Here is a 461,373-nt window from a genome sequence, read left to right as displayed (position 1 = left end):
CCGCTCGTCGTCGCCGCCGACGGCAACTCCACCCGGCTCTCCCTCGCGATGGGCCTGCACCGCCGCGAGGACCGCCCGATGGGCGTCGCGGTCCGTACGTACTTCACCTCGCCCCGCCACGACGACGACTACCTGGAGTCCTGGCTGGAGCTGTGGGACCGGCGCGGCGCCGAGGACCGGCTGCTCCCCGGCTACGGCTGGATCTTCGGCATGGGCGACGGCACGTCCAACGTCGGCCTCGGCATCCTCAACTCCTCCTCCGCCTTCAAGGAGCTGGACTGGCGCGAGGTCCTCAAGGCGTGGTGCGCGTCCATGCCGGAGGACTGGGGCTACACCCCGGAGAACATGACGGCCCCGATCCGGGGCGCCGCGCTCCCGATGGCCTTCAACCGCCAGCCGCACTACACCAAGGGTCTGCTGCTCGTCGGTGACGCGGGCGGCATGGTCAACCCGTTCAACGGCGAGGGCATCGCGTACGCCATGGAGTCGGGCCAGCTCGCCGCCGACGTCATCGTCCAGGCCCACGCCCGCGCCACCCCGGCGCAGCGCGAACTGGCCCTGCACAACTACCCGAAGGTGCTCAAGGAGACCTACGGCGGTTACTACACGCTGGGCCGCGCCTTCGTGAAGATGATCGGCAACCCGAAGGTCATGAAGATCGCCACACAGCGCGGTCTCACGCACCCGCTCCTGATGAAGTTCACCCTGAAGATGCTCGCCAACCTCACCGACCCCACGGGCGGCGACGCGATGGACCGCATCATCAACGGCCTGTCCAAGGTCGCCCCGAAGGCCTGAGCAGGCAGGGCCGCCCGCCCGGCAGCACAGGGCCGCCCGCCCGGCAGCACAGGGCCGCCCGCCCGGCACACGGCCGGGCGGCCCTGTGCCGGGCGTACGCCGGCTGAACGCTCAGACGTTGACGATCTTCACCTTCGGTGAGCCGGGAAGTTCCTCGGCAGCTTTGCACAGGGCCGGGACGTGCGACCTGTCGGAGGTGACGAGCAGCACCGGGGGTGTGCAGAGAGCGGCTGTGGCGACCACGAGTGCGTCCACGAGGCGCGCACGCATCCCCTCGTCGCCATCGACGTGCAGCGAAAGCCCCTGGGCGTCCAGGACCAGGGTGCCCTCGCTCTTCGCCTTGATCTTGAGGCGTTTGCTCACCACTCCTGTTCCGCCTGTCGCCGTGCTTCGTCGGAGACGGGGCCGAATTCCTTGCGGTCGGCTGCGACGACCTCGCGGAGCTTGGCCGAGGCGAGCCACTGCTCCAGAGCTTCGGCCACGACGGAGGAGAAGGCGTTCTTCCCGGTCCGCTCCTCAACTTCGTTGATCAACGACTGTGCCAGCGAGACGGATCTCTTACCGGCCCGCTCGGGTACGGGGTGGGCTGCATGGCTGCTCATACCCAAAAAGTAACGCCGCCGGTAGGAAAGTTCTCGCGGGCGGCAGTCCGTCGTAAACCGCTGGCACCGGGGCCGCCCGGCCGGATAGGGTCGCCCCCATGTCCAGCCCCGAGTCCGACAGACCGAGGCCACCGGTGCGCCGGTGGCCGAGCCGGTACTGACCGACGCCGGGTGACCCACAGGGTCACGGGCATCTCCTCGTACGGCTCCGTCGCCGCCGGATCACCGCGGGTACGGGCCGTTCTCCCCTCGGTCACGCGCGCCTGAGCGCGGTCCACCGAGTCATGCCCCCGCGATCAGCAGGGCATTCTTCCGCGTCGCCATGTCGCCGCCCGCCGGATCCGCTCCGGCGCGCACGACGGGGCGTGGGCCCGTATCCCCGCACACAGATCTGTCCGGTCCACTGACGGTTCCGTCCAAGGGGTTCTCGCTCCCATGCCATTCGCTGTCTACGTCCTCGGGCTCGCGGTCTTCGCCCAGGGCACCTCGGAGTTCATGCTGTCCGGGCTTGTCTCGGGCATCGCCGACGACCTGAACGTCTCCCTGTCCGCCGCCGGTCTGCTGACCTCGTCCTTCGCGGTCGGGATGGTGGTCGGATCGCCCCTCATGGCGCTCTTCAGCCGCTCCTGGCCCCGCCGCCGCGCCCTGCTGCTGTTCCTCACGGTGTTCGTCGCCGTACATGTCGTGGGGGCGCTCACCCCGAATTACGGAGTGCTCCTCGCTACCCGTTTCGTCGGCGCCCTCGCCAACGCGGGCTTCTGGGCGGTGGCCCTGATGACGGCCGTCTCCCTGGTCCCGGCCCACCTCAAGGGCCGTGCCGCGGCGGTGGTCGTCGGCGGGGTCACGGTCGCCTGCGTGGTCGGGGTCCCGGCCGGTGCGGTGCTGGGGGAGCAGTGGGGGTGGCGGTCGGCGTTCTGGGCGGTCGCCCTCGTCTCCGTACCCGCCGTCCTGGCGATCCTCCGCAGCATCCCGGGCGGACGGCCCGACGCCGAACCCGTACCCGTCCGCACCGAGTTGCGCGTCCTGGCCCGTCCCCGGCTGCGGCTCACCCTGCTCACGATGGCCCTGGTCCAGGGGGCGACCTTCTGCACGTTCTCGTACCTGGAACCGCTCCTGACCCGGGAGACGGAGCTGAGCGCGGGATGGGTCCCGGCCGCGCTCGCGCTCTTCGGTGTGGGCTCGTTCCTCGGCGTCACCGTGGCGGGCCGGTTCGCCGACCTCCGCCCCACGGCCCTGATCGCCTCCGGCATGGTCGCCCTCACCCTCGGCTGGAGCGCCCTGGCCCTGACGGCGGGCAGCCCGGTGGCGGTCCTCGCCCTGGTCCTGGTGCAGGGGATGCTCGCCTTCGGTACGGGCACCGCCCTGATCACCCGTGTCCTCGACCAGGCCCCGGACGCCCCGACCCTCGCGGGCGCCTTCTCCACCACCGCCTTCAACCTGGGCGCCACGGTGGGCCCCTGGGCGGGCGGCCTGGCCCTGGACGCCGGATTCGGCTACCGGGCGCCGGTCTGGGTGAGCGGCGCGCTGATGCTGCTCGCCCTGGTCACGGCCGGGGCGCGGCGGGCGTTCGTCCGGGTGGACAGTGTGAGGGCCGGGTAGCGCGGCCGGCGCCGGGCACCCGCCCGGCGCCCCCTGAGCGTCGTGCGGATCAGTCCCCGGCGGGCAACTCCCGCGCGGCGTAGTAGGCGTGCAGCGCGGCCTCGCCGCCCGAGCCCAGGGCGGTCATGATCCGCTGGAAGCGGGCGGAGCGCAGGTCACCGGCGACGAGGACGCGGGGGTGCTGGCCGGTCGGTGGGCAGTAACCGTCCGCACCGCGCATGAGGTCACCGTGCGGGGCGGTGGGCGCGCTTCCGAGGCTCAGGTAGGCGGCGTCCGCCGTGACCGTCCGCCGCTCCCCGCCCCCGCTCACCGCCTCCGCCGTCACCGAGGCGCCTTCGGAGGGAGTCAGGGTCAGGTGTGCGACGGGCAGGAGCGTGACCCGGGGATCGTCGCGGATCTCCTCGGTCTTGTACGCGTCGGTGTCCGGGTACGCCACGAGCAGGCGGGTGCCGGTGGCCGGATGGGCGCGCAGAAACGTGCCGATCGGACGGTCGCCGCCGAGGACGAGGAGGGTACGTCCCTCGGCGTCGTCCGCGCCCGCCTGCCAGAGCGGGGGCAGGGTGAGGCTGCCTGGAGCGGTGATCCAGGAGACGTCGCGGGGCTGGAGGGGGCCGACGCCGGTGGCGACGACGGCGTACGGAGCGGTGAGGCGGGCACCCGTGTCCAGGGTGACGGCGATGTGGTCGTCGTCCGCGCGGAGTTCGACGACATGACGGCCGAGTTCCTGACGGCACAGCCGCGTGCTCTTCAGCTCCGCGGTGATGGCCTCGGCGAGCGCGGGGCCGCTGGTGTAGCCGCCGAGGACGTTGTTCAGGGCGGTGACACGGTAGAGGTTGCGGCACAGGGTGTCCGGCTCGACCAGGACCGAGCGCATGCCGACACTGGCCGCCATACGCGCGGCGGCACAGCCTGCCGGGCCGCCTCCGACGACGATCAGGTCGGTGTCGTGTGCGGCGCCGGCGCCGGGGGCCGCGGGCGAACGGGGGTGGGACGGTGTGTCGGGCATGGGGTCATTCCAGCACCAGGAGCTCCGCGTACGCGGTGAGTCGGCCCATCGCGTGTGCCGGGGGCGCGGCCGGGTGAGGACGGTATGCCGCCGGTTGTGGTCAAGGTGCGCCGGGTTACGGGTCTGTCCCAGCGGGCGGTGGCCGCGAGGAAGACGCGGAACGGTGGCGGGAACCGTTGTCTCGGCTGGCCTGCGTCGTGTTCCGGGCGGGTGTGGGCAGGCGGTGGTGCGTACGCTGCCGGACTGTGCGTGTAACAGCCATGTCCTAGGGGGTGGTTGGGCGGAACGGCGGGCCGGTCCCGGTGGCTCTTGGTGATCAGAAATGCTCGCTCGTACCGACCCGTACCGAGCGGCCGACACTGCCAGCCGATACTGAGGGAAGTCACGATGCGCGTTTACAAGATCACCTTCGCAGCCCTGGCCGTTGCCGCGAGCCTCTCGCTCACGGCCTGCCAGAGCGGCGATGCCGGCACGGGGCAGAGCGCCCCGTCGTCCGCGTCCAACGGGTCGTCGTCGGGCGGTGCGGATCAGGACGGCGCGAAGGACACCGCCGGCAAGAGCTCCAGCGGGAAGGGCGCGGCTGTCGGGACCGGCTCCAACGTGTCCAACAAGGTCGGCAAGTGCCGTACCGACGAGCTGGAGATCACGGCGTCGGACCAGAGCTTCAGTGACGAGTCCGAGGGCACCGTCGTGGTGGAGTTCAAGAACAGCGGTGGCGGGGACTGCTCGATCTCCGGGTACGCGGGTGTCGACCTGAAGACCAGCGAGGGACCGTTGTCGGCGGAGCGCGCCGGTCAGCAGACCGGCCCGGACACCCTCAAGGGCGGGGAGTCCACCTTCTTCGGCATCACCTACCCCCTCAACGACACGGGCGGCTCCGGCATCCGCATCACGGGCCTGGTCGTGACCCCGCCGGACGAGACGAAGTCCGTCACCATCGACTGGCCCGGCGCCGCCACGCTCCCCGTCACCGACGGCTCCGGCTCCCCGGTGACGGTCGGCCCCATCGGCAGCGCCGGCCAGGGCGGCTGACCAGGACAGGGCAGCTGACTCGGACAGGCTCACGGGCACCGGCCCGGGGCCCGTCCGGCGGATCATGACGGCTCCCGTGCGGGACGCGCTACGCCGTGCGCGGACGGGGGAGCGCCTGATTACCATGACCTACGCCCGCATACGGCGGTGGGAGAGGAATATGGGCGAGCGAACCGATGGTCCGACTGCCGGGGGACGAAACACCCGGGCTTCACCTTCCGCACTGCGGCACCTTGGCGCTATGCATCTGAGCGGAGCCGTACTCCTGCTCACGTTCTTGGTACCGCCGTTGTGGATGCTGGACGCCGGCTACGCGACCCCGCCGGGCGATCCCACCGCGGATGCTCCCTTCGCCCTCCTCATCGCTGTGCCGCTGGCATGCGTGAGCCTCCATGTGATGGTGCAGATCCCGGCGGGGATTCTGGGGACCTGGCTGGGCAGGAACGGCACGACGCCGGTCAAGTACGGGAGCGCGGTCCTCGTGGCAAGCGCACTGAGTCTGCTCCTCCTGTGGAGCCTGGGGTGGAACGCCGGGGGCAGCAGCATCCTGACAGCGTGGGCTGACGCCGTGGTGCGCGGATCAGTAGGTCTGGCCGGGTACATGTGGGTCATGAGGGCGCGGCCCGGATCCGTGCGACACGGACGGGACTGATCGCCGGTCGCCGAGTTCGCCCAGTGGTCCAGGAAGACCTGCCCGGCGGACCGTGCCGGACAGGCCCCTGGTCGCGGGCAGGGCTCAGCGCTTGAGCGTGAAGGTGAAGCCGCCGGAGAGCTTGCCGCTCAGCCGGACTGCCGAAACGAGCTTCCCCTCCGTGATCAATCGTTCGACCTCGGCCCGCGAAAGGCCGCAGCCTTCAGCGATCAGCCGCGCCGGCCGGAGCGGGATCCGGGCCGCGAAGCGGACCGAGACGTCGATCACCTCGTGGTCCAGGTGATCCGGTCCGCCGGTGTCGAGCCGCCAGGCGTTGTCCCAGTCGAGGGCGATGCGATTGCGGTGCCGTACGCCCGGATCCTGGAGCAGTTCGGCTGCCAGGCCGGGGTCGTTGCCGTGCAGTCGGTCCAGCAGCTCGGGCCGTACGGAGCGCACGTTCATCCGCTCCAGGACCGTGAGCTTTGTGGTTTCCCCGCAGCCCGTACAGAGTGCGAGGAGCCAGGCGTCGATGAGCTTGTGGTTCGCGTTCACGCGAAACTTGCCGTTCGCCCGGAAGCGCTCGGACCCGCAGGCGTGGCAACGGCGGAGGACGAGCGGCAGGCAGGTGGGTATGACCACCCAGATTTTGAGCACAGAAGTACACCGGTTCCAGTGAGAAATCCGCAGCAAAAAGGAGCGCGGCGCAGATGTGCGACGCGCGACGATTCATCGCTCGGGAGGTCTCACAGGGTGTACAACGGCATGTCCTTGCCTGGACGACGTGGTCGGGGCAACACGGTAGTGGCCCTCGGGGCGTATCCCAACGGGAATTTGGCCTCGCCGATTCGGTTGGGGTGAGGCGACGCCGTTGTCCGTCAGGATGCTCGGTGGGCGGGATAATTCAGCTGCTTGGGCCTGGCGGTGTCCCGGCGCGGTGGTCGGGGGTCTCCAAGGTCTTTCGGGCCGTGGGCGGCCAGGGGTTCGCCGGTCAGCCGGCGGGACGGGGCAGTGAGGCGCGGCGGTTGAGGGCCGTGGCCGGTTCGTCTCTTCAGGGCCAGGTCTCCGATATCCGCAAGCGAAGACGCCGACTGCCGCGAGAGAGGTCGGAGCCCCCTCGCCAACGTCCGTGAGCAGGCGGGCCGTTGGTGTCGAGGCCGCCGAGCCGCACACTTCGGTCTGGCCCCGTAACACGGCCAGGTACGTCGGTGGTCCTCGGGAGCCGCGTCCACGTGGAAGACGGGCAGCCCTTCACCCGGCCGGGTCATGAGCAGCGTCCGGTCGAGCATTTCTTCGGCCTTGTGGGCGGCGAAGACGTCGTCCACAAGGAGTTCGCGCAGCCTGCTCCTGTACGCCGTTGCCGTAACCCCGCTGGTAGTCGTACCGGTCGAAGTCGTGGTCGAGGGCGGGGGACCGGTCCCGCAGCGGAGAACCCTGTGGCAGGTCCGGTGTCTCGTTCGTAAGATGCCCCGCACCATGGGCGATTGGGCGATTTCGACGCTGTGGGGCCATGGCCCCAGGCCGACGCCCCGGGCTGTTCTCTCCGGTGACCGTGGCGCGCTTGGCGGCCCGGGTGGGATGGGTGGGTACCGGCGGGCTGTGGCAGGTGGACGTGCCGAGGAAGTACGGACGTTTTCGTCCTCGACGTACTTCGAACGCGGACGCCCGTACCCGCCCCTACCGTGCACGAGCTCGTTAGGGCCCGCAGAGGATCAACTTGCTGTCGAACACCGTGCATGACCTGCGGCGTCAAGAGCAGGAATGCACAGCTTATTGTTCTGCGGGCCCTAGGCTTGAGGCGCGGCCGCAAGCCGTGTTTCCCCGACGACCATGGCACGCCACAGGTTTGGCACCAACTGACACGGCAGCGGTAGTTCCGGCGCCCACATGCGTCGCCGACCGTATCGGCGCCGTAATTCCGGTGGTCATGCCGCGCGCCCACGGCGACAGGGCAGACCGGCCCGTTCTCCTCGCGGCATCCCTCAAGGCCTGAGGCCGTGGTGACGCTGCAGCCACTGCTGGAGTTCACGGTGGCGGAACTGATAGAGCGAGCCGGAATAGCGCAGGAAGCCCGCGCGGTACGCCCAGTCGAGGAATATGGCCAGCCGCCAGGGCAGCTTCCGCCGGGAGCAGAGAAGGAAGACGAAATAGCGACGGCTTGCTCCGGTCCTCCGGGATGCGGCCAGCAGACCGAACACCAGGGAAGCGGCAGCGATGGCGAGAACGGCTTTCGTCTGGAGGCCCGATGACCCGTCCGCGTCGTCGACGTACAGCACGCCCCGGTACACGGGTAGCAGATCCACTCCGAACCCGTAGATGCACATCGCGACCAGGAAAGCCGGGAGCGCACGTGGTACGCACATGATGATCCGGTAGCGGATGTCCTTTCGCATCAACTGTCGCGGCTTTACCAGCAGATCCGGCTGGCCAGCGGCCCCGAAGGCCAGGCCCTGCGGAATCCCGCAAAAGAGACCGATGGCCATGCCGATCATCAAGCTCTCCTTGAAGTCGGCGTCCTTCCACCCGTGTTTCACGTCCCAGGCAAGCTCTTTGAATCCCTGGGGGGTTTCTCTTTGTACACAGGCATTGATGTCGTCGTTCGGAAAATTCTTTGCGCAGCTACTAAAAACATCCAAGTACCTCTCATAGGCGCCGGACCTCGCCATATCGTCCCCCATCCCTATCATGCTGATGATAATTCCCAGGAGGATTCCGGAAAGTAGGCCCCATCCGAACTTTCGCATGCCTGCCCAGGTGCGGAGATTGCGCCAGTTGGCGATCACAGGCGCTCCGGCCGTCGGAGCGGCAGCATTCGTGACGGCCCACACCGCCACGAAGGCCACCGCAAAGCCGGGCAACCAGCCGTCCCCGTCAACCGCAAGAAAGAGGAAGGGCAGTACCGCGAGGGCCGTGACGGCGGCGTCGACCACCCGCACCCGCCGTCTGCCGGACATGGGCCAGAGGTCCTGCAGCGCCAGGTCGGTGCCTCCGCCCTGACTTCTTGTCGCCAGGTGCGACGCCAACTGCCCCAGCCAGGCCTGGACGTGCTGCGGGCTGTAGGTCCTACCGTCGCCTTGCCGTGTGTGCTGGCTTCCGCGCGGTGCAGGTGACGCGACGGTGATGAAGTGACTGATGAGGTGATCCTGGATTCCTGCGGCATGCTGCAGTTCAAGCAGTTCGGCCGGATTCCGCCCCGTGCCGTCCGCGTAGACGGCGGCAGCAATCGAGAGGCGCCAGGGAGTGGAGAGCGCCTGCTGCAGGGCGCTGCTGTCCGGTCGGCCCAGCACCTCCACCAGGCCGTCCGCGTGCCCGGTCAGGAAGCGAACCGCATCCGCAGGGGAGAGGGGGTCGATCTGGATACGTGCCGCGTTCCGCAGCCGGGCGTGGGATGCCAGTGCCTCGTAGTGCCCGGTGCGGCAGGTGAGGACCAGTGGACCGTACTCACGGCCTTCCTGCAGGGCATTGAGTTCCTCCAGAGCAGCCAGGGCCCTGGCGGGAGTGTCCAGTGGCCGTCCGTCGGTGTCCGTCGGGTCCATCTCGTCCAAGCCGTCGAGGACGGGCAGGACAAGCCGCTCGTCGACCAGTAGTGCGGCCATGTGGACAGGCCATTCGTATACGTCCACAAGATGCCGCCGCACCCAGTCGGCCAGCGATTCCGCGCCGTCCCACTCGGCCAGCGAGAGCCGCAGCGGAACCGGATCGTCACCGGTCCTGTTCTTGATCAGTTCAAGTATCAGCCCGACAGCTGCGACCGTCTTTCCCGAACCCGCGTCACCGGTTATTGCCAGTCTCCGCGGATGCAGTCCGCCGTAAAAATCCCCTAACCCAGGGATATGCTCGTCCCCGTCGAGCCGGCCGCTGCGAAATGGGGCCCTGACGGCCCGCCCTGCCGCGTCCGACATGGAAAAGGGAATGTCGATCGCCGCCAGATCGCCGCCCAGCAACTGCGTCCACGTTCGCTCTTCGTCCTTCTTGACCTGCTTGGCTAATTTATCCGCCCAGTTCTTGACGTCGGCCTTGGCGCCAGTCAGCGTGGAAAGAGCGATGGTTACACCTATCACCGCCACCGGGAAGCCCAGGATGGTGATGACATCCGCAGGAGAGTTTCCGTCACGCTGCAACGAAATCAAGGACATCACGATACTTAAGATCACTACGGCGGTCAGGAAGAGTCTGCGTAAAATCCGCGTCACTCTGCTCCGAGGCGCCCTGCCCCTCTTCATCATCACGTCAGCGTAGCGTGGACGGTTGGTCACCACTGTGCTTCCCCGAGATTCGCAGATGAGTGACAGCAGGTCAGATGGCAGTCATGAAAGGAACCCCGACCATGAGTGAGCGATTTCAGCGCGTTTCCTCTCCAGGGTGAGGACGGCTTTGGTGATGACGGTCATACGTTTTGGGGCTGATGCGGGATTTGCGGAAGATCTGCCAGGGCTTCAGGCATGCCATGGCGCGCTCGACCGGAGCCCTGGCCTGGGCAAGGGCCCGGTTGACGGTGCGCCAAGGGGTGTCCCGTAATCCGTGACGGACCAAAGGGGGGACTACGGGGCAGCTGGAGGTCACGCTGGAGTTCGCAGGCAGCGGCGAGGGTCTGCACCATGGACTCCACGGTGGGCAGCAGCTCGCCGGTGCGCGGGGGCGGGCGGTGAGGTCTATCGCGGAGAACGCGCCGTCGTGGATGCGCGGGGCGGGGCGGTCGGCGTGCAGGACGTCGAGCACGTTGAGGGTGTGCCCGGTGCTGCGTTCGAGGCAGACCGTCTCGGAGATGCGCACGGTGTCGCCCGGCCGCGCGTGGACGAGCGGTTCGCCGAACTTCGGTCGCTCTAGCGGGTGGAGGCGCCGGGCCTGTTCCTCCCCGGTCTCGTGGAGAACGAAGTGGCGCCCAGTGGCGTCGTTCCACGGGGTGTGGCGCGCCTCGCAGACGAGGCCCGGTCAATGCGGCGGGCGGCATCGGCCTGCTTTGTCACCGGCCACCGTGGCCGAAGGTGACGTGAAGGCCAGGTAGCGCAGCGGGCGTACGTTCCACTCGATGTGACGCCCCTCGCTCAGCCGCAGAACGAATCCGCAGGGCTCGCCGCGATGGAGTGCGCCGAGGGCCTGAACCCAGCCGCCCTGGTCTGCCCAGTATCGGGCCCGCGTCGCCTCGTGCGGCGTCAGCCCCAGGACGTGGCTCGCCCGGAGCTGGACACGGATCACGCGGATGGCCTCGCGGGGGCCGGTCAGGACGCGGAGGTCGACCGGTCGGGGTGCGAAGCCGTTCGCGGGCCCGTACCGGAGCACTTCGAGCCGGAAGCCGTGTTCGACGCGGGCCTCGATGGGTGGGGTGTGGGGTGACGTACGCATGGTCGACCGTCCGATCGCAGCGTGTGGGGTGGTTTCGGTGCGGTGCCGGAGAGCCCCCGCCCCGGGGTTGTGTGACGAACAGCGGGGCGGGGGCGGCTTGAGGTGTGTCGCGCTCAAAGAGCGTGCGGGCAGGCGTAGTTACGTTGCCGACCGGCGCGGCTCAGCGGTGAACTCGGCCGTATCGGCGACGCAGGGTGACGGTAGCGTCACCGGAGCGTGCGGCGCAACAGTGGGACGTCCCTAAGTTGTGCCGCCGCATGCGGAGTGCCCTCCACCGGGCAGTCCGGGTGGAGGGCACTCGCGGGTAGTTGGTCAGATCAGGTGGTCGAACTCACCGGCCTTGACGCCCAGGACGAAGGCGCGGAGCTTGGCGACGCTCGTCGTGACGACCACGTCGGGATCGTCGCTCTCGCGCATTCTGATCCCGCCGTCGACGGGGGCCAGCTCGATACAGTCCTGATTGTTGTCTGCTCCCGAGAATGAGGACTTCTGCCAGTTGATTGCATCGGTCATGTCGCTTGGCTCACATTTCCTGTGCGATGTGTTGGATGAATTGGGCGGACTCCTCCGAGTCGAGGGAGATCGACTCGATGGAATCAAGGAGCTCTCGATACCTGGCAAGTTGGGCTTCGGCATCCAGGAATCCGGCGTCGAAGGCGCTGTCGATCTGCACGGTGTCGAGCGCCGTGATGCTGGCTCCGGCGTACAGCATCGAATGCACTGAACCTGTGATCTGTGCGGTGAACGGGATGACGCGGATGGTTACAGAGGGCCAGGTGGACACGGTGTGCAGGAAGTCGAGTTGCTCCCGCATCGCGTCGGCGTCGCAGTAGCGCATGCGCAGGGCGGCCTCATGGATGAACGCTTCGAACGGGGTGGGCACGGGGCGGTCGAAGATGTCGCGCCGCCGTGTTCGGTGTTCGACCCGGGCGTTCAATTCTGCCGCCGGGAGGTGGGAGACTCCACTGCGGATCAGATCCCTCGCGTACGCCTCCGTCTGGAACACGCCTGGGATATTCAGCATCCGAATGGCGCGGATGTATGTTGCGCGGTGCTCCAGTTCGGCCAGATCCAGAAAACCCGGTGAGAGTATCCCGCGATAGTCGTCCCACCATCCCTTGGTGCGTTCCTCGGCCATGCTCGCCAGCGCGTCGACCAAGTGCTTGTCGCCTGCCGAGTAGTGCGCGGCGAGCCGACGGACCCGTTGGTCGCTCACGCCATAGCGACCGGATTCAATGTGGCTGATCTGGGCGCGTTCGCCGCCCAGGAATGCTGCGGCCTCACTCCCGGACATGCCGGCGCGCTCGCGCAACTTGCGAAGCTCCGCGCCCAACCGCTTCTGCCTGGCGGTCGGATAGCTCCTTGGCGGCATCGGCCTCCCCTTCGTGCGGTACGAGTGTGCCGCCCAACTGTGTCACTGGTCCACCCGTATGGGTGCTACGGCCGTCCCACTGTTGCGCCGTCCCATTGTTGTGCCCTAGCGTCCAATTCAGTCGGACAGCTCGCTCTGTGAGCCGAAGTGCAGCCATCCATCTGAGAGTTGACGTCGCCTCGGGTCGGCCAATGCCACGGATCGCCGGAACGAGTCGCCACATCGGAGACCCACTCACGTAGGGAGACCGCGTCATGACCTCCGTAACCGCTTCGCCTCCACCCGCCCCGTACCTCCCCCAACGCGGAGACCGTTACCGGCTCGTCGTGCCGAACGCCCCCACCGCACCCCGGATCGCGCGGGACTTCCTGGGGACCGTGCTGCGTAACAGCGCGCACCCCGCGCTCATGGACGACGGCCGGTTGTGTGTGAGCGAGGTGGTGTCCAACGCCCATTGCCACACGCGGTCGGTGCGCATCCGCGTGGACGTGACGGTGAACCGGCGTCAGGTTCTCGTCTACGTCACCGACGACGAGCCGGGACCACTGCTGAAGCCGGGGCGGTCTTCCCACCTCGGGCCGCAGTCGAAGGCGCCGGGTGCCGATGCGTACGCGGAGCGCGGGCGGGGGCTCCTCATCGTGGACAGCCTGGCCGTGCGGTGGGGGACCACGACCCACGGTGGTGGCGTGCCGCACGCGAAGACGGTCTGGTTCATCCTTGCCGAACCGGCGGCATGACCGCCGGGGCATGACCGCCGGGGCTGTCAGCCGGACGACCGGCCGGCGGCGCCCGCGTCCTCCAGTCCGCCGAGCGCCTCGGGCAGATCGACGGTGTGCAGTACCCCGAGGCGCTGGGTGGCGCGGGTCAGCGCGACGTACAGGTCGCTCACTCCGTACGCGGCCGGTTCCACGACCAGCACCGTGTCGAACTCCAGCCCCTTCGCCTGCCGCGCGTCCAGCAGCACCACGTCCCGGGTGAGGTCGGGTGCGGTGCCGTGGCCCGCGTCCGGCAGCTCCGCGAGGAGTGAGGTGTGCAGTGCCGAGGGAGCGACGACCGCGACCCGTCCGCCGTCCCGGGCCGCCGAGGTCTCCCGCGCCACCGCTGTGGCGAGGCCGTCCGCGGTGACCCGCAGCGACCAGGGCCGCACCCCGGTGGACCGCACCGATCCGGGCGGCTCGAACGACGGGTCGTGCGCCCGCAGGAACCCGGCCGCGACCTCCATGATCTCGGCGGGCGTACGGTAGTTGACCCGGAGCCGTACATGCTCCCAGCGGTCACCGACGTACGGCTCCAGGATGCGTTCCCAGGAGCCGAGCCCCGCCGCTTCGGCGGTCTGCGCCGGGTCGCCGACGAGCGTCATGGAACGCGTGGGAACGCGCCGCATCAGCAGCCGCCACGCCATCGCCGAGAGTTCCTGCGCCTCGTCGACCACGATGTGGCCGAACGCCCAGGTCCGGTCCGCCGCCGCCCGCTCGGCCGCGCTGCGGAGATCGGCCTCCTCGTGCCGTTCGGCCATCCGTTCGGCGTCGATGATGTTGTGCGCCGCGAGGACCTCGGACTCCTCGTCCTCGAACTCGTACGTCTCCGAGCCGGCGGACAGTTCCAGCACGCCCTGTGCGTAGGCGATCCGCTCCTGACGCTCGGCCTCGGCCGCCGCACGGGCCGCGCTGTCGTCCTCGCCCAGCAGCTCGGCGGCCTCGTCCAGGAGCGGTACGTCGGCCTCGGTCCACTCACCGCCCTGCCGCCGGATCAGCCCGGCCGGTCCGTCGTCGAGGTGGACCGGCTCCGCGAGGAAGTCCGCGACGAACTCCTGCGGGGTGAGCTGCGGCCACAGCTCGTCGATGGCCGCGTGCACCTCCCGGCTCATCGCGATCTCCTTGCCCATCTGGGCGATGTCGTCCGGGCCCAGGAGATTGGGCCCGCCGAACGGGTCGGCACCGATCCGCTCGGTCAGCTGCGCGGTGAGCGCGTCGATGATCTGGAACGCGAAGACGGGCCTGGCCAGGTTGTGCGGCAGCCCGCTCTCGCGCGCCCGCCACCGGGCGTCCTCGGCCATGGCCCGGTCCAGCTGGAGTGTCCCGTAGCCGTCGTGGACGATCTCCGTCGCCCGCTCGGGCACGGTCTGCCGGTCCCGCAGGGCCTGCGCCAGCACGTCGGCCATCGCGGCGCTTCCCTTGACCTCGGCGGCGGCCGGGCTGTCGGAGCCGGTGGCGCGCACCCCGGGGAAGAGCTCGCCGAGGGTGGCCAGCAGTACGCCGGTCTCGCCCAGGGACGGCAGTACGTCGCCGATGTAGCTCAGGAAGGCCGGGTTCGGGCCGACGATCAGTACGGCGCGGCGGGCCAGCAGTTCCCGGTACTCGTACAGCAGGAATGCCGCCCGGTGCAGCGCGACGACCGTCTTTCCGGTGCCGGGGCCGCCCTCGACGACCATGACGCCCTTGTGGGGTGCCCGGATGATGCGGTCCTGCTCCGCCTGGATGGTCCGGACGATGTCGTGCATCCGTCCCGTGCGGGCCGCGTCCAGCGCGGCGAGCAGGACCTCGTCGGCGTCCGTGCCCTCGTGGCCGGTGCGGGTCGGGTCCGCGAGGTCCATCAGTTCGTCGTGGAGCGCGGTGACGGTGCGCCCCTCGGTGGTGATGTGGCGCCTTCGCCGCAGGCCCATCGGGGAATGGCCGGTGGCCAGATAGAAGGGACGCGCCACGTCCGCCCGCCAGTCGATCACCAGAGGCGTACGGGACGTATCGTCCTGCCGAATTCCGATACGTCCGATGTGATGCGTCCGGCCGTCCCGGAAGTCGATGCGCCCGAAACAGAGCCCATTCTCTCCCGAGCGGATCGCACTGAGCAGTCCGGACTGCTCCGCCACCAGCACATCCCGCTCAAGCCGGGCCTGAAGACCGGTCCCGACCTGCACGAGCGCGTCGCGCACCGAGGCCTCGGCCTGCTCCCTGAGCTGATCGAGCCGGGCATAGAGGTCGGTGATGAATTGCTGCTCCTGCCGCATTTCCTCGGTTGACAATTCCACTCCTGGCGCGATATGCTTCTGGAAGAAGACTTCTTCTTCATGTCTTTCCTCGCGAAGACATGAAGAATTAAATATACGCAGGAACCGGCCCCGGACGCCAATTCATCCGGGGCTTTTTTGTGTGCGGAATCGCTGCTACGGGTTACGGGCACGGGCTGCGGGCGGCTTTGGGGCAAGGGCTCCGGCCGGGGTGTCCGGCGATCCGGGCAGGGCCGCGCCCACCGGAGTGAGGGCGGGTTCCCGGCCTCGTACGATCGGAGGCCGACGATCAAGGAGACGCCGATGGACGGACAGCAGACGGTCGACCGGTCGCGGGCCACCTGGCTCAACCCGCCGCAGGCCTCGGTGGACCGGGGCGCGGACCTGCTCGTGACCACCCGGGACCGCGGGGACTTCTGGCGCACCACCAGCTACGGCTTCGTCCACGACGACGGGCACGCGCTCCTGACCGGTCTGCCCGGCGGATCGGCGGTCGAGGTGACGTTCGTGGCGGACTTCGACACCCTGTACGACCAGGCCGGGGTCATGGTCCGGGTGGACGAACGGAACTGGATCAAGGCCGGGATCGAACTGACCGACGGCGTTCCGCATCTGGGGGCCGTGGTCACGCGCGAGGTGTCGGACTGGTCGATGGCGCCGGTCCCGGAGTGGGCCGGGCGGCGGGTGACCGTACGGGCCAGCCGCGCCGGCGACGCCCTCACCGTGCGTGCGCGGTGCGAGGACGGGCCCTGGCGGATGGTCAGGCTGGCCCCGCTGGACCCGGACGCGGTCGCGCTGGCCGGTCCGTTCTGCTGCTCGCCGCAGCGCGAGGGCCTGGAGGTCCGCTTCACGGGCTTCACGACGGGGCCGGCGGACAGGTCGCTGCACGGGGAATGAGCCCCGGGGACGGGCAGGACCCCGGGCATGGCTGAGGGCCGTCCCTCCCGAGCGGGGGAGTGACGGCCCTCAGCCGTGTTCAGCGGCGTCCGGTGAGGTGGGACCGGGACGCTTGTGAATCAGAGAACGCGGACCGCGCCGGTCGGCCGGTCGTAGTCCAGGGAGCGCTGCACGGTACCCGTGTTGGAGTTCTGCGCACCGACGAACTGGCCGCCGCCGATGTAGACCGCGACGTGGTACGCGCTGCCCGCGCTGCCCCAGTACAGGATGTCGCCCGGCTGGAGGTTGTTCAGGGAGACCTGGGTGCCGAAGGTCGACTGGGCCTGCGAGACGCGCGGCAGGTCGACGCCGACCGTGCGGAACGCGGCCTGGACGAGGCCGGAGCAGTCCCACGAGTTGGGGCCGGTGCCGCCGGGCACGTACGCGTCGCCGACCTGCGCCTTGGCGAACGCGACGACGGCCGCGGCGGAGCCCGTGGCGTTCGACGAGGAGTACGAGGCAGAGGAGGAGGACGCGGAGGAGCCCGAGCCGCCGGAGGAGGCGCTGAGCGTCGTGCGCACGGAGGTGCGGGACGCGCGCTCGGCGGCCTCCGCCTTCTTCTTGGCGGCCGCCTCGGCCTTCTTCTCGGCCTCTGCCTTGCGGACTGCCTCGGCCTTGGCCTTCTTGGCCTTCTTCGCGGCGCTCTCGGCCGCGGCGTCCTCGTTGGCCTGCGTTTCGAGGTCGAGGGCGACCTGCTGCGTGGCCTGTGCGGAAGCGGCGACGGCGGTGGAGAGCCCGGAGGTGATGGTGGGCATCTCGATGGTCTGGGTCACCGGCTCGGCCTGGGCCGGACCGGCGGCGCCTGCGACCGCGATGGTGCTGAGGACGCCACCGGCAACTCCGGCCCGCAGTGCCGTCTTCGAGGCACTCTGGCGGGGCTTCCGGTGGCTGGGTATGTGAGCGGTGAGGGACATGAGTACTAGCGCTATCAGGGCTGTAGGGGTCCCATCAAGAAACGTGTGTTGCGACACAGTTACGTTCGGAATCTGTGAATCCGCTTTCTGGAAGCCTTTATTGACGCCGTAACGGGCAAACCGGGCACGCCTGATCAGGGCTGTGATCATTGACTTTCGGTAATACGCCCGAATTGCCCGGCGCTTACCATCCGTTCACACCGTTGGCCAAGCCCGCTTTCACTGGAGTGGGGGTGGAGTGGCGCAGGTCACAGCGCGAATCGGCCTCGGTGGGCAGTTGTGCGCAGGTATCGCGGGTGCGGGTGCGGCCGGATCCGAGCCGCGGGGCGAGATGACCTATTGGGGCGTCATGTCCGTTCGGCTCGACGGGTGCCGACGCTCGCTCGGGTGGCGCGCCGACATCGGGCGCACCCCTCGCCGGACCCCTCTCCGAACCGCTCGGTGGCCCCGTCCGGAAGATCGTGAATGCGCGCACATGTCCACATCGCTCCCCGCCTCCCCTCTTCCGGGTGAGCGTCGAGGGAGCGCGATTCCTATATCACCTGGTTCTGTCCATCGCCAATTTGCTTGTACGTGCCGTCGATTGATAGCGCGACACCGCTTTGACCAGGGGTAACACCGCCGAATGTCACGTCTCGTGATCACTCGGCCGCTTCGCGTACGAAGATCACCGCTCATCCGACTTCATGATCCTTCGTCAGGTGGTGGAGATCACAAAGGCGTTGTCGCACCCCGTGTCGCAGATCACAGGATGACGGGCATAGGATGCGGGGCAGTCGGGCTTGTGAACTGCCTCACATGTGCACGATCTTGGTGAGGTGGCGAGCCGGTCGCCCGATGCGGTCCAACGGTCAAGGACGACTGGAAGGAGCGAGGAGCGTGAATGCCTACGCGCCCATCCTCGTGCTCGGCGCCCTCGGGGCAGGGTTTGCGATCTTCTCCGTGGTCATGGCCACGCTTATCGGCCCCAAGCGGTACAACCGAGCACGGCTCGAAGCGTACGAGTGCGGTATCGAACCCACCCCGACTCCCGCCGGAGGCGGCCGCTTCCCCATCAAGTACTACCTGACGGCGATGCTTTTCATCGTCTTCGACATCGAGATCGTCTTCCTCTATCCCTGGGCGGTCACCTTCGACGCCCTGGGGATCTTCGGGCTCGTGGAGATGCTGCTCTTCGTGCTCACCGTCTTCGTCGCCTACGCGTATGTGTGGCGGCGCGGCGGCCTGGAATGGGACTGAGGGGCTGAGGGGCACACCATGGGACTCGAAGAGAAGCTGCCTAGCGGCTTTGTGCTGACCACTGTCGAGCAGGCCGCCGGCTGGGTGCGGAAGTCCTCCGTCTTCCCGGCCACCTTCGGCCTCGCCTGCTGCGCCATCGAGATGATGACGACCGGCGCGGGCCGTTACGACCTGGCCCGGTTCGGGATGGAGGTCTTCCGCGGATCGCCGCGGCAGGCGGATCTGATGATCGTCGCGGGGCGGGTCAGCCAGAAGATGGCGCCCGTCCTGCGGCAGGTCTACGACCAGATGCCCAACCCGAAGTGGGTGATCTCCATGGGGGTTTGCGCATCATCGGGCGGGATGTTCAATAATTACGCCATTGTTCAGGGTGTTGACCACATTGTTCCGGTTGATATCTATTTGCCGGGGTGCCCGCCGCGCCCCGAGATGCTGATCGACGCCATCCTCAAGCTCCACCAGAAGATCCAGGGCTCCAAGCTCGGGGTCAACGCGGAGGAGGCCGCCCGCGAGGCGGAGGAAGCGGCGCTCAAGGCGCTCCCCCTGATCGAGATGAAGGGGCTGCTGCGGTGACCGACGACCAGAACGGCGCCGAGCGCAACGGCAACGGCGTCCCCGCACCCCGCGAGCAGGCCGAGGTCATCCGCGTACGCAAGGGCATGTTCGGCGCGGACAACGGTGGCGACACCTCCGGCTACGGCGGCCTCGTCCGCACCGTGGCCCTGCCCGGCGCCTCCTCGCGCCCGTACGGCGGCTGGTTCGACGAGGTGGCCGACGAACTCGAAGGCGCCCTGGACGAACAGGGACTGCTTCCCGAGAACGCCATCGAGAAGACCGTCGTCGACCGCGCGGAACTCACCTTCCACATCGCCCGCGAGCATCTGCTCCAGGTCGCCCGCACCCTGCGCGACGACCCGGCGCTGCGATTCGAGCTCTGTACGGGAGTCAGCGGCGTCCACTTCCTCGGTGACAAGGGCCGCGAACTGCACGCCGTCTACCACCTGCGGTCCCTCACCCACGGCCGGCTCATCCGGCTGGAGGTGTCCGCACCGGACAGCGACCCGCACGTCCCGTCCCTCGTCGAGGTCTACCCGACCAACGACTGGCACGAGCGCGAGACCTACGACTTCTTCGGGCTCGTCTTCGACGGGCACCCCGCCCTCACCCGGATCATGATGCCGGACGACTGGCAGGGCTTCCCGCAGCGCAAGGACTACCCGCTCGGCGGCATCCCCGTCGAGTACAAGGGCGCCCAGATCCCGGCTCCGGACCAGCGGAGGTCGTACTCCTGATGACCACTCCCCACGCAACGCCCCGTGCCACGACCGAGGGGACTGTATATACAGTCACCGGCGGAGACTGGGACGAAGTCGTCGAGTCGGCCGTCAAGTCCGACGACGAGCGCATCATCGTCAACATGGGCCCCCAGCACCCGTCCACGCACGGCGTGCTGCGGCTGATCCTGGAGATCGACGGCGAGACCGTCACCGAAGCCCGCTGCGGCATCGGCTACCTCCACACCGGCATCGAGAAGAACCTCGAATTCCGGAACTGGACCCAGGGCACCACGTTCGTCACGCGCATGGACTATCTGACGCCGTTCTTCAACGAGACGGCGTACTGCCTCGGTGTCGAGAAGCTGCTCGGCATCGAGGACCAGATCCCCGACCGGGCCACGGTCCTGCGCGTCCTGCTGATGGAGCTCAACCGCCTCTCCTCGCACCTGGTCTGCATCGCGACCGGCGGCATGGAGCTCGGCGCCACCACGATCATGATCTACGGCTTCCGCGATCGTGAACTGGTTCTCGATCTCTTCGAGCTGATCACCGGCCTCCGGATGAACCACGCGTTCGTCCGTCCCGGCGGACTCGCCCAGGACCTGCCCCCGGGCGCGGTCGACCAACTGCGGGCGTTCATCAAGACCATGAAGAAGAACCTGCCGGAGTACGACAAGCTCGCCACCGGCAACCCCATCTTCAAGGCCCGTATGCAGGACGTCGGCTACCTCGACCTGGCCGGCTGCATGGCGCTCGGCGCCACCGGGCCGGTGCTGCGCTCCGCCGGGCTCCCGCACGACCTGCGCAAGACCGAGCCGTACTGCGGCTACGAGAACTACGAGTTCGACGTGCCCACCGCGGACACCTGCGACTCCTACGGCCGCTTCCTCATCCGCCTGGAGGAGATGCGGCAGTCGCTCAGGATCGTCGAGCAGTGCCTGGACCGGCTGGAGCCGGGCCCGGTCATGGTCGCCGACAAGAAGATCGCCTGGCCCGCGCAGCTCGCGCTCGGGCCGGACGGACTCGGCAACTCGCTCGACCACATCAAGAAGATCATGGGCACCTCCATGGAGGCCCTCATCCACCACTTCAAGCTGGTGACCGAGGGCTTCCGGGTCCCGGCCGGACAGGCGTACACCGCGGTCGAGTCGCCCAAGGGCGAACTCGGTGTGCATGTCGTCTCGGACGGCGGCACCCGCCCCTACCGGGTCCACTTCCGCGACCCGTCCTTCACCAACCTGCAGGCCATGGCGGCGATGTGCGAGGGCGGCCAGGTCGCCGACGTCATTGTCGCCGTCGCGTCCATCGACCCCGTGATGGGAGGCGTCGACCGGTGACCGCAAACCAAGAGGTCAGTCTGGGGATGCCGCAGCTCCCCGCCCCCGCCTACCCGGACGACGTGCGCGCCCGGCTCGAAGCGGACGCGAAGGAGGTGATCGCCCGCTACCCCGACAGCCGCTCCGCCCTGCTGCCGCTCCTCCACCTGGTGCAGGCCGAGGAAGGGTACGTCTCCCGTACGGGCATGGCCTTCTGCGCCGAACTGCTCGGCCTCACCACCGCCGAGGTCACCGCGGTCGCGACCTTCTACACCATGTACCGGCGCAGGCCCAGCGGTGAGTACCAGGTCGGCGTCTGCACCAACACCCTGTGCGCCGTCATGGGCGGCGACGCCATCTTCGACCGGCTGAAGGACCACCTCGGGGTCGGCAACGACGAGACCACCGAGGACGGCAAGGTCACGCTCGAACACATCGAGTGCAACGCGGCCTGCGACTTCGCCCCCGTCGTGATGGTCAACTGGGAGTTCTTCGACAACCAGACGCCCGAGAGCGCGACGCGACTGGTCGACGACCTGATCGCCGGACGTACCGTCGAACCCACCCGAGGCGCCCCGCTCTGCTCGTACAAGGAGACGTCGCGCATCCTGGCCGGCTTCCCCGACGAGCGCCCCGGAGCCGTCGGGGCGAGCGGCGGCGCGGGCCCCGCCTCGCTGATCGGGCTCAGGCTCGCCAAGGGCGAGGCCGCCCCGCAGGCCCGGGTCGTCTCGCCGCGCGGCGCGACGCACGGCAACGCCCCCGGCGGCGCGCAGCCCCACGACCCTTCACCGTCCGAGCACCTCAGCTCTCATGACGCACCACAGCAGACCTCGGCCTCCGACCCGGAGCACCCGGCCGGGCCCGCAGCCGAGGAGGGGGAGTGATGACCTTGGCCGCCGAGATCGACACGAACGGGACCAGCCCCGAGAAGCTGCTCTCGCCCGTGCTCTCCGCCTTCTGGGACGAGCCCGAATCCTGGACGCTGGACACCTACCGGCGCCACGACGGGTACCAGGGACTGCGCAAGGCGCTGGCCATGTCGCCCGACGACCTCATCGCGTACGTCAAGGACTCCGGTCTGCGCGGACGCGGCGGCGCGGGCTTCCCCACCGGGATGAAGTGGCAGTTCATCCCGCAGGGCGACGGCAAGCCGCACTACCTGGTCGTCAACGCCGACGAGTCGGAGCCCGGGACCTGCAAGGACATCCCGCTCCTCTTCGCCAACCCGCACAGCCTCATCGAGGGCATGGTGATCGCCTGTTACGCGATCCGCTCCTCGCACGCCTTCATCTATCTGCGCGGCGAAGTGGTCCCCGTGCTGCGGCGCCTGCACGAGGCCGTACGCGAGGCCTACGAGGCGGGTTATCTGGGGAAGGACATCCTGGGTTCGGGTCTCGACCTGGAACTCACGGTGCACGCGGGTGCCGGTGCGTACATCTGTGGTGAGGAAACCGCGCTGCTCGACTCGCTCGAAGGACGGCGTGGCCAGCCCCGGCTGCGCCCTCCCTTCCCCGCGGTCGCCGGTCTGTACGCCTGCCCCACTGTGGTGAACAACGTCGAGTCCATCGCCTCGGTTCCCGCGATCCTGAACAAGGGCAAGGACTGGTTCAAGTCGATGGGCAGCGAGAAGTCCCCGGGCTTCACGCTGTACTCGCTGAGCGGACACGTCACCAGCCCCGGCCAGTACGAGGCCCCGCTCGGCATCACCCTGCGTCAGCTGCTCGACATGAGCGGCGGCATCCGGGCCGGTCACCGCCTGAAGTTCTGGACCCCGGGCGGCTCCTCCACCCCGATGTTCACCGACGAACACCTCGACGTCCCCCTGGACTACGAGGGCGTCGGCGCCGCCGGGTCGATGCTCGGCACCAAGGCGCTCCAGTGCTTCGACGAGACGACCTGTGTCGTACGGGCCGTCACCCGGTGGACCGAGTTCTACGCCCACGAGTCCTGCGGCAAGTGCACACCGTGCCGCGAGGGCACGTACTGGCTCGTCCAGCTGCTGCGCGACATCGAGGCCGGCAAGGGCCGGATGTCCGACCTCGACAAGCTCAACGACATCGCCGACAACATCAACGGCAAGTCCTTCTGCGCCCTCGGCGACGGCGCCGCCTCGCCGATCTTCTCCTCGCTGAAGTACTTCCGCGAGGAGTACGAGCAGCACATCACGGGCAGGGGCTGCCCCTTCGATCCCGCCAAGTCGACCGTCTGGGCCGACGACAAGAACACTCACCGGGGGGTGAACGCATGACAGTCACCACGAGTGCGCCCTCCGGGGGCGGCGAGGCGGCTCTCCCGCCCGAGGACCTTGTCACGCTGACCATCGACGGCATCGAGATCAGCGTCCCCAAGGGCACCCTGGTCATCCGGGCGGCCGAGCTCCTCGGCATCGAGATCCCGCGCTTCTGCGACCACCCGCTCCTCGACCCGGCCGGCGCCTGCCGCCAGTGCATCGTCGAGGTCGAGGGCCAGCGCAAGCCGATGGCGTCCTGCACCATCACCTGCACCGACGGCATGGTCGTGAAGTCGCAGATCTCCTCGCCGGTCGCGGAGAAGGCCCAGAAGGGGGTGATGGAGCTCCTGCTCATCAACCACCCGCTGGACTGCCCCGTCTGCGACAAGGGCGGCGAGTGCCCGCTCCAGAACCAGGCGATGTCGCACGGCGACAGCGACTCACGGTTCGACGGCAAGAAGCGCACCTTCGAGAAGCCCGTCCCGATCTCCACCCAGGTACTGCTGGACCGTGAACGGTGCGTGCTCTGCGCGCGCTGCACCCGGTTCTCCAACCAGGTGGCGGGCGACCCGATGATCGAGCTGATCGAGCGCGGCGCGCTCCAGCAGGTCGGCACCGGGCAGGGCGACCCGTTCGAGTCGTACTTCTCCGGCAACACCATCCAGATCTGCCCGGTCGGCGCGCTGACCTCGGCGGCGTACCGGTTCCGCTCCCGCCCCTTCGACCTGGTGTCGACGCCCTCGGTCTGCGAGCACTGCGCGGGCGGCTGCGCGACCCGTACCGACCACCGGCGCGGCAAGGTCATGCGGCGCCTCGCGGCCAACGAGCCCGAGGTCAACGAGGAGTGGCTCTGCGACAAGGGGCGGTTCGGCTTCCGTTACGCCCAGCAGCGCGACCGGCTCACCCACCCGCTCGTGCGCAACGCGGACGGTGTGCTGGAACCGGCGGGCTGGCCCGAGGCGCTGGCCGCCGCGGCCGCCGGTCTCGGCGCCGCGCGCGGCAGGACCGGGGTCCTGACCGGCGGCCGGCTGACCGTCGAGGACGCCTACGCCTACAGCAAGTTCGCCCGGGTCGCCCTCGACACCAACGACATCGACTTCCGGGCCCGTGTCCACAGCGGCGAGGAGGCCGACTTCCTGGCGGCCCGCGTCGCCGGACGCGGACGCGACCTGGACGGCGACGGGGTCACGTACACCTCCCTGGAGAAGGCCCCGGCCGTTCTGCTGGCCGGGTTCGAGTCCGAGGAGGAGGCCCCCGGCGTCTTCCTGCGGCTGCGCAAGGCGCACCGCAAGCACGGTCAGCGCACCTTCGCCCTCGCCTCGCACGCCTCACGCGGTCTGGAGAAGACGGGCGGCACGCTGCTTCCCGCCGCCCCCGGTACCGAGACCGAATGGCTGGACGCGCTCGCGGGCGGGGTCGGGCTGGACGGCGAAGGGTCCGCGGCGGCCGAGGCGCTGCGCGGTGAGGGCTCCGTGATCGTGGTGGGCGAGCGGCTGGCGGGGGTACCCGGTGCGCTGAGCGCCGCCGTACGGACCGCGGCCGCGACCGGCGCCACGCTCGTGTGGATCCCGCGCCGGGCCGGCGAGCGCGGTGCGGTGGAGGCGGGCGCGGTCCCGTCGCTGCTGCCCGGCGGCCGCCCGGCCACCGACCCGCGGGCCAGGGACGAGGTGGCGGCCGCCTGGGGCGTCGCCGAACTCCCCGCCCGCTACGGCCGCGACACGGGCCAGATCGTGGAGGCGGCGGCCACCGGTGAACTGGGCGCACTGCTCGTCGCCGGGGTCGGGGTCACCGACCTGCCCGACCCGGAACGCGCCCTTCAGGCCCTGGACCGGGTCGGCTTCCTGGTCTCGCTGGAGCTGCGGCCCAGCGAGGTCACGGAGCGGGCTGACGTGGTCTTCCCGGTCGCCGCGGTGGCCGAGAAGCCCGGCACCTTCCTCAACTGGGAGGGCAGGGCCCGGCTGTTCGAGGCGGCGCTGAAGCCCGAGCAGATGCCCCGGACGCTCTGCCCGAGCGATGCCCGGGTGCTGCACATGCTGGCCGACGCCATGGACGTACATCTCGCACTGCCCGACCTGAAGTCGGCCCGGCGCGAGCTGGACCGGCTCGGCGGGGGGCAGGGCGGTCACGCCCAGGACCCGAGGGAGCCGGCGCAGCCGCTGCCCCGGCCCGGCGACGGCGAGGCGGTCCTCGCGGGCCACCGGATGCTGCTGGACCTGGGCCGCCTCCAGGAGGGCGACACGGCGCTCGCCGGGACCCGGCACGCGGCCGTCGCCCGGCTCTCGGCCACCACGGCGGCCGAGTCCGGGGTGAAGGACGGCGACCTGCTGGCCGTGACCGGACCCACCGGCACCGTCGAACTCCCGCTGAAGGTCACCGACATGCCGGACCGGGTGGTCTGGGTGCCGCTGAACTCCGTCGGGCGGGGCATCCCCGGTGACACCGGCGCACGCCCCGGCGGCCTGGTGCGGATCGGCCCCGCCGCCGCACCCGGTGCTCCCGTCGAACCATCGGAGGTACGAGCGTGACTGGCCTCGCCGCACTCGCGACGGCACCGCACGGTGCCCCTCTCGCCGCCGAGGATCTCTCGATGTTCGGCACCGACCCCTGGTGGCTCGTCGTCATCAAGGCGGTCTTCTGCTTCGCGTTCCTGATGGTGACCGTGCTGTTCTCCATCGTGTGGGAGCGCAAGGTCGTCGCCTGGATGCAGCTGCGCATCGGGCCCAACCGGCACGGACCCTGGGGCATGCTCCAGTCGCTCGCCGACGGCGTCAAACTGATGCTGAAGGAAGACGTCATCGTCAAGCGGGCGGACAAGGTCGTCTACGTCCTCGCGCCGATCGTCGCGGCCATTCCGGCGTTCATGGCGATCGCCGTGATCCCGTTCGGCCCGTCCGGCAACGAGGTCTCGATCTTCGGTCACCGTACGACGATGCAGCTGACCGACCTGCCGATCGCGATGCTGTACATCCTCGCGGTCGCCTCGGTCGGCATCTACGGCATCGTGCTGGCGGGCTGGTCCTCCGGATCGACGTACCCGCTGCTCGGCGGGCTCCGGTCCTGCGCCCAGATGATCAGCTACGAGATCGCGATGGGTGCCGCGTTCGCCTCGGTCTTCCTCTACTCCGGGTCGATGTCGACCTCGAAGATCGTGGAGGCGCAGGAGGACCGCTGGTTCATCATCCTGCTGCCGGTCTCCTTCATCATCTACATCGTCACGATGGTCGGCGAGACGAACCGCGCCCCGTTCGACATGCCGGAGTCCGAGGGCGACCTCGTCGGCGGCTTCAACACCGAGTACTCGTCGATCAAGTTCGCGATGTTCATGCTCGCCGAGTACGTCAACATGGTCACCGTCTCCGCGGTCTCCGTGACCCTCTTCCTCGGCGGCTGGCGGGCTCCGTACCCGATCAGCACCTTCTGGGAGGGCGCGAACCACGGCTGGTGGCCGATGCTCTGGTTCGTCATCAAGGTCCAGCTGCTGCTGTTCTTCTTCATCTGGCTGCGCGGCACGCTGCCCCGTGTCCGCTACGACCAGCTGATGAAGCTCGGCTGGAAGGTCCTGATCCCGGTCTCCGTGGTCTGGCTGATGCTCGTCGCCACGGTCCGCGCGCTGCGCAACGAGGGCTACGACTTCTCCCGGATCGTGCTGTACGTCGCCGGGGCCGTGATCGCGGTCCTGCTGATCTCCTTCGTCGTCGACATCTTCCGCGACCGCAAGGCGAAGGCCGAGGAGGCGGCGGCCGGACCGGAGCCCGCGTTCGACCCGATGGCGGGCGGATTCCCGGTGCCGCCGCTGCCCGGACAGACCCTGCCGACCGTGCCGCGCCGCAGGCCACGACGCGAGCGGGAGCTCGTTGTCAGTGGTGGGCCGGATACTCAGAGTGACGGAAATGCGAGTGACGGAAAGGAGGCTGACGGTGTCTGAGTCATCGGAACCCAGGGGATCGAGCGAACCCACAGGGTCCTCGGGATCCTCGGAGGACAAGTTCCAGAATCCTGTGGCCGGCTTCGGTGTGACCTTCAAGGCCATGTTCAAGAAGCGGCTGACCGAGCAGTACCCGGAAACGCAGAAGGTGACCGCGCCCCGCTTCCACGGCCGCCACCAGCTCAACCGTCATCCGGACGGCCTGGAGAAGTGCATCGGCTGCGAGCTGTGCGCCTGGGCGTGTCCGGCGGACGCCATCTATGTGGAGGGCGCGGACAACACCGAGGAGGAGCGCTACTCCCCGGGGGAGCGCTACGGCCGCGTCTACCAGATCAACTACGCGCGCTGCATCCTCTGCGGACTCTGCATCGAGGCCTGCCCGACCAGGGCGCTGACGATGACGAACGAGTTCGAGCTCGCCAACACCACCCGCGAGAGCCTCATCTACACCAAGGACGAGCTCCTCGCGGGCCTGGAGGAAGGCATGGTCGACAGTCCGCACGCGATCTTCCCGGGCATGGACGAACAGGACTACTACCGCGGCCTGGTGACCGAGGCCGCCCCCGGTACGGAGCGCCAGCGCGCCGTGTCCAAGGGCGAGGACGACAAGTCCGCCGACGGCGCCGACGGCGGAGTCGGCCGGCAGGACAAGGCGGTGGACGCATGACCGGCCTGGCAGCGGTGGCCTCCACCACCTCGACCGGCGAGGCCATCCAGTTCTGGGTGCTGGGCACCGTCGCCGTGATCGGCGCGCTGTCCACCGTCCTGATGAAGAAGGCCGTGCACAGCGCCCTCTCGCTCGCCGGGACCATGATCGTCCTGGCCGTCTTCTACCTCGCCAACGGCGCGTACTTCCTGGGCATCGTCCAGGTCGTCGTCTACACCGGCGCGATCATGATGCTGTTCCTCTTCGTGGTCATGCTCGTCGGTGTCACGGCCGCGGACTCGCTCAAGGAAACCCTCAAGGGGCAGCGCTGGCTGGCCGCGGGCTGCGGACTCGGCTTCGGTGTCCTGCTCGTCGCGGGCATCGGCAACGCCTCCCTGAACAATTTCAACGGGCTCGGCGCCGCCAACGCCAAGCACGGCGGGAATGTCGAGGGGCTCGCCAACCTGATCTTCACCAAGTACGTCTTCGCGTTCGAGATCACCGGCGCCCTGCTGATCACCGCGACCGTCGGAGCGATGGTGCTCACCCACCGCGAGCGCACCGAACGGGCCAAGAGCCAGCGGGAGATGTCCGAGGCGCGCGTGCGCAGCAGCCAGCTTCCGCCGCTGCCCGCCCCCGGCGTCTACGCCCGGCACAACGCGGTGGACATCGCCGGTCTGCTCCCGGACGGCACCCCGTCCGAGCTCACCGTCATGCGGACGCTGCGCGAGCGCGGCCAGATCCGCGATGTGTCGCACGAGGCGCTCGCCGACCTCAAGGCGCTGGAGCAGCGCTCGGAGGAACGGCTCGGCCGTGACAACGAAGAAGAGGAGGTCGCCAAGTGAATCCGGTCAACTACCTCTACCTCGCGGCCCTGTTGTTCACCATCGGCGCGTCCGGGGTGCTGATCAGGCGGAACGCGATCGTGGTGTTCATGTGTGTGGAGCTGATGCTCAACGCGTGCAACCTCGCGTTCGTCACGTTCTCCCGGATGCACGGCAATCTCGACGGGCAGATCGTCGCGTTCTTCACGATGGTCGTCGCCGCCGCGGAAGTCGTCGTCGGGCTCGCGATCATCGTGTCGCTGTTCCGCTCCCGCCACTCGGCCTCGGTCGACGACGCCAGCCTGATGAAGCTGTAAGGGGTCGGAAATCGTGGAGAACCTGATTGCGCTGCTCGTCGCGGCGCCCCTGCTCGGAGCGGTGGTCCTGCTGTGCGGCGGCCGCCGGCTGGACCGTGCCGGACACTGGCTCGGCACACTGCTCGCCGCCGCCTCGTTCGTCGTCGGAGTCGTCCTCTTCCTCGACATGCTGGGCAAGGGGGCCGAGGACCGGGCCCTGCACCAGAAGCTGTTCAGCTGGATTCCGGTCGAGGGCTTCCAGGCCGACATCGCCTTCCAGCTCGACCAGCTGTCGATGACGTTCGTGCTGCTGATCACGGGTGTGGGCACGCTGATCCACATCTACTCCATCGGCTACATGGAGCACGACGAGCGCAGGCGCCGCTTCTTCGGCTATCTGAACCTGTTCCTCGCGGCGATGCTCCTGCTCGTCATCGCCGACAACTACCTGCTGCTGTACGTCGGGTGGGAGGGCGTCGGCCTGGCGTCGTACCTGCTGATCGGCTTCTGGCAGCACAAGCCCAGCGCGGCCACCGCGGCCAAGAAGGCCTTCCTGGTCAACCGGGTCGGCGACATGGGCCTGTCGATCGCCATCATGCTGATGTTCACCACCTTCGGCACCTTCGCCTTCGGCCCGGTGCTGGAGTCGACCGGTGAGACGAGCCAGGGCAAGCTGACGGCCATCGGCCTGATGCTGCTGCTCGCCGCCTGCGGCAAGTCGGCCCAGGTACCGCTCCAGTCGTGGCTCGGTGACGCGATGGAGGGCCCGACCCCGGTCTCCGCCCTCATCCACGCCGCCACCATGGTGACCGCGGGTGTCTATCTCATCGTCAGGTCCGGCGCGATCTTCAACGCCGCCCCGGACGCACAGATGGCCGTCGTCATCGTCGGTGCCGTCACGCTCCTGTTCGGTGCGATCGTCGGTTGCGCGAAGGACGACATCAAGAAGGCGCTCGCCGGGTCGACGATGTCGCAGATCGGCTACATGATCCTGGCCGCGGGCCTCGGCCCCATCGGCTATGTCTTCGCGATCATGCACCTGGTGACGCACGGCTTCTTCAAGGCCGGGCTCTTCCTCGGTGCCGGTTCGGTCATGCACGGCATGAACGACGAGGTCGACATGCGCAAGTACGGCGGCCTGCGGAAGTACATGCCGGTCACCTTCATCACCTTCGGGCTCGGCTATCTCGCGATCATCGGCTTCCCCGGTCTGTCCGGCTTCTTCTCCAAGGACAAGATCATCGAGGCGGCCTTCGCCAAGGGCGGCACCGAGGGCTGGATCCTCGGCTCGGTCGCCCTGCTGGGCGCCGCGATCACCGCGTTCTACATGACCCGCGTGATGCTGCTGACGTTCTTCGGCGAGAAGCGCTGGCAGCCGGACGCCGAAGGGCACGAGCCGCACCCGCACGAGTCCCCGAAGTCGATGACGATCCCCATGATCGTGCTGGCCTTCGGTTCGGTCTTCGCCGGTGGCTTCTTCTCCATCGGCGACCGGTTCATGCACTGGCTGGAGCCCGTCACAGGACACGACCACGGCCACGCCCCGGTCAGCGCGACCACCGTCACCGGCGCCACCATGGTGGTCCTGGTCATCGGCGTCGCCATCGCCTGGCTGATGTATGGACGCAAGCCCGTCCCCGTCGTCGCCCCGCGCGGCTCGCTGCTCACCCGGGCCGCCCGCCGCGACCTGCTCCAGGACGACTTCAACCATGTGGTCCTGGTCCGCGGCGGCGAGCACCTCACCCGCTCCCTGGTCTATGTCGACCACACCCTGGTCGACGGTGTCGTCAACGGCACGGCCGCCTCGGTCGGCGGGCTCTCCGGCCGGCTGCGCAAGCTGCAGAACGGCTACGCCCGCTCCTACGCGGTCTCGATGTTCGGCGGTACGGCCGTGCTCATCGCCGCAACCCTGCTGATGAGGGCGGTCTGATCACCATGTCCTTTCCTCTCCTGACAGCGACGGCCGCGCTCCCGGCGATCGGTGCGATCGTCACCGCCGCCGTCCCGGCCGCCCGGCGCACCGCCGCCAAATGGCTCGCGCTGCTCTTCTCGCTGGGCACGTTCGTCCTGGCGGCCGTCGTCTTCCTCCGCTTCGAACCCGGCGGCGCCCGCTACCAGCTCACCGAATCGCACGCCTGGATCGCCGACTTCGGAGTGCGGTACGAACTGGGCGTGGACGGCATCGGGGTGGCGCTCCTCGCGCTCACCGCCCTGCTGATCCCCTTCGTCATCCTGGCCGGCTGGAACGACGCCGACCCCCTGGAGACGCGCTCCTCGCGCTGGCGGCCCACCCAGGGCTTCTTCGCCCTGATCCTGATGGTCGAAGCGATGGTGATCCTCTCCTTCGAGGCCACCGACGTCTTCCTCTTCTACATCCTGTTCGAAGCCATGCTCATCCCGATGTACTTCCTCATCGGCGGCTTCGGGGACCGGGCCCACGCCGGCAGCGACGAGAACGCGGCGACGCAACGCTCGTACGCCGCGGTGAAGTTCCTCCTCTACAACCTGGCCGGCGGCCTGATCATGCTGGCCGCGGTCATCGGCCTGTACGTCGTCGCGGGGACCTTCTCGCTCTCCGAGATCGCCGAGGCACGGGCCAACGGGTCGCTGGAGATGGCGACCAGCACCGAGCGGTGGCTGTTCCTCGGGTTCTTCTTCGCCTTCGCGGTGAAGGCCCCGCTGTGGCCGCTGCACACCTGGCTGCCCAATGCGATGGGTGAGGCGACCGCGCCGGTCGCCGTGCTGATCACCGCGGTCGTCGACAAGGTCGGCACGTTCGCGATGCTCCGCTTCTGCCTCCAGCTCTTCCCGGAGGCCAGCAAGTGGGCGACGCCCGTCGTCCTCGTCCTGGCGCTGATCTCCATCGTGTACGGGGCGCTGCTCGCGGTCGGCCAGCGCGACATCAAGCGGCTGATCGCCTACGCCTCGATCTCGCACTTCGGCTTCATCATCCTGGGCATCTTCGCGATGACCAGCCAGGGCCAGTCGGGCGCCACGCTCTACATGGTCAACCACGGCATCTCGACGGCCGCGCTGCTGCTGGTCGCCGGGTTCCTGATCACCCGGCGCGGCTCGCGGCTCATCGCGGACTACGGCGGGGTGCAGAAGGTGGCACCCGTGCTGGCCGGGACCTTCCTGATCGGCGGTCTGGCCACGCTCTCGCTGCCCGGCCTCGCCCCGTTCGTCAGCGAGTTCCTGGTGCTCGTCGGCACGTTCAGCGCGTATCCGGTGGCGGGCATCATCGCCACCTCCGGCATCGTGCTCGCCGCGCTCTACGTCCTCGTCCTCTACCAGCGCACGATGACCGGCCCGGTCAAGGCCTCGGTCCAGGGGATGCCGGACCTCAAGGCGCGGGAGCTCGTGGTGGCTCTCCCGCTGATCGCGCTGCTGGTCCTCCTGGGGGTCTTCCCGAAGCCGCTCACCGAGGTCGTCAACCCCGCGGTGCAGCACACCATGCAGGACGTACAGAAGAAGGACCCCCAGCCCGAGGTGGAGGCCGCCAAGTGAGCGCAACAGCTGTCCACAGCCTGTGGACGACGGCGGGCGGGTGGACGACGGCCGCCGCGGACCAGAAGTTCAAGGCGCCGACCATCGAGTACGGCCAACTGGCGCCGGTGCTGATCGTGATCGGCGCCGCCGTCCTCGGCATCCTGGTCGAGGCATTCGTGCCGCGCCGGGCCCGTTACTACACGCAGGTCTTCCTGACCGTCGTGGCCCTCGCCGCCTCGTTCGCCGCGGTCGTGGCCCTCGCGGCCGACGGGTACGCCTCCGAGCCGCACCTCGCGGCGATGAAGGCCATCGCGATCGACGGCCCCACGCTGTTCCTCCAGGGCACCATTCTGCTGGTCTCGGTGGTGGCGGTCTTCACCTTCGCCGAGCGGCGGCTGGACCCCGAGTCGCACGGCAACCGGGTCGACTCCTTCGTCGCACAGGCCGGCGCCGTGCCGGGCAGCGACGGCGAGAAGGCCGCGGTCAGGGCCGGTTTCACCACGACCGAGGTCTTCCCGCTGGTCCTCTTCTGCATCGCGGGCATGCTGGTCTTCCCGGCCGCCAACGATCTGCTGACCCTCTTCATCGCCCTGGAAGTCTTCTCGCTCCCGCTCTACCTCCTGTGCGCCCTCGCCCGCCGCAAGCGGCTGCTGTCGCAGGAGGCCGCGGTGAAGTACTTCCTGCTCGGCGCGTTCTCCTCGGCGTTCTTCCTGTTCGGGATCGCCCTGCTGTACGGGTACGCGGGCTCCCTCTCCTACGCCCGGATCGCCGACGTGGTCGACGGCTCCGTCCTGGAGATCGACCCGGCCCTCGCCGACACCATGGGCAACGACGTGCTGCTGCTCATCGGCGGCGCGATGGTGCTGACCGGACTGCTCTTCAAGGTCGGCGCGGTCCCGTTCCACATGTGGACCCCGGACGTCTACCAGGGTGCCCCGACCCCGGTCACCGGTTTCATGGCCGCGGCCACGAAGGTCGCCGCGTTCGGTGCGCTGCTGCGCCTGATGTACGTGGTGCTGCCGGGGCTCACCTGGGACTGGCGCCCGGTCATGTGGGGCGTGGCCATCCTCACGATGCTGGGCGGGGCGATCGTCGCGATCACCCAGACCGACATCAAGCGGATGCTGGCCTACTCCTCCGTCGCGCACGCGGGCTTCATCCTCTCGGGTGTCATCGCGACCAACCCGAACGGCATCTCCTCGGTCCTCTTCTACCTCGCCGCGTACTCCTTCGTGACGGTCGGTGCCTTCGCCGTCGTCACCCTGGTCCGCGACGCGGGCGGCGAGGCCACGCACCTGTCCAAGTGGGCCGGCCTCGGCCGGCGCTCGCCGCTGGTCGCCGCGGTCTTCGCGGTGTTCCTGCTGGCCTTCGCCGGTATCCCGCTGACCTCGGGCTTCTCCGGGAAGTTCGCGGTCTTCAAGGCGGCGGCGGAGAGCGGCGCGGGTGCGCTGGTCGTGGTCGGTGTGATCTCCTCGGCCATCGCCGCGTTCTTCTACATCCGGGTCATCGTCCTGATGTTCTTCAGCGAGCCGAAGGCGGACGGCCCGACGGTCGCCGTCCCGTCCCCGCTGACGATGACGACGATCGGTGTCGGCGTCGCGGTCACGCTGGTGCTGGGCCTGGCCCCGCAGTACTTCCTGGACCTGGCGGGTCAGGCGGGAGTGTTCGCGCGGTAAGCGGCGAGCGGCAGGCCGTCACCGACCCCACCCGCCGGGCGGGCCCGATTTCCGGGCCCGTCCGGCGTTGTCACTGATGGCGCCTATCGTGGCAGGGGACGGTGCGGGCGTAGCGCGACGGAACCCAGGGACAGAGCGATGAGCGGAACGGGCATGACCATGGATGTGACCGAGAGCGATGCGCAGCGCACACTGCATCGCGTATTCGGATACGAATCGTTCCGCGGCGAGCAGGGCGCGGTCATCGAGCATGTGGTGGCGGGCGGCGACGCGGTCGTGCTCATGCCGACCGGCGGTGGCAAGTCCCTCTGCTACCAGATCCCGGCGCTGGTCAGGCCCGGCACCGGCATCGTCGTCTCGCCGCTGATCGCCCTCATGCAGGACCAGGTGGACGCCCTGCGGGCGCTCGGGGTGCGGGCCGGCTTCGTCAACTCCACCCAGGACCTCGACGAGCGCCGCTCGATGGAGGCCCAGTTCCTCGCGGGCGAGCTCGACCTGCTGTACCTGGCTCCGGAGCGGCTGCGCCTGGACTCCACGCTCTCCCTGCTCGCCCGCGGCGAGATCTCCGTCTTCGCGATCGACGAGGCGCACTGTGTGGCCCAGTGGGGCCACGACTTCCGCCCCGACTACCTGACCCTGTCCGTGCTGGGCGAGCGCTGGCCGGACGTCCCGCGGATCGCGCTGACGGCGACCGCGACCGACGCCACCCACCGGGAGATCACCCAGCGGCTGGGGATGCCCGACGCCAAGCACTTCGTCGCCAGCTTCGACCGGCCCAACATCCAGTACCGCGTCGTACCGAAGGCCGACCCGAAGAAGCAGCTGCTGACCTTCCTGAAGGAGGAGCACGACGGGGACGCGGGCATCGTCTACTGCCTGTCGCGCAACTCGACCGAGAAGACCGCCGAGTATCTCTGCCGCAACGGCATCGAGGCCGTGCCGTACCACGCGGGACTGGACGCCGGGACGCGCGCCGTCCACCAGGCGCGCTTCCTGCGGGAGGAGGGCCTGGTCGTCGTCGCGACCATCGCCTTCGGCATGGGCATCGACAAGCCGGACGTCCGCTTCGTCGCCCACCTCGACCTGCCGAAGTCCGTCGAGGGCTACTACCAGGAGACCGGCCGCGCCGGCCGTGACGGGGCGCCGTCCACGGCATGGATGGCCTACGGGCTCCAGGATGTCGTCCAGCAGCGCAAGCTGATCCAGGGCGGGGAGGGCGACGAGGCGTTCCGCCGCCGGGCGGCCTCCCACCTGGACTCGATGCTGGCGCTGTGCGAGACCGTGCAGTGCCGCCGGGCCCAGCTCCTGACGTACTTCGGCCAGGAGCCCACGGCGGAGTCCTGCGGCAACTGCGACACCTGCCTCACCCCGCCCGAGACCTGGGACGGCACCGTCGTCTCGCAGAAGCTGCTGTCCACCGTGGTCCGGCTGAAGCGTGAGCGCGGGCAGAAGTTCGGTGCAGGCCAGATCATCGACATCCTGCTGGGCCGCAAGACCGCGAAGGTCATCCAGTTCGACCACGACCAGCTCTCCGTCTTCGGCATCGGCGAGGAGCTGGCCGAGGCGGAGTGGCGGGGCGTCGTGCGCCAGCTGCTGGCCCAGGGGCTGCTCGCGGTCGAGGGGGAGTACGGCACGCTGGTGCTCACCGAGGAGAGCGGCACCGTGCTCGGCCGGGAGCGCGAGGTGCTGCTGCGCAAGGAGCCCAAGAAGCCCACCTCCCGGTCCACGACGAAGAGTGAGCGCTCCTCGAAGGCGGCGGCGGCCGTCGCCGAGCTGCCCGAGTCGGCCGTCCCGGTCTTCGAGGCGCTGCGCGCCTGGCGCGGCGCGACGGCGAAGGAGCAGGGCGTCCCGGCGTACGTCATCTTCCACGACGCGACCCTGCGGGAGATCGCCGCGCTGCGCCCCGGCTCACTGGCCGAGCTCGGCGGCATCAGCGGCCTCGGCGAGAAGAAGCTGGCGACGTACGGGGAAGGGGTGCTGGCCGTACTGGCGGAGCTGGGCCCGGCACCGGCCGAGCCGGAGCCCACGTCCCCTGCCCCTGCCGCGGTACCGGCCCCCGCACCCGCACGGACCCGGGCCGCCGCACCCGCTGCCCGTCCGGCCGCTGCCCGTCCGGCCGTCCCGGACAGCGATCCGGAGTTCGGCTGGGACGAGGAACCGCCCGAGTACGAGTGAGTACCGGGCGGTTCGGGGCGGGCGGTGGACCTAACCCAGGTCCATTGCCCGTCGGCGAGGGGTGATCGCGGTGAGGTCCAGATCGACGGGGAAGGGCACGGACACCTTCATCCGGTCGTGGAAGATCCCGGTCGAGGTGTAGGCGCCGGTGGCCGGTTCCCGCTCGAAGACATAGACCACGGCCCGCCCGTCGTGGTTCTCGACCCGCCAGTAGTGGGGAATGGTCGCACGGGCGTACTTCACGGGCTTGGTCTCCCGGTCGCGCGACCGGGACTCGGGGCAGACGACCTCGATGGCGAGACGCACCGAACCGGCGGGGAACCGGGTCTGGTCCGGATCACTGATGATCTCACCGTCGATGACGATCACATCGGGCTCGGGCCGGTTGTAGCGGTCGATGTCGATGGTGAACTCGCGCACCACCTCCAGCTCGGGCGGGGCAAGCGACTGCAGCCGCCATTCGAAGAAGTCGACCGCCCGTGAATGGAACAAGGTCTGCGGAGTCACGAAAACGAGGCTCCCGTCGATCAGCTCCGTGTGCGGAGGCAGATTCGGGAGTGTGTCCAGGTCATCGGCGGTCCAGCCGCCCTCGGGCGGAACCGCCCACCGCGGCTCGGGGGCCTCGGGTTCGACGCTCATCAGTGCTCCCATGGGACGGAGTCTCGCGGGTCCGACCAGCGCATCCGCCGGGAACCGGACGGCTCCCCCGAACGTGTGAACGCATCGCACGCCGCTGACCACCGGTCCTGCCCGCCCCGCACCAGCCCCCCCCCGCACCCGCCCCGGGCCCCCGCCCGTGCGGGGTTCGGCGTGCACCGTCACACCCGGACCGAGCCGACGGGCAGCAGCTCCCCGGGGAGCGTCGGTCCGGGTGTGTCCGGGGTCATGGCGCGGGAACGATCCGGCCGGTCACCTCGCCGAGGCCGACGCGCGTCCCGTCCGGGCCCGGGGCCCAGGCGGTCAGCGTCACCGTGTCGCCGTCCTCCAGGAACGTCCGCTTGCCCTCGGGCAGGTCCAGCGGGTCGCGGCCGTTCCAGGTGAGTTCGAGCAGGGAGCCGCGCTGGCCCGGTTCGGCGCCGCTGACGGTGCCGGAGCCGTACAGATCGCCGGTGCGCAGCGAGGCGCCGTTCACCGTCATCTGCGCCAGCTGCTGGGCCGCCGTCCAGTACATGGAGGAGAACGGCGGCTCCGCGACCACCTGTCCGTTGATCGCGACGGAGATCCGCAGGTCGATGCCGCCCGGCTCCTCCTCCCGCGCGTCGTCGAGGTAGGGCAGGAGCGGGAAGTCACGGGCGGGCGGTGCGGTGCGGGCCGCGTCCAGGGCCTCCAGCGGGGTCACCCACGCCGATACGGAGGTGGCGAAGGACTTGCCGAGGAACGGGCCCAGCGGCACGTACTCCCAGGCCTGGATGTCGCGCGCCGACCAGTCGTTGAGCAGCGAGAGCCCGAAGACATGCTCGCGGAAATCGCCGAGCGGGACCGGGGTGCCCTGCTCCGAGGGGACGCCCACGACGAATCCGACCTCGGCCTCGATGTCCAGCTTCACCGAGGGGCCGAAGACCGGCGCCGGGTCGGAGGGGGCCTTGCGCTGGCCGGCGGGCCGCACCACATCCGTACCGGAGACGACGACCGTGCCCGCCCGGCCGTGGTAACCGATCGGCAGGTGCTTCCAGTTGGGCGTCAGCGCGTCGCCGTCCGGGCGGAAGATCCGGCCGACGTTGGTGGCGTGGTGCTCGCTCGCGTAGAAGTCGACGTAGTCCGCGACCTCGTAGGGGAGGTGCAGCGTCACCGCGTCGACGGGGTGCAGCAGCGGCTCGATGTCCGCGCGGTGGGCCGGGACGCTCACCCAGGCGGTGAGCGCCCGCCGTACGTCGCGCCAGGCCGTGCGCCCGGCCGCGAGCAGCGGGGTCAGGCTGGGCTGGGCCAGCAGCTGGGCGTAGGGCGAGCCGAGCGCGTGTGCGGCCGCTCCGGCGTCCAGTACGTGGTTGCCGATGCGGACGCCGACCCGGCGGTCGTCGGGGTGGCCGGGGGTGGAGAACACTCCGTACGGAAGGTTGTGCGGGCCGAAGGGATCGCCCTCGGCCAGATCGAGCGGGCTGCTCTGCTCGGACATGTGTTGCTGCCTCGCTTTCCAGGTCGCTTGGGGGACACGTTACGTCGGTGCGCCTACCCCGCGGCAGTGCCCCAACTATGCGCAATGCCCGGAAAGTTCTGTGGGGCACCCGGAAATCCGGATGCCCCACGCGTACCTCCGGGCGGCTTACCCCGCCGTGCGCGGAATGCGCTTCTCCCAGGTGCGGTGGAAGACGACCTCGCCACCGTCCTTGCAGACCACCTCGTTGGAGGTGATGAAGTCGTCCGCGTCCGCGCTGATCTCGGAGCGGGTCTCGATCCGCACGTCCCAGGCCATCTCGGGCCGGTGGAGCCGGATCGTCCAGTCGGAGCGGGTCCGGGCGGAGAGCGGGTCGTCCTCCTGGATCGTGTACGTCTCGACCGCGTCCTCGGTGAATTCGAGCCCGTCCGGGTAGACCCGGGTGCCGCCGTACCTCGGGTCGACCTCCATCCGCCATTCGCCCTTGGCGACGTCGCGGACCACCAGCCGCTCGGGGCGCTGTTCGTCGAGGGTGACCGGGTGGACGACGCCCAGCGGTTCGGACTGCTCCGGTGCCCCGAAGGTGATCGCCGGGTCCTCCGTGCGGCGGCGCACCGGGAGTTCGACGAAGCTGCCGTCCGCGTCGAGGGTGAAGCCCGCCGAGCCGGCCTGCGGCCAGATCCAGGGCCAGTACGAGGAGGAGACCGCGAGCCTGATCCGGTGTCCGGGCGGGAAGGTGTGTCCGATGCCGTTCAGCTCGAAGGTCACGTCCTCGGTCGCGCCGACGGGCCAGTCCTCGCAGCGGTCGCGTCCGTGCCGGGCCGAGAGGTTGAGGACGCCGCGGGTGACCAGCGTGGAGGAGCCGTCCGGGGCCACATCGCACAGCCGGGCGATGGCCTGGCCGCGCGGCACGTCCATCCGGATCCGGAGCTTCACCCGGGGGCGGCCCAGGATCTCGATGGGGGCGTTCTCGACGGGGAACTCGAACGACACCGACTTGGCGTCCTCGTCGCGCTGGTCGGGCGGCAGGTCGGCGTCGTTGCCGAACGGGAAGAAGCGGCCCGCGTCCACCCCGGTCTGCTGCGGCGAGCGCACGATCCGGGCGCCGCCCTGGAGGGCGTACGCGACCGGCGCCACGTTCTCCGAGGGCCAGCTCGCGTCACCGACCCAGCGGCCGGGCAGCGTCTCGTACACCGTGGCGGGCGGGTGCGAGCCGCTGATCCAGGACCGCAGCAGCGGCTCCGCCATCACCCCGGTGTCCTTGCCCTTGAGGTGCTGGTCCCACCAGCGCAGCGTCTCCTGGAGGAAGCCGATCGCCGGTCCCGGCGGCAGCCCGCGGTCCGGGTACTGGTGCGACCACGGCCCGATCAGCCCGCGGACCTGCCCGGGGCCTAGGTGCTCGACGAGCCGGAGGACGGTGTCGCGGTACGGGTCGTGCCAGCCGCCCACCGCGAGGACGTTCGCCTTGATGGCGCCGTAGTCCTCGCAGACGCTGCCGTGCTTCCAGTAGTCGTCGCGGGTCTGGTGGGCCAGCCAGGTGTGGATGAAGGGGTCGACCGCCTCCAGCCGCTTGAGCCACATGGCCTTCCAGCCGTCGCCGACCTGGGCCGGGTCCGGTGGCCGGGAGACGAAGGCGAGCATGGTGGCCGCCCAGGCGTGCATGTCGACGGCGAGGACGGAGCCGCCCATGTAGTGGACGTCGTTGTCGTAGCGGTCGTCGGCCGAGCAGACGGTGACGATCGCCTTCAGCGGCTCGGGGGCGAGCGCGGCGATCTGGAGCGAGTTGAAGCCGCCCCAGGAGATGCCGAACATGCCGACCCGGCCGGAGCACCACTCCTGCTGGGCCAGCCAGTGGATGACGGCGACCCCGTCGTCCAGTTCGGTCGCGTCGTACTCGTCGCCCGGCATGCCCTCGCTGTTGCCGTGGCCCCGGACGTCGACCCGTACGGAGGCGTAGCCGTGGCCCGCGTACCAGGGGTGGCGCTGCCAGTCGCGGGGCGCCGTCCAGTCGCTCAGCCGGTAGGGCAGGTACTCCAGGAGGGCGGGGACGGGCTCGTCGGTCAGCGGCCGCCAGATCCGGGCGTACAGCTGCGTTCCGTCCGGCAGCGGGATGCAGACGTCCTCGCGGGTCGTCTCGTACGGGAACTCGGTGCTGATGTGCATGGCGGTACCTCAGTGGACGGGGTGCATGGTGCGCTTGAGCCAGGGGGCGGCGGCGATCATCGCCACACCGGCCACCACCGCGATCGCACCGTTGACACCGAAGTAGGCGGGGTTGGAGACCTCGCCGTACAGCTTCACGATCTGCGCCTGGATGCCGTTGGCGAGGGCCAGCGACAGGAACCACAGCGCCATCGTCTGGCTGGCGAAGGCCTTGGGGGCGAGCTTCGTCGTGGCGGACATGCCGGAGGTCTCCAGCAGGATGTCGCCGAGCCCCAGCAGCAGGTACGAGCCGACGATCCACCAGGCGGCCATCTTGTACGTGTCGTCGGCGTGCCCGGACGTGGGCAGGACCATCAGCAGGAACGAGAGCCCGCCGAGGATCACGCCGAACGCGATCTTGTTGGAGGCGTGCGGCTGGCGGGTGCCCATCCGGGCCCAGACGGCGGCGACGACGGGCGCCAGCGCGACCTCGAAGGCGCCGAGCGCGGAGGCGTACCAGCTGGCCGGGAAGTGGAAGCCGAAGATCTCGGTACGGGCGTTGGTCGACGCGAGCAGCATCATCGTCGAGTACGCCTGGAAGAGGATGAAGTTGAAGACGACGGAACCCAGGAACAGCACCACGTACGGGCGCAGCCTGCCGCGTTCCTCCGCGGTCACCCGGGGGCTCCTGAACATGACCACGAAGTAGACGACCGGGGCGATCACCGAGATCACGGTGAGCACATCGACGAACCGGTCCATCGTGAGCCAGCCGGCCAGCACCAGCGCGGTGGCGAGGACGGCGACGACGACGGCCCCGACGACGATCAGCCGCACGGCGCGGCGCATCGGCGCGGGGGCGAGCGGGAACTCGGCGCTGTGCTTACGCCCGGCCAGGTGACGCCGGCCCGCCACGTACTGGATGAGGCCGAGCGTCATACCGACGGCGGCGGCCGAGAAGCCCCAGTGCCAGCTCGCGTGGTCACCGAGCCAGCCGGTGATCAGCGGACCGGCGAAGGCGCCGATGTTGATGGCCATGTAGTAGAGGGCGAACCCGGCGTCGCGCCGCTCGTCGTCGGTGCGGTAGAGCTTGCCGACCATGGAGGCGACATTGGGCTTGAGCAGACCCGTTCCGGCGCTGATCAGGCCCAGGCCGACCCAGGTCATGGTGTCGGTGGGCACGGCCATCGAATAATGGCCGCAGGCGATGAGGATGCCGCCGTACAGGACGGCGCGGTACGAGCCCAGAATGCGGTCGGCGAGCCAGCCTCCGGCCACGGAGACCAGATAGACCAGGGTGCCGTAGGCGGCGGAGACGGAGGCGGCGGTGCCGGCGTCCATCCCCATGCCGCCGTTCGACACCGTATCGGCGAAGAAGAGAACCAGGATCGCCTGCATGCCCAGGAACGAGAAGCGCTCCCAGACCTCCAGGCCGGACAGGGTCATCAGCCCCCGTGGCTGGCCGAAGAAGGCGTGGTCGTCCCCGGGCGGGGGCTGTGTCGACTCGGTGTCGTTGGTGGTGTGCGACAAAACGGCAACTCCTGATCGTATGAGCTGATCCCGAACATACCGGCGGTGGCGGGAAGGCGCCCACGGTGATCCAAAGAGGACCGGATACGCTGAGTTGAGTGATGACAGCGACACATCGACAATCCATGTGATCGTCAGTAGACAGGAGACCCCCTCGTGACCGTCGTCGGGCCGTTCGGACTGCGCGTGCGGGACCAGGCTCTTGAGACCCATGTCGAGACGGGTATGGCCGCTGTCGAGGCGGGGCTGCTCGAAGCGACCAAGAGCGATGTCCCCTTCATCACGGAGGCCGCGCAGCACCTCGTCCGTGCAGGCGGCAAACGTTTTCGGCCACTGCTGGTCATGCTGGCGTCCCAGTTCGGTGACCCGGACGCGCCCGGGATCGTTCCCTCGGCCGTGGTCGTGGAACTGACCCATCTGGCCACGCTCTACCACGACGACGTGATGGACGAGGCGGACGTACGCCGCGGGGTCGACAGCGCCAATGTCCGCTGGGGCAACTCCGTCGCCGTCCTGACCGGCGACTTCCTCTTCGCCCGTGCCTCGCACATCCTGGCCGACCTCGGCCCGGAGGCCGTACGCATCCAGGCGGAGGCGTTCGAGCGTCTGGTCACCGGCCAGATCCTGGAGACGGCGGGGCCGCGCGACGGCCGCGACCCGGTCGACCACTACCTGGACGTCCTGAGCGGCAAGACCGGCTCGCTGATCGCCGTGTCCGGGCGGTTCGGAGCCCTGATGTCCGGCGCCGACGAGCGGGTCGTCGACATCCTCACCCAGTACGGGGAGCGCCTGGGCATCGCCTTCCAGCTCGCCGACGACGTCCTCGACATCGCGTCCGACTCCCACGAGTCCGGCAAGACCCCCGGCACCGATCTGCGCGAGGGCATCTCCACACTCCCGGTCCTGCGGCTGCGGGCGCAGGCGGCGGCCGACGGCAAGCCCGACGACCTGGAGCTCGTGGAGCTGCTGGACGGCGATCTGAGCGACGACGCCCGGCTGGCCGAGGCACTGCGCAGGCTGCGTGCCCACCCGGCGCTGGAGCAGGCCCGTCAGGACACCGTCCGCTACGCCCAGGAGGCGCGGGCCACGCTGGCGCCGCTGCCCGAGTGCTACGCCAAGTCCGCCCTGGCGGAGCTGTGCGACGCCGTGGTGCACCGCGCCGGCTGACACATCGTTCGGGGATCCCGCCGTCGCGGCACTACCTCTGTCGGCCCTGTACGCCCTGCGGACCCCTAGTGGACGGCCGGTCCCGGCCCCTCGGTTGTCATACCGCAGCAGTAGGCGGAGTTGATCCCGGGGGCTGACGCTTCGGGGGGCCCGGTTTGGTCAGATGAGAACAACCACTCCTGACCACATCGGGTGAGAATGGCGGCAGGGAGTGGACGTGAGCAACGGACGGACGCCGCCGACCACGGAGGTAGGGCACACATGGCACCGAACGACAGCGCAGAGACCACCGGCAAGGCCACGGGCACTGTCGTGGGCCGCCGGAAGGCGGCGCGATACATCGTCCCCGTCGCAGTGGCGGGGGTGGCGGCCGCGACGATCGGACTCGTCCCGGCCCTCGCGGACTCCGGTGATCCCGAGCTGCCGAAGATCAGCGCCCAGGAACTCATCGAGAAGATCGCGTCCTCGGACGAGCAGCGGCTCTCCGGCACGCTGAAGATCAGCACCGACCTCGGCATCCCGTCCCTCGGCGGCCTCGCCGGCTCCTTCGCCCCCGGCGCGGGCGGTACGGACGGCGGCTCCGGCGCGGCCCCGGAGGACAAGCTCATGGAGCTGACCTCCGGTACGCACACGCTGCGGGTGGCGGCGGACGGCCCCGACAGGCAGCGGCTCTCGATCCTCGGGGACGCCGCCGAGTACAACCTCATCCACAACAAGGGCGAGGTCTGGGCGTACGACAGCAAGTCCGGCGAGGTCTACCACGCCGCGGCGGACGCCGAGCAGCAGAAGCAGCAGAAGCAGCGGGAGCGGCACCAGGCACCCGAGGGTGTTCCGGCCACACCGAAGGCGCTCGCCGAGCAGGCTCTCGCGGCGGCCGGGGACACCACCTCGGTCACCGTCGACGGCACCTCGCGGGTGGCGGGGCGTGACGCGTACCAGCTGCTGATCAAGCCGAAGCAGTCCGGTTCGACGGTCGGCTCGATCCGGGTCGCGGTGGACGCGGCCAACGGGGTGCCGCTGAAGTTCACCCTGTCCGCGAGCGGCGGCGGCAAGGCCGTGGTCGACGCGGGCTTCACCAAGGTCGACTTCGGCCGGCCCGATGCCTCCTTGTTCTCCTTCACCCCGCCCAAGGGCGCGAAGGTGACCGAGGCGGACGACCTCAAGGCCGAGGCGGAGAAGCAGGGCGAGGCCGGGATGACGCCGGAGCAGTTCGCCGGGCCGGAAGGAATGAAGGCCCTGGGGGACTTCGAAGGGGTGAACGTGATCGGGGAGGGCTGGACCTCGGTCGCCCAGATCAAGACCCCCGGCGGTTCGGGCCTGCCCACCGGCGGCTCGGCGGACGCGAAGGGCCTGCCGGCCGAGGCCCAGGGTTTCCTGGACGCCCTGGGTGACAAGGTCACCGGGAAGTTCGGCTCGGGCACGGTCTTCAAGACCCGCCTGGTGAACGCCCTGCTGACGGACGACGGCACCGTCTACGTCGGAGCGGTGACGAAGGACGCGCTGGTACAGGCGGCCAACGGCGCCAAGTAGGCGCCGGGGTGCTTCCGTACCCACGGTGAACGAAGCCGCCCCGCCGTGCGCACCGCGCGGCGGGGCGGCCCGCTGAGCCGGGCCGGGCCGGTCCGGGCCGGGCAGAGGTGGGAGAGGTGCGCATGACCGGAACGGCGCGTACGGCCGATGGCGGTACGGCGATGAGTGCGGCGGCGGCCCGTGGCGGGACGGCGGGCACGGCCGATGACGGGACGGCGGGAGTGGCCGGCGGCGGGGCGGCGGAGGCCGTGATCGAGACCCGCGGTCTCACCAAGCGCTACCGGGGCGGCCAGCTCGCCGTCGACGGCCTCGACCTCACCGTCCCCGGCGGCAGCGTCTTCGGCTTCCTCGGCCCCAACGGCTCAGGGAAGACCACCACGATCCGGATGCTCATGGGCCTCATCGACCCGACGTCCGGCACCGCCCGGGTGCTCGGCAGCCCCATGCCGGGCGGCGCCCGCAGCGTGCTGCCGCAGGTCGGCGCGCTGATCGAGGGCCCGGCGCTGTACGGCTTCCTGACCGGCCGGGACAACCTGCTGCGCTACGACTCCGCCGACCCGACCGCCGACCCCCGCACCCGTCGCGCCCGCGTCGCGCACGCCCTGGACCGGGTCGGGCTCGCGGCCGCCTCGGGCAAGAAGGCCAAGGCGTACTCCCTCGGCATGAAGCAGCGCCTCGGGCTCGCCGCGGCCCTGCTCCGGCCGCGCCGCCTGCTCGTCCTCGACGAACCCACCAACGGCCTGGACCCGCAGGGCATGCGGGAGATCCGCTCCCTCGTCCGGGAACTGGCGGCGGAAGGCACCACGGTCTTCCTCTCCTCCCACCTCCTGGACGAGATCGAGCAGGTCTGTACGCACGCCGCGGTGATGGCCCGCGGCCGGCTGATCGTCCAGGGACCCGTCGCCGAGCTCGCCGCGGGCACCCGGGGCCGGCTCACGGTCACCACCCCCGACCCGGGCGACGCCGCCCGGGTCCTCAGGGAGCAAGGGATCACCGGACTGCGGACGGACGGCGACCGGCTGACCGGTGACGCCCCGCCCGGCGGTACGGAACTCGCCGACCTCAACGCGGCACTGGTGGGTGCCGGGGTGCGGGTACGGGCCTTCGGCGTCGAACGGGCCTCGCTGGAGGACGCCTTCGTCGCACTGACCGGAGAGGGATTCGATGTCGCAGGCTGAACCGACGGGCGTACGGGACGACGTCACCGGCGCGCCGGCCGATGCCACGGGCGTACGGGCCGACGTCGCCGGCGTGCGGGCCGATGCCACGGGCGTACGGGACGACGTCACCCGCGTGCGGGCCGATGCCACCGGCGTGCGGGCCGTCCGCAACCTCCTGTGGACGTTCGGAATCCTGCGCTCCGAAGTCACCACCACCCTGCGCCGCTGGCGGACCCTCGCCCTGCTCGGCGTGCTCGCCGCCGTACCCGTACTGATCGGGATCGCGGTCAGGATCGAGACGGGCGGCGGCGGTGGAGACGGAGCCCCGGGCGGGGCCGGGGGACCGGCCTTCCTCACCCAGGTCACCAACAACGGTCTCTTCCTGGTCTTCGCCGCCCTCGCCGCGACGCTCCCGGTCTTCCTGCCGATGGCCGTCGGCGTCGTCGCGGGCGACTCGATCGCGGGCGAGGCGAACGGCGGCACCCTGCGCTATCTGCTCGTCGCCCCGGCCGGCCGCACCCGGCTGCTGCTCGCCAAGTACGCCAGTGTGCTCGTCTTCTGCCTGGTCGCGACGCTGGTCGTGGCGGCGTCGGCGCTGGCCGTGGGCGCGCTGCTCTTCCCCCTCGGCGAGGTCACCACGATCTCCGGGACCCGGATCGGCTTCGGTGAGGGGCTGGTGCGGGCCGGACTGATCGCGGTGGTGGTCGCCGCGTCGCTGACCGGCTTCGCGGCGCTGGGCCTGTTCATCTCGACGCTGACCGGCAGCGGGATCGCGGCGATGGCGGCCACGGTCGGCCTGCTGATCACGGTGCAGATCCTGGGGTCGATCCCGCAGCTGAGCGCCGTCCACCCGTATCTCTTCCCGCACTACTGGCTGTCCTTCGCGGACCTGCTGCGCGACCCCGTCCACGGGGACGAGATCGTCAGGAACCTCGGCCTTCAGGGGATGTACGCGGCGGTGTTCGGCTCGGCGGCCTGGGCCCGCTTCACCGCCAAGGACATCACTGCCTGAACGGCCCGGGAAGCGCCGGGCGGCCCGGCGGGAGGGACGGAGTGACGCGGAGTGCCCGGGGGCGGTCTTGGCTTGATCCGGACGGTACGGGCCCGACCGCACCGTCGGCCGGGCGAGCCGTCCCCCGATCGGCTCGTCGCGGCGCGAACGGCACGAACGGTGCGGACAACGGGAACGACACGACACGGTACGTTCCGTTTCCGCCTCGGTATTGTTCGACTTCTGGCGACGACCTGTCAACAAGAGATGGCTTGAAGACCCCTATGCTCACCGAATGATCACATCGCCGAGTTCCCTGCGCCGCAGCGAGAGATCACGACGTGCGACCCTTCGGGCCGCGCTCGACCTGTGTACGGAGAAGGGGTACGGCCGGGTCACGGTGGAGGCCATCGCGGCCCGCGCCGGTGTGAGCAAGAAGACTATTTACCGCTGGTGGCCGTCGAAGAGCGCGGTGCTGCTGGAGGCGTTCACCGAGGCGTTGGTCGATGCCACCCCGTTCGTCGACACCGGTGACATCGGCGCCGATCTGCGGGGCCATGTGACGGCCGCGGTGAAGCTGCTCTCGACGCCGCCGTTCGGCCCCGCGTACGCGGGCATCCTCTCCGAGGTCCACCACGACGACGTGCTGGCGCGGGCGGTGCGGGAGCAGCTGGTCGACCCCCGGTTCGAGGCCGCGGTGGCGCGGCTGCGGAGCGCTCAGGAGCAGGGGCAGATCCCGGCGGACGCGGACCTTCCGCTGGCGGTGGAGATGCTCTACGGCCCCGTCTACTACCGCCATGTGCTGCGCAGGCCGGTCCACGACGAGGAGACGGTCGCCGCGCTGGTGGCGCATGTGCTGCGCGCGCTGGGAGCGGAGGGCTACTGAGGGCCGCCGCGTGAGCGGTTCGGGGTTCGCGGGTTCCGGCCGACCGGTCGTGGTGCCGGTCGGCCGTCGGTCGGCCACGGGTCAGCCGTCGGTCAGCCGTCGATCAGCCGCTGGACGGCGTCGCCGTAGTGCGCGACCAGGGCCGTCCGGCCGGCTCCTGTCAGTACGGAGTCCTCCACCACGTGCAGGGAGGTGAGCAGGCCGCCGATCTGGGCCGCCACCAGATGGGCGCGCAGTTCGGCGTCCGCCCCGTCGAGCCGGTGCACGAGCGGGGCGGCGAAGGAGCGCTCGATCGTCGCCCGCAGGGTCCGCTGGACCTCGGTCCGGTCGGAGGCCCGGAAGAGTGCGGCGAGCGAGGCCACGGCCAGCGCCCCCGCGGTGGACGACGAGAGCCCCACCACATGCTCCACCAGCGCCCGGCCCATCCCTTCCAGTGGGCCCTCCATGATCCGGGTCGCGGGCAGGTCGACGGCCATCGCCTCGACGAAGAGCTGCTCCTTGGAGCCGAAGTGGCGGATCACCAGAGCCGCGTCGACGCCGGCCCGCGCGGCGACCGCCCGGATGCCGACCGAGCCGAAGCCCTCGCGCGTGAACAGTTCCCGGGCGGCGTCGTGGATCTCCTGCCTGGTCACGGCTGCGGATCGGCGTGGCCTGGGGGCCCGCTGCGGCTCGGTCACGGCTGGGGTCTCCGTTGCTCGTTGGGAAAGTCATCATAGATGACTTACGGTTGTCATCAATGATGACAACTTCGGTCGAGCGAGCGAGGAAGAGGACCATGGACCGTCTCAAGGACAGGACCGCACTCATCACCGGGGCCGGCAGCGGCATCGGCCGGGCCGCCGCCGAGCTGATGAGCCGGGAGGGCGCCCGTGTCGTGGCCGCCGACCACGACACGGCCGCGGCGGAGGAGACCGCCCGGCTGATCGAGGCCGCCGGCGGCCGGGCGCTCCCGGTGACCGTCGATGTCACCGACGACGCCTCGACGGCCGGCGCGGTGGCCGCCGCGGTCGCGGAGTTCGGCGGCCTGGACGTGCTCTGCAACCACGTGGGCGGCAGCGATCCCCGGAAGGACCTGGACCTGCTGCGGCTGGACATGGACGAGTTCGAGCGGGCCGTCGCCCTCAACGTACGCAGCACCCTGCTCGGCTCCCGGCACGCGGTCCCGCACATGATCGAGGCCGGGGGAGGCTCCATCATCAACACCGCCTCGGTGGCCGGGCTGGTCGGCGACGTCCTCCAGATCTCGTACGGCGCGGTGAAGGCCGCCGTCGTCAGCCTCACCAAGTCGATCGCCGTCCAGTACGGCCCGCACGGTGTGCGCTGCAACGCGGTGGCCCCCGGAGCGGTCATGACCCCCGCCCTGCGGGACAACCTCCCCGCCGATGTCATCGAGGCGCTCAAGGGCTACAACGCCCTGCCCTACCTCGGCACCCCCGAGGACATCGGCCACACGATGGTCTTCCTCGCCTCCGACGAGTCCCGCTACCTCACCGGCCAACTCCTGGTGGTCGACGGCGGCATGACCGTCCAGTCGCCCGCCGTCCCGGGCCGGCGCGCCATGCTGCCGCCCGTCTGAGGGGCGGTCGTGACGGGGCCGGAGGCACCGCCCGGCGCCACCCGGCTGCCGCCATCCGGTCGCCGGGACGCGTGCGCCGGGTGATGCTGGTCTGGCGCGCGGCGGTTCCCCGGCGTGCCGGAGAGCCTGAGGGTGGGGTGAAACCGTGTCGGACACCGAGGGAACGGTCGCTGCCGGGGCGGAGCCGGACGACCGGCACGGGGCGGAGCCGGACGACCGGCAGGGCAGAGGCGCCAGGGGCAGCCGGGACGGCGGAGCCACCGGGGACGGAAGAGACAGCAGAGGTACTGGGGGCGGCAGGGACGGCGGCCCGGCCGGTCTGGACGTGGCCCTCCTGGACACGCTGTTCGCCCAGTCCTCGGTCGGCCTGATCGTGCTCGATCCCGAACTGCGGGTGGTCCGGGCCAACTCCCTCGTCGATGCCGCCCATGTACAGGAGATGATCGGTGATCACTTCACCGATGTGTACCGCCTCGACAAACCGCACCAGGCGGCCGAGGTGCTGCGGAGCGTGCTCGAGGGGGAGGGGCCCGTACGCGACCGGCTGATCCGCGGCAGGCTCCGCCGGCTGCCCGGACCGGACCGCAGCTTCAGCGTGTCCGTGTACCGGCTCGACGGCCCCGACGACGACGTGCCCCGGGGCGTACTGGCGGCGGTCGTCGACGTCACCGAACGGGAGCGGGCGCGAGCGCGGGAGAGCTGTCTGGCCGCTGTACGCGAGCGGGTGGGCGGGTCGCTGGATGTCGCGGAGACCTGCCGTTCGCTCGTGGACGCCGTGGTACCGGGGTTCGCCGATCTGGCCGTGGTCGAGGTGGTCGACGACGTCCTGCGCGGCGCGGACCCGCCGGTGGGCCCGCTCGGGCCCGAGGTGCCGCTGCGCCGGGCCGACCCGGAGGGCGGGACCCGCCGGCTGCCCTTCCGTACGCCGTACGCGCTGGCGGTGTCGGACCTCCGGCCCCGGCTCGTCCAGCTCGGTCCGGACACCGTGTGGCTGGACGCGGACCCCGACAGCGCCCGTCTGATCGAGTCGGCCGGTGCCCACTCGCTGATCGTGGTTCCCCTGACGCTGCGCGGCGCCGTCCTCGGTCTGGTGAGCCTCTACCGGTGCGGGGACAGCGAGCCGTACGACGAGGACGACACGCTCGTCGCGCGGACGGCGGCCGCCCGTACCGCGCTGAGCGTCGACAACGCCCGACGCTACGAGCGCAGCCATGTGATCGCCTCGACCGTCCAGCGCCGGCTCCTCCCGCAGCAGGAGGGCGACCAGGCCGCCGTGGAGACGGCCCACGTCCTGCTGCCCGGACGCAACAGCGGCTGCTGGTTCGACACCATCGCGCTGTCCGGAGCCCGGACGGGCCTCGTCGTCGGCAGCGTGGCGGGGCAGGGCCTGGAGGCGGCCATCGCCATGGGGCAGCTGCGTACGGTCATCCAGGCGCTGGCCGGTCTCGACCTGGAACCGGACGAGATGCTGGCCCGGCTGAACGACACCGCCGAACGCCTCGCCGCCGAACGGGCCGACCTGCCCCGGGCCGACGCCCTGTACGGCGAACCGCTGTCGGCGGCGTGCGTGTACGCGATCTACGACCCGTTCACCCGCACCTGCACCCTCGCGAGAGCCGGAAACCCGGCGCCGGTGGTCATCGCACCGGACGGGAGCGCGCCGCCCGTCGACGTGCCCGAGGGGCCCAGGCTCTTCTCCCCCGAGAGCGCGCCGTTCGCGACGGCCGTCCTCACCCTGGAGGAGGGCAGCCTCCTGGCCTTCTGCACCGAGGCCCTGCTCCCCGACGAACAGGCCGTCGCGCGCATCCGCCGTACGCTCGCCTCCCCGGAGCGCGGCCTTCACGACCTGAGCGACGCCGTCGTCTACGGACTCCCGGCCGGCGCCCACGCCGACGGTGCCGCCCTGCTCCTCGTCCGTACCGGCACCGTCCCGGCGCACCGCGTCGCGACCTGGGACCTGCCGCACGACCGCACGACGCCGTCCACCGCGCGGGTGCTCGTACGCGACCGGCTCCAGGGCTGGAACCTGGACGAGGAGACGATCGACGCGACCGAACTGATCGTCAGCGAACTGGTCACCAACGCCGTCCGCTACGGCACCCCGCCGCTGCGGCTGCGCCTGCTGCTGGGCCCCACGCTGACCTGCGAGGTCCACGACAGCAGCGCGGTGTCACCGCACCTGCGCCACGCCCGGTCGGCCGACGAGGGCGGCCGGGGACTGTTCATCGTGTCCCAGCTCGCCTCGCACTGGGGGACCCGGCACGGCCCGCGGGGCAAGACGCTGTGGACCGAGCAGGACATCGGCGTCCCCGCCCCGGCGGACTGAGAGCGCCCTCGCCCGTCCGCCCCGTCGGGCACGCCGCGGTGGAGCGGACATCCCTCCGGCGCTCAGCCGAACAGCCGCTCCAGTACCACCGCGACGCCGTCGTCCTCGTTCGACAACGTCACCTCGTCGGCCGCCGCGCGGAGTTCCGGGTGGGCATCGGCCATCGCGACCCGGTGGCCGGAACGGCGGAACATCGGCAGGTCGTTGGGCATGTCGCCGAACGCGACCGCGTGCGCCGGATCGATCCCCAGCACCTCGGTGGCCAGCGCGAACCCGGTGCCCTTGTCCACGCCGTACGGGGCCAGTTCGACCGTGCCGGGGCCCGCCATCGTGACCGTCGCGAGGTCGCCCACGGCCGCGCGGGCCGCGGCGGCCAGGGCGTCGTCGCCCAGTTCCGGGTGGCGTACCAGCACCTTGATGACGGGCGCGTCCCACAGGGCGGCGCGGCGGTCGACCCGGACGGCGGGAAGGCCGGTGTGCGGCATCCGGTAGCCCGGTTCGATCAGGGTCCGGCCGTCCTCGCCGTCCTGGTCCACGGCGGCGAAGACCGCTCCGACCTCCGCCTCGATCTTGCCGAGCGCGGCGTCGGCCAGCTCCCGGTCGAGGGTCACCGAGCGCAGCATCCGCCGCGATCCGGCGTCGTACACCTGGGTCCCCTGCCCGCAGACGGCCGGACCTCGGTAGTCCAGGTCCGCGAGCAGCGCCCGTATGCCGGGCACCGACCGGCCGGTGACGATCAGGTGCGGGGCCCCGGCCGAGGCGGCCAGCGCCAGGGCGGCACGGGAGCGCGGGCTCACGGTGTCGTCCGGACGCAGCAGCGTGCCGTCCAGGTCCGTGGCGACAAGGGCATGGGCGGGTGGCATGGGCATGGGCCCAGCCTAGAAGGGACACGGATGGCCCCTTGTGCGAACCGAAAGGATCCGGTACACGGCCCAGGGGCGCGGGTACCGGATCCTTCGTCAGGACGGGGGCGGGGTCAGCTGAACACCACGGAGCGGACTTTGAGGCGCTCGGAGGCGTGGCCGCCGTTCGGGCGGAGGCTGAAGTAGGGGCCCTCGCAGTCGGCGCCGGCGAAGACCGTGGCCGTGGAGCCGGTGTAATTGCGCGGGGAGTGCGCGGGCGTGGTCCACTCGGGGGCGACCTCGGGCAGGGTGATGCAGACCCCGCTCGGCGGGTCGATCAGGCCGCCGATGTGCGGGGCCCCGCTCGGGTCGTTGTAGGTGTAGATGAAGTCGCCGTCCGCTGCGGACGCGGCGCCGGGGGCGGCGAGGAGTACGGCGAAGCCGCAGGCGGCGGCAGTGGCGAGGGCGCGCAGGCGCATGGAAGTCGTCCCATTCGTGACGGGGGGTCGGTCGGGCGGGCCCCAGTTTTCCCCGCGATGATCTTGGGTTGGCCCGGTATGGCCGGAGAAACGATTCGTCCTCACTCGAAAGGCGTAGCTGTTCGAGGCCGCCCGCCGGGCCCCGAACCGCCCGCGATGCGGTGGACGGAAGCCGACGAGCGACACGGAGGGAGCCCCTCAGACGGCTCGCGGGGGACAGGCGGCGCAAGTGTGCCCGTCGATCGCCGCCAGCAGCTCGGCCGCGGCCCTCGCCTCGGTCCTCGCCGTGTCGGCCAGCAGCTCGGCCGTCGCGCGGCCCGCCACGACCGCGTCGTGCGCACCGCGCGCCCACTCCGGGTGGTGGGCGTGCCCGGCGGCGAGTATCGCCCCGAGCAGCTCCAGCACCCCGGCCCGGTCCTTGACCGTCTCGGTCCCGGCCAGCTCCCACAGGAACGGCACCGCGGCGACGGTCGCGTCGAAGACCGCCATCGAACCGATCCAGTGCCCGAGGTCGTTCAGGGCGTCCTCGGCGTTCGGGGCGTCCCCCCAGGCGATCCGCGACAGGGTGCCGGGGACCTGGGAGGCGGAACCGTACGCATGCCGGAGATCGTGCCAGCGAACATCGCCCATGCCCTTGAGAACAGTCCCCATCCGGGCACTCAATCAGCCTTGCCCCACCGCGTCCACCATGCCGACGGCACCGTCCGCCCGGTGCAGCCGGCCCAGGTACTCCCGTACGGGGCGCACGGCATCCGCCGGGGCGACGATCCCCACGTGGTTGTCGGGCCGGATCACCACGACCGTGTCCGCGCCGCCCGTACCGTACGCGGCCCGCGCGTGCCCGCGGTCGTCGATCACCCCGGCGGCGCCGTCCCCGGGCACCTCGTCCGCCCCGTACACCCGGCAGGTCCGTACCGCGCCGGCGTCCCCGTACGCCGCGGCCGTCTCCCGCAGGGCCCGCGCGCTCCCGGGACCGAAGCCGAGCACCGTGAGGTGCGGTCCGGCGAAGGTGCGGAACAGGCTGGTGGGCGCGCCGGTCGCGGCGTCGAGGCAGGGCGCGTCGGGCGCCCGGTCCCCGGAGCGCGGACCGCCGGGGCCGCCACCGGTGTCCGGACCGGCGTCCGCCGCGTCCGAGTCCGCCGTGAACGCGTCCGCCGCGTCCGAGTCCGGGGCGGCGGCCAGTGAGCTCCACCGGTAGCCCACGCCGAGTCCGGCCGTCTCCGGGGTGATCGCGGAGTCCAGGCCGCCGCCGGGCTTCCTGATCGCCGTCAGCGTGGCCCGCAGGCTCTCCGACGTGATGTCCAGGGTCCACGCGGCGACCGGCAGCCGCTCCTCCTCGTAGGTGTCCAGCAGTTCCGGCGCGGCCCGGCCCGCCAGCACCTGCGCGAGCTTCCAGCCCAGGTTGAAGGCGTCCTGGATGCCCGTGTTCATCCCGAGTCCGCCCGCGATCGGGTGCACATGGGCGGCGTCCCCGGCGAGGAAGACCCGGCCCGCCCGGTAACGGTCGGCCATACGGACGTTGACGCGGTACATCGACAGGAGGGTGGCATCGGTGAGGTGGCCGCCCGGGATGCCGGTGTGCCGGGTGAGCAGCCGCCTGAACCCTTCCTGGGACGGGGCCAGCGGCCGGCCCTCACGGTCGCGTTCGGGCCCGGCCTGGAACCACCAGCCCGAGGGCGTGCCGGGGATGGGGCAGAGCATGACCGCGCCGTCCTCGTCGAACCACTGGTGCCAGCGGTCGCGGGCCAGGACGCCGTCCGTGAGGGCGACATCGCCGCAGACCATCGCCAGTCCGGCGTCGCTCTTCCCCTCGAAGGCGATGCCGAGCAGTTTGCGTACGGAGCTGTGGGCGCCGTCGCACCCGACGACGTACCGCGCCCGGACGGGCGGCCCGGCGGCGAACGTCACGCCGACGCGCCCGTCCTCGTCCCCGTCCGTGTCGGTGAGTGCCACGGCCTCGGCGCCCAGTTCGACCCGGACGCCGTACGCGGCCAGGCGGTCGCGCAGGATCTCCTCCAGCCGCCACTGGGGGATCAGCCACCCCCGGTCGTAGGGCGCGTCCGGCGCCGGGGCGCAGTCCGCGTACGGATCGGTGTCCGCGACCGGCAGCCCGTCCCGGTACTTGCGCATCGGCAGGGGCGCCGAACCGGCGGCCAGCACCTCGTCGACGACGCCCAGGTCCGCCAGGACTTCGAGGGAACGGGGGTTGGGGCCCTTCGCCCGTGAACTGCGCGGGTACGCGGGGGACTTGTCGACGATCCGTACGGCGATGCCGCGCCGGGCGAGATCGCACGCCAGGGTCAGCCCGGTCGGGCCCGCGCCCACGATCAGTACGTCGGTCATGCCTGCTCCTCGGTCCGCGTTTTCCGAAGACCAAAGGAAATCGCAACCGAGTTAAAAAAGCAACCGGGTAATGGTTTTTGGGGTGGGTGGGGTTTCTGCGAGTGGTTCCGCCGGTCGGGTTTCTGTGGGTGGGTTCGGGTTTCCACGGGTGAGGGGGGAGCGGGGTCAGCCGTCCCTGTCCGCCTTCCGCGTGGCCCTGGTGGTGCCGGTGGCGATGGTGGTGCTGGGTGCCCTGATCACCGCACTCGGGCTGCGCCGGCGGAAGGGGACGACGCCGCCCTCCGCCGGGTCGGCCCGGCCGGCTCAGGAGGTGGGTGCCCGCTCCGGTACCCCGGCGCCGGGCCCCGTCCCCGTACCGTGACCGGAACCCGGGGCGGTGCCGGAGGCGGCGGTGCCGGGCGTCTCCGCCCCCGGCACCGCCGCCGCGGCCTGGGCCCCGGCTCGCGTTCCGGCGTGTGTTCCGGTCTGTGCGGCGACCGTACGTGCCAGGCGCACCGCCTCCGCCCGGTTCCGCCGCGCCGTGCGCAACGCGTCCCAGGTCAGCAGCGACAGCGCCAGCCAGACCAGCGCGAACCCGGCCCACCGCTCGGGCGGCATCTCCTCGTGGAAGTACACGATGCCGAGGGCGAACTGGAAGACCGGGGCCAGATACTGCAGGAGCCCCAGCGTGGACAGCGGCACCCGGATCGCCGCCGCGCCGAAGCAGACCAGCGGCACCGCCGTGATGACGCCCGTCGCGGCGAGCAGCGCCCCGTGGCCCGCGCCCCCGGCGGTGAACGTCGCCCCGCCGCTCGCCCCGAGCCAGAGCAGGAACCCGAGCGCGGGCAGGAACAGCACGGCGGTCTCGGCGGCCAGTGACTCCAGCCCGCCCATGTTGACCTTCTTCTTCACCAGGCCGTACGCCGCGAAGGAGAAGGCCAGCGTCAGTGAGATCCAGGGCGGGCGTCCGTATCCGATCGCCAGCACCAGCACGGCCAGGAAGCCGGTCGCGACCGCGACCCACTGGACGGGGCGCAGTCGCTCGCCGAGCAGCAGGACGCCCATGGCTATGGTGACCAGCGGGTTGATGAAGTAGCCGAGCGAGGCCTCGACGACCTGGCCGTTGTTGACGGCCCAGATGTACAGGCCCCAGTTGACCGTGATGACCCCCGCGGCCAGGGCGATCAGGCCGAGCTTGCGGGGGTTGCGGATCAGTTCGCCCAGCCAGGCCCAGCGGCCGACGACGAGCAGGGCGACACCGACGACGCCCAGTGACCAGACCATCCGGTGGGCGAGGATCTCGATCGCCCCGGACGGCTTCAGAAGCGGCCAGAAGAGGGGGACGACGCCCCACATCCCGTATGCGCCGATTCCGTACAGCAGACCTGCCCGCTGTTCGTTCTTCCCCTGCACGGGCCCTCCCGGCGTACGTGTGTCGACGGATCGGCCGACTGCACGAAGGTAGCGCCGGAAGGGCCCGGTGTCATAGCCGTCTCAGGGAAACGCTCATGACAGGGGAGTCTTCGGGCCGGGCTGCGGTACGGGGGTGGGTTCAGGCGGCGGCGAGGGCCGCGGTCACCGTCTCGGCGAGCGGTGTCGTCGGGCGGCCGATCAGCCGGGCCAGGTCGCCGCCGGTCGGGGCGAGCCGGCCGCGCCCGATCGCCTCGTCGACGTCGACGAGGATCGCCGCGAAGGCCTCGGGCAGTCCCGCGCCGACCAGGATCTCCTGGTGGACGGCGGCGGGGACGTTGTTGTACGCGATCTCCCTGCCGGTCGCCCCGGACAGCAGCGCGGCGTACTCGGCGAACGACCACGCGGTGTCGCCGCTCAGCTCGTACGCGGTGTTCAGGTGGCCCTCGCCGGTGAGCACGGCCGCCGCGGCGGCGGCGTAGTCGGCCCGGGCGGCGGAGGCGACGCGCCCGTCGCCCGCGTTGGAGACGACCGCGCCGTGCTCCAGGACCGGGGCGAGGTTGGCCGTGTAGTTCTCGGTGTACCAGCCGTTGCGCAGGAAGGTGTACGGCAGTCCCGAGTCGAGGATCAGCCGCTCGGTGACCTTGTGCTCGGCGGCCAGGCCGAAGTCGGCGTCGGGGCCGCCCAGGACTCCGGTGTACGCGAGCCGGGCGACGCCCGCCGTCCGGGCCGCGTCGATGACGGCGGTGTGCTGCGGCACCCGCCTGCCCACCTCGCTGCCGGAGATCAGCAGCACCCGGTCGCCCGCATGGAAGGCCCCGGCGAGGGTCTCGGGGCGGTCGTAGTCGGCGATGCGCAGCTCGACGCCGCGGGCGGCGAGGGAGGCGGCCTTCTCCTTGTCGCGGACGACCGCCGCGATCCGGTCCGCGGGGACCGAGGTCAGCAGCTGCTCGACGACGAGGCGGCCGAGCTCTCCGGTGGCTCCGGTGACGACGATGCTCATGGGGGGTTTCTCCTGTTCGGGGGGCTCGGTCCGCTTCCGGGCCGTCTGGAACTCACCCTACGGCGCGCACTAACCAGGAGAAAGTACCCACTTTGAAGTAAGGTACTGGCATGGGAGTAAGTGAAATGAGTCGGGACCCGGACGTCAACCGGGCGATGTGCCCCTCCCGCCTGGTGCTGGAACACGTCACCAGCCGCTGGGGCGTCCTCGTGCTGGCCGCCTTGCTGGAGCGCTCGTACCGCTTCAGCGAGCTGCGCCGCACGGTCGGCGGCGTCAGCGAGAAGATGCTGGCCCAGACCCTCCAGACGCTGGAGCGCGACGGCTTCGTCCACCGGGACGCCAAACCGGTGATCCCGCCGCGGGTGGACTACTCGCTCACCGAGCTGGGCAGGGAGGCCGCCCAGCAGGTGTGGGAGCTGGCGCGCTGGACCGAGCGCCGGGTGGACGCGGTGCGGGCGGCGCGCGAGGCGTACGACGAGGCCCGGACCTGAAGGTTCCGGTCCGGGCCTCGTCGGGTGCCGCTGTCCGCGGTGAGGGGGCCGGCGGGCCGGCCGGCCCGCCGTCAGCCGATGACCGTCCAGGTGTCGTTGCCCGCGAGCAGCGCGGCCAGGTCGCCCTTGCCGTTGCGCTCGACCGCGGAGTCCAGCTGCTCGGACATCTGGCTGTCGTAGACCGGCCGTTCGACGCTGCGCAGCACCCCGATGGGGGTGTGGTGCAGGGTGTCCGTGTCGGCGAGCCGGGAGAGGGCGAACGCCGTGGTCGGCGAGGCGGCGTGCGCGTCGTGGACCAGGATCTGCGAACGGTTCTCCTCGGTGACCGCGACCACCCGCAGATCACCGGTCGCCGGATCCCGTACGACACCCTTCGCGTCCTCGGCGCCGAAGAGGATCGGCTGCCCGTGCTCCAGCCGGATCACCGCTTCCTGCGCCTTCTCCTTGTCCTTGAGGACCTCGAACGCGCCGTCGTTGAAGATGTTGCAGTTCTGGTAGATCTCCACCAGCGCCGTGCCCGGGTGGTCGGCCGCCGCGCGCAGCACGCCGGTCAGGTGCTTGCGGTCGGAGTCGACCGTGCGGGCCACGAACGAGGCCTCCGCGCCGATCGCCAGCGACACCGGGTTGAAGGGCGCGTCGAGCGAACCCATCGGCGTCGACTTGGTGATCTTGCCGACCTCGGAGGTCGGGCTGTACTGGCCCTTCGTCAGCCCGTAGATCCGGTTGTTGAACAGCAGGATCTTCAGGTTCACATTGCGCCGCAGCGCGTGGATCAGGTGGTTGCCGCCGATGGACAGCGCGTCGCCGTCACCGGTGACGACCCACACCGACAGATCGCGGCGCGAGGTGGCGAGCCCGGTGGCGATGGACGGGGCACGGCCGTGGATGGAGTGCATCCCGTAGGTGTTCATGTAGTACGGGAACCGGGAGGAGCAGCCGATGCCGGAGACGAAGGTGATGTTCTCCTTCGCCAGGCCCAGCTCGGGCATGAACCCCTGCACGGCGGCGAGGACCGCGTAGTCGCCGCAGCCGGGGCACCAGCGCACTTCCTGGTCGGACTTGAAGTCCTTCATGGACTGCTTCGCCTCGGCCTTCGGCACCAGCTGCAGCAGCTCGTTGGTGTCAGGCATCGATGGCCTCCTTGAGAGCTGTCGCGAGCTGCTCGGCCTTGAACGGCATTCCGTTGACCTGGTTGTAGCTGTGGGCGTCGACCAGATACTTCGCCCGGAGCAGCATGGCGAGCTGTCCGAGGTTCATCTCCGGGACGACCACCTTGTCGTAGCGCCCCAGCACCTCGCCGAGATTCTTCGGGAAGGGGTTGAGGTGCCTCAAGTGCGCCTGGGCGATGGAGTGTCCGGCGCCGCGCAGCCTGCGTACGGCGGCGGTGATCGGCCCGTAGGTCGAGCCCCAGCCGATCACCAGCGTCCGCGCTCCCGAGGGGTCGTCGACCTCCAGGTCCGGGACCTCGATGCCGTCGATCTTGGCCTGCCGGGTGCGGACCATGAAGTCGTGGTTGGCGGGGTCGTACGAGATGTTGCCCGTGCCGTCCTGCTTCTCGATGCCGCCGATACGGTGTTCGAGGCCCGGGGTGCCGGGCACCGCCCAGGGGCGGGCCAGGGTCTGCGGGTCGCGCTTGTAGGGCCAGAACACCTCGGTGCCGTCGGCCAGTTCGTGGTTGGGGCCGGTGGCGAACCGCACCCGCAGATCGGGGAGCAGGTCGACCTCGGGGATCCGCCACGGCTCGGAACCGTTGGCCAGATAGCCGTCGGAGAGCAGGAACACCGGAGTCCGGTACGTCAGCGCGATCCGGGCGGCGTCGAGCGCGGCGTCGAAGCAGTCGGCCGGGGTCCGCGGGGCCACGATCGGCACCGGGGCCTCGCCGTTGCGCCCGTACATCGCCTGGAGCAGGTCGGCCTGCTCGGTCTTGGTGGGCAGCCCGGTCGACGGGCCGCCGCGCTGGATGTCGACGATCAGCAGCGGCAGTTCGAGGGAGACGGCGAGCCCGATGGTCTCCGACTTCAGCGCCACGCCCGGACCGGAGGTGGTGGTGACCGCCAGCGAACCGCCGAAGGCGGCACCCAGCGCGGCGCCGATGCCCGCGATCTCGTCCTCGGCCTGGAAGGTCCGCACGCCGAAGTTCTTGTGGCGGCTCAGCTCGTGCAGGATGTCCGAGGCCGGGGTGATGGGGTACGAGCCGAGGTAGAGCGGCAGGTCCGCCTGCCGGCTCGCGGCGATCAGCCCGTACGACAGGGCGAGGTTCCCGGAGATGTTGCGGTACGTCCCGGTGGGGAACGCCTGTGTGGCGGGCGCCACCTCGTAGCTGACCGCGAAGTCCTCGGTGGTCTCACCGAAATTCCAACCGGCCCGGAACGCGGCCACGTTCGCCTCGGCGATCTCCGGCTTCTTCGCGAACTTCTGCCGGAGGAACCTCTCCGTGCCCTCGGTCGGCCGGTGGTACATCCACGACAGCAGGCCCAGCGCGAACATGTTCTTCGAGCGTTCGGCCTCCTTGCGGGGGAGTCCGAACTCCTTCAGCGCCTCCAGCGTCAGCGTGGTCAGCGGCACCGGATGGACGTTGTACGCCTCCAGCGAGCCGTCCTCCAGCGGGCTGGTCGCGTACCCCACCTTCGCCATCGGCCGCTTGGTGAACTCATCGGTGTTGATGATGATTTCGGCGCCGCGCGGCACATCGGCGATGTTCGCCCGCAGCGCGGCGGGGTTCATCGCCACCAGCACGTTGGGAGCGTCGCCCGGCGTGAGGATGTCGTGGTCGGCGAAGTGCAGCTGGAAGGAGGAGACGCCCGGCAGGGTCCCGGCAGGGGCCCGGATCTCGGCGGGGAAGTTCGGCAGGGTCGAGAGGTCGTTCCCGAAGGAGGCCGTCTCGGAGGTGAACCGGTCACCCGTGAGCTGCATACCGTCGCCGGAGTCACCCGCGAAACGGATGATCACCCGGTCCAGGCGGCGGACCTCTTTCCCGTCGGCGCCTGTGGTTCCTGACCGGGGGGCTCGTTGCTCCCCGACGACGGCCTCGCCGGCCTCATCGGCCCTTTCGGCCGGGCTACTGACCTGGCTGGTCACTGAACTGGACCTCCCTCGGGGCGGCGGTTCGGGACCGTCCGGCCCGCCGGTGGTCCCAGGGCCCACCCTACTTCCGCAGGGGTCGCCCTCCAGGGACCGGTCATATGGTGGACGCCCTTTTGAGACACCCATTTGGCCCGATTTGACATTATTTCCAAGCCCCCCAGTCGTTCACCCGAAACGCTGCGTGCTCATTCTTTGGTGCTAGGTCCTCGACTTCCGCGACAGATCTGACAGGGTGTCAGTTCCCTAGGATCTGAGGTAGGTGAGGACGGCCAGAACGCGCCGGTGATCTCCATCACTGGGGGAGAGGCCCAGTTTCAGGAAGATATTGCTGACGTGCTTCTCCACCGCGCCGTCGCTCACCACCAGCTGTCTGGCCACCGCGGAATTCGTCCTGCCCTCGGCCATCAGACCGAGGACCTCCCGCTCGCGCGGCGTGAGCCCGGCCAGGACGTCCTGCTTACGGCTCCGGCCCAGCAGCTGCGCGACCACTTCCGGGTCCAGCGCCGTCCCGCCCTGCGCCACCCGTACGACGGCGTCCACGAACTCCCGGACCTCCGCCACCCGGTCCTTCAGCAGATAGCCCACGCCCCGGCTGCTTCCGGCCAGCAGCTCGGTGGCGTACTGCTCCTCGACGTACTGCGAGAGCACCAGCACCCCGATCCCGGGGTAGTCCTTGCGCAGCTGCACCGCGGCCCGCACCCCTTCGTCGGTGTGGGTGGGCGGCATCCGCACATCGGCCACCACGACATCGGGCAGCGCCTGCTGCGCGTCGAGGTCCGCCACGGTCTTGATCAGCGCCTCGGCGTCCCCCACCCCCGCGACGACGTCATGCCCGAGATCGGTGAGCAGCCGGGTGAGTCCTTCCCGAAGCAGTACCGAATCCTCGGCGATGACCACCCGCACCCTGTCCTCCACGACGCTGTGTCCCCCACTGTTGTTGATGTGTGTCCGGCTTCTGTCGTCCCCAGCATCCCAGGACCGGCGGGCGGATGGGGCGGCGCCGGGAACAGGGGGGTGCGACTTGGTGAGGTTTCCCCGATTCGGGGCTGGACACGCAGCGTGTCGGGAGTTTCACCAGGTGGTGGTACGGGTGGCCCGGCGGGCGATCACGGCGAGGCCGCCCGGTCCGCGGCAGGACAGCCCGCCGCCCCGCCGCGGACCGGGCGTCCGGGGCGGGGCAGGGGCCGCGGGGGCCGCAGGGGGCCGCGGGTCGGCTGAGGGGCGCTGCGGGCCGGGTTCAGCCGCGCCAGGGCAGTTCGGCCGTGATGGTGGTCGGGCCGCCCACCGGGGATTCGACCACGAGGATGCCGTCCACCGCGTCCAGCCGCTCCGTCAGACCGGCCAGACCGCTGCCCGACGTCACATCGGCGCCGCCCCGTCCGTTGTCCGTGACCTGGAGCATCAGACGGTCCGCCGCCCGCCAGACGTCGACCGTGGCACGGGTCGCGTGTGCGTGCTTGCTGACGTTCTGCAGGAGCTCCGACACCGTGAAGTAGGCGATCCCCTCGATGGCCTGGGCGGGCCTCGTCGTCAGGTCCACCTCGACCTTCACGGGGACGGTGCAGCGGGAGGCGATGGCGGAGAGTGCGGCGTCGAGTCCTCGGTCGGTGAGGACGGCGGGGTGGATGCCGCGGGCGAGGTCGCGGAGTTCCTGGAGGGCGACTTTGACCTCGCCGTGGGCTTCGTCGACCATGCGGGCGGCGGCTTCGGGGTCGGCGGTGAGTTTTTCCTTGGCGAGGCCGAGGTCCATGGCGAGGGCGACGAGTCGGGCCTGTGCGCCGTCGTGGAGGTCGCGTTCGATGCGGCGCAGGTCGGCCGCCGCGGTGTCCACGACGACCCCCCGGTCCGACTCCAGCTCGGTGACGCGGGTGGCCAGCCGGGACGGGCCGAGCAGACCGGAGACCAGCAGCCGGTCCACGGACACCAGGCCCCGGACGACCCACGGCGTGACCAGCACCACGGCCAGGCCGATCGCACTGGTCACGGCCAGCTCGTAGGGCGAGTCGAGGTAGATCCGGTGGTTGTCGTCGCCGTACAGCTGGATCCCGCCGGCACCCGTGTACGCCGGGAAGACCCAGTGCCACAGCGGATAGGTGAACATCGTCCACCCGACCGACCAGAACGTGATGGCCACGACGAAGGCGAAGATCGCCCACGGGAAGTGCAGGAGCGAGTAGAGCAGGTGCCGCCAGGACACCCCGCTCTTCAGTACCGCGCCGACCCACGACATCATGCCGCCGGTCTTCCCCCGCGCCGGCTCGGGGGACGCCACGTCCAGCTTCAGCAGCCCGCGTGCCCGGATCCGCTCCAGCGCGCCGAAGCCCCGGCACATCGCCAGCCCCACCGCGAGTACCGGGATGCCGAGGAACGTGATCAGCAGACCGAAGCCCATCGTGGTCATGGTGATCGAGAGGGCGAACAGCACGATGCTGATCGGGAGGCTCAGCATCAGGTACAGAAGCTCGCGCCACGCCCGTGCCTCCAGCGGCGCACGCAGCGCGGCCGGGAGGAAGTGCTTGACCGGGGGGTGGTCCCCGGCGCCGGAACCGGACCTCTGGAGGTCCCGCGTGTCCGGTCCGTATGCCGTGGCCATGAGGTCCGTCCGTTCCGTCTCTGTCGCAGCGGCTCGTTCTCCGCGGCATGTGGCTTCTCAACTGGTACCAGGGTGCGGGGCCGCGGGGGCCTCGCACCATGAGGGGGGTCTCCGTATCCGCCCGGGGGTTTTCCCCACCCCCCGGGCGGACGGGGAGACCCCCGGTGCCGCCGCAGTGCCCTCGCGCGGCGGTGCGGTGGGCGGTGGTCCGGTGGGCGATGGCGTGGCGGCGGTGTGGTGGCGTGGTGGCGGTGGCACGGTCGGGCCGCAACGCCTCCGCGCCGTAATGGCCTCGGCCGCGCCCTCCGCGCCGTAACGGCCTCGGCCCGGCTCTTCCGCGCCGTAGCCGTCGTCATACCGCCTTCGCGTGCTCCGTACGGTCGCGCCAGGGCAGCTCCGCGGTGACGGTCGTCGGGCCGCCCACCGGGGAGTCCAGGACGAACAGCCCGTCCACCGCCCCCAGGCGTTCCGCGAGACCCGCCATCCCCGTACCGCCGTCCATCCGCGCACCGCCCGACCCGTCGTCCCGCACCTGGATCAGCAGGCGGTCGGCCGCCCGCCACACCTCGACGGACGCCGACCGGGCGCCGCTGTGCTTGCTGACGTTCTGGAGGAGTTCCGACACGGTGAAGTAGGCGATGCCCTCGATCGCCTCGGCGGGCCGCCCCGGCAGCTCGACCGACACGTTCACGGGGACGGTGCAGCGGGAGGCGATGGCGGAGAGTGCGGCGTCGAGTCCTCGGTCGGTGAGGACGGCGGGGTGGATGCCGCGGGCGAGGTCGCGGAGTTCCTGGAGGGCGACTTTGACCTCGCCGTGGGCTTCGTCGACCATGCGGGCGGCGGCTTCGGGGTCGGCGGTGAGTTTTTCCTTGGCGAGGCCGAGGTCCATGGCGAGGGCGACGAGTCGGGCCTGTGCGCCGTCGTGGAGGTCGCGTTCGATGCGGCGCAGGTCGGCCGCCGCGGTGTCCACGACGACCCCCCGGTCCGACTCCAGCTCCGCGATCCTGCGTTCCAGTTCGTCGGAGGGCGAGAGCAGTCCCCGTACCATCGCCCGGTCCGCATTGCTCAGCGCCCGCGCGATGAAGGGGAGCACCGGCCACAGGACGAACAGGCTCACCAGGGTCACCACGAACGTCACGATGCCCCACGGCAGCCGGATGAACGCGAACAGCAGCGCCCGCCAGCCCACCGGATCCTTCAGCCCCGTCCACAGCCAGGGGAAGAACCCGGCGTCCCGGCGGCTGCGCGCCATCGAGCTCGGCTCCTCGACGTGCAGACCGAGCAAGGCCCGCGCCCGGCCCCGTTCCGCCCGGCCGAGCAGCCGGGCGCCCTGGAGCCCCACGGCGAGCAGAGGCAGACCGATCACCGTGACGGAGAGCCCCACGCCGACACCGAGCAGGAACACCGCGTAGACAAAACCGGCAATCGCCATGGGCAGGTTGGCCAGGAGGTACGCGATCTCCTTCCAGGTCCACCGGTCGAAGGCGAAGCGCGCGGGTGGCGGCCGGTCGTTGTCGGGTGCAGAGGGGCTCATGGTCATACGACCAGCCTGCCGGGCCGCGACCGCGCACGCCATGGGGCTCGTGGGCGGCGTGAAGTAGGGATAACCCCACCCCGTTGCGCGACGCGGCTGCTTACCAGTTCTTTAACAGGGCCTAGACTCCCGTGCGTACAGATGGCCGGACCGGTGTGTTCGAGGGAGCGAGGGGCGGACGTGAGGACCGAATCGACCGTTCTCGCGTCGGAGTACTTCCAGAGCTATTCAGTGGTCGGACTGCTCGCCCTGATCGGCGTGCTGTTCGTCGCCGTCGCCTTCGGGGCCGGCCGACTGCTCAGGCCCGTGGTTCCGACGCCGGAGAAACTCCTTACCTACGAGTGCGGTGTGGACCCCGTCGGGGAGGGATGGGCGCACACACAGGTGCGCTATTACGTCTACGCCTTCCTGTACGTGATCTTCGCCGTCGATTCGATCTTCCTCTTTCCGTGGGCGACGGTATTCGCGGCCCCCGGATACGGTGCGACGACGCTGGTGGAAATGTTCATTTTCCTCGGCTTCCTGGCCGTGGGACTGCTCTACGCATGGAAGAAGGGCGTCCTCGAATGGGCGTGACGAGCCGGACGACCCCGGAACCGCAGCCCGGTCCGACGCCGCGACAGGCATCCACCCCGGACTCGCCACCGGCCTCGAAGCCGGCCGCGCAGCCGGTTCCGCTGCCGGAGCCGAAGCGGCTCGGAGTGCTCTCCCGGCTCGCCCCCGAGCCGATGAAGGTGATCCTCAACTGGGGCCGCCGCTACAGCCTCTGGGTCTTCAACTTCGGACTCGCCTGCTGCGCCATCGAGTTCATCGCCGCCTCGATGGCCCGCCACGACTTCATCCGGCTCGGGGTGATCCCGTTCGCGCCCGGCCCCCGCCAGGCCGACCTCATGATCGTGTCCGGCACGGTGACGGACAAGATGGCCCCGGCCGTCAAGCGCCTGTACGAGCAGATGCCAGAGCCGAAGTACGTCATCTCCTTCGGCGCCTGCTCCAACTGCGGCGGCCCCTACTGGGACTCGTACTCCGTCACGAAGGGCGTCGACCAGATCATCCCGGTCGATGTGTACGTACCCGGCTGCCCGCCCCGGCCCGAGGCGCTGCTCCAGGGCATCCTCAAGCTCCAGGAGAAGATCGCCCGCGAGTCGCTCGCCGAGCGGTACGCCACCGGGCCGGACGCCCCCGAGGGCGCCGACGCGGGCCGCGCGTCCACCGCCGCGCTGCTCAGCGCGCCGGTCACCGCCCCCACCGCACCGGGGGAGGAGGGGAAGTGACCAACCCCGATGCCGCCTCCGGCGCCACGCCCGACGCGACGCCAGCGGCCACGCCCGCCGACGCGACGTCAGCGCCCACGCCCGCCGACGCGACTCCAGCGGCCGCGGCCGGTGCGGAGGCGTACGACCGGCTGCCGGACGCCGTCACCGAGATCTTCGGCGCGGACGCCACGGCCGAGCGTGCCTACGACCTGCTGACCGTCGACGTTCCCGCCGCCTCGTGGATCGACGCCCTCGAAACGGCCCGCGACCGACTGGGCTGCGGCTACTTCGACTGGCTCAGCGCCGTCGACGAACCCGGCACCGGCTTCCGCGTCTGCGCCCATGTCGCGGCACCGCGAACCGGTACGGTCCGCCGCCTCCTGGTCCGTACGACCGTTCCGCACGAGGCCCCGGTCCTGCCCAGCGCCATCGGCGTCTACGCGGGCGCGGAGTGGCACGAGCGCGAGACGCACGAGATGTTCGGCATCGGCTTCGAGGGCCACCCGCACCTCGTCCCGCTGCTGCTGCCCGAGGGGTTCGAGGGCCACCCGCTGCGCAAGGACTTCGTCCTGGCCGCCCGGGTCGCCAAGGCATGGCCCGGAGCCAAGGAGCCGGGCGAGTCCGAGCACGGCGGTCCCAAGCGCCGTACGATGCTGCCGCCCGGCGTCCCCGACCCGAACGAATGGGGCCCGCTCAAGGGCCAGCTCCCGCCCGCCCCCTCCCGCCCGGCCCGCGGCGCCCGCGCCGCGGCGGGCGACCGCCCCGTACGCCGCGCCCGCAGCGCGAGCGAGGGCTCGGCCGCCCAGCGCGCGGCGACGGGCACGGCGGAGGTGGCGGACACGACGGCGGGTGCGGCAGGTAGGGCGGGTGCGGCGGGTGCGTCCGCAGAGCCCGCGACACCTCCGGCTCCCGCGGCCCCTGCGGCTCCCGCCGCCCGGCCGCGGCGTTCGCGCAGCGTGTCCGAGGGTTCGGCGAGCCAGCAGCGCGCGGCGACACCCCCGGCCCCTGAACCGGACACCGCATCCGCGCCGGACACCGCGTCCGCGCCGGACACCGCGTCCGCGCCGGACACCGCGTCCGCGCCGGACACCGCGTCCGCGCCGGACACCGCGTCCGCGCCGGACGACACGGCGAGCGCCCCCGGGGCCACGCCCCCGCGCACCCCGCGACCGCCGCGCAGCACGGACGCCCCCTGGCACGACGCCCGCCCCGCGTTCGACGACACCGACGGAGGCGGGGCCGGCACGCCCCGGTCGACGGGCGAAACGCCCGCCCCCGCGCCGGACGCAGAGCCGGACGCCGCGCCGGACCCCGACACAGAAACCCGTCCGGACCGTCCGGACCGCCCGGACCGTTCCGATCAGTCCGACCGCCCCGACCGTCCCGCCGGAGGGGATACCGCGTGAACGACGTACTCGACGTCGCCCTCCGGCTCATCATCGTCTTCGCCGTGTTCATGGTCGTCCCGCTCGTCGTGGGCCAGACCGAGCACAAGGTGATGGCCCATATGCAGGGCCGTCTCGGCCCCATGTACGCCGGTGGCTTCCACGGCTGGGCCCAGCTCGTCGCGGACGGCGTGAAGTTCGCGCAGAAGGAGGACGTGGTCCCGGCCGAGGCCGACCGCCGGGTGTTCCAGCTCGCGCCCGCCGTCGCGCTCCTGCCGTACCTCCTCGTCCTCGTCGCCATCCCGATCGGCCCCAGCGAGGGCGCGGTCGGCCAGGTCGTCGACGCGGGCATCTTCTACGTACTCGCGGTGATGGGCATCGGGGTACTCGGCTCGCTGATGGCCGGCTGGGCCTCGGCCAACAAGTTCTCGCTCCTCGGCGGACTCCGGACCGCCGCCCAGCTGCTCGCCTACGAACTGCCGATGCTGCTCGCCGCCGCCTCCGTGGCCATGGCTGCGGGCACCGTCTCGCTCCCCGGCATCCTGAACGCCTTCGAGTGGTGGTGGCTCCCCTGGCAGATCGTCGGAGCCCTGGTCTTCTTCGTGGCCGGACTCGCCGAACTCCAGCGCCCCCCGTTCGACATGCCCGTCGCCGACTCCGAGATCATCTTCGGCGCGTACACCGAGTACACCGGGCTGCGTTTCGCCCTGTTCCTCCTGGCCGAGTACGCCGGCATCGTCGTCCTGTGCGGCCTGACCACGGTGCTGTTCCTCGGCGGCTGGCACGGTCCGCTCGGGGCCGACGGGCTCGGCTGGGTCTGGACCCTCCTCAAGACCGGCATCCTCGCCTTCGTCGTCATCTGGCTGCGCGTCAGCTATCCCCGCCTGCGCGAGGACCAGCTGCAGAAGCTCGCCTGGACCACGCTCATCCCGCTCGCTCTCGCGCAGATCGCGCTCACCGGCATCGTGAAGGTGGCGATCAACTAGTGCCTCCGATCCCTGGCTCCGGCCTGGCCAAGGGCCTCGCCGTCACCCTGCGCACGATGACGAGGAAGACCGTCACCGCGCAGTACCCGGACGTCCAGCCCGAACTGCCGCCCCGCAGCCGCGGTGTCATCGGCCTGTTCGAGGAGAACTGCACGGTCTGCATGCTCTGCGCCCGGGAGTGCCCCGACTGGTGCATCTACATCGACTCCCACAAGGAGACGGTGCCCGCGGCGGCCCCGGGCGGCCGTGAACGCAGCCGCAATGTCCTCGACCGCTTCGCGATCGACTTCTCGCTCTGCATGTACTGCGGTATCTGCATCGAGGTCTGCCCTTTCGACGCGCTGTTCTGGTCGCCGGAGTTCGAGTACGCGGAGACGGACATCCACGAGCTCACCCACGAGCGGGACAAGCTCCGCGAGTGGATGTGGACCGTGCCGGAGCCGCCCGCGCTCGACCCGGGGGCCGAGGAGCCGAAGGAGATCGCCGCGGCCCGCAAGACCGCGGAGAAGCTCGAAGCCCAACGCGCCCAGGCAGCCCAGGCAGCCCAGCAGGCCCAGGAAGCACAGGCCACACAGGAAGCCCAGCAGACACCGAAGCAGGAGGGGGACCAGTGACCCTCGCCGACACCGCCGCCGCCACGACGGCTGCCACGGTCACCACCGCCGCGGATCACCCCGGCTTCCTCTCCCCGACCGGTGTCGAGATCGCCTTCCTCCTGGTCGGCCTCGCCACCTTCGGCGCGGCACTCATCACCGTCACGACCAAGCAGCTCGTCCACGCCGCCCTCTGGCTGGTCGTGACGCTCGGTGGTCTGGCGGTCGAGTACCTCCTGCTCACCGCGGAGTTCATCGCCTGGGTCCAGGTCCTGATCTACGTGGGTTCCGTCGTCGTCCTGCTCCTCTTCGGACTGATGCTGACCAGAGCGCCCATCGGCCGCTCCCCGGACGCCGACTCGGGTAACCGGTGGGTCGCCCTCGGCGTGGCCGCGGCCGCCGCTGCCGCCCTCGTCTGGGTGGTCGTGGACGCGTTCCGGACCACCTGGATCGACCTGGAAGGACCGGCCCAGGGCTCCACCCGGGCATCGGGCGAATTCCTCTTCAGGCACTGGGTGCTGCCCTTCGAGGCGCTCTCGGTCCTGCTGCTCGCCGCCCTCGTCGGCGCGATCGTCCTGTCCCGCAAGGACAACAAGAGCCGAGAGGACAAGAGCTGATGCACCTCGCCTATCCCGCCGTGCTCGCCGTCCTCCTCTTCTGCACCGGGCTGTACGGCGTACTCGCCCGGCGCAACGCGATCCTCGTCCTGATGTCCGTCGAGCTGATGCTCAACGCCGTCAACCTCAACCTGGTCGCCTTCGACGTCTGGCTCCGCGACGCACTCCACTCCGGCCAGGCCCTCACCCTCTTCACCATCGCCATCGCCGCGGCCGAGATCGGCATCGGCCTGGCGATCGTCCTCGCGGTCTACCGCAACCGGGGCAGCTCCGACATCGACCGCCTCCGCGACACCGCCGAGACGGACGCCGCCGAAGAGGCGGACCAGGCGGACGCCGACGACGACGCACACCAGGCCACTGCTCCGGCAGGGAAGGCAAAGAAGGCAGAGGCCACCGCGTGACCACCACGACCCTCGCCGCCCTCGTTCCCCTCCTCCCCTTCCTGGGCGCGGCGGCCGGCCTGCTCCTCGGCCGCACCGCCCCCGGCTACGTACGCCCCCTCGCGATCCTCCCCACCCTCGGCGCGGCCGTCATCGCCGTGATCGTCGCCGCACGCCAGGGCGGCGGCCCGGCCATCGACGCCGCGACCCAGCTGACCCCCACCGGCTCGGTCCCCATCGACCTCGCCCTGCACCTCGACGGCTTCGCCGTCCTCGTCGCCGTACTGGTCGGGCTCGTCGCGACCTGCGTGCAGATCTACTCGACCGCCTACCTGCGCGACGACCCCCGCTACCCCTCGTACGCGGCCCTCGTCTCCCTCTTCACCGCCGCGATGCTCCTCGTCGTCTACTCCGGCGACCTGATGGTGCTCCTGGTCGGCTGGGAGATCATGGGCATCTGCTCGTACTTCCTCGTCGGCCACTACTGGGAGACGCCCGAAGCGCGGGCAGCCTCGCTCAAGGCCTTCCTGGTCACCAAGCTCGGCGATGTCCCCTTCCTCATCGGCCTGTTCGCGCTCGCCGCCGACACCGGCACCTTCCGCATCACCGGCATCCTCGGAGCCGTCGCGAACGGCGGACTCGACCACCCCACCCTCATCGCCCTGCTGCTCCTCGCGGGCGTCGCGGGCAAGTCCGCGCAGTTCCCCCTGCACACCTGGCTGCCCGACGCGATGGCCGGTCCCACGCCCGTATCGGCGCTCATCCACGCCGCGACGATGGTCGCCGCCGGTATCTACTTCGTGGCCCGGCTCCTCCCCGTCTTCGCCGCCTCCGACGCGGCACTCGTCGTGCTCGCGGTGATGGCCGCCGTCACGATGATCGGCTCCGGAATCGCGGCCCTGGCACAGGACGACATCAAGCGGGTCCTCGCCTACTCGACGATCGGCCAGCTCGGCTACATGTCCGGTGCTCTGGCCGTCGGCGACCGCGGTGCCGCCGTCTTCCACCTCCTCTCGCACGGTGCGTTCAAGGCCGTCCTCTTCCTCGCCGCCGGGGTCGTCATCCACGCCGCCGGGACGAACTCACTGGCCGCCATGTCCCGTATGGGCGGCCTGCCCCAGCGCATCCCGGACGCCTACTGGACGATGACCGTCGCCCTCCTCGCCCTCGCCGCGATCCCGCCGTTCGCCGGCTTCTTCTCCAAGGAAGCCGTCCTCGTCGCCGCCGAGCACACCGCCTTCGGCGACCGCGACATCGCCCCGGCCGCCGCGGGCTGGACGATCCTCGTCGCCGGACTCCTCGCCGCCGTCCTCACCGCCGCGTACGCCACCCGCCTGTGGCTGCTGGCCTTCCGGGGCCGCGGTGCCGAGGCCCCCGACCACGGCAGGCAGCCCGTCGCCATGACCTCGGTCCTGTGGCTCCTGGCCGTCCCCACCATCGCCTTCGGGCTCACCGTCGGCACGATCTCCGACTGGTTCGACGGCCACAGCCTCACCCCCTCCCTCGCCACCGCCGTCCTCTCCACGGGCGTCGGCCTCGTCGGCGGTCTGGTCACCTATGCCGCCTGGCGGCACCGCACGGCGCTGGCCGCCCGTACCCCGATGGGCGCGGTCGTCGCCCACCCCGACGCCGAGCCCGCCCTGGTCGAGGTCGAGGCGATGACCTCGCACACCGCCGCCTACGGCCACGACGGGGACGCCCCCGATCCCGCCGACCCCGGCCGTCTGCTCCTCGGCCCGCTCCACCGCCACGCGGCCGCCGGCTTCCACCTGGACGCCCTGTACGCGACGCTCTTCGTCCGCCCCGTGCTGGCCGCGGCCCGCGTCGTCCGCTTCCTGGACCGTGAGGTCGTCGACACCTATGTACGCGGCTCCGGTACCGGCGCACGCTGGCTCGGCACCGCCGTCCGCCGTGCCCAGACCGGCAACGTGCAGACCTACCTCAGCGCACTGCTCGCCGGTTCCCTTGTCCTGGCGATCGCCGCCGTCGTCTTTGCCACCGTCAACGCCGGGTCGTGAGCCGTGATCGATATCAGCGAATCCGTGATGCAGTTCCTTCTCGCGTTCATCGTCGTCGCCCCGCTCCTCGGCGCCGTCGCGGCCCTTCTTCCGGCACCGCCCGGACTGCGGGGCAGGAACCCCGACCAGGCGGTGCTCCGCCACGGAGTGACCGTCACCGGCGTCGTCCTCATCGCCGCGATCGTCCTGGCCGCCGGCTTCGACCACGACCACCCGTCGAAGATGCAGGCCACCACCGACATCAGCTGGATCCCGGCGCTGGACGTACGGATCCACCTCGGCATCGACGGCATCTCGCTCCCCCTTCTCGTACTGACCGCGCTCCTGACCTTCCTCTGCGCGCTGTACAGCTACTTCGCCATGCCTTCCGGCCCCTCCCCGAAGGCCTTCGTCGCCCTGATCCTCGTCCTGGAGTCCGGCACCCTCGCGACCTTCGCCGTCCTCGATCTGCTGCTGTTCTTCCTCGCCTTCGAGATGGTCCTCATCCCGATGTACTTCCTCATCGCCCGCTGGGGCGGCGACCGGAAGCAGGCCGCCGCCTGGAAGTTCATCCTCTACACACTGCTCGGCTCGGTCGTCATGCTGCTGGGCCTGCTCCTCATCGGACTGAAGAGCGGCACCTTCGACATGGTGGCACTCGCCACTGACAACGGCCGTGGTCTCACCTCGTCCGTGCAGGTCATCGCCGTCCTGGCGATCGGCATCGGCCTCGCCGTGAAGACCCCGATGTGGCCGCTGCACAGCTGGCTCCCCGACGCCCACACCGCCGCCCCGACCGTCGGCTCCGTCCTCCTGGCGGGGGTCATGCTGAAGATGGGCACCTACGGGTTCGTCCGCATCCTGCTCCCCATCACCCCCGACGGGATGCACACCTTCGCGCCCTACCTCGCCGCCTTCGCGGTCGCCGGAATCATCTACGGATCCCTCGCCTGCCTCGCCCTCGCCCGACCCGGCTCCCAGGGCGACCTCAAGCGCCTGATCGCGTACTCCTCGGTCGGCCACATGGGCTTCGTCCTCCTCGGCATCGCGACCATGACCCCCACCGGCGTCAACGGCGCGCTCTTCGCCAACATCGCCCACGGCCTCATCACCGGCCTGCTCTTCTTCCTGGCCGGCGCGGTGAAGGACCGGTACGGCACCGCCGACCTCGACACCCTCGCCGGTGCCACCGGAGCGGCGCTCTACGGCCGGGCCCCCCGCCTGGGCGCCCTTCTCGCCTTCGCCGCCGTCGCCTCGCTGGGGCTGCCCGGACTCGCCGGATTCTGGGGCGAGATGCTCACCCTGTTCGGCGCGTTCGACCCCGCCGAAGGCCTCAGCCGCCCCGCGTTCCGCACTTTCATGGCCATCGGCGCGTTCGGCACCCTGCTCACCGCCGCGTACATGCTCATCGTCGTACGCCGCGTCTGCATGGGTGAGCCCACCGGGACCCGGCACCCCGGCGAGGCCCAGCACCCCGCCGGCACCCGGCAGCTCGCCGACATCCAGACGTACGAATTCGCCGCCTGGACCCCGCTCGCCGCCCTCACCGTCCTCGCCGGACTCTGGCCCGCCGTCCTCCTCGGCCTCACCGACCCGGCCGTGCAGAAGCTCCTCGCAGGAGGCAAGTCGTGACCGCGGACCTCGTGACCACAGCAGCCGGGGCCGTCCGCCCGGCAATCGACGCAGGAGCAGGAGCAGGAGCGGAGGCGGGCACGGGAGTCCCGGGGCTGCTCACCGCCGCGGCCGACAGCACCCCCAGCCTCGTCCAGTCCATCGACTGGCTCGCCATCGCACCGCCCGTCATCGTGGCCGCCTGCGCCCTGATCGTCCTCGTCGCCGACCTCTTCCTCCCCGAGCACCGCAAGCAGTACCTCGGCTACGGCACCATCGCCGGACTCCTCGCGGCCCTCGCCGTCCTCGTCCCGCTGCGCGCCGGGGACCGCTCCACCTTCTGCGTCACCGAAACCACCCGGGCCTGCAGCTACACCGCCGACCACTTCGCCCTCGTCATCCAGGCGCTCGTACTCGGCGGAGCCCTCCTCACCGCGCTGCTCTCCCTGGACGACACCCGCAAGCTCCCGGCGGGCGAGTTCTGGTTCCTGCTGCTGTCCTCGGCGGCGGGCGCGGCGCTCCTGCCCGCCGCCCGCGACCTCACCACGCTCGTCGTCGCACTCGAAGTCGCCTCGTTGCCCGCCTTCGCCCTGGTCGGCATCAAGCGCGGCGACCGGCGCTCCTCGGAAGCCGCCCTGAAGTTCTTCCTCTCCTCCGTCGTCGCGACCGCCGTGATGCTCCTCGGCGTCAGCTTCGTGTACGCGGCGACCGGCACCATGCACCTGACCGAGCTGGCCACCCGCCTCGACGGGGTACCCGGTCAGCTGGACACCCTCGCCAAGGCGGGCGTCGCCCTCACGCTCGTCGGCTTCGCCTTCAAGACGGCCGCCGCACCCTTCCACTTCTGGGTCCCCGACACCTATGTCGGCGCGCCCCTGCCGATCGCGGCCTATCTCTCCGTCGTCGGCAAGGCCGTCGGGTTCTCCGGCCTCATCCTCGTCACCGTGGTCGCGTTCCCCGCCTACGCCGACGTCTGGGGACCGGCCCTCGCCGTACTCGCCGCACTCACGATGACGATCGGCAATGTCGCCGCCCTGCGCCAGAACGCCACCCGCGCCCGCAGCGCCGTCCGCCTGCTGGCCTGGTCGTCCGTCGCGCAGGCCGGGTACCTGCTGGTCCCGATCGCCGCCGCCGCGTACGCCGGCGACGAGCGGATCGGCTCCACCGTCGCGTACGCCCTCATGTACGCCGTGGTGAACCTCGGCGCATTCGCCGTCGCCGCCCTCGTGGCGCGTACGAACCCCGGCAACCGGATCACCGACTACCGAGGCCTGTACGCCACCCGCCCCCTCGCCGCCCTGGCGATGGGCTTCTTCCTGCTCTGCCTGGCCGGGCTGCCACCGGGCATCATCGGCCTCTTCGCCAAGGTCACCGTCTTCTCGGCGGCCGTCGACGCGGGTCTCGGCTGGCTCGCGGTGGTCATGGCCGTCAACGTCGTGATCGCCCTCTACTACTACCTTCAGTGGACGGCCGCCCTCTTCCGGAGCCCGGAAGCCGCCGTCACGGCCGACACGGCCGGCACCGCCGCCCCGGCCGGGGCGGATGCCGCGACCGGGACCGGCGAAACGGCGGGCGAGGGCGCCCCGGGGCCCGCCCCGCACCGGCTGCGCGCCCCTGCGCCCCTCGTCACCGCGATCGCTCTCACCACCCTCGCGGGCGTGGTCCTCTCGGGTGCCCCGCAGCTCGTCCTCAGGTTCGCCGCGGTCAGTCTCTTCTGACGCTTCCCCCGGGAGCCGCCCGGAAGCCCCAAGATCGGTTTGCCCGCGGCGGCCCCCACAGGGCAGGGTTCATGCCTGCATACGTCACGTAAAGGACGTCACGTAGCGGGTACAGAGGAGCGAAGAGCAGTGCTGAACGGGTTCAAGGACTTCATCCTGCGCGGAAACGTCATCTCCATGGCGATCGGACTCGCCGTGGGAGCCGCCTTCACCGCCGTCGTCACCGGCTTCAGCACCGCGTTCATCACCCCGCTGATCGGCCTCGCCACCGGCTCGGTCGGTGACTTCAGCGCGGCGGAGTTCGCGGTCCAGGGCGCCATCTTCCCGTACGGCAAGTTCCTCGCCGCCGCCATCGCCTTCCTCATCACCGCCGCGGTCCTCTACTTCTGCGTCGTCGTCCCCATGGCCAAGGTCCAGAACCGCTTCACGGCCAAGAACGACGAGAAGGCCGACATCAAGGCCGCCGTACGCGACTGCCCCCGCTGCTACACGGAGATCCCCGCCATCGCCTCCCGTTGCGGGCACTGCACCAGTGACGTCCAGCCCGACCCCGAGGCACTCGCCCTCGCCGGGCTGCCCGCGCAGCGCTGACCCCCGCGGCACCCGCGAGCCTCACCGGGACACCCGTACGGCCCAAAGGCTGTCCCGCAGCGCGCCGGTACGGGTGACGGCGCCCGAAGAGCGGCCGGAGCGGCCGGGAACACCCCGTCCTCCGGCCGTGCGCACAAGGGAACTAGCTCCCCTCGCCTGGCGTTGACCAGTACGGGAGGCTCCACTGGAGAGTGGAGCACCACCAAGCAAAGGGTTCCCCTGCTGCACCACTTGGAGGGCGTACCGTGCACCGCCGGCACAACGGGCTGAAGACCGCCGTACTCCTCGGGGGACTGTCCGCACTCATCATCGTCATCGGCAGCTTCTTCGGACGTACGGGCCTGATCGTCGCGCTCCTGGTAGCCGTCGGCACCAACGCCTACGCGTACTGGAACAGCGACAAGCTGGCACTCAGGGCCATGCGGGCCCGCCCCGTCAGCGAATTCGAGGCGCCACAGCTCTACCGCATCGTGCGGGAGCTCTCCACCGAGGCCCGCCAGCCCATGCCCCGCCTCTACATCTCGCCGACCCAGGCACCCAACGCCTTCGCCACCGGCCGCAATCCGCGCAACGCCGCGGTCTGCTGCACCGACGGCATCCTCCAGATCCTGGACGAACGAGAGCTGCGAGGCGTCCTGGGACACGAGCTCAGCCATGTCTACAACCGCGACATCCTGATCTCGTCCGTGGCCGGAGCCCTCGCCTCCGTCATCATGTTCCTCGTCAATTTCGCCTGGCTGATCCCTGTCGGCCGGTCCAACGACGACGAGGGCCCCGGCATCCTCGGCATGCTCCTGATCATGATTCTCGGCCCGCTCGCCGCCTCCGTCATCCAGCTGGCCGTAAGCCGCTCGCGCGAATACGAGGCCGACGCCTCCGGAGCCCAGCTCACCGGCGACCCCCTCGCGCTCGCCAGCGCCCTGCGCAAGCTCGACGCCGGTACGAAGCAGCTTCCGCTGCCCGCCGAACCGAAGATCGAGACGGCGAGCCACATGATGATCGCGAACCCGTTCCGCCCCGGCCGGGGCATGGCCAGGATGTTCTCGACGCACCCGCCCATGGCGGAGCGCATCGCCCGACTCGAGCAGATGGCAGGTCATCGCCCGTGAAGACAATCCTGAACGTCATATGGCTCGTCCTGTGCGGCTTCTGGATGTTCCTCGGCTACATCGCCGCAGGTCTCCTGCTGTGCATCACGATCATCGGCATCCCCTTCGGTCTGGCCGCCTTCCGGATCGGCGTCTATGCCCTGTGGCCCTTCGGCTACATGGTCGTGGACCGCCGCGACTCCGGTGCGCCCTCCTGCGTCGGCAACGTCCTCTGGCTGATCCTGGCCGGATGGTGGCTCGCGCTCGGCCATATCTTCACCGGTATCGCCCTGTGCGTCACGATCATCGGCATCCCGCTCGGCATCGCGAACTTCAAGCTGATCCCGGTCTCCCTCATGCCCTTCGGCAAGGAGATCGTCCGCACCGACCAGCCCTTCGCCGCCCGGTAGACCGCGCGCCGCGCCAGGCAACCCGCACCACCTCTGCCGCGTCTTGGATTCCAGGACGAGGCAAGGGGTAGGTGCGGCGGTATGAGCATTGTCGGTTGGATCATTCTGGGGCTGCTCGCGGGCGCCATAGCCAAAATCCTGCTCCCGGGCCGGGACCCGGGCGGCATCGTGGGAACGACCCTCATCGGCATCGTGGGTGCCTTCGTCGGAGGCTGGCTGTCCAGCCGGTTCCTCGACCGCCCCATCAGCAACGACTTCTACGACACCGCGACCTGGGTGGCCGCCGTCGCCGGCTCCCTCGTCCTGCTCATCGCCTACCGGCTGCTCTTCGGCAACTCACGCGAACGCCGCTGACCCACAGCCGTGCGCCGTACGGCGCACGCGGCATGGCCCACGGCGCACGGTGCTTCACCGATCGCCCAGCCCCGTCTCGCGCAACGTCAGATTGAGCCGGCCGGCCCGCAGCCCCGTCTCCGGGCCGGCCGTCCCCGCGTACACCTTCGGCACGCCGTGGAAGGCGAGACGCGACGGTCCGCCGAACACGAACAGGTCCCCGGACGCCAACTCCACATCGGTGTACGGCCGCCCCCGGTCCTGGGTGTTCCCGAACCGGAACACACACGTGTCCCCGATGCTCAGCGACACCACAGGAGCACCGGAGCGCTCCTCCCGGTCCTGATGCATGCCCATCCTCGCCGCGCCGTCATAGAAGTTGATCAGCGCGGTGTCGGGCGCGAACGAGGCGGCGGCGTCCGCGTCCCCGTACGCCTCGGCCACCGCCGCACGCCCCAGATCCGCCAGCCACTCCGGGAATCCGGCGACCCGCGCGCCGTTCACATCGTCGGCGGTACGCCCGTACTGGTACGGCTGCCAGTGCCACCCCAGGCACACCGTCCGCACCGACATCACCCCACCGCCGGGCAGCACCGTACGCCGCAGCGGAACGGGCCCCAGCGCCCACTCCCGGCACGCCGTCACCAACTCCCGCCGCAGGCCCGGTGACAGCCACTCCGGTACGTGAACGGCGCCCGGTGCGACGACCCTCCGCGGCCGGGGAAAGAGACCGTCGGACGGCGGCGGATCCACGCGCGACACCACTCACCCCACCATCCTCACCACTCGCACCGGCCACTCGCACTGGCCACTCGCACCGACCACTCGCACCGACCACTCGCAGAGCCGCAGCCCGGAGCCCAGCGGCCCGGAACACGGCAGAAGCAGCCGGCTCAGCGGGCCACGGCTCAGCGGTTCACGGCTCAGCGGGCCACGGCTCGGCGCCCCGGGGCCAGGGCGCCTTCGAGCCCCAGCAGCCGTTCCTTGCGCTCCAGCCCGCCCGCGTACCCGCGCAGTGCCCCGTCCGCCCCGATGACCCGGTGACACGGCCGCACGACCAGCAGGGGATTGCGCCCGATCGCCGTCCCCACCGCACGCACCCCCGCACCGGAGGAGCCCACCCGCTCGGCGATCTGCCCGTACGACACCGTCTCGCCGTACGGAATCGCGTCCAGCGCCCGCCAGACCCGCCGCTGGAAGGCCGTGCCCGCCCCGTCCGCGTACGGGATGTCGAAGCGTGTCAGCCGGCCCGCGAAATACGCCTCCAGCTGCGCGGCGATCCCGGCGAACAGCTCAGGAGCCTCCCGCCAGCCGTCCTGGACGACCGCGCCGCCCTTCTGGCCGGGCAGGGACAGCGAAACCAGCCCGACACCGTCCGCCGCCGCCATCGCCGTATCGGCCGCCGCGGCGTTCTCGGTGCCCGCCGGCACCTCGCCGACGAGAAGCAGCTCGCCCAGCGGGCTGCCGACCTTCGCGTACACGGTCGTCATGATGTGTCTTCCTCCTTGCCCGGCGGACCGAGGCCTGTGCCACGCGGCCCGCACCGACCAGTCTGCGCCGTGCGCCGCCCCCTCACTGGCGGCATTCGGACATCGCGTCCAGGGCCCCCACCGGGACGCACCACCCGGCCCCGCAACCGGAATGCCCCCGGAACGCCCGCGGGGCGGTCCGCGCCGACCGGCACGCCCGCCCCGCCCTCAGGCCGCCGCGAACCGCGGCGGACCGGACAACCGCGTGAACCGCCTACCGGTAGTTGGCGAACTGCACCGCGAAATCGAAGTCCTGGCCCTTGAGCAGCGCCTGGACCGCCTGAAGGTCGTCCCGGCTCTTCGAGCTGACCCGCAGCTCGTCGCCCTGGACCTGCGCCTTGACGCCCTTCGGACCCTCATCGCGAATGATCTTCGCCACCTTCTTGGCGTTCTCCTGGGAGATGCCTTCCTCGATCGTGGCGAAGATCTTGTACTCCTTGCCGGACAGCTGCGGCTCCCCGGCGTCCAGCGACTTCAGCGAGATGCCGCGCTTGATCAGCTTGGACTGGAAGATGTCGAGGATGGCCTTGACCCGCTCCTCGCCGTTCGCCTCCATCAGGATCTTCTCGCCGGACCAGGAGATCGAGGCGCCCGTGCCCTTGAAGTCGTAACGCTGGGAGATCTCCTTGGCGGCCTGGTTGAGGGCGTTGTCGACCTCCTGCCGCTCGACCTTCGAGACGATGTCGAAACTGGAGTCGGCCATGACGTGTGGCTCCTTGTGTCGATGCGTTGGGATACAGCCCAAAGCCTAGCTATCGCCGCCCGCCCCGAGTGCTGATCAATCAGGTGGCGGAGCACCCCTACGCATCGGGTATCGTTTACGTCGTCGCCAAGGAGCACCCCAGTGGAGTTCCGACGCGTCGTTCGAGGCGGTGTGCCCGAGTGGCCAAAGGGAGCAGACTGTAAATCTGCCGGCTCAGCCTACCCAGGTTCGAACCCTGGCGCCGCCACGCGAACGGAGCCCCCGACCAGCACGTCTGGTCGGGGGCTCTTTCGTTTCCGTTCAGGTGCGCCGCACCCTCCGCGGCCGCGCCCGGTGGCCCGATCAGTTGCCCGCGATGTGCTTCACCGCGACCGTCACCGGCACGCTTCCCGCGATCAGTTCCAGCGTCAGGCCCGCTGTCGCCGGGGTGTCCAGCAGCTCCAGCAGCGTCGCCGCCACATCGTCGCGGGGCACCGGCCCCCGCCCGGTCGAGGCGGCCAGCAGCACCTGCCCGGTGCCCGCGTCGTTCGTCAGCATCCCCGGGCGCAGGATCGTCCAGTCGAGTGCGTCCCGGGAACGCACGTCCGCGTCGGCGGCCCCCTTCGCCCTCAGGTAGACGTCGAAGACCTCGTCGCCCGGGTGTTCGGGGTCGGCGCCCATGGAGGAGACGACGATGTAGCGCCGCACCCCGGCCCGTTCGGCCGCGTCCGCGAACAGCACCGCCGCGCCCCGGTCCACGGTGTCCTTGCGTTCCGAGCCGCTGTTCGGGCCCGCTCCGGCCGCGAAGACCGCCGCGTCGGCGCCCCGCAGGGCTTCCGCGGCTTCCTCCACGGACGCCGATTCGAGGTCCAGCACGACCGGTTCGGCGCCCGCCGCCCGCAGGTCCTCGCTCTGCTGCGGGTTACGGATGATGCCCGCGGCCTCATCTCCGCGCGCGGCGAGCAGACGCTCCAGCCGCAGCGCGATCTGACCATGTCCACCTGCGATGACAATGCGCATACTCACGACCGTACGCCGGAGTGCGGCGGCGCGCTCAAGACCTGCCGCCGGGCTGCGAGTCGGGGCGGCCCTGGCGGGGAAGGCCGAGGGCGACCGTGGTCTCGGAGTCGCAGTACTCGCGTACGGCGCTGGTACGGGCGACCACCCGGCCCCGGTGCACGACGATCCGGCTGTAGGCGAGCGAGAGCACCCCGGCGACCGTGTCCCCCCGGACGGCGAGGAGCTCGGCGGGGAAGCCGGCCTCGACCCGCACCTCGGGCAGGCCCATGGCCTCCCGGGCGGTGACGGAGACGGCGTCGTATGCGTGTTCGGCGCGCAGGCCGTTCTGCGAGGCCAGGAGGTAGGCGGCTTCGAGGGGGTCGCCCCGGCCGACGGGGTTGGAAGCGTCGCGCAGCGCCCCGCTGCCTGCCGCGACGCGTACGCCGGCGGCGCGCAGGAGGCGTACGGGCGCGGTCCCGCGCCGTTCCGCGCCGCAGCAGCCGCCCTGGGGCAGGCAGATGACGGTGACTCCGGCGGCGGCCAGCTGGTCGGCGGCGCGGGTGGCGGCGTCGTGGGGGAGCTGGGCGAGTCCGGCGCACGGCCCGATGGCGACGCCGGGGCGCAGCCCGCCGGCCATGGCGGCGAGCCGGGCGAGCCGGGCGGGATCGTCACTGTCCGTGTGCAGGTCGACGGGGCAGCCGTGTTCGGCGGCGATCTCCAGGACGGCTTCGGTGTAGCCGGTGGGGTCGGGATCGAGGTCGGGGCAGCCGCCGATGACCCCGGCGCCCATTTTCACGGCGTCGCGGAGCACGGCGAGGCCGTCGGCGCCCGCGATGCCGGTGAGCAGGCGGGGGACGGCGACGGCGGTGAGATCGGCGAGGCCGCGCAGCGCCCGCCGGGCCTGGAGGACGGCTTCGAGGCGGGCCAGGCCCTGGACGTCCCCGATGCGCACGTGGGAGCGCAGGGCGGTGGCGCCGTGGCCGAGCTGGAGCAGGGCGGCCTCGGTGGCGCGGCGCTGGATGTCCTCGGCGCGGTGGGAGGCCGGGCCGGGGCTGCCGGGGCCCGCGCTGTCGGCCGTGAGCGCGGTGTCGCTGTGGGCGTGGGGCTCGGCGGGGGCCGGGAGCAGGAGGTACCCGCGCAGGTCGACACGGGGCCCCCGGGCGCCGAGGCTGCCCGTGGTGCCGACGGCTTCGATACGGCTGCCACCGAGCCGTACGTCCACGGTGCGGCCGTCGGTGAGCCGGGCGCCGGAGAGGACGAGCGCGGGGGTGTCGCCGGCGGTGGCGTCGTGGGCGGCCGCGTCGGCGCCGCCGGGCACGCTGTCGTCGGGCCGCCGCGGCTGGCTGTCGGGCATCGCGCTCCTGGGAGGGGTGCAAGATCACTTGGAGTGGGTCGAGCCTAGGGGGGCTCCGGGCCCGCTTCGAGGAGGAGCGGAATAGTCGTACCGGTGTGGCTCGTGGGGCGTGCCGAGTCCCGCTTCACGGCTGCGGCGGGGCTGTGCCGGGAACTCGATCAAGGCCCTGATCACGGCGCTGTTCACGGCCCGCCCGGGGGGCTCGGCGGGGCGCGGTTCCGGTGCCCGGCACGGGTCGCGGAAACGGATTTGGGCGATCGGCGGAGGACCGTGTAATGTCTTCATCGCTCGCCCCAATAGCTCAGTCGGTAGAGCGTCTCCATGGTAAGGAGAAGGTCTGCGGTTCGATTCCGCATTGGGGCTCTGGTGATCGGGAAACCCCGCTTCGGCGGGGGGACTCGTCATCAAAGCGGTGTAGCTCAGTCGGTAGAGCAAGCGGCTCATAATCGCTGTGTCACCGGTTCAAGTCCGGTCACCGCTACTAACGGTAGCCGATTGTGGGGTCGGTCCTTCGATCGGCTACTCTTTTATGCGTTCATCCGTCCATCCGTCCGTCCAAGGAGCACTCACGTGGCTGCCACCGACGTCCGCCCGAAGATCACGCTGGCCTGCGTGGAGTGCAAGGAGCGGAACTACATCACCAAGAAGAACCGGCGTAACAACCCGGACCGTCTTGAGATGAAGAAGCACTGCCCGCGCTGCAACTCGCACACCGCGCACCGCGAAACGCGCTGAATCAGGCTCGTACACGAGGCCGTCCCCTCTGGGGGCGGCCTCGTGTCGTTGTCTGGGGCCGTTCCCCGCTGTTATTCGTCTTTCATCAGGAGGTAGCGAGCTCATGGCGCTCGACCAGTCCTTCGTGGGGCGGACCTATCCGCCCACTCCGGCGTACGAGGTCGGCCGGGAGAAGATCCGCGAGTTCGCCGAGGCGGTGGGCGACATCAATGCGGCGTACGTCGATCCGGAGGCCGCACGGGCGCTCGGGCATTCCGATGTGATCGCGCCGCCCACCTTTGTCTTCTCGATCACGTTCAAGGCCGCCGGAGTGGTCGTGCAGGACCCGCAGCTGGGGCTGGACTACAGCCGCGTGGTGCACGGCGATCAGAAGTTCACGTACGTGCGCCCGGTGCGGGCGGGGGACCGGCTCACGGTCACCTCGACGATCGAGGGCATCAAGTCCCTGGCGGGCAACGACATCCTGGACATCCGGGGCGATGTGCACGACGAGTCCGGTGCGCTCGTGGTGACGGCGCTGACGAAGCTGGTGGCGCGCGCCGCCGAGGAGGCGTGATGACGGCGAAGATCAGTTACGAGTCGGTCGAGGTGGGCACGGAGCTGCCGGCGCGGTCGTTCCCGGTGACGCGGGCGACGCTGGTGCAGTACGCGGGTGCCTCGGGCGACTTCAACCCGATCCACTGGAACGAGAAGTTCGCACGCGAGGTCGGGCTGCCGGATGTGATTGCGCACGGCATGTTCACGATGGCCGAGGCGATCCGCGTGGTCACGGACTGGGCCGGGGATCCGGGTGCGGTCATCGACTACGGGGTGCGGTTCACCAAGCCGGTCGTCGTGCCGAACGATGACAAGGGTGCGCTGATCGAGGTCAGCGGCAAGGTCGCCGCGAAGCTGGACGACCGTCAGGTGCGGGTCGATCTGGTCGCCGTGTGCGACGGCAAGAAGGTGCTCGGCATGTCCCGGGCGGTCGTCCGGCTCGCCTGAGAGCCCGTCGCGTACGTACGGTCCGTGGCCCGGCCGAGGAGGCGGGGGCGCGGACCGTACGCTTGTCCCCGTGCAGGAACTCCACGACGCCCCCCTCGCCCCCCTGACCACCTTCCGGCTCGGCGGCCCCGCGGCCCGCCTTCTCACGGCCACCACCGACGCCGAGGTGATCGCCGCCGTGCGCGAGGCCGACGGGAGCGGCACCCCGCTCCTGGTCATCGGCGGCGGATCCAATCTGGTCATCGGCGACAAGGGCTTCGACGGCACCGCCCTGCGCATCGCGACCAAGGGCTTCGCCCTGTCCGGTACGACGCTGGAGCTGGCGGCCGGGGAGGTGTGGACCGACGCCGTCGCCCGCACGGTCGAGGCCGGTCTCGCGGGAATCGAGTGCCTGGCCGGTATCCCGGGCTCCGCGGGTGCGACGCCGATCCAGAACGTCGGCGCGTACGGCCAGGAGGTGTCCTCCACGATCACGGAGGTCGTCGCCTACGACCGGTACACGCGTGACACGGTCACGATCCCGAACGCCGAGTGCGCGTTCTCGTACCGGCACAGCCGGTTCAAGGCGGAACCCGATCGCTTCGTGGTGCTCCGTGTCCGTTTCGAGCTGGAAGAGGCGGCAGGCCAGTCCGCGCCGCTCAGGTACCCCGAAACGGCCCGCGCCATGGGTGTGGAACAGGGCGAACGCGTTCCCGCCTCGGCCGCCCGCGAAACGGTGCTCCGGCTCCGCGCGGGCAAGGGCATGGTGCTGGACCCCGAGGACCACGACACCTGGTCGGCCGGCTCCTTCTTCACCAACCCCATCCTCGGACCGGCCCAGTACGAGGCCTTCCTGGACCGCGTACGGGAACGGCTCGGCGACGGCACGGTGCCCCCGGCGTTCCCCACCGGGGACGGCCGTACGAAGACGTCGGCGGCCTGGCTGATCGACAGGGCGGGCTTCACCAAGGGCTATGGCACCGGCCCGGCCCGTATCTCCACCAAGCACACCCTCGCCCTCACCAACCGGGGCGGGGCGACCACCGAGGACCTGCTGGCCCTGGCCCGCGAGGTCGTCGCCGGGGTCCACGAGGCCTTCGGCGTCACCCTGGTCAACGAACCCGTGACCGTCGGCGTGAGCCTGTAGGAGCGGGGCAGGGCGGGGAGCGGCCGGCCGACGCTCAGTAGGCGACGCCCACGCCCTGCTTCACGGCCGCCGGATCGTCGATCAGCGCCAGCATCGCGTGCGCCACGTCGGCCCGTGAGAGGGACCGGGCGCTGCGCGGGGTGCCGCCGATGACCGTCCGGTAGGCCCCCGTGCGCGGCCCGTCCGTCAGTTTCGGCGGCCGTACGGACGTCCAGTCCGTCGCGGAACGGGCGAGGGCCTCCTCCATCCGCGTCAGGTCGGCGTAGATCTCCTTGAGGACCGCCCCGACCGCCCTGCGGGCCAGCCGGTCCACCAGCGGGTCACCGGCGGCCTCGGGACCGACCGGCGTCGCGCTCACCACCAGCAGCCGCCGCACCCCCTCGGCCTCCATCGCCGCCAGCACCAGCCCGGTCAGCCGCTCCGCGACCCCGCCGGCCTTCCGGCCGCGCGACCCCAGCCCGGAGAGCACCGCGTCCCGGCCCGCCACCGCCGCGCGCACCGCGGCCGGGTCGTCGAGCCGCACGACGTCGTGGACCGCCGCACCGGCCGGCCCCTCCGGGAGCCTCTCCGGGTCACGGACCACGATCGTCACCTCGTGACCGGCCTCGGTCCCCTGACGCACGAGCTCCTGGCCGATGCCGCCCGTCGAGCCGAACACGGTGATCCTCATGGTGCACTCCTCGGGTGGGTAAGTACTCACTCACCCATAGGGTGAGTGGATACTCACCCTCTCGTCAAGGTTGGTTGGAGCACCCATGGACCAGAGACCGACCCGTGTCCGCATCGTCGACGCCGCCCATGAGCTGATGCTCGGCATAGGCCTCGCCCGGACCACCACCAAGGAGATCGCCAAGGCCGCGGGCTGTTCGGAAGCGGCGCTGTACAAGTACTTCTCCGGCAAGGAGGAGCTGTTCGTGACGGTGCTCGGCGAGCGGCTGCCCGAGCTCGGCAGCCTCCTGAGCGCCCTGGCGGCCGAACCGGGGGAGGGGGACATCGAGCACAACCTCACCGAGATCGCCCGCCAGGCGGCGCTGTTCTACCAGCAGAGCTTCCCGATGGCCGCGTCTCTGTACGCCGAGCCCCAGCTCAAGCGCCGCCACGAGGAGGCCATGCGGGAGCTGGACACCGGGCCGCACAAGCCGATCCAGGGCCTCGACGCCTATCTCCGGGCCGAACAGCGGGTGGGCCGTGTCCGCGGTGACGCCGACACCTATGCCGCGGCCTCACTGCTGCTCGGCGCCTGCGCCCAGCGCGCCTTCGTCTACGAGATGGCACCCGGCCGCACGCCGCCGCAGCCGCTCGACGAATTCGCCGCCTCGATCGCCCGCACCCTGCTGGGCGGAATCGGTTAGCTACGGGACAGCCGTCAGCCAGTCGTCGATCCCGGTCAGCATCTTCTGCGCCACGTCCGCCGGCGCCGCCGACCCCCGTACGGACTGCCGCGCCAGCTCCGCCAGCTCCTCGTCGGTGAAGCCGTGGTGGCGGCGTACGAGGTCGTACTGCGCGGCCAGCCGGGAACCGAACAGCAGCGGGTCGTCCGCCCCGAGGGCCAACGGGACTCCCGCGTCGAACAGGGTGCGCAGCGGTACGTCCGCGGGCTTCTCGTAGACCCCGAGCGCCACGTTGGAGGACGGGCAGACCTCGCAGGTCACCCCGCGCTCCGCCAGCTTGCGCAGCAGCCGGGGGTCCTCGGCGGCCCGTACGCCGTGCCCGATCCGGGCCGCGCCGAGGTCGTCGAGGCAGTCGCGCACACTGGCCGGACCCGACAGCTCACCGCCGTGCGGTGCCGCGAGGAGGCCACCCTCACGGGCGATGGCGAAGGCACGGTCGAAGTCGCGGGCCATGCCCCGGCGCTCGTCGTTGGAGAGCCCGAAGCCGACGACGCCCCGGTCCGCGTACCGCACGGCGAGCCGCGCCAGGGTCCGGGCGTCCAGCGGGTGCTTCATCCGGTTCGCGGCGATCACCACCCGCATCCCGAGCCCGGTCTCCCGGGAGGCGCTGTCCACGGCGTCCAGGATGATCTCGATGGCCGGGATCAGCCCGCCGAGCAGCGGGGCGTACGAGGTGGGGTCGACCTGGATCTCCAGCCACCCGGAGCCGTCCACGACGTCCTCCTGGGCGCTCTCGCGCACGAGCCGCTGGATGTCCTCCGGGGACCTCAGGCAGGACCGGGCGATGTCGTAGAGCCGCTGGAAGCGGAACCAGCCCCGCTCGTCGGTCGCCCGCAGCCTGGGCGGCTCGCCGCCGGTCAGTGCCTCGGGCAGGTGCACGCCGTACTTGTCGGCTAGTTCGAGCAGGGTGGTGGGCCGCATCGACCCGGTGAAGTGCAGGTGCAGGTGGGCCTTGGGCAACAGACGTACATCACGCTCCATCGGAAGATCCTGCCGCACGGGCGGCCCGGAGCGGAAGCCGCTTTCCCTCCTGGGGCACCGATCGAACAAAAAGTGCCCCCCGGCCGCGGCCGGGAGGCACTTCTCATGGGGTGGGCGTACCGGTCAGGCCTTGGCCTCGCCCAGCAGCTTCTGGAGCCGCGAGACGCCCTCGACGAGGTCGTCGTCGCCCAGGGCGTACGAAAGCCGCAGGTAACCCGGCGTACCGAAGGCCTCGCCCGGTACGACGGCGACCTCGGCCTCGTCCAGGATGAGCGCCGCGAGCTCCACCGAGGTGGCGGGGCGCTTGCCGCGGATCTCCTTGCCGAGCAGCTCCTTCACCGACGGGTAGGCGTAGAACGCGCCCTCGGGCTCCGGGCAGAGCACGCCGTCGATCTCGTTGAGCATCCGCACGATGAGGTTGCGCCGGCGGTCGAAGGCGGTGCGCATCTCGTCGACGGCGTCCAGCGGGCCGGAGACGGCGGCCAGTGCGGCGACCTGGGCCACGTTGGAGACGTTGGAGGTGGCGTGCGACTGGAGGTTGGTCGCGGCCTTCACGACATCCTTCGGGCCGATGATCCAGCCCACGCGCCAGCCGGTCATCGCGTACGTCTTGGCGACACCGTTGACCACGATGCACTTGTCGCGCAGCTCGGGCACGATCGCCGGGAGCGAGGTGAACGTCGCGTCGCCGTAGACGAGGTGCTCGTAGATCTCGTCGGTCAGCACCCACAGGCCGTGCTCGACGGCCCAGCGGCCGATCGCCTCGGCGTCGGCCTCGCTGTAGACGGCGCCGGTCGGGTTGGACGGCGAGACGAACAGGACGACCTTCGTGCGCTCGGTGCGCGCGGCTTCGAGCTGCTCGACGGAGACCCGGTAGCCGGTGGTCTCGTCGGCGACGACCTCGACCGGGACACCGCCCGCGAGACGGATCGACTCGGGGTAGGTGGTCCAGTACGGGGCGGGGACGATGACCTCGTCGCCCGGGTCGAGGATCGCGGCGAACGCCTCGTAGATGGCCTGCTTGCCGCCGTTGGTCACCAGGACCTGGGAGGCGTCGACCTCGTAGCCGGAGTCGCGCAGCGTCTTCTCCGCGATGGCGGCCTTGAGCTCGGGAAGCCCGCCCGCCGGGGTGTAGCGGTGGTACTTCGGGTTGCGGCAGGCCTCGACCGCGGCGTCGACGATGTAGCCGGGGGTGGGGAAGTCCGGCTCACCGGCGCCGAAGCCGATCACCGGGCGCCCGGCGGCCTTGAGGGCCTTGGCCTTGGCGTCGACGGCGAGGGTCGCGGACTCGGAAATCGCACCGATGCGGGCGGAAACCCGGCGCTCGGAGGGAGAAGTTGCAGCGCTCATGCCCCCCATGGTCCCAGACAGGAATCGCCGTCGGCACAGCGGTTTCAGGGACCGGACAGGACGTGGACAGCATGCGGACGGGGCCGGTCGGTTCCTGTCTGTTCGACGCGACGGCCCCGAGCACGTACACTCACCTGTCGTTGGCCTTCACCAGCCGCACCGTTCACGCATCCGGTCACCCGGGAGCATGCGGTAGGTTGGTGGAAACCACAAAGGGTCGTAGCTCAATTGGTAGAGCACTGGTCTCCAAAACCAGCGGTTGGGGGTTCAAGTCCCTCCGGCCCTGCTACACACTCCTTCGCCAGGATGTGTGCGCATGTACGTACTTCATTGCACAGCCGTGCGGCTCCACCGGGCGCGGCACGGCCACGACCCGGAATCAGGTGAGTAGCGTGACGGACGCCGTGGGCTCCATCGACATGCCTGATGCCGAGGATGAAGTCCCCGAGTCGAAGAAGAAGACCCGGAAGGGCGGCAAGCGCGGCAAGAAGGGCCCTCTGGGGCGCCTCGCGCTGTTCTACCGCCAGATCGTCGCCGAGCTCCGTAAGGTTGTCTGGCCGACTCGCAACCAGCTGACGACCTACACCACCGTGGTGATCGTGTTCGTCGTTGTCATGATTGGTCTTGTTACCGTCATTGACATGGGATTCGCGCGGGTCATCAAGTACGTCTTCGGCTGATCCGCGGAAGGCGTCCGAACCGGCGCCCCTTTCGCATGTTCCACCCCTTTGTATCCAGGAAGAAGCAGCCATCGTGTCTGACCCGAACCTGAACGACGCCGTCGAGCCCGAGGCTGGCGCCTTCGAGTCCGCCAAGGACGAGCTCGACATCGTTGAGGCTGCTGATTCCGTGGAGCCGGACCAGGCCGAAGCGGCCGACGAGGCCGCGGGCGAGCCCGCCGAGCAGGACGCCGTGCACGTCGAGTCGGAGGAGTCCGACGACGTCGAGGCTTCGTCCGAGGAGGACGACGCCGAGGCGGACGAGGCCGACGAGGCCGAGGCCTCCGACGACGAGAGCGCCGACGGGACCGACGAGGAAGAGGCCGAGCCGGCCCCCGCCGTCGACCCCGTCACCGCCCTGCGCGACGAGCTCCGCGGTCTCCCCGGCGAGTGGTACGTCATCCACACGTACGCCGGATACGAGAAGCGCGTGAAGGCCAACCTGGAGCAGCGCGCCGTCTCGCTCAACGTCGAGGACTTCATCTACCAGGCCGAAGTGCCCGAGGAAGAGATCGTCCAGATCAAGAACGGTGAGCGCAAGAACGTCCGCCAGAACAAGCTCCCGGGTTACGTCCTGGTGCGCATGGACCTGACGAACGAGTCCTGGGGCGTTGTCCGCAACACGCCCGGCGTCACCGGCTTCGTGGGCAACGCCTACGACCCGTACCCGCTGACCCTGGACGAGATCGTCAAGATGCTCGCCCCCGAGGCCGAGGAGAAGGCGGCCCGCGAGGCGGCCGAGGCCGAGGGCAAGCCGGCTCCGTCCCGCAAGGTCGAGGTCCAGGTGCTGGACTTCGAGGTGGGCGACTCGGTCACCGTCACCGACGGCCCGTTCGCGACGCTGCAGGCGACGATCAACGAGATCAACGCCGACTCGAAGAAGGTCAAGGGCCTGGTCGAGATCTTCGGTCGCGAGACCCCGGTCGAGCTCAGCTTCGACCAGATCCAGAAGAACTAGCGCTTCCCGCCGGTTTCTGGACACATGCCTACCCAGCAGGTCAGAGGGGCTTCACAGCCCGTCTGACCTGCTTGGTTTTTGGTCGCGCAGCTATACCCGTTATCGTTGTGCGGTATGCCTCCATCCGGATGACCGGAATGGCGGCGAAACACTCTCACTAGGACCCGGAGAGAGCAATGCCTCCCAAGAAGAAGAAGGTCACGGGGCTTATCAAGCTCCAGATCAACGCCGGTGCGGCGAACCCGGCCCCGCCGGTCGGCCCCGCGCTCGGTCAGCACGGCGTCAACATCATGGAGTTCTGCAAGGCCTACAACGCCGCGACCGAGTCGCAGCGTGGCATGGTCGTGCCGGTGGAGATCACGGTCTACGAAGACCGTTCGTTCACCTTCGTCACCAAGACTCCGCCGGCCGCCAAGCTGATCCTCAAGGCCGCAGGTGTGGACAAGGGCTCCGGCGAGCCGCACAAGACCAAGGTCGCCAAGCTCACGGCTGCCCAGGTCCGCGAGATCGCCACGACGAAGCTCCCCGACCTGAACGCCAACGACCTCGACGCCGCGTCGAAGATCATCGCTGGCACCGCCCGTTCCATGGGCATCACGGTCGAAGGCTGATTCAGCCCCGTAGCCCTCAGTGGTAGGACCAAGCGCTGGTCCGCACCACGACTCCACACTCTGAAACCACAGGAGTAGAAGTGAAGCGCAGCAAGACCCTCCGCGCTGCGGACGCCAAGATCGACCGGGAGCGCAACTACGCCCCGCTCGAGGCCGTCCGGCTCGCCAAGGAGACCTCCGCCACGAAGTTCGACGGCACCGTCGAGGTCGCGTTCAGCCTGGGTGTTGACCCTCGCAAGGCCGACCAGATGGTCCGTGGCACCGTGAACCTCCCGCACGGCACCGGCAAGACCGCCCGGGTCCTGGTCTTCGCGACCGGTGACCGTGCTGCGGCCGCGGAAGCCGCGGGCGCCGACATCGTCGGCGCCGACGAGCTCATCGACGAGGTGGCGAAGGGCCGTCTGGACTTCGACGCCGTCGTCGCCACCCCGGACCTCATGGGCAAGGTCGGCCGCCTCGGCCGCGTGCTCGGTCCGCGTGGTCTGATGCCGAACCCGAAGACCGGCACCGTCACCCCCGATGTCGTCAAGGCTGTCAACGACATCAAGGGCGGCAAGATCGAGTTCCGCGTCGACAAGCACTCGAACCTGCACTTCATCATCGGCAAGGTCTCCTTCGACGAGACCAAGCTGGTGGAGAACTACGCAGCGGCGCTGGAGGAGATCCTCCGTCTGAAGCCGTCCGCCGCCAAGGGCCGCTACATCAAGAAGGCCACGCTGGCCACCACGATGGGCCCCGGCATCCCGCTGGACGCCAACCGCACCCGCAACCTCCTCGTCGAGGAGGACCCGGCCGCCGTCTGAGCCACCGCGCTCACCCGGTAGTCGCGTCACACGCGTGCTCGGTGACGGGCCCCGCAACCTTTCGAGGTGCGGGGCCCGTCCTCGTATCCGAAGGATGCGGGCGATAGTACGAGTAACTGTCGGTGCCCTGTGCCAGTGTGGGGCGACAGGACGAGACGAGGGTGGAGCGGCAGATGACGACCAGGACTGTACGACGGGTATGCGTGGCGTTCGCTTCGGTGGCGGCACTGACGTCGGTGGCGGCCTGCAGCGGTTCCGACGACGGCGGTGCCGGCAAGGACGGCACGCGTGCGGGCGGAGCGGTGAAGAACGAACAAATCACCGCGCTGCGCCAGGTGCAGGAGAAGACCGGCGGAGCCAAGTCGGCCAGGATCGAGGGCTCCACGAAGATCGGCACCGACATGTCGATGACGCAGAGCGGTGTCATCGACTGGAGCGACGGCCTCAAGGGCTCCCTGAAGATCACGTACACCGGGGGCACGATGGGCGAGGCCCTGAAGAAGACCGGTGGCGACGGTTCGATGGAGGCCCGCTACCTCAAGGACGAGTACTTCGCCAACATGGGCGACGCCTTCGCCGCCAACATCGGGGGCAAGCACTGGATCCGCTACGCGTACAAGGACCTCGCCGCCGTGTCCGGCGCCTCCGGCGACGTGATGAAGGGCCAGGTGGAGAACAGCACCCCCGAACAGGGTGTGAAGGCACTCCTGGCCTCCGGCGATGTGAAGAAGGTCGGCCAGGAAGAGGTGCGCGGGGTGGCCACGACGCACTACTCCGGCACGGTCGACGTGGCGGAGCTCACCGGCAAGAACGCGGGCCTGGACGCCGCGCAGCTCGCCACGCTCAAGAAGCAGCTCGACCAGGCCGGCATCACCACGGAGACCGTGGACATCTGGGTCGACAAGAACAACCTGCTGGTGAAGAAGACCGAGCGCGGCACGATGAAGACCGGGGAGCTCAATTCCACCGTCTTCTACAGCGACTACGGCACCGAGGCCGCGGTGCGGAAGCCGTCGGCCTCCGACACCGTCGACTTCAAGGACATCATGAAGCAGCAGCAGGACGCCGCCGCGGGAGCGGGTGCGGACGCGTCCTGAAGGGCGTACGGAACCTTCCCCACCCACCCGAACCGGGACGGATTTGCTCGGCGCGGCTCCGGTCGCGTACTCTCCTGAAGAAGCCAAAGACCGCTGGTCGTCGCTGTGCTCTCGCAAGAGGGGACAACGGCCGAAGGATCCGCTGAGAACGGACGACCTGCGCAGGTGACTGTGGAAAGCTCCCGGACTTCGTCCGGTCGAGCTACGCCCTGGCACTTGTGCTGGGGCGTTTCGTCTTTTCCGGCCCCTTCTGAGCGGTCCTCATCACCCGGAAGGAGGCCGACGCTCATGGCAAGGCCCGACAAGGCTGCCGCGGTAGCCGAGCTGACGGACCAGTTCCGCAGCTCGAACGCCGCCGTGCTGACCGAGTACCGGGGTCTCACCGTGGCACAGCTCAAGCAGCTGCGCCGTTCGCTCGGTGAGAACGCCCAGTACGCCGTGGTGAAGAACACGCTGACCAAGATTGCGGCCAACGAGGCCGGGATCAACACGCTGGACGACCTGTTCACGGGTCCGACGGCGGTTGCCTTCGTCACCGGTGACCCGGTGGAGTCGGCGAAGGGTCTTCGTGACTTCGCCAAGGACAACCCCAACCTCATCATCAAGGGCGGTGTCCTTGACGGTAAGGCGCTGTCCGCCGATGAGTTCAAGAAGCTCGCGGACCTCGAGTCCCGCGAGGTTCTGCTCGCCAAGGTGGCCGGTGGAATCAAGGCGTCGATGGCCAAGGCCGCGGCGACGTTCCAGGCCCCGCTGTCGGAGTTCGTCCGCACTGCGGACGCCCTTCGCGCCAAGGTCGAGCAGGGCGGTGCCGGCACGCCGGCTCCCGCCGACGCCGAGGTGGCGGAGTAACCCTCCGCTCCACGGCTCGCAGCGGGCCCGTACGCCCGCCTTCATATACACCCGGCACCTGCCGACTTAGTGGAAGGACGCCATCATGGCGAAGCTGTCCCAGGACGAGCTGCTCGAGCAGTTCGAGACCCTGACCCTCATCGAGCTCGCTGACTTCGTCAAGGCCTTCGAGGAGAAGTTCGACGTCAAGGCTGCCGCCCCGGTCGCCGTCGCCGCCGCCGGTGGCGCTGCCGCCGCCGCGGACGCCCCGGAGGAGCAGGACGAGTTCGACGTCATCCTCACCGGCGCCGGCGAGAAGAAGATCCAGGTCATCAAGGTCGTGCGTGAGCTGACCTCGCTGGGTCTGAAGGAGGCCAAGGACCTCGTCGACGGCACCCCGAAGCCGGTCCTCGAGAAGGTCGCCAAGGAGGCCGCCGAGAAGGCTGCCGAGTCCCTCAAGGCCGCCGGCGCTTCCGTCGAGGTCAAGTGACCCTGCGAGTCATCTGACTCCTCAGGACCGTCTCTGCCGCAAGGCGGGGATGTCACATCGCAAAGGGCGATCACCCATCCGGGTGGTCGCCCTTTGGCGTGCCCTTGGCACGTGCCTTGCTCTTCCGGCGGCGGCGAGTATGGTGATCTTCGCCGTGTGCCTCTCGGAGGCGTCCCACGGCCTCCAGGGGCGGCTGGTGAGGGTCGCCGGCGGTTCGTCCCGGCTGGGGGGCCTTGACGAACCGCACGAGGCGCGCAATTCTCAGGACGCGTCATCACATCGGTCCGAATCCGAGGCATGGATCGAGTGCGAAGAGGGCAGTAAAGAAGAGCGCACCCCGCGCAAGGGCTAGGCATAGGTGTTGAGAACAGCTGTTGATGGCAACGTGGGTCTCTGAGAACCCCGACTGGACATCAGTGTGGCACTTGGCTACACTGACCCTTTGCGCTGCCTGTTAGCTGCCTCCTGCCCGTCACCAGGGGCATGCCCACGCTTGAGCACCGATGACCGATCCTCCCTGACCTGGGATATCTGTCTTTGTGTCCAACTTGGGACCGGTACGCGCGTAGTGAGTCCGAGCCCTCGGAAGGACCCCCTCTTGGCCGCCTCGCGCAACGCCTCGACCGCGAATACGAACAACGGTGCCAGCACCGCCCCGCTGCGCATCTCTTTTGCAAAGATCAAGGAGCCCCTCGAGGTTCCGAACCTCCTCGCGCTGCAGACCGAGAGCTTTGACTGGCTCCTCGGCAACGCCGCCTGGAAGGCTCGCGTCGAGGCTGCTCTGGACAGTGGACAGGACGTCCCCACCAAGTCCGGCCTGGAGGAGATCTTCGAGGAGATCTCACCGATCGAGGACTTCTCCGGGTCGATGTCGCTCACGTTCCGCGACCACCGCTTCGAGCCCCCGAAGAACTCGATCGAGGAGTGCAAGGAGCGCGACTTCACGTTCGCCGCGCCGCTCTTCGTCACGGCCGAGTTCACCAACAACGAGACCGGCGAGATCAAGTCCCAGACGGTCTTCATGGGCGACTTCCCGCTCATGACCAACAAGGGCACCTTCGTCATCAACGGCACCGAGCGTGTCGTCGTGTCGCAGCTGGTCCGCTCGCCGGGTGTCTACTTCGACTCCTCCATCGACAAGACGTCCGACAAGGACATCTTCTCCGCCAAGATCATCCCTTCCCGGGGTGCCTGGCTGGAGATGGAGATCGACAAGCGCGACATGGTCGGTGTCCGCATCGACCGCAAGCGCAAGCAGTCCGTGACCGTCCTCCTCAAGGCCCTCGGCTGGACCACCGAGCAGATCCTCGAAGAGTTCGGCGAGTACGAGTCCATGCGCGCCACCCTGGAGAAGGACCACACCCAGGGCCAGGACGACGCGCTGCTCGACATCTACCGCAAGCTCCGCCCGGGCGAGCCGCCCACGCGCGAGGCCGCTCAGACGCTGCTCGAGAACCTCTACTTCAACCCGAAGCGCTACGACCTCGCGAAGGTCGGCCGCTACAAGGTGAACAAGAAGCTCGGCGCCGATGAGCCGCTGGACGCCGGGGTGCTCACCACCGACGACGTCATCGCGACCATCAAGTACCTGGTCAAGCTGCACGCCGGGGAGACCGAGACGGTCGGCGAGTCCGGTCGTTCGATCGTCGTCGAGACCGACGACATCGACCACTTCGGCAACCGTCGTCTGCGCAACGTCGGCGAGCTCATCCAGAACCAGGTCCGCACGGGTCTCGCCCGTATGGAGCGCGTCGTGCGTGAGCGCATGACGACCCAGGACGTCGAGGCGATCACGCCGCAGACCCTGATCAACATCCGGCCGGTCGTCGCCTCCATCAAGGAGTTCTTCGGCACCAGCCAGCTGTCGCAGTTCATGGACCAGAACAACCCGCTGTCGGGTCTCACCCACAAGCGCCGTCTGTCGGCTCTTGGCCCGGGTGGTCTCTCCCGTGAGCGGGCCGGCTTCGAGGTCCGTGACGTGCACCCGTCCCACTACGGACGCATGTGCCCGATCGAGACCCCTGAAGGCCCGAACATCGGTCTGATCGGTTCGCTCGCCTCGTACGGACGCGTCAACGCGTTCGGCTTCATCGAGACGCCGTACCGCAAGGTCGTCGAGGGCCAGGTCACCGACGAGGTCGACTACATCACGGCCGACGAGGAAGACCGTTACGTCATCGCCCAGGCGAACGCGACGCTCTCCGACGAGCTGCGCTTCACCGAGCCCCGCGTCCTGGTCCGCCGCCGTGGCGGAGAGGTCGACTACGTGCCCGGCACGGACGTCGACTACATGGACGTCTCGCCGCGCCAGATGGTGTCCGTCGCCACCGCGATGATCCCCTTCCTGGAGCACGACGACGCCAACCGTGCCCTCATGGGCGCGAACATGATGAGGCAGGCGGTGCCGCTCATCAAGTCGGAGGCCCCGCTCGTCGGCACCGGCATGGAGTACCGCTGCGCCACCGACGCCGGTGACGTGCTCAAGGCGGAGAAGGACGGTGTGGTCCAGGAGGTCTCCGCGGACTACATCACCGTCACGAACGACGACGGCACGTACACCACGTACCGCATCGCCAAGTTCATGCGCTCCAACCAGGGCACCTCGGTCAACCAGAAGGTTGTCGTCTCCGAGGGCGACCGGGTCATCGCGGACCAGGTCCTCGCCGACGGTCCGGCCACCGAGAACGGTGAGATGGCCCTCGGCAAGAACCTGCTCGTGGCGTTCATGCCGTGGGAGGGTCACAACTACGAGGACGCGATCATCCTGTCGCAGCGCCTCGTGCAGGACGACGTCCTCTCCTCGATCCACATCGAGGAGCACGAGGTCGACGCCCGTGACACCAAGCTCGGCCCGGAGGAGATCACCCGGGACATCCCGAACGTCTCCGAAGAGGTCCTCGCGGACCTCGACGAGCGCGGCATCATCCGTATCGGTGCCGAGGTCGTCGCCGGTGACATCCTCGTCGGCAAGGTCACGCCCAAGGGTGAGACCGAGCTGACCCCCGAGGAGCGTCTGCTCCGCGCGATCTTCGGTGAGAAGGCGCGCGAGGTGCGCGACACCTCCCTGAAGGTCCCGCACGGCGAGATCGGCAAGGTCATCGGCGTCCGCGTCTTCGACCGCGAAGAGGGCGACGAGCTGCCGCCGGGCGTGAACCAGCTGGTCCGCGTCTACGTCGCGCAGAAGCGCAAGATCACCGATGGTGACAAGCTCGCCGGCCGTCACGGCAACAAGGGCGTCATCTCGAAGATCCTGCCGATCGAGGACATGCCGTTCCTGGAGGACGGCACCCCGGTCGACATCATCCTCAACCCGCTGGGTGTCCCGTCCCGAATGAACCCGGGACAGGTCCTCGAAATCCACCTCGGCTGGCTCGCCAGCCAGGGCTGGAAGGTCGAGGGCAGCGAGGAGTGGATGGAGCGGCTGAAGGCGATCGGCGCCGACGACGTCGCCGCCGGCACCAACGTCGCGACCCCGGTCTTCGACGGTGCCCGCGAGGACGAGATCTCCGGTCTCTTCGAGTCCACGATCCCGAACCGCGACGGCAACCGGATGGTCCAGCCCTCCGGCAAGGCCAACCTGTTCGACGGCCGCTCCGGCGAGCCGTTCCCGGAGCCGGTCTCGGTCGGCTACATGTACATCCTCAAGCTCCACCACCTGGTCGACGACAAGCTGCACGCTCGTTCGACCGGTCCGTACTCCATGATCACCCAGCAGCCGCTGGGTGGTAAGGCTCAGTTCGGTGGACAGCGCTTCGGTGAGATGGAGGTGTGGGCGCTGGAGGCTTATGGCGCCGCTTACGCCCTCCAGGAGCTGCTGACGATCAAGTCCGACGACGTGACCGGCCGCGTGAAGGTCTACGAGGCGATCGTCAAGGGCGAGAACATCCCCGAGCCGGGCATCCCTGAGTCCTTCAAGGTGCTCATCAAGGAAATGCAGTCGCTCTGCCTCAACGTGGAGGTGCTGTCCTCGGACGGTATGTCCATCGAGATGCGTGACACGGACGAGGACGTCTTCCGCGCGGCGGAGGAACTCGGTATCGACCTGTCCCGGCGCGAGCCGAGCAGCGTCGAAGAGGTCTGACGGGTTGGCCGGCCGGATCCCTGTGATCCGGCCGGCTCTCCCCGGACCCGTTCAGACCATTGCTGAAGTGCCCCATTTCTCGCTTTGACGCGAGGGGCTCGAACCCCCGAAAGAGGGATTGACGACAAGTGCTCGACGTCAACTTCTTCGACGAGCTGCGGATCGGCCTTGCCACCGCGGACGACATCCGGACCTGGTCGCACGGCGAAGTGAAGAAGCCGGAGACCATCAACTACCGCACGCTCAAGCCCGAAAAGGACGGACTCTTCTGCGAGAAGATCTTCGGTCCGACCCGGGACTGGGAGTGCTACTGCGGCAAGTACAAGCGTGTCCGCTTCAAGGGCATCATCTGTGAGCGCTGCGGCGTCGAGGTCACTCGCGCCAAGGTGCGTCGTGAGCGGATGGGCCACATCGAGCTTGCCGCTCCCGTCACCCACATCTGGTACTTCAAGGGCGTCCCGTCGCGCCTCGGATACCTGCTGGACCTCGCGCCGAAGGACCTGGAAAAGGTCATCTACTTCGCCGCGTACATGATCACGTTCGTCGACGAGGAGCGTCGTACCCGCGACCTTCCCTCGCTGGAGGCCCACGTCTCCGTCGAGCGTCAGCAGACCGAGAACCGCCGCGACTCCGACCTGGAGGCCCGCGCCAAGAAGCTCGAGACCGACCTGGCCGAGCTGGAGGCCGAGGGCGCCAAGGCCGACGTGCGCCGCAAGGTGCGCGAAGGTGCCGAGCGTGAGATGAAGCAGCTGCGCGACCGTGCGCAGCGCGAGATCGACCGCCTCGACGAGGTGTGGAACCGCTTCAAGAACCTCAAGGTCCAGGACCTGGAGGGCGACGAGCTGCTCTACCGCGAGCTGCGTGACCGCTTCGGCACGTACTTCGACGGCTGCATGGGCGCCGCGGCGCTGCAGAAGCGCCTGGAGTCCTTCGACCTGGATGAAGAGGCCGAGCGGCTTCGCGAGATCATCCGTACCGGCAAGGGCCAGAAGAAGACCCGTGCGCTCAAGCGCCTCAAGGTCGTCTCCGCGTTCCTGCAGACGAGCAACAAGCCCAAGGGCATGGTGCTCGACTGCGTGCCGGTCATCCCGCCGGACCTGCGTCCGATGGTGCAGCTGGACGGTGGCCGCTTCGCGACCTCCGACCTGAACGACCTGTACCGCCGTGTGATCAACCGCAACAACCGCCTCAAGCGTCTCCTTGACCTCGGCGCCCCCGAGATCATCGTGAACAACGAGAAGCGGATGCTGCAGGAGGCCGTCGACGCGCTGTTCGACAACGGCCGCCGCGGTCGCCCGGTCACCGGTCCCGGCAACCGCCCGCTGAAGTCCCTGAGCGACATGCTCAAGGGCAAGCAGGGCCGTTTCCGTCAGAACCTGCTCGGCAAGCGTGTGGACTACTCCGCGCGTTCCGTCATCGTCGTCGGCCCGCAGCTCAAGCTGCACCAGTGCGGTCTGCCGAAGGCCATGGCGCTGGAGCTCTTCAAGCCGTTCGTGATGAAGCGCCTGGTGGACCTGAACCACGCGCAGAACATCAAGTCGGCCAAGCGCATGGTCGAGCGCGGCCGCACCGTCGTGTACGACGTCCTCGAAGAGGTCATCGCCGAGCACCCGGTGCTGCTGAACCGTGCGCCCACGCTGCACCGCCTCGGCATCCAGGCCTTCGAGCCGCAGCTGGTCGAGGGCAAGGCCATCCAGATCCACCCGCTCGTCTGCACCGCGTTCAACGCGGACTTCGACGGTGACCAGATGGCCGTGCACCTGCCGCTCTCCGCGGAGGCACAGGCCGAGGCCCGCATCCTGATGCTGTCCTCGAACAACATCCTGAAGCCGGCCGACGGCCGTCCCGTCACCATGCCGACCCAGGACATGGTGCTGGGCCTGTTCTTCCTCACCACGGACGAGGAGGAGCGCAAGGTCATCGGCCAGGGCCGTTCCTTCGGCTCCACGGCCGAGGCGATCATGGCCTTCGACGCCCGGGAGCTCTCGCTCCAGGCGAAGGTCGACATCCGCTTCCCGGTCGGCACCATGCCGCCGCGTGGCTGGGTGCCGCCGGTCGCCGAGGAGGGCGAGCCCGAGTACCAGCCGGGTGACACCTTCCGGCTGCGTACGAGCCTGGGCCGCGCGCTCTTCAACGAGCTGCTGCCCGAGGACTACCCGTTCGTCGACTACTCGGTGGGCAAGAAGCAGCTCTCCGAGATCGTCAACGACCTGGCCGAGCGCTACCCCAAGGTCATCGTGGCGGCGACGCTCGACAACCTGAAGGCGGCGGGCTTCCACTGGGCGACGCGTTCCGGCGTCACCGTGGCCATCTCCGACGTCGTCGTGCCCGAGGCCAAGAAGGCCATCGTCAAGGGCTACGAGGAGCAGGACGAGAAGGTCCAGAAGCAGTACGAGCGCGGTCTGATCACCAAGGACGAGCGCACGCAGGAGCTCATCGCGATCTGGACCAAGGCGACCAACGAGGTTGCCGAGGCGATGAACGCGAACTTCCCGAAGACGAACCCCATCTTCATGATGGTTGACTCGGGTGCCCGAGGAAACATGATGCAGATGCGTCAGATCGCCGGTATGCGTGGTCTGGTGTCGAACGCGAAGAACGAGACGATCCCGCGTCCCATCAAGGCGTCGTTCCGTGAGGGCCTCACCGTTCTGGAGTACTTCATCTCCACGCACGGTGCCCGTAAGGGTCTGGCGGACACCGCCCTGCGTACCGCCGACTCGGGTTACCTGACCCGTCGTCTGGTGGACGTCTCGCAGGACGTGATCATTCGCGAGGAGGACTGCGGCACCGACCGCGGCCTCAAGCTGAAGATCGCGGTCAAGGGTGCCGACGGCGTGCTCCGCAAGACGGACGACGTCGAGACCTCGGTGTACGCCCGCATGCTCGCCGAGGACGTCGTCGTCGACGGCAAGGTCATCGCGCCTGCCAACGTCGACCTCGGTGACGTCCTGATCGACGCCCTGGTGGGCGCCGGCGTCGAGGAGGTCAAGACCCGTTCGGTCCTGACCTGTGAGTCCGCGGTCGGCACCTGTGCCTTCTGCTACGGACGCTCGCTCGCCACCGGCAAGCTGGTCGACATCGGTGAGGCGGTCGGCATCATCGCCGCCCAGTCCATCGGTGAGCCCGGTACCCAGCTGACGATGCGTACCTTCCACACCGGTGGTGTGGCCGGTGACGACATCACCCAGGGTCTGCCCCGTGTCGTCGAGCTCTTCGAGGCCCGTACGCCCAAGGGTGTCGCCCCGATCTCGGAGGCGGCGGGCCGCGTCCGGATCGAGGAGACCGAGAAGACCAAGAAGCTCGTCGTCACCCCGGACGACGGCAGCGAGGAGACGGCGTTCCCGATCTCCAAGCGTGCCCGTCTGCTCGTGGGCGAGGGTGACCCGGTCGAGGTGGGCCAGAAGCTCACCGTGGGTGCCACCAACCCGCACGACGTGCTGCGCATCCTCGGCCAGCGTGCGGTCCAGGTCCACCTGGTCGGCGAAGTCCAGAAGGTCTACAACTCGCAGGGCGTGTCGATCCACGACAAGCACATCGAGATCATCATCCGGCAGATGCTGCGCCGGGTGACGATCATCGAGTCCGGCGACGCGGAGCTCCTGCCGGGCGAGCTGGTCGAGCGGTCGAAGTTCGAGACCGAGAACCGTCGTGTGGTCACCGAGGGCGGTCACCCCGCCTCCGGCCGTCCGCAGCTGATGGGTATCACCAAGGCCTCGCTCGCCACCGAGTCGTGGCTGTCGGCGGCGTCCTTCCAGGAGACGACCAGGGTTCTGACCGACGCGGCGATCAACGCCAAGTCGGACTCCCTGATCGGCCTCAAGGAGAACGTCATCATCGGTAAGCTCATCCCGGCCGGTACGGGTCTGTCCCGCTACCGCAACATCCGGGTCGAGCCGACCGAGGAAGCCAAGGCCGCGATGTACTCGGCCGTCGGCTACGACGACATCGACTACTCGCCGTTCGGCACGGGCTCCGGCCAGGCCGTTCCGCTGGAGGACTACGACTACGGTCCGTACAACCAGTAAGCGAGTCGTTTGCGACTGACCACAGGGCGGTCACCCCGGACACGGGGTGGCCGCCCTGCGGCGTGGGTAGAGGGCCTCCGGTAACCCCCTCATGCGCCACCAGGAGCCGCTCAGGGCTATCAGGGACGGACGTGGAGGGCAGAGTCGGACTTCGGGGACGGTGGGGGACCGCTATGGACACGGCACGGGTCTCTTTCGGAGTGGCGGCACCTGCCGGCCCTCCGGAAGGAGAACCATTGAATCTCTGCGATCACCCGCTGGTCGGAAAGCTCATATCTCTTGGGCTGGAACGGGGGGACTTCGTCGTGGCGGGCAGCGGTCCGCTGCTGGCACACGGACTCAGGAGTTCAGTGGGCGATCTGGACGTCGTCGCCAGAGGCGCCGCCTGGAAGCGGGCCACCGAACTGGCCGATCCGGTGCCGGCCCCCTCCGGGTACGGGCTGATGGTGCTGCTGTTCGACGGTGGCCTGGAGATCTTCGACCGATGGCTTCCGGGAACGCCCGGACCCGACGAGCTCATCGAGGGTGCCGAATGGATACAGGGCCTGCCCTTCTGCCCGCTGCGGGAGGTGCTGGAATGGAAGCGAACCGCGCTGCGCCGGAAGGACCTGAAGGACATTCTGTTGATCCAGAAGCACCTGGACGGCGAAGTACTGGATCATGACTGAGCCCCGGCGTGTTGTGATGGACAGCATTTGTTTTGACCGGAGTCCGTGAGGTAGGTACGCTCAAGCCTTGTGCCTGGGGTGTGCCTGGGCTCGCGTGCGTGTCCTCAACCGCAGGGCGAGTCCGTAAGTGGCCACCGCAATCTGCGCCCCTTCTGCCTCAGGGCAGGAGCCTGCAGTATTCGACACACCCGACCGCGTGGGTCGGCGATGTTCCAGGTTAGTTTCACGAACGGCACACAGAAACCGGAGAAGTAGTGCCTACGATCCAGCAGCTGGTCCGGAAGGGCCGGCAGGACAAGGTCGAGAAGAACAAGACGCCCGCGCTCGAGGGTTCGCCCCAGCGCCGCGGCGTCTGCACGCGTGTGTTCACGACCACCCCGAAGAAGCCGAACTCGGCACTCCGTAAGGTCGCGCGTGTGCGTCTGACCTCCGGTATCGAGGTCACGGCCTACATCCCGGGTGAGGGACACAACCTGCAGGAGCACTCCATCGTGCTCGTGCGTGGTGGCCGTGTGAAGGACCTGCCGGGTGTTCGTTACAAGATCATCCGCGGCTCGCTCGACACCCAGGGTGTCAAGAACCGCAAGCAGGCCCGCAGCCGCTACGGCGCCAAGAAGGAGAAGTAAGAATGCCTCGTAAGGGCCCCGCCCCGAAGCGCCCGGTCATCATTGACCCGGTCTACAGCTCTCCTCTTGTCACCTCGCTGATCAACAAGATCCTCCTCGACGGCAAGCGTTCCACCGCCGAGCGGATCGTGTACGGCGCCATGGAAGGCCTCCGCGAGAAGACCGGTAACGACCCGGTCATCACGCTGAAGCGCGCGCTTGAGAACGTCAAGCCCTCGCTCGAGGTCAAGTCCCGCCGTGTCGGTGGCGCCACCTACCAGGTGCCGATCGAGGTCAAGCCCGGTCGCGCGTCCACCCTCGCTCTGCGCTGGCTCGTCGGTTACTCCCGCGCCCGCCGCGAGAAGACCATGACCGAGCGCCTCATGAACGAACTGCTCGACGCCTCCAACGGCCTCGGCGCTTCGGTCAAGAAGCGTGAGGACACCCACAAGATGGCCGAGTCGAACAAGGCCTTCGCGCACTACCGCTGGTAGTCGCTACCCACATCGAGACCGAGAGAAGATTGAGCCTTATGGCCACCACTTCGCTTGACCTGGCCAAGGTCCGCAACATCGGGATCATGGCCCACATCGACGCGGGCAAGACGACCACCACTGAGCGGATCCTGTTCTACACCGGCGTTTCGTACAAGATCGGTGAAGTCCACGACGGCGCTGCCACGATGGACTGGATGGAGCAGGAGCAGGAGCGCGGCATCACGATCACGTCCGCCGCGACGACCTGTCACTGGCCGCTCAATGATGTTGACCACACCATCAACATCATCGACACCCCGGGTCACGTCGACTTCACCGTCGAGGTGGAGCGTTCGCTCCGCGTCCTCGACGGTGCTGTCACCGTGTTCGACGGTGTGGCCGGCGTCGAGCCGCAGTCCGAGACCGTGTGGCGTCAGGCGGACCGCTACGGCGTGCCGCGTATCTGCTTCGTCAACAAGCTCGACCGCACCGGTGCGGACTTCTTCCGTTGCGTCAACATGATCGTGGACCGCCTCGGCGCGACCCCGATCGTCATGCAGCTCCCCATTGGCGCGGAGGCCGACTTCACGGGTGTCGTCGACCTCGTGTCGATGAAGGCCTTCGTGTACCCCGAAGAGGCCGCCAAGGGCGAGATGTACAACGTCACCGAGATCCCGGACAACCTCAAGGAGAGCGCGGCCGAATGGCGCGGCAAGCTCCTTGAGGCCGTGGCCGAGAACGACGACGACATGATGGAGCTGTACCTGGAGGGCACCGAGCCCACCCAGGAGCAGCTGCACGAGGCGATCCGTCGGATCACCCTGGCGTCGAAGGGCAGTGCCGACTCGGTCACCGTCACCCCGGTGTTCTGTGGCACGGCGTTCAAGAACAAGGGCGTCCAGCCCCTGCTCGACGCCGTTGTGCGCTACCTGCCTTCCCCCCTGGACGTCGAGGCCATCGAGGGCCACGACGTGAAGGACCCGGAGAAGGTCATCTCGCGCAAGCCCTCGGACGACGAGCCGTTCTCCGGCCTGGCGTTCAAGATCGCGAGCGACCCGCACCTCGGCAAGCTCACCTTCGTCCGGATCTACTCCGGTCGCCTCGAGGCCGGCACCGCGGTGCTGAACTCGGTCAAGGGCAAGAAGGAGCGCATCGGCAAGATCTACCGCATGCACGCGAACAAGCGTGAGGAGATCGCGTCGGTGGGCGCCGGTGACATCATCGCCGTCATGGGCCTGAAGCAGACCACCACCGGTGAGACGCTGTGTGACGACAAGAACCCGGTCATCCTGGAGTCCATGGACTTCCCGGCCCCGGTCATTCAGGTCGCCATCGAGCCCAAGTCCAAGGGCGACCAGGAGAAGCTGGGTGTCGCCATCCAGCGGCTCTCGGAGGAGGACCCCTCCTTCCAGGTGCACTCCGACGAGGAGACCGGCCAGACCATCATCGGTGGTATGGGCGAGCTTCACCTCGAGGTGCTCGTCGACCGCATGAAGCGCGAGTTCCGCGTCGAGGCGAACGTCGGCAAGCCCCAGGTCGCGTACCGCGAGACGATCCGCAAGGCCGTCGAGCGCATCGACTACACGCACAAGAAGCAGACTGGTGGTACCGGCCAGTTCGCGAAGGTGCAGATCGCCCTTGAGCCCATCGAGGGTGGCGACGCCTCCTACGAGTTCGTCAACAAGGTCACCGGTGGCCGCATCCCCCGTGAGTACATCCCCTCGGTGGACGCGGGTGCTCAGGAAGCCATGCAGTTCGGCATCCTGGCCGGTTACGAGATGGTCGGCGTCCGCGTCACCCTTCTCGACGGTGGTTACCACGAGGTCGACTCCTCGGAGCTCGCCTTCAAGATCGCCGGTTCGCAGGCGTTCAAGGAGGGTGCCCGCAAGGCCTCTCCCGTGCTCCTTGAGCCGATGATGGCCGTCGAGGTCACCACGCCCGAGGACTACATGGGCGATGTCATCGGCGACCTGAACTCCCGCCGTGGCCAGATCCAGGCCATGGAGGAGCGCAGCGGTGCTCGCGTCGTGAAGGGCCTCGTGCCCCTCTCGGAGATGTTCGGCTACGTCGGAGACCTCCGCAGCAAGACCTCGGGTCGCGCAAGCTACTCGATGCAGTTCGACTCCTACGCCGAGGTTCCGCGGAACGTCGCCGAGGAGATCATCGCGAAGGCCAAGGGCGAGTAACTCTCCCGAGTTCACGCTTTAGGCTTGTCACCGGAGCCCGGTGCGGCATTCGGCACATAGCGCAAGCAACGTGTGTCGAATGCCCCCGGCCCCGGCATCCCAGCAAAGATCACCTGGCGCCGATGAAGCAAGGCGTACAGAACCACTCCGCAGGAGGACCCAGTGGCGAAGGCAAAGTTCGAGCGGACTAAGCCGCACGTCAACATCGGCACCATCGGTCACATTGACCACGGTAAGACGACCCTCACGGCCGCCATTACCAAGGTGCTGCACGACGCGTACCCGGACCTGAACGAGGCCTCGGCCTTCGACCAGATCGACAAGGCTCCCGAGGAGCGCCAGCGCGGTATCACGATCTCGATCGCGCACGTCGAGTACCAGACGGAGTCGCGTCACTACGCGCACGTCGACTGCCCGGGTCACGCGGACTACATCAAGAACATGATCACGGGTGCGGCGCAGATGGACGGCGCCATCCTCGTGGTCGCGGCCACCGACGGCCCGATGCCGCAGACCAAGGAGCACGTGCTCCTGGCCCGCCAGGTCGGTGTCCCGTACATCGTCGTCGCCCTGAACAAGGCCGACATGGTGGACGACGAGGAGATCATGGAGCTCGTCGAGCTCGAGGTCCGTGAGCTCCTCTCCGAGTACGAGTTCCCGGGCGACGACCTTCCGGTCGTGCGTGTCTCGGCGCTCAAGGCTCTTGAGGGCGACAAGGAGTGGGGCCAGTCGGTCCTGAACCTGATGGCCGCCGTCGACGAGTCCATCCCGCAGCCCGAGCGTGACGTCGAGAAGCCGTTCCTCATGCCCATCGAGGACGTCTTCACGATCACCGGTCGCGGTACGGTCGTCACCGGCCGCATCGAGCGTGGTGTCCTGAAGGTCAACGAGACCGTCGACATCGTCGGTATCAAGACCGAGAAGACCACCACCACGGTCACCGGCATCGAGATGTTCCGCAAGCTGCTCGACGAGGGCCAGGCCGGTGAGAACGTCGGTCTGCTCCTCCGTGGCATCAAGCGCGAGGACGTCGAGCGCGGCCAGGTCATCATCAAGCCGGGTTCGGTCACGCCGCACACCGAGTTCCAGGCGCAGTCCTACATCCTGTCGAAGGACGAGGGTGGCCGTCACACCCCGTTCTTCAACAACTACCGCCCGCAGTTCTACTTCCGTACCACGGACGTAACGGGCGTTGTGACCCTCCCCGAGGGCACCGAGATGGTCATGCCGGGTGACAACACCCTCATGGACGTCGCGCTGATCCAGCCGGTCGCCATGGAAGAGGGCCTGAAGTTCGCCATCCGTGAGGGTGGCCGGACCGTGGGCGCCGGCCAGGTCACCAAGATCATCAAGTAGTTTCTGCTTGATCGTCTGACCTGGTAGCTCGCTGAGCTGCAAGAAGGGCCCCGTACCTCTCGTGAGAGAGGTACGGGGCCCTTCGCTTTGTGCTGGGGGGAACCCGTACGGCCGGAGGTCGGGCGCCCGCGGCCGAAGGTCAGACGCCCGCGATGGACTGGATCCAGGAGCGGTACGCGGTGACGTTGGTGTACGCGGTCGTGGTCTGCCGGTCACTGGTCGAGGCGACGCCCACCTGGACACCGCCCGCCGTCATCGGGCCGCCCGAGTCCCCGCCGGCGGTGATGCCGTTGCCGCGGCGCGCACAGATCGCCGAGCCGCCGTACGCGTCGGTGCAGCCGCCGCTGACGGTCACATTGGCCACCTTCAGATAGCGCGACTGACAGTTGATCTCGGAGCCGCACTGCGAGGTGGCGCCCCAGCCGAACACCTGGACACTCTGCCCGACGCTCACCGAGCCGGGCTGACCGAGCGGGGAGTAGGTGCCCTGCACGGACCGGTCCAGCCGCACCAGCGCAAGGTCCGCGCTGTGGGTGTAGGTCTGCACACCGTTCGCCACCGTGCCGCCGCTGTGCTGGTCGAGGCTGCCGATCCGGAACGACAGCCCGCCGCCGGTGACGCAGTGCTTCGCCGTGAGGATCCACGTCGGCGCGATGATCGTCGACGAACAGGTCTCCTGGCCGTTGGAGAAGAGACGCGCGGCCCACGGGGCGTTCTGCGCGTAGCCGCCGCCGATGATCGGCTGGACGGCCTGGGCCGTGGGGGACGGGGTGGCCTGGGAGGCCGAGGCGGTGGGTGCGAGAAGGGCGAGGACGGAGACCGCCGCGGCGGCGACGGCGGGCACGAACCTGGCTATTCGCATGGTTCCTCGTTTCGGGGGAGGCACGCCGGTGGGCGTGTCTGTGGGGGTCGGTCGGCCCCAGGGTCCCGAAGACGGAGTGAACCGGGTACTAACGCTTGGACACAACGCGGCGTTATACCTGCCTTGCGATGCCTGCCTGCGTGCCTGCGTGCCTGCGTGCGTGCCTGCCTGCCTGTCCGCCTCGTGCTGTCTGCCTCGCGGGCGGTCACCGGGCGCGGTGGCCGGGAACGGTGGCCCGGAACGGTGCGGTACGGTCGCCCGCTACCCGGCCACGGCCGCGACGACAGAGGCGATGATCGCCAGGGCGGGCTGCGCGATATCGGCGGCCCCCGCGAGCATTTCCCGCAGCCGCTCCGCCCGCAGCCGGACCGCGGGCCCGTCCGGCTCGGGTTCCGCGGAGAGCCGGGCCAGGTCGTGCACGGCCGCCGCGGCCTCGTCGCGGTCGGCGTCGGCGAGGTCCGTACTGGAGAGGGTCAGCCGGAGCAGGCTGCGCAGCTCCTCGTGGCACAGGGCCGTTCCGTGCTGGTTCTGGAAGTCCTGGATGACGGTGTTCACGGGGCGGTTGATGAAGGTGGTGTTCTGCCCGTGGAAGTGGAAATTCTCGGTCACGGATGCTCCTGGCGTGAGAATGACCCGGCAGTTGTCGAGGTGGTAATCGGTGCTCGGCGCGGGGGCCGGCCGCAGGGCCGCCCTGATCGCCCGCTGGGCCGCTTCGACCGAGGCGAAGGCCGCGGCGTCGCCGCCCCGGCCGCTGCGCAGCAGTGCGCCCAGTACGGTACGGCTGTCGCTCGTGGCGCTGTCCCGATCGCTCTCGTACGACAGCGGTCCGTAGTAGCTGCCGCCCGGTGGCGCCTCCCCCAGCGGAGGGGCTGTTTCGAGAGCTCTGGTGATGCGGCCGAAGAGGGTACGGAAGTACCTCGGGGTGACGTCCTCCACCGGGAAGACGATCTTCCGCTCGCCCCACGGCACTCCCGGCCGGCCGTCGAAGAAGACCAGGCAGGGCAAAAGCTCCGGGTCCACCTTGAGCTGCGCGGCGATCTCGTACGCGCCCTGGGGGTCGTACGGCTGCCAGTGGAGCCACCGCATCGACGAGAGCACCCGGTACAGCTCCGGCTCCAGGTGCGCGCGCCAGTACTTCCGTGCCTCGGCCCATCGGGCCTGCCGCTCGACGACGAAGACCCGGGTGTTCGGCCCGGACAGGGCGTTGAGGTCCTCGAAGTGCGTCCGGACGTACGTCGCCAGCTCCACGTCGGCCGTGGTGTAGAGGAGTACGCCCCACAGCCTCGGCCCGTTGTCGGGGGCGGCCCCGTTCATGGCGAGCTGCAGCCGCTCCAGCAGGACGGCCGGGTTCATGGCCGGGCCCATGGCGTAACCGCCCAGGGCGGTGCGCTCGACGCACAGGACGACGAGGTCGTCCTCGCCGAGACCGGCCCGCTCCAGCGTCAGCCCCTCGTCGAACCGTTCGTCGGTGACGGGGTCGGCCAGCCAGGTCTCCAGGACCCGGTCCGCGAACGGGTCCCTCCCGTCCGCCGGAGGCCCCGCATCCGGCCGGGCGGCACCGCGCCGGCGGGCCTCGCCCAGCGCGAGTCTCCGGCAGTCGGCCACGGTCATGGACAGCGGTACGGAGATCTCGAAGGCCCGGCCGAGCGCGGCGTCGTACAGCTCGTGCCAGCGGGCCGAGGTGTCTTCCGCGCCGCCGGACGAGGCGGTGCCCGTATCGGAGCAGAAGGATTCCAGGCGTTCGAGCCGCCATGCGGTCCGGTTCCCGTAGCGGCCGTAGAAGGCCGCCCAGTCACCTTCCACCACATCGATCAGCAGACGCACCGAGCCTCCCCCGAGAGCCGTGGAGGACCAGGGTAGGGCGCCGGGCCGGACAGGTCCGGGCGAACGGGGAAAGTGGTGTCAGCCCACCGGTTCGCGGACCATGAACACGTCGACCGGGTCCCGGCGCTCCTCGATGAAACCGTGCCGCTCGTACAGGGCCCGCGCGGCGCTTCCCCGGAGCACGGCCAGCCGCACGGGGGCGCCCTCCCGGTCGGCCCGCTCCAGCAGGGAGCGCAGTACGCCGGTGCCGATGCCGCGGCCCTGGAGCGCGGGGGAGAGGTAGAAGTTCTCCAGCCACCATCCGTCCGGCGCGTTGTCCGCGGTGCCGCCCGTCGCGCCGCCAGTCGCGCCGTCCGTCCCGGGGCGCAGGGACACGCAGCCCGCGAGCGCTCCGTCCACGAGGATCACCGAGGTGTGCTCCGGGGCGTACGCGTCGCGCAGCCGCTGCCGTACGCGGTGCTCGTCGTACCGCCCCAGGCGCTCCAGGTCGGGGCGCATCACCAGGGCCCGCAGTTCTGCCAGGGGCTCGATGTCCTCGGGGGTGGCGGTGCGGAAGGCCCAGCCCGGCTTCGTGCTCGTAGACATGGCCGGATTCTTTCAGGCGAGCTGATTCACCCGTCCGGGGGAACACCGCTGCTGAGGTTGATTCCTCCGGCTTCGGTCCTGTCGCTGTCGGACCCTGCCCGTACGCTGGCCTGACAGGGGGTGGCCTCACCTGCCCGGGAGCTTCGAGGACGTCGACGGGGGCGTAGGGCTCTAGGGTGACGGCGAGTGACAGAGGGGACGGACCATGGCAACCGTGCACGACGTAGCCGCGTACATCCTGCGGCAGGCCGCACCGATGTCGGCCATGAAGCTGCAGAAGCTCTGCTATTTCTCCTACGGCTACCACTTGGCGTGGGAGGACCGCCCGCTCTTCGCCGAGCGCTTCGAGGCCTGGGCCAACGGTCCGGTGGCCCCGGAGCTGTACAGCAAGCACCGCGGCCGCTTCGAGCTCAAACAGGGCGACATCGACGGAAACGCGGCAGAGCTGGACGACCAGGAGCGGGAATCGGTCGACATCGTGCTGGAGAACATGCTTGTGTACTCCGCCCACGAGCTGTCCGAGATGACGCATCGGACCGGGCCATGGGTCCATGCGCGGGAGCGCGCCCAGGCACCCGATCTGGAGCGGAGCAACGAACCGCTGCTCGATGAGGAGATCGCGGACTTCTTCGGCGCGCTGGCTGAGCACGAGGAGCAGCACGGCTGATGTCCAAGGGGGGACGGGTCAAGAAGAAGTTGGCGCTCCCGCCCAGCGGGGCGGCACAGGGAAAGCGGATCGGTGACGTCCGCTCGCTGCTCCCCGGTCTGACACCCTCGGACGACCGGGTCTGCTGGCGCTTCACACATGTCGATCACGACGGGCCCTGGGGCTTCGACGGCATGGATCCGGCCACCCTGTGCGAGGTGCTGACCAAGCTGCGCGACTGCGAAACCATGACACTCAACGAGTTACGCACGACCCGTCGCTTCTTCAAGGAGTACGAACTGCCCGGCGGCCTGAGCAGGGACGCCGTGGCGAGGCTGGCGGTCATCGGTTTCGGCGACGCGACGAGGATCCAGCGCCTGGAGTTCACGGGCACACAGCGGCTGTACGGATTCCTCGTCGGCAACATCTTTCACCTGCTCTGGTGGGACCCGTCCCACCAGGTGTACCCGTCGAAGCTCAAACACACGTGACTTCGGAGGCGCAGTCCTCGGGTCACGAGGCCGCATAGGGTGAACCGCTCCTGGATCTGGCCGGGGCATCGCGAGGGGGAGTCGGTCATGGGGGAACTGGACGGCAGGGCCGCACTGGTGACGGGCGGCTCGCGTGGGATCGGGCGGGCGGTCGCCCTGCGGCTCGCGGCCGAGGGGGCACTGGTCGCGGTCCACTACGGCGGCGACGACGCGGCCGCCGCCGAGACCGTGGCGCGGATCGCCGAGGCCGGCGGCCGGGCGTTCGCGGTGCGGGCCCGGTTCGGTGAGAGCGGGGCGGTGGACCGGCTGTTCGAAGGGCTCACCGCCGGGCTGGCGGACCACGGTGTGGACGGTCTGGACATCCTCGTCAACAACGCGGGCATCCACTCGGCCAGGTCGATCGGGCAGCTCACCGAGGAGGAGTTCGAGCGGCTGCTGGCGGTGAACGTGAGCACGCCGCTCTTCGTGATCCAGCGGGCGCTGCCGCTGCTGCGGGACGGCGGACGGATCGTGAACATGGGCTCGGCGGCCACCCGGATCGCGGAACCCGGCCAGATCGGCTACACCGTCACCAAGGCGGCGCTCGCGGCCCTCGGCCCGTCGCTCGCCAACGACCTGGGCCGACGTGGGATCACCGTGAACACGGTGGAGCCCGGGGTGGTGCTCACCGACATGATCGCCCCCTACGCCGCCGTTCCCGAGGCGGTCGCCGTACTGGAGTCGATCACCGCCCTCGGACGGATCGGCGAGCCGGAGGACGTCGCGGATGTGGTGGGTTTCCTGGCGGGCCCGCAGGGTCGCTGGGTGACCGGTCAGACCATCGATGTCTCCGGCGGTACCTACCTGGGACCGATCGCGGCCGTGTGATCCCGTCCGGGGCGCGTACCGGGTTGTCGCCCGGCAGCCCTACTGCCGCCCTACTGCCCGGTCACGCGTGTGCACCGTCCGTTGTCGAACGGGTCGGACCCTGGCACCATGCCGTGGTTATGGCGAGAAGACTCTCTTTTCCGGTCCCGGTACTCACCGTCGACAGCCCCCAGCAGATGAACCGCCCCGTCACCAACAGCTGGGTCGTCTGGGGCGACCAGCAGATCTTCCCCGGCGAAGCGTTCTCGTCCCTGAGCGTGAACGCGGCCCAGGTCGGGGCCAGCGAGGTCATCGGCGCACGCCTGACGTCCATCCAGAAAGGGGTGGACGCCGGTTCCTGGTACGTAGTGGCCTACGGGACTGCGATCACGTACGGATAGGACAGGGCGGGCGGCCGCGAGCGCCCGGCGGGCAGTCCTCAGGCGGCGGTCCGCGCCGGTTCGGTCCGGCAGTCGCGGCAGTGGCCGGGGCTGTGGGAGCGGAACGCGCGGTCGCAGCCGTCGCAGGTCTGGAACGGGGTGACGGCGACACGGCGGCGAGGGAGCGCGAGGTCGTGGGCGCCGGGGAGCGGTGGGGGCAGGAGGGCGGTCAGCCGGTGCCTGAGGAGTTTCGCCGGGTGCCTGAGGGGACGGGGAAGGTCGTTGGTGAGCGCGTGGCGGATGGTGTCGGGGGGAGCCTCGCGTTCGAGCCAGGCCGCGACACCAGGTGCCAGATGGCGGACGTCGTTCTCGGACAGCGCGAGTTGGGGCGCATGGCGGCGCAGATCGGTGACGAGCGCGGTGGCGGTGCGGTGCAGTTCCGGGGTGAGTTCGCGGGGCTGGGGGAGTGGCGGGGGCGGCGGCTTGGGCGCGGTCGGCGGCGGTACGAAGCGCGAGCTGCGTGGGGGAGCGCAGGGCGGTGACGACGGGGCGGGTGCCGGGGCCGGGACCGGCGGGTGGGGCTCCGGTACGGCGGCGGGGCCGGGTGCTTCCGGTACGGCGGGAGCTACGGGTGCCTGTGGCGCGGGCGGCTCGGGCATCGGCGCCGGTGCCACTGCCGGTGGCGGGGCCGGTGTTGGCGCCGGGAACCGGCCTGGCGGGGTCGGTGGCGCGGCCGCCGTACGTGTGCGTAAAAGCTCTGCGGGCTGGTTGCAGAACACGGTGCGGGTGACGATCCTGCCCCCCGGCAGGCGGGTACGTGTCCGTTGCAGGTAGCCGTGGGCCTCCAGCTCGCGCAGGGCGGCGGCGATGCGGCTCTCACCTTCGGGGAAGCGGGCGGCAAGCGCCTTGATCCCCACGTCGGCCCCCGGGGGCAGCGACTGGATGCGCACGGCGATGCCCACGGCGGTGGAGCTGAGGCCGGGGTGCTGGGCGAGGTGGTTGCCGACGACCGTGAAGCGGCTGGTGTGCGGGATCACGATGTGGATCACGCCGGAGGCCGGGAGAGGTCCGGGAACCTCCGCCAGGGCGCGGGTGAGGGCAGTACTCTGCTGCGTATCCATCGGGAAGGGCTTTCTTCCTCGTTGGTCAGGCCCTCGATCGGGATTGCTGTCCCGGCCGGGGGCCGACGTATGTGCTGGTGTTGTGGCGCGAGCATATGCCCCCCAACCGGCGCGAAAGCCAGCCGAGTTGGCAAACCTCACCCGTGTGAGTGACCAGCCCCCGGGGCGCGACAGGTGGTGGACGGGGTGGGGTCGGGTGGGGTTATTTCTCCCAGTTCTTTACGTGGTTGATGTCGTGCGCCACCGCGTCGTGGCCGCGCACGATCCGGTGGGGGGTTGTACCGGGTCGTGACGTCTCACGACCCGGTGGAGGCCGTCAGCGCGCGAGGTCGAGTTCCGCCCACACCGTCTTGAGCGGTACGGGTCCGGGGGCGACGCCCCAGTGGTCGGCCAGGGCCTCGACGATGAGCAGGCCCCGCCCGCTCTCCGCGTCGTCCTCGGGCGCCTTGACGGCCCCCGGACCGGGCGGAACGCTGTCGCCCCGGGTGTCGGCCACCTCGATCCGCAGCAGGGCCTCGCCATGGACCGCGAGGTGCAGCCGGAAGTCCCGGCCCCGTACCCGGCCGTGCACCGAGGCGTTCGCCGCCAGCTCGGCGACGATGTGCGCCGCCGACTCCGAAGGGAGCCCCCAGGCGCCGAGACGGGCCACGGTGAGCAGCCGGGCGAGCCTGGCCGCCCGCCGGGTGGGCGAGAGCAGCACGGTGAACGTCCGGCTCGCGGCGGGGCGTTGGGTGCGGACCATTCCTTGGTTCATGTCACTCAGCGTGGCCGCCTCTGCGTACCGTGCCCAGTGACTGAGCCCTTGCGTACGGTGATTGTCCAGGGCTTGTCCGGCGCTGTCCCGACTGTCCGGCGTGACGCACCGGGAACGGACGCGGTTGAGAGAAGAACGGCACGCACGTCGGAAGTGGGGCTCGCATGAGCGTGGTTGGCGACGGTACGGGGCACGGGGACGGCACGGAGCGCGGGGACGGCGCGGGGTACGGGGACGGTACGGAGCACGGGGGCGGCAGCGCGGACGAGCCCGGCTGGGACGTCGATCCCGACGACGAGTCCGGGGTGGCGGTGGTCGCCGCCGTGGGCCGCCAGATCAAGGCGTGGCGCGAGGCGGCGGGGATGCGGGCGTGCGAGCTCGGGGCGCAGATGGGGTACGGGGAGGACCTCGTCTACAAGGTGGAGGGCGGCCGGCGCATCCCCCGCCCGGAGTTCCTGGACCGGGCGGACGCGGTGCTGGGGGCGGGCGGCAAGCTCGCGGCGATGAAGCCGGATGTCGCGGAGGTGCGGTACCCGAAGAAGATCCGCGAACTGGCGAAGCTGGAAGCTCGGGCGGTGGAGTTGCTGGCCTACAGCAACAGCAGCGTCCACGGTCTGCTGCAGACGACCGAGTACGCGCGTGCATTGTTCGCGATGCGCCAACCCGCCTACTCGCAGGACGAGATCGAACGGGCCGTGGCTGCGCGTATGGCCCGCCAGATCATCTTCGAGCGGTCACCCGCTCCGACGCTCGGATTCGTCCTGGAAGAGCTGGTGCTCCGGCGTCCGCTCGGAGGTAAAGTTGTGCTGCGCCGTCAGCTGGAACACCTCTTGGTGATTGGCAAATTGCGGAACGTAACCGTTCAGGTAATGCCGATAGGCCGCGAAGAGCACGCGGGGATCGGCGGGCTAATCCAGTTGCTGAAGTTCAAGGACGGTACGGCGGTGGGGCGCTCCGATGGAGCGTTCGGTGGGCGCCCCGTCTCGGATCCGAAGCAGATCCGGATCCTCGAATTGCGGTCTGGCATGATCCGGGCCCAGGCTCTCACCCCTCGGGAGTCGATGGCCTTCGTCGAGCAAGTGCTGGGAGAGACATGATCCGCAAGCCCTCTGCCTGGGACGGTTCCGAGCTGCGGTGGTTCAAGAGCAGCTACAGCGATAGCAGCGACGGCAGCGAGTGCGTCGAGGTTGCCGCTACCCCCGGCGCCGTGCACGTCCGTGATTCCAAGGACGTCCGGGGTCCGCGCCTCGCCGTTACTCCCGCCGCGTGGGCTGGCTTCGTTTCGTACGCCGCTGGGCACTGACCCCTTCTGCCGTGGGAGCGACATGATCCGCAAGCCGACCGCCGGGGACGCTTCCGCGCTGAAGTGGTTCAAGAGCGGCTACAGCGATAGCAGCAACGGCAGCGAGTGCGTCGAGGTTGCCGCTACCCCCGGCGCCGTGCACGTCCGTGATTCCAAGGACGTCCGGGGCCCGTGTCTCGCTGTTACCCCTGCCGCGTGGGCTGGCTTCGTTTCGTACGCCGCTGGGCACTGACCCCTTCTGCCGTGGGAGCGACATGATCCGCAAGCCGACCGCCGGGGACGCTTCCGCGCTGAAGTGGTTCAAGAGCAGCTACAGCAGCAGTGGCGACGGCAACGACTGCGTCGAGGTTGCCACCGCCTCTGGCACCGTGCACGTCCGTGATTCCAAGGACGTCCGGGGCCCGCGCCTCGCCGTCGCTCCCGCCGCGTGGGCTGGTTTCGTCTCGTACGCCGCCGGGCACTGACCCCCTCTGCCGTGGGAGCGACATGATCCGCAAGCCCTCGACCCGGGACGTTTCTGCGCTGGAGTGGTTCACGAGCAGCTACAGCGACAGCAGTAATCCCAGTGACTGCGTCCAGGTCGCGACCACCCCGGACACCGTCCACATCCGCGACTCCAAGGACGTCCAGGGTCCGCTTCTCGCCCTTACCCCCGCCGCATGGGTGCGCTTCGTCCCGTACGCCGCCGGGTACGCCTCCGGGCGCTGACCCCTCTACGTACGCGCGCCCCAGTCCAAGGCCCACACCCGGCCGGGGACGCGCCGAATGCGCGCCCGCGTTTGACCGCTCCCTCGCGGGGGGTAAGATCCTGGGCCCGATTGGCCAGGCTCACACCCCGTATGGCACACTGACCAGGTTGCTCGGTTGAGTGTCAATGCTGCGCGCCTCCCGCCGGGAGGACCGGAAGCGAGTCCCACAGTACTCGTCGGCCCCATGCGGGCCGGACGTACGGGAATCTTCCGGGAAGTAAAGCAGGGCGCCGGCCAGGCACCCGGTGGGTGTTCCGCCCCCGGTTCCGCGGTCCTCGGGCCCGCACCCCCTTGGTTGGGATCTCCTTCGGGAGATTTTCGTAGAGGGGATGCGACACGCCCGACCGCGTGGGTCGGCGGAGGAGTTACGAGAACCCCCGGGTTCCAGAGCGTTTCGAGAGACAGGACTACTAGTAGCCATGGCGGGACAGAAGATCCGCATCCGGCTCAAGGCCTACGACCACGAGGTCATCGACTCTTCGGCGAAGAAGATCGTCGAGACGGTGACCCGCACTGGTGCGTCGGTCGCGGGCCCGGTGCCGCTGCCCACTGAGAAGAACGTGTACTGCGTCATCAAGTCGCCGCACAAGTACAAGGACTCGCGCGAGCACTTCGAGATGCGCACGCACAAGCGCCTCATCGACATCCTCGACCCCACGCCGAAGACGGTTGACTCGCTCATGCGTCTCGACCTGCCGGCGGGCGTCGACATCGAGATCAAGCTCTGAGGTGACGCGCGAGATGGCTAAGAACATTAAGGGCGTCCTGGGCGAGAAGCTCGGCATGACCCAGGTCTGGGACGAGAACAACCGGGTCGTCCCGGTGACCGTCGTCAAGGCCGGGCCCTGCGTCGTGACCCAGGTCCGCACCAACGACAACGACGGCTACGAGTCGGTCCAGATCGCCTTCGGCGAGATCGACCCGCGCAAGGTGAACAAGCCCCTCAAGGGCCACTTCGCCAAGGCCGACGTCACCCCGCGCCGCCACCTGGTGGAGCTCCGCACCCCTGACGCCAGCGAGTACACGCTGGGCCAGGAGGTCACTGCCGAGGTGTTCGAGTCCGGCGTCAAGGTTGACGTCACGGGCAAGAGCAAGGGCAAGGGCTTCGCCGGTGTCATGAAGCGTCACAACTTCAAGGGCCTCGGCGCCGGCCACGGCGTGCAGCGCAAGCACCGTTCGCCCGGCTCCATCGGTGGCTGTGCCACCCCCGGCCGTGTCTTCAAGGGCATGCGCATGGCGGGTCGCATGGGCAACGAGCGGGTCACCACCCAGAACCTGACCATCCACGCGGTTGACGCGGAGAAGGGTCTGCTCCTCATCAAGGGCGCGGTCCCCGGTCCGAACGGCGGCCTCGTCCTGGTCCGTACCGCGGCCAAGGGGGCTTGAGGTAATGAGCACCATTGACATCCTTTCGCCGGCAGGCGACAAGGCCGGTACCGTCGAGCTCCCCGCGGAGATCTTCGACGCCAAGACCAGCGTTCCGCTGATCCACCAGGTCGTCGTCGCACAGCTGGCAGCTGCCCGTCAGGGCACGCACAAGACCAAGACCCGCGCCGAGGTCCGAGGCGGTGGCCGCAAGCCGTACCGCCAGAAGGGCACCGGCCGCGCGCGCCAGGGTTCGACCCGTGCGCCGCAGTTCGCCGGCGGTGGCGTCGTCCACGGCCCGCAGCCGCGTGACTACTCGCAGCGCACCCCGAAGAAGATGAAGGCCGCCGCCCTGCGCGGTGCCCTCTCCGACCGGGCGCGTCACTCCCGTATCCACGTCGTCACCGGCGTGGTCGAGGGTGCGATCTCCACGAAGGCCGCCAAGACGCTGCTCGGCAAGATCAGTGAGCGCAACAACGTGCTCCTGGTCGTCGACCGCGCCGACGAGGCCGCGTGGCTGTCCGCACGCAACCTGCCCCAGGTGCACATCCTGGAGCCGGGCCAGCTGAACACGTACGACGTGATCGTCTCTGACGACGTGGTCTTCACCCAGGCCGCTTTCGAGTCCTTCGTGTCTGGCCCCCAGACCGCTGAGACCGAAGGGAGCGACGCCTGATGAGCGAGGCGACCGTTACCAGCAAGACGTACTCGGACCCGCGTGACGTTCTCGTCAAGCCCGTGGTCTCCGAGAAGAGCTACGCGCTGCTCGACGAGAACAAGTACACGTTCATCGTCGCGCCCGGCTCCAACAAGACCCAGATCAAGCAGGCCGTGGAAGCGGTCTTCTCGGTCAAGGTCACCGGGGTCAACACGATCAACCGGCAGGGCAAGCGCAAGCGGACCAAGACCGGCTTCGGCAAGCGTGCTGACACCAAGCGCGCCATCGTGACCCTCGCCGAGGGCGACCGTATCGACATCTTCGGCGGCCCGACCTCCTGACGGAGGTCGAGTCGTCCGGAATCGGACGAGGACTGAGAAATGGGTATCCGCAAGTACAAGCCGACGACCCCGGGCCGTCGTGGCTCCAGCGTCGCCGACTTTGTCGAGATCACGCGGTCCACGCCGGAGAAGTCGCTGGTCCGCCCCCTGCACAGCAAGGGCGGCCGTAACAACGCCGGTCGTGTGACCGTTCGCCACCAGGGTGGTGGCCACAAGCGCGCCTACCGTGTGATCGACTTCCGTCGTCACGACAAGGACGGCGTGCCGGCCAAGGTCGCGCACATCGAGTACGACCCGAACCGCACCGCGCGCATCGCGCTGCTGCACTACGCGGACGGCGAGAAGCGTTACATCGTCGCTCCCCGTGGCCTGTCGCAGGGTGACCGTGTCGAGAACGGTCCGACCGCAGACATCAAGCCGGGCAACAACCTGGCGCTGCGCAACATCCCGGTCGGTACGACCATCCACGCCATCGAGCTGCGGCCCGGCGGCGGCGCGAAGTTCGCCCGTTCCGCGGGTGCCTCCGTGCAGCTGCTGGCGAAGGAGGGCACCATGGCCCACCTTCGTATGCCGTCGGGTGAGATCCGCCTGGTCGACGCCCGCTGCCGCGCCACGATCGGTGAGGTCGGCAACGCCGAGCAGTCGAACATCAACTGGGGCAAGGCCGGCCGTATGCGCTGGAAGGGCGTTCGCCCGACCGTCCGCGGTGTCGCGATGAACCCGGTTGACCACCCGCACGGTGGTGGTGAAGGCAAGACCTCCGGTGGTCGTCACCCGGTCTCGCCGTGGGGTCAGAAGGAGGGTCGTACTCGTTCTCCCAAGAAGGCGAGCAACAAGTACATCGTCCGCCGCCGCAAGACGAACAAGAAGCGCTAGGAGCGGGTTTAGATGCCGCGCAGTCTCAAGAAGGGGCCCTTCGTCGACGGCCACCTCATCAAGAAGGTGGACGTACAGAACGAGGCAGGCACCAAGAACGTCATCAAGACCTGGTCCCGTCGCTCGATGATCGTCCCGGCCATGCTGGGTCACACCATCGCGGTGCACAACGGCAAGATCCACGTCCCGGTGTTCGTCACCGAGTCGATGGTCGGCCACAAGCTCGGCGAGTTCTCGCCGACTCGCACCTTCCGCGGCCACGTCAAGGACGACCGGAAGTCGAAGCGCCGCTAGCGCGGGGTGGAAACGACTATGACTTACACCGAAGGGACAACCATGGAAGCCAGGGCCCAGGCGCGGTACATCCGCGTCACGCCCATGAAGGCCCGCCGCGTGGTGGACCTCATCCGTGGCATGGATGCCACGGAGGCTCAGGCGGTCCTGCGTTTCGCCCCGCAGGCCGCGAGCGTGCCGGTTGGCAAGGTGCTTGACAGCGCCATTGCCAACGCTGCACACAACTACGACCACACCGACGCCTCTTCGCTGGTCATCAGCGAGGCGTACGTGGACGAGGGCCCGACCCTGAAGCGGTTCCGTCCGCGTGCTCAGGGCCGTGCCTACCGGATCCGTAAGCGGACCAGCCACATCACCGTGGTCGTCAGCAGCAAGGAAGGAACCCGGTAATGGGCCAGAAGGTAAACCCGCACGGGTTCCGGCTCGGCATTACCACGGACTTCAAGTCCCGTTGGTACGCCGACAAGCTGTACAAGGACTACGTCAAGGAAGACGTCGCCATTCGTCGCATGATGACGAAGGGCATGGAGCGGGCCGGCATCTCGAAGGTCGAGATCGAGCGCACCCGCGACCGCGTCCGCGTTGACATCCACACCGCCCGTCCGGGCATCGTCATCGGCCGCCGCGGCGCCGAGGCCGATCGCATCCGTGGCGAGCTGGAGAAGCTGACCGGCAAGCAGGTCCAGCTGAACATCCTCGAGGTCAAGAACCCCGAGGTGGACGCTCAGCTGGTGGCCCAGGCCGTCGCCGAGCAGCTCTCCTCCCGCGTCTCCTTCCGTCGTGCCATGCGCAAGAGCATGCAGAGCTCGATGAAGGCCGGCGCCAAGGGCATCAAGATCCAGTGCGGTGGTCGCCTCGGCGGCGCCGAGATGTCCCGCTCGGAGTTCTACCGCGAGGGCCGCGTGCCCCTGCACACGCTCCGTGCGAACGTCGACTACGGCTTCTTCGAGGCCAAGACGACCTTCGGCCGCATCGGCGTGAAGGTCTGGATCTACAAGGGCGACGTCAAGAACATCGCCGAGGTCCGCGCCGAGAACGCCGCAGCCCGCGCCGGCAACCGTCCGGCTCGTGGCGGCGCTGACCGCCCGGCCGGCCGCGGTGGCCGTGGTGGCGAGCGTGGCGGTCGCGGCCGCAAGCCGCAGCAGTCGCCGGCAGCCGAGGCCCCCAAGGCCGACGCTCCCGCCGCCGCTGCTCCGGCTGCTGAGAGCACCGGAACGGAGGCCTGACCGAAATGCTGATCCCCCGTAGGGTCAAGCACCGCAAGCAGCACCACCCGAAGCGCAGCGGTATGTCCAAGGGTGGCACGCAGGTTGCGTTCGGCGAGTACGGCATCCAGGCGCTGACTCCGGCGTACGTGACGAACCGCCAGATCGAGGCAGCTCGTATCGCGATGACCCGCCACATCAAGCGTGGCGGCAAGGTCTGGATCAACATCTACCCGGACCGCCCCCTGACGAAGAAGCCTGCCGAGACCCGCATGGGTTCCGGTAAGGGTTCTCCCGAGTGGTGGATCGCGAACGTCAAGCCCGGTCGGGTGATGTTCGAGCTGTCCTACCCGAACGAGAAGATTGCTCGTGAGGCGCTTACCCGCGCTGCTCACAAGCTTCCGATGAAGTGCCGGATCGTTCGGCGCGAGGCAGGTGAGTCGTGATGTCGGCCGGTACCAAGGCGTCCGAGCTGCGCGAGCTGGGCAACGAGGAGCTTCTCAACAAGCTCCGCGAGGCCAAGGAAGAGCTGTTCAACCTCCGCTTCCAGGCGGCGACTGGTCAGCTCGAGAACCACGGCCGGCTCAAGTCCGTCCGTAAGGACATCGCCCGGATCTACACCCTGATGCGTGAGCGCGAGCTGGGCATCGAGACGGTGGAGAGCGTCTGATGAGCGAGAAGACTGTGACTGAGACCAACACCGACCGCGGTTTCCGCAAGACCCGTGAGGGTCTGGTCGTCAGCGACAAGATGGACAAGACCGTCGTCGTCGCTGTCGAGGACCGTGTCAAGCACGCGCTGTACGGCAAGGTCATCCGCCGTACGAACAAGCTCAAGGCCCACGACGAGCAGAACGCTGCCGGCGTCGGCGACCGTGTCATCATCATGGAGACCCGGCCGCTGTCCGCCTCGAAGCGCTGGCGCATCGTCGAGATCCTCGAGAAGGCCAAGTAATTCCTGAGGGGCATTCCCCTCAGGCAAGTTCCGCCAGGCTCGGTGGGGAGTCTCCGCAGGTCGCTTACGTCCTCGTAAGTCACTCATGGAGCTCCCCGCCGGGAACCGGCAGACGATCAGGAGATAGACGTGATCCAGCAGGAGTCGCGACTGCGCGTCGCCGACAACACGGGTGCGAAGGAAATTCTCACCATTCGTGTTCTCGGTGGCTCGGGTCGCCGCTACGCGGGTATCGGTGACGTCATCGTCGCCACCGTCAAGGACGCGATCCCCGGTGGCAACGTGAAGAAGGGTGACGTCGTCAAGGCCGTCATCGTTCGCACCGTCAAGGAGCGTCGTCGTCAGGATGGCTCGTACATCCGCTTCGACGAGAACGCCGCCGTCATTCTGAAGAACGACGGCGACCCCCGCGGCACCCGCATCTTTGGCCCGGTTGGCCGAGAGCTGCGCGAGAAGAAGTTCATGAAGATCATCTCGCTCGCGCCGGAGGTGCTGTAAGCATGAAGATCAAGAAGGGCGACCTGGTTCAGGTCATCACCGGTAAGGACAAGGGCAAGCAGGGCAAGGTCATCGTTGCCTACCCTGCTCAGGACCGCGTCCTCGTCGAGGGTGTCAACCGGGTCAAGAAGCACACGAAGGCCGGTCAGACCGCTCGCGGTTCGCAGACCGGTGGCATTGTGACGACCGAGGCTCCCGTCCACGTCAGCAACGTGCAGCTGGTTGTTGAGAAGGACGGCAACAAGGTCGTTACTCGCGTCGGCTACCGCTTTGACGACGAGGGCAACAAGATCCGCGTTGCCAAGCGCACCGGTGAGGACATCTGATGACTACCACCACTGCGCCGCGTCTCAAGACGCGCTACCGCGAGGAAATCGCCGGCAAGCTGCGTGAGGAGTTCTCCTACGAGAACGTCATGCAGGTTCCCGGTCTGGTCAAGATCGTGGTCAACATGGGTGTGGGCGACGCCGCCCGCGACTCCAAGCTGATCGACGGGGCCGTCAAGGACCTCACCACGATCACCGGTCAGAAGCCGGCCGTCACCAAGGCCCGCAAGTCCATCGCGCAGTTCAAGCTGCGCGAGGGCCAGCCCATCGGCTGCCACGTCACCCTCCGCGGTGACCGGATGTGGGAGTTCCTGGACCGTACGCTGTCGCTCGCGCTGCCGCGTATCCGTGACTTCCGCGGCCTGTCGCCCAAGCAGTTCGACGGCCGTGGCAACTACACCTTCGGTCTCACGGAGCAGGTCATGTTCCACGAGATCGACCAGGACAAGATCGACCGGGTCCGGGGCATGGACATCACCGTGGTCACCACGGCGACCAACGACGACGAGGGTCGTGCCCTCCTTCGTCACCTCGGCTTCCCGTTCAAGGAGAACTGACCGTGGCGAAGAAGGCTCTGATCGCTAAGGCCGCCCGCAAGCCGAAGTTCGGCGTTCGCGGGTACACCCGCTGCCAGCGCTGCGGCCGGCCCCACTCCGTCTACCGCAAGTTCGGCCTGTGCCGCGTGTGCCTTCGTGAGATGGCTCACCGTGGCGAGCTGCCGGGCGTGACCAAGAGCTCCTGGTAATTTCCCCTCGCCCTTTGGGCGTTGGGATTACCCGGAGACTCTCGGTAAGCATCTGGTCGGCAGGAGCCCCTCCTTTCATGCCGTAGGCTTGAAGGGTTGGGCGCCTGCCGCCCAAGACCGACTTACTACGCCGTAGGTCCCCGCACCGCACCCGTCCCGCCACTGAGTGGGGAGAGGGATGGCGCATACAGGAAACCCCGGCGAGAGAGGCCGAAGGCCAACTCATGACCATGACTGATCCCATCGCAGACATGCTCACGCGTCTGCGCAACGCGAACTCGGCGTATCACGACGACGTCGCGATGCCGCACAGCAAGATCAAGTCGCACATCGCGGAGATCCTCCAGCAGGAGGGCTTCATCACCGGCTGGAAGGTCGAGGACGCCGAGGTCGGCAAGAACCTCGTCCTCGAGCTGAAGTTCGGCCCGAACCGCGAGCGCTCGATCGCCGGCATCAAGCGAATCTCGAAGCCGGGTCTGCGTGTTTACGCAAAGTCCACCAACCTGCCGAAGGTTCTCGGCGGCCTGGGCGTGGCGATCATCTCCACGTCCCACGGTCTCCTGACCGGCCAGCAGGCCAGCAAGAAGGGCGTAGGTGGGGAAGTCCTCGCCTACGTCTGGTAGTCGGGAACGGAGGAATAGCTCATGTCGCGAATCGGCAAGCTCCCCATCCAGGTTCCCGCCGGTGTGGACGTCACCATCGATGGCCGCACGGTCGCGGTGAAGGGCCCCAAGGGAACCCTCACGCACACCGTCGCAGCGCCGATCGAGGTCTCCAAGGGTGAGGACGGCGTTCTGAACGTCGTCCGCCCGAACGACGAGCGTCAGAACAAGGCCCTCCACGGCCTGTCCCGCACGCTGGTGGCGAACATGATCACCGGTGTGACCCAGGGATACAGCAAGGCGCTCGAGATCAGCGGTGTCGGTTACCGCGTCCAGGCGAAGGGCTCCAACCTGGAGTTCGCCCTGGGCTACAGCCACCCGATCCTCATCGAGGCTCCGGATGGCATCACCTTCAAGGTCGAGTCGCCCACGAAGCTCAGCGTCGAGGGCATCGACAAGCAGAAGGTCGGCGAGGTAGCCGCCAACATCCGCAAGCTGCGGAAGCCCGACCCGTACAAGGCCAAGGGCGTCAAGTACGCGGGCGAGGTCATCCGCCGCAAGGTCGGAAAGGCTGGTAAGTAGCCATGGCATACGGTGTGAAGATCGCCAAGGGCGACGCGTACAAGCGTGCCGCTCTCAAGCGCCGCCACATCCGCGTCCGCAAGCACATCTCCGGTTCGCCGGAGCGTCCCCGCTTGGTCGTGACGCGTTCCAACCGCCACATGGTCGCTCAGGTGATCGACGACATCGCGGGCCACACGCTCGCGTCGGCGTCGACCCTGGACGTGTCCATCCGTGGTGGCGAGGGTGACAAGAGCGCCCAGGCCCAGCAGGTCGGCGCCCTGGTCGCCGAGCGTGCCAAGGCCGCAGGCGTCGAGGCCGTCGTGTTTGACCGCGGTGGTAACCAGTACGCCGGGCGGATTGCCGCTCTGGCTGACGCCGCCCGTGAAGCCGGGCTGAAGTTCTAAGCCCCGGTTCCTACGCACAGCGGACGTAACAGAGAGAGGTAATTCCAATGGCTGGACCCCAGCGCCGCGGAAGCGGTGCCGGTGGCGGCGAGCGGCGGGACCGGAAGGGCCGTGACGGTGGCGCCAGCGCCGCCGAGAAGACCGCGTACGTTGAGCGCGTCGTCGCGATCAACCGCGTCGCCAAGGTTGTGAAGGGTGGTCGTCGCTTCAGCTTCACCGCGCTGGTCGTGGTGGGCGATGGTGACGGCACCGTCGGTGTCGGATACGGCAAGGCCAAGGAAGTTCCCGCGGCCATCGCCAAGGGCGTTGAAGAGGCCAAGAAGAGCTTCTTCAAGGTTCCGCGTATCCAGGGCACCATCCCTCACCCGATCCAGGGCGAGAAGGCTGCGGGCGTCGTCCTGCTCAAGCCTGCTTCCCCCGGTACCGGTGTGATCGCGGGTGGCCCGGTGCGCGCCGTTCTGGAGTGCGCCGGCGTTCACGACATCCTGTCGAAGTCGCTCGGTTCTTCGAACCCGATCAACATCGTGCACGCGACCGTGGCGGCCCTCAAGGGCCTGCAGCGTCCCGAGGAGATCGCGGCTCGCCGCGGTCTGCCCCTCGAGGACGTCGCCCCCGCGGCTCTGCTTCGTGCACGTGCGGGAGCGGGTGCGTAATGGCTCGCCTCAAGATCACGCAGACGAAGTCGTACATCGGCAGCAAGCAGAACCACCGCGACACCCTGCGTTCGCTCGGGCTCAAGCGCCTGAACGACTCGGTTGTCAAGGAGGACCGCCCCGAGTTCCGCGGAATGGTTCACACCGTCCGCCACCTCGTGACGGTTGAGGAGGTTGACTGACATGGCGGAGAACAGCCCGCTGAAGGCCCACAACCTCCGGCCTGCCCCGGGCGCCAAGACCGCCAAGACCCGTGTGGGTCGTGGTGAGGCGTCCAAGGGTAAGACCGCAGGCCGTGGTACCAAGGGTACGAAGGCTCGTTACCAGGTTCCGGAGCGCTTCGAGGGTGGCCAGATGCCCCTCCACATGCGTCTCCCGAAGCTCAAGGGCTTCAAGAACCCGTTCCGCACGGAGTACCAGGTCGTGAACCTGGACAAGCTCGCGACGCTCTACCCCGAGGGTGGAGAGGTCACGGTGGCCGATCTGGTCGCCAAGGGCGCTGTGCGCAACAACCACCTCGTCAAGGTCCTTGGCCAGGGCGAGATCTCCGTGGCGCTGCAGGTTTCGGTTGACGCCGTCTCCGGCTCCGCCAAGGAGAAGATTGCCGCCGCCGGCGGCACCGTCACCGAGCTCGTCTGAGACAACTCGGACAACTCGATGTACTGAACATCCGACCGGGGATGCCTCTCATATGGGGCATCCCCGGTTGGTCGTTCCTAGGCGGGCATGGTCGCCGGTAAGGTGGCGTGCGTTGTTGTGCTATCTCCCTGGGCAACTGCCCCGGGACCTTTGACTGTTTCGTATCCGTCGATCCTCAAGACCGTCACCTCTACGCATTGCGCGGGGGTCGCAGGAGGCACCGTGCTCACCGCGTTCGCCCGGGCGTTCAAGACGCCCGACCTGCGCAAGAAGCTGTTCTTCACGCTCGGCATCATCGTGCTTTACCGGCTCGGGGCACACATCCCGGTGCCCGGTGTGAGCTACGAGAACGTCCAGATTTGTGTTGACCAGGCAAGCAAGGGCAACAACAGCCTCTTCGGCCTGGTGAACATGTTCAGCGGTGGTGCACTGCTGCAGATCACGATCTTCGCGCTCGGCATCATGCCGTACATCACGGCCAGCATCATTCTCCAGCTGCTGACCGTCGTCATCCCCCGGCTGGAGGCCCTCAAGAAGGAGGGTCAGTCCGGCACGGCCAAGATCACGCAGTACACGCGTTATCTGACCGTGGCGCTCGCCATCCTCCAGGGCACGGGTCTGGTGGCAACCGCCCGCAGCGGTGCGCTGTTCAGCAGCTGCTCCGTGGGCGACCAGATCGTCCCGAACCAGTCGATCTTCACCACCGTCGTCATGGTGCTCACCATGACCGCCGGTACCGCCGCCGTCATGTGGCTCGGTGAGCTCATCACGGACCGCGGCATCGGCAACGGCATGTCGATCCTGATGTTCATCTCGATCGCCGCGAGCTTCCCGGGTGCCCTGTGGGCCATCAAGGAGAGCGGCAAGCTGGCCGACGGCTGGATCGAGTTCGGCACGGTCATCCTCATCGGCTTCGTGATGGTCGCGCTCGTCGTCTTCGTCGAGCAGGCCCAGCGCCGTATCCCGGTGCAGTACGCGAAGCGCATGATCGGCCGCCGGTCGTACGGCGGTACGTCCACGTACATCCCGCTGAAGGTGAACCAGGCGGGTGTGATTCCCGTCATCTTCGCCTCGTCGCTGCTCTACATCCCGGCCCTGATCGTCCAGTTCTCCGGTTCCCAGGCGGGCTGGGCGACCTGGATCCAGGACCACTTCGTCAAGGGTGACCACCCGTACTACATCGCGACGTACTTCCTGTTGATCGTGTTCTTCGCCTTCTTCTACGTGGCGATCTCGTTCAACCCCGAGGAAGTCGCCGACAACATGAAGAAGTATGGTGGCTTCATCCCGGGTATCCGGGCTGGTCGACCTACTGCCGAGTACCTGAGCTACGTGCTCAACAGGATCACTTGGCCGGGCTCGCTGTACCTGGGTCTGATCGCTCTGGTGCCGACGATGGCGTTGGCAGGCTTCGGCGGTGCTAACCAGAACTTCCCGTTCGGCGGGACGAGCATCCTCATCATCGTGGGTGTGGGTCTGGAAACCGTGAAGCAGATCGAGAGTCAGCTCCAGCAGCGCAATTACGAAGGGTTCCTCCGCTGATGCGAATCGTCCTCGTCGGGCCTCCTGGTGCCGGCAAGGGAACGCAGGCTGCGTACCTTGCCAAGAACCTGTCGATTCCGCACATCTCGACGGGCGATCTCTTCCGCGCCAACATCAGCCGGGGCACCGACCTCGGCAAGCAGGCCCGCGCCTTCATGGACGCCGGTCAGCTGGTGCCGGACGAGGTCACCATCGGGATGGCCAAGGACCGCATGGCCCAGTCGGACGCCGTGAACGGCTTCCTGCTCGACGGCTTCCCGCGCAACGTGGGTCAGGCCGAAGCCCTTGACGCGATGCTCAAGGACGAGGGCGTAAAGCTGGACGCGGTCCTCGACCTGGAGGTCCCCGAGGACGAGGTCGTGAAGCGGATCGCGGGCCGCCGCATCTGCCGCAGCGACAGCGCGCACGTCTTCCACGTGACGTACAACCCGCCGCGGACCGAGGGTGTCTGCGACACCTGCGGCGGCGAGCTGTACCAGCGGGACGACGACAGCGAGGAGACGGTCCGTACCCGGCTGGAGGTCTACCACACGCAGACCGAGCCGATCATCGACTACTACCGGGCCCAGGGCCTGGTAGTGACCATCTCCGCGCTCGGCAAGGTCACCGATGTGACCGCGCGTGCCATGGAGGCGCTCCAGAAGTCCGACCAGGACTAGCAACGCCCCGTTTCCCACCTTCGCAGTCGGCCGCGGCGCCCCAGGGGCGCCGCGGCCGACTGTTTGCGCCGTATCGTTGGGTACGGCCGCAGCCGCCATCCTTCGATGCAGAGAGGCGCCGAGCAATGGTGCAGATCAAGACCCCCGAGCAGATCGCGAAGATGCGCGAGGCCGGCCTGGTGGTCGCTGCCATTCACGCCGCCACCCGTGAGGCGGCCGTGCCGGGCGCCACCACGAAGGACCTGGACGAGGTCGCGCGCAAGGTGATCGCCGACCACGGGGCGAAGTCGAACTTCCTCGGGTACGGCGGATTCCCCGCGACCATCTGCACCTCGGTCAACGAGGTCGTCGTGCACGGCATCCCCGACGAGAAGACCGTCCTCAAGGACGGCGACATCATCTCGATCGACGCCGGCGCGATCATCGACGGCTGGCACGGTGATGCCGCGTACACGGCTTTCGTCGGCACCGGTCACGCTCCGGAGCTGATCGAGCTCTCCCGGGTGACCGAGGAGTCGATGTGGGCCGGCATCGCCGCGATGAAGGTGAACAACCGGCTGGTCGACATCTCGAAGGCGATCGAGTCCTACATCCGCCGCCAGCCCCGGCCGGCCACCGGCAAGTACGGGATCATCGAGGACTACGGCGGCCACGGCATCGGCACCGAGATGCACATGGACCCGCACCTGCTGAACTACGTCTCCCGCAAGCGCGGCAAGGGCATCAAGCTGGTCCCGGGCGTCTGCCTGGCCATCGAGCCCATGGTCTCGCTCGGTACGGCGCAGACGGAGGTGCTCAGCGACGAGTGGACCGTCCTGACGACGGACGGCACCTGGTCCTCGCACTGGGAGCACTCCATCGCCCTGACGGAGAACGGCCCGCTCGTCCTGACCGCGGTGGACTGCGGCCGGGCGAAGCTCGCGGAGTACGGCATCACGGCGGCCCCCGACCCGCTGGGCTGATCCCGCCGGTCTTCCGCAGGTCTAAGGATCATCCGCACTGGGCAAACTTGACGGATTCGTCTTTTGGAGTCCGCTGACGTAGACTGACTCGTCGGCTCTCGTGCATCCGTGTGTCCGCATACGGCGATGAGAGTCGATCAAGGTAGCCGATTCGAAAGGCGAAGCGTGGCCAAGAAGCAAGGTGCCATCGAAATTGAGGGCACCGTGATCGAGTCCCTCCCGAACGCCATGTTCAAGGTGGAACTCCAGAACGGTCACAAGGTCCTCGCGCACATCTCCGGCAAGATGCGGATGCACTACATCCGTATCCTCCCGGACGACCGGGTCGTGGTGGAGCTCTCTCCGTACGACCTGACGCGTGGCCGGATCGTCTACCGGTACAAGTAGATCTTGCCCCCACCCCGTTTCGGCGCGGTGATGGCACTGACCCGGAGAACCTGACATCCCATGAAGGTCAAGCCGAGCGTCAAGAAGATCTGCGACAAGTGCAAGGTGATCCGCCGTCACGGTCGGGTCATGGTCATCTGCGACAACCTGCGCCACAAGCAGCGCCAGGGCTGACGCACGACCACCTGCATCTCGCAGCACTTCGCGCGACGCACGTAATACGTACATACGCAGAGCCCGTCCAAGCCACGGCTGACGACACCTCCGGCGGGGGCCGGGGACCCGGACGTACCACCTCTCCGAGCGAGAGGTCGGCGGCCGGGAGCGGCACTGCGGAAGACCCCCGATATAACAACTGGAGCCATTGAATGGCACGCGTTTCAGGTGTTGACATCCCGCGCGAAAAGCGCGTGGAGGTTGCCCTCACCTACGTCTTCGGCATCGGGCGCACCCGGTCCAAGGAGATCCTCGCCACCACCGGCGTGAACCCGAACACCCGCGTTCGTGACCTGGCCGAAGAGGACCTGGTCAAGATCCGCGAGTACGTCGACGCCAACCTCCGCACCGAGGGTGACCTTCGACGCGAGATCCAGGCCGACATCCGCCGCAAGGTCGAGATCGGCTGCTACCAGGGCATCCGTCACCGTCGCGGTCTGCCGGTCCACGGCCAGCGCACCAGCACGAACGCGCGTACCCGCAAGGGCCCGCGTCGCGCCATCGCCGGTAAGAAGAAGCCGGGCAAGAAGTAGTCCTCAGCGGACGCACTGCGAGCGTCCGGATCCCCGGACATCCGCAGCATCCAGCGGTCTTCGCTGTAGGACCGATCACCTCCCCTCTCCATCTGGAGTCAAGACATGCCCCCCAAGGGTCGTCAGGGCGCAGCCAAGAAGGTGCGTCGCAAGGAAAAGAAGAACGTCGCTCACGGCCACGCGCACATCAAGAGCACGTTCAACAACACCATCGTCTCGATCACGGACCCCTCGGGCAACGTGATCTCCTGGGCCTCCGCCGGCCACGTCGGCTTCAAGGGCTCGCGCAAGTCCACCCCCTTCGCCGCGCAGATGGCCGCCGAGTCGGCCGCCCGCCGCGCGCAGGAGCACGGCATGCGCAAGGTTGACGTCTTCGTCAAGGGTCCGGGCTCCGGCCGCGAGACCGCGATCCGCTCCCTCCAGGCCACGGGCCTCGAGGTCGGTTCGATCCAGGACGTCACCCCGACGCCGCACAACGGCTGCCGTCCGCCGAAGCGTCGTCGCGTCTGACGCACGGACGCCGGTAACGGCCGTCCGCGTGTAACGCGCACCTGTGGGACCGGGCGGTACATCTCTTCGGGGGTGTGCCGCCCGTACCCTTGTTTCATCTGTCGGGCATCAAATAGTGGGTGCCCACGACTGAAGGATTCTCCTCATGCTGATCGCTCAGCGTCCGTCGCTGACCGAAGAGGTCGTCGACGAGTTCCGGTCCCGGTTCGTCATCGAGCCGCTGGAGCCGGGCTTCGGCTACACCCTCGGCAACTCCCTGCGCCGCACGCTCCTCTCCTCGATCCCCGGCGCTGCTGTCACCAGCATCCGGATCGACGGTGTCCTGCACGAGTTCACCACCGTGCCGGGCGTCAAGGAGGACGTGACCGACCTCATCCTCAACATCAAGCAGCTGGTCGTCTCCTCGGAGCACGACGAGCCGGTCGTGATGTACCTGCGCAAGCAGGGTCCCGGCCTGGTCACCGCTGCTGACATCGCCCCGCCGGCCGGTGTCGAGGTCCACAACCCGGACCTGGTCCTGGCCACGCTGAACGGCAAGGGCAAGCTGGAGATGGAGCTGACCGTCGAGCGCGGTCGCGGCTACGTCTCCGCCGTCCAGAACAAGCAGGTGGGCCAGGAGATCGGCCGGATTCCGGTCGACTCCATCTACTCGCCGGTGCTCAAGGTCACGTACAAGGTCGAGGCGACCCGTGTCGAGCAGCGCACCGACTTCGACAAGCTGATCGTCGACGTCGAGACCAAGCAGGCCATGCGCCCGCGCGACGCCATGGCGTCCGCCGGTAAGACCCTGGTCGAGCTGTTCGGTCTGGCGCGCGAGCTCAACATCGACGCCGAGGGCATCGACATGGGCCCGTCGCCGACGGACGCGGCCCTGGCCGCCGATCTGGCGCTGCCGATCGAGGAGCTGGAGCTCACGGTCCGCTCGTACAACTGCCTCAAGCGCGAGGGCATCCACTCCGTGGGTGAGCTCGTGGCGCGTTCCGAGGCCGACCTGCTCGACATCCGCAACTTCGGTGCGAAGTCGATCGACGAGGTCAAGGCGAAGCTGGCCGGTATGGGCCTCGCGCTGAAGGACTCGCCTCCCGGCTTCGACCCGACCGCCGCGGCGGACGCGTTCGGCGCGGACGACGACGCGGATGCCGGTTTCGTGGAGACCGAGCAGTACTAGTACGCCTCCGGCTGGGGCGCCCGGGATCGCTGGGTGCCCCGGACCGGGGTTCATCAAGACTTCCGTGAGGCAGCCGCCTCGTGGGAACTGACACCGGTACCTGATACGGCCGGTGCAGCACACAAGGAGAAACACCATGCCGCGTCCCGCAAAGGGTGCCCGTCTGGGCGGCAGCGCCGCGCACGAGCGTCTGCTTCTCGCCAACCTGGCGAAGTCGCTGTTCGAGCACGGTCGCATCACCACGACCGAGGCCAAGGCCCGTCGCCTGCGTCCGGTCGCCGAGCGCCTGGTCACCAAGGCGAAGAAGGGCGACATCCACAACCGTCGCCTGGTGCTGCAGACGATCACGGACAAGAGCATCGTGCACACGCTGTTCACCGAGATCGCCCCGCGGTACGAGAACCGCCCCGGTGGTTACACCCGCATCACCAAGATCGGCAACCGTCGTGGCGACAACGCCCCGATGGCCGTCATCGAGCTGGTCGAGGCGCTGACCGTGGCCCAGCAGGCCACCGGTGAGGCCGAGGCCGCGACGAAGCGTGCGGTCAAGGAAGACGCCCTCAAGAAGGACGAGGCTCCGGCCGAGGTCGTCGAGGACGCCAAGCCGGCCGAGGCCGACGCGGAGTCCAAGGACGCCTGAGCGTTCTGAGGACCACGGGACGGGCCCGCATCACCCTTCGGGGCGGTGCGGGCCCGTTCCGCTGTGACGGGGCGGAACGGGTTTCGAGAGGGGACGCGTGGTGAGTGACGAGGCGGAGCCCGGATTCGTACGGGTGCGGCTGGACCTTTCGTACGACGGGAAGGACTTCTCCGGCTGGGCGAAGCAGACCAGCAGGCGGACCGTGCAGGGGGAGATCGAGGACGCGCTGCGGACCGTGACGCGGTCCTCGCGCACCTACGACCTGACGGTGGCCGGGCGCACCGATGCCGGGGTGCACGCGCGGGGGCAGGTGGCGCATGTCGACCTGCCGGCCGGGGTGTGGGCCGAGCACGAGGAGAAGCTGCTGCGGCGGATGGCCGGGCGGCTGCCGCTGGATGTGCGGATCTGGCGGGCGGCGGTGGCGCCGGCCGGGTTCAACGCGCGGTTCTCCGCGATGTGGCGGCGCTACGCCTACCGGGTGGGGGACCGCCCCGGCGGCGTCGACCCGCTGACCCGCGGTCATGTGCTGTGGCACGACCGGCCGTTGGACATGGACGCGATGAACGAGGCCGCCGCCCTCATGGTCGGGGAGCACGACTTCGCGGCGTACTGCAAGAAGCGCGAGGGCGCGACCACCATCCGTACGCTCCAGAAGCTGAGCTGGGTACGGGACGAGGCGTCGGGGGTGCTCACGGCGACCGTGCAGGCCGACGCCTTCTGCCACAACATGGTGCGGGCGCTGATCGGCGCGGCGCTGTTCGTGGGCGACGGGCGCCGGCCGGCCGGGTGGCCCGCCGAGGTGCTGGCGGCGAAGGTGCGGGACCCCGCGGTGCACGTGGTGCGGCCGCACGGGCTGACCCTGGAGGAAGTGGCGTACCCGGCCGATGAGTTGCTGGCCGCGCGGGCTCTGGAGGCGCGGAATGTCAGGACGCTGCCGGGGGCGGGCTGCTGCTGAACCGCTCGGGAGCCGACGGTCGTTCGGGCACCGCCCTGGGGCGGTGCCCGGTGGGGCGTCAGCCGGCGGGGGCCGCCGCCGCGTTGGACGCCTGGACCTCGCCCCGGTGCCTGATCTGGCGGAACGTGAAGTCCGTCAGGTCGTCGCCGACCGCGTACACGTTCTTGTCGGCCGTGGTGACGCGCTTGCCGTCGGTGAAGCCGCCGACGGTGAAGTACGCGTAACGGCCGTAGGAGTTGGCGGTGCGGCGGCAGACCGTACCGGCGCGGCAGAAGGTGGGGACGCCCTCGCCGCTGAGCGACGCGATGCCGCCGGACGCCTGCTTGGCGGCCTTCCGCGCCCGTGCCTCGGTCCTGAACACCGCGACGCCGACGGTGACCGCGATGCCGTCCTTGCGGTACGTGGCGCGGATGAGCTGCTCGCAGCCGTTGTTCGTGAGGATCGCGCCGAGCGCGCCCTGGGTGCCCGCGGCGCAGCTGGTGGTGCGGTTCGTGGCGCCCTTGATGTGGACGCGGTCGCCCATCGTCAGCTTCTTGCCGGGGAAGAAGCCGTCGACGGTGATCGGCGCCTTGTCCTTCTTGGCGTCGGATATGTAGTCCTTCGGGTCCGGCGGGGGCGGCGGCGCCACCGAGGAGAAGGACGGCGCGGGCTCGGAGGTGTCCGAGGGCAGCTCGGCCGGGGCCGGCAGCTCGTTCGCGTTCTTGTCGGAGCCGGACGGCTTGTTGCCGTTGTTGGTCGAGATGACGGCCGTGGCCACGATCGCGCCGACCACGGCGGTGGCGAGCACGCCGCCGCCGATCATCAGCCACTTCTTGCGTCGGCCGCGTGCGGCGGACTCGTCGGCCAGTGCCGCCCAGTCCGGAGTGTGCTGATCTCCCGGCCCCCAGGAGGGCCCCCCTTGCCCAAAGCTCATGCGGCGAATCTTAGACCGACCGTAAACCGGTTGGGCCAGGGCTTCGCAGGCCGTGACAATGCTGTGTATGGGACATCTTGAAGCAGGCCACCTGGAGTACTACCTACCGGACGGGCGGGTGCTGCTCGGCGACGCTTCGTTCCGGGTGGCGGACGGGGCCGTCGTCGCCCTTGTCGGGGCCAACGGCGCGGGCAAGACGACCCTGCTGCGCCTGCTCGCGGGAGAGCTCCAGCCGCACGGCGGCACGGTCTCGGTGAGCGGCGGGCTCGGGGTGATGGCGCAGTTCGTGGGCTCCGTACGGGACGAGCGGACCGTGCGCGACCTGCTGGTGTCCGTGGCCCAGCCCCGTATCCGGGAAGCGGCGAAGGCCGTGGACGTGGCCGAGGAGCTGATCCTCACGGTCGACGACGAGGCCGCGCAGATGACGTACGCGCAGGCCCTGAGCGACTGGGCGGAGGCCCGGGGGTACGAGGCCGAGACGGTCTGGGACATGTGCACGATGGCCGCGCTCGGTGTCCCGTACGAGAAGGCGCAGTGGCGGGAGGTGCGGACGCTCAGCGGCGGTGAGCAGAAGCGGCTCGTGCTGGAGGCGCTGCTCCGGGGGCCGGACGAGGTGCTGCTGCTGGACGAGCCGGACAACTATCTGGACGTTCCCGGGAAGCGGTGGCTGGAGGGGAAGCTGAAGGAGACCCGTAAGACGGTGCTCTTCGTCTCCCACGACCGGGAGCTGCTGTCCCGGGCCGCCGAGAAGATCGTCAGCGTGGAGCCGAGCCCGGCGGGCAGCGATGTGTGGGTGCACGGCGCGGGCTTCGACACGTACCACCAGGCGCGCAAGGACCGGTTCGCCCGGTTCGAGGAGCTGCTGCGGCGCTGGGAGGAGGAGCACGCCCGGCTGAAGGCGCTCGTCCACCGGCTGCGGCAGCAGGCGGCGATCAGCCCCGACATGGCCTCGCGCTACCGGGCGATGCAGACCCGGTTCAAGAAGTTCGAGGACGCCGGGCCGCCGCCGGAGCCGCCGCGCGAGCAGGACATCAAGATGCGGCTGCGCGGCGGGCGCACCGGGGTGCGGGCCGTGACCTGCAAGGGGCTGGAGCTGACCGGTCTCATGAAGCCGTTCGACCTGGAGATCTTCTACGGGGAGCGGGTCGCCGTCCTCGGATCCAACGGGTCGGGGAAGTCGCACTTCCTGCGGCTGCTGGCCGGGGAGCCGGTGGCGCACTCGGGGGAGTGGAAGCTGGGGGCACGGGTCGTGCCGGGGCACTTCGCGCAGACGCACGCCCATCCGGAGCTCCTGGGCAAGACGCTCGTCGAGATCCTGTGGACGGAGCACGCCAAGGACCGGGGCGGGGCGATGTCGGTGCTGCGGCGGTACGAGCTGGAGCGGCAGGGGGACCAGCCCTTCGAGAAGCTGTCCGGCGGGCAGCAGGCGCGGTTCCAGATCCTGCTCCTGGAGCTGGCGGGTACGACGGCGCTGCTGCTGGACGAGCCGACGGACAACCTGGACCTGGAGTCGGCGGAGGCGCTGCAGGACGGCCTGGAGGCGTACGACGGCACTGTGATGGCCGTCACGCACGACCGGTGGTTCGCGAAGTCCTTCGACCGGTATCTGGTGTTCGGTTCGGACGGGGTGGTCCGGGAGACGACCGAGCCGGTGTGGGACGAGCGGAGGGTGGAGCGGGCGCGGTAGGGGCGGCGCGTTTTGACCCGCTGGGGGCGTGGCGGGTACAATCGATGATTGTTATGCGTATTGGCTTCGTCGTTCTCACGCGAAGGGCCCTTACGTAGGTTCTCTGGAGCAGTTACCAGTGGCTCGCATACGGGCAGTGTCCCGGCCTTGTGAGCCCCAGCTGCATGATCGCTTCAGAGGTGCCATGTGTCTGGACCCCCATCCACTGAAGAAGCGAAGGCTACGACCGTGCGTACGTACAGCCCCAAGCCCGGAGATGTGACGCGCCAGTGGCACATCATCGACGCTCAGGACATCGTCCTGGGCCGTCTGGCCACCACGGCTGCGAACCTCCTCCGAGGCAAGCACAAGGCGATCTACGCCCCCCACATGGACATGGGCGACTTCGTCATCATCATCAACGCCGAGAAGGTCCACCTCTCCGGCAACAAGAAGACCCAGAAGATGGCGTACCGCCACTCGGGCTTCCCGGGCGGTCTCCGTTCGGTGCGCTACGACGAGCTGCTCTCGAAGAACCCCGAGAAGGCTGTCGAGAAGGCCATCAAGGGCATGATCCCCAAGAACACCCTGGGCCGTCAGATGCTCTCGAAGCTCAAGGTCTACGCGGGCGACCAGCACCCGCACGCTGCTCAGCAGCCGGTCCCGTTCGAGATCACCCAGGTCGCGCAGTAGTTCCGGCCACCCCCTAAGACGTACAGAAAGATCTGAGGAGAATCGTGGCCGAGACCACTGTTGAGACGCCCGTCGAGGGAACTGAGGGCGAAGAGACCTTCGCCGAGGTGACCACCTTCGAGTCGGAGGTTCCCGTCGAGGGCGAGTACACCAGCGAGTCCCTCGCCGGCCGCTTCGGCGACCCGCAGCCCGCGGCCGGCCTCGGCCGTCGCAAGAACGCCATCGCCCGCGTCCGGATCGTTCCGGGCACCGGCAAGTGGAAGATCAACGGTCGCACCCTTGAGGACTACTTCCCCAACAAGGTGCACCAGCAGGAAGTCAACGAGCCCTTCAAGGTGCTCGAGCTCGACGGCCGCTACGACGTCATCGCCCGTATCTCGGGTGGCGGCGTCTCCGGCCAGGCCGGTGCCCTGCGCCTCGGTGTGGCCCGCGCGCTGAACGAGGCGGACGTGGACAACAACCGCGCCACGCTGAAGAAGGCCGGCTTCCTCTCCCGCGACGACCGTGCGGTCGAGCGCAAGAAGGCCGGTCTCAAGAAGGCCCGTAAGGCCCCGCAGTACAGCAAGCGCTAAATCGCCTGCTCGTCTGTTTTACACGTTCGCCCCGGCGGCACACTCCGTGCTGCTGGGGCGTTCGTTTATCGCCCCTCGCGGGCGTATAACGGCATAAGACGCTTATTGGCATTTCCCTGCCCGGTGGCGCACCGCGCCGCTGTGGGTTGTTGCGTTTTGCCCGTTTTTGTTGCTGTGATTGTGCGGTTTCGGAGCATCTCGGAGGACACCAGTGGGACGACTCTTCGGCACGGACGGCGTGCGCGGTGTCGCCAACGCGGACTTGACGGCCGAGCTCGCGCTCGGTCTCTCGGTCGCGGCGGCGCACGTACTGGCCGAGGCGGGCACCTTCGAGGGGCATCGGCCGACCGCCGTGGTGGGCCGAGACCCACGCGCGTCCGGAGAGTTCCTGGAGGCCGCCGTGGTGGCGGGCCTCGCCAGCGCGGGCGTGGACGTCCTGCGCGTGGGCGTGCTGCCCACCCCTGCCGTCGCGTATCTCACCGGCGCGCTCGGCGCCGATATCGGCGTGATGCTCTCCGCCAGCCACAACGCCATGCCGGACAACGGTGTGAAGTTCTTCGCCCGCGGCGGGCACAAGCTCGCCGACGAGCTGGAGGACCGGATCGAGACCGTCTACGAGCAGCACCGCACCGGTGAGCCGTGGGCGCGCCCGACCGGCGCCGGGGTCGGCCGGGTCACCGACTACACGGAGGGCTTCGACCGCTACATCGCCCACCTCATCGCGGTCCTGCCGAACCGGCTCGACGGGCTGAAGGTGGTCCTGGACGAGGCGCACGGCGCCGCCGCCCACGTCTCGCCCGAGGCGTTCACCCGCGCCGGGGCCGAGGTCGTCACGATCGGTGCCGAGCCCGACGGGCTCAACATCAACGACGGCTGCGGCTCCACCCATCTGGAGCTGCTGCGGGCCGCCGTCGTCGAGCACGGCGCCGACCTCGGCATCGCGCACGACGGCGACGCCGACCGCTGCCTGGCCGTGGACGCGGCGGGCGAGGAGATCGACGGCGACCAGATCCTGGCCGTGCTCGCCCTCGCCATGCGGGACGCCGGGAAGCTGCGCAAGGACACCGTGGTCGGCACCGTCATGTCGAACCTCGGCTTCAAGATCGCCATGGAGCGGGAGGGCATCCAGCTCGTCCAGACCGCCGTCGGCGACCGTTACGTACTGGAGTCGATGAAGGCCGAGGGCTTCGCGCTCGGCGGCGAGCAGTCCGGCCATGTCATCGTCCTGGACCACGCCACGACCGGTGACGGCACCCTGACCGGCCTGATGCTGGCCGCCCGGGTCGCCGAGACCGGCCGGAGCCTCGCCGAGCTGGCCGGGGTCATGACGCGCCTGCCGCAGGTCCTCATCAATGTGCCGGACGTCGACAAGACCCGGGTGGCCACGTGCGCCGAACTGGCCGCCGCGGTGCTTGAGGCGGAGCGCGAGCTGGGCTCCACCGGACGCGTGCTGCTGCGCCAGTCGGGTACGGAGCCGCTGGTACGGGTCATGGTCGAGGCGGCCGACATCGAGCAGGCGCGGGCCGTGGCCGGCCGGCTGGCCGATGTGGTGAAGTCCGCGCTCGGATAGCGGCCGCGGGACCGCCGGGGCGGGTACGGGGACGGTCCAACGGACGGCGCCGGGCGGCGGCCGGGCGGCGGACGGGATCCCGGCCCGCGGACGGGACCCTGTCCGGGCCGGGTGAGCCCGGCCGGGCAGGGTGAGTGTCCGGCCGGGCCGGCCCCGGGCCCTGGTCAGACGGGTGGGCGCTTCACCGCGGCTTCCGAGCGGCGGTGGACCGCCCACAGGCCCTTCTGGACCAGCAGGGTCAGGGTGCCCGCGAGGACGATGCCGCCCAGGTTGGCCAGCAGCTGCTGGGTGGAGCCGATCGTCTGGGTGTAGTCCGAGTAGCTGAACGCGACCGCCGCGTTCGCCGCCGCCGGGACCGTCGTCACCGAGATCGCCACGCCGATCAGCGCCCCGGACTTCGCCGAGGTCAGCGAGAGCGTCCCGGCGATCCCCGCCAGGAACGCCACCACGAACGACATCCAGTCCGGCTTCCAGATGAAGGCCGTGTTCGGCCGGTCACCCTCGACCATCGAGCGGGTGAACAGGCCGAAGGCGTCCATCAGCCAGGCGAACCCGGCCGTCACCACCATCGCGATGGCGAAACCCGCGATCAGCGTCCACAGCGCGCGCCACACCAGGTGCGGGGAGCGCCGGACCAGGGCGGTGGAGATCCCGGCCAGCGGGCCGAACTCCGGGCCGACCGCCATCGCGCCCACGATCAGGATCGCGTTGTCGAGCATCACACCGCAGGCGGCGAGCATCGTGGCGACGGCGAGGAACGCCACGTAGGTGACGCTGAACGTCGACTCCTCGTGGGTCGCCTCCGTCAGCTCCGCCCACAGCACCGCGTCCGCGCCCTCGCCCGGCGCCGCCTTCTCCGCCCGGTCCGCGTGCGCGGAGAGCGTCAGGTCCATGTTCTCGACGGTGATCGAACCGGACTGGTCGATGCCCATGTCACGCAGCGCGCCGATCAGCTCATCGCCCGCCTCACGGGCCACGTCGCACAGGACCACATCGCCGGCGGGGTCGCGTGCCGCGCCCGTCAGTACCGCCAGATGGGCGGTGCCCACGGTGGTCTCCAGAAGGCGGACCACCTCGTCCGTGGCGTCGGCGGGCACGATCAGACGCAGATGCAGCACGGCGCTCCAGGGGTCAGAGTTTGCGCAGGGACAGCCGCTGGACCTTGTGGTCCGGCCCCTTGCGGAGCACCAGGGTGGCACGGCCGCGCGTCGGCGCGACGTTCTCCAGCAGATTGGGCTTGTTGATGGTCCGCCACATGGTGCGCGCGTAGTCCATGGCCTCCTCCTCGGAGACCTGCGTGTACTTGCGGAAGTACGAGAACGGGTTCTGGAACGCCGTCTCGCGCAGTTGGCGGAAGCGGTTGAGGTACCAGGTCTCGATGTCCTCGGCGCGCGCGTCCACGTACACACTGAAGTCGAAGTAGTCGGCGAGACCGACCCTGGTGCGGCCGTCCTTGCCGGGCATGGCGGGCTGGAGCACATTGAGGCCCTCGACGATGAGGATGTCGGGGCGGCGCACGGTGAGCCGTTCGCCGGGCACGATGTCGTAGATCAGGTGGGAGTAGACCGGTGCCGTGACCTCGTCCTTGCCGGCCTTGATGTCGGCGACGAAGCGGGTCAGGGCGCGCCGGTCGTAGGACTCCGGGAATCCCTTGCGCGACATCAGGCCGCGTGCCTGGAGCTCCTTCATCGGCAGCAGGAACCCGTCCGTGGTCACCAGTTCCACGCGCGGGTGCTCCGGCCAGCGGGCCAGCAGGGCCTGGAGGATACGGGCGCTGGTGGACTTGCCGACGGCGACACTGCCCGCGACCCCTATGACGAACGGGGTACCGCGCTGTTCGCCGTGGCCGTTGCCCGCGTCGCCCAGGAAGGTGTTCAGGGCGCCGCGCAGGCCGGAAGTGGCCTGGACGTAGAGGTTGAGTAGCCGGGAGAGCGGCAGGTACACGTCCCGTACCTCGTCGAGGTCGATGACATCGCCGAGTCCGCGCAGCTGCTCCACCTCCTCGGCGGTCAGCGGCAGCGGAGTCTTGTCGCGCAGCGCGCTCCACTCGGCGCGTGACAGGTCGACGTAGGGCGTCGGCGCGTGCTCGGTGCGACGGTGGCTGCTCCGTGGCGGCGAAGTGATCACCACTTCATTGTTGCGGGAGTTTCAACGGAGTGGGGGGTGGGCTCGGTCACGTGGGGGAGGGGACGCCCGGTGGGGAGGGGACGCCCGGCGGGGAGGGGGTGCCCGGCGGGGGCCGGTGTCCACTACAGGGATCGTGGCCATGGCCCGGTAGATCCGGGCGAGGGCGTCCGGGGCCACCGGGTAGGACGACAGAAGCACGCCCAGGCCGGGGACCGGTCTTCTCCGCGGCGGCGATCCCGTACAGCCAGGGCCGGGCGAGGCGGTGGGCGGTGTCGTAGCGCCCCCGCGTCCGGAACGCGATGAGGAACGTCTCCGCCGTGATGTCGTCCGCCGCGCCCTCCCCGAGGCGGCGGGCGGCGTACCGGTGGATGTCCGGAGCGTGGCGGTCGTAGAGCCCCGCGAACAGCTCCGGCCGCTCCAGGGACTGGGCGATCACCTCGGCGTCGTCGGGCTCGGCCGGCGGCGGTGGTCGTCCGGGCACAGCGCCTCCCAGGGTGCTCGGTCGGTGAGTCGGTCGGTGAGTCTGGCACCCCCTGTTGCCCGCGGCGGCCGGAAAGGTTCACGGGCCGGGCCGGGCCGGCCGGTGAGCGGATGTCCTTACGCCCGCGAGGAGCGGGCGGCCGGACCGTACGATGTGGGCCAAGTGCTCTACGAAGGGGAGTCGTTGTGGCGGACGGGTTCGGTGCGGCCGACAGGCCGCGTACGTGAGCGACGCGTGGCTCCCGGACGGACCGGCCAGCCGTGCCGTCCTCATCGGGGCGGGTTCCTACACCGATCCGGAGCTGCCCGGCATCCCCGCCGTACGGGCGAACCTGGATGAGCTGTACCGCAGGCTCACCGATCCGGAGACCGGTCTGCTGCTGCCCGAGCACTGCGAGGTGGTGCGCGATCCCCGGGCCGAGATCGCGGTCGGTGCGGCGCTGGCGCGGGCGGCCCGGGAGGCGGACGACCTACTGCTCGTCTACTACTGCGGGCACGGCGTCTTCGACGACGGCGGACTGCTGCACTTCGCCCTGACCGAGACGCAGACCGAGCACGTCGGCTTCTCCGCCCTCCCGGTCGATCTGATGAGGCGGTACGTCGGCGGCGCCCGCGCCCGGTCCCGGGTTCTCCTGCTGGACTGCTGCTTCTCCGGCCAGGCGGTGTCGGCGATGGCCCCGGCGAGCAGCGTGGCCCTGGGCCAGCTGGATCTGACCGGCACCTACACCCTGACCTCCACCACGGCGACCGCCCCCTCGCACGCGCCTCCGGGCGCCGCCCATACGTCGTTCACCCAGGCGCTGCTGAACGCGCTGGACGCCCCCGAACCGCTCACCCTGGACGAGGTGCACCAGAGCATCGACCGGGAGCTGGTCGGGCTCGGCCTGAAACGGCCGCAACGGCGTTCCATGGGGGAGGCGAACCGCCTCACCCTGGTCCGCCGCCGGGCCGAACCGGAGCCGGAGGTGGAGCCGGCGGTGGAGCCGCCGGAGCCGGACCCGGAGCCGCCGGGGCCGGACCCGGGTCCGGATGCTGAGGCGGCGCCCGGTGCCGGGCCCCCCGGCGTGCCCCGGCGGCGGAAGCGCGCAGGAGTGATGGCGGCGGTGGGGCTGGCGGTTCTCGTCTCCTCGGGCATCGGTTTCGCCGCCTGGAACGCAACCGACCGGGACACGGTCCTGGACAAGGGAACGGTGCGGGTCGGTGTGGTGTCGGACCTCCCCGCAAGCGATCCCGAAGCGTCCCGCAGCGGGTTCCCCGGCTTCGGCATGGACACGGTCGAGTACCTGCTGGAGGGGGAGGGCTCCGACGCCTCTCCGGCGTACGCGGCCCTGACACGGAGAAGCCGCACGGTGTCGTTGGAGGCCAACGCGGTGGAGATGGTCGCCGGACTCGCCATCACCCCGGAGGCAATGCGCCGGTTCGATTTCGTGGGGCCCTACGCGAAGACGACGGACGGTGTCCTGGTCCGCGCCGACGAGGTGTACCCCTACAAAAAGGGTTCCGACCTCGACGGCAAGGTCGTCTGCGTCTCGGACGCCACACGTCCGTCGTCCAGCGGGCTGTCCGACGAGGTCAGGTGGATCGTGCAGCCGGACATCGCCGAATGCGTCGACCGACTGCGGCGCGGGAAGGTCGACGCGGTGGCCATGGACCGCCTCTCCCTCTCCGGGCTGGAGGTGCGGTTCAAAGGCGAGCTGGTGGTCGCCCCGGACCTCAGGTACGGACCCCAGAAGCTCTACGGTGTCGCGTTGCCCAAGGGGCACCGCAAGGACTGCGAGCGCCTTCGTGACGTCATGAAGGAGTACGTGAACAGCAGGGCGCAGCGTTCCAGCCGTTCCGAGAACCTGCCGACGGCCTCCTGGCAGGACATCGCGCAAGCCCAGCCGACGTGGGACGAGGTCGAGGAACTGTCGTGCAAGGACAGCGTCTGATCCCGCTACTAAGACCGACCGGCAAATGGAGGGCGGCGTCGCGGGGCTGGGCACGCACATCTGCGGCGTTGTCGTCAATCACCATGGCTCCGCCATGCCTCAATCCTCCGCCTTGCAGCCGCACGCACCCAGCCCCGCTCCTTCTCCCGCCCTCCATTTGCCGGTCGGTCTAAGCTCGCCGCCCATGAGCGACGTTCACAGCGGCCCAGTACGCGACGCCTCCGTGGTGGTGGCCCGCAATCAAGACGGCTCGGTGGCCCTCCTGAGCGCCCATTTTCCACGTCACGGCGGTGAGTACCTCTTCCTGCCCGGCGGACGGCGAGAGGACGGAGAGTCGCCTGAAGAGTGTGCGCGGCGCGAACTCCAGGAAGAGGCAGGCATCATTGCCGAACGGTGGCTGCCCCTGGGCGTGTACGCGATGACGCTGGACTCCACGGCCCGCGTGCACCTCTACGAGGCCCGAGAACTGACCCTGGGGCCACAGCGACTCACGCCGACCGAGGCCGACTTCGAACTGACCTGGTGGCGCATGCGGGATGCGGTCGACGCCGCCACCAAGGGCCACTTCCTCCTGCCGGCCGGGCCCCTCGCCCTGCTGCTGGCCGACAGGAACACACGCGAGGCGCTCTGAGCGGAAGTCCGGCGGTACGGCCGTAGGGGCCGGCCCGTGATGTGACCCGGATCACCCCCCAGGGAAAACCCGCGGCCCCGGCAGGGCGTCTAGCAGGTGTGAAACGGGTTGGGGCGGCACCGCCGCAGGAACTGGACGAGGAGCGTCTCCTCCGACGCGTGGCCCGGGGTGACCGGGCCGCCTTCGAGGAGCTGTACCGGCGTACGTCACCGTGGCTGGCGGTACGGCTGAGCCGTCGTTGCGCGGACCCGCAGATCGTCGCCGAGGTCATGCAGGAGACGTATCTGGCGGTGTGGCGGGCGGCGGGTTCCTTCGCCGGGAGCCGGGCCGGAGGTACGGCCGTCGGCTGGCTCTGGACGATCGCGGCCCGCCGCCTCGTCGACGCGTTCCGGCGCCGGGCCCACCACGCCGAACCGCCCCCCGCCGCCGCCCCGCACCCCGTGGCGCCCGCGGCCGAGGACGAGGCACTGGTGGCCACCGTCGGCGGTGACGTCGGGGACGCGTTGCGGTGCCTCGCACCGGAACTCAGAGACGTACTGCAGGCCATGGTGCTCGACGGACTGTCCGTCCGGGAGACCGCCGTCCTGCTCGGACTGCCCGAGGGAACGGTCAAGACCCGCGCCCGCCGGGCCCGGATCGCGATGCGGGAGACGCTGGCATGAATGTGGAACACGCGTCGGCACGGCTCATCGACGGGTACGCCCGCGGCGGTACGGACCTCGTCGCGGACGAGGTGTGGGCCCTGGAGTCCCATCTGGAGGGGTGCCGGGTCTGCCGTGACCGGCTGTCGGCCGCCGTCACGGCCGAGGCGCCCGCTGTCGCGGCGCTGACCGAAGCCGTCTGGGCCGGTCTCGAACCCCAACTGGCCGCGGCCGTCCCGGCACCGCCGCGCAGGCGCCGGACCCGGCTGTCGGCGTGGACGACACCCGCGATGACGCCGTGGCTGGCGATGGTCCTGGCCGTGACGCTGCTCGCCCTGCTGCTGGACCTGGCGGGACCCGGTTCCGGTCAGGTGTCGCTGGTGCTGCTGCTCGCCCCCGTTCTGCCGGTGTGCGGGGTGGCCGCCTCGTGGTCGCGCGGCCTGGACCCGGCGTACGAGCTGACGGCCTCCACACCGAGGGCGGGGCTGCACCTGGTGCTGCGGCGCACCGCCTCCGTGCTCGCCGTGGTGATCCCCGCCCTGCTGGCGGGGGGATGGGCGACGGGAGTGACGGCCGCGCAGTGGCTGCTGCCCTGCCTGGCCTTCACCTCGATGACCCTGGCCCTCGGCGGGCTGATCGGTGTGACCCGCGCCGCCGTCGCCCTGGTGGCCGTATGGGGTGCGGTGGTGGCGGCGCCGACCCTGGCCACCAGCGGTACGGCCGCCGCCCTGCGAACGGACGGCCTGCCGGTGTGGGGACTGATCCTCGCGCTGGGCGTCGCCGTCGTGATCGCCCGCAGGGGCGCGTACACCGTGCTGCACGCCCACCGATGAACCCCCGAACCTCCACCGTACGAACCCTGAACCACTGCCGCACGACCCCGAACGGCCAACCGTACGAACCCTGAACCATCGCCGTACGAACCCCCCGCGAGAACAGGAAGCGCACCATGCCCGCAGTGAGCAGGGCCGATCTGGCCCCCACGGCCTACGCCTGGGAGATCCGGGCGACCGGTCTGAAGGTCAAGGTCGGCAGAAACCGAATGGCCGTGGACGGGCTCGACATAGCGCTGGGAACCGGCGTACACGGTCTTCTCGGCCCCAACGGAGCGGGCAAGACCACCCTCATCCGGGCGCTGGCCACCGTGCTGCGCCCCGCCGGAGGTGAGCTGGAACTGCTCGGGGAGTCCGTGGGCGGGCTCGGCGAGCACCGAGCGCTGCGCCGCCGGATCGGCTATCTGCCGCAGGAGTTCGGCTATTACAAGCGCTTCACCGTGCGGGAGTTCGTGGAGTACATGGCCTGGCTCAAAGAGGTGCCCAAGGCGGACATCCCCGCGGCGACACAGCGCGCCGTGGAGCGGGTCGGCCTGGCCGACCGCGCCGACGAACGGATGAAGGCCCTCTCGGGCGGAATGGTGCGACGGGCCGGCATCGCCCAGGCCATCGTCAACGACCCCTCGGTCCTGCTGCTCGACGAGCCGACGGTCGGCCTCGACCCGGCACAGCGGCTGCGCTTCCGTGAACTGCTCCAGGAACTGGGGACGGACGCCTGCGTGGTCGTCTCGACCCACCTGGTGGAGGACGTGGCCGCCGCCTGCACCGACGTGGTGCTCTTCGCCGAGGGGCGGCTGGTCTTCCAGGGCACCCCGGACGAACTGGCGGCGGCGGGCGGCCCGGAACACGTGGGCGACAGCCCGCTGGAGCGCGGCTACTCGGCTCTGCTGGCCGACCCCGCGCAGACGAGGAGTGCCTGGTGAACACCCGTATCCTGCGCATCGAACTGCGGCGGTCCGTCGCCCCATGGGCCGGCGCCGTCGTCCTGGTGGCCGCGCTCGCGTTCCTCCTCCTCGTCCCCGGTCCGTGGTCCAAGGGCTCGATGCTGTGGACCGCCCAGTGGACCTCCACGGCCCTCTGGACCCGGTACGTGATGTTCTTCCTCTGGCCGCTCGCCGTGGGGCTCGGGGCGCTCCAGGGGCTGCGCGACCACCGCTCGAAGATGTCCGAACTGCTGACCAGCACCCCGCGGCCCGCGCGGCACCGCGCGGCCACCCTGGCGGGCACGACGGCATTCACGCTGTGCGCGGCCTTCGCTCTCCTCACCGTCGTGGGCGCGGTACAGGTTCTCGCGGGCGACGCCGCGTACAACCACGTCGGCTGGCTGCCCATCTCACTGGTGGGAGCGCTCGCGCTGGGCGCCGGGGCCCTCCTCGGCATGGGGGTCGCGCGGGCCCTGCCCTCCATCCTCACCCCGCCGGCTCTGGCCGTGGCCGCCCTCGTGTTCAACAACTTCTTTCGGCAGGTCCAGACTTCGGACGCCCCGCAGCCGACCGCCGGCTTCGTGCCGAACTCTCTCTCGCTCCTGTCACCGGCGACGGCGGACGTACGCGACACGCTCCTCACGCTCTCCGCCTCCGTGCACCTCGGGCAGACGCTCTGGCTGCTCGGCCTGGCCGCGACCGGCCTCGTTCTGCTGGCCGCCGCCCGCCGGCGCACCCGGCTGCTCGCCCTCGCCCCCCTGGTGGCGGGCGGGGCGCTCGCTCTGCTCGTGCTGCCGGACACCGCCCGTGACACGTACGTCGTCGACCGGGCCGCGTCGGAGCAGGTGTGCGACGGCCCGGTGTGCGTGACGAAGCTCCGGCAGGCGCGGCTCGACGACCTGGGGGGTCCCGGCAAGGAGGCGCTTCGACTGATGCGCGGCGCCCTGGGCGACCGGGCCCCCGTCGCCATCCGTGAGACCACCGTGCCGAAGGCGTTCAGCGCCACGCCGGAACGGTCGCGCGACTCCGTGCTCCTCGACTTCGACGACCGGACGATCGGCGAGGCCAAGGGCGAGCGGCCCCTCACCCGGGCTCTCGTCGCGCAGGGAATGGTCCCGCTGTGCAGTCCCCGCAGCGAAACCGAGAGCGGCACGCAGGAGGACGCCGCCGCACAGAGCATCGCGATCGCGTGGGTCCTCGGGGAAGAACCCCGCCCGCTCGACGGGACCATGTACTCCGCGAAGGACCAGGGCGACATGGCCCGCCCGGTGTGGAAGAAGTTCGCCGCACTGTCGAAGGCGGAGCAGCGGCAGCGGATCAGCGCCATGCACGCCGCCGCGGTCTCCTGCTCGGGCGACGCGCTCACCGTACTGAACGGTGGTCCCACCCAGTGAGATGGCTGACGCTGTACGCGCGTTCGCGGCACGTCCCCGCCTCGCTCGCCGCGGTGCTGCTCAGTGTCGCGGTGGTGTGGGCACTCGCCCGGATCGGCGGCGGGACACTGGGAGATCCGCAGGTGACCATGCTCATCCTCACAGCGGGGGCCATGGCGTTCTCGGTCGGTCTGGGCGGGCAGGACCTCGGGCTGGACCGGACGGCCGCGATCCGCTGGATGCCCCGCAGAGCGGCGCACGTGCTGCTCTGCGGCGTGATCATCGGCGCGGTGCTGCTGGCGGCGCGGACGATGAGCGGGCAGGAGGCCTCCGCCGCCTTCGTGGTGCGCGACAGCGCGGGCCTGGCAGGACTCGTCGCCCTCGGGGCGGCCTGGTGCGGGGCGCAGTACGCGTGGATCCTGCCGTTCGCGTGGGTGTCGGTCTCCCTCGTCGTACCGCCCACGGCGGGTGTCGCGACGCAGGTGCTGACCTGGATGATGCTGCCGCCCGGCACGGCGGCCGGCACCTGGACGGCCGCCGTCCTGGCCGTCGTGGGCACGGCGGTCTACGTGGTCGGGGGTCCCAGGCGCTAGCGGGACCGGGCGCGGGCGGCGGTGGTTGCGGAGTACGGGTCCGTGACCGCCGCCGCCGGCCGCGTCAGACCAGCTCGTCCGCGAGCAGGTCCATCAGCAGCCCGTCCTTCCAGGCGCCCGTCCGGTGGTCGCGCCCGTACGCCCGCATGATTCCCACGGGCTTGAACCCGACCTTGCCATAGCAGCGGATCGCCGCCGTGTTGTCCGCGGCGGGATCGATCGTCAGCCGGTGATGGCCGCGCTCCCGCACCAGCCACCGGGCCAGCGTGCGCACCGTGTCGGCACCGAGCCCCTGCCCGTGATGCTTCGCCGTCAGGAAGATGTCGATGCCCGCGTGGCGGAACTCGGGATCGGTCTCCTCGTCGAACTGGACGGCGCCGACGACCTCACCCTCGAACACCACGGCCAGCATGTCCGCATAGTCGTCCGGAGGCGACCACCACGCGGCGACTTCCGGTTCACGTACGACCCTTTCGAGGATCTCGGTATCGCCGTCGGCCACCGGACGCAGCACGACCTTCTCCCCATGCAATTCCATGCCCCCATTCTCCCCGGAGGGTGAGGGCGGGCATGCGGCCTCCGGTACACGCGGCCCCTGCCAAGCCATGAACCGGCCCACTCGATTCTCGTCGAGCTGCTGGGCGGACGCCTCAGGAGCGGGACGACCGGGGCGACTGGGCCGGCGGGGGCGACTGGTGCGGCGGGGCAAGGGTTCTTCTCCTTATGGGTGGTCCACGACTTTCACGCCGTGTAGTTGGCGGATGAGGAGGGAGGCGAGCATGCCGGGGTATTGGGGTTGGTTGTAGGGGGAGAGTTGGCCGTTGTCGGTGGTGGTCCAGCCGGTGGTGGTGAGGGTGTAGAGGGTTCCGGCTACGCCGTGGAGGTGGGGTTTGCGTACGCGGAGGAGGAGGTGTTCGTCCCGGCGTAGGAAGGGGCACTGGTGGGTGGAGATGTGGGCGTGTTCGGTGCAGAGCGGGGGCATGGTGGTGAGGGATTTCTCGGGCCAGGTGGGGGGTGAGTCCTGGCGTCGCCAGTCGATGAAGAGCCAGCCGTCCTTGTTGCGGTCGGCGGGCCGGGCGCAGATCTGGCAGAGGAGCTGTTCCATGCAGGTGCGCTGGCGGGTGGGGTGGAGGGAGTCGTACTGGATGTGTCCGGGGTCGTCGGATTCCTCGACGCGGACCCAGAGGTTGCCGTGCTTGTCCCGGTCTTCGGGGCGTTCGTCCCGGTAGACGAGGTGGGGCCCTTTCGCGGTGAACCCGATGCCCAACGCGGATTGCAGGGTGCCCCTGTCGCTGCTCCGTGAAGCGACGTACGGGGTCAGGAGAGGCATGGTTCCTCCTTGAGTTGTCTGGCGGTCCGGGGTGGCCGGGCGGGGCGGCCGGTGAGGTGGAGGTGGAGGCCGGTGGCGGGGTCGGTGACGGTGAGGAGGGGGGTGTGGGGGCGGGTTTCGAGGTGGTGGAGTGCGTGGGCCTGGTGCTGGTCGTCGGTGGCCCAGGCGCGGAGGCTTTCGGGGGCGTCGGTGCTGTGGAAAGCGACCTGCCGTACGTGGTTCCCGGTCCGGGCCCAGGGGGTTGCGTCGGGGGGTATGAGGTGTCCGTGCCCGTCCGCGAGGCGGAGTGCTTGTGTGCGGAGCCAGCGCAGGGCGAGGCGGCGGTTGGGTGCGGTGATCCGGCCGAGGGGGACGGGGCGTGGTGTGGTCCCGGTGGTCATGGTGACCTCGGCGACGTAGGTCGTGTCCGTGGCTGCGGCGGTACGTTCGCCGGGGCCGGGGTGGATGAAGTGCCGGAGCAGGCGGGCCGCCGCCTCCACCGCGTGCAGTTCGGCGGTGTGTTCCGCGTCGCGCCGGAGGATCGCGGCGTCCAGTCCGGTGAGGAAACGGGCGCGGTACGCGGGGTCCGACTCGATACGTTGCAACTCGGTGAACAGGGCGTGCGGACCGGGCGGTTGAGAAACCAGTGCTCGTGTGATCCGGCGGAAGCGCTGCCGTAAGCGGATTCCGGCGAACTCGATGACCAGTGCAAGCCGGACCGGTAAGAACGCGAGAACTCCGGTCACAGCAACCGTCCTTCACTTCGGGCGTTGCGCCGCGCGTTCTCGGCCCGAAGACGCTCTATGCGGTCCACGGGGCGGACATCCTCGGGCGCGGCTTCCCACTCCTGCCCGCCACAGACCGGCCGCAGCGACCAGTAGGGGCCGGCGGTCCCACGGAACTCGCCTACGCGGTCGGCGCGGCTGGTGTCGACCACGAGGGTGCCGGGGGCGGGAACGAGATAGGCATGTCCGTTCGGGGAACCGTTTTTTGTACACACGATCGTGCCTCTCCGTAGCTGCTCCACTACCAAGGCGGCCAGCGTGACCTACAGTCAGAACCCCTTCAACTTGCCGCAATAGAAGGAAGGGAAGGTTGACGGCATGGTCAACCGTAAGGAGCTGAACCCGGAGTCGGGCCCAGTAGCGGCCTTCGGCGCTCGGGTCCGGAAGTTCCGAGAGGATCGCGGGTGGAGTCAGGAGGATCTGGCCGAACGCACGGGCTATTCGAGCCAGCACATTTCGGCTGTGGAAACTGGCCGCAAACCGCCAACCCTCCCCTTCTCACGCCGGGTCGATCACGCCTTCGGCGCTGCCGGCTCTGCTGACTCGTTCGAGCGTGAGTGGCGCGACATCCGGCATGGTTCGCTGTTGGAAGGCTTCCAGGAGTACGTCGGATATGAAGGGCGCGCAGCGGAGATCAGACTGTACGAAGTGGGCGTCATCCCTGGACTGCTTCAGACGCCTGAGTACGCGGCAGCAATCGAGGCGGGCCACGTCGAACGTGGAGCGATTACCACCGAGCAGGCACAGGAGCGGGTCTCGCTGCTGGCGGAGCGGCAAGCGGCGCTCGTTCGGAGCCCTCCGCCGTTGGTCCACATGGTGCTGGACGAGAGCTGTATCCTCCGCCCCGTTGGGGAACCTTGCGTGATTCAAGCCCAGTTGAAACGGCTGGCTGAGTTCGCCGAGCAGCCGAACGCAACGCTTCAGGTCGCGAACTTCGCGATGGGGGTTCGTCGCCCGTTCAGCCTGCCGATAACGATCCTGACTCTGTCAGACCGCTCCCTCATGTCTTACGCCGAGTCCGCTACTCAGGGCCATCTGGACCGTGAAACCACTTCTGTTTTGCCCCTGCTGACGGCCTACCATCAGTTGCAGAAGCACGCGCTTCCACAGGTGGACTCTGTAGCCATGATCACTCAGGTACGAAGGGGCACATCGTGACGACCGAACCTCTCAACTGGATCAAGTCTTCATACAGCGGCGGCGGAGGTCAGTGCATCGAATGGGCCCCGTCGAACGCGTCGGATACCGGCATAGTCCCCGTCCGCGATTCCAAGCACGTGAGAGGTCCGGTTCTGAACGTTCCCGCCGGTGCGTTCGCGTCCTTCGTGGCGGGCGTCAAGGCCGGAGAGTTCGGCACCGTCTGAACACCTGGTTCCCCGCCGGGCCGGCCGGACAGCCCCGCCATGCGTCTCGCACGGTGGGGCTGCGTGCTGTCCCGGTGACCAACTCAAGCCGTCCGCCGGGACCGTCCGGCCGGGTCAACTGGACCGGGAATGCTCTTCACTTCTGCCCGTGTTGGCGGCCTACTGGCAGGGGTGGCCGGAGGAACTGCGCCCGACCGGTCTCCATGGTCATGATCCGCAGGTGATGAAAGGGCTCCCGATGACGACCGAATCCCCCCGTTGGTTCACGTCCTCGTACAGCGACAACGGCGGCGCCTGTGTCGAGGTCGCTGCCAACCTCGTCGCCTCGCGCGGCATGGTCCCGGTCCGTGACTCCAAGGATCTGAGCGGCCCCACCTTGGGTCTTCGTGTCGATGCGTTCCCGCGCTTCGTGGCGGGCATCAAGGCCGGAGAGTTCGGCGCCATCTGAGTATCTGGTTCCCCGCCGGGCCGGGCAGCCCCGCCGTGCGCCGTATGGCGGGGCTGCCCGGGACGCAGGTTCCATGTCGCACGCCGAGCCTGCTGTCGGACCACCAGGATCGAATGATCCCCTGCGTGCATCGCATCGGGTTCGGTGGGCGAGATTGCTGTCGTGCCACTTCTCTGCCAGGCGTTTGCTGGTCATGTGAGTGAGTCGGCGAAATGACACCTTCAGGCGCGGTATGCACTGTCGAGCGAGAATCCGTGCAACTTGCCTTCAGCTCAGGTGAAGCTGTCTGTTCGTCAACTCCTGTGCCACGTTGAAGCGCCTCGAATCGAGCTCATGCAGCAGTGGCAATTTCGCGTTGGGCGATGACTGAATCCAGCTCTTGCGGTAAAGGTTTGGTTGGTTAATGATCAACGCGGGTTAAAAGTAGCCTTGTAATTCAGGGAGGGGAACAGAATTGTCGCGAATAAAGTTCGTCATCGGAGCGGTGCTTGCCGTCGGTCTCGTGATTCCTACGGGTAGTGCGATGGCTCTCAGTGCCACGGGGGGCGGCGTCAAGGCAACGGCTCCGTACAACGATGACGCCGGTGTCATCTCCGTGTACGACGGCAGCTCGGACGGTGACCCGGGGAAGGCAGAGTACTACCGCCAGACCAGCGCCGGCACCAAGCGGACCCTGTGGAACCACAGTGGCCCCAGCACGAGGGTCACATCCGCCAGCGGCTCGAAAATCATCAAGTTCCAGGCGTGCGACGAAAATTCCGGTACCCCTGACGACTGCTCGGGCTGGGTTGCCCCTTAAGCGCTGACGTAGATCAGCCCGCCGGGTCCGCCGCTCGATGGCCGGCCCGGCGGCCGCATTTTCCCCATCTGCCTAACCTCGGCGTCGAGGCGAGGACCAAGGAGCGAACAAGTGACAGCCGGAAAATCGACCGGTCTACAGGTGGACGGCCTCTGCCATCGGCTCGGCGAACGCGTATTGCTGGACGGCGTCGACCTCGACGTCCGGCCGGGCGAGTCAATGGCGATCACGGGGCCGAGCGGCTCCGGAAAGTCGACGCTGCTGATGTGCATCCTCGGGCTGATCAGGCCGGATCGCGGATCGATCATGGTTGACGGACGGGAATTGACCGGTCTGTCCGCCCGGCAACTGGCACAGGTGCGCCGTGAGCACATCGGCGTGGTCTTTCAGTTCGGAGAACTGTTGCCAGAACTCACACCGGTGGAGAATGTTGCGCTGCCAGTACTGTTGGGCGGCGGCGAGCATCATGACGCCTATGAGCGCGCGGCCGAACTGCTGGTGGAATTAGGCGTACCGGATGAGGGCACGCCGACGGGAATGCTCTCGGGCGGTGAGCGTCAACGGGCGGCCGTCGCCCGGGCTTTGATTACAGAGCCCAGCGTCCTCCTCGCCGACGAGCCGACCGGCGCACTGGATCCCAAGGCACGCGAAGCCGTGGCTGATCTCCTTTTTACGGTTTCCCAACAGCGAGGCTGCGCTCTACTGGTTGTCACACATGACCCAGCGGTAGCCGCGCGCGCTGGGTGCATACGACAGCTCGAGGCCGGCGTACTGGCCGGCTCTTTGGACGGGGTCGGCCCGTGAGCTCAGTTACCGAAGCGAAACGACAGGCGAAATCATCCACCCGCCGCCCGCTCGGCCAAGGCGGACGCCTGTGGAAGCAGCTACTGTGTATCGGTTTCGCGGCCGGGCGTGGTCGCTCTGGCGACAGACTGCGCTTCTGGGCGCTGATCGCCGCTGCGGCGGCGATCGCCCTGGTCGCCCTGGCGACGGTCATTGCCTCAGCCACCTACGACGGGCGTGCGGCGCGGAACCAGGCGCGGGGGCCGGTGATCACCGATCGCCAACAGGGTGCCGTAGCTCTATGGAGGGAAACGTTCGACGCAGTCGGTGAAGTCCAGCACACCGTGATCTACATCGATCCCCTCAAGCCCGGCGCCCAACCTCCACCGGGGCTCGACCGCTGGCCGGCCCCCGGCGAGGTGATGCTTTCACCGGAACTGGCCCGCCAGGGGAAGCATGAGCAGATCACCAGCCGCTACGGCAGCTATGCGGGATCGATCGGCAAGCCCGGACTGGCTTCCCCTTCGGAGCGCCTCGCGTACGTCAGGCCCTCACAGCCTCCCAGCGCCCGGGAAAGGGAATCCTGGTTCTACACAACGGGATTCGGCCAGTCCTACCCGATGGGGGAGATCCTGCTCGGCCGCCCCCTTTCGCAGGTGTTGCTCGCTCTGGGGGCGATGACCGGTGTGCCGGCGGTGGCTCTTCTGGTGGTTGCCTCACGAATCGGTTCGAGCACACGGGACCGTCGCGGCAGCCTGCTGCAAGCATTGGGCGGATCATGGTGGCATCGCGCGGTCGTCAACACGGGCGAGGCCGCCCTTCCTCTCGCGGCCGGAACAGTCCTGACAGTTCTCCCGCTGGTCGTGGCATTGTCGATAGATATCAGGGTTCCACCCACCGGCTATTCGCTGAACAGTGACGACGTGCGTTCGGCGGTGCCGATGATGGCCGTCGCTCTGATGGTGTCCTTCGCGATCTGTCTTGCCGTAGTGGTCTTCCTCCATCGGATTGACCGTGGCGGAGCCACCACCAGGCCCCGATCGTTCTCATCGAAGGTCCCACCTTGGCGCCTGGTCGGGTGCGGCCTGGGTGTTGCTGCTGTCGTGTTCAGCCAGTACGTCAGGGACGTGCCCGGTCTCGTTGTCTTCGCCATCGGCACCGTCGTCATGTGGGCATTGTTGCCCTCCGTAGTCGTGGTGGCCTGCCGCGCACTGGGCAGCGTGATTGCCGAACGAGGATTCCGAACCGGTCGCCCAGGGGCGTTGATCGGCGGACGATGGACTGTGGCGCACCCGGGTGTCATCGTCCGACTGGCCCTCGCCATGGTCATCGGCATCGGGCTCGTCTGCCAGATGCAGGTATGGAACAGTCGACTCGGTGAGAAGGCTGCCGTGGCACGCGCCGCTGAGGCCCAACTCGGCGACAGGGTGGTCAGTGTCCAGAGCCGTAACATCACACCATCAGTGATTGAGGATCTCTCGCGTTCACTTCCGGAGGGGTCCCACGTTTTCTCCCTGAAATCTTTTCCCGAACAACAGTCAGTGCTTGTTCAGGGCACGTGCCGCGCGTTGCGGTCCCTGAGCCTGCCGTGCCCTGCGAAGCCAGAGGAAGTCACGAGCAATGACATCCGGGTCTCAGCAATCGCAAGCTGGTATGGGCCCAACCTGCAAACTCAGGTTGCCCCGTCTCGGCTGGTTCTCGATGAGCTCAACGGCTCGCTCCTCGTAGTCACCAGGGCGCCGGGCCAGCAGGCGCAGATCGAAAAAGCGGCGTACGCACTGGTCCCAGCAGTGAATGTGGAATCGCCCGGTGAGACGTGGCTCGTCGGCGCAGCGAACAAAGACCGCCTGAACAACTGGACCCTGCTGTTCGGGTCTCTGGGACTCGCCCTCCTGCTACTGACCGCCGCCCTGAGCAGTGCTTCGGAGTTCGTGAGGATTCGCCAAGTTCTGGCACCTCTGGCCATTTTGACTGGCAGTCACGACATCTATCGGTCGGTAGTTTTCTGGCACCTGACTGTCCCTCTGCTGGTCTCCACCTTCATTGCCACGGTCGTCACCGCCTGGCATTCGCTGTTCTTCATCGCCATGGTGCAGGAGGGTAGCTTTTCCTGGGGCGTTCTTGGCGCCGCGGCGCTCGGATGCATCCTGCTGACAGTATCGGTCGGAGTCTTGGGTGCACGGACCGCGATCCGTGCGGCTCAGCAATGGCGGCCGACTGCCGACTGACACCACACTCGCTGCGAAGGTCCCCAGTATCAGCAACGGTCCTACTGGCCTTGCGCTTTCACGAAGCCCGTTACACACCGACCTCCCCGGCAACTACCCCCGGCGGTACAGACTGCCCGCATGAAATTTCGGCTTGCCTGTGCCTACGGGCTTTGACGTCACTGCTCCGGCCGCGCGGCCGGAGCAGTCGCGTCGCTCACCCGTGGTCCCGGCTCGTCGTGGCGGGCCCCGGAACGCAAGTTGACCGCGAACTGCCCGGCCGCCCCCTCACCGCCCCCGTCCCGGCGTGCCCGCGAGGATCAGGGGCTCCACCGCCTCGTACTGCTCACGCTGCTCCTCGGTTCCCCGGCGGGTGAACACGGTGCCCAGCCAGCCCGCCAGGAAGCCGAACGGGACGGAGACGAGGCCCGTCGTCGTGTACGGGAACCAGTTGAAGTCGTCGTCCGGGAACACCGCGTCCGGCGAGCCGGAGACCAGGTTGGTGCCGGTGAAGAGGATCAGGACGCTGAGGGTGCCGCCGATGAGCGTCCAGAGCAGGCCGGTGCGGGTGAAGCGGCGCCAGAACATGCTGTAGACGAGCGCCGGGGCCAGGGCCGAGGCGCCGACGCAGAAGGAGAGCGTCACCAGGGCCTGGAGGTTCCAGTGCCGGGCGAGGACGGCGAGGGCGATGGTGAGCAGGCCGATGGCGACGGCGGCGGCCTGGGCGATGCCCATCTCGGTGCGTTCCTTCAGGGGCGGTTTGCCCGGCCTGCGCAGACCGTGGGCGATCAGGTCGTGGGCCAGGGAGTTCGCGCAGGCCAGGATCATTCCGGCGACGGAGGCGAGCAGGGTGAGGAAGATCGCCGTGGTCATGAGCGTGACGATCAGCGCCCCGGCTCCACCGCCGCCCGCGACCGCGCCGCTGACCTGGAGGATGGCGCTGTTGCCCTGGGCCCCGGCCTCGACGATCTGCGCGTGGCCGATGAGCGCCGCCGCGCCGAAGCCGACGAGGGTGAGCAGCAGGCAGATGGCGGCGACGATGGCGATGGCCCAGGACAGTGAACGGCGGACCGCGCGGGCGCTGCTGACGCTGGTCATCCGCATGGTGATGTGCGGGAGGCACGCGACACCGAGCACCAGGGTCAGTTCGGAGCTGATCATGTCCAGGTCGTTGCCGTCGAACTGGAGCCCGGAGTGCAGGTACGCCGCCCCGGCCCCGCTGCCGCGTACGGCGGCCTGGAGCAGGGCGCCGAGGCTCCAGTCGTAGCGGTTGAGCACGAGTGCGGAGACGAGCAGCGAGGCCCCGAGGAGCACCACCGTCTTCACTATCTGGATGAGGGTGGTCCCCTTCATGCCGCCGATCGCCGAGTACGCGATCATCACGACGCCGAGGGCGAGGATGGACCCGGTGCGGAATCCGGAGCTGTCGAAGCCCAGCATGAAGGCGAGCAGATTTCCGCTGCCCGCGAGCTGGACGACCATCAGGGGCACGAGCGCCGCGAGCGCGGCGACGCAGGCGGTGATGCGGACCGCGCGGCCCGGTGCCCGGCGGGTGAGCATGTCCCCGATGGTGTACCGGCCCGCGTTGCGCAGGGGTTCGGCCAGCAGGAACATCAGCAGGACGAGCGAGAGCACGGTGCTCAGGGCGACCACGAGTCCGTCGTAGCCGGTGAGGGCGGTGAGCCCGGTGGCGCCGAGGACGGTGGCCGCCGAGAGGTAGTCCCCGGCGATGGCGAGGCCGTTGCGCAGGGGGGAGAGCGTGCGGTAGCCGGTGTAGAAGGTGTCGAGGTCGTCGCGTTCCGGGCCGGTCATCACACAGAGCAGCAGGGCCACCGTGGCCACGGCGATGAACGCCACCAGGGACATGGTCTGCGCGGACTCGTCGAAGCCGTTCATCGTCCCGCCCGGTCGTTGGATGTACGGGTGTGTGTACGGGGGGTGGGTGCGGCGTGCGCACGGCGGTGGGCAGGGGTGTTGGTCCGGGGGCGGCCGTCGTCGTGCAACTCCTCCGAGAGCGGGTCCACCGTCCGTTCGGCGGTCCGTTCGTACACACGGATGGCGAGCCCGATGACCGGGAGCTGGCCCAGGCCCATCAGCAGACCGAGGGTGAGGCCCCCGCCCATCCGGCGGGTCATCAACTCGGGGACATAGGCGGAGAGCGCGAGGAAGAGCACGAAATAGCTGAGCGCGGTGAAGGTGGCCACCCGGCGCAGGACGCGGTACGCGGAGCGCAGCCGGCGCAGATCGCCGTGCTGGCCGGTTGCCTGGCCGGGGCCGGCCGCCGGGGCGTCCTCGCACGGGGCGGGCCACAGGGGCCGGGGCGATGGCAACCGCGCCGGCTCGGGTGGCGAACTCTGCCAGGGCAGCAGGTAGTCGTGCTGGTAGGGGGGAGGGTGCGGGTCGTTGGTCGGCATCGGGTACTGCGCCTTTCCTTGCATGGCTGGGGGGCCCGGGGGGTGGACGTGCAAGGCTGAAGCGGAGGCGCCGGAGCGCCGGTTGATGCGCGTAGATTACTAACGGGTACCCCGGGTGGGGAGGGGGTACGCCTAAATACCCTTGGCAGACGGGCGGTTGTCCATTTCCTGGTTGCCTAACGGACGCTTTCGGCGCTTTCGTCGAGGATCGGGAAGCGGCGCGGGGCGAGAAGGACGAGTACGAGCAGGGCGAGCGCGGCCGCTCCGGCGGCGCCGAGGTAGACATGGTCGACCGCCGCGTCGACGGCCCGGCGCAGATGGTCCGTCGCGGCGGCGGAGAGGGAGCCCGGTTCGTCCAGGGCGTGCGAGACCGCGTCCAGGTCGCCGGGCAGCCCGGGGACGGGGGCATCGGTCAGCCGGGAGGCCAGCACCCCGTTGGCGACGGCGCCGAACAGCGCCGCGCCGATGCTCTGGCCCACCTGGCGGCAGAAGAGGACGGACGCCGTCGTCGTACCGCGTTCCGACCAGCCGACGGTCGACTGGACGCCCACGATCAGCGGGAGTTGGAACAGTCCGAGGGCCGCGCCGAGCAGCAGCATGATCAGTGCGGGCTGCCAGGCCGCGCCGGGGTAGGGCAGCAGCGGGAACGCCAGCAGGATCAGCAGGGCGGCGCTCATGCCGATGATCGCGGTGAGCCGGAAGCCGATGCGGTGGTAGACCCGGTTGGAGAACGCGGCCGAGACCGGCCAGCTCAGCGTCATCACGGAGAGCACGAAACCGGCCGCGATCGGGCCGAGCCCCAGGACGGACTGGGCGTACGTCGGCAGGAAGACGGTCGGCGCGACCATCAGCAGCCCCATCGCGCCCAGGGCCAGATTGACCGAGGCGATCGTCCGGCGCCGCCAGACCCAGCCCGGGATGATCGGATCGGCGGCCCGGCGCTCGATGGCGACGGTGAGAGCGGCGAGCACGGCACTGGCGCCGAACAGCGCGAGCGAGGGTGCGGAGAGCCAGGGCCAGGCGACGCCGCCCTGGACCAGCGCCGTGAGCAGGAGGACGCCCGTCGCGAAGACGGCCAGCGCGCCCGCCCAGTCGATCCGGGGCCGGGTGGCGGGGCGCGGCCGGGAGGGCTCGTGGAGGTGACGGACGACCAGCCAGAGGGCGAGGCCCCCGACCGGGAGATTGATCAGGAAGATCCACCGCCAGTCCGCGTACGCGGCGAGCAGCCCGCCGACCGCCGGGCCGGCGACGGCCGAAGTGGCCCACACCGTGGAGAGCTTGGCCTGGATCCTGGGGCGCTCCTTGAGCGGGTAGAGGTCGGCGGCGATGGTCTGCACCGTGCCCTGGAGGGCGCCGCCGCCGAGGCCCTGCACGACGCGGAAGGCGATCAGCGCGGCCATGTTCCAGGCGGCGGCGCAGAGCACCGAGCCGACGAGGAAGAGGATGATCCCGGCGACCAGGACGGGCTTGCGGCCGAAGGTGTCGGAGAGCTTCCCGTACACGGGGAGGGTGACGGTGACGGCCAGCAGATAGCCGGAGAAGAGCCAGGAGAAGACCGCGAACCCGCCCAGGTCGCCGACGATCTGGGGGACGGCGGTGGAGACGATGGTGCCGTCGATGGCGGCCAGCGCCATGCCGAGCATCAGTGCCGCGACCACGGGGCGGCGGCCCCGGGGAGTGCCGGGGCGGCCCTTCGGCCCGTCGGGCGGCCCTTCGGCCTGACCGTCGGGCGTCGCGGCGGGCGGACCGGGGGGCGTGGCGGCCGGACCGGGGGACGTGACCACGGGGTCGGGGGGCGCGACTCCGGGGCTGCCGGGGGGTTCTGCGGCCGGACCGGATATCGCCGCGGTGTCGCCGTCCGTGCCGCCCACAGATTTTCCTTCCCTATGCATGTATTTCCCGGGACACTGTCTCACCGCGCGTCGCCCGGCGGGAGGGCCATGGGGAACGGATCCGGCATCGGCCGGTCCGCGCCGGGGGTGTTCACGGCCCCTTACGCCGGACCCCGCCGGGGGGCGAGGACCCCTAGGGGTTTGTCCTCAGTCGTGCCCGGGGGCCGTTCCTCCCGGCGGAGGACGTGACGGCGGGGGCCCGTTCCTTAGCCTTTTCCTACGTCGCGCATGCGGCCCGCAACGGGGGCGGGGTGGGGAAAACCCCACCACAGGACTGCGCTGAGCACCATCGCGCCGGGCCCCCTCCCCACCCGAGACTCAGAACGTACACAGTGACGTTCCGTCATTGACCGACATAGGAGATAAACCGTGACAACGGCTGTAACCATTCCCAGGCACGGGGGCACTGGAGGGCGTACGGCCGTCGCTGCGCGAGCACGGCAGGTCGTCAAGGCGTACGGGGCGGGGGAGACCCGGGTCGTCGCGCTCGACCATGTCGATGTGGACATCGCCCGGGGGCAGTTCACGGCGATCATGGGGCCGTCCGGCTCCGGCAAGTCGACCCTGATGCATTGCCTGGCCGGGCTCGACACCGTGACCTCCGGCGAGATCTTCCTCGACGAGACCGAGATCACGAAGCTCAAGGACAAGAAGCTCACCCAGCTCCGCCGGGACCGGATCGGCTTCATCTTCCAGGCGTTCAACCTGCTTCCGACGCTCAACGCGATCGAGAACATCACGCTGCCGATGGACATCGCGGGCCGCAAGCCCGACGCGGGCTGGCTCCGGCAGGTCGTGGAGACCGTGGGCCTCTCCGAGCGGCTGAAGCACCGGCCGACCGAGCTGTCCGGCGGTCAGCAGCAGCGTGTCGCGGTGGCCCGCGCCCTGGCCTCGCAGCCGGAGATCATCTTCGGTGACGAGCCCACCGGGAACCTGGACTCACGGGCCGGCGCCGAGGTGCTGTCCTTCCTGCGCCGGTCGGTCGACGACCTGGGCCAGACCATCGTCATGGTGACCCATGACCCGGTGGCCGCCTCCTACGCGGACCGGGTGCTCTACCTCGCCGACGGTTCCATCGTCGACGAGATGTACAACCCGACGGCCGACCAGGTCCTGGACCGGATGAAGCACTTCGACGCACGCGGGCGGACGTCATGACCGTCTGGAAGACCTCGATGCGCAACTTCCTCGCGCACAAGGGACGGATGGCGCTGTCCGCCGTCGCGGTCATGCTGTCGGTGGCGTTCGTGTGCGGCACGCTCGTCTTCACCGACACGATGAACACCACCTTCGACAAGCTCTTCGCGGCGACATCGGCCGATGTCACCATCAGCCCGAAGTCGCCGAAGGGCGGTGACGGCATGCCGGACAACGGGAAGCCCGAGTCGCTGCCCGCCTCCGTCGTCCAGCTGGCCGGGAAGGCCGAAGGGGTGGCGAGGGCCGAGGGCGCCGTCATGAGCGCGTCGGTCACCGTCGTCGACAGCCACAACAAGAACATGGGGTCGGAGACCGGAGCCCCGACGCTCGCGGGCAACTGGACCCGGAACGACCTCCGTTCCATGGAGATCACCTCCGGCCACGCCCCGCGCGGCCCCACCGAGGTGATGGTCGACGCCGACACCGCCGAGAAGCACCACCTGAAGATCGGCGACGAACTGCGCACGATCGCCGTCACCGGTGACATCACGGCACGGATCAGCGGTATCGCCTCGTTCAAGGTGACCAACCCGGGCGCCGCGATCGTCTACCTCGACACCGCGACCGCCCAGGCGAAGCTGCTCGGCACGCCCGGCGCCTTCACCCACATCTCCATCACCGCCGAACCCGGCATCAGCGACACGCAGGTGAAGAAGAACGTCACCTCGGCGCTCGGCGACCCGGCCCCGTACACGCTCCAGACCCAGCAGGAGGCCGCCGACGCCAACAAGGACTCCATGGGGTCCTTCCTCGACGTCATGAAGTACGCGATGCTCGGCTTCGCCGGAATCGCCCTCCTGGTCGGCATCTTCCTGATCGTCAACACCTTCTCCATGCTGGTCGCCCAGCGCACCCGCGAGATCGGCCTGATGCGGGCCATCGGCTCCAGCCGCAAGCAGGTCAACCGGTCCGTACTGGTGGAGGCGGTACTCCTCGGCATCGTCGGATCGGTCCTCGGCGTCGCCGCCGGGGTCGGGCTCGCCGTCGGGCTGATGAAGCTGATGAGCTCCATCGGGATGGAACTCTCCACCGGCGACCTCACCCTCGCCTGGACAACCCCGGCGACCGGGCTCGTGCTCGGCATCGTCGTCACGGTGCTCGCCGCGTACATCCCGGCCCGCCGGGCCGGCAAGGTCTCCCCGATGGCCGCGCTGCGCGAGGCCGGAAGCCCGGCGGACGCGAAGTCCGGCTGGATCCGGGCCGGTATCGGCCTGGTCCTCACGGGCTCCGGAGGCGCCGCGCTGTGGGCCACCACCCAGGCCGACAAGGCGAGCGAGGGATCGCTGTTCCTCGCCCTCGGCGTGTTCCTCACCCTGATCGGCTTCATCGTGATCGGCCCGCTGCTGGCCGGTCTGGTGGTGCGGGCGCTCAGCGTGGTCGTGCTGCGGCTGTTCGGCCCGGTCGGGCGGCTGGCGGAGCGCAACGCGCTGCGCAACCCCCGGCGTACGGGGGCGACCGGCGCGGCCCTGATGATCGGCCTCGCCCTGGTGGCCTGCCTCTCGGTCGTCGGCTCGTCCATGGTGGCCTCGGCCACCGACGAGCTCGACAAGTCGGTCGGCGCGGACTTCATCGTCCAGTCGCCCACCGGCCAGCTGATCGTGCCCCAGGCCGCGAAGGCGCTGGAATCGGCACCCGGCATCGAGCACCTCACCGAGTACCGGACCATCGACGCCAGGATCACCGCACCCGACGGTGCCGCGAACGACGAGGAGATCGTCGCCGCCGACCCGACGTACAAGGACGACCTGCGCCGCGAGACGGTCGCCGGTGACCTGGCCGCCGCGTACGGCAGGAACGCCATGTCGGTCGGCGACGGCTACGCGAAGGAGCACGGCGTCGAGGTCGGCGACGAGATCACGGTCGCGTTCAAGGCGGGCGACACGGCGAAGCTGAAGGTCGCCGCGATCACCTCGGACGACACGAGCGTCGACACGGGCGCGATGTACACCAGCATCACGACCGCCGAACAGTACGTCCCCGCCGACCGGATGCCGAAGAACGGGATCATGTTCGCCAAGGCGCAGGACGGCAAGGAGAAGGAGGCCTACGCCTCCCTCAAGGCCTCGATCGACGCGTACCCGCAGTACAAGGTGCAGAACCAGACGGACTTCAAGCAGGAACTGAAGGACCAGATCGGTCAGTTGCTGAACATCGTGTACGGGCTCCTGGCCCTGGCGATCATCGTGGCGGTGCTCGGAGTGGTGAACACCCTCGCCCTGTCCGTGGTCGAACGGACCCGAGAGATCGGCCTGATGCGGGCGATCGGGCTCTCCCGGCGCCAGCTGCGCCGCATGATCCGTCTGGAGTCCGTGGTCATCGCCCTTTTCGGCGCCCTGCTCGGGCTCGGTCTGGGGATGGGCTGGGGCACCTCGGCGCAGAAGCTGCTCGCGCTGGAGGGCCTCGGGGTCCTGGAGATCCCGTGGCCGACCATCCTCACGGTCTTCGTCGGCTCGGCGTTCGTCGGACTGTTCGCCGCACTCGTCCCGGCCTTCCGGGCGGGCCGGATGAACGTCCTGAACGCCATCGCGACGGACGGCTGACAACAGCGGTCACCGTAGAATGACGGTGCCGGCCCCGGGGCGTTCCTCCAAACGCCCCGGGGCCGAAACGCGTTTCTCCCCGGAACCGGCCCGCGTCCGCCCTGCACGAAGCTGCCGCACCCCGTGCAGCAAGCTGTCATCACGGCCCCGGCCCCGTTCCGTTCCCCGCTGGCATATTCATCCGTGCCGGGACTCCCCGGCAGGACGCCACAGCCGAAGGGGAAAACGTGACTGTGCCTTTGCTGTCCCCGCTTTCGCGGAAGCCGCGCGGTCCGGTGCGCGGCGCCGTCGCCGTCACCGCACTCACGCTCGTCTCGCTCGCACTCTCCGCCGGCGCCGCCTCGGCCGCCCCCGCCGCCACGGGGTCCCCGGAACGGCTTCCCGAACACGCGGTCCAGGTGATCTGTACGCAGGTGGACGAGCTCCTCGGGCGACTGCCCGTTCCCTCCGGGCCCGTTCAGGTGTGCAAGCTGGTCAACGGCTGGGACTAGGGCGGAAGCCGTGATGCGGTTTCAGCTCCTCGGGCCGCTGGCCCTCGCGGACGGCCCCGACACCGTCGTACTCCAGCCGTCGAAGCCCACGATCCTGCTCGCCGCCCTCCTGCTGCACGCCAACTCCGTGGTGTCCGCCGAATATCTCCAGCGGGCCGTCTGGGGCGAGGAGCAGCCCGCCACCGCCAAGGCCGCGCTCCAGACCTGTGTGCTGCGGCTGCGCCGGCTGTTCACCAAGCACGGGGTCACCGAGACCGCGATCGAAGCGGTGCCCGGCGGCTACCGGATCACCGCCGCACCGCACACCCTGGACCTCCTCGGCTTCCGCGACCAGGTACGCCGGGCCGTGGCCCTGTCCGACGACCCGGAGGCGGAGCTCTACACACTCAAGGACGCGCTGTCGCTCTGGCAGGGCTCCCTGCTCGCCAATGTGCGCTCCGACGTCCTGCACCGGGACGAGGTGCCACGGCTCGCGGAGGAGCGGCTGCGCGGCGTGGAGCGGGTCTGCGACCTGCTGCTGGGGCTGGGGCGCTGCGGAGAGGCGCTCGTCGAACTATGGACCGCTACGCGCGTATATCCCGGGCACGAACGGTTCCACGAGCAGCTGATCGAGGCGCTCTACCGGACCGGACGGCAGTCCCAGGCACTCGCCGAGTACCGCAGGGTCAAGGGCTTCCTCCTGGACGAACTGGGAGTGGACCCGTCGCCCGCCCTGCGGCAGCTGGAACTGGCGATCCTGCGCGGCGAGGACCTGGGAAGGGCGGACACCGCCTCCCTGCCCGGCCCCGCACGAGGGCCCGCCCCGGCACTGGCGCCCGCGCCGGGGCCCGGCTCCGCGCGGGGTCCCGCCCCCGCCGTCCGGGTCGTCGAGGGCGAGGTCGTCGACGACCCCGGGGTCCAGCCCGTGCCCCCCGTCCCCCACTTCACCGGGCGCGAGGCCGAGACGGCCGCCATGGTCGCCCGGCTCACGGCGGCCGCCGGACCCGGCGCGAAGGACCGGCAGCCGCTCGCCGTCCTGGTGTCGGGCGCGCCCGGCATCGGCAAGTCGGCGCTCGCCCACCAGGTCGCCCACCTGGTGCGGGACTCCTTTCCGGCCGGCCGGCTGCTCGTCCGGATGACCCGGCCGGACGGTGAACCGCGCCGCGTCCCCGAGGTCGCGGCCGAGGTGTCGCGGGCCCTGCGCTCCGGGAGCGCGGGCGAACGCGCCCTGCTCGTCCTCGACGACGTGGTGGACGCCGATCAGGTGCGCCCGCTGCTGCTCCCGTCCGACGGCCCCGCCATCGCCGTCGTCGTCACCAGCCGGATGGGGCTGGCCGGACTCATCGCCACCCACGGCGGCTGGGTGCACCGGCTCTCCGCCTTCACGGAGACGGAGTCCTACGCCCTGCTGCTGGCCGCGCTCGGCGCCGAACGCGTCGAGGCGGAACCCGCGGCCGCCCGCCGGCTGGCCGCGCTCTGCGGACACTTCCCCGCCGCCCTGCGCATCCTGACCGCCCGGCTGCTGACCCGGCCGGGGCTGGAACTCGGCCACGCCGTCGACTGGCTGGGCGAGGACCCGCTCGCCCGGCTCACCCTGACCGACTCCCCGGGCCTGTCCGTCACCGGTCTCTTCGACCGGGCGATCGACCGGCTCGACCCCCGGCTCTCCGAGGCGCTGTTCCGGGTCGGGGCGGGCCCGCCGGACATCCCGGTGACCGGGGACACCGCACCGGAGACCGAAGCCGTGCTGGAGCAACTGGCCGACGCCGGACTGCTGGAGGACGGCCCGCCCGGCCCGTACCGCATCCACGCCCTGCTCCGCGCCCACATACGAAGAACCGCCCGGATCCGCATCCGCCGCACAGAGAAGGTGTGAACCCATGGCCGAGAGTGCCGAAGCCGCCGCAGTAGCAGGCGTAGCCGTAGCCGCAGCCGCAGGCGGAGCAGCCGCCACGACCGGCACGCCGGCCGGGAAGGGGACCGGGGCGTTCGATTCGCTGGCCGGGACCCGGCCGCGCATCCGCCAGGACGTGCTGTTCACCGAGACCCCCGGCGGCGTGCTCTTCCACAACGCCGACGGCGGCTTCCATCTGACCGGCCGCACCGCCTACCGCTTCGCCTCCCTCGTCGTCCCGCACCTGACCGGCCACCACCGGCTCTCCGAACTCTGCGCGGGCTTCGGACCGGCCCAGCGCGCGATGGCCGCCGAGCTCGTCAAGACCCTGTACGCACGGGGGTTCGCCCGTGACATACCGGTGGCGGACAGCACGGCACAGCCCCTGCCGGACGCGGTCGCCGAGCGGTTCGCGGCCCAGATCGCCTACGTCGACCACTACGCCGACGGCGCCCCGGAACGCTTCGCCCGCTTCCGCGCCACCCGCGTCGCCGTCCTCGGCGACGACGAGGTGGCCCGCTGGTGCGCGCTGAGCCTGGTGCGCAACGGGTGCGTCCGGATCGGTACGGCCGCCACGTTCGACGACGTCACCGCCGAGGCGGCCGAAGCGGGCGCGCACATCGGGCGGATCGTCCCGGGTACGGACGCCGGACACGGCGCCCCCGGCACCGGGGCGGAGGCCGGCTGGGAGGCCCTCGACGGCTACGACGTGGTCGTGGTGACCGGCGCCGGGGCCGGCGCGCGCACCCACCGCCTGCTGGCCGCCGGAGTGCCCGAGGGCCGGACCCTGATCCCCGCCTGGTCGTTCGGCCGCCGTCTCGTCGTCGGCCCGCTCGCCACCGCCACCTCCACCGGCTGCTGGTCCTGCGCGGTCCTGCGGCTGGGCGGCAACGCGGCTCCCGGACCCGCCGCCGAACTCTGGGGCGAGGCCGCGGGCGCGGTCACGGCCTCGGGGGACGCGCTGTCCGGCCCGGTCGCCGCGATGGTCGGCAACCTCCTCGGCTACGAGATCTTCCGCATCGCCACCGGCGCCCTGCCCGCCGAGACGGACGGCCAGGTCCTCGTCCAGGACCTGGAGTCGCTCGATGTGATGGCCGAGCCGGTCCAGCCCCACCCCCGCTGCCTCCGCTGCGCCGCCCTCGACGTCCGCGAGCCCGACGCGCTGCCGCCGGGCCTGGCGCTCCCCGTCACCCCGACCGTGGAGACCGCCCGCGACGCCGAGGCGCTGGTCGAGGACCTCAACCGGATCAGCACGGCACTGGTGCGCCCGTTCACCGGGATCTTCAGCCGGTACGACGACGAGCGCCTGACCCAGACCCCGTTGAAGATCAGCCGGGTCGAGGTGGCGCTCGGGGCCGGGGTGCGGCGCCGGATCGCCGCGTTCGACGTGCACCATCTGGCGGGCGCGCGGATGCGGGCGCTGTACGCGGCGGCGGAGGCGTACGTCGAGCACGTCGTGCCGGTGGAGACCTCGGACACCGGGGCCGCCGACGGTGCGGGCACTGCGGACCTCGTACTCGCCCCGGAGGCGCTGACCACCGGGGGCGGCACCGGCGTACGCCCGCGGACCTGGGTCACCGCGACCTCGCTGATCGGCAAGGAGCCGGTCAGGGTGCCCGCCGCCGCCGTGCGCACCTTCGGCGCCCACAACCGGGACCGGCTGCACCTGGCGACCTCGGCCGGATCGGGCGCGGGCGGCAGCGCGCGGGAGGCGGCGGGGCGCGGCCTGATGTCGGCGCTCGCGCACGACGCGCTGCTCCGGGCCGTCCGGGGCACCACCGGGGTGAGCCCGGTGGCGGCCGACGCGGCCGACCCGGAACTGGTGTTCCTGCTGAAGTCGGCGGCCAACCTGGATGTCGCGGTGGAGCTCCTCGACCTGGGCGAGGCGGCCCGCACCTCGGCCCATGTGGTGCTGGCCCGCGAGGCGGACAGCGGCCCGGCGGGCGGGCGCTGGGCGGTCGGGGCCGGTCTGTCGCGGCGCACGGCGGCCTGCTCCGCCCTGCGGGACCTGCTCGGTCAGGTGCAGCTGGCCGCCGAGGACCCGGATGCCGAACCGGACCTGGGCGACCCGCTGCTGGGTGACTTCGCCGCCGGCACGGTCGCGGTGACGGGGGAGTCCGTCGCGGCGGAGGGGGAGACGACCACGTTCGAGGCGGTCCTCGACCGGCTGCGGGAGGCCGGGCGCGACGCCCTGTACGTGTCCACCACCCCGGCCGACCTCCCGGCGGGCGGCATCAGCACCGCCCGGGTGCTCCTCACCGTGGACGGCGAGGGCGGCCCCGATGCCCGTTGAGACAGCGGACGCCGTACTCGCGGAGTCCACCCGTCTGCTCGCGGGGCTCATCGGGGAGGGGCTGGCCCGGCACCTCGGCGACCCGCCGCCGCTGGACGTCGCACCGCTGGGCGTACACGACGCCTTCGCGGGCGGTACGGCGGGCGGGAACGCCGCACCGGGCGGGATCCGGCCGGACGCCGTCGCCCCGGACGGGACCTGGACGCCCGCCGTGCCCGTCCGCTACTACGGACAGCACGCCGTCGTCGGCCCCTTCCCCGCACCCGCCCCCGCCGAGGGGTCCGGGGTGCCGCAGCCCTGCGCGCGCTGCCTGGACCGGCGCTGGCAGGGAGTCCGTTCCGTCGCGCTGCGCGAGGCGCTGGAGCTCGGCTCCGGCACCCGGGCGGCCGGGGAGACCCCCTATGTCACCCCGTTCGGCGCCGAGACCCTCGCCGGGGTCATCGCGGCCCGGCTGAGCGGAACCGGCCCGGACACCGGCGCCTTCCCCTTCGTCCACCTCGTCGACCTGCGGACCCTCGCCGTCCGCGGCTATCCGCTCGTCCCCGACCCGGAGTGCCCCGCCTGCGGCCGTCCGGAGCCGGACACCGAGGAGGCCGCCACGCTCATCCTGCGGCCCGCGCCCAAACGGAAGCCCGGCGGCTTCCGGGTCCGGGACATCGCCGAATACGAGCTGCCCGTCGAGCCGTACGCCAACCCGGTCTGCGGCTCGCTGGGCCCGTCCGTCGTCCAGGACATCGCCTCCGCCTCCACCTCCGCCACCATCGGCCGCTTCTCGATGCGTTCGGGGGAGTACCTCCGCGAGACGTTCTGGGGCGGCCACGCCGACACCTTCGCCGAGAGCCTGCGCATCGGGGTCCTGGAAGGCCTTGAGCGGTACGCGGGCATGCGGTCCCGGGCCAAGCGCGCCCAGGTGCACGACTCCCTGCACGGCCTGCGCGGGCGCGGCGAGCACGCGCTCGACCCACGGGTCTGCGGGCTGTACTCGGACGCCTTCCACCGGGCCAACCCCCGGGTCACCCCGTTCACCCCGGACCGGAGCATCCCCTGGGTGCGCGGCTACTCGCTGCGCGAGCACCGCACGGTCCTGGTCCCGGAGGTGCTCACGTACTACCACGCGCCCGGCCTGGAGAACCGCTTCGTGCAGGAGAGTTCCAACGGCTGCGCGTCCGGCGGCTGTCTGGAGGAGGCCGTCTACTTCGGGCTGATGGAGGTCGTGGAGCGCGACGCGTTCCTGCTCGCCTGGTACGGGCGGGCCGCCCTGCCCGAGATCGACGTGCGCACCAGCGGCCGTGCGGCCACCCGGCGGATGGTGGACCGGCTGGAGATGTACGGCTACGAGGCCCGCTTCTTCGACACCCGGATCACCTTTCCCGTACCCGTCGTCACGGGTGTCGCCGTGCGCCCGGACGGCGGGCCGGGCCGGATGTGCTTCGGCGCGGGCGCCGGACTCGACCCGGAAGCGGCGCTGGCCGGCGCGCTCTGCGAGATCGCCACGGACGCCGTGAACCTCCAGGGGCGCACCGAACGCGACGAGGCGCGGCTGCGCGCCATGGCGTACGACTTCGACAAGGTCGAGGCGCTGCACGACCACCCGCTGGCCTACGGCATCCCGGAGATGGGCGAGAACGCCCACTTCCTGCTCGGCGAACCGGGAGCGCCGCGCCCGCCGAAGCGGTCCTTCGCCGAGCTGTACGGAGCCGGAGTTGGAGCCGGAGCTGGTACCGGTACCGGAGCCGGAACCGGGGGCGCGGGCGGTGACCGGAGCGGCGGGCGGCACCCGGTGATCCCTGTCTCCGACGACCTGCGGGAGGACCTGGGGCGGTGTGTGGACGCCGTCACCGGGGCGGGGTTCGACGTGATCGTCGTCGACCAGACCATGCCGGAACAGCGCGCCCTGGGCCTGACCACCGTCTCCGTCATCGTGCCGGGGCTGCTGCCGATCGACTTCGGCTGGAGCCGGCAGCGGGCGCTCGGCATGCCCCGGCTGCGCACCGCGCTGCGCGAGGCGGGGCTGCGCGACGCCGACCTCACCGACGCCGACCTCAACCCCGCGCCCCATCCCTTCCCGTGACCAAGGAGCTCGCCATGGGGTACGCCCATGAATACGCCGCCGCGATCATGCAGCGCGGCCGGGTCCCGATGGACCCCGCGGATTTCGTACCGAACTGGTCGGACGGACCGCGCAAGGCCAAGTTCTACCCGGGGGCCGACAGCCTGCCGCTGCCCGCCGCCGACTACCCGGCACACGCGACGCTCGACCGCGGCCTGGCCCAGGACGGCGGCGCGGACGGGGAGTTCGACCTGTCCGTCCTCTCCGGGATGCTCCGGGACTCCTACGGGCTCACCGGCCGCCGGCTCGGTGTCCAGGCCAACACGGACCTGAGCGCCCTGCCCCACTACCCGCTCGCCAACTGGTCCCGGGGTTCCGCCTCCGGCGGCGGCCTCTACCCCGTGAGCGTCTACTGGGTCTCCGGCCCCGCCGGGCCCGTACCGCCCGGGGTGCACTACTACTCCACCCGGCACCACACCATGCAGCGGCTGCTCACCGGCGATGTGTCGGGCGAGGTACGGGCCGCGCTGGGGGAGGGGGCCCCGGGGCCCGCCACCGATCAGTACCTGGTGCTCGGCATCAAGTACTGGCAGAACTCCTTCAAGTACAACAACTTCTCCTTCCACGCCGTCTCCATGGACGTCGGTGCCTGTGTGCAGACCTGGCGGATGTGGGCCGGTGCCCGGGGTCTCGCGGTCGAGCCCGCGTTCTGGTTCGACGAGGAGCACCTCGCCTCGCTGCTCGGGGTGAGCACCCGGGAGGAGGGCGTCTTCGCCGTCGTCCCCCTGAAGTGGGCGGGTGCGGCGGACCGGCCCGGCGCGGCGGGTGCGGCGGGTGCGGCGGACGGCCCGGCCGGTGACCGGCCCGCCACCGCTCGCGTCTCCGTGCGGCGCCGCGACGTCGAGCGCTCCCGTACCGTCCTCTCCTTCGACGCGCTGGAGAGGATGCAGGCGGTCACCTCCGCCCGCGCCGAGGCCCGCCCCGCCCCGGACGCGCTGGCCCCGGCCGCCGCGCACCCCGCCGACCCCGCGCTCCCCGAGGTGGCGCTCGTCCCCGCGCGGGCGCTGGACACCGACGTACGCACCGCCCTGCGCGACCGGCGCAGCAGCTTCGGCCGCTTCGACGCGCAACGGCCGGTGAGCCAGGAGCAGTTGGCCACCACTCTCGCCGCGGCCGTCACCGGATCGCGGATCGGCGGGGACACGGGCGGCACCCGGCTGGCGAAGCTGTACGCGTTCGTCAGCCATGTCGAGGGGCTGGCCCCCGGCAGCTACGCGTACGACCCCGAGGCGCACAGCCTGCGGCTGATCAAGGAGGGGCGGCCGGGGGAGTTCCTCCAGAAGAACTACTTCCTCTCCAACTACAACCTGGAGCAGGCGGGCGCGGTCCTGGTGCCCACGGTCCGTACGACCGCCGTCCTGGACGCGGTCGGCGACCGGGGCTACCGCCTGGTCAACGCCGCCATCGGGGCCGTCGCGCAGAGCGTGTACACCGCCGCTTCCGCGGTGGACCTCGGCTGCGGGGTGGCGCTCGGCTTCGACAACATCTCGTACATCGAGGAACTGGGCCTCGCGGAGACGGGCGAAGCGCCACTGCTGATCATGATGGTCGGCAACGAACGGCCCGCCCCCGCCGACTTCCGCTACGAGATCGCCTGAGCCGGGGGTACGGACGATGAAGCAGAATCCCGCGAATCCCGCGAATCCCGCGAATCCCGCGAATCCCGCGAATCCCGCCGTCCCCGCCGGCCCCGCAGTCACCCGGCCCGCGTTCATGCTGCGCGTCGCAGGGCTGCCCGTCGAGAGCGTGCGGGCACTGCGCTGCCCCGGGAGCCGCCGCTGGGCCGACGACATGCTCGACACGACGGAGCGGCTGAGCCGGGGCGCCGAGGCGGTCGGCGACCAGCTGCACGGGCTGATCGGCGGCAGCGACGACGAGCCGCTGCGCCGCGCCCTGCTGAAGCTCCGCCGGGACGTCTTCAACAACCGGCTGCCGCAGGCCGACGCGGCCGACCGGGCCCTGGCCCTGGTCCGCGGCCTCGACCCGGCGGCCGGAGACACACTGGCCGACTGGCTGGCCGGCCGGCGCGGGCTCGACGAGCGCCGGAGCGAGGGCGCCGCCCTGCTCGCCGCCGAGACCGGCCGCAGCCGCACCGAACTGCGCCGGCTGGCGGGGGAGGACCGGCTGCGCAAGGGACTGCTGCTGGCCTCGCCCACGCTGGACGCCCAGCTGGGTGCCTTCATCCACCGGGCGGGGGACGGTCCGCCCGACAAGAAGCAGCGCAAGATCGAACGCTCGCTGCTCTCCTACCTCTACCGGACCGTCTGCAAGACCAGCCCGTTCTCCACCTTCACCGGCGTCGCGCTCGGCTCACTGGACGGTGACGGCGGGCTGGGCGTACGGGTCGGGGCGGACTGGCAGGGGCAGGTGCGGCTCAATGTCGTCGCCCTCGGCCGGCTCGCCGACGCCGTGATCGCCGACCCGGTGCGCCGGGCCGATCTGCCGGTCGCCCTCGCCTCCGGCTGGGGCCGTGACGACGACCGGGTGCGCTATGTGCGCCGCTGGGTCACGGCGGGCGACGACGACACCGCCGTGACCTTCGACGCGGTGAAGGACCGGCTGTTCTTCCTGCGGCGCAGCGGCACCCTGGAGCGCCTGCTCGGCCTCTTCGAGGAGCGCGGCACCCTGCGCTACGGCGAACTCTCCGGCTGGCTGGCGACGGACCGGGGCGCCACTGAGGAGGAGTGCGCGCAGTACCTCCAGGCGCTCCTGGACCTCGGCATGGTCCAGGTGCCGTGCCTGCGGACGGAGGTGCACGACACCGACCCGCTGCGCGCGTTCCAGGGTTCGCTGCGGGGCCTCGGGCGGCCCTGGGCGGACGGGCTCGCGGACCGGCTGGAGGGGGCCGCCGCCCGCGTCGAGCGCTTCGCGGACGCCTCCCCGGACGAAAGGCGGGCGCTCCTGGCGGAGTTGCGGGACGAGCTGACCCGGGTCCAGGAGGAGGAGCTGGGTGCCGTACGCGCGAAGGTCCCGCAGACCCTGCTGTACGAGGACGTGGCGGCCGGTCGCGAGGTGACGCTGGACCCGGCGGCCTGGCAGGAGCTGGCCGCCGGACCGCTCGGCGCGGTGGAGCGGATCCTGCCCGCGTTCGATCTGACGCTGCCGCAGCGGATCACCTTCAAGGGCTTCTTCCTCGCCCGGTACGGGCAGGGCGGGCGCTGCGACGATCTGCTGAAGCTCGTGCACGACTTCCACGAGGACTTCTTCGACCAGTACATGTCGTTCACCGCCGGGCACACCACCTTCGACGCCGAGGGCACCTATGTGCCGGAGGTGAACTGGCTCGGCCAGCCGCAGCTGAAGGCCCTGGACGCGGCACGGCAGACGTTCGTGGAGCGGATGCGGGCCCTGTGGGAGGCGACGGAACCGGGCTGCGGCGAGGTGCGTGTCGACGAGGACCTCCTCGCCGCCGTGGCCGGGCAACTCGGGTCGCTCGCACCCGGATTCGCTCCGATGAGTCACCATCTCCAGCTGGTGGACCGGCCCGGCGACCCGCTGGTCGTCCTCAACCGTTCGTACGGCGGGGTGTCCTTCCCGTTCAGCCGTTTCACGCACCTCTTCGACGGACACGGCACCGGCGCGGACCCCGGCGCTCTCGACGCGCGGCTGCTCGCGGGCGCGGAGGACATCGTGCCCGAGGGCGCCGTCCTCGCCGAGATCACCGGCGGCCCCGTCACCAGCAACCTCAACCTGCACGGGCGCCTCACCCGGTACGAGATCGTCTGCCCGGGGGAGCGCGGCACCCTGCCCGGGGAGTTCCGGCTGGACCTCGACGACCTCCACCTCGTCCACGACCCGGACGAGGACCGGCTGGTCCTGCGCTCCACCCGGCTGGGGCGCGAGGTCATCCCCGTGTACCTGGGCTATCTCGTACCGCTGGCCCTGCCCGAACTGCCCCGCACACTCCTGCTGCTCTCCCCGACCTCGATGGCCCCGCTCAATGTGTGGGGCGGCGTCCCCGAGGGCGCTCCGGTCGGCGGGGTGACCGGGCGGCCGAGGGTGCGCCACGGCAGCGTCGTGCTGAGCCGCCGCAGCTGGAGCGCCCCCGCCGCCGTACTGCCGCTGCGCGGGCCGGGGGTGGCCGAGGACGGCTGGTTCCTCGGCTGGCACGGCTTCCGGCGGGCCCACGGGCTGCCGGACCGGGTGTTCGCGACCGTGTCGGACACCGGGGCGCGGGGCGCGACCGGCGCCAAGCCGCAGTACCTCGACTTCGACAGCCCGCTCTCCCTGTCGGCGTTCGAGGCGCTCCTGAAGTCCCCGCAGGCGCGTGTGGTGTTCCGGGAAATGCTGCCCGACGAGGACGGACTGCACACCGTGTCCGCCCGGGGCCGCCATGTCGCCGAACTGGCCGTGGAGACGGCCGTACCCGTCCGAAGGAGTACCCAGACCCCATGAACGTCCCCACCGCCGCGACCGCGTCCACCGCCGGCCCGGCCACCTCCCCGGGCCCCTGGCAGGCCCTGCACATCTTCTACGCCGCCAACCCGCGCCCCCTGCTCCTGCACTGCGTCCGCCCGCTGGTCGACGAGCTGGAGGCGGACGGGCTCCTCGCCGGGTACTTCTTCATCAACTACTGGCTGGAGGGACCGCACGTACGCCTCAGGCTCAGGCCCTCCTCACCGGCCGCCGCCGAGGAGGTGACGCGCCGCGCCGAGCGGGCCGTGGACGCCTTCCTGGCCGAGCGCCCGGCGCTGTACGAGGTGGACTCCGGTTTCCTCAACGACTTCTACAACACGCTCTTCGAGATCGAGTTCCCCGGCAGCGAGCGCGGCCACTACATGGACGACCAGGGCCGGATGAACCTCCGCCCGAACAACTCGCGCCATGCGATGCCCTACGAGCCGGAGTACGGGAAGTACGGCGGCCCGGCCGGGATCGAGCTGGCGGAATGGCACTTCCGTCACTCCAGTGACCTGGTCATCGACGCCTTCCGCTCCAAGAACCTCCATCTGCGCACCGTGCTGCTGGGCACCTCCGCCCAGCTGATGATGGTCATGTCCGCGACCTTCCTCCCGGACCGCACCGAGCTGGCGGACTACCTGGACAGCTACTACGAGTTCTGGCACAAGGCCTTCCCCGGCACCGGCTTCATCGGCACCGAGGAGTACGACCGCAACTACGCGGCGATGGCCGCCGGGCTCACCGCGCGCTTCGAGCGCGTCATGGCCGCCACCGCCGGGGGCGCCCGGGAGGACGGAGGCGTACGGGAGGCCGGGGAGCCGGCCGTTCTGCCCGGGTTCCTGGGCGGCTGGGCCGAGCACTGCGCCGAACTGCGCGACCGTGCCCGGAAGCTGACCGCCGACGGCGACCTCGTCTTCCGCTCGTGGGACGGGGAGCGCGACGAGCTGGTCACCGACCCGGCCCGCTCGCTGCCGCTGCTCCTGTCCCCGTACATGCATATGACCAACAACCGCCTCCACGTCACCATCAGGGACGAGGCCTATCTCAGCCACGTACTGGGGCGGGCCCTGCGGGGGACCGCGTGAGCACCCCCGGGGCCCTGGCCGAGTACCGCCCCGCGCTCCGGCCCCGGGTGCTGCTCAGCGACGCGCTGCTGGACGGCGCCGCCACCGTGCACCTGATCAAGGACACGGACAGCGGCAACTCCTTCAAGGTCGGCACCAAGGAGCACTTCCTCATCGCCCGGATGGACGGGGAGCGCAGCCTGAAAGAGATCGGCGAGGAGTACGCCGCGCGGTACGGACGCAGGCTGGCGGACGCCAACTGGCAGCAGATCCTGCGGATGCTGGGCTCGCGCGGCCTGCTCGCCGGGGCGCCCGCGCCGGCCGCCCCGGCGTCCGGGCCCGCCACCGCCCCGGCGTCCGGGCCGGCGGGCGCGCCCGCCCGGAGTCTCCTGCGCGGCAGTCTCCGGCTGGTCGCCGACGCGGACGCCACCACCGCCCGGCTGCACCGGGCGGTCGGCTTCCTGCTCGCGCCGGGGTGGCTGATACCGCTGCTGGCCCTGGTCGTGGCGATGGAGGCCGTCATCGTCCTGAGGGCCGGTGAACTGCTCCTCGCCGTACGGGAGCTGTTCACCAACCCGGTGCTGCTGACCGGGGCCGCCACGCTGCTGTGGCTGAGCACGGCCCTGCACGAGCTGGCGCACGGGGTCGTCGCCCGGCACTACGGCGGCCGGGTCGCGGAGATCGGGCTGCGCTGGCGGCTGCCCGTCGTGATCATGTACTGCACGGTGGACAACTACCTCTATCTGGGCAGCCGTTGGCGCAGGATCGGCACGGCGGTCGCGGGCGCGGTGATGAACCTGGTCTTCCTCCTGCCGTTCTGCGCCCTGTGGCTGTTCGCCCCGCTCGACGACGCCACGCACGACGCGCTGGCCGGCCTGCTGCTGCTCGGCAGCGTCCAGGCGTTCGCGATGCTCGTGCCCTTCCCGCCGCTGGACGGCTACAAGATCGCGAGCCAGCTGGCCGGGGCGACCGGGCTCGCCGCCTCGGCCGGCGCGTATCTGCGGCTCGTCGTCCGGCGCGACCCGGCGGCGGCCGGCTACCCGCGCCGGGCCCGGATCGCCTATCCCGCCTACGGGCTCGGCTCGCTGCTCGTCCTCGCCGCGATCGTCGCCGCGGCCGTGGCCGCCGCCCACCACCTGCTGACGGCCTGACGCCCCTCCCAAGGAGAGTTCCATGACCCCCACCACCCCCCGCTCCGCCCCGGACTCCCCGGGTTCCGCGGACTCCCCGGCCGTCCTTCTGGAGGGCGTGCACAAGACGTACGGCGACACCCGGGCCGTCGACGGGGTGTCCTTCACGGTCGCCCGCGGGGAGTTCTTCGGTCTGCTCGGCCCCAACGGGGCGGGCAAGACGACCCTCATCGAGATCATGGAGGGCCAGCGCAGGGCGGACGCCGGGACGGTGACCGTGCTCGGCACGAGCCCCTGGCCGAGGAACGTCGCCCTGCTGCCGCGGCTGGGCGTACAGACCCAGGCGTCGGCGTTCTTCGTCCGGCTGACCGCCCGCGAGCACCTGTGCACCATGGCGGCCCTCTACCGCTGCGACACGGCGGCGGCCGAACGGGCCCTGGCCTCCGTCGGGCTCACCGAACAGGGCGACACCCGGGTGGACGACCTCTCCGGCGGCCAGCGCCAGCGGCTCGCCATCGCCTCCGCCCTGGTCCACGACCCCGAGCTGATCTTCCTGGACGAGCCGACCGCGGCCCTCGACCCGCAGGCCCGCCGCGCCCTGTGGCAGGTGCTCCGCGACCTGAAGGGCGCGGGCCGCACCATCGTCTACACCACCCACCACCTCGACGAGGCCGAGGCGCTCTGCGACCGCGTAGCGATCATGGTCGGCGGCAGGGTCGCCGCCCTCGACAGCCCCGCCCGGCTGATCGCGGCGGGCAGCCCCACCACCCGTCTGCTGGTCCCGGCGGGCCGGCTCACCCTCGCCGCGGCACTGGCGATCCCCGGCGTGGACCGGGCGGCCGAGGAGGCCGACGCGATCGTGCTGGAGACCCTCGAATCGGGCCGGGTGCTGGCCGCCGTCGACGAGATCGCCGGGCTCCAGGGCGTCCAGACGCGCACCGCGAGCCTCGAAGACGTCTATCTCACGCTGACCGGTGCGGGTACGGGCGCGGGCGCGGAGGCGGGCGCGAGTGCGGGCGCGGGCGCGGGTGCCGGCGCCCCGCAGCCGTAGGCCGTGTCCGCGAAGCCCCCCGCCCCGCCCCGCCCCTGCCCCTGTTCCTGCCCCTGCCCAGCCCCGGCCCCGGCAGCCGTGCGGCAACCCGCCCCGGCCACCCGGCCTTGAGGCCACCCGGCCTTGAGGCCACTCGGCCACCAGGCCACCCCGGCAGCCCCGCCCTTCCCAGCGATATACGGAGACACCCCCGATGAGCGCATACGCCGCGCTGAGCCAGGCCGGATACCGGGCCTGTACGCGTGACCGGACGACCCTCTTCTTCACCTTCGCCTTCCCGCTGATCTTCCTGGTGGTCTTCGGGCTGATCTTCCACGGCCAGACGGTCGAGCAGAGCGGAAAGCCCTACATCAACTACATCGCCCCCGGTGTGCTGTCCTGGGGCGTGGGCAACGCCGCCGTCTTCGGCGTCGGCTTCACCCTCATGCAGTGGCGCCGCGACGACATCCTGCGGCTCATCCGGATGACACCCACCCCGGTCTTCTCGGTCCTCGCCTCCCGCTATGTGCTGGCGCTCGGCATCGGAGCCGTACAGGCCGTGCTGTTCGTGGCGGTGGCGCTGCTGCCCTCGTTCGGCCTCGAACTGGACGGCCGCTGGCCGCTCGCGCTGCCCGTGCTGGTGCTCGGGATCACCGCGTTCCTCGCCATGGGCGTCATCGTCGGCAGCTACGCGAAGACACCGGAGGCGGTCGCCGCCGTCGCCAACTGCCTGATGATCCCGATGGCCTTCCTGTCCGGCTCGTTCTTCCCGCTGGACGCCATGCCCGGCTGGATGCAGAGCCTCTCCCGGGTCCTGCCGCTGCGCTACCTCAACGACGGCATCTCCGGCGCCGTCACCGGGCGCGGCTCCCTCGCCGACATCGGCATCGCCTGCGCGGTGCTCGCCGGATTCGCGCTCGTCCTCGGCGCCGTCGCGCTCAGGACCTTCCGCTGGAGCGACAAGTCATGACCGCCACCACGGTGCACACGGAAGCCGCGTCCACCCCGCTCGACGCGGCCCGCACCCACCTCCAGTCCGCGCTCTCCCGGCTCCACGCGGGGTCGCGGCCGCTCACGCCCGGCCTCCCCGTGCCCCGCGTCGTCCCGCTGGGCGCCGCCGACACCCTCGGCTTCGGCCACCCCGACCCGTACGCCGGCACCCGCCCCGCAGCGAACGTCCAGCTCACCGCACGGGCCGTGCTGATCGGCCCCTGGGGCGGCGGGGACGGCGACAGCGCCTGCGGTCAGTGCCTCGCCATGCGCTGGCAGCGGCTGCGCAGCCGCTCCGAGCGCGAGGCACTCGAACTCGGCCACGAACCGCACGGCGCCCTCCACTGGCCGGTGCTCACCGGCTACACGGTGGACGCCGTCTGGGCCACGTACCGGGCCGTCCTGTCCGGCGAGCGCACCCGGCCCACCGACACCACCGCCACCGCGGCCGACCGCGCGCTGCCCCAGGTCACCCGGGTCGACCTCGGCACGCTCGCCACGGCCACCTTCCCGCTGCTGCCCGAACCGCTCTGCCCCGTCTGCGTCCACGAGGTGCCGGACACCGAGGCCGCCGCACGGATGCGGCTGATCCCCAGCCCCAAGCCCGACCCGGACGGCTACCGGCTGCGCTCCCTCGACTCCTACCCCCTGCCGACCGCCGCCCTCGCCAACCCCGTCTGCGGCGCGCTCGGTTCCGACACCTGGATCAACCCGGCGTCCACCACCACGGCACCGGTCGCCGGAACCCACTTCGTACGCGGCTACGCCGGACTCAACGACGTCACCTGGAGCGGCCAGGCCAACCGGTACTCCACCAGCCGCACCCTCGCCTACCTGGAGGGCCTGGAGCGCTACGCGGGCACCCACCGCAGGCGCGGCACCTCACCCGTCGTCGACTCGTACACGAACCTGGCGGACCGGGCGCTGAACCCGGCGGACTGCGGTTTCTACGCGCCCGAGACCTACGCGCGCGACCACCTCGTCAGCCCCTTCGACCCGGACCGGGCGATCCCCTGGGTCTGGGGCCACTCGCTGCGCGAGGACCGCCCGGTCCTCGTTCCCGCGCGGCTCGCCCACTACAGCGCCGGGGTGGAGGCCGACAACTTCGTCTTCGAGTGCTCCAACGGCTGTGCCACCGGCGGAAGCCTGGAGGAGGCCATCCTCTTCGGGCTCCTGGAGCTCGTCGAGCGGGACGCCTTCCTGCTCGCCTGGTACGGGCGGGTCCGGCCGGCCGCGATCGACCTCGGCTCCTGCCGCTCCCCGGCCGTCCGCTCCATGCTCGACCGCGCCGCGCTGCACGGCTACGACGTGCACGCCTTCGACACGCGGATGGACCTCGCGGTACCGGTCGTGACCGCGCTCGCGGTGCGCCGGGACGGCGGGTACGGCACCCTCTCGTTCAGCGCGGCGGCCGGCTTCGACCCGGAGGGCACGGTGGAGGCGGCCCTGTCCGAGGTCCTCACCTACATCCCGCACCTGCCCTACCAGGTGGCCGAGCGGCGGACCGAACTGGAGGCCATGGCACAGGACTTCACCAAGGTGCTGCACCTCAAGGACCACGCCCAGCTCTACGGTCTGCCCTCGATGACCGGGCACGCCCGCGAGTATCTGGAGCCCACGGTGGTGGCCCCGCTGGAGGAGACGTTCGCCGACTGGGAGCCGCTGCGGCCCCGCACGGGCGATCTGCTGGACGATCTGCGGCTGCTGCGCGATCAGCTGACGGCGGCGGGGTACGACGTGATCGCCGTCGACCAGACGACGCCCGAGCAGCGCCGGATGGGCCTGCACACGGTCTCGACCACCGTCCCCGGGCTGCTGCCGCTGGACTTCGGCTGGACCAGGCAGCGGGCGCTGCACATGCCCCGGCTGCGTACCGCGCTGCGGGTGGCGGGCCACCGTACCGACGACCTGCCGGAGGCGGAGATCAAGGCCGTCCCACACCCGTTCCCGTGACCACACCCGTTCCCGTGACCGCACCCGCCCCGACGGCCGCACCCGGTCCCGGCGCCTTACGGCCGGCAGCCCCCTCCGTACGACGGAGGGGGCTGCCGGAGGTGCGTCGAACGCGCTGTTCCCGGTGGGGGATCAGGCGCAGCAGGACGTGGTGCTGGTGGTGCTGGAGCAGGTCGACGTCGAGGAGGACGAGGTCGAACCGGCGAGGACGACCTCGACCGCGTCCGAGTAGTCCGAGATCTCGAAGGTCTCCGACTCCAGCTCCAGGATCTCGTCGGCGAGGGTCGCGAGCTCAGTCTTGGGGGCCATGGTGTTCTCCCTGGTGTCGGGGGGACCGGCCGGCGGCTCCGGCGCTGTTCCCCTGCGGTGGGTCCATTGCAGGCTCCGCCGCTGTCAGATCGGCCCGGCATTCGCTGTCACCCCGCTGGCATCCGGTGACAGCGGAACGGCGGGGCGCTGACGGCGGGTCGGCGCAGGCTCGTACTCCTGGTACCGCTCCGCCCCTCGCACGCCCCGCACTCCTGGTGCTTCCCGCACGTCCGAAGGAGAGGACCGACTCCATGTCCACACCCCTGCCGGTGCGGCGCCCGGTGCAGCACTCGGTGCTGCGTTCCGCGGTCGAGCTCTACCTCGACCTGCACGCCCACCCCGAACTCTCCGGGGCCGAGCACCGCACCGCCGACCGGTTCGCGGCCCGGCTGGCCGGCCACGGCTGCACGGTCACCCGTTCCGTGGGCGGCGGCCACGGTCTCGTCGGCGTCCTGCGCAACGGCCCGGGGCCCACCGTGATGCTGCGCGCCGAACTCGACGCGCTGCCGGTGACCGAGCGCACCGGCCTGCCCTACGCGAGCACCGTCCCCGGGGTCATGCACGCCTGCGGCCACGATCTGCACATGGCGGCGGTGGCCGGTGCCGTGGCCGAACTCGCCGCCGCCCGCGCCGCCTGGCGCGGCACCGTCCTCGTCGTGGGCCAGCCCTCCGAGGAGACCCTGACCGGGGCGCGGGCCATGCTGGCGGACGGGCTGTACGAGCGTTTCGGCACCCCGGACGCGGTCCTCGCCCAGCACGCCGCGCCGCTCCCGGCGGGCATGCTCGCCCACCCGGCCCCCGGCCCCGCCCCCCTGATGGCGGGCAGCCTCTCCGCCGATGTCACGGTGTACGGCAGGGGCGGTCACGCGGCGACCCCGCACCTGGCGGTGGACCCGGTCGTGACGGCCGCCGCGATCGTCCTGCGGCTCCAGTCCGTCGTCTCCCGGGAGACCGCCCCGGCCGAACAGGCCGTGCTGACCGTCGGGTCGCTGCGAGCGGGGGAGCGGGGCAACATCATCCCGGAGACCGCCGAACTCTCCCTGTGCCTCCGGGCGTTCTCCGCCCCCGTGCTCGACCGGATGGCGGCTGCCGCCGAACGCGTCGTCCGGGCCGAGTGCGCGGCGTCGGGCTGTCCCCGGGAACCGGACTTCACGGTGACCGCCCGCTCCCCCGTGCTCGTCCCCGACCCGGCCCTGACCGGCGCGGTGCGCGGGGCCCACGAGAGCCTGCTGGGACCGGACCGGGTGCTGGACTTCGGGACCACCACCGCCACGGAGGACTTCCCGTGGTTCGCCGAAGGGGGCGTACCGGTGGCGTACTGGATGCTCGGTACGACGGGGGCCCGGCAGTGGCGCGCCGCCCGCGCCGGGGGCGAACCCGTACCGCCCAACCACGCACCGGGGTTCGCCCCCGACGTCAGGACGGCCCTGCCGGCCGGGATCGGGGCGATGGCGTCCGCGGCCCGGCAGGTGCTGGGAGCGGGGCCGGACGGCGGGAGGGCGGCGGCATGAACCCCCGCTGGACCGATGTGGTCATCGTGCGCCGCGACCGTACCGCCCCGACCGGGGAGACCACCGTCGTACGGATGCTGGGGATGCTGCCGGCGCACTGGCCCTGCACCCCGGGGGACGTCGGCCAGGACCGGGTCGTGCTGCGGATCGAGCTCCGCGGTGTGACGGACGCGTCCGCGGTGCGGCTGGCGGTGTCACGGGTGCTGTCGGACGCGGCGCTGCACGGCTGGACGAGGGAGCCGTGACCGGGGCCGCGCCTCCGGCCGCGCTGCCTCCCCGTCCCGCCGTCCCCTCAGATCCACCCGCGTTCGCGGGCCCGCAGCGCCGCCTGCGCCCGGCTCGCCGCGCCGAGTGTCTGCATCAGGTCGGCGACGTGCCGCCGGTAGGTCCGGACGGACACGCCCAGCTCACGGGCGCCCGACTCGTCCTTGCCCGCCGTGCACATCGACATGAGGACCCGCAGCTCGATCCCGGAGAGCCCGGTGTCCGCGGCCGCGTCGTCCTGGCCGCCCGCACGGGCGAGATCCTCGGCCTGGTCCCAGATCTTCTCGAACAGGGCGATGATGTTGGAGACCAGCCCGCTGCGGTGGGCCAGGAGCGCGCCCCGGGCGGTGTCGCGCGGGTCCAGCGGGACGAGCGCGGCTCTGCGGTCGTAGACGAGCAGCCGTTCCGCCGTGTCCGACGTGACCCGGATCGATGCCCCGTGCGCGGCCAGCTCCCGCAGATACGCGGCCGTGGGCGGATCCTGGAGCGCGGCGCGGGCGACCACGTTCCGGATGCGTACGCCCCGGCGCAGACAGCGCAGGTCCAGCGGCCGGGAACGGGCGATGTTCTCGGGCGACAGCTTGGTGTACGGCTCCACCGAGAGGATCTCGTCCCGGGCGAAGAACGCGAGATCGTCGATCCGGTTGCGTATCTGGGCGAGCCCCTCCAGCTGCTCGATGCCCTGCGGCGGGGGCGTCCGGGCCCCCTGCTCCGCGCGTAGACCGTCGATGATGTGCCGGGACCGGGTGACGCGCTGAAGCTCCTGGTGCAGCGCGTGCAGCCGTAAATCGACCAGCCGGGCGAGCGAGACCTCGGGATCGGTCGGGAAGATCCGGAGGTCGGCGCCCGCCGGGTGCAGCAGTCCCAGCTCCTGGAGCCGGGCGACGCAGGCGCGGGCCACCTGCGGCTCGGAGTGCAGGAGGAGATGGAGATCGTCGGCGGAGGTGCCGGGATTGCGCAGGAAGTGCCGGTAGATCTCTTCCTCGGCCTCGGAGACCCCGAATACGGACATCTCGTTCTCGCCCACGTACGCCCCCGCTGCCTGGTGCCCTGTGGCCGCACACCGTCGGGGATCGCCCGGCGGTGCTGGTCGACGGCTGCTTCCCGGTTACCCGTCCTGCTGTTGTGCAATGGTCGGGCAAAGACTAGACGGTGGGATCACTTCTGTGAGGATCCCGGACGCAACTGTGTGCGCTCTGGAGATGAACGGTGTGCGACCGGCGGTGAGCGGTGCCGCTGGAGCGACGGACGGCTTCCGGCCGGGGATCGCCCCCCGCGTTTCGCCGGGCACGCGGTGCCCGGTCCCGGGTCGTAGTCTGGAACCCCCGGCCCGCTGGGGGCGCGTTCCGGATCGGCTGCGATCCGGCGGGCGCCCCAGGACGCGTGTCGGGCCCTTCGCGTTGCCCCTGGCAGCAGCCGGCTGTCAGCGAAACCCTCATTACCCGGACGGAAGCCCTTCATGAGTCTGCACGGTCTGCTGGATGTCGTCGTACGTGACCCGGCTCTCGCCGAAGCGGTGAAGGCCGCCGCAGACGGCCACCGGATGAACGTGGACCTGGTGGGCCCGCCCGCCGCCCGGCCCTTCGCCGTGGCGGCGCTGGCCCGGGAGACCGGCCGGACCGTGCTGGCCGTCACCGCGACCGGCCGGGAGGCCGAGGACCTGGCGGCCGCGCTGCGCACCCTGCTGCCGCCGGACACCGTCGCGGAGTTCCCGTCCTGGGAGACCCTGCCCCACGAGCGGCTCTCGCCGCGCTCGGACACCGTGGGCCGCCGCCTCGCCGTGCTGCGCCGTCTGGCGCACCCGCGGGCGGACGACCCGGAGACCGGGCCGGTCAGTGTGGTCGTCGCCCCGATCCGGTCCGTCCTGCAGCCGCAGGTCAAGGGGCTCGGCGACCTGGAGCCCGTGGCGCTGACCGGCGGCCAGAACGCCGATCTGGGCGAGGTCGTCGAGGCGCTCGCGGCCGCCGCGTACTCCCGGGTCGAACTGGTCGAGAAGCGTGGGGAGTTCGCCGTACGGGGGGGAATTCTGGACGTTTTCCCGCCGACCGAGGAACACCCCCTCCGGGTGGAGTTCTGGGGCGACGACGTCGAGGAGATCCGCTACTTCAAGATCGCCGACCAGCGCTCGCTGGAGGTGGCCGCGCACGGCCTGTGGGCGCCGCCCTGCCGTGAACTGCTGCTCACGGACCAGGTGCGGGAGCGGGCCGCCGTCCTCGCCGAGGCCCATCCCGAACTGGGCGAGCTGCTCGGCAAGATCGCCGAGGGGATCGCGGTGGAGGGCATGGAGTCCCTCGCCCCCGTCCTGGTGGACGAGATGGAGCTGCTGATCGACGTCCTGCCGGAGGGCTCGATGGCCCTGGTCTGCGACCCGGAGCGGGTCCGTACCCGGGCCGCCGACCTGGTCGCCACCAGCCAGGAGTTCCTCCAGGCGTCCTGGGCGGCCTCCGCGGGCGGCGGCGAGGCGCCGATCGACGTGGGCGCGGCCTCGCTCCGGGGCGTCGCGGACGTCCGGGACCGGGCCCGCGAACTGTCGATGATGTGGTGGTCCGTCTCCCCGTTCGCCGCCGACGACGAACTGGACGAGGACACCCTCAAGCTCGGGATGCACGCCCCGGAGTCGTACCGCGGCGACACCGCGCGTGCGCTGGCCGACACCAAGGGCTGGCTGGCCGACGGCTGGCGCACGGTGTACGTCACCGAGGGCCAGGGCCTCGCCAGCCGTACCGTCGAAGTGCTCGGCGGCGAGGGCATCGCGGCCCGGCTGGACCCGGACCTGGCCGAGATCTCCCCCTCGGTCGTCCATGTCTCCTGCGGAGCCGTCGACCACGGCTTCGTGGACCCGGGGCTCAAGCTCGCCGTGCTGACCGAGACGGACCTCACCGGCCAGCGCACGGCCACCAAGGACCTCGGCCGGATGCCGGCCCGCCGCAGGAAGACCATCGACCCGCTGACGCTGGAGCCGGGCGACTACATCGTCCACGAGCAGCACGGTGTCGGACGCTACGTCGAGATGGTGCAGCGCACGGTCCAGGGCGCCACCCGTGAATACCTCCTGGTCGAATACGCCCCCGCCAAGCGCGGACAGCCGGGCGACCGCCTCTACATCCCGACCGACCAGCTGGAGCAGGTCACCAAGTACGTCGGCGGCGAGGCGCCCACCCTGCACCGGCTCGGCGGCGCCGACTGGACCAAGACCAAGCAGCGCGCCAAGAAGGCGGTGAAGGAGATCGCCGCCGACCTGATCAAGCTGTACTCGGCCCGGATGGCGGCCCCCGGCCACGCCTTCGGCACGGACACCCCCTGGCAGCGCGAGCTGGAGGACGCCTTCCCGTACGCGGAGACGCCCGACCAGCTGTCCACCATCGCCGAGGTCAAGGAGGACATGGAGAAGACGGTCCCGATGGACCGGCTGATCTGCGGCGACGTCGGCTACGGCAAGACGGAGATCGCGGTCCGCGCGGCCTTCAAGGCGGTCCAGGACGGCAAGCAGGTGGCCGTCCTCGTCCCCACCACGCTGCTCGTCCAGCAGCACTACGGCACCTTCACCGAGCGGTACTCCCAATTCCCGGTCAGCGTACGGGCGTTGAGCCGGTTCCAGTCGGAGACGGAGTCCAAGGCGACCCTGGAGGGCCTGAAGGACGGGGCCGTCGACCTGGTCATCGGCACCCACCGGCTGTTCTCCGCCGACACGAAGTTCAAGGACCTCGGCCTGGTCATCGTGGACGAGGAGCAGCGCTTCGGTGTCGAGCACAAGGAGCAGCTGAAGAAGCTCCGCGCCAACGTCGACGTCCTGACGATGTCCGCGACCCCCATCCCCCGTACGCTCGAAATGGCCGTGACCGGCATCCGCGAGATGTCCACGATCACCACCCCGCCCGAGGAGCGCCACCCGGTCCTCACCTTCGTCGGCCCGTACGAGGAGAAGCAGATCGGCGCGGCCGTCCGGCGTGAACTCCTGCGCGAGGGACAGGTCTTCTACATCCACAACCGGGTCGAGTCCATCGACCGGGCGGCCGCCCGGCTGCGCGAGATCGTCCCCGAGGCGCGGATCGCCACAGCGCACGGCCAGATGTCCGAACAGGCCCTGGAACAGGTGGTGGTGGACTTCTGGGAGAACAAGTTCGACGTCCTGGTCTCGACGACGATCGTCGAGTCCGGCATCGACATCTCCAACGCCAACACCCTGATCGTGGAGCGCGGCGACAACTTCGGCCTCTCCCAGCTCCACCAGCTGCGCGGCCGGGTGGGCCGGGGCCGCGACCGCGGGTACGCCTACTTCCTGTACCCCCCGGAGAAGCCCCTCACCGAGACAGCCCACGAGCGCCTCGCCACGATCGCCCAGCACACGGAGATGGGCGCGGGCATGTACGTGGCGATGAAGGACCTCGAAATCCGCGGCGCGGGCAATCTGCTCGGCGGCGAACAGTCCGGCCACATCGCGGGCGTCGGCTTCGACCTGTACGTCCGCATGGTCGGCGAGGCCGTCGCCGACTACCGGGCGCAGATGGAGGGCGGCGAGCAGGAGGAACCGCCGCTGGAGGTCAAGATCGAGCTCCCCGTCGACGCCCATGTCCCGCACGACTACGCCCCCGGCGAGCGGCTGCGCCTCCAGGCCTACCGCGCCATCGCCTCCGCCAACACGGAGGACGACATCAGGGCGGTCCGCGAGGAACTCACCGACCGCTACGGCAAGCTCCCCGAACCGGTCGAGAACCTTCTCCTGGTGGCGGGCCTGCGCATGCTGGCCCGCGCCTGCGGCGTCGGCGAGATCGTCCTCCAGGGCTCGAACATCCGCTTCGCCCCGGTGGAACTGCGCGAGTCCCAGGAGCTGCGCCTGAAGCGGCTCCACCCGAAGACGGTCATCAAGCCGGCCGCCCACCAGATCCTGGTCCCGCGCCCCACGACGGGCAGGATCGGCGGCAAGCCGGTGGTGGGCCGCGAACTGCTGGCGTGGACCGGGGAGTTCCTGACGACGATCCTGGGGTCGTAGGTCGTAGGTCGTAGGTCGTAGGTCGTAGGGCGTAGGGCGTAGGGCGTAGGGCGTAGGTCATAGGGCGAAGGGGAACGGCCATGGGTGACGGCGAGGGGATCAGCACCTCCGCGCGCTATCTGGCTCCGTCCGCCCCGGGGCAGGGTGCTGCCTGGGGAAGGGAGGCGGCGGCCGAAGGGCGTCGCGGCAGTCAGCGGATCGTGCAGGCGGGGGAGGTGGTCGCACCGGAGCAGGTGGCGGATCTCCTCGGGCTGGCGCACGGCGATCCGGTCGTCGCGCGTCGGCGCATCATGTATCTCGACGACGAGCCGTGCGAGTTGACCGATACGTACTACCCCGTGGAGATCGGACGTGGCACGGGACTGGCCGGAAAGAGCAAGATTCCGGGCGGCGCCATCCGCCTGCTTGCCGAACTCGGGCATGTCGGTGTCCGCGCCCAGGAGGACGTGGCCGCCCGGATGCCGGCGGAGGGCGAGCGCGAAGCCCTGGCGCTGGCGGCGGGTGAACCCGTGCTGCAGCTGACGCGGCTCACCCTGAACAGCGACGGCAGGCCGATTCAGGCCGACGTGATGGTCATGCCGCCGCGCGGCCGAAGACTGCGGTACGAGATCAGGATCGGGTGACCGCCGGGCGCGGGCCCGCGCCCGAAGATGTGTGCCGGGCGGCCCGGTGACCGTCCGCGCGGGCCCGGCGGGGCCGTTGACCGGCCGTGCGGTCCGGTGGGGCCGGGGGTGAACAGCAGCTCCGTGAGGGTGCGGAAGACCTTCTCCGGGTGCCGTTCGCCCGTCGCGTCGGTCAGGTTGCCGTTGAGCAGCAGTGTCGCGAAGCCGTGGGCCAGGGACCAGGCGGCCACGCCCGCCGGCCGGGGGCGTCGCCCCTGCCCGACGCGGGGAGTCCGGTGACGCCTTCGCTCAGGGCCTCGTCCGCGCGGGGCCTTCGCGGCGAGCGGGTCAGCGGCATGCTCCCGGGCGGGAACACGCTGGGCATCGGCACGGTGTGAGCGGGGAGATGTGATTCGGGACGCATCCTGACCGAACCGTCGTCAAGAGTGCGCGTCGGCGGGGAAGAGGTCCATAGGATTCCCGGGTTCGGCTTTCTCCCCGTCAGGATGGCTACGCGTGATATCTCCCCGTACGTACCGAGTGGTGTTGCCCGTACTGAGCGCGGTGGCCGTGCTGTCCCTGGCGGGGTGCGACCCCGACGACCTCGCGGCCGAGGGCGGTTCGGGCGGCGGTTCGGGTGGGGGCGGGCGGTCGGCCGAGGGCTTCGGGGCCAGCCCGCTGGACAACCCCGACGGTACGAAGCCGGGTCTGGCGCCCCTCACCTCCGACGCGGACCGGGCGGCCGGGCGGAAGATCATCGAGCAGGTGGCCACCAAGGGGCGCGGGCCGAAGACCGGTTACGAGCGCGACAGGTTCGGCTACGCGTGGAAGGACTCCGTCGACGGCATACCGCTCTCCCGCAACGGCTGCGACACCCGCAACGACCTCCTCGCGCGCGACGGCAAGGACGTGGAGCACCGCTCCGGCTCCGACTGCGTGGTCATCTCCATGACGCTCAAGGACCCGTACACGGGGGCGACCATCGCCTGGCGCAAGCAGCAGGCCACCAAGGTGCAGATCGACCATGTGATGCCGCTGTCCTACGACTGGCAGATGGGCGCCGCCCGCTGGAACGACGCCAAGCGACAGCGGATCGCCAACGATCCGCTCAACCTCATCCCGGTGGACGGCCCCGCCAACAACGCCAAGCGCGACTCCGGCCCCGCGTCGTGGCTGCCGCCGTACAAGCCGGTCCGCTGCTCGTACGCGGTGCGGTTCGCGCAGGTCTCGCTGAAGTACGAACTGCCGGTCACCACCGCCGACAAGCGGGCCATGCTCGCGCAGTGCGGCGGCTGAATCCGGGCTCGGGCCGAAAATAGCTGGTCATGGCCGAGGTGTGCCGGTTAGATTCGGCCATATGGAGTTGATCATCACCACCCTCGCCGCGCGCCCCGAGCTCGCCGGCCCCATGAACGCGATGCCGGACACCTGGCCCGAGTTCGTCCTGGAGGACCTGGTCGGCTGGGCGAACTTCCCGCGCATCGCGGTCGAGTTCCCGGAGTACGTGCTCGTGGCCACCGGCCCCGACGGTGCCGTGGTCGCCCGTGCGTACAGCGTTCCCTTCGAACTGGGCGGCCCCGGGCGCGGTGAGCTGCCCACCGGCGGCTGGGACCAGGTGCTGCTGTGGGCGTTCTCCGATCTGCGGCGCGGGCGCGTGCCCGACACCGTGAGTGCCATCGAGATCACCGTGGCCACGGGACACCAGGGGCAGGGGATCTCGGGCCGGATGGTGGCGGCGCTGCGGGACAACGCCCGGCGGCTCGGCTTCGGGGAGGTCGTCGCCCCGGTCCGGCCGAGCGCCAAGCACCTGTCCGCTTCGGTCCCGATGGAGGACTACGCGCACCGGACCCGGGAGGAGGACGGGCTGCCGTACGACCCGTGGCTGCGGGTCCATGTGCGGGCGGGCGGTGTCATCGAGGCGGTGGCGCCGGTGTCGATGACGGTGAGCGGTTCGCTCGCGCAGTGGCGGGAGTGGACCGGGCTGCCGTTCGACACGGACGGTCCGGTGGAGGTGCCGGGGGCTCTCCTGCCGGTGCACTGTGCGGTCGCGCACGGGTACGCGGTCTATGTCGAGCCCAACGTGTGGGTGCGGCACAAGGTGTGAGGAAGCGGCACAAAGCGTGAGGAAAGGGCTTCGGCAGCGGTGAGTTCCCCCGCTGCCGAAGCCCTTCCCGTGTACGGGCGCTGTCGGAGCCCTCCGGGTACGGGCGCCTCCCGGGTGCGGGCCGTCAGCCCGCCGGCTGCTCCAGGTCGACGATGTCCTTGGCGGCGGGCTTCTTCGCCACCACCGGCTCGTCGAACTCGGAGAGGTCCATGGTCGTCGGCTCCTCGCCGCCCTCGGACGTGACGCGGAGCAGATACGGCGCGCCCTCGGCGGCCACCAGGACCGTGTAGGTCTCCTTGCCGTCCTTCTCGGTGAGCCGCAGGGCGGGCTTGCCCTTGACCTCGGTCTCCCCGGCCTTGCGGGCGGCGGTGTCGTTCGCCTCGAATTCCTTCAGGAGCCCGTCGAGGTCGCAGAACTCGATGCTGTCCTTGGTGTCCGGATCCGTCGCCTTCGACTGCATCCAGCGGCCCGCGAGCAGCTTCACCGCGGCATCGACATCGGCCTTCGGCTCGCCCTTCGACTGTTCGCGCAGCATCGCCTCGTCGAACTTCGTGTACACGGTGTCACCGGTCTTGATGATCTCCATCGTGCCCGCCGCTCCGATGGACATGGTCCCGGTGCAGTCGCCGGTGCTGCTCGCGGAGAAATCGGCCTTGACCGGGCTGTCGGCCGACCGGACGTCGATGGCGACCCGCAGGGACTTCGCCTTCTTCGTGGTCGACAGCGCCTTGTTGGTGACCTCCGGGCCCGACATGTCCGCGAACGGGCCCGTGTCCTTCGGATCGGCCGAGCCGGTGCCGCAGGCGGCGAGGCCGAGTACGGACAGGGCGCAGAGCGTGTTGACGGCAGTGCGGGCGAGCAGACGCATGGGTGATGACTCCGGGAGTGAAGTGAGCGAGCGGGCAGCGGGAACTGAGCGCCGGAACGGGCACTGTTCAGGTGCCGGCGGAGAGCCGGGCCGAGCAGGGCATGGCTGTTCGGGGACCGGCGGTCGTGAGGAGCGGGTCGGCGGTCGTCAGGAGCGGGCCTGCGCCGGATTCAGGGTGTGCGGGCCAACTGCTGTACGCGGTGGGGCGCGTCGTGCGGGCTTCCGGTGGAAGCGGCCGTCGACGGCCAGTCGGTCGGGCCGGGAACGGTGGTGCCGCCCACGGCCTTGACCGCGAGCACCGCCCCGACGAGCGCCAGGGTCAGCGCGACCACGCCCAGCAGGGCACCGAAGCTGGTCATGCCGTTGTCGGCACCCGTACCGCGTCCGATGCGGCGCCGGCCCGCCAGGCCGAGGAGGAGGGCCAGCAGGCCCAGGCCCCCCGCGAGCCAGAAGAGCGGCCGGATCAGCCCCAGGACGCTGCCGGTGAGACCGAGGACGAAGGCCGTCGTACCGAGTCCGCGGCGGGCCGGATGCTCGCCCGGCGCATGAGCGGGGGCGTACACCTGCTGCGGCGACCGGCGGTACTCGGACATGGCTGTGCCCTTCGGTGAACACGGGAACGGCGTACGGAACGAATCGAGTGAAGGCGACGGGCGGTACGCGTCACGGATGACGTGGATGCCGTCCCGGTCCGGAAGGGGCAGGGACAGGTCAATAACAGCAGAGCTTGTGAACCGAGTCAACACGGTTCACGGTGGAGGGGTTGGGTCACACTGTGAATCGGTGAAGGTCCATCAAGTCGGTATGCTCGCCGACACAGCGCGGACGGATCAGGGGAGACAGGTCAGTGCCGGAGAACGCGACAGAGGTGACCGCAGCGGGGATCGCGCGGCTCGCGGGTGTGGGGCGGGCCGCCGTCAGTAACTGGCGCCGTCGTCACGCCGACTTCCCCAAGCCCGTCGGCGGCACCGAGACCAGCCCGTCCTTCGCGCTGCCCGAGGTGGAGCAATGGCTGCGCGACCAGGGGAAACTCGCTGAGATCCCCCTCCGGGAACGGGTCTGGCAGCAGGTGTCCGGGCACCCCGCGGGAGCCGTCACCGCCCTGATCCACACCGGCTGCGCCCTCCTGGTCGTCAGGGACCGGCCGACCGCCTGGCTGGAGCTCGCCGCCGTCCGGGACGAGCGCATGGCCGGTGTGCTGCCGCAGGCGATCGAGGACGTCCTCGCCGCGCGCTTCGGCCCGGACGCCGGATCGCCGCACCGCTCCGGTGAACTCCCGGACCCGGTGGACCCGGTGGACTCGGCGGACCCGGTGGACTCGGTGGCCCGGGTGGTTCACACCCCGGACGCGGCCTGTCTGCTGCCGTCCGTCCCGCTGCTGCGCGCCGCCGCCGAACTCGCCGCCGGATCCGGTGCCCGGCAGACCTTCGAATTCCTCTTCGGCCGTCAGCTCGACGCCAACCCCCGCCAGTACACCCTCACTCCGCCCGGTCTCGCGGAGCTGATGGCCGCCCTCGCCGAACCGGAGAAGGACACGGACAGGGGCACCGGCAGGCAGCTCGCCCGCACCGTGCTCGACCCCGCCGCCGGGACCGGCTCCCTGCTGCGCGCGGTCAGCAGGCCCACCGCCCTGTACGCGCAGGAAGCAGACCCGGACCTCGCCGCGCTCACGGCGCTCCGCCTCGCCCTCCACCGCGACGGACCCGGGGCCGACGGCACCGTCCTGGCCGTGCGCACCGGTGACACGCTGCGCGTCGACGCCTTCCCGCAGCTCGCCGCCGACGCCGTGCTCTGCCACCCGCCGTTCAACGAACGCAACTGGGGCCACGACGAACTGGCCTACGACCCACGCTGGGAGTACGGCTTCCCCGCCCGGACCGAGTCCGAACTCGCCTGGGTCCAGCACGCACTGGCCCGTCTCAAGGACGGCGGCACCGCCGTGCTGCTGATGCCGCCGGCCGCCGCGTCCCGCCGCTCCGGCCGCCGGATCCGTGCCGACCTGCTGCGCCGGGGAGCGCTCCGCGCGGTCATCGCCCTTCCGGCCGGTGCCGCGCCCCCGTACGGCATCCCGCTCCACCTCTGGATCCTGCGCAGGCCGGGCGGCGGCCTCCGTCCGGCGCCCGAACTGCTGCTCGTCGACATGGCCGAGCCCGCCGAACCGGCCTCGGGGGCCGGTGCCGGGCCCGGAAACCCGGCGGGCGGGGGCCGCGACCGGATCGACTGGCCCGCGGTGCACCGTGCCGTGCTCGACGCCTGGCAGCACCACACCGGGCACTCCGCCGCGACCGCACCCCCCGTCGGATCCGCGGGCTCCACCGGCTCCACCGGCGTCAGCCGTGCCGTCCCCGTCATCGAACTCCTCGACGACGACGTGGACCTCGCCCCGGCCCGGCACCTGCCGCGCCCCGCCGCCGGTGGCGGAGCGGCCGGGCTGATCCGCGTACGGGAGCGGCTGGCCGACACCCTGCGGCTGACCGCCCGGCTCACCCCACCGCCCGCCGACCTCTCCGACCCGGCCCACTGGCCCCTCACCACCGTCGGCGAACTCGCCCGTGCCGGGGCCCTGCACCTGCGCGCCGGAGGGTCCGGCGGCGGTGGCTGCACCGTCCTCACGGAACACGACGTGCTGGCCGGTACGGCGCCGAGCGGCACCCCCGCGCCGACCGCCGCCGCGCCCGCCGAGGGCGCCGACGACGCCGTACTCCTGGAACCCGGCGACGTCGTCGTCCCCGTACTCGGCGGCGGCTCCGTCACCCGGGTCGTCGACGAGGCCACCGCGGGCGCCGTGCTCGGCCGCAACCTCCAGGTGCTGCGCCCCGACCCGGCCGCGATCGACCCGTGGTTCCTCGCCGGATTCCTGCGCGGCACCGCCAACAACCGGCAGGCCAGCAGCTACGCCTCCACCGCGACCCGGCTCGACGCCCGGCGCCTCCAGCTGCCCCGGCTGCCGCTCGCCGAACAGCGGCGGTACGGGGAACAGTTCCGCACGCTCGCCGAGTTCGAGGACGCGCTGCGGGCGGCCGGGCGGCTCGGCGGACTGCTCGTACAGGGCATGTACGACGGGCTGACGGACGGCACGGTCGCCCCGAAGTGATGTGAACCACAGTGCTCGTGCGCAACCCGCGACCGGGTGTCCTTGTCGGTGTATACGCTCACAGCACACGTCCGACACACACGCCTCCCGGGAGCGGCACATGCACGGCTACGGCTATCCGCCGCAGCAGCCACCGAAGCGTCGTCCGTCGTCGGCGGCGCTGACCGCGGTGCGCGTGGTTCTTGTGGCGCTGACCGTACTGAGCCTCGGGTTCCTGGCCTGGGGGGCGATGCTGAGGCTCGCGATCGTCACCCGCAAGGGCCGCGACTGGGCCCTGCTGGCGCTCGTGTTCGCGCTCAACACCGGGCTCTTCGCGTTCATGCTGGCCATGCCCGAGGACCCTGACAAGACGACGGACGCGGAGGCGTTCATCGGGGTCACCTGGATCTTCGGCGTCATGGTCGGCGTGGTGGCGTACTACCTGTACGCGGAGATACGTCACTACGGTCCGGAAGGTCCGTACGGCGACCGGCGGAACCAGCAGGGGTTCCCGCCGCAGCCCGCGTTCCCGTCCCAGCCGCACGGCCGGCCCCCGCAGCAGCCCCAGCTCCACCCGCAGCCCCAGCCCCACGCCCAGCCCCAGCCCCACGCCCAGCCCCAGCCCCACGCCCAGCCCCAGCCCCACGCCCGGCCCCCGTACGGCCAGTACGCCGCGACGGCCGTCCCGACGCCGCCGCCCGCCCCCGGTTACGGCTACCCGCCCGCCGCCCCGGGGCCCGCCGCGCCCCAGCGCCTCGACCAGGTCCGCGCCGAGCTGGACGAGCTGAGCGACTACCTCCGCAAGGAGGGGGAGGGGCGGTGAGCGGACGGGTCATCGCCGGGCGGTACGAGCTGGCCACCATCCTCGGCCAGGGCGGCATGGGCCAGGTGTGGACGGCGTACGACCAGCGCCTGGACCGCCGGGTCGCCGTGAAGCTGCTGCGCCCCGACCGGGTCGCCGGACCCACCGGCAGCGAGGCGGCCGACGAGCTGCGCCGCCGGTTCGTCCGCGAGTGCCGGGTCACCGCCCAGGTCGACCACCCCGGACTGGTCACCGTCCACGACGCGGGCAGCGACGACGACGACCTCTACCTCGTCATGCAGTACGTCGAGGGCGCCGACCTCGCCGACCATCTCGCCGAGCACGTCCCGTACCCCTGGCCCTGGGCCGTCTCGGTCGCCGCCCAGCTCTGCGCCGTACTCTCCGCGGTGCACGCCGTGCCGATCGTCCACCGCGACCTCAAGCCCCGCAATGTGATGGTCCGGCCCGACGGCACCGTCACCGTGCTCGACCTGGGCGTCGCCTCCGTCCTGGACACGGACACCACCCGCCTCACCCACACCGGTTCACCGATCGGCTCCCCGGCCTACATGGCCCCGGAGCAGGCGATGGGCGGCGCCGTCGGCCCGTACACCGACCTGTACGCGCTCGGCGTCCTCCTGCACGAACTCCTCAGCGGCGACGTGCCGTTCGCGGGATCCACGGCCCTCGGTGTCCTGCACCGCCACCTCTACGAGCCGCCGCTCCCGGTACGCCGGTTCAGGTCCGAGATCCCCGCACAGCTCGAAGCGCTCGTGCTGCGGCTGCTCGCCAAGGACCCGCAGGACCGGCCCGCCTCTGCCCAGGAGGTGTACGAGACGCTCCGCCCGCTGCTGCCCAGCCACGGCGCCCCGGCCGGACCGCTCGACCCGACCCGCCCCTTCCTCCGGCCGCACGCCCCGTGGCCGGACCGGGCCGCCACTCCGGCCGCCCCGGCTCCTGCATCCGTCCCGGCTCCGGCATCCGCCCCGGCTCCGCCCGGCCCCGCCGCACCCGTGCCCGCACCGGCCGCCCGGCCCGATGTGGCGCAGGCGGTCGACGAGGTGAAGCGGCTGCTCGGCGAGGGCCGGATCACCCAGGCCGTGGACATCCTCGGGGACATCCTCCCGGCGGCCGCAGCGGAACACGGTGAGCACTCACCCGTCGTCCGGATCCTGCGCAAGCAGTACGCGGCGACGCTGATGGACGACGGCCAGTACCGCCGTGCCCTGCCGGAGCTGAGCCGCCTCGCCGAGGACCGCCTGGCGGAGGCCGGCCCGGCCGACGCGCAGACGCTCCAGTACCGCTACGACGCGGCGCTGTGCCTGGAGCAACTGGGCGAGGCGGCGGCAGCGCTCAACGAGTACCGTGCCGTCCTCCCGTACTACGAGAACGTGTACGGCGCGGTCACCACCGGCCCCGGCCGCGCCTTCGACATCCGGCACCGCATCGGGCACCTGCTCCTCGCAGTGGGCGACCACGCCGCGGGACGGGCCCAGATCCAGGCCCTGCTGTACGACGCCGAGCGCGTGTACGGGCCGCACCACCCGCTGCCCGTGGAGCTGCGCCGCCGGCTGGCCCACCAGCAGGACGTACGCGGCGGCTGACCGGGTGTCCCGGTACCCGTCCCCGTCGCCTCAGGAGCCGCCGCGCAGCCGGGCCGCCGCCCGGCGCGGGCCCGGCCGCCCCGCTGCCGCCGTCGCCAGCAGCACGAGCAGTGCGACCGCCCCCGCGGCGCCCCCCGCGCGCAGCCCCGGAGGCCGGAACGTGCAGCTGACCGACGTGGCGCCGACGGGTACGGGCGCGGCGACCAGCCCCAGGTAGGCGTCGGCCGGCCGGCCGTCGCAGCGCCACCCGGCGATCCGGGGCGCGGCCAGCACGGCGGTTCCCGCGGTGCCGGGCGGGAGTTCGGCCCGTACACCGTCGCCGCTGACGTGGACGGAGGTCGCCCCGGTGCGCGTCAGGGCGGTCACCGCCGCGGCCAGCCGGGTCCGGTCCAGGCAGCCGATGGCGGAGTGCGGCACGGTCCCGTCCCGCTCGGGCCGCAGGGTGACCCGCACGGGAACGCCCCCGGCCGCGCCCCCGGCCCTGTGCCCGGACGTGCTGCCGACCAGGCTCGACGGAGCGTCCCCCGCCGGTCCCGCCGGTCCCGCCGGTCCCGCCGGTCCCGCCGGTGTGCCGAGCCGCTCCATCGCCGCGCTCCGCGCGGGCAACTGCCCCTGGAGCCGCACCCCTCGCGTCTCCGCCAGCGCGGCGCGCCCGAACAGGTCCGGCGCCCACAGGTACACCTCGCGTCCGGCCGGGCAGCGGGCGCTCAGGGTGTACGTACCGCCGCGCTCCACCCGGTAGGCCCCCGGCCCGTTCCGCCCCGCCGTACCGTCCGTCCCCCGCCCCGCCGTCCCCGTCCCCGGCCCCGGCCCTGTCCCCCTCCGTGTCCCTGTCCCTGTCCCCGGTGTCCCCGTGGCTCCCGCCGCGTCCCGCAGCGTCGTCGCCGGGACGGTGTAGACGGTGGTGCCGAGCAGCAGCTCCTGGTTCCGGAACGGCCAGGGGCCGTACGCCGGCGCACGGCCGGAGTCCGGTCCGCGCACGGTCACCAAGGGCGGCACCGGGGCCCGGGTCACCGTCGGGGGCCGGTCGTCGCGCGGGTTCCACGGCTGATGCGGGTCGGGGGGCGTACGCAGGCGCGCCCCGACCGAGAACACCGCGTCGGTGACCGGGTTGTCGAGGCTCTGGACGGCGCGGCCGCGTGATGTCCAGCCACCGCCGAGGGCCCGCATCGTGCGGGTCAGGACGTCCGGCGTGTGGCTGCTGTAGTACGCGCCGCCCTGGCCGCCGACCACCAGCGGGTCGTTGGCGGTGGTCGGCTCGCGGCCCGGGTCGGTGCGGTGGCGCGGCCAGCCGTCGGCCCCGTCCACCGCCTGGGCCTGCGCGCTCTGCCGTGCGCCCCAGGGCGCGTAGTCGTCGAGCCGCACGAGGCGCTGCCGGTCGGCGTACGCGGTCGTGGCGGCGGCCTGCCCGGCCTGTGCGCCGACCAGCAGCAGCACGGCCGGCAGGGCGTACCACCCCCGCCCGCCCCTCTGGGCCCGCCGGGCCAGGGTCACCGCGGCCCCCGCCGCCAGCAGGCCCGCGGCGAACAGCGGATACGTCCACCGGGTGACCAGACCGCTCGACGAGGCCGCCACCGCGACCGCCGTCACGACCGCGCCCCCGCCGAGCAGGGCACGCCACCCCGGCCAGTCGTACGACACCGCGATCCAGGCGGCGATCACGAGGAACCCGGCCAGGACGAACGTCTGCCGGTAGGGGCTCCCGTTCGGCGTCGCGAAGGCGTGCCAGAGAAGATGCGTGGGTCCCCACTGCAAGGACAGCGCCACGGCCGCCACCAGCCCTGTCCAGGCCCACCGCTCGCGGTGCGGCACGGACCGCTGGAAGGCGAGCGCGCAGGCCAGCAGCAGGGTGCCGGTGCCCAGGAAGAGCGCGGGGGTGAAGAATCCGTACGTGGCGGGAAGCAGCCGGGCCAGGACATCGGGCCAGGCCGCAGGGGCGAAGGGGCGCGTCCAGCCGGGGTACGCGTGTTTCGTACCGAGGTAGACGGGAAGCAGGACGGGCGCGGCGAGCCCGATCCCCAGCGTCACCGTCCCGGTGGCCCGCAGCAGCCCCCGTACCGCCGTCCGCCGGTCCCGCGACTCGGTCACCAGCCGCACCACCAGCACCAACGCAGCCCCGAGGGTCGCCATATAGGCCGTATAGAAGTTGGCGGTCCACATCACGGCCACCACCAGCGGCGCCGACACCCGGTGCCGCCCGGTCCGCGCCCACTCCCCGGCCAGGCACAGCAGCGGCAGCGCGACGAGACCGTCCAGCCACATCGGGTTGTACGAGGCCTCGACGACCGACCAGCCGCACAGGGCGTACGAGGCGCCCAGCGCGGCCGGCCACCCACCAGCGCCCGCCGCGCAGGGCCGGCAGCAGGAACGCCATGGCGGCGGCGGCCGAGGCCATCTTCAGCACGGTCACGACGTAGAGGGCCAGATCGACGCGGTCGCGCGGGAAGACACCGACGAGCAGGGCGAACGGGCTCGTCAGATAGGTGCCGAGGTCCGGCAGGAAGCTCGTCCCGAACCCCGACTGCCAGTTGAGGAGCACCCCGCCGTCGGCCTGCCCGTGCAGCAGGTCCCACAGCCGGGTGTGGAACGGCACGAACTGGTTGCCCAGGTCATTGACGCCGTGGGTGCGCGGTCCGAAGGGGAAGCTGCGGGCCGCGGCGTCGCCCGCGCACACGGCGGCGACGGTGACCAGCGCGGCGAGAGCGCAGGCCGAGGCGCGGGGGCGGGAGTTCGGCATACGGAGAAATATGCCAGCGTCGAACGAACAACTCCTGTGCGAATTGGGCCAGTTCATTCAATCGACGCCCATTGGCCACGTGGAGCATCGGGTTCCGACATCCGGGCGGGTTGATGTGCTTCCGTGCTGATCTCGATAGTGGTGCCGTGTTTCAACGAGGAGGAAATCCTCGAACGCTTCCACACACGTGTCACGGACGAAATGGCGCGACTGGGGCATGAATTCCAGCTCGTCTATGTCGACGACGGGAGCAGGGACGCGACCCTGGAGCTCCTGGAGAGGGTCGCCGCGGCGGACCCGCGCGCCCGCTACCTCTCCTTCAGCCGCAACTTCGGCAAGGAGGCGGCCATGCTCGCCGGCCTCCGGCACGCCGAGGGCGACGCCGTCGTCATCATGGACGCCGACCTCCAGCACCCGCCGGAGCTCATCGGCCGCATGCTGGAGGAGCACGCCAACGGCCACGACCAGGTGATCGCCCGCCGTACCCGCAAGGGCGACCGGGTGACCCGCACGGTCGCGGCCCGCGCCTACTACTGGCTGATCAACCGCCTCGTGGACGTGGAACTCGTCGACGGCGTGGGCGACTTCAGGCTGCTGTCCCGCCGCACCGTCGACGCCGTACTCGAACTCACCGAGTACAACCGCTTCTCCAAGGGCCTGTTCTCCTGGGTCGGCTTCCGCGCGACGACGTTCAGCTACGAGAACGCCGTCCGTGAGCAGGGCCGTTCCGCCTGGACCTTCGGAAAGCTCCTCAACTACGGTCTCGACGGGCTGCTCTCCTTCAACAACAAGCCACTGCGCGCCGCGCTCTACTTAGGCCTGCTGCTGCTCTCCGTCGCGCTCGCGTACGCCACCTGGATCGTCGGCGTCGCGATGGTGCGGGGCGTCGACACCCCCGGCTATGTCACGCTCCTCGTCGTGGTCACCGCACTCGCCGGAGTGCAGATGGTGATGGTGGGAGTCGTCGGCGAATACGTGGGGCGTATTTACTACGAGGTGAAGCGCCGCCCGCACTTCCTGGTGAAGGCGTCCAATATCGGTACGCCGCAGCAGCCGCACACACCTCAGAAACTCCTACGCCGGTGAATCAGCCCCGAACACCCGTGGAACCCGTGCCGGTGAAAGGCGCCGCGCAAAGGATGCCGGTCGTCGGGCAGCTGATCAGATTCGCCCTGGTCGGCGTCGTGAACACCGGCACGTACTACCTCTGCTACCTGGCGCTGCTGACCCGGCTGCCGTACATCGCCGCGCACGTCCTCGCCTTCGCGCTCTCCATGACCGGGTCCTTCTTCCTCAACTCCCGCTTCACCTACCGCACCCGCCCCACCTGGCGGAAGTTCCTGCTCTTCCCGCTCACCAACGCCGCCAACTTCCTCATCACGACCGGCGGTGTGTACGTCCTGGTCGGTCTGGCCGGGTTCAGCAGCCGCTACGCCCCGCTGGCCGCCGCCGCGGCCGCCATCCCGGTCACGTTCGTCGTCTCCCGCACGATCATGCTGAGGCCGGACCGGCGGCCGGGGCCCGCGGTCGAACGGATGCCCTGATCGGCCCCGTACCGGCCCCACATCCCCAACTCCTCCCGAATCGTTGGTCGAATCGGTGGCCCGAACCACATCCACTGCCTAACATCGATCACCGCAAGGCTTTGTGCACTGATGCACAAACTCTCCCCGGGAGGCTCCTTTGCACCGCCGTCGCACCGCGCTCTCCGTCTCCGCCGCACTGCTCGTCGCGGCACCGCTTCTCTCCGCCTGCGGCAGCCAGGCCCACCCCGGCGCCGCCGCCGTCGTCGGCGGGGGCCGGATCGAGGTGTCGACGGTCCAGGCACAGGCCGCCGACGTCCGAAGCGCCCAGCGGAGCTCGCCGCAGGCGGCCCAGTTGGTGAACAGGTCCGGACAGCTGGGCCGGGCCAAGCTGCACAGCCTGATCTTCGGCCAGATCCTGGACCGCGCCGCCAAGGACGCCGGGGTGAGCGTCAGCCGCAAGGAGATCCAGGAGGCACGCCTCGCGAGCGCCGCCCAGTCCGGGGGGGAGGAGCAGCTGAAGGCGATGATGCTCCAGCAGCGCTGGGTGGCCCCGGACCAGATCGACGGCGACATGCGCCGGGACGTCCAGCTGCCGAAGCTGGCCGAGGCCCTCGGCGCCGACCTCGGTTCCCCCGCCGGGCAGCAGGTCGTGGGCGAGGCCCTCACCAAGGCGTCGGAGGCCCTGGACATCGACGTCAACCCGCGCTTCGGCGCCTGGGACGACCAGAAGCTCCAGCTCGGCGACTACAAGGCGTCCTGGATCACCCAGGTCACCAAGGCCGAGGCGCCCGAACCGCAGGCCGGCGCCTGAGCCGCCCCGGGCGTTTGCGGCCGTCATGGGGCCTGTCGCGGGGCCGGGGTAGGTTCGAGGGGTGAACGCTGAAGCCCCCGGCGGCCCCGGCCGTATCGTCCTGCTCACCGCCAGCCACCGGGTCGCCCCCGGACTGCTGTCCTGGCCCGCGTGGCAGACGCTGCACGCCGCCGACCGCGTGCTCTGCGCCGAGCCGGACCACCCGCAGCTGCCCTATCTGCGCGAGGCCGGCGTCACGGCCGAGCACGCCGCCCCGACCGCCGAGGAGCTCGTCGCCGACTGCGCGGGCGGCCGGAGCGTGGTGGTGCTGGTCGGCGGCGAGGGCAACCGGCCGCTCACCGACGGACTGGCCCGTCTCGGCGGCTCGGGCCGGGTGGCGATGCCGGATCTGGAGCTGCTGCCCGGTTCGTACGACCTGCCGGGCGCCAGGCTCCTGGACGTGGTCGAGGTGATGGACCGGATCAGGCGCGCCTGCCCGTGGACCTCGCAGAAGACGCACGAGGGCCTCGCCAAGTACGCCATCGAGGAGGCGTACGAACTGGTCGAGGCGATCGAGGACGGTGACCGCGACGAACTGCGCGAGGAGCTCGGGGACGTCCTGCTCCAGGTCGTCTTCCACGCGCGGATCGCCGAGGAGGACCCCGAGGACCCGTTCGCCGTCGACGATGTCGCGGCCGGTCTCGTGGAGAAGCTGATCCACCGCCACCCGCACGTCTTCGGCGACGAGACCGCCGAGACCCCGGAGGACGTCCGCGCGCACTGGCTGCGGACCAAGGCGATCGAGAAGCAGCGCGACTCGGTCACCGACGGCGTCCCCCTCGGCCAGCCCGGTCTGGCCCTCGCGGCCAAGCTCGGCAGCAGGGTCCGTACCGCCGGGCTCGAAGTCGCCCTGCCCACGGGCGAATCCACGGGGGATCCCACGGGGGATCCCACCGGCGGCTCCACGGGAGATTCCACCGGCGGCTCCATCGGATACGAGCTGCTCGCCCTCGCCGTGCGCGCCGAACGCGACGGCATCGACCCGGAGGCCGCCCTGCGCGCCGCCGCCCGTGCCTACCGCGACGCGATCCTGGCGGCGGAGGGCAACACCCGTTAGTACCGTGGTGCCAGGGCCGTTCGAGGTGTGGGGGACAGGACGTGAGCGCGGAACTGGAATCGCTGGCCGATGACTTGATGCGGGTGATGGCGGGCGGGGAGTGGAAGCGGTTCCGCTTGGACACCAAGCGTGTTCCGGGGAACATCCTGGGCAACTTCGTGGTCAGGCTCGGCAGGATCAAGAACGTGCTGCTGGACGGTGACCCGGACTCGGCCAGGACGGCCTGGTCCATGGTGTTCCGAGAGGTCCTGGACCTGAACCGCAGGTACCCCTTGGCCCTGGCCGTGCTGAGGGAAACGCTGCTCGACTTCCCGGCGGGACCCGACGACGCGGTCCCCCTCCGCGAGGACGCCGTACGCCGCTCCTCGCCGGACGGCACGTCCGACGGCCCGGCGGTCGCGACCGGGGCGATCCACCAGGTGCGCGTCACCGGCGACAGCACCCCCTCCGGCGACCACCGCTCCGACTTCCGGGACGGCGCGTTCACCGGCCCCGTCCAGGGCAATGGCGTACAGAACAACAACTACTTCGGACCGCACGCGTACCACGCCACGCCCCCGGTCACCGAGTGGCCGCAGCTCGGCCGGGCCGACCCGGTCGCCCTCGGCGTGCGGCGCAGCCGCAGGCTCCCCGAGGAGCCCGCCCTGCCCGTATATACGGGCAGGGACTGCGACACGCGGCTGGGCGCGCTGGTCCGGGAGGCGGCCCGGTCCGGCGGGCTGGTCCTGGTGACCGGGGAGCCCCTGTCGGGGAAGACCAGGACGGCCTGGGCGGCACTGTTCAGCAATCTCTCCGGCACGACGCGGATCTACGCGCCCCCGCATGGAACGGACCTGCGGGGCCTGCCCGCCGTCCTGCGCGAGCGGCACGGCGAGAACGCCGTCCTGTGGCTCGACGACCTGGAGGGCCACCTCGGCGAGAACGGCCTGACCGCGGCGGTGCTCGCCGACCTCGTCGCGCGGAGCACGCCGGTGATCGCCACGATGGGCGACGAGGCGTACGACACACACCGCTTCGGCACGTCCGCGAGTGCCCGGGTGCTGATCGGGGTGGAACCGGTCGAGCTGAGCCGTGAATGGAGCCGGGACGAGATGTCGAGGCTGGTCGAGAACATGTCCGACCGCCGGCTGGTGGGCGCGTACTACGCGGGCAACGACCAGGGTGTCACCGAGTACCTGGCCATCGGCCCCGAGCTCGCGGACGAATGGCGTCGCGCCCGCCGCGCCAACGCCCATCCGCGCGGACATCTGCTGGTGCGCGCCGCGATCGACCTGGCCCGCTGCGGGGCCGGCGACGATCTCGCGCTGGACGTGCTGCGCCGGGCGCACCGGTTGTACGGGGCGGAGTACGTCAGGGCCGAGCGGGAGAGTCTCGTGGACGCCCTCGCCTGGGCGTCCGGCGTCCGGCACGGGGTGACCGGAATGCTCGTGGCGGGCCGGGGCAGGAACACCTGGCGGGTCTACCACTCCCTGGTGGCGGACGCGCACGACCGGGCACCGGGCTTCGCCTCCCCGGTGCCCCTGGAGATGTGGCTGCTCGCCCTCGAAGTGGTGCGCGGTGTCAGCGGGCTCCGCGACGACATCCACCAGCGGGCCCACGCGGCGCTGGAGCCGGACGCGGACGGCGATCCGGACGTCCTGACGGCGCTCGGCCGGATCGACCGGGAGTTCGGCGACGAGGCCGCCTCGGAGCGCTGGTTCCGGAGCGCGGCGGACGCGGGCAGCACCGAGGCTGCGGCCCTGGTCGGGAAGGCGCTGGCAGCCCGGGACGAGGCGGAGGCGGCGATCCCGTATCTGGAGGCCGCGGCGGAGGCGGGAGACGTGGAGGCGCAGCGCGAGCTCGGCTCCGTACTGGCCGAACGTGCGGAGTTCTGGCTGACCGAGGCCGCGGAGGCGGGCGACGGCCCGGCGGCGCAGCGGCTGGGCGACCTCCACCGGGGGCAGGGGCACACGGGTTCCGCCATGCAGTGGTACCTGAAGGCGGCCGCGTGCGGGCAGGAGGCCAATGTCGCGTGGCAGGTCGGCTCGCTGCTCCACGACTGGGAGCAGCCGGAGGAGGCGGAGAAGTGGTACGGAAAGGCCGTCGCGCAGGGCGACGCCAGGGCGATGAACAATCTGGCGCTGATCCGTGACGAGGCGGGCGCCAAGGAGGAGGCGGAACGCCTCTACCGGCAGGCCGCGGAGGCCGGGAACTCCAGTGCGGCCTGCAACGTCGGGCATCTCCTGCAGGGCCGGGGAAAGACGGAGGAGGCGCGGCACTGGTTCGAGCGGAGCCATGGGATGGACGACTACAACGCGGCCTACGCACTCGCGGTGATGCTGGAGGACGAGGGCAACGAGGCCGAGGCCGAGGAGTGGTTCGGCAAGGCCGTCGAGGCCGGACACCACTGTGCCGAGCAGGCGCTCGCCGATCTGCGGGCGGCCCGTGAGGAGCGGCCGGATAACGTCGAGGGGTGAACGCCAGCCCCGCCGAGCCCGCAGCCGAGCCTCCCGCCGACGCCCCCGCGCCCGCGCACTCCGACGCAGCCGAGCCCCCCGCCGACGCCCCCGCGCCCGCCCCCGTCTGCCCGTACGCCCCCGGCGCCTTCGGAGACACGGCCCCCGCGCCCGCGCCCCCCGCCCCCGAACTCTTCACCTGGGAGTTCGCCACCGACCCGTACCCCGCCTACGCATGGCTCCGTGAGCACAGCCCCGTGCACCGGACGACGCTGCCCAGCGGGGTCGAGGCCTGGCTCGTGACGCGGTACGCGGACGCCAAGCAGGCTCTCGCCGACTCCCGGCTCTCCAAGAACCCGGCGCACCACGCCGAGCCGGCGCACGCCAAGGGGAAGACGGGCATCCCGGGGGAGCGCAAGGCGGAGCTGATGACGCATCTGCTGAACATCGACCCGCCGGACCACACCCGGCTGCGCCGGCTCGTTTCCAAGGCGTTCACCCCGCGCCGGGTCGCGGAGTTCGCGCCGCGCGTGCAGGAGCTGACGGACCGCCTCATCGACAACTTCATCGAGGAGGGGAAGGCGGACCTCATCCATGACTTCGCCTTCCCGCTCCCCATCTACGCCATCTGCGATCTGCTGGGTGTTCCGCGCGAGGACCAGGACGACTTCCGGGACTGGGCGGGCATGATGATCCGCCACGGCGGCGGCCCGCGCGGCGGGGTGGCCCGGTCGGTCAAGAAGATGCGCGGCTATCTCGCGGAGCTGATCCACCGGAAGCGGGAGGGCCTGGGGGCCGAGGGCGAGGACGACGACCTGATCTCGGGTCTGATCCGGGCGAGCGACCACGGCGAGCACCTCACCGAGAACGAGGCCGCCGCGATGGCCTTCATCCTTCTCTTCGCCGGATTCGAGACCACGGTCAACCTCATCGGAAACGGTACGTACGCCCTGCTGCGCCACCCGGAACAGCGGGCGCTCCTCGATCGCGCGCTCGACGCGGGGGACACGGAGCTGCTGGCCACGGGCATCGAGGAACTGCTGCGGTACGACGGACCGGTAGAGCTGGCCACCTGGCGCTTCGCGACCGAGGCGCTGACGCTCGGGGGGCGGGACATCGCCGCGGGTGATCCTGTGCTCGTCGTGCTCGCCGCGGCCGACCGGGACCCGGAACGGTTCGACGACCCGGACACGCTCGACCTCGCACGGCGTGACAATCAGCACCTCGGCTACGGGCACGGCATCCACTACTGCCTGGGAGCGCCGCTCGCCCGGCTGGAGGGGCAGGCGGCGATCGCGACGCTGCTACGACGCCTTCCGGAGCTGCGACTTGCGGGAGAACCGACCGATTTGCGGTGGCGCGGAGGTCTCATCATGCGTGGACTGCGCACGCTGCCGGTGGAGTTCGAGCCGGGCCGGCGGCACAACAGAAGTGACGCTGCGTCAACTCTGTGACTTTCACGTGATCTGCGCTGCATCGACTTGTGACACACGTTCGAGTCCCGCTAGGTTCACCGTTCAACGCCTCGAACGGGGCGTCACGTGACTCGCCGGTCACCTCAGTACCCACACCAGTCAGTCGCACGGAAGGCAAACCCCATGGGCTCCGCGAACGGCAGACACCGCCGCCCTCGCCAGGCACCCGCCATCGTCGTCGCCGCGGGCGTGACGGGATCGGCCATTGCGATCCCGCTGCTCGGCGCGGCCGGTGCGCACGCCGCCGAGGCCTCGACCTGGGACCGGGTCGCGGAGTGCGAGAGCGGCGGCATGTGGAGCGCCGACCTCGGCAACGGCTTCTACGGCGGGCTCCAGTTCTCGCAGGACACCTGGTCCGCGTACGGCGGCACGGCGTTCGCGCCCCGGGCCGACCTCGCCAGCCGCTCGCAGCAGATCGCCGTGGCGGAGAAGGTCCTGGGCGACCAGGGTCCGAAGGCCTGGCCCAGTTGCGCGGTGATCTCCGGACTCGCGACGGACAGCTCGCTGCCGGGCGTCGACCCGGGTCCCGCGCCCTCCGCCGACCCTTCGGATATGGCGCCGGCGGACGGACTGCCGGACGGCGGGACGGACGGGACGGCGGACGAAGCCGACGGCGGTGGTACGCCGGGCGGGAACGACGCCTCCGGCGAGGCGGCCGACCCCTCGTCGAGCCCTTCCGCGCCGCCCGCGAGCCCTTCCCCGAAGGCGCCCGCACCCGAGGGCTCCTCGGCGCCTGACGCCCCGAAGGGCACGGACGGCACCGGAGGCAAGCACCGCGGTACGCCGGCCCCCGAGGAGAGCCGGGCCGCGGACCGGGACGGCGGGCGCGAGTCCGGCCGGCATGCCTCGCGCGGCGAGGGCGAGGCGCGCGACGGCGGTACGGCACCCGTCGGCGGCGACTACACCGTCCGGCCGGGCGACAGCCTCTGGGCGATTGCTGACGCACAGAAACTCCCCGGTGGATGGACCGCGCTGTACGAGGCGAACAAGGATGCCGTCGGGGTGGACCCGGACCTGATCCTGCCCGGCCAGAGCCTGGAGCTGAGCCCGGACGCGGCCCCCTCCGGCGATGTCGAGGGCGCCGCCGCCAACTGATCCAATTCGGGAAAACGCCCCGAAATCCGGGGTAGTTCAGAGGCCTATGTCCACTTATGCGTAAGTGAGACATGGGTCTCTTTGCTTCAACTGGCGTGTCTCGTCCGCCGGGTCCGCCCATATCGCCCCCGACCTGCGGAAACGTTCCTCTGTTGATGGCAAGTAAGGCCCGATTGACCGGTATGTCCATCTTTGAATGTGGGGGTTGCCTGTGTTTACGGTCGGAACCGCTCGCACCGCGGGCCCCGTCGACCGTCACGCCGAATCCTGCCGTCGGTCGAAGGGAACAGACGCGTAAAGCGCCGTAGGCAGGAGCGGGGGACCCAGGTAAGCGCCGGGCCCGGTCGACTCGTCCCGTACGAGAGCGATCAGGACCGGCTTGGGGTGAAGTCGCGTGCTAGGACACGCGGCCGGGCAACTCACTTGGCCCGAACCCGACAGCTCACCTCGTAGGCGTCGGTGAGGAGAAGTTCCATGCTGCGTAACAGCAAGGGCAAGCACCGCCGCCCGTCCAAGGCCGTCCGTGTCGCCACGCTCGCCGGTGTCGCCGGTGCCGCCGTCGCCGTCCCGCTGATGGGTGCGACCGGCGCCTCCGCCGCCTCCGTCTCCACCTGGGACGCCGTCGCCCAGTGCGAGTCCGGTGGCAACTGGTCCATCAACACCGGCAACGGCTACTACGGCGGTCTGCAGTTCTCGCAGTCCAGCTGGGCAGCCGCCGGCGGTACGCAGTACGCCGCCCGCGCCGACCTGGCCACCAAGTCCCAGCAGATCGCCACCGCCGAGAAGCTCCTCGACATGCAGGGCCCCGGTGCCTGGGCCTGCGCCGGTGCCGGCGGTCTGACCAACGACGGTGTGGACCCGGGTGTCGACACCGGCTCCGGCCAGGCCGAGCAGGAGCAGGCCCAGCCGAAGCAGCAGGCCCAGCCGAAGCAGCAGGAGCGCCAGGCCGAGCAGCCCGCCTCCCGCGGCGAGCAGCGCACCGCCCCGGCCGCCCCCAAGGCCGAGTCCGCCAAGACCGTGACGACCCCGACCGGTCAGAAGGTCCAGAAGGGCGACGGCGAGTACAAGGTGAAGTCCGGCGACACCCTCAGCAAGATCGCTGAGAAGGAAGGCGTCAAGGGCGGCTGGCAGAAGGTCTTCAAGCTCAACGGCGACATCGTCCAGGACGCCGACCTGATCTTCCCGGGCCAGCAGCTCCACCTGAAGTAGTCCCCGCCCGGCCCGGAGCGCTCCCGCTCCGGCCGAAGCGGATCACGGCTTCTCCTCCCTCCGAGGGGGACGTCCGGCGGCATCTCCCTCGGCTCCGCCCCCGGCCCGGCGCGCTCACCCCCCGTGCGCGCCGGGCCGGGGTGTTTTGGCTGCGCGGCCGGCTCCGTGCGTTCAACTTCTGTAGTTACCAGCCAGTAAATTTCTTGACCTTCCTCCCGGTATGCGGGCCCTTGGGTCCTTTTTCGTCCCAGGAGACGGGCGGTCGGCCGCCCCACGGGGCCGAGCCGGTTAGGCTCGTGTCGCAAGGCCACAGTGACCCTGCACAACCAGCGTCATATCCCAGAAGGAGATGCCTCGTGCCGTCCATCGACGTCGTCGTAGCCAGGGAAATCCTCGACTCCCGGGGCAACCCCACGGTCGAGGTCGAGGTTGGCCTCGACGACGGCAGCACGGGACGTGCTGCTGTTCCGTCCGGCGCCTCCACCGGTGCGTTCGAGGCCATTGAGCTTCGCGACGGTGACCCCAACCGCTACCAGGGCAAGGGCGTCGAGAAGGCCGTCCTCGCCGTCATCGAGCAGATCGGCCCGGAGCTCGTCGGTTACGACGCCACCGAGCAGCGCCTCATCGACCAGGCGATGTTCGACCTGGACGCCACCGAGAACAAGGCCTCGCTCGGCGCCAACGCCATCCTCGGTGTCTCGCTGGCCGTCGCCCACGCCGCGTCCGAGGCGTCCGACCTGCCGCTCTTCCGCTACCTCGGCGGCCCGAACGCGCACCTGCTGCCCGTTCCGATGATGAACATCCTGAACGGCGGCTCGCACGCCGACTCCAACGTGGACATCCAGGAGTTCATGATCGCGCCGATCGGCGCGGAGTCCTTCTCCGAGGCCCTGCGCTGGGGCGCGGAGATCTACCACACCCTGAAGAAGGTCCTGAAGACCAAGGGCCTGTCCACCGGACTCGGTGACGAGGGCGGCTTCGCCCCGAACCTGGAGTCCAACCGCGCCGCCCTGGACCTCATCGTCGAGGCCATCAAGGAGGCCGGTTACGTCCCCGGCCGCGATATCGCGCTCGCGCTCGACGTCGCCGCGTCCGAGTTCTACAAGGACGGCAGCTACGAGTTCGAGGGCAAGTCCCGCTCGGCCGCCGAGATGACCGAGTACTACGAGGAGCTCGTCTCCGCGTACCCGCTGGTCTCCATCGAGGACCCGCTGTACGAGGACGACTGGGCCGGCTGGAAGGTCATCACCGACAAGCTCGGCGCCAAGGTGCAGATCGTCGGCGACGACCTCTTCGTCACCAACCCGGAGCGCCTGGCCCGCGGCATCGAGGAGGGCTCCGCGAACGCCCTGCTCGTCAAGGTCAACCAGATCGGTTCGCTGACCGAGACCCTGGACGCCGTCGAGCTGGCCCAGCGCAACGGCTTCAAGTGCATGATGTCGCACCGTTCCGGTGAGACCGAGGACGTCACCATCGCCGACCTCGCCGTCGCCGTGAACTGCGGCCAGATCAAGACCGGCGCCCCGGCCCGCTCGGACCGTGTCGCCAAGTACAACCAGCTGCTGCGCATCGAGGAGATCCTCGACGACGCCGCGGTGTACGCGGGCCGCTCGGCGTTCCCGCGCTTCAAGGGCTGACATCCCGGCACCCGGGGGCCGGTCACCGGCCCTTCGGTGGTTCGGTGCACCAGCCTCCGTCCGTCCCCGCACTCGGTCCCGTACCGTGTGCGGGGACGGACGTGCGTAATGGGGAGGCGGGAGACATGGCCGGGAAGGACCGCGACCGGTTCTCCACCTCGACCAGGCTGCGACTGCTCGGCGAGCAGACCGCGGCCCGCGTCTACCGTTCCCAGAACCGCCGGCAGGCCCGCCGCTCCCGGCTCACCGGCCGGGCCGCCTTCCTGGCCCTGGTCGTCTGTTCCCTGGTGGTCGCGCTCGCGTACCCCATGCGGCAGTACGTCTCCCAGCGCGACGACATCGCCGACCAGGAGCGGCTCTCCCAGGAGGCGGGCCGGCGCACCGAGGAGCTGCGCGACGAGAAGGCGCGGCTCCAGGACGACGCGTACATCATGCGGCTGGCCCGTGAGCACCTCCATTACGTACTCCCCGGGGAGACCGGCTACACCGTGGCCGACCCCGACGCGGCCGAGGACCGCCGCGGAGAGCCGGGCGCGGCGGACCGCCCCTGGCACTCGAACCTCTGGGACGGCGTGGACAGCGCCGACCGCGACTGACCCGCACCCCTGAACAGCACCGTCGAGCAGAGCCTTCAAGCAGCGTCTTGTCGAGCAGAACCTTCGAGCAGAACCAAGGCAGGCATGGAAACGCCCCCTCCGCAGACCGAGTCCACCAAGCCCACCGACGCGGACATCGCCGCGTTCGAGCAGCAGCTCGGCCGCCCGCCGCGCGGTCTGCGGGCCATCGCGCACCGCTGCCCGTGCGGCAACCCGGACGTGGTCGAGACGCAGCCCCGTCTGGAGGACGGCACGCCGTTCCCGACGACGTACTACCTCACCTGTCCGCGCGCGGCGTCGGCGATCGGGACGCTGGAGGCCAACGGGGTCATGAAGGAGATGACCGAGCGTCTCCAGACGGACCCCGAGCTGGCGGCGGCCTACCGCCGGGCGCACGAGGACTACATCGCCCGCCGCGACGCCATCGAGGTCCTGGAGGGCTTCCCCAGCGCGGGCGGCATGCCGGACCGGGTGAAGTGCCTGCACGTCCTGGTCGGCCACTCGCTGGCCGCGGGCCCCGGGGTGAACCCGCTGGGCGACGAGGCGATCGCGATGCTGCCCGAGTGGTGGGCGAAGGGCCCGTGCGTCACACCGTGCGAGGCGTCCGGGGCGGACGGCGCCGACGGGGGGACGGGCCGGTGACCCGGGTCGCCGCCGTCGACTGCGGTACGAACTCCATCCGTCTGCTCGTCGCCGACGCGGACCCCGCCACCGGCGAGATCGTCGAGCTCGACCGGCGGATGCAGATCGTCCGCCTCGGCCAGGGCGTCGACCGGACCGGCAGGCTCGCCCCCGACGCGCTGGAACGCACCTTCGCGGCCTGCCGCGAGTACGCGGCGGTGATCAAGGAGCTCGGCGCCGAACGCGTCCGCTTCGTCGCCACCTCCGCCTCGCGCGACGCCGAGAACAGCGACGAGTTCGTCACCGGTGTCCTGGACATCCTGGGCGTCGAGCCGGAGGTGATCAGCGGTGACCAGGAGGCCGAGCTCTCCTTCACCGGCGCCACGAAGGAACTGGTCGGCGGCGACCACTTCGCCAAGCCCTATCTCGTGGTGGACATCGGCGGCGGCTCCACGGAGTTCGTCGTCGGGGACGACGAGGTCCGCGCGGCCCGCTCCGTGGACATCGGCTGCGTCCGGATGACGGAGCGCCACCTCGTGCACGAGGGCGCCGTCGTCGACCCGCCCACGCTCGGCCGGATCACCGCGATCCGCGCGGACATCGACGCGGCCCTGGACCTCGCGGAGGAGACCGTGCCGCTCGGCGGGGCCGCCACGCTCGTCGGCCTGGCCGGGACGGTCACCACGGTGGCGGCGATCGCCCTGGGGCTCACGGAGTACGACTCCGCCGCGATCCACCACTCCCGGATCCCGTTCGAGCGGGTCGAGGAGATCACCGGACGCCTGCTCGCCTCGACGCACGAGGAGCGCGCCGCGATTCCCGCGATGCACCCGGGCCGGGTCGATGTGATCACCGCCGGAGCGCTCGTCCTGCTCGCCGTGATGAAGCGGACCGGCGCCCGGGAGGTCGTCGTCAGCGAGCACGACATCCTGGACGGCATCGCGTGGTCGGCCGCGTCCGGCCACTGAGCCCGGCGCCCGCCCCGTACCTCTGCTCACGCCCCCCCCGCGCACCTGCTCATACGCATTCCCGTCTGCACTTTTGAGCCGCGTACGGGTCCCCGGAAGCCCTTCCGGGGACCCCTTCGCGGGCGCGCCGCGACCAAGTTCGTGAACTTCTTCACAAGGAATTCGGCCCTGTTGGACGCAGTTCGGCGCCCAAGGGGCTGTGCAGGTGGTCCGCGGTGCCCCGCGGCGGGTGTGCGGGCATGTTCCGGGGGTGTTGCGCGCGGATGAATCCCGGCCCTGGTTCCCCTCGCGCGGACGGTCAAGGGCCAGCTCACAAGCGGTGAACAACGTTCGCCGCGGACGCCTGGTTCCCCGGCGGCGCCATGACCTCGGTCACGTGGGCGGCGAAGTGTAGCAGAGGTGACTCCGAACCTTGTGAAGGGGCTCACGAGCTCCCCCTCTGAGGGGGGTGGATACTCGATGGCATGAGCACCACGGAGCGTCCCAGGATCCTCGTTGTAGGCGGTGGGTACGTAGGCCTGTACGCAGCTCGACGCATTCTCAAGAAGATGCGCTACGGAGAGGCGACCGTCACGGTCGTCGACCCGCGCTCGTACATGACGTACCAGCCCTTCCTCCCCGAAGCTGCTGCCGGCAGCATCTCGCCTCGGCATGTCGTCGTCCCGCTGCGACGCGTGCTGCCCAAGGCTGAGGTTCTCACCGGTCGTGTCACGACCATTGACCAGGACCGCAAGGTCGCCACGGTCGCGCCGCTCGTCGGCGAGGCCTACGAGCTGCCCTTCGACTACCTGGTCATCGCGATGGGCGCGGTCTCCCGCACCTTCCCGATCCCCGGCCTCGCCGAGCAGGGCATCGGCATGAAGGGCATCGAGGAGTCCATCGGTCTGCGCAACCACGTCCTGGAGCAGCTGGACAAGGCTGACTCCACGACCGATGAGGACGTCCGCCGCAAGGCGCTGACGTTCGTCTTCGTGGGCGGCGGTTTCGCCGGTGCGGAGACCATCGGCGAGGTCGAGGACATGGCCCGTGACGCGGCGAAGTACTACACGAACGTGAAGCGCGAGGACATGCGCTTCATCCTCGTCGACGCCGCGGACAAGATTCTTCCCGAGGTCGGCCCGAAGCTGGGCGCCTACGGCAAGGAGCACCTGGAGAGCCGCGGCGTGGAGATCTACCTCTCCACCTCCATGGACTCCTGCGTGGACGGCCGTGTCGTGCTGAAGAACGGCCTTGAGGTCGACTCCAGCACCATCGTGTGGACGGCCGGTGTGAAGCCGAACCCGGCACTGGCCCGCTTCGGTCTGCCGCTCGGCCCGCGCGGCCACGTGGACACCTCCGAGAAGCTCCAGGTGCAGGGCACCGACTACATCTGGGCCGCCGGCGACAACGCCCAGGTTCCGGACCTGGTCGGCCGCAAGGCCGGCAACCCGAACGCCTGGTGCCCGCCCAACGCCCAGCACGCGCTGCGTCAGGCCAAGGTCCTCGGCGACAACGTCATCTCCGGCATGCGGGGCTTCCCGCAGAAGGAGTACAGCCACGCCAACAAGGGTGCGGTCGCCGGTCTCGGCCTGCACAAGGGCGTCGCGATGATCGTCATGGGCAAGGTGAAGATCAAGCTCAAGGGCCGTCTCGCCTGGTACATGCACCGCGGCTACCACGGCATGGCGATGCCGACCTGGAACCGTAAGATCCGGATCTTCGCCGACTGGACCCTGGCGATGTTCCTCAAGCGCGAGGTCGTCTCGCTCGGCGCCATGGAGACGCCGCGCGAGGAGTTCTACGAGGCCGCCAAGCCGGCTCCGGCTCCGGCCGCCGCCAAGGCCGAGGGCGAGAAGGCCAAGGCCTCCTAGCGCTCTTGCCGGCAGCTCCGCCCCGCAGCGGGCGGACGCCGTCGGCACCGGCTCCACCGGTTCCGGTCCGCCGGATCCTCCCGCACGATGCCCGAAGGGGCCGTCCGCCATCCGTGGTGCGGACGGCCCCTTCGGCATGTCCGGACGCCGTCCCGGGTCCGGGGCCGGTGACGTTCCTGACACGTGTACATGCGTGCTGCGTACACGTGCTTTGCCGATCCGTTGCCCTGTAGCGGGATGGCCGGCGCTCCGGAGACAGTTGACGCAGGTGTATCCCGTCGCGGCACCCGAGGTGTCGTGACGGGGTCAAGAGCATGGTTATGCGAATTTTGGCATGTTTGGGAAACACCACCACGGAGGTGTGCGCCATGGCAGACGCCGCATCGCGGCTGACCGCTCTCGCCGAAGAGTTGCTGGGAGAACCCCTACCGGTCCGCATCCGGGCCTGGGACGGCAGCGAATCCGGCCCGCCGGGTGCCCCCGCCCTGGTGATCCGGCACCGCCGGGCCCTGCGCAGGCTCCTGTGGAAGCCGGGCGAGCTGGGCCTGGCCCGCGCCTGGGTGGCCGGGGAGATCGACGTCGACGGCAATCTGTACGAGGCCCTGGACCACCTCGCCGCCCTGCTGTGGGAACGCGACGTCGACGCCGAGGCCTCCCTGCACCCGGTCCGCGACCCGAAGGTCCGGGCCTTCGCCCGCGGGCTCGTCGAACTGGCCGGTCCCTGGCCCCCGCCGGCCCCGCCCGCCGAGGAGGTCCGCCGCCGTACCGGTGCCATACACACCAAGCGGCGCGACAAGAGGGCCATCAGCCACCACTACGACGTCGGCAACGACTTCTACGAACTGGTCCTCGGCCCGTCCATGGTCTACTCCTGCGCCTACTGGGACGAGGGCAGCACCCTGGAGGAGGCCCAGCGCGACAAGCTCGACCTGGTCTGCCGCAAGCTCGCGCTGAAGGAGGGCGACCGTCTCCTGGACGTCGGCTGCGGCTGGGGCTCCATGGCCATCCACGCGGCCCGGGAGTACGGCGCCCGGGTCACCGGGGTGACCCTCTCCACCGAACAGGCCGCGTACGCCAGGAAGCGCATCGCCGGGGAGGGGCTGACCGACCGGATAGAGATCCGGGTCCAGGACTACCGGGATGTCAGGGACGGCCCGTACGACGCCATCTCCTCGATCGGGATGGCCGAGCACGTCGGCTCCGTCCGCTACCGCGAGTACGCCGACGACCTCTACGCGCTCCTGCGGCCCGGCGGCCGGCTCCTCAACCACCAGATCGCCCGCCGCCCGGAGAAGGACGAGGACGCCTACCGCATCGACGAGTTCATCGACGCGTACGTCTTCCCCGACGGCGAACTCGCCCCGGTGGGCCGGACGACCGCCACCCTTGAGGAGGCCGGGTTCGAGGTCCGCGACGTCGAGGCCATCCGCGAGCACTACGCGCTCACCCTGCGCCGCTGGGTTGCCAACCTGGAGGAGCACTGGGAGCGGGCGGTACGGGCCACCTCGCCCGGACGGGCCAGGGTCTGGCGGCTCTACATGGCCGCCTCCGCGCTCTCCTTCGAGCACAACAAGATCGGCGTCAACCAGATCCTCGTGGTCCGCCCGGAGGAGGGCGGCGCCGTCCGCATGCCGTTGCGCTCCCGCGAGTGGACGGCCGCGGCCGGGAACTGAGGCCCGCGCACGGAGCGGCCGGCCCGACGGCCCGGTACGGAGACGGAAAGAAGGGGAGGGGCCGGTGACCGCGTCGCGCGGTCACCGGCCCCTCCCCTCCGTCCGGGTCCCCGGCGGGCGCTACTCGGTCTTGATCGCCGTCAGCATGTTCAGCTTCGCGGCGCTGCGGGCCGGCCACAGCGAGGCCAGCACGCCCACCAGACCGGCGAGCACGAGGAACAGCGCGAGGCGGTCCCACGGGATGACCAGGCTGTAGTTGGGGATGTCAGCGGCCAGGGTACGGCCGATGGCCCAGCCCAGGAACGTACCGAGCGCGACGCCGATCACCGCGCCGAAGACCGAGATGACCACGGCCTCCAGACGGATCATGCGCTTGACCCGGCCCCGGTCGAGGCCGATCGCCCGCAGCATGCCGATCTCCTGCTGACGCTCGAACACCGACATCGCCAGGGTGTTGATGACACCCAGCACCGCGATGATCAGGGCCATCGCCAGCAGCCCGTACATGATGTTCAGCGCGATGTTGACGAAGCCGCCGAACATGTCCCGGATGTCGGCCCGGTCCATGATGCTCATCGCCGGGTTGTCACCCAGCGCGTCCACCAGGGCCTGCTCGTTGGCCTGGGTGCCGCCGCCGTCCATCTTGAGCCAGATCTCGCGGATGTCCGCCAGCGGGGTGTGCTTGCTGACGATGTCCTTCGGCAGCAGGAACGGCGAGAGGAATTCGTTCTCCTCGTAGAGGGCGCCGATCTTCAGCTCGCCCTTCTTCTCGTCCTCGAACTTCACCGCGACGGTGTCGCCGGTCTTCCAGCCGTTCGACTTCGCGGTCTTGCTGCCGACCGCGATCTCGCCGTCGTTCAGCGAGCCCAGCGAGCCGGAGACCGTCTTCAGCGAGAAGAGCTTCTCCACATCACCGGGGGTCACTCCGGAGGCCGAGTGGTAGTCCTCACCGATCCACAGCGAGGAGGCCTGCTGCGGGGAGACCGCGGTGACCCCGTCGGCCTTCTCCAGGGCGCTGAGCGCCGACTGGTCCAGCGCGTCACCGCTGGCCATCGAGACCATGTAGTCGGCCTTGATGTTGTCCGTCGTCATCCGGTCGACCGCCTGGCCGAGCGTGACGCCGAGCACCGAGATCCCGGTGACGAGGGTCAGCCCGATCGCCAGCGCGGAGGCAGTGGCCCCGGTACGCCGGGGGTTACGGACGGAGTTCTGCGCGGCCAGCTTCCCGGAGACGCCGAACAGCTTCATCAGCAGCGGCCGCACCAGTGCGATCACCGGCCGCGACAGCAGCGGGATGAGCACGATGACGGCGATCAGGGCGAAGAAGGCGCCGGCCGCGACGGTGTAGCGGCCGTTCGTGCCGCCCGAGGAGGCCCCGGCGACGATGGCCGCCGCGCCGATCAGGCCGAGCACACCGCCGATCGAGTTCCGTACGACCAGGGACTTGGTGGTGGCCACCGCGTGCACACTGCTCATCGCCGCCACCGGCGCGATCTTCGCGGCCCGGCGGGCGGGCAGCCAGGCGGCGAGCACGGTGATCACGATGCCGACCGTGAAGGCCGCGGCGACCGCGGTCGGGGAGACGACCAGCGGGCCGGCGGGGATCTTCCCGCCGAGCAGGCTCATCGCGGAGCGCAGACCGATGGCGAGGCCGAGACCCAGCACGAAGCCGATCACCGAGGCGATCGCGCCGACCACGGCCGCTTCGAGCAGGACGGAACGCTTCACCTGGCCGCGGGAGGCGCCGACGGCCCGCATCAGGGCCAGTTCCTTGGTGCGCTGGGCCACCAGCATGGTGAAGGTGTTGGCGATCAGGAAGATGCCGACGAAGAGGGCGATGCCGGCGAAGGCGAGCAGCATCCCGTTGAGGGCCCCGAGGCCGCTCTCGATCTGCTCGGCCTGCTCGTCGGCGAGCTCGGCGCCGGTCTGGGCGGAGGCGTCCTTGGGCAGCAGCGGCTTCACCGCCGACAGCAGCTTCCGGTCCGAGGCGCCGGCCTCGGCGGCCACGGTGACGTCCCTGAAGACGCCGGGCTTGAGGTAGAGCTTCTGCGCGGACGCGGTGTCGAACAGGACCAGGCTGCCGCCCGCGTTGACCGCGCCGTCCTCGGTGGTGAAGACACCGGAGAGGGTGTACTCCTTCACCGGCCCGTTGGTGGCGACCCGCACCGGGTCGCCGACGCTGTACTCGCCCTTGCGCGCGGTGTCCTTGTCCAGCGCGATGGTGCCGTCCTTCGCCGGGCCGGTGCCCTCGGTGAAGGTGTACGCGGCGTCCTTGCCGTCCTTGCCGGGGGCGAAGTTGGCCCCGGTGTTGGACCAGCCGTTGCCGATGAGCTTGCCGTCGGGGTCGGCGACCCCGGCGAAGCCCGAGACCCGGCCGGTGGCGCTCGCCACGCCGTCCAGGTCCTCGATCTTCTTCAGGGTGGCGTCGTCGATGCCTTGGGCCTTGTCGTCGCGCTGGTCGGCGTAGGTGCTGACGGCGACGGCGACGTTGTCGTAGCTCTTGGCCGACTGGTTGCGGAAGGCGTTGCCGAGGGTGTCGGTGAAGACCAGGGTGCCGGAGACGAAGGCTACGCCGAGCATGACGGCGAGCACGGTCATCAGCAGCCTGGCCTTGTGCGCGAGCACATTGCGCAGGGCGGTACGGAACATGTCTGTAGTCCTGGGATGGGTTCCGGAAGGGGGACGGGGGGCGGCAGCCGGTTACGTCAGCTGGTGCGGCCCTTCGCGTCGAACGCCTTCATCCGGTCGAGGACCCCGTCCGCGGTGGGGTGCAGCATCTGGTCGACGATCGCGCCGTCCGCGAGGAAGATGACCCGGTCCGCGTAGGAGGCGGCCACCGGGTCGTGGGTCACCATCACCACGGTCTGGCCGAGCTCGCGCACCGAGTTGCGCAGGAAGCCGAGCACCTCGGCGCCGGAGCGGGAGTCCAGGTTCCCGGTCGGCTCGTCGCCGAAGATGATCTCGGGCTGCGAGGCCAGGGCGCGGGCCACGGCGACACGCTGCTGCTGGCCGCCGGAGAGCTCGGTCGGCCGGTGCTTCAGCCGCTCGGACAGCCCCACCATGTCGATGACCTTCTGCAGCCACGCGGCGTCGGGCTTACGGCCCGCGATGTCCATCGGGAGAGTGATGTTCTCCAGCGCCGTCAGCGTCGGCAGCAGGTTGAACGCCTGGAAGATGAAACCGATCTTGTCCCGGCGCAGCTGGGTGAGCTGCTTGTCCTTGAGGGAGCCCAGCTCGGTCTCGCCGATGCGGACGGAGCCGCTGCTGAAGCTGTCGAGACCCGCCACGCAGTGCATCAGTGTGGACTTGCCGGAGCCCGAGGGGCCCATGATCGCGGTGAACTCGCCCTGCGGGAAGTCCACGGTCACCCGGTCGAGGGCGACCACCTGGGTCTCACCCTGCCCGTAGACCTTCGACAGCTCCGTGGCGCGGGCAGCCACCGCGGTGGCGCGGTGAACGGTGGGGGTGGTGATCACAGGGACGCTCCTGATGGGGTGGTGCGGGGTTCCTTCGGGGACACCTCCATCGTCACGGCCGTATCGCCGCCGGGCGTCAGCCCCCGTGCCCGTTCCTGTGGCCGTCTTGAGTCGCACCGACGGGGTGGTGGCGTCCTCCTCGGGTATGACACCGACCCTGAGCCGCACCATGGACAGGGTCCGGCGGCGGCCCTCGGACCGGGCCCGCGGCGGCCCTTGGACCGGAGGGGTGGTGGCCCTCGGACCGGAGGGGTGGCGGGGCCCTGGCGGAGCGTGGCGTGCCCCTGGCGCATTGGGCCGTACGAGTGCGGCGACTTTCCGTCATTCCCACACGGTGGGCTACCGGCCCGTCACCCCGGGCGGGCGTGTGGTCAGCGCGCCCAGATGTGCTGACGGACCCTCAAACGGTCAATAAAATAAGACAACATCGAGCCACGGTTCCGCTGATCGGGGGACGGCCCCGGATAGGGTCATGTGCCAACGCGGAGCCGCGCGCCAAGGCCCGGATGGTGGAACGCAGACACGGCGAGCTTAAACCTCGCTGCCCCTCGGGGGCGTGCCGGTTCGAGTCCGGCTCCGGGCACCACCACCGCCGTCGGTGGGCGCGCCGGGCGACCGCAGAATACTTCAGCGATCAACTTCCATAAAGATCCTCCCCGGGCACTAGGGTGATTCCTTTGCCCACCCATTACTCTTGTCGCAAGGCCACGCAGTGTGGCCATGGAGGAGAGCAATGAGGAGCAGCAACCCGGTCTTCTCGCGACGGGGGTTCAGCCGCGACAACGGTTCCGCCGGCTTCAACACGGCGCCGCAGGCCGGGGCCCCCGCAGCGGGAACCAACCCGTACGCGCAGGGCACCGCCGCCAACCCGTACGCGACCAACCCCTACGCGCAGCAGGACGTCCAGTACGGCGCCCCCCAGGCGCCCGCGCGCTCCGGCGCGATGACGATCGACGACGTCGTCACCCGCACCGCGATGACGCTGGGCACCGTCGTCCTCGGCGCGGCGCTCTCCTGGGCGCTGCTGCCGGTCGACGAGGCGAACCTCGGCAAGTCCTACGGCATCGCGATCGGCGCCGCCCTCGTGGCGTTCGTCCTGTCGCTCGTGCAGTCCTTCAAGCGCAAGCCGGTCCCGGCGCTGATCCTCGCGTACGCCGCCTTCGAGGGTGTCTTCCTCGGTGTGATCTCCAGCGCGGTCAGCACCTACATCGGCCCCGGCACGGTGATGCAGGCGGTGATGGGCACCATGTGTGTCTTCGCCGGTGTGCTCATCGCGTACAAGATGCGCTGGATCCGCGTCACCCGCCGCTTCTACGGCTTCGTGATGGCCGCGGCCATGGGCTTCGTGCTCCTGATGATGGTCAACCTGCTGTTCTCGGTGTTCGGCGGCGGTGACGGCCTCGGCTTCCGCAGCGGCGGCCTCGGCATCCTCTTCGGTGTCATCGGCATCATCCTCGGCGCGTGCTTCCTGGCCCTGGACTTCAAGCAGGTCGAGGACGGCGTCGCCTTCGGCGCACCGCGCGAGGAGTCCTGGCTGGCGGCCTTCGGCCTCACCATGACCCTGGTGTGGATCTACCTGGAGATGCTGCGTCTGCTGTCCATCCTCAACGGGGACGACTGACCACGGCGCGTAGCTCCCGCACGAATCGGAACGGCCCGCAGGCTCACCGCCTGCGGGCCGTTCCGTTTCCCGTGACGGCGCGGATCGCTGTGACGGCGCGGAGCCCGTGACGGCGTGGGGTCGGCCGGAGACTCGGGACCGGTGCGCCGAGGGATCCGGATCCTGGCCCGTTGGCAACCGTCCGGGAAGGGCGCGTAGGGTCGGCCGGGTGCTCGATACGACGCCCCTGACCGCTGCCGTGGACCGATTCGCCGACCGTCTGCGGGCCGCCCCGCAGAGCCGGCTCCAGCGCGGCGCGGCCGCCGAGGCGCTGGCCGCCGCCAGGGAACTGGCCGTACGGGCCCAGCGCATCGAGCGCCCGGGCCGGGAGCCGTACCTCGTGCCCGACGCCGGGATGTTCGTCGTCGGTGATCAGCTCACCGTGGCGGGACGCGATCTGGCCGCGGCACTGGTAACGGCCCCGTCCGCGGAGCTGGACGAGGCCGTGCGATTCGTGGAAGAGGCGGCGGCGCGGGCGTTCGCGTAGGGACCCGCGCCGTGTGCGAGCTCGTCAGAACGAGGCGATGACGCGGTCCGCGAGGATGTAGACGTTGTCCTCACCGCACGAGAACGTCAGCGCATAGGCGCCGGAGACACCGGAGCCGCCCAGCAGCACCGGCCGCCGGCCCGCCCGCAGCGCGTCGGCGAGGCGTTCCGCCGTCTCACGGTGGCCCGGGGTCATGCAGAGCGTGGTGCCGTCGGCGAAGACATACACATCGAGCGTGCCCAGCGGTCCGGGGCGTACGTCGGTGAGCACGGTGGCGGTGTCGGCGAGCTCCTCCAGACGGCTCACGGTGCGCTCGTGGTCGGTGACGACGGGGGTCTGTACGGGGACGAAGTCGGGGTGCGAGGGATGACGGCGGCGGGCCGCGGCGAGCTCGGGGGAGTCGTCGGCGAACTCGGCGAACTCCGCGATCTCGGGCAGGTCGCTGAGGTCGGCCGACTCGTACTCGGCGGACGGCCGCTCGCTCAGGGCCGCCAGCTCCTCCAGTGCCTCGGTGGCCTCCAGGTCCATCGCCTCAAGACCGGCGAAGTCCGCCTGGCGGGGGAGGTAGAAGGGGGAGTCGTCGCCGAGCGCGTTCATTCCGCCCAGCAGGGACGGGGCATCGGCGGCGTCGCGGGCTTCCTGGGCGGCCCAGAAGGCCCGCGCCTCGGCGAGCTCGCGCTCCCGCTCCTCGGCGAGCGCTTCGGAGACGGCCGCGCGTATCTCCTCGGCCGGAGTGACGGTGCTGCGGGACTGCGGTGGCACGGTCGCGTCGAGGGCCCGGCCCTCGGACAGCTCCGTACGCAGGGCCGCGACCTGCTTGCGCAGCCCGTGAGCGGCGTGCAGGGCAGCGGCGCCGACGGCCGTGGCAGCGGCGGTGGTCAGCAACAGGGCAAATGACATGGCGCTCACTGACATACTCCCGGTTTCAATCGATCCCCCGACTTCCTACATCAGCTTGGCCTGTACCCGCGCCTGCTGTCAGTGCATTACGTCACGAAATGGACAGGTCTTTCGACCTGGGGTTTAACCCCAAAAGTGCTGTGACCTGCATAAATGACTCTCCCCCGGGACGCAGATCACATCCTGGGGGAGATTCGGTCACGGTCCGGGCTCGGACCGGTTCAGCAGCGGCGATCGGAGGGAAAGGGCGACCGGCCGGTGACGCTGCGCAGCGGAGAGCAGGTGCTGATGGTCGCGTTCGCTTCGTCTGCGCTGCGGGCAGGTGCCGCCCTCGTGCCTCGGGCGACCCCTACCCTCCGCTGCGCCTCAGCTCAGCCGCTCGGTGCTGATGGTCGCGTTCGCTTCGTCTGCGCTGCGGGCAGGTGCCGCCCTCGTGCCTCGGGCGACCCCTACCCTCCGCTGCGCCTCAGCTCAGCCGCTCGATCACCATCGCCATGCCCTGGCCGCCGCCCACGCACATCGTCTCCAGGCCGAACTGCTTGTCGTGGAACTGGAGGCTGTTGATGAGCGTGCCGGTGATCCGGGCGCCGGTCATGCCGAAGGGGTGGCCGACGGCGATGGCGCCGCCGTTGACGTTGACCTTGTCCAGCGGCAGGCCCAGGTCGCGGTAGGAGGGGATGACCTGGGCGGCGAAGGCCTCGTTGATCTCCGCCAGGTCGATGTCGTCGATGGTCAGCCCGGCGCGCCTCAGCGCCTGCTTGCTGGCCTCGACCGGGCCGTAGCCCATGATCTCGGGGGAGAGGCCGGAGACGCCGGTCGACACGATCCGGGCCAGCGGGGTCAGGCCCAGCTCCCGCGCCTTGGTGTCGGACATGATCACGAGGGCGGCGGCGCCGTCGTTCAGCGGGCAGCAGTTGGCGGCGGTGACCAGGCCGTCGGGGCGGAAGACCGGCTTGAGGCCCTGCACGCCCTCCAGCGTGACGCCCGCGCGCGGGCCGTCGTCCTTGGCGACGACGGTGCCGTCGGGGGTGGTCACCGGGGTGATCTCCCGCTCCCAGAAGCCGTTCTTCAGGGCGGCCTCGGCGAGGTTCTGCGACCGTACGCCGAACTCGTCCATGTCCTGGCGCGTGATGCCCTTGAGCCGCGCCAGGTTCTCCGCGGTCTGCCCCATCGCGATGTACGCGTCCGGGACCAGGCCCTCCTCGCGCGGGTCCTGCCAGGTCGCGCCGGACTCCTCGGCGCGGGCGGCCGTGCGGGCCTCGGCCTCGGCGAAGATCGGGTTGTGCGTGTCCGGCAGGCTGTCGGAGTTGCCCTTCACGAAGCGGGACACCATCTCGACGCCCGCCGAGATGAAGACGTCGCCCTCGCCCGCCTTGATGGCGTGCAGTGCCATCCGGCTGGTCTGGAGCGAGGACGAGCAGTAGCGGGTGACCGTGCAGCCGGGAAGGTGGTCCATCCCCATCTGGACGGCGATGATCCGGCCCAGGTTGTTGCCCTGCTCGCCGCCGGGCAGGCCGCAGCCCAGCATCAGGTCGTCGATGTCCTTCGGGTCCAGCTCGGGGACCTTGGCCAGCGCGGTCTGGATGATCGTGGCGGTCAGGTCGTCCGCGCGCAGGTCCTTCAGGGACCCCTTGAAGGCCCGGCCGATCGGCGAACGGGCAGCAGAGACGATCACGGCTTCGGGCATCACGCGGCTCCATGAGGGCTGGAAGGCTGGCTGGACTGGCAGAACTGTCTTGGAAGTTACCCGGACGTATCGCCGGGGTCACCCGGCAGGCCATGTGATGCGGGACTCTTTTCTAAGCGCCCGCTCAGGTCGACCGGGCCCCGGCGTACACCGGGTCCGGCCCGCCGTGCGTACACCGGGCACCGGGTCCGGCCCGGCCCGGTGCTCCGCCGCCGGTCATGTGCGCCGGTGCGCGGTGTCCGGGTGCGGGTGCGGGGGATGCGGGGGGTGCGGAGGGTGCGGGGCCGGTTCCGTGGCCGCGGGCAGACGCCGCCGCCTGCGGTGCTTGAGGAGCGCCCAGGGGGCTCGGGCGCCCGTGACCTCCGTACCGGCCTCCCTGGCCGCCTGGGAGGCCGCCTTGGCCACCGGAAGCATGTCCTCGCGTCGCGACCCGTCGAGGTGATCGGTCTCCGGCCACAGTCCCAGCACCGCGCACAGGGTGGGCAGGACCGCCATCGCCGCGGTCGCGTACCCCTCCGCCGAGGGGTGGTAGTTGTCCGGGCCGAACAGCTCCCGGGGGTTCGCCTCGAACTCCGGGCCCAGCAGGTCCCCCAAGGACACCGTGCGCCCGCCCTGCTCCACCGAACCGATGGTCTGCGCGGCGGCCAGCTGTCTGCTGACCCGCCGGGCCAGCCAGCGCAGCGGCTGGTAGACCGGTTCGATCGTGCCCAGGTCCGGGCAGGTCCCGACCACCACCTCCGCCCCCGCCGTGCGCAGCCTGCGCACGGCGGTGGTCAGACAGCGCACCGACTGGGTGGCCGGCATCCGGTGGGTGACGTCGTTCGCCCCGATCATGATCACGCAGACGTCCGGCGTACGGGCCGGGTCGGCCAGCAGCAGCGAGACCTGCCGCTCCAGATCGTCGGACCTGGCCCCCGGCAGTGCCACGTTCCGCAGATCCACCGGCCGCTCGGCCACCGCCGCGAGCCCCGAGGCGAGCAGCGCCCCCGGGGTCTGCCCGGCCCGGCGCACCCCCTGCCCGGCCGCTGTCGAATCTCCGAGCAGCGCGAGCCGCAACGGGTCCGCGGGTCCGGCGAACGCCACCCCGTACCGCCCGTCCGCGCTCGGTGGAACCGGTGCCGTACCGCCGCCGACCTGGCGCTTGGCGAGCTGCACCTCGGCCAGCACCACGCCCACGGTCGCCGCTCCGATCAGCCCGATGCTGCCGCCGCCGTAGGCCGCGCCCGCCGCGATCCGCCGTGCCACCCTCGCTCTTGACACAGTCCGGTCCACCTCCTCCTCGCAGTCCCGCCGTACACGTACCTACCTGCCCCGTGGAGGGCGGCCTCCAATCGCTTCGCCCAATCTCGCCCCCGTACGCATACCCTGGGCCGGACCATCTCGGAGACCCCGGAGTACACGGTGCAATTCCACGATTCGATGATCAGTCTTGTCGGCAACACCCCGCTGGTGAGGCTGCGCAATGTCACGACGGACATCCAGGCGACGGTCCTGGCGAAGGTCGAGTACTTCAACCCCGGCGGGTCGGTGAAGGACCGCATCGCGCTGCGCATGATCGAGGCGGCCGAGGAGAGCGGGCAGTTGCTGCCCGGCGGCACGATCGTCGAGCCGACCAGCGGCAACACGGGCGTCGGCCTCGCCATCGTCGCCCAGCAGAAGGGGTACAAGTGCATCTTCGTCTGCCCGGACAAGGTGTCCACGGACAAGATCAACGTGCTGCGCGCGTACGGGGCGGAGGTCGTCGTCTGCCCCACGGCCGTTGACCCCGATCACCCGGACTCGTACTACAACGTCTCCGACCGCCTGGTCCGCGAGACGCCGGGGGCCTGGAAGCCGGACCAGTACTCCAACCCCAACAACCCGCGCTCGCACTACGAGACCACCGGTCCGGAGCTGTGGGAGCAGACGGAGGGGAAGATCACCCACTTCGTCGCGGGCGTCGGCACGGGCGGCACGATCAGCGGCACCGGGCGCTATCTCAAGGAGATCAGCGGCGGCGCGGTGAAGGTCGTCGGCGCGGACCCGGAGGGCTCGGTCTACTCCGGCGGCTCCGGACGTCCGTATCTGGTCGAGGGCGTCGGCGAGGACTTCTGGCCGACGGCGTACGACCGCACCGTCACCGACGAGATCGTCGCGGTGTCCGACAAGGACTCCTTCCAGATGACCCGCCGCCTCGCCAAGGAGGAGGGCCTGCTGGTCGGCGGCTCCTGCGGGATGGCGGTCGTGGCGGCGCTGGAGGTCGCACGGCGGCTGGGCCCGGACGACGTCGTGGTGGTGCTGCTGCCCGACAGCGGCCGCGGCTACCTGAGCAAGATCTTCAACGACGAGTGGATGGCCGACTACGGCTTCCTGGACGACACGGGCACCTCCGCCCGCGTCAGCGACGTCCTGGACCACAAGGACGGCCCGCTGCCGACCCTCGTCCATATGCACCCGGAGGAGACGGTCGGCGAGGCGATCGAGGTGCTGCGCGAGTACGGCGTCTCCCAGATGCCGATCGTGAAGCCGGGCGCCGGTCACCCGGACGTGATGGCCGCCGAGGTCATCGGCTCCGTCGTGGAACGGCAGCTGCTGGACGCCCTGTTCACCCAGCGCGCCTCGCTCACCGACCCGCTGGAGAAGCACATGTCGCCCCCGCTGCCGCAGGTCGGCTCGGGCGAGCCGGTCGAGGACCTGATGGCCGCGCTCAGCGGTGCGGACGGCGCGGACGCGGCGATCGTGCTGGTCGAGGGGAAGCCGAAGGGCGTCGTGAGCCGGCAGGACCTGCTGGCGTTCCTGGCGAAGGACGCGGTCGCGAAGCCGTAGGGAAGGGCCGCGGCCGAGGAGCCGCGGGAAGGGCCGCGGCCGCAAAGCCGCGGGCGGTGCGCGGCCGCGATGCCGCGGGCGGGCCGTGGGCGTCGGCACGGGGGAGGCGTCACACGGTGGGCCGGGGCTTCGCGAAAACGGTACGAGCGTGTCACGTCCGCGCAGCACCCGCTTAACACGGCTCCGGCACATTGGTGGGTGTCGGCGGGGAAACCCGCCGGCCCCACCTACGGCGACCTGGACTACGGAGCGGCTCCCGGACCTCCACCGTCGCCAGGACGCGGGAACCCGGCCCTGACCCGGACCGCGTCCCTCGCGGGGACCGCCGTCGTCCCGCCCCCCGGGCGACCGGGGGTGCGGCGGTCCCCGCGACATACCCCGCCCGGTGCCCGCCGGACCGCGGCGGTGTCAGTCCTCCCAGTCGTCGGACCCGGAGCGGTCGCGCCGCCGGAACAGCCACCCGCCCCGTGCCGCCTGCAGCGCGTTCACGCCGACGATCCCGAGCCAGGCCACGACGAGCCCCTTGATGCCCGCGTTGGCGACGCCGATCGCGGAGAGCGGGATGGCCAGGACCAGCGAGACCACCCCGAAGCCGAAGCGCTCCCCGAAGCTCCCCAGCGGCTGGGGCGTACGGGAGCCCCGGGCGACGGTCACCCGCTGTTCGGCGAGGTGGCGCCGGACTCGACGGTCGAGTGTGGTGTCGAGGCGCTGCTCGACCTTCTCCAGGAACGAGTCGATGAGCGCGGACTCGTACTCCGCCCCCAGTTCACCGCGGGCCTGGAGGGTGGCGTCGAGCTCCTTCTTGAGCTCGTGGTCACGGGCTTCCATGCTCCTCACCGTACGAAGCCGAAGGGGGCCCGCGCAGTGGGGCTAACCCCCCTGTTGGGCCTTCCGCCCGGCGGACTGTATATGGACATGCAGGCCGTCGGCTGGCTGAATGGACGCGTCGGTGACGGATTCCGGAGGGGACACCATGAGCGGGAGCAGCCCCGCTGCGCGGTTGCAGCGGCTCTTCGAGGGGCACCGGCTCACGCCCACCCAGCGGCGCATCGCGCACTGCATGGTGCGCCGGGCCGCCGACGCCCCCTTCCTCTCCAGCGTCGAGCTGGCCGAGCTGGCCGGGGTCAGCCAGCCCTCCGTCACCCGGTTCGCGGTCGCGCTCGGATTCGACGGCTACCCGGCACTGCGCCGGCACCTTCGTGAGGTCGCGCCCGCCGATACGGGCGGGCCCGCCGCCGAGGACACGTACAACGAGTACCAGCAGGCCGTCCGGGCCGAGATCGAGAACCTGCGGCAGCTGTCCGACCTGCTCGCCGATCCCGGGCCGGTGGAGCGGGCGGGCCGACTGCTGGCCGGGTCCTGCCCGTTGCCGGTGCTCGGGCTGCGGGCCGCGTCCTCGCAGGCCCGGGGCTTCGGGTACTTCGCCGCCAAGGTGCATCCCGATGTCCGGGTGCTCGACGAGGGCGGCACCATGCTGTACGACCGGATCGACGCCGCTCGCCGGGCGGGGGCCTCCGCGCTGATGTGCTTCGCGCTGCCGCGCCACCCGAAGGAGGTCGTGGACGCGCTCGCGTACGCCCAGGGCGTGGGGCTGACCGTGGTGACCGTCGCGGACTCGGCGTTCGCCCCGGTGGCCGGACACAGCGATCTGCTGATCCCGGCGGCAGTCGGGTCAGGGCTCGCCTTCGACACCGTGTGCGCGCCGATGCTGCTGGGGCGGGTGCTGCTGGAGGCGATGTGCGACGGGCTGCCGGAGGCACAGGCGCGGCTGGAGGAGTTCGACGCGCGTGCGGCGGCGCGCGGGCTGTTCGTGGAATAGCGGGCGGGGAGCGGCGGGTCGTGGGTGCCGGGCCGCTCGGGTCACCCCCGCTTTCTCAGACGCCGCTCATCTGCGCCGATTAATCTCCGCGCCGAGAGGCACACGGGCAGGCGCGGAGAGGGTACGGACATGGGGCGCGGAGCGCAGTCGTTGGCACGGGTGGCCGTGATCGTACGGGCCGGGGCCGCACCGATGTGGTGGCCCGGTCTGCTGGCCGCCGCGGTGGGCGCGCTGCTGCCGGGACTCACCGGGCGGCGCATCGGTCTGCTGGCCGGGGCCGCGCTGTTCCTCGTCACCATGGCCGTGGTCGCCCTGGCGCGCGGCGGGCGGTACGCGGAACTGGCCCGGGGGGCCACCCGGGCGGGGCGCACCGACTTCCTCCAGGACCGCGCCGTGACCGTACGCAACTGGCGTCGGGCGCACCGGTGGTGGCTGGCCGGCGCGTTCGTGGCGGCACTCGCGGCGGGGCTCGTCCTGCCCGGGGCGGGTGGGCTGCTGCTCGCCGGCGCGGGCGCGGGGCTCTGGCTCAAGGCCGTACGGATCGGGCAGCGCGAGCGCCGGGACGACGTCCTGTACTGGGTGCGCACCGACTGGGTGGAGCGCGGGCGGCCCACGGGCAAGCGGGTGAAGGCGTACCGGACGACGGGGCCGGTGGCGGGGGACGCCGCGCCGGGCGGGGCGCGGCGTCGCCGCTGAGGCCGGGCGCGGCGGCGCCGGGATCAGACCTCCAGGTCCTGCTCGATCCGCTTCAGCTGGTGGCGGGCCATCGCCAGATTGGCGCGGCCGGAGTCCAGTACCAGATAGAGGAAGAGGCCGTTGTTGCCGTGGGCCCTGAGCAGCCGGATCAGGTGGTACTGCGTGCCCAGGGTGATCAGGATGTCCTCGATCTCGTCCTTGATGCCCAGGTGATCCATGGTGCGGAGCTTGGAGCGGACGACATCGGTGTTGCCCGCCGCCGCGACCTCCAGGTTGAAGTCCTTGCTGCCGCCGAGGGTGCCCAGAGCCATGCCGCTGGTGTAGTCGACGAGGGCGACGCCGAGGGCTCCCTCGATGGACGTCATCGCTTCCTTGAGTGCCGCTTCGGTGTTGGCCATGAGTACGTGTTCCCTTTCCCTGACCGGTCGGGATGACCGGTGCCTCTGTGTGTGGTGGGTCTCTGTCCCGGTGGCTGCGGCGGGGCCGCTACGTGGGGCGCTGCGGCAGCCCGCCGGGGCGGTCGGTACGCGGTTGCGGGGTGCGCGCCTTCGGGGGCGCGGTGCGGGCGGCGCGGTCGGGGCGCTCCCGGGACAGGGCGGCTTCGACGAGTTCGCCGATGCGGGCGCCCGCCCGGCGGCCCTCCAGATGGAGCCGTCCGACGTTGACGCGGTCCGCGGCCAGCAGCGTGAGTACGGCGGAGGGGCCCGCCGCGTAGGTGGCGACGTACCCGTTCTCGCCGCGCACCAGGAGTTCGCGGAAGCCGCCCCGGGAGGTCGCGTCGGTCATCCGGATCGCGACGCCGAGCGCGGCGGCGGTCAGTGCGGCGACACCTTCCGCCTCCACGCCGGGGGTGTCATGGGCCAGGACCAGGCCGTCGGTGCTGGCCGCCAGTGCGCCGGTCAGGAGCGGCACCCGGGCCCGTAACCGCTGGAGCTCGTCGAGCACATCCCGCGCTTCGGCCTCGGGCACCATCAGCTGTCTCCTCCCGGCACGCTGTCTGAGCGCGCGTATCACAGGGCCTCCAGTGCGTCTCTGAGCCGGCGCAGCAGGGCGACATCGGGATCGGCCGTGACCTCGGGCAGCGCGAACCGGTCCCCGGCCGCCCCGGCCCCGCCCGCGGCGGGCCGGGCCGCCTCGACCAGTCCGGCCGCCGCGAGCCGCCGCAGGTCGACCAGGAGGTGGAACGTCGAACGGCCCAGCTCCCGTGCGATGTCCGGGGCCGTACGCACGCCGTCGACCAGGTCCAGGGCCCGGCGCCGGCGGTCCGGCAGCGGGGTGTCGACGGGGTGTGCCGTCCTGGCGAGCGGGGCGCTGTCGGTCACCGCGTCGGGCCAGATCCGGTCCAGCAGCTCCCGGCGCCGGAGCGTCTCGCGCTGTACGGCCGCCACCGCCACGGGACGTACGGGGCCGATCCAGTGCGACACCCCGTAACGGAATCTGGCCGGGGTGCCGGTCGGTCCGAGGACGAAGAACGCCGCGTCGTACAGCGCGCCCAGATGGCACAACTCCAGTGCGCCGCCCGGAACATGACCGCTCTCCACCAGATAGCGCCCGACCCGCCGCCCGGCCCCCGCCTGTGCGACCGCGTCCCACCAGCCCTCGTGCCGCAACGCCCCGCCCGTGGTGAGGAGTACGTCGATGCCGGGGGTGGCCGGGCTCTCGGCGTGCACCACCCGGCCGTCGGCGAGGTAGAGCGTGCCTCGGTCCCGCATCAGGGCGCCGGTGGCACGCTCGGCGGCGAGGCGCTGGAGCATCGGGGAGAGCACGGGGTGCCGGCGGGACTCCCCGCCGGGGCCGGGTAAGGCCGTGATGTCGGAGTCGGGTGTCCGGGCGCTCATCCCAGGACCAGCCGCTCCGCCGTCTCACCGAGCCGGATCCGGGCGAGAGCGAGGTTGCCCTGGGCGCGGTCCAGCCAGAGGTGCAGGAAGACGCTGCTGTCGAAGGCCGTTTCGACGAACCGGAGGATGTGGTAGCCGGTGCGGGTGGTGACGATGACGTCCTCGACCGGCGTGCTCGGCGGATGCGCCGGGGCCGGTGCGCCCGGCCGGTCCGGTGTGCCCGGCCGGTCCGCGGGATGCCCGTGGCCGTTCGCGGGCTGCTCGTGCCCGTCCGGCGGCGGGAGAAGGGCGAAGGCCGGCTGCTCGGCCGCCATCCTCGCCACCTCGGCGGTCTCGGCCGCGGTGGCCTCATGGTCGCCGTTGGGCGAGTCCCCGATGGTGCCTAGGGCGAGACCGCTCGTCCAGTCGACCACCGAGGCGCCGCGGGCGCCGGGCAGCCTCATGACTTCGAGCAGGCACTCGTCGATTCCGGGCACGCGCACTCCCCTCCCGACACGGCGTTCGGCTGTGACCCCGAGGCTACGCAACGTGCTCGCGGCGGGTGGAGGTTTGGCATTTCCCAGTGGTACATGCGCCTCGGCGTGTATGGGGCTCCGGGCACGGCTACGCCTGCCGGTCGTCGGGAAGGTCCTGGGCGCTCTCCCCGCGGGCGCTCATCACCGTCCTGTTGACCACCCACAGGCCGATGCCGATCAGCAGCAGCACCCCGGCCCGGACATAGACGTCCGCGTCCCGGTCGGCCAGCGGGCTCGCCAGGGTCAGGGCCGTGACCGCGCCGAGCACGGGCAGCGCCGTCGGCGTACGGAAGTGCCGGTGCTCCACGCGGTCCCCGCGCAGCACGAGGACGGCGATGTTGACGACGGCGAAGACACAGAGCAGCAGGAACGAGGTGGTGTCGCCGAGCCCTTCGATCTCACCGGTGGAGACCAGCCCGACGGCGAGCAGCGAGACGAGGGCGATGCCCACCCAGGGGGTGCGCCGGCCGGGCAGGACACGGCCCAGGGCCCGCGGCAGGACGCGTTCGTTCGCCATGCCGTAACAGAGCCGTGAGGCCATCATGATGTTGATCAGCGCGGAGTTGGTCACGGCGAACAGGGCGATCAGCGCGAACAGCCTGGGCGGGAAGTCGACGCCGCCCGCCTTCACCACTTCGAGCAGCGGTCCGCTCGACTTCTCCAGGGTCCGGTGGTCGACCAGCAGCGAGGAGACCAGGGCGACCAGGACATAGACGGTGCCCGTCACGGCCACGCCGATGAAGATGGCCCGGGGGAAGGTGCGGACCGGGTCCTGGGTCTCCTCCGCCATGTTCACCGAGTCCTCGAAGCCGACGAAGGCGAAGAAGCCGAGAGCGGTGGCGCCGAGCACCCCGGTGATCAGGGCGTATCCCGTACCGCTCGCCTCGAACTCGGTCAGCCGGGCGGGTTCGCCGTCACCGTTCAGGACCGCGTACGCGCCGATCGCGAGGATCACGAGCAGGCCGGTCACCTCGACCACCGTCAGGACGACGTTCGCCTTCACGGACTCGGCCACGCCGCGCAGATTGAGCGCGGCCAGGATCAGGATGAACAGGATCGCGACCAGGGTGGGCGGCACGGCGGAGGTGAACTCGCCGAGGTAGTCACCGCTGAACGCGCGGGCCGCGGCGCTCGCGGACGACAGGCCCGAGCACATCACCATGAAGGCGACGACGAAGGTCAGGAACGGGACCTTGAACGCCTTCTGTGTGTAGAGCGCGGCCCCGGCGGCCTTCGGATACTTGCCCACGAGTTCGACGTACGAGGCGGCCGTCAGGATCGCGACGACGAAGCCGATCAGGAACGGCAGCCAGAGCGCGCCCCCGACCTTGCCGGCCACCTTGCCGGTGGTGGCGTAGATACCGGTGCCCAGGATGTCGCCGATCACGAAGAGGATCAGCAGCCTGGGCCCGATGGCCCGCTTCAGGGCGGCGTTCTCCGGCGGGCCGGGCGCGGTCGGCGTCGCGGGTGTGCCTGGAGCGGTCACAGGAGCCTCCCCCGGGGGTGTGATGGGAGAGGTCTGCCCGGTCCCGGCGCGGCACGCACCTGTTGACTACAAGTATTCAGACCTCCAGGATGTGAATACAGGATTCACAGTCGCGAGGAGGCATTGCCATGTCAGGACCCCGCCCCGTACGGGCGCCGCGCGGTACCGCACTGACCGCCCTGGGATGGCAGCAGGAAGCCGCCCTGCGCATGCTGCAGAACAACCTCGACCCCGAGGTCGCCGAGCACCCCGACAAGCTCGTCGTCTACGGCGGTACGGGGAAGGCGGCCCGCGACTGGCGTTCGTTCGACGCCATGGTCCGTACGCTGCGGACGCTCAAGCAGGACGAGACGATGCTCGTCCAGTCCGGGCGGCCGGTCGGCGTCATGCAGACCCATGAATGGGCCCCGCGCGTCCTGATCGCCAACTCCAACCTGGTGGGGGACTGGGCGAACTGGGAGGAGTTCCGCCGCCTGGAGGCGCTCGGACTCACCATGTACGGCCAGATGACCGCCGGGTCCTGGATCTACATCGGCACCCAGGGCATCCTCCAGGGCACGTACGAGACGTTCGCCGCCGTCGCCGCGAAGAAGTTCGGCGGGACGCTCGCCGGGACGATCACGCTGACGGCCGGGCTCGGCGGCATGGGCGGCGCCCAGCCGCTCGCCGTCACGATGAACGACGGCGTCGCGATCTGCGTCGACTGCGACCCGCGCGCCATCGAGCGCCGGATCGAGCACCGCTTCCTCGACGTGAGGGCCGACAGCCTGGAGCACGCCCTCCAGCTCGCCGTCGAGGCGCGCGACGCCCGGCGCCCGCTCTCCATCGGTCTGCTCGGCAACGCGGCGGAACTGCTGCCCCGCATGCTCGCCGAGGGCGCCCCGGTCGACATCGTCACCGACCAGACCAGTGCGCACGACCCGCTGGCCTATCTGCCGCTCGGCGTCGACTTCGACGACATGGCCTCGTACGCCGCCGAGAAGCCCGCCGACTTCACCGTGCGGGCGCGGGAGTCGATGGCCGCGCACGTGGAGGCGATGGTCGGCTTCATGGACGCCGGGGCGGAGGTCTTCGACTACGGCAACTCCATCCGGGGCGAGGCCCAACTCGCCGGATACGCGCGGGCCTTCGACTTCCCGGGCTTCGTCCCCGCGTACATCCGGCCGCTCTTCTGCGAAGGGAAGGGGCCGTTCCGCTGGGCGGCGCTGTCGGGCGAGGCGTCCGACATCCACAAGACGGACAAGGCGATCCTGGAGCTCTTCCCGGAGAACGAGTCCCTGCACCGCTGGATCAGGATGGCGGGCGAGCGGGTCCACTTCCAGGGTCTGCCCGCCCGGATCTGCTGGCTCGGCTACGGCGAGCGGGACAAGGCGGGGGAGCGCTTCAACGACATGGTCGCGAGCGGTGAACTCGCGGCCCCGCTGGCCATCGGCCGCGACCACCTCGACTGCGGCTCGGTCGCCTCGCCGTACCGCGAGACCGAGGCCATGCTCGACGGATCCGACGCCATCGCCGACTGGCCGCTGCTGAACGCCATGGTCAACGTGGCCTCCGGCGCGTCCTGGGTCTCCCTCCACCACGGCGGCGGCGTGGGCATGGGGCGCTCCATCCACGCGGGACAGGTCACCGTCGCCGACGGGACGAAGCTGGCGGGCGAGAAGATCCGCCGGGTCCTGACGAACGACCCGGGCATGGGCGTCATCCGGCATGTCGACGCCGGATACGACATCGCGGAGTCCGTCGCCTCCGACAAGGGCGTACGTGTGCCGATGGCGGAGGGCGAGAAGTGACGTCAACGGACAGCGGCGGGCGGACGGCCCCCACCCCCGGAGCGCCCGAGCCCACTTCGGGAGCGCCCGCGTCCGCTCCCGGAGCACTCGAACCCGCTCCCGGGGCGGCCCCGTCCACGTCCGGGGCGGCGCGGTCCGCCCCGTCCGCCCCGTCCTCCCCGGGCGCGGCACCGTCGTTCCTCTCCATGTGGCGCGAGCTCGCGCCCGTCGGGCGGCACGCCGACAGCGGTGGATACCGGCGGTACGCCTGGTCCGGTGCCGACGCCGACTGCCGGGCCTGGTTCCGGGAGCAGGCCGAGTCGCGCGGGCTCACCCACGAGGTCGACCGGAACGGCAACCAGTGGGCCTGGCTCGGCGACCCCCTGGCCGGCGACGCCGTGGTCACCGGATCGCACCTCGACTCCGTACCGGACGGCGGTGCCTTCGACGGCCCCCTCGGTGTCGTGTCCTCCTTCGCCGCGCTCGATGAACTCCGCCGCAGGGGAGTGGAGTTCACCCGGCCGCTGGCCATCACCAACTTCGGTGACGAGGAGGGCGCCCGCTTCGGTCTCGCCTGCGTCGGCTCCCGGCTCGCCGCCGGACAGCTGACCATGAGGGACGCCCACCGGCTGCGTGACGCCGACGGGATCAGCCTCCCCGCGGCCATGGAGGCCGCCGGATACGACCCCGAGGCCATCGGCCCCGATCCGGAACGCCTCGCCAGGATCGGCGCGTTCGTCGAACTCCATGTGGAGCAGGGCCGCGCCCTCGACCTCAGCGGTGACCCGGTCGGGATCGCCTCCGCCATCTGGCCCCACGGCCGCTGGCGGTTCGACTTCCGGGGGGAGGCCAACCACGCGGGCACCACGCGCCTCGCCGACCGGCGCGACCCCATGCTCACGTACGCCGAAACGGTGCTGGCCGCCCGCCGCGAGGCCGAACTGACCGGCGCCCTCGCCACCTTCGGCAAGATCGCGGTCGAGCCGAACGGGGTCAACGCCATCCCCTCCCTCGTACGCGGCTGGCTCGACTCCCGCGCCGCCGACCAGGCCACACTCGACGCCGTCGTCACCGGGATCGAGCGCGCCGCCCGGGAGCACGCCGAACGGGCCGGGATCGATCTGGATGTCGTACGGGAGTCCTTCACCCCCGTGGTGGAGTTCGAGCACGCCCTGCGCGACGAGCTCGCCAGGATCCTCGAAGGCGGCCGGGGAGCGGGACGCGACACCGGCGACACGGGGCGCGCCGTGCCCGTCCTCGGCACCGGCGCGGGCCATGACGCGGGTATTTTGTCCGCTTCGGTGCCTACCGCCATGCTGTTCGTACGGAACCCCACCGGAATCTCGCACTCGCCGGCCGAGCACGCCGCCGAGGACGACTGCGCGACCGGGGTGATCGCCCTCGCCGACGTACTGGAAGGACTCGCGTGCAGCTGACAACGGAGCCCACCGGCAGGCCCGTCACCGCCACGTACTGGATGTCCCACGCCTGGCTCGGCACCCATGTCGAGCCGGGCGTCACCCTGGACGTCGCCGGTGACCGCATCGCGGGGGTCCGCACCGGCGTCGGCACACCGCCGCCCGGCGCCACGGCCCTGCACGGCCTGACCCTCCCCGGGCTGGCCAACACCCACTCGCACGCCTTCCACCGGGCCCTGCGCTCCACCGTCCAGGTGGGCTCCGGCACCTTCTGGACCTGGCGCGAGCTGATGTACCAGGCGGCCTCCCGGCTCACCCCCGACACCTACTTCGACCTCGCCCGCGCCACGTACGCCGAAATGGCCCTGGCCGGCATCACCTCCGTCGGTGAATTCCACTATCTGCATCACGCGCCCGGCGGCACGCCCTACGACAACCCGAACGCGATGGGCGAGGCGCTCATCGCCGCAGCCGCCGAAGCGGGTATCCGCATCACCCTGCTGGACACCGCCTATCTCGCCGCCGGATTCGGCGAGAAGCCCAACCGGCACCAGCTCCGCTTCTCCGACCGCACGGCCGACGCCTGGGCAGAGCGCGCCTCCCTCCTCAAGGGCGACGACCACACGCTGATCGGCGCCGCCATCCATTCCGTACGGGCCGTCCCGGCCGCGCAACTGGCCACCGTCGCGCAATGGGCCGAGGAACGGCGGGCACCGCTCCATGTCCACCTCTCCGAGCAGACCGCGGAGAACGACGCCTGCCGCACCGCGCACGGCCGCACCCCCACCCGGCTCCTCGCCGACCACGGCGTCCTCGGCCCGCGCACCACCGGCATCCACAACACGCACCTCACCGCGGAGGACATCGAACTGATCGGCTCCTCCGCCACCGGCACCTGTATGTGCCCCACCACCGAACGCGACCTCGCCGACGGCATCGGCCCCGCCGCCGCCCTTCAGCGGGCGGGCTCGCCGCTCTCGCTCGGCAGCGACAGCCACGCCGTCATCGACCTCTTCGAAGAGGCCCGCGCGATGGAGCTCAACGAACGCCTGCGCACCCACCGCCGAGGCCACTGGACGGCCGCCGCCCTGCTGCGCGCCGCCTCCGCCGACGGGCACGCCGCACTGGGCCGGCCCGACGCGGGCACCCTGGAACCCGGTGCGCCCGCCGACCTCACCACCGTGGCCCTGGACTCCGTCAGAACAGCGGGTCCGGTGCCCCGGCTGGGAGCCGAAGCGGCTGTATTCGCCGCCTCCGCAGCTGATGTGCGGCACACGGTCGTGGGCGGACGGCACATCGTCCGGGACGGCCTGCACACACGGATCGAGGACGTCCCGGGAGCGCTCGCCGCAGCCGTCGCCGCCCTGCACAGCTGACACCGGAACGGTCCGGGCCGCCGGCAGAACGGTCCGGGCCGCCGGCAGAACGGTCCGGTCCGCCGGCCGGGGCGCTCCGACCGTGCGACCTGTCAGACCTGCCCGACCTGCCCGAACTCAAGGAGAACAGTCTCCAGATGACGACGACCGCCATCACCAACATCGCCAGCCTGGTCACCAACGACCCCTCCCTCGGAAACGGGACCCCCCTGGGCCTGATCCAGGACGCGGCCGTCGTCATCGAGGGCGACCGCATCGTCTGGACCGGTGAATCAAGCAAAGCACCCGCCACTGACAACGCCGTCGACGCGGACGGCCGGGCCGTGATCCCCGGCTTCGTCGACTCCCACTCCCACCTCCTCTTCGCGGGCGACCGCACCCAGGAGTTCAACGCCCGGATGTCCGGCCGCCCCTACTCCGCGGGCGGCATCCGGACCACGGTCGCCGCCACCCGGGCGGCCTCCGACGACGAGCTCTCCGCCAACGTCGCCCGCTACCTCGCCGAGGCCCTGCGCCAGGGCACCACCACGTTCGAGACCAAGTCCGGCTACGGCCTCACCGTCGAGGACGAGGCGCGTGCCCTGCGCATCGCCGCCCGCCACACCGACGAGGTGACCTACCTCGGCGCCCATGTCGTGCCCGCCGACTACGCCGACGACCCGGCGGGCTACGTCGACCTCGTCACCGGCCCGATGCTGAACGCCTGTGCCCCGCACGCCCGTTGGATCGACGTCTTCTGCGAGAAGGGCGCCTTCGACGGCGACCAGGCCCGCGCGATCCTCACGGCGGGCAAGGCCAGTGGCCTCCACCCCCGCGTCCACGCCAATCAGCTGACGTACGGCCCCGGGGTCCAGCTCGCCGTCGAGCTCGACGCCGCCTCCGCCGACCACTGCACCCATCTCACCGACGCCGACGTCGACGCCCTCGGCCAGGGCGGCACGGTCGCCACGCTGCTCCCGGGCGCCGAGTTCTCCACCCGTGCGCACTGGCCCGACGCCCGTCGCATCCTCGACGCGGGCGCGACCGTCGCGCTCTCCACGGACTGCAATCCGGGCTCCTCGTTCACGTCCTCGATGCCGTTCTGCGTCGCGCTCGCCGTACGGGACATGGGCATGACCCCCGACGAGGCGCTCTGGTCCGCCACCGCGGGCGGCGCCGCCGCGCTGCGCCGTACGGACGTCGGCCGTATCGCGCCCGGCGCCCGCGCCGACCTCGTCCTCCTCGACGCGCCCAGCCATGTCCACCTCGCCTACCGGCCGGGAGTCCCGCTGGTCAGCGCCGTGTGGCAGCGCGGCGAACGCGCCCTCTGACCGTGCCGCGGGGCCGCGGAGCCGTACATGCGGAAGGACCCGCGCCCATCGCTGGGGCAGGTCCTTCCGCAAATGATCCAGTGATCTCCGGCGATCCGGCGATCCGGCGATCCGGTGGTCCGGTGGTCTCCGGCGCCGGGGCGGACCGGTCACTCCTCCAGGGTCAGGCCCTTCCGGAGTCTGACCAGGGTCCGGGAGAGCAGCCTGGACACATGCATCTGTGAGATGCCCAGCTCGTCGCCGATCTCCGACTGGGTCAGATTGGAGACGAACCGGAGCGAGAGGATCATGCGGTCCCTCGGGTGCAGCGCGGCGATGAGCGGCTTCAGGGACTCGACGTACTCGATGCCTTCGAGCCCGTGGTCCTCGTAGCCGATGCGGTCCGCGAGGGCGCCCTCGTGCTCGTCCTCCTCGGGCTTGGCGTCCAGCGAACTCGCGGTATACGCGTTGCTCGCGGCCATGCCCTCGACGACCTCGTCGGCGGTGATGCCGAGGCACTCGGCCAGCTCGGAGACGGTGGGCGAGCGGTCCAGCAGCTGGGCCAGCTCGTCGCCCGCCTTGGCCAGGTCGAGCCGCAGTTCCTGGAGCCGGCGCGGTACGCGGACGGACCAACTGGTGTCCCGGAAGAAGCGCTTGATCTCACCGACGATGGTCGGCATCGCGAACGTCGGGAACTCGACGCCGCGGCTCAGTTCGAACCGGTCTATCGCCTTGATCAGGCCGATGGTGCCGACCTGGACGATGTCCTCCATCGGTTCGCTGCGGGAGCGGAACCGGGAGGCGGCGAACTTGACCAGCGCCAGGTTGAGTTCGACCAGGGTGTTGCGGACGTACGCGTACTCGTGGGTGCCCTCTTCGAGGGATTCGAGCCGTTCGAAGAGCGTCTTCGACAGCGCTCTGGCGTCCAGTGCCCCGACTTCCGCGTAGGGCGGGATCTCGGGAAGTCCTTCGAGCCCCTCGCCGCCGATGCCTGCGGCGGCGGTGTCCGCGGTGCGGGTGGTGCCTGGGGTGGTGCTGAGGGTGGTGCTGGTGCGCGGGCCGGGAATGGCGGCCGCGGCAGGGGAGTCGGAATCGGTCGGTCCCTGAGGACATGTCGACGGCGCGTTGTGGGTACGCGGATCGTCGAGCCGGGGTGACATGCTTCTCCTCCATCGTTCTCGGCATATGGCTGCCGATGCCCATACGTGTTCCTGCGGTGAAGCGGCGCCTCCAAAGCCGGCCGTGTTTTCGGTGTCCCTCTACCCTTACCCGGTTCGTACGGGGACTTACAAGCGCCAATTACTGCCATATGTCCGGTTTGTTGAGTTCTTCGACTACCGCGTGGCGTACGGAACGCGTACTGTTTTACGGACGTCGGCGGCAGCTACGCATACAGCCGCACAGGCAGTGACGCGCACAGTGACGAGCGGCGAAGAGGGACGGGCATGGACCGCGGGACGGTCGGCAGTGCGAACCGGGGGCGGCTTCAGGTCGAGGCCCGGACCGAGGGGCGCAGCGAGATTGTGACGCCGGTGGGTGAGCTCGATCACCACACCGCCGATCTGCTGCGCGAACCCTTGGAGAGCGCGGTCGAGCAGGGGCGTGCGCGCCTGGTGGTCGACTGCTCGCGCCTCGAATTCTGTGATTCCACCGGGCTCAATGTGCTGCTCGGTGCCCGCCTCAAAGCGGAGGCGGCCGGGGGAGGGGTCCATTTGGCAGGCATGCTGCCCGTCGTGGCGAGGGTCTTCGAGATCACCGGGGCCGAGGCGGTTTTCACCGTCCACGCCACTCTCGCGGAGGCCCTGGACACCTGACCCGCGCCCCGATCCGCGGCCCCGGGAGCCTTGAGTGTCGCCCGTGTCACGCGATCACGTGGATGAAGTGGGTGTTGTCACGATTCGGCCGGGCAGGAGACACCCCGGCGGCGTCCTCGGTGGCCCGCACACTCAGTATCTGATCAGTTTCTGTTCGATGGCGACATGGCGACATGGTGAATCGGTGAGGTGAAGCGCTGATGAGCACCACCCGGCAGCATCCGCCGGGCGACCTCGGCCGCGAGCCGGACGACGAGGGCGCTGCCTCGTCCGTCCCGGCGGAGCGGCAGTGGCGCACGCTCGCACTGGGGCAGGCCAGCGGCATCGTGCCGATGGCCCGCGACTTCGCCCGGCAGGCGCTCCATGACTGGGGCTGGCTCCCGGCGGCCGGTGCCGACCGGCGTGCCGCCGCCGAGGATGTCCTGCTGGTCGTCTCCGAACTGGTCACCAACGCCTGCCTGCACGCGGAGGGCCCCGAGGAGCTCCGTATCGGCCGCATGGCCAAGGTGCTGCGGGTGGAGGTCGTCGACCGCGGCGCCGGACAGCCCGCGCCGCGCACCCCGCACCGGGCGGGCCGGCCCGGCGGACACGGCATGTTCATCGTGCAGCGGCTCTGCCTGGACTGGGGCGTGCAGCGTACGCCCGACGAACCGGGCAAGATCGTCTGGGCGGAGCTGGCCGCCCCCGGGTAGCCGTACCGCGGCGGCCGCGGATGACCGGCCGCACCGGATCGGACGTGCCGGACGCGCCGGGTCGGACGCAGGACCCGCCGGGTCGGACGCGCCGGGGTGAATGCCCGGCGTCGCCGCACCCCCTCCCGCCCCGTACCCGTACACCCGTCCCACCCGTCCATATCCATGGGCACCCAGGAGCGCGCCGGATCGGCGCGCTCTTTGTCTTCCCTCCACAAGGCCCCGGGCGTACCTTGAGCGCCCAATCTGATGTGTCGTCAGTAACGTGCGCCGGTACGGACCGTGGCGCGTGGCGACGTCCGGCATGAGGGGAACACGAGGTGTCGAACCAGAAGCGGACAGCTCTCGCGCTGGCGTCTGCGCTGGCGGGCTCGGTGGTGCTGATGGCCGCCCCCGCCGCGCACGCCGAGGTCGTGGACGTCAACTACCAGTGCCAGACGCCCATCGGGCCCAAAGGGGCGGTGTCGCCCATCGACATCAAGGGCGTCAAGAGCGGCGGCGGATACCAGCTCACCATGTCCTTCCAGAAGGGGGTGTCCTCCAGCCCGGTCGAACTCGGCAAGGGCGCCATGAAGCCGAGTGCGGTCATCGGGCTCGGTGGCGCCGAGAAGGGGCAGGTCCAGGTCACGGGTCCGGCGAACGCGGAGGCGATCCCGGCCAACACCCCGATCAGGATCAGTGACTTGTCGGGTACGTACACACCGAAGAAGAGCGGCAAGGTCACCTTCACCGCCGGGGTGCTCACCATCAAGGCACTCGGTACGACCACCACCTGTACGCCCAAGAACAGTCCCGGACCGTCGCTGGAACTCGATGTCCAGGGCTCGGGCGGGTCGGGCGGTTCAGGGAATACGGGCGGTTCGGGGGACTCGGGCGGGAACGCGTCGACGTCCCCGACGGGCGGCGGTGAGCTGCCCAAGACCGGTCCGCTCGACTCGGCCGCCGCGCTCGGCACGCTCGGCGGCACCGTGCTGCTGACCGGAGCGGCCGGGGTGCTGTGGCTGACCCGGAGGGGCGGGCGCGCCGCGGGCTGAGCGAGCGGTACGCGTTCAGCCGAGCGGTACGGGCGGAAGCCGGAGCGCACGCGTGAAGCCGGAGCGCACGGGTGGAGTCAGGGAGCACGCACGGAGTCAGGGAGCACCACAAGCGCCAAGGGAGCGGGAGTCGTCCATGCCGTCGTTGACCTCGTACGCCGCCCGAGCGGCGCTCACCGTACTGCTGTGCGCCCTCCCTGTGGCCCGGGCGACGGCGGCCGACGGCGCTCCGCGCTCCTCCGCGCCGTCCGGATGGGAGGCGCGGCCGGCGTCCGGAGTCACCCGTACGGGCGACAGCGGGCGGCCCTACTTCTATCTGGAGGGCGCACCCGGAACGGTCCTCCAGGACCGGCTCACGGTGACCAATCCCGGCCGGACCCCGCTGACCGTACGACTGCGGGGAGCCGACGCGGACCGGGGGCGGGCCGGGGAGCCTGCCGCACGGGAAGCGGCGAAGGGCGCCGGGGCCTGGCTGCGTTTCGCCTCGCGGAAGGTGACCGTGCCCGCCCGGACCCGCGCCGACGTGCCGTTCGCCGTGACCGTGCCGCCGGACACGGTGCCCGGCGACCATCCCGGGGCGATCCTGGCGGAGAGCGGGGGCCGTGCGATGGACGTCAGGGTCCATCTGCGGGTCAGCGGGCCGACGCTGGCGGCCCTCAGCGTGGAGGACGTCGCGGTGTCCGGGCGGACCATCCACTACACGCTGGTCAACCGTGGCAACGCGGCCCTGACGCCTCGTCTGTCGGTGAGCGCCGACGGAGTGTTCGGCGCACTGCTGCGTCGTGAGGCCCGCACGCTGCCGAGGGAGCTGCTGCCCGGACAGCGGATGAGGCTCACCGAGCCCTGGCGGGACGCCCCCGCCCTCGACTCCGTCACCGTCCGGCTGCGGGCGACGGCCGCGGGCGGCGCACACGGTGAGGCGTCGGCCTCCGCTACGTATCTTTCCCCGGCCCCTCTGGCGGGCGGCGCGCTGCTGGTCCTCGCCGTCCTCGCCGCGGGCGCGTACCGGCACCGGCGCCGACCCGGGCGCAGGCTCCGGCTTCGTCTCCGGCCCGGACGCGGGCGGACCGGTCCCTCGTCGGGCGGCGGCATGGGCGACAGGACGGGCGGCGGCACGGGCGGCGGCACGGGCGACGGGACGGCCCTCCGGCATGAACAGGACTCCGACGACAGGCACGTGGCGAAGGCGGGAGCGGAGACGTGAGGGATGTGACGGACATGCGGTGTGCGGGAGGTGCGGGAGGCGCGGGAGGTGCGAGGGGCATGAGGGAACCGGCCGGGCCGTCCCGCCCGGCACGGAACGGCCCTCGCGGAGGCTTCGCACCGCTGCCCGCGCTGCTCGCCACGCTGCTCCTTGTGCCCCTGCTCCCCGTGCTGCTGCTCCTGGGATCCTCCGGTGCCCGCGCGGCGGATGGCGAACCGAAGATCACCCTTTCCAAGAGTGAGGCGGGCAAGGGCGGTGAGATCACCGTCAAGGGCAGTGGCTGGCGCGCCGACACGCTGCTGATGCTCCTGATCTGTGGGCAGTCCACACCGGACAAGGGGGTGATCGGCGGCACCAACTCCTGCGCCAACGCCGAGGGCCGGGCCGTCACCACCGGCAAGTCGGGTGCTTTCAGCAAGAAGATGCCGGTTTCCGAGCCGCCGAAACCCTGCCCGTGCGTGGTGCATGTCGCCACGGTCACCGGGGAACAGGCCTCGGCCGAGGCGGTGTTCACGGTCGCCGGGCACCCGACGGCACCGTTGCCGCAGCCGGACGGCGGGAAGCTCGCGGTGCTGGCCACGACCCGCCTGGAAGGGGACAGCTCGCTCCTCACCTGGTTCGGCGCCCCGGCCTCCCGGCGGCTGGTGCTCACCGTCGGCAACCTCGGCTCCGCGCCGGTCGAGGACCCCGTGTTCCAGGTCGGCGCCTCCCACGGTGTGTACGCCCCGAGGTGGGAGGAACACCAGTGGCGCGGCACCGTCGCGCCCGGCCGCAAGGCGCGGATCGAGCTCCCGGTCGAACTGGCCGCCGGAGCCCACGGCGACTACCGGATCTCCCTGAAGTACGGCACGAAGGTGCTGGCCGAGCAGCCATGGGGAGTGGGCCGCCCCTGGGGCGTCACGCTCTTCTGGATCCTGCTCTGTGTCGTCGTGCCGGCCGCCGTCTTCCGTATCGGCATGGCGATCGTGGACAAGGTACGGCCGCGCCCGGACAGGGCGGGTCCCCGGACGGGACGCCACCGCCATCCGCAGCTGTCCGAGGTGACCGCGAGACTGCCCGGCCTGCGCCGCGGGGACGGCGCCGCGCCCGCGCGGCCCTCCGCCGCGGACCCGGCAGCCACGACCACGGCCGCGCTGCCGTGGTTCACCCCGGATTCCGCACCGTCAGACAACAGACCCACGACGAAGGGACATTCGTGAGTACGCAACGGAGGATGAGCGCGGCCGGAGTCGCGCTGATGCTCGGCGGCGCGGGCATACTGCTGGCCGCGAGCCCGGTCCAGGCCGCTGACGTCTCGTACGCGACGGAGTGCATTCCGCCGCCCATTTCGGGACTGCCCGCCGTGCAGGGCACCACCGAGGTGAAGCTGACCGCGCCCGCCGAAGCCAAGGTGGGCGACGAGATCGAGGTCGTCTGGAAGACGGTGGCGGCCGCTTCCAAGAACCCCGACATACTCGACCTGGACGAGAACACGGTGAAGCCGACCGGCACCGTCAAGGTGGGCGGCGCGGCGAGCGGTGAGCTGACGATGGAAGGGCCGCGGCAGAACCCGCCGATCCCGAAGAACAGCGCCATGCTGCTGCCGGACATGAAGGGCACGCTGAAGCTGGAGAAGGCCGGCGAGATCACGCTGACCCCGGACGCGTACAGCATCAACGTGTCCAAGCCGATCTCCACGGACACCAAGTGCGCTCCGAAGGAGGCCGTCCGGCCCGGAGCCACGATCAAGGTGACGGAGGGCGGCGGCACATCCACCGGCGGCACGTCCGACGGCGGGACCACGGACGGCGGGACCACGGACGGTGGCACCACGGACGGCGGTACGAACGCCGGAGGGACGACCTCCGGCGGTACGGCGGCCGGCGGTACGGACTCCGGGGGCTCCGCCGCGTCCGGCGGTTCCAGCGGGGGCGGCGGTGGTGAGACGGACTTCCCCGGCAAGGAGGTGTCCGTCGCGTACGCCTGCAAGACGCCCATCGGCGACAAGAACGCGACCTCCCCGGTGAAGATCAGCGCCAAGAAGAGCGGCGGCGGTTACGCCCTCACCGTGAAGTTCAGCAAGTCGGTGATGGACAGCCCCATCGACATCCCGGCGAACCAGGTGAAGCCCTCGATGGAGGTCAAACTCGGCGGCGCGGACAAGGGGACCGTCCATGTCGAGGGCCCCCTGAACAAGGAGGTCATCAAGACCGGCGCACCGATCGACATCCCCGATCTCACCGGTACGTACAAGCCGGGCGCGAGCGGCAAGTCCACGCTCAGCCCCGGCGTCCTGACCGTGATGGCCGCCGGTACGAAGACGACCTGCACCCCGCCCTCCGGGGTCGCGGTCTCGCTGGAACTGGACACCTCCGCCCAGCCGGGCGGCGCGTCCGGCGGTGACACGGCGGGCTCCGGCGGCGCCGGGGCATCCGGTGGCGGGACGGACTCCGGCGGCGGTCTGGCCGACACCGGGGCAGAGGGCGACGGCGCCCTGCGGGCACTCGGCCTGGTCGCCGGTACGGCGATCCTGCTGGGCGGCGCGGTGTTCACGTTCACCCCGTGGCGCAGGCTCCGCGGGACCCGCTGAGGCAGCACACGACGAAGGGCCGCCGCGCCGGTCTCCCGGTGCGGCGGCCCTTCCCCGTACGGCTTCACGGATCAGTACGCATCAGACGCATCAGACGCATCTGTACGGGTCGGTACGCGTCAGCGCACATCGCCCATGAGCGCGGTGACCTTCTTGCGGTACATCCAGATCGCGAACCCGGCCAGGATCGCGAGCGCCGCTTCCAGCCCCACCATCCCGGTCCTGTTCAGATCCACCCCGGCCAGCGAGAGCAGGCTGGTGGTGCAGTCGCCCGCGGTGACGGCCAGGAACCAGACACCCATCATCTGGCTGCCGTACTTCGCCGGAGCCATCTTCGTGGTGACCGAGAGGCCGACCGGGGAGAGGCACAGCTCACCGACGGTCTGGAGGAAGTAGATCGAGACCAGCCACATCGGGCTGACCTTGTCGCCGTCCGAGGTCAGCGTCAGCGGCATCATGAAGACGAGGAACGACACACCGACCAGGAACAGGCCCGAGCCGAACTTGACGACCGTGCTCGGCTCCTTGCCGCGCCGGTTGAGCGCCAGCCAGATCCAGGCCACGACCGGAGCCAGCGCCATGATGAAGACCGGGTTGACCGACTGGTACCAGGAGGTCGGGAAGTCCAGGCCGAACAGGCTGTTCTTGGTCGAGGACTCGCCGAACAGCGACAGCGTCGAGCCGCCCTGGTCGTAGATCATCCAGAAGACGGCCGCCGCCACGAAGAACCAGATGTATCCGGACATCTTCGACTGCTCGGTGGCGGAGAGGTCCTTGTCCCGCTTGATCCGCACCAGCACGGCGACCGGAATGACCAGACCGGCGATGGTGATCGGGACGAGCGCCCAGTTCAGCGTGTAGACATCCGTGGCCACCAGGACGCCGTAGAAGACGGCGGCGGCGATCAGCCACAGCAGACCCTTGCGCAGGGTGGAGCGGCGCTCCTGGTCCGACAGCGGCTTCGGGACGACGCTGGAACGTGCGTCCAGGTGCCGCGTACCGATGAGGAACTGGGCCAGGCCCAGCGCCATGCCGAGCGCGGCGATGGCGAAACCGAGGTGCCAGTTCACCTGCTCGCCGATCGTGCCGATGATCAGCGGGGCGGCGAAGGCACCGAGGTTGATGCCCATGTAGAAGACGGTGAAGCCGCCGTCGCGGCGCGGGTCGTCCGGGCCGGAGTAGAGGTGGCCGACCATCGTCGAGATGTTGGCCTTCAGCAGCCCGGAACCGAGCGCGACCAGTCCCAGACCGGCGAAGAAGGTCCCGGTGCCGGGCAGGGCCAGCGTCAGATGGCCGAGCATGATGACCGAGGCCGAGATGGTGACCGTCTTGCGCGGCCCCCAGACACGGTCGCCGAACCAGCCGCCGGGCATGGCGAGCAGATAGACCATCGCCATGTAGATGGAGTAGATCGCGGTGGCCGTGGCCGCGTTCATGTCCAGCCCGGAGCTGGAGACGAGGTAGAGCGGGAGCAGGGCCCGCATGCCGTAGAAGCTGAAGCGCTCCCACATCTCGGTCATGAAGAGAGTGGCCAGGCCGCGGGGGTGGCCGAAGAAGGTCTTTCCGCCGGCAGTGCTGGCCGAATCCTTCGTCAGGCTGGACGCCATGGTCGATCCTTGCTGGTCGGGACGCGTCGCCTGGTGAGCGTTACGCGCCCGGTGGGGGGTGGCCGGCACCGACACGGTGAGCCCCGTCCCCTGCGCCTGGAAGGGGATTCGCCCCGTGTGCCGGACTCCGTTGGGGAGAGTCCGGCGCCGTGGGCGGGGGAAGAACCGCATCGGGATCCACGCCCGGCGCGCGTCCTCGCGCTCCGGGCCCGGCCCACAGGTCATTCACTCACGTCAGGACTGGCTCTCGGCCAGCCCGCATACAAAAAAGACCTTTGGCGCTTAAAGCTGCCCAAAGGTCTTTGAGTAGTGCAACAGGCGTCGGGACACCATACGACACGCCACGCCCCGATATGAAAGGACATGAGATGTGGATCACAGGTATTAGTGGAATCGCAGTCGCACATTCGAAGGTTACGGAGCGCCCTACGGGTCTGACCCGCAGGCCTTGGCGAGCGCCTCACTCCCGGCGGCCCGTGCGGTCTACCATCACCACATGACCCGTGTACTGCTCGCCGAGGACGACGCATCCATCTCGGAGCCACTGGCCCGCGCACTGCGTCGGGAGGGTTATGAGGTCGAGGTCCGTCAGGACGGTCCGACCGCGCTCGACGCCGGACTCCAGGGCGGTGTCGACCTGGTCGTCCTCGACCTGGGCCTGCCCGGGATGGACGGCCTCGAAGTCGCCCGCAGGCTCCGTGCCGACGGTCACACCGTGCCGATCCTGGTGCTGACCGCCCGCGCCGACGAGGTCGACACGGTGGTCGGCCTGGACGCCGGGGCCGACGACTACGTCACCAAGCCGTTCCGCCTCGCCGAGCTCCTGGCCCGGGTCCGCGCCCTGCTGCGCCGCGGCGCCACCGAGCCCGTCCCGCAGCCCGCCACCCACGGGGTCAGGATCGACGTCGAGTCCCACCGGGCCTGGATGGGCGAGGAGGAGCTCCAGCTCACCGCGAAGGAGTTCGACCTGCTGCGGGTCCTGGTCCGGGACGCCGGCCGGGTCGTCACCCGCGACCAGCTGATGCGCGAGGTCTGGGACACCACATGGTGGTCCTCCACCAAGACGCTCGACATGCACATCTCCTGGCTCCGCAAGAAGCTCGGGGACGACGCGGCCAACCCGCGCTACATCGCGACCGTCCGCGGCGTCGGCTTCCGGTTCGAGAAGAGCTGATCCGGGAAGAGCCGGTCCGGGAAGCCAGGGATCCGAGAGCCGTTCCGAGAAAGAGCTGACGAGGCGAAGCCCCCATGCGCCGTCGACTGATCAATTCCACGCTCGCCGTGGTGCTCGTCGTGATCGCCGTCTTCGGCGTCTCCCTGGTCATCGTGGAGACCCGCACCATCAGCGCGGGCGCCCAGGAGAGTGTGGACACCGAGGCACTGCGGCTGATCAGCGTCGTCGAGAGCCGGCTGCTGGGCGAGGAGCGGATCAACCCCCGGGTGCTGGCCGAGCAGGTCGACTCCAGCCGCTACGCGCTGGTCGAGATCCCCGGCCGCGACCCCATCGAGGTCGGGGAGCGCCCCAGCGGGAGCGTCATCCGCAGCTCGGAGACGGGCGAGCAGGGCGAGAAGGTCACCGTCGAGGAGTCCCGCTCGGCCGTCACCCGTGAGGTCGGCCGGACCCTGCTGATCATCGGCGCGGTGGCGCTGCTCGCGATCGTCTCCGCGGTGCTCCTCGCCGTACGCCAGGCCAACAGGCTGGCCTCGCCCCTCACCGACCTCGCCGAGACCGCCGAACGCCTCGGCTCGGGCGACCCGCGCCCCCGCCACAAGCGCTACGGGGTGCCGGAGCTGGACCGGGTCGCCGATGTGCTGGACTCCTCGGCCGAGCGGATCGCCCGGATGCTGACGGCCGAGCGGCGGCTCGCCGCCGACGCCTCGCACCAGCTGCGCACCCCTCTCACCGCGCTCTCCATGAGGATCGAGGAGATCTCCGTCACCGACGACCCGGACACGGTGAAGGAGGAGGCGAACATCGCCCTCACCCAGGTCGAGCGGCTCACCGACGTGGTGGAGCGGCTGCTGACCAACTCCCGGGACCCGCGTACGGGCTCCGCCGTCGTCTTCGATCTGGACGAGGTCGTCAAGCAGCAGATCGAGGAGTGGCGCCCGGCCTACCGCAGCGCGGGCCGTGCCATCGTCTGCTCGGGCAAGCACGGGATGCGGGCCGTCGGCACCCCCGGCGCGGTCGCCCAGGTCCTGGCGGCGCTGATCGAGAACTCCCTGATGCACGGTGGCGGCACCGTCGCCCTGCGGACCCGGGTCACCGGCAACCAGGCGGTCATCGAGGTGACGGACGAGGGCCCCGGCGTCCCCGCCGACCTCGGGGCACGGATCTTCGAGCGCACCATCAGCGGCCGCAACTCCACGGGGATCGGCCTGGCCGTCGCCAGGGATCTCGCGGAGGCGGACGGCGGGCGGCTCGAACTGCTCCAGCAGCAGCCGGCGGTCTTCGCGCTCTTCCTCAGCCGGGTCGCGCTGAATCGCAAGGACCCGGACCGCCCGGTCCGCTGAACGGCCACACCCGGTCCGCTGAACGGCCGCACCCGGTCCGCCGGAAGCCCGGGCCCGGCGTCAGTGGCGTACGGCGTCAGCGGCGTACGGTGCCCGGTGCGGCGGTGCCCGGGGTCATCGGGTCGGACGGTCCTCGCTGTTCCAGAAACTTCTCCGCGCTGAGCACGGCCTCCTTGGCGGGCAGCGCCTTGAACACCCAGGTGCGGTAGGACCAGAAGCGGAACAGCGTGGCGATCCCGATGCCGAGGATCTTGAAGACGTTGCTCTGGACCGGGCTGTTCCAGCCGAAGCCGTACGTCGCCACGTACAGCACACCGGTCTCGATCACCGCGCCCACCGCGCTGAACAGCAGGAACAGCATCAGTTCGCGGGTCCGGCCGGTCTTGTCGCGGTCCCGGTAGGTCCAGTGGCGGAAGCCCACGTAGTTGAAGAGGATGGCGATGCAGGTCGCCATCAGACCTGCCCGCACCACCGGAATGTCCGTGGTGCGCCAGATCAGGTTGGAGACGGCGATATTGACCACGAGGCCGAACGCGCCGACCGCGCCGAACTTGGCGACCTCCCGGGCCAGCAGATCAAGCCGGGTCCGCAGTGCGCCCCGTTCGCTCATGGTGATCGCTCAGCCCCGTCCGTAGGTTTCGTCAACTCGGTCATGCTATCCAGCCCTCCCGTGTGATGCCTGTGTGATGCCTGTGAGCGGCGAAGATGCCTGTGTGATGCGGGTGATCGGGGGACGATCCGGACAGCGGCGGGGGAGTACCGGCACGGCGGATACCCTGGGAGCGTGACGTTCCCGGTAGTCGGCATGGTCGGCGGCGGTCAGCTCGCCCGTATGACCCACGAGGCGGGCATCCCCCTCGGCCTGAAATTCAAGCTCCTCAGTGACACTCCCCAGGACTCGGCCGCCCAGGTGGTGAACGAAGTCGTCATCGGCGACTATCGCGACCTGGACACGCTGCGTGCCTTCGCACAGGGCTGTGACGTGATCACCTTCGATCACGAACACGTCCCGACCGAGCATCTGCGTGCCCTGGAGGCGGACGGCATCCCCGTGCGCCCCGGCCCCGAGGCTCTGGTGCACGCCCAGGACAAGGGGGTGATGCGCGCCAAGCTCATGGAGATCGGTGTGCCCTGCCCCCGCCACCGCATCGTGAGCGACCCGGCCGACGCCGCGGCGTTCGCCGAGGAGGTCGGGGGTTTCCCCGTCGTCCTCAAGACCGTGCGCGGCGGCTACGACGGCAAGGGCGTGTGGGTGGTCCGCTCCGAGGCGGACGCCGCTGACCCGTTCCGGGCCGGTGTCCCGGTCCTGGCGGAGGAGAAGGTCGACTTCGTACGGGAGCTGGCGGCCAACATCGTCCGCTCTCCGCACGGCCAGGCCGTCGCCTACCCGGTCGTCGAGTCGATCCAGACCGACGGTGTCTGTGACACGGTCATCGCCCCGGCACCCGGGCTCGACGAGAAGCTGGCCGGAGAGGCCCAGCAGCTCGCGCTGCGCATCGCGGCCGAGCTCGGCGTCGTCGGCCACCTCGCGGTGGAGCTGTTCGAGACCCGGGGACCCGACGGGAAGCCCGGCATCCTGGTCAACGAACTGGCGATGCGCCCGCACAACTCCGGGCACTGGACCCAGGACGGCGCGACCACCTCGCAGTTCGCCAACCATGTGCGGGCCGTCCTGGACCTGCCGCTGGGCGACCCGCGCCCGCGCGCCCCCTGGACGGTCATGTGCAACGTCCTGGGCGGCGACTACCCGGACATGTACCAGGCGTATCTGCACTGCATGGCCCGCGACCCGCAGCTCAAGATCCACATGTACGGCAAGGACGTGAAGCCCGGCCGCAAGGTCGGACATGTCAACACCTACGGCGACGATCTGGCGGACGTGCGGGAGCGCGCCCGGCACGCGGCCGACTACCTGCGAGGAACGATCACCGAATGACTTCCCCCGGCACCGCCACCGGCACCCCCGCGGGCACCGCACCCGCCACCGGCCCCGTCATCGGCATCGTCATGGGCTCGGACTCGGACTGGCCCGTGATGGAAGCGGCCGCGAAGGCGCTCGACGAGTTCGAGATCCCGTACGAGGTCGACGTCGTCTCCGCGCACCGCATGCCGCGCGAGATGATCGCGTACGGCGAGCGGGCGGCCGGCCGCGGGCTGAAAGCGATCATCGCGGGCGCGGGTGGCGCGGCCCACCTGCCCGGCATGCTGGCCTCCGTCACCCCGCTGCCCGTCATCGGTGTCCCGGTCCCGCTGAAGTACCTGGACGGCATGGACAGCCTGCTCTCCATCGTGCAGATGCCCGCCGGGATTCCCGTCGCCACCGTCTCGGTCGGCGGAGCGCGCAACGCGGGCCTGCTCGCCGCGCGCATCCTCGCCGCCCATGACGACGAGCTCCGGACCCGGATGGAGGACTTCCTCCAGGAGCTCAACGACCAGGCGACCGAGAAGGGCAGAAGACTGCGGTCCAAGGTGGAGGGTTCCGATTCCTTCGGCTTCGGAAAGTAGGCGCCCGGTGGACCACCTGGACCGGGCCCGGGAGCTCCTCGCCGCCCACCCCGTCGTCGACGGCCACAACGACCTGCCGTGGGCGCTGCGCGAACAGGTCGGCTACGACCTCGACGCACGCGACATCGCCACCGACCAGACCGGCCTCCTGCACACCGACATCCCCCGGCTGCGGGCCGGCGGCGTCGGCGCGCAGTTCTGGTCGGTCTACGTGCGCACGGACATGCGCGGCGACGAAGCCGTCAGCGCCACCCTCGAACAGATCGACGTGGTCGCCGAACTGCTGGCCCGCCACCCCCAGCATCTGCGGCGCGCGCTGAGCGCCGACGACATGGAGCGCGCCCGCGCCGAGGGCCGGATCGCCTCCCTGATGGGTGCCGAGGGCGGCCACTCCATCAACAACTCGCTGGGCACCCTGCGCGGGCTGTACCGGCTCGGCGTCCGCTACATGACGCTGACCCACAACGACAACGTCGACTGGGCGGACTCGGCGACCGACTCCCCGCGCCTCGGCGGCCTCTCGAAGTTCGGCCGCGAGGTCGTACGGGAGATGAACCGCATCGGCATGCTGGTCGACCTCTCCCATGTCGCGGCCACCACGATGCGGGACGCGCTCGCCACCAGCACCGCGCCGGTGATCTTCTCGCACTCCTCCGCCCGGTCGGTCTGCGACCACCCGCGCAACATCCCGGACGACGTGCTGGGCGCGCTGCGGGCCAACGGCGGTGTCGCCATGGCGACGTTCGTCCCGAAGTTCGTGCTGCCCGCGGCCGGTGCCTGGACGCTGGCCGCCGACCGGAACATGCGTGAGCACGGTCTGCACCACTTGGACACCACCCCCCAGGCCATGCGTGTCCACGAGGACTTCGAGGCGGCCTACCCCCGCCCGGTGGCCACCGTGGCGACCATCGCCGACCACCTCGACCACATGCGCGCGGTCGCCGGTATCGACCACATCGGCATCGGCGGCGACTACGACGGCACGGCGTTCCTCCCGCGGGGTCTGGAGGATGTCTCCGGCTACCCGCGCCTGATCGCCGAACTCCTTGCCCGTGGCTGGTCGGAGACCGACCTGGCCAAGCTGACCTGGCGGAACGCCGTACGGGTGCTGCGGGACGCGGAAGCCGTCGCCCGGGACATCCGGACCCGGCGCGGCCCGTCGCACGCCACGATCGACGTGCTGGACGGTCCGGTCGCCTGACCCGTTGTCGCGGGGGCCGGGTCCATGCCGGACCCGGCCCCCGCACACGTACGACGGCCGAGTCGGCCGAACGCGCCGAGCCGGTCGAACGCGCCGAGCCGGCCGAACGCTGAGACATCCCGGCCGTCAGGCGGCCGAGCGGCCGAACCGTCCTGCCGTCAGCCCGCGCACAGACAGAACGGGTGGCCGGCGGGGTCCGCGTACACCCGGAAGGACCGCTCCCGGTCCGCCGCGTCCAGCACCCGCGCACCCAGCGCGAGCACCTCGCTCTCCGCCGCGTCCAGATCCGGCACGGTCAGGTCCAGGTGGAACTGCTGGGAGCCGTCCGCGTGCGGCCAGCGCGGCGGTACGAAGCCGGGCGCGGCCTGGAACGCGAGCGGAATGCCCGTGCCGCCGGAGAGCTCCACCCAGCTCTCCCCGTAGTCCTCGACCCTCTCGACGGTGCCGCCCAGCACGGCGGCGTAGAAACCGGCGAGCGCGACGGGATCGGGGCAGTCCAGTACGACGGTGCCCAAGGTGGCGATGGCCATGATGCTTTCTCCTCCAGGGTCGGAACCGATCGTCAACACGGTTACCCGTACAGCCGGTCAATGGGTAACTGTTACCTCATGCTCCCGCATCGGAGGTAACGTCGCAACCATGGATGAGAGGGCCGCCGCACCCGGAGCACTCGTACTGATCGAGGACCTGGTGAACACACTGAACATCGAGACCGGAGCGGACGCCCTGGACACGCCGGACGGCCGTGCCGCGTACGGCCTCACCGCGGCCGAGGTGCCCGCCGCCCGCGACCTCCGCGAGGCGCTGCGCGGCGCCTGTCTGGCCCACGCGGGCCACCGGCCCCCCGCGGGCGCCCCGGCGCCGCCCCCGCTCGACGAACTGCTGGCCGCCGCGCCGCTGCGCGTATCGGTGGACGCGGCGGGCGCGGCGGCGCTCCGGCCCGTCACCGCCGCCTCCGGGTCCACCGGCACCGCGGCCCTCACCGCGCGGGTCGCCGAGGCCATCGTCGCCGCGGCGGCCGACGGGACCTGGCCGCGGCTCAAGGCCTGCGAGGCGGCGGACTGCCACTGGGTCTACTACGACCGCAGCCCGGCGGGCCGACGCCGCTGGTGCTCCATGTCCGTGTGCGGCGCCCGCGCCAAGATGCGTACGTACCGGGCCAGGCGTGGCTGAGGGCGACCGCGCGCCGTGCCGCCGGGCCGCGATCCGGCCCGCGGCGCCCTCAGCCCTTCGGGCGGCCCATCGCCCGGTACGTCCAGCCGGACTCGCGCCACACCGAACTGTCGAGCGCGTTGCGGCCGTCCAGGATGATCCGGTGGGACACGACCTCGCCCAGCGCCGCCGGGTCCAGCTCGCGGAACTCGCGCCACTCGGTGAGGTGCAGCACCACATCCGCGCCGCGCACGGCGTCCAGCGCCGAGTCCGCGTAGCCGAGCGTCGGGAACAGCCGGCGGGCGTTGTCCATGCCCTTCGGGTCGAAGACCGTGACCTGGCCGCCCTGGAGGTGGATCTGTCCGGCCACGTTCAGTGCGGGCGAGTCCCGTACGTCGTCGGAGTCCGGCTTGAACGTCGCGCCCAGCACCGCCACCCGCCTGCCCAGGAAGGAGCTGCCGCCCACGGCCTCCCGGGCGAGCTCCACCATGTGGCCGCGGCGCCGCATGTTGATGGAGTCGACCTCGCGGAGGAAGGTCAGCGCCTGGTCCGCGCCCAGCTCACCGGCGCGCGCCATGAACGCCCGGATGTCCTTGGGCAGGCAGCCGCCCCCGAACCCGATCCCGGCCCGCAGGAACTTCTTCCCGATCCGCTCGTCGTACCCGATGGCCTCGGCCAGCTTCACCACATCGCCGTCGGCGGCCTCGCAGACCTCGGCCATGGCGTTGATGAACGAGATCTTGGTCGCGAGGAAGGAGTTGGCGGAGGTCTTCACCAGTTCGGCGGTCGGGAAGTCGGTCACCACGAACGGCGACCCCTCGGCGATCGGTGCCGCGTACACCTCGCGCAGCAGCTTCTCGGCCCCCTCGCTCGCCACGCCGACGACGAGCCGGTCGGGGTGCAGGGTGTCCTGCACGGCGAAGCCCTCGCGCAGGAACTCCGGATTCCAGGCCAGCTCGGCGGCCTCGCCCACCGGTGCCAGCTCCGCGAGCCGGGCCGCCAGCCGGGCGGCGGAGCCCACCGGCACGGTCGACTTCCCGACGACGAGGGCGGGCCGGGTGAGGTGCGGTGCGAGCGACTCGAAGGCGCTGTCCACGTAGCTCATGTCGCAGGCGTACTCGCCGTGCTTCTGCGGTGTGTTCACGCAGACGAAGTGGACGTCGCCGAAGGCACCCACCTCCTCCCAGGAGGTGGTGAACCGCAGCCGGCCGGTGGAGCCCTCGATGCCCTCGACATGCTTCTGGAGGATCTCCTCCAGCCCCGGCTCGTACATCGGCACCCTGCCGGCCGAGAGCAGTGCGATCTTCTCCGGCACGACGTCCAGCCCGAGGACTTCGAAGCCCAGCTCCGCCATGGCCGCGGCATGGGTGGCACCGAGGTAGCCGGTGCCGATCACGGTGATCCTGAGGGCCATGGAGTGCTCCTGGAAGATGTGGACGGACGTGCGGAGCCGAGCATAGTCGGGCCTCCTGTCACGGGAATTTCCCTCTCCATTTGCCCTGGGTATCCCTTATGCCCCACCCCTGTCGTGAAGCTCACTCGTCGTTCTCGTAGGCCATCGCACGGCCGGGCCACTAAAATTGGGTTACTTAACGGTAGTTAGCACCCTGGGGAGTGAGCGTCTTGGCGGGTTCGACCGATTTCGACCTGTACCGTCCGGCGGAGGAGCACGACATGCTCCGCGAGACGATCCGTTCCCTCGCCGAGGCGAAGATCGCCCCGTTCGCCGCCGCGGTGGACGAGGAGGGCCGCTTCCCGCAGGAGGCGCTGGACGCCCTGGTCGCCTCGGACCTGCACGCCGTCCATGTCCCGGAGGAGTACGGCGGTGCGGGTGCCGACGCACTGGCCACGGTCATCGTGATCGAGGAGGTGGCCCGCGCCTGCGCGTCCTCCTCCCTCATCCCCGCCGTGAACAAGCTGGGTTCGCTCCCGGTGATCCTCTCCGGGTCCGAGGCGCTGAAGAAGAAGTACCTGGGCCCGCTCGCCAAGGGCGACGCGATGTTCTCGTACGCGCTCTCCGAGCCGGACGCGGGATCGGACGCGGCGGGCATGAAGACCAAGGCCGTCCGTGACGGTGACTTCTGGGTCCTCAACGGGGTGAAGCGCTGGATCACCAACGCGGGCGTCTCCGATTACTACACGGTCATGGCCGTCACCGACCCGACCAAGCGCTCCAAGGGCATCTCGGCGTTCGTCGTCGAGAAGTCGGACGAGGGCGTCTCCTTCGGCGCCCCGGAGAAGAAGCTCGGCATCAAGGGCTCCCCGACCCGCGAGGTCTACCTCGACAACGTCCGTATCCCCGCCGACCGCATGATCGGCGAGGAGGGCACCGGCTTCGCCACCGCGATGAAGACCCTGGACCACACCCGCATCACGATCGCGGCCCAGGCCATCGGCATCGCCCAGGGCGCCCTGGACTACGCCAAGGGCTACGTCCAGGAGCGCAAGCAGTTCGGCAAGCCGATCGCCGACTTCCAGGGCATCCAGTTCATGCTGGCCGACATGGCGATGAAGCTGGAGGCCGCCCGCCAGCTCACCTACGCGGCAGCCGCCAAGTCCGAGCGCCTCGACGGCGACCTCACCTTCTTCGGCGCCGCGGCCAAGTGCTTCGCCTCCGACGTGGCGATGGAGGTCACCACGGACGCGGTCCAGCTGCTCGGCGGCTACGGCTACACGCGGGACTACCCGGTGGAGCGGATGATGCGCGACGCGAAGATCACGCAGATCTACGAAGGCACGAACCAGGTCCAGCGGATCGTCATGGCCCGCAACCTGCCGTAGCGGGGTTCCGGATCCTGGCCCGACCCCGGGCTCCGGACCGCTTCTGACCTGCGCAAACAGTCTGACCTGCGCAAACAGTACGGCCCCCGGCGTGATGCCGGGGGCCGTTCGCGGTACCTGCCGTCAGTTTCCGGTGACGGTGACCTTCTCGTCGTTCTTGAGCTGCTGGACGAGCTGCTTGACCTTCTCCTTGTCCCAGACCAGGTTCCCGCCGACGCTGCCCGAGATCGGCATGTTCATCGACGTGCCGTCGCCGCCCGTGACGCCCTTCATCGCGAAGAACATCTGGCTCAGCGACCAGAGCGACATGTCCTTGTCCACGATCAGGGTGTCCAGGCCCGCGCCCATCGTCGGGTACAGCTTGAACGGGTTGAGGATCGTGGACGCCGTCGCCGTCTGGCTCGCCAGCGCCGCGAGGAACTTCTGCTGGTTCTTCGTACGGTCGAGGTCGCTGCCCGCGAACGCGTACCGGGTACGGACGAAGGCGAGGGACTGCTCGCCGTTCAGCGTCTGCTTGCCCGCCCGGAAGTCGGCGCCGGACTTCTTGTCCTTGAACGCCTTGGGGATGTCCAGCTCCACCCCGCCGATCGCGTCCACGATCGTGGCGAAGCCGCCGAAGCCGATCTCGACGTAGTGGTCGATGCGCAGCCCGGTGTTGAACTCGACGGTCCGGACCAGCAGTTCGGGGCCGTCCTCGGCGTACGCCGCGTTCAGCTTGACGGTCCGGCCCCTGCCCTCGTACTTCTTGCCCGACTCCGAGCCCACGAACGAGGGGATCTCGACGTTCGAGTCGCGCGGCAGGGAGACCAGCGTCGGGCCGTTGGATCCGTCGTGCAGGATCATCATCGAGTCGGTCCGCTTGCCCTCGGCGGAACCGGTGTGGAGCTTCTTCTTGTCCTCGGCCGTCATGCCGGCCCGGCTGTCGGAGCCGACGATCAGGTAGTTCGTGCCGTCGCCGCCCTCGGGCCGCTCGATGACCTTGGAGAGGTCGACCTCGCGCTTGAGCTTGGAGTCGGCCCAGAAGTACGTGGAGATGGAGACGGCGAGCACGACGACCACCAGGGTCAGCGCGCCCACCTTGATCCGGCGGCGCCAGTCGGGAGCGGGGCGGCCCTGGACGTAACCGCCGTCGCCTCCGCCACCGCGTCGGCCACCGCCGCCGCCGCCGTGGCCGGAGCCGCCGCCGTAGACCTGGCCCGTGTTGTAACCGCTGTCGTAGGAGGAATCACCTTCGCGGCCGCCGTAGCGGTCGTCGTACCCCTGGCCCTGCGGCGGTACCTGCGGTGCCCGCGGCGGGGCCGGTCGACGCTGGATGTGCGGCATCGCGCGGGCGCTCTCGGGCTGGGGGCTCGCACTGCCCTGCCCGTAGCGGTCGCTGCGGTCACCGGTCCGTCGATCGGGCCAATCGTTCATGCCGACCAGTGTGCCGTCCGGGCGCATCGTTATTACAGGGTGTAAGGGAAATAGGTCCAGGGCTGTTGCCAAGCTGATGCATTCCGCGGGACACAAGCCCGCGCATAAGGTGGAGGGCATGACAGATCAGGCCCCGCACCCGGAGGGTGAGATTCCGGGCAAGCCGACCGCGGCTTCCCGGACCACCCTCAGCCACATCATGACCGGAAACGACACCAACCTGCTGGGTACGGTGCACGGCGGCGTGATCATGAAACTGGTCGACGACGCCGCGGGCGCCGTGGCCGGCCGGCACTCCGGCGGACCGGCCGTGACCGCGTCGATGGACGAGATGGTCTTCCTGGAGCCGGTACGCGTCGGCGACCTCGTCCATGTGCGTGCGCAGGTGAACTGGACCGGCCGCTCCTCCATGGAGGTCGGCGTCCGTGTGATGGCCGAGCGCTGGAACGAGTCGACCCCCGCCCAGCAGGTCGGCAGCGCCTATCTGGTGTTCGCCGCCGTCGACGGGGACGGCAGGCCGCGCGCCGTACCGCAGGTGATCCCGGAGACGGAGCGCGACAAGCGGCGCTACCAGGAGGCCCAGATCCGGCGCACGCACCGGCTGGCCCGGCGCCGGGCGATCAAGGAACTGCGCGAGAGGCGCGTGGCCGACGGCATCGACGACTGAGCGGTCACGGGCGGACCGCCGGCACCGGCACCGGCACCGGCACCGGCACCGGCACCGGCATCGGCATCGGCACCGGCATCGAGGCACCCGCGGGCACGGTCACGGGCAGACCACCTCGTCTCCCGTCACCGTGCCGAACTGTCCCTGCTCCGGGTTCTCCGACCGCACCCGCTGCACCGTGCCGAAGTCCGCGCCCGCCGTCACCTTCATCGTGCCGCCCTGCCCCTTCACCGCCCTCAGCTCGCTCCCGGGCAGCGCGGTGGCGAGGGACTTCGCCGACCGGTCCCACCGGGGGTCGTACGTCACCAGCGTCCGCTTCAGGTCGCGCAGCTCCCCGTTGAGCGGGGCGCCCGAGGTGTTGAACCCGGTGGCGCGCAGCGCCGCGTCCACCTCCTTGCCGAGGCCGTCCTTCAAGGTTCCGTTGTAGACCTGCACCCGGATCTGCCGCGGTGCCACATCGACCGGCGTCGCCTTCGGCAGCCGTGGGCTGCCCGGCTTGTGCGGGGCGAGCGGCTTGTCGTCGCGCAGCGCCCGGAACAGCTTCTTCGACTTCTTCGCGTCCCACCGCACCGTGGAGCCGATGCCCTGGACGGGGAAGCTGACGTTCCCGACCGGTACGGAGGTGAACTCGGAGGACGCCGGACTGAAGCCGCGCATCGCCTTGCCCAGCGCCAGCATCTGCTCCGTACCGAACTCCTTGTCGGCCCGCAGCGAGCTGAGCACGGACGAGGAGACCTGCTGGAACTTCACCGGGTTCAGCAGTACCCCGCTGCTGGTGGCCTGCTTGATCAGCGCCGCCATGAACTTCTGCTGGCGCTGCATCCGGCCCAGGTCGGAGGCCCCGTCGATATGCCGGGACCGTACGTACTGAAGGGCCTGGCCGCCGTCCAGTTCATGGGTGCCGGCCGCCAGATCGAGCCCGGTGTACGAGTCCTTCATCGGTCCGGCCGTGCAGATCTTCACCCCGCCGAGGGTGTCGACCGTCTTCATGAAGCTGGTGAAGTCGACCTCCAGGTAGTGGTCGATCTTGACGCCGGTCATGTGCTCGACGGTCCGTACGGTCAGGGTCGGCCCGCCCTCCGCGTACGCGGCGTTCAGTTTCACCGGGTGGGTGGCGTGGTGCCTGCCCGTGTTCCGGTCGGTGTGCTCGGGGACCTCGGCGTAGCTGTCGCGGGGGAGGCTGACGACGCTCGCCCGCTCCTTGTCGGCCGACAGATGCACCAGCATGATCGTGTCGGTGCAGTGGCAGGGGGCGCCGCCCAGCCGGTACTTCTTCTTCTCGGCCTTGGTGATCCTGTCGCGGCCGTCGGTCCCGACCAGCAGCAGATTCATGCCGTGGCCCCCGGCGGGGCGGTTCTTCATGTCCTTGAACGGGTCGACGCGATTGATCCCCGTCTCCAGACTGCTGACCATGGCATGGCCGATCCCCCCGGCGCCCAGCACGAGCACGGAGAGACCGGTGGCCACCCGCATGCCCCAGCGGGGCCGCTCGTCCTGCTTCCGGCTCCGGGTGCGGGGACCGGAGCGCTGCGGTGGTCTGCGCTGCGGGGGAGTGGTGCGGGGGTGCGGCGGTCGGGACGGTCGGTGAGGCGTGGGCACGGGGGGACACCTCCGCGGTGCAAGGGGGACCGTTCGCACCGTAGGCCCATACGATCTGCATAACGGGCCATGACCCGGTGGCGCGCGACCCTATCCCCCATTCGCGGTAACGTGGCGGCCGAATAACGACGCCTTGCGGGGTGGGAAACCCCTGGCGCCCCCGAGGACCACCCGAGGACCACATGTCTGCCGCGCAGCACCCCGCCGTCTCCGTGATCATGCCGGTACTCAACGAGGAACGCCATCTCAGGAACTCGGTCCGGCACATCCTGGAGCAGGAGTACGCAGGTGAGATGGAGATCGTCATCGCGCTCGGCCCCTCCACGGACCGGACCGACGAGATCGCCGCGGAGCTCGTCGCGGAGGACCCCCGGGTCCACACCGTGCCCAATCCCACCGGCCGTACCCCTGCCGCCCTCAACGCCGCGATCGAGGCCTCCAGTCACCCGATCGTGGTACGGGTCGACGGGCACGGCATGCTCTCGCCGAACTACATCGCGACCGCGGTCCGGCTGCTGGAGGAGACCGGGGCGCAGAACGTCGGCGGCATCATGCACGCCGAGGGCGAGAACGCCTGGGAGGACGCCGTCGCCGCCGCGATGACCTCGAAGATCGGCGTCGGCAACGCGGCCTTCCACACGGGCGGCCAGGCCGGCCCGGCCGAGACGGTCTACCTGGGCGTCTTCCGCCGCGAGGCCCTGGAGCGGGCGGGCGGCTACAACGTGGAGTTCATCCGTGCGCAGGACTGGGAGCTGAACTTCCGCATCCGCGAGGCGGGCGGCCTGATCTGGTTCTCGCCCGAGCTGAAGGTCCAGTACCGCCCGCGCCCCTCCGTGCGGGCGCTCGCCAAGCAGTACAAGGACTACGGCCGTTGGCGCCATGTCGTCGCCCGCTACCACTCGGGTTCGATCAACCTGCGCTACCTGGCCCCGCCGACCGCCGTCTGCGCCATCGCGGCGGGCGTCGTGGTGGGCGCCGCCGTCACCCCGTGGGCCTTCGTCGTCCCGGCCGGTTACGTCGCGGCCATCGCGGCCGGGTCACTGCCCGCGGGGAAGGGCCTGTCGCTGAAGGCCCGTGCCCAGATCCCGGTGGCCCTCGCCACCATGCACATGTCCTGGGGGTACGGCTTCCTCACCAGCCCGCGCTCCCTGGCGCGGAAGGTCATCGCCAGCCGCCGCCCGGAGGCTCCCCGGCAGACCGTCTGACGCCGAACCGGACCGGTCCCGCGCCGCCGGACGACGACGTACGACGAAGGGAGGGGCCCCACCGTTCGCGGTGGGGCCCCTCCCTTCGTCCGGTCGCCGCCGGTCGGACCGTCCGGCCGCAGCCGGTGTCGGGCCGTCCGGCCGCAGCCGGTCAGGACCAGATGTAGTTCGGGTTGACCTTCATGCACGCCTCTTCCTGGCCGTTGAGCGCCCCGGCCGAATCCGGGGTCTTCTCCTGGCCCTTGGGCGCGGGGTAGGCCCCGTCCTCACGCCAGTCGGCTCCCACCGCGAGCGAGATGCCCGAGACATCGGTCGACTTCTTCACCAGCGAGACCGGGATGCCGAGTGCCTTGGCGACCGCCTGGGCATCGCCCTCCATATCGGCGCTCGGGTACAGGATCCCGGTCCGGGCCGCTCCGGTCATGTTCTGCCAGTCGACCGTGGCCTTCGCGAAGCCGGCGTCCTTCAGCGTCTTCTCCACCGCGGCGGCACGCCCCCCGGCCGAGCCGAGGGTGTCGGAGCGGGTCGCGTTGCGCACGCTGACCGCGATCTCGCCGACCGGTGCGGACGGGTCCTTGGTGACCGTCGCCTTGCGCTTGGACGCCTTGCCGTCGAGCGGGATGTCCTCGCGCACCATCCGGAACAGCTGCTCGGCGTCACCCGCCTTGGGGAACACCCGGCCCTTGAGCGTGCCCGTGCCGTACACGTTCGGCATGGTCGACATGGTGATGCGCTTGGTCGGGACCTTCTTGAGCTCCTCGGCCAGGTCGTACAGCTTCTTGACCGTGTCGAGGCCCTTGTCGACCGTCAGCGCGTCCGTGGCGGCCTCGGCGAGGTTCATCAGCTTCGTGGGGTCGGTCAGCTTGGTGCCCTTGCGCAGCTCGCGGACCATCGAGTTCATGTACTGGTGCTGGGCCTTGGCGCGGCCGAGGTCGGTGTTGTCCTCGAAGCCGTACCGGGTGCGCAGCCACTGGAGCGCCTGCTTGCCCTTGATGGACGTGGTGCCCTTCTCCAGCTTCAGCCCGGACCCCTTGCCGTCGCTGGAGCGCGATTCGATGTTGGCGTCCACGCAGACGGGGACGCCGCCGATCGCGTCGGCCATCGAGACCACGCCCGCGAAGTCGATCATCATGAAGTGGTCGATCGTGATGCCGGTGAGTTCGTACCAGGTGGCCACCGTGCAGCCGGGACCGCCGCGGCCCAGGCTCTCGTTGGTCTGTACGTTGCCCGTGCTGGCCGGATACACCTTGTCCGTCTTGGGGTCGGTGCACTTGGGCATCTTCAGCATCGTGTCGCGCGGCATGCTGACCACGGAGAGGTTGCTGCGGTCCGCGGAGAGATGGAGCAGCATCTGCACATCCGCGAGCGGCCGGGCGCCGAAGGTCTCCTTCGCGCCGCCGAGCTTCTGGTTCTCCTTGGAGTCCCGCGCGTCGGAGCCGATGAGCAGGATGTTCAGCGGGGTCTGACCGGCGGCGTTGGCCTTGTGATCGGCCATCTTCTTGTCGCCGAGGGTCAGGTCCTCTTTCTTGATGTTGCCGTTGAGGTGCTCGTAGTAGAGGTAACCGGCGCCACCGGCACCGAGTATCAACAGGGCGAGCACGGACGCGACCCAGCGCAGTATGCGCCGTTTGCCGCGTTTGGCCGTGCGTCGGCCGCGACGGTGGGGCCCGCCGCCCCGGTGCCGGCTCCCGGGTGAATCGGAATGGTCGCCTCCGCCGGCGTTCCGGCCTCGGCCCCGCTCCTTGCCCCTGCTCCCGCCCTCGCCGTCACCCTCGTAGAGACTCTCGTCCCAGCCGAGTTGATCGGCTTGCCGGACGCGTGGCCGCGTCCCCTCCCCGGGCGTGCTGCTCCGTCCCACCGGATCCCCCCTGCTGCTCAGTCTCTTGCTGTAGCGCGGTGACCCGGTGTCACTTGGCGCATTCCGCCTTGTCGGCGCTTGCTCTCTGGATGTCGGCCGGCGCCTTCGTCGGACCGGTGATGGGCGTTCCCGCGCCCTTGAAGTCCGCCCCCAGCGTCAGCACCATCGCCTGAAGTTCTTCGGCGTCGGTGGTGCCCTGCTTCAGCGCGGTGGCGGGCAGCCCCATCATCTCGGCGAGCGTGCGCGCCTGGTCGGCCTGATTGGGCGCGTACGCCAGCGTCGTCTTGTCGATCTTCGGGCCGTTGGCCTTGTTGGTGGACTTCAGTACGCCCTTCTCGACCTGGAGCCAGGTCACGGTGGAGCCCGCGGCGCCCGGGATGCCGCCGCCGTTGAGGACATCCACGCGTACGTCGGCCGCGTCGGCCTTCGGACCCTTGAGGAGCTTGGCCTGCTTGCTCTTGGCGGCCTTCTCCTTCTTCTTCACCTCGGTGAGCGAGGTGTCCGAGCGCATCATCGCGAACAGCTGCTCGGCCTTCTCCGGCGCCGGGACCACGGTGATCGGGGTCGGCTCGGCCGGGTTGTCGATCACCGGCATGGTCACGAAGGTGATGTTCTTCGTGTCGACCTTGCCGATCTCCTGGGCGAGGCTCGTCAGCTTCGTCACGCTGCCGATGCCGGAGTCGACCGTGAGCGCCTTGGTCGCCGTGTCGGCCAGCTTGTACAGCTTCGGGGCACTGGTCAGGGTGTCGTCCGACTTCATCTGCCGGATCATCGAGCCCAGGAACTGCTGCTGCACCTTGATCCGGTCGAGGTCGCTCTCGTTGCCGAAGCTGTGCCGGGTGCGCAGCAGGGCGAGTGCCTCCTCGCCCTGCACGGTCGACTCGCCCTTGGGCAGCTTCAGATGGGACTTCGGGTCGTCGACCGGCTTGGCCATGCAGACCTTGACGCCGCCGACCGCGGTGGACAGCTCCTTGACCGCGTTGAAGTCGACCATCATGAAGTGGTCGACCTGTATGCCGGTGATCTGCTTGACCGTCCGCATGGTGCAGCCCGGGTCGCGGCCCTCCTGGCCGAGGCTCGTGTTGAAACGGTCGAGCGCGGTGCCCTGGATGACCTTGGTCGTGCCGTCCTTCTGCTTCGTCTCGCAGTCCGGGATCGGGATCTTCAGGTCGCGCGGGATGCTCATCGCCGTGGCGTTGGTGCGGTCCTCGGAGACGTGGAAGAGGATGTTGGTGTCGGCATGGCCGGTACTGCCCTTGTCGCCGTAGCCCTCGTTGCCCTTGCCGGTGCGCTTGTCGGTGCCGATGATCAGGATGTTCATCGGGCCGTCGGCGGTGACGCTCTTGCTGCCCGCGTCGCCCACGTCGATCGTGTTGAGGTTCCCGTTGAAGTGCTGGTACAGGGCGTAGGCCCCGGCCGAGCCGGCGACGACGACGAACGCCATCACCCCGCCCGTCCACAGCAGCGCCTTCTTCTTGCGGGCCTTGGGGGGCTTGCGCTTGCGGCGGCCGGCGGGCGCGGGGCCGGCGGCGGTGGCCGTCGGACCGCGGCGGCCCTGTGCCGAATGGCGGCTGCGCTGTCCGGGCACCTCACGGCGCGGGGCGTCCGCGGTGCCGGTGCTGTCGCCCGCGCCCTGTCCGGGGCGTCCGGACCCGTCGGGGGAGGGGGAGGCGCTGCGGCCGGATCCGCGGGGGGCCGCCACGCCCGGCGGGCGGGACGACTCCCCTGCGGATTGGTCCAGTCGCAGTTCGTAGTTGCCGGTGTGCGGGTTGAGTACCCACTGGTCTGCGGGGTCGATCTCGTCCGCCCGCCCACGGCTTTGCGCATCCACGGTTGCTTGAGTCCTCCGTCGGTGCCACGCGAGGCGCCTCCCCCGAAAAGGCGCTCGTTCTTTCGCTCCAGCAGTGCACGGCCGAATGGCCGGAAGCACCGGATCGCGTCACACTATCCGCCCGGTTCGGAGTCGAGCGACGTGCGTGACACATTCCACGCCGCTTACAACCGGGCATTCTTCCCATTATGAGTCGATTGCCGTGTGTGACTTGGGAATTGCTTTACTGCTTACACAGGTCGTCGGCCGCATTCGAGCCCGAATACATGGGTTCGGGCGTCGGGCTTCCCGGGCCCGCGCTGTCCGGTTTCCCGTTCCGCGTACCGTCTCCGGTGCCCACGCCCTTGTTCTTCTCCTTGAGTTCATCGGCCGGTACCACGGCGACCGGCTGGTCCTCGCGCAGTTGCTTGAACAGTCGTCCGGCATCCGGTTCGACGAGTTCGTCCCGGTTCCTGTTCTGGCTGTACGGCTGCCGGGGGACCGTCAGGAACTGCACCTTGTCGGTCGGTACGTCGCGCATGCCGCGCACCAGGTCGTACAGGTCCCTCAGCGAGTCCAGACCCGGGTCCGTCGTCAGCGACTTGGTCGCCGCGTCCAGCACCGGGTACAGGCGGGTCGGGTTGAGCAGGACGCCGTTGCTCTGCATCTTGTTCACCAGGGCGCCCAGGAATCGCTGCTGGCGGTCCATCCGCTCGGTGTCGCTGCCGTTGCCGATGGACTTGCGGGCCCGTACGTATCCGAGCGCCTCCTCGCCGTCCAGCTTCTGCCGCCCCGACGGGAGTCTGAGGTGCGCGTCGGCGTCGTCGATCGGCTCCTTGAGGCAGATCTCGACACCGTCCACGGCGTCGACCATGTCCTTGAAGCCGTTGAAGTCGACGACCATGTGGTGGTCGACGCGGATGCCGGTCATCCGCTCCACCGTGCGGATCGTGCAGGCCGTGCCGCCGAGTTCGAAGGCCGAGTTGAACTGGGCGAACTGTTCCCCGGTGGTCTTCTTGCCCGCGGTGTGGCAGCTCGGGATCTCCACCATCAGGTCACGCGGGACGGACATCGCGGTGGCGCTCTTCCGGTCCGCCGCGAGGTGCAGCAGGATCGTGGTGTCGGAGCGCTGGCTGCCGCCGTCGTCGCGGCCGTACTCACGGTTGTCGCCGGATCTGCTGTCGGACCCGATGAGCAGGATGTTCTGGGCGTCCTGCGCGACCGGAGTGGGGCGTTCCTTCTCGTACGCCTTCAGTTCGGCGGCGGCGCTCGTGTCGGTCCTGATATTGCCGTCGAGCTTCTTGTAGAGCCACCAGCCGGCTCCCGCGGCGATCAGTACGAGGAACGAGGCGGCGAGGGCGGTCCAGCGGAGCCAGTGGCTCCGGTGCCCGGCGGCGATGCCGCCCTTGGGCCGGTCGGCCCAGGTCCGCACGCCGCCGCCTTCGGCGGCGCCGCTCCCCGGGGCGCCGCCGGGGCCGCTGTCCCCGGTGTCCGTGCCCGCGGCTCCCGCGTCGTCCCCCGTGCCCGGCTCTTGATTCCCGTCGGCCTTGCCCGGCTGTCCCGTCTTCTCCGCCTCGTCCTGCGCGGCGGCGGCCCGGGAATCTTCCTGCGCTCCGTCCTGCCGCTTGTCCTCGGCCGGGTGCTCCGGGTCGGCCGGCGTGCCAGCGCTGTCGGTCACGTATGCGTCCATCCTTCACGTTCGGCGGCGCGATGGGCCGCCGGTCGCAGGAATAGACGGCTGAACCTCACGCTTGGTTGTGCATCCGGGGAGAGTGGTCCGTACCGCCGATCATGTACCTGAGTGGATGCTCAATCCTGGGGACTCGGCCCGCCGTAGGCCGGACGAGTGACACTCAGGGTGCTTGTCATACCGCGGTGTTGGTGACCCGCTCGCTCTCGACGCGCTTGGCGAGGCCGTCCTCGCCGAGCTGCCCGAGGTGCCGGCACAGGACCACGGAGCCTCCGGCGGCCAGCGGCGCGAAGAGTCCGGTGCTGAGCCCCTCCCAGCTGTCGTACGTGTGTCCTGTGAGCAGCCGCGATCCGGGCGTGAGCTCCAGGGCGGCGGCATCCTCGCGGGCCTTCGCGACCAGTTGCGCCCCCGTCAGCGCGACCTCGCCCACGGTCAGCGCGGGTGCGTCCGGGTCCACCGGTGCGAACGGAGCGAAGCGGTCGCCCTGACCGGGCGCCTCCACCGCGTAGTCCGCGAACCCCTCCGGCGGCTGCGGGAACCGGCCGCCCAGCGGGCGCAGCGCCAGCGCGACCCGCTCGCCGCCGCAGGCGCGGGCGCGCTCCAGCGTGTCCGGGCCGCTGACGACGAGGTCGGCCGCGGCGGGGTCGCCCTGCACCTCGGCGACCACTCCGACCGAGGAGCAGGCGAGCAGCCAGACCGCGGACTGCCAGTGCGCGGGGAGCAGCAGCGCGAGCCGGTCGCCGGGCTCCGCGGCCAGGTCTCCCTGGAGCAGGTTGGCGGTCTTGGCCACCCAATTGGCGAAGGTGGCCACCGACAGTTCGACGCGCTCTCCGGTGGCGTCGTCGTAGAAAGTGACCAGTGGGCGGGCCGGGTCCGAGGCCAGTGCGGATCGCAGCAGGTCGGCGGGGGTGCGGTCGCTGGAGTTCATCCGCGCAAGGGTACGCGGCGGTGCTGGACGGGGGCGGCGCGACGGGCTTCCCGTACACCGGTTCGGCAGACGGGCCATCAATTCGGGGCGTATGTCTGGGTAGACGTAGTTGTACGTATATGGCCAGGATCATGTGTATGCGTGCTCTTCTAGCAACCTCGATCGGCGTCACCTGCGCGGCGGCACTCACCCTGCCGCTCGCCGCACCCGCGTCGTCCACGTCAGATTCCGTCGCCGGCCGGACCTCGGCCGCCCACGGCCCCGCTTCCACCGCCGCCACATCGCCCGCCGGATCCGCCGCCTTCACCCCGGCCGGGCCCGCCGCCGAACTGCCGGGCTCGACGCAGTCCCTGCCCCTGTCGCCGCTCCCCTCCGCGGCCACCCGGGCCACCGGCTCGCCCGCCAGGGGCGCCGTACGGGGACTGCCCCGGAGCGACGCCCAGCCCTTCTCCCTGGTCGGAGTGGTCTGGGACGACGTGGACACCGAGCTCCACGGCACGGTCCAGATCCGGACCCGCGCCACCGGCACCACCCACTGGTCCGACTGGCAGAACGTCGAGACGCACAACTCCGAGCATGCCGCCGACCCGGGCAGCGCCGAAGGGAAGGCGCGTACGGTCCGCGGCTCCACGGCTCCCCTCTGGGTCGGTGACTCCGACGGCGTCGAGGTCCGTGTGAGCCCGGAGGCACCCGGCCCGCAGGACCGCGCCGCCACCCCCGTCGAGCTGCCCGGAGGTCTCCGTCTCGAACTGGTCGACCCGGGCGAGGACCCCCGCCAGCCCACCGCCGGCCGCGCCCGCGGGGCCACCCGTGCCGGTGCGGTGATCCCCGCGGCGACGAAGGCCGATTCGGGGGCGGAGGCCTTCGTCGCGGCGGGCGCGAAGCCGTACATCGGTCCGCGGCCGCGCATCATCACACGGAAGGGCTGGGGCGCGAACGAGAAGCTCCGCGAGCGCCAGTTCGCGTACACCAAGTCGGTCAAGGCCGCCTTCGTGCACCACAGCGCGACCGGCAACAACTACAGCTGCTCCCAGGCGCCCGCGGTCCTGCGCAGCATCTACCGCTACCACGTCCAGAGCAGCGGCTGGCGCGACTTCGGCTACAACTTCGCCGTCGACAAGTGCGGAAACATCTACGAGGGGCGCGCCGGGGGCGTGACGAAGGCCGTTCTCGGAGCGCACACGCTCGGGTTCAACTCAAACAGCATGGGAGTCGCGGTCCTCGGCACCTTCACCTCCAAGAACCCGCCCGCCGCCGCGGTGAACGCCATCGCCAAACTCACCGCCTGGAAGCTCGGGCTGTTCGGAGCCAACCCCAAGGGCAAGACCACCCTCGTCTCCGGCGGCGGCAACCTGTACAAGAAGGGCAAGAAGGTCAAACTCAACGTCATTTCCGGCCATCGGGACGGATTCGCAACCGAATGCCCCGGAGGGCGTCTCTACAAGAAGCTCGGCACGGCACGGACCAGCTCCGCCCGTCTGCAGGGCCGCTGACCGGGGGCGATCCGACCGGTCTGCATACACTGGCCAGCCGAAACGAGGCCAGGCCCCAGCAGGAAGCAGAGACGGTGCTGTGACAGAGGCAAAAGAAGCGATTCTTCTGGTCGGTGGCAAGGGCACCAGGCTGCGCCCGCTCACGGTGCACACGCCGAAGCCGATGGTCCCGGCGGCGGGCGTCCCGTTCCTCACACACCAGCTGGCACGCGCTCGGGCGGCCGGGGTCGAGCACATCGTGCTCGCGACGTCCTACCTCGCGGAGGTCTTCGAGCCGTACTTCGGCGACGGTTCCGCGCTCGGACTCCACATCGAGTACGTCACCGAGCGCGAGCCGCTGGGGACCGGCGGCGCCATCCGCAACGTGGCGTCCCGGCTCACCTCGGACCCCGACGACCCGGTCCTCATCTTCAACGGCGACATCCTGACGGGACTCGACATCCGGGCCCTGGTCACGGCGCACGCCACCTCCGGGGCGGATGTCTCCCTCCACCTCACCCGGGTCGAGGACCCGCGCGCCTTCGGCCTCGTACCGACGGACGGCACCGGCCGGGTGACGGCCTTCCTGGAGAAGCCGCAGACACCCGAGGAGATCGTCACCGACCAGGTCAACGCGGGGGCGTACATCTTCCGCAGGTCGGTCATCGACACCATCCCGGCCGGCCGCCCGGTCTCCGTGGAACGCGAGACCTTCCCCGGGCTGCTCGCCTCCGGCGCCCACCTCCAGGGCATGGTCGACTCCACCTACTGGCTCGATCTCGGCACCCCGCAGGCGTTCGTACGCGGCTCCGCCGATCTGGTGCTGGGCCGCGCCCCGTCCCCCGCCGTCCCCGGCCGCTGCGGCGACCGGCTCGTCATGCCCACCGCCTCCGTGGCCCCCGACGCCAAACTCACCGGCGGTACGGTCATCGGCGACGGCGCCCTGATCGGTGCGGGCGCCCGCGTCGACGGCTCCACGATCCTGTCCGGCGCGGTCGTGGAACCGGGCGCGGTCATCACGGACTCCCTGGTCGGTGCCAGCGCCAGGATCGGCAGCCGTACGGTGCTGGCGGGCGCGGTGATCGGTGACGGGGCCCGGGTGGGCGCCGACAACGAGCTGCGCGACGGGGTCCGGATCTGGTGCGGAGCGGTCATACCGGCCGCGTCGGTCCGCTTCTCCTCGGACCAGTGACACCGGCCCGGCCGTACCCTCGATAAGCACCCCACCCACCCACACCGAGGGCTTCATCAGTGGCAGGACGATTCGCACCCCGCGCCGCGCGAGCGGCCGTGCCGCATCAGGCCGCCCGGGCGGGAGCCGCCCCGTCCCCGGCCGCTTCGTCCACCACCGCCCCGGGCGGACCGGCGGCGCAGGCGGTGACCAGGGAGTGGACCCCGCCGGGCCCCCTGGACCTGCGCCTGGTCCTGGGACCGCTGCGCCGGGGCCCCGCCGACCCCACGTTCCGCATGGTCGCGGACGGCACCTTCTGGCGGGCCACCCGCACACCCCAGGGCCCCGGCACCCTCCGCGTCGCGGCACGCGGCGGCCGGATCGAGGCGGCGGCCTGGGGGCCGGGCGCCCCATGGCTGCTGGACGGGCTCCCGGATCTCCTGGGTGCGGCGGACGACCCGGACGCCTTCGTCCCGCGTCACCGGCTGCTCGCCCTGGCCCGGCACCACCGCCCGGGTCTGCGGCTGCTGCGCACGGGCCTGGTCCTGGAATCCCTGATCCCGTCGGTCCTGGAACAGAAGGTCACCACCGACGAGGCGTACCGCGCCTGGCGATACCTGGTCCGGACGCATGGGACCCCGGCCCCCGGCCCGGTCACGGACCTGGGCCTGCACGTGATGCCGGACCCGCGCGCCTGGTCGATGATCCCGTCCTGGGAATGGCACCGGGCGGGCGTCGACAGCAAGCGTTCCTCGACGATCCTGCGAGCGGTCAAGGTGGCCCGCCGAATGGAGGAGGCGGCCGGGATGGAGCTCCCCGAGGCGAAAGCCCGCCTGGAACTGATCCCCGGCATCGGCCCCTGGACCTCGGCCGAAACGCTTCAGCGTTCGAACGGCTCCCCGGACGCGGTCACGGTCGGCGACCTCCACCTCCCGGGCATCGTCGGCCATGCGCTCGCCGACGACAGAAACGCCGACGACGCGGCCATGCTGAGTCTGCTCGCCCCGTACGAGGGGCAGCGCCACCGGGCGACCCGGCTGATCCTGCTCTCGGGCCGCACCCCGAAGAGGCGCGCACCCCGGATGACCCCGGGCGATATCGCGCCCCTGTGACGAACAGCGGACCCCGCCCCCTCACCGCGCGGCCCTCGCCCCGCACCGGACGGCTTCTCACCGCACGGCCACTGCTCACCGCACGGCTTCTCACCGCACGGTGACGAACTCCGCCACGTCCCGGACGCCCCGCTCCCGAGGAGCACCCGCCGGGTGCCCGATCGCCACCGCGCCCAACGGATCCCAGGACTCCGGAAGCTCCAGCACCTCCCGCACCGCGTCCCGGCAGAACATCGTCGAGGACACCCACGCCGAGCCCAGCCGCTCACCCGCCAGCGCCACCAGGAAGTTCTGCACGCCCGCCCCGGCGGCGACCACGAACATCTCGCGCTCCGCCGTGTCCCGGCGCTCGTCCCCATAGGTGTGGGAACCGTCCATCACCAGGCACGGCACCGCGAGATACGGCGCGTTGCGCAGCACATCGCCCCGCCGCACCCGCTTCGTGATCGACTCCTCGTCCTTGCCGTCGCGCCGCAGATCCGCGGTCCACGCGTCCCGCATCGCGTCGAGCAGCCGGGTCCGCGACTCGGCGGACTCCAGCAGGACGAACCGCCACGGCGTCGTGTGGTGCGGCGCCGGAGCGGTCAGCGCCGAGGCCACGGCCCGCCGTACCGTCCCCGGGTCCACCGGCTCGTCCGTGAACTCGCGCACCGTGCGCCGCAGGGCCACCGCCTCGCGTACCGCCTCCGAGGTCCCGAGCCGGAACATGTCGTCGGCCGCGACCCGCACCAGGGCCCGCGCCCCGGGATCCTCGTCACCGGCTGCGCCCACGACATACGACGGCAGCCCCCGCACCACCGCGACCGGCAGCCCCGCGACCTTGCCCTTGACCAGGTCGCCCGCGGCGGCCAGCTCGTCCGCGGTCGCGACGACGGTGGCGTTGAGCGGATTGCCGTACGTGTCCGTCCCGCCGCGCAGATCGTCCAGCACCCGGACCCCGGCCGCCCCGATCGCCACATCGGTCAGCCCGTTGCGCCAGGGCCGCCCGAAGGTGTCCGTGACGATGACACCGATCTCGACCCCGAGCGTGTCCCGCAGCCCGTCCCGGATCGCCCGCGCCGAGGCGTCGGAGTCCTCGGGCAGCAGCAGCGCGGTCCCGGCGGGTGTGTTCGAGGCATCGACGCCGGCCGCGGCCATGACCAGCCCCTGCCGGTTCTCCACGATCCGCAGCGGCCCGCGCCGCGCCACCACACGTACCGTCTCGGCGTCTATCGCCGCCTCCCGGTCCGCCGCCTCGACGATCCGGCCCTCCGCCTTGGAGACGATCTTCGAGGTGACGAGCAGGACATCGCCGTCCACCAGCCCCGGCTCCGCCGCGGCGATCAGCTTCGCGAGGTCGTCCCCCGCCCGCACCTCGGGAATCCCGGGCAGTGCCCACACCCGGAAGGAGGGCGTCCCGGCCCCGGCGCCGCTCATGCCCGGACCTCCTCGGCCAGGGTCAGCGCCTGGCGGGCCATCTCGGCCGTCGCGTCCACGTCCGTCATCATCAGCGGCACCGCGCGGCAGCGGATCCCCGCCGCCTCGACCTCGCCGACCGTCCCGGCGTCCACCGTGTCGACCAGCCAGCCGTCCAGCAGTCCCGAACCGTAGTGCTGGGCCACCGCGGCGGCCGTCGATTCGACGCCCACCGCCGCCAGCACCTTGTCCGCCATGCCCCGCACGGGGGCGCCCCCGACGATGGGGGAGAGGCCGACGACCGGCACCCCGGCCTCCGCGATGGCCTCCCGGATCCCCGGCACGGCGAGGATCGTCCCCACCGACACCACGGGGTTGGACGGCGGGAAGACGATGACATCGGCCGCGGCGATGGCCTCCAGCACCCCCGGCGCGGGCTTGGCCTGCTCCGCGCCGACCGGCACGATCGCCTGCGCCTCGACCGAGGCCCGCAGCTTCACCCAGTACTCCTGGAAGTGGACCGCCTTGCTCTCGCCGTCCACATCGACCGCCACATGTGTCTCAACCCGGTCGTCGGACATCGGCAGCAACCGGACCCCCGGCTGCCAGCGCGCGCAGAGCGCCTCGGTGACCGCGCTCAGCGGATAGCCCGCGCCGAGCATCTGCGTACGGACGATGTGGGTCGCGAAGTCACGGTCGCCGAGACCGAACCAGTCCGGTCCCACGCCGTAGGCCGCCAGCTCCTCCTTGACGTGGAAGCTCTCGTCCGTACGCCCCCAGCCCTGCTCCTCGTCGATGCCACCGCCGAGGGTGTACATCACGGTGTCGAGGTCGGGACAGACCTTCAGCCCGAACAGATGGATGTCGTCACCCGTGTTGCCGATCACCGTGATGTCCGCGTCGGGCGAGGCCTGCTTGAGGCCACGCAGAAAACGAGCACCACCGATACCGCCGGCCAGAACCACAATGCGCATGGACAGCAGTTTGTCAGGCCGGTACGACATCCACGGCCGCCGGGGCGCATTGGGCGGAGTGCATCGGCATCTCGGTCAGACCCGGGTAGTAGATGTGCAGACTGACGGCCGGTTCGAGCGAGTCGTTGACCACTTCGTGGACATACCCGGGGGCGAAGACCCGCTGCGCGCCGGAGCCCAGGACACGGCTGCCGCGCCCGGTGCGTTCGGTCAACTCGCCCTCCAGCACGGTCAGTGCGCCGGAGGACGGGCCGTGGCCGTGCCGCCCGCTGCCCTGTCCGGGAACCCAGCTGAGCAGCCAGACCTCGTAGCCGGGGCCGGTGCGCAGCCGGTGGTACCAGCGGGTGGTCGTGTCGAACCGTACGAGCGGGGCCCACTGCGCCCGGTCGGCGGCGATGGAGCGGGCGAGTCCGGCGAACTCGGCCACGGTGGAGGGATGTTCGCGGGCCGGCTGGAGAAGGTGCTGGACCTCGAGGATGTCGCCGGCGATCTGAAGGTCGCTGTCGCTGTTCATGGGTGAGGTGGTCCTCGGCATGGGGGGTGCACGTGCGGGGAGCCCGCGATGAGCGGGAGACGGCCGGGGAACGGCCGTCGGAAGAACGGGATGCGGTGCGGAGAGTTGTGCTGGATCAGAGCTGGAGCTTCAGGGCTTCAACAGCTGTGACAGCTGGAACAGCAACAGCGGGCCTGAACAGCGGAACGGAACCCACGGACGTGGGTGACGTGCATCGCTGAGGTCGCTGGCATGACATCAAGGAGACCGGCTGGATCTCCCCCTGTCAACCCATTGACCGATTTGGGGGGTAATGTTTCACCCCTTCCGGTTGCCAGGGGTGAAGAAAGGTTTGTTCACCTGTGGTGGCGGAGATGTGGCGCATCGAGCGCGCCTTCAAACGCCGCTGGAATCTCGTGACCTGACTGTGATCCTGGTCGCTTCAGTGATCGAATCGCAACACAGGGAGAGGCTTACTCGTCTCACCTGGCGAGGGCGCGTCGCGGCAGGGCCTGTGGCACATGTCAGGTTTTTGGTGATTTGCACACTTTCCGCATAGGCTTGGTTCCGCAGAGTGAATACCTGGGCCAATAGCAGATCCTCGCTTGACTGGCTCGGAGCTACACACTTGTAATTTCACTCGTGTCGTTCGGCCGCAATCAGTAACGGCCGCATCACGGGACGCAAGAGACAGACGAGGGGCGCACATGACCGAGCTGTTCCAGCAACTGCTGGTCGAGGACGCGGACGAGGAACTCGGCTGGCAGGAGCGCGCACTGTGCGCCCAGACCGATCCCGAGTCCTTCTTTCCCGAGAAGGGCGGATCCACCCGCGAGGCGAAGAAGGTCTGCCTCGCCTGTGAAGTCCGTTCGGAATGCCTTGAGTACGCCCTTGCCAACGACGAACGTTTCGGTATCTGGGGCGGGCTCTCCGAGCGGGAGCGAAGGCGCCTCAAGAAGGCCGCCATCTAGAGGTGTCGCCAGAGGTGTCGCCCGAGGCGCCGTCCGGTGCGCCGTCCGGGGACGGCACATGAGGGCGGCGTACAGGGCCGCCGCGACGGGGCAGTTGTCCGAGGCCGCCGTCGGAAGGCCCCGCGCGAATCTCCGGCCGTAGCCCCGCCTCCGGCCACACGGACGGCCCGTCCTCCGTATCCTTCCGCAGGGTCCGGGCGACGGGCCGTCCGTGTGTCCGACCCCGTTCCGCTGCTCGGCGACACCCCCACCCACCCGTACCGTTAGTGTGGGGCCCCGTCCGAGACGCGCCAACGCCCCGCCGGGGCGCGCGTGTACACCGATGCAGCCCCCGGGGGGACGCCCCCCGGACCCGGCCGGAGGGCCCGTACCTCGATGTCCGTGCACAGCCACTCGGCGGCGCCGAACGCGGTCGCCGCCGCCCCAGAGTTCCCCCGGCACGTCGTCACCGCCGTGCTCGTCTCCCACGACGGCGCACGCTGGCTCCCCGACGCGCTCTCCGGGCTGCTCGGGCAGGAACGCCCCGTACAGAACGTCGTCGCCGCCGACACCGGCAGCGCCGACGACTCCGCGCGGCTGGTCACCGAGGCGCTCGGCGACGAACGCGTCCTGCACCTCGCACGCCGTACGAGCTTCGGCACCGCCGTCGACGAGGCGGCCCGCACGGCCGGTGTCCTCACCCCCGACGACCTGCCGTACCTCAAGCGCCCCAGCGGCTGGGACCCCGTCAGCCGGACCTGGGTCGACGAGAACTACGACCTGCCGGAACTGCCGCACGGCGAACCCGTCCAGTGGCTCTGGCTGCTGCACGACGACTGCGCGCCCGCGCCCGACGCGCTCGCCGCGATGCTGCGCGTCGTGGACACCGACCGGCACGCCGCGATCGTCGGACCCAAACTGCGCGGCTGGTACGACCGCAAGCAGCTCCTCGAAGTCGGCGTCTCCATCGCCAACAGCGGGCGCCGCTGGACCGGGCTCGACCGCCGCGAACAGGACCAGGGCCAGCACGACCAGGTCCGTACCGTGCTCTCCGTCTCCTCCGCCGGCATGCTGATCCGCCGTGATGTGTGGGAGGAACTCGGCGGCTTCGACCGCAGACTCCCGCTGATGCGCGATGACGTCGACCTCTGCTGGCGCGCCCACATGGCGGGACACCGGGTGCTCGTCGCCCCCGACGCCGTCCTGCGGCACGCCGAGGCATCCGCCCGGGAACGCCGTCCCATCGACTGCGCCGGCCGCTCGGTCTCCAGCCCGCACCGCGTCGACAAGGCGGGCGCGGCCTACACCATGCTCGTCAACACCGCGGGCAAGGCCCTGCCCTGGGTCCTGCTCCGGCTCGTCGTCGGCACCCTGCTGCGCACCCTCGCCTACCTGGTCGGCAAGGTGCCCGGCCAGGCGCTCGACGAGGTCGCCGGACTCTTCGGCACCCTGCTGCGGCCCGGACGGATCCTCGCCGCGCGCCGGAGCCGGGGCAAGGGGTCGGTGGACGCCGCCGAACTGCGCGCGCTCTTCCCGCCGCCGGGCGCCACCGTCCGCGCCACCGTCGATCAGGTCGCGGGCAACTTCGGCGGCCGCACCGACGCCGACTCCGGCGGCTCCCGGCACGGAGCCGTGGAGTCCGGACCGGGCGGGGACGACGCCGACTTCCTGGAGATCGACCAGTTCGCCCGGCTCAAGAAGGTCGGCCGCAAGCCGGGCCCGGTGCTCTTCGCGCTGCTGCTCGTGGTCTCCCTCATCGCCTGCCGCGGCCTCCTGAGCGGCGGCGCGCTCGCGGGCGGCGCACTGCTGCCCGCGCCCGGTGACGTCGCCGACCTCTGGGGGCGGTACGCCGACGGCTGGCACCCGGTCGGAACCGGCAACACCGAGTCCGCGCCGCCGTACCTCGCCGTGATCTCGGCGCTGTCCGCACTGTTCCTCGGCTCCACCGGCTTCGCGCTCACCCTGCTGCTGGTCTGCTCCGTCCCGCTGGCCGGGCTCACCGCCTACTTCGCCTCCCGGCCGCTGCTCGAATCGCGGCTGCTGCGGGCCTGGGCGAGCATCGCGTACGCCTTCCTGCCCGCCGCGACCGGAGCACTGGCCACCGGCCGCCTCGGCACCGCCGTACTGGCCGTGCTGCTCCCGCTGATCGCCCGCGCCGCCGTCGCCGCCCACGGGATGCGCGCGGACACCGGCACGGGCAGCACCGCGCGCGGCAGCTGGCGTGCCACCTGGGCCTACGCCCTGCTGCTCACCTTCACGATGGCCTTCACGCCCGTCGTCTGGCCGCTCGCCGTGGTCCTCGGCCTCGGTGTGCTGGCGCTGCGCCGGAAGGACATCACGGCGTACGGGCTCCGCTTCCTCGCCGCGGTCGGCACCCCGATGCTGATCCTCGCCCCCTGGTCGCTGTCCCTGCTGACCAGCCCGTCCGCCTTCCTGAAGGAGGCGGGCCTGGACCTCGGTACGGGCACGGCCTCCGCGCTCGACCTGCTCGGGATCAGCCCCGGCGGCCCCAAGGCCGCGGGCGGCGTCCTGCTTCTCGGCATCGTGCTGGCGGCGCTGGCCGCGCTGATGCGCGGGGAGCGGCAGTTCGCCATCCGTACCGCCTGGGCCGTCGCGCTCGTCGCGCTGCTCTTCGCGGGCATCACCAACGGCTTCAGCTGGGCCGGACCCGCCACCCTCGTCTACGGCATCGCCCTGATCGCCGCCGCCCTGCTCGGGGCGGACGGCGCCCGGGTGCGCGTCGCCGCGCTCAGCTTCGGCTGGCGCCAGCCCGTCGCCGCGCTGATCGCGCTGGCCGCCGCCGCGGCTCCCGTACTGGCCGCCTTCGGCTGGATGTTCGGCGGCGCCGACGGTCCGCTGGAGCGGCGCGACCCCGTACAGGTGCCCGCGTTCGTGGCCGAGGAGAGCGCCACCCGCGACCAGCCGCGCACCCTGGTGCTCGGCGGCACATCGGTGGATTCCGTCGACTACACCCTGGCCCGCGGCTCGGGCGCCCGGCTCGGTGACGCCGAGCTGACGGAGTCGGGCGGCAGCAACAGCCACCTCGACAAGGTCGTCGCCAACCTGGTCGCCGGTTCCGGTGCCGACCAGGGCAGCCAGCTGAGCGGCTTCGCGGTCCGCTACGTCCTCGTACGGGACGGGGCGCCGCGCCGGATGAGCCGGGTGCTCGACTCGACCCCCGGCCTGAGCCGGCTCAGCCAGCTGGACGGCAGCGCCCTGTGGCGGGTCGACCAGCAGGTGGCCCGGATCATGATCGTCCCGCCGGGCGAGGGCGAGCGGCAGCCCGTCGCCTCGCTCCCGGTCGAGGCGCACACCGATATTCCCGCGGGCGGTCCGGGCCGGGTGCTGCGGATCGCCGATGCCGCCGACCCCGGCTGGCAGGCCACGCTCGACGGCAAGCCGCTGAACCGGAAGACGGTCGACGGCTGGGCCCAGGGCTTCGAACTGCCCGCCGACGGCGGCCGGCTGGACCTCACGTACGACACCCCGGTCACGCACACCGCGTGGATCTGGACGCAGGTCGCCCTCGCCGTCGTGCTGGTGGTCCTGGCCCTGCCGGGCCGCCGCCGGGAGATCGACGACGACCTGCCCGAGGAGGAGGCCGCCGTCGCGGAGCCGATCGAGGGCGACGGCCGCCGGGCACGCAGGCTGCGCGCGGCCGCGCAGGCGGAGGCCGAGGCCGAGGCGGAACCGGTGGAGGCCGGCCGGGACGGCGGAACACCCCAGCCGCATCAGCCGAGTCACCCGGCTCAGCAGGCTCACCCGGCTCAGCAGGACCGGCCGGATCAGGCGCCGGTGGCGGAGGCGGGTGCGCCCGGGGAGTACATCCCCGCGCAGCAGAACACCGACCCGTACGCCGTGTCCCCGGACGGGCAGGCCGCCTACGCCCAGCAGCAGGACACCGGCGACTACGCGGCCGTGCCGCAGCAGCAGTACGGGGAGTGGGACGGTCAGCAGCAGTACCAGGGCGCCGACTACACGCAGTACCCGTACCAGCAGCCCGACCCGTACCAGCAGCAGAACGCCGCGTACGACCCGTACCAGCAGCAGACCGCGGGCTACCCGGCGTACGAGGGCCAGGTCCCGTACCAGGAACAGTCGCAGCAGTACCTGGAGCAGCCGCAGCAGTATCAGGAACAGTCACAGCAGTTCCAGGGGCAGCCGCAGCAGTACCCGGGACAGCACGACCCCAACGGTCACATCGACCCCAACAGTCACACCGGACACCGGCAGTACCCCGACACCACCGACCCCGTCCAGTACAACGAGCACGTCGACAACCCGGCCCCGGGCCAGGCCCCGTGGCAGTCCGGTAACGCATCGCGAGGCGAGTCCGAGTGAAGTCCACCCACCTGTCCCTCATCGCGGGCACCGTCGCCCTCGCCGCCGTCACCGGGTTCGCCGCGCTCACCGCGCCCGGCGAGGGGGATACGACGGAGGCGAAGCCCACTTCCCGGCTGCCCGTCGAACGCTCCAGCCTGCTCTGCCCGGCGCCCAGTGGCTCCGATCTCGCGGACACGCGGTACACGTCGTTCACCCCGGCGGGGCAGGGCGCCACCGGGAAGGGGGCCCCGGCCGAGGGCGGCGCCGAGCTGAAGCCGGCCGTGCCGGTCCCGGACGACGAGGACGCGCCGCCGGAGACGGACGAGAAGACCGAGCAGGACGAGAAGGACCCCAAGAAGGTCAAGAAGGCCGAGGAAAAGGCGAGGAAGGCGAAGGAGAAGGCCGAGAAGCCGGTCATCTCCGTCAAGGAGCCCGGCAAGCCGGCCACCGCCGAGGCCTCCGGCGCCGACGCCCCCGCCCTGGTCGGCACCGCCACCGGCCGGTCGGCCCCCGGCTGGGCCGCCCAGCAGACGACCGTCGTCGCCGCAGGTGACAGCCGCGGGCTCCTCGGGCTCGGCTGCACGGCACCCGACACGGACTTCTGGTTCCCCGGGGTGAGCACCGCGAAGTCCCGTCAGGACTACATCCACCTCACCAACCCGGACGACACGGCCGCCGTGGCCGACATCGAGCTGTACGGCCCCGAAGGGCTCCTCAAGTCCGACGGGAGCGAGGGCTACACGATCCAGCCCCGGTCGAGCGTCGCGGTGCTGGTCCCCACCCTGACCGGTGAGGCCGTGGACGGGGTGACCGCCCATGTCACCACCCGTACCGGACGGGTCGGCGCCGTCGTCGGTGTCGCGGAGGACAAGGTGGGCAGCGACTGGCTGACGGCCGCCGCGGACCCGGCGGGCACCCTCGTGATGCCCGGCATCCCGGCCGACGCCACCTCCGTACAGCTGGTGGTCTTCGCCCCCGGCGAGGACGACGCGGATGTGAAGGTGCAGCTGATGGGCGGGACGGCGACGTTCGCCCCGGCCGGCAACGACACCCTGCACATCAAGTCGGGGATGACCGCGACCCTCGACCTGAAGGACGTGACCCGGGGCGAGGCGGGCTCCCTGCGGCTGACTCCCGTCCAGAGCAGCCGGGCCACGCCGGTCGTGGCCGCCCTGCGGGTGGTGCGCGGCACCGGCGCCAAGCAGGAGATCGCCTACATCCCGGCGACCGGTCCGGTGGGCGAACGGGCCACCGCCGCCGACAACCGGGCCAAGGGCTCGACGCTCTCCCTGACCGCGCCGGGTGCGACGGCCAAGGTGAAGGTCACCGCGTCGGCGGGGAGCGAGGGCGGCGAACAGACCGTCAAGACGTACACGGTCAAGGCCGGTACGACGCTCGCGGTCACCCCGCCGGTCCCGGCCGGGCTCAAGGGCACCTACGCGCTGACGGTCGAGCCGGAATCGGGCGGCCCGGTGCACGCGGCCCGCACACTCGCCCTTCCCGAGGGCGGCGTCCAGATGTTCACGGTGCAGACACTGGCGGACGACAGGGGAACGGTCGCCGTCCCGGCGACGAAGCAGGATCTGTCGGTCCTGGCCGACTGAGGCCCCGGGCGGTATTCCGCGTACGGGCGGGGACGCCGGCCCCGCCCGTACCGCCGCACCGGTCTTCGGACGGGCTCACCGCTCCCGGCGCGGAGTCAGTCCTGCCCGTACCGGGGGTCCACCGACTCGGGAGCCAGGCCCAGCAGGTCCGCGACCTGCTCCACGACGACCTCGTGCACCAGCAGCGCCCGTTCGTCGCGGCTCTTGGTACGGATCTCCACGGGGCGCCGGTAGATGACGATCTGCGCGGGCCGCCCCTTGGCGGCGGCCAGCGCACTGCCCAGCGGAACGGTCTCCTCCAGCGTGCCCGGCACATCGAGGACCACGAAGTCCACCTCGGCCAGCTGGGGCCAGCGCCGCTCCAGCCGCTCCACCGAGTCCTGGACCAGATCGCGGAACGTCTCCGCCCGGCTCACGGACAGGGGCACCTGGGGCGGGGCGACGGGCCCCCGCATGCCGCGGCCATGGCGGTCACGGCGACGGGGCCGCGGTTCGGACGGGCTGGGCGGTACGGGACTGTCCATCACCGACGCAGCGTAACCCTCCCCGGGGCGGGCGGAGAGCGACCGGGTCGCGGCCCGGCCACCGGTCCGCAGTTGACCGTTCCGGCCAAGGTTGAGCCCGTTTCCGGCCCCGAATCCGATCTCCGGGCCCTCGCCCGGCATCGGCTCCCCCTCCTCCGGGGTGAGCGGGGCGTTCCGGTCGCAGCACGCGCTTTCCCGTCATCGCGCAGGTCACGGCAGTCCCCCCGGGGACCTCTGTGCGGGAGGTCACAGCGCGACACGGTGGGGTGACCTGTGGGGGAGTCGTCGCAGCCCGCTCAAGAGTGCGGTACCGTCCAACATCGTGAGCCCTGTACGTCGCTGTTCGCGCACCGCGTGCGGCCGCCCTGCCGTCGCGACACTGACGTACGTCTATGCCGACTCGACTGCGGTCCTCGGCCCGCTCGCCACCTATGCCGAGCCCCACTGTTACGACCTCTGCGCCGAGCACAGTGAGCGGCTCACCGCGCCGCGCGGCTGGGAGGTGGTGCGGCTCTCCGACGGCTCCGCCCCCTCACGCCCCAGCGGCGACGACCTCGAAGCGCTCGCCAATGCCGTACGGGAAGCCGCGCGCCCGCAGGACCGCGGGCCGGACGGCGGGGGCCGGGGTCCCCGCTCCGCGGATCCGGTCGAGGTCGCGCGCCGCGGTCACCTGCGCGTACTGCGTTCCCCGGACTCCTGACCCCTCGGCCCGGCCGGGTAGTTTGGGCGCTCCGCCCCAACCCCCAGGAGGACCGGCCGTGGTTGCTGATCTGTCGCAGCTCGTGAAGGCGTACGACGTGCGCGGAGTGGTGCCCGACCAGTGGGACGAGCCGTTGGCCGAGCTGTTCGGAGCGGCGTTCGTCCAGGTCACCGCAGCGGACGCGATCGTGATCGGCCACGACATGAGGCCGTCGTCACCGGGTCTGGCCGGTGCCTTCGCCCGGGGCGCGGCGGCCCGCGGTGCCGATGTCACGCTGATCGGGCTCTGCTCGACGGACCAGCTCTACTACGCGTCGGGGGCGCTGGACCTGCCGGGGGCGATGTTCACGGCCTCGCACAACCCGGCGCGGTACAACGGCATCAAGATGTGCCGGGCCGGAGCCGCCCCCGTCGGCCAGGACACCGGGCTGACCGAGATCCGCACCCTGGTCGAACAGTGGTCCGAAAACGGTGCTCCGCAGATCCCCGCGACCACCACCCCGGGCACGGTCGGCGAGCGCGACACCCTGACCGACTACGCCGCGCACCTGCTGGGGCTGGTCGAACTCGACGGAATCAGGCCCCTCAAGGTCGTCGTGGACGCGGGCAACGGCATGGGCGGCCACACGGTCCCGACGGTCTTCGCCGGCCTCCCGCTCGACCTCGTCCCCATGTACTTCGAGCTGGACGGCACCTTCCCGAACCACGAGGCCAATCCCCTCGACCCGAAGAACATCGTCGACCTCCAGGCCCGGGTGCTCGCCGAGGGCGCCGATCTGGGCCTCGCCTTCGACGGGGACGCGGACCGCTGCTTCGTGGTCGACGAGCGGGGTGCCGGAGTCTCCCCGTCCGCGATCACGGCCCTGGTCGCCGCCCGCGAACTGGCCCGCAACGGTGGCGAGGGCACCGTCATCCACAACCTGATCACCTCCTGGTCGGTCCCGGAGGTGATCCGTGAGAACGGCGGAACCCCCGTCCGGACCCGGGTGGGCCACTCCTTCATCAAGGCGGAGATGGCCGCGCACGGCGCGATCTTCGGCGGCGAGCACTCCGCGCACTACTACTTCCGGGACTTCTGGAACGCCGATACGGGCATGCTCGCCGCCCTCCACGTCCTGGCCGCGCTGGGTGGCCAGGAAGGCCCGCTGTCCGAACTGGTCGCCCAGTACGACCGGTACACGGGCTCGGGCGAGATCAACTCCACGGTCGACGACCAGGTGGGCCGCCTGGCCGCGATCAAGGCGGCGTACGGCGACCGCGACGATGTCACGTTCGACGAGCTCGACGGCCTCACGGCCACGTCCGCCGACTGGTGGTTCAACCTCCGGGCCTCCAACACGGAGCCGCTGCTGCGCCTCAACGTCGAGGCGAAGGACGAGGAGACGATGAGGGCGGTACGCGACGAGGTCCTGTCGGTGGTCCGGGGCTGAGGGCCGTCCGGCGATCGCGCCCGCCCCGCGATGCCCGGCCCGCGATGCCCGGCCCGCGATGCCCGGCCCGCGCTGAGCGGCCCGCGTACCGAGCGGCCCGCGTACCGAGCGGCCCGTGCGCTGAGCGGCCCGTGCGCTGAGCGGTCCGCCGGGGAAGCCCCCCCCCCGCCCCCGCCCCCGCCGCGGACGCCCACGCCGGGCCGCGCCCCCGCCACCCCGGCGGTAGGCTGACGACGCCTGATCCACGCGAACCCGAACCGCTTGTTCGAACGCTCGAAGGGACTCACCCCATGCCGCTCGAAGCCGGCCTTCTGGAGATCCTCGCCTGCCCGGCCTGTCACTCTCCGCTCGACGACCGGTCGGCGGCCGACAGCCCGGAGCTGGTCTGCACCGGTACCGACTGCGGCCTGGCCTACCCGGTACGGGACGGCATCCCGGTCCTGCTCGTCGACGAGGCCCGCCGCCCCGCCTGACAACGAGCGCCGCGCGTACGGGGCGCGGGCGGGCGGCGCCCACCGCCGTACCCCGTACCCGTACCCCGGATCTCGCACCCCGCATCCGTTCGGTGATCGGAGGCCCACCACCATGCTCGACGAGTCGCTGCTCGACGCCCCGGAAGCCCTGGCCCGAGCCGACCGCCGCGGTCTGCTCCGCGGCGCCGCCGAGGCAGGTGCCCGGGTCCGTACCGCCGCCCGGCACGCCGCCGAGGCCGGCATCGGCAACCTGAACCCGGAGGGCAGGCCCCGCGCCGTCCTCGTCGCGGGACCGGGCACCGCCGCGTCCGGCGTCGCCGACCTGATCGGCGCACTGGCGGGGGCCGCCGCCCCGGTGACCCGTATCCGCCCCTCGGGCGTCGCCCCCGCCGCCGGAGCCCTGCGCTGGGCGCTCCCCGGCTGGGCCGGATCCGTGGACCTGCTGCTCATCGCCACGGCCGACGGATCCGAACCGGGCCTCGCCCTGCTCGCCGAACAGGCGTACCGGCGCGGCTGCACCGTCGTCGCGGTGGCCCCCACCGGCTCGCCCCTGCGCGAAGCGGTCGACGAGGTGCACGGCCTCGTCGTACCGATGGCGGCGGCCCCGCACGGCGAGTACGACGCGGAGACCTCGGCCGCCGGACCGGGCACCCTCTGGGCGCTGCTCACCCCGCTGCTGGCACTCCTGGACCGGGCGGGCCTGGTGACCGCCTCCGCCGAGGACCTCCAGAAGGTGGCCGACCGCCTGGACCGCACCGCCGAACGCTGCGGCCCGGCCATCGCCACGTACAGCAACCCGGCGAAGACCCTCGCCGCCGAGCTCGCCGACAGCCTGCCGCTGCTGTGGACGGAGGGTGAGGCCGCGGGCCCGGTCGGCCGCCGCTTCGCCGCCGTACTGTCCGAGCTCGCGGGCCGCCCGGCGCTCGCCGCCGAACTCCCGCAGGCGCTGCCCTCGCACGGTGCGCTGCTGGCCGGGGACTTCGCGGCCGGAGCCGACCCCGACGACTTCTTCCGTGACCGTGTCAACGAGCGCGAGACCCTGCGGGCCAGGGTCGTCCTGCTCCGGGACCGGCCCACCGGCGGCCTGAGCGCCTACCCGGCGGCGCGCGAACTGGCGCTCGGCCACGACACGGCTGTCAGCGAACTCGAACCGGAGGACGGCAGCGAGCTCGAAGCCCTGGCCGAGCTGCTCGCCGTCACCGACTTCGCCGCGGTCTATCTGTCACTCGCCGCGGTACCCGGGCCCTGACACCCCCGCTTCCGCGTGCCTCGACACGTCCTGCCGCGCCGTGCCGCGTCCGCTCGACACCGTTGCCCGACGAATCCCCTGACTCATCCCCCGAGGACGATCTCCATGGACAGGCTGTCCAACACCGTGCGCCCCTACGCCTGGGGCTCCACCACGGCCATCCCCGCCCTGCTCGGCGTCGCTCCCACCGGTGAACCCCAGGCCGAGATGTGGATGGGCGCCCACCCGGGAGCCCCTTCCCGTATCACCCGCCCCGGCGCCGACGGCGGGGAACGCCCCCTCACCGAGGTCATCGCCGCCGACCCCGAACGCGAACTGGGCCCGGCCGCCGTCGCCAGGTTCGGCCCCCGCCTCCCCTTCCTGCTCAAGCTGCTCGCGGCGGGCGCCCCCCTCTCCCTCCAGGTCCACCCCGACCTCGAACAGGCCGCCAAGGGGTACGCGGACGAGGAGAGCCGGGGCGTCCCGGCCGACGCCCCCCACCGCACGTACAAGGACGCCAACCACAAGCCCGAGCTGATCTGCGCGCTCACCCCCTTCGACGGGCTGTGCGGCTTCCGCCGGCCCGCCGAGGCGGCCGACGCGATCGAGGCCCTCGGAGTCGGCTCCCTCAAGCCGTACGTGGACCTGCTCCGCGCCCACCCCGAAGAGGCGGCGCTGCGTGAGGTGCTCACGGCGATCCTCACCGCCGACCCGGCGGAGATGGCGGACACCGTGACCGAGGCCGCGGCGGCGGCCGACCGGCTCGGCGGCGCCCACGCCCCGTACGCCCGGATAGCCCATCACTTCCCCGGCGATCCCGGTGTGATCGCGGCGATGCTGCTGAACTACGTCCAGCTCGAACCGGGCGAGGCCCTGTTCCTCGGCGCCGGTGTCCCGCACGCCTACCTCGGTGGCCTCGGCGTCGAGATCATGGCCAACTCGGACAACGTGCTGCGCTGCGGACTCACCCCGAAGCACATCGACGTCCCCGAACTCCTGCGCATCGTCCGCTTCGAGGCCACCGACCCCGACATCCTGCGCCCCGAGGCGTCCCCCTCCGGCGAGGAGCCGTACGAGACCCCGGCCGACGAATTCCGGCTGTCGCGCTACGACCTCGCGCCGGGCGCCGCACCCGTCGAACTGACCGTCGCCACCCCCCAGATCGTGCTCTGCACGGCCGGTGCCCCCCAGGTCGGAGACCTTGCCCTCGCCCCCGGGGAATCGGTGTTCGTACCGGCGGGCGAAACGGTGCAAGCTTCCGGAACCGGGACACTCTTCCGTGCCACCGTGGTGGCCTGACGTACCGTCCGCACCAACGACTGCAACAATGTGCCGCCGTAATACGCGGCCGTAACGGGCGGCCGCATGCGCGGCCGCCCGTGCCGCACCGAGGAAGGGACACCACGCACTCATGAGCGCGTCAGGCGGAACCAAGGCGATCGTGGCGGCGCTGGCAGCCAACCTCGCGATCGCGGTGGCCAAATTCGTGGCGTTCCTCTTCAGTGGCTCGTCGTCGATGCTCGCGGAGAGCGTCCACTCGCTCGCCGACTCCGGCAACCAGGGCCTGCTGCTGCTCGGCGGCAAGAAGGCCCAGCGCGAAGCCACTCCCCAGCACCCCTTCGGGTACGGGCGCGAGCGCTACATCTACGCCTTCCTCGTCTCCATCGTCCTCTTCTCGGTCGGTGGCATGTTCGCGATCTACGAGGGCTACGAGAAGATCAAGCACCCCCACGAGATCGAGGCCTGGTACTGGCCGGTCGGCGTGCTGATCTTCGCGATCATCGCGGAGAGCTTCTCCTTCCGTACGGCGATCAAGGAGTCCAACCAGACCCGGGGCACGCGTTCCTGGACGGAGTTCGTCCGTCGCGCGAAGGCCCCCGAGCTGCCCGTCGTCCTCCTTGAGGACCTCGGCGCCCTCGTCGGCCTGATCCTGGCCCTCGCGGGCGTCGGTCTGGCGCTGGGCACCGGCAACGGCGTCTGGGACGGCATCGGCACCCTCTGCATCGGCATCCTGCTGATCATCATCGCGATCGTTCTCGCCGCCGAGACCAAGTCCCTGCTGCTCGGTGAGTCCGCGGGCATCGAGGAGGTCGAGAAGATCAAGGCCGCCGTGGTCGACGGCGACACCGTGACGCGCATCATCCACATGCGTACGCTCCACCTCGGTCCCGAGGAACTGCTGGTCGCCGCCAAGATCGCGGTCCGGCACGGCGACACCGCCGTAGAGGTCGCCCACGCCATCAACGCCGCCGAGAACCGGATCCGCGAAGCCGTCCCGATCGCCCGGGTCATCTACCTGGAGCCGGACATCTTCAACGCGGAGGCCGCCGCGGCCGGTACCAACCCGGGCAAGCAGCCCGGTGGCCCGGCCCCGGAGGAATCCGGCCACTGAACCACCGACGTTCAGCCCCCGACGGCCCGGTGCACGCCCCGGTTACTTGAACGGACTGGGGCTCACTGGGCCGTTCGGTGTAGATTCGTGTGAGACACAGACGTCGCTGCTGATGGCGGTTGATCGGTCCGCATCCCTGTGGACCGGCCGAGGGACAGAGGGCCTCCGACGGACTGCACTGGTGAACGACCGGGCATTCGTGTGCCCGCCGTCGCAGAGCCAGCCCAGCCCACCCTCGACCCATCACGAGGAGCAGCCCGTTATGACGACGGTCGCCAATCGCCAGGACTTCAAGGTCGCCGACCTCTCCCTCGCCGCCTTCGGCCGCAAGGAGATCACCCTCGCCGAGCACGAGATGCCCGGTCTGATGTCGATCCGCAAGGAGTACGCCGAGGCCCAGCCGCTGGCCGGCGCCCGGATCACCGGCTCGCTGCACATGACGGTGCAGACGGCCGTGCTCATCGAGACCCTCGTCGCCCTGGGCGCCGACGTCCGCTGGGCCTCCTGCAACATCTTCTCCACCCAGGACCACGCCGCCGCGGCCATCGCCGTCGGCCCGACCGGCACCCCGGAGGCCCCGGCGGGCGTCCCGGTCTTCGCCTGGAAGGGCGAGACGCTGGAGGAGTACTGGTGGTGCACGGAGCAGGCCCTGACCTGGCCGAACACCCCCACCGGCGGCCCGAACATGATCCTGGACGACGGCGGCGACGCCACCCTCCTGGTCCACAAGGGCGTTGAGTTCGAGAAGGCCGGCGCGGCCCCGGACCCGTCGACCGCGGACAGCGAGGAGTACGCCTACATCCTCACCCTGCTGAACCGCACCCTCGGCGAGGCCCCGCAGAAGTGGACCCAGCTGGCGTCCGAGATCCGCGGGGTCACCGAGGAGACCACGACCGGTGTGCACCGGCTGTACGAGATGCACCGCGACGGCACCCTCCTGTTCCCGGCGATCAACGTCAATGACGCGGTCACCAAGTCGAAGTTCGACAACAAGTACGGCTGCCGCCACTCGCTGATCGACGGCATCAACCGCGCCACCGACGTCCTGATCGGCGGCAAGACCGCCGTCGTCTGCGGCTACGGCGACGTGGGCAAGGGCTGCGCGGAGTCCCTGCGCGGACAGGGCGCCCGCGTGATCATCACCGAGATCGACCCGATCTGCGCCCTCCAGGCCGCGATGGACGGCTACCAGGTGGCCACCCTCGACGACGTCGTGGCACAGGCCGACATCTTCGTCACCACGACGGGCAACAAGGACATCATCATGGCCTCGGACATGGCCAAGATGAAGCACCAGGCGATCGTCGGGAACATCGGCCACTTCGACAACGAGATCGACATGGCCGGCCTGGCGCAGATCGAGGGCATCGTCAAGGACGAGGTCAAGCCGCAGGTCCACACCTGGACGTTCCCCGACGGCAGGGTCCTCATCGTGCTGTCCGAGGGCCGTCTGCTGAACCTGGGCAACGCCACCGGCCACCCCTCGTTCGTGATGTCCAACTCGTTCGCGGACCAGACCCTGGCCCAGATCGAGCTGTTCACCAAGCCCGAGGAGTACCCGACCGACGTCTACGTGCTGCCCAAGCACCTGGACGAGAAGGTCGCCCGCCTGCACCTCGCCGCGCTCGGCGTCAAGCTCACGACCCTGCGCCCCGAGCAGGCCGCGTACATCGGCGTCGAGGTCGACGGCCCGTACAAGTCCGACCACTACCGCTACTGATCCCCTGCCCCCCCGGCGACCGCGTGCCCTCACCCACCGGTCGCCGGGAGGCCGACAGCCTCAGCGGCAGTTCCGAGCGCAGGCCCCCGCACCCCCGTGCCGGGGGCCTGCCCCGTTACCGCACCCGTACAGCCCGAGGAACCCGAAGGACCCCATGCCCCGCGGCCGGTATTCGCTCCACGATCTTCACGATCACACCCCCCTCGGCGAAGAACACTTCCACTGCGCCCCCGGCCCCTCCGGCTGGCGCTATGTCTCCCGGACCACGACCCCCTCCGGCGATCACCTCGGCTCCGTCGACCTGGCCCTCGACGAGCTCGGCCGCCCCATCCGTCTTGAGCTCCACGCGGCCGCCTGGCAGATCCGCGGCGCCGCCCTGGAAGGCGTCACCTGGGTCCGGACCGACCCGACCGGCACTCATGCCACCGAAGGCAATGTCCGCGCCCACACCTTCGCCGGCACCTCCCCCGCATTCCTCGTCGCCATGACGAGGCTCCTGCGCCTCACCCCCGATTCCCCGACGACCCGCGTCCGTGTGGTCACCTTCACGGATCCGGTCCTCGCACCTCGTACCGTCGACCAGTCCTGGGCCCTGGTGAACAGTGAAGCCCATGCCACTGACAATGGGCCCCTGACCGTGGACGAATACCAGGTCAGCGCCCTGGACACGGGGGAGCGGCACACGGTCCACCTCGCCGGTGACGTGGTCCTCGCGGCGCCCGGCATCGAACTCGAACACCTCGAAACGCCCCCGTCGCCGCCACCTCCGCCCCGCAGCGCGCCCGACTTCGGCTAACCGGGCGGGGCGAAACCGGTCGTGGGCGCCCCCACCGCTGTGACGGGACCGACGGCCGGTACGGGAGCGACAGCAGGTACGGGAGCGACAGCCGGTACGGGAGCGGCGGCCTGCGCCGGAGCAGTCGTGGGCACGGATGCCGCAGGAACCGCCGGGGCGACGACCGTCCCGGAACCGCCGGGCAGCACCGGCGCGAAGGGTGTTCCGGGCGGCGCGAACCCACCGGGCGGGACCGCGGTGAACACCCGCCTCGCATCACGCGACTGACGCTCGCCGACCACCCCGGCCAGATAGGCCGCCGCCGGAACACCGTGCGGAGCGGGTGCGCCGGTCAGCGCCACCAGCTCACCGGCCAGCCGTTCGGAGATCGTCCGGCCCACTTCGGGGTCGAGCTGGTGCATACGGGTCAGGTACTGACGGATCGCGAGCCAGAGACCGTCCGGGACCGCCGACAGATCCAGCTGCGCGAACCGGCCGGCCAGCCAGGGCGGAGGCGGCGGCACCGCGGCCGACCGCCCCGCCGGCACCCGCTCCCGCACGACGAGCGTCCCGGCGAACACATCACCGAGCCGCCGCCCCCGCGCGGAGGCCAGGGACGCGACGCAGGCCACGACCCCGAACGTCATCAGAATCTCGACCATCCCCATGGCTCCGCGCACCAGGGCGTGCCGGAACCTGATCGGCCCGCCATCGTCCCGGACCACGCGCAGCCCGCACGCCAGCTTCCCCAGCGAACGGCCATGGCTGAGGGTCTCCACCGCGACCGGCCCACCCACCAGCACCAGCAGAAAGGCCGCCACCCCGATCGCCGCGACCGCCGCCTCGTCCAGCGAGACCGCCGCGATTCCCAGACCGATCGACACCAGGACGAAGACGGTGACGACGACCACGAGATCGATCGCCAACGCCAGGGCCCGGCTCGGCAGCCTCGCCGGCCGCAATCCCAGAACGACCGCGTCCCCGGTCACCAGCTCGTTCATCGCCACCCACCCTTCGCCGACCTTCTCCGCCCCACCGGTGCACAGTCTGCCAAGCTGACCGCCAGCGCCGCAGTTGTACGGACCCGTACGCACCCATGCCTGGAGCCGCAGCCGATCATGGACCTCGACGTCTTCGTCACCGCCCACCGCACGGAGTGGGACCGCCTGGACTTCCTCCTGCGCCGCGGGCGCCGTCTGACGGGTGCGGAGGCGGACGAACTCGTCGTCCTCTACCAGCGCACCGCCACCCATCTCTCCCTGATCCAGTCCAGTGCCCCGGACCCCATGCTCACGGCCAGGCTCACCCAGCTCGTGGCCCGCGCCCGCTCGACGGTGACCGGCACCCGCAAGGCTTCCTGGCGCGACGCGGCCCGATTCCTCACCGCGGGCTTCCCCGCGGCCGTCTACCGCTCGCGCCACTGGTGGATCCCCACGGCGGTGCTCTCGACCCTCCTGGCCGCGCTCATCGGCTGGTGGATCGGCACCCATCCGGAAGTCCAGGCGGCGATAGCCGCCCCGGACGACCTGCGCAGCATGACCCGTCCGGGAGGGGAGTACGAGACGTACTACTCCAGCCACCCGGCCGCGTCGTTCGCCGCGCAGGTGTGGACGAACAACGCCCAGGCCGCAGCCATGTGCCTGGTACTGGGGGCGTTCCTCTGCGTACCGGTGATCGTGATCCTCTTCCTCAACGTGCTGAACCTCGGTGTCGGCATAGGGCTGATGTCGTCCGCAGGCCGCCTGGACACCTTCCTCGGGCTTGTCCTCCCGCACGGGCTTCTCGAACTGACAGCCGTCTTCGTGGCCGCAGGTACAGGGCTCCGTCTCGGCTGGACGGTGATCGACCCCGGTCCGCGTACACGCCGCGTGGCTCTGGCCGAGCAGGGCCGCGCCGCTATCGGCATGGCGGTCGGCCTTGCGCTGGTCCTCTTCGTCTCGGGCGTCATCGAGGGCTTCGTGACCCCGTCCGGCCTTCCGACCTGGGCCCGGATCACGATCGGTATCGCGGCTGAGCTGGCGTTTCTCGCGTACGTCTACGTTCTGGGCGGACGAGCCGCACGGGCCGGCGACACGGGCGACCTGGACGCGGTCGAACGCAGCGCCGAACTTCCCTCCGCAGCCTGACCACCGATGTGCGACCGCCCGCGCTGACCTGCTAGTCTCCTCCTCGCCCCCAAAAGCCGTTGACACGGTTGCTGTGGGGAGGTAGATTTAAACGGTTGCCTCGAACTGGACAAGTTCGAGCCCAACGGTTAGTGTCTGTCTCGCTCTGGGCAGGGAATTCACATTCCCGCAGAGCCAATCGATTCTCCTGCTTCGAATCTCATTTGAGCTGATTATTTCGGCTGAAATGTTTCTGGTAAGGTCGAATCAGCCGAAAGGCAAAGGCCACTCCGCAGGCCGCTGGAATCGAATTCGGACCGGAAACGGAACGGAAAAGAGTCTGGTAAAGTCGGACTCGCCGGAAAGGGAAACGCGAAAGCGAAGAACTGGAAAGCGAAAAAAGTTTGACCCGCTTCGACCGGGAATCGGACACGAAAGAGTCTGATAGAGTCGGAAACGCAAGAACGAAGGGAAGCGCCCGGAGGGCTCCGGTGAAACGGGACCGAAGGAAGCGTCCGTTCCTTGAGAACTCAACAGCGTGCCAAAAGTCAACGCCAGATATGTTGATACCCCGGCCTGCTTCGGCAGGTTGGTGGTTCCTTTGAAAGTCCTGCTTTCGAATCCCTGGTGGTTCGGGCAGGCAATTACACAGCGAGGACGCTGTGAACGACTGGTCTTATTCCGACCGGTCGTTCCGCTCTCGTGATGTGTGTCCCGATTACGGGAAAACATTCACGGAGAGTTTGATCCTGGCTCAGGACGAACGCTGGCGGCGTGCTTAACACATGCAAGTCGAACGATGAAGCCCTTCGGGGTGGATTAGTGGCGAACGGGTGAGTAACACGTGGGCAATCTGCCCTTCACTCTGGGACAAGCCCTGGAAACGGGGTCTAATACCGGATAACACTCCTGCCTGCATGGGCGGGGGTTAAAAGCTCCGGCGGTGAAGGATGAGCCCGCGGCCTATCAGCTTGTTGGTGGGGTAATGGCCTACCAAGGCGACGACGGGTAGCCGGCCTGAGAGGGCGACCGGCCACACTGGGACTGAGACACGGCCCAGACTCCTACGGGAGGCAGCAGTGGGGAATATTGCACAATGGGCGAAAGCCTGATGCAGCGACGCCGCGTGAGGGATGACGGCCTTCGGGTTGTAAACCTCTTTCAGCAGGGAAGAAGCGAGAGTGACGGTACCTGCAGAAGAAGCGCCGGCTAACTACGTGCCAGCAGCCGCGGTAATACGTAGGGCGCAAGCGTTGTCCGGAATTATTGGGCGTAAAGAGCTCGTAGGCGGCTTGTCACGTCGGATGTGAAAGCCCGGGGCTTAACCCCGGGTCTGCATTCGATACGGGCTAGCTAGAGTGTGGTAGGGGAGATCGGAATTCCTGGTGTAGCGGTGAAATGCGCAGATATCAGGAGGAACACCGGTGGCGAAGGCGGATCTCTGGGCCATTACTGACGCTGAGGAGCGAAAGCGTGGGGAGCGAACAGGATTAGATACCCTGGTAGTCCACGCCGTAAACGTTGGGAACTAGGTGTTGGCGACATTCCACGTCGTCGGTGCCGCAGCTAACGCATTAAGTTCCCCGCCTGGGGAGTACGGCCGCAAGGCTAAAACTCAAAGGAATTGACGGGGGCCCGCACAAGCAGCGGAGCATGTGGCTTAATTCGACGCAACGCGAAGAACCTTACCAAGGCTTGACATATACCGGAAAGCATCAGAGATGGTGCCCCCCTTGTGGTCGGTATACAGGTGGTGCATGGCTGTCGTCAGCTCGTGTCGTGAGATGTTGGGTTAAGTCCCGCAACGAGCGCAACCCTTGTTCTGTGTTGCCAGCATGCCCTTCGGGGTGATGGGGACTCACAGGAGACTGCCGGGGTCAACTCGGAGGAAGGTGGGGACGACGTCAAGTCATCATGCCCCTTATGTCTTGGGCTGCACACGTGCTACAATGGCCGGTACAATGAGCTGCGATGCCGCGAGGCGGAGCGAATCTCAAAAAGCCGGTCTCAGTTCGGATTGGGGTCTGCAACTCGACCCCATGAAGTCGGAGTTGCTAGTAATCGCAGATCAGCATTGCTGCGGTGAATACGTTCCCGGGCCTTGTACACACCGCCCGTCACGTCACGAAAGTCGGTAACACCCGAAGCCGGTGGCCCAACCCCTTGTGGGAGGGAGCTGTCGAAGGTGGGACTGGCGATTGGGACGAAGTCGTAACAAGGTAGCCGTACCGGAAGGTGCGGCTGGATCACCTCCTTTCTAAGGAGCATTTCTTACCGGGCCTTTTGGTCTGGTCAGAGGCCAGTACACCGGCGAATGTTCGGTGCTGGTTGCTCATGGGTGGAACGTTGACTACTCGGCACGACAGGTTGTTTTTCACTAGTACTGCTTCGGCGTGGAACGTGGGGAGGGATCGGTCGGGTCGGGCACGCTGTTGGGTATCTGAGGGTACGGACTCGTTTGAGTCTGTCCTTCGGTTGCCGGCCCCAGTGCACTCACCTGTATGGGTGGGGTGATGGGTGGCTGGTCGTTGTTTGAGAACTGCACAGTGGACGCGAGCATCTGTGGCCAAGTTTTTAAGGGCGCACGGTGGATGCCTTGGCACCAGGAACCGATGAAGGACGTGGGAGGCCACGATAGTCCCCGGGGAGCTGTCAACCAAGCTTTGATCCGGGGGTTTCCGAATGGGGAAACCCGGCAGTCGTCATGGGCTGTCACCCGCTGCTGAACACATAGGCAGTGTGGAGGGAACGAGGGGAAGTGAAACATCTCAGTACCCTCAGGAAGAGAAAACAACCGTGATTCCGGGAGTAGTGGCGAGCGAAACTGGATGAGGCCAAACCGTATGCGTGTGATACCCGGCAGGGGTTGCGCATGCGGGGTTGTGGGATCTCTTTTTCACGGTCTGCCGGCTGTGAGACGAGTCAGAAACCGTTGATGTAGGCGAAGGACATGCGAAAGGTCCGGCGTAGAGGGTAAGACCCCCGTAGCTGAAACATTAACGGCTCGTTTAAGAGACACCCAAGTAGCACGGGGCCCGAGAAATCCCGTGTGAATCTGGCGGGACCACCCGCTAAGCCTAAATATTCCCTGGTGACCGATAGCGGATAGTACCGTGAGGGAATGGTGAAAAGTACCGCGGGAGCGGAGTGAAATAGTACCTGAAACCGTGTGCCTACAAGCCGTGGGAGCGTCGCTGTATGTGCTTGCACATGCAGTCGTGACTGCGTGCCTTTTGAAGAATGAGCCTGCGAGTTTGCGGTGTGTTGCGAGGTTAACCCGTGTGGGGAAGCCGTAGCGAAAGCGAGTCCGAATAGGGCGATTTAGTAGCGCGCTCAAGACCCGAAGCGGAGTGATCTAGCCATGGGCAGGTTGAAGCGGAGGTAAGACTTCGTGGAGGACCGAACCCACCAGGGTTGAAAACCTGGGGGATGACCTGTGGTTAGGGGTGAAAGGCCAATCAAACTCCGTGATAGCTGGTTCTCCCCGAAATGCATTTAGGTGCAGCGTCGTGTGTTTCTTGCCGGAGGTAGAGCACTGGATAGGCGATGGGCCCTACCGGGTTACTGACCTTAGCCAAACTCCGAATGCCGGTAAGTGAGAGCACGGCAGTGAGACTGTGGGGGATAAGCTCCATGGTCGAGAGGGAAACAGCCCAGAGCATCGACTAAGGCCCCTAAGCGTACGCTAAGTGGGAAAGGATGTGGAGTCGCAGAGACAACCAGGAGGTTGGCTTAGAAGCAGCCACCCTTGAAAGAGTGCGTAATAGCTCACTGGTCAAGTGATTCCGCGCCGACAATGTAGCGGGGCTCAAGCGTACCGCCGAAGTCGTGTCATTCGTACATATATCCCCAACGGGAGTACGGATGGGTAGGGGAGCGTCGTGTGCCGGGTGAAGCAGCCGCGGAAGCGAGTTGTGGACGGTTCACGAGTGAGAATGCAGGCATGAGTAGCGATACACACGTGAGAAACGTGTGCGCCGATTGACTAAGGGTTCCTGGGTCAAGCTGATCTGCCCAGGGTAAGTCGGGACCTAAGGCGAGGCCGACAGGCGTAGTCGATGGACAACCGGTTGATATTCCGGTACCCGCTTTGAAACGCCCAGTACTGAATCAGGCGATGCTAAGTCCGTGAAGCCGGCCCGATCTCTTCGGAGTTGAGGGTAGTGGTGGAGCCGATGAACCAGACTTGTAGTAGGTAAGCGATGGGGTGACGCAGGAAGGTAGTCCAGCCCGGGCGGTGGTTGTCCCGGGGTAAGGGTGTAGCCCGTGTGGTAGGCAAATCCGTCACACGTATAAGGGTGAGACCTGATGCCGAGCCGATTGTGGTGAAGTGGATGATCCTATGCTGTCGAGAAAAGCCTCTAGCGAGTTTCATGGCGGCCCGTACCCTAAACCGACTCAGGTGGTCAGGTAGAGAATACCGAGGCGTTCGGGTGAACTATGGTTAAGGAACTCGGCAAAATGCCCCCGTAACTTCGGGAGAAGGGGGGCCATCACTGGTGATCCGATTTACTCGGTGAGCTGGGGGTGGCCGCAGAGACCAGCGAGAAGCGACTGTTTACTAAAAACACAGGTCCGTGCGAAGCCGTAAGGCGATGTATACGGACTGACGCCTGCCCGGTGCTGGAACGTTAAGGGGACCGGTTAGTGCACTTTCGGGTGTGCGAAGCTGAGAACTTAAGCGCCAGTAAACGGCGGTGGTAACTATAACCATCCTAAGGTAGCGAAATTCCTTGTCGGGTAAGTTCCGACCTGCACGAATGGCGTAACGACTTCTCGACTGTCTCAACCATAGGCCCGGTGAAATTGCACTACGAGTAAAGATGCTCGTTTCGCGCAGCAGGACGGAAAGACCCCGGGACCTTTACTATAGTTTGATATTGGTGTTCGGTTCGGCTTGTGTAGGATAGGTGGGAGACTTTGAAGCGGCCACGCCAGTGGTTGTGGAGTCGTCGTTGAAATACCACTCTGGTCGTGCTGGATGTCTAACCTGGGTCCGTGATCCGGATCAGGGACAGTGTCTGATGGGTAGTTTAACTGGGGCGGTTGCCTCCTAAAGAGTAACGGAGGCGCCCAAAGGTTCCCTCAGCCTGGTTGGCAATCAGGTGTTGAGTGTAAGTGCACAAGGGAGCTTGACTGTGAGACCGACGGGTCGAGCAGGGACGAAAGTCGGGACTAGTGATCCGGCAGTGGCTTGTGGAAGCGCTGTCGCTCAACGGATAAAAGGTACCCCGGGGATAACAGGCTGATCTTCCCCAAGAGTCCATATCGACGGGATGGTTTGGCACCTCGATGTCGGCTCGTCGCATCCTGGGGCTGGAGTCGGTCCCAAGGGTTGGGCTGTTCGCCCATTAAAGCGGTACGCGAGCTGGGTTTAGAACGTCGTGAGACAGTTCGGTCCCTATCCGCTGTGCGCGTAGGAATATTGAGAAGGGCTGTCCCTAGTACGAGAGGACCGGGACGGACGAACCTCTGGTGTGCCAGTTGTCCTGCCAAGGGCATGGCTGGTTGGCTACGTTCGGAAAGGATAACCGCTGAAAGCATCTAAGCGGGAAGCCTGCTTCGAGATGAGTATTCCCACCCTCTTGAAGGGTTAAGGCTCCCAGTAGACGACTGGGTTGATAGGCCAGATGTGGAAGCCCGGTAACGGGTGGAGCTGACTGGTACTAATAGGCCGAGGGCTTGTCCTCAGTTGCTCGCGTCCACTGTGTTAGTTCTGAAATAACGAACGGCCGTGTGTGTTCCGGTGTTGGTTAATTTCATAGTGTTTCGGTGGTCATTGCGTTAGGGAAACGCCCGGTTACATTCCGAACCCGGAAGCTAAGCCTTTCAGCGCCGATGGTACTGCAGGGGGGACCCTGTGGGAGAGTAGGACGCCGCCGAACAATTTTTCCGGGAAAGCCCCGTACCGCAAGGTACGGGGCTTTTCTGCGTTCACCACCAGGACAACGATTTTGCCCACCCTGGCTGGGTGGGCACTCTCCTGTCGCGACCGGGAGACGGTCTTCAGAGTCGGCCGGCTGCCTTGAGCGCCAGATAGGCGTCGGCGAGCGCGGGGGCGAGGCTCTCGGGAGTGGCATCGACGACGGTGACGCCGTGATGTTGAAGCTGTTCCGCCGTGCGGCGCCGCTCCGCCTGGGCCTGCGCGCCGGCAGCTGCCTCGTACACCGCGTCCACTGTGCCCCGGGCCTGCGCCATTGTCTCGATCTGCGGGTCGGCGACGGCGGCGACCAGCACCGTGTGGCGCTGGGTGAGCTGAGGGAGGACCGGAAGCAGGCCCTCTTCGATGGGGGCGGCGTCCAGGGCGGTCAGGATCACGATCAGAGAGCGTCGGGGAGCGGCGGCCAGGACGGCGGTGCTGAGGGCGCGGGCGTCCGTCTCGACGAGCTCCGGCTCCAGGGGAGCCAGGGCGTTGACGACCCTCGCCAGGACATCGCCCGTGTCGGTGCGGCCCTGGACCCGGGCCCGGACACGGCGGTCATGGGCGAGCAGGTTCACACGGTCGCCCGCGCGGGTGGCGAGAGCGGTGAGGAGCAGTGCCGCGTCCATCGCGGCGTCGAGCCTGGGGATGTCGCCCACCCGGCCCGCTGAGGTTCGACCCGTGTCCAGGACGATGAGGATGTGGCGGTCCCGCTCCGGGCGCCAGGTGCGAACCGCGACGGCGGACTGGCGTGCCGTGGCCCGCCAGTCGATGGAGCGGGTGTCGTCGCCGGGCACGTAGGCCCTCAGGCTGTCGAACTCCGTGCCTTCCCCACGTGTGAGGACGCTGGTGCGGCCGTCGAGTTCACGCAGTCGCGCGAGCCTGGACGGCAGATGCTTGCGGCTGGTGAACGGAGGCAGCACCCGGACCGTCCAGGGAACCTTGTGGTACCCCTGGCGGGCGGCGAGGCCCAGCGGTCCGAGCGAGCGGACGGTGACGCGTTCGGACCGGCGGTCGCCACGGCGGGTCGGACGGAGCAGGGTGCTGAGCCGGCGTTGTTCGCCCGCGGGGACCGTGAACGTGTGGCGGGACGCCGACCGGTCGGTACCGGTGGGCCAGCTGCTGGGGGGCCAGGCGTCCCGGAGCTGGGCCCGCAGTCGGCGCCGGGATGGATTGGTTACGGTGAGTCGCACTTCTGCGGAGTCGCCGAGTCGAACGGATGTATCACCGGATCGGGTGAAACGAAGCGTGCGCACTGGTGCTGCCAGGGCGTAGTCGCACAGAATTGCTAGAGAGAGCGGTGCGTTGACCGCGAGCATCCCTGTCCAGCTCGGAGCCAGGATGCCTACAGGGAGTGATCCCAGTGCGGCCAGCAGCGCGGCTCGTCCGGTGAGGGCCATGGTCATCGCCTCATCGGGGTACGGGGACGTGGGCGAGCACCGAGGTGATGACGGAGTCGGGGGTGACCCCCTCCATCTCCGCTTCGGGCCGCAGTTGAATGCGATGACGGAGCGTGGGGAGAGCCAGGGCCTTCACATCGTCCGGGATGACATAGTCCCGTCCGGTCAGCCAGGCCCAGGCGCGAGCGGTGGAGAGCAGTGCGGTGGCGCCTCGCGGGGAGACGCCGAGGGCGAGTGAGGGGGATTCGCGCGTGGCACGGCAGATATCGACGACATAGCCGGCGATCTCCGGGGAGACCGTGGTCCTGGAGACGGCTTCGCGGGCGGCTTCCAGATCGGCGGGGCCCGCGACCGGGCGTATGCCGGCTGCCTTCAGGTCGCGCGGGTCGAAGCCGTCGGCATGACGGGTGAGGACATTGATCTCGTCCTGCCGCGACGGCAGGGGAACCGTCAGTTTGAGCAGGAAGCGGTCCAGTTGAGCCTCGGGGAGCGGGTACGTGCCCTCGTACTCGACGGGGTTCTGGGTCGCGGCGACCAGGAACGGGTCGGGCAGTGGGCGGGGGGTTCCGTCGACGGTGACCTGACGTTCCTCCATGGCTTCCAGGAGGGAGGCCTGTGTCTTGGGAGGGGTGCGGTTGATTTCGTCGGCGAGCAGCAGATTCGTGAACACCGGGCCGGGCTGGAAGGAGAACTCCGCCGTGCGGGCGTCGTAGACGAGGGAGCCGGTGACATCGCTGGGCATCAGGTCGGGGGTGAACTGCACGCGTTTGGTGTCGAGTTCGAGAGAGGCGGCGAGGGCCCGCACCAGGAGGGTCTTCGCCACACCGGGGACACCTTCGAGGAGGACGTGGCCTCGGCAGAGCAGTGCGACGACGAGTCCGGTGACCGCCGGGTCCTGGCCGACCACGGCCTTGGCGATCTCGGAGCGCAGGGCTTCCAGGGACGCGCGGGCGTTGTCGGAGAGCGCGGGTGCCGCGGGAGCCTCAATGGTCTCGGTGGGCCTGGTGGGCTCTGGGGTCGGGGCGCTCATGAAGTGCGTACCTCTCTTTCGAGGGCGTCGAGTTGGTCGGCGAGAAGAACGAGTGCGGCGTCATCGGCGGGGGGCGGACCGAAGAGCAGGGTGCTGGGGTCGACGCTCGGGCCGGTGAGTCGTGCGGAGAGGGCGGGGAGCAGTACGTCGGGGGAGTGGGCACCGTGGGAGGACACACCGATGAAGGGGGCGACGCGGGTGCGCGTGGCGGATCGGAGCGAGGCGGCTGCCCGGTCCCGGGCGTTGGCCTTGCGGTAGAGGCGAGCGCGGCCTTCGGCGGACTCGGAGGCGCGAATGGCCACGGGGAGCCGCTCGGTGACCAGGGGGCCCAGTCGGCGGGCGCGCCAGACGGCGGCGAGTACGGCCGCGAGGGTGAGCTGCAGGGTCCCCCAGATCCAGCCGGATGGGATCAGGTCGAGGAAGCTGCTCTCGCCGCCGGAGTCTTCGGTCCTGCCGACGTCACCGGAGCCGTCGCCGCTGTCGGCGCGTCCGTCGCCCCGGGTCGCGGAGGGATCGGCCAGAGAGGGGAGGTACCAGACAACATGTGGGCGGGAACCGAGGAGTCCCAGGGCGAGCGAGGCGTTGCCGTGCTGGGCGAGACGCTCGTTGTGGAGAAAGTCGGGGGAGCCGAGGAGGACGGTGTCGCCGCGGCCGGGCTCTTGGAGGACCAGGAGTGCGGGGAGGCCGCCGCTCGGGTAGCAGGCGAGGGTGTCGAGGCCTTCCGCTGTGTAGCGGATGCCTCCCATGTCCGCCGTGCCCGCGCCTCGGGCGGCAGGGAAGGTGCATGCCGGTGCTCGTTCGATCACCCTGCCGGGCGGCTCGGCATGTACGCCGGGGGCCAGTTCGTCGACGGAGGCCGGGCCCGGGGCGATCAGTACGGTGTGGCCGGCGGCGGTGGCGGTACGGAGCCGGTGCTGTTGCCATGGGGTCAGCAGATTGGGGCGGGCGACCAGGAGCGTGGTGTCGGGGCCTGCCGCGGTCGTCGCCTCGTCGAGGGTGGTCGCGACGGTGACGGATATGCCGCGGTCCTTGAGGAGTTCGGCGATGGCGCGGCTGCCGAACGGGTCGGCGGAGCGGGGGTCGAGCCGGCCGTGGTGGTCGCCGGAGCGTATGGCGGCGAACGTGATTCCGGCGATGACGAGGATGAGCACGGCGAGCAGCAGCCCTCGGGCGCGTTTCCAGACCTGGCGCGGGGTGGGGGAGGCCGAGGTGGGGGATGCGGTGGTGGTGGCCGCGGTCATCCGGTGGCTCCTCGGGCGGTACCGGACAGCAGGGGCTTGGCGGTGCCGAGTTCGAGATCGAGGGTGCGCAGGGTCAGGTACGTCCGCTGGTCGGCCGTGCGGCCGCCGTATGTGACGTCGTCGAACGCTCTGGCGGCGGCTCGCAGGCGGGCGGCGTGCTCGGGAAGGGGGCGGCCCGCTTCGGCGGCGGCCTCGTCCGCGGTGCGGCCGGGGCGGGGGTCGAGCAGGGCTCGTTCCTCCAGGGACCGGACGACGGCCCGCATGCGTTCCTGCACGGCCTCGTTCCAGCGGAGGGCCGCCGCGTGTGTTTCGGCGGCGGTGCGGTGCTGGTCCGCGCTGCGGGTACCGACGCTCTCGAAGAGGCCGTCGGTGGCACGGGTGGAGCGTTGCGGTGTGCCCAGCCGCCACCACAGGGCGACGGCCAGGCCGATGACGGCCAGTACGAGCACGGCCAGCCCCACGGGGCCACCGGGCGCGTTGTCGGCGGCGGCGTCGAAGAGACCGCCGACCCAGTCCCAGAAGCGGTCGAGGCCGCGCTGGAGCAGGTTGGGGTCGTTCTCGTGGTACATCGGTTTGGACAGCTCGTGCTCGGCCGCTTCACGGGCAGGGACGCGCGGGGCGTCCACGGGTATGTCGTCCGCCCGGATGACGTGCCGTCCTGCCGTGGTGCCCCCCGCCCCCGACACAGCATCAGCTCCTGGGGGTGTCGGTGGCGTAGCCGGGCACGCCCGCGGCCCGTGCGAGGTCGAGGTCGAGCGCCTCCCGGCGGATGCGCTGGTCCACGTAGAGGAGAGCCATCACACCTGCGGTGAAGGGGTAGGTGAGCGTCGAGACGATCACTTCGCCGATGCCCGTCACGATGAGGAAGGGCCAGCCGAATCCGGCGGAGTCGGCGTCGAGGAGTTCATCGAGCCCGTTGCCGTCGGCGGAGAGTGCCACGACGCCGAACGGGATGCTGATGACCAGGGCCAGCATCAGGACGATCACGTAGGTGAGCGCCAGGATGCCGAAGGTGCGCCACCAGGCGTCCCGGACCAGCTTCGCCGACCGGCGCAGTGCGGTGGGGATGGACTGGCGCTCCAGCATCAGGGCCGGTGCTGCGAGGGTGAAGCGGACCATCAGCCAGAGGACCACGGCGCAGGCGGCGGCGAAGCCGAGGAGGGAGAGTGCCGCTCCCGCGCCGGAGCCCAGAAGTATTCCGGGAAGGATTCCCACGGCCATGATGGCGGCGCTCATCAGGGCGAGCAGCAGGGTGAGGCCGAGAAGCCGCAGGATCTGCGGGCGTGCCTCCGACCAGGCGTCGGAGAACGTCACGGGGCGGCCCAGCACGGAGCGGCTGATCACCACGGTGAGCACCGAGGTGATGAACAGCGTGGCGACCATCGTGATGAGTGTGGCCGGTCCGCTCGCGGTCAGCGTGGACTGCGCGGACTCGGTGGCCTGGCGGATGGCTTCGGCGCCGGTGGCGTTCGGGTCGACGGACGGCGGTTTCGGCAGGAGGTAGCGCTGGATCAGGATGACCGCGATCTGGGTCACCACGGAGACGGCGAGGCTGATGCCCAGCACGGTGCGCCAGTGGGTGCGCATGGTGGCCATGGCACCGTCGAGGATCTCGCCGACGCTCAGTGGCCGGAGCGGGATGACACCGGGTTTCGCCGCGGCGGGCGGCCCGCCCCACGCGGAGCCCGGCGGGCGGCCTCCCCAGCCGGGTGCGGGCGGGGGTGCCCCGGGGCCGTTGCCCGGGGTGCTCGGTGCGGACCACTGCCCGGGAGACGGCTGCGCGGGGGGTTCCTGTCCCGCTGGGCCGTTTCCGTCCACGGGCCGGGAGGGCCGGGGGATGCCCGTCTCCTGGCCGTCGGAGGGGGCAGATCCGGGCGACGCCCAGCCCGGAGAGTCGTTCATTCTGGCTCCTTCACCGTCCTGTCCGCTCATGGGGGCGGCAGGTTGGCAGCCATCGTGCCACGCGTTGCTCCGGTGGGGACCAGGCGCTGTATCTCCTTCGTGCCTTCATTTGTGGGCGGCTCACCGGGCAGACTGGGTGGATGGCTGATCAGGACGCGCAATCGCCGGTGGGCATCGAGCCCTCCGCGCTTCCCGTACTCCGCTGGGACGAGCCTCCGGGAGGTGCTGTTCTGGTGCTCCTCGACCAGACGCGGCTGCCCGCGGAGGAGGTCGGGCTGGTGTGCGCGGATGTGCCCGCGCTGGTGCGGGCGATCAGGACTCTGGCGGTGCGGGGGGCGCCGCTCCTGGGGATCGCCGGGGGCTACGGAGTGGCGCTGGCCGCCGCGCGGGGCCATGACGTGGCGGAGGCCGCGGAGCTGCTGGAGCGGGCGCGGCCCACCGCTGTGAACCTCGGGTACGGGGTGCGGCGTACGGCGGGGGCGTACCGGGCGGCGGTCGCGAAGGGGGCCGGCCCCGGGGAGGCGGCCGCCGCGGCGCTCGCCGAGGCGCGGGCCCTGCACCGGGAGGACGCGGAGGCCAGTGGGCGCATGGCACGGTACGGTCTTGCTCTCCTGGAGGAGCTGCTGCCGGGCGGGGAACATCAGCTGCTGACCCACTGCAATACGGGGGCGCTGGTCTCCGGGGGCGAGGGGACGGCGTTCGCGGTGGCGCTGCGGGCCCACCGGGAGGGGCGGCTGAGGCGGCTCTGGGTGGATGAGACGCGTCCGCTGCTCCAGGGGGCCAGGCTGACCGCGTACGAGGCGGCGCGCCATGGGATGGCGTACAGCTTGCTCACGGACAACGCGGCGGGTTCGCTGTTTGCCGCGGGGGAGGTGGATACCGTACTCATCGGGGCGGACCGCATCGCCGCCGACGGGTCGGTGGCCAACAAGGTGGGGAGTTATCCGCTGGCGGTGCTCGCGAAGTACCACCATGTGCCGTTCATCGTGGTGGCGCCGACCACGACCGTGGATCTGGACACGGTGGACGGTTCGTCGATCATCGTCGAGCAGCGTTCCGGGAAGGAAGTGACGGAGGTCACATCCTCTCGGGCGGCATCGGTCGACGGAGAGGGGGGTGGGCTGGTCGTGGCACCCCTGGGAACCGTGGCGTACAACCCGGCATTCGACATCACGCCGCCGGAACTGATCACGGCGATCGTCACGGAGGAGGGCGTAATTTCCCCGGTCACGGGGGTCGGACTGGCAGAGCTGTGTGCCAGGTCATCGCAGGTAACGATTAGCTAATGGGATGATGTCGATTATGAAGGGACGCGTCCTTGTCGTCGACGACGACACCGCACTGGCCGAGATGCTCGGGATTGTGCTGCGTGGAGAAGGTTTCGAGCCGTCGTTCGTAGCGGACGGCGACAAGGCACTTGCTGCATTTCGTGAGGCCAAACCGGACCTGGTTCTGCTGGATCTCATGCTGCCCGGACGGGACGGCATCGAGGTCTGCAGGCTGATCAGGGCCGAGTCAGGTGTGCCGATCGTCATGCTCACTGCCAAGAGCGACACCGTCGATGTGGTGGTGGGCCTGGAATCCGGGGCCGACGACTACATCGTCAAGCCGTTCAAACCGAAGGAGTTGGTTGCCCGGATCAGGGCACGTCTGAGGCGTTCCGAGGAGCCTGCGCCGGAACAGCTGACCATCGGTGACCTGGTCATCGATGTGGCTGGTCATTCGGTGAAGCGCGAGGGGCAGTCCATCGCCCTGACCCCGCTGGAGTTCGACCTGCTGGTCGCGCTCGCCCGCAAGCCGTGGCAGGTCTTCACCCGTGAGGTCCTGCTGGAGCAGGTGTGGGGCTACCGTCACGCCGCCGACACCCGTCTGGTGAATGTCCATGTCCAGCGTCTCCGCTCCAAGGTCGAGAAGGACCCGGAGCGGCCGGAGATCGTCGTGACCGTCCGAGGCGTCGGTTACAAGGCCGGACCGAGCTGACATGACCCGAGGCAGCGCTGCTCCGAAGCCCGGGGAGCCGGGAGTCCGTGCGGGGCGGGCTGCCGGTCCGGGAGGGAATAACTCCCGGACGGGCCGATTTCTGCGGGGCGGCCGGTTGCTCCAGGACCGGGCGCCCGGCAGTCCCGTACCGCGGCTGCTGATGCGGTGGGTGCGGCGCCCGCTGCTGCCCGCCGTGCGGCTGTGGCGGCGCAACCTCCAGTTCCGCGTCGTCGCGGGCACGCTGCTGATGTCCCTCGGGGTGGTGCTGCTGCTCGGCTTCGTCGTGATCGGGCAGGTGCGCAACGGGCTGCTCGACGCCAAGGCCAAGGCCGCCCAGACCCAGGCCGCCGGTGGTTTCGCCGCGGCGCAGGAGAAGGCGAACGCTCCTCTGACCCCCGGCGGGCAGGGCGACGACGCCACCGACGGCATGACCGCCAACACCTCCTGGCGTACGGAGCTTGTCGACCAGCTCGCCAGCGGCGGCAAGAACGCCTTCAACGTGGTGGCCCTCAGCGCGGACTCCTCGACGGAGGGCGCGACCAGCCGTGCGCCGCGCGGCTCGGGCAGCGTGGAGGCGTCCAGCGTGCCGGACAGCCTGCGCAAGGCCGTGGGCGAGGGTCCCGGGGCGTTCCAGACGTACTCCCTGATCCGCTACTACGGCAAGGATTCGCAGCCCGGACTCGTCGTCGGCAAGCGGCTCTACGACGTCGACCACCATCCGTACGAGCTGTACTACCTCTTCCCGCTGGCGCAGGAGGAGAAGTCGCTGACGCTGGTCAAGACGACCCTGGCGACCGCGGGACTGTTCGTGGTCGTGCTGCTCGGCGCCATCGCCTGGTTCGTGGTGCGGCAGGTCGTCACGCCGGTGCGGATGGCCGCCGGTATCGTCGAGCGGCTCTCCGCCGGCCGGCTCCAGGAACGGATGAAGGTCACCGGCGAGGACGACATCGCCCGGCTCGGTGAGGCCTTCAACAAGATGGCGCAGAACCTCCAGCTGAAGATCCAGCAGCTGGAGGAGCTCTCCCGGATGCAGCGGCGGTTCGTCTCGGACGTCTCGCACGAGCTGCGGACCCCGTTGACGACCGTGCGCATGGCCGCCGATGTCATCCATGAGGCGCGCGCGGACTTCGACCCCGTCACCGCACGCTCCGCCGAACTGCTCGGGGACCAGCTCGACCGCTTCGAGTCGCTGCTCTCCGACCTGCTGGAGATCAGCAGGTTCGACGCGGGCGCGGCGGCCCTGGAGGCCGAGCCGATAGATCTGCGGTCGGTCGTACGGCGGGTCATCGGCGGCGCCGAACCACTCGCCGAGCGCAAGGGCACCCGGATCAGGGTCGTCGGCGACGAGCAGCCGGTGATCGCTGAGGCCGACGCCCGGCGCGTCGAGCGCGTACTGCGCAATCTCGTGGTCAACGCCGTCGAGCACGGTGAGGGCCGGGACGTCGTCGTGCGGATGGGCGCGGCTCAGGGCGCCGTCGCCGTGGCGGTCCGGGACTACGGCGTGGGGCTCAAGCCCGGCGAGGCGACCCGGGTCTTCAACCGGTTCTGGCGCGCCGACCCGGCGCGGGCCCGGACGACCGGCGGTACGGGTCTGGGGCTGTCGATCGCCGTCGAGGACGCCCGGCTGCACGGCGGCTGGCTGCAGGCCTGGGGCGAGCCGGGCGGCGGCTCGCAGTTCCGGCTGACGCTGCCGCGCACCGCGGACGAGCCGCTGCGCGGTTCGCCGATACCACTGGAGCCGGAGGACTCGCGGCGCAACCGGGAGAGCCGTGACCGCGCCGGTACGGCGCCGGTGCCCGGCGGCGGACACCGGCTGGTGTCCGTACCGAGCCAGCCCGGTTCGACGGAGCGCCCTCCGCTGCCCGTGCCGGCGCGTGCCCCCGTGGCTCCGCGCCCGGCCCCGGCCTCCGTCCATCCGGCCGCGCTGCCCGGCAGCGGCGCGCGCGTCGTGGCCCGCCCGGCCGGGGAACGTCCGGGCGGCGCCGATTCCGAAGCGCGGGAACCCGACCAGGAGGACACGACACGTGGGCACTGACCGTCGTCTGGGCGGCCATGGACGGGCGGTGCGCACGTCCGCGCTGCTCGGCTGCGGCATCGTGGTGCTGGCCGGCTGCGGATCGATGCCGGTCACCGGGGATGTGAAGGCCGTCGACGCCTCGCAGGCGGGCGATTCCCAGGTGCAGGTGTACGCGGTGCCGCCGAGGGAGGGCGCGGAGCCGAGCGAGGTGGTCGACGGGTTCCTGGAGTCGATGACCAGCGACGACCCGGACTTCCGGACGACCCGGCAGTACCTCACCAAGGAGGCGGGCCGTGCCTGGAGGCCGAGCGAGGGCACCACGGTGCTCGCCAAGGCCCCCAACCGGAGCGGGCCCTCGCTCCACGACAAGGAACGCAAGAACGCGGAGACCTCCTACACGCTGACCGGCGAGAAGGTGGCGGCGGTCGACGAACAGAGCTCCTACCAGCCGCTCGCGCCCACCGACTACTCGCAGACCCTGCACCTCGTCCGGGAGAACGGGGCGGACGGCAAGCCCGAGTGGCGCATCGACATCGTTCCGGACGGCCTGGTGCTCGGGCAGTCCGACTTCAAGCGGCTCTACCGCTCCGTCAACAAGTACTACTTCGCCACCGGTCTGACGGACGGGCAGTCCACCCTGGTCGCCGACCCCGTGTACGTACGGAACCGGACCGATCCGGTCACCCGGATGGACACGGCGACCCAGACGGTCCGGACCCTGCTGGACGGACCGACGGACTGGCTGCGTCCGGTGGCCGATTCCCGCTTCCCCGCCGGTACGGCGTTGCAGAAGAGGGTCACCTCCCTGGCACCCGACGACCAGAACGTCCTGAGGGTCCCGCTCAACAGGAAGGCCGACAAGGCCGGCCCGGCCACCTGCCGCATGATGGCCGCACAGGTCCTCTTCACCCTGCGGGATCTCACGTCCGCGCGGGTCGAGCGGGTGGAGCTGGAGGGCGGCCGGGGCCGGCTGTGCTCGCTGAATTCCGACGAGGCGGAGAAGTTCGCCTCCGACAACGGCTCCGGTGCGCCCGACAGCCAGTACTTCGTCGACGACAAGGGCCGGGTGCTGCGGATCCCCGGGAATTCCAAGGGCAGCGGCGACCCGGAGCCGGTGACCGGACCGCTCGGCACCGGCGCTGTGATGATGAGCGCCGTCGGCGTGGCCCGTGACGAGCAGAGCGCCGCCGCGGTCTCGGTGAACCAGCAGAATCTCTATGTGTCCTCCACGGTCGCGGAGGGCGAACTGGCACCCCCCGTGGTGACCAGCAAGGCGAAGAAGGCCGCCGACCGGCTGTCGCCCCCGAGCTGGGACGGCCGGGGCGATCTGTGGGTCGCCGACCGGGATCCGGGGAACCGCAGGCTGCTGCGGCTGGCGAAGGGCGAGGGCGAGCCGCAGGAGGTGACCGTTCCGAACCTGGACGGCGGGCGGATCGAGGAGCTGCGGCTGTCGGCCGACGGTGTGCGGATCGCTCTGCTGCTGTCGAAGGACGGGCATACGACGCTGAAGATCGGCCGCGTCGAGCGGAGCGGGCCCGAGGAGGCGCCGACGGTCTCGGTCGAGGATCTGCGGCAGGCCGCACCGCAGCTCACGGATGTGACGGCGATTTCCTGGTCGGGCCGCAGCCGCCTCGTGGTGGTCGGCAAGGAGGAGGACGGCGTCCAGCAGGTGCGCTATGTCCAGGCGGACGGCTCCACCTCGTCCTCGGGTGTGCTGCCCGGGGTGAACCAGGTGCAGGCGGTCGCGGCGGCGGACGACGAACTGCTCCCCCTGATGGCGGAGACCGTGGGCGACGGAATCGTGAAGCTCTCGCCCGGCGACAACTGGCAGACGGTGCTCAAGGGAGGCACCTCACTCGTCTACCCCGGCTGACCGGTGCCCCGGCTGACTGGTGTTACGGGTGGCAGGTGACCGGGCCGGCCGGTGACCCGGGTGGCGGGCACGCGGGCAGGCACCCGGACGGCAGGGTTTTCCACAGGGCTGGTCCGGGGTCCGTGAGCCCGGCACAGTTGACCCATGCGGGAATGGTGGCGGGAGATCACCGGCCTGGTCCTGCCGGTGGCCTGCGCCGGTTGCGGCCTGCCCCGTACGGAGCTGTGCCGGCCGTGCGCGGCGGCGCTGGACGGCGCGCTGCCGCGCCGGGTGCGTCCTTCGCCCGAGCCCGCCGGGCTGCCGGTGGTGCGGGCCGCCGCCCCGTACGAGAACGCGGTGCGTGCGGTGCTGCTGGCCCACAAGGAGCGAGGGGCACTGGGGCTTGCCGGAGCGCTCGGACGGGCTCTGGCGGGTGCTGTGAGGGCCGGGGAGGGCCGACTGGGGGACGGGGGGCCGCTGCTGCTGGTGCCCGTACCGTCGGCCCGGCGGTCCACCGGGGCGCGCGGCCATGATCCGGTGCGCCGGATCGCGCTGGCGGCTGCCGGGGAGCTGCGGCGTGACGGGGTACCGGCCCGGGTGCTCGCGGCGCTGCGGCAGCGGCGTCCGGTGGCCGATCAGGCGGGGCTCGGGGCGCGGCAGCGGCAGGCGAACCTGGCGGGCGCGCTGGAGGTGGTGCCCGGTGGCGGGCGGCTCCTCGCGGGCGGCCGGGTGGTGCTGGTGGACGACCTGATGACGACGGGCGCGACCCTGGCCGAAGCGGCGCGGGCCGTTCGTTCCGTACTCGATTCCCCACCCGCCTCCCCACCCGCCTCCCCGCGTGCCTTCCCCCCTGCCTTCCCGCGCGTCACCCCGGGTGCCGCGTCGCGTGCGATCGAGCCCGCCGCGGCACGGAGAGGGACGGGCCCGGGGGCGCTGTGCGCGGCCGTTGTCTCAGCCTCTCCGGCTGCTTTCGAAATAAACTGGAACTGTTAGCAAACTTGCATCGTTGCAGGTGGTGAGAGGGTAAAAGGCACTGAACGGAGGTACGGGCGAGTAGCGGGTGCCGACATCGTGGTGGGCAGGCTATGTTCGGTTGTGAGGAATGGTGAATGCCAGACCTCGATGAATGCACCGCCAGGTTTCGGGCAGGCAACTCACCGGTAGTTCAGTGGCACGCAAGTCGGTGGGGTGGTGACCTCATCGACGGGTGAGGAGGAGGTGTACGTCACCCAGTCCGAGGCCCCGGAGATCACCGGGGTCTGGTGCAAAAGGGAGATGCTCCGCCGTCGCAGCGGAGCGATCCGGGAACGGAGTTCTGCGTGGACATCGTCGTCAAGGGCCGCAAGACCGAGGTGCCCGAGCGGTTCCGCAAGCACGTGGCCGAGAAGCTGAAGCTGGACAAGATCCAGAAGTTCGACGGCAAGGTGATCAGCCTCGACGTCGAGGTGTCCAAGGAGCCGAATCCCCGTCAGGCCGACCGTTCCGACCGGGTGGAGATCACTCTCCGCTCCCGCGGGCCGGTCATCCGGGCGGAAGCGGCGGCAGGCGACCCTTACGCAGCGCTCGACCTGGCCACCGGCAAGCTGGAGGCGCGGCTGCGCAAGCAGCACGACAAGCGCTACAGCCGTCGTGGCAGCGGTCGGCTGTCGGCCGCCGAGGTCGGCGAGGTCGTGCCGGGTGCCGCCTCCTTCAACGGGGACGGCGAACTCACCGGCGAGGAATCGTCACCGTCCGTGCCCACCACCAGGATCGGTTCGCTCGAGGTGCAGGGCGAGGGACCGCTGGTGATGCGCGAGAAGACGCACGTCGCAGCACCGATGACGCTCGACCAGGCGCTCTACGAGATGGAGCTGGTCGGGCATGACTTCTACCTGTTCGTCGACTCGGAGAGCAAGGAACCCAGCGTCGTCTACCGGCGACACGCCTACGACTACGGTGTCATCCACTTGAGGACCGACCCGCTCGCCGCCGATGAGGCAGGCGGCGCGGGTGGCGCGCTCGGCGGCTGACGCCGCACCCCTCGTGGTGCCCCTGGAGCGTCTGTGCGCCCCCAGGGGCACCCGCGTGAGACCACAGGATCACCGCTCCGGCGTCCGGACATGAAAGCATGGCCGTCCCAGGCCAATCGGTGTTCCGTGAACTGCCGTTGGCGGACCGTTCGAGACTTCAGGCCGTGGCTTTCAGGGGGAGGAACGATGGCGGACACCTTCGGGCCCGTGCGCGATGTGAGTGATGCCGGCGACGACGTCGGCGCGCATGCCGGTGCGGACCTGGGCGGGAGTTCCCGCAAGGAGCCCATCCGGGTCCTCGTGGTCGATGACCACGCGCTGTTCCGCAGGGGTCTGGAGATCGTCCTCGCGCATGAGGAGGACATCCAGGTCGTCGGCGAGGCCGGTGACGGGGCGGAGGCCGTCGACAAGGCGGCGGACCTGCTGCCGGACATCGTGCTGATGGATGTGCGGATGCCCAAGCGGGGCGGGATCGAGGCCTGCACCTCGATCAAGGAGGTGGCTCCCAGCGCGAAGATCATCATGCTGACGATCAGCGACGAGGAGGCCGACCTCTACGACGCGATCAAGGCGGGTGCCACGGGCTATCTCCTCAAGGAGATCTCCACCGACGAGGTGGCCACGGCCATCCGCGCGGTCGCCGACGGGCAGTCCCAGATCAGCCCGTCGATGGCCTCCAAGCTCCTCACCGAGTTCAAATCGATGATCCAGCGCACCGACGAGCGCAGACTCGTTCCGGCGCCCCGGCTCACCGAGCGTGAGCTCGAAGTCCTGAAACTCGTGGCGACGGGCATGAACAACCGGGATATCGCCAAGGAGCTGTTCATTTCCGAGAACACGGTGAAGAACCACGTCCGCAACATTCTGGAGAAGCTCCAGCTGCACTCCCGGATGGAAGCCGTGGTCTATGCCATGCGGGAGAAGATCCTGGAGATCAGGTAGGAGTCCCGCGAAGCCCCCGGCCGTCGGCGCGAGTGTCCGCGGCTGTCGGCGGAATGTTCGCGGCTGTCCGTGGAATGTCCGCGGCCGTCAGCGGAATGCCCGCGACAGTGCCTGGGTGATTTCCGCCATGAGCGGTTCACGCAGCTCCGGGGCATCGACGCGGTCCAGCCGGACGGTGCTGCAGCCGACCCAGGACGCCGCCTCCACGAGTGCTTCCGCCATCGGCGCCACGGCCTTGCGGCCCATCAGGGACACCTGCCGGGCGATCAGCGTGCTGCCCTCGCGCGCCGGGTCGACCCGGCCCTGCAGCTTCCCGCCCGCCAGCAACGGCATCGCGAAGTAGCCGTGGACCCGCCTGGGCTTGGGGACGTACGCCTCCAGGCGGTGCGTGAAGCCGAAGATCCGCTCCGTACGCGCACGCTCCCAGACCAGGGAGTCGAACGGTGACAGCAGTGTCGTACGGTGCCGTCCGCGCGGCTCCGAGGCCAGTGCCTCCGGGTCCGCCCAGGCGGGCTTCGCCCAGCCCTCCACCGACACCGGCACCAGCCCCGAGTCCGCCACCACGGCGTCGAACTCCTCGCCCTTGAGCCGGTGGTAGTCCGCGATGTCCGCCCGGGTGCCGACCCCCAGCGACCGGCCCGCCAGCGCCACCAGACGGCGCCTGCACTCCGTGTCGGTCAGGTCGTCGTGGAGCACGGCGTCCGGGATCGCCCGCTCGGCGAGGTCGTAGACCCGCTTCCACCCGCGCCGCTCGGTGCACACCACCTCGCCGTACATCAGGGCCCGCTCCACCGCGACCTTCGACGCCGACCAGTCCCACCACTCGCCGCCGTTCTTCGCGCCGCCCAGCTCGGTCGCCGTCAGCGGGCCCTCGGCGCGCAGCTGCTTGATCACCGTGTCGTACACGCCGTCCGGCAGATCGTGGTGCCAGTGCGGACGGGAGCGGTAGGCGCGGCGGCGGAACGCGAAGTGCGGCCACTCCTCGACGGGCAGGATGCACGCGGCGTGCGACCAGTACTCGAAGGCCCGCCCGCCCGACCAGTAGGCCTCCTCCACCGTGCGCCGGCCGACGGCGCCGAGACGGGCGTACGGAATGAGTTCGTGCGAGCGGGCCAGGACCGAGATCGTGTCGAGCTGTACGGCCCCGAGATGGCGCAGCACGCCCGGCACCCCGGCCCGGCGGTCCGGAGCGCCGAGGAATCCCTGGGCGCGCAGCGCGATCCGGCGGGCCTGGTCGGCGGAGAGTTCGACTGCGGGGGGCGGCGTCGCGGGCGTCATGCGTCGACCCTAAGGGGCGGCACCGACAACCATCACGGGATCCGGCGTTCAGCTCCGTACCACCGGTTCGGGCCGCGCGGTCGGCGGCCAGAGGCCAGAGGCCGGCGGGCGGTGGTTCCGTCAGCGGCCCGCCGGCAGATACGGGTGGCTGCCGGGCAGGCCCAGGTCGCCGGGCAGCAGCGCGGCGATCCAGGCGTCGCGCCGTACACCTTTGTTCAGGAGCGCGGACCGCTGCTCGCACTCCATCCGGAATCCGGCCCGCAGCGCGGCCGCGCGGGAGGGGATGTTGCCGACCTCGGCCCGCCACTCCAGCCGGTCCGCCGCGAGGGAGGTGAACGCCCAGCGGGCCGAGCCGAGCACCGCCTCGGTCACATAGCCGAGCCTGCGGTGTTCCCGGGCGATCCAGAAGCCGACCTCGTACGTGCCCGGCAGGTTGCGGCGGTCGATGCCGAGGGCGCCGACGAGCGCTCCGCCCTCCCGCAGGACCACCGCGAAGTTGTACATCGAGTCGTCCCGCCAGCCGGTCGGCGAGAGCGTCCCGGTGAAGAGCTCCGCGTCCGCGCGCCGGTAGGGGGAGGGGATGACCGTCCAGCGCTGGATGTCCGGGTCCTGGCAGGCGGCGTAAACCCGGTCCGTGTCCCCGGGCCCGAAGGGTCGCAGCAGCAGGCGTTCCGTGGTGAGGGTGATCGGCTCCATGCAGGGATTGTGGTGAGCCGGCCCGCGCGATGCGAGCACTTTTGGGGCTTCCCGGCACCTTCCGTGCCTTCCGGCCGTTGTTCTGTGGGGGTGCTGCGAGGTCCACGCGACAGCAGCCCTCCCGACGCGGTGGGGTCCTCGCTTACGATGGCCGTTGCGGTGGGGCCCACCTGCCGTGCCCGCGCCAGAGTCCATTACACGACCCAGTGCCAGGCCCGACCGGCAAGGAGACCAGCCTCAGTGTCCGTCTTCAACAAGCTCATGCGTGCAGGCGAAGGCAAGATCCTGCGCAAACTGCACCGCATCGCGGACCAGGTCAGCTCCATCGAAGAGGACTTCGTCAACCTCTCCGACGCCGAGCTGCGGGCGCTCACCGACGAGTACAAGGAACGGTACGCGGACGGCGAGAGCCTGGACGACCTGCTTCCCGAAGCCTTCGCGACGGTCCGTGAGGCCGCCAAGCGTGTCCTCGGACAGCGCCACTACGACGTTCAGATGATGGGCGGAGCCGCCCTGCACCTCGGTTATGTCGCCGAGATGAAGACCGGTGAGGGCAAGACCCTCGTCGGCACCCTGCCCGCGTATCTCAACGCGCTCTCCGGCAAGGGCGTGCACCTGATCACGGTCAATGACTACCTGGCCGAGCGTGACTCCGAGATGATGGGCCGGGTGCACAAGTTCCTGGGCCTGGAGGTCGGCTGCATCATCGCCAACATGACCCCGGCGCAGCGACGTGAGCAGTACGCCTGCGACATCACGTACGGCACGAACAACGAGTTCGGCTTCGACTACCTCCGCGACAACATGGCCTGGTCGCAGGACGAGCTCGTCCAGCGCGGTCACAACTTCGCGATCGTCGACGAGGTCGACTCGATCCTCGTCGACGAGGCCCGTACGCCGCTGATCATCTCCGGCCCCGCCGACCAGGCCACCAAGTGGTACGGCGACTTCGCCAAGCTGGTCACGCGCCTCACCCGGGGTGAGGCGGGCAACCCGCTGAAGGGGATCGAGGAGACCGGCGACTACGAGGTCGACGAGAAGAAGCGGACCGTCGCCATCCATGAGCCCGGTGTCGCGAAGGTCGAGGACTGGCTCGGCATCGAGAACCTCTACGAGTCGGTGAACACGCCGCTCGTCGGGTATCTCAACAACGCCATCAAGGCCAAGGAACTCTTCAAGAAGGACAAGGACTACGTCGTCATCGACGGCGAAGTCATGATCGTCGACGAGCACACCGGCCGTATCCTCGCCGGCCGCCGCTACAACGAGGGCATGCACCAGGCGATCGAGGCGAAGGAAGGGGTGGACATCAAGGACGAGAACCAGACCCTTGCCACGATCACCCTGCAGAACTTCTTCCGCCTCTACGGCAAGCTCTCCGGCATGACCGGTACGGCGATGACCGAGGCCGCCGAGTTCCACCAGATCTACAAGCTGGGCGTCGTGCCGATCCCGACGAACCGGCCGATGGTCCGTGCCGACCAGTCCGACCTGATCTACCGCACCGAGGTCGCCAAGTTCGCCGCGGTCGTCGACGACATCGCCGAGAAGCACGAGAAGGGCCAGCCGATCCTGGTCGGCACCACCTCGGTCGAGAAGTCCGAGTACCTCTCGCAGCAGCTCTCCAAGCGCGGGGTGCAGCACGAGGTCCTCAACGCCAAGCAGCACGACCGGGAGGCGACGATCGTCGCCCAGGCCGGCCGCAAGGGTGCGGTCACCGTCGCCACGAACATGGCCGGCCGAGGCACCGACATCAAGCTCGGCGGCAACCCGGACGACCTCGCCGAGGCCGAGCTGCGCCAGCGCGGTCTCGACCCGGTCGAGCACGTCGAGGAGTGGGCGGCCGCGCTGCCCGCCGCGCTGGAGAAGGCCGAGCAGGCCGTGAAGGCGGAGTTCGAAGAGGTCAAGGACCTCGGCGGGCTCTATGTGCTGGGCACCGAGCGGCACGAGTCGCGCCGTATCGACAACCAGCTGCGCGGCCGTTCCGGCCGTCAGGGCGACCCGGGCGAGTCCCGCTTCTACCTGTCGCTGGGCGACGACCTGATGCGCCTGTTCAAGGCCCAGATGGTCGAGCGCGTCATGTCGATGGCCAATGTGCCCGACGATGTGCCGATCGAGAACAAGATGGTCACGCGGGCCATCGCGTCGGCGCAGTCGCAGGTCGAGCAGCAGAACTTCGAGACGCGCAAGAACGTCCTGAAGTACGACGAGGTGCTCAACCGGCAGCGCGAGGTCATCTACGGTGAGCGCCGCCGCGTCCTGGAGGGCGAGGACCTCCAGGACCAGATCCGTCACTTCATGGACGACACGATCGACGACTACATCCGGCAGGAGACCGCCGAGGGCTTCGCCGAGGAGTGGGACCTCGACCGGCTGTGGGGCGCCTTCAAGCAGCTCTACCCGGTGAAGGTCACCGTCGTGGAGCTGGAGGAGGCCGCCGGGGACCTGGCCGGTGTCACGGCGGAGTTCATCGCGGAGTCCGTCAAGGACGACATCCACGAGCAGTACGAGGAGCGCGAGAAGACGCTCGGCTCCGAGATCATGCGGGAGCTGGAGCGGCGCGTGGTGCTGTCCGTCCTGGACCGCAAGTGGCGCGAGCACCTCTACGAGATGGACTACCTCCAGGAGGGCATCGGCCTGCGGGCCATGGCGCAGAAGGACCCGCTGGTGGAGTACCAGCGCGAGGGCTTCGACATGTTCAACGCCATGATGGAAGGCATCAAGGAGGAGTCCGTCGGCTACCTGTTCAACCTGGAGGTCCAGGTCGAGCAGCAGGTCGAGGAGGTTCCGGTGCAGGACGGTGCCGAGCGGACCTCGCTCTCCAAGGAGGGCGCGCCCGCCGCGGCCGCCTCCCGTCCGGAGATCCGGGCCAAGGGCCTGGACGCTCCGCAGCGGCCGGACCGGCTGCACTTCTCCGCTCCCACGGTGGACGGCGAGGGCGGCGTCGTCGAGGGCGACTTCGCCAACGGTGACGGCGCGCGCTCCGAGGCGGACGGCATGACGCGTGCGGAGCGGCGCAAGGCGCAGAAGGGCGGCGGCACCGGAGGGCGTCGGCGCAAGAAGTAGCACGGAGGGCCGGGCCGCCGGTACGGAAGTCCGTACGGCGGCCCGCGCCGCGTCTCCGCGCGGTACGGCCGGGGCCGGACACCACACGGTGTCCGGCCCCGGCCGTGTCCTGGGGTGACGCGGCGTGCGCGGTGCGGGGGTCCGGCGCGGGGTGTGCGGCCCGCGGCCGTGGCGCGTGCTCAGTGGACGGCCCGGCTCGACCGGTCCAGTTCCACCGCCGCGCAGCGCCAGCGGAGGTCGGTGCCCTGTTCCAGGCGGAAGGCCATGGCCCTGACCCTGTCTCCCGCCGCGATGCTCGCGAACGCCTCGACGACGCCGGTCGCGGGCTGGGCGCCGTAGCAGCGGCGTACGACCGGGCGGCTGCCCCGGGCGGCCCTCAGCGGGGTGTCCGGGGCCAGCTCGGCCAGCTGGTCGTAGGCCTCGCCGATGGTGTGGCCGAGCATCCAGTGCACCGGGCGCTGGCCGCTGAGGACCGCGAGCAGACGTTCCGCGAACCACTGGTGCGGGCGCGGTGGCTGCCGGGGCCGTTGCGGGGTCCGCTGCGGCGGTACGCGGCCGGGCCTGCGCTGGTCGCGTCGGCCGGTGGGCCGCCTGTTGTCCGTGCTCATGCTCATCGCCCCCGTGAACCCGGGCCCGGACGAATACCGGGCAGTAACTTCTGTTGGGGTCCTTCTACGGGGACGGTCGGCAGCACCGCAAGGGCCCCCGCGGCGGCGCCGCGCACCCGGCGGGTTCACCCATCAGTGGCACATGCCTTGGGCCGCAAGGCCTGTGACGGGGGTGACGCACTGTTACCGGTGGACGGGCGGGGCCGCTCATCGGAACCCGAAAGGGGACGTCCACGTATCCTGAAGGCGTTTCCGACTACGAAAGCGGCCTGCCATGCGCGTGTACGTCCCCCTGACCCTTTCCGGTCTCGCAGCGGCGCACCGGGCGGGCGAGGTCGGGCCCGGACCGCTGACCGCCTACGCGGTGACCCCCGGACTGCGTGAGTGGTACGTCTCCGACGACATCGAGGAGCTGGAGTACGCGGCGCTCAACCGGGCCGCCGCCGCCTCGCTCCGGATGATCGCGGGCAAGCCCGAGGAGCCCCGCCGACGGGTCGTCGTCGCCGTCGACGTACCGGACGGGCACGCGGTCGCCGACCCCGATCACAGCCTGGACGGGTCGTCCCTCGGCGAGGTGCGGATCCCCTCCGCCCTGGCGCTCGCCAAGGCGGCCGCGGTGCATGTGGACGCCGATGACGCCGAGAAGGACGTGGCGGCCGCCGCGGCGGCGCTGGGGGCGGCTGACCTCGGTGACGACGACGCGCAGTTCACCGTGGACGGTGCCGAGGACCATGAGCTGCTGTGGTTCGGCATCCAGGAGATTCCTCACCTCATCGCGTGAGTGTCGTACCCGGCGAGTACCGTTTTTCGGTATGGGGACACCGGGGAAGAACCGTACGCATCTGGTCTGGGACTGGAACGGCACGCTGCTCGACGACATCCAGGCCGTGATCCACGCGACGAACGCCGCGTTCGCCGAGGTCGAGCTGGAGCCGATCACGCTGGCGCAGTACCGCGAGATGTACTGCGTCCCGATACCCCGTTTCTACGAGCGGCTCCTGGGCCGGCTGCCCACCCGGGCCGAGTGGGAGCGGATGGACGGCAGCTTCCACCGCTACTACGCGGAGCGGCGGCCCGCCTGCGGTCTCACCGAGGGCGTCGAGGAGCTGCTCGCCCAGTGGCAGGGCGCGGGCCGCAGCCAGTCGCTGCTGAGCATGTACGGGCACGAGCAGCTGGTCCCCGTGGTGCGGGGGTACGGCATCGAGAGCCGCTTCGTCCGCGTCGACGGGCGCACGGGGCCGTCCGGCGGCAGCAAGGCGCAGCACATGGAGCGGCACTTCGCGGCGCTGGACGGGATATCCCCCGAGCACTCGGTCGTCATCGGGGACGCGGTGGACGACGCCGTGGCCGCGGCGCATGTCGGTGCGCGTGCGGTGCTCTACACCGGGGGATCGCACAGCCGGGGCAGCCTGGAGGCGGCGGGAGTGCCGGTGGTCGACAGCCTGGCGGAGGCCGTGGCGCTGGCCGAGGTGTTCACGGGCTGAGGAGCGCGCCGGGCCGGGGAGAGCACGGGCCGAGGAGAGCGCCGGGCCGGGCGGCTCGCGCGGGCTCGGCGCGGGCTTCCGGGCCGCGGCGGAAGCCGCGCCGCGGGCGGGCGTGCGGTCCCGGCAGCGCGGCGCCTCCACCTCGGCCCGCCCGGCCTCAGCCGCCGGACGTGCCGTCGGGCGATCCCGATGCCGCGCGGAGCACCTTCAGGAACTCGCGCATCCAGGCCGAGTGGTCCGGCCACGCCCTGGATGAGACGAGCGTGCCGTCCACGACCGCCTCCGCGTCCTGGAACGTGGCCCCCGCGGTCTGCATGTCCGGCTCCAGCGCGGGGTACGCGGTGACCCTGCGGCCGCTGAGGCCGCCCGTCGCGGCCGTGATGAGCGGGCCGTGGCAGATCTGGGCCACCGGCCGGTCGCCGTCGAGGAACGCGCTGACGATCTTGCGCAGCTCGGCGTTGTTGCGCAGGTACTCGGGGGCCCGGCCGCCCGGGATCACCAGAGCGGCGTAGGCGCCGGGGTCGACCTCGGAGAAGGCCAGGTCGGCCGGCCAGGTGTAGCCCGGCTTCTCCGTGTAGGTGTCGAAACCCGGCTCGAAGTCATGGACCACGAAACGCAGCGTCTTGCGCTCGGGGGCCGCGATGTCGACCTCGTACCCCTCCTCGCGCAGCCGCTGGTACGGATACAGGACTTCCAGGGACTCGGCGGCGTCACCGGTGACGAGCAGGATCTTCTGTGCCATGGCGGGGCTCCCAGGCGTCGGAGGACCGGAAGGGGCGGTGTCGTACGGCCCGCCAGCCTGCCCCGCCGTGCGGAGTTCGCCAAGAGGGCGCGCGACGCACTGTCCAGAGTGTCAAAGTTCGTGGCCTTCTTTTGTACACATACAGCCCATGACGGTTGTGGGTGCGAGGGAGATAGCCTTGTCCCGTGATCAGCGCGATACGCCTCGGGGGCAGCGAAGCCCCCGGCCTGCGCCCGGAGTGCCACCGCACCCGGGCGATCCGCGATCTCCCCGGGGAATGCCCGCGGGTCGGGGCCATGGCCGCGACCCGCTGTACAGCCCCTGGCCCGGACCCGCTGCCGAAAATGGCCAATAAGGTCCCGGACATCTCTCATAGCGGCATAGCGTCGTCCCAGACCGGATACCCCGCGTCGTGGCGTTACGCCGTCTTTTTCACCTACGTCACGCAACGGCGCGCGACAGGAGCCAGAGGACATGCAGACCAAGCTGGACGAAGCCAAGGCCGAGCTGCTCGCACGGGCCGCCGAGGTAGCTGACAACAGCCCGGGTGGTGGTGCCGGTGGGCCGGGGAGTACCCCAAGGGTGCGCGCCGCCGCCGCGGCCGGCACCGGGGACGAGGCCGGCCAGGGCGAGCGCCCGGCCCAGGACATGCTGCTCTCCTATCTCCAGCGCTACTACCTCCACACCGCTCCGGAGGACATCAGCGGCCGGGACCCGGTCGATGTCTTCGGCGCCGCGTCCTCCCACTACCGGCTGGCCGAGAATCGCCCCCAGGGCACGGCGAACGTCCGGGTGCACACCCCGACCGTCGAGGAGAACGGCTGGACCTCCAGCCACTCCGTCGTCGAGGTCGTCACCGACGACATGCCCTTCCTGGTCGACTCCGTCACCAATGAGCTGTCCCGCCAGGGCCGCGGCATCCATGTCGTGATCCACCCGCAGGTCATCGTCCGCCGTGACGTCACCGGCAAGCTCATCGAGGTCCTCACCGAGGGCCGCGGTGTCGCGACGAACCCCCAGGGCCGCAAGAACGCCAAGGGGGCCAAGGACGCCAAGGCGGAGCTGCCGCACGACGCGCTCGTCGAGTCCTGGATCCACGTCGAGATCGACCGCGAGACCGACCGCGCCGACCTGAAGCAGATCACCGCCGATCTGCTGCGTGTCCTGTCCGACGTACGGGAGACCGTCGAGGACTGGGAGAAGATGCGCGACGCCGCCCTGCGGATCGCCGACGACCTTCCCGGCGAGCCGCTGGACGACCTGGCCGACGACGAGGTCGACGAGGCCCGCGAGCTGCTGCGCTGGCTGGCCGCCGACCACTTCACCTTCCTCGGCTACCGCGAGTACGAGCTCAGGGACACCGACGCGCTGGCCGCCGTGCCCGGCACCGGCCTCGGCATCCTGCGCTCCGACCCGCAGCACACCGAGGACGAGGCGCACCCCGTCAGCCCGTCCTTCGACCGGCTGCCCGCCGACGCCCGCGCCAAGGCCCGTGAGCACAAGCTCCTCGTCCTGACGAAGGCCAACAGCCGGGCGACCGTGCACCGCCCCAGCTACCTCGACTACGTCGGGGTGAAGAAGTTCGACGCCGAGGGCAACGTCATCGGCGAGCGCCGCTTCCTCGGGCTGTTCTCGTCCGCCGCCTACACCGAGTCCGTGCGCCGGGTGCCCGTCATCCGCCGCAAGGTCGCCGAGGTGCTGGAGGGCGCGGGCTTCACGTACAACAGCCACGACGGCCGCGACCTGCTCCAGATCCTGGAGACCTACCCGCGCGACGAGCTCTTCCAGACGCCCGTCGACCAGCTCCGCTCCGTCGTCACGTCCGTGCTCTACCTCCAGGAACGCCGCAGGCTGCGGCTGTACCTGCGCCAGGACGAGTACGGCCGCTACTACTCCGCGATCGTCTACCTGCCGCGCGACCGCTACACCACCGGTGTACGGCTCCGGCTGATCGACATCCTCAAGGAGGAGCTGGGCGGCACCAGCGTCGACTTCACCGCCTGGAACACCGAGTCGATCCTCTCCCGGCTCCACTTCGTCATCCGGGTGCCCCCGGGCACCGAGCTGCCGCACCTCACCGACGCCGACGCCGACCGCATCGAGGGCCGGCTCGTCGAGGCCGCCCGCTCCTGGGCCGACGGCTTCCAGGAGGCGCTGAACGCCGAATGCGGCGAGGAGCGTGCCGCCGAGCTGCTGCGCCAGTACGGGCACTCGTTCCCCGAGGGCTACAAGGCCGACCACTCGCCGCGCGCCGCCGTGGCCGACCTGGTCCACCTCGAAGCGCTCAAGCAGGACGAGAAGGACTTCGCCCTCAGCCTGTACGAGCCCGTCGGCGCCGGCCCCGGCGAGCGCCGCTTCAAGATCTACCGGACCGGCGAGCAGGTGTCCCTGTCCGCCGTCCTCCCGGCCCTTCAGCAGCTCGGTGTCGAGGTTGTCGACGAGCGGCCCTACGAGCTGCGCTGCGCCGACCGCACGCACGCCTGGGTCTATGACTTCGGGCTGCGGATGCCGGTGCCCACGGGCAACGGCGGCTATCTGGCGGACGACGCCCGCGACCGGTTCCAGGACGCCTTCGCCGCCGTGTGGAAGGGCGAGGCCGAGAACGACGGCTTCAACGCCCTCGTGCTCGGCGCCGGGCTGAACTGGCGGCAGGCGATGGTGCTGCGCGCCTACGCGAAGTACCTGCGCCAGGCCGGATCGACCTTCAGCCAGGACTACATGGAGAGCACTCTCCGTACCAACGTCCACACCACCCGGCTGCTGGTCTCCCTCTTCGAGGCCCGGATGTCCCCCGAGCGCCAGCGAGCGGGTACGGAGCTGACCGACGGGCTCCTCGAAGAGCTCGAAGGGGCCCTGGACCAGGTCGCCTCGCTCGACGAGGACCGGATCCTGCGGTCCTTCCTCACCGTGATCAAGGCGACCCTGCGCACCAACTTCTTCCAGAAGGCGGAGAGCGGCAAGCCGCACGCCTACGTCTCGATGAAGTTCGACCCGCAGGTCATCCCGGACCTGCCCGCGCCCCGTCCGGCGTTCGAGATCTGGGTGTACTCGCCGCGCGTCGAGGGCGTCCACCTGCGCTTCGGCAAGGTCGCCCGCGGCGGGCTGCGCTGGTCGGACCGGCGCGAGGACTTCCGTACGGAGATCCTCGGCCTGGTCAAGGCGCAGATGGTGAAGAACACCGTCATCGTGCCGGTCGGCGCCAAGGGCGGCTTCGTCGCCAAGCAGCTCCCGGACCCGGCGCTCGACCGTGACGCCTGGCTGGCCGAGGGCATCGCCTCGTACCGGACGTTCATCTCGGCACTGCTCGACATCACCGACAACATGGTGGCCGGAGAGGTCGTGCCGCCCGTCGACGTCGTCCGCCACGACGAGGCGGACACCTACCTCGTCGTCGCCGCCGACAAGGGCACGGCGAGCTTCTCCGACATCGCCAACGAGATCGCCGTCGCCTACGGCTTCTGGCTCGGCGACGCCTTCGCCTCCGGCGGCTCCGTCGGCTACGACCACAAGGGCATGGGCATCACGGCCCGCGGTGCCTGGGAGTCCGTCAAGCGCCACTTCCGCGAGCTGGGCCACGACACCCAGACCGAGGACTTCACCGTCGTCGGCGTCGGCGACATGTCCGGTGACGTCTTCGGCAACGGCATGCTGCTCTCCGAGCACATCAGGCTGGTCGCGGCCTTCGACCACCGGCACATCTTCCTCGACCCGAAGCCGGACGCCGCCACCTCGTACGCGGAGCGGCGCAGGCTGTTCGACCTGCCGCGCAGCTCCTGGGCCGACTACAGCACGGACCTGCTCTCCGCGGGCGGCGGCGTCCACCCCCGTACCGCGAAGGCGATCCCGCTCAACGCGCACATCCGCGAGGCGCTCGGCATCGACGCGGGCATCGCCAAGATGACGCCCGCCGAGCTGATGCAGACCATCCTCAAGGCCCCCGTCGACCTCGTGTGGAACGGCGGCATCGGCACGTACATCAAGGCGTCGTCGGAGTCGAACACCGACGTCGGCGACAAGGCCAACGACGCGATCCGGGTCAACGGCGAGGACCTGCGCGCCAAGGTCGTCGGCGAGGGCGGCAACCTCGGGGCCACCCAGCTCGGCCGGATCGAGTTCGCCCGCACCGGCGGCCGGATCAACACCGACGCGATCGACAACAGCGCCGGTGTGGACACCTCCGACCACGAGGTGAACATCAAGATCCTGCTCAACGGTCTGGTCCGGGACGGCGACATGACCGTCAAGCAGCGCAACAAGCTGCTCGCCGAGATGACCGACGAGGTCGGCGGGCTGGTGCTGCGCAACAACTACGCGCAGAACACCGCGCTCGCCAACGCCACCGCCCAGTCCCCGTCCCTGCTCCACGCCCACCAGCGCTTCATGCGCCGGCTGGGCCGCGACGGACACCTGGACCGGGCGCTGGAGTTCCTGCCGAACGACCGGCAGATCCGCGAGCTCCTCAGCGGTGGCAAGGGGCTGAGCCAGCCCGAGCTGGCCGTCCTGCTCGCGTACACCAAGATCACGGCCGCCGACGAGCTGATCTCCACCAGCCTGCCGGACGACCCGCATCTGCAGAAGCTCCTGCACGCGTACTTCCCGGAGCGGCTGCACGAGCGCTTCCCCGAGGCGGTGGACGGGCACGCCCTGCGGCGCGAGATCATCACGACCGTCCTGGTCAACGACACCGTGAACACCGGTGGCTCGACCTTCCTGCACCGGCTGCGGGAGGAGACCGGCGCCTCGATCGAGGAGATCGTGCGGGCGCAGGCGGCCGCCCGGGAGATCTTCGGCCTGGCCCAGGTGTGGGACGCCGTGGAGTCGCTCGACAACCAGGTCGCGGCCGATGTCCAGACCCGTATCCGGCTCCACTCGCGCCGGCTGGTCGAGCGCGGTTCGCGCTGGCTCCTGGGCAACCGGCCGCAGCCGGTCCAGATCGCGGAGACCATCGCCTTCTTCAGCGACGGGGTCGAGCAGGTCTGGAACGAGCTGCCCAAGCTGCTCATGGGCGCCGACCTCGACTGGTACCGGTCGATCCTGGACGAACTCACCTCGGTGGGGGTCCCGGACGAGCTGGCGACCCGGGTCGCCGGGTTCTCCTCCGCCTTCCCGGCGCTGGACATCGTGGCGATCGCGGACCGGACGGGCAAGGCCCCGCTGGCCGTCGCCGAGGTGTACTACGACCTCGCCGACCGGCTGCGGATCACCCAGCTGATGGACCGGATCATCGAACTGCCGCGGGCGGACCGCTGGCAGTCCATGGCCCGTGCCTCCATCCGCGAGGACCTGTACGCCGCGCACGCCGCGCTGACGGCCGACGTGCTGGGCGTGGGCAACGGGACCTCGACGCCCGAGGAGCGGTTCAGGGCGTGGGAGGAGAAGAACGCGGCGATCCTGACCCGTTCGCGGGCCACGCTGGAGGAGATCCAGAGCTCGGATGCGTTCGACCTGGCGAACCTGTCCGTGGCGATGCGGACCATGCGGACGCTGCTGCGTACGCACGCGTAGGGCCGATGCCGTAGGCGGTCGGGGACGAGTGCGGGTACCGGCTCGTCCCCGACCGCCGTACGGGCCCGGTTACTTCTTCTTGGTGAACTGCTCGTAGGCGGCCACCACCTGCTTCGCCGGACCGTCCATGCGCAGCGTTCCCGCTTCCAGCCAGAGCGCCCGGTCGCAGGTCTCGGTGATCGACTTGTTGCTGTGGCTGACCAGGAAGACCGTGCCGGCCTCCTTGCGGAGCTCCATGATCCGGTCCTTGCTGCGGCGCCGGAATCTCGCGTCGCCCGTGGACAGTGCCTCATCGATCAGCAGCACGTCGTGGCTCTTGGCGGCGGCGATGGAGAACCGCAGGCGGGCCCCCATGCCCGAGGAGTACGTCCGCATCGGCAGGGTGATGAAGTCGCCCTTCTCGTTGATGCCGGAGAAGTCCACGATCTGGTCGTAGCGCTCGCGGATCTGCCGGCGCGTCATGCCCATCGCGAGCCCGCCGAGCACGACATTGCGCTCGCCGGTCAGATCGCTCATCAGCGCGGCGTTCACGCCGAGCAGCGACGGCTGCCCCTGGGTGTGGACGTGGCCCTCGGTCGGCGGCAGCAGCCCCGCGATGGCCTTCAGGAGCGTCGACTTCCCCGATCCGTTGGATCCGATCAGGCCGATGGCCTCACCCTTGTACGCGGCGAAGCTGACCCCCCTCACGGCGTGCACCTCGCGTACGCCGGGGCTCTGCCGGCGCGAGGTGAGCCGGCTCAGGGCGGAGGTCGCGCTGCCCCGCCCCTTACGGGCCCCGTGGACCTTGTAGGTGATGTGGACCCCGTCGACGACGACGGTGGGGATCCGGGTGTCGGGTGCGCCGGGGGTTCCGGGTGCGCCGGTCGGGCCGGGGCCCGTGCCGGGTGCTTCGGGTGCGCTGGTCGCGCCGGGTGTCTCAGCCACGTCCGTACTGCTCCTCCGCCTGCCAGAAGTACACGAATCCGGCCACTCCGCACAGGAGCGCCCAGCCCGCCGCGACCGCCCAGACGTGCGGGGGCAGCTGGTCCCGGGCGAAGCTGTCGATGAGCGCGTAGCGCATCAGGTCGATGTAGACGGCCGCCGGGTTGTACTCCAGCGCCACCATCACGAAGTGCGGGACCCGGTCGCCCTTGAGCAGGCTGTCCAGGCTCCACATGACGCCCGAGGAGTACATCCACGTACGCAGCACGAACGGCGTCAGCTGCGCGATGTCCGGGGTCTTGGCGGTGAGCCGCGCCACGGCCATCGACACGCCGGTGTTGAACACGGCCTGCAGCATCAGCGCGGGGACCGCCAGCAGCCAGGACGGCCGCGGGTACTGCCCGAAGACGAGCAGGATCAGGAACAGCGCGCCCATCGAGAAGAGCAGCTGCTGCAGCTGTTGCAGGGCCAGCGCCACGGGCAGCGAGGCACGCGGGAAGTGCAGGGCCCGGACCAGGCCGATGTTGCCGCTGATGGCCCGGGTGCCCGCCGTGATCGAGCTGCTGGTGAAGGTCCAGATGAAGACGCCGGTGACCAGGAACGGGACGAAGTCGGCGACGCCGTGCTTCGTGTTCATCAGGACGCCGAAGATGAAGTAGTAGACCGTCGCGTTCAGCAGCGGGGTCATGATCTGCCAGATCTGGCCGAGTTTCGCCTGGCTGTACTGCGCGGTCAGCTTGGCGGTGGCGAACGCCGTGATGAAGTGCCGGCGCCCCCAGAGCTGCCGGATGTACGCGCCCAGCGACGGCCGGGCCCCGCTGACGGTCAGCCCGTGCCGGGCGGCGAGCGCGGCCAGTTCGCCCGGGGCGTAGACGGGCGGCTGGGGGGAGGTGGGTGCGGTGGGTGCGGGTGCGGTGTCCACCGGGGGCGGTGGAGCTGCTGTCTGGCTCACCACGATCGCTTTCGACGGAGGGGGGTGAAACGTCCGGAGGAACATCGGACGGCGGTGCTGGGAAGTGGTCGGGACGACACGTCGCGGTCGACGGGACGGAACCGTATCGTCGTCACGCTGAGAGTAGGGCGCTCCGACGTCGCAACGCAACCGTTTCGTCGTTACGGACTATCATTCGGCCATGACCACTGAACGGGGATCCCGCCGCCGCGCCCCGGCAGGCGCCGCCGTGCTGCGAGAGGACGTGACCGACGCCATCCGCGCCGCCGTCTTCGAGGAACTGGCCGCCTCGGGATTCGCCCGGATGTCCATCGAGGGCATCGCGCGGCGTGCGGGCGTCGGCAAGACCGCCGTCTACCGCCGCTGGAAGTCCAAGCTCCACCTCGTCCTGGACCTGGTCTCGGCAGTCGCGGCCCAGGGCATGCCGGCCCCGGCCACCGGTTCGCTGTACGGGGATGTGCGAGCCGTGCTCGAACTGGCGGCGTACGCGCTGCGCCACCCCGTCGCCTCGCAGGTGATCCCGGACCTGCTCGTCGAGGCGGCCCGCAATCCGGAGATCTCGGACACGATCAAGGCCGCCCTGCTCGACCCGCAGCAGGGCGTCGCCGCGGTCGTCGTCCGGGCGGCGGTGGCCCGCGGCGAACTGCCGGAGGGCAGTGATCCGGGCCGGGCCCTCGACCTGATCGTCGGCCCGCTCTACTGGCGGCTGGCCGTGGTCCGCGGTGATCTGCCCAAGGGGTACCTGGACGATCTGGCCGCGTCGGCGGTCGCCGCGCTCAGGAACCCCTGATCGGCACGGACCCCTGATCGGTATGGGGCCTCTGATCCGCACCGGGCCCTGATCGGCGCGGGTCCTCGTGGGGCGTCGCTGCCGTCAGTCCCTGTCAGCTGCCATCAGTTCCCGTCAGCCGCCGTCAGTCGCCGTCGGTGAGCAGCCGGTCCGCGACCCGGCCCGCCGCCCCGCCGTCGTCCAGGTCGCAGTAGTCGCGCCGGAAGCTCTCGTACGCGTCCGCGTGCCGGGCCGTGAGCGCCCCGGTGTCCCGCAGCGCCAGGGCGACCTCCAGTGTGGTGACGAGCAGCGGACCCGGGGCCCTGGTCTCGAAGTCCAGACAGAAGCCGCGCACGGTGTCGCGGTAGTGCTCCAGGTCGTAGGTGTGGAAGAGCATCGGGCGGCCGGTGTGCGCGAAGTCGAACACCAGGCCCGTGTAGTCGGTGACCAGGACATCGGTGATCAGCAGCAGCTCGGCGGTGTCCGGGTGTCCGGAGACGTCGCGCACGGCGGGCCCCTCCGGCGGGCCGCCGGTCACCCGGGGGTGCCTGCGGACCAGCACCGTGTGGCCGGAGCCGAGCGACCGCGCCAGGGCGTGCGTGTCCAGCGCCGGGTCCCAGCGGTACAGGGCGGAGGAGTGTGCGGGGAGTGCGCCCGGCGCATGGGCCAGCTGGTCGCGGTACGTCGGCGCGTACAGCACCACGCGGTGTCCGTCCGGGATACCGAGGCCGCGCCTGACCCGCTCGGCGGTCTTGTCGCGGTCGGGCGAGAAGAGCAGGTCGTTCGCGGGTGAGCCGGCCTCCAGCACCTCGCCCCCGTACGCCAGTGAGCGGCGCAGCAGGGGCGTGGCGAAACGGCTGGGGGAGACCAGCACGGACCACTGGGACGAGCGGTGCGGCAGAGTGGCGAGGTCGTGATGGTCGGCGTACAGGGTGTCCGTCAGACCGGTGCCGAAGCGGCCGAGCGGGGTGCCGTGCCAGGTCTGGACGACGGTCTGCCCCGGGCGGCGCTCGAACCAGACCGGCAGCTGTCCGTCGGTGACGATCCGCCGGGCCCGCGCCAGTGCCTCGTACCAGTCGGCGCTGTGCGCGAGGACCGGGCGCGCGGCGGGCGGTACGGGTGCGGCGCGCCCGGGGACGGTGCCGGTGACGTAGAGGTGCTCGGTGTCGGTGCCGCGGCGTACCAGCTCGGCGTGGACGGCCCGGGGGGAGTCCCCGCCCGCGTAGAGGACGGCGTCGCGGAGCGGGAGCGTGCGCCGGTCCCGGTAGTGCGTGGTGCGCAGACGGCGCTGGCGGTACGCGCCCCGCTCGGCGGGGGCGAGGAACGGGCCGATGTACACGGTCAGCCGGTCGCCGTGCCGCCGGTCGAGCACCGGCTCGGCGTGCCGGTTCTCGTTCCTGCTCTCGGTCACCTTCTCGCTCCGGCTCTCGTTCCGGTTCTCGTTCCGCTTGTCGTTCCGGACGGGGAGGCGGGCGGCGAGGGAGGCCAGGACACGGACCGGGGTGTCGTGGAGGTACAGGGCCCACCGGCCTTCCGGGAGAGAGCCGGGGACCAGCGCGGTGAAGCGGCCCGCCCGGCGGTCCATGGGCACGGTCACCGTCTCGCGCAGGGTCTCGTGGCGGAGCGTGAGGGAGTCCTGGGTTCCGGCGCCGGTCCCGGGTTCCGCCCCCGCCCTCGCCGGAGCCGCTGCCGCCGTTCCCGTCTCCGCCGCCGTACCCGTGATGCGCAGCCTGCCGTCCTCCGCCCACTCCGCCCCGTCCGCGAACGGCTGCCCGCTCACGTCCACCACCAGCTCGCCCGCCGCGTCGGCGAGGGCCGGAGGCGGCAGGTCCGGGGCGGCGGCCAGCGGGACCCGCGTCCCGTCGGCCATGACCAGCCGGGCCCGCCAGCGCACACCGGATTCCGGTTCGACCTCGATGGGAGCCAGGTGCGGGGCGGGCGGTACGGCGGCGAGGTCCGCCAGGGGAACGCGCGCCGAGAAGACCGCGACGCCCCCCTCACGGCCCGCGCCCCCGCCGGCCCCGCCGTCCCCCTCGCTCCCTTCGTCCCCGCACACCACCGGACAGCTCCACTCCGCCCCAGCACCTTCGGCCGCCCCGTCACGGGTCAGCAGCAGGGCGGCCGGGCGGGCCGCCCCGTACAGCCGGCCGGTCACCTCAAGGGTCCCTCCGCTTCCGTCGCCGTCGTGAGCCTCGGCCAGCGCGGGCACCTGCGACACGGTCAGCACGAGGCGGCCGCCCAGGTAGCCGAGCACCGCCCGCCGTCCCCCGCCCAGGTCGTGGACCAGGGGCTGCGCGGCGGCGGCGTCCACGGCGCGCACGGCCACGCGGCGGGCCACGCCATGACCGGCGACCACGATCCCCACCAGCCAGCCGCCCGGCCCCAGCCGGTGCGGGTCGAGGACCATCTCGAAGCCGGAGTGGTCGTAACAGTGCGGCTCCTGCCCCGAGTCGACGGTCGCCCCGGGCATCGGGACGGACCGTACGGGCACGGTCCGCAGCCGCCGGCCCTCGGCCGTACGCACCATCCCCACCTTGAGCGAGTGCCGGGCCGTCCCCGCCGCGAGGTTGCGGATGTACGCGTACCCGCGCAGCCGGAGCTTCCCGTCCTGCCCCCAGGACGCGTCCGACAGCCGTGCCACGGCGGGCAGATCGGTACGGGACAGCCGGGCGCTCGCCCCGTCGACACCGGGGTAGACCGCCCGCCGCCGCCCCGGCAGCCCCTCGACCGCGAACGTTCCCGCGCCGTTGGTCCGCTCGAAGGCGAGGACGGCCAGCAGCTCGTCCAGCCGGCGTTCCCGTACCAGCTGCCACTTGATGCGCAGCTCCACCGGCAGTCCGTCCAGGACACCGTCCCCGGCCCGGTCCAGGAACGCGCCCGCGTCCGCCAGGAACGCCGAACGGTAGGCCGTGCCGCCCATCGGCAGCCCGTCCAGGAAGTACACGAAGTCGTCGCGCAGACAGGACGTGTCGTACGCCCGCCGCTGCGCCGGGTCCCGGCCTGCGAGGAACGCGCTGACCTGCTCGCACGCGGCGATCCGGTCCCGTACGCCCTGGACGTCCGTACGCCGCCGGGTGATCGACCCCTCCCGCACCCGCCAGTAGTAGACGTGTTCGTGCAGGACGTCGGCGGACCGGGCGAGGTGGTGCGCCGGGATCATCACCGGGGTGTCCTCGTAGAGCTTCCCCTCGGGGAAGGCGAAGGCGTGCCGGTCCCAGAACGAGCGCCGGAACACCTTGTTCCAGGCGACCCGGTCCGCGAGCAGGCGCGGATCACGGGTGATGTGGGTACGGCGGTGGGTGCCGGTCAGCCAGCGGTACTGCCAGGCCTGCTGCCGCCCCCGCTCGTCGAGCCGCCACACATTGCCGGTCACCAGGTCGGAGCCGGTCGACTCCAGGGAGGCCAGCATCCGTTCGTACGCGTCGTGCACGACGATGTCGTCGCTGTCGGCGAACGCCAGGTACGGGACGCCGGGAGTGGTGTGGCGGACCCCGGCGTTCCGGGCCGCGCTGAGCCCCGCGTTGGGCTGGTGGACGCAGCGGAAGCGGCTGTCGCGTGCCGCGAACTCCTCCGCGATCCGGCGGCTGCCATCCGTCGAGCCGTCATCGACGAGCACCACCTCGATCGCGTCGAGGGTCTGTCCGGCCACCGACCGCAGGCACGCCCCGAGGTAGTCCTCGACGTTGTGGACCGGGACGACGACGCTGAGGAGTGGCTTCATGCCCTGCCTCAACCGGGGTGGGACCACCGGGTCACCGGCGCTGCCCCGAACGGGTGAATGGGGTGACCGCCATGCGCACGGGCGCGATTACGCTCGGCTGCCATGCTGCTCAGTGTCGTCGTGGCCGTCCACCGTTCCCAGGGATATCTGAGAGCGGCCCTGGACTCCGTGTGCGGGCAGGTGGTGGCGGGTGCGGGTGCTGGGGCCGGGCCGTGCGCGTGGGAGCTGATCGTCGTCGACGACGGTTCGGCGGACGGCGGCGCGGCGATCGCCGCCGAGTACGCGCGGCGCGATCCCCGGGTGCGGGTGCTGGCACCGCCGGACGGACCCCGGGGGGACGGACACCCGGCAACCGGGGCGGGTACGGCGTCCGCTTCCGCGACCGGCACCGGCGCGGCCCGGAATGCCGGGGCGGCCGTGGCGCGGGGCCGGTACCTCCTCTTCCTGGACCCCGAGGATCTGTTGCTGCCGGGCGCGCTGGGGGCGATGGCGGAACGGCTGGACGCGCAACGGCCGGACGGGGAGGGGCCGGACGGGCAACGGTCTGACGCGGACGGGCCGGACGGGGAGGGGCCGGACGCGCAACGGCCGGACGGGGAGGGGGCGGACGCGCAACGGTCTGACGCGGACGGGCCGGACACGGGCGGGCCGGATGTCCTGTGCCTCGGCCATGACCGTGTCGACTGGTGGGGGGACGTCCGGCCGCCGGACGAGGCGCCCGCCCCCGGCGCCCAGCTCTTCCGCCGCGCGTTCTGGACGGCCCACCGGCTCCGCTTCCCCGACGGCCCGTACGAGGACGTTCTCCCCGTCCACCGTGCGCGTCTGCTCGCCGCCGGTTCCGGCACGCTCGACCGGCTGGACCGGCTCTGCGTCCGCCACCGCCTGCGCCGCGCCGGTACCTTCGCCACCACGCCGGGCCGCGCGCACTTCGCGGTCATCGACGCCTACGCCCGCCTCCTCGCCGAGACCGGCGAGGACCCCCGCGTCCACCCCCTCCGTACCGCGCATCTGCTGGCCGTCCTGGCGGACCCCGGCCGGATCCGGCCCGGCGACCGGGCGGCCTTCTTCCGGGCCGCCGGGCTGCCGGGCGGATACGCCGCCCACCGCGCCCGGCAGGCCGCCCGGACCGGCCGCGCCCGGACCCGGGAGGCGTCGGTGCGGAGCAGGAAGGCGCTGCGCACCCGGGTCATGGGGGCCGCCTACCGTGCCGACCTGCACCGGCCGCTGGACCCGGACCTCGCCGTGTACGGGGCCTACTGGAACCGGGGCGTCGCCTGCAACCCGGCCGCCATCCACGCCGAGGCCCGCGAACTCGTCCCGCACATCCGCGGCCTGTGGGTGGTCTCCTCCCGGTACCGCGACCGGGTCCCGCCGGGCATCGAGTACGTCATCGAGGGCTCGCGCGCCTACTGGCGGGCCATGGCCACCGCGACGTATCTCATCAACAACTCCAGCTTCCCCGGCGGCTTCACCAAACGCCCCGGCCAGCGCTACCTCCAGACCCACCACGGGACCCCGCTGAAGACCATGGGCCTGGACCAGCGGAGCTACCCGGCGCTGACCAACGGCATCAGCTTCGAGAAGATCCTCGCCCACGCCGACCAGTGGGACTTCAGCCTCTCCGCCAACCCGCACACCACCGAGATCTGGGACCGGGTCTACCCGTCCTCGTACGAGCACCTCGACCTCGGCCATCCGCGCAACGACATCTTCTTCACCGCCACGCGGGACCGGATCGCGAAGCTGCGCGCCGGCCTCGGCATCGCCCCCGGGCAGACCGCCCTGCTGTACGCCCCGACCCACCGCGACTACCGCAGGGGCTTCGTCCCGCGGCTCGACCTGGACCGGTTCACCCGTGAACTGGGGCCCCAGTACGTGGTGCTGGTGCGGGCCCACTATTTCTACGGGCGTTCGGCGGGGCTCGAAGGATCCGGCCGCGCCATCGACGTCACGGGCCACCCGAGCGTCGAGGAACTCTGCCTGGCGGCCGACGCGTTGATCACCGACTACTCCTCCCTGATGTTCGACTACGCCTGCCTGGACCGCCCGCTCATCTGCTACGCCCCCGACTGGGACGCCTACCGGGCCTCGCGCGGAACGTACTTCGACCTGCTCTCCGGGCTCCCCGGCGACACCCCGGGGGCCGTCGCCGCGACCCAGGACGAGCTGCTGGAGGTGGTGCGGTCGGGCGAGTGGTGCTCCCCCCGGACGGCCGCCCTGCGCACCGCGTTCCGGGAGCGGTTCTGTCCGTACGACGACGGGCACGCGGCGGAGCGCGTCGTGCGGCGGTTCTTCGGAACGGGCTGAAGGGCCGAGGTGGCGCGCCACTCGAACGGCGCAGTGTCCACAGTCGGTGCGACCCCTCTGCCCGGCCCCGTCGTTGTCCTCAACAGCTCGCGCACACCGCAATGTTGGGAGAACGTCCATGCACCGGTCCGCCTACGAGCAGATGGCACTCTGCATCGAGGAGTATCTGCCCACGTCGACCAGGCATCGCGTCGTCGACCTCGGCTCGCGCGTCTCCGGGCGGCAGACGCGTACCCACAAGGGGCTGCTCGCCGGGCACGACATCGACTACTTCGGGGTCGACGTGCTCGACGGCCCCAACGTCGACGCCGTGATGACCAGGCCGTACCGCATCCCCGCCAGGTCCGGCAGCGCCGATGTCGTGCTGTCCGGGCAGGCCTTCGAACACATCCCGTTCTTCTGGGCGACGATGCTGGAGATCGCCAGGGTCCTGAAGCCCGGCGGGCACGCCTTCATCACCGCCCCCTCGCGCGGGCACGTCCACGACGCCCAGGACTGCTGGCGCTACTACCCGGACGGATTCCGCGCCCTGGCCGCCCACTCCCGGCTCGAACTCCGCGAGGCGTACACGGACTTCCCGCCGACGAAGGGCATCTGGCACGACTACCGGGCGATCGACGGGAAGGCCGCCTACTGGGGCGACTCCGTCGGCGTCTTCCGCAAGCCGCGGCGCTACCCCCGGCTGACCATGTTCGCCGTACGGGAGCTGGCCGTCTGGTGGGCGAACCGGGTCGGTGGGGTCGACGGCGTGCCGCTGCCCCGGACCCTGGAGGGGCGTGAGCGGTGCGGCCGTCCCGAGGGGGTTCCCGCCGGGGTCCCCGGACCGTTCCCGGCCGCGGCCCCCGGAGGCGTACCGGAGCGTACGGCAACCGGGGACGTTCCCGCGCAGGCCGAAGCCGGTTCCTGACCATGGGGCAACAGGGGCGAATCAATGGCAGGTTGACGAAAGATGACATGTGCCGCAAACCGCGCGTACTGTCCCGGGGCATGGCTTGGCGCAACGCCGTCAACGGCGTCCTTCAGCAGTTCACCGGATATCAGCTCAGGCGCGTGACGGTGCCCGCCGCCCGTACCGCCCCGGCGGAACCGGCCCCCGAACCCGTCGTGGCCCGGACGGAGCCGGCCCCCGGGCCGGAGGCGGAAGCGAAGCCCAAGCCGAAGCCGAAGGCCGTCGCGCAGTTCCCGGCGGACTACGACGACGAGGCGAAGGACATCATCCGTGCGGTCAAGCCGTACTCGATGACGTCTCCCGAGCGGCTCAACGCCCTCATCCTGGCGACCCGGCACATCGTCCGGCACGACATCCCCGGCGACATCGTCGAGTGCGGTGTGTGGCGCGGCGGTTCCATGCAGGCCTGCGCCAAGACCCTGCTGTCGCTCGGCGAGACCGAGCGCGAGCTGTACCTCTTCGACACGTACGAGGGCATGACCCCGCCCACGGCGGAGGACCTGCGGCGCGACGGCAGGTCGGCGCAGGAGCTGCTCGACGCCCAGGCCAAGGACCGGCCGATCTGGGCGGTGGCCTCGCTGGAGGACGTCATGGCGGGTTTCGGGACCGTCCCGTACCCGAAGAACCGTATCCACTATGTGCGGGGCAGGGTCGAGGACACCCTCCCGGCGAACGCGCCGGAGCGGATCTCGGTCCTGCGCCTCGACACCGACTGGTACGCCTCCACCAAGCACGAGCTGGAGCACCTCTACTCACGGCTGGTGAGCGGGGGAGTGCTGCTGATCGACGACTACGGGTACTGGCAGGGGTCGCGGCAGGCCGTCGACGAGTTCCTGGAGAAGACCGGCGAGCGGCTGTTGCTGCTGCGCATGGACGAGGGCCGGATCGCCGTCAAACCCTGAGCGGCGGCACCTGACGGATTGACACGAGCCCCGTTCCGTACCCGGTGCGGGGCTCGCCCGCGTCACGGTCACTCGAATGGCTCCCATCGGGTGACCGGTCCCGGCGCCGAAGGTTGTTACCCCGTAGACCAGTTGATGTCGTCCGACCGGAAGGACCGTACGCAGCGATGGCACCCCGACTCACCGTCGTCGTCCCCCTTTACAACGTCGAGGAGTATCTCGGTGCCTGCCTGACCTCGCTCGCCGGGCAGACCATGGCGGACCTGGAAGTCGTCATGGTCGACGACGGATCCACCGACAACAGCGTCGGGATCGCTGGGGAGTTCGCCGACCGAGACCCGCGCTTCAGGCTCGTTCGGCAGGAGAACGCCGGGCTCGGCGCCGCCCGTAACGCGGGGGTCCGTGAGGCGCATCCGGACGCGGAGTACCTGACGTTCGCCGACAGCGACGATGTCGTACCGCCCGGCGCGTACGAGCGGATGACCGCCGAACTCGGCCGTTCCGGCTCGGACTTCGCCACCGGCAACGTCCTCAGGCTGCGCGCGAACGGGGCGCTCGAACAGTCCCCGATGTTCCGCGGGCCGATGGAGAAGGCCCGTTCGGCCACCCATGTCACCCGGGACTGGATCCTGCTCGGCGACCGGATCGCCTGCAACAAGGTGTTCCGCAGGTCCTTCTGGGACGAGCACGCCTTCGCCTTCCCGACCGGTGTGCTGTACGAGGACATCGCCGTCGTCCTGCCCGCCCACTTCCTGGCCCGTTCGGTCGATGTCGTCGAGGAGCCCGTCTACCACTGGCGGGACCGGGACGGCTCGATCACCAGCCGGCGCGCGGTGGCCAAGGGCATCCGCGACCGGGTCACCGCCGTGACCGCCGTCAGCCGCTTCCTCGCGGAGCGGGGCCTGTCCGATGCCAAGCGGAAGTACGACGCGCACGCCCTCTCCGGCGATCTGTGGCTCTTCATCGAGGCGCTCCCCGAGGGCGACACCGAGTTCCACGAAGCCTTCCTCGCGCACGCCAACGCCTTCGCCGCCACCGTCGAACCGGCCGTCCTGGACGGGCTGCCCCTCCATCTGCGGGTCAAGTGGCAGCTCATCCGCGAACGCCGCACGGTGGAACTGCTCGCCCTCCTCGCCGACGAGAAGACCGACCGCGACACCTTCCACGTCCGAGGGCTCCTGCGGCCCCGCGCCCAGTACCCGGCCGTCCAGGGGCCGTTGCCGCCCGCCGTCACCGCGCTGGCCGGCGCGGACCTCCCGGTGCACGCCCATCTCACCGAGGCCGTGTGGCGGGACGGGCTGCTGCACCTCACGGGGTACGCGTACGTCCGCAACGCGCCGGGCAGGTCGGCCGGTACCGGCTGGCTGCGGTCGGGCCGGCGGCTGATCCCGCTGCGGGTGCGCTCCCTGCCCACGGACGAGGCCGCCGCCCGGTCGGGGCGCTCGCTGCACCGCTACGAGCGGTCCGGGTTCGAGGCCGTCGTCGACCCGCGCAGGCTCGCGGCCAGGGGGCCGGGCCGCGGCGGCCGCACCACATGGAAGCTGGAGTCCGTCGTCCTCGGCGGCGGACGGCCGCGCCGCGGACCCATGCGGCTGCTCGGCAACCCCGCCCCGCCGGCCGTCGTGCACACCGACGAGCGCACCCGGATCGTCCCCGTCCTGTCGGGCAACAAGCTGGAGCTGCGGACCGAGCGCGTCGACGCCCTCCTCACCGCGCAGAGCGCGTCCGGCGGCGCGGTGCGGCTGGAGGTGAAGGTCCTCGTGGACGACGGGCCGGTCGCGCTGCGGATCCAGGAGTGGCGCACCAAGGAGACCCGGGAGTTCCCCCTGCGGGGATCGGCGGGCTCCCGCGTCGCCGACATCCCGCTCAGCGCCTTCCGCGGCTGCGACGACGCGTGGGGCGTTCAGCTCGTGGGCGGCGGGCGCAGGCTGACGGTCGCCGTCCGGCCGGACAGCGCGGCGGGACGCTATCCGCTGGCCGGCGGCCGTGAGCTGTACGCGGCCGCCAACCCGTCCGGCGACCTGGTGCTCACCGACCGGGCCGTGCAGCCCGTCATCACCTCGCTCGGCCGGACCGGGTCCGGGGGGATCGTCATCACGGGCGAGTACCCGGTGACGCCCGGCCGCTCCCACGAGCTGGTCCTGCGGCACGGCGGCCACCACGAGGAGGCCGCCCTCGCGGTGGTGACCGGTGCGGCGGCGGACGCCGCCGCCGCGGACGGCGGGGCCGCGGGCACCGGGGCCGCCTGCGCCGCGTTCCGTGCCGTGCTGGCGCCCGCCGCCGTCGAGGGGCCGGGCGGCACACTGCCGCTCGCGGAGGGGCGCTGGCACCTCTTCCTGCGCGAGCGGGGGGAGAGCGACCCGGAGCAGTACCGTCCGCTCCGGCTGCGGACCCCGCTGCACGCGGACCTCCCGCTCCACCGGGAGGCGGGCGGACGGCGCTTCACCCTCCAGCGGCGCTTCCACGACCGGCTCGTCCTGGAGTCCGGCAGCGCCCTGCCCGTCACCGAGCGCGGGGCGTACGGGCAGCGGCGCCAGCGCGAGCGGTACGCGGCGCTGCGCGCCGGGGGCGGGGGCCTGCTCCGCACGGTGCTGTACTCCAGCTTCGACGGGCGCCAGTACTCCGACTCGCCCCGGGCGATCCACCAGGAGCTGGCCGGGCGCGACCCCGGCATCGAACACCTCTGGGTGGTGCGCGACCAGCAGACCGCCGTACCCGCCGGGGTCCGTGCCGTGGCCCTGCACAGCGCCGAGTGGCACGAGGCCCTGGCCCGCAGCCGCTGGATCGTCACCAATACGCAGCTGCCCGAGTGGTTCGAGCGGGCCGAGGGCCAGTACGTCGTCCAGACCTGGCACGGCACCCCGCTCAAGCGGATCGGCCGCGACCTCGCGGGCACTCCGAACGCCGATACGGCCTATATGGCCTCGATGCCCGCCCGCGCGGCCCAGTGGAGCGTGCTGATCTCCCCGAACAGCTTCTCCACGCCCATCCTGCGCCGCGCCTTCGGCCACACCGGGGAGGTCCTGGAGTGCGGCTACCCGCGCAACGACCTCCTGCACGCCCCCGACCGGGCGAAGGTGGCCGCCGCCGTACGGGAAGGTCTCGCGATCCCCGACCACAAGCGGGTCATCCTGTACGCGCCCACCTGGCGCGAGGACCGCCCCCGGCAGGGCGGCCGGTACGGGCTCGACCTCCAGCTCGACCTGCGCCGGGCGCGGGAGGCGCTCGGCGACGACCATGTCCTGCTGGTGCGCCGCCACTACCTCGTCGGCGGCAGCATCCCGCAGAGCGACTTCGTCCGCGATGTCTCGCGCTACCCGGACGTCGCGGAGCTGCTGCTGATCAGCGACTGCCTGGTCACCGACTACTCCTCCCTGATGTTCGACTTCGCGCGCACCGGGCGCCCGATGCTCTTCCACACGTACGACCTGGAGCACTACCGCGACACCCTGCGCGGTTTCTGCTTCGACTTCGAGAGCCGGGCGCCGGGCCCGCTGATCCCGACCTCGGCCGGTGTCGTCGCGGCCCTGCGCGACCCCGAGACCGCCACGGCGGCGCACCGGGGGGCGTACGCCCGGTTCCGCGAGGCGTTCTGCGACCTCGACGACGGCACCGCGGCGGCGCGGGTCGCCGATCTGATGCTCAAGGAGGAGCACGCGTGAGCGACTTCAGCTGTGTGGTCACCGAGGGCGGCGGGGAGGCCGCGCTGCGCACCTCCGTGGAGTCCGTGCTCGGCCAGTCCCTGCGCGCCGGCGAGGCCCTCGTGGTCCTCGCCGCCCAGGGCGACCCCGCCACCCGTGCCACGGCCCGAGCGCTGGCCGGGGGTGCCGCGGGCCGGGTCCGGGTGATCGTCGCCGGTCCGGAGGCACGGTCCACCGCGGCGCTGCGCAACGTCGGTCTGGACGCCGCCACCGGCCGCTACGTCCTGGTGCTCGGCACCGGCGAACGCCTCCAGCGGCACGCCTGCCGCAACCTGTGGGAGGCCGGCGAGCGCACCCGCGCCGATCTGGTCGCCGGGCGCTGGAGCCGGGTGACCGCGGAGGGCGGCAAGGAGCAGGAGCCGCCCTGGCAGGAGCGGCTGTACGCGCGCTCGCGCACCGTCGGACGCTGGACCGAGGCGCCCGAACTGGCGGTCAGGGACGCCCTGGTGACCGGGTTCTGCCTGCGCCGCGAGGCCCTGGAGCGGCACGGTCTGCGGTACGCGGAGGACCTCGGCCACAGCGAGATCCTCTTCGGGCCCGTGGCCGCCGCCGCGGTCGGCCGGATCGCCCTGGTCCGCCGGCTGATCGTGTCCGGACGTACGGTGCCCGACCGGGGCCGGGACATCGCCGCACTGGCCGAGGCGCACCGCCGGGCCATGGACGCGCTGGTGGCGCAGGGCCTGCACGGGCTGCGGTCCGAGCGGGAGCGGGCCTTCGCACGGGACCATCTGGTGCCGCTGGCCCGGACGTTCCCGCGGCTGCCGGCCGCCGAGCGGGCACGGGCCGCAGAGGCCGCCGCCCGCGCGCTCGACGGCCCGGTCCCCCCGGACCTGCCGCCCCTCGAACGGGTCGCCGTCCACCTGCTGGCGCGCGGCGACGCGGACGGGCTCCTCGCGGCGGCGTACGCGCTGAGCAGACCCGGCACCGTCGCGGCCCCGCTCACCGCGAGTGGGGACGGACGGGTGTACTGGGAGATCCCGGGCGCGGACGGACACGGGCCCACCCGGGTCGACGTCAGCGAACTGGGCCACCAGTACCGGGAGTTCGGCGAGCTCCGGCTGATGAACCGGCTCACCCGCTGCACCGGCGACGCGGGCCGGCTGCTGCTCGAAGGGCACCTCGTCCTGCCCTCGCGCACCGGCCCCGATCCCGCGCGGCCCCTCACCGCCCGGCTGGAGTTCCGGGTCCGGGGCGGCACCCGTGCCTTCACGCTCCCGGTGGACGAACTGCGGCGCGGGCCCGCCGGGATCGCCTGGCGGACCCGGGCCGACGTCACCCGGGTCCTGCGGCCGGCCGGCGGGCGCGACACCGTGTGGGACGCCCGGATGACCGTGGAGGCGGGCGGCACCCGGTCCGTCAGCGATCTCTTCGCGCCGCAGGACCTCACGGAGGGCGGGACCGGTGCGGACGGCCCGGTCCGGTTGCGCGCCCGCCCCCGGCTGGGCCCGCTCGCCGGGGAGACCTGGCAGCCCTACGTCACGGTCAAGGACCATCTGGCGCTCCGGCTCCTGGCCCGCCGCCGCCCCGCCCGGGTGACGCGGAGCCTGGTCCACTACGCCACCCACTTCCGCCCCGCCCGCCGGGCCAGGCTCCTCCGGCGCGCCCTGCGCACCCGGCTGGAACGCTACCGCTCCCGGGGATTCAAGGCCCCCGTCTACAACACCTGGCTCTGCCGCCTCCCGATGCGCAGGGGCTCCGTCGTCTTCGAGAGCCACATGGGCAAGTGCTACGGCGACAGCCCGCGCGCCATCCACGAGGAGATCCGCAGACAGGGGCTGCGGCTGCGCCCCGTCTGGTCGTACGAGAACTCCCCGACGGGCTTCCCCGGTGACGCGCGGCTCGTGCGCCGCTGGTCGTGGCGGTATCTGTGGGCGCTCGCCCGCGCGGAGTACTGGGTCGACAACCAGGGCTTCCCGCAGCACCTGCGCAAGCCCGCCCGCACCACGTACCTCCAGACCTGGCACGGGTCCGCATACAAGCGCATGGGCTTCGACGAGACCCGGGTGCGGATGCAGAACGCCCCGCAGCGCCACCGGCTCCAGGAGGCCGTGCACCGCTTCGACCACTTCCTCGTCCGCTCCGAGCACGATGTGCGCACCCTCGCCCACGCCTACCGGCTCCCCGAGGAGCGGCTGCTGCGGACCGGCTACCCGCGCAACGACGTCCTGTTCGCGGAACGGGCGCGTGACGAGGCGGAGGGCCGGCTGCCGCGCGGGCCGCTCGCCGAGGCCCTCGGACTGCCCGACCACCGCAGGACCGTCCTGTACGCGCCCACCTTCCGGGGCGGCCCCGGGAAGTACCGCAAGCGCCGTCTGCCGTTGGACATCGCGCGGTTCGCCGAGCGCTTCGGCGACGAGTACACGCTGCTCGTGCGCGCCCACTACCTGGAGGAGGCGAAGCTGCCCGCCTGCCCGCCCGGCACCGTCCTGGACGTCTCGCACCATCACGACGTCGGTGAACTCCTCACGCTCGCCGACGTACTGATCACCGACTACTCGTCGATCATGTTCGACTTCGCGCTGCTCGACCGTCCCATCGTCCTGTTCGCCCCCGACCTCGATGGATACACGGCCACCCGGGGCAGCTACTTCGACCTGCGGAAGAAGGCGCCGGGTCCGGTGGCCGGGACGGAGGAGGAGCTGTTCGCCGCGCTCGCGGAACTGAAGGAGGCCGACACGGAATTCGGCCCGGCCCGCGCCGCCTTCGCCGCCGAGTTCGGCGGCTACGACCGGGGCGACGCGGCCCGGCAGGTCGTCGGCACCGTGTTCGCCCGGCACACCATCCGCCACCAGGAGGCCGGCCGATGAACCGCGACGTCTTCATCGTCTCCAACAGCACCGACGAACTCGGCGGAGTCACCGGCTGGATGCACCAGACGGCCCGGCTCCTGACCCGGCAGGGCCACCGGGTGCACGCCATCGGCATCCACGCCTCCGACCTGACGATGGCCCTGCCCGACCCGCCCGGCCACCCCGTCACCGCCCTGTACCCGGCCCATCCGCCGACCCCCTGGGCACCAGGGGGCGTCCGGGACCGCTTCCGGATCCCCTCCCGGCGCCGGGAGGCGGCGCGGGCGGCCGGGAAGCGGCGTGCGGTGCGGCGGCTCTCGGAGCTCTTCCGCGCCGCGCGGCCCGGCGCCGTGGTGATCGTCACCCAGGTGTGGGCGATGGAATGGGTCGGTGAGGCCGACACCACCGGGATGCGGGTGATCGGGATGAGCCACGAGTCCTACGACTACTCCCGCGCGAGCCACCGCTACCGCTGGATCAAGAACCACTACAGCGACCTCGACCACTGGCTCGTCCTCACCGAGGAGGACGCCGACATCTGGGCGGGCGACGGCATGAACAACGTCGGCTTCATGCCCAACGCCCTGTCCCGGCTGCCCGAAGTGCCCTCGCCGCGCAGCGAACGGACCGTGGCGAGCATCGGCAGGCTCTGCGACCAGAAGGGCATCGACATGCTCCTGGACACCTGGGCCCTGGTCGCCCCGAAACGCCCCGGCTGGCGGCTGCGGATCTACGGCGCGGGCGAGGACGAGGCGGAACTGAAGGCGCGGTGCACCGCGCTGGGACTGGACGGCTCCGTGCACTGGATGGGCCGTACGGACGATGTGGAGGGCGCTCTCGCCGACGCCTCCGTGTTCGTGCAGTCCTCGCGCGGCGAAGGCTTCCCGCTGGCACTGCTGGAGGCCATGGCGAGCGCGGTGCCGTGTGCCGCGTTCGACTGCGCGCCCGGGGTGCGCGAGATCGTCAAGGACGGGGAGGACGGACTCCTCGCCCCCGCCGGGGACAGCGGCGAACTCGCCGACCGGCTGCTGCGGCTGACCGGGAACCCCCGGCTGCGGGACGCGATGGGGAACCGGGCGCGGGTCAATGTGCAGCGGTTCTCCGAGACGGAGATCCTCCGGCGCTGGGAGGAACTGTTCGCCTTCCTGGAGCGGTGAGGCCCGCGCGCTCGGGCCGTCGCGCGGTGAGCGGCGGCCCGACCGCGCGGTGAGCGGCGGCCGGGTGCGCGTGTGGCCCGGTGGGGGCCGGGAAGTCCGGACGGCGGGCTTCCCGGTCAGCCGCTGAGATACTGCCGGGCCGAATCCTGCGCGGGCACGGCCGGGAGCGTGGGCCGCCGTTCCTTGACCGGTACCGGCAGCGGCAGCCCCGCGCTCTCGCCCAGGAAGACCCGGCGCACCACCCGCTCGGCGGCGTACCCGTCGTCGTACGGACAGAACCTCGCCCGGAACGCCGCCCGCAGCCGCGCGGAGCGGGCGCCGCGCCAGTGGTCCGTGGCGAAGACGCCGAACAGCTCGTCCTGACCGCGCGCGACGATGCCGGGCGGGAAGGCCGCCAGGTCGAAGTACGTGCCGCGGGCCGCCTCGTATGCCTCGCTGTTGTCGAGGTGCACGACGATGGGACGGTCCAGGTTGGCGTAGTCGAACATCAGCGACGAGTAGTCCGTGATCAGCGCGTCCGAGGCCAGGGCGAGGGTTTCGAGCGACGGATGGGCGCTGACGTCGATGATCCGCGGATGCGGCGTACGGCTGCCCGCCGGGGCGGGACCGTACAGATAGTGCGAGCGGGCCAGGATCACGAAGCGCGGGCCGAGGACCTTCAGGAACCGCTCCAGGTCCAGGGCGTTCTGCTCGGTGCGCCGGTAGTCGCGGTGCGTCGGGGCGTACAGCAGCGCCGTGCTGCCCGCGGGGATGGACAGCGACTCGCGCAGCCGGGCCACCTGGGCGGCGGAGGTGCGGTGGTAGACGTCGTTGCGCGGATAGCCGTACTCCAGAGTCGTGTACGCGGACGGATAGGTCCGCTCCCACACGAGGGTGGAGTGCGGGTTCGCCGACAGGGAGAAGTCCCACTTGTCGATGTTGCGCAGCAGCTGCACGAAGTCCGTGTCACGGGAGGCCGCCGGACGGTCCAGGAGATCGGTGCCCATGGTCTTCAGCGGGGTCCCGTGGTGGGTCTGCACCAGGATCTGGCCGCGCCGCTTCACGAGCCGCCGGTCGAAGTTGACGTTGTTCACCAGGTACTTGGAGCGGGCCAGCGCCGTCCAGTAGCCGAAGGTGCCCGGGGCGAGCCGGCGGGTGGCGGCCGGCACGGTGTGGGCGTCGGCGGGACGGCAGATCCAGGCGGTCCGCAGCCCCGGCACCAGCTCGCGTGCCTTCGCCTCGACGGCCGCCGGATTGCAGGCGTAGCCGCGGTGCCAGTAGGCGGCGAACACCGCGTCCCGGGGCCGGACCGGCAGCCGCAGCTGGACGCGGTAGTGCAGCTGGAGCACGGCCCCGCGCACCGCCCGGAACACGGCCGCCACGCCCTGCCGCGCGCTGCCGCGCAGTCGCTGCGCCGCCCACAGGGTCCGGTACGTGCGGTGCGCGCCCAGGCGGAACAGGCCGTGCCGCAGCCGGGCGCGGAGCGGCACACGGGCGCCGGGGGTGCGGTAGCGCCGGCAGTGCGCGTGGGCGCGGCGGAAGAACGCGGCGCGGCTGCGGCGCGGCAGCCTGCCGGGCGAGGTGAACAGGGTGGAGAAGTGGTCGAGCATCCGCCGGTACAGCACCGGCCGCCAGAGGGCGAGTTCGGGGCGGGCGTCGATGAACGCGAAGACCCGGTCGTACTGGTCGAAGACGTCGAAGTGCTTCTCGCTGGTGGTGGAGAGGATGTTGCCGCGGCGCCGCTGCCGGTAGGAGACGCAGACCCGGTCCAGGACCGCGATCGATCCGGCGGCCATCAGGACCGGATAGGTCCAGGGAGTGTCCTCGTAGTAGCCGGGCGGAAAGGTGAAGCCCTCGGCCTCGACGAACTCGCGGCGGTACGCCTTGTTCCAGACCACCATCAGGACCTTGAGCAGCTCGGGCCGGTCGGTGAGCCGGAAGGACGCGGGGCCGCTCTCGGCGAGCGGGGCGGCGTACGCGTTGCGCACCCGCTCGCCCGACCAGTACACCCGCGCGTAGTCGTAGACCAGCACATCGGGTCCGCCGGTCGCGTCGATCCGGTCGGCGACGGCCTGCAGGGACTCCGGTACGAGGGTGTCGTCGCCGTCCAGGAAGAGCAGGTAGTCGCCGCTCGCGCGGGCGATACCGGCGTTGCGGGCGGGGCCGAGTCCGATGTTGCGGGGCAGATGGAGCGCGGTGACCCGGTGGTCCCGCCCGGCGTACTCGTCGGCGATCGGGCCGCAGCTGTCCGGCGAGCAGTCGTCGACCACGATGATCTCGTAGTCCTTGAAGGACTGGCTCAGCACGGAATCCAGGCACGCGTGCAGATACGCCTGGACCCGGTACGCGGGCACGATGACACTGAACCGGGGCACTACACATCCAGGGGTCGTTCGCGGGCTGCGGGTGGCCCGCAAACGGCCGGTGGAGTGACCGGGTTACGCCGTACGTGGCATTCGGGGGAAAGAACACGCGGAAGCGGCCCGGTTCTGGGGAACCGGGCCGCTCCTGGTTGACGTACAGCCGTGCGTGCGGAGCTACTTGACGGCGCCCGCCATGACGCCGGAGACGAACTGCCGCTGGAAGGCGAAGAACACGGCCAGCGGGATCACCATCGACACGAAGGCACCGGGCGCCAGTACGTCGATGTTGTTACCGAACTGGCGTACCTGCTGCTGGAGTGCGACGGTGATCGGCGGCGAATCGGAGTCCGCGAAGATCAGCGCGACCAGCATGTCGTTCCACACCCACAGGAACTGGAAGATCCCGAGCGAGGCGATCGCCGGACCGCCCAGCGGCATCACGACCCGGGTGAAGAGCCGGATCTCGCCCGCCCCGTCGAGCCGCGCCGCCTCCAGGAGTTCGCGGGGGATCTCCGCGAAGAAGTTCCGCAGGAGGAAGATCGCGAACGGCAGGCCGAAGGCCGTGTGGAACAGGATCACGCCGAAGGTCGTCTCGAAGATCCCGATGGTGCCGAAGAGCTCGGACACCGGGATCAGGGCGACCTGTACGGGCACCACCAGCAGCCCGACGACCAGCAGGAACCACCAGTCGCGGCCGGGGAAGTCCATCCAGGCGAAGGCGTATCCGGCGAGCGAGCCGATCACCACCACCAGGACGGTGGACGGGACGGTGATCATCACCGTGCTGAACAGGGAGTCGGTGATCGTCGAATTGTCCAGCAGGCGCCGGTAGTTGTCGAAGGTCAGCTCGGACGGCGCGGTGAAGATCTTCCACCAGCCGGTCGCCGCGATGTCGTCCGCCCCGCGCAGCGAGGAGAGCAGCAGGCCGATCGTCGGCATCAGCCAGAACAGGGCGACCAGCAGCAGGAAGACCCGCATGACGCCACCGCCCGCCCGCGTCGCCAGCCGCGCGCCGAGGGACTGCTTCTTCTTCGTGGCCGTGGATGCCGCGCTCATCGGCGCCCCTCCTTCCGTATCCGGCGGATGCTGCTGTGTTCGTCCGGGGGACAACCCCCGTACCCCCGGCCGGGGGGCGGTGTCAGGTCGGCCGGACCGTTCATCGGCGCCCCTCCTTCCGTATCCGGCGGATGTTGAACAGCATCACCGGGATGACCAGCAGCAACAGCAGCACCGCGATGGCGCTGCCGATGCCCAGGTCCGCGTCCGTGCCGAACGAGGACCGGTACAGCTGGAGCGCCAGTACGTTCGCGTCGTCCTGGGAGGAGCCCGGCGCGATGATGAAGACCAGGTCGAAGACCTTCAGGACGTTGATCATCAGCGTGACGAGCACCACCGCGAGGACCGGTGCGAGCATCGGGACCGTGATCCGGCGGAACACCTGCCACTCGTTGGCGCCGTCCACGCGGGCCGCTTCGAGGAGTTCGCGCGGCAGGCCGGCCAGACCCGCGGCGATCAGCACCATGGCGAACCCGGCCCACATCCATACGTAACTGCCGATGATCCCGGGCGTCACCAGGGACGGGCCGAGCCAGTCGACGCCGTTGTACGGCTCCCTGAAGTTGTCGGCCGGGAGCCGGAGCTGGGCTCCGTCGGCCGATGCGGGCAGCGTGAACACGCCGTCCGCCCCGGCGGTCGCGGAGGCGATGACCTTGCCGTCCTTGACCGCCTCGACCTTGATGCCCTTGAGGCCGAGCTCCTCGGGGTCGACGACATTGGGTTTGCCGCCGCCGCCCCGGGTGAAGTCCAGCCAGGCGGTTCCGGTGATCTGCCCGCCGGAGGCCGTGGGGGCCTTCGCGGGCTTCGCGTCGCCGGGCATCTTCGCGGGGGCCACGCCCACCAGCGGCAGCAGCACCGGATCGCCCGCCCGCACGGTCTGCTTCGTGACGAAGGACCCGGCGTCACCCGCCTTGAGCGGATGCACGGGCAGCGGATGCGCCTTGGGGAAGCCGGCCGACTCGTTGAACGTGTCGTGCACGCCGACCCAGACGGCGTTGGCGACACCGCGCTCCGGGGCCTGGTCGTAGACCAGCCGGAAGATGATGCCCGCGGCGAGCATCGAGATCGCCATCGGCATGAAGACGATCAGCTTGAACGCCGTGCCCCAGCGGATCCGCTCGGTCAGCACCGCGAAGATCAGGCCCAGTGCGGTGGAGACCGTGGGGGCGAGCACGACCCAGATCGCGTTGTTCTTCACCGCTGTGCGGATGGTGCCGTCCGAGAACAGCGCCTTGTAGTTGTCGATACCGGCGAACCCGGTGCCCGCCTGGTCGAAGAACGACCGGTAGACGGAGTACACGATGGGATAGACCACCAGCGCGCCGAGCAGCACCAGTGCGGGAAGCAGGAACGCCGCGGCCAGGAGCCTGCGGGTACCGGTCACGCTCCGGCGCGGTTTGTGGGGGGAGGTGTTCGGACTCTTGTCGGCGGGGGGCGCCGCTCCGGCGCCCCCCGCGGTGGCTGTGGTCACCGCGTCAGCTCTTGTACGCCTTGGCCGCGTCGGACTCCAGTTTCGCCTGGGTCCCCGCGATGTCCTTCGGGTTCTTCAGGAAGTCCTGGAGGATCTTCCACTCGCCCTTCCCGGGCGTCCCGCCGAACGACTGCGGGGCCTGGTCGGACATGTCGAAGCGGACGTCGTCACCGGCGGCGATCAGTGCCTCGGCCATCTTGCGCTGCACCTCGTTGGGGTACGCGGCGGCGTCCAGGCCCTTGTTCGGGGAGATGAACCCGCCCGCCTCGGCCCAGATCCGCGCCGCGTCCGTCGAGGCCAGCCAGGTCAGCAGCGCCTGCGCGCCCTTGCTGTCCTTCAGGGCCACGGCCGCGTCGCCGCCGGTCACCACGGGGGAGTCCGCGCCGACCGCCGGGAACGGGAACACCTTGGCGTCCGTACCGACCTTGGCCTTGGTCTGCGCGATGTTGATGGAGACGAAGTCGCCCTCGAAGACCATGGCGCCCTTGGGCTGGTCGCCACCGGTGAACGTCTGGGTGACGGAGGCCGGGAACTCGGTCTGGAGGGCGCCGTCGGCACCGCCCGTGATCAGGTCCGGCTTGCCGAAGAGCTCGGCCAGCGTGGTGAGCGCGGCCTTCACGGACGGGTCCGTCCACTTGATCTCGTGCTTGGCGAGCCGGTCGTACTTCTCCGGGCCCGCCTGGGAGAGGTAGACGTTCTCGAACCAGTCGGTGAGGGTCCAGCCGTCCGCGCCGCCCACCGAGACCGGGGTGACACCGGAGGCGGAAACGGTCTCCGCGGTGGCCAGGAAGTCCTTCCAGGACTTCGGCTCGCTCGCGCCCGCGTTCTCGAACGCCTTGGTGTTGTACCAGATCAGGGACTTGTTGGCGGCCTTGAAGTAGACGCCGTACTGGGTGCCGTCCACCGCGCCGAGGTCCTGCCAGACCTTCGCGTAGTTCTTGGACAGCTGGGCCTTGGCCTCGGCGCCCACCGGCTTGGCCCACTTCTTCGCCACGGCCTGCTGGACCGCTCCGACCTGCGGGATCATCGCGACGTCCGGCGGCTGGCCCCCCGCGATCTTCGTACCGAGGAAGTTCACGATCGGGTCCTGCGCCGGGACGAAGGTCACCGTCGCGCCCGTACGCTTCTCGAACTCGTCCAGCACCTTGGTGAAGTTGGCCTGCTCCGGTCCGGTCCAGACCGCGGCGACCGAGATCTTCTCGCCGTTCAGCTTCGGCAGCGTGACGCTCGACGGGCTCTCCTTGCCCTTCCCGGAGCCGTCACCTGCCTTGTCCTTTCCGCCGCTGTCGTCTCCGCAGCCGGTCAGCGCGAGAGCGCCTACCGCGGTGAACACCAGTGCGGCCCTACGTATCCGAAGGGTTGTGCGCATTCCTGCCCCGTCTCTTTCCTACGTGCCCGGCCACGTCTCTGTGCGCGGGCCACGTCGTCCGTGCCTTCAGTCCTACGCCGGGCGCACGGGTGCCGCAATACCACCCGGGGGCTCAACACGCCTATCGTTGTGGGCTCGTGACGTCGCATCAGTGCAGGAGAAGGGACGTTTCCGCCTGATCTTCAGGAAGGGAACGGGACGAGCGGAGGGAGTCGTTCAGCGTTCACCGAACGGGCCGCCCGCTCCAGCGCGCTGGCGAGCAGCGCCAAGTCCGTGGGGCCGTTGCCCAGTTCACGGACGGGGCGACGGGTGGGCGGATCGCCCATCCGGTCCCACTCCAGGGGTACGACGGTGGGGCGCAGGGTCGCCGTACGGGGAATGCGGCCGGTGACCCGGCCCCCCTGGAACGGGGTCACCCGGCCGTCCGGATGCCCCAACCTGCCGCGCCCCGGCGCCGGTTCGTCCGGAGAGGGCGGCAGCACGGGCGCGTCCAGCACGATCCGCAGCCGGGCCCCGCGGGCCAGCTCCGTGTCCTCGGTGCGGTCCGGGCGGGCGGACGTGGCGACCAGATGGACGCCGAGCCGTCCGCCGTCCCTGGCGACGGCCTCCAGCGCCCGTACGACGGAACCCGCGGCCGGCCGGCCGGGGCTGCCGAGCGCCGGGGCGACCAGGGCGTCGAAGTCGTCGGCCAGGACGACCAGCCGGGGCAGTGGGGAGGGCCCCGGGTCCATGGCCCGCGCGGCGGCGGGCCGCAGCCGCAGGGTGCCGCTGGCCGGGGAGTCCAGGTCGCCGCGCTGCTCGGCGGCGCTCGCCGGACGCTGGCCGACGAGCCGCTGGGAGACCTCGTGCTGGGCGTGCCACTCGGCGAAGTCCATGGTGCCGAGCAGTTCCGCCCGCCGCTTCAGCTCGCCGCCCAGCGCCTGCGCGAACTCGCGCATCCGGACCGGGTCGGAGGCCATCAAGTGCGTGAAGACATGCGGCAGTTCCGTACAGGGGCGCAGCCCTTCGCCACGCTCGCCGTGCTCACCCGCCGCCCCGTCGACCAGCAGAATGCCGAGCCGGTCGGGCCGGGCGGCGGAGGCGAGGGAGGCGGCGACGGCGCGCAGCAGCTCGGTGCGCCCGCTGCCCGCCGGTCCCTCGATCAGGAGGTGCGGCCCTTCGTCGGCGAGATCGACGCTGAGGGGCCCCCGGGGCCCGGCCCCGAGCACCAGCACCGGACGCCCGGCGTAGACGGCGGCACCCGCCGCCTGCGGGGCGGCCCGGGACGCGGTCCGGGGTACGGCGGCACCGGGGTGGGGGGTACGTTCCGATCCCCGGCCCGCGGTGCCGAAATACGGCGTGTGGTCCGACGCGCTGCCGGGGTACGGGGTGCGCCCCGAGCCCCGGGTGTCCGAGGCGGGGTACGGCGTGCGCCCCGAGTCCCGGGTGTCCGAGGCGGGGTAGGGCGTGCGCCCTGAGCCCCGGGTGTCCGAGGCGGGGTAGGACGTGCGCCCCGAGTCCCGTTCCTGGGGGCGGTGGTACGGGTCGGGGGCCGTGCGCTGGGCGCCCACGCGGGGGCCCGCGCTGAGGGTGCGGCCCGAGCCGGGGGTCTCCAGGTCCGACCTGGGCGGGGCCTGCGCGGCGGCGGGCCGGACCGTGGCGCCCGGCTGGTCCTCCGCCGTGGAGGCCCAGCGCGCCATCAGCGACGCCGGGGTGGCGCGGGCCAGGCCCAGCTCGTCCAGCAAGCGGGCGGACGGCGGCAGTGCCGCGGCCGTCGGCCGGCCCGGCAGCGCGGCCGAGCCCTCGTCGCGCAGCGGCGCCAGGGCACGCCCGAACCGCTCGGCCCAGGCGGCCGACACCGCGTCCACCGTGGCGACGGTGCCATGGCCCGCGGCCTGCCCGCCCGCGGTGCGCAGCAACCGCAGCGCCGTCGCCACATCGCCGCTCAGCATGGCGACCGCCCCGCACTCGCGGAAGGCGATCGAGGCCTGGCACGCGGCCTCGTAGGTCGCGGTGACGGGTGAGGTGGGTGACGCGGCCGGGGTCTCGGCCAGGGCGATCAGATGGATCCCGGCCGCCGCCCCCGCACCGGCCAGCCGGGCCGTGGTCTCGCGCAGCGCCGAGGAACCGGGGTCGCCGTCGACGATCACCACCGTGTGCGGCCCCGTATGGGCGCGGGCGGCATCGGCGACCGCGGACCGGTCCACGCTCGGCCAGCCGGGGCCGAGCGGGCCGTCGTCCAGCCGGCGGACCAGCTCCGCCGTGCGGGACATGGCCTGCTCACGGTCGTACGCGAGAAGGAGCCGGCAGTCCTGGCCGTGTGTGGGGCGCAGATGCGGCAGCCACCCCAGCCAGGCCCAGTCCCGCCGCCGCTCCTCCGCGGAGCGGCCCCGGTCCGTGCTGATCAGCACGATCTCCAGGTCGAACGGGGAGTGCAGCGCGGCGAGCTGCGCCACCGTCGAGCGGGCCAGCCCCAGCAGCCGGGCGCGCGGCCCGGCCAGGCCCAGCGAACCGGCCTCCCGCAGTCCCACGGTCACCGGCACGGCGGGCAGCTCGGCCCGGTCGGTCGTCCCCAGCCGCACCACCAGCGCTTCCGGATGCGAGGCGGAGCGCTCCCACAGGCGGGGGCCGGGGCCGAGTGCGGTCAGCAGCACAGCCGCCGGGTCCGGCCAGGTCCCCTCAGGTGCGGAGGGCACGCCGAAGGAGGAAGAGGGGGAAGGAGAAGAAGGGGACGCGCCCGGGGAGGAGGGGTACGCGGAGTGCGACCCGTACGGGGTCCGCACGGCATCCGGGGCCCCCGCCCGCCGGTCCGCGCCGTCCTCGCCCGGCTCCCGCGCCGGTTCGCCCCTGCCGCCCGTGAGCCGCCGCGCCCAGGCGCCTATGCCGCCGCGCCGGGGCGCCTCGCTCTCTCCGTACCGGGCGCCGCGGGCGTGCGTGGAGTGCTGCCTCCGGGGCCCGTCCGGTCCCTCCGCGCCGTCCCGCTCCGGGTCCGGCCAGTGGGTGTCGTGCCCCGCGGGCCCGGGGTCCGTCCGGGAGGGGGCATGGCTGTACGCGTGCCCGGAGCCGTCCGGGTCCTCCTCGCCGGGGCCGCCCGGGAAGCCACCGGCTCCGACGGCGGAGCCGGTCTCCGGTGCGGCGGACTCCGCCCGGGTCACCCGCAGATGCCCCTCGCCGTCCGGTGCGGTCGGCAGAGCGGCGGTGCGGGACCCCGCGGTGAGCCGGAGCGTCGATTCGCCGAGCCGCAGCAGCGCGCCGGGGAGCAGCGGGACGGGGCGCTCGCGGACCTCCGTACCGTCCAGTGAGGTGCCGTTCGTCGAGCCGGGGTCGGCGACCGCGACCCGGCCGTCCTCGGAGACCGTCACCGTGCAGTGCAGCCGGGACACGTCCGGGTCGTCGAGCGGGACGTCGGCGTCGGCGGAGCGGCCGATCAGGATCTGCCCGCCGTGCAGCAGATGGACGCCGCCCGCGTCGGGCCCGGCGACCACGTGCAGCTGCGCCGGAACGGTGGCGTCCGCTGCCTCGTCCTCGCCGGGCACCTGGAGGGAGAGCACCGCGCCGTCCACGAGGGGCGGATCGCCGAGGGCGATGCGCTGCGCGTCGAGCCGCTCGCGCCCGGCGAACAGCACCACCGCTCCACCGCCCAGGGAGCCCTCGGGTCCCGAGACGGCCGCGGTCAGGCCGGAGGCGACGGCGGCGAGCGCCGTCCCGGCGGGGGCGGTGACGAGCACGTCGCAGGCGCGCGCCGGGGTCTGGCCGCTGCGCGGCGCGAGGACGGTCAGCCGGATCTGCATCGCCGTCAGCGGTCCCTTCTGCGCGGGGTGCCCGGCAGGGGAAACGCCCTGTGATGTCCCCCCACCCGGCACGGACGCGTCGTCCGGTTCAGGTCGTCACGGACCGCGAGGTTCCCGACCCCAGGGTTCCGTGCTGGAAGGCATCCTCGCACCTGCCACTGACAACACGCCCGGGGGCCACCTTCAAATGATCTTGAATGGCCGAGTGTGGTCGCAAAAACGCCTGCTTGGGTCTGGTTCGAGCCGTTCGGGGGCATAGTCGGCCTCGCGTCGGACGGGGGTGGGGAACGGTTGTTCGGCAACCGTCGGCAACCTTCTGTCCGGTGTGTGCGTCTTCCTCCGGACACGGTGGGAATCCCGCGTGACACCGCCCCGGCGTCCGTCGCGACATGGCGTGAACAAGACCGGAAGACGACCGACCGGTGGCCCGTTCTGCGGCACTAGAGTGGGCCGGAACATCCGGGCGGGCCCGGGGGACCGCAAGCACCACGATCAGCAGGGAGCGCATGACGTGCGGCCGGTAGGCAGCAAGTACCTGCTCGAGGAGCCGCTCGGACGCGGCGCCACGGGCACCGTCTGGCGAGCCCGCCAGCGGGAGACCGCGGGCGCCGAGGCGGCCGTCGCCGGCGAGCCCGGCGAGACTGTGGCGATCAAGGTCCTCAAGGAGGAGCTCGCCAACGACGCCGATGTCGTGATGCGGTTCCTGCGGGAGCGCTCCGTGCTGCTGCGGCTCACCCACGAGAACATCGTGCGCACCCGGGACCTGGTCGTCGAGGGCGATCTCCTCGCCCTGGTGATGGACCTGATCGACGGTCCCGACCTGCACCGCTACCTGCGCGAGAACGGCCCGCTGACCCCGGTCGCCGCCGCCCTGCTCACCGCCCAGATCGCGGACGCGCTCGCCGCCAGCCACGCGGACGGCGTCGTCCACCGCGACCTCAAGCCCGCCAACGTGCTGCTCGACGAGCGCGACGGCCAGATGCACCCGATGCTCACCGACTTCGGCATCGCGCGCCTCGCCGACTCCCCGGGGCTGACCCGGACCCACGAGTTCGTCGGCACCCCCGCCTATGTCGCGCCCGAGTCCGCCGAGGGCCGCCCGCAGACCTCCGCGGTCGACATCTACGGCGCGGGCATCCTGCTCTACGAGCTGGTGACCGGACGCCCGCCGTTCGCCGGGGGCACCGCTCTCGAAGTCCTGCACCGCCACCTCAGCGAGGAGCCCCGCCGCCCCAGCAACGTGCCCGCACCCCTGTGGACGGTCATAGAGCGCTGCCTGAGCAAGGACCCCGACCGGCGGCCCAGCGCCGAGAGCCTCGCCCGCGGGCTGCGTACCGTCGCCGCGGGCATCGGCGTGCACGCGAACTCGGCCCAGATCGCCGCCGCCGACGGCGTGGGCGCCCTGCTGGCCCCCGACCCGGCGCCCGCCGCGGTCCCCGAGACCCCGGGGGCGGCCGACCCCACCCAGATGCTGCCGGGCAACGTGGGCGCGTACGACCCCGCGGCGCCGACCAGTGTCATGCAGCAGACCCCGGGCCAGACCCCCGGCCAGGGCGGATACGGCCAGGGCGCGGGCGGTCAGGCCGACCCGACCGCCGTTCTGCCGCCCGTGCCGCAGCGCCCCGACGGCCCTCCGCAGCCCGACGGCCCGCACCCCTGGCAGTCGCAGCTCCAGGCCGCCCGGGACCGCAACGAGCAGACGCAGGTCCAGTACCTCGACCCGAGCCAGGACCCGCTGCGCCGCCGGCCCCAGCGCCAGCAGCCGCCCCAGCAGCCACCGCAGAGGCAGCAGCCGCCGCAGCACCAGCAGCGGCCTCAGCACCAGCAGTACCCGCCGCAGCAGCAGCACCCCCAGCGCTACCAGCAGCCGCAGCCGCCCCAGCAGCCGCAGCGACAGCAGTACGCGCCCCCGCAGCAGCAGCAGCCCCAGGCGCCGCCCCAGCAGCCGGCCCCGCGCCAGCCGAGGCAGCGCAGCGCCAACCCGATGCGTATCCCGGGCCTCGGCTGCCTCAAGGGCTGCCTGTTCAGCGTGGTCCTGCTGGTCATCGCGGGCTGGCTCATCTGGGAGCTGACACCGCTCCAGGACTGGGTCGCCCAGGGCAAGGGCTACTGGGAAGCGATCGGCGACGCGATCAGCACCGTGAGCGACTGGGTCTCGAAACTCGGCGACAGCGGCAACAGCGGCGGCGACACCGGCGTCTGAACGGCCAACTCTGTACCTTTGTCGACTTCTCCGGGCCTATTTGGTCCGGAGAAGTGAAGGTTGGCGCCATCCAGGGCACGTGACACCCCGAACGCCGCGTAACTTTGTCGACCGGGGGTCCAACGCCAGCCGCTGAGGGAGCAGTCTTGGCACGGAATATCGGCAGCCGGTACACCGCCCACCAGATCCTGGGGCGCGGCAGCGCCGGCACGGTGTGGCTCGGCGAGGGGCCCGAGGGCCCCGTCGCCATCAAGCTGCTCCGCGAGGACCTCGCGTCCGACCAGGAGCTCGTGGGCCGCTTCGTGCAGGAGCGCACCGCCCTGCTCGGGCTCGACCATCCCCAGGTGGTCTCCGTCCGCGACCTCGTCGTGGACGGCAACGACCTGGCCCTGGTCATGACGCTCGTACGCGGAACGGATCTGCGCACCCGCCTGGACCGCGAGCGCCGCCTCGCCCCCGAGGCCGCCGTCGCGATCATCGCTGACGTCGCCGACGGGCTCGCCGCCGCGCACGCCGCCGGGGTGGTCCACCGCGACGTCAAGCCGGAGAACATCCTGCTCGACATGGAGGGGCCGCTGGGCCCCGGCGGCTCGCACCCCGCGCTGCTCACCGACTTCGGCGTCGCGAAGCTGATCGACACCCCGGGCCGCACCAAGTCCACCAAGATCATCGGCACCCCGGACTATCTGGCCCCCGAGATCGTCGAGGGCCTCCCGCCGCGCGCCGCCGTGGACATCTACGCGCTCGCGACGGTGCTGTACGAGCTGCTCGCCGGGTTCACGCCCTTCGGCGGCGGCCACCCCGGCGCGGTGCTGCGCCGCCATGTCACCGAGACCGTCGTCCCGCTCCCCGGCATCCCCGAGGAGCTCTGGCAGCTCCTGGTCCAGTGCCTGGCCAAGGCCCCGGCCTCCCGGCTGCGCGCCTCGGAACTGGCACTGCGGCTGCGCGAGCTGCTTCCCCTGCTGTCCGGGATACCCCCGCTCGACGTGGACGAGCCGGACGCCGGCGAGGCCGAACCGCAGTCCCCGGCGTACGACGAGCAGCAGTACACCCCGGCCGAGGAGCCCCGCCGCCGCGGCGCCGTTCCGCTGGTCCCCGGCTCCGCGCCGGACTCCAACCGCGACACCCACACGAGCATGCGCGTCCCGGCCCCCGACGAGCTGGCCGGCGGCCCCCTGGGCACCGCCCGCGCCCCCCGCGCCCCCGGCCGCCCCCGCCCCGGCTCGGCCCGCAACAAGTCCGCGGCGGTCCGCAAGCGCCGCATCACCCTGGGTGCCGCGGCGGTCCTCCTGTGCGCGGCCGTCGCGGTGGGCGGCTGGCTGGCGACCGGCGGCGAGGACGCGGACGCGACCCCCCAGGACACGGGGAACTCGGCTCCCGCCTCCCCCTGAGGGCCGCGGACCGGGGCCGGAGGGTGCCCGGAACCGGTCCGGGAAGCCGCCCGGAACCGATCCGGTTCCGGGCGAGGGCAAGCTTCACCCGCCCAGCCGTTACGCTGGACCCGTGGCAGTCGTCGATATTTCCGAAGAGCTGAAGTCCCTCTCCTCGACCATGGGGTCGATCGAGGCCGTCCTGGACCTGGATGCGCTGAGGGCGGACATCGCCGCGCTCGAGGAGCAGGCGGCGGCGCCGTCCCTCTGGGACGACCCGGAGGCGGCGCAGAAGATCACCAGCAAGCTTTCGCACCTCCAGGCCGAGGTCCGCAAGGCCGAGGCCCTGCGCGGCCGCATCGACGACCTCGAAGTCCTCTTCGAGCTCGCCGAGGACGAGGGCGACGCCGATGCCCTCGCCGAGGCCGAGACCGAGCTGGAGTCGGTCCGCAAGGCGCTGGACGAGATGGAAGTCCGCACGCTCCTCTCCGGCGAGTACGACGCCCGTGAGGCCCTCGTCAACATCCGGGCCGAGGCGGGTGGCGTGGACGCCGCCGACTTCGCCGAGAAGCTCCAGCGCATGTACATCCGCTGGGCCGAGCGGCACGGCTACAAGACCGAGGTCTACGAGACGTCGTACGCGGAAGAGGCCGGCATCAAGTCGACCACCTTCGCCGTCCAGGTGCCGTACGCCTACGGCACCCTCTCCGTCGAGCAGGGCACCCACCGCCTGGTCCGGATCTCGCCCTTCGACAACCAGGGCCGCCGCCAGACGTCCTTCGCGGGCGTCGAGGTGCTCCCCGTCGTCGAGCAGACCGACCACATCGAGATCGACGAGTCCGAGCTGCGCGTCGATGTGTACCGCTCCTCCGGCCCCGGCGGCCAGGGCGTCAACACCACGGACTCCGCGGTGCGCCTGACCCACCTGCCGACCGGCATCGTCGTCTCCTGCCAGAACGAGCGCTCGCAGATCCAGAACAAGGCCTCCGCGATGAACGTCCTCCAGGCGAAGCTCCTTGAGCGCCGCCGCCAGGAGGACCAGGCGAAGATGGACGCCCTCAAGGGTGACGGCGGCAACTCCTGGGGCAACCAGATGCGTTCGTACGTCCTGCACCCCTACCAGATGGTCAAGGACCTCCGTACGGAGTTCGAGATCGGCAACCCGGAAGCGGTCTTCAACGGGGAGATCGACGGCTTCCTGGAAGCCGGTATCCGCTGGCGCAAGCAGCAGGAGAAGTAACCCCTGCCGTACGTCGGTCGAGCCCGGACAGGCCACTGTCCGGGCTCGACCGCGTTCTGCCGCCGGTCGGGTGGACCGGCGGCAGGTTGCGGGGGAGTCGTGCCCAATGCGTCACAGTCGTGATTCCGAATAGCCGTCAAGAAGCCCCATAGCGGTGCGTATTGCACGGAACGGCCTTGACGTAATCCTTAACTCTGGCCAGGGTGCTAGAGCAGCATGCGTATGTCTGGGACGGGTGTGAACCGGGGGGCGGGTGGGATGGACCACGGCATGACGTGGCCCCGCCGAGAGCGAACCCCGCAGGGCCGTGGCCCCGCATATATGGCTGCTCCACTGACGAGATCGGCTACTGGGGGTAGCAACAGATGACCAAGAAGACGCGCATCCGCGTCGCGCGGATAGCCGCTGGTGCGGTTATTGCCGCGGGTGCCTCGCTGACCGCGGCCGGTGCGGCGCAGGCCGTCGGCATCGGCATCGAGATCGGTGTTGACGGTGAGGACGGCGTCAGTGCCAAGGCCGAGGTGACGAACGGTAACGAGAACCCGGCGGGCGGTGCTGACCAGGGCGGGACGTCCGGTGAGAACCCCATCGGCGGTGCTGACGCCGGTGCCGACGGCGGCGCGGACGGCGGTGCCGATGGTGGCGCGGACGGTGGCGCTGACGGCGGTGCCGATGGTGGCGCGGACGGCGGTGCTGACGGCGGTGCTGATGGTGGCGCTGACGGCGGTGCCGATGGCGGTGCCGATGGCGGTGCTGACGGCGGTGCCGATGGTGGCGCGGACGGTGGTGCTGACGGCGGTGCTGATGGTGGCGCTGACGGCGGTGCCGACGGCGGTGCTGACGGCGGTGCTGATGGTGGCGCTGACGGCGGTGCCGACGGCGGTGCTGACGGTGGCGCCGATGGTGGCGCTGACGGCGGTGCTGACGGCGGTGCCGATGGTGGCGCTGACGGCGGTTCCGGCAACAACGGTGGTTCCGGTAACAACGGTGGCTCGGGCAACAACGGCGGTTCCGGTAACAACGGTGGCTCCGGCAACAATGGCGGAACCACGGACGGCGGCGGCGACAACGGTGGTTCCGGCAACGGCACCTCCGGTTCGACCTCCGGCGGCGGCGACGGCGCCGGTACCTGCACGGTGGACCTCGACGGTGCCGAGTGCGCCGACAACACCGACACCGACAGCGTCGGCAACCAGCCGGTCGAGCAGGGCAAGGGCAAGGATGAGCTCGCCGAGACCGGTGCGGCCGAGACCACGTTCCTGCTGGTCGGCGCCGCGACGATGATCGCCGGTGGCATCGGCTTCCGTATGCTGCCGCGTCTGGTCGGCGGCGGTCGTACGGTCGCCTAAGGGCCCGTACGCGCACGGAGAAGGGCCCGGGAAGGCCGCTACGGCCTTCCCGGGCCCTTTCGCGTATCCGACCGCTCCACGGCCCGTACGCGGGCGTATCGGCGCCCACGGGCCGCTGCGGACAGCGGAGACCGGGTGACGGGTCAGACGGCCTGGTGCGCCAGCAGGGCGAGCGCGGCCACCAGGATCACCATCAGCGCGATCAGCATCGCCGGGTTCAGCCCGGCGAGCGGGCCCTGGTCCTGCTGCTCCTGCAACTGCTGCCGCACGGCACGGCACACCCGGCAGCGCCCCTCGGCCACGGGTGCCGCGCAGTTCGCGCACACCAGTCGGTCATAGGTCATGCGCTTTCCTCCTCCCGCGCGGCGGAGCCGCTACTGCTTTCTCTCCGCACAACGCTTCCGGAAACGCAACCGTTCCCCCCACCACTGTGCCAGCTCGCGCGGAAATCGGCGCGGCCCGCCGGACAAGGTCCGGCACGACCCGTTTCGTTCCGACCGGGGTTCTGCCACAAATCACCCATTGCCGGACGCCGCCTGCACGCGTGAGCCCGGTTCGCGTATGGTCACGCTCACCTACTCCCGGCCGACCGTGGTGCATCCGTGATCCGATTCGACAACGTCTCCAAGACCTACCCGAAGCAGACCCGCCCGGCTCTGCGCGATGTCTCGCTCGACATCGAGAAGGGTGAGTTCGTCTTCCTGGTGGGCTCCTCCGGCTCCGGCAAGTCGACCTTCATGCGGCTGATCCTGCGCGAGGAGCGCGCCAGCACGGGCATGGTCCATGTGCTCGGCAAGGACCTCGCGCGGCTGTCCAACTGGAAGGTGCCGCAGATGCGCCGCCAGCTGGGCACGGTCTTCCAGGACTTCCGTCTCCTGCCCAACAAGACCGTCGCCGAGAACGTGGCCTTCGCGCAGGAGGTCATCGGCAAGCCGCGCGGCGAGATCCGCAAGGCGGTGCCCCAGGTCCTCGACCTCGTCGGCCTCGGCGGCAAGGAGGACCGGATGCCCGGTGAACTCTCCGGCGGTGAGCAGCAGCGCGTGGCCATCGCGCGGGCCTTCGTCAACCGCCCCATGCTGCTGATCGCGGACGAGCCGACCGGCAACCTCGACCCGCAGACGTCCGTCGGCATCATGAAGCTGCTGGACCGGATCAACCGGACCGGCACCACCGTGATCATGGCGACCCACGACCAGAACATCGTCGACCAGATGCGCAAGCGCGTCATCGAGCTCGAACAGGGCCGTCTCGTACGCGACCAGGCACGCGGCGTGTACGGCTACCAGCACTGACCGAGGGGCTCCGGCCCTTCGTGCATTTCGAGCATCGAGTACTGAAAGGACGCCATGCGCGCCCAGTTCGTCCTGTCGGAGATCGGCGTCGGTCTTCGTCGCAACCTCACGATGACCTTCGCGGTCGTGGTCTCCGTCGCCCTCTCGCTCGCCCTGTTCGGCGGCGCGCTGCTCATGCGCGAGCAGGTCAGCACGATGAAGGACTACTGGTACGACAAGGTCAACGTCTCGATCTTCCTCTGCAACAAGAGCGACGCCAAGGACGTACCCAAGTGCGCCAAGGGTGCCGTCACTCCGCAGCAGAAGAAGGAGATCAAGGCCGATCTCGAAGAGATGGACGCTGTCGAGAAGGTCAGCTTCGAGACGGTCGACGAGGCGTACAAGCACTACCAGGAGCAGTTCGGCGACTCGCCGATGGCGGGCAACATCACGCCCGACCAGATGCAGGAGTCGTTCCGGGTCAAGCTCGACGACCCGAAGAAGTACAAGGTCGTCGCCACCGCCTTCGCGGGACGCGACGGGGTGCAGTCCGTCCAGGACCAGAGAAGCATCCTGGACAACCTCTTCGGGCTGATGAACGGCATGAACGTCGTCGCGATATACGTGATGGTGCTGATGCTGGTCATCGCGCTGATCCTGATCGTGAACACCGTCCGGGTCTCGGCGTTCAGCCGCAGACGTGAGACGGGCATCATGCGGCTCGTGGGCGCTTCCGGCTTCTACATCCAGATGCCGTTCATCATGGAGGCGGCCGTCGCCGGCCTGATCGGCGGCCTGCTCGCCTGCGCCATGCTGCTCGGCGGCCGGTACTTCCTGATCGACGGCGGACTGGCGCTCAAGGACAAGCTGAACCTGATCGACTTCATCGGCTGGGACGCGGTCCTCACCAAGCTGCCGCTCGTCCTCGCGATCGGGCTCCTGATGCCCGCCGTGGCCGCGCTCTTCGCGCTCCGCAAGTACCTCAAGGTGTGACATGCGCCCCCTGTGGCACACGGTCGATCGACCGTGCGCCACAGGGGGCTTGTCCTAGACTCGTCCGCATGCCGGGCCCCACGCACCGCTTAGGGCCCCGCGGTCTCTGCCGCGGGGCGGCCCTGACGTTGGTCTTCGGGTGCGTTCTCGCCACGGCGGCGGCCACCGGTTCACTGCCCCACGAAGCGGAGGCGGGCGGGGACATCCAGGCCCGCGCCATCGCCTCCACCGTGGCCCCCGTCGACCGGGCCGAGATCGAGGACGCCGCCGCCGAGGCCGAGGCCGACGGGAAGTCCGGTACGGAGGCGGCCGAGGAGGTCGTCAGCCGCAGCGGTGACCGATGGGGCGCGGTCTACGACGAGCGGGAGTACGAGGAGTTCGAGCAGGCCCTCGACGGCTCGTACACCGGCATCGGCCTCTCCGCCCGGCGCACCTCCGGCGGCCGGGTCGCCGTGGCCCGGGTGGAGAGCGGCGGCCCCGCGGACCGCGCCGGCATCCGCGCGGGGGACCTGCTGAGCACGGTCGACGGCAGCCGGGTCGACCGGCGCCCCGTCGCCGAGGTCGTCGCCCTGCTGCGCGGCGACGGTACGGGAGCGGCCGAGGGCAGCACCGTGGTTCTCGGGCTCGAACGGGGCGGGCGCGCCTGGACCGAGACCCTGGGCCGGGCCCGGCTCACCACCGAGGCGGTCACCGTCCGGCGGCTGGGCGACGAGCCCTCCGCGGCGGTCCTGGTCAAGGTCGCCGCCTTCACCAAGGGGGCCGGGACCGAGGTCCGCGACGCGGTGCGCGCGGCGCCGGGCGACGCCGGCATCCTGCTGGACCTGCGCGCCAACTCCGGCGGCCTGGTCAACGAGGCCGCCGTCGCGGCCTCCGCCTTCCTGGACGGCGGCCTGGTCGCCACCTACGACGTGCGCGGTGAGCAGCGCGCCCTGTACGCCGAGTCCGGCGGCGACACCGACCGGCCCGTCGTGGTCCTCGTCGACGGCGGCACGATGAGCGCGGCGGAGCTGCTGACCGGCGCCCTCCAGGACCGGGGCCGCGCCGTGACCGTCGGATCGCCCACCTTCGGCAAGGGTTCCGTGCAGATGCCCAGCAAGCTTCCGGGCGGTTCCGTGGCCGAGCTGACCGTCGGGCACTACCGCACCCCGGCCGGCCGCAGCGTCGACGGCACGGGCATCACGCCCGACCTCGTGGTCGACGCCCGTGCCCAGGAACGGGCCGAGACAGTATTGAGTGGCCTCGGGGGTGGGTCGTAGTGCGAAAATGACCGCACTATGGCCAAGGAAAAAGACACCGGGCGCAAGATGATCGCGCAGAACAAGAAGGCGCGGCACGACTACCACATCCTCGACACCTATGAGTGCGGGCTCGTCCTCATGGGCACCGAGGTCAAGTCCCTGCGGATGGGCCGGGCCTCGCTGGTGGACGGGTTCGTCCAGATCGACGGCCACGAGGCGTGGCTGCACAACATCCATGTGCCCGAGTACGTGCAGGGCACCTGGACCAACCACGCGGCCAAGCGCAAGCGGAAGCTGCTGCTCCACCGGGCCGAGATCGACAAGCTGGAGTCGAAGTCGCAGGAGACGGGCCACACCATCGTGCCGCTCGCGCTGTACTTCAAGGACGGCCGGGTGAAGGTCGAGATCGCGCTGGCGAAGGGCAAGAAGGAGTTCGACAAGCGCCAGACACTGCGTGAGAAGCAGGACACGAGGGAGACGAACCGTGCGATCGCGGCGGCTCGCAGGCGTCAGCGGAGCGCCTGAGCGGGAATACGCTGGCATCGCCCGGCGTTGGTCACGTACGATGGGCCGTGCACCTCACAGCGGGTGCACGTTTGAAAAATCAACATGGGGATGATCGGTTTCGACAGCGGATGTCGAAGCAGGGGAAGCGAGTCGAGGAAGCGGCAATGATCTCGTAAACCATATGTCGCAAACAATAATCGCCAATTCCAAGCGCGATTCCTCCGCCTTCGCCCTCGCTGCCTAATTAGCAGCTAGCGAAGACTCTGCGGAGTGTCAGCCCGGGGGTGATCCCGACCCGGATCCTGGCATCAACTAGGGATCTAAACTTCTCGGCCCGGTCACGGGGCCGAGAAGGAAATCAAACAGTGACTGGGCCTGTCGGAGGCTTGTTCGTGTGACCTCCGGGGCCGAGAAAAGCGTAGCGAACTGCACTCGGAGAAGCCCTGGTTCTGCACCGTTGGACGCGGGTTCGATTCCCGCCATCTCCACCACCCCATGTAAGCCTCCGCCCCGCGAGTTCACTCGCGGGGCGGAGGCTTTTTCGCTGCCGGAATCCGGCTGCCGCACGCCGTTCGGCGTGGGCGGCCGCCGTGCTGCACGACCTGAACCAGGCGGCGCGCTACGGCACCCATGTCATCGCCATGAAGGACGGCTAAGGGCTGTCCCGCCAGGGATGACGGGACAGCCCTTAGGTCGTCGCCGAGGGGGCGCCCGCGGAACTGATCACCGAGAACCGGTCGAGGAGGTGTTCGGGCCGCCCTGCCGGATCATCGAGGACCCGGTCTCGCACAGCCCGCTGGTCATCCCGCTCGGCGGGTACGCCGCACAGCCGTCCCCGCCGCGATGACCAGCGCCAGCCCCGCCGCGCACATCGGCGCCGCGTAGCCGGTCACCGTCCCGGCGTGCTCCACCAGCCAGCCGCCGGCCGCGGCCCCCGCCCCGATGCCGCCCAGCAGCGCGGTGACCGCGAGCGTCATGCCCTCGTTCAGCCGCGCCTCGGGCGTGAGGCGCTGGACCACGGTCATACCGGTGACCATCGTGGGCGCCGTCGCCGCGCCCGCCAGCAGCAGGCAGAGGGCGAGAACGGGCAGGGAACCGGTTGTGGAGGCGGCCAGCAGCGGCAGTGACATCAGCGCCGTCATGCACGCGAGGCAGACCAGCAGCCGGCGGCCGATGTCCGGGGCGGGCCGCAGCGATCCGTACAGCAGCCCGGCCACGCAGGAGCCGCCCGCCTGGAGGGCGAGGATCGCGCCCCCGGCGTGCGCGATCGAGACGACCTCCATGGTTCCGAACACCGCGCCGGTGGCGAGGAAGACGGCGAGCAGGGCGGGCATGCCGGGGGTGCGGAGCGGGGAGACCGCCCGCGTACGGGCGGCGACCGGCGGTTCGGTCGAGCGCTGGGCGGCGAAGACCAGCATGCCGGTCATCAGCAGGACCGCCCCGACGAGCGTTCCCGCCTCGGGGAACAGCGCGGCGCACAGGGTCGCGGCGACGACCGGGCCCAGCATGTAGCAGAGTTCGTCGACGGCCTGCTCGAAGGAGTTCGCGGTGTGCAGGGCCGCCGGATCGCCCCGGTGCAGATACGCCCAGCGGGCCCGGGACATGCCGCCGGTGTTCGGGGTGGTCGCGGTCGCGGCGTACGCGGCGAAGAGCGTCCAGGCCGGGGCGCCGTGGTGCGCGCAGAGCAGCAGGGCCAGGGAGCCGAGCACGGCGATCGCGGTGGCGGGCACGGCGATCCTGGCCTGGCCGTAGCGGTCCACGAGCCGCGCGGTCCAGGGGGCGACCACCGCCGTCGCGGCCAGCCCGGTCGCGGTGACGGCTCCGGCCAGGGCGTACGAACCGTACGACCCGGCGATCATGATGACCGCGCTGACGCTGAACATCCCCTGGGGGAACCGGGCGATGAGGTTGCCCGCCGTGAAGGCCCGCGCGCCGGGGGTGGCGAGCAGCCGGCGATACGGGTAGGCGGCGGGAGCAGGCGGCGCGGCGGTCTCCTTCCCGTGCGGCCGCGGTACGGACTTCTTTCCGGGCCTCCGCGGAACGGCCGCCCCGGCAGGTTCGCCCGGCGTGACCGGTGTCCGCGGGGCGATGATCAGCAGGTCGCCGCAGACGGTGTGCAGCGGGCCCGCGGCGCGGGGCCCGGGGGCGGCGGAGGGCATCGGCATACGGCAAGCCTCACGGCCCCCGGCCCGTACGGTCCAACACCTGTTCCGCACCGACTCACGCACCCGTGTTGTAAATTCTGCGGCGTGACCACGCCCGACACCGACCCCCGTCTCCTGCGCGCCTTCCTCGCCGTGGCCGAGGAACTGCACTTCACCCGCGCCGCCGCCCGGCTCTTCCTCGCCCAGCAGGCCCTGAGCAGGGACATCCGCCGTCTGGAGCGCGGGCTCGGCACGGAACTGTTCGTCCGGACCACCCGCCAGGTGTCGCTCACCCCGGACGGCGAACGCCTCCTCCCGTACGCCCGGCGGGTGCTCGACGCACACGCCGAACTGGTTGGAGCCTTCGCCGATCCGGCCGCCCGGCCGCTGCTCGTCGACCTCAACACCGACGGCATGACCGCCGCCCGGGTCCTGGCCCGCGCGCGGGAACTGGCCCCGGAGTGCGAGCTGATGGCGCGCTTCGAGTCCGGGCTGACCCGGGCGGCCGACGAGATCCTCGCGGGCCGCCTCGACGTCTCCTTCGGGCGTGCCGCCGGGCTCGACCCCGCGGTGCGCGGCGGGCTCCACGTACAGCCCGTGCGGTACGAGCCGATGGCCGTCCTGCTCCCGTCCGCCCACCCGCTCGCCGGGCGGGAGACGGTCGCGCTGGACGAACTGGCCGGGGAGACCGTGTACGCCGGGGCCGGCAACGAACGCACCCGGGAGTGGACGGCCCTGGCCGCCCTGCTGTTCGCCGAGTACGGCATCGAGCTGGCCCCGCCCACGCCGCTCGCCGTCGGAGCGGCCGAATTCCAGCGGGTGATGGCCAAGGCGGGGAATCCGGTACTCGCCGTCGTCGGCTTCCCGCCCCTGCCGGGGACCGTGCTGCGCCCGCTCACCCGGCCCGTACCGCTTTCCGCGCTGATGCTGGTCTGGCGCAAGGGTCTGCGCCATCCGGGACTCGACGCCCTGCGCGCGGCGGCCGGTCAGCTCGCCGCGTCCGAGGGGTGGATGGAGAGGCCTCCCCACGGCTGGCTGCCCGAGGGCGACGCGGCACTGATGCGCCAACCCCCGCCGGCCACCGGACACTGAACCGGCTCCCTCCCGGCCGGGCCGGGCCGCCTTCCTCGCCTTCTACGCCGTCTGTTCCGTCCTCACCCGGGCGGTATACCTTCGCCGCACCGCCGCCGTGTCCGCGAAGCCCGGCTCGGCTACGCGGAGGTGTGAGGACGACGGCCGGGCGGCGAGCGACGTAACGGGCGGGAAATACGGGTGAACCGAGGACGACACGCGGGGTTGGCAGTCTCGCTCCTCCGCACCACCGAGCAGCAGCGGGACCACGAGAGCCGGGTATCACGCCATGCAGGACGACGACGCAACGCACGGGCCCCTCGCGGGCTTCACGGTCGGGGTGACCGCCGCCCGCCGGGCCGAGGAACTCGGCACCCTCCTCAAGCGCAGGGGCGCCGCCGTCATGCACGCCCCCGCCCTGCGCATCGTGCCGCTCGCGGACGACCGTGAACTCCTCACCGCCACCGAGGAATTGATCGAGCACGCCCCCGATGTCGTGGTCGCCACCACGGCGATCGGCTTCCGGGGCTGGGTGGAGGCCGCGGACGGCTGGGGGATCGGCGACCGGCTCCTGGACCGGCTGCGCGGGGCCGAACTGCTGGCCCGCGGCCCCAAGGTCAAGGGCGCCATCAGGGCGGCCGGGCTGACCGAGACCTGGTCGCCCGGCTCCGAGTCCATGGCCGAAGTGCTCGACCGGCTCCTCGGCGAGGGCGTCGAGGGGCGCCGTATCGCCCTCCAGCTGCACGGCGAACCGCTGCCCGGCTTCGTCGAGTCGCTCCGGGCGGGCGGCGCCGAAGTCGTCGGCGTACCCGTCTACCGCTGGATGCCCCCGCAGGACATCGCCCCGCTCGACCGGATGCTCGATGTCACGGCGGCCCGGGGCCTGGACGCGGTCACCTTCACCAGCGCCCCCGCCGCCGCCTCGTTCCTGAACCGCGCCGAGGAGCGCGGTCTGCTCCCGGAGGTCCTGGGCGCCCTGCACGACGACGTCCTGGTGGCCTGCGTCGGCCCGGTCACCGCGCTTCCCCTCCAGGCCCGGGGCATCGGCACGCTCCAGCCGGAGCGCTTCCGGCTCGGCCCCCTCGTCCAGGTGCTCTGCGCCCGGCTCCCGGGCACCGTCCGCACCCTGCCGGTCGCCGGACACCGTGTCGAGATCCGCGGCCACGCCGTGCTCGTCGACGACGAGCTGCGCCCGGTGGCGCCCGCGGGCATGGCCCTGCTGCACGCGCTGGCCCGCCGGCCGGGCTGGGTGGTGGCCCGTGCCGACCTGCTGCGGGCGCTGCCCGGCAGCGGCTCCGACGAGCACGCGGTGGAGACGGCGATGGCCCGGCTGCGTGCCGCGCTCGGTGTGCCCCGGCTGATCCAGACGGTCGTCAAGCGCGGCTACCGGCTGGCGCTGGACCCGTCGGCGGACACCAAGTACGCGGGGTAGGGGCGCGGGAGTACGGCGGGCGCGCGCACGGCGGTTCCGGGGCGCGAGGACCGGCGTACGAGGACCGGGGTACGGGAGCCGGGGCGCGGGCCACCGGGGACAGGCGACCGCACCGGAACCAGGCCCACCGCACCGGCACCCGACGCCCCGGCCCCGGGATAACGTAATCCGATGATCCACGACAGCCACCCCGTCGCCCAGGACGTGACTCTGCGGCCCGCGGCCCTCACCGACGCCCACTCGCTGGCCGCCGTACTCGTCCGCAACCGCGCCTACATGGCTCCCTGGGAGCCCATCCGCACCGAGGCCTTCTACACCCCCGAGGGGCAGGCCGTACGCCTCACCTCGATGCTGGTCGAGCGGAACGCGGGGCGCTCCATGCCCTGGGTGCTGGCCGACGGGGAGGACCGGGCGATCGGCGCCGTCACGTTCAACAGCATCGTGCGGGGACCGCTCCGCAGCGCCGGCCTCGGCTACTGGGTCGACGCCGACCGGGCGGGCCAGGGGCTCACGACCGCCGCCGTCCGTGTCGTCTGCGACATCGCCCGGGACGAGCTGGGGCTGCACCGGGTCTCGGCGGGGACCGCCCTCGACAACGTGGCCTCCCAGCGCGTGCTCGCCAAGTGCGGCTTCGAGCACATCGGCACCGCCCCGCGCTATCTCCACATCAACGGGGAGTGGCGCGACCACCGGCTGTTCCAGCGGATTCTGCACAACGACCCGCCGCGGGACTGACCCCCGCCCCCGGGGCGTGGCGGACGTGGAGATGGCGGCCCTGGAGATGGTCCGGGGGCAGCGCGGGCAGGATCCCGGCGAGCGCGTAGCCGCACTTCTCCGCCACCCGGCACGAGGCCTCGTTGTCCACGTGGTGCAGCAGTTCCAGCCGGGCCGGCGCCCGTGCGCCGAGACCCAGGAACGCCCAGTCGGTGAGCGCCCCGAGCGCTCGGGGGGCCACGCCCCGGCCCCGGGCCGCCGCCGTCGTCCAGTAGCCGACCTCCGCCCGGTCCGAGGCGGGGCCGGACCGCTTCAGCGCGAGATGGCCGACCAGTTCGCCGTCCCGCTGCGTGTCGGTCACCGCGAAACCGAACCGGTCGCCGGACTCCCACCCCGCGCGCTGTACGTCCAGCCAGCGGGCCGCCTCCTCGGCGTCCGCCACCTGTGAGCGGAGCCAGAGGCGCATCGCGGGATCGTCGTACGCGCGGACCAGCGCCGCGATGTCCCCGGGGCCCCAGGGGCGCATCAGCAGCGACCCCGCCGTGAGCGTGACGGCTCCCTGATCGTTCTCCATGGCCACCACCGTACGGCGGCCCCTCCCCGGCATGCCCCGCGGTGGCAGGGGTTCCGGCCCGGACCGGGGACGGGCACTCTGGGAGTGGCATCCCCACCGGTGACCTGGAGGCGGTGACAGGCGCATGGCTACGGGCGTGGGCACGGGTACGGGCGCGAGCCGACGGCGGTTCGACTCCGGCCGGGTCTGTCTCGACCTGGTCGCGACCGGGACGGTCACCTCGGGTGCGGGCGAACTGCTCGACGGCCCCGAGCGGCTGGCCGACTGGCTGGTGGCCGCCCGGCTGGTCCCGGAAGGGACCGCGCTGACGGCCCTGGACGACACCTGGGTGACCCGCTTCCGGCAGCTGAGGGCGGGCGTCGACCGGCTGATGACCGCCGAACTCTGCGGCCGGGGCGCCGACGCGGCCCTGGACCGGGTGAACGCGCTGGCGGCCGGGGCGCCGCCGGGGCTGCGGGCCGTGCGGGGCCGCGGCGGCACTCTCGTACGGGCGCTGAGCGCCGAACCCGACTGCGGGGCGCTGCTCGCCGCCGTGGCCAGGGACGCCGTGGAACTGCTCACGGACCCGGCGGCGCGGGCGGTGCTGCGCCGCTGCGAGGGGGACGCCTGCCGCCGCCTCTATCTGGACACCTCGCGCGGAAGGCGCCGGCGCTGGTGCTCCAGTGAGGTCTGCGGCAACCGGGAACGGGTGGCCAGACACCGGCGCCGGGCGGCCGCGGGAGGCACCGGCGCGTGACCCTGCGGGTGGTGCACGCCCCGCGCCCCGGCACGCGATGGCACCGGCGCGCAATCGGCGCGTGGCCGACAGGTGCGCTCGGGCCCCCCTTCGCATAAGGTTGACGGCTGCCCAGTGCACGTCAGAAGGGGGCCTCGGTGGCCGCGCAGGATGCCGCTGTCGATTCGTTGCGGGACCGGGAAATCGGTGTCGAGCAAGAACATCTGGACCGGGTTTACCACCGCCTCGAAGAGAAGATCCACGAGGCGGAATTTCTCATGCACGACGCCGTCAAGCGCGGGCAGGTCGGCACGCCCGGCGCGCTCGCCGAGCGGGACGCCCAGGTCTTCCGGGCCGGCGTCCACCTCAACCGGCTGAACAGCGAGTTCGAGGACTTCCTCTTCGGACGGGTCGATCTGCTGCTCGGCAAGGACGGTGAACGCGGCCCGGACGGCGCGTACACCTCCGTCGAGCCCGCCGACGACGCCGTACGCGAGGACGCCACCGCCGATATCGCGGAGACGCTCCACATCGGCCGCATCGGGGTCCTGGACTCCGACTACGCCCCTCTGGTGATCGACTGGCGTGCCCCGGCCGCCGCGCCGTTCTACCGGTCGACGCCGAAGGAACCGGGCCGGGTGGTACGCCGCCGGGTCATCCGCTCCAAGGGCCGCCGGGTCCTCGGGGTCGAGGACGACCTGATGCGGCCCGAGCTGACGGCGTACCTGGACGGCGAGAAGCTGCCCGTGATCGGCGACGGTGCCCTGATGGCCGCGCTCGGCCAGGCCCGCAGCCACACCATGCGGGACATCGTCTCCTCCATCCAGGCCGAACAGGACCTGGTGATCCGGGCCCCCGCCGCCTCCGTCACGGAGGTCACCGGCGGACCGGGCACCGGCAAGACCGCGGTCGCCCTGCACCGCGCGGCGTACCTGCTCTACCAGGACCGGCGGCGGTACGCGGGCGGCATCCTCATCGTCTCCCCGACCCCGCTCCTGGTCGCGTACACCGAAGGGGTGCTGCCCTCGCTCGGCGAGGAGGGCCAGGTCGCGATCCGCGCGGTCGGCTCGCTGTCCGACGAGGCGGCGGGCGTCGCCGGGGCCACCACGTACGACGAACCGGCCGTCGCCCGGGTCAAGGGCTCCTCCCGGATGCTCCAGGTGCTGCGCAAGGCCTCGCGCGGTGCCCTGGAGACCCCGGGCACCCGTTCGGCACCGCGGGAGGGCCAGCTCTCCTTCGGCGAGGAGGCGTCGGACGGCCCCGCCGCCACACCGACCCGGCTGCGGGTGGTCGCCTTCGGCGCCCGCGTCGAGCTGAACGCCGACGAGCTCCAGCGCATCCGGCACAACGTCCTGGGCGGCACCGCGCCGGTCAACCTGCTGCGCCCGCGCGCCCGCAAGCTGCTGCTGGACGCGCTCTGGAGCAAGTCCTCGGGCAAGGGCCGCTACACCGACCCCGAACTCGTCGCGGAGCTGCGCTCGTCCTTCGACGAGGACGTCTCCACGGAGACCCCGTTCCTGGTCTTCCTGAACGCCTGGTGGCCCGAACTCACCCCGCGCGGGGTGCTCGCCGCGATGGCCGACGAGAAGCGGCTCGGCCGCTGGTCACGTCGGGTGCTCAACCAGGGGGAGGTGCGCCGGCTGGCCCGTTCGCTCAAGCGGCTCGACGCCGACGGGCAGGGCCCCCTGTCCGTGCACGACGTGGCGATCCTGGACGAGCTCCAGGCGCTGCTCGGCACCCCGCACCGGCCGAAGAAGAAGCGCGAGTACGACCCGCTGGACCAGCTCACCGGGCTGGAGGAGCTGATGCCGCAGCGCGAGGAGACCCAGCGCGAGCGGGCCGAGCGGCTGGCGGCGGAGCGCACCGAGTACGCGCACGTCATCGTGGACGAGGCGCAGGACCTGACGCCCATGCAGTGGCGGATGGTCGGCCGCCGCGGCCGGCACGCCACCTGGACGATCGTCGGGGACCCGGCGCAGTCCTCCTGGTCCGACCCGGACGAGGCGGCGGCGGCCCGCGACGAGGCGCTCGGCAGCCGGCCGCGCCGGCGCTTCACCCTCACCGTCAACTACCGCAACCCGGCGGAGATCGCCGAGCTCGCGGCGAAGGTGCTGGCGCTCGCGATGCCCGGAACCCCGTCCCCGTCCGCCGTCCGCTCGACCGGAGTGAAGCCCCGCTTCGAGACCGTGCGGGACGGCGACCTGGCCGCCGCCGTGCGCGAGGAGGCACGCCGGCTGCTCGCCGAGGTGGACGGCACGGTCGGTGTGGTGGTGGCGATGAACCGCCGCGCCCAGGCCCGTACCTGGCTCGCGGAGCTGGGGGAGCGGGTGGTGGCGCTGGGCAGCCTGGAGGCGAAGGGCCTGGAGTACGACGCCACGGTCGTCGTCTCGCCCGCCGAGATCGCCGACGAGTCCCCGGCCGGGCTGCGGGTGCTGTATGTGGCGCTGACCCGTGCGACACAGCAGCTCACCGTGGTCTCGGGGGAGCGGGACATGCCGGACGAGGACGGTGTTCCGGACCTGCTGCGGGACTGAGAAGGGCCGGCCGGGGCCGAGCCGGGCAGAACGGATGGCCGGGAACTATTCGATTCCGGGTCAACCCGCCGTGGGGGAATCACTTCTCGGGGGTGTTTGTTAGCCTGGTGTCGGCACCGGCTCGATCCAAGCCCCCGGGCCCAACCTTCGTCGCTACGAGCGACCACTTGCCGCGAGGCGAGCATGGCGGGTCGGTGCCGCTCAAGTGAAAAAGACAGGCCCGCGTCACCTGATGGTGGCGCGGGTCTGTTCTTGTTGGGGGAGCGGCAGGGGTTCCGCCGGAACGGCGACTTCTCGTATGGTGGAAAAAACTTTCCGAAACGTGGCACTCATTACCGGCTACCGGTCGGTAGGTGCGACGATCGGGAAGCGTGTACGGGGCGATTGCCCCGGCCGCGTAGCAATGAAGCTAAGGAAAGCGAAGGACTCGGCCATGGCAACGGCGCCCAGCGTCTCGTACTCGATGACGGTCAGGCTGGAGGTGCCCGCGAGCGGCACAGCAGTCTCCCAGCTCACCACGGCCGTGGAGTCGTCCGGGGGTTCTGTCACCGGCCTCGACGTGACCGCTTCCGGCCACGAGAAGCTGCGGATCGATGTCACCATCGCCGCCTCCTCCACCTCGCACGCGGACGAGATCGTCGAAGGTCTGCGCGACATCGAGGGCGTCGTGCTCGGCAAGGTCTCCGACCGTACGTTCCTGATGCACCTCGGCGGCAAGATCGAGATGGCGTCCAAGCACCCCATCCGCAACCGTGACGACCTCTCGATGATCTACACCCCGGGTGTCGCCCGGGTCTGCATGGCGATCGCCGAGAATCCCGAGGACGCCCGCCGCCTGACCATCAAGCGCAACTCCGTCGCAGTTGTGACGGACGGCTCCGCCGTGCTCGGCCTCGGCAACATCGGCCCGATGGCCGCACTGCCGGTGATGGAGGGCAAGGCGGCCCTCTTCAAGCGCTTCGCCGGCATCGACGCCTGGCCGATCTGCCTGGACACCCAGGACACCGACGCCATCGTCGAGATCGTCAAGGCGATCGCCCCGGGCTTCGCGGGCATCAACCTGGAGGACATCTCCGCACCCCGCTGCTTCGAGATCGAGGCGCGGCTGCGCGAGGCCCTGGACATCCCCGTCTTCCACGACGACCAGCACGGCACCGCGATCGTCGTGCTGGCCGCGCTGACCAACGCCCTGCGCGTGGTGGGCAAGGACATCGGGGACGTACGGGTCGTCATGTCCGGTGCCGGAGCCGCCGGTACGGCCATCCTGAAGCTGCTCATCGCCGCGGGCGTCAAGCACGCGGTCGTCGCCGACATCCACGGTGTGGTGCACGCGGGACGCACGGACCTGGTCTCCGCCGACCCCGATTCGCCGCTGCGCTGGATCGCCGACAACACCAACCCGGAGGGCGTCACCGGCACCCTCAAGGAGGCCGTCGTCGGAGCCGACGTCTTCATCGGCGTCTCCGCTCCCAACGTCCTGAACGGCGACGATGTCGCGGCGATGGCGGAGGGCGCGATCGTCTTCGCGCTCGCGAACCCGGACCCCGAGGTGGACCCGGCGATCGCCCGTCAGACGGCGGCGGTCGTCGCCACCGGCCGTTCCGACTTCCCCAACCAGATCAACAACGTGCTGGTCTTCCCGGGTGTCTTCCGCGGTCTGCTGGACGCCCAGTCCCGCACCGTCAACACGGAGATGATGCTCGCCGCGGCCGGCGCCCTGGCCGATGTCGTCGCCGAGGACGAGGTGAACGCGAACTACATCATCCCGTCGGTCTTCAACGACAAGGTCGCGGGAGCCGTCGCGGGCGCGGTCCGGGCCGCCGCGAAGGCGGCGGGAGCCGACGGGGCGGCCCCGGCCGCCCAGGCGTAGCACCTTTCCGCGGGGCTTTTCCGCGGGGGCCGGTCACGGTTCCCGCGGAGAGTGCCGTACCTCACGCGGGCCGCCGTACGGCGCGTCGTGGGTCGCGGCGCCCCAAACGCCCCTTTAGGGTGGGCGGGCAGCGGGCCCCGCAGGCCCGGCATCCGCTGCGGACCGCTCAGGCCAGTCGACGGAACGTCACCACGAGCAAACCGTGGCGCTTTTCGTGTGACCCCGGAGGGTTCCGGATTGGCTTTCCCGCCGCAGGTGGGGGCAGGATGCGTAATCGGGCGCGAGGGTCTGACATCAGACCCGGGTCCGGGGACTGTCAGAGGGCCCTGGCAGCATCGGCTTCGATCTCACGCCTCACAGGCAAGAAGAACACGGGAGTAACAACATGAACCGCAGTGAGCTGGTGGCCGCCCTGGCCGACCGCGCCGAGGTGACTCGCAAGGACGCCGACGCCGTGCTGGCCGCGCTCGCCGAGACCGTCGGTGAGATCGTCGCCAAGGGCGACGAGAAGGTCACCATCCCCGGCTTCCTGACCTTCGAGCGCACCCACCGTGCCGCTCGCACCGCTCGTAACCCGCAGACCGGCGACCCGATCAACATCCCGGCCGGCTACAGCGTGAAGGTCTCCGCGGGCTCCAAGCTCAAGGAAGCCGCCAAGGGCAAGTAAGTCTTCTCGGGCCCGTCGTCGCACGACAGGCCCCATGGACGCGAGAAGGGCGGCCACCCCCGACCGGGGTGGCCGCCCTTCGGCGTGTCACGTGGTGCCCCGCACGGGCTCCGGCCGCCGCGGGGGCGGGGCCGAGGGGCCGCAATGGCCTGTACGGGCCTGTACGCGGCGCCCAGCGGGGTTGTAGGCCCCGCTCCGGAACCCGCGACCCCGTGGTCGCGCACGCGACACCCCGCCGCACCGCATGCCGCCGCCCGTCGCACCGCATGCCGCAGCCCGCCGGTCCGGCCCCGGATGCGGGGCGGAGCGGCGGGCTGCGGCGTACGGCCGTGCTGTACGGCGGCCGTCCGGGTACGGCCGCACACGCGTACGGGTGTACGAGCTGCGCAATGCTGTGTGCGGCAGCACTGTGCGGGTGGGCCGGTCCGGGGTGTCATTCGGCGTCACCCCGGTGTCATCCGTCGCGTCAGACGAGCGAGCCGCCGGGCAGTTCGACCTTCGCGCCGAGCTTCTGCAGCTTGTCCATGAAGTTCTCGTAGCCGCGGTTGATCAGGTCGATGCCGTGCACCCGGGACGTGCCCTGGGCCGCCAGCGCGGCGATCAGGTACGAGAATCCGCCACGCAGATCGGGGATGACCAGGTCCGCGCCCTGGAGCTTCGTGGGCCCGGAGACGACTGCGGAGTGCAGGAAGTTGCGCTGGCCGAAGCGGCAGTCGGAGCCGCCAAGGCACTCGCGGTAGAGCTGGATGTGCGCCCCCATCTGGTTGAGCGCCGAGGTGAACCCGAGCCGGGACTCGTACACCGTCTCGTGGACGATGGACAGGCCCGCGGCCTGCGTCAGCGCCACCACCAGGGGCTGCTGCCAGTCGGTCTGGAAGCCGGGGTGCACGTCCGTCTCCAGCGCGATGGCGTTCAGCGCGCCGCCGGGGTGCCAGAAGCGGATGCCCTCGTCGTCGATCTCGAACGCCCCGCCGACCCGGCGGAAGGTGTTGAGGAAGGTCATCATCGAACGCTGCTGGGCACCGCGCACATAGATGTTGCCCTCGGTCGCCAGCGCGGCGGACGCCCAGGAGGCGGCCTCCAGGCGGTCCGGGATCGCCCGGTGCGTATAGCCGTCGAGCCGGTCGACACCTGTGATCCGGATCGTCCGGTCGGTGTCCACGGAGATGATCGCGCCCATCTTCTGCAGTACGCAGATGAGGTCCTCGATCTCCGGCTCCACGGCCGCGTTGGACAGTTCGGTGACGCCCTCGGCGAGCACCGCCGTCAGCAGCACCTGCTCGGTGGAGCCCACCGACGGGTAGGGCAGCCGGATCTTCGTGCCGCGCAGGCGCTGCGGGGCCTCCAGATACTGACCGTCCGCCCGCTTCTCGATGGTCGCGCCGAACTGGCGCAGCACCTCGAAGTGGAAGTCGATCGGGCGGCCGCCGATGTCGCAGCCGCCGAGGCCCGGGATGAAGGCGTGGCCCAGCCGGTGCAGCAGCGGGCCGCAGAAGAGGATCGGGATGCGCGACGAGCCGGCGTGGGCGTCGATGTCGGCGACGTTCGCACTCTCGACGTGCGACGGGTCGAGAATCAGTTCGCCCGGTTCGTCACCGGGGCGCACGGTCACACCGTGCAGCTGGAGAAGTCCCCGGACCACCCGTACGTCACGGATGTCGGGCACATTGCGGAGTCGGCTGGGACCGCTGCCGAGCAGCGCGGCGACCATTGCCTTCGGCACCAGGTTCTTGGCGCCTCGGACGCGGATCTCACCCTCCAGCGGGGTTCCGCCGTGGACAAGCAGGACATCGTCTGTGCCGGTCATGAATCTCGCGTTCCGGAGTGGTCGGGCGGGGGGCCAACGAAAAGGGTAATGGCCTCGTACCCCCATTCCGTAAGGCAAAGGGGGGTGTACGAACGTCATGAATCCGCCACAACACGCTCCGCGCCCCGGCACGTGCGGAGGGTCACCGTCCGCATCGCCCGCCCGCGATGCGCTCCCCGTGCATCCGTGCGCCCTGAGCTGCGCTCGCTCGGTATGGACGGGCCGTGGCGCCATCCGGTGTCCACCGGGGCCGAAGATGCGGGATCATTTCTGCCATGACCGAGGTGTCCTCGCTCACAGGGCGACTGCTCGTGGCCACACCCGCACTGGCGGACCCGAATTTCGACCGGGCGGTGGTGCTTCTTCTCGACCACGACGAGGAGGGTTCGCTCGGCGTTGTCCTGAACCGCCCGACCCCGGTCGGCGTCGGTGACATCCTCGCGTCCTGGGCCGGTCTGACGGGTGAGCCCGATGTGGTCTTCCAGGGCGGCCCCGTCTCGCTGGACTCCGCCCTCGGCGTGGCGGTGATCCCCGGGGACGAGGGCCCGCTCGGCTGGCGCCGGGTGCACGGCGCGATCGGCCTGGTGGACCTGGAGGCACCGCCCGAGCTGCTGGCCGCGGCGCTGGGCTCGCTGCGGATCTTCGCCGGGTACGCCGGATGGGGGCCGGGCCAGCTGGAGACGGAGCTGACGGACGGCGCCTGGTACGTGGTCGAGTCGGAGCCGGGCGATGTCTCCTCGCCGCGCCCGGAGAACCTCTGGCGGGCGGTCCTGCGCCGCCAGCGCAGTGAGCTGGCGATGATCGCGACGTATCCGGACGACCCTTCGCTCAACTGACTCGCGCGGCTTTCAGTACCCTTGGCGGTTATGAGCACTCTTGAGCCCGAGCGCGGGGCAGGTACGGGGACCCTCGTAGAGCCGACGCCGCAGGTGTCGAACGGCGACGGCGACCACGAGCGCTACGCCCATTACGTCCAGAAGGACAAGATCATGGCGAGCGCCCTGGAGGGCACTCCCGTGGTGGCACTGTGCGGCAAGGTCTGGGTACCGGGGCGTGACCCCAAGAAGTATCCGGTCTGTCCCATGTGCAAGGAGATCTACGAGTCCATGGGCGCCGGCGGCGACAAGGACAAGGGCAAGGGCGGCAAGGACAAGAAGTAGTCCTTACTCCCGGACACCCTCCAGAAGATGCCCCCGGGGTGCGCAGAGATGCGCGCCCCGGGGGCTTTTCGTATGCCCGGCGCGTGTGCGCGGCGTGTGCCCGGCTCGTCTCCCGGCGTGCACTCCGTGCCCGGCGTGCCCGGAGTGCGCCCGCGCGCCCGGCTCGGGTGCGGCGTCGGATGTCCGGGAGGCGTCCGGCGGATGGCTGGTATTGCTCCCCCGTGAGCACCTTGTGAGAACCCCCGTGCGGGGCCGTGCGTTGCACGGTCTGCACCCGTGGGTCACAGAGTGGTAGAGACCACTTGTCGGCGCGAAGGTCCGGACCTACTCTCCTGCCAGTTGTGCAGAACGAAACGCCCGTTGCGCATGTTGCAACGGCCGATCGGTAAGGGTTCCTTATGAAGCTTTCTGCCCGAATTGCTGTTCCCGCGGCGGCACTTGTGCTGGCGGGCCTCACCGCCACCGCCTGCGCGCCGCAGACCTCCGACACCAGTGCGCAGGGTGACGAGAAGACCGGCACCCTGCGCGTCTGGCTGTTCCAGGAGGTCGGCAACAAGCCCAAGGAGAAGGTCGTCGACGCGGCCGTGGCCGACTTCAGGAAGAGCCACAAGGACGCGAAGGTCGAGATCGAGTACATACCCGTCGACACCCGGGCCCAGCGGATCAAGGCGGCCTTCAACGACCCCAAGAGCGCGCCGGACCTCATCGAGTACGGCAACACCGACACGGCCGGATACGTGAAGGACGGCGGACTGGCCGATGTGAGCGCGGAGTTCGCCGCCTGGGGCGAGGCCAAGGACACCGACCCGACCGCCAGGCAGTCCGTGACCGTCGGCGGCAAGGTCTACGGAGCCCCGCTCTTCGTCGGCGTACGCGCGCTCTACTACCGCACCGACGTCTTCGAGGACCTCGGCATGGACGCCCCCAAGTCCCAGGCCGAGCTGATCTCCACCGCCAAGAAGATCCACAAGGCGAAGCCCGACCTCTACGGCCTCGCGGTCGGCGGCGCCTACACCTATGGCGCGATGCCGTTCATCTGGGCGAACGGCGGCGAACTGGCCGGGGAGAGCGGCGGTACGTACAAGTCGGCCATCAACAGCGACAAGGCCCGCAAGGGCATCGAGGCCTACACCTCGCTCTTCGGCGACGACAACTGTCCGGCCGCCAAGTGCGCCTCCATGGGCGGCAACGCCACCGTCACCGCCTTCGCCTCCGGCAAGGCGGCCATGGCGATCGGCGGCGACTTCAGCCACACGGCGGTCGAGGCGGGCTCGGTCAAGGGCAAGTACGCCGTGGTGCCGCTGCCCGGCGTGGCCGAGGGCTCCATCGCTCCCGCCTTCGCCGGCGGCAACAACATCGGCGTGCTCAAGAGCAGTTCGCACCGCACCCTCGCCGTCGACCTGATGAAGTCGCTGACCGGGAAGAAGACCCAGGCGGAGCTGTTCGACGCGATGGGCTTCCTGCCGACGTACACCGACGTGCTGGACAACGCCGCGAAGAAGCAGCCGTTCGTCGCACCGTTCGTCCGGACGCTGGGCGCGGGCGCCAAGTTCGTACCCGCCTCGGCGGGCTGGGCGCAGATCGACGCCTCGCTGATCCTGCCGACGATGTTCCAGGAGGTCGTCAGCGGCCGTAAGGACGTGGCACAGGCCTCGGACGACGCGGCGAAGAAGATGGACGCGGCGTTCACCACCGCGGGCTGACGATGACCACGGACACCACGGCGTGCAAGAGCTCCGGCCCGACCGGCCCGACCGGTCCGTCCGGGGCGTCCGGGCGCGGCGGCCGCGCGGCCGGACGCCCGCCCCGGAGGCTCCGCTCCCCGTCCACCCGGCGCCCCGGCTGGACCCCCTGGCTCTATCTGCTGCCCGCGCTCGTCCTGCTGGCCGGGCTGCTGGTCTACCCGATCTACCAGCTCGGCCTGATCTCCTTCCTGGAGTACACCCAGGCCCAGGTCAGCGGTGGCGAACCGACCACCTTCAAGGGCCTCGGCAACTACGCGACCCTCTTCGACGACGGCCAGTTCTGGCAGGTGCTCCTCGCCACCGTGGTCTTCGCCGCGGCCTGTGTGCTGGCCACCCTGCTGGTCGGCTGCGCGCTCGCCGTCCTGCTGACCCGGATCCGCGCCCTGCCCCGGCTCGCGCTGATGATGGCCGCGCTGGGCGCCTGGGCGACGCCCGCGATCACCGGCTCCACCGTCTGGGTCTTTCTCTTCGACCCTGACTTCGGACCCGTCAACAAGGTGCTGGGGCTGGGCGACTTCTCCTGGACGTACGGGCGCTACAGCGCCTTCGCGCTGGTGCTCCTCGAAGTCCTCTGGTGCTCGTTCCCGTTCGTCATGGTGACGGTGTACGCGGGGATCCGGGCCATCCCCACCGAGGTGCTGGAGGCCGCGTCGCTGGACGGCGCCTCCCACTGGCGCGTCTGGCGTTCCGTCATGGCGCCGATGCTGCGCCCGATCCTGATCGTCGTCACCATCCAGTCGATCATCTGGGACTTCAAGGTCTTCACCCAGATCTACGTCATGACCAACGGCGGCGGCATCGCGGGCCAGAACCTGGTGCTGAACGTGTACGCGTACCAGAAGGCGTTCGCGTCCTCGCAGTACAGCCTCGGATCGGCGATCGGCGTCGTGATGCTGGTGATCCTGCTGGCCGTCACGCTGGTCTATCTGCGCCTCGTACGGCGCCAGGGGGAGGAACTGTGAGCCCGACCGGCACCGCCACCGATGCCGCCGCCACCGATACCGCCGTCGTCACCGCGTCCACCGCCTCCCGCCCCGCTTCCGCGGGTGCCCGGCTGCGCACCGCCCTGCGGGTCCGCCGGCCCGGCCGGCTGGCGGCCGAGGCGGCGGCCCTGCTGATCGCCGCCGCCGTCGCCTTCCCGCTGTACTGGATGGTGCTCTCCGCCGTGAAACCGGCGGGCGAGATCCAGTCGGCCGAGGCCCGTCCCTGGACGCTTTCCCCGTCGCTCGACTCGTTCCGCCGGGTCTTCGAACAGCAGGACTTCGGCCGCTACTTCCTCAACAGCCTGCTCGTCGCGGGCACGGTCGTCCTCGCGTCCGCGCTGATCGCGTTCCTGGCCGCCACGGCCGTGACCAGATTCCGGTTCCGCTTCCGCACCACGCTGCTGATCATGTTCCTGGTCGCGCAGATGGTGCCGGTCGAAGCGCTGACCATCCCGCTGTTCTTCCTGATGCGGGACTTCGGACAGCTGAACACCCTGGGCTCGCTGATCCTGCCACACCTCGCCTTCTCGCTGCCGTTCGCGATCTGGATGCTGCGGGGCTTCGTCAAGGCGGTCCCGGAGGCGCTGGAGGAGGCCGCGTACATCGACGGGGCGAGCCGCACCCGCTTCCTGTGGCAGATCCTCTTCCCGCTGGTCTTCCCGGGCCTCGTGGCGACGAGCGTCTTCTCCTTCATCTCGACCTGGAACGACTTCCTCTTCGCCAAGTCGTTCATCATCAGCGACACCTCCCAGTCGACGCTCCCGATGGCGCTGCTGGTGTTCTTCAAGCCCGACGAGAACGACTGGGGAGGGATCATGGCAGCCTCGACGGTGATGACCATTCCCGTGCTGGTCTTCTTCGTACTCGTACAGCGACGCCTGGTCTCGGGACTGGGCGGAGCGGTTAAGGACTGACGTCATGCGCATGGACCTGATCCCGGCGCCCCGTAACACCCGTGGGGCGGGGCGGCCCGGATTCGCTCCGGACCGGGACACCACCATCACCGCGGCACCCGGCACCGAGAGCACGGCACGCTGGCTGCGCACCACGCTCGGGGCCGCCTTCGGCCTGCCGCTGGCGCCGCGCGCCGACAGCGTGACGGGCCCCGACAGCGCTACGGGCTCCGCCAGTGCGCCGGGCGCGGAGAACGCCACCCGCGCCGGGAACACCGTGGAACTGCTCATCGACCCGGCCCTGGAGGCCGAGGGCTACCGGCTGTCCGTCGACCCCGGACACGGCATCCGCATCACCGGCGGCAGCGCCGCAGGCGTCTTCTGGGGCGCGCAGACGCTCCGCCAGCTGCTGGGTCCCGAGGCCTACCGGCGCGCCCCGGTGACCGCGGAACCGGACCTGGGTCTCCCCGCACTGGAGATCGAGGACGGGCCCCGCTTCGCCTGGCGCGGCCTCATGCTCGACGTCTCACGGCACTTCATGCCCAAGGACGACGTCCTGCGCTATCTCGACCTCCTCGCCGCCCACAAGCTGAACGTCTTCCACTTCCACCTCACCGACGACCAGGGCTGGCGCGTGGAGATCAAGCGTCACCCCCGCCTCACCGAGGTCGGCGCCTGGCGCTCCCGTACCAAATACGGTCACCGGGCCTCCGAACTGTGGGACGAGACCCCGTACGGCGGCTACTACACGCAGGACGACATCCGCGAGATCGTCGCGTACGCCGCCGAGCGGCATATCAGCGTCGTCCCCGAGATCGACATCCCCGGCCACTCGCAGGCCGCCATCAGCGCGTACCCCGAACTGGGCAACACCGACGTCATCGACACCACCACCCTCTCCGTCTGGGACACCTGGGGCATCAACCCGAACGTACTCGCCCCCACTGACAACACCCTGCGCTTCTTCGAGGGCGTCTTCGAGGAGATCCTGGAGCTCTTCCCTGCCACGACCTCGCCATTCATCCACGTCGGCGGCGACGAGTGCCTGAAGGACCAGTGGCAAAAGTCCCCGACCGCCCAGGCCCGGATCGCCGAACTCGGCCTGGCCGGCGAGGACGGGCTCCAGGCCTGGTTCATCGGACACTTCGACACCTGGCTCACCGAGCGCGGCCGCCGCCTCATCGGCTGGGACGAGATCCTCGAAGGCGGCCTTCCCCAGGGCGCCGCGGTCTCCTCGTGGCGCGGTTACGCGGGCGGAGTCGCCGCCGCCGAGGCAGGGCACGACGTCGTGATGTGCCCCGAGCAGCAGGTCTACCTGGACCACCGTCAGCACGGCGGCCCCGACGAGCCGATGCCGATCGGGTTCATCCGGACCCTGGAGGACGTCTACCGCTTCGAGCCCGTACCGCCGGGCCTCTCCGAGGAGGCGGCCCGTCACATCCTGGGCACCCAGGCCAACGTGTGGACCGAGGTCATGCAGAACCGGGCCCGTGTCGACTACCAGGTCTTCCCGCGCCTCGCGGCGTTCGCGGAGGTCGCGTGGTCGGCGCTGCCCGCCTCCGCCGACCGGGACTTCGCGGAGTTCGAGCGCCGTATGACCACGCACTACGCCCGGCTCGACGCCCTCGGCGTCGACTACCGCCCGCCGGGCGGCCCGTTGCCCCGGCAGCAGCGCCCCGGCATCCTCGGACGCCCGCTGGACGGTCCGCCCCCGAACGTCTGAGTCACCCTGCCGGGCGGTTTCCTGGCCGCCGGGTTGCCCGCGCCCGCGTGAATTTCACGCGGGCGCGGAGCGTGCGGAACGAACCGCGCAAGTCGCACAGGACTCGCCGAAGAGTGGCAATTCACACTCTGCGTCAAACAGGTGCGAAAGCGGATTTTCCCCCTGGTCAGGGACGGATGTGTCCTTCGTGGACCCTCGCGTCGGTCCGGTCGGAAGATGTGCCAGAGTTGCCACGTCCGGGCTGTGAGCACGTACCGTACGGCGGAACAGGCGGACTGCCGGGACACCGGGAAGGGGCAGCTGGGTTGACCACGCACGCACCGCAGGCGATGCAGTCGGTGACGCTGCCGGCCTCGTTGGACGAGGCCGTGGCGGCACTCGGCGCCATGCCCGCCGCAGTTCCGGTCGCCGGTGGCACGGACCTGATGGCGGCCGTCAACAAGGGGCTGCTGCGCCCCTCCGGACTGGTCGGTCTCGGCCGGATCAGCGAGCTGCGCGGCTGGCACTACCAGGACGGTCACGCGCTGCTCGGCGCCGGCCTCACCCACGCACGCATGGGACGGCCCGACTTCGCCGCCCTCATCCCCGCGCTCGCCGCCTCCGCGCGCGCGGCGGGCCCGCCCCAGATCCGTAACGCCGGAACACTCGGCGGCAACATCGCCACCGCCGCGCCGACCGGTGACACCCTGCCGGTCCTCGCGGCCCTGGAGGCCGAACTCGTCATCGCGGGCCCCGGCGGAGCCCGCCGCGAGATCCCGGTCTCGCACCTGCTGGCCGGCCGCGAGCTGCTCGAACCCGCCGAGCTGGTCGGCTTCGTCCGCGTACCGCTGCTGCACGCCCCGCAGGTGTTCCTGAAGGCGACCGGCCGCACCGGACCGGGCCGCGCCACCGCCTCCGTCGCGATCGTCCTGGACCCGGCCCGGCGCGGTGTGCGCTGCGCGGTCGGCGCCATCGCGCCGATGCCGCTGCGCCCGCTGGAGGCCGAGCGCTGGATCGCCTCGCTGATCGACTGGGACGGCGAACGCGGGCTGGCCCCCGACGCGCTGGCCGCCTTCGGCGAGTACGTCGCCGCGGCCTGCATCCCGGACCAGGCACCACCGGAAGACGGGGGAGAGGCACCACCGCTGTCCCCGGCCGTACTGCACCTGCGGCGTACCGTCGCCGCACTGGCCCGACGCGCGCTGGGGAGGGCACTGTCGTGAGCAATGAGGAAAACCCCGGACAGCAGGGGCACTCCGGCGGGTCCGACCCGCACTACGGGGCCTGGCAGCCGACCCCGCAGAGCGGTGAGTACGACGCCGACGCGACCGCGTTCGTCCACCTGCCGCCGGAGGACCTGGCCAACGTCCCGCTGGCCGCGCCCGGCCACGGGTACGTACCGCCGATGATCCTGCCGCTCACCCCCGCGGTGGGCCTGGACCCGACGGCGACGGGCAGCTGGGTCGTGCAGACGCAGGCCCAGCAGGCGCAGGCCGAGGCGAGGGCGCAGAACCAGGCCCCCGGCGCGGTGCACTGGCCGGACCCGAACCAGCAGGGTCTGCAGAACCAGCACGGTCTGCAGAACCAGCAGGGCCTGCAGCACCAGCAGGGGCCGCCGGCCGAGCAGCGCATGCACGAGGAACAGCGCATGCGCGACGAGCAGTACATGCGCGCCCAGCAGGACCTGTCGGGTCAGGGCAACCAGCCGGACCGGCAGGGCTTTCCGGACCAGCAGAGCCTTTCGGACCAGCACGGCCTGTCCGATCGGCACGGCCTGGCGGACCAGCACGGCCTGTCCGACCCGTACCTGTCGCCGTACCAGGAGACCGCGCACTCGACGGCCCAATGGAACTTCAGCGAGGTCACCGGCGAGCCGCCGGCGGCCGCCGCGGGGCCGGAGACCATCGAGCCCGTGGGCCACACCGGCGAGTGGACGATCCCGGTGGCGGACGGGGATCTGCCGGACGAGTCGGGCGAGTTCCTGGCTTCGGCGCAGGCACCCCAGTGGTACGCGGACAGCGCGCCTCCGGCCACGCTGCCGGGCGGCGCCCCCGCACCGTGGGCAGCACCGGAGGCCCCGGCCTCGGTTCTGCTTCCGCTTCCGGCGCCCGAGACCACCGCCGCCGCCTCCTCCGCCGAAGCGGTCGCCACGGTCGAGCCCTCCGCCGAGTCGCCCGTGTCCGGCCCCGTTGACCACGGGCACATCGACGCGCAGGCCCCCGCAGGTGTGTCCGCCGACGTACTCACCGACGCGCCGCTCGACGTCCACGCCGACGCCGACGCGCCGCTCGACGTCCACGCGGACGCGGACGCCGACGCCGAAGAGTTCACCGGAGAGTTCACCGAGGCAGTCGCCGGGACCGTCGCCGGAACGACTGCCGAAGAAGCCGCGGAAGAGACCGCCGGAGCCGCCGAAGAGACCGCCGCAGCGGCCGCCGAGCCGGTGACCGGAGCAGCCGCGGAACCCGTATCGGAACCGGCCGGGGAACCGGTCGCCGAAGTGACGGTCGAGGGTCTCAGCGAGCATCCCGCGGCCTCCTACCTCCTGCATGTGAACGGCGTCGACCGCCCGGTGACCGACGCCTGGATCGGCGAGTCCCTGCTCTACGTGCTCCGTGAACGCCTCGGTCTCGCCGGTGCCAAGGACGGCTGCTCGCAGGGCGAATGCGGGGCCTGCAACGTCCAGGTCGACGGCCGTCTCGTCGCGTCCTGCCTGGTCCCCGCGGCCACGGCGGCGGGCAGCGAGGTCCGTACGGTCGAGGGCCTCGCCGTCGACGGCGAGCCGTCCGACGTCCAGCGGGCACTCGCCCGTTGCGGAGCCGTCCAGTGCGGCTTCTGCATCCCCGGCATGGCCATGACCGTCCACGACCTGCTGGAGGGCAACCACGCCCCCAGCGAACTGGAGACGCGCCAGGCACTCTGCGGCAACCTCTGCCGCTGCTCCGGATACCGGGGTGTGCTCGACGCCGTGGCCGAGGTCGTGGAGGCCAGGGAGGCGAGCGCGGAAGCGGCCGGGACCGCCGCGCACGACCACGACGAGGACGAAGCGCGTATTCCGCACCAGGCCGCGCCCGGTGCGGGCAGTGTCCGCAGGCCCCACCCGCACGAGGGAGGCGCGCTGTGAGGCACGCCCGCAGACCCGCCGCACAGCACCACGACGCCACCACACAGGTCACCATCTGCTGCCGCCGCAGCGGGGCGAACGACAAGGAGGCGGCGTGAGCAGCGACGCAGCCACCGCGGCCAACGCGACCAGCACCAGCCTGCCCAGGATCGACGCCACGGGCAGCGGCCCCGGCCCGGACGAGGAGAAGCCCGCACTCGGCCTCGGTGTCTCGCTCCCGCCCGCCGACACCCGCGCCAAGACCGAGGGCACCTTCCCGTACGCGGCCGACCTGTGGGCCGAAGGCCTGCTGTGGGCGGCCGTGCTGCGCTCGCCGCACCCGCACGCCCGGATCCTGTCCGTCGATGTTTCCGCCGCGGTGGAGATGCCCGGGGTGCGGGCCGTCGTCACGCACGAGGACGTGCCCGGGGACAGCGCCTACGGCCGCCGGGTCGTCGACCGCCCGGTGTTCGCGTCCGACCTGGTACGCCACCACGGTGAACCGATCGCCGCGGTCGCCGCCGACCACCCGGACACGGCGCGCCTGGCCGCGGCGGCGATCGCCGTCGAGTACGAGGTCCTGGAACCGGTCACGGACCCGGAGAAGGCCTTCGCCGCCGAGCCCCTGCACCCGGACGGCAACCTCATCCGCCATATCCCGCTGCGCTACGGCGACCCGGAGGCGACCGGCGAGGTCGTCGTCGAGGGCCTCTACCGCATCGGCCGCCAGGACCCGGCCCCGATCGGCGCCGAGGCCGGGCTCGCGGTGCCCCGCCCCGACGGCGGCGTGGAGATCTACACGGCCTCCACCGACCCGCACACCGACCGCGACCTGGCCGCCGCCTGCTTCGGCCTGGCGGCGGACCAGGTGAAGATCGTCGTGACCGGCGTCCCCGGCGCGACCGGCGACCGCGAGGACCCGGGCTTCCAGATCCCGCTCGGCCTGCTCGCCCTGCGTACCGGCTGCCCGGTGAAACTGGCCGCCACCCGCGAGGAGTCCTTCCTCGGCCACGCCCACCGCCACCCGACGCTGCTGCGCTACCGCCACCACGCGGACGCGGAGGGCCGGCTGGTCAAGGTCGAGGCCCAGATCCTGCTGGACGCGGGTGCGTACGCCGACTCCTCGTCCGAGTCCCTGGCCGCGGCCGTGGCCTTCGCCTGCGGCCCGTACGTCGTACCGCACGCCTTCATCGAGGGCTGGGCGGTCCGTACGAACAACCCGCCCTCCGGCCATGTGCGCGGCGAGGGCGCGATGCAGGTCTGTGCCGCGTACGAGGGCCAGATGGACAAGCTGGCCGCCAAGCTCGGCATGGACCCGGCGGAACTGCGCCTGCGCAACGTCCTGTCCACCGGCGACATCCTGCCCACCGGCCAGACGGTGACCTGCCCGGCCCCGGTGGAAGAACTCCTCGGTGCCGTACGGGACTTCCCGCTCCCCGTGCTGCCCAAGGACGCCCCGGAGGACGACTGGCTGCTCCCCGGCGGCCCGGAGGGCGCGGGCGAGCCCGGGGCCGTACGCCGGGGTGTCGGATACGCGCTCGGCATGGTGCACATGCTGGGCGCCGAGGGCACGGACGAGGTCTCCACGGCCACGGTCCGGGTCCACGACGGCATCGCCACGGTCATCTGCGCGGCGGTGGAGACCGGCCAGGGGTTCACCACGCTGGCCCGCCAGATCGTCCAGGAGACCCTGGGTATCGAAGAGGTTCACGTCGCCTCGGTCGACACCGACCAGCCCCCGGCGGGCCCGGCGACGCACGGCCGTCACACCTGGGTGTCGGGCGGTGCGGTGGAACGGGCCGCCAAGATGGTCCGCACCCAGCTCCTCCAGCCGCTCGCCCACAAGTTCGGGATGTCCACCGAGCTGCTCCAGATCGCCGACGGCAAGATCACCTCGTACGACGGTGTCCTCTCCACGACGGTCACGGAGGCCATGGACGGCAAGGAACTCTGGGCCACCGCCCAGTGCCGCCCCCATCCCACCGAACCGCTCGACGATTCCGGCCAGGGCGACGCGTTCGTCGGCCTCGCCTTCTGCGCGATCCGCGCCGTGGTGGACGTCGACATCGAGATCGGCTCGATCCGGGTGGTCGAGATGGCCGTCGCCCAGGACGTGGGCCGGATCCTCAACCCCGCCCAGCTGGCCATCCGTATCGAGGCGGGCATCACCCAGGGCATCGGCGCGGCCCTCACGGAGAACCTCCGGACCGCCCGTGGCCTGATCCGCCACCCCGACCTCACGGGGTACGCACTTCCGACGTCCCTGGACGCTCCGGACATTCGCATCGTCAAACTGGTCGAGGAACGCGACGTGGTGGCCCCCTTCGGCGCCAAGCCCGCCTCGGCCGTACCCGTCGTGACCGCCCCCGCCGCAGTGGCCTCCGCCGTCCGCTCGGCAACCGGACGCCCGGTCAACCGCCTGCCGGTCCGGCCCCAGGCGGCGGTGGCAACGCCCAAGTCCTGACTGTCCAATTGATGATGTGATTCGCATTGCACGTGCAACCCAGGGATGCGAGTTGTCAGTGATGCTGACTACAGTGATGCCCAAAGCTGTAGCCAGCTGTAAACGGGGAGGGTGCTGTGGAGCCGACTGAGGCTGCCGTGGCGGGGTTCGCGGCGATGCCGTTCGGATCGATCATCGGGGCCGCGCACAGCGCGGTCGGTGAACTGGTCACCGAGCTGTCGTCATTCACGAAGTTCCGCGATCGTATCGACGAACTGCTGACGGACCTCAAGACGTCCCCCGCCGGCCCGAACAAGCTGGGCGAAGACCCGGTGACCAAGGGCCAGTTCGGCGACCCCGGCTGGTCCGAGGCGACCGGCCTCTACACGACGTACAACACGGTCATCACCGAGCTGGAAACCCTGTCGAAGCTGCTCTCGGACTCCATCGAGGGCATGGGCATCGCGGTCCTCGCCTCCCACAACGGCTACGAGAACCTGGACATCGACATCCGGCGCCGCATGCTGGCCATCAGCAAGGAAGCGACCGAGCACTACGGCGGTGCCTACGACCCGACGAAGCAGGACGGCGGCAAGCCGACACCGGCGCCCACGTCCACCGAGTCCACCGGTGACGGCATCTGATGACAACGACGATCACGGGCACGACACGGGGATAACGGGGGCTGGATATGGGAACGACGTCATTCGAAGGCATGTCTCATGAGCAGATGCTGGCCTGGCTCGACCAGGCGAACAGCGGGGCTGTTCAGGGGGCGGCCGACCGACTGCTGAGCGCGGCCACGGAGATCCGCAAGATCGCGGAAGACCTGAAGATCCGCCCGCAGATGGTGGAGTGGAAGGGCGAGGGCGCGGACGCCTTCCGCACCTGGAGCGCGGACCTGGCCAACTCGACGCTGCGCCTGGGCGACTACAGCGAGGGCGCGTCGAAGTGGCTGGCCCGCGCCTCCGACGCGATCGCCGCAGCCCAGGTGGCGATCCCCCGCACCCACGCCGGCGCGGCAGCGAACCTGGCAGCGGCCAAGGAAGCGCGCAACGACCCGGATGCGTCGGCGGTCGCGCGCGAGGCCGCGGACACCCTGCTGGCGAACAAGGAGGCGAACCGCCAGGAAGCGGCCGCGCAGATGCGGAAGCTGGCGGAGTCGTACGCGTTCTCGTCATCGCAGATGAAGGGCCTGGAGAAGCCGGTATTCCCGCCGCCGCCGGCGATCATTGTGCCGGAGAACCAGGGAAATCTGGACAGTGGGAGCGGGGACTACGCAGTTGGGGGAGCGGATACGGGCGGCTCCGTCGGGGGCCTCGCACGGGGTGCTACGTCGTATACACACGGCCCTGAGTCGTCAGACGGCCACGTAATACCACCGGGCGTGTCTACGCCGACTCCTGGAGTGGGAGCCACGGTGTCACAGCCGGTCGACATGGGGATCGACAGCGTGGCAACGCTGCCGGACCCTTCGACGCTCCCCCCGACCACCACGCCGAGCGTTCCGAATCCGGGCAGGCCCGAGACCAGCCTTCCGACGTCACCCACAGTGTTCCCCAACGTCGGACCGGTCGCTCCGCCTACGACGAGCGGAGGCGGCCGTGGGCTGCCGAGTGGCGCACGTCCTCCCATACCCACGGTGGGACCGCCGAATGCCAGCGGTCCCGGTACCAGGCCTCCCGGTCCCATCGTCGGTGGACGTCCTGTGCCGCAGAACCCTGGCCGCCCCATGGGCGGCCTCCCCCGCAGCCCGGTGATCGGAAACGAGGGAACGCACGCCGGCCGTGGACCGATGGGACATGGTCCGGCAATGGGCGGCACCAGCGGTGGCCAGAGCGGCATTGTCGGCGGTCGCCGTCTCGCCGGTGAGACGGGCGGCATGGTGGGCGGTCGCCCACAGCAACCCGGGCATGCCAACGCGCGCCCGTTCACGCCCGGCGGAACTGGTTTGGTGCGTGGCGCGGCAGACGGTGGCCGTGCTTCTGGTCCGATGGGTCGAGGTGGCGCCGGGGTGACGCCGCGCTCAGGTGATTCACGTCGCGACGAGGGCAGCGACAGGCCGGATTACCTGATGGAGGACGAGGAGACTTGGCAGCAGGGCGGCCGCCGTGTTGTTCCTCCGGTCATCGACTAGGGCAAGAAACCACTCAGGGGAAATGAATGCGTACCAGCAGTAGTCGCAAGGTAGTTGCTCGGCGAGGGACTGTGGCATCCACTGCGTTGGTTCTGCTGCTGGTTGGCGCTGTTCCTGCATCGGCGGATTCTGTGCGAGCGGATCAGTGGCATCTGGATGCGATGAAGGCCGAGGAGATGTGGGCGGTGAGCACCGGCGCGAACGTGACCGTCGCGGTGATTGACACTGGTGTGGATGCCTCAAACGCCGATCTGCTCGGACAGGTTCTCAAGGGCAAGGATCTTTCTCCTGGATCACCGGGAGATGAGCGAGATGACTACGACACACACGGCACAGCGATGGCTGGCCTGATTGCTGGCACCGGAAAGTCGAATGGAGGAAATGGGGCCTTCGGCCTGGCCCCTGGGGTCAAAATTCTCCCTATCCGTATGAGGGATGACACCGGTAAGGTCAACGGTGCCACGGGGAGTAAGAACTTTAGCGAAGATGTTTCTGCTGGAATTCGATTCGCGGCTGACAGTGGCGCCAAAGTAATCAATATTTCTCAAGGTAATCAGGCAGGATCGCAAGAGCTGTCCGACGCTGTGAAATATGCCCTCGGAAAAGGCTCACTTGTTTTCGCTGCGGTGGGAAATACCGGAAACTCTGGAAATCTCGCACAGTACCCGGCGGCAACACCTGGGGTTGTTGGAGTAAGTGCTATTGATAGAGATCTGAAAAGATCTAAGGAATCTCAGTACGGGACCCAAGTAGACCTTGCTGCTCCTGGAGTGGAGATGGTCCACGCATGCGGGGGGAAAACGGGGATCTGTAAATCTCGCGGCACTAGTGATGCCAGTGCTCTCGCCTCCGCCTCCGCTGCTCTCATCTGGTCCAAGCACCCGGACTGGACCAATAACCAGGTCCTGCGGGTCCTGCTGAATACGGCCGGAGGTCCGGTCAGTGGTGATGAGCGCACGGACGCCATCGGTTACGGCATCGTCCGTCCCCGTATCGCGCTGAAGACCCCCGGTGACCCCGGCCCCGCCGATGAGTACCCGCTTCACGACTTGGCCGCAGCCGAGAGTCCCGCTCCTTCCGCCAAGCCTTCGAAGGGCACGGGGAGTTCCGAGTCGGACGACAAGCCCGCTGCTGCCGCCCCTTCGGCCGATGGAGACGGTGGCAGCAACACCGGTCTCTGGATCGGCATCGGTGTCGGGGCTGCCGCACTCATCGGCGCAGGTGTGGCGGTCGTGGCGGTACGGTCGCGTCGTCGAAACGCAGCTGCCTCGCCGCCGGCCGCGCCTCACCCGCCGCAGTACCCGGGGCAGGCCCCGCCCGCGTACCCGCAGCAGCAGGTACAACCTCCGTACCAGGGCTACGCGCCGCCGCAGAATTCCCCTGGCTCGAATCCGCCTTATGGTGGCGCGCCGGGACAGGACCGTCGCGTCTGAGGCGCGTCGGCGGCACCACTGGGGCCCGGCATCTGCCGGGTCTGCCCGTACTCCGGTGCGGATAGCGATGCTGTCCGTATTCGGTTCGGCCTGGTAGCCAAGGGAACTGAAACCTGACGGGAAGATCAGTCCCTTATTTATCCCATTCGATATGGGAGAAGTTGCGTCGATGGCGCAGGATCTTCGTACCTTCAGTTCGCCCTTCGCAGTGACTATTTGGCTGGATCTGCAGAGTCGCCCGCTCGCATCAAGGTGTCTGTGAGCCGGGATCGGCAGACTGAGGGGTCCAGTGGCGGAACTGTGCGAGTCTCAGGTGGTATTGGCCCACTCAGTGACCCTGCCCTTGGTGTGAGCACTTTCGTGTGCACGCGACGGAGGTATCGAGGAAGGCTCAGCCGAAGGGGCGATGTCTTCAATTCTGGGTTAGCTGGAGTAGGGCAGGCGCGCTCCCGCTCCATGCGTACTCACGGTTAGGTTTCGTCAACCCCGCCACGCCAGAATTTTTGGTCTTTATCTGTTCAGGCTGGAAAGCCTCTCCTGTGGCAGGTCGATGGATAGCTAGCCGCTAGCGTGGGCGTCATTGAGAGCGGAGCGGTGGGCTTCGGTGGCATCCGGGATTGAGTACGGGGGATTTCGTGACGTTCGACTCAGAATGGGCAACGCTTCGTGCCGAATCGACACAGCGGGTCGATATGCGGCTGAATGGTGTGCCGGCGGAGCCGGGGGGTCCCGGTGGTGGGCCGGTTGTTGCGGATCTTGCGGTGAACAAGGACAACCTGGGTGCTATCGGGCATGAGGCGTACGGTCTGCGGACCCGTGTGTCGAAGGACGGTGATCATGCCCGTCCGTCGACGTTCGACGCGGCCATCGCGCTCACCAACGGGAACTTCGAGAGCGGGTCGGGGCTCCTGAAGGTCCATGACCGGTGGAACACGCATCTGAAGACGTTGCTCGACGCGTGTGCGCAGATTTCGAATCACCTCAATTACACGACGTTGTCGCTTCAGAAGGACGATGTCCAGATCGCCGGGGATCTCATCTCGGTCTCCAAGCTCAATGAGTATCTGAAGTAATCCCCGGGGGAATTGACGTGCTGAAGTACGCAGACATTGTCGATGCGCCGATCGGCAAGCTCCAGACGGCTGTGACCGACTGGACGGAGATGGTCACCAAGCTGGACAAGCTGGCCACGGATGCCAATGACGGGATGAAGGCCAAGGCGGACAAGGCGGAGTGGGAGGGTGAGAACGCCGGTATCACCAAGGCGTTCATCGCCAAGACCGCCAAGGAGTTCAAGGACGCCGCCGCCGAGGCCAAGGGTGTCAAGCTGATCCTGGAGGACGCCCACACGGCCATCAGGAAGGCCAAGGACGACCTGGTGAACATCCGGGACGTCGAGGGGCGCGAGGCCGGCATCCATGTCGATGCCCAGGGCAAAGTGACGGCCCGGCATCCGCTGGAGAAGGACAACACCGCACGGCACGACCCGGACTACTCCGAACTCCTGCGCAAGCAGAAGGAGTCCATCGAGGCCTGGCAGAAGAAGATCGATGTCATCGTGGACGACTGCAATGATGCGGACGCGGCAATCAAACGGGCCCTTGAGGCCAACGTCACCGAGGGGCGCAATTTCAGCGCACCCAAGTACGGGAGTCTGGATCAGGAAGAGGCGGCCTATGCTGTCGATTTGGCATCCAAGGGTCCCGGTATTACGCATATGGAGCTGCAGTCACTCAATGAAGTGCTGCGTGAGCGAGGAAAGTTTCCCGAGTTTGCCAAGGTGTTCTACGAGAAGCTCGGCCCCGAGAAGGTGCTCACTTTTTTCGGACAGCTCTCTACGGGAACGAACGGTTATGGAAAAGTTGACAAGGAGCGGTTGGCGGATGTTCAGGCACTCCAGCGCAACCTCGGTCTGAATCTTGCCACCGCCTCGCACGACAAAGAATTCGCGGCCGAATGGGGGCCGGAACTTCGCAAGCTGGGTACGCAGCAAATTCCGCTTGCCAAGAATGATTACGGTGGTGCGTACGGTTATCAGTTGTTGGGCGGCATCATGCGGTACGGGAACTACGACGCGAAGTTCCTCAACCCGATCGCCGAACATGTGGCGCAGTTGCACCAGAAGAGTCCGCATATTTTCGCGAGTACCAATCAGGACACTGCCTACGCAGGGAACCCGTTCAACCCTTCGGGGAAGAATGGATCCGGGTTTGATCCGGCCACCGCCATGCTGGAGGCGCTGGGCCACAGTCCGGATGCTGCGAAAAAGTTCTTCACCGATGTCCCGACCGCGTACAACGAGGACGGCACGGTCAACAAGGAGAGTGCAGCGGATCTGGGTAAGGGTGAGGATGGTGAGGCGATTGGGAATTACCTTGACTTCTTCGGAAATGATAAATGGAAGTCTTTCTCGGACGTCGGCCATGACAACCCAGGTGCTTCTGATACGACCCGTCAGTATGTGCCGGACGCGCTCGGGCATGCTCTGGAATCGGCGACCCTCGGGTATCCGTACGACAGCCCGGATGCCAAGGTGGTGCGCGACTCCGATAATGCGGCGATCATGCGGCAGGTCATGGAAAAGTATGGAGCGGACGCGGGTCTCCTCCACAAGCAGAACGCTATGGCAGACAGTCTGGGAGTCATGGGCGCCGGGTACATAGACGACATCAACTGGGCGCTCGAAAAGGGGGATTCCGAAAGCGTCTTTGCCCCAACGCGAAATCCTGATGGTCACCTCGCCTTCGACAGTAGCGCCTACAAGGGGGGGCAGGAAGGCAGGAGTGTCGCGCGCGGCTTCCTCAGCGTTCTCGGACAACACCCGGATGCCTATGCCACCCTCTCCACGGCGGAGCAGGTCTATACCCGGAGCGTGTTGGAGGCTCAAGTGGGCTCCGACGGGAAGGTCGACATGGGTTCCGCCCGGTCGGCTGTGCACGTGGGCGCCGAAGTCCAGGGCATGCTCGACCAGTCCCGGGCCGACCAAGTTGAGGCAGACTTCATGAAGACTCATGAGGACTACGAGAAGGCCGTGGCCAAGCGTTCGGGCTGGGTGGAGTTCGGTGCGGTGGCGGGGGTTGCGGCCGGTGTCGCTTTCCTTCCGGTAACGGCTGCGGTAGGCGCTGCTGCTGTGCTCATTCCCTTGGCGACCGATACTGCGAGCGGTGCAGCGGAGCAGCTCATCGGCCAGGTCGTGGGGGATATCTCGGACAACTCGGTGGAGAAGAGCAAGGAAAAGGCTGAGAATCTCACTGTGGAAGAATGGAACAGTATTTACCGTTCCGGCGAGGCCATGGCCGAGGCTCCGATGGAGGAATTTCTGGCGCGTCACGGAAGCGAGGAGGATTCCAACTTCCGCCAGGACTTGAAGGAGTCGATGAGGTCAGGCTACTCAAGTGGCAATGATCGCGAGAATCAGCAAGGCAGTGCGCCGGAGACCGGGTGAAGTCGGCAACGCGGAAGATATGAGGGGGTGGGCGGGGTGCGGTGCGGAAAAGTGATGGCGGCCGCCGGTCTGGTACTGGCTGTTGTTGCTGGCGGGGTGGCATGTGGGGCCGAGGAGCCCCAGTCGCCCTATGTGAGCGCGGCTGAGGGGTGCGAGGGCCTGTTCGTGGGCCCTCTGGAGAAGACGGTTGAGGCCGTTGCCGGCGGCACGTCTTTCGGTCGGCGCTCTGGAGGGGGCATGGACCGGGTGGTCGAGGCGATCAAGAAGGGGTACGCGTCGGGACGCCGTTGGTCGCTGGCTGAAGAACTCTGCGAGATGCGTGCCAAGGGTGTTGATTCGAGAGAAGCGACCACACTGTCCTTCCTCATCTACGCGCCGGACGATGTGGGTGATCCGGGCAACCCTGAGGGCACTCGGCTCTTTCCGTTGGGTAAAGAGGCGGTGGCCCGTTCCCGTGTGGCCGGGCTTTACTTCGAGTGTGTCAGTCCGCGACTGGATGGTTCCAGGAATCGACCGGCACGGATTTATGGGGGATTGGAAGGTGCTGCGAATCGAGGTGACGCGGTGGAGAACCTGGTGGCCAATCTGACCGTTATTCATGCCGCTTCCCTCGCCGTCGCCGAAGAGCTTGAATGCGAGAACGACGGCGGGTTGCCCCGGGAGCTGGATCCGAACCTTCAGCCCCTGCCGTAGGTCGCCCGCGCTCGTTGAGTTCGTGGAGTCGGGAGGCCGTCCTGTGTCCGGGGCGGCCTTCCTGGTCACGACGTCCAGCCGGCGCCGTCCGCCCCCGCGCCGTTGATGGTGCTCTCTGTGAGTGCCGCACTCCGCACGGTTGCCGTTCGCGCCGTGTGCATCCGTCCCGCCGCCTCCCTTCTCCAGGAGCCGCGGCGGCTGGCCGCTCCGGGGATGGCGACGCGCAGGGGAACGGCCCTCGGAAATGGAACCGTCTGCCTGGCTTTATGTGTTTGGGGCGGAAAGTGATCTCATCCCGAGGTGCCTCGGCTGAAACTGAGCCGCTAGCGTGGGCGTCATTGAGAGCGGAGCGGTGGGCTTCGGTGGCATCCGGGATTGAGTACGGGGGATTTCGTGACGTTCGACTCAGAATGGGCAACGCTTCGTGCCGAATCGACACAGCGGGTCGATATGCGGCTGAATGGTGTGCCGGCGGAGCCGGGGGGTCCCGGTGGTGGGCCGGTTGTTGCGGATCTTGCGGTGAACAAGGACAACCTGGGTGCTATCGGGCATGAGGCGTACGGTCTGCGGACCCGTGTGTCGAAGGACGGTGATCATGCCCGTCCGTCGACGTTCGACGCGGCCATCGCGCTCACCAACGGGAACTTCGAGAGCGGGTCGGGGCTCCTGAAGGTCCATGACCGGTGGAACACGCATCTGAAGACGTTGCTCGACGCGTGTGCGCAGATTTCGAATCACCTCAATTACACGACGTCGTCGCTTCAGAAGGACGATGTCCAGATCGCCGGGGATCTCATCTCGGTCTCCAAGCTCAATGAGTATCTGAAGTAATCCCCGGGGGAATTGACGTGCTGAAGTACGCAGACATTGTCGATGCGCCGATCGGCAAGCTCCAGACGGCTGTGACCGACTGGACGGAGATGGTCACCAAGCTGGACAAGCTGGCCACGGATGCCAATGACGGGATGAAGGCCAAGGCGGACAAGGCGGAGTGGGAGGGCGAGAACGCCGGTATCACCAAGGCGTTCATCGCCAAGACCGCCAAGGAGTTCAAGGACGCCGCCGCCGAGGCCAAGGGTGTCAAGCTGATCCTGGAGGACGCCCACACGGCCATCAAGAAGGCCAAGGACGACCTGGTGAACATCCGGGACGTCGAGGGGCGCGAGGCCGGCATCCATGTCGATGCCCAGGGCAAAGTGACGGCCCGGCATCCGCTGGAGAAGGACAACACCGCACGGCACGACCCGGACTACTCCGAACTCCTGCGCAAGCAGAAGGAGTCCATCGAGGCCTGGCAGAAGAAGATCGACCTGATCGTCGACAATGCCAACGACACCGACGTGGCCTTCAAGAACGCCCTTGAGGCCAACGTCACCGAGGGCAACGACTTCAGCGCCCCGAAGTACCAGAACCTCGACCAGGAGGAGGCGGCCCGCGCCGCCGACCTGGCCGCCAAGGGCCGCGACATCAATCACACCGAGCTCGCGGCGCTCAACGAACTCCTGCACGACAACAGCAAGTCGCCGGAGTTCTCGAAGAACTTCTACGAGAAGCTCGGCCCGGAGAAGGCCCTCGCGTTCTTCGGGCAGCTGTCGACCGACACGTACGACTACGGCAAGGTCGACAAGGAGCGCCTGAAGGACGTCCAGGACCTCCAGAAGAATCTGGGACTCAACCTGGCCACCGCCTCGCAGGACCCCAAGTTCACGGCCGAGTGGGGGCCGGAGCTGCGCAAGCTCGGCACCGAGCGCGTCCCGCTGGCCAAGTACGACAGCAACGGGCCGTTCGGCTACCAGCTGCTCGGCGGCATCATGCGGTACGGGAACTACGACCCGAAGTTCCTCAACCCGATCGCCGAGCACGTGGCGCAGCTGCACCAGAAGGACCCGTACATGTTCGCCGAGAACAAGCAGGTGAACAGCCCCTTCAAGAACCCGTTCAACCCGTCCGGGGTGAACGGTTCCGGCTACGATCCGTCGGTGGCCATGCTGGAGGCGCTGGGGCACAGCCCGGAGGCGTCGAAGCAGTTCTTCACCGATCCGCCGACCGCGTACAACGAGGACGGTACCGTCAACAAGGGGGCGACGGCCGACCTCGGCAAGAAGGACGGCCAGGCGGTCGACAACTACCTCGACTTCTTCGGGAACGAGAAGTGGGAGTCCTACGGGGACGTCGACTCGCTCGACCCGGACGAACTCAAGCGGTCGCTCAACTACATGCCGGACGCCCTGGGGCATGCCCTGGAGTCGGCGACCCTCGGGTATCCGTACGACAGTCCGGACGCCACCGTCGCGCGGGACGCGGACAACGCCGATGTCATGCGTCAGGTGATGGAGAAGTACGGATCGGACGCGGGCCTGCTCAAGCAGCAGGAGGCGATGTCCGACAGCCTCGGGAACATGGGCGCGGGCTACATCGACGACATCAACTGGTCCCTGGACAAGAACAACCCGGACAGTGTGTTCGCGCCGACCAAGAACCCCGAGGGGCACCTCGACTTCTCCGACCTCGCCGGCCAGGACGGTGGCCGGGACGCGGCGCGCGGCTTCCTCAGCGCTCTGGGGCAGCACCCCGACGCGTACGCCACCGTCTCCAAGGCCGAGCAGATCTACACCACGAGTGTCCTGGAGGCGCAGTACCAGGACGGGAACATCAAGGAAGGCGCCGCCCGGTCGACCGTGCACGTCGGCGCCGAGGTCCAGGGCATGCTCGACCAGTCGCGGGCCGACCAGGTCGAGGCGACGAACCTCAAGACCCACGAGGAGTACGAGAAGGCCGTGGCCAAGCGGGCCGGCTGGGTGGAGTTCGGGGCCGGGGCGGCGGTCGCCGCCGGTGTCGCCTTCCTCCCGGTCACCGCGGCCGTGGGAACGGCGGCCGTTCTCATCCCGCTGGCCACGGACACGGCGAGCGGGGCCGCGGAACAGCTCATCGGTCAGGTCGTCGGCGACATCTCCGACAACTCCGTGGACAAGAACAAGGACAAGGTCGACGAACTCACCCGGGAGGAGAAGACCAAGGTCTACTCCTCCGGTGAATCGATGGCCGAGGCGCCCATGGAGAAGTTCATGGCCCTGCACCACATCGACATCAACAGCGATCTGGGCCAGGACCTCAAGGAAGCGATGCGGATCGGGTACGGGACCGGTAACGACCGCGAGAACCAGCAGGGCAACGACCCCGAGACCGGCTGACGCCCGCAGGGCGGTGACCGGGACGGAATGATCGGCGATGAAAGGCGTGGGACCGGTGCGAGTGGTGAGGGCGCTGTCCGTGATCGGGCTGGTGATGACCGTCGGGGCGGGCGCGGTGGCGTGCGGTTCCGAGGAGGAGGAGTCGCCGTACGTGGGCGCCGGGGAAGTGTGCGGGGGTGTGTTCGCCGGTCCGTTGGAGAAGACCGTCGAAACCGTCACGGGCGCCACGTCCTTCGACCGGACCGGTGAAAAGCGCATGGACCGGGTGGTCGAGGCGCTCAAGAAGGGCCATGCGTCGGGCCGCAGCTGGGCGACGGGGTACGACCTCTGTGTCCTGGGTGCGGAAGGCGCCGACCGGCGCGACGACGTGAAGATCAATTTCTCGATCTACGCGCCGCAGGACGTGGGGGACACGGACCTTCGCGGGGGCGCTCGCATGTACTCCATGGGCAAGGAGGCCACGGCGGGGCCTGTCGGGGCCCGTATCAATTTCGAATGCGTCAGCCCGCAGCTCGACGGTTCGAAGGACCGGCCCGCGCGTATCAAGGGGGGCTTCGGGAACGCCAAGGACCGTGGGCCCGCCCCGGAGAACCTGGCCGCCAATCTGACCCTCGCCCATGCCGCGTCCCTCGCCGTCGCCGAGAAGCTCGGATGCGAGGACAACGGCGGTCTGCCGAAGAAGCCGGACCTTCGGCCCCTGCCGTAGACCGGTCTCCTGCCGTGGACCGGTCCCCTGCCGTAGACCGGTCTCCTGCCGTGGACCGGTCCCCTGCCGTAGAGCCGTACTCCTGCCGTGGACCGGCTGCCTGCCGGGGGCCGGTCTCCGGCCCGGGGCCGGCTTCCCCCGCGGGCCCAGCGGGCCCCGCGGGCCCGTCACGCGCAAAGGCCGCCCCTGCCGGGGCGGCCTTTCCGGTGGATCCCGTCACGGGAGATCCCGTGAAGCTGAACTGGAGACCGTGACCGGATTCGAACCGGTGTAACTCGAGTTGCAGTCGAGCCCCTGAGCCTCTCGGGCACACGGTCGGGGTGTGGTGCTTCGTGCGTCGTGCTTCGTGCTGTTCGTTGTTCTGATGTCGACCGTAGAGCGGGCGGGGGTGGCACTCAAGGGGCGGGGGCGCGCCGCAATACGACTGCCATACGCCGTTCATGACCGGAGCCGCCCGGCTTACGACCAAGGGATGAGGCCGGGGCGGCACATCGACAGGGTTCAAACCGTTTCGTGCCCCTTACCCTTGGGCCATGACCGCCCTCGAACCCCGTGACGCCGACGTCGCGCCCCCCGTGCAGCACCCCATATCGGACCCGATGCCGGACCGTATGCCGGACCGGATATCCGACGTGACCGTCGGCGACCCGGGCGAAGGGATTCTCGGGCGGACCTACCGGGCGCTCAGCATCGGCATCGTCTCCGTCGTCCTCCTCATCGCGTTCGAGGCGACAGCCGTCGGTACCGCCATGCCGGTCGCCGCGCGGGAGCTGAACGGCATTCCGCTGTACGCGTTCGCGTTCTCCGCCTACTTCACCACCAGCCTGTTCGCCATGGTGCTCTCCGGGCAGTGGGCCGACCGGCGCGGGCCGCTCGGGCCGCTCGCCACCGGGATCAGCGCCTTCGCCGTCGGTCTGCTGCTCTCCGGTGCCGCGAGCAGCATGTGGATCTTCATCGCGGGACGGGCCGTCCAGGGCCTCGGCGGCGGGCTGGTGATCGTCGCCCTGTACGTGGTCATCGGGCGGGCCTACCCGGAGCGGATCCGGCCCGCGATCATGGCCGCGTTCGCGGCGAGCTGGGTGATCCCCTCCGTCGTCGGACCGCTCGCCTCCGGAACGGTGACCGAGCACCTCGGCTGGCGCTGGGTCTTCGTCGGCATCCCCGTGCTCATCGTCTTCCCGCTGGCCCTGGCCCTCCCCGCGATCCGGCGCATGGCCGCCGGGCCGGCGGACCCGGACGCGCCCGTCGCCCCGTACGACCGCCGTCGCATCCGGCTGGCGCTCGGTATCTCGGTGGGTGCGGCGCTGCTCCAGTACGCCGGGCAGGAGCTGAACTGGTTCGCCCTGCTGCCGGCCGCGGTGGGGGTCGCGCTGCTGGTCCCGGCCGTGCGCGGGCTGCTCCCGGCCGGTACGGTGCGGGCGGCGCGCGGGCTGCCCGCGGTGGTGCTACTGCGCGGGATCTCCGCCGGTTCGTTCATCGCCGCCGAGTCCTTCGTACCGCTGATGCTGGTGACCCAGCGCGGGCTGACCCCGACCATGGCCGGGCTCTCGCTCGCCGTCGGCGGTGCGACCTGGGCACTCGGTTCGTACGTGCAGTCCCGGCCGCGTCTTGAGGTGCACCGGGAGAAGCTCATGGTGACCGGCATGGTGCTCGTCGCCGCGTCGATCGCCGTCGCGCCCTCGGTGCTCATCGAGGCCGTGCCCGTCTGGATCGTCGCCGTCGCCTGGGCGTTCGGCTGCTTCGGCATGGGCATGGTGATCGCCTCGACGAGCGTGCTGCTGCTGAAGCTGTCGGCCCCCGCGGAGGCCGGGTCCAACTCCGCCGCGCTCCAGATCTCGGACGGCCTGTCGAACGTCCTGCTGCTGGCCGCCGGGGGCGCCGCCTTCGCCGCGCTCGGCGGCGGGGCGATGGGGGCGGCGCACGGGGCCGTGGAGGCGGGAGCGTCCGGCTCCCACCCGGGGGCGTTCGCCGCGGTCTTCCTGCCGATGGCGGGGGTGGCGCTGGTGGGGGCGTGGGTGGCGGCCCGGGTGCGGGTGAGGTGACGGCACCGAGTGGTACCGCGCGGTACCGTCGATCCCGAGTGTGTTCGGCCAGGACGCGTATCCGGACGTGTGGCAGAAGGCCGCGGCTCTGATGGAGTCCCTGGCGCGCAACCACTCGCCGGTGGACGGCAACAGGCGCATCGCCTGATACACGACCTGGGTCTTCCTGCACATGAATGGGCATCCGCTCAACGCGAGCTTCGATGTGGACGAGGCGGAGACGTTCGTGCTGGATGTGTGCCAGGGCGCCCTGGACATGCCCAAGATCGCCGAACAGCTGCCCGGGTCCGCCGTGTAGGCACTCCTGTGAAGAGCGTCTCAACGGGCCCGAACCACGGCTCGTTCGTACGGGGTTCCGGCCGGGCCGCCGGTAGGGTGGCCCGGTTGTCGTATCTCGTACGAGGTCGTGCGAGCTCACTACGGACAGCGCCCCACGTACCCGAGAGCCCCGAACCGGAGACCGTGACTACTACCGCCTCCCACCACCTCTCACCCGCCTTTCCCGGCCGTGCCCCCTGGGGCACCGCCGGCAAGCTGCGAGCCTGGCAGCAGGGCGCCATGGAGAGGTACATCCAGGAGCAGCCGCGTGACTTCCTCGCCGTCGCGACACCCGGCGCAGGCAAGACCACCTTCGCGCTGACCCTCGCCTCATGGCTGCTGCACCACCATGTCGTCCAGCAGGTCACCGTCGTCGCACCGACCGAGCACCTCAAGAAGCAGTGGGCGGAGGCGGCCGCCCGGATAGGCATCAAGCTCGACCCCGACTACAGCGCCGGACCCGTCAGCAAGGACTACCACGGCGTCGCCGTCACCTACGCCGGTGTCGGCGTCCGTCCGATGCTGCACCGCAACCGCTGCGAGCAGCGCAAGACCCTCGTGATCCTCGACGAGATCCACCACGCCGGTGACTCGAAGTCCTGGGGCGAGGCCTGCCAGGAGGCGTTCGACCCGGCCACCCGGCGGCTCGCGCTGACCGGTACGCCGTTCCGGTCGGACACCAACCCGATCCCCTTCGTGGCGTACGAGGAGGGGAACGACGGCATCCGCCGGTCGTCCGCCGACTACACGTACGGATACGGGAACGCCCTCGCCGACGGTGTCGTCCGCCCGGTCATCTTCCTCAGCTACAGCGGCAACATGCGCTGGCGCACCAAGGCCGGTGACGAGATCGCGGCGCGGCTCGGCGAGCCGATGACCAGGGACGCCATCGGGCAGGCCTGGCGCACCGCGCTGTCGCCCACCGGCGACTGGATCCCGAACGTCCTCTCCGCCGCCGACAAGCGGCTCACCGAGGTGCGCAAGGGGATTCCGGACGCGGGCGGGCTGGTCATCGCGACCGACCAGGAGTCGGCGCGCGAGTACGCCAAGATCCTGAAGAGGGTCACCGGTGAGAAGGCGACCGTGGTCCTCTCCGACGAGAAGGCCGCGTCGAAGAAGATCGACCAGTTCACCGAGGACGGGTCGCGCTGGATGGTCGCGGTCCGCATGGTGTCCGAGGGCGTCGACGTGCCGCGCCTGGCGGTGGGGGTGTACGCCACCACCATCTCGACGCCGCTGTTCTTCGCGCAGGCCGTCGGGCGCTTCGTGCGCTCCCGCCGGCGCGGTGAGACGGCCTCCGTCTTCGTACCGACCATCCCGATGCTCCTCGACTTCGCCAACGAGATGGAGGTCGAGCGGGACCACGTCCTGGACAAGCCCAAGAAGGGCAGCGACGAGGAGAACCCGTTCTCGGAGGAGGACAAGCTCCTCGCCGACGCCGAGAAGCTGGAGGACGAGGAGACCGAGGAGCAGCTGCCCTTCGAGGCGCTGGAGTCCGACGCGGTCTTCGACCGGGTGCTGTACGACGGTGCCGAGTTCGGCATGCAGGCCCACCCCGGCAGTGAGGAGGAGCAGGACTACCTGGGCATCCCGGGGCTGCTCGAACCCGATCAGGTGCAGCTTCTCCTCCAGAAGCGGCAGAGCCGGCAGATCGCGCACAGCCGCCAGCGGCCGGCCGAGGAGGCCGATCTCCTGGAGAAGCCCGCCGAGGCCCGCCCGGTCGTCACGCACAAGCAGCTGCTGGGCCTGCGCAAGCAGCTCAACACGATGGTGTCGGCCTACACCCACCAGAGCGGCAAGCCGCACGGCGTGATCCACACCGAGCTGCGGCGGGTCTGCGGCGGGCCGCCGAGCGCGGAGGCCACCGCCGGGCAGATCCAGCAGCGGATCTCCAAGGTCCAGGAGTGGGCCACCCGCATGACGTGACGCGAAGCGGTGCGAGTAACCACCGGTCCGGGACGGGAGCGCGCTTCCTGACCCGGACCGGTCGCGTTTCGGGGAGCTGCCGGGGGTCCTACCAGACGAACGCCGCCGACTGGTTCGCCGTCGCCACGCACGGGACGGTCGCCGAGGTCGGGGACGAGGCGACGATCTGCAGCGACCAGTTGGTGGCGCCCGGAGGAGAGGGCAGCACCACGGAGTTCGTCGTGTCGCCCGCGGCCAGTGTGCCGGTGGTGAGTTTCAGCGGGCCCAGGCTGATCGGACTGCCGCCGCTCATGCCCGGGTTCGTCTTCCCGGAGAACCGCACCTCGCTCGTGACGCCGCCCGAGGTCTTCGACAGCTTGAGCGTCGTGGTGATGCTGTTCGGGTCGGCACTCGTGCCGGGCGGCATGGTGATGGCCGTGGAGGTGATCTTGATGGTCTTGCCACCAGCGCCGTCGGCGGCGGTCAGCGTGGCCAGTCCGCTGCCCCAGCTGCCGCAGTTGTACGTCGCGGTCGCGGTGAGCGGAGTGACGGCGGCCGACGTGGTCGACAGGGCGAGCGTCGCCGCGACGGAACACGCCGCGGTGACCGTCAGCAGGGGCAGGCGTCTTCGGCGCGGCCGGCTCGGCCGGGCCTTTGTTCCGGGTGTATTCGACATGACGGGAGGAACTCCTTCCGGTTGAATTCCACAGATCCGCTGCGATTGCCGATCTGGGTGCCGGGCCCGGCATGTCGGTGCAGTGAAACGGCGCCCATCGGAGAAGTCAATAGCCGCCGGGAGCAGGTAATTACGGCGAAGAAATGCCTTCCGGGTGTTTCCCGAAAGGATCAAATAATTCTCTCTTGACTTCTCTGCACCCGCCCTCCTCAATGTGCGCAATCAATGGGGTGTGGAGGGATGTGGTGCCGATGCGTCGCGTGACACGGGTTTCACGGGTGACACAAGTGGGGCGGACGATCCGCCGACGAAGATCCGGCGGTGCCGGCCGCCGGTCCGGCGGATCACGCCGTACGGGACTGCTCGCGGGCTGCCTCGTACTGTCGCTGGGCTGCATCGGTGCCACCACGGCTGCCACGACTGCCACCGCCACGACTGCCGCTGCCACCGGGGCAGGTTCCGGCGCGGCCGGCACCGTCACGCCCACCGTGCACTGTGTGCTGCCCGCCGGGCAGGGCGAGGCCACCGGACCGCAGGAGATGACGGTCGAGCTGACCCCTGATGTCGTCGCCCCCGGGGGCACCGTGCACGCCAGGGTCACCCTCGGCCCGTCGCCCGCCACCAGCGGCATCGCCCTGGAGGACGTGCCCACCATCCCGAGTCTCGACCTCGCGATGACCGACGGGGCCACCGGCACCGTCACCGTGCGGGGCGATGAGTTCACCATGGACGTACCGGCCGGGCAGCCCATCGAGATACCGCCGTACGAGGGGGACTTCCTGGTCCCCGCGGACGCCTCCGGCGAGATCTCGTTCGCCCCCCTGCGCACCCTGACCCAGACCAAGGTCTTCGGTTCGGTCTTCGAGACCCCCTGCGACGTGGTCGGCGCCGCCGGGTCCATCGGGACGGTGACGGCCGAGGGGGACGGCGGTGAGCCCGCCACCCTGACCGCGCCAACCGACTCCGTGCGCCCCAACACCCCTGTCGCTCTGGGCGGTTCGGGGTGGACGCCGGACGGAGCGCCCGTTCCCTCACTGTGTGCGGTGGGCGGCGGTGGCTGCGATCCGCTGAAGTTCCGGGCCCACTCCCTGCGTATCGACTCCTACGGGACCCTGACCGGTACGGCGACCCTCGCCGAGGCCGGGGCGGTGCCGGACGGAGCGTACGAGGTGAAGGTCAACGACGGGACGAAGGAGGCCACCGCCCCGCTGACCGTGAAGGCCGTCGCGGCGGGCGACCGGGAGATCACGCTGTCGAGCGGCAGCGGTCCGGTGGGCAGCGTCATCACCGTCAGCGGCAAGAACTACAACCCGGACCGGTGGATCAATGTCATCGGTCTCGACGCGGCGGGTACCGCGCTCGACGACACGGCCGTCTATGTGAAGAGCGGCACGGACGGCACCTTCGCCGCGGAGTTCACCGTGACGTCCGACGCCGTCGCCGCCGTCCAGGCGGACGAGGGCAATGACCCCGCCACCGTACGGACGGCACCCTTCACCGTCACCACGGGCGGCGGCGGGGACGGCGGTACGGCCGAACAGAAGCTCACCGCCTCCGTCCGGGCCGGCACCCTGAGCATGGTCCAGGACGGCGACACCGTCGACTTCGGTACGACGGTCCTGGGCACCGGCAGTGGTGTGCAGCGCTCCCGGCTCAACCGGGTGGAGGTGGAGGACGCGCGCGGCGTCAACAGCGGCTGGTCCCTCACCGCCACGCTCACCGACTTCACCGCCGCGGGCGTCAGCGGCGCGGGCCCGGCCACCATCCCGGCCGACGCGGTCAGCTGGGTCCCCAAGTGCCGTGCGCAGAACGGCAGTCAGGGTACGCCGGTGGCGGGGTCGCCCGTGCGGCTCGGCAGCACCGCGGCGAGTCTGTGCCGGATGAACCCGGATGGTTCGCGTCCGTTCACCGGCGGACGCTTCGACGCCGACGCCGATCTCACCCTGACGGTCCCCGGCTCCGCACCGCCCGGGGACTACAGCGCCACGCTCACCCTCACCCTGCTCTGAGAGCAGGCACCGCGAAGAGCCCGCCCGATGATCCGCAGCGGCATGGACAGGGCGGGCTCTTCCTCGCCCGGTGCCTGAACGTTTGCGAACCCGCCCCGTCCGGACCCGCACCTCCGAGGGACCGGACCCGCACCTCCGAGGGACCGGACCCGCCCCCTCGGCACGCCCTCCAACCTGTCTGCCCGAAGGAGCGACCATGCACCCGTCCCAGTCCCCGGCCCCCTCCCCGATCCCGCCCCCAGCCCCAGCCCCAGCCCCAGCCCCATCCCTTTCCCCCTCCCCGTACTCCGGCCGAAGACGGTCATGGCGCCGTGCCGTCGCACTCGCCGCCGGGGCCGTTCTCGTCTGGACCGGCGGTGCCGTCGCCGTGGCCCCGGCCGCCCATGCCGGTACGGTCACCCCGACCGTCCACTGCACGCTGCCCGCCGGACAGGGCGAGGCCACCGGACCGCAGGAGATGACGGTCGAGCTGACCCCCGACGTCGTCGACCCGGGCGGGAAGGTGCACGCCAAGGTCACCCTCGGCCCCTCGCCCGCCACCAGCGGCCTCAGCCTGAACGACGTGCCCACCACACCCAGCCTCGACCTCGCGATGTCGGGCGGTGCCACCGGCACGGTCACCGTCACCGGACCCGAGGTGACACTCGACATCCCGTCCGGGCGGCCCATCGAAATACCGCCGTACGAAGGGGACTTCCTCATCCCCGCCACCGCGAGCGGGCCGATCTCCTTCACCCCGGTGCGCAATCTGACCCGTACGAAGGTGCTGGGCGGCACCTACCAGACCCCGTGCGACGTGGTCAGCGGAAGCGGCTCCATCGGCACGGTCACCGCCGAGGGCAGTGCCGGACAGCCCCCCACCCTGGTCGCGCCCGCGGGCCCGGTCCGGCCCAGCACCTCCGTCGCTCTCGCGGGCAGCCGCTGGACCGCCGGCGGCGCCCCCGTACCGTCCCTGTGCGCACCCGACGGAGGCGGCTGCGACACCGGGGCGTTCGCCTCGGACTCCCTCGCCGTCAGCGGCTCGGGACAGCTGACCGGCAGCGCCGTGCTCGCCGCCGCGGGCGCGGTGCCGGACGGGGCGTACCTGGTCAAGGTCAACGACGGTACGAAGGAGGCGACCGCACCCCTCACCGTCCGGGCGTTCGTCCCGGGCGGCCCGCGGGCGATCACGCTGTCCCGCGCCGCCGGACCGGTCGGCACGGTCGTCCGGGTGACCGGCACCGACTACCTCCAGGACCGGTGGATCAATGTCATCGGTCTCGACGCGGCGGGTACCGCGCTCGACGACACCGCCGTCTATGTCAAGAGTGGTCCCGACGGCACCTTCTCCGCCGACTTCACCGTTCTCTCCGATGCCGTCGCCGCCATCCAGGTCGACGAGGGCAACGACCCCGCCACGGTCCTGAGCCGTCCCTTCACCGTGACCGACACCTCCGCCACGCTCACCGCCGGGGCCGGGAAGGTGAAACCCGGCGGAACCCTCGCGCTCGGCGGGGGCGACTGGCCGTCCGGGGCCACCCCGGCCGCCGCGCTGTGCGCCGCCGACGGAACCGGCTGCGACCCGGGCCGGATCAGCGGCTCCACCCTCCGCATCACCGCCGAGGGCGCGCTGACCGGCACGGTCACCGTGGCGGGCACCACCCCGAAGGCCGTGTACACGCTCCAGGTCACCGCCGGGTCCGCGCAGGCCGTCGTCCCGCTGTCCGTCGCCCCGACCTTCGTCGTCCTCACCCCTCCGTCGGGTCCGCGGGGTACCGCGGTCACCGTTCTCGGGCAGGGCTTCGCCAAGGTGGCCACCGTCTCGATCGTGGGACTGCGGGCCGACGGATCGCAGACCTCCGACCCGGTGCGGACCAAGGTCGTCGGGCTGGACGGGGCGTTCTCGCAGACGTTCACCGTCAACGCCGCCGACACCGTCGCCATCCGGGTACGGGAGGTCCTGGTCAACCCGCGGACGGAGACGGCCGCGTTCACCGTCCGGGACGGTACGGTTCCGGCCGGTCCCTCCTTCCAGCTCTCCCCGCCCGAGGGGCCGGTGGGCACCGTGGTCCAGGTGACCGGACGCGGCTTCGCCCCCGTGGCGACGGTCGTGGCGACGGGGCGCGCCGCGGACGGGAAACAGACCTCGGACAGCCATGTCACCCGGATCGTCGGACTCGACGGAACGTTCGCCCTCAACTTCACCGTCCGGGACCCGGCGACGAAGTCGATCAGGGTCTGTGAGGTCCTGGTGAACGGGAGAATCAGCCAACTTGAGTTCACGGTGAGTTAACGTCGGTTCACGAGTGAATACGGAGTGTCGCGAGGGCGTCGCCCGACCTGGACGCGCGTAGACGTTCGGTTTCCGGACGATGCCCCGCTGACCGGCGCTTATGCTCCACCGGCTCCGCCGGGTTCCGGCAGGAGACCGGATTCTGGACGAGGTCTTCCGCTGAGCGGACTGGCTCGCTAATGTCCCCGCAATGTGAACGCGCCGTGGCAGTGTCGCCGCGTAGCGCAGCCGGTGCCTTGCCAGACCGGCGGCTTTCTCCGTGCGACGCCGCTGGGACCGGTGTCGCAACCGCCGGGAGACTGCCGTCGTCGCTCACCCGAAGAGGAGAGGGCGTCGTGACCGCGGAGACTTCCCAGACGCTCGACCGAGGACTGCGCGTCCTCAAGCTGCTCGCCGACACCGATCACGGTCTGACGGTCACCGAGTTGTCCAACAAACTCGGTGTCAACCGCACCGTCGTCTACCGTCTGCTCGCCACCCTGGAACAACACGCCCTGGTACGCCGTGACTTGGGCGGCCGTGCCCGGGTGGGCCTGGGTGTGCTGCGCCTCGGCCGACAGGTGCACCCGCTGGTCCGCGAGGCGGCGCTGCCCGCGCTGCGCTCCCTGGCCGAGGACATCGGGGCCACCGCCCACCTCACGCTCGTCGACGGCACCGACGCACTCGCGGTCGCGGTCGTCGAACCGACCTGGACCGACTACCACGTGGCCTACCGGGCCGGCTTCCGTCACCCCCTGGACAGGGGCGCCGCGGGCCGGGCCATACTCTCCGCCCGGCAGAAGAACCTGGTCGGCGACCCCGGCTACACCCTCACCCACGGCGAGCTCGAAGCCGGTGCCAGCGGGGCGGCCGCAGCCCTGGTCGGGGTGTCGGGCGTGGAGGGCAGCGTCGGTGTGGTGATGCTCGCCGACGCCGTACCGGAACGGGTGGGCCCCCGGGTGCTCGACGCGGCCCGGGAAGTGGCGGACGCGCTGCGCTGACGGGGGCGGACGCGCCGCGGGCGCCGGCGGATAGATTGGGCGGGTGCTCTCTCGTCTCTCGCGCCCCCGTGCCCTCGCCCTCTGCGCACTGCCCGTCCTCGCCCTGTTCGGCACGGCCGCCTTCGCGCCCCTGCCGTTCACCCTGGCGCAGCCCGGCACGACCGCGAACGTCCTCGGGAAGAACGACGGGAAGCCCGTGATCACGATCACCGGCGCACCCACCCGCACCACGGAGGGGCAGCTGCGGATGACGACGATCTTCGCGACCTCGCCGAACGCCGACGTCGGGATCGGGCAGGTGATCGACGGCTGGTTCCGGACGGACCGGGCCGTGATGCCCAGGGACTCCGTCTATCCGACCGGCGGTTCCGAGAAGGAGATCGAGAAGCACAACCTCGACGACATGAAGGAGTCGCAGGACGTCGCCGTCGACGCGGCCCTGAACTATCTCGACCGGGACCTCGGTTCGATGCGGATCAGCGTGGACCTCGGTGATGTGGGCGGCCCCAGTGCCGGGCTCTTCCTCGCCCTCGGCATCATCGACAAGCTGGACGGCGACGGCTCCGGCGGGGATCTGACCGGCGGCCGTTCCATCGCGGGTACGGGCACGATCAGCGCCGACGGCAAGGTCGGCGCCGTCGGCGGTGTATCGCTGAAGACCCAGGCCGCTCACCGCGACGGGGCGACGGTCTTCCTGGTCCCCGAGGACGAGTGCAAGCAGGCGGAGGCGGAACGGCCCGATGGGCTGCGGCTGATCCCCGTCACGACGCTGAAGGGCGCCGTGGACTCGCTGCGCTCCCTGGAGCAGGGCGGGAAGGTCCCGAGCTGCTGACCTCCCCCGCCACCGGAGCGGGTACGGGTGCGGGGGAGCCCCCCGGACCCTCCGCGGAAGCGAGGTCCGGTCCCTCCGCGGAAGCGGTCGCCGCCCCCTCGGCGGAAGCGGCACCCGGCCCGGCCACCGCACCCGGCCGGTCCACCGCACCCGGCCCGGCCTGAACACCCGGCCGGTCCATCGTCCGCCAGACCGGGAACACCAGCGGGCTCAGCGTCGCCAGGAGATACACCCCGCCCATCGCGAGCAGGGCCCCCGTCACCCCGAACCCCTCCACCAGCAGGCCCGCCGCGAGGCCGCCCACCGGCATGGCGAGCTCGCAGCCCGCGGTGAGTGCCCCGGAGACCCGGCTGCGCAGTTCCTCGGGGACCCGTTCGTACGTCACCGTGGTCAGGATCGGGTTCAGCACGCCGCCCGCGATGCCGCCGAGCAGCATGGTCACGGCGAGCGGCAGGGTAGTCCCGGTCACCGCGGCGACCAGGAATCTCGGCGCCCCGCACAGGAGCACGCACACCGCGAACACCGTCCATCGCGAGAACCGGTGACCCACCGCCCCGTAGAGCAGCGCCCCCGTCAGGCCGCCGGCGCCGAACAGCGCGGTGAGCAGACCGAGGTCGGTGGCCCCGCCCAGCTCGCCCTCGGCGTGCACCGGCAGCAGGACGGCGTTCCAGCCCTGGTCGGTGCCGTTCATGAACATCACCATGATCACGACCGAGAGCAGCAGCCGGTTGCCGAGCAAGTAGCCGTATCCCTCGCGCAGTTCGGCACGGTAGGTGCGCAGCGAGACGGGCGCCGCGGCCTTGCGGGGCTCGGCCGCCCGGACCCCGCGTACCCCCGTCGCGACCAGCAGCGCGGACAGCCCGAACGTGGCGGCGTCCAGCAGCAGTACGGTCTCGGCCCCGACCAGCGCGATCAGCAGCCCGGCCAGTGCGGCGCCGACCATCCGGGCGCCGCGCGAGACGGCGTCGAAGAGGCTGGCGGCGCGGGTGAGCGTGGTGCCCGCGTGCTCGGCGAGGTCGGGCACGAGGACGTAGCGCGCGGTGTTGCCCGGGGTGTGGACCAGCCCGTTGAGCGCCATCAGCGCGCACAGCATCCAGAATTCGAGCGCTCCCGCGTAGTGCAGAAGCGGAATCGTGGCGATGGCGAGGCCGCATACGGTGTCGGAGGCGACGGCGACCCGGCGGCGGCCGAGCCGGTCGATGACCGGTCCGCCGATGAGTGCCGAGACGACGATCGGCAGCGTGGCGCAGAACGCGACGAGGCCCGCCCGTCCCGCGCTGCCGGTGGTCTCCAGGACGAACCACGGAACACCGATGAGGGTGAGTGACGTCCCGGCTGTGGAAATGGAGTTGGCCGCGAGCACGCTGATGAGCGGTGTGCGGTGACGCGCCTTCCGCGTGTACCGCGGGTGCTGTGGGTCCTGCATGTGATGCCCCCCGTTCATCGGTTACGCCGGACGGGGCGCGCGCACGGCGGCCCGGGTGGGCCGGTTCTGGGCGAGGCGGAGGCCCAGCTCGACCATCGTCCAGCCGACCCGGCTGCGCAGGCTGGTGTGCGGCGGCCGGAGGGTCATGGCCTCGCGGTGCAGTTCGGTGGCGCGGTAGACGTGTGTCCGGTGGTGGATGTCGCAGTGCATGGCTGGTGGGCCCCTTCGGTCGGCTCGTCGGTGGCTCGTCGGTGGCTCGTCGGTTCGTCGTCGGCCGGTCCGGACGGTCTGCTGCTCGGACCGGACCGGACCGGACCGGCCGGTCTGCCGGTCCGGCTGGTCCGCCGGTCTGCGGGTCGGTTCGTCGTCCGCAGGGCATGACGGGGTGCCGGGTCGGCGGGTCGGCCCTTCATCGCGCCGGCCCGTCAGCCCGCCAGTTCGTTCGTCAGGTCTGTCAGCCCGTCAGGCCCGTCAGCCCGTAGTTCCGTTTGTCCGTCCGTCCGGCCTACTCGGGAGGCCGCGGGAAGACGTGCACATGGCTGCGTACGGTGGCCGAGCCCTCGGTGCCCTCGGGAACCACGCCCTGGTAGCTCTCGATCAGCTCGTGGATCTTCCCGGTCAGCTCGTGGGCGAGCTCGGGGGTGAGCCGTACCTTGAAATTGCTGATGTCCCAGCTCTGGTGCCAGGCCTCGGGCCATTCGTGCATCGTGCCGAGCCAGGTGTTCAGCTCCTGGGCGTGGGTCGTGGCGATCTCGTGGAGGATGACGCCGGTGGCCCCGCGCACCTCGGGGTCCGGGTGGGACAGGAAGCGGCCCGTGTTGAAGGCGGTGCCCCTGTGGACGGCCCGCCACCACCGCTCCCGGCCCTTGCCCAGTTCCGGGGCGTCCTCGACGAGGCCGTGCGACGCCAGTTGCCGCAGGTGGTAGCTGGCGGCACCACTGGACTCGCCGAGCCGCTCCCCGAGGCCGGAGGCGGTCGCGGGGCCGTACTCCCGAAGGGCGCTCAGCAGCCGCAGTCGCAGTGGATGAGCGAGGGCACGCAGGGTGCGGGCATCGACGAGGTGGACGTTGGTCCCCTCGTAGGACCGGCGGTCACCGGCGGGAGCCCCGTCCCCGTCCTCACCGCCGGTCTCGGCTCCGGTCTCTGCCTTGTCGGCCTCGTTCGCTGTCATGCCGTGACTCTAGAGTTGCAAAGGAAGCTTTGCAACGCTTTTTTGCAACGGAATCTTTGCAAGGGGCCTGATGGCTCCGGCGGGCCGTCACCCCTCCTCGATGAACCCCTCCGCCACCAGCCATTCCTTCGCCACCTCGTGCGGGTCCTCCCCGTCCACGTCCACCTTGGCGTTGAGCACCTGCGCGACCTCCGTCGTCAGCTTCCTGCTGACCGGGTCCAGCAGCCCCGCGATCTCCGGGTACTTCTCGAAGGTCGCCGTGTGGATGACGGGAGCGGCGTTGTAGTTGGGGAAGAAGTGCTTGTCGTCCTCCAGCACTTCCAGGTCCATCGCCTTGATCCGGCCGTCCGTGGTGAACACCTCGCCCAGCAGGCAGGAGTCGGACGTGGAGACCTGGGTGTAGATGATTCCGGCGTCCATCTTCTGGATGTGGGAGGCGGGGACCGGCATCCCGTACGCCTTCTGCATCCCGGGCAGCCCGTCGTCGCGGGAGGCGAATTCGTTCTCCACGCAGATCGAGACGGCGTTCGGGTCCTTCCTCGCCAGCGCGGCGACGTCCGAGAGCGTCCTCAGCTTGTACTTCGCGTTGTTCTTCCGGCTGATGGCCAGCGCGTAGGTGTTGTTGAGCGTGGACTGCGGCAGCCAGGTCACCCCGTTCTTCCGGTCCTCGTCCCGTACCGCCTCCCACTGCTTCCGCGGATCGACGATCGGCTCGGCGTGCCCGAGGTAGGTGATCCAGGCCGTGCCCGTGTACTCGTACATCGCGTCGGCGTCGCCCTTGACGATCGCCTCGCGGGCACTGATCGAGCCGGGCAGATTCGTCCGGTCCAGCACCTCCGCGCCGGCCGCCTTGAAGACCAGGCCGATCATCTGGCCGAGGATGATGTTCTCGCTGAAGTTCTTCGAGGTGACCGTCAGGGAGGCGCCCTTGAGCGGCTTCCCCCGGCCGGCCGGCCCGGGCGTCACATCGTCCACCATCGGCGATCCGCTCTTCAGCCCGCACCCGGCGAGCACCAGCGACAGGGCCAGGGCCAGCGGCAGCCCGGCCCGGTATCCGCGCGTCACGGCCCCTCCAGTCCGCGCGGCGTCAGCGACAGCTCGACCAGCGAGGCCAGCCAGTCCACCAGCAGCGCCAGCACCACCGTCAGCACGGACCCCAGCACCAGCACCGGCATCCGCTGTGTCTGGATGCCCGAGGTGATCAGGTCGCCGAGCCCGCCGCCCCCGCCGAACGTGGCCAGCGTCGCGGTCCCCACGTTGAGCACCAGTGCCGTCCGCACCCCGGCGAGGATCAGCGGCACGGCGAGTGGCAGCTCCACCTTCCTCAGCGTCCCGAGCCCCGACATCCCGATCCCGCGCGAGGCCTCCACCAGGGTCGGATCGATCGCCTTGAGACCGGCCACCGTGTTGGACAGCACGGGCAGCACCGCGTAGATCACCATGCCGACGATCGCCGTCGACGGGCCGATGCCCAGCCAGATCACCAGCAGTGCCAGCAGACCGATCGCCGGGGTGGCCTGCCCGATGTTGGCGATGGCCGTGACCACCGGGGCGCCCTTGCTGAGCCCGCGCCGGGTCAGGGCGATGCCGAGCGGGATCGCGATGATCAGCACCCAGAAGGTCGAGATGGCCGTCAGCCTGATGTGCTGCCACAGCCGCAGCTGCACGGTGTCGCCGGCCAGTGAGTTCTCCGCGATCGAGTCGAGGTCGACGTTGGTGATCCACATATAGGTGATGGCCAGGACGGCCGCGAGCACGAGCGGCAGCACCACCAGCTTCTGCCAGGTGATCCGGCGCGGCGGCCCGGCGGGCGGGGGCGCCGGCTCCGTCTCCTCGTCACGGAAGGCATGGCCCTTGACGTCGTGTTCGCCCGGCGGCCGGGTCTCGGAGACGCCGGGCTCGCCGGAATTCGGACGGCCGGGAGTCATACGCCGCCGCCACCCCCTTCCAGCTCCTGCTCGGTCGAGTGGGTGCGCAGCTCCTCCAGCTCGTGCTGGTGCTCCATGGCGGTCAACCGGTCGGCCTCCAGCAGCTCCTGCACGTTGTCCAGCAGGGTGTGCATGTCGACGAAACCGATGAACTCGCCGCGCCGCCCGGTCACCGCGACCCGCCCCCCGCTGTCGGTCAGTACGGCCTCCAGCGCGTCGTGCAGCGTGGCGTCCCGGGTCACCGTGTCGTGCACCAGTTGCCCGGCACGGGCCAGCGAGCCGCGGGCCCGCATCAGATCGCCGCGCCGCAGCCACTTGTACGGGCGGTTCCTGCGGTCCAGCATCAGCAGTTCGTTGTGCGTGCCGCTGCGCAGCTTGTTGAAGATGGACTGGAGCGGGTCGTCGACCGTCACCGTCGGGAAGTCGGCGATGCCCACATCCCGTACGCGCGTCAGGTTGAGCCGCTTGAGCGCCGCGCCCGCCCCCACGAAACCGGAGACGAAGTCGTCCGTGGGGTTGGTGAGGATCGCCTCCGGGGTGTCGAACTGCGCGATGTGCGAACGCTCGCGCAGCACGGCTATCCGGTCGCCCAGCTTGATCGCCTCGTCGAAGTCATGGGTGACGAAGACGATCGTCTTGTGCAGCTCGTGCTGGAGCCGGATCAGCTCGTCCTGGAGGTGGTCGCGGGTGATCGGGTCGACCGCCCCGAACGGCTCGTCCATCAGCAGCACCGGGGGATCGGCCGCCAGCGCGCGGGCGACGCCCACCCGCTGCTGCTGGCCGCCGGACAACTGGCGCGGGTAGCGCCCGTGGAACTCGCGCGGGTCCAGCCCCACCAGGTCGAGCATCTCCTCCACCCGGTCCTTCACCCGGGACTTGGACCAGCCGACCATCTTCGGTACGAGGGCGATGTTCTCGGCGACCGTCATGTGCGGGAACAGCCCGGAGGACTGGATCGCGTACCCGATCTTGCGGCGCAGCTTCACCGGGTCGATGTCGGTGACGTCCTCGTCGTTGATCCTGATCCGGCCGGAAGAGGGCTCGATCAGCCGGTTGATCATCTTCAGGGTGGTGGACTTCCCGCAGCCGGACGGGCCCACGAAGATCACGGTCTCGCCGGCCCTGATGTCCATGGAGACGTTCTCGACGGCCGGGTTCGGGTTCCCGGGGTAGCTCTTGGTCAGGTCCTCCAGCTCGATCGTGGCCCCGGAGGCGACCGTCGCGGTGCCCTCGTCGCCGTCCCTCCCGCCGTCCCTCCCGTCGGCCCCGGGGGCGGTCTCGGAGACGGTCTCAGCCACGGATCCCCCTGGGGATGGTCAGCCGCCCGAGCAGGACGTACGCGGCGTCGAAGAGCAGGGCGAGAATGACGATGCCGAGCGTGCCCGCGAGGACCTGGTTGATCGCGTTGGCGCTGCCCAGCGAGGCGATACCGCGGAAGATCTCGTTGCCGAGACCGGGCCCGGAGGCGTACGCGGCGATGGCGGCGATGCCCATCAGCATCTGGGTGGAGACCCGGATGCCGGTGAGGATCGGGGGCCAGGCGAGCGGCAGCTCCACCTTGCGCAGCCGGGCGAACCGGGACATCCCGATGCCCTTCGCCGCGTCGACCAGCGAGGGGTCGACACCGCGCAGCCCGACGATGGAGTTACGCACGACGGGCAGCAGTCCGTACATCGTCAGGGTGATGACGGTGGGCGCGACCCCGAGCCCGACCAGCGGGATCAGCAGACCGATCGCGGCGAGGGAGGGGATGGTGAGGACCGTCGCCGTGGAGGTGATGGCCAGCGATCCCGCCCAGCCGCTGCGATAGGTGACCACGCCGATCACCACCCCGAGCGCGGTGGCGATGACCATGCACTGAAATACGGCGCTGACGTGCTGGAACGCGTCGGTGAGCAACTGCTGGTGCCGATTTCCCACGTACTCCCAGAAGCTCACACGTCACTCCTCGGCTCGGTCAGTCGGTGTCCTGTGCGGCCTGCTCGACGAGCGGGATGACGCGCAGTGGGACCGGGTTCTCCATGACGATGGCCGTGGAGGCCCGGACAATGCCATCAAAACCGACAACGCGGTCGATCACCCGTTGGAGGTCGGCGTTGGAGCGGGCGACGAGCCGGCAGAACATGTCTCCGTGCCCGGTGGTGGTGTGCAGTTCGAGCACTTCGGGCACGCCACCCAAGTGGGCCCGGACCTGGGCCCCTTGGCCCTGCTTGATCTCCAGTGTCGCGAAGGCGGTGACGGGGTAGCCGAGCGCCGCCGGATCGACGTCCGGGCCGAAGCCCCGGATGACGCCATTCGACTGAAGGCGGTCCAGCCGGGCCTGTACGGTGCCGCGCGCCACGCCGAGCCGGCGGGACGCCTCCAGTACCCCTATCCGCGGCTCACGTGCCAGCAGCACGATCAGCTGCCCGTCCAGACGATCGATCGCCATGTCCCTGCCTCCGATGGTCATCATGTACAGAACGCCTGCTCATAGTGCCGAACAGCTGCACAGGTTGCCCAGCGATTCCGCGAACTATTGCGCACCTTGCGGAGCGGGGAGAGCCTGGGTTTATGACTGAGACTCTGCACACCACCCCCGACACCGCCCGGCAGGCCGATCCCTTCCCGGTCAAGGGAATGGACGCGGTCGTCTTCGCCGTGGGCAATGCCAAGCAGGCGGCGCACTACTACTCCACGGCCTTCGGAATGAAGCTCGTCGCCTACTCCGGACCGGAGAACGGCAGCCGCGAGACCGCGAGCTACGTCCTGACCAACGGGTCGGCCCGCTTCGTCCTCACGTCCGTCATCAAGGCGTCCACCGACTGGGGGCACTTCCTGGACGACCATGTCGCGGCGCACGGCGACGGTGTGGTCGACCTGGCCATCGAGGTCCCGGACGCCCGCGCCGCGTACGCCTACGCGGTGGAGCACGGCGCCACCGGTCTGACCGAGCCGCACGAGGTCAAGGACGAGAACGGCACCGTCGTGCTCGCCGCCATCGCCACGTACGGCAAGACCCGCCACACCCTCGTCGAGCGCAGCGGTTACGACGGCCCGTACCTCCCCGGCTACACGGCGGCCGCCCCGATCGTCGAGCCGCCCGCCAAGCGCACCTTCCAGGCCATCGACCACTGTGTGGGCAACGTCGAGCTCGGCCGGATGAACGAGTGGGTCGGCTTCTACAACAAGGTCATGGGCTTCACCAACATGAAGGAGTTCGTGGGCGACGACATCGCCACCGAGTACTCCGCCCTGATGTCGAAGGTCGTCGCGGACGGCACCCTGAAGGTCAAGTTCCCGATCAACGAGCCGGCGATCGCGAAGAAGAAGTCGCAGATCGACGAGTATCTGGAGTTCTACGGCGGTGCGGGTGTCCAGCACATCGCCCTCGCCACGAACGACATCGTCGCCTCGGTCCGGGCGATGCGCGCGGCCGGCGTCCAGTTCCTGGACACGCCCGACTCGTACTACGACACGCTCGGCGAGTGGGCGGGCGAGACCCGGGTCCCGGTGGAGACGCTGCGCGAGCTGAAGATCCTGGTCGACCGCGACGAGGACGGCTACCTGCTCCAGATCTTCACCAAGCCGGTCCAGGACCGTCCGACGGTCTTCTTCGAGATGATCGAGCGGCACGGCTCGATGGGCTTCGGCAAGGGCAACTTCAAGGCCCTGTTCGAGGCGATCGAGCGCGAGCAGGAGAAGCGCGGCAACCTCTGACCGCAGGGCTCCCACGCGGAGCGGGGTTCGCGGTACGAGGGCGGGGCACCCGGCACACGGGGTGCCCCGCCCTTCCGCGTGCGTTGCGTGCGGGGCGGCCGCGCCGCACGGCGCAAGCGCCGCGCTCCGGGCGCACGCCGTCGGCCCCCTTGCGCAACACCCGCGCTCCCGCTTTGGTGATCTGGATCACCTTGGGGACGAGCGGGAGGACACCGGCATGGCAGAAGCGACCGACAGCGGTACCGGCAGCGGTACCGGCCGCAGCGCCGACAGCGGTACCGAACCCCTGAACGCCCTTCCGCGCAAATCCAGTTGGACGTACATCGGTCCCGGCATCGTCGTCGCGGCCACCGGGGTCGGAGCCGGTGACCTCGTCGCGACGCTGATCGCGGGCAGCAAGTTCGGCTACACCCTGATGTGGGCGGCCGTCATCGGCTGCGTCGTCAAGATCTCGCTGGCCGAGGCGTGCGGCCGCTGGCATCTCGCCACCGGGCGCACACTCTTCGACGGCTGGCGCAGCCTCGGCCCGTGGACCACCGTCTACTTCGCGGTCTACGTCGTCGTCTGGGGCTTCATCTACGGCGCGACGGCCATGTCCTCCTCCGCCCTGCCCATCGTCGCGCTCTTCCCCGACGGTCCGGACCTCAAGACCTGGGCGATCATCACGGGCCTGATCGGCCTGGCATTCGTCTGGTTCAACCGGTACGCCGTCTTCGAGAAGGCCATGACCGTCCTGATCGGCGTGATGTTCGTGGTCGTCGTGTACGTCGCGGTGCGCGTCGGCCCCGACGTCGGCGCGTCGTTCGCGGGCCTGGCCCCCGTACTCCCGGACGGCTCGCTCCTCTACACCCTGGGCCTGATCGGCGGCGTCGGCGGCACGATCACCATGGCGGCCTACGGCTACTGGGTGAACGCCAAGGGCTGGACCAACTCCTCCTGGATGAAGGTGATGCGCCTCGACAACCGGGTCGCCTACATCACCACCGGAGTCTTCGTCGTGGCGATGCTGATCGTCGGCGCGGAACTCCTGCACTCCTCCCACCTCGCCCTCACCAAGGGCGACCGGGGGCTGATCGACCTCGGCGCGATCCTGGAGGACCGCTACGGAGCCGCGACCGCCAAGCTGTTCCTGGTCGGCTTCTTCGCCACGTCCTTCTCGTCCCTCATCGGCGTGTGGAACGGCGTGAGCCTGATGTTCGCCGACTTCGTCGACCGCTTCCTGCGCGAGCGCGGGGGTGCCCCGGCCGGGGTGAGCACCGTGGAGGAGGTGGCGGCCGGGACGAAGGAGCGCTCCTTCGCCTTCCGGGCGTATCTGCTGTGGCTGACGTTCCCGCCGATGACGCTGCTCTGGCTGGACCAGCCGTTCGGGCTGGTCGTGGTGTACGGCGTGCTCGGCGCGTTCTTCATGCCGTTCCTGGCCCTCACACTGGTATGGCTGCTCAACTCCTCGCGCACACCGAGGGAATGGCGCAACGGGGCGCTCAGCAACGTGATGCTCGTGGCGGCGGGCCTGCTGTTCGTCGTGCTGTGCGTGCAGCAACTGCGGGAGCTGCCCTGGTAGGGCCCGGCCGGGGTAGCCCCCCCCGTATCCCCCGTCCCCCGTCCCCCGTCCCCCGTCCCCCGTCCCCGTCCCCCGTCCCCGTCCCCGTCCCCCGTCCCCGTCCCCGGTCAGCGCGCCCTCAGCGTCAGCTCCAGGTCGGCACCGAGGGCGTGGGCGAGCCGTTCCAGCAGGGGAAGCGTCGGAGTCATCCGTGAACGTGCCGACGGCTCGTCGGGACAGGCGGGAAGGTCCCTCCCCGCCTGTCCCGGCGGGACCTCACCGCCCGTTCCGGCCGGGGAGGTCCCGCATCCGTCAGCGGCCGGACGGTGTCCCCGCAGCGGACGGGGCGGACAGGGCGGACGGGGCGGCCGTGGACGCCGCCGCCGGGCCCGCCGCGCCCGGCTCCGTGGATGCCGGGCTGCTCGGCCGGGGCGTCGGGGAGGCGGGGGAGGAGGGGGTCTGCCGCGACGGGGCGGGCTTCGCCGTCCCGGTATCGGCCTCCGGCTCCGGCTCCGGCTCGGGCTCGGGCTCGGGCTCGGGGGCCGGCTTCGGCGGGGGCTGCATGTCCTTCGGGCCGCCCGGCGCGGGTTCCCCCAGCGCGTCCAGGGCCTCCTCGGCGCGGGGCGCGTCCAGCGGGGAGAAGGCCGGGTTGGTGCGCAGGGCCTCCTCCAGATGGCGGCGGGCCGCACCGTACTGGGCCAGCTCCCGTTCGATCGTGCCCAGGTGGTACACGTACGAGGCGTTCCGGACCCCCGTGTCGACGGCCCGCCGGGCGTACTCCAGCCCCTCCTGCGACCGGCCCGCACGGTGCAGCGCCCAGCCCAGCGCGTCCGCCACCGCCGCACTGCGGTGCTGCCGGGACCACTCCGCGCGCAGCAGCTCCACCGCCGTGTCCGCGTCGCCGTGGTCGCTCTCGTAACGCGCCCGGAGCAGGGACTCGTTGACCCCGGCGGCCTTCGACCGTGACAGCAGGGTGCGCATCCTCGCGTACTGGCTGCGGGCGTCGCCGTCCAGGCCCAGCGCCTCGTACAGCTCGCCCAGTTCGAGGGCGTACTCCGCGCGGGGCAGCTCCGCCACCGCCGCCTGGTACGCGTCCAGCGCCTCGTCGGCACGGCCCAGGGCCGCCAGGGCGCGGGCCCGGCCCGCCAGCGACGCGTGCTGGCCGCTGTCCGTGCGCAGCGCCGCGTCGTACTGCGCCACGGCCTCCTCCGGCTCGCCGCGCTCCCACGCCAGATCGCCGAGGCGGTGCAGGGACTGCGCCTTCTCGACGGGGGTGGTGGCCCGGTCCGCCGCCTCGCGGGCGGTGGCCAGCGCGTCCTCCCGCCAGCCCTGGGCGCGGTACATCTCGGCGGTCCGGGCCAGCGCCGGAACCCCCTTGCGCAGCTGCCCGAACCTCTCCGTCGCCGTGCCGGCCGCCCGCTGGTCGCCCAGGCCGTTGTACGCCTCGATCAGGACCGGGTACGTGCTCCAGGTCTTCGGTTCCCGGGCCCGTACGGTCTCGCCCCACCGCTTCGCCGCGACGAAGTCGTGCCGGGCGTTGGCGAGTGCGGCCAGGCCCACCCAGGCCTCCCCGTTGCCGCGTTCGCCGGGCTGTTCCTCCAGCGAACGCCTCAGGGCCGTCTCGGCCCGCGCGTAGTACGCCGCGTCCGCGGAACGCCGCCCCCACTCCACGTACGCCGTGCCCAGCACCGCCCACGAAGGCGCGTCGGACGGATGCTCCTCCACCCACTTCTGCCGGTCCCCGATGAGCGCGGTCAGGTCCGAGAGCGAGGCCGGGGAGCCGGCGGTCGCCGCCGCTCGGGCCCGCTCGACCGGTCCCGGCACCTTCGGGCCGTCCTGCCCGCCGTCCGGAACGGCCACCACCGCACCGGCCACCAGAACGGCCGCGGCGACCGCGCCGAGCGTGGCCCTGCGCAGCGTCGTACGTGCGGTGGGCGGCGGGGGCGGGACCGCGGTCGCGCCCTTCCCGGGATCCTGGGGAGCGGCCGGGAGATCCTTCGCGTCCGCCGTGCGCGGCGGGAAGGGGGACGGCGGCTCGGGCGGCTGGCGGGGGTCCGGGTCCTGCTGCGGCGTGACATCCATGGCGATCACTCTGCGTCAGTATGAAGAGCACACCGCGCCTTGGGGACGCCCTCGCAGACGGGTTCACACCATTGGCCCCGGGTGCCAGTCTTGGATCATGAACGATCTCCTCGCACAGCTGCGTGCCGGTCTGCCCGCCGAGGCTCTGATCACCGATCCGGACGTCACGTCCTCGTACGCCCACGACATGGCGGGCTTCTGCGACGCGGGTTCCCCGGCCGTCGTCGTGCTCCCGCGCACGGTCGAGCAGGTCCAGCACGTCATGCGCACCGCCACCGCGCTGCGCGTCCCGGTCGTTCCGCAGGGTGCCCGTACCGGCCTGTCGGGCGCGGCCAACGCCTCCGACGGCTGCATCGTGCTCTCCCTGGTGAAGATGGACCGGATCCTGGAGATCAGCCCGGTCGACCGGATCGCCGTCGTCGAACCGGGTGTCATCAACGCCGTGCTGTCACGCGCGGTGAATGAACACGGCCTCTGCTACCCGCCGGATCCCTCCAGCTGGGAGATGTGCACCATCGGCGGCAACATCGGCACCGCGTCCGGCGGCCTGTGCTGCGTCAAGTACGGGGTCACCGCCGAATACGTCCTCGGTCTCGAAGTCGTCCTCGCCGACGGGCGGCTCCTGACCACCGGGCGCCGTACGGCCAAGGGCGTCGCCGGCTACGACCTCACCCGGCTCTTCGTCGGCTCCGAGGGCAGCCTGGGGATCGTCGTCAAGGCCGTCCTCGCGCTGAAGCCGAAGCCTCCGCGGCAGCTCGTCCTGGCTGCCGAATTCCCCTCCGCGGCCGCTGCCTGCGACGCGGTCTGCGCGATCATGGAGCGCGGTCACACCCCCTCACTCCTCGAACTGATGGACCGTACGACCGTGCGCGCGGTCAACGCGATGGCCGGCATGGGCCTCCCCGACTCCGCCGAGGCGCTGCTGCTCTGCGCCTTCGACACGCCCGATCCGGCGTCCGACCTGGCGGCCGTCGGCGAACTGTGCACCGCCGCGGGCGCCACCGAGGTCGTCCCCGCCGACGACAAGGCCGAGTCCGAACTCCTGCTCCAGGCCCGCCGGATGTCGCTCACCGCGCTGGAGACCGTCAAGTCCGCCACGATGATCGACGACGTGTGCGTACCGCGCTCGAAGCTCGGAGCGATGCTGGAGGGCACCGCGGCCATCGCCGAGAGGTTCGGCCTCACCATCGGCGTCTGCGCCCACGCCGGCGACGGCAACACCCATCCCGTCGTCTGCTTCGACCACATGGACCCCGACGAGTCCCGCCGGGCCCGTGAGTCCTTCGACGAGATCATGGCGCTCGGCCTCGAACTGGGCGGCACCATCACCGGCGAGCACGGCGTCGGGGTCCTGAAGAAGGAGTGGCTCGCCCGCGAGCTGGGCGAGACCGGGGTCGAGCTGCAACGCGGAATCAAGACGGTCTTCGATCCGCTCGGTCTCCTCAACCCCGGCAAACTCTTCTGACCCCGACACGCCGGGGCACGACAGCCGGATAAGGCCCTCACGCCTCACCGTCCTGGGAGGGCGACTCGTCCGCGGACCACGGGTCGCTCAGCCACAGGTCGTCGGCCGGGAGCGGCGCCAGCAGCTCGGCGAGCGCGTCGTCGAGGCCCAGCCGCTCGCTCTCCGTACCCGGGGGCACCACCCGCAGCGTCCGCTCCACCCACGCGGCCACGGCGGCCGACGGCACCTCCAGCAGGGCGTTGCCATCGGGGGAGGTGAGGGCGACACAGATGACGTTACGGTCGTTGATCTTGGTCGGCCAGATGCGTACGTCTCCGTGTCCGCACGGCCGGAACACCCCTTCCACCAGCAGTTCCCGGGCGAACGTCCAGTGCACGGGGGACTCGGAGCCGATGTGGAAGGCGATGTGCACGGCGTACGGGTCGTCGGTGCGGTAAGTCAGCCTGGCGGGTACGGGGATGGAGCGCTCGGGCGACAGGACCAGCTTCAGTTCCAGCTCGCGTTCCACGACGTTCAGCATGTCAGTGCACGACCTTCCGGTGCTCGTGGACCGGTCCCATGACCGGCCCGCACAAGGAGAGAGCGCCCTCCCCGCCATCCATTACGCGACTTTTCAAAAAAACTTCGGACGGCGTGGAAAGTGGTCCCAAACAGTGGGACCGGCCCGGCGACACGTGGGCGTCTGATAGATGTGGACCCTTGTATTGAGGCCGTCCGCACCTGCGACCGGACGGCCTGAGGCCTCGAAGAGATACGGGACCACGGTGATGAGCGCCCCAACCCCGGCACCCGGTGACGAAAGCCCCCGCGAGGGGTACTACCCCGACCCCTCCATTCCTGGATATGTCCGGTACTGGAACGGTGCGGCCTGGGTACCCGGTACGAGCCGGCCCGCGCCCCAGGGCGAAGCCACTCCCGCGCCGCAGCCGACCGCCTCCGCCCCCCTGGTGGAGGAGACCGGCCCGATCTTCTTCGACGAGGTCGGCGAGACGGGCGGTCCGGACGGTGTGCCGGACGGAGCGAACGGGCTGACCGCGCCGGGCGGACCGGGTGGACCGGGGCAGGGCGCTCCCGCCCGTCCGGAGCCGGAACCGGCATCCGTCTGGCAGGCCGACACCTCCCGGCAGACCGGCTTCGGCGGCGCCCGCGACCGGCGCGTCTCCTGGGGCGGCCCGGAAGCGGCGTCCGGCCGGCCGGACCCGGCGGGTGCCGATCCGCGCACCCCGGCCGACAGCGCGCGGCCCGAACGCGCCGAACCGGCCCCGGCGGACCCGCGCGTGTCCGGCGCCCCGGACCCGATGGGCGGCGCCCTGCCGGCGATGCGGGACGGCGGCGGCAGCGGCGGTGGCAGCCGTGACGGTCGTGGCAGCCGTGACAGTGGCGGTGCCGAGGGCCGTCCGCCGACCGACGGTACGGTCACGATCCGCGCCGTGGGCGGTGGTGCCCGCACCCCGCGACCGCGCGACGCGGGACCGGTACCCGCCGACGGCACGATGACGATCCGCGCGACCACCCCGGTCGCCGGTCCGCCGGGCATCATGCCGGGCGGTCCGTCGCAGGGGCCGCAGGGGCCGCAGGCGGTGCAGCCGTCTCAGACGCCCCAGGCACCCCAGGTGCTCCAGGGCCCGCAGGCCCCGCAGTCACCGCAGGCCCCGCAGTCACCGCAGGCTTCACAGCAGCCTCAGGTGCCTCAGCCGACCCGGGTGCAGGTGCCTGCGCGGACGACCGCGTTGCCGTCCGCCCCTCCGCCCGCCGCGCTGCCCGCGCCTCTGCCCGCCGCGACCCAGGGCCCGGTGCAGGTGCCCGGCCCTGCCCAGGCCGCCGCCCAGGTCCCTGCTCCCGTGCCCGCCCCCGGACCCGGCGGCTCGGCCTCGTGGGGGCAGCAGGTCCACCAGCCGGCCCGGCCGGAACAGCACCAGCCACAGGGCCAACACCAGCCGCACCAGCAGCAGATGCAGTCCCAGCAGCAGGTGCCCGCCGCACAGCAGGTGCCTGCCCAGCAGCAGGCCGGTGCCGGGGCGGATCAGCCCGTCGTGCCCTGGAAGCCCCCGGTCGACGACCCCTTCCAGCAGCTCGCCAGGGCCCAGACGTCGGCGCGGCCCGCCGGGCTCGGCAAGCGCTTCGCCGCCCGGCTGCTCGACAGCGTGGTACTCGGCGCGGTCGTCGGTGCCGTCAGCTTCCCGCTGGTCACCCGGGCACTGGACCACATCGACGAGAAGATCACCGCGGCGAAGCAGTCCGGTGAGACGGTCACCGTCTGGCTCGTGGATGCCACCACGGCGGGTCTGTTCGGGGCCGTGCTCGGCGCGCTCCTGGTGCTCGGCTTCCTCCTGGAGGCGCTGCCCACCGCCAAGTGGGGCCGTACGCTCGGCAAGAAGCTCCTCGGCCTCGAAGTGCGCGACATCGAGTCGCACGACTCGCCCACCCTGGGGGCGGCCCTGCGGCGCTGGCTGGTCTACGGGGTGCTGGGCATCCTTGTCATCGGTGTGTTCAACGTGCTGTGGTGCCTGATCGACCGCCCCTGGCGCCAGTGCTGGCACGACAAGGCGGCCCGCACCTTCGTGGCGGGCTGACCGGCCGGGGCTGACCGGGCGGGGCTGACAGGCCGGGGCTGACCGGGCGGGCGGGCGCCGTTGGGCCCGTGGGCTGACGCCCCGTCCCCCGAAAGCACCTGAGCCGTTGCGGGTACCGGTGGGCCGGGGTGCACTGCCCCCATGAGTAACGACCAGCCGACGCCCGGCCAGCCGCCCGAGGACGACGATCCGTTCCTCAAGAAGCCGCAGGAGCCCCCGCCGCCGTCAGCGGGTTCGCCGTACGGCAGTGCCCCTCCGCCGCCCCCGCCCCCGCCGTACGAGCCGGGGGGCTACGGCGGATACGGCGGGGCGGACCCGCTGGCCGGGATGCCGCCGCTGGCCCAGCCGGGCAAGCGGATCGTGGCGCGGCTGATCGACTTCCTCATCGTCTCCATCCCGCTGTATCTGATCTCGCTTCCCTGGGGCGGCGCGATCGACGTCACGTCGGACAACGGCGACGACGGGTTCGGCGACGCCGTCAGCAACTCCTACAGCGGGCATCAGCTGGTGTGGTCGCTGATCGGACTGGTGGTCTACGTCGCGTACGACACGTACTTCACCCACAAGGACGGCCGGACCATCGGCAAGCGGCTGCTGAAACTGCGCGTCGCGATGCTCAACGACGGGCGGGTGCCGGACACCAACCCGTCGCTGATGCGGGCCGTGGTGCTGTGGCTCCCGGCACTGCTGTGCTGCCCGTGTCTGTGGTGGCTGATCAACATCGTGCTGATGTTCACCGACAAGCCCTATCGGCAGGGGCTCCAGGACAAGGCGGCGAAGACCGTTGTGGTCAGCGTCCCGTAGGGCGGCGCGGCACCCGGCGGTGCCTGGGGCAGCCGGAGGCGCCGAGGGCACCCGGGCGTACGGGGATGCTCAGCGGCGCAGGGAGTGTTCCCCCGCGCGCTCACCGGCAGGGGCGGCGGGGAGCACCGGTCCGATGTCGTCCAGGGCCTGCTGCGTGCGGGCGGCGGCCGCGGCCCGTCCTTCCGCCGACCGGTTCCCGCGCACGGTTTGCACGTGCTTGGGCACGGGTACCGTCATGGCCACCAGCAGACCGAGCACGAGTGCCGCGGCGCAGGCGAAGGCCATACCGAAGCCCGACTCCGTCCGGGACAGCAGCAGGATGGCGAGGGTGGAGAGGATGACGGTGGCCGAACCGTAGGCGAGCTGTGCGGCAGTCGGACGCGGCATGGCGGTATCCGTCCTCGGGACATCGGATGGGACAGTCTCTGAAGCGGAATCGCTCGGCGCGGTCGAATGGTGGAGCGGTGGAACGGTCGCGTCGACACACGGTCAAACGACTCTACGACGGTGGATGCCCGAGCCGGGCCGGTGGTAAGCACGGCCTAACCCACGGTGTCGGTGCACCGGGGGGCGCACGGATTCACGGAGCCCCCCAACGAGTGGTGACCACGCGCCTGTTGTCCCCGTGGGTGCCGTCCGGATACCGGAAGACCACTCCGCATAGTGCACTTGGTATGTGCAAGTCAAGGTCTGTCTTTTCTTTCATAACTCCGATCAAATGTCGTCACTTGTGACGCGTTGAACGCGCGCGGCCCTTCACCACCCCCCTGGCCGCGATCGCGGACGCCGGGGAGGACTGCATCAAGTGACCACTAAGAGACGGGCGCTCCGCGCCACCGCTGTTGTCGTGGCCATGGCCGCGACGGCCGCGACAGCGTCGGCATTCGCCACCGCCCAGGCAGACGACAAAACGTCGGGCTCGGGCGCGTCCATCGTCGACCGCCGTGACCCGGCACCGGAGAAGGGCCAGGAACACAACCTGGAAGGCCCCTTCAGCGAGCAGCAGGACGCCCAGCGTCAGGCGGCGCTGGAGCAGGTTCTCTCCGGCGACAAGAAGGTGTCGAACCGCAGCGGCTCCAAGGTCGTCAAGCTCGACAACAAGAAGTACGTCGAGCTCGGCCGGGAGAAGACCGACAAGATCTTCACCATCCTGGTGGAGTTCGGCGACAAGGTCGACGACACGACCATGTTCGACCCGGACGGCGACGGCCCCAAGCCGCCCGTCAAGAAGTACGGCGGCACGCCCGGACCGGTGCACAACAAGATCGCCAAGCCGGACCCCAAGAAGGACAACAGCACCGCCTGGCAGGCCGACTACAACCAGAAGCACTTCCAGGACCTCTACTTCGGTGAGGGCGAGGGTGTCGACTCGCTCAAGACCTACTACGAGAAGACGTCCTCCGGGCGCTACTCGGTCGACGGTGAGGTCTCGGACTGGGTGAAGGTCCCGTACAACGAGGCCCGCTACGGCTCCAACTACTGCGGTTCGAGCAACTGCGCCAACGTCTGGGACACCGTCCGTGACGGCGTCAACGCCTGGGTCGCCGACCAGAAGGCCAAGGGCCGCACCCTGGAGCAGATCAAGGCCGACCTCGCGCAGTACGACGAGTGGGACCGTTACGACTTCGACGGCGACGGCAACTTCAACGAGCCCGACGGCTACATCGACCACTTCCAGCTGGTCCACGCCGGCGAGGACGAGTCCGCCGGCGGCGGCGCCGAGGGCACCAACGCCCTCTGGGCGCACCGCTGGTACGCCTACGGCACCAACGCCGGAGCGACGGGCCCGGCGGGCAACAAGGCCGGTGGCGCCGAGATCGGTGACACGGGCATCTGGGTCGGTGACTACACCGCGCAGCCCGAGAACGGCGGCCTGGGCGTCTTCGCCCACGAGTACGCCCACGACCTCGGTCTGCCGGACCTGTACGACACCTCCAACAACGGCGAGAACTCGGTCGGCTTCTGGTCCCTGATGTCGGCGGGCTCCTGGCTCGGCACCGGCACCGGCGAGATCGGCAACCTGCCGGGCGACATGACCTCGTGGGACAAGCTGCAGCTGGGCTGGCTCGACTACGACAAGGCCAAGGCCGCCACGAAGTCGACGCACAAGCTGGGCGTCGCGGAGTACAACACCAAGAACAAGCAGGCGCTCGTCGTCGAGCTGCCCGAGAAGGCCGTCACCACGACTGTCACCAAGCCCGCCGAGGGCTCGAAGCAGTGGTGGAGCGACATGGGCGACGACCTGTCGAACACCCTGACCCGCTCGGTCGACCTGACCGGCAAGTCCGCCGCGTCGCTGGACCTTTCGGGCTGGTACGACATCGAGGCCGACTACGACTACCTCTACACCGAGGTGTCGGAGAACGGCGGCTCCAGCTGGACCGCGCTCGACGGCACGGCCGACGGCAAGGCGCTCCCGCGCGACGCCAGTGACAAGCCGGCCCTGACCGGTGTCTCCGGCGCCGTCCAGAAGCTCTCCTTCCCGCTGAACGCCTACGCCGGCAAGAAGATCGACCTCCGCTTCCGCTACCAGACGGACGGCGGCGCGGGCGGCAAGGGCTTCACGGCCGACGCCATCACGATCACCGCCGATGGTGCCGCGCTCCTCACGGACAACGCCGAGGGCGACGACAACGGCTGGACCGCCAAGGGCTTCTCGCGGATCGGTGAGTCGTTCACCAACGACTACCCGCAGTACTACATCGCCGAGAACCGTCAGTACGTGTCGTACGACAAGACCCTCAAGGTCGGCCCGTACAACTTCGGCTTCTCGCAGAGCCGTCCGGACTGGGTGGAGCACTACGCCTACCAGAACGGTCTGATGGTGTGGCTCTGGGACACCTCCCAGAAGGACAACAACACCTCCGCCCACCCGGGCCAGGGTCTGATCCTGCCGGTCGACTCGCACGCCAAGCCGCTGAAGTGGAAGGACGGCTCGGTCCTGCGCAACAAGATCCAGCCGTTCGACGCGCCGTTCAGCTGGTGGCCGAACCAGGGCTTCACCCTGCACAACGCCGACGTGCCGCTGAAGATCAAGCCGTCGCTGGGCGTCCCGGTCTTCGACGACCGCAAGGGGACGTACTGGTACGAGGAGAACCCGACGGGCAGCGTCAAGGTTTCTGACACCAACACCCGGATCTCGATCGTCAGCGAGCCGCTCAACGGCTCGACGATCACCGTGAAGGTTGGTCCGTCGACCAAGTAATCCGGTAACACCGCAGGTCAAAGCATGATCGGCCGTCGCCCCCTAGCGGGCGGCGGCCGATCGTGTTTAGGTGCCTCTTGTTCTTATCCTTATTGACACGACGTCTCACGGGGGAGCGCGGAGCATGGCAGGCGGAGGATTCTGCAGGTTGCCCAACGGCACGGTGGTGGTGGCACTCACCCTCACCCGGCCGGCGGACGGGGCCGCGCCCGGAGCCCCGGTACGGGTGCTGGTGCACGCGGCCAACCGGGCGCGCGCCCTGACCCGGCTGCGCAACCTGGGGCTGCGCGCGGTCTATCTCCGCGGCAACAGCCAGCCGCCCACGCCGGACGAGATCACGGCCGTGCTGCACCACCCGGACGGCCTGCTGTGGCGGGCGGCGCCCCAGGCGGGCCAGGAGCTCTGGCACCCGATCCGGGCGCTGCTGGGCCCCACCGGCTACGCGGGCCCGGCCCGGCCGGCGGCGTAGGGCCCGCGCGGGCCCGCGGTGCGCCCTACCGGGGTCCGGCGACGACCGGCTTGCCGGTGAGCTCCACGCCCGCGTCGCGGAGCTCCTCCAGCGCCCGCTGCGTGGTCGCCCCGGCGACTCCGGCGGTCAGGTCCAGCAGTACATGGGTGGTGAAGCCCTCGCGGGCGGCGTCCAGGGCGGTGGCCCGGACGCAGTGGTCGGTCGCGATGCCGACCACGTCGACCTCGGTGACGGAGCGGTCGCGCAGCCACTGGGCGAGCCCGACCCCGTTCTCGTCGAGCCCCTCGAAGCCGCTGTACGCCGCGGCGTACGCCCCCTTGTCGAACACGCTGTCGATGGCGCCGGAGGCGACCGCGGGGGCGAAGTTCGGGTGGAAGCCCACACCCTCCGTACCGGCCACACAGTGCACCGGCCAGGAGTGCTCGAAGTCGGGCCGGTCCGAGAAGTGGTCGCCCGGGTCGATGTGGTGGTCCCGGGTGGCCACCACATGGCGGTAGACGGCCTGGGCCTCGCCGATCAGGTCGGTGATGGCGGCGGCGACATCGGCGCCGCCCGCCACCGCGAGGCTGCCGCCCTCGCAGAAGTCGTTCTGAACGTCCACGACGATCAAGGCGCGGTGCATGGCGGGTGTCCTTAGGTGGGGAGTGGCGGCGGGCCGGGCGCGAGCCGGGCGCGAGCCGGGATTTCGGGGCCGGGGCGTGAACCGGACCGGAGGGGAGCGGGAAGGGGAGTGGGCCGGAGGGGGAGCGGGCCGGAGGGGGCGGGAAGGGGAGCGGGCCGGGGGCGGGAACGGAGCGGGACGGGATGCCATCGAGCGTAGAGACTCGGACGGCACAATCAAGCCCGTCCGGCAATCCCGGCCCATCCCGCCGTTGCCCCGCCCCGGCCGCCTCACACCTGCCGGCAGGACCCGTGCCGGGTCACATGTACTCGGTCGGGATCACCGGCTCGCCGCGGGACAGCTGGATCGCCGACATCGGCAGCCCCTTCCGCGCGGCGACATGCCGCTCGCGGGCCGCCTCCAGGGGTTCACGGGCGACCACCTCGCCGCCCCGTACCAGCTCCACCAGCAGCTGCCGCCCGGCCAGCTCCTCGGGCACCGGGCCGGTGCCGACGACCTCGGCCTCGGCCACCCCGTGCTCGTCCAGCCGGCGCGCGGCCCACTTGCGTCCGCCCACCGACGACTTCGCGCCGAGCGACTTCTTCGCGACCGGCCGCATCGTCTCGCCGGGGTCGGCGGAGGCGGCGCGGGCGACCAGCTTGTAGACCATGGAACAGGTCGGCTGTCCGCTCCCGGTGACCAGCTGCGTGCCCACCCCGTAGGCGTCGACCGGCGCCGCGGCCAGCGAGGCGATGGCGTACTCGTCCAGGTCCGAGGTCACCACGATCTTCGTCCCGGTGGCGCCCAGCTCGTCCAGCTGCTGCCGTACGCGGTGCGCGACCAGCAGGAGGTCACCGGAGTCGATCCGGACCGCGCCGAGCTCGGGCCCGGCGATCTCGACCGCCGTGCGGACCGCCTCGGTCACGTCGTACGTGTCGACCAGCAGCGTCGTGTTCCGGCCGAGCGAGTCCACCTGTGCCTGGAACGCGTCGCGCTCGCTGTCGTGCAGCAGGGTGAACGCGTGGGCGCTGGTCCCGACGGTCGGGATGCCGTAGCGGAAGCCCGCCGCCAGGTCGGAGGTGGTGTCGAAGCCGCCGACGTACGCGGCGCGCGCCGAGGCGACGGCCGACAGTTCGTGCGTGCGGCGGGCGCCCATCTCGATCAGCCCGCGGCCGCCCGCCGCGGCCGACATCCGGGAGGCCGCCGCGGCGATCGCCGAGTCGTGGTTGAGGATCGACAGGATCACGGTCTCCAGCAGCACGCACTCGGCGAAGGAGCCCTCCACCCGCAGGATCGGCGAGCCGGGGAAGTACACCTCGCCCTCCGGGTAGCCCCAGATGTCGCCGCTGAAGCGGTAACCGGCCAGCCATTCGAGCGTGGGCTCGTCGACGACGCGCTGCTGGCGCAGGAAGCCGATCATCTCGTCGTCGAAGTGGAAGTTCTCCACGGCGTCGAGCACCCGCCCGGTGCCCGCCACGACGCCGTAGCGCCGCCCTTCCGGCAGCCGCCGGGTGAAGGCCTCGAAAACCGAGCGCCGGTCCGCGGTGCCGGCCTTCAGGGCTGCCTGCACCATGGTCAGCTCGTACTGGTCGGTGAAGAGTGCGGTCGACGGCACACCGACCCGTCGCCCAAGGTCCGCTGAGTTCATGGCTGGGATGCTACCCCCTATTTCGTCAAAGTGACGAGATGTGGGGTCCGTTTGTGCGATGACCCCTTCCGGGTGGCAGCATGGGGTAGGTGAGCGTTGCTACCCCCGTAGAGATCGAACGTCCGGAGTCGGCCGAAGAGACCTTCGCGGTCCCCGAGCCGGACGTTCCCTGGGTGACGCTGGTGCACAACGACCCGGTCAACCTCATGAGCTATGTGACCTATGTCTTCCAGGCCTACTTCGGCTACTCCAAGGACAAGGCCCACAAGCTCATGCTCGATGTGCACCAGAAGGGCCGTGCCGTCGTCTCCAGCGGAAGCCGCGAGGAGATGGAGCGCGATGTCCAGGCCATGCACGGCTACGGCCTCTGGGCCACCCTGACCCAGGACCGCACCTAGGACCGCGGCCGGCCCGCGCGCCGGCGGACGGGGCCGCGCACCGGCCCCGCCCCACGCGCCCGTCATCCGCTTCTCCCGCCCCTGCCCCGCACGACCCACCATCGGAGAATCCATGGCCGGCCATTTCGAGGCCACCCCCGACGGCGGCGCGGCCGTCGCGCTCGACGAGGTCGAGATCTCCATCCTGCGCTCCCTGGCCGTCCAGCTGCTGGAACTGATCGGTCCGGGCGATCAGCCCGCCGAGGGCGAGGACCCGCTCGCCGCGCTCTTCGCCGAGGGTCCGAGCGAACCGCCCGCCGACCCCGCCCTGGCCCGGCTGTTCCCCGAGGCGTACGGGAACGAGGACAAGGAGCTGCGCGAGGCGTCCGCCGAGTTCCGCCGCTTCACCGAGAACGATCTGCGCACCCGCAAGCGCGAGGACGCCCTCGCCCTCGTACGCACCCTGGACGGGCTCTCACCCGTGGGGGAGGGCGGAGCCGTGCTCACGCTCACCGCCGCCGAGTGCCGCAACTGGCTCGGCGCCCTGAACGACCTGCGGCTCACCATCGGCACCCGGCTGGAGGTGTCCGACGAGGACGAGGGGCAGGAGGGTTCGCTCTACCGCCTCTCCGACAGCGACCCGCGCAAGCCGATGGTGATGGCCTATCTCTGGCTGGGGGCGCTCCAGGAGACGCTCATCGAGACGCTGATGCCGTAATCCGGAGGCGAAGGGCTGTCCCGCGAAGCTGTTCCGCGGGGCAGCCCTTCGGCGCGTCCTCGGGTGCCTCCTTGGGCGCGTCCTGCGGTGCGTTCGCTCAGTGGACGCTCAAATCGGAATAACGATCGCGTCACCCGAACAGCCGTCTTTGCAGCGGCTGGAAACTCTTGTCCGCTTTTTCCTGTGGTGTGCGCCACACAATGTCCCGTGGGTCGCCCGGGGGCCCGTGATAAATCTTCACGACCGCCCGGGGACGCCATCCCTGTTCCCGGGGGCGCTACAAGTCGGCCGAACGCCGACGGCACTCCATCCATATCCGGGGGGATCAGGAACTGATCCGTCGCCTGTGAAGGCGCGGATCGGCGTGGAGAAAGGCGCACCACCATGACATCGGCACAGGTCGACAAGGGGCACGCCGGCGATGAGGCCGAGGGTGCAGGAAACAGCGGCGAAGGATACCGGCGCGGCCTGGGTGCCCGCCAGATCCAGATGATCGCCATTGGTGGAGCCATCGGCACCGGGCTTTTCCTCGGTGCGGGCAAAGCCATCGACCGGGCCGGTCCCAGCCTCATCCTGGCCTACGCGATCGCGGGCCTGGTCATCTTCTTCATCATGCGGGCGCTGGGCGAACTTCTCATGTACCGCCCGGTCTCCGGCTCCTTCGCGGAGTACGCGCGGGAATTCCTCGGCCCGTTCTTCGGATTCGTGACCGGCTGGACGTACTGGCTCTTCTGGGTCGTCACCGGAATCACCGAAGTCACCGCCGCCGCCACCTATATGACGTACTGGTGGAACATTCCGCAGTGGCTGTCGGCACTCGTCTTCACGGTCATTCTGTACGGCGCCAACCTCATCTCCGTGAAGCTCTTCGGTGAGCTGGAGTTCTGGTTCTCGATGGTCAAGGTCACCGCGATCATCGGCATGATCCTCGTCTGCGCCGGAGTCCTCACGATCGGCTTCTCCGACGCCGCCGACACCGCGACCGTCGCCAATCTCTGGAACGACGGCGGATTCTTCCCCTCGGGCATCACCGGCACGCTGATGACCCTCCAGATCGTGATGTTCGCCTTCCTCGCCGTCGAACTCGTCGGCGTCACCGCGGGCGAGTCCAAGGACCCCACGACCGTCCTGCCCAAGGCCATCAACACCGTGCCGTGGCGCATCGCCGTCTTCTACGTCGGCGCGCTGATCATGATCCTCTCGGTGGTGCCGTGGAGCACGTTCAAGCCGGGTGTCTCGCCGTTCGTGAAGACCTTCGAGGAGATGGGTCTCAGCGTGGGGGCCGCGATCGTCAACTTCGTCGTCCTGACCGCGGCGCTCTCCTCCTGCAACTCCGGGATGTACTCCACCGGCCGCATGCTGCGCGACCTGGCGCTCAACGGGCAGGGCCCGAGGGCCTTCACCAGGCTGACGAGGAACGGCCTGCCGTTCGCCGGCACCACGTTCTCGGCCGCGCTGATGCTCGTCGGCGTCTGGATCAACTACCAGTGGCCGGGCGAGGCGTTCAACTACGTCGTCTCCTTCGCGACCATCTCCGGCATGTGGGCCTGGGTCATGATCCTGCTCAGCCAGCTCCGCTTCCGCGCGCTGGCCGACCGGGGGGTGCTCCCGCAGTCCGCCTTCAGGGCCCCCGGAGCCCCGTACACCAGCGTCTTCGCGCTCGGCTTCATCGGCATGGTCATCGTGATGATGGCCATCGACAAGGACGCCCGGGTCTCGCTGTACTGCGCACCGGTCTGGGCCCTGATCCTCGGTGTCTCGTATCTGGTGCTCAAGGCCCGCAACCCCGGGAACACGGCGTTCATCAAGCGCTGACACCCACGGCCACCCACGCCGGAGCGTCCGGCATGCGGGCCCGTCCGTACCACTCCTCGGTACGGGCGGGCCCGCCGCCCGTACGGGCCGGTCCTATCCTGGGCGCCATGCTGACCATCACCCAGGACCTCCACGACCGGATCGTCGCCCACTCCCGCGAGGACCACCCCGACGAGGCGTGCGGAGTCGTCGCGGGACCGGCCGGAACGGGACGGGCCGAACGCTTCATCCCCATGCTCAACGCCGCCCGCTCGCCCACGTTCTACGAGTTCGACTCGGCCGACCTCCTCAAGCTCTACCGCGACATGGACGACCGCGACGAGGAGCCCGTGATCATCTACCACTCGCACACGGCGACCGAGGCCTACCCCTCCCGCACCGACGTCACGTACGCCAACGAACCCGGCGCCCACTACGTCCTCGTCTCCACCGCGGACACCGACGACGCGGGCCCCTTCCAGTTCCGCTCGTACCGCATCGTGGACGGCGAGATCACCGAGGAGGACGTCAAGATCGTCGACGCCTGCTGAAGGACGCCCGGGGGACGCCCACTGAGGGTCGCCTCACCTGCGTCGCGACCAGGTCTGGCACACTGCACCCAGACCCAACGAGGCGGCAGGAACCAGGAAGCCGGTGCAAGTCCGGCACGGTCCCGCCACTGTGACCGAACCCCGTCCACCAGGACCGGGGCTCGGCAGTCAGGAACTGGCCTGCCGCCTTCTCGCACCGACCAGGGGACGCGGAAATCCCCCGGAGAGGCCCCGCCATGTCCCGGCGCACCCCCGCGCTCATAGCCGCCGCCGTGCTGCTCCCGCTCGCCCTCACCGCCTGCTCCGCCGCGGACGCCGACAACGGCTCCGCGGGCTCGGCCAAGGCCGGCGGACCGTCCGCCGAGGGCTTCCCGTACACCGTCACGAACTGCGGTGTCACCACGACGTACAAGGCGCCGCCGAAGCGCGCCGTCACCATGAACCAGCACGTCACCGAAGTGATGCTGGAACTGGGGCTGGCCACGTCCATGGTCGGCACCGCCTACCTCGACGACCAGGTCCTGCCGGAGTACGAGGACCAGTACGAGTCCATCCCGGTCCTGGCCGAGGAGTACCCCTCGTACGAGAAGCTCCTCGCCGCCGACCCCGACTTCGTCTACGGCGGCTACTCCACCGCGTTCACCGCGGGCGACGGCCGCAGCCGCGAGGCGCTGAAGAAGTCCGGCATCGACACCCGGCTCAACACCGAGTACTGCGCCAAGAACCCGACCGCGATGGACGCCCTCTACCAGGAGGTCCGCGAGGTCGGCCGCACCTTCGGCGTCGCCCCGCGCGCCGACGCGTGGATCGAGGAGGCGAAGGCCACCAACGCCGCCACGGCCGAGCGGCTCAAGTCCGCCCGCCCGGTCTCCGTCTTCGTCTACGACAGCGGCGACAAGACCGCGTTCACCGCGGGCGGCAAGGGCATCGGCAACGAGCTGATCACCCGGGCCGGCGGCCGCAACGTCTTCGCCGATCTCGACAAGCCCTTCGGCGACGCCTCGTGGGAGAACGTCGTCGCCCGCAAGCCCGACGTCATCGTCATCTACGACTACGGCTCCACCACCGTCGCCCAGAAGAAGAAGCGCCTCCTGGAGGACCCGGCACTCGCCGACGTCCCCGCGATCAGGAACAAGCGCTTCGCCGTCCTCCCGCTCTCCGACGCGGTGCTCGGCGTGCGCGCCCCCGCGGCGGTCGGCAAGCTCGCCGCCCAGCTGCACCCGGAGATACCGGGGGACTCACCCACGGAGGAAGCGACGGACGCGGCCACCGCGCCGTGAGCTGCCGCACCCCCGCCGCGCCACGACGGCTGCGCTACACCCTGGTCCTCGGCGCCCTCGCCGTCGTCCTCGGGGCCGCCGTCCTCGCCGCGCTCGCCCTCGGCTCCGTCCGCATCCCGCCCGGCCAGGTCCTGGACATCCTGACCGGGCGGGCCGGACCGAGCCCGTTCCGCACGATCGTCCTCGACGTCCGGCTGCCCCGGGTCCTGCTCGGCATCGTCGTCGGCGCCGGACTCGCCGTGATCGGCACCGTCCTCCAGGCGCTCGTACGCAATCCGCTCGCCGACCCGTTCCTCCTCGGCGTCTCCTCCGGGGCCTCCACCGGAGCGGTCCTCGTGATCGTCCTCGGCGTCGGCGCGGGCCTCGCCACCACCGTCACCATTCCGGCCGCCGCCTTCGCGGGCGCGCTCGCCTCACTCCTGCTCGTGTACACCCTGGCCCGCGGCGGATCCGGCCTCACCACCAACCGGCTCGTCCTGGCCGGAGTCGCCGTCTCCTACGTCCTCTCCGCCCTCACCAGCCTCATCCTGGTCACGTCGGCCCGCGCCGACCACCTCCAGGAAGTCCTCTACTGGACCCTCGGCGGTCTCGGCGCCGCCCGCTGGGACATGCTCGCGCTCCCCTCGGCCGTCCTCGTCGCGGGCACGGCGCTGCTCCTCACCCTCGCCCGCCCGCTCGACCTGCTGCTCGTCGGCGAGGAGGGCGCCACCGTCCTCGGGCTCGACACCGCACGCTTCCGGGCCGGGGTCTTCGTCCTCGCCTCCCTGCTCACCGGTGCCCTCGTCGCCTACAGCGGAGCCATCGGATTCGTCGGCCTGATGGTGCCGCACATGGCCCGGATGGCCGTCGGCGCCGGCCATCGCGCCCTGCTCCCGGTCGCCGCGCTGGGCGGCGCGGTCTTCCTGGTCCTGGCCGATCTGGCCGCGCGGACGGTCGCCGCTCCCCAGGACATCCCGGTCGGCGTGCTCACCGCCCTGACCGGCGGCCCGTTCTTCCTCTGGATGCTCCGCCGCCGCCCCGAAGGAGCCCCGGCATGACCGGCCTTCGCCCCGAAGGAGTTCCCGCATGACCAGTCTGCGTACCGAAGGCCTCTCGTACGGGACCGGCGGCCGGCACCTCGTGGACTCCGTCGACCTGACCGCCGCCGACGGTGAGACGGTCGGCCTCGTCGGCCCCAACGGCAGCGGCAAGACCACCCTGCTGCGCTGCGTGTACGGAACCCTGCGCCCCACCCACGGCCGGGTCCTGCTCGACGGCGACGACCTCGCCCGCCTCCCCGTCAAGGCCCGCGCACGCCGGATCGCCACCGTCCCGCAGGACGGCCAGGCCGGTTTCGAACTGACCGTCGCGCAGGTCGTCGCCATGGGCCGGGCCCCGCACAAACGCTTCTGGGAGGCGGACACCGCCGCCGACACCGAGCTGGCGGCCGCGGCCCTCGACCGGGTCGGCATCGGAGCGCTCGCGCCCCGTACGTTCGCCTCCCTCTCCGGCGGCGAACGCCAGCGCGCGCTGGTCGCCCGGACCCTCGTCCAGGAACCGTCCCTCATCGTCCTGGACGAACCCACCAACCACCTGGACATCCGCTACCAGCTGGAGATCCTCTCGCTGGTCCGCGAACTCGGCACGACGAACCTCCTGGCCCTGCACGACCTGAACCTCGCCGCGTACTACTGCGACCGCCTCTACGTCCTGCGGGCCGGCCGGGTCGTCGCCTCGGGCACCCCCGCCGAGGTCCTCACCCCGGACCTGCTGGCCGACGTCTACGGAGTGACGGCCGAGGTCACCACCCACCCCACGACGGGCGCCCCGACCGTCGTCTACCTCCCGGGCGAGAGCCGCCGTTCCGCATAGTGAACGCTCGGCATCCACCATGCGAGATCGCACTCCGGATTTCCGGCCGGGAATCGATACGATGACCGCATGGTTCCCCATGACGTGAGCATCAAGACGCCGGGCACGCTGCTCGTCGCGCGGCTGCACGTCGACCTGTGCAGGCTTTCCAGCGCGATCTGTCCCGGCTGACGCCTGCCCGTGAGCCGCACGGCCTGAGCCGCGGTCCGAGCGCCACCCACACGCCCCACCCCCAGCGCGGGGGCTGAAACGCGCGCCCCACGCCACCTCCCCGCTTCCGACAGGAGCCCACGCCATGGCCATCGAGGTCCGCATTCCGACCATCCTCCGCACCTACACCGACGGCGCCAAGGCGGTCGAAGGCAGCGGGGCGACGCTCGCCGACCTCTTCGTCGACCTGGACAGCCGCCACAACGGCATCCGCGAGCGCGTCGTCGACGGGGGCGAGCTCCGTCGCTTCGTGAATGTCTACCTCAACGACGAGGACGTCCGCTTCCTCGACGGCATCGACACCAAGCTCAGCGACGGCGACAACGTCACCATCCTCCCGGCCGTCGCCGGCGGCATGCGCTGATGCGTTACGACTCCCCGCTGGCAGCCGTGGGCAACACACCTCTGGTGCGGCTGCCCCGGCTGTCCCCGTCCGCGGACGTCCGTATCTGGGCCAAGCTGGAGGACCGCAATCCCACCGGCTCGGTCAAGGACCGCCCCGCGCTCCACATGGTCGAACAGGCCGAGCGGGACGGCCGCCTGACACCCGGCTGCACGATCCTGGAGCCGACCAGCGGCAACACCGGCATCTCGCTCGCCATGGCGGCCAAGCTCAAGGGCTACCGCATCGTGTGCGTCATGCCGGAGAACACCTCGCAGGAGCGGCGCGACCTGCTCGCCATGTGGGGCGCCGAGATCGTCTCCTCCCCGGCCGCGGGCGGCTCCAACACGGCCGTCCGCGTCGCCAAGGAGCTGTCGGCCGAGCACCCCGACTGGGTCATGCTCTACCAGTACGGCAACCCGGACAACGCGGGAGCCCACTACGCCACCACCGGCCCGGAGATCCTCAGCGACCTCCCGACCGTCACACACTTCGTCGCGGGCCTCGGCACCACCGGCACCCTCATGGGGGTGGGCCGCTACCTCCGTGAGAAGAAGCCGGACGTCAGGATCGTCGCCGCCGAACCCCGGTACGACGACATCGTCTACGGCCTCCGCAACCTGGACGAGGGCTTCGTCCCCGAGCTGTACGACGCCTCGGTGCTGACCACCCGCTTCTCGGTCGGCTCGGCCGACGCGGTCACCCGTACCCGCGAACTCCTCCAGCAGGAGGGCATCTTCGCGGGCGTCTCCACGGGCGCCGCGCTCCACGCGGCGATCGGCGTCGGCAACAAGGCGGTCAAGGCGGGGGAGAGCGCGGACATCGTGTTCGTCGTCGCGGACGGCGGCTGGAAGTATCTGTCCACGGGCGTCTACACAGCGCCCACCACGGAAGCCGCCATCGAAACCCTGCACGGCCAGCTCTGGGCCTGACGGGCCCGGCCCGCCCGGGGCGACCCCGGGCAACCCCGGGCGGCCCGTCCGGCGTTCGAGGAGCGGGGTCCCGGGGCGGAGCCCCCGGTTCCGGGAAGGGGAGGGGGAAGGGGGAAGGGCGGGCACGGGACGGGCCCGCCGGGGCGGCCCCCCGCCCGCCCCGCTCCGTCACCCCAGCCCCCGTACCCGCTCCCACACCTGCGGGGCCACGCCGCCCACCCGCCGCCGGAACCCCCGTACCGCCACTTCCCGCAGCTCGTCCGTCTCCAGGAAGCTCTGCCGCCCCCGTAGGTCGCCCACCGTCCCGGGCGGCAGCGCGATCACCCCGGGCCGCTCCTCGTGATGCTTGCTGGTGATCTTGGCGACGACGGCCCGTTCACCCCGTACCGAGAGCACCAGGCACGGCCGGTCCTTCGACCCCGGCCCGTCCTCGAACGGCACGTCGGCCCACCAGATCTCGCCCGGCCGCGGCGTCCGGCCGCCCCCTCCGCCGGTTCCGCGCCCCGGAGCCGAGGGCTTCCCCGGCGGCCGTGTCCGCCCACCGGGCCGGTCCGCCCCGCGGCCCCCGCCGGCCCCGCGCCCGGCTCCGGCGGGGCCGGTACCACCACCGCGCCTGCCCGGCCGCCGGCCCGACCGGCCCCGCCCGTCCACCACCGCGGCGACGAGTGCGAGCAGGACCACGGCGGCCAGTGCCACCCACCAGGACGTGTTCATCCCCCGACCGTACCGGCGCCCGTACGGGCCCACCCGGCCGCGGTCCCCGGCGGGCTTCCATCGAACCGGTGACAGAGCAGGTGAGTTCCCCCACAACGGCAGGCCGCAGAGGAGCGACCAGCGGTTTCGCGCCTTACGCTCGACGAACCGCTCGAATGAACCGTACGACCGCACGAACCCTCCCCGTTCCCACGTCTCGGAGGTTCACGTTCCATGAAGCTCACCGTCGTCGGCTGCTCCGGCTCCTTCCCGTCCGCGGGTTCGGCATGCTCCAGCTACCTCGTAGAGGCCGACGGCTTCCGGCTGCTCCTCGACATGGGCAACGGAGCCCTCGGCGAGCTGCAGCGCCACGTCGGTCTCTACGACCTCGACGCGATCTTTCTCAGCCATCTCCATGCCGATCACTGCATCGACATGTGCGCCTACTTCGTCGTGCGCTACTACCGGCACGACGGCGGGCGCCCCGCCCCGCTCCCGGTCTACGGCCCCGACGGCACCGAGCAGCGGCTGACCACCGCACACGGCGACACCCCGTCCGACCGGGCGATGGGCGAGGTGTTCGACTTCCACACGCTCAAGTCGGGTTCGTTCGAGATCGGCCCCTTCTCGGTGCGTACGGAGAAGGTCTGCCACCCCGTCGAGACCTTCGGGATCCGCGTCGAGCACGGCGGCCGCACCCTCACCTACTCCGGCGACACGGGGACCTGCGAGGCCCTGGACGAACTCGCCGAGGGCGCGGACCTGTTCCTCTGCGAAGCCTCGTTCGTGCACGGCAAGGAGGACATCCCGGACCTCCACCTCAACGGCCGGGAGGCCGGTGAGTGCGCCGCCCGCGCCGGGGCGGGGCGTCTCGTCCTCACGCACATCCCGCCGTGGACCGATGCCGCGCGCAATGTCGCCGACGCCCGCACGGTCTACCGGGGCCCGGTGGAGCTGGCCGCCCCCGGCGCGGTGTACGAGATCTGAGAGCGGCGCGGCGCGAAGCCCCCGCCTTCCATGGGAAGGGCAGGGGCTCCGGTGCGGCTCGGCGGCCGGGGCAGGGCCGGGGGGCCGGGGCCTACTTCGCCTCGGCCTTGAGGATCTCGGCGAGCTCCTCGTCCGACTCGCGTCCCGGGGTCGGCAGGTTGAACCTGGTGATCGCGAAGCGGAAGACCACGTAGTAGACGACCGCGAAACAGAGTCCGATCAGGACCAGCAGCCAGGGCTTCGTCGCGGCACCGAGGTTCAGGAAGAAGTCGATCGCACCCGCCGAGAACCCGAAGCCGTCCTTGATCCCCAGGCCCCATGTCAGGGCCATCGAGACACCGGTCAGCACCGCGTGGATCGCGTACAGCACCGGCGCGATGAACATGAACGTGAACTCGATCGGCTCGGTCACACCCGTCACGAAGGCGGTGAGGGCCAGCGAGAACATCATGCCGCCGACGACCTTGCGGCGCTCCGGGCGGGCGCAGTGGACGATCGCGAGGCAGGCCGCCGGAAGGGCGAACATCATGATCGGGAAGAAGCCGGTCATGAACTGCCCGGCCGTCGGGTCACCGGCCAGGAAGCGGCCGATGTCACCGCTCTTGCCCTCGTACGAGCCGGCCTGGAACCACGGGAACGAGTTCAGCAGGTGGTGCATGCCGACCGGGATCAGCGCACGGTTGGCGACACCGAAGATGCCCGCGCCCACCGCGCCGGAACCGACCAGCCACTCACCGAGGTTGTGCAGTCCGGTGCCGAGCACCGGCCAGATGTAGCCGAAGACGATGCCGATCAGCAGACCCGCGAAGGAGGAGAGGATCGGGACCAGCCGACGGCCGCTGAAGAAGCCCGCCCAGTCGGGCAGCTTGGTCCGGTGGAACCGCTGGTACAGCAGGGCGACGACGATGCCCATCACCACGCCGCCCAGCACACCGGCGTCGACCGGCTTGTCGGCCATGACGATCTTGTCGTCCACGACGGTCGCGACCTTCTCCAGGTTGCTGTCGGTGAAGGTGCCGAGCACGTTCTTGAAGACCAGGTAGCCGGTGACCGCGGCGAGCGCGGTCGAGCCGTCCGACTTCTTGGCGAAGCCGATCGCGATACCGACGGCGAACAGCAGCGCCATGTTGTCGAGGATCGCGTTGCCGCCCGCCGCCATGAAGCCGGCGATCTTGACGACGAAGTCCGGGAACGACGCGCGCCCGAGCATGTCGTCATTGCCGAGCCGGACCAGGAGCGCGCCCGCGGGCAGCACCGCGACCGGCAGCATGAGGCTGCGGCCGATGCGCTGCATGACGGCCATCACGCCGGCGCCCTTCTTCTTGGTGACCGCGGGTGCGGTGTCAGCCGTGGACATCAACTTCCTCCATGGGGGCAAGGCGCCGCCCGGGTGAGCTGATGTGGGGAGGCGGCGACTCGAAGCAACGCGACAGATGACCACGTGGTCTGGACCACTCAGTGGTGTAGACCATTTCTAGCACGGTGAGGGTGAGATAAGGAACCTGTGATGTGCCAACTTCTTCGCAGTAGCAGATCGGGCACGCCCGGTGACATGGCGAAGGCCCCCGGACCGTGAGGTCCGAGGGCCTTGCGTGACCGGGGCCGAAGTCCCGGAGGGGCTCTGTTACTTGGTGAGGTCCTTCTCGATCTCCTTCTCCACTTCCTCGGGTTCGCGCCCGGGTGTCTGGAGGTTGAACTTGGTGATCGCGAAACGGAAGATGGCGTAGTAGATCACCGCGAAGCACAGTCCGATCGGGATGATCAGCCACGGTTTCGTGTCCAGATGCCAGTTGACCACGTAGTCGATCAGGCCTGCCGAGAAGCTGAATCCCGCGTGCACTCCCAGCGCCCAGGTGACCCCCATCGAGACCCCGGTGAGGACCGCGTGCACGCCGTACAGCAGCGGCGCCACGAACATGAACGAGAACTCCAGCGGCTCGGTGACACCCGTGACGAACGAGGTCAGGGCCACGGACAGCATCAGACCGCCGACCTCCTTGCGCCGCTCCGGCCGCGCGGTGTGCGCGATGGCCAGGGCCGCGGCGGGCAGGCCGAACATCATGATCGGGAAGAAGCCGGAGGTGAACTGCCCCGCCGACGGGTCCTCGGCGAAGAAGCGGGAGATGTCTCCCTGGACCGTCACGCCGTCCGCCCCGGTGAACTCGCCCGCCTGGAACCAGAAGAAGGTGTTCAGGAACTGGTGCATGCCGATCGGGATCAGCAGCCGGTTCGCGAAGCCGAAGATGGCCGCGCCCCACGCTCCGAGGTCGATCAGCTGCTTGGAGAACCAGGTCAGCGCGTCACCGACCGGCTGCCACAGCAGGCCGAACAGCACGCCCAGGATCACGCAGAGGAACGCCATCAGGATCGGTACCAGGCGGCGCCCGTTGAAGAAGCCCAGCCAGTCCACCAGCTTGGTGCGGTGGTAGCGCTGCCAGATCACGGCGGTGAGCAGACCGATGAGGATGCCGCCGAGCACACCGGGGTTCTGCGGGATTCCGTTGGGCACCGCCTCGGTCACCGAGTCGTCGACGGGGAAGGCGCCGAGCACGCCCCGGTAGACGAGGAAGCCGACCACCGCGGCCAGCGCCGTCGAGCCGTCCGCCTTCTTCGCGAAGCCGATGGCCACACCGATGCAGAACAGCAGGGGCAGGCCGGTGGTGCCGTCGAGGATGGCGTTTCCGCCGTTGAGCAGGACCTTGGAGGTCTTGTCCCAGAAGTCGCCGTGCAGATACGAGCTGAACAGGTTGCCGAGGCTGACCAGCAGGCCGGCCGCCGGGAGGACGGCCACGGGAAGCTGAAGGCTCCGTCCGACCTTCTGCAGCCCCTGGATCGGCCCGTTCCACCACTTCTGCTGCGGTGCCGCAGCCGCGCTCGTACTCATCGGCATCCTCCCGGAACACGTCACGTTTGGCGGTCGTTGCAAACTGGTGTAGACCAGTTGCGTTACGGTGCGGGGCCCGCCCGGAAGACAGGGCACCGGTGATCGTCATCCTTGGGGATGGTTCGATTACTCGCCTGCGAAGATGGGCCAACCGTGCGTTAACGTGACGAAACGGACCCAGTGGTGGGCGCCGGAAGCATGCCAAATCCAGGGAGAAGCACATGGCCACCAAGGCTGAGAAGATCGTCGCCGGGCTCGGCGGCATCGAGAACATCGACGAGATCGAAGGCTGCATCACCCGCCTCCGCACCGAGGTCCACGACCCCGGCAAGGTCGACGAGGCAGCCCTCAAGGCGGCCGGCGCGCACGGCGTCGTGAAGATGGGCACCGCGATCCAGGTCGTCATCGGTACCGACGCGGACCCGATCGCCGCCGACATCGAAGACATGATGTGACCGCCGCGCCCCGCTGAGCCGCTCCTGGCGCACAGGACGTACGACGACGGCCCCACCCCCGACCGTCCGGGTCCGGTCCGCGCCCGCGTGCCCCGCTCCTCCCCGGGGGAGCGGGGCCGTGTCGCTCCCGTGTTGCTCCCTCCCGCCCTCCGTCCCGCCCGGCCGGAAGCTTCCTTCCCACCCGAACGGAGCCCCGCCGCCAGCGGATAAAGTCGACGCCATGTCTCGCATCGACGGCCGCACCCCCGAACAGCTCCGCCCCGTCACCATCGAACGCGGCTGGAGCAAGCACGCCGAAGGCTCAGTCCTCATCTCCTTCGGCGACACCAAAGTCTTCTGCACCGCCTCCGTCACCGAAGGTGTCCCGCGCTGGCGCAAGGGCAGCGGTGAAGGCTGGGTCACCGCCGAGTACTCCATGCTGCCCCGCTCCACCAACACCCGGGGCGACCGTGAGTCCGTCCGCGGCAAGATCGGCGGCCGGACCCACGAGATCAGCCGGCTGATCGGCCGCTCGCTGCGCGCCGTCATCGACTACAAGGCCCTCGGCGAGAACACCATCGTCCTGGACTGCGACGTCCTCCAGGCCGACGGCGGCACCCGTACCGCCGCCATCACCGGCGCCTATGTCGCCCTCGCCGACGCCGTCGCCTGGGCCCAGGGCAAGAAGATCGTCAAGCAAGGCCGCAAGCCGCTCACCGACACCGTCGCCGCCATCAGCGTCGGCATCGTCGACGGCGTTCCGCTCCTCGACCTCTGTTACGAGGAGGACGTCCGCGCCGACACCGACATGAACGTCGTCTGCACCGGCGACGGCCGCTTCGTCGAGGTCCAGGGCACCGCGGAGGCCGCGCCGTTCGACCGCACGGAACTGGGCGCGCTCCTGGACCTCGCCACCGCCGGCTGTGTGGACCTCGCCGCACTCCAGAACGAGGCACTCGCCCGCACCTCCGGCGAGTAACCGGCCGCACCGGGCGGGTAAAGAAGCAACCAAGTACGCACCACAGAGCGTCGTTACGTACACGGGCGCACGGGTCGAACCGTGCGCCCGTCCACGTATCGATCCCCGGGGAGGGACCGCACCATGGCTTCGCGCCGCCATCACCGCACCGCACTCGCCGTCACCGCCGCCCTGCTGACCCTCACCGCCGCGGTCGGCTGCGGCGCCGTCGACAAGGCCATCGACTGCGTCCGTACCGCCGACGCCATCGCCACCAGCGTCAGCAACCTCCAGCAGGCCATCTCCAGTGCCTCCGACGACCCGACCCAGGCCGCCGAGGCCCTCGACGAGATCGACAAGGAACTGAAGAACCTCGGCGACACCACGGACAACGCCGATCTCGGGAAGGCGGTCGACGACCTCCAGGCCGGAGTCACCAACGTCCGCGACGCCATCGAGAAGGGCGACGCCACCCCGGACATCTCGCCGGTCACCGACGCCGCCACCGAGATCGGCAACGTCTGCACGTCCTGACCGACGTCCCGAAGCGAGTGACGGGCCCCGTGGGCCGTCCTGCGGCGCGCGGCGATAATCGGGGCATGACCCGCCTGATCCTCGCCACCCGCAACGCCGGGAAAATCACCGAACTCCACGCGATCCTCGCCGACGCGGGCCTTGCCCACGACCTCGTCGGCGCGGACGCGTACCCCGAGATCCCCGACGTCAAGGAAACCGGCGTCACCTTCGCCGAGAACGCCCTCCTCAAGGCCCACGCCCTCGCCAGGGCCACCGGCCACCCGGCCGTCGCCGACGACTCCGGCCTCTGCGTGGACGTCCTCGGCGGCGCCCCCGGCATCTTCTCGGCCCGCTGGTCCGGCACCCACGGCGACGACCGGGCCAACCTGGACCTGCTCCTGGCCCAACTCGCCGACATCGCCCCCGAACACCGCGCCGCCCACTTCGCCTGCGCCGCCGCGCTGGCCCTCCCCGACGGCACGGAACGCGTGGTCGTGGGCCGCCTCCCGGGCACCCTGCGCCACACCCCGTCGGGCACGAACGGCTTCGGCTACGACCCGATCCTCCAGCCCGAGGGCGAGTCCCGTACCTGCGCCGAGCTGTCCCCCGCGGAGAAGAACGCGATCAGCCACCGGGGTAAGGCGTTCCGGGCGCTGGTTCCGGTGGTCCGGGAGCTGGTGGGCTGACCGCCCCGCCGTGAACGCGACCGGCCCGGTCCGCCGTGAAAGGCGGGCCGGGCCGGTGACGAAGGTGCGCGAGGAGGGACTCGAACCCTCACGCCGCTAGGGCACTGGTACCTAAAACCAGCCTGTCTCACCAATTCCAGCACTCGCGCGTCCGGGGCAGTCTACAAGGGGACGCGGGCGGAGCCCCGGGCAATAGCGGCACCCGCGGACCGGCAGGGCGCCGACCTCAGGACCATGTCCGGGTGAACGCGCGGCGGTTGGGGTCCGCCACGCGTGCGGGTACGGTCCCGGGGGCGACGTCAGAACTTCGGATCCGGCGACTGGGCCGCGCAGATCTCCGCGGCCTCCGCCTCCGTCTCCACCGAGGGCGGGGAGCCGGCCAGCGGCTGCTGGGCCGTTTCCTTCATGCAGGCCACGGCGATCACTCCGGCCAGGGCGGCGGCCATCGCGTAGTACGCGGGCATCAGGTTCGAGCCGCTCCAGCTGATCAGAGCGGTGATCACCAGGGGGGTCGTGCCGCCGAAGATCGACGCGGAGAGGTTGTAGCCCACCGACAGCGAGCCGTAGCGGACGTGCGTGGGGAACAGGGCGGGCAGCGCCGCGGACATCGTGCCGAGCATGCAGACCAGGGACAGGCCCAGCAGCAGCATCCCGATCGTGATGGCGGGGATGCTTCCCTGACGGATCAGGAGGAACGACGGCAGGGAGAGGAAGAGGAAGCCGAGCATGCCGGTCATCAGCAGCGGCTTGCGGCCGAAACGGTCGGAGAGCTTGCCGACCCGGCTGATGATCAGCATCAGGAAGACCATCACGGCGAGCAGGATCAGCAGCCCGTGGGTCTCGCTGTAGCCGAGCTCGTCGGAGAGGTACGTCGGCATGTACGACAGCAGCATGTAATCGGTGATGTTGTACGCGCCGACCAGGCAGATGCAGAGGATCAGCGTCGGCCAGTACTGCCGGAAGATCTTGGCGAGGTCGCCCTTGGCGGTGGACTCGACGCCGTCCGCCGCCTCGCTCGCGTGGGCGGTGCCGCCCTCCAGCTTCTGGAAGGCCGGGGTCTCGTCGAGCCGCAGCCGCAGATAGAGGCCGACCAGACCGAGCGGGCCCGCGACGAGGAACGGGATGCGCCAGCCCCAGGACTCCATCTGGGCGGTGTCCAGCAGCGCGTACAGCGCGGTCACCAGACCCGCGGCGCCGACGTAGCCGGCGAGGGTGCCGAATTCGAGGAAGCTGCCGAAGAAGCCGCGCCGCTTGTCGGGGGCGTACTCCGCGATGAAGGTCGAGGCACCGCCGTACTCACCGCCGGTCGAGAAGCCCTGGAGCATCCGGAAGAAGATCAGCAGGGCGGGGGCCCAGAGGCCGATCGTGCCGTGGGAGGGGATGAGGCCGATCGCGAAGGTGCCGACCGCCATCAGGATCATGGTGAGGGCGAGGACCTTTTTCCGGCCGACCTTGTCGCCCATGGGCCCGAAGAACATTCCCCCGAGTGGCCGAACGAGGAAGGCCACGGCGAAGGTCGCGAAGGACGAGAGCAGCTGGGTGGTGTCGTTCCCGGACGGGAAGAAGACATGCCCGATGGTCACGGCCAGATAGGAGTAGATGCCGAAGTCGAACCACTCCATGGCGTTCCCGAGCGAGGCCGCTTTCACCGCGCGCTTGACCGCCTGGTCGTCGGTGACCGTGATGTCGGTCCGGCGGAGCCTGGGATTCCGGCGCTTGCGGGCGGCCCGGAAGAGCGCGGGGTGACGTTTGACCGCATCGGGGTCGGCCGCCTGCTGGGGGTCGGAGGCCGCCATGGCCGGGTCCTTTCCTCGGAGGGTGTTCCAGGAAAGGCTTCTGCGCGGACATGGCGGCTGCAAACCGAATCAGTGGCCGATTGCGATGTCCCTCACATGTTCCCGGCCATTGTGAGGCCGGGTCCACGCGGGTCCGGACCGGCCGGCGGCGGTCTCAGATGCCCAGATCCCTGATGATCTTGGCTACATGGCCGGTCGCCTTGACGTTGTAGAAGGCGTGCTCGACCTTGCCCTGCTCGTCGACGACGACGGTCGAGCGGATGACGCCCGTCACCACTTTGCCGTAGAGCTTCTTCTCGCCGAAGGCGCCGTACGCCTCAAGGGTCTCCTTGGACGGGTCGCCGACCAGGGTGACCTTGAGGTTCTCCTTCTCACGGAACTTCGCGAGCTTCTCCGGCTTGTCGGGGGAGACACCGATGACGTCGTATCCGGCCTCGGCCAGAAGGTCCAGATTGTCGGTGAAATCGCAGGCCTGCTTGGTGCAGCCGGGGGTCAGGGCGGCCGGGTAGAAGTACACGATGACCTTGCGGCCCTGGTGGTCCGCGAGCGAGATCTCGTTGCCGTCGGCGTCGGGGAGCGTGAAGGCGGGGGCGGTGTCGCCGGGCTGGAGTCGCTCGCTCATGGTTCTCCTCAGGTGGCACGTGGGGTGTACGGGACCGAGCGTAATAGGGGTGCCGCCGGGTGTGCGGGCGGTCGAGCTGACAGACTGTCGATGAAGGTTTACCGGACGAGGACCACGGAGGCGGCGCAGTGTCGGATGCCAGGAGCCCTGCGCAGATCGAGGCGGACATCATCAGCAGGCGTGAGCAGCTCGCGGTGGTGCTCGACGAGATCGGGGTGCGGGTGCACCCGAAGACGATCATCGGCGACGCGAAGGCCAAGGTGGCCCAGTCGGTCGACCGGACGGCGGGCCGCGCGTTCGTCGCGGTGAACCGGTCGGTGTCGGACGTGAAGGCCCAGTTCGTGTCGCAGGACGGTACGCCGCGTCTGGAGCGGGTGATCCCGGCGGCGCTGCTGGTCGTCGGTGTGGTCGGGCTGCTCGCCGTGTCGTCGCGGCGCGGGAAGAAGTAACGGGCGGACCCCGGAGGCGTGCGGATCCGTGCGGGGCAGGTAGGTTTCGGGTCGTGAGCGACAACACCCACGACGACAAGCTGCCCATCCGTATGCTGCACGATCGCGTGCTGGTGCGGACCGATACGCCCGAGGGCGAACGGCGCTCCGGCGGCGGCATCCTCATTCCGGCGACGGCGGCGGTGGGCCGGCGTCTGGCGTGGGCCGTGGTGGTCGCGGTCGGACAGAACGTACGGACGGTCGAGCCGGGGGACCGGGTGCTGTACGACCCCGAGGACCGCGCCGAGGTCGAGGTGCGGGGTGTGGCGTACGTACTGATGCGGGAGCGCGACCTGCACGCCGTGGCCGCGGACCGGTTCGAGGGTTCGGTGGATTCGACCGGGCTGTATCTGTAGCCCGCGTCCGCGGCACGCCCCCCCCGCACGATGTGCGCAAAGGCCTGGTGACCGGTGTCACCAGGCCTTTGCGCGTTCTTTGCTACGGTGGGGGGACCCCGACGAGACGCGCCGTACCGGGCTGGAAAAGACGACGCACCCGTTGTTCACGAGTTCTCGTCGGAGGTGCCGTCATGGCCTGGGTTCTGCTGATCGTCGCCGGTCTGCTCGAAGTGGGCTGGTCGATCGGAATGAAGTACACCGAGGGGTTCACCCGGCTGTGGCCGAGCGTGTTCACCGGCCTCGGGATCGTCGCGAGCATGGTGTTGCTGTCCCATGCGGCGAAGACGCTGCCGATCGGTACGGCGTACGGCGTCTGGGTCGGTATCGGCGCGGCCGGGGCCGCGGTCCTCGGCATGGTGATCCTCAATGAGCCGGTGACGGCCGCCCGGATCTTCTTCGTGTGTCTGCTGCTGGTCGCCGTGGTGGGGCTGAAGGCGACCTCCGGGCACTGAGCCCGGGAAGCCCGGGGATCTCTCCGGGGGGATCTCTCCGAGGGGAAACCCCCGGGCGGCGCCCGGGGCCCCCGTACGCGTGGTCAGCCGCGCGCACGGGGGCCCTGGGCGCCTTCCGTGAAGCCCCCGTCACCGCCCCCGTCACCGCCTGTGGTGCCGGTGCCGCCGTCCGTCCCGCCGCCGGTGCCTCCCGTGCCGCCGTCGCCCCCGGTTCCGCCGTCGCTCTGGCCGCCGGTGTCCGTGCCTCCGTCGGTCCCGCCCGTGGTGCCGCCGGTGTCCGTACCGCCCGTGTCCGTACCGCCGTCGGTCGGGCCGGGGGTGGTGGGAGTACTGCTCGGGGGGCTGCTCGGAGGCGTGCTGGACGGGGTGTCGCTCGGCTCGGCCGGTTCGGTGGTGCCCGGGTCCTCCTCGGTGGGCGGGACGGTCTCCGCCGCGCCGGGCTCCAGGTCGAGGTCGAATTCCGCCGCGTCCGAGGAGCGCAGGGCGGCCTCCGTGTAGGCGGCCCAGGTCGCGGCGGGGGCGCCGCCGCCGTTGACGCGGGGCAGTCCCAGCGCGCCGTAGAGCGGCTTCTGCGCGCCCGTGTCGGGGTCCTGGCCCATGACCGCGACCACGGTCGCGAGGTCGGGGGTGTATCCGGCGAACCAGGCGGCCTTGTCCTCCTCGGCGGTTCCGGTCTTGCCCGCGGCGGGGCGGCCCGCGGCCTGGGCGGCGGTGCCGGTGCCGCCTTCGACGACGCTCCGGAGGATCGAGGTGGTGGTGTCGGCGGCCTCGCGGGAGACGGTCCGCTCGGTGTTCCGGCCGGGGAGGGCGACCTCCTCGCCGTCCTTGCTGACCTTGGCGACGAGGGTGTACGCGCCGTGCTTGCCGTGGTTGGCCAGGGTGGCGTACGCCTCGGTCATGTCGAGGACGCTGGCGGTCGCGGGGCCCAGCGCGATGGAGGGGGACGCGGTGAGGTCGGGGGTGTTCTCGGGGATGCCGAGGGCGACGGCGGTGTCCTTGACCTTGCCGGGGCCGACGTCCTGGGCCATCTGCGCGTAGACGGCGTTGATGGACTTGTCGGTGGCCGTGCGGACGGTGACGGGGCCGTAGCTGACGTCGTCCTCGTTGGCCGGGGCGTAACCGGTGGAGCCGTCGCGGCCCTGGACGGTGCGCTTGTTGGTGCCGTCGTAGACGGTGTTGGGGGTGATGCGCCGCCCGTCGAGGGTGGTGGAGCCGTTGGCGACGGCGGAGGTGAAGACGAACGGCTTGAAGGTGGAGCCGACCTGGTAGTCGCGGCGGGTGGCGTTGTTGACGTACTGCTTGGTGTAGTCGATGCCGCCGTACATGGCGACGACCTCGCCGGTGCCGGGGTCGATGGAGGCGCCGCCGACGCGGACGTTCCGGTCGGCGGGCCGTTCGTCGCTGGTCTTGGCCATCACCTGGGTGTCGACGGCCTTGACCAACGCGTCCTGCTTCTTCTTCTCCAGCGTGGTCGTGATGCGGTAGCCGCCGGTCGCGAGGGTCTTCTCGTCGATGATCCTGTTGCCGGTGAGGTAGTCCTCGACGGCCTGGACGAGATAGCCGCGCTGTCCGGAGAGCCCGGTGGCGGGCTTGGCCTTGCCGGGTACGGGGA

General features: G+C 70.5%; 395 protein-coding genes, 7 tRNA genes, 3 rRNA genes, 1 other RNA gene, 7 pseudogenes and 3 riboswitches (2 of these 416 running past the window's edge). Of the genes and pseudogenes, 286 read left to right on the top strand and 127 right to left on the bottom strand.

What is annotated here, in order from left to right; all coding sequences use genetic code 11:
* Window positions 1-798: the 3' portion of a geranylgeranyl reductase family protein gene (locus OHA98_RS35720; protein ID WP_266931848.1), read on the top strand. Its footprint begins 486 nt before the window's first position; only the last 798 of its 1,284 coding nucleotides appear in the window; its start codon lies beyond the left edge, outside the window; its stop codon occupies window positions 796-798.
* 111 nt (window positions 799-909) lie between these two features.
* Here the strand turns inward: OHA98_RS35720 and OHA98_RS35715 are convergent, their stop codons facing one another.
* A complete protein-coding gene (locus OHA98_RS35715) occupies window positions 910-1,161 on the bottom strand; it encodes a hypothetical protein (protein ID WP_266931846.1) in 252 nt (83 codons plus the stop codon).
* Complete coding sequence (locus OHA98_RS35710; protein WP_266931844.1) at window positions 1,158-1,400, bottom strand: hypothetical protein; 243 nt, start codon at window positions 1,398-1,400, stop codon at window positions 1,158-1,160. Before OHA98_RS35710 ends, OHA98_RS35715 begins: the two co-directional genes overlap by 4 nt.
* 435 nt (window positions 1,401-1,835) lie before the next feature.
* Here OHA98_RS35710 and OHA98_RS35705 point away from each other — a divergent pair, with 435 nt between their 5' ends.
* Window positions 1,836-2,999 (top strand): Cmx/CmrA family chloramphenicol efflux MFS transporter, encoded by a 1,164-nt coding sequence (locus tag OHA98_RS35705; RefSeq protein WP_266931843.1) that lies wholly within the window; start codon window positions 1,836-1,838, stop codon window positions 2,997-2,999.
* A gap of 49 nt (window positions 3,000-3,048) precedes the next feature.
* On the opposite strand, the gene OHA98_RS35700 is transcribed toward OHA98_RS35705, so the two are convergent.
* On the bottom strand, window positions 3,049-4,005 hold the full coding sequence (locus OHA98_RS35700; RefSeq protein WP_266931841.1) for an FAD-dependent oxidoreductase: 957 nt from the start codon (window positions 4,003-4,005) through the stop codon (window positions 3,049-3,051).
* A 387-nt stretch (window positions 4,006-4,392) separates the two neighbouring features.
* Between OHA98_RS35700 and OHA98_RS35695 the strand changes: the two genes are divergently transcribed.
* Together OHA98_RS35695 and OHA98_RS35690 are read left to right on the top strand one after the other, a co-directional pair.
* A complete protein-coding gene (locus tag OHA98_RS35695; RefSeq protein ID WP_266931839.1) occupies window positions 4,393-5,037 on the top strand; it encodes a DUF4232 domain-containing protein in 645 nt (214 codons plus the stop codon).
* Between the two features lie 241 nt (window positions 5,038-5,278).
* Complete coding sequence (locus tag OHA98_RS35690) at window positions 5,279-5,689, top strand: hypothetical protein (RefSeq protein ID WP_266931837.1); 411 nt, start codon at window positions 5,279-5,281, stop codon at window positions 5,687-5,689.
* A gap of 84 nt (window positions 5,690-5,773) precedes the next feature.
* Here the strand turns inward: OHA98_RS35690 and OHA98_RS35685 are convergent, their stop codons facing one another.
* The 6 genes and pseudogenes from OHA98_RS35685 to OHA98_RS35660 form a co-directional block, all read right to left on the bottom strand.
* Window positions 5,774-6,322: a DUF1062 domain-containing protein gene (locus OHA98_RS35685; protein WP_266931835.1), complete on the bottom strand. Its 549-nt coding sequence runs from the start codon at window positions 6,320-6,322 to the stop codon at window positions 5,774-5,776.
* 1,325 nt (window positions 6,323-7,647) lie between these two features.
* Window positions 7,648-9,795, bottom strand: a complete 2,148-nt coding sequence (locus OHA98_RS35680) for an NACHT domain-containing NTPase (protein ID WP_266931833.1) — start codon at window positions 9,793-9,795, stop codon at window positions 7,648-7,650.
* A gap of 177 nt (window positions 9,796-9,972) precedes the next feature.
* Window positions 9,973-10,165, bottom strand: a pseudogene (locus OHA98_RS35675) (transposase family protein); the annotation flags it as partial.
* A 432-nt stretch (window positions 10,166-10,597) separates the two neighbouring features.
* Window positions 10,598-11,008 (bottom strand): hypothetical protein, encoded by a 411-nt coding sequence (locus OHA98_RS35670; RefSeq protein ID WP_266931832.1) that lies wholly within the window; start codon window positions 11,006-11,008, stop codon window positions 10,598-10,600.
* Between the two features lie 312 nt (window positions 11,009-11,320).
* Window positions 11,321-11,521, bottom strand: coding sequence for a DUF397 domain-containing protein (locus tag OHA98_RS35665; protein WP_266931831.1), 201 nt, complete (start codon window positions 11,519-11,521; stop codon window positions 11,321-11,323).
* 10 nt (window positions 11,522-11,531) lie between these two features.
* The gene (locus tag OHA98_RS35660) at window positions 11,532-12,380 is read right to left on the bottom strand and encodes a helix-turn-helix transcriptional regulator (RefSeq protein WP_266931830.1); all 849 of its coding nucleotides are present in this window, start codon (window positions 12,378-12,380) and stop codon (window positions 11,532-11,534) included.
* A 254-nt stretch (window positions 12,381-12,634) separates the two neighbouring features.
* On the opposite strand from OHA98_RS35660, the gene OHA98_RS35655 reads away from it, so the two are divergent.
* The gene (locus OHA98_RS35655; protein WP_266931829.1) at window positions 12,635-13,117 is read left to right on the top strand and encodes an ATP-binding protein; all 483 of its coding nucleotides are present in this window, start codon (window positions 12,635-12,637) and stop codon (window positions 13,115-13,117) included.
* 26 nt (window positions 13,118-13,143) lie between these two features.
* Here the strand turns inward: OHA98_RS35655 and OHA98_RS35650 are convergent, their stop codons facing one another.
* Window positions 13,144-15,384, bottom strand: a complete 2,241-nt coding sequence (locus OHA98_RS35650; RefSeq protein ID WP_266932558.1) for an AAA family ATPase — start codon at window positions 15,382-15,384, stop codon at window positions 13,144-13,146.
* Between the two features lie 303 nt (window positions 15,385-15,687).
* On the opposite strand from OHA98_RS35650, the gene OHA98_RS35645 reads away from it, so the two are divergent.
* Window positions 15,688-16,281: a DUF1349 domain-containing protein gene (locus OHA98_RS35645; RefSeq protein WP_266931828.1), complete on the top strand. Its 594-nt coding sequence runs from the start codon at window positions 15,688-15,690 to the stop codon at window positions 16,279-16,281.
* 119 nt (window positions 16,282-16,400) lie between these two features.
* On the opposite strand, the gene OHA98_RS35640 is transcribed toward OHA98_RS35645, so the two are convergent.
* Window positions 16,401-17,234 carry a C40 family peptidase gene (locus OHA98_RS35640; RefSeq protein WP_266931826.1) on the bottom strand — a complete coding sequence of 278 codons (834 nt, stop codon included), beginning with the start codon at window positions 17,232-17,234 and terminating at the stop codon, window positions 16,401-16,403.
* Between the two features lie 879 nt (window positions 17,235-18,113).
* Between OHA98_RS35640 and OHA98_RS35635 the strand changes: the two genes are divergently transcribed.
* The 15 genes from OHA98_RS35635 (at window position 18,114) to recQ (ending at window position 36,327) form a co-directional block, all read left to right on the top strand.
* Window positions 18,114-18,473: an NADH-quinone oxidoreductase subunit A gene (locus OHA98_RS35635; RefSeq protein ID WP_030420561.1), complete on the top strand. Its 360-nt coding sequence runs from the start codon at window positions 18,114-18,116 to the stop codon at window positions 18,471-18,473.
* A gap of 18 nt (window positions 18,474-18,491) precedes the next feature.
* The gene (locus OHA98_RS35630) at window positions 18,492-19,046 is read left to right on the top strand and encodes an NADH-quinone oxidoreductase subunit B family protein (protein WP_073718467.1); all 555 of its coding nucleotides are present in this window, start codon (window positions 18,492-18,494) and stop codon (window positions 19,044-19,046) included.
* Window positions 19,043-19,765, top strand: a complete 723-nt coding sequence (locus tag OHA98_RS35625) for an NADH-quinone oxidoreductase subunit C (protein ID WP_266931823.1) — start codon at window positions 19,043-19,045, stop codon at window positions 19,763-19,765. The genes OHA98_RS35630 and OHA98_RS35625 overlap by 4 nt, the downstream gene beginning before the upstream one ends.
* Entirely contained in the window at window positions 19,765-21,087 is a 1,323-nt protein-coding gene (locus OHA98_RS35620; RefSeq protein ID WP_266931822.1) for an NADH-quinone oxidoreductase subunit D, read from the top strand. The genes OHA98_RS35625 and OHA98_RS35620 overlap by 1 nt, the downstream gene beginning before the upstream one ends.
* A gap of 26 nt (window positions 21,088-21,113) precedes the next feature.
* On the top strand, window positions 21,114-21,950 hold the full coding sequence (gene nuoE / locus OHA98_RS35615) for an NADH-quinone oxidoreductase subunit NuoE (RefSeq protein ID WP_266932557.1): 837 nt from the start codon (window positions 21,114-21,116) through the stop codon (window positions 21,948-21,950).
* Window positions 21,950-23,314: an NADH-quinone oxidoreductase subunit NuoF gene (nuoF, locus tag OHA98_RS35610; protein ID WP_266931821.1), complete on the top strand. Its 1,365-nt coding sequence runs from the start codon at window positions 21,950-21,952 to the stop codon at window positions 23,312-23,314. Before nuoE ends, nuoF begins: the two co-directional genes overlap by 1 nt.
* Window positions 23,311-25,821, top strand: a complete 2,511-nt coding sequence (locus tag OHA98_RS35605) for an NADH-quinone oxidoreductase subunit G (RefSeq protein ID WP_266931820.1) — start codon at window positions 23,311-23,313, stop codon at window positions 25,819-25,821. Before nuoF ends, OHA98_RS35605 begins: the two co-directional genes overlap by 4 nt.
* On the top strand, window positions 25,818-27,221 hold the full coding sequence (gene nuoH / locus OHA98_RS35600) for an NADH-quinone oxidoreductase subunit NuoH (RefSeq protein WP_266931819.1): 1,404 nt from the start codon (window positions 25,818-25,820) through the stop codon (window positions 27,219-27,221). Before OHA98_RS35605 ends, nuoH begins: the two co-directional genes overlap by 4 nt.
* On the top strand, window positions 27,187-27,888 hold the full coding sequence (nuoI, locus tag OHA98_RS35595; protein WP_266931818.1) for an NADH-quinone oxidoreductase subunit NuoI: 702 nt from the start codon (window positions 27,187-27,189) through the stop codon (window positions 27,886-27,888). The genes nuoH and nuoI overlap by 35 nt, the downstream gene beginning before the upstream one ends.
* The gene (locus OHA98_RS35590) at window positions 27,885-28,712 is read left to right on the top strand and encodes an NADH-quinone oxidoreductase subunit J (RefSeq protein WP_266931817.1); all 828 of its coding nucleotides are present in this window, start codon (window positions 27,885-27,887) and stop codon (window positions 28,710-28,712) included. The genes nuoI and OHA98_RS35590 overlap by 4 nt, the downstream gene beginning before the upstream one ends.
* Window positions 28,709-29,008 carry an NADH-quinone oxidoreductase subunit NuoK gene (nuoK, locus tag OHA98_RS35585; RefSeq protein ID WP_073718458.1) on the top strand — a complete coding sequence of 100 codons (300 nt, stop codon included), beginning with the start codon at window positions 28,709-28,711 and terminating at the stop codon, window positions 29,006-29,008. The genes OHA98_RS35590 and nuoK (OHA98_RS35585) overlap by 4 nt, the downstream gene beginning before the upstream one ends.
* Window positions 29,009-29,021: 13 nt before the next feature.
* Window positions 29,022-30,917, top strand: coding sequence for an NADH-quinone oxidoreductase subunit L (nuoL, locus tag OHA98_RS35580; RefSeq protein ID WP_266931816.1), 1,896 nt, complete (start codon window positions 29,022-29,024; stop codon window positions 30,915-30,917).
* Window positions 30,918-30,922: 5 nt separating this feature from the next.
* Window positions 30,923-32,494, top strand: coding sequence for an NADH-quinone oxidoreductase subunit M (locus OHA98_RS35575; RefSeq protein ID WP_266931815.1), 1,572 nt, complete (start codon window positions 30,923-30,925; stop codon window positions 32,492-32,494).
* A complete protein-coding gene (nuoN, locus tag OHA98_RS35570) occupies window positions 32,491-34,152 on the top strand; it encodes an NADH-quinone oxidoreductase subunit NuoN (RefSeq protein WP_266931814.1) in 1,662 nt (553 codons plus the stop codon). Before OHA98_RS35575 ends, nuoN begins: the two co-directional genes overlap by 4 nt.
* Before the next feature lie 159 nt (window positions 34,153-34,311).
* Window positions 34,312-36,327 carry a DNA helicase RecQ gene (gene recQ / locus OHA98_RS35565; RefSeq protein ID WP_266932556.1) on the top strand — a complete coding sequence of 672 codons (2,016 nt, stop codon included), beginning with the start codon at window positions 34,312-34,314 and terminating at the stop codon, window positions 36,325-36,327.
* 30 nt (window positions 36,328-36,357) lie between these two features.
* Here the strand turns inward: recQ and OHA98_RS35560 are convergent, their stop codons facing one another.
* From OHA98_RS35560 to OHA98_RS35545, 4 genes are all read right to left on the bottom strand, one after another.
* Window positions 36,358-36,966 carry a Uma2 family endonuclease gene (locus OHA98_RS35560; RefSeq protein ID WP_266931813.1) on the bottom strand — a complete coding sequence of 203 codons (609 nt, stop codon included), beginning with the start codon at window positions 36,964-36,966 and terminating at the stop codon, window positions 36,358-36,360.
* 244 nt (window positions 36,967-37,210) lie between these two features.
* Window positions 37,211-38,440 (bottom strand): fumarylacetoacetase, encoded by a 1,230-nt coding sequence (gene fahA, locus OHA98_RS35555; RefSeq protein WP_266931812.1) that lies wholly within the window; start codon window positions 38,438-38,440, stop codon window positions 37,211-37,213.
* 147 nt (window positions 38,441-38,587) lie between these two features.
* A complete protein-coding gene (locus tag OHA98_RS35550) occupies window positions 38,588-40,582 on the bottom strand; it encodes a CocE/NonD family hydrolase (RefSeq protein WP_266931811.1) in 1,995 nt (664 codons plus the stop codon).
* 9 nt (window positions 40,583-40,591) lie between these two features.
* Window positions 40,592-42,091 carry a peptide MFS transporter gene (locus tag OHA98_RS35545; protein ID WP_266931810.1) on the bottom strand — a complete coding sequence of 500 codons (1,500 nt, stop codon included), beginning with the start codon at window positions 42,089-42,091 and terminating at the stop codon, window positions 40,592-40,594.
* Between the two features lie 156 nt (window positions 42,092-42,247).
* Here OHA98_RS35545 and OHA98_RS35540 point away from each other — a divergent pair, with 156 nt between their 5' ends.
* The 5 genes from OHA98_RS35540 (at window position 42,248) to OHA98_RS35520 (ending at window position 47,825) form a co-directional block, all read left to right on the top strand.
* Window positions 42,248-43,258: a polyprenyl synthetase family protein gene (locus OHA98_RS35540; RefSeq protein ID WP_266931809.1), complete on the top strand. Its 1,011-nt coding sequence runs from the start codon at window positions 42,248-42,250 to the stop codon at window positions 43,256-43,258.
* Window positions 43,259-43,519: 261 nt separating this feature from the next.
* The gene (locus tag OHA98_RS35535; protein ID WP_266931808.1) at window positions 43,520-44,788 is read left to right on the top strand and encodes a DUF2092 domain-containing protein; all 1,269 of its coding nucleotides are present in this window, start codon (window positions 43,520-43,522) and stop codon (window positions 44,786-44,788) included.
* Between the two features lie 122 nt (window positions 44,789-44,910).
* Complete coding sequence (locus OHA98_RS35530) at window positions 44,911-45,966, top strand: ABC transporter ATP-binding protein (protein ID WP_266931807.1); 1,056 nt, start codon at window positions 44,911-44,913, stop codon at window positions 45,964-45,966.
* Window positions 45,953-46,960: an ABC transporter permease gene (locus tag OHA98_RS35525; protein ID WP_266931806.1), complete on the top strand. Its 1,008-nt coding sequence runs from the start codon at window positions 45,953-45,955 to the stop codon at window positions 46,958-46,960. Before OHA98_RS35530 ends, OHA98_RS35525 begins: the two co-directional genes overlap by 14 nt.
* Window positions 46,961-47,234: 274 nt before the next feature.
* Complete coding sequence (locus tag OHA98_RS35520) at window positions 47,235-47,825, top strand: TetR/AcrR family transcriptional regulator (protein WP_266931805.1); 591 nt, start codon at window positions 47,235-47,237, stop codon at window positions 47,823-47,825.
* Window positions 47,826-47,917: 92 nt separating this feature from the next.
* On the opposite strand, the gene OHA98_RS42800 is transcribed toward OHA98_RS35520, so the two are convergent.
* Window positions 47,918-48,457, bottom strand: coding sequence for a TetR family transcriptional regulator (locus tag OHA98_RS42800; RefSeq protein WP_323179695.1), 540 nt, complete (start codon window positions 48,455-48,457; stop codon window positions 47,918-47,920).
* Between the two features lie 143 nt (window positions 48,458-48,600).
* Here OHA98_RS42800 and OHA98_RS35505 point away from each other — a divergent pair, with 143 nt between their 5' ends.
* Entirely contained in the window at window positions 48,601-49,401 is an 801-nt protein-coding gene (locus OHA98_RS35505) for an SDR family NAD(P)-dependent oxidoreductase (RefSeq protein WP_266931804.1), read from the top strand.
* A 325-nt stretch (window positions 49,402-49,726) separates the two neighbouring features.
* Window positions 49,727-51,727, top strand: a complete 2,001-nt coding sequence (locus OHA98_RS35500; RefSeq protein WP_266932553.1) for a SpoIIE family protein phosphatase — start codon at window positions 49,727-49,729, stop codon at window positions 51,725-51,727.
* A 62-nt stretch (window positions 51,728-51,789) separates the two neighbouring features.
* On the opposite strand, the gene OHA98_RS35495 is transcribed toward OHA98_RS35500, so the two are convergent.
* The 6 genes from OHA98_RS35495 to OHA98_RS35470 all read right to left on the bottom strand — a co-directional run bounded on the left by OHA98_RS35495 (window position 51,790) and on the right by OHA98_RS35470 (window position 57,783).
* A complete protein-coding gene (locus OHA98_RS35495; RefSeq protein ID WP_266931803.1) occupies window positions 51,790-52,596 on the bottom strand; it encodes an HAD family hydrolase in 807 nt (268 codons plus the stop codon).
* A gap of 107 nt (window positions 52,597-52,703) precedes the next feature.
* Window positions 52,704-53,048, bottom strand: a complete 345-nt coding sequence (locus tag OHA98_RS35490) for a hypothetical protein (protein ID WP_266931802.1) — start codon at window positions 53,046-53,048, stop codon at window positions 52,704-52,706.
* A 198-nt stretch (window positions 53,049-53,246) separates the two neighbouring features.
* Entirely contained in the window at window positions 53,247-53,699 is a 453-nt protein-coding gene (locus tag OHA98_RS35485) for a hypothetical protein (protein WP_266931801.1), read from the bottom strand.
* 12 nt (window positions 53,700-53,711) lie between these two features.
* Window positions 53,712-55,391, bottom strand: a complete 1,680-nt coding sequence (locus tag OHA98_RS35480) for an FAD-dependent monooxygenase (protein ID WP_266931800.1) — start codon at window positions 55,389-55,391, stop codon at window positions 53,712-53,714.
* Between the two features lie 303 nt (window positions 55,392-55,694).
* Window positions 55,695-56,783, bottom strand: a complete 1,089-nt coding sequence (rarD, locus tag OHA98_RS35475; RefSeq protein WP_266931799.1) for an EamA family transporter RarD — start codon at window positions 56,781-56,783, stop codon at window positions 55,695-55,697.
* 139 nt (window positions 56,784-56,922) lie between these two features.
* Window positions 56,923-57,783, bottom strand: a complete 861-nt coding sequence (locus tag OHA98_RS35470; protein ID WP_266931798.1) for an SDR family oxidoreductase — start codon at window positions 57,781-57,783, stop codon at window positions 56,923-56,925.
* Window positions 57,784-57,893: 110 nt separating this feature from the next.
* Between OHA98_RS35470 and OHA98_RS35465 the strand changes: the two genes are divergently transcribed.
* The gene (locus OHA98_RS35465; RefSeq protein WP_266931797.1) at window positions 57,894-58,274 is read left to right on the top strand and encodes a helix-turn-helix domain-containing protein; all 381 of its coding nucleotides are present in this window, start codon (window positions 57,894-57,896) and stop codon (window positions 58,272-58,274) included.
* A gap of 71 nt (window positions 58,275-58,345) precedes the next feature.
* Here the strand turns inward: OHA98_RS35465 and OHA98_RS35460 are convergent, their stop codons facing one another.
* From OHA98_RS35460 to OHA98_RS35440, 5 genes are all read right to left on the bottom strand, one after another.
* Complete coding sequence (locus OHA98_RS35460; RefSeq protein WP_266931796.1) at window positions 58,346-59,404, bottom strand: 2-oxoacid:ferredoxin oxidoreductase subunit beta; 1,059 nt, start codon at window positions 59,402-59,404, stop codon at window positions 58,346-58,348.
* Window positions 59,397-61,352: a 2-oxoacid:acceptor oxidoreductase subunit alpha gene (locus tag OHA98_RS35455; protein ID WP_266931795.1), complete on the bottom strand. Its 1,956-nt coding sequence runs from the start codon at window positions 61,350-61,352 to the stop codon at window positions 59,397-59,399. Before OHA98_RS35455 ends, OHA98_RS35460 begins: the two co-directional genes overlap by 8 nt.
* A 249-nt stretch (window positions 61,353-61,601) precedes the next feature.
* Entirely contained in the window at window positions 61,602-62,261 is a 660-nt protein-coding gene (locus OHA98_RS35450; RefSeq protein WP_266932552.1) for a response regulator transcription factor, read from the bottom strand.
* 334 nt (window positions 62,262-62,595) lie between these two features.
* Window positions 62,596-63,951, bottom strand: a complete 1,356-nt coding sequence (locus tag OHA98_RS35445) for a sensor histidine kinase (RefSeq protein WP_266931794.1) — start codon at window positions 63,949-63,951, stop codon at window positions 62,596-62,598.
* Window positions 63,952-64,303: 352 nt separating this feature from the next.
* Window positions 64,304-65,491, bottom strand: a complete 1,188-nt coding sequence (locus tag OHA98_RS35440; protein WP_266931793.1) for a sensor domain-containing protein — start codon at window positions 65,489-65,491, stop codon at window positions 64,304-64,306.
* A gap of 174 nt (window positions 65,492-65,665) precedes the next feature.
* Here OHA98_RS35440 and OHA98_RS35435 point away from each other — a divergent pair, with 174 nt between their 5' ends.
* The 14 genes from OHA98_RS35435 to OHA98_RS35370 all read left to right on the top strand — a co-directional run bounded on the left by OHA98_RS35435 (window position 65,666) and on the right by OHA98_RS35370 (window position 78,474).
* Window positions 65,666-66,061, top strand: a complete 396-nt coding sequence (locus OHA98_RS35435; protein WP_266931792.1) for an NADH-quinone oxidoreductase subunit A — start codon at window positions 65,666-65,668, stop codon at window positions 66,059-66,061.
* Window positions 66,052-66,759: an NADH-quinone oxidoreductase subunit NuoB gene (gene nuoB / locus OHA98_RS42795; protein ID WP_323179694.1), complete on the top strand. Its 708-nt coding sequence runs from the start codon at window positions 66,052-66,054 to the stop codon at window positions 66,757-66,759. The genes OHA98_RS35435 and nuoB overlap by 10 nt, the downstream gene beginning before the upstream one ends.
* A gap of 131 nt (window positions 66,760-66,890) precedes the next feature.
* Complete coding sequence (locus tag OHA98_RS35425; protein WP_323179707.1) at window positions 66,891-68,147, top strand: NADH-quinone oxidoreductase subunit C; 1,257 nt, start codon at window positions 66,891-66,893, stop codon at window positions 68,145-68,147.
* A complete protein-coding gene (locus OHA98_RS35420) occupies window positions 68,144-69,112 on the top strand; it encodes a complex I subunit 1 family protein (protein WP_266931791.1) in 969 nt (322 codons plus the stop codon). The genes OHA98_RS35425 and OHA98_RS35420 overlap by 4 nt, the downstream gene beginning before the upstream one ends.
* Window positions 69,112-69,726, top strand: coding sequence for an NADH-quinone oxidoreductase subunit I (locus OHA98_RS35415; RefSeq protein WP_266931790.1), 615 nt, complete (start codon window positions 69,112-69,114; stop codon window positions 69,724-69,726). Before OHA98_RS35420 ends, OHA98_RS35415 begins: the two co-directional genes overlap by 1 nt.
* The gene (locus OHA98_RS35410; RefSeq protein ID WP_266931789.1) at window positions 69,723-70,322 is read left to right on the top strand and encodes an NADH-quinone oxidoreductase subunit J; all 600 of its coding nucleotides are present in this window, start codon (window positions 69,723-69,725) and stop codon (window positions 70,320-70,322) included. The genes OHA98_RS35415 and OHA98_RS35410 overlap by 4 nt, the downstream gene beginning before the upstream one ends.
* Complete coding sequence (gene nuoK / locus OHA98_RS35405; RefSeq protein ID WP_266931788.1) at window positions 70,322-70,726, top strand: NADH-quinone oxidoreductase subunit NuoK; 405 nt, start codon at window positions 70,322-70,324, stop codon at window positions 70,724-70,726. The genes OHA98_RS35410 and nuoK (OHA98_RS35405) overlap by 1 nt, the downstream gene beginning before the upstream one ends.
* Entirely contained in the window at window positions 70,723-72,723 is a 2,001-nt protein-coding gene (locus OHA98_RS35400; RefSeq protein WP_266931787.1) for an NADH-quinone oxidoreductase subunit L, read from the top strand. The genes nuoK (OHA98_RS35405) and OHA98_RS35400 overlap by 4 nt, the downstream gene beginning before the upstream one ends.
* A 27-nt stretch (window positions 72,724-72,750) precedes the next feature.
* On the top strand, window positions 72,751-74,334 hold the full coding sequence (locus OHA98_RS35395; RefSeq protein ID WP_266932548.1) for a NuoM family protein: 1,584 nt from the start codon (window positions 72,751-72,753) through the stop codon (window positions 74,332-74,334).
* 95 nt (window positions 74,335-74,429) lie between these two features.
* A complete protein-coding gene (locus OHA98_RS35390; RefSeq protein WP_266932546.1) occupies window positions 74,430-76,031 on the top strand; it encodes an NADH-quinone oxidoreductase subunit N in 1,602 nt (533 codons plus the stop codon).
* A gap of 129 nt (window positions 76,032-76,160) precedes the next feature.
* Window positions 76,161-76,622 carry a large conductance mechanosensitive channel protein MscL gene (gene mscL / locus OHA98_RS35385; protein WP_266931786.1) on the top strand — a complete coding sequence of 154 codons (462 nt, stop codon included), beginning with the start codon at window positions 76,161-76,163 and terminating at the stop codon, window positions 76,620-76,622.
* 245 nt (window positions 76,623-76,867) lie between these two features.
* Window positions 76,868-77,731: a zinc metalloprotease HtpX gene (gene htpX / locus OHA98_RS35380; RefSeq protein WP_266931785.1), complete on the top strand. Its 864-nt coding sequence runs from the start codon at window positions 76,868-76,870 to the stop codon at window positions 77,729-77,731.
* Window positions 77,728-78,120, top strand: a complete 393-nt coding sequence (locus OHA98_RS35375; RefSeq protein WP_266931784.1) for a YccF domain-containing protein — start codon at window positions 77,728-77,730, stop codon at window positions 78,118-78,120. The genes htpX and OHA98_RS35375 overlap by 4 nt, the downstream gene beginning before the upstream one ends.
* An 81-nt stretch (window positions 78,121-78,201) precedes the next feature.
* Window positions 78,202-78,474: a GlsB/YeaQ/YmgE family stress response membrane protein gene (locus OHA98_RS35370; protein WP_266931783.1), complete on the top strand. Its 273-nt coding sequence runs from the start codon at window positions 78,202-78,204 to the stop codon at window positions 78,472-78,474.
* Window positions 78,475-78,528: 54 nt separating this feature from the next.
* Here OHA98_RS35370 and OHA98_RS35365 read toward each other — a convergent pair whose 3' ends face one another.
* The 3 genes from OHA98_RS35365 to OHA98_RS35355 form a co-directional block, all read right to left on the bottom strand.
* Window positions 78,529-79,215, bottom strand: a complete 687-nt coding sequence (locus OHA98_RS35365; RefSeq protein ID WP_266931782.1) for an alpha-ketoglutarate-dependent dioxygenase AlkB — start codon at window positions 79,213-79,215, stop codon at window positions 78,529-78,531.
* A gap of 161 nt (window positions 79,216-79,376) precedes the next feature.
* Window positions 79,377-79,943 (bottom strand): methylated-DNA--[protein]-cysteine S-methyltransferase, encoded by a 567-nt coding sequence (locus tag OHA98_RS35360; protein WP_266931781.1) that lies wholly within the window; start codon window positions 79,941-79,943, stop codon window positions 79,377-79,379.
* A gap of 253 nt (window positions 79,944-80,196) precedes the next feature.
* Entirely contained in the window at window positions 80,197-80,685 is a 489-nt protein-coding gene (locus OHA98_RS35355) for a YajQ family cyclic di-GMP-binding protein (RefSeq protein WP_266931780.1), read from the bottom strand.
* A 165-nt stretch (window positions 80,686-80,850) separates the two neighbouring features.
* On the opposite strand from OHA98_RS35355, the gene OHA98_RS35350 reads away from it, so the two are divergent.
* A tRNA-Tyr gene (locus tag OHA98_RS35350) sits at window positions 80,851-80,932 on the top strand.
* 95 nt (window positions 80,933-81,027) lie between these two features.
* Here OHA98_RS35350 and OHA98_RS35345 read toward each other — a convergent pair.
* Together OHA98_RS35345 and OHA98_RS35340 are read right to left on the bottom strand one after the other, a co-directional pair.
* Window positions 81,028-81,684 (bottom strand): SDR family oxidoreductase, encoded by a 657-nt coding sequence (locus OHA98_RS35345; protein WP_266931779.1) that lies wholly within the window; start codon window positions 81,682-81,684, stop codon window positions 81,028-81,030.
* Window positions 81,685-81,718: 34 nt separating this feature from the next.
* On the bottom strand, window positions 81,719-83,017 hold the full coding sequence (locus tag OHA98_RS35340) for an amidohydrolase family protein (RefSeq protein WP_266931778.1): 1,299 nt from the start codon (window positions 83,015-83,017) through the stop codon (window positions 81,719-81,721).
* Between the two features lie 290 nt (window positions 83,018-83,307).
* Between OHA98_RS35340 and OHA98_RS35335 the strand changes: the two genes are divergently transcribed.
* From OHA98_RS35335 to OHA98_RS35310, 6 genes are all read left to right on the top strand, one after another.
* Window positions 83,308-83,380, top strand: a tRNA-Thr gene (locus tag OHA98_RS35335).
* A 45-nt stretch (window positions 83,381-83,425) separates the two neighbouring features.
* Window positions 83,426-83,498 (top strand) — tRNA-Met (locus OHA98_RS35330).
* A gap of 89 nt (window positions 83,499-83,587) precedes the next feature.
* Complete coding sequence (gene rpmG / locus OHA98_RS35325; RefSeq protein WP_003956487.1) at window positions 83,588-83,752, top strand: 50S ribosomal protein L33; 165 nt, start codon at window positions 83,588-83,590, stop codon at window positions 83,750-83,752.
* A gap of 103 nt (window positions 83,753-83,855) precedes the next feature.
* The gene (locus OHA98_RS35320) at window positions 83,856-84,308 is read left to right on the top strand and encodes a MaoC family dehydratase N-terminal domain-containing protein (protein WP_266931777.1); all 453 of its coding nucleotides are present in this window, start codon (window positions 83,856-83,858) and stop codon (window positions 84,306-84,308) included.
* Window positions 84,308-84,736, top strand: coding sequence for a MaoC family dehydratase (locus tag OHA98_RS35315; RefSeq protein ID WP_266931776.1), 429 nt, complete (start codon window positions 84,308-84,310; stop codon window positions 84,734-84,736). Before OHA98_RS35320 ends, OHA98_RS35315 begins: the two co-directional genes overlap by 1 nt.
* A 70-nt stretch (window positions 84,737-84,806) precedes the next feature.
* A complete protein-coding gene (locus OHA98_RS35310) occupies window positions 84,807-85,862 on the top strand; it encodes a UDP-N-acetylmuramate dehydrogenase (protein ID WP_266931775.1) in 1,056 nt (351 codons plus the stop codon).
* A 34-nt stretch (window positions 85,863-85,896) separates the two neighbouring features.
* On the opposite strand, the gene OHA98_RS35305 is transcribed toward OHA98_RS35310, so the two are convergent.
* Window positions 85,897-86,532: an NAD(P)-dependent oxidoreductase gene (locus tag OHA98_RS35305; RefSeq protein WP_266931774.1), complete on the bottom strand. Its 636-nt coding sequence runs from the start codon at window positions 86,530-86,532 to the stop codon at window positions 85,897-85,899.
* A gap of 85 nt (window positions 86,533-86,617) precedes the next feature.
* Between OHA98_RS35305 and OHA98_RS35300 the strand changes: the two genes are divergently transcribed.
* Window positions 86,618-87,214 (top strand): TetR/AcrR family transcriptional regulator, encoded by a 597-nt coding sequence (locus tag OHA98_RS35300; RefSeq protein WP_266931773.1) that lies wholly within the window; start codon window positions 86,618-86,620, stop codon window positions 87,212-87,214.
* Here the strand turns inward: OHA98_RS35300 and OHA98_RS35295 are convergent, their stop codons facing one another.
* Both OHA98_RS35295 and OHA98_RS35290 read right to left on the bottom strand, forming a co-directional pair.
* Window positions 87,215-88,234, bottom strand: coding sequence for an adenosine deaminase (locus OHA98_RS35295; protein WP_266931772.1), 1,020 nt, complete (start codon window positions 88,232-88,234; stop codon window positions 87,215-87,217).
* 123 nt (window positions 88,235-88,357) lie between these two features.
* Window positions 88,358-89,584, bottom strand: a complete 1,227-nt coding sequence (locus tag OHA98_RS35290; RefSeq protein ID WP_266931771.1) for a pyridoxal phosphate-dependent aminotransferase — start codon at window positions 89,582-89,584, stop codon at window positions 88,358-88,360.
* Between the two features lie 213 nt (window positions 89,585-89,797).
* Between OHA98_RS35290 and OHA98_RS35285 the strand changes: the two genes are divergently transcribed.
* From OHA98_RS35285 to tuf, 15 genes are all read left to right on the top strand, one after another.
* Window positions 89,798-89,870 (top strand) — tRNA-Trp (locus OHA98_RS35285).
* A gap of 106 nt (window positions 89,871-89,976) precedes the next feature.
* Complete coding sequence (gene secE, locus OHA98_RS35280; protein WP_266931770.1) at window positions 89,977-90,264, top strand: preprotein translocase subunit SecE; 288 nt, start codon at window positions 89,977-89,979, stop codon at window positions 90,262-90,264.
* A 73-nt stretch (window positions 90,265-90,337) separates the two neighbouring features.
* Entirely contained in the window at window positions 90,338-91,261 is a 924-nt protein-coding gene (nusG, locus tag OHA98_RS35275; RefSeq protein ID WP_266931769.1) for a transcription termination/antitermination protein NusG, read from the top strand.
* 176 nt (window positions 91,262-91,437) lie between these two features.
* Window positions 91,438-91,872 carry a 50S ribosomal protein L11 gene (gene rplK / locus OHA98_RS35270; RefSeq protein ID WP_003967000.1) on the top strand — a complete coding sequence of 145 codons (435 nt, stop codon included), beginning with the start codon at window positions 91,438-91,440 and terminating at the stop codon, window positions 91,870-91,872.
* Window positions 91,873-91,952: 80 nt separating this feature from the next.
* Window positions 91,953-92,675: a 50S ribosomal protein L1 gene (gene rplA / locus OHA98_RS35265; RefSeq protein ID WP_266931768.1), complete on the top strand. Its 723-nt coding sequence runs from the start codon at window positions 91,953-91,955 to the stop codon at window positions 92,673-92,675.
* A gap of 173 nt (window positions 92,676-92,848) precedes the next feature.
* Window positions 92,849-93,772 (top strand): hypothetical protein, encoded by a 924-nt coding sequence (locus OHA98_RS35260; RefSeq protein WP_266931767.1) that lies wholly within the window; start codon window positions 92,849-92,851, stop codon window positions 93,770-93,772.
* A 288-nt stretch (window positions 93,773-94,060) separates the two neighbouring features.
* A complete protein-coding gene (gene rplJ, locus OHA98_RS35255; protein ID WP_266931766.1) occupies window positions 94,061-94,621 on the top strand; it encodes a 50S ribosomal protein L10 in 561 nt (186 codons plus the stop codon).
* Window positions 94,622-94,706: 85 nt separating this feature from the next.
* Window positions 94,707-95,090, top strand: coding sequence for a 50S ribosomal protein L7/L12 (gene rplL / locus OHA98_RS35250; protein WP_266931765.1), 384 nt, complete (start codon window positions 94,707-94,709; stop codon window positions 95,088-95,090).
* Window positions 95,091-95,688: 598 nt separating this feature from the next.
* On the top strand, window positions 95,689-99,171 hold the full coding sequence (gene rpoB / locus OHA98_RS35245; RefSeq protein ID WP_266931764.1) for a DNA-directed RNA polymerase subunit beta: 3,483 nt from the start codon (window positions 95,689-95,691) through the stop codon (window positions 99,169-99,171).
* 128 nt (window positions 99,172-99,299) lie between these two features.
* A complete protein-coding gene (locus OHA98_RS35240) occupies window positions 99,300-103,199 on the top strand; it encodes a DNA-directed RNA polymerase subunit beta' (RefSeq protein ID WP_266931763.1) in 3,900 nt (1,299 codons plus the stop codon).
* 236 nt (window positions 103,200-103,435) lie between these two features.
* Window positions 103,436-103,867, top strand: coding sequence for a hypothetical protein (locus OHA98_RS35235; protein ID WP_266931762.1), 432 nt, complete (start codon window positions 103,436-103,438; stop codon window positions 103,865-103,867).
* Between the two features lie 254 nt (window positions 103,868-104,121).
* On the top strand, window positions 104,122-104,493 hold the full coding sequence (rpsL, locus tag OHA98_RS35230; protein WP_003948652.1) for a 30S ribosomal protein S12: 372 nt from the start codon (window positions 104,122-104,124) through the stop codon (window positions 104,491-104,493).
* 2 nt (window positions 104,494-104,495) lie between these two features.
* Window positions 104,496-104,966, top strand: a complete 471-nt coding sequence (gene rpsG, locus OHA98_RS35225; protein ID WP_003966970.1) for a 30S ribosomal protein S7 — start codon at window positions 104,496-104,498, stop codon at window positions 104,964-104,966.
* A gap of 38 nt (window positions 104,967-105,004) precedes the next feature.
* Window positions 105,005-107,134 (top strand): elongation factor G, encoded by a 2,130-nt coding sequence (gene fusA / locus OHA98_RS35220; RefSeq protein WP_266931761.1) that lies wholly within the window; start codon window positions 105,005-105,007, stop codon window positions 107,132-107,134.
* A gap of 162 nt (window positions 107,135-107,296) precedes the next feature.
* Window positions 107,297-108,490: an elongation factor Tu gene (tuf, locus tag OHA98_RS35215; protein WP_015610719.1), complete on the top strand. Its 1,194-nt coding sequence runs from the start codon at window positions 107,297-107,299 to the stop codon at window positions 108,488-108,490.
* Window positions 108,491-108,629: 139 nt separating this feature from the next.
* Here the strand turns inward: tuf and OHA98_RS35210 are convergent, their stop codons facing one another.
* The 3 genes from OHA98_RS35210 to OHA98_RS35200 form a co-directional block, all read right to left on the bottom strand.
* Complete coding sequence (locus OHA98_RS35210) at window positions 108,630-109,352, bottom strand: trypsin-like serine protease (protein WP_266931760.1); 723 nt, start codon at window positions 109,350-109,352, stop codon at window positions 108,630-108,632.
* 261 nt (window positions 109,353-109,613) lie between these two features.
* Window positions 109,614-111,176, bottom strand: coding sequence for a hypothetical protein (locus OHA98_RS35205; RefSeq protein WP_266931759.1), 1,563 nt, complete (start codon window positions 111,174-111,176; stop codon window positions 109,614-109,616).
* A 78-nt stretch (window positions 111,177-111,254) separates the two neighbouring features.
* The gene (locus OHA98_RS35200; RefSeq protein ID WP_266931758.1) at window positions 111,255-111,761 is read right to left on the bottom strand and encodes a GNAT family N-acetyltransferase; all 507 of its coding nucleotides are present in this window, start codon (window positions 111,759-111,761) and stop codon (window positions 111,255-111,257) included.
* Window positions 111,762-111,966: 205 nt separating this feature from the next.
* Between OHA98_RS35200 and OHA98_RS35195 the strand changes: the two genes are divergently transcribed.
* From OHA98_RS35195 to OHA98_RS35180, 4 genes are all read left to right on the top strand, one after another.
* Window positions 111,967-112,428: a Panacea domain-containing protein gene (locus tag OHA98_RS35195; RefSeq protein ID WP_266931757.1), complete on the top strand. Its 462-nt coding sequence runs from the start codon at window positions 111,967-111,969 to the stop codon at window positions 112,426-112,428.
* Complete coding sequence (locus tag OHA98_RS35190; protein ID WP_266931756.1) at window positions 112,428-112,898, top strand: hypothetical protein; 471 nt, start codon at window positions 112,428-112,430, stop codon at window positions 112,896-112,898. The genes OHA98_RS35195 and OHA98_RS35190 overlap by 1 nt, the downstream gene beginning before the upstream one ends.
* Before the next feature lie 87 nt (window positions 112,899-112,985).
* The gene (locus OHA98_RS35185) at window positions 112,986-113,765 is read left to right on the top strand and encodes an SDR family NAD(P)-dependent oxidoreductase (RefSeq protein WP_266931755.1); all 780 of its coding nucleotides are present in this window, start codon (window positions 112,986-112,988) and stop codon (window positions 113,763-113,765) included.
* Window positions 113,766-113,884: 119 nt separating this feature from the next.
* Complete coding sequence (locus tag OHA98_RS35180) at window positions 113,885-114,145, top strand: heavy metal-binding domain-containing protein (protein WP_266931754.1); 261 nt, start codon at window positions 113,885-113,887, stop codon at window positions 114,143-114,145.
* Between the two features lie 38 nt (window positions 114,146-114,183).
* Here OHA98_RS35180 and OHA98_RS35175 read toward each other — a convergent pair whose 3' ends face one another.
* Both OHA98_RS35175 and OHA98_RS35170 read right to left on the bottom strand, forming a co-directional pair.
* Window positions 114,184-115,245 (bottom strand): hypothetical protein, encoded by a 1,062-nt coding sequence (locus tag OHA98_RS35175; protein ID WP_266931753.1) that lies wholly within the window; start codon window positions 115,243-115,245, stop codon window positions 114,184-114,186.
* Between the two features lie 316 nt (window positions 115,246-115,561).
* Window positions 115,562-115,999 carry an ATP-binding protein gene (locus OHA98_RS35170; protein ID WP_266931752.1) on the bottom strand — a complete coding sequence of 146 codons (438 nt, stop codon included), beginning with the start codon at window positions 115,997-115,999 and terminating at the stop codon, window positions 115,562-115,564.
* Window positions 116,000-116,163: 164 nt separating this feature from the next.
* On the opposite strand from OHA98_RS35170, the gene OHA98_RS35165 reads away from it, so the two are divergent.
* The 36 genes from OHA98_RS35165 to truA all read left to right on the top strand — a co-directional run bounded on the left by OHA98_RS35165 (window position 116,164) and on the right by truA (window position 135,747).
* Entirely contained in the window at window positions 116,164-117,096 is a 933-nt protein-coding gene (locus OHA98_RS35165; RefSeq protein WP_266931751.1) for a helix-turn-helix transcriptional regulator, read from the top strand.
* Window positions 117,093-117,302 (top strand): DUF397 domain-containing protein, encoded by a 210-nt coding sequence (locus OHA98_RS35160; protein ID WP_266931750.1) that lies wholly within the window; start codon window positions 117,093-117,095, stop codon window positions 117,300-117,302. The genes OHA98_RS35165 and OHA98_RS35160 overlap by 4 nt, the downstream gene beginning before the upstream one ends.
* A 22-nt stretch (window positions 117,303-117,324) precedes the next feature.
* Window positions 117,325-117,534 (top strand): DUF397 domain-containing protein, encoded by a 210-nt coding sequence (locus tag OHA98_RS35155; protein WP_266931749.1) that lies wholly within the window; start codon window positions 117,325-117,327, stop codon window positions 117,532-117,534.
* Between the two features lie 22 nt (window positions 117,535-117,556).
* On the top strand, window positions 117,557-117,766 hold the full coding sequence (locus OHA98_RS35150) for a DUF397 domain-containing protein (protein ID WP_266931748.1): 210 nt from the start codon (window positions 117,557-117,559) through the stop codon (window positions 117,764-117,766).
* Between the two features lie 22 nt (window positions 117,767-117,788).
* Window positions 117,789-118,010 carry a DUF397 domain-containing protein gene (locus OHA98_RS35145; RefSeq protein ID WP_266931747.1) on the top strand — a complete coding sequence of 74 codons (222 nt, stop codon included), beginning with the start codon at window positions 117,789-117,791 and terminating at the stop codon, window positions 118,008-118,010.
* A 460-nt stretch (window positions 118,011-118,470) separates the two neighbouring features.
* Complete coding sequence (gene rpsJ, locus OHA98_RS35140) at window positions 118,471-118,779, top strand: 30S ribosomal protein S10 (protein WP_003948644.1); 309 nt, start codon at window positions 118,471-118,473, stop codon at window positions 118,777-118,779.
* 13 nt (window positions 118,780-118,792) lie between these two features.
* A complete protein-coding gene (gene rplC, locus OHA98_RS35135) occupies window positions 118,793-119,437 on the top strand; it encodes a 50S ribosomal protein L3 (RefSeq protein ID WP_266705248.1) in 645 nt (214 codons plus the stop codon).
* Window positions 119,438-119,441: 4 nt separating this feature from the next.
* Window positions 119,442-120,092, top strand: a complete 651-nt coding sequence (rplD, locus tag OHA98_RS35130) for a 50S ribosomal protein L4 (protein ID WP_073718389.1) — start codon at window positions 119,442-119,444, stop codon at window positions 120,090-120,092.
* Entirely contained in the window at window positions 120,092-120,415 is a 324-nt protein-coding gene (rplW, locus tag OHA98_RS35125) for a 50S ribosomal protein L23 (protein ID WP_014154589.1), read from the top strand. The genes rplD and rplW overlap by 1 nt, the downstream gene beginning before the upstream one ends.
* Before the next feature lie 39 nt (window positions 120,416-120,454).
* Window positions 120,455-121,291: a 50S ribosomal protein L2 gene (rplB, locus tag OHA98_RS35120; protein WP_003966957.1), complete on the top strand. Its 837-nt coding sequence runs from the start codon at window positions 120,455-120,457 to the stop codon at window positions 121,289-121,291.
* A gap of 12 nt (window positions 121,292-121,303) precedes the next feature.
* Window positions 121,304-121,585 carry a 30S ribosomal protein S19 gene (gene rpsS, locus OHA98_RS35115; RefSeq protein ID WP_003966956.1) on the top strand — a complete coding sequence of 94 codons (282 nt, stop codon included), beginning with the start codon at window positions 121,304-121,306 and terminating at the stop codon, window positions 121,583-121,585.
* A gap of 42 nt (window positions 121,586-121,627) precedes the next feature.
* Window positions 121,628-121,975: a 50S ribosomal protein L22 gene (gene rplV, locus OHA98_RS35110; RefSeq protein WP_004571827.1), complete on the top strand. Its 348-nt coding sequence runs from the start codon at window positions 121,628-121,630 to the stop codon at window positions 121,973-121,975.
* The gene (gene rpsC / locus OHA98_RS35105) at window positions 121,975-122,811 is read left to right on the top strand and encodes a 30S ribosomal protein S3 (protein WP_007446736.1); all 837 of its coding nucleotides are present in this window, start codon (window positions 121,975-121,977) and stop codon (window positions 122,809-122,811) included. Before rplV ends, rpsC begins: the two co-directional genes overlap by 1 nt.
* Window positions 122,812-122,816: 5 nt before the next feature.
* Window positions 122,817-123,236, top strand: a complete 420-nt coding sequence (rplP, locus tag OHA98_RS35100; RefSeq protein ID WP_014047785.1) for a 50S ribosomal protein L16 — start codon at window positions 122,817-122,819, stop codon at window positions 123,234-123,236.
* Window positions 123,236-123,460 carry a 50S ribosomal protein L29 gene (rpmC, locus tag OHA98_RS35095; protein ID WP_014047786.1) on the top strand — a complete coding sequence of 75 codons (225 nt, stop codon included), beginning with the start codon at window positions 123,236-123,238 and terminating at the stop codon, window positions 123,458-123,460. Before rplP ends, rpmC begins: the two co-directional genes overlap by 1 nt.
* Window positions 123,460-123,744, top strand: coding sequence for a 30S ribosomal protein S17 (gene rpsQ, locus OHA98_RS35090; protein WP_073718385.1), 285 nt, complete (start codon window positions 123,460-123,462; stop codon window positions 123,742-123,744). Before rpmC ends, rpsQ begins: the two co-directional genes overlap by 1 nt.
* Window positions 123,745-123,873: 129 nt before the next feature.
* Window positions 123,874-124,242: a 50S ribosomal protein L14 gene (rplN, locus tag OHA98_RS35085; protein WP_003966950.1), complete on the top strand. Its 369-nt coding sequence runs from the start codon at window positions 123,874-123,876 to the stop codon at window positions 124,240-124,242.
* A 2-nt stretch (window positions 124,243-124,244) separates the two neighbouring features.
* The gene (gene rplX / locus OHA98_RS35080; RefSeq protein ID WP_018550616.1) at window positions 124,245-124,568 is read left to right on the top strand and encodes a 50S ribosomal protein L24; all 324 of its coding nucleotides are present in this window, start codon (window positions 124,245-124,247) and stop codon (window positions 124,566-124,568) included.
* On the top strand, window positions 124,568-125,125 hold the full coding sequence (rplE, locus tag OHA98_RS35075) for a 50S ribosomal protein L5 (protein ID WP_073718383.1): 558 nt from the start codon (window positions 124,568-124,570) through the stop codon (window positions 125,123-125,125). The genes rplX and rplE overlap by 1 nt, the downstream gene beginning before the upstream one ends.
* A 2-nt stretch (window positions 125,126-125,127) precedes the next feature.
* A complete protein-coding gene (locus OHA98_RS35070; protein ID WP_003948630.1) occupies window positions 125,128-125,313 on the top strand; it encodes a type Z 30S ribosomal protein S14 in 186 nt (61 codons plus the stop codon).
* Window positions 125,314-125,537: 224 nt separating this feature from the next.
* Window positions 125,538-125,936: a 30S ribosomal protein S8 gene (gene rpsH, locus OHA98_RS35065; protein WP_028439249.1), complete on the top strand. Its 399-nt coding sequence runs from the start codon at window positions 125,538-125,540 to the stop codon at window positions 125,934-125,936.
* A 21-nt stretch (window positions 125,937-125,957) separates the two neighbouring features.
* On the top strand, window positions 125,958-126,497 hold the full coding sequence (gene rplF / locus OHA98_RS35060) for a 50S ribosomal protein L6 (protein ID WP_266931746.1): 540 nt from the start codon (window positions 125,958-125,960) through the stop codon (window positions 126,495-126,497).
* 2 nt (window positions 126,498-126,499) lie between these two features.
* Window positions 126,500-126,883 carry a 50S ribosomal protein L18 gene (gene rplR / locus OHA98_RS35055; RefSeq protein ID WP_266931745.1) on the top strand — a complete coding sequence of 128 codons (384 nt, stop codon included), beginning with the start codon at window positions 126,500-126,502 and terminating at the stop codon, window positions 126,881-126,883.
* Between the two features lie 47 nt (window positions 126,884-126,930).
* Window positions 126,931-127,536: a 30S ribosomal protein S5 gene (gene rpsE, locus OHA98_RS35050; RefSeq protein ID WP_266931744.1), complete on the top strand. Its 606-nt coding sequence runs from the start codon at window positions 126,931-126,933 to the stop codon at window positions 127,534-127,536.
* Window positions 127,536-127,718 (top strand): 50S ribosomal protein L30, encoded by a 183-nt coding sequence (gene rpmD / locus OHA98_RS35045; RefSeq protein ID WP_003966943.1) that lies wholly within the window; start codon window positions 127,536-127,538, stop codon window positions 127,716-127,718. Before rpsE ends, rpmD begins: the two co-directional genes overlap by 1 nt.
* 1 nt (window position 127,719) lies before the next feature.
* Window positions 127,720-128,175 carry a 50S ribosomal protein L15 gene (gene rplO, locus OHA98_RS35040; RefSeq protein ID WP_014047794.1) on the top strand — a complete coding sequence of 152 codons (456 nt, stop codon included), beginning with the start codon at window positions 127,720-127,722 and terminating at the stop codon, window positions 128,173-128,175.
* Window positions 128,176-128,397: 222 nt separating this feature from the next.
* Complete coding sequence (gene secY / locus OHA98_RS35035) at window positions 128,398-129,717, top strand: preprotein translocase subunit SecY (protein WP_266931743.1); 1,320 nt, start codon at window positions 128,398-128,400, stop codon at window positions 129,715-129,717.
* Entirely contained in the window at window positions 129,717-130,376 is a 660-nt protein-coding gene (locus OHA98_RS35030) for an adenylate kinase (RefSeq protein ID WP_266931742.1), read from the top strand. Before secY ends, OHA98_RS35030 begins: the two co-directional genes overlap by 1 nt.
* Window positions 130,377-130,501: 125 nt before the next feature.
* Window positions 130,502-131,338, top strand: a complete 837-nt coding sequence (map, locus tag OHA98_RS35025; RefSeq protein WP_266931741.1) for a type I methionyl aminopeptidase — start codon at window positions 130,502-130,504, stop codon at window positions 131,336-131,338.
* Between the two features lie 165 nt (window positions 131,339-131,503).
* Entirely contained in the window at window positions 131,504-131,725 is a 222-nt protein-coding gene (gene infA / locus OHA98_RS35020) for a translation initiation factor IF-1 (RefSeq protein WP_003956442.1), read from the top strand.
* A 60-nt stretch (window positions 131,726-131,785) separates the two neighbouring features.
* Window positions 131,786-131,899 carry a 50S ribosomal protein L36 gene (gene rpmJ, locus OHA98_RS35015; RefSeq protein WP_003956441.1) on the top strand — a complete coding sequence of 38 codons (114 nt, stop codon included), beginning with the start codon at window positions 131,786-131,788 and terminating at the stop codon, window positions 131,897-131,899.
* Between the two features lie 194 nt (window positions 131,900-132,093).
* Entirely contained in the window at window positions 132,094-132,474 is a 381-nt protein-coding gene (rpsM, locus tag OHA98_RS35010) for a 30S ribosomal protein S13 (protein WP_018490826.1), read from the top strand.
* Between the two features lie 105 nt (window positions 132,475-132,579).
* Complete coding sequence (gene rpsK, locus OHA98_RS35005) at window positions 132,580-132,984, top strand: 30S ribosomal protein S11 (RefSeq protein ID WP_003956432.1); 405 nt, start codon at window positions 132,580-132,582, stop codon at window positions 132,982-132,984.
* 145 nt (window positions 132,985-133,129) lie between these two features.
* On the top strand, window positions 133,130-134,152 hold the full coding sequence (locus OHA98_RS35000; protein ID WP_003966937.1) for a DNA-directed RNA polymerase subunit alpha: 1,023 nt from the start codon (window positions 133,130-133,132) through the stop codon (window positions 134,150-134,152).
* A 136-nt stretch (window positions 134,153-134,288) separates the two neighbouring features.
* Window positions 134,289-134,792 carry a 50S ribosomal protein L17 gene (gene rplQ / locus OHA98_RS34995; protein WP_266931740.1) on the top strand — a complete coding sequence of 168 codons (504 nt, stop codon included), beginning with the start codon at window positions 134,289-134,291 and terminating at the stop codon, window positions 134,790-134,792.
* A gap of 100 nt (window positions 134,793-134,892) precedes the next feature.
* Window positions 134,893-135,747: a tRNA pseudouridine(38-40) synthase TruA gene (gene truA, locus OHA98_RS34990; protein WP_266931739.1), complete on the top strand. Its 855-nt coding sequence runs from the start codon at window positions 134,893-134,895 to the stop codon at window positions 135,745-135,747.
* Between the two features lie 58 nt (window positions 135,748-135,805).
* On the opposite strand, the gene OHA98_RS34985 is transcribed toward truA, so the two are convergent.
* On the bottom strand, window positions 135,806-136,660 hold the full coding sequence (locus OHA98_RS34985; protein ID WP_266931738.1) for a hypothetical protein: 855 nt from the start codon (window positions 136,658-136,660) through the stop codon (window positions 135,806-135,808).
* 58 nt (window positions 136,661-136,718) lie between these two features.
* Between OHA98_RS34985 and OHA98_RS34980 the strand changes: the two genes are divergently transcribed.
* The 4 genes from OHA98_RS34980 to glmM all read left to right on the top strand — a co-directional run bounded on the left by OHA98_RS34980 (window position 136,719) and on the right by glmM (window position 141,161).
* Window positions 136,719-138,347, top strand: a complete 1,629-nt coding sequence (locus OHA98_RS34980) for an ABC-F family ATP-binding cassette domain-containing protein (protein WP_266932544.1) — start codon at window positions 136,719-136,721, stop codon at window positions 138,345-138,347.
* A gap of 228 nt (window positions 138,348-138,575) precedes the next feature.
* Window positions 138,576-139,019 carry a 50S ribosomal protein L13 gene (gene rplM / locus OHA98_RS34975; RefSeq protein WP_037688030.1) on the top strand — a complete coding sequence of 148 codons (444 nt, stop codon included), beginning with the start codon at window positions 138,576-138,578 and terminating at the stop codon, window positions 139,017-139,019.
* A 44-nt stretch (window positions 139,020-139,063) separates the two neighbouring features.
* On the top strand, window positions 139,064-139,591 hold the full coding sequence (gene rpsI, locus OHA98_RS34970) for a 30S ribosomal protein S9 (protein ID WP_014154572.1): 528 nt from the start codon (window positions 139,064-139,066) through the stop codon (window positions 139,589-139,591).
* A 211-nt stretch (window positions 139,592-139,802) separates the two neighbouring features.
* On the top strand, window positions 139,803-141,161 hold the full coding sequence (gene glmM / locus OHA98_RS34965; protein WP_266931737.1) for a phosphoglucosamine mutase: 1,359 nt from the start codon (window positions 139,803-139,805) through the stop codon (window positions 141,159-141,161).
* 164 nt (window positions 141,162-141,325) lie between these two features.
* Here the strand turns inward: glmM and OHA98_RS34960 are convergent, their stop codons facing one another.
* The 3 genes and pseudogenes from OHA98_RS34960 to OHA98_RS34950 form a co-directional block, all read right to left on the bottom strand.
* Entirely contained in the window at window positions 141,326-142,279 is a 954-nt protein-coding gene (locus tag OHA98_RS34960) for a DUF389 domain-containing protein (protein ID WP_266931736.1), read from the bottom strand.
* Window positions 142,280-142,292: 13 nt separating this feature from the next.
* The gene (gene coaA / locus OHA98_RS34955) at window positions 142,293-143,288 is read right to left on the bottom strand and encodes a type I pantothenate kinase (protein WP_266931735.1); all 996 of its coding nucleotides are present in this window, start codon (window positions 143,286-143,288) and stop codon (window positions 142,293-142,295) included.
* 226 nt (window positions 143,289-143,514) lie between these two features.
* Window positions 143,515-143,769 (bottom strand): annotated as a pseudogene (locus OHA98_RS34950) (RNA polymerase sigma factor); the annotation flags it as partial.
* A 223-nt stretch (window positions 143,770-143,992) separates the two neighbouring features.
* On the opposite strand from OHA98_RS34950, the gene OHA98_RS34945 reads away from it, so the two are divergent.
* From OHA98_RS34945 to OHA98_RS34915, 7 genes are all read left to right on the top strand, one after another.
* The gene (locus tag OHA98_RS34945; RefSeq protein WP_266931734.1) at window positions 143,993-145,699 is read left to right on the top strand and encodes a transporter substrate-binding domain-containing protein; all 1,707 of its coding nucleotides are present in this window, start codon (window positions 143,993-143,995) and stop codon (window positions 145,697-145,699) included.
* A gap of 184 nt (window positions 145,700-145,883) precedes the next feature.
* Window positions 145,884-146,330, top strand: coding sequence for an NUDIX hydrolase (locus OHA98_RS34940; RefSeq protein WP_266931733.1), 447 nt, complete (start codon window positions 145,884-145,886; stop codon window positions 146,328-146,330).
* A 158-nt stretch (window positions 146,331-146,488) separates the two neighbouring features.
* Window positions 146,489-146,992 (top strand): RNA polymerase sigma factor, encoded by a 504-nt coding sequence (locus tag OHA98_RS34935; RefSeq protein WP_266931732.1) that lies wholly within the window; start codon window positions 146,489-146,491, stop codon window positions 146,990-146,992.
* Complete coding sequence (locus OHA98_RS34930; protein WP_266931731.1) at window positions 146,989-147,804, top strand: zf-HC2 domain-containing protein; 816 nt, start codon at window positions 146,989-146,991, stop codon at window positions 147,802-147,804. Before OHA98_RS34935 ends, OHA98_RS34930 begins: the two co-directional genes overlap by 4 nt.
* A 116-nt stretch (window positions 147,805-147,920) precedes the next feature.
* Window positions 147,921-148,727 (top strand): ABC transporter ATP-binding protein, encoded by an 807-nt coding sequence (locus tag OHA98_RS34925; RefSeq protein WP_266931730.1) that lies wholly within the window; start codon window positions 147,921-147,923, stop codon window positions 148,725-148,727.
* Window positions 148,724-150,121, top strand: coding sequence for a hypothetical protein (locus tag OHA98_RS34920; protein WP_266931729.1), 1,398 nt, complete (start codon window positions 148,724-148,726; stop codon window positions 150,119-150,121). Before OHA98_RS34925 ends, OHA98_RS34920 begins: the two co-directional genes overlap by 4 nt.
* Window positions 150,118-150,693 (top strand): hypothetical protein, encoded by a 576-nt coding sequence (locus tag OHA98_RS34915; protein WP_266931728.1) that lies wholly within the window; start codon window positions 150,118-150,120, stop codon window positions 150,691-150,693. Before OHA98_RS34920 ends, OHA98_RS34915 begins: the two co-directional genes overlap by 4 nt.
* A gap of 64 nt (window positions 150,694-150,757) precedes the next feature.
* On the opposite strand, the gene aac(6') is transcribed toward OHA98_RS34915, so the two are convergent.
* The 4 genes from aac(6') to OHA98_RS34895 form a co-directional block, all read right to left on the bottom strand.
* Entirely contained in the window at window positions 150,758-151,231 is a 474-nt protein-coding gene (gene aac(6') / locus OHA98_RS34910) for an aminoglycoside 6'-N-acetyltransferase (RefSeq protein ID WP_266931727.1), read from the bottom strand.
* A gap of 183 nt (window positions 151,232-151,414) precedes the next feature.
* Window positions 151,415-152,023 carry a hypothetical protein gene (locus OHA98_RS34905; protein ID WP_266931726.1) on the bottom strand — a complete coding sequence of 203 codons (609 nt, stop codon included), beginning with the start codon at window positions 152,021-152,023 and terminating at the stop codon, window positions 151,415-151,417.
* The gene (locus OHA98_RS34900) at window positions 152,011-152,748 is read right to left on the bottom strand and encodes a hypothetical protein (protein ID WP_266931725.1); all 738 of its coding nucleotides are present in this window, start codon (window positions 152,746-152,748) and stop codon (window positions 152,011-152,013) included. Before OHA98_RS34900 ends, OHA98_RS34905 begins: the two co-directional genes overlap by 13 nt.
* Entirely contained in the window at window positions 152,745-153,002 is a 258-nt protein-coding gene (locus OHA98_RS34895) for a hypothetical protein (RefSeq protein ID WP_266931724.1), read from the bottom strand. The genes OHA98_RS34900 and OHA98_RS34895 overlap by 4 nt, the downstream gene beginning before the upstream one ends.
* A 103-nt stretch (window positions 153,003-153,105) precedes the next feature.
* Between OHA98_RS34895 and OHA98_RS34890 the strand changes: the two genes are divergently transcribed.
* From OHA98_RS34890 to OHA98_RS34870, 5 genes are all read left to right on the top strand, one after another.
* Window positions 153,106-153,945 carry a helix-turn-helix transcriptional regulator gene (locus OHA98_RS34890; RefSeq protein WP_266931723.1) on the top strand — a complete coding sequence of 280 codons (840 nt, stop codon included), beginning with the start codon at window positions 153,106-153,108 and terminating at the stop codon, window positions 153,943-153,945.
* Window positions 153,942-154,151 carry a DUF397 domain-containing protein gene (locus tag OHA98_RS34885; protein WP_266931722.1) on the top strand — a complete coding sequence of 70 codons (210 nt, stop codon included), beginning with the start codon at window positions 153,942-153,944 and terminating at the stop codon, window positions 154,149-154,151. Before OHA98_RS34890 ends, OHA98_RS34885 begins: the two co-directional genes overlap by 4 nt.
* 238 nt (window positions 154,152-154,389) lie before the next feature.
* Window positions 154,390-154,599 (top strand): DUF397 domain-containing protein, encoded by a 210-nt coding sequence (locus tag OHA98_RS34880; protein ID WP_266931721.1) that lies wholly within the window; start codon window positions 154,390-154,392, stop codon window positions 154,597-154,599.
* Window positions 154,600-155,509: 910 nt separating this feature from the next.
* Window positions 155,510-156,202, top strand: coding sequence for an ABC transporter ATP-binding protein (locus OHA98_RS34875; protein ID WP_266931720.1), 693 nt, complete (start codon window positions 155,510-155,512; stop codon window positions 156,200-156,202).
* Window positions 156,199-158,409 (top strand): permease, encoded by a 2,211-nt coding sequence (locus tag OHA98_RS34870; RefSeq protein WP_266931719.1) that lies wholly within the window; start codon window positions 156,199-156,201, stop codon window positions 158,407-158,409. The genes OHA98_RS34875 and OHA98_RS34870 overlap by 4 nt, the downstream gene beginning before the upstream one ends.
* 267 nt (window positions 158,410-158,676) lie before the next feature.
* Here the strand turns inward: OHA98_RS34870 and OHA98_RS34865 are convergent, their stop codons facing one another.
* The 3 genes from OHA98_RS34865 to OHA98_RS34855 form a co-directional block, all read right to left on the bottom strand.
* Window positions 158,677-160,284, bottom strand: coding sequence for a cation acetate symporter (locus tag OHA98_RS34865; protein WP_266931718.1), 1,608 nt, complete (start codon window positions 160,282-160,284; stop codon window positions 158,677-158,679).
* Window positions 160,281-160,802 carry a DUF485 domain-containing protein gene (locus OHA98_RS34860; RefSeq protein ID WP_266931717.1) on the bottom strand — a complete coding sequence of 174 codons (522 nt, stop codon included), beginning with the start codon at window positions 160,800-160,802 and terminating at the stop codon, window positions 160,281-160,283. Before OHA98_RS34860 ends, OHA98_RS34865 begins: the two co-directional genes overlap by 4 nt.
* Window positions 160,803-160,978: 176 nt before the next feature.
* Window positions 160,979-162,445 carry an MFS transporter gene (locus OHA98_RS34855; RefSeq protein ID WP_266932542.1) on the bottom strand — a complete coding sequence of 489 codons (1,467 nt, stop codon included), beginning with the start codon at window positions 162,443-162,445 and terminating at the stop codon, window positions 160,979-160,981.
* A 618-nt stretch (window positions 162,446-163,063) separates the two neighbouring features.
* Between OHA98_RS34855 and OHA98_RS34850 the strand changes: the two genes are divergently transcribed.
* The 13 genes from OHA98_RS34850 (at window position 163,064) to OHA98_RS34790 (ending at window position 183,766) form a co-directional block, all read left to right on the top strand.
* Window positions 163,064-163,852: an ABC transporter ATP-binding protein gene (locus OHA98_RS34850; RefSeq protein ID WP_266931716.1), complete on the top strand. Its 789-nt coding sequence runs from the start codon at window positions 163,064-163,066 to the stop codon at window positions 163,850-163,852.
* Entirely contained in the window at window positions 163,849-166,431 is a 2,583-nt protein-coding gene (locus tag OHA98_RS34845; protein ID WP_266931715.1) for an ABC transporter permease, read from the top strand. The genes OHA98_RS34850 and OHA98_RS34845 overlap by 4 nt, the downstream gene beginning before the upstream one ends.
* A gap of 227 nt (window positions 166,432-166,658) precedes the next feature.
* On the top strand, window positions 166,659-166,922 hold the full coding sequence (locus OHA98_RS34840; RefSeq protein ID WP_266931714.1) for a hypothetical protein: 264 nt from the start codon (window positions 166,659-166,661) through the stop codon (window positions 166,920-166,922).
* 13 nt (window positions 166,923-166,935) lie between these two features.
* Window positions 166,936-168,777, top strand: a complete 1,842-nt coding sequence (locus tag OHA98_RS34835) for a BTAD domain-containing putative transcriptional regulator (protein ID WP_266931713.1) — start codon at window positions 166,936-166,938, stop codon at window positions 168,775-168,777.
* A 4-nt stretch (window positions 168,778-168,781) separates the two neighbouring features.
* Complete coding sequence (locus tag OHA98_RS34830) at window positions 168,782-171,088, top strand: TOMM precursor leader peptide-binding protein (protein WP_266931712.1); 2,307 nt, start codon at window positions 168,782-168,784, stop codon at window positions 171,086-171,088.
* Entirely contained in the window at window positions 171,078-173,159 is a 2,082-nt protein-coding gene (locus tag OHA98_RS34825; RefSeq protein ID WP_266931711.1) for a TOMM precursor leader peptide-binding protein, read from the top strand. The genes OHA98_RS34830 and OHA98_RS34825 overlap by 11 nt, the downstream gene beginning before the upstream one ends.
* A 14-nt stretch (window positions 173,160-173,173) precedes the next feature.
* Window positions 173,174-174,796 (top strand): SagB family peptide dehydrogenase, encoded by a 1,623-nt coding sequence (locus OHA98_RS34820; protein ID WP_266932540.1) that lies wholly within the window; start codon window positions 173,174-173,176, stop codon window positions 174,794-174,796.
* 115 nt (window positions 174,797-174,911) lie between these two features.
* Window positions 174,912-177,593, top strand: a complete 2,682-nt coding sequence (locus OHA98_RS34815; protein WP_266931710.1) for a lantibiotic dehydratase — start codon at window positions 174,912-174,914, stop codon at window positions 177,591-177,593.
* Window positions 177,590-178,684: a lantibiotic dehydratase C-terminal domain-containing protein gene (locus OHA98_RS34810; protein ID WP_266931709.1), complete on the top strand. Its 1,095-nt coding sequence runs from the start codon at window positions 177,590-177,592 to the stop codon at window positions 178,682-178,684. The genes OHA98_RS34815 and OHA98_RS34810 overlap by 4 nt, the downstream gene beginning before the upstream one ends.
* Window positions 178,681-179,814 (top strand): site-2 protease family protein, encoded by a 1,134-nt coding sequence (locus OHA98_RS34805; RefSeq protein ID WP_266931708.1) that lies wholly within the window; start codon window positions 178,681-178,683, stop codon window positions 179,812-179,814. The genes OHA98_RS34810 and OHA98_RS34805 overlap by 4 nt, the downstream gene beginning before the upstream one ends.
* Before the next feature lie 22 nt (window positions 179,815-179,836).
* Window positions 179,837-180,844, top strand: a complete 1,008-nt coding sequence (locus OHA98_RS34800) for an ABC transporter ATP-binding protein (RefSeq protein WP_266931707.1) — start codon at window positions 179,837-179,839, stop codon at window positions 180,842-180,844.
* A 193-nt stretch (window positions 180,845-181,037) separates the two neighbouring features.
* Window positions 181,038-181,793, top strand: coding sequence for an ABC transporter permease (locus OHA98_RS34795; RefSeq protein WP_266931706.1), 756 nt, complete (start codon window positions 181,038-181,040; stop codon window positions 181,791-181,793).
* On the top strand, window positions 181,790-183,766 hold the full coding sequence (locus OHA98_RS34790; protein WP_266931705.1) for a TOMM precursor leader peptide-binding protein: 1,977 nt from the start codon (window positions 181,790-181,792) through the stop codon (window positions 183,764-183,766). Before OHA98_RS34795 ends, OHA98_RS34790 begins: the two co-directional genes overlap by 4 nt.
* 132 nt (window positions 183,767-183,898) lie before the next feature.
* Here the strand turns inward: OHA98_RS34790 and OHA98_RS34785 are convergent, their stop codons facing one another.
* Window positions 183,899-184,075 (bottom strand): thiazolylpeptide-type bacteriocin, encoded by a 177-nt coding sequence (locus OHA98_RS34785; protein ID WP_073726004.1) that lies wholly within the window; start codon window positions 184,073-184,075, stop codon window positions 183,899-183,901.
* A gap of 251 nt (window positions 184,076-184,326) precedes the next feature.
* Between OHA98_RS34785 and OHA98_RS34780 the strand changes: the two genes are divergently transcribed.
* Window positions 184,327-185,586, top strand: a complete 1,260-nt coding sequence (locus OHA98_RS34780) for an amidohydrolase (RefSeq protein ID WP_266931704.1) — start codon at window positions 184,327-184,329, stop codon at window positions 185,584-185,586.
* Window positions 185,583-185,831, top strand: coding sequence for a hypothetical protein (locus OHA98_RS34775; RefSeq protein ID WP_266931703.1), 249 nt, complete (start codon window positions 185,583-185,585; stop codon window positions 185,829-185,831). Before OHA98_RS34780 ends, OHA98_RS34775 begins: the two co-directional genes overlap by 4 nt.
* Before the next feature lie 47 nt (window positions 185,832-185,878).
* Here OHA98_RS34775 and OHA98_RS34770 read toward each other — a convergent pair whose 3' ends face one another.
* Window positions 185,879-186,877 carry a helix-turn-helix transcriptional regulator gene (locus tag OHA98_RS34770; protein ID WP_266931702.1) on the bottom strand — a complete coding sequence of 333 codons (999 nt, stop codon included), beginning with the start codon at window positions 186,875-186,877 and terminating at the stop codon, window positions 185,879-185,881.
* Between the two features lie 432 nt (window positions 186,878-187,309).
* On the opposite strand from OHA98_RS34770, the gene mfd reads away from it, so the two are divergent.
* Window positions 187,310-190,840, top strand: a complete 3,531-nt coding sequence (gene mfd / locus OHA98_RS34765) for a transcription-repair coupling factor (RefSeq protein ID WP_266931701.1) — start codon at window positions 187,310-187,312, stop codon at window positions 190,838-190,840.
* Between the two features lie 80 nt (window positions 190,841-190,920).
* Window positions 190,921-191,463, top strand: coding sequence for a GntR family transcriptional regulator (locus tag OHA98_RS34760; protein WP_266931699.1), 543 nt, complete (start codon window positions 190,921-190,923; stop codon window positions 191,461-191,463).
* 104 nt (window positions 191,464-191,567) lie between these two features.
* Here OHA98_RS34760 and OHA98_RS34755 read toward each other — a convergent pair.
* Window positions 191,568-191,708, bottom strand: a pseudogene (locus OHA98_RS34755) (TetR family transcriptional regulator); the annotation flags it as partial.
* A 250-nt stretch (window positions 191,709-191,958) separates the two neighbouring features.
* On the opposite strand from OHA98_RS34755, the gene OHA98_RS34750 reads away from it, so the two are divergent.
* Both OHA98_RS34750 and OHA98_RS34745 read left to right on the top strand, forming a co-directional pair.
* Complete coding sequence (locus OHA98_RS34750) at window positions 191,959-192,738, top strand: HNH endonuclease family protein (protein ID WP_266931697.1); 780 nt, start codon at window positions 191,959-191,961, stop codon at window positions 192,736-192,738.
* Window positions 192,739-192,799: 61 nt separating this feature from the next.
* Window positions 192,800-193,546, top strand: coding sequence for an N-acetyltransferase (locus tag OHA98_RS34745; RefSeq protein ID WP_266931696.1), 747 nt, complete (start codon window positions 192,800-192,802; stop codon window positions 193,544-193,546).
* Between the two features lie 124 nt (window positions 193,547-193,670).
* On the opposite strand, the gene OHA98_RS34740 is transcribed toward OHA98_RS34745, so the two are convergent.
* Together OHA98_RS34740 and OHA98_RS34735 are read right to left on the bottom strand one after the other, a co-directional pair.
* The gene (locus OHA98_RS34740; protein ID WP_266931695.1) at window positions 193,671-194,414 is read right to left on the bottom strand and encodes a hypothetical protein; all 744 of its coding nucleotides are present in this window, start codon (window positions 194,412-194,414) and stop codon (window positions 193,671-193,673) included.
* Window positions 194,415-194,584: 170 nt separating this feature from the next.
* The gene (locus OHA98_RS34735) at window positions 194,585-195,007 is read right to left on the bottom strand and encodes a hypothetical protein (RefSeq protein ID WP_266931694.1); all 423 of its coding nucleotides are present in this window, start codon (window positions 195,005-195,007) and stop codon (window positions 194,585-194,587) included.
* Window positions 195,008-195,261: 254 nt separating this feature from the next.
* On the opposite strand from OHA98_RS34735, the gene OHA98_RS34730 reads away from it, so the two are divergent.
* The 3 genes from OHA98_RS34730 to OHA98_RS34720 all read left to right on the top strand — a co-directional run bounded on the left by OHA98_RS34730 (window position 195,262) and on the right by OHA98_RS34720 (window position 199,893).
* Entirely contained in the window at window positions 195,262-197,508 is a 2,247-nt protein-coding gene (locus OHA98_RS34730) for an N-6 DNA methylase (protein WP_266931693.1), read from the top strand.
* Window positions 197,509-197,608: 100 nt separating this feature from the next.
* Entirely contained in the window at window positions 197,609-198,310 is a 702-nt protein-coding gene (locus OHA98_RS34725) for a hypothetical protein (RefSeq protein ID WP_266931692.1), read from the top strand.
* Entirely contained in the window at window positions 198,307-199,893 is a 1,587-nt protein-coding gene (locus OHA98_RS34720; protein ID WP_266931691.1) for a serine/threonine-protein kinase, read from the top strand. Before OHA98_RS34725 ends, OHA98_RS34720 begins: the two co-directional genes overlap by 4 nt.
* Before the next feature lie 30 nt (window positions 199,894-199,923).
* Here OHA98_RS34720 and OHA98_RS34715 read toward each other — a convergent pair.
* A pseudogene (locus tag OHA98_RS34715) lies at window positions 199,924-202,630 on the bottom strand (YfhO family protein).
* 123 nt (window positions 202,631-202,753) lie between these two features.
* On the opposite strand from OHA98_RS34715, the gene OHA98_RS34710 reads away from it, so the two are divergent.
* The 14 genes from OHA98_RS34710 (at window position 202,754) to OHA98_RS34645 (ending at window position 219,622) form a co-directional block, all read left to right on the top strand.
* Window positions 202,754-203,716: a glycosyltransferase family 2 protein gene (locus tag OHA98_RS34710; RefSeq protein ID WP_266931689.1), complete on the top strand. Its 963-nt coding sequence runs from the start codon at window positions 202,754-202,756 to the stop codon at window positions 203,714-203,716.
* 53 nt (window positions 203,717-203,769) lie between these two features.
* A complete protein-coding gene (locus OHA98_RS34705; protein ID WP_266931688.1) occupies window positions 203,770-204,174 on the top strand; it encodes a GtrA family protein in 405 nt (134 codons plus the stop codon).
* A 139-nt stretch (window positions 204,175-204,313) separates the two neighbouring features.
* Window positions 204,314-204,967, top strand: a complete 654-nt coding sequence (locus OHA98_RS34700) for a SurA N-terminal domain-containing protein (RefSeq protein ID WP_266931687.1) — start codon at window positions 204,314-204,316, stop codon at window positions 204,965-204,967.
* A gap of 61 nt (window positions 204,968-205,028) precedes the next feature.
* Window positions 205,029-206,063: a nucleoside triphosphate pyrophosphohydrolase gene (locus OHA98_RS34695; RefSeq protein WP_266931686.1), complete on the top strand. Its 1,035-nt coding sequence runs from the start codon at window positions 205,029-205,031 to the stop codon at window positions 206,061-206,063.
* 41 nt (window positions 206,064-206,104) lie between these two features.
* A complete protein-coding gene (locus tag OHA98_RS34690; protein WP_266931685.1) occupies window positions 206,105-208,519 on the top strand; it encodes a tetratricopeptide repeat protein in 2,415 nt (804 codons plus the stop codon).
* The gene (locus tag OHA98_RS34685) at window positions 208,516-209,952 is read left to right on the top strand and encodes a cytochrome P450 (RefSeq protein WP_266931684.1); all 1,437 of its coding nucleotides are present in this window, start codon (window positions 208,516-208,518) and stop codon (window positions 209,950-209,952) included. The genes OHA98_RS34690 and OHA98_RS34685 overlap by 4 nt, the downstream gene beginning before the upstream one ends.
* A 144-nt stretch (window positions 209,953-210,096) precedes the next feature.
* A complete protein-coding gene (locus OHA98_RS34680) occupies window positions 210,097-211,068 on the top strand; it encodes a transglycosylase family protein (protein WP_266931683.1) in 972 nt (323 codons plus the stop codon).
* A gap of 290 nt (window positions 211,069-211,358) precedes the next feature.
* Window positions 211,359-211,539: riboswitch (cyclic di-AMP (ydaO/yuaA leader) on the top strand.
* A 3-nt stretch (window positions 211,540-211,542) separates the two neighbouring features.
* A complete protein-coding gene (locus OHA98_RS34675) occupies window positions 211,543-212,277 on the top strand; it encodes a transglycosylase family protein (RefSeq protein WP_266931682.1) in 735 nt (244 codons plus the stop codon).
* A gap of 356 nt (window positions 212,278-212,633) precedes the next feature.
* Window positions 212,634-213,914, top strand: coding sequence for a phosphopyruvate hydratase (eno, locus tag OHA98_RS34670; protein WP_266931681.1), 1,281 nt, complete (start codon window positions 212,634-212,636; stop codon window positions 213,912-213,914).
* A 125-nt stretch (window positions 213,915-214,039) separates the two neighbouring features.
* On the top strand, window positions 214,040-214,510 hold the full coding sequence (locus OHA98_RS34665; RefSeq protein ID WP_266931680.1) for a septum formation initiator family protein: 471 nt from the start codon (window positions 214,040-214,042) through the stop codon (window positions 214,508-214,510).
* 84 nt (window positions 214,511-214,594) lie between these two features.
* Window positions 214,595-215,152, top strand: a complete 558-nt coding sequence (locus OHA98_RS34660) for a DUF501 domain-containing protein (protein WP_266931679.1) — start codon at window positions 214,595-214,597, stop codon at window positions 215,150-215,152.
* Window positions 215,149-216,099: a Ppx/GppA phosphatase family protein gene (locus tag OHA98_RS34655; protein WP_266931677.1), complete on the top strand. Its 951-nt coding sequence runs from the start codon at window positions 215,149-215,151 to the stop codon at window positions 216,097-216,099. The genes OHA98_RS34660 and OHA98_RS34655 overlap by 4 nt, the downstream gene beginning before the upstream one ends.
* 464 nt (window positions 216,100-216,563) lie before the next feature.
* Entirely contained in the window at window positions 216,564-217,949 is a 1,386-nt protein-coding gene (locus tag OHA98_RS34650) for an NAD(P)/FAD-dependent oxidoreductase (protein WP_266931676.1), read from the top strand.
* 368 nt (window positions 217,950-218,317) lie between these two features.
* Window positions 218,318-219,622, top strand: a complete 1,305-nt coding sequence (locus OHA98_RS34645; protein WP_266931675.1) for a cyclopropane-fatty-acyl-phospholipid synthase family protein — start codon at window positions 218,318-218,320, stop codon at window positions 219,620-219,622.
* 120 nt (window positions 219,623-219,742) lie between these two features.
* On the opposite strand, the gene OHA98_RS34640 is transcribed toward OHA98_RS34645, so the two are convergent.
* The gene (locus OHA98_RS34640; RefSeq protein WP_266931674.1) at window positions 219,743-222,271 is read right to left on the bottom strand and encodes an ABC transporter permease; all 2,529 of its coding nucleotides are present in this window, start codon (window positions 222,269-222,271) and stop codon (window positions 219,743-219,745) included.
* 56 nt (window positions 222,272-222,327) lie between these two features.
* Window positions 222,328-223,098 (bottom strand): ABC transporter ATP-binding protein, encoded by a 771-nt coding sequence (locus tag OHA98_RS34635; protein ID WP_266931673.1) that lies wholly within the window; start codon window positions 223,096-223,098, stop codon window positions 222,328-222,330.
* Window positions 223,099-223,598: 500 nt separating this feature from the next.
* Here OHA98_RS34635 and OHA98_RS34630 point away from each other — a divergent pair.
* The 3 genes from OHA98_RS34630 (at window position 223,599) to OHA98_RS34620 (ending at window position 225,245) form a co-directional block, all read left to right on the top strand.
* A tRNA-Leu gene (locus OHA98_RS34630) sits at window positions 223,599-223,684 on the top strand.
* Between the two features lie 147 nt (window positions 223,685-223,831).
* Window positions 223,832-224,719, top strand: coding sequence for a Bax inhibitor-1/YccA family protein (locus OHA98_RS34625; protein ID WP_266931672.1), 888 nt, complete (start codon window positions 223,832-223,834; stop codon window positions 224,717-224,719).
* Between the two features lie 208 nt (window positions 224,720-224,927).
* Window positions 224,928-225,245 carry a hypothetical protein gene (locus OHA98_RS34620; protein ID WP_266931671.1) on the top strand — a complete coding sequence of 106 codons (318 nt, stop codon included), beginning with the start codon at window positions 224,928-224,930 and terminating at the stop codon, window positions 225,243-225,245.
* 24 nt (window positions 225,246-225,269) lie between these two features.
* Here the strand turns inward: OHA98_RS34620 and OHA98_RS34615 are convergent, their stop codons facing one another.
* From OHA98_RS34615 to OHA98_RS34605, 3 genes are all read right to left on the bottom strand, one after another.
* Window positions 225,270-226,160 carry a hypothetical protein gene (locus OHA98_RS34615; RefSeq protein ID WP_266931670.1) on the bottom strand — a complete coding sequence of 297 codons (891 nt, stop codon included), beginning with the start codon at window positions 226,158-226,160 and terminating at the stop codon, window positions 225,270-225,272.
* Window positions 226,161-226,611: 451 nt separating this feature from the next.
* Window positions 226,612-227,832: an acetyl-CoA C-acetyltransferase gene (locus OHA98_RS34610; RefSeq protein WP_266931668.1), complete on the bottom strand. Its 1,221-nt coding sequence runs from the start codon at window positions 227,830-227,832 to the stop codon at window positions 226,612-226,614.
* A 216-nt stretch (window positions 227,833-228,048) separates the two neighbouring features.
* Window positions 228,049-229,077, bottom strand: a complete 1,029-nt coding sequence (locus OHA98_RS34605) for an SGNH/GDSL hydrolase family protein (RefSeq protein ID WP_266931667.1) — start codon at window positions 229,075-229,077, stop codon at window positions 228,049-228,051.
* Window positions 229,078-229,233: 156 nt separating this feature from the next.
* On the opposite strand from OHA98_RS34605, the gene OHA98_RS34600 reads away from it, so the two are divergent.
* Window positions 229,234-230,637, top strand: a complete 1,404-nt coding sequence (locus OHA98_RS34600; protein ID WP_266931666.1) for a cystathionine beta-synthase — start codon at window positions 229,234-229,236, stop codon at window positions 230,635-230,637.
* Window positions 230,638-231,045: 408 nt separating this feature from the next.
* Here OHA98_RS34600 and OHA98_RS34595 read toward each other — a convergent pair whose 3' ends face one another.
* Window positions 231,046-231,465 (bottom strand): hypothetical protein, encoded by a 420-nt coding sequence (locus OHA98_RS34595; protein WP_266931665.1) that lies wholly within the window; start codon window positions 231,463-231,465, stop codon window positions 231,046-231,048.
* A 145-nt stretch (window positions 231,466-231,610) separates the two neighbouring features.
* Here OHA98_RS34595 and OHA98_RS34590 point away from each other — a divergent pair, with 145 nt between their 5' ends.
* Together OHA98_RS34590 and OHA98_RS34585 are read left to right on the top strand one after the other, a co-directional pair.
* Window positions 231,611-232,456 (top strand): MurR/RpiR family transcriptional regulator, encoded by an 846-nt coding sequence (locus OHA98_RS34590; RefSeq protein ID WP_266931664.1) that lies wholly within the window; start codon window positions 231,611-231,613, stop codon window positions 232,454-232,456.
* Between the two features lie 129 nt (window positions 232,457-232,585).
* On the top strand, window positions 232,586-233,152 hold the full coding sequence (locus OHA98_RS34585) for a hypothetical protein (RefSeq protein WP_266931662.1): 567 nt from the start codon (window positions 232,586-232,588) through the stop codon (window positions 233,150-233,152).
* A 23-nt stretch (window positions 233,153-233,175) separates the two neighbouring features.
* Here the strand turns inward: OHA98_RS34585 and OHA98_RS34580 are convergent, their stop codons facing one another.
* The 5 genes from OHA98_RS34580 to OHA98_RS34560 form a co-directional block, all read right to left on the bottom strand.
* The gene (locus tag OHA98_RS34580; protein WP_266931661.1) at window positions 233,176-233,550 is read right to left on the bottom strand and encodes a hypothetical protein; all 375 of its coding nucleotides are present in this window, start codon (window positions 233,548-233,550) and stop codon (window positions 233,176-233,178) included.
* 88 nt (window positions 233,551-233,638) lie between these two features.
* Window positions 233,639-234,124, bottom strand: a complete 486-nt coding sequence (locus OHA98_RS34575) for a roadblock/LC7 domain-containing protein (RefSeq protein ID WP_266931660.1) — start codon at window positions 234,122-234,124, stop codon at window positions 233,639-233,641.
* A 38-nt stretch (window positions 234,125-234,162) separates the two neighbouring features.
* On the bottom strand, window positions 234,163-234,906 hold the full coding sequence (locus OHA98_RS34570) for a transcriptional regulator (protein ID WP_266932538.1): 744 nt from the start codon (window positions 234,904-234,906) through the stop codon (window positions 234,163-234,165).
* An 80-nt stretch (window positions 234,907-234,986) separates the two neighbouring features.
* Window positions 234,987-235,466: a hypothetical protein gene (locus OHA98_RS34565; protein WP_266931658.1), complete on the bottom strand. Its 480-nt coding sequence runs from the start codon at window positions 235,464-235,466 to the stop codon at window positions 234,987-234,989.
* 127 nt (window positions 235,467-235,593) lie between these two features.
* Window positions 235,594-236,991, bottom strand: a complete 1,398-nt coding sequence (locus OHA98_RS34560; protein WP_266931656.1) for an APC family permease — start codon at window positions 236,989-236,991, stop codon at window positions 235,594-235,596.
* A gap of 128 nt (window positions 236,992-237,119) precedes the next feature.
* Between OHA98_RS34560 and hutU the strand changes: the two genes are divergently transcribed.
* From hutU to hutI, 4 genes are all read left to right on the top strand, one after another.
* A complete protein-coding gene (hutU, locus tag OHA98_RS34555) occupies window positions 237,120-238,781 on the top strand; it encodes a urocanate hydratase (RefSeq protein ID WP_266931655.1) in 1,662 nt (553 codons plus the stop codon).
* Between the two features lie 185 nt (window positions 238,782-238,966).
* Entirely contained in the window at window positions 238,967-240,196 is a 1,230-nt protein-coding gene (locus OHA98_RS34550; protein ID WP_266932537.1) for an allantoate amidohydrolase, read from the top strand.
* Window positions 240,187-241,554: a formimidoylglutamate deiminase gene (locus tag OHA98_RS34545; RefSeq protein ID WP_266931654.1), complete on the top strand. Its 1,368-nt coding sequence runs from the start codon at window positions 240,187-240,189 to the stop codon at window positions 241,552-241,554. The genes OHA98_RS34550 and OHA98_RS34545 overlap by 10 nt, the downstream gene beginning before the upstream one ends.
* A 137-nt stretch (window positions 241,555-241,691) precedes the next feature.
* Window positions 241,692-242,864: an imidazolonepropionase gene (gene hutI, locus OHA98_RS34540; protein ID WP_266931653.1), complete on the top strand. Its 1,173-nt coding sequence runs from the start codon at window positions 241,692-241,694 to the stop codon at window positions 242,862-242,864.
* A 149-nt stretch (window positions 242,865-243,013) separates the two neighbouring features.
* Here the strand turns inward: hutI and OHA98_RS34535 are convergent, their stop codons facing one another.
* Window positions 243,014-244,003: an RNA polymerase sigma factor SigF gene (locus OHA98_RS34535; protein ID WP_266931651.1), complete on the bottom strand. Its 990-nt coding sequence runs from the start codon at window positions 244,001-244,003 to the stop codon at window positions 243,014-243,016.
* 285 nt (window positions 244,004-244,288) lie between these two features.
* Here OHA98_RS34535 and OHA98_RS34530 point away from each other — a divergent pair, with 285 nt between their 5' ends.
* The 6 genes from OHA98_RS34530 to OHA98_RS34505 all read left to right on the top strand — a co-directional run bounded on the left by OHA98_RS34530 (window position 244,289) and on the right by OHA98_RS34505 (window position 250,156).
* On the top strand, window positions 244,289-244,657 hold the full coding sequence (locus OHA98_RS34530) for an STAS domain-containing protein (protein WP_266931650.1): 369 nt from the start codon (window positions 244,289-244,291) through the stop codon (window positions 244,655-244,657).
* Window positions 244,658-244,857: 200 nt separating this feature from the next.
* A complete protein-coding gene (locus OHA98_RS34525) occupies window positions 244,858-245,349 on the top strand; it encodes an ATP-binding protein (RefSeq protein WP_266931649.1) in 492 nt (163 codons plus the stop codon).
* 320 nt (window positions 245,350-245,669) lie between these two features.
* Window positions 245,670-246,383, top strand: coding sequence for a peptidase (locus tag OHA98_RS34520; protein ID WP_266931648.1), 714 nt, complete (start codon window positions 245,670-245,672; stop codon window positions 246,381-246,383).
* 136 nt (window positions 246,384-246,519) lie between these two features.
* Window positions 246,520-247,587, top strand: a complete 1,068-nt coding sequence (locus OHA98_RS34515) for a hypothetical protein (RefSeq protein WP_266931647.1) — start codon at window positions 246,520-246,522, stop codon at window positions 247,585-247,587.
* Window positions 247,588-247,646: 59 nt separating this feature from the next.
* Window positions 247,647-248,786: a hypothetical protein gene (locus OHA98_RS34510; RefSeq protein ID WP_266931646.1), complete on the top strand. Its 1,140-nt coding sequence runs from the start codon at window positions 247,647-247,649 to the stop codon at window positions 248,784-248,786.
* 14 nt (window positions 248,787-248,800) lie between these two features.
* Window positions 248,801-250,156, top strand: a complete 1,356-nt coding sequence (locus tag OHA98_RS34505; RefSeq protein WP_266931644.1) for a hypothetical protein — start codon at window positions 248,801-248,803, stop codon at window positions 250,154-250,156.
* A gap of 119 nt (window positions 250,157-250,275) precedes the next feature.
* Here the strand turns inward: OHA98_RS34505 and OHA98_RS34500 are convergent, their stop codons facing one another.
* Complete coding sequence (locus tag OHA98_RS34500; protein WP_266931642.1) at window positions 250,276-251,763, bottom strand: peptide MFS transporter; 1,488 nt, start codon at window positions 251,761-251,763, stop codon at window positions 250,276-250,278.
* A 496-nt stretch (window positions 251,764-252,259) separates the two neighbouring features.
* On the opposite strand from OHA98_RS34500, the gene OHA98_RS34495 reads away from it, so the two are divergent.
* Together OHA98_RS34495 and OHA98_RS34490 are read left to right on the top strand one after the other, a co-directional pair.
* Window positions 252,260-252,937, top strand: a complete 678-nt coding sequence (locus OHA98_RS34495) for a response regulator transcription factor (RefSeq protein ID WP_266931640.1) — start codon at window positions 252,260-252,262, stop codon at window positions 252,935-252,937.
* A gap of 74 nt (window positions 252,938-253,011) precedes the next feature.
* Window positions 253,012-254,277 carry an ATP-binding protein gene (locus OHA98_RS34490; protein WP_266931639.1) on the top strand — a complete coding sequence of 422 codons (1,266 nt, stop codon included), beginning with the start codon at window positions 253,012-253,014 and terminating at the stop codon, window positions 254,275-254,277.
* A 76-nt stretch (window positions 254,278-254,353) separates the two neighbouring features.
* Here OHA98_RS34490 and OHA98_RS34485 read toward each other — a convergent pair whose 3' ends face one another.
* Window positions 254,354-254,887: a GtrA family protein gene (locus OHA98_RS34485; protein WP_266931638.1), complete on the bottom strand. Its 534-nt coding sequence runs from the start codon at window positions 254,885-254,887 to the stop codon at window positions 254,354-254,356.
* A gap of 174 nt (window positions 254,888-255,061) precedes the next feature.
* On the opposite strand from OHA98_RS34485, the gene OHA98_RS34480 reads away from it, so the two are divergent.
* From OHA98_RS34480 to OHA98_RS34470, 3 genes are read left to right on the top strand one after another with little or no spacing between them, the layout of a single operon-like run.
* The gene (locus OHA98_RS34480; RefSeq protein ID WP_323179693.1) at window positions 255,062-256,213 is read left to right on the top strand and encodes a 5-(carboxyamino)imidazole ribonucleotide synthase; all 1,152 of its coding nucleotides are present in this window, start codon (window positions 255,062-255,064) and stop codon (window positions 256,211-256,213) included.
* Entirely contained in the window at window positions 256,210-256,782 is a 573-nt protein-coding gene (gene purE / locus OHA98_RS34475; protein ID WP_266931637.1) for a 5-(carboxyamino)imidazole ribonucleotide mutase, read from the top strand. Before OHA98_RS34480 ends, purE begins: the two co-directional genes overlap by 4 nt.
* Window positions 256,783-256,789: 7 nt before the next feature.
* Window positions 256,790-257,983 carry a dipeptidase gene (locus OHA98_RS34470; protein WP_266931635.1) on the top strand — a complete coding sequence of 398 codons (1,194 nt, stop codon included), beginning with the start codon at window positions 256,790-256,792 and terminating at the stop codon, window positions 257,981-257,983.
* Between the two features lie 158 nt (window positions 257,984-258,141).
* Here OHA98_RS34470 and OHA98_RS34465 read toward each other — a convergent pair whose 3' ends face one another.
* The gene (locus tag OHA98_RS34465; protein ID WP_266931634.1) at window positions 258,142-258,513 is read right to left on the bottom strand and encodes a VOC family protein; all 372 of its coding nucleotides are present in this window, start codon (window positions 258,511-258,513) and stop codon (window positions 258,142-258,144) included.
* A gap of 109 nt (window positions 258,514-258,622) precedes the next feature.
* Here OHA98_RS34465 and OHA98_RS34460 point away from each other — a divergent pair, with 109 nt between their 5' ends.
* A complete protein-coding gene (locus tag OHA98_RS34460) occupies window positions 258,623-259,156 on the top strand; it encodes a CGNR zinc finger domain-containing protein (protein ID WP_266931633.1) in 534 nt (177 codons plus the stop codon).
* A gap of 49 nt (window positions 259,157-259,205) precedes the next feature.
* Here the strand turns inward: OHA98_RS34460 and OHA98_RS34455 are convergent, their stop codons facing one another.
* A complete protein-coding gene (locus OHA98_RS34455; protein ID WP_266931632.1) occupies window positions 259,206-260,549 on the bottom strand; it encodes a UDP-glucose/GDP-mannose dehydrogenase family protein in 1,344 nt (447 codons plus the stop codon).
* Between the two features lie 209 nt (window positions 260,550-260,758).
* Between OHA98_RS34455 and OHA98_RS34450 the strand changes: the two genes are divergently transcribed.
* On the top strand, window positions 260,759-261,916 hold the full coding sequence (locus tag OHA98_RS34450; protein WP_266931630.1) for an acyl-CoA dehydrogenase: 1,158 nt from the start codon (window positions 260,759-260,761) through the stop codon (window positions 261,914-261,916).
* A 123-nt stretch (window positions 261,917-262,039) separates the two neighbouring features.
* Here OHA98_RS34450 and OHA98_RS34445 read toward each other — a convergent pair whose 3' ends face one another.
* The gene (locus OHA98_RS34445) at window positions 262,040-263,329 is read right to left on the bottom strand and encodes an LCP family protein (RefSeq protein ID WP_266931629.1); all 1,290 of its coding nucleotides are present in this window, start codon (window positions 263,327-263,329) and stop codon (window positions 262,040-262,042) included.
* 118 nt (window positions 263,330-263,447) lie between these two features.
* On the opposite strand from OHA98_RS34445, the gene OHA98_RS34440 reads away from it, so the two are divergent.
* Window positions 263,448-263,996, top strand: coding sequence for an acyl-CoA thioesterase (locus tag OHA98_RS34440; RefSeq protein ID WP_266931627.1), 549 nt, complete (start codon window positions 263,448-263,450; stop codon window positions 263,994-263,996).
* 99 nt (window positions 263,997-264,095) lie between these two features.
* Here OHA98_RS34440 and OHA98_RS34435 read toward each other — a convergent pair whose 3' ends face one another.
* A complete protein-coding gene (locus tag OHA98_RS34435) occupies window positions 264,096-265,469 on the bottom strand; it encodes an LCP family protein (RefSeq protein WP_266932535.1) in 1,374 nt (457 codons plus the stop codon).
* A 308-nt stretch (window positions 265,470-265,777) separates the two neighbouring features.
* On the opposite strand from OHA98_RS34435, the gene OHA98_RS34430 reads away from it, so the two are divergent.
* Window positions 265,778-266,800 carry a glycosyltransferase family 2 protein gene (locus OHA98_RS34430; protein ID WP_266931626.1) on the top strand — a complete coding sequence of 341 codons (1,023 nt, stop codon included), beginning with the start codon at window positions 265,778-265,780 and terminating at the stop codon, window positions 266,798-266,800.
* Between the two features lie 151 nt (window positions 266,801-266,951).
* Here the strand turns inward: OHA98_RS34430 and OHA98_RS34425 are convergent, their stop codons facing one another.
* From OHA98_RS34425 to OHA98_RS34410, 4 genes are all read right to left on the bottom strand, one after another.
* Window positions 266,952-268,658 (bottom strand): LCP family protein, encoded by a 1,707-nt coding sequence (locus OHA98_RS34425; protein WP_266931624.1) that lies wholly within the window; start codon window positions 268,656-268,658, stop codon window positions 266,952-266,954.
* Between the two features lie 49 nt (window positions 268,659-268,707).
* Window positions 268,708-270,489 carry an LCP family protein gene (locus OHA98_RS34420; RefSeq protein ID WP_266931623.1) on the bottom strand — a complete coding sequence of 594 codons (1,782 nt, stop codon included), beginning with the start codon at window positions 270,487-270,489 and terminating at the stop codon, window positions 268,708-268,710.
* A gap of 223 nt (window positions 270,490-270,712) precedes the next feature.
* Window positions 270,713-272,158, bottom strand: a complete 1,446-nt coding sequence (locus tag OHA98_RS34415) for an LCP family protein (RefSeq protein ID WP_266931621.1) — start codon at window positions 272,156-272,158, stop codon at window positions 270,713-270,715.
* A gap of 175 nt (window positions 272,159-272,333) precedes the next feature.
* Window positions 272,334-273,086: a TIGR03089 family protein gene (locus OHA98_RS34410; protein WP_266931620.1), complete on the bottom strand. Its 753-nt coding sequence runs from the start codon at window positions 273,084-273,086 to the stop codon at window positions 272,334-272,336.
* A 137-nt stretch (window positions 273,087-273,223) separates the two neighbouring features.
* On the opposite strand from OHA98_RS34410, the gene OHA98_RS34405 reads away from it, so the two are divergent.
* The 3 genes from OHA98_RS34405 to OHA98_RS34395 all read left to right on the top strand — a co-directional run bounded on the left by OHA98_RS34405 (window position 273,224) and on the right by OHA98_RS34395 (window position 276,841).
* On the top strand, window positions 273,224-274,579 hold the full coding sequence (locus OHA98_RS34405; protein WP_266931619.1) for an N-acetylmuramoyl-L-alanine amidase: 1,356 nt from the start codon (window positions 273,224-273,226) through the stop codon (window positions 274,577-274,579).
* Window positions 274,580-274,658: 79 nt separating this feature from the next.
* On the top strand, window positions 274,659-275,750 hold the full coding sequence (locus OHA98_RS34400) for an NDP-sugar synthase (protein WP_266931618.1): 1,092 nt from the start codon (window positions 274,659-274,661) through the stop codon (window positions 275,748-275,750).
* Window positions 275,751-275,809: 59 nt separating this feature from the next.
* Window positions 275,810-276,841, top strand: coding sequence for a DNA-3-methyladenine glycosylase (locus tag OHA98_RS34395; protein WP_266931617.1), 1,032 nt, complete (start codon window positions 275,810-275,812; stop codon window positions 276,839-276,841).
* 90 nt (window positions 276,842-276,931) lie between these two features.
* Here OHA98_RS34395 and OHA98_RS34390 read toward each other — a convergent pair whose 3' ends face one another.
* Genes OHA98_RS34390 through OHA98_RS34380 form a run of 3 tightly spaced genes read right to left on the bottom strand, consistent with a single transcriptional unit; the run spans window position 276,932 to window position 279,724 of the window.
* Window positions 276,932-278,257, bottom strand: a complete 1,326-nt coding sequence (locus OHA98_RS34390) for a coenzyme F420-0:L-glutamate ligase (RefSeq protein ID WP_266931615.1) — start codon at window positions 278,255-278,257, stop codon at window positions 276,932-276,934.
* Complete coding sequence (cofD, locus tag OHA98_RS34385) at window positions 278,254-279,210, bottom strand: 2-phospho-L-lactate transferase (RefSeq protein ID WP_266931614.1); 957 nt, start codon at window positions 279,208-279,210, stop codon at window positions 278,254-278,256. The genes OHA98_RS34390 and cofD overlap by 4 nt, the downstream gene beginning before the upstream one ends.
* A gap of 13 nt (window positions 279,211-279,223) precedes the next feature.
* Entirely contained in the window at window positions 279,224-279,724 is a 501-nt protein-coding gene (locus OHA98_RS34380; protein ID WP_266931613.1) for a cysteine dioxygenase family protein, read from the bottom strand.
* 686 nt (window positions 279,725-280,410) lie between these two features.
* Here OHA98_RS34380 and OHA98_RS34375 point away from each other — a divergent pair.
* The 3 genes from OHA98_RS34375 to OHA98_RS34365 all read left to right on the top strand — a co-directional run bounded on the left by OHA98_RS34375 (window position 280,411) and on the right by OHA98_RS34365 (window position 286,580).
* Window positions 280,411-280,674, top strand: a complete 264-nt coding sequence (locus OHA98_RS34375) for a WhiB family transcriptional regulator (protein ID WP_014046372.1) — start codon at window positions 280,411-280,413, stop codon at window positions 280,672-280,674.
* 375 nt (window positions 280,675-281,049) lie between these two features.
* Entirely contained in the window at window positions 281,050-284,994 is a 3,945-nt protein-coding gene (locus OHA98_RS34370) for a glycosyltransferase (protein WP_266931611.1), read from the top strand.
* Entirely contained in the window at window positions 284,991-286,580 is a 1,590-nt protein-coding gene (locus OHA98_RS34365) for a DUF5719 family protein (RefSeq protein WP_266931610.1), read from the top strand. The genes OHA98_RS34370 and OHA98_RS34365 overlap by 4 nt, the downstream gene beginning before the upstream one ends.
* 95 nt (window positions 286,581-286,675) lie before the next feature.
* On the opposite strand, the gene OHA98_RS34360 is transcribed toward OHA98_RS34365, so the two are convergent.
* On the bottom strand, window positions 286,676-287,104 hold the full coding sequence (locus tag OHA98_RS34360; RefSeq protein ID WP_266932533.1) for a metallopeptidase family protein: 429 nt from the start codon (window positions 287,102-287,104) through the stop codon (window positions 286,676-286,678).
* A 322-nt stretch (window positions 287,105-287,426) separates the two neighbouring features.
* Here OHA98_RS34360 and OHA98_RS34355 point away from each other — a divergent pair, with 322 nt between their 5' ends.
* The 8 genes from OHA98_RS34355 to OHA98_RS34320 all read left to right on the top strand — a co-directional run bounded on the left by OHA98_RS34355 (window position 287,427) and on the right by OHA98_RS34320 (window position 295,842).
* The gene (locus OHA98_RS34355; protein ID WP_266931609.1) at window positions 287,427-287,804 is read left to right on the top strand and encodes a DUF3499 domain-containing protein; all 378 of its coding nucleotides are present in this window, start codon (window positions 287,427-287,429) and stop codon (window positions 287,802-287,804) included.
* A 58-nt stretch (window positions 287,805-287,862) separates the two neighbouring features.
* On the top strand, window positions 287,863-289,233 hold the full coding sequence (locus OHA98_RS34350) for a phosphomannomutase/phosphoglucomutase (protein ID WP_266931607.1): 1,371 nt from the start codon (window positions 287,863-287,865) through the stop codon (window positions 289,231-289,233).
* A gap of 290 nt (window positions 289,234-289,523) precedes the next feature.
* Window positions 289,524-289,706 carry a Trm112 family protein gene (locus OHA98_RS34345; protein WP_030927015.1) on the top strand — a complete coding sequence of 61 codons (183 nt, stop codon included), beginning with the start codon at window positions 289,524-289,526 and terminating at the stop codon, window positions 289,704-289,706.
* Between the two features lie 112 nt (window positions 289,707-289,818).
* Entirely contained in the window at window positions 289,819-290,955 is a 1,137-nt protein-coding gene (locus OHA98_RS34340) for an SIS domain-containing protein (protein WP_266931606.1), read from the top strand.
* A gap of 105 nt (window positions 290,956-291,060) precedes the next feature.
* Entirely contained in the window at window positions 291,061-292,233 is a 1,173-nt protein-coding gene (gene manA / locus OHA98_RS34335) for a mannose-6-phosphate isomerase, class I (protein WP_266931605.1), read from the top strand.
* 112 nt (window positions 292,234-292,345) lie between these two features.
* Window positions 292,346-293,326: a cation diffusion facilitator family transporter gene (locus OHA98_RS34330; RefSeq protein WP_266931603.1), complete on the top strand. Its 981-nt coding sequence runs from the start codon at window positions 292,346-292,348 to the stop codon at window positions 293,324-293,326.
* Window positions 293,327-293,588: 262 nt separating this feature from the next.
* Window positions 293,589-295,046, top strand: coding sequence for an adenosylhomocysteinase (gene ahcY, locus OHA98_RS34325; protein ID WP_266931601.1), 1,458 nt, complete (start codon window positions 293,589-293,591; stop codon window positions 295,044-295,046).
* Between the two features lie 154 nt (window positions 295,047-295,200).
* The gene (locus OHA98_RS34320) at window positions 295,201-295,842 is read left to right on the top strand and encodes a hypothetical protein (RefSeq protein WP_266931598.1); all 642 of its coding nucleotides are present in this window, start codon (window positions 295,201-295,203) and stop codon (window positions 295,840-295,842) included.
* On the opposite strand, the gene OHA98_RS34315 is transcribed toward OHA98_RS34320, so the two are convergent.
* A complete protein-coding gene (locus tag OHA98_RS34315; RefSeq protein ID WP_266932531.1) occupies window positions 295,839-296,822 on the bottom strand; it encodes an RDD family protein in 984 nt (327 codons plus the stop codon). The two genes, OHA98_RS34320 and OHA98_RS34315, sit on opposite strands and share 4 nt — an antisense overlap.
* A 117-nt stretch (window positions 296,823-296,939) precedes the next feature.
* Between OHA98_RS34315 and OHA98_RS34310 the strand changes: the two genes are divergently transcribed.
* The 4 genes from OHA98_RS34310 to rrf all read left to right on the top strand — a co-directional run bounded on the left by OHA98_RS34310 (window position 296,940) and on the right by rrf (window position 303,811).
* Window positions 296,940-297,947, top strand: a complete 1,008-nt coding sequence (locus OHA98_RS34310; protein WP_266931596.1) for a stage II sporulation protein M — start codon at window positions 296,940-296,942, stop codon at window positions 297,945-297,947.
* Window positions 297,948-298,657: 710 nt separating this feature from the next.
* A 16S ribosomal RNA gene (locus tag OHA98_RS34305) occupies window positions 298,658-300,183 on the top strand.
* A gap of 307 nt (window positions 300,184-300,490) precedes the next feature.
* Window positions 300,491-303,616, top strand: a 23S ribosomal RNA gene (locus OHA98_RS34300).
* A 78-nt stretch (window positions 303,617-303,694) separates the two neighbouring features.
* A 5S ribosomal RNA gene (gene rrf / locus OHA98_RS34295) occupies window positions 303,695-303,811 on the top strand.
* The 16S, 23S and 5S rRNA genes sit together here, the layout of an rRNA operon.
* 121 nt (window positions 303,812-303,932) lie before the next feature.
* Here the strand turns inward: rrf and OHA98_RS34290 are convergent.
* The 5 genes from OHA98_RS34290 to OHA98_RS34270 are packed head-to-tail and all read right to left on the bottom strand — an operon-like array spanning window position 303,933 to window position 309,419.
* Window positions 303,933-305,246, bottom strand: coding sequence for a DUF58 domain-containing protein (locus OHA98_RS34290; RefSeq protein ID WP_266932530.1), 1,314 nt, complete (start codon window positions 305,244-305,246; stop codon window positions 303,933-303,935).
* 10 nt (window positions 305,247-305,256) lie between these two features.
* Window positions 305,257-306,276 (bottom strand): MoxR family ATPase, encoded by a 1,020-nt coding sequence (locus tag OHA98_RS34285; protein WP_266931595.1) that lies wholly within the window; start codon window positions 306,274-306,276, stop codon window positions 305,257-305,259.
* Complete coding sequence (locus OHA98_RS34280; RefSeq protein WP_266931594.1) at window positions 306,273-307,517, bottom strand: DUF4350 domain-containing protein; 1,245 nt, start codon at window positions 307,515-307,517, stop codon at window positions 306,273-306,275. Before OHA98_RS34280 ends, OHA98_RS34285 begins: the two co-directional genes overlap by 4 nt.
* Window positions 307,514-308,203, bottom strand: coding sequence for a DUF4129 domain-containing protein (locus OHA98_RS34275; RefSeq protein WP_266931592.1), 690 nt, complete (start codon window positions 308,201-308,203; stop codon window positions 307,514-307,516). Before OHA98_RS34275 ends, OHA98_RS34280 begins: the two co-directional genes overlap by 4 nt.
* Window positions 308,204-308,207: 4 nt before the next feature.
* On the bottom strand, window positions 308,208-309,419 hold the full coding sequence (locus tag OHA98_RS34270; protein WP_266931590.1) for a glycerophosphoryl diester phosphodiesterase membrane domain-containing protein: 1,212 nt from the start codon (window positions 309,417-309,419) through the stop codon (window positions 308,208-308,210).
* Between the two features lie 140 nt (window positions 309,420-309,559).
* Between OHA98_RS34270 and mtnA the strand changes: the two genes are divergently transcribed.
* The 7 genes from mtnA (at window position 309,560) to OHA98_RS34235 (ending at window position 318,219) form a co-directional block, all read left to right on the top strand.
* On the top strand, window positions 309,560-310,705 hold the full coding sequence (gene mtnA, locus OHA98_RS34265) for an S-methyl-5-thioribose-1-phosphate isomerase (RefSeq protein WP_266931588.1): 1,146 nt from the start codon (window positions 309,560-309,562) through the stop codon (window positions 310,703-310,705).
* 4 nt (window positions 310,706-310,709) lie between these two features.
* The gene (mtrA, locus tag OHA98_RS34260; protein ID WP_007448372.1) at window positions 310,710-311,399 is read left to right on the top strand and encodes a two-component system response regulator MtrA; all 690 of its coding nucleotides are present in this window, start codon (window positions 310,710-310,712) and stop codon (window positions 311,397-311,399) included.
* A gap of 1 nt (window position 311,400) precedes the next feature.
* The gene (mtrB, locus tag OHA98_RS34255) at window positions 311,401-313,434 is read left to right on the top strand and encodes an MtrAB system histidine kinase MtrB (RefSeq protein ID WP_266931586.1); all 2,034 of its coding nucleotides are present in this window, start codon (window positions 311,401-311,403) and stop codon (window positions 313,432-313,434) included.
* Between the two features lie 28 nt (window positions 313,435-313,462).
* The gene (locus OHA98_RS34250) at window positions 313,463-315,289 is read left to right on the top strand and encodes an LpqB family beta-propeller domain-containing protein (RefSeq protein ID WP_266932528.1); all 1,827 of its coding nucleotides are present in this window, start codon (window positions 313,463-313,465) and stop codon (window positions 315,287-315,289) included.
* Window positions 315,290-315,433: 144 nt separating this feature from the next.
* Window positions 315,434-316,261 (top strand): ComF family protein, encoded by an 828-nt coding sequence (locus tag OHA98_RS34245; protein ID WP_266931584.1) that lies wholly within the window; start codon window positions 315,434-315,436, stop codon window positions 316,259-316,261.
* A gap of 326 nt (window positions 316,262-316,587) precedes the next feature.
* Complete coding sequence (gene raiA / locus OHA98_RS34240) at window positions 316,588-317,277, top strand: ribosome-associated translation inhibitor RaiA (protein ID WP_266931582.1); 690 nt, start codon at window positions 316,588-316,590, stop codon at window positions 317,275-317,277.
* Between the two features lie 186 nt (window positions 317,278-317,463).
* Entirely contained in the window at window positions 317,464-318,219 is a 756-nt protein-coding gene (locus OHA98_RS34235; RefSeq protein ID WP_266931580.1) for a response regulator transcription factor, read from the top strand.
* 87 nt (window positions 318,220-318,306) lie between these two features.
* Here OHA98_RS34235 and OHA98_RS34230 read toward each other — a convergent pair whose 3' ends face one another.
* Both OHA98_RS34230 and OHA98_RS34225 read right to left on the bottom strand, forming a co-directional pair.
* The gene (locus OHA98_RS34230) at window positions 318,307-319,497 is read right to left on the bottom strand and encodes a winged helix-turn-helix domain-containing protein (protein WP_266931579.1); all 1,191 of its coding nucleotides are present in this window, start codon (window positions 319,495-319,497) and stop codon (window positions 318,307-318,309) included.
* A 120-nt stretch (window positions 319,498-319,617) separates the two neighbouring features.
* A complete protein-coding gene (locus OHA98_RS34225; RefSeq protein WP_266931577.1) occupies window positions 319,618-320,193 on the bottom strand; it encodes a GNAT family N-acetyltransferase in 576 nt (191 codons plus the stop codon).
* A gap of 240 nt (window positions 320,194-320,433) precedes the next feature.
* On the opposite strand from OHA98_RS34225, the gene secA reads away from it, so the two are divergent.
* Window positions 320,434-323,259, top strand: coding sequence for a preprotein translocase subunit SecA (gene secA, locus OHA98_RS34220; protein WP_266931575.1), 2,826 nt, complete (start codon window positions 320,434-320,436; stop codon window positions 323,257-323,259).
* A 179-nt stretch (window positions 323,260-323,438) separates the two neighbouring features.
* Here secA and OHA98_RS34215 read toward each other — a convergent pair whose 3' ends face one another.
* On the bottom strand, window positions 323,439-323,867 hold the full coding sequence (locus OHA98_RS34215) for an Rv3235 family protein (protein WP_266931574.1): 429 nt from the start codon (window positions 323,865-323,867) through the stop codon (window positions 323,439-323,441).
* Between the two features lie 274 nt (window positions 323,868-324,141).
* Here OHA98_RS34215 and OHA98_RS34210 point away from each other — a divergent pair, with 274 nt between their 5' ends.
* Together OHA98_RS34210 and OHA98_RS34205 are read left to right on the top strand one after the other, a co-directional pair.
* Window positions 324,142-324,648 (top strand): hypothetical protein, encoded by a 507-nt coding sequence (locus OHA98_RS34210; RefSeq protein ID WP_266931572.1) that lies wholly within the window; start codon window positions 324,142-324,144, stop codon window positions 324,646-324,648.
* Window positions 324,649-324,679: 31 nt separating this feature from the next.
* Window positions 324,680-325,351 (top strand): HAD family hydrolase, encoded by a 672-nt coding sequence (locus tag OHA98_RS34205; RefSeq protein WP_266931570.1) that lies wholly within the window; start codon window positions 324,680-324,682, stop codon window positions 325,349-325,351.
* A gap of 157 nt (window positions 325,352-325,508) precedes the next feature.
* On the opposite strand, the gene OHA98_RS34200 is transcribed toward OHA98_RS34205, so the two are convergent.
* Window positions 325,509-326,093: a DJ-1/PfpI family protein gene (locus tag OHA98_RS34200; RefSeq protein ID WP_266931569.1), complete on the bottom strand. Its 585-nt coding sequence runs from the start codon at window positions 326,091-326,093 to the stop codon at window positions 325,509-325,511.
* Window positions 326,094-326,567: 474 nt separating this feature from the next.
* On the opposite strand from OHA98_RS34200, the gene OHA98_RS34195 reads away from it, so the two are divergent.
* Window positions 326,568-331,598, top strand: coding sequence for an NAD-glutamate dehydrogenase (locus OHA98_RS34195; protein WP_266931567.1), 5,031 nt, complete (start codon window positions 326,568-326,570; stop codon window positions 331,596-331,598).
* A 69-nt stretch (window positions 331,599-331,667) separates the two neighbouring features.
* On the opposite strand, the gene OHA98_RS34190 is transcribed toward OHA98_RS34195, so the two are convergent.
* Window positions 331,668-332,423: an ABC transporter ATP-binding protein gene (locus tag OHA98_RS34190; RefSeq protein WP_266932526.1), complete on the bottom strand. Its 756-nt coding sequence runs from the start codon at window positions 332,421-332,423 to the stop codon at window positions 331,668-331,670.
* Window positions 332,424-332,514: 91 nt separating this feature from the next.
* Complete coding sequence (locus tag OHA98_RS34185) at window positions 332,515-333,474, bottom strand: ABC transporter permease (RefSeq protein ID WP_266931565.1); 960 nt, start codon at window positions 333,472-333,474, stop codon at window positions 332,515-332,517.
* A gap of 178 nt (window positions 333,475-333,652) precedes the next feature.
* Here OHA98_RS34185 and OHA98_RS34180 point away from each other — a divergent pair, with 178 nt between their 5' ends.
* Complete coding sequence (locus OHA98_RS34180) at window positions 333,653-334,261, top strand: TetR/AcrR family transcriptional regulator (protein WP_266931563.1); 609 nt, start codon at window positions 333,653-333,655, stop codon at window positions 334,259-334,261.
* A gap of 124 nt (window positions 334,262-334,385) precedes the next feature.
* Here OHA98_RS34180 and OHA98_RS34175 read toward each other — a convergent pair whose 3' ends face one another.
* Window positions 334,386-337,961, bottom strand: a complete 3,576-nt coding sequence (locus tag OHA98_RS34175; RefSeq protein ID WP_266931562.1) for a CDP-glycerol glycerophosphotransferase family protein — start codon at window positions 337,959-337,961, stop codon at window positions 334,386-334,388.
* Between the two features lie 102 nt (window positions 337,962-338,063).
* Here OHA98_RS34175 and OHA98_RS34170 point away from each other — a divergent pair, with 102 nt between their 5' ends.
* From OHA98_RS34170 to OHA98_RS34145, 6 genes are all read left to right on the top strand, one after another.
* Window positions 338,064-340,268: a bifunctional glycosyltransferase family 2 protein/CDP-glycerol:glycerophosphate glycerophosphotransferase gene (locus tag OHA98_RS34170; RefSeq protein WP_266931561.1), complete on the top strand. Its 2,205-nt coding sequence runs from the start codon at window positions 338,064-338,066 to the stop codon at window positions 340,266-340,268.
* A 118-nt stretch (window positions 340,269-340,386) separates the two neighbouring features.
* Complete coding sequence (locus OHA98_RS34165) at window positions 340,387-341,175, top strand: class I SAM-dependent methyltransferase (RefSeq protein ID WP_266931560.1); 789 nt, start codon at window positions 340,387-340,389, stop codon at window positions 341,173-341,175.
* Window positions 341,176-341,222: 47 nt separating this feature from the next.
* Window positions 341,223-342,119: a TylF/MycF/NovP-related O-methyltransferase gene (locus OHA98_RS34160; RefSeq protein WP_266932524.1), complete on the top strand. Its 897-nt coding sequence runs from the start codon at window positions 341,223-341,225 to the stop codon at window positions 342,117-342,119.
* A 167-nt stretch (window positions 342,120-342,286) separates the two neighbouring features.
* Window positions 342,287-345,781, top strand: coding sequence for a bifunctional glycosyltransferase/CDP-glycerol:glycerophosphate glycerophosphotransferase (locus tag OHA98_RS34155; RefSeq protein ID WP_266931559.1), 3,495 nt, complete (start codon window positions 342,287-342,289; stop codon window positions 345,779-345,781).
* The gene (locus OHA98_RS34150; RefSeq protein ID WP_266931557.1) at window positions 345,778-348,627 is read left to right on the top strand and encodes a CDP-glycerol glycerophosphotransferase family protein; all 2,850 of its coding nucleotides are present in this window, start codon (window positions 345,778-345,780) and stop codon (window positions 348,625-348,627) included. Before OHA98_RS34155 ends, OHA98_RS34150 begins: the two co-directional genes overlap by 4 nt.
* Window positions 348,624-349,766, top strand: coding sequence for a glycosyltransferase (locus OHA98_RS34145; protein WP_266931555.1), 1,143 nt, complete (start codon window positions 348,624-348,626; stop codon window positions 349,764-349,766). Before OHA98_RS34150 ends, OHA98_RS34145 begins: the two co-directional genes overlap by 4 nt.
* Window positions 349,767-349,882: 116 nt before the next feature.
* On the opposite strand, the gene OHA98_RS34140 is transcribed toward OHA98_RS34145, so the two are convergent.
* The 5 genes from OHA98_RS34140 to OHA98_RS34120 form a co-directional block, all read right to left on the bottom strand.
* Entirely contained in the window at window positions 349,883-352,120 is a 2,238-nt protein-coding gene (locus tag OHA98_RS34140) for a CDP-glycerol glycerophosphotransferase family protein (RefSeq protein WP_266931554.1), read from the bottom strand.
* Between the two features lie 162 nt (window positions 352,121-352,282).
* Window positions 352,283-353,164 carry a carbohydrate ABC transporter permease gene (locus tag OHA98_RS34135; protein ID WP_266931553.1) on the bottom strand — a complete coding sequence of 294 codons (882 nt, stop codon included), beginning with the start codon at window positions 353,162-353,164 and terminating at the stop codon, window positions 352,283-352,285.
* Between the two features lie 100 nt (window positions 353,165-353,264).
* Complete coding sequence (locus OHA98_RS34130; RefSeq protein WP_266931552.1) at window positions 353,265-354,635, bottom strand: carbohydrate ABC transporter permease; 1,371 nt, start codon at window positions 354,633-354,635, stop codon at window positions 353,265-353,267.
* Between the two features lie 4 nt (window positions 354,636-354,639).
* Complete coding sequence (locus OHA98_RS34125) at window positions 354,640-356,004, bottom strand: ABC transporter substrate-binding protein (RefSeq protein ID WP_266931551.1); 1,365 nt, start codon at window positions 356,002-356,004, stop codon at window positions 354,640-354,642.
* 182 nt (window positions 356,005-356,186) lie between these two features.
* The gene (locus OHA98_RS34120; RefSeq protein ID WP_266931550.1) at window positions 356,187-359,774 is read right to left on the bottom strand and encodes an FHA domain-containing protein; all 3,588 of its coding nucleotides are present in this window, start codon (window positions 359,772-359,774) and stop codon (window positions 356,187-356,189) included.
* A 511-nt stretch (window positions 359,775-360,285) separates the two neighbouring features.
* Here OHA98_RS34120 and OHA98_RS34115 point away from each other — a divergent pair.
* The 4 genes from OHA98_RS34115 (at window position 360,286) to OHA98_RS34100 (ending at window position 365,936) form a co-directional block, all read left to right on the top strand.
* Window positions 360,286-361,977, top strand: coding sequence for a serine/threonine-protein kinase (locus OHA98_RS34115; RefSeq protein WP_266931548.1), 1,692 nt, complete (start codon window positions 360,286-360,288; stop codon window positions 361,975-361,977).
* A 146-nt stretch (window positions 361,978-362,123) separates the two neighbouring features.
* Window positions 362,124-363,368 carry a serine/threonine-protein kinase gene (locus OHA98_RS34110; RefSeq protein ID WP_266931547.1) on the top strand — a complete coding sequence of 415 codons (1,245 nt, stop codon included), beginning with the start codon at window positions 362,124-362,126 and terminating at the stop codon, window positions 363,366-363,368.
* Between the two features lie 112 nt (window positions 363,369-363,480).
* Window positions 363,481-364,587 carry a peptide chain release factor 2 gene (gene prfB, locus OHA98_RS34105; RefSeq protein WP_266931545.1) on the top strand — a complete coding sequence of 369 codons (1,107 nt, stop codon included), beginning with the start codon at window positions 363,481-363,483 and terminating at the stop codon, window positions 364,585-364,587.
* 365 nt (window positions 364,588-364,952) lie between these two features.
* Entirely contained in the window at window positions 364,953-365,936 is a 984-nt protein-coding gene (locus OHA98_RS34100) for a hypothetical protein (RefSeq protein ID WP_266931543.1), read from the top strand.
* Window positions 365,937-366,079: 143 nt separating this feature from the next.
* On the opposite strand, the gene OHA98_RS34095 is transcribed toward OHA98_RS34100, so the two are convergent.
* Window positions 366,080-366,280: a hypothetical protein gene (locus tag OHA98_RS34095; RefSeq protein ID WP_266931542.1), complete on the bottom strand. Its 201-nt coding sequence runs from the start codon at window positions 366,278-366,280 to the stop codon at window positions 366,080-366,082.
* Window positions 366,281-366,538: 258 nt separating this feature from the next.
* Here OHA98_RS34095 and ftsE point away from each other — a divergent pair, with 258 nt between their 5' ends.
* The 6 genes and pseudogenes from ftsE to OHA98_RS34065 all read left to right on the top strand — a co-directional run.
* On the top strand, window positions 366,539-367,228 hold the full coding sequence (gene ftsE / locus OHA98_RS34090) for a cell division ATP-binding protein FtsE (protein WP_073723825.1): 690 nt from the start codon (window positions 366,539-366,541) through the stop codon (window positions 367,226-367,228).
* 54 nt (window positions 367,229-367,282) lie between these two features.
* Window positions 367,283-368,200, top strand: a complete 918-nt coding sequence (ftsX, locus tag OHA98_RS34085; RefSeq protein WP_266931541.1) for a permease-like cell division protein FtsX — start codon at window positions 367,283-367,285, stop codon at window positions 368,198-368,200.
* 68 nt (window positions 368,201-368,268) lie between these two features.
* A complete protein-coding gene (locus tag OHA98_RS34080; RefSeq protein ID WP_266931540.1) occupies window positions 368,269-369,456 on the top strand; it encodes a S41 family peptidase in 1,188 nt (395 codons plus the stop codon).
* Window positions 369,457-369,474: 18 nt separating this feature from the next.
* Window positions 369,475-369,963, top strand: coding sequence for an SsrA-binding protein SmpB (smpB, locus tag OHA98_RS34075; protein ID WP_266931538.1), 489 nt, complete (start codon window positions 369,475-369,477; stop codon window positions 369,961-369,963).
* A gap of 86 nt (window positions 369,964-370,049) precedes the next feature.
* Window positions 370,050-370,436, top strand: a transfer-messenger RNA (tmRNA) gene (gene ssrA, locus OHA98_RS34070).
* 96 nt (window positions 370,437-370,532) lie between these two features.
* Window positions 370,533-370,792 (top strand): annotated as a pseudogene (locus OHA98_RS34065) (hypothetical protein); the annotation flags it as partial.
* On the opposite strand, the gene OHA98_RS34060 reads toward OHA98_RS34065, so the two are convergent.
* A complete protein-coding gene (locus OHA98_RS34060) occupies window positions 370,746-372,110 on the bottom strand; it encodes an MFS transporter (RefSeq protein WP_266931537.1) in 1,365 nt (454 codons plus the stop codon). The pseudogene OHA98_RS34065 and the gene OHA98_RS34060 sit on opposite strands and share 47 nt — an antisense overlap.
* Before the next feature lie 84 nt (window positions 372,111-372,194).
* Here OHA98_RS34060 and OHA98_RS34055 point away from each other — a divergent pair, with 84 nt between their 5' ends.
* The 3 genes from OHA98_RS34055 to OHA98_RS34045 all read left to right on the top strand — a co-directional run bounded on the left by OHA98_RS34055 (window position 372,195) and on the right by OHA98_RS34045 (window position 375,327).
* On the top strand, window positions 372,195-373,181 hold the full coding sequence (locus OHA98_RS34055; RefSeq protein WP_266931535.1) for a LysR family transcriptional regulator: 987 nt from the start codon (window positions 372,195-372,197) through the stop codon (window positions 373,179-373,181).
* A gap of 268 nt (window positions 373,182-373,449) precedes the next feature.
* Window positions 373,450-374,592, top strand: coding sequence for a uroporphyrinogen-III synthase (locus OHA98_RS34050; protein ID WP_266931534.1), 1,143 nt, complete (start codon window positions 373,450-373,452; stop codon window positions 374,590-374,592).
* Between the two features lie 171 nt (window positions 374,593-374,763).
* Window positions 374,764-375,327 carry a GNAT family N-acetyltransferase gene (locus OHA98_RS34045; RefSeq protein ID WP_266931532.1) on the top strand — a complete coding sequence of 188 codons (564 nt, stop codon included), beginning with the start codon at window positions 374,764-374,766 and terminating at the stop codon, window positions 375,325-375,327.
* Here the strand turns inward: OHA98_RS34045 and OHA98_RS34040 are convergent.
* Window positions 375,260-375,880, bottom strand: a complete 621-nt coding sequence (locus tag OHA98_RS34040) for a GNAT family N-acetyltransferase (protein ID WP_266931530.1) — start codon at window positions 375,878-375,880, stop codon at window positions 375,260-375,262. The two genes, OHA98_RS34045 and OHA98_RS34040, sit on opposite strands and share 68 nt — an antisense overlap.
* Before the next feature lie 124 nt (window positions 375,881-376,004).
* On the opposite strand from OHA98_RS34040, the gene OHA98_RS34035 reads away from it, so the two are divergent.
* The 4 genes from OHA98_RS34035 to OHA98_RS34020 all read left to right on the top strand — a co-directional run bounded on the left by OHA98_RS34035 (window position 376,005) and on the right by OHA98_RS34020 (window position 381,666).
* Window positions 376,005-376,616, top strand: a complete 612-nt coding sequence (locus tag OHA98_RS34035; RefSeq protein ID WP_266931529.1) for an ABATE domain-containing protein — start codon at window positions 376,005-376,007, stop codon at window positions 376,614-376,616.
* 137 nt (window positions 376,617-376,753) lie between these two features.
* Window positions 376,754-379,129 (top strand): UvrD-helicase domain-containing protein, encoded by a 2,376-nt coding sequence (locus OHA98_RS34030; protein WP_266931527.1) that lies wholly within the window; start codon window positions 376,754-376,756, stop codon window positions 379,127-379,129.
* A gap of 433 nt (window positions 379,130-379,562) precedes the next feature.
* Window positions 379,563-380,999 carry an NAD-dependent malic enzyme gene (locus OHA98_RS34025; RefSeq protein WP_266931526.1) on the top strand — a complete coding sequence of 479 codons (1,437 nt, stop codon included), beginning with the start codon at window positions 379,563-379,565 and terminating at the stop codon, window positions 380,997-380,999.
* Window positions 381,000-381,384: 385 nt separating this feature from the next.
* Window positions 381,385-381,666, top strand: a complete 282-nt coding sequence (locus OHA98_RS34020) for an HU family DNA-binding protein (RefSeq protein WP_003968811.1) — start codon at window positions 381,385-381,387, stop codon at window positions 381,664-381,666.
* A 466-nt stretch (window positions 381,667-382,132) separates the two neighbouring features.
* Here OHA98_RS34020 and murA read toward each other — a convergent pair whose 3' ends face one another.
* A complete protein-coding gene (gene murA / locus OHA98_RS34015; RefSeq protein ID WP_266931524.1) occupies window positions 382,133-383,473 on the bottom strand; it encodes a UDP-N-acetylglucosamine 1-carboxyvinyltransferase in 1,341 nt (446 codons plus the stop codon).
* 275 nt (window positions 383,474-383,748) lie between these two features.
* Here murA and OHA98_RS34010 point away from each other — a divergent pair, with 275 nt between their 5' ends.
* From OHA98_RS34010 to OHA98_RS33925, 18 genes are all read left to right on the top strand, one after another.
* Entirely contained in the window at window positions 383,749-384,309 is a 561-nt protein-coding gene (locus OHA98_RS34010) for a YqgE/AlgH family protein (RefSeq protein ID WP_266931523.1), read from the top strand.
* A 30-nt stretch (window positions 384,310-384,339) separates the two neighbouring features.
* Window positions 384,340-384,633: a DUF3039 domain-containing protein gene (locus OHA98_RS34005; protein WP_072484142.1), complete on the top strand. Its 294-nt coding sequence runs from the start codon at window positions 384,340-384,342 to the stop codon at window positions 384,631-384,633.
* A gap of 398 nt (window positions 384,634-385,031) precedes the next feature.
* Window positions 385,032-386,336: an extracellular solute-binding protein gene (locus OHA98_RS34000; protein WP_266931521.1), complete on the top strand. Its 1,305-nt coding sequence runs from the start codon at window positions 385,032-385,034 to the stop codon at window positions 386,334-386,336.
* Between the two features lie 2 nt (window positions 386,337-386,338).
* Complete coding sequence (locus OHA98_RS33995; protein WP_266931520.1) at window positions 386,339-387,340, top strand: carbohydrate ABC transporter permease; 1,002 nt, start codon at window positions 386,339-386,341, stop codon at window positions 387,338-387,340.
* Between the two features lie 92 nt (window positions 387,341-387,432).
* Window positions 387,433-388,275 (top strand): carbohydrate ABC transporter permease, encoded by an 843-nt coding sequence (locus tag OHA98_RS33990; protein WP_266932522.1) that lies wholly within the window; start codon window positions 387,433-387,435, stop codon window positions 388,273-388,275.
* Window positions 388,276-388,279: 4 nt separating this feature from the next.
* A complete protein-coding gene (locus OHA98_RS33985) occupies window positions 388,280-389,977 on the top strand; it encodes a beta-N-acetylhexosaminidase (protein WP_266931519.1) in 1,698 nt (565 codons plus the stop codon).
* A gap of 305 nt (window positions 389,978-390,282) precedes the next feature.
* On the top strand, window positions 390,283-391,179 hold the full coding sequence (locus OHA98_RS33980) for a xanthine dehydrogenase family protein subunit M (RefSeq protein WP_266931517.1): 897 nt from the start codon (window positions 390,283-390,285) through the stop codon (window positions 391,177-391,179).
* Entirely contained in the window at window positions 391,176-393,080 is a 1,905-nt protein-coding gene (locus tag OHA98_RS33975; RefSeq protein WP_266931515.1) for a (2Fe-2S)-binding protein, read from the top strand. The genes OHA98_RS33980 and OHA98_RS33975 overlap by 4 nt, the downstream gene beginning before the upstream one ends.
* A gap of 94 nt (window positions 393,081-393,174) precedes the next feature.
* The gene (locus OHA98_RS33970; RefSeq protein WP_266931513.1) at window positions 393,175-395,523 is read left to right on the top strand and encodes a xanthine dehydrogenase family protein molybdopterin-binding subunit; all 2,349 of its coding nucleotides are present in this window, start codon (window positions 393,175-393,177) and stop codon (window positions 395,521-395,523) included.
* Between the two features lie 116 nt (window positions 395,524-395,639).
* Window positions 395,640-396,146, top strand: coding sequence for a hypothetical protein (locus OHA98_RS33965; protein ID WP_323179691.1), 507 nt, complete (start codon window positions 395,640-395,642; stop codon window positions 396,144-396,146).
* Between the two features lie 86 nt (window positions 396,147-396,232).
* Complete coding sequence (locus tag OHA98_RS33960; protein WP_266931511.1) at window positions 396,233-397,639, top strand: WXG100 family type VII secretion target; 1,407 nt, start codon at window positions 396,233-396,235, stop codon at window positions 397,637-397,639.
* A 26-nt stretch (window positions 397,640-397,665) separates the two neighbouring features.
* Entirely contained in the window at window positions 397,666-399,072 is a 1,407-nt protein-coding gene (gene mycP, locus OHA98_RS33955) for a type VII secretion-associated serine protease mycosin (protein ID WP_266931509.1), read from the top strand.
* Window positions 399,073-399,707: 635 nt separating this feature from the next.
* The gene (locus tag OHA98_RS33950; RefSeq protein ID WP_266931507.1) at window positions 399,708-400,145 is read left to right on the top strand and encodes a hypothetical protein; all 438 of its coding nucleotides are present in this window, start codon (window positions 399,708-399,710) and stop codon (window positions 400,143-400,145) included.
* Between the two features lie 17 nt (window positions 400,146-400,162).
* Window positions 400,163-402,517 carry a hypothetical protein gene (locus OHA98_RS33945; RefSeq protein ID WP_266931505.1) on the top strand — a complete coding sequence of 785 codons (2,355 nt, stop codon included), beginning with the start codon at window positions 400,163-400,165 and terminating at the stop codon, window positions 402,515-402,517.
* 237 nt (window positions 402,518-402,754) lie between these two features.
* Window positions 402,755-403,210 (top strand): hypothetical protein, encoded by a 456-nt coding sequence (locus OHA98_RS33940; RefSeq protein WP_266931504.1) that lies wholly within the window; start codon window positions 402,755-402,757, stop codon window positions 403,208-403,210.
* A gap of 393 nt (window positions 403,211-403,603) precedes the next feature.
* The gene (locus OHA98_RS33935) at window positions 403,604-404,041 is read left to right on the top strand and encodes a hypothetical protein (RefSeq protein ID WP_266931502.1); all 438 of its coding nucleotides are present in this window, start codon (window positions 403,604-403,606) and stop codon (window positions 404,039-404,041) included.
* 17 nt (window positions 404,042-404,058) lie between these two features.
* Window positions 404,059-406,401, top strand: a complete 2,343-nt coding sequence (locus OHA98_RS33930) for a hypothetical protein (RefSeq protein ID WP_266931501.1) — start codon at window positions 404,059-404,061, stop codon at window positions 406,399-406,401.
* Window positions 406,402-406,456: 55 nt separating this feature from the next.
* Window positions 406,457-407,107 (top strand): hypothetical protein, encoded by a 651-nt coding sequence (locus OHA98_RS33925; RefSeq protein ID WP_266931499.1) that lies wholly within the window; start codon window positions 406,457-406,459, stop codon window positions 407,105-407,107.
* A gap of 242 nt (window positions 407,108-407,349) precedes the next feature.
* Here the strand turns inward: OHA98_RS33925 and OHA98_RS33920 are convergent.
* Window positions 407,350-407,424 (bottom strand) — tRNA-Cys (locus OHA98_RS33920).
* 216 nt (window positions 407,425-407,640) lie between these two features.
* Between OHA98_RS33920 and OHA98_RS33915 the strand changes: the two genes are divergently transcribed.
* The 3 genes and pseudogenes from OHA98_RS33915 (at window position 407,641) to OHA98_RS33905 (ending at window position 411,393) form a co-directional block, all read left to right on the top strand.
* Entirely contained in the window at window positions 407,641-409,149 is a 1,509-nt protein-coding gene (locus OHA98_RS33915) for an MFS transporter (protein WP_266931497.1), read from the top strand.
* A 37-nt stretch (window positions 409,150-409,186) separates the two neighbouring features.
* Window positions 409,187-409,447, top strand: a pseudogene (locus OHA98_RS33910) (type II toxin-antitoxin system death-on-curing family toxin); the annotation flags it as partial.
* A gap of 164 nt (window positions 409,448-409,611) precedes the next feature.
* Window positions 409,612-411,393, top strand: a complete 1,782-nt coding sequence (locus OHA98_RS33905) for a DEAD/DEAH box helicase (RefSeq protein ID WP_266931495.1) — start codon at window positions 409,612-409,614, stop codon at window positions 411,391-411,393.
* Window positions 411,394-411,481: 88 nt separating this feature from the next.
* Here the strand turns inward: OHA98_RS33905 and OHA98_RS33900 are convergent, their stop codons facing one another.
* Window positions 411,482-412,048, bottom strand: a complete 567-nt coding sequence (locus OHA98_RS33900) for a hypothetical protein (RefSeq protein ID WP_266931493.1) — start codon at window positions 412,046-412,048, stop codon at window positions 411,482-411,484.
* 287 nt (window positions 412,049-412,335) lie between these two features.
* Between OHA98_RS33900 and OHA98_RS33895 the strand changes: the two genes are divergently transcribed.
* From OHA98_RS33895 to OHA98_RS33880, 4 genes are all read left to right on the top strand, one after another.
* Window positions 412,336-414,057, top strand: coding sequence for a hypothetical protein (locus OHA98_RS33895; RefSeq protein WP_266931492.1), 1,722 nt, complete (start codon window positions 412,336-412,338; stop codon window positions 414,055-414,057).
* 367 nt (window positions 414,058-414,424) lie between these two features.
* Window positions 414,425-416,329, top strand: a complete 1,905-nt coding sequence (locus OHA98_RS33890; RefSeq protein ID WP_266931490.1) for a hypothetical protein — start codon at window positions 414,425-414,427, stop codon at window positions 416,327-416,329.
* A 335-nt stretch (window positions 416,330-416,664) separates the two neighbouring features.
* Window positions 416,665-417,309, top strand: coding sequence for an IclR family transcriptional regulator (locus OHA98_RS33885; protein ID WP_266931488.1), 645 nt, complete (start codon window positions 416,665-416,667; stop codon window positions 417,307-417,309).
* 43 nt (window positions 417,310-417,352) lie between these two features.
* Entirely contained in the window at window positions 417,353-418,141 is a 789-nt protein-coding gene (locus OHA98_RS33880) for a S16 family serine protease (RefSeq protein WP_266931487.1), read from the top strand.
* Here OHA98_RS33880 and OHA98_RS33875 read toward each other — a convergent pair.
* The 8 genes from OHA98_RS33875 to OHA98_RS33840 form a co-directional block, all read right to left on the bottom strand.
* Entirely contained in the window at window positions 418,071-419,567 is a 1,497-nt protein-coding gene (locus tag OHA98_RS33875) for an MFS transporter (RefSeq protein WP_266931485.1), read from the bottom strand. The genes OHA98_RS33880 and OHA98_RS33875 overlap by 71 nt on opposite strands.
* A gap of 21 nt (window positions 419,568-419,588) precedes the next feature.
* Window positions 419,589-419,777, bottom strand: a complete 189-nt coding sequence (locus tag OHA98_RS33870) for a hypothetical protein (RefSeq protein WP_266931484.1) — start codon at window positions 419,775-419,777, stop codon at window positions 419,589-419,591.
* Between the two features lie 295 nt (window positions 419,778-420,072).
* Complete coding sequence (locus OHA98_RS33865) at window positions 420,073-420,738, bottom strand: winged helix-turn-helix domain-containing protein (RefSeq protein WP_266931482.1); 666 nt, start codon at window positions 420,736-420,738, stop codon at window positions 420,073-420,075.
* An 87-nt stretch (window positions 420,739-420,825) separates the two neighbouring features.
* Window positions 420,826-421,803, bottom strand: coding sequence for a glycine betaine ABC transporter substrate-binding protein (locus tag OHA98_RS33860; RefSeq protein WP_266931480.1), 978 nt, complete (start codon window positions 421,801-421,803; stop codon window positions 420,826-420,828).
* On the bottom strand, window positions 421,800-422,666 hold the full coding sequence (locus tag OHA98_RS33855) for an ABC transporter permease (RefSeq protein ID WP_266931478.1): 867 nt from the start codon (window positions 422,664-422,666) through the stop codon (window positions 421,800-421,802). The genes OHA98_RS33860 and OHA98_RS33855 overlap by 4 nt, the downstream gene beginning before the upstream one ends.
* Complete coding sequence (locus OHA98_RS33850) at window positions 422,663-423,865, bottom strand: betaine/proline/choline family ABC transporter ATP-binding protein (protein WP_266932518.1); 1,203 nt, start codon at window positions 423,863-423,865, stop codon at window positions 422,663-422,665. The genes OHA98_RS33855 and OHA98_RS33850 overlap by 4 nt, the downstream gene beginning before the upstream one ends.
* A 91-nt stretch (window positions 423,866-423,956) precedes the next feature.
* Window positions 423,957-424,604, bottom strand: coding sequence for an ABC transporter permease (locus tag OHA98_RS33845; protein WP_266931476.1), 648 nt, complete (start codon window positions 424,602-424,604; stop codon window positions 423,957-423,959).
* Window positions 424,605-424,623: 19 nt separating this feature from the next.
* The gene (locus OHA98_RS33840; RefSeq protein WP_266931474.1) at window positions 424,624-425,097 is read right to left on the bottom strand and encodes an Lrp/AsnC family transcriptional regulator; all 474 of its coding nucleotides are present in this window, start codon (window positions 425,095-425,097) and stop codon (window positions 424,624-424,626) included.
* A 122-nt stretch (window positions 425,098-425,219) separates the two neighbouring features.
* Here OHA98_RS33840 and hppD point away from each other — a divergent pair, with 122 nt between their 5' ends.
* A complete protein-coding gene (gene hppD / locus OHA98_RS33835) occupies window positions 425,220-426,365 on the top strand; it encodes a 4-hydroxyphenylpyruvate dioxygenase (protein ID WP_266931472.1) in 1,146 nt (381 codons plus the stop codon).
* 217 nt (window positions 426,366-426,582) lie between these two features.
* A complete protein-coding gene (locus OHA98_RS33830; protein WP_266931470.1) occupies window positions 426,583-427,926 on the top strand; it encodes an Nramp family divalent metal transporter in 1,344 nt (447 codons plus the stop codon).
* A gap of 291 nt (window positions 427,927-428,217) precedes the next feature.
* On the opposite strand, the gene OHA98_RS33825 is transcribed toward OHA98_RS33830, so the two are convergent.
* Window positions 428,218-429,987: a lipopolysaccharide assembly protein LapB gene (locus OHA98_RS33825; RefSeq protein WP_266931468.1), complete on the bottom strand. Its 1,770-nt coding sequence runs from the start codon at window positions 429,985-429,987 to the stop codon at window positions 428,218-428,220.
* A gap of 97 nt (window positions 429,988-430,084) precedes the next feature.
* Between OHA98_RS33825 and OHA98_RS33820 the strand changes: the two genes are divergently transcribed.
* On the top strand, window positions 430,085-431,452 hold the full coding sequence (locus OHA98_RS33820; RefSeq protein ID WP_266931467.1) for an FAD-binding oxidoreductase: 1,368 nt from the start codon (window positions 430,085-430,087) through the stop codon (window positions 431,450-431,452).
* 37 nt (window positions 431,453-431,489) lie between these two features.
* Here the strand turns inward: OHA98_RS33820 and OHA98_RS33815 are convergent, their stop codons facing one another.
* Window positions 431,490-431,972, bottom strand: coding sequence for an SsgA family sporulation/cell division regulator (locus OHA98_RS33815; protein WP_266931465.1), 483 nt, complete (start codon window positions 431,970-431,972; stop codon window positions 431,490-431,492).
* 247 nt (window positions 431,973-432,219) lie between these two features.
* On the opposite strand from OHA98_RS33815, the gene OHA98_RS33810 reads away from it, so the two are divergent.
* Window positions 432,220-434,025 (top strand): RDD family protein, encoded by a 1,806-nt coding sequence (locus OHA98_RS33810; protein ID WP_266931463.1) that lies wholly within the window; start codon window positions 432,220-432,222, stop codon window positions 434,023-434,025.
* A gap of 141 nt (window positions 434,026-434,166) precedes the next feature.
* Entirely contained in the window at window positions 434,167-434,829 is a 663-nt protein-coding gene (locus tag OHA98_RS33805; RefSeq protein WP_266931461.1) for an RDD family protein, read from the top strand.
* A 69-nt stretch (window positions 434,830-434,898) separates the two neighbouring features.
* Here OHA98_RS33805 and OHA98_RS33800 read toward each other — a convergent pair whose 3' ends face one another.
* Complete coding sequence (locus tag OHA98_RS33800) at window positions 434,899-435,216, bottom strand: hypothetical protein (RefSeq protein ID WP_266931460.1); 318 nt, start codon at window positions 435,214-435,216, stop codon at window positions 434,899-434,901.
* Between the two features lie 418 nt (window positions 435,217-435,634).
* On the opposite strand from OHA98_RS33800, the gene OHA98_RS33795 reads away from it, so the two are divergent.
* A complete protein-coding gene (locus OHA98_RS33795; RefSeq protein WP_266931458.1) occupies window positions 435,635-438,034 on the top strand; it encodes an immune inhibitor A domain-containing protein in 2,400 nt (799 codons plus the stop codon).
* Window positions 438,035-438,158: 124 nt separating this feature from the next.
* Window positions 438,159-438,503 (top strand): hypothetical protein, encoded by a 345-nt coding sequence (locus OHA98_RS33790; protein WP_266931456.1) that lies wholly within the window; start codon window positions 438,159-438,161, stop codon window positions 438,501-438,503.
* 25 nt (window positions 438,504-438,528) lie between these two features.
* Here the strand turns inward: OHA98_RS33790 and OHA98_RS33785 are convergent, their stop codons facing one another.
* Both OHA98_RS33785 and OHA98_RS33780 read right to left on the bottom strand, forming a co-directional pair.
* The gene (locus OHA98_RS33785; protein WP_266931454.1) at window positions 438,529-439,125 is read right to left on the bottom strand and encodes an isochorismatase family protein; all 597 of its coding nucleotides are present in this window, start codon (window positions 439,123-439,125) and stop codon (window positions 438,529-438,531) included.
* Window positions 439,126-439,423: 298 nt separating this feature from the next.
* Window positions 439,424-440,752, bottom strand: coding sequence for a nicotinate phosphoribosyltransferase (locus tag OHA98_RS33780; RefSeq protein WP_266931453.1), 1,329 nt, complete (start codon window positions 440,750-440,752; stop codon window positions 439,424-439,426).
* 89 nt (window positions 440,753-440,841) lie between these two features.
* Here OHA98_RS33780 and clpS point away from each other — a divergent pair, with 89 nt between their 5' ends.
* The 10 genes from clpS to OHA98_RS33735 all read left to right on the top strand — a co-directional run bounded on the left by clpS (window position 440,842) and on the right by OHA98_RS33735 (window position 448,847).
* Complete coding sequence (clpS, locus tag OHA98_RS33775; protein ID WP_266931451.1) at window positions 440,842-441,150, top strand: ATP-dependent Clp protease adapter ClpS; 309 nt, start codon at window positions 440,842-440,844, stop codon at window positions 441,148-441,150.
* A 112-nt stretch (window positions 441,151-441,262) separates the two neighbouring features.
* Window positions 441,263-441,847: a DUF2017 domain-containing protein gene (locus tag OHA98_RS33770; RefSeq protein ID WP_266931449.1), complete on the top strand. Its 585-nt coding sequence runs from the start codon at window positions 441,263-441,265 to the stop codon at window positions 441,845-441,847.
* A 384-nt stretch (window positions 441,848-442,231) separates the two neighbouring features.
* The gene (locus tag OHA98_RS33765) at window positions 442,232-443,662 is read left to right on the top strand and encodes an amino acid permease (protein ID WP_266931447.1); all 1,431 of its coding nucleotides are present in this window, start codon (window positions 442,232-442,234) and stop codon (window positions 443,660-443,662) included.
* A 107-nt stretch (window positions 443,663-443,769) separates the two neighbouring features.
* Window positions 443,770-444,192, top strand: coding sequence for a M67 family metallopeptidase (locus OHA98_RS33760; RefSeq protein WP_266932517.1), 423 nt, complete (start codon window positions 443,770-443,772; stop codon window positions 444,190-444,192).
* A 33-nt stretch (window positions 444,193-444,225) separates the two neighbouring features.
* Window positions 444,226-444,391: riboswitch (cobalamin riboswitch) on the top strand.
* A gap of 37 nt (window positions 444,392-444,428) precedes the next feature.
* Window positions 444,429-445,472, top strand: a complete 1,044-nt coding sequence (locus tag OHA98_RS33755; protein ID WP_266931445.1) for an ABC transporter substrate-binding protein — start codon at window positions 444,429-444,431, stop codon at window positions 445,470-445,472.
* Window positions 445,469-446,509: an iron ABC transporter permease gene (locus OHA98_RS33750; protein ID WP_266931443.1), complete on the top strand. Its 1,041-nt coding sequence runs from the start codon at window positions 445,469-445,471 to the stop codon at window positions 446,507-446,509. Before OHA98_RS33755 ends, OHA98_RS33750 begins: the two co-directional genes overlap by 4 nt.
* A gap of 28 nt (window positions 446,510-446,537) precedes the next feature.
* Window positions 446,538-447,323, top strand: coding sequence for an ABC transporter ATP-binding protein (locus OHA98_RS33745; RefSeq protein WP_266931441.1), 786 nt, complete (start codon window positions 446,538-446,540; stop codon window positions 447,321-447,323).
* Window positions 447,324-447,392: 69 nt separating this feature from the next.
* Window positions 447,393-447,494 carry a putative leader peptide gene (locus tag OHA98_RS42790; RefSeq protein WP_323179689.1) on the top strand — a complete coding sequence of 34 codons (102 nt, stop codon included), beginning with the start codon at window positions 447,393-447,395 and terminating at the stop codon, window positions 447,492-447,494.
* 124 nt (window positions 447,495-447,618) lie between these two features.
* The gene (locus OHA98_RS33740; RefSeq protein ID WP_266931439.1) at window positions 447,619-447,897 is read left to right on the top strand and encodes a MoaD/ThiS family protein; all 279 of its coding nucleotides are present in this window, start codon (window positions 447,619-447,621) and stop codon (window positions 447,895-447,897) included.
* The gene (locus OHA98_RS33735; RefSeq protein ID WP_266931437.1) at window positions 447,897-448,847 is read left to right on the top strand and encodes a PLP-dependent cysteine synthase family protein; all 951 of its coding nucleotides are present in this window, start codon (window positions 447,897-447,899) and stop codon (window positions 448,845-448,847) included. Before OHA98_RS33740 ends, OHA98_RS33735 begins: the two co-directional genes overlap by 1 nt.
* Before the next feature lie 168 nt (window positions 448,848-449,015).
* Here OHA98_RS33735 and OHA98_RS33730 read toward each other — a convergent pair whose 3' ends face one another.
* Window positions 449,016-449,561, bottom strand: a complete 546-nt coding sequence (locus OHA98_RS33730) for a type II toxin-antitoxin system PemK/MazF family toxin (RefSeq protein ID WP_266931434.1) — start codon at window positions 449,559-449,561, stop codon at window positions 449,016-449,018.
* 213 nt (window positions 449,562-449,774) lie between these two features.
* Here OHA98_RS33730 and OHA98_RS33725 point away from each other — a divergent pair, with 213 nt between their 5' ends.
* A complete protein-coding gene (locus OHA98_RS33725) occupies window positions 449,775-450,527 on the top strand; it encodes an MBL fold metallo-hydrolase (protein WP_266931432.1) in 753 nt (250 codons plus the stop codon).
* A gap of 91 nt (window positions 450,528-450,618) precedes the next feature.
* Here OHA98_RS33725 and OHA98_RS33720 read toward each other — a convergent pair whose 3' ends face one another.
* Window positions 450,619-451,884: a PTS transporter subunit EIIC gene (locus tag OHA98_RS33720; RefSeq protein WP_266931430.1), complete on the bottom strand. Its 1,266-nt coding sequence runs from the start codon at window positions 451,882-451,884 to the stop codon at window positions 450,619-450,621.
* 267 nt (window positions 451,885-452,151) lie between these two features.
* Window positions 452,152-453,411, bottom strand: a complete 1,260-nt coding sequence (locus tag OHA98_RS33715; RefSeq protein ID WP_266931428.1) for a PTS transporter subunit EIIC — start codon at window positions 453,409-453,411, stop codon at window positions 452,152-452,154.
* A gap of 209 nt (window positions 453,412-453,620) precedes the next feature.
* On the opposite strand from OHA98_RS33715, the pseudogene OHA98_RS33710 reads away from it, so the two are divergent.
* From OHA98_RS33710 to rdgB, 4 genes and pseudogenes are all read left to right on the top strand, one after another.
* Window positions 453,621-453,866, top strand: a pseudogene (locus OHA98_RS33710) (glucose PTS transporter subunit EIIB); the annotation flags it as partial.
* Between the two features lie 220 nt (window positions 453,867-454,086).
* Window positions 454,087-454,824: a ribonuclease PH gene (gene rph / locus OHA98_RS33705; protein ID WP_266931426.1), complete on the top strand. Its 738-nt coding sequence runs from the start codon at window positions 454,087-454,089 to the stop codon at window positions 454,822-454,824.
* A gap of 123 nt (window positions 454,825-454,947) precedes the next feature.
* The gene (locus OHA98_RS33700) at window positions 454,948-455,337 is read left to right on the top strand and encodes a hypothetical protein (RefSeq protein ID WP_266931424.1); all 390 of its coding nucleotides are present in this window, start codon (window positions 454,948-454,950) and stop codon (window positions 455,335-455,337) included.
* A 65-nt stretch (window positions 455,338-455,402) separates the two neighbouring features.
* Window positions 455,403-456,005 (top strand): RdgB/HAM1 family non-canonical purine NTP pyrophosphatase, encoded by a 603-nt coding sequence (rdgB, locus tag OHA98_RS33695; RefSeq protein ID WP_266931422.1) that lies wholly within the window; start codon window positions 455,403-455,405, stop codon window positions 456,003-456,005.
* Between the two features lie 65 nt (window positions 456,006-456,070).
* Here the strand turns inward: rdgB and OHA98_RS33690 are convergent.
* The 3 genes from OHA98_RS33690 to bcp all read right to left on the bottom strand — a co-directional run bounded on the left by OHA98_RS33690 (window position 456,071) and on the right by bcp (window position 458,423).
* Window positions 456,071-456,154: transfer RNA gene (locus OHA98_RS33690), tRNA-Leu, on the bottom strand.
* Between the two features lie 150 nt (window positions 456,155-456,304).
* Window positions 456,305-457,801: a glycine betaine/L-proline transporter ProP gene (proP, locus tag OHA98_RS33685; RefSeq protein WP_266931420.1), complete on the bottom strand. Its 1,497-nt coding sequence runs from the start codon at window positions 457,799-457,801 to the stop codon at window positions 456,305-456,307.
* 154 nt (window positions 457,802-457,955) lie between these two features.
* Window positions 457,956-458,423, bottom strand: coding sequence for a thioredoxin-dependent thiol peroxidase (gene bcp, locus OHA98_RS33680; RefSeq protein ID WP_266931418.1), 468 nt, complete (start codon window positions 458,421-458,423; stop codon window positions 457,956-457,958).
* Between the two features lie 128 nt (window positions 458,424-458,551).
* On the opposite strand from bcp, the gene OHA98_RS33675 reads away from it, so the two are divergent.
* The 3 genes from OHA98_RS33675 to OHA98_RS33665 all read left to right on the top strand — a co-directional run bounded on the left by OHA98_RS33675 (window position 458,552) and on the right by OHA98_RS33665 (window position 459,761).
* On the top strand, window positions 458,552-458,872 hold the full coding sequence (locus OHA98_RS33675) for a DUF3618 domain-containing protein (protein ID WP_266931416.1): 321 nt from the start codon (window positions 458,552-458,554) through the stop codon (window positions 458,870-458,872).
* Window positions 458,873-458,925: 53 nt separating this feature from the next.
* Window positions 458,926-459,267 (top strand): co-chaperone GroES, encoded by a 342-nt coding sequence (locus tag OHA98_RS33670; RefSeq protein WP_266931414.1) that lies wholly within the window; start codon window positions 458,926-458,928, stop codon window positions 459,265-459,267.
* A 71-nt stretch (window positions 459,268-459,338) separates the two neighbouring features.
* Window positions 459,339-459,407: riboswitch (guanidine-III (ykkC-III) riboswitch) on the top strand.
* 33 nt (window positions 459,408-459,440) lie between these two features.
* The gene (locus tag OHA98_RS33665) at window positions 459,441-459,761 is read left to right on the top strand and encodes a multidrug efflux SMR transporter (protein WP_266931412.1); all 321 of its coding nucleotides are present in this window, start codon (window positions 459,441-459,443) and stop codon (window positions 459,759-459,761) included.
* Between the two features lie 83 nt (window positions 459,762-459,844).
* Here the strand turns inward: OHA98_RS33665 and OHA98_RS33660 are convergent, their stop codons facing one another.
* On the bottom strand, window positions 459,845-461,373 hold the 3' portion of the coding sequence (locus OHA98_RS33660) for a transglycosylase domain-containing protein (RefSeq protein WP_266931410.1). It continues 874 nt past the right edge of the window; only the last 1,529 of its 2,403 coding nucleotides appear in the window; its start codon lies beyond the right edge, outside the window; it ends in the stop codon at window positions 459,845-459,847.

It is taken from the genome of Streptomyces sp. NBC_00654 (assembly GCF_026341775.1).
GTDB lineage: Bacteria > Actinomycetota > Actinomycetes > Streptomycetales > Streptomycetaceae > Streptomyces.
The sequence above is the reverse complement of the archived record's forward strand: the minus strand, read 5'-3'. Positions and strand labels throughout refer to the sequence as shown.

What these genes read in the sequence shown, in the direction of transcription:
- OHA98_RS35460 (WP_266931796.1), bottom strand. Translation starts at nt 59,404, where the DNA reads ATGCCTGACACCAACGAGCTGCTGCAGCTGGTGCCGAAGGCCGAGGCG.
- OHA98_RS33770 (WP_266931449.1), top strand. Translation starts at nt 441,263, where the DNA reads ATGGCCGGCCATTTCGAGGCCACCCCCGACGGCGGCGCGGCCGTCGCG.
- OHA98_RS33960 (WP_266931511.1), top strand. Translation starts at nt 396,233, where the DNA reads ATGCTGGCCTGGCTCGACCAGGCGAACAGCGGGGCTGTTCAGGGGGCG.
- OHA98_RS33725 (WP_266931432.1), top strand. Translation starts at nt 449,775, where the DNA reads ATGAAGCTCACCGTCGTCGGCTGCTCCGGCTCCTTCCCGTCCGCGGGT.
- OHA98_RS34980 (WP_266932544.1), top strand. Translation starts at nt 136,719, where the DNA reads ATGCTGTGTATGGGACATCTTGAAGCAGGCCACCTGGAGTACTACCTA.
- OHA98_RS34145 (WP_266931555.1), top strand. Translation starts at nt 348,624, where the DNA reads ATGAACCGCGACGTCTTCATCGTCTCCAACAGCACCGACGAACTCGGC.
- OHA98_RS34160 (WP_266932524.1), top strand. Translation starts at nt 341,223, where the DNA reads ATGTGCCGCAAACCGCGCGTACTGTCCCGGGGCATGGCTTGGCGCAAC.
- OHA98_RS33825 (WP_266931468.1), bottom strand. Translation starts at nt 429,987, where the DNA reads ATGGATGTCACGCCGCAGCAGGACCCGGACCCCCGCCAGCCGCCCGAG.
- cofD (WP_266931614.1), bottom strand. Translation starts at nt 279,210, where the DNA reads ATGCGCATTGTGGTTCTGGCCGGCGGTATCGGTGGTGCTCGTTTTCTG.
- mycP (WP_266931509.1), top strand. Translation starts at nt 397,666, where the DNA reads ATGCGTACCAGCAGTAGTCGCAAGGTAGTTGCTCGGCGAGGGACTGTG.
- OHA98_RS34345 (WP_030927015.1), top strand. Translation starts at nt 289,524, where the DNA reads ATGCCGCTCGAAGCCGGCCTTCTGGAGATCCTCGCCTGCCCGGCCTGT.
- OHA98_RS33665 (WP_266931412.1), top strand. Translation starts at nt 459,441, where the DNA reads ATGGCCTGGGTTCTGCTGATCGTCGCCGGTCTGCTCGAAGTGGGCTGG.
- OHA98_RS35495 (WP_266931803.1), bottom strand. Translation starts at nt 52,596, where the DNA reads ATGCCCATGCCACCCGCCCATGCCCTTGTCGCCACGGACCTGGACGGC.
- OHA98_RS34025 (WP_266931526.1), top strand. Translation starts at nt 379,563, where the DNA reads ATGGCAACGGCGCCCAGCGTCTCGTACTCGATGACGGTCAGGCTGGAG.
- OHA98_RS34215 (WP_266931574.1), bottom strand. Translation starts at nt 323,867, where the DNA reads ATGAGCACGGACAACAGGCGGCCCACCGGCCGACGCGACCAGCGCAGG.
- rpsE (WP_266931744.1), top strand. Translation starts at nt 126,931, where the DNA reads ATGGCTGGACCCCAGCGCCGCGGAAGCGGTGCCGGTGGCGGCGAGCGG.
- nuoB (WP_323179694.1), top strand. Translation starts at nt 66,052, where the DNA reads ATGGGCGTGACGAGCCGGACGACCCCGGAACCGCAGCCCGGTCCGACG.
- OHA98_RS35525 (WP_266931806.1), top strand. Translation starts at nt 45,953, where the DNA reads ATGTCGCAGGCTGAACCGACGGGCGTACGGGACGACGTCACCGGCGCG.
- OHA98_RS34985 (WP_266931738.1), bottom strand. Translation starts at nt 136,660, where the DNA reads ATGAGCTTTGGGCAAGGGGGGCCCTCCTGGGGGCCGGGAGATCAGCAC.
- OHA98_RS33730 (WP_266931434.1), bottom strand. Translation starts at nt 449,561, where the DNA reads ATGAACACGTCCTGGTGGGTGGCACTGGCCGCCGTGGTCCTGCTCGCA.
- OHA98_RS34125 (WP_266931551.1), bottom strand. Translation starts at nt 356,004, where the DNA reads ATGCGCACAACCCTTCGGATACGTAGGGCCGCACTGGTGTTCACCGCG.
- OHA98_RS33735 (WP_266931437.1), top strand. Translation starts at nt 447,897, where the DNA reads ATGCGTTACGACTCCCCGCTGGCAGCCGTGGGCAACACACCTCTGGTG.
- rpsH (WP_028439249.1), top strand. Translation starts at nt 125,538, where the DNA reads ATGACCATGACTGATCCCATCGCAGACATGCTCACGCGTCTGCGCAAC.
- rplO (WP_014047794.1), top strand. Translation starts at nt 127,720, where the DNA reads ATGGCGGAGAACAGCCCGCTGAAGGCCCACAACCTCCGGCCTGCCCCG.
- OHA98_RS35295 (WP_266931772.1), bottom strand. Translation starts at nt 88,234, where the DNA reads ATGGAGCGTGATGTACGTCTGTTGCCCAAGGCCCACCTGCACCTGCAC.
- rplE (WP_073718383.1), top strand. Translation starts at nt 124,568, where the DNA reads ATGACTACCACCACTGCGCCGCGTCTCAAGACGCGCTACCGCGAGGAA.
- OHA98_RS35640 (WP_266931826.1), bottom strand. Translation starts at nt 17,234, where the DNA reads ATGTCCCTCACCGCTCACATACCCAGCCACCGGAAGCCCCGCCAGAGT.
- OHA98_RS35210 (WP_266931760.1), bottom strand. Translation starts at nt 109,352, where the DNA reads ATGCGAATAGCCAGGTTCGTGCCCGCCGTCGCCGCCGCGGCGGTCTCC.
- nuoK (WP_266931788.1), top strand. Translation starts at nt 70,322, where the DNA reads ATGCACCTCGCCTATCCCGCCGTGCTCGCCGTCCTCCTCTTCTGCACC.
- OHA98_RS34905 (WP_266931726.1), bottom strand. Translation starts at nt 152,023, where the DNA reads ATGCCTCTCCTGACCCCGTACGTCGCTTCACGGAGCAGCGACAGGGGC.
- rpmD (WP_003966943.1), top strand. Translation starts at nt 127,536, where the DNA reads ATGGCTCGCCTCAAGATCACGCAGACGAAGTCGTACATCGGCAGCAAG.
- hutI (WP_266931653.1), top strand. Translation starts at nt 241,692, where the DNA reads ATGACGACGACCGCCATCACCAACATCGCCAGCCTGGTCACCAACGAC.
- OHA98_RS35690 (WP_266931837.1), top strand. Translation starts at nt 5,279, where the DNA reads ATGCATCTGAGCGGAGCCGTACTCCTGCTCACGTTCTTGGTACCGCCG.
- OHA98_RS35145 (WP_266931747.1), top strand. Translation starts at nt 117,789, where the DNA reads ATGATCCGCAAGCCCTCGACCCGGGACGTTTCTGCGCTGGAGTGGTTC.
- recQ (WP_266932556.1), top strand. Translation starts at nt 34,312, where the DNA reads ATGGATGTGACCGAGAGCGATGCGCAGCGCACACTGCATCGCGTATTC.
- OHA98_RS35185 (WP_266931755.1), top strand. Translation starts at nt 112,986, where the DNA reads ATGGGGGAACTGGACGGCAGGGCCGCACTGGTGACGGGCGGCTCGCGT.
- OHA98_RS34205 (WP_266931570.1), top strand. Translation starts at nt 324,680, where the DNA reads ATGGGGACACCGGGGAAGAACCGTACGCATCTGGTCTGGGACTGGAAC.
- OHA98_RS35340 (WP_266931778.1), bottom strand. Translation starts at nt 83,017, where the DNA reads ATGCCCGACAGCCAGCCGCGGCGGCCCGACGACAGCGTGCCCGGCGGC.
- OHA98_RS34360 (WP_266932533.1), bottom strand. Translation starts at nt 287,104, where the DNA reads ATGGACAGTCCCGTACCGCCCAGCCCGTCCGAACCGCGGCCCCGTCGC.
- OHA98_RS34010 (WP_266931523.1), top strand. Translation starts at nt 383,749, where the DNA reads ATGACCGAGGTGTCCTCGCTCACAGGGCGACTGCTCGTGGCCACACCC.
- nuoF (WP_266931821.1), top strand. Translation starts at nt 21,950, where the DNA reads ATGACCTTGGCCGCCGAGATCGACACGAACGGGACCAGCCCCGAGAAG.
- OHA98_RS34445 (WP_266931629.1), bottom strand. Translation starts at nt 263,329, where the DNA reads ATGAACGATTGGCCCGATCGACGGACCGGTGACCGCAGCGACCGCTAC.
- OHA98_RS34490 (WP_266931639.1), top strand. Translation starts at nt 253,012, where the DNA reads ATGCGCCGTCGACTGATCAATTCCACGCTCGCCGTGGTGCTCGTCGTG.
- OHA98_RS35170 (WP_266931752.1), bottom strand. Translation starts at nt 115,999, where the DNA reads ATGAACCAAGGAATGGTCCGCACCCAACGCCCCGCCGCGAGCCGGACG.
- OHA98_RS34735 (WP_266931694.1), bottom strand. Translation starts at nt 195,007, where the DNA reads ATGTCCGAGTACCGCCGGTCGCCGCAGCAGGTGTACGCCCCCGCTCAT.
- OHA98_RS34535 (WP_266931651.1), bottom strand. Translation starts at nt 244,003, where the DNA reads ATGTCACCCCGGCTCGACGATCCGCGTACCCACAACGCGCCGTCGACA.
- OHA98_RS34390 (WP_266931615.1), bottom strand. Translation starts at nt 278,257, where the DNA reads ATGAGCGGCGCCGGGGCCGGGACGCCCTCCTTCCGGGTGTGGGCACTG.
- bcp (WP_266931418.1), bottom strand. Translation starts at nt 458,423, where the DNA reads ATGAGCGAGCGACTCCAGCCCGGCGACACCGCCCCCGCCTTCACGCTC.
- rpsC (WP_007446736.1), top strand. Translation starts at nt 121,975, where the DNA reads ATGGGCCAGAAGGTAAACCCGCACGGGTTCCGGCTCGGCATTACCACG.
- OHA98_RS34155 (WP_266931559.1), top strand. Translation starts at nt 342,287, where the DNA reads ATGGCACCCCGACTCACCGTCGTCGTCCCCCTTTACAACGTCGAGGAG.
- OHA98_RS34245 (WP_266931584.1), top strand. Translation starts at nt 315,434, where the DNA reads ATGCGGGAATGGTGGCGGGAGATCACCGGCCTGGTCCTGCCGGTGGCC.
- rplX (WP_018550616.1), top strand. Translation starts at nt 124,245, where the DNA reads ATGAAGATCAAGAAGGGCGACCTGGTTCAGGTCATCACCGGTAAGGAC.
- OHA98_RS34500 (WP_266931642.1), bottom strand. Translation starts at nt 251,763, where the DNA reads ATGGCGTCCAGCCTGACGAAGGATTCGGCCAGCACTGCCGGCGGAAAG.
- rplJ (WP_266931766.1), top strand. Translation starts at nt 94,061, where the DNA reads ATGGCAAGGCCCGACAAGGCTGCCGCGGTAGCCGAGCTGACGGACCAG.
- OHA98_RS35155 (WP_266931749.1), top strand. Translation starts at nt 117,325, where the DNA reads ATGATCCGCAAGCCGACCGCCGGGGACGCTTCCGCGCTGAAGTGGTTC.
- OHA98_RS35160 (WP_266931750.1), top strand. Translation starts at nt 117,093, where the DNA reads ATGATCCGCAAGCCCTCTGCCTGGGACGGTTCCGAGCTGCGGTGGTTC.
- OHA98_RS33740 (WP_266931439.1), top strand. Translation starts at nt 447,619, where the DNA reads ATGGCCATCGAGGTCCGCATTCCGACCATCCTCCGCACCTACACCGAC.
- OHA98_RS34795 (WP_266931706.1), top strand. Translation starts at nt 181,038, where the DNA reads ATGAGCGCATACGCCGCGCTGAGCCAGGCCGGATACCGGGCCTGTACG.
- rplD (WP_073718389.1), top strand. Translation starts at nt 119,442, where the DNA reads ATGAGCACCATTGACATCCTTTCGCCGGCAGGCGACAAGGCCGGTACC.
- OHA98_RS33940 (WP_266931504.1), top strand. Translation starts at nt 402,755, where the DNA reads ATGGACCGGGTGGTCGAGGCGATCAAGAAGGGGTACGCGTCGGGACGC.
- OHA98_RS34890 (WP_266931723.1), top strand. Translation starts at nt 153,106, where the DNA reads ATGGTCAACCGTAAGGAGCTGAACCCGGAGTCGGGCCCAGTAGCGGCC.
- smpB (WP_266931538.1), top strand. Translation starts at nt 369,475, where the DNA reads ATGGCCAAGGAAAAAGACACCGGGCGCAAGATGATCGCGCAGAACAAG.
- manA (WP_266931605.1), top strand. Translation starts at nt 291,061, where the DNA reads ATGGACAGGCTGTCCAACACCGTGCGCCCCTACGCCTGGGGCTCCACC.
- rpmC (WP_014047786.1), top strand. Translation starts at nt 123,236, where the DNA reads ATGTCGGCCGGTACCAAGGCGTCCGAGCTGCGCGAGCTGGGCAACGAG.
- OHA98_RS42790 (WP_323179689.1), top strand. Translation starts at nt 447,393, where the DNA reads ATGGTTCCCCATGACGTGAGCATCAAGACGCCGGGCACGCTGCTCGTC.
- ftsX (WP_266931541.1), top strand. Translation starts at nt 367,283, where the DNA reads ATGCGCGCCCAGTTCGTCCTGTCGGAGATCGGCGTCGGTCTTCGTCGC.
- OHA98_RS35195 (WP_266931757.1), top strand. Translation starts at nt 111,967, where the DNA reads ATGGCAACCGTGCACGACGTAGCCGCGTACATCCTGCGGCAGGCCGCA.
- rplV (WP_004571827.1), top strand. Translation starts at nt 121,628, where the DNA reads ATGGAAGCCAGGGCCCAGGCGCGGTACATCCGCGTCACGCCCATGAAG.
- OHA98_RS34280 (WP_266931594.1), bottom strand. Translation starts at nt 307,517, where the DNA reads ATGACCGCGGCCACCACCACCGCATCCCCCACCTCGGCCTCCCCCACC.
- OHA98_RS34080 (WP_266931540.1), top strand. Translation starts at nt 368,269, where the DNA reads ATGCCGGGCCCCACGCACCGCTTAGGGCCCCGCGGTCTCTGCCGCGGG.
- OHA98_RS34880 (WP_266931721.1), top strand. Translation starts at nt 154,390, where the DNA reads ATGACGACCGAATCCCCCCGTTGGTTCACGTCCTCGTACAGCGACAAC.
- OHA98_RS34495 (WP_266931640.1), top strand. Translation starts at nt 252,260, where the DNA reads ATGACCCGTGTACTGCTCGCCGAGGACGACGCATCCATCTCGGAGCCA.
- mtrA (WP_007448372.1), top strand. Translation starts at nt 310,710, where the DNA reads ATGATGTCGATTATGAAGGGACGCGTCCTTGTCGTCGACGACGACACC.
- OHA98_RS34825 (WP_266931711.1), top strand. Translation starts at nt 171,078, where the DNA reads ATGCCCGTTGAGACAGCGGACGCCGTACTCGCGGAGTCCACCCGTCTG.
- OHA98_RS35660 (WP_266931830.1), bottom strand. Translation starts at nt 12,380, where the DNA reads ATGCCGCCAAGGAGCTATCCGACCGCCAGGCAGAAGCGGTTGGGCGCG.
- OHA98_RS33790 (WP_266931456.1), top strand. Translation starts at nt 438,159, where the DNA reads ATGGCAGGCGGAGGATTCTGCAGGTTGCCCAACGGCACGGTGGTGGTG.
- OHA98_RS34135 (WP_266931553.1), bottom strand. Translation starts at nt 353,164, where the DNA reads ATGAGCGCGGCATCCACGGCCACGAAGAAGAAGCAGTCCCTCGGCGCG.
- rpsJ (WP_003948644.1), top strand. Translation starts at nt 118,471, where the DNA reads ATGGCGGGACAGAAGATCCGCATCCGGCTCAAGGCCTACGACCACGAG.
- OHA98_RS34625 (WP_266931672.1), top strand. Translation starts at nt 223,832, where the DNA reads ATGAGGAGCAGCAACCCGGTCTTCTCGCGACGGGGGTTCAGCCGCGAC.
- OHA98_RS34210 (WP_266931572.1), top strand. Translation starts at nt 324,142, where the DNA reads ATGCGCGTGTACGTCCCCCTGACCCTTTCCGGTCTCGCAGCGGCGCAC.
- OHA98_RS35670 (WP_266931832.1), bottom strand. Translation starts at nt 11,008, where the DNA reads ATGCGTACGTCACCCCACACCCCACCCATCGAGGCCCGCGTCGAACAC.
- OHA98_RS34665 (WP_266931680.1), top strand. Translation starts at nt 214,040, where the DNA reads ATGGCCGGGAAGGACCGCGACCGGTTCTCCACCTCGACCAGGCTGCGA.
- OHA98_RS35165 (WP_266931751.1), top strand. Translation starts at nt 116,164, where the DNA reads ATGAGCGTGGTTGGCGACGGTACGGGGCACGGGGACGGCACGGAGCGC.
- OHA98_RS34000 (WP_266931521.1), top strand. Translation starts at nt 385,032, where the DNA reads ATGAAGCTTTCTGCCCGAATTGCTGTTCCCGCGGCGGCACTTGTGCTG.
- OHA98_RS35470 (WP_266931798.1), bottom strand. Translation starts at nt 57,783, where the DNA reads ATGAGCATCGTCGTCACCGGAGCCACCGGAGAGCTCGGCCGCCTCGTC.
- OHA98_RS33805 (WP_266931461.1), top strand. Translation starts at nt 434,167, where the DNA reads ATGAGTAACGACCAGCCGACGCCCGGCCAGCCGCCCGAGGACGACGAT.
- OHA98_RS34175 (WP_266931562.1), bottom strand. Translation starts at nt 337,961, where the DNA reads ATGAAGCCACTCCTCAGCGTCGTCGTCCCGGTCCACAACGTCGAGGAC.
- OHA98_RS34785 (WP_073726004.1), bottom strand. Translation starts at nt 184,075, where the DNA reads ATGGCCCCCAAGACTGAGCTCGCGACCCTCGCCGACGAGATCCTGGAG.
- OHA98_RS35175 (WP_266931753.1), bottom strand. Translation starts at nt 115,245, where the DNA reads ATGGATACGCAGCAGAGTACTGCCCTCACCCGCGCCCTGGCGGAGGTT.
- OHA98_RS34820 (WP_266932540.1), top strand. Translation starts at nt 173,174, where the DNA reads ATGGGGTACGCCCATGAATACGCCGCCGCGATCATGCAGCGCGGCCGG.
- OHA98_RS34865 (WP_266931718.1), bottom strand. Translation starts at nt 160,284, where the DNA reads ATGAACGGCTTCGACGAGTCCGCGCAGACCATGTCCCTGGTGGCGTTC.
- OHA98_RS34035 (WP_266931529.1), top strand. Translation starts at nt 376,005, where the DNA reads ATGGCTACGGGCGTGGGCACGGGTACGGGCGCGAGCCGACGGCGGTTC.
- rpsM (WP_018490826.1), top strand. Translation starts at nt 132,094, where the DNA reads ATGGCACGCGTTTCAGGTGTTGACATCCCGCGCGAAAAGCGCGTGGAG.
- OHA98_RS34320 (WP_266931598.1), top strand. Translation starts at nt 295,201, where the DNA reads ATGCCCCGCGGCCGGTATTCGCTCCACGATCTTCACGATCACACCCCC.
- OHA98_RS34790 (WP_266931705.1), top strand. Translation starts at nt 181,790, where the DNA reads ATGACCGCCACCACGGTGCACACGGAAGCCGCGTCCACCCCGCTCGAC.
- rpsQ (WP_073718385.1), top strand. Translation starts at nt 123,460, where the DNA reads ATGAGCGAGAAGACTGTGACTGAGACCAACACCGACCGCGGTTTCCGC.
- mfd (WP_266931701.1), top strand. Translation starts at nt 187,310, where the DNA reads ATGAGTCTGCACGGTCTGCTGGATGTCGTCGTACGTGACCCGGCTCTC.
- rpsG (WP_003966970.1), top strand. Translation starts at nt 104,496, where the DNA reads ATGCCTCGTAAGGGCCCCGCCCCGAAGCGCCCGGTCATCATTGACCCG.
- OHA98_RS35260 (WP_266931767.1), top strand. Translation starts at nt 92,849, where the DNA reads ATGACGACCAGGACTGTACGACGGGTATGCGTGGCGTTCGCTTCGGTG.
- OHA98_RS34595 (WP_266931665.1), bottom strand. Translation starts at nt 231,465, where the DNA reads ATGGAAGCCCGTGACCACGAGCTCAAGAAGGAGCTCGACGCCACCCTC.
- OHA98_RS34740 (WP_266931695.1), bottom strand. Translation starts at nt 194,414, where the DNA reads ATGCGTCTGCTCGCCCGCACTGCCGTCAACACGCTCTGCGCCCTGTCC.
- OHA98_RS34675 (WP_266931682.1), top strand. Translation starts at nt 211,543, where the DNA reads ATGCTGCGTAACAGCAAGGGCAAGCACCGCCGCCCGTCCAAGGCCGTC.
- OHA98_RS33785 (WP_266931454.1), bottom strand. Translation starts at nt 439,125, where the DNA reads ATGCACCGCGCCTTGATCGTCGTGGACGTTCAGAACGACTTCTGCGAG.
- OHA98_RS34570 (WP_266932538.1), bottom strand. Translation starts at nt 234,906, where the DNA reads ATGCTCCAGCGCCTCGCCGCCGAGCGTGCCACCGGCGCCCTGATGCGG.
- OHA98_RS34705 (WP_266931688.1), top strand. Translation starts at nt 203,770, where the DNA reads ATGCCGGTCGTCGGGCAGCTGATCAGATTCGCCCTGGTCGGCGTCGTG.
- OHA98_RS35650 (WP_266932558.1), bottom strand. Translation starts at nt 15,384, where the DNA reads ATGCGGCAGGAGCAGCAATTCATCACCGACCTCTATGCCCGGCTCGAT.
- OHA98_RS34315 (WP_266932531.1), bottom strand. Translation starts at nt 296,822, where the DNA reads ATGAACGAGCTGGTGACCGGGGACGCGGTCGTTCTGGGATTGCGGCCG.
- OHA98_RS34460 (WP_266931633.1), top strand. Translation starts at nt 258,623, where the DNA reads ATGGATGAGAGGGCCGCCGCACCCGGAGCACTCGTACTGATCGAGGAC.
- OHA98_RS33765 (WP_266931447.1), top strand. Translation starts at nt 442,232, where the DNA reads ATGACATCGGCACAGGTCGACAAGGGGCACGCCGGCGATGAGGCCGAG.
- OHA98_RS35190 (WP_266931756.1), top strand. Translation starts at nt 112,428, where the DNA reads ATGTCCAAGGGGGGACGGGTCAAGAAGAAGTTGGCGCTCCCGCCCAGC.
- OHA98_RS34610 (WP_266931668.1), bottom strand. Translation starts at nt 227,832, where the DNA reads ATGCCCGAAGCCGTGATCGTCTCTGCTGCCCGTTCGCCGATCGGCCGG.
- OHA98_RS35360 (WP_266931781.1), bottom strand. Translation starts at nt 79,943, where the DNA reads ATGACGACCGTGTACGCGAAGGTCGGCAGCCCGCTGGGCGAGCTGCTT.
- OHA98_RS33700 (WP_266931424.1), top strand. Translation starts at nt 454,948, where the DNA reads ATGGCTTCGCGCCGCCATCACCGCACCGCACTCGCCGTCACCGCCGCC.
- OHA98_RS35560 (WP_266931813.1), bottom strand. Translation starts at nt 36,966, where the DNA reads ATGAGCGTCGAACCCGAGGCCCCCGAGCCGCGGTGGGCGGTTCCGCCC.
- rph (WP_266931426.1), top strand. Translation starts at nt 454,087, where the DNA reads ATGTCTCGCATCGACGGCCGCACCCCCGAACAGCTCCGCCCCGTCACC.
- proP (WP_266931420.1), bottom strand. Translation starts at nt 457,801, where the DNA reads ATGGCGGCCTCCGACCCCCAGCAGGCGGCCGACCCCGATGCGGTCAAA.
- OHA98_RS34440 (WP_266931627.1), top strand. Translation starts at nt 263,448, where the DNA reads ATGACAGATCAGGCCCCGCACCCGGAGGGTGAGATTCCGGGCAAGCCG.
- OHA98_RS34040 (WP_266931530.1), bottom strand. Translation starts at nt 375,880, where the DNA reads ATGGAGAACGATCAGGGAGCCGTCACGCTCACGGCGGGGTCGCTGCTG.
- hppD (WP_266931472.1), top strand. Translation starts at nt 425,220, where the DNA reads ATGACTGAGACTCTGCACACCACCCCCGACACCGCCCGGCAGGCCGAT.
- OHA98_RS34815 (WP_266931710.1), top strand. Translation starts at nt 174,912, where the DNA reads ATGCTGCGCGTCGCAGGGCTGCCCGTCGAGAGCGTGCGGGCACTGCGC.
- OHA98_RS35445 (WP_266931794.1), bottom strand. Translation starts at nt 63,951, where the DNA reads ATGGCCACGGCATACGGACCGGACACGCGGGACCTCCAGAGGTCCGGT.
- rplW (WP_014154589.1), top strand. Translation starts at nt 120,092, where the DNA reads ATGAGCGAGGCGACCGTTACCAGCAAGACGTACTCGGACCCGCGTGAC.
- rplF (WP_266931746.1), top strand. Translation starts at nt 125,958, where the DNA reads ATGTCGCGAATCGGCAAGCTCCCCATCCAGGTTCCCGCCGGTGTGGAC.
- OHA98_RS33720 (WP_266931430.1), bottom strand. Translation starts at nt 451,884, where the DNA reads ATGTCCACGGCTGACACCGCACCCGCGGTCACCAAGAAGAAGGGCGCC.
- rplP (WP_014047785.1), top strand. Translation starts at nt 122,817, where the DNA reads ATGCTGATCCCCCGTAGGGTCAAGCACCGCAAGCAGCACCACCCGAAG.
- fusA (WP_266931761.1), top strand. Translation starts at nt 105,005, where the DNA reads ATGGCCACCACTTCGCTTGACCTGGCCAAGGTCCGCAACATCGGGATC.
- OHA98_RS35575 (WP_266931815.1), top strand. Translation starts at nt 30,923, where the DNA reads ATGTCCTTTCCTCTCCTGACAGCGACGGCCGCGCTCCCGGCGATCGGT.
- OHA98_RS35505 (WP_266931804.1), top strand. Translation starts at nt 48,601, where the DNA reads ATGGACCGTCTCAAGGACAGGACCGCACTCATCACCGGGGCCGGCAGC.
- OHA98_RS35605 (WP_266931820.1), top strand. Translation starts at nt 23,311, where the DNA reads ATGACAGTCACCACGAGTGCGCCCTCCGGGGGCGGCGAGGCGGCTCTC.
- OHA98_RS34050 (WP_266931534.1), top strand. Translation starts at nt 373,450, where the DNA reads ATGCAGGACGACGACGCAACGCACGGGCCCCTCGCGGGCTTCACGGTC.
- ahcY (WP_266931601.1), top strand. Translation starts at nt 293,589, where the DNA reads ATGACGACGGTCGCCAATCGCCAGGACTTCAAGGTCGCCGACCTCTCC.
- OHA98_RS34725 (WP_266931692.1), top strand. Translation starts at nt 197,609, where the DNA reads ATGCACGGCTACGGCTATCCGCCGCAGCAGCCACCGAAGCGTCGTCCG.
- OHA98_RS34485 (WP_266931638.1), bottom strand. Translation starts at nt 254,887, where the DNA reads ATGAGCGAACGGGGCGCACTGCGGACCCGGCTTGATCTGCTGGCCCGG.
- OHA98_RS33985 (WP_266931519.1), top strand. Translation starts at nt 388,280, where the DNA reads ATGCGCATGGACCTGATCCCGGCGCCCCGTAACACCCGTGGGGCGGGG.
- OHA98_RS35355 (WP_266931780.1), bottom strand. Translation starts at nt 80,685, where the DNA reads ATGGCCGACTCCAGTTTCGACATCGTCTCGAAGGTCGAGCGGCAGGAG.
- map (WP_266931741.1), top strand. Translation starts at nt 130,502, where the DNA reads ATGGTGCAGATCAAGACCCCCGAGCAGATCGCGAAGATGCGCGAGGCC.
- OHA98_RS35395 (WP_266932548.1), top strand. Translation starts at nt 72,751, where the DNA reads ATGCAGTTCCTTCTCGCGTTCATCGTCGTCGCCCCGCTCCTCGGCGCC.
- OHA98_RS35620 (WP_266931822.1), top strand. Translation starts at nt 19,765, where the DNA reads ATGACCACTCCCCACGCAACGCCCCGTGCCACGACCGAGGGGACTGTA.
- OHA98_RS35305 (WP_266931774.1), bottom strand. Translation starts at nt 86,532, where the DNA reads ATGAGGATCACCGTGTTCGGCTCGACGGGCGGCATCGGCCAGGAGCTC.
- OHA98_RS35150 (WP_266931748.1), top strand. Translation starts at nt 117,557, where the DNA reads ATGATCCGCAAGCCGACCGCCGGGGACGCTTCCGCGCTGAAGTGGTTC.
- OHA98_RS34020 (WP_003968811.1), top strand. Translation starts at nt 381,385, where the DNA reads ATGAACCGCAGTGAGCTGGTGGCCGCCCTGGCCGACCGCGCCGAGGTG.
- OHA98_RS34845 (WP_266931715.1), top strand. Translation starts at nt 163,849, where the DNA reads ATGACCGTCTGGAAGACCTCGATGCGCAACTTCCTCGCGCACAAGGGA.
- OHA98_RS34830 (WP_266931712.1), top strand. Translation starts at nt 168,782, where the DNA reads ATGGCCGAGAGTGCCGAAGCCGCCGCAGTAGCAGGCGTAGCCGTAGCC.
- OHA98_RS34005 (WP_072484142.1), top strand. Translation starts at nt 384,340, where the DNA reads ATGAGCACTCTTGAGCCCGAGCGCGGGGCAGGTACGGGGACCCTCGTA.
- OHA98_RS34835 (WP_266931713.1), top strand. Translation starts at nt 166,936, where the DNA reads ATGCGGTTTCAGCTCCTCGGGCCGCTGGCCCTCGCGGACGGCCCCGAC.
- OHA98_RS34550 (WP_266932537.1), top strand. Translation starts at nt 238,967, where the DNA reads ATGTGGCGCGAGCTCGCGCCCGTCGGGCGGCACGCCGACAGCGGTGGA.
- OHA98_RS35370 (WP_266931783.1), top strand. Translation starts at nt 78,202, where the DNA reads ATGAGCATTGTCGGTTGGATCATTCTGGGGCTGCTCGCGGGCGCCATA.
- OHA98_RS34465 (WP_266931634.1), bottom strand. Translation starts at nt 258,513, where the DNA reads ATGGCCATCGCCACCTTGGGCACCGTCGTACTGGACTGCCCCGATCCC.
- rplC (WP_266705248.1), top strand. Translation starts at nt 118,793, where the DNA reads ATGGCTAAGAACATTAAGGGCGTCCTGGGCGAGAAGCTCGGCATGACC.
- OHA98_RS33840 (WP_266931474.1), bottom strand. Translation starts at nt 425,097, where the DNA reads ATGGCGATCGATCGTCTGGACGGGCAGCTGATCGTGCTGCTGGCACGT.
- OHA98_RS35710 (WP_266931844.1), bottom strand. Translation starts at nt 1,400, where the DNA reads ATGAGCAGCCATGCAGCCCACCCCGTACCCGAGCGGGCCGGTAAGAGA.
- OHA98_RS34180 (WP_266931563.1), top strand. Translation starts at nt 333,653, where the DNA reads ATGACCACTGAACGGGGATCCCGCCGCCGCGCCCCGGCAGGCGCCGCC.
- OHA98_RS35200 (WP_266931758.1), bottom strand. Translation starts at nt 111,761, where the DNA reads ATGTCTACGAGCACGAAGCCGGGCTGGGCCTTCCGCACCGCCACCCCC.
- OHA98_RS34575 (WP_266931660.1), bottom strand. Translation starts at nt 234,124, where the DNA reads ATGGTGCCCGAGGCCGAAGCGCGGGATGTGCTCGACGAGCTCCAGCGG.
- OHA98_RS35345 (WP_266931779.1), bottom strand. Translation starts at nt 81,684, where the DNA reads ATGCGCATTGTCATCGCAGGTGGACATGGTCAGATCGCGCTGCGGCTG.
- rplQ (WP_266931740.1), top strand. Translation starts at nt 134,289, where the DNA reads ATGCCGCGTCCCGCAAAGGGTGCCCGTCTGGGCGGCAGCGCCGCGCAC.
- OHA98_RS33815 (WP_266931465.1), bottom strand. Translation starts at nt 431,972, where the DNA reads ATGCTGAACGTCGTGGAACGCGAGCTGGAACTGAAGCTGGTCCTGTCG.
- OHA98_RS35655 (WP_266931829.1), top strand. Translation starts at nt 12,635, where the DNA reads ATGACCTCCGTAACCGCTTCGCCTCCACCCGCCCCGTACCTCCCCCAA.
- OHA98_RS34430 (WP_266931626.1), top strand. Translation starts at nt 265,778, where the DNA reads ATGTCTGCCGCGCAGCACCCCGCCGTCTCCGTGATCATGCCGGTACTC.
- rplB (WP_003966957.1), top strand. Translation starts at nt 120,455, where the DNA reads ATGGGTATCCGCAAGTACAAGCCGACGACCCCGGGCCGTCGTGGCTCC.
- OHA98_RS33915 (WP_266931497.1), top strand. Translation starts at nt 407,641, where the DNA reads ATGACCGCCCTCGAACCCCGTGACGCCGACGTCGCGCCCCCCGTGCAG.
- OHA98_RS35485 (WP_266931801.1), bottom strand. Translation starts at nt 53,699, where the DNA reads ATGGGGACTGTTCTCAAGGGCATGGGCGATGTTCGCTGGCACGATCTC.
- nuoE (WP_266932557.1), top strand. Translation starts at nt 21,114, where the DNA reads ATGCCGCAGCTCCCCGCCCCCGCCTACCCGGACGACGTGCGCGCCCGG.
- OHA98_RS34660 (WP_266931679.1), top strand. Translation starts at nt 214,595, where the DNA reads ATGGAAACGCCCCCTCCGCAGACCGAGTCCACCAAGCCCACCGACGCG.
- OHA98_RS34285 (WP_266931595.1), bottom strand. Translation starts at nt 306,276, where the DNA reads ATGAGCGCCCCGACCCCAGAGCCCACCAGGCCCACCGAGACCATTGAG.
- OHA98_RS34270 (WP_266931590.1), bottom strand. Translation starts at nt 309,419, where the DNA reads ATGAACGACTCTCCGGGCTGGGCGTCGCCCGGATCTGCCCCCTCCGAC.
- OHA98_RS33800 (WP_266931460.1), bottom strand. Translation starts at nt 435,216, where the DNA reads ATGCCGCGTCCGACTGCCGCACAGCTCGCCTACGGTTCGGCCACCGTC.
- OHA98_RS34530 (WP_266931650.1), top strand. Translation starts at nt 244,289, where the DNA reads ATGGACCGCGGGACGGTCGGCAGTGCGAACCGGGGGCGGCTTCAGGTC.
- OHA98_RS34415 (WP_266931621.1), bottom strand. Translation starts at nt 272,158, where the DNA reads ATGGACGCATACGTGACCGACAGCGCTGGCACGCCGGCCGACCCGGAG.
- OHA98_RS33755 (WP_266931445.1), top strand. Translation starts at nt 444,429, where the DNA reads ATGTCCCGGCGCACCCCCGCGCTCATAGCCGCCGCCGTGCTGCTCCCG.
- OHA98_RS34585 (WP_266931662.1), top strand. Translation starts at nt 232,586, where the DNA reads ATGGGGCGCGGAGCGCAGTCGTTGGCACGGGTGGCCGTGATCGTACGG.
- OHA98_RS34060 (WP_266931537.1), bottom strand. Translation starts at nt 372,110, where the DNA reads ATGCCGATGCCCTCCGCCGCCCCCGGGCCCCGCGCCGCGGGCCCGCTG.
- OHA98_RS34370 (WP_266931611.1), top strand. Translation starts at nt 281,050, where the DNA reads ATGTCCGTGCACAGCCACTCGGCGGCGCCGAACGCGGTCGCCGCCGCC.
- OHA98_RS34310 (WP_266931596.1), top strand. Translation starts at nt 296,940, where the DNA reads ATGGACCTCGACGTCTTCGTCACCGCCCACCGCACGGAGTGGGACCGC.
- OHA98_RS35630 (WP_073718467.1), top strand. Translation starts at nt 18,492, where the DNA reads ATGGGACTCGAAGAGAAGCTGCCTAGCGGCTTTGTGCTGACCACTGTC.
- OHA98_RS34510 (WP_266931646.1), top strand. Translation starts at nt 247,647, where the DNA reads ATGAGGGAACCGGCCGGGCCGTCCCGCCCGGCACGGAACGGCCCTCGC.
- OHA98_RS35590 (WP_266931817.1), top strand. Translation starts at nt 27,885, where the DNA reads ATGACCGGCCTGGCAGCGGTGGCCTCCACCACCTCGACCGGCGAGGCC.
- OHA98_RS35550 (WP_266931811.1), bottom strand. Translation starts at nt 40,582, where the DNA reads ATGCACATCAGCACCGAGTTCCCGTACGAGACGACCCGCGAGGACGTC.
- OHA98_RS35000 (WP_003966937.1), top strand. Translation starts at nt 133,130, where the DNA reads ATGCTGATCGCTCAGCGTCCGTCGCTGACCGAAGAGGTCGTCGACGAG.
- OHA98_RS34810 (WP_266931709.1), top strand. Translation starts at nt 177,590, where the DNA reads ATGAACGTCCCCACCGCCGCGACCGCGTCCACCGCCGGCCCGGCCACC.
- OHA98_RS34680 (WP_266931683.1), top strand. Translation starts at nt 210,097, where the DNA reads ATGGGCTCCGCGAACGGCAGACACCGCCGCCCTCGCCAGGCACCCGCC.
- OHA98_RS34100 (WP_266931543.1), top strand. Translation starts at nt 364,953, where the DNA reads ATGACCAAGAAGACGCGCATCCGCGTCGCGCGGATAGCCGCTGGTGCG.
- rplR (WP_266931745.1), top strand. Translation starts at nt 126,500, where the DNA reads ATGGCATACGGTGTGAAGATCGCCAAGGGCGACGCGTACAAGCGTGCC.
- OHA98_RS35665 (WP_266931831.1), bottom strand. Translation starts at nt 11,521, where the DNA reads ATGACCGATGCAATCAACTGGCAGAAGTCCTCATTCTCGGGAGCAGAC.
- OHA98_RS35315 (WP_266931776.1), top strand. Translation starts at nt 84,308, where the DNA reads ATGACGGCGAAGATCAGTTACGAGTCGGTCGAGGTGGGCACGGAGCTG.
- rplL (WP_266931765.1), top strand. Translation starts at nt 94,707, where the DNA reads ATGGCGAAGCTGTCCCAGGACGAGCTGCTCGAGCAGTTCGAGACCCTG.
- OHA98_RS35490 (WP_266931802.1), bottom strand. Translation starts at nt 53,048, where the DNA reads ATGCGCCTGCGCGCCCTCGCCACTGCCGCCGCCTGCGGCTTCGCCGTA.
- OHA98_RS33870 (WP_266931484.1), bottom strand. Translation starts at nt 419,777, where the DNA reads ATGCACTGCGACATCCACCACCGGACACACGTCTACCGCGCCACCGAA.
- OHA98_RS33855 (WP_266931478.1), bottom strand. Translation starts at nt 422,666, where the DNA reads ATGACTCCCGGCCGTCCGAATTCCGGCGAGCCCGGCGTCTCCGAGACC.
- OHA98_RS34375 (WP_014046372.1), top strand. Translation starts at nt 280,411, where the DNA reads ATGACCGAGCTGTTCCAGCAACTGCTGGTCGAGGACGCGGACGAGGAA.
- OHA98_RS35480 (WP_266931800.1), bottom strand. Translation starts at nt 55,391, where the DNA reads ATGACCGACGTACTGATCGTGGGCGCGGGCCCGACCGGGCTGACCCTG.
- OHA98_RS34940 (WP_266931733.1), top strand. Translation starts at nt 145,884, where the DNA reads ATGAGCGACGTTCACAGCGGCCCAGTACGCGACGCCTCCGTGGTGGTG.
- OHA98_RS33745 (WP_266931441.1), top strand. Translation starts at nt 446,538, where the DNA reads ATGACCAGTCTGCGTACCGAAGGCCTCTCGTACGGGACCGGCGGCCGG.
- OHA98_RS34195 (WP_266931567.1), top strand. Translation starts at nt 326,568, where the DNA reads ATGCAGACCAAGCTGGACGAAGCCAAGGCCGAGCTGCTCGCACGGGCC.
- OHA98_RS34645 (WP_266931675.1), top strand. Translation starts at nt 218,318, where the DNA reads ATGGCAGACGCCGCATCGCGGCTGACCGCTCTCGCCGAAGAGTTGCTG.
- OHA98_RS33820 (WP_266931467.1), top strand. Translation starts at nt 430,085, where the DNA reads ATGAACGATCTCCTCGCACAGCTGCGTGCCGGTCTGCCCGCCGAGGCT.
- OHA98_RS33865 (WP_266931482.1), bottom strand. Translation starts at nt 420,738, where the DNA reads ATGACAGCGAACGAGGCCGACAAGGCAGAGACCGGAGCCGAGACCGGC.
- mtrB (WP_266931586.1), top strand. Translation starts at nt 311,401, where the DNA reads ATGACCCGAGGCAGCGCTGCTCCGAAGCCCGGGGAGCCGGGAGTCCGT.
- rdgB (WP_266931422.1), top strand. Translation starts at nt 455,403, where the DNA reads ATGACCCGCCTGATCCTCGCCACCCGCAACGCCGGGAAAATCACCGAA.
- OHA98_RS34170 (WP_266931561.1), top strand. Translation starts at nt 338,064, where the DNA reads ATGCTGCTCAGTGTCGTCGTGGCCGTCCACCGTTCCCAGGGATATCTG.
- OHA98_RS33875 (WP_266931485.1), bottom strand. Translation starts at nt 419,567, where the DNA reads ATGCAGGACCCACAGCACCCGCGGTACACGCGGAAGGCGCGTCACCGC.
- OHA98_RS34590 (WP_266931664.1), top strand. Translation starts at nt 231,611, where the DNA reads ATGAGCGGGAGCAGCCCCGCTGCGCGGTTGCAGCGGCTCTTCGAGGGG.
- OHA98_RS34505 (WP_266931644.1), top strand. Translation starts at nt 248,801, where the DNA reads ATGAGCGCGGCCGGAGTCGCGCTGATGCTCGGCGGCGCGGGCATACTG.
- OHA98_RS34860 (WP_266931717.1), bottom strand. Translation starts at nt 160,802, where the DNA reads ATGCCGACCAACGACCCGCACCCTCCCCCCTACCAGCACGACTACCTG.
- OHA98_RS34615 (WP_266931670.1), bottom strand. Translation starts at nt 226,160, where the DNA reads ATGTCAGTGAGCGCCATGTCATTTGCCCTGTTGCTGACCACCGCCGCT.
- OHA98_RS34330 (WP_266931603.1), top strand. Translation starts at nt 292,346, where the DNA reads ATGAGCGCGTCAGGCGGAACCAAGGCGATCGTGGCGGCGCTGGCAGCC.
- OHA98_RS33830 (WP_266931470.1), top strand. Translation starts at nt 426,583, where the DNA reads ATGGCAGAAGCGACCGACAGCGGTACCGGCAGCGGTACCGGCCGCAGC.
- purE (WP_266931637.1), top strand. Translation starts at nt 256,210, where the DNA reads ATGACTTCCCCCGGCACCGCCACCGGCACCCCCGCGGGCACCGCACCC.
- rpmJ (WP_003956441.1), top strand. Translation starts at nt 131,786, where the DNA reads ATGAAGGTCAAGCCGAGCGTCAAGAAGATCTGCGACAAGTGCAAGGTG.
- OHA98_RS34380 (WP_266931613.1), bottom strand. Translation starts at nt 279,724, where the DNA reads ATGAACAGCGACAGCGACCTTCAGATCGCCGGCGACATCCTCGAGGTC.
- OHA98_RS34745 (WP_266931696.1), top strand. Translation starts at nt 192,800, where the DNA reads ATGGAGTTGATCATCACCACCCTCGCCGCGCGCCCCGAGCTCGCCGGC.
- mtnA (WP_266931588.1), top strand. Translation starts at nt 309,560, where the DNA reads ATGGCTGATCAGGACGCGCAATCGCCGGTGGGCATCGAGCCCTCCGCG.
- OHA98_RS35290 (WP_266931771.1), bottom strand. Translation starts at nt 89,584, where the DNA reads ATGAGCGCTGCAACTTCTCCCTCCGAGCGCCGGGTTTCCGCCCGCATC.
- OHA98_RS34925 (WP_266931730.1), top strand. Translation starts at nt 147,921, where the DNA reads ATGCCCGCAGTGAGCAGGGCCGATCTGGCCCCCACGGCCTACGCCTGG.
- OHA98_RS35465 (WP_266931797.1), top strand. Translation starts at nt 57,894, where the DNA reads ATGGGAGTAAGTGAAATGAGTCGGGACCCGGACGTCAACCGGGCGATG.
- rplK (WP_003967000.1), top strand. Translation starts at nt 91,438, where the DNA reads ATGCCTCCCAAGAAGAAGAAGGTCACGGGGCTTATCAAGCTCCAGATC.
- OHA98_RS33715 (WP_266931428.1), bottom strand. Translation starts at nt 453,411, where the DNA reads ATGAGTACGAGCGCGGCTGCGGCACCGCAGCAGAAGTGGTGGAACGGG.
- OHA98_RS34580 (WP_266931661.1), bottom strand. Translation starts at nt 233,550, where the DNA reads ATGGCCAACACCGAAGCGGCACTCAAGGAAGCGATGACGTCCATCGAG.
- OHA98_RS34290 (WP_266932530.1), bottom strand. Translation starts at nt 305,246, where the DNA reads ATGGCCCTCACCGGACGAGCCGCGCTGCTGGCCGCACTGGGATCACTC.
- OHA98_RS34760 (WP_266931699.1), top strand. Translation starts at nt 190,921, where the DNA reads ATGGGTGACGGCGAGGGGATCAGCACCTCCGCGCGCTATCTGGCTCCG.
- OHA98_RS34775 (WP_266931703.1), top strand. Translation starts at nt 185,583, where the DNA reads ATGAACCCCCGCTGGACCGATGTGGTCATCGTGCGCCGCGACCGTACC.
- rpsK (WP_003956432.1), top strand. Translation starts at nt 132,580, where the DNA reads ATGCCCCCCAAGGGTCGTCAGGGCGCAGCCAAGAAGGTGCGTCGCAAG.
- OHA98_RS34640 (WP_266931674.1), bottom strand. Translation starts at nt 222,271, where the DNA reads ATGTTCCGTACCGCCCTGCGCAATGTGCTCGCGCACAAGGCCAGGCTG.
- rpsS (WP_003966956.1), top strand. Translation starts at nt 121,304, where the DNA reads ATGCCGCGCAGTCTCAAGAAGGGGCCCTTCGTCGACGGCCACCTCATC.
- OHA98_RS35030 (WP_266931742.1), top strand. Translation starts at nt 129,717, where the DNA reads ATGCGAATCGTCCTCGTCGGGCCTCCTGGTGCCGGCAAGGGAACGCAG.
- OHA98_RS34340 (WP_266931606.1), top strand. Translation starts at nt 289,819, where the DNA reads ATGCTCGACGAGTCGCTGCTCGACGCCCCGGAAGCCCTGGCCCGAGCC.
- OHA98_RS34410 (WP_266931620.1), bottom strand. Translation starts at nt 273,086, where the DNA reads ATGAACTCCAGCGACCGCACCCCCGCCGACCTGCTGCGATCCGCACTG.
- OHA98_RS34200 (WP_266931569.1), bottom strand. Translation starts at nt 326,093, where the DNA reads ATGGCACAGAAGATCCTGCTCGTCACCGGTGACGCCGCCGAGTCCCTG.
- OHA98_RS35300 (WP_266931773.1), top strand. Translation starts at nt 86,618, where the DNA reads ATGGACCAGAGACCGACCCGTGTCCGCATCGTCGACGCCGCCCATGAG.
- OHA98_RS35535 (WP_266931808.1), top strand. Translation starts at nt 43,520, where the DNA reads ATGGCACCGAACGACAGCGCAGAGACCACCGGCAAGGCCACGGGCACT.
- OHA98_RS34095 (WP_266931542.1), bottom strand. Translation starts at nt 366,280, where the DNA reads ATGACCTATGACCGACTGGTGTGCGCGAACTGCGCGGCACCCGTGGCC.
- OHA98_RS33900 (WP_266931493.1), bottom strand. Translation starts at nt 412,048, where the DNA reads ATGTCGAATACACCCGGAACAAAGGCCCGGCCGAGCCGGCCGCGCCGA.
- OHA98_RS34120 (WP_266931550.1), bottom strand. Translation starts at nt 359,774, where the DNA reads ATGCAGATCCGGCTGACCGTCCTCGCGCCGCGCAGCGGCCAGACCCCG.
- OHA98_RS34230 (WP_266931579.1), bottom strand. Translation starts at nt 319,497, where the DNA reads ATGACGCCCGCGACGCCGCCCCCCGCAGTCGAACTCTCCGCCGACCAG.
- murA (WP_266931524.1), bottom strand. Translation starts at nt 383,473, where the DNA reads ATGACCGGCACAGACGATGTCCTGCTTGTCCACGGCGGAACCCCGCTG.
- OHA98_RS35520 (WP_266931805.1), top strand. Translation starts at nt 47,235, where the DNA reads ATGATCACATCGCCGAGTTCCCTGCGCCGCAGCGAGAGATCACGACGT.
- OHA98_RS34515 (WP_266931647.1), top strand. Translation starts at nt 246,520, where the DNA reads ATGCCGTCGTTGACCTCGTACGCCGCCCGAGCGGCGCTCACCGTACTG.
- OHA98_RS34045 (WP_266931532.1), top strand. Translation starts at nt 374,764, where the DNA reads ATGATCCACGACAGCCACCCCGTCGCCCAGGACGTGACTCTGCGGCCC.
- OHA98_RS35440 (WP_266931793.1), bottom strand. Translation starts at nt 65,491, where the DNA reads ATGACCATGAGCCCCTCTGCACCCGACAACGACCGGCCGCCACCCGCG.
- OHA98_RS33810 (WP_266931463.1), top strand. Translation starts at nt 432,220, where the DNA reads ATGAGCGCCCCAACCCCGGCACCCGGTGACGAAAGCCCCCGCGAGGGG.
- OHA98_RS33760 (WP_266932517.1), top strand. Translation starts at nt 443,770, where the DNA reads ATGCTGACCATCACCCAGGACCTCCACGACCGGATCGTCGCCCACTCC.
- OHA98_RS34650 (WP_266931676.1), top strand. Translation starts at nt 216,564, where the DNA reads ATGAGCACCACGGAGCGTCCCAGGATCCTCGTTGTAGGCGGTGGGTAC.
- fahA (WP_266931812.1), bottom strand. Translation starts at nt 38,440, where the DNA reads ATGTCCGAGCAGAGCAGCCCGCTCGATCTGGCCGAGGGCGATCCCTTC.
- OHA98_RS34780 (WP_266931704.1), top strand. Translation starts at nt 184,327, where the DNA reads ATGTCCACACCCCTGCCGGTGCGGCGCCCGGTGCAGCACTCGGTGCTG.
- OHA98_RS35645 (WP_266931828.1), top strand. Translation starts at nt 15,688, where the DNA reads ATGGACGGACAGCAGACGGTCGACCGGTCGCGGGCCACCTGGCTCAAC.
- OHA98_RS35700 (WP_266931841.1), bottom strand. Translation starts at nt 4,005, where the DNA reads ATGCCCGACACACCGTCCCACCCCCGTTCGCCCGCGGCCCCCGGCGCC.
- OHA98_RS34525 (WP_266931649.1), top strand. Translation starts at nt 244,858, where the DNA reads ATGAGCACCACCCGGCAGCATCCGCCGGGCGACCTCGGCCGCGAGCCG.
- OHA98_RS35695 (WP_266931839.1), top strand. Translation starts at nt 4,393, where the DNA reads ATGCGCGTTTACAAGATCACCTTCGCAGCCCTGGCCGTTGCCGCGAGC.
- OHA98_RS35705 (WP_266931843.1), top strand. Translation starts at nt 1,836, where the DNA reads ATGCCATTCGCTGTCTACGTCCTCGGGCTCGCGGTCTTCGCCCAGGGC.
- OHA98_RS35320 (WP_266931777.1), top strand. Translation starts at nt 83,856, where the DNA reads ATGGCGCTCGACCAGTCCTTCGTGGGGCGGACCTATCCGCCCACTCCG.
- OHA98_RS35530 (WP_266931807.1), top strand. Translation starts at nt 44,911, where the DNA reads ATGACCGGAACGGCGCGTACGGCCGATGGCGGTACGGCGATGAGTGCG.
- OHA98_RS34800 (WP_266931707.1), top strand. Translation starts at nt 179,837, where the DNA reads ATGACCCCCACCACCCCCCGCTCCGCCCCGGACTCCCCGGGTTCCGCG.
- hutU (WP_266931655.1), top strand. Translation starts at nt 237,120, where the DNA reads ATGTCAGGACCCCGCCCCGTACGGGCGCCGCGCGGTACCGCACTGACC.
- OHA98_RS34455 (WP_266931632.1), bottom strand. Translation starts at nt 260,549, where the DNA reads ATGGCCCTCAGGATCACCGTGATCGGCACCGGCTACCTCGGTGCCACC.
- OHA98_RS35180 (WP_266931754.1), top strand. Translation starts at nt 113,885, where the DNA reads ATGGCGAGAAGACTCTCTTTTCCGGTCCCGGTACTCACCGTCGACAGC.
- OHA98_RS34405 (WP_266931619.1), top strand. Translation starts at nt 273,224, where the DNA reads ATGCGTGCTCTTCTAGCAACCTCGATCGGCGTCACCTGCGCGGCGGCA.
- OHA98_RS33780 (WP_266931453.1), bottom strand. Translation starts at nt 440,752, where the DNA reads ATGAACTCAGCGGACCTTGGGCGACGGGTCGGTGTGCCGTCGACCGCA.
- OHA98_RS34855 (WP_266932542.1), bottom strand. Translation starts at nt 162,445, where the DNA reads ATGCTCGGCATGGCGCTGGCCGCCATCGACGGCACCATCGTCTCCACC.
- nuoI (WP_266931818.1), top strand. Translation starts at nt 27,187, where the DNA reads ATGCGAGTGACGGAAAGGAGGCTGACGGTGTCTGAGTCATCGGAACCC.
- OHA98_RS34235 (WP_266931580.1), top strand. Translation starts at nt 317,464, where the DNA reads ATGGCGGACACCTTCGGGCCCGTGCGCGATGTGAGTGATGCCGGCGAC.
- OHA98_RS34930 (WP_266931731.1), top strand. Translation starts at nt 146,989, where the DNA reads ATGAATGTGGAACACGCGTCGGCACGGCTCATCGACGGGTACGCCCGC.
- OHA98_RS34225 (WP_266931577.1), bottom strand. Translation starts at nt 320,193, where the DNA reads ATGGAGCCGATCACCCTCACCACGGAACGCCTGCTGCTGCGACCCTTC.
- OHA98_RS34435 (WP_266932535.1), bottom strand. Translation starts at nt 265,469, where the DNA reads ATGCGGGTGGCCACCGGTCTCTCCGTGCTCGTGCTGGGCGCCGGGGGG.
- OHA98_RS34165 (WP_266931560.1), top strand. Translation starts at nt 340,387, where the DNA reads ATGCACCGGTCCGCCTACGAGCAGATGGCACTCTGCATCGAGGAGTAT.
- OHA98_RS33995 (WP_266931520.1), top strand. Translation starts at nt 386,339, where the DNA reads ATGACCACGGACACCACGGCGTGCAAGAGCTCCGGCCCGACCGGCCCG.